Annotated in this window: 372 protein-coding genes and 3 riboswitches (2 of these 375 cut by a window edge); of the genes, 161 read left to right on the top strand and 211 right to left on the bottom strand. The window is 73.4% G+C overall.

Annotated features, from left to right (window positions below; translation table 11 throughout):
* On the top strand, window positions 1–1,922 hold the 3' portion of the coding sequence (locus O7542_RS08470) for an ATP-binding protein (RefSeq protein ID WP_187694249.1). The gene continues 1,342 nt to the left of window position 1, outside the view; 1,922 of the gene's 3,264 nt are visible here — the last part of the coding sequence; its start codon lies off the left edge, out of view; its stop codon occupies window positions 1,920–1,922.
* Between the two features lie 57 nt (window positions 1,923–1,979).
* The gene (locus O7542_RS08465) at window positions 1,980–2,708 is read left to right on the top strand and encodes an HD domain-containing protein (RefSeq protein WP_064445723.1); all 729 of its coding nucleotides are present in this window, start codon (window positions 1,980–1,982) and stop codon (window positions 2,706–2,708) included.
* Window positions 2,709–2,836: 128 nt separating this feature from the next.
* On the opposite strand, the gene O7542_RS08460 is transcribed toward O7542_RS08465, so the two are convergent.
* The 5 genes from O7542_RS08460 to O7542_RS08440 all read right to left on the bottom strand — a co-directional run bounded on the left by O7542_RS08460 (window position 2,837) and on the right by O7542_RS08440 (window position 8,281).
* Window positions 2,837–3,253 (bottom strand): barstar family protein, encoded by a 417-nt coding sequence (locus tag O7542_RS08460; RefSeq protein ID WP_274478692.1) that lies wholly within the window; start codon window positions 3,251–3,253, stop codon window positions 2,837–2,839.
* A gap of 61 nt (window positions 3,254–3,314) precedes the next feature.
* A complete protein-coding gene (locus O7542_RS08455; RefSeq protein ID WP_030499301.1) occupies window positions 3,315–3,755 on the bottom strand; it encodes a ribonuclease domain-containing protein in 441 nt (146 codons plus the stop codon).
* Window positions 3,756–3,942: 187 nt separating this feature from the next.
* On the bottom strand, window positions 3,943–6,852 hold the full coding sequence (locus O7542_RS08450; protein WP_281605989.1) for a M36 family metallopeptidase: 2,910 nt from the start codon (window positions 6,850–6,852) through the stop codon (window positions 3,943–3,945).
* A 285-nt stretch (window positions 6,853–7,137) separates the two neighbouring features.
* Window positions 7,138–7,983, bottom strand: coding sequence for an alpha/beta hydrolase (locus tag O7542_RS08445; protein ID WP_281605988.1), 846 nt, complete (start codon window positions 7,981–7,983; stop codon window positions 7,138–7,140).
* Between the two features lie 58 nt (window positions 7,984–8,041).
* The gene (locus O7542_RS08440) at window positions 8,042–8,281 is read right to left on the bottom strand and encodes a winged helix-turn-helix domain-containing protein (RefSeq protein ID WP_209962198.1); all 240 of its coding nucleotides are present in this window, start codon (window positions 8,279–8,281) and stop codon (window positions 8,042–8,044) included.
* 217 nt (window positions 8,282–8,498) lie between these two features.
* Here O7542_RS08440 and O7542_RS08435 point away from each other — a divergent pair, with 217 nt between their 5' ends.
* Both O7542_RS08435 and O7542_RS08430 read left to right on the top strand, forming a co-directional pair.
* Complete coding sequence (locus O7542_RS08435) at window positions 8,499–8,774, top strand: DivIVA domain-containing protein (RefSeq protein ID WP_274478696.1); 276 nt, start codon at window positions 8,499–8,501, stop codon at window positions 8,772–8,774.
* 2 nt (window positions 8,775–8,776) lie between these two features.
* On the top strand, window positions 8,777–9,082 hold the full coding sequence (locus O7542_RS08430; protein ID WP_274478698.1) for a hypothetical protein: 306 nt from the start codon (window positions 8,777–8,779) through the stop codon (window positions 9,080–9,082).
* Here the strand turns inward: O7542_RS08430 and O7542_RS08425 are convergent.
* Complete coding sequence (locus O7542_RS08425) at window positions 9,010–9,555, bottom strand: hypothetical protein (protein ID WP_043323518.1); 546 nt, start codon at window positions 9,553–9,555, stop codon at window positions 9,010–9,012. The two genes, O7542_RS08430 and O7542_RS08425, sit on opposite strands and share 73 nt — an antisense overlap.
* A gap of 330 nt (window positions 9,556–9,885) precedes the next feature.
* On the opposite strand from O7542_RS08425, the gene O7542_RS08420 reads away from it, so the two are divergent.
* On the top strand, window positions 9,886–10,671 hold the full coding sequence (locus tag O7542_RS08420; RefSeq protein ID WP_281605987.1) for a hypothetical protein: 786 nt from the start codon (window positions 9,886–9,888) through the stop codon (window positions 10,669–10,671).
* A 91-nt stretch (window positions 10,672–10,762) separates the two neighbouring features.
* On the opposite strand, the gene O7542_RS08415 is transcribed toward O7542_RS08420, so the two are convergent.
* Together O7542_RS08415 and O7542_RS08410 are read right to left on the bottom strand one after the other, a co-directional pair.
* Window positions 10,763–11,320 carry a M23 family metallopeptidase gene (locus O7542_RS08415; protein ID WP_083297014.1) on the bottom strand — a complete coding sequence of 186 codons (558 nt, stop codon included), beginning with the start codon at window positions 11,318–11,320 and terminating at the stop codon, window positions 10,763–10,765.
* 102 nt (window positions 11,321–11,422) lie between these two features.
* Entirely contained in the window at window positions 11,423–13,213 is a 1,791-nt protein-coding gene (locus O7542_RS08410) for an ABC transporter ATP-binding protein (RefSeq protein WP_187693206.1), read from the bottom strand.
* A 98-nt stretch (window positions 13,214–13,311) separates the two neighbouring features.
* Between O7542_RS08410 and O7542_RS08405 the strand changes: the two genes are divergently transcribed.
* The 4 genes from O7542_RS08405 to O7542_RS08390 all read left to right on the top strand — a co-directional run bounded on the left by O7542_RS08405 (window position 13,312) and on the right by O7542_RS08390 (window position 16,849).
* Window positions 13,312–13,728, top strand: coding sequence for a MarR family transcriptional regulator (locus O7542_RS08405; protein WP_043323514.1), 417 nt, complete (start codon window positions 13,312–13,314; stop codon window positions 13,726–13,728).
* Window positions 13,729–13,802: 74 nt separating this feature from the next.
* Window positions 13,803–14,171: an SCP2 sterol-binding domain-containing protein gene (locus O7542_RS08400; RefSeq protein ID WP_064445712.1), complete on the top strand. Its 369-nt coding sequence runs from the start codon at window positions 13,803–13,805 to the stop codon at window positions 14,169–14,171.
* Window positions 14,164–16,251 carry a glycogen debranching N-terminal domain-containing protein gene (locus O7542_RS08395; protein WP_281605986.1) on the top strand — a complete coding sequence of 696 codons (2,088 nt, stop codon included), beginning with the start codon at window positions 14,164–14,166 and terminating at the stop codon, window positions 16,249–16,251. Before O7542_RS08400 ends, O7542_RS08395 begins: the two co-directional genes overlap by 8 nt.
* Before the next feature lie 10 nt (window positions 16,252–16,261).
* Window positions 16,262–16,849, top strand: coding sequence for a cysteine hydrolase (locus O7542_RS08390; RefSeq protein WP_281605985.1), 588 nt, complete (start codon window positions 16,262–16,264; stop codon window positions 16,847–16,849).
* 16 nt (window positions 16,850–16,865) lie between these two features.
* Here the strand turns inward: O7542_RS08390 and O7542_RS08385 are convergent, their stop codons facing one another.
* The 8 genes from O7542_RS08385 to O7542_RS08350 all read right to left on the bottom strand — a co-directional run bounded on the left by O7542_RS08385 (window position 16,866) and on the right by O7542_RS08350 (window position 24,158).
* Entirely contained in the window at window positions 16,866–17,492 is a 627-nt protein-coding gene (locus O7542_RS08385) for a hypothetical protein (protein ID WP_064445710.1), read from the bottom strand.
* Window positions 17,493–17,581: 89 nt separating this feature from the next.
* Window positions 17,582–18,853 carry an ABC transporter substrate-binding protein gene (locus tag O7542_RS08380; RefSeq protein WP_166455951.1) on the bottom strand — a complete coding sequence of 424 codons (1,272 nt, stop codon included), beginning with the start codon at window positions 18,851–18,853 and terminating at the stop codon, window positions 17,582–17,584.
* Window positions 18,854–18,905: 52 nt separating this feature from the next.
* Window positions 18,906–20,051 carry a branched-chain amino acid ABC transporter permease gene (locus tag O7542_RS08375; RefSeq protein ID WP_069088511.1) on the bottom strand — a complete coding sequence of 382 codons (1,146 nt, stop codon included), beginning with the start codon at window positions 20,049–20,051 and terminating at the stop codon, window positions 18,906–18,908.
* A complete protein-coding gene (locus O7542_RS08370) occupies window positions 20,048–20,926 on the bottom strand; it encodes a branched-chain amino acid ABC transporter permease (RefSeq protein ID WP_166455952.1) in 879 nt (292 codons plus the stop codon). The genes O7542_RS08375 and O7542_RS08370 overlap by 4 nt, the downstream gene beginning before the upstream one ends.
* A gap of 13 nt (window positions 20,927–20,939) precedes the next feature.
* The gene (locus O7542_RS08365; RefSeq protein ID WP_166455953.1) at window positions 20,940–21,656 is read right to left on the bottom strand and encodes an ABC transporter ATP-binding protein; all 717 of its coding nucleotides are present in this window, start codon (window positions 21,654–21,656) and stop codon (window positions 20,940–20,942) included.
* Window positions 21,653–22,465, bottom strand: a complete 813-nt coding sequence (locus O7542_RS08360; RefSeq protein WP_166455954.1) for an ABC transporter ATP-binding protein — start codon at window positions 22,463–22,465, stop codon at window positions 21,653–21,655. The genes O7542_RS08365 and O7542_RS08360 overlap by 4 nt, the downstream gene beginning before the upstream one ends.
* 140 nt (window positions 22,466–22,605) lie before the next feature.
* The gene (locus tag O7542_RS08355; RefSeq protein WP_166455955.1) at window positions 22,606–23,811 is read right to left on the bottom strand and encodes an RNA polymerase sigma factor; all 1,206 of its coding nucleotides are present in this window, start codon (window positions 23,809–23,811) and stop codon (window positions 22,606–22,608) included.
* Complete coding sequence (locus tag O7542_RS08350; protein ID WP_064445706.1) at window positions 23,808–24,158, bottom strand: YciI family protein; 351 nt, start codon at window positions 24,156–24,158, stop codon at window positions 23,808–23,810. The genes O7542_RS08355 and O7542_RS08350 overlap by 4 nt, the downstream gene beginning before the upstream one ends.
* Here O7542_RS08350 and O7542_RS08345 point away from each other — a divergent pair.
* From O7542_RS08345 to O7542_RS08315, 7 genes are all read left to right on the top strand, one after another.
* Window positions 24,117–25,604 (top strand): FAD-dependent oxidoreductase, encoded by a 1,488-nt coding sequence (locus O7542_RS08345; protein WP_281606455.1) that lies wholly within the window; start codon window positions 24,117–24,119, stop codon window positions 25,602–25,604. The genes O7542_RS08350 and O7542_RS08345 overlap by 42 nt on opposite strands.
* Before the next feature lie 126 nt (window positions 25,605–25,730).
* Window positions 25,731–26,477, top strand: a complete 747-nt coding sequence (locus tag O7542_RS08340) for a lysozyme (protein ID WP_166455957.1) — start codon at window positions 25,731–25,733, stop codon at window positions 26,475–26,477.
* Between the two features lie 73 nt (window positions 26,478–26,550).
* Complete coding sequence (locus tag O7542_RS08335; protein ID WP_064445704.1) at window positions 26,551–27,225, top strand: peptidoglycan recognition family protein; 675 nt, start codon at window positions 26,551–26,553, stop codon at window positions 27,223–27,225.
* A gap of 91 nt (window positions 27,226–27,316) precedes the next feature.
* Window positions 27,317–27,682: a metalloregulator ArsR/SmtB family transcription factor gene (locus tag O7542_RS08330; protein ID WP_064445703.1), complete on the top strand. Its 366-nt coding sequence runs from the start codon at window positions 27,317–27,319 to the stop codon at window positions 27,680–27,682.
* A complete protein-coding gene (locus tag O7542_RS08325) occupies window positions 27,679–28,320 on the top strand; it encodes an SRPBCC family protein (protein WP_166455958.1) in 642 nt (213 codons plus the stop codon). Before O7542_RS08330 ends, O7542_RS08325 begins: the two co-directional genes overlap by 4 nt.
* A 322-nt stretch (window positions 28,321–28,642) precedes the next feature.
* Window positions 28,643–29,203, top strand: a complete 561-nt coding sequence (locus O7542_RS08320) for an NADAR family protein (RefSeq protein WP_233607918.1) — start codon at window positions 28,643–28,645, stop codon at window positions 29,201–29,203.
* A 41-nt stretch (window positions 29,204–29,244) separates the two neighbouring features.
* A complete protein-coding gene (locus O7542_RS08315; protein WP_166455959.1) occupies window positions 29,245–29,754 on the top strand; it encodes an NUDIX domain-containing protein in 510 nt (169 codons plus the stop codon).
* Between the two features lie 30 nt (window positions 29,755–29,784).
* Here the strand turns inward: O7542_RS08315 and O7542_RS08310 are convergent, their stop codons facing one another.
* The gene (locus tag O7542_RS08310; RefSeq protein ID WP_166455960.1) at window positions 29,785–30,951 is read right to left on the bottom strand and encodes an LLM class flavin-dependent oxidoreductase; all 1,167 of its coding nucleotides are present in this window, start codon (window positions 30,949–30,951) and stop codon (window positions 29,785–29,787) included.
* Window positions 30,952–31,091: 140 nt separating this feature from the next.
* Here O7542_RS08310 and O7542_RS08305 point away from each other — a divergent pair, with 140 nt between their 5' ends.
* From O7542_RS08305 to O7542_RS08280, 6 genes are all read left to right on the top strand, one after another.
* On the top strand, window positions 31,092–32,066 hold the full coding sequence (locus O7542_RS08305; protein WP_064445699.1) for a sulfonate ABC transporter substrate-binding protein: 975 nt from the start codon (window positions 31,092–31,094) through the stop codon (window positions 32,064–32,066).
* A complete protein-coding gene (locus O7542_RS08300; RefSeq protein ID WP_104114083.1) occupies window positions 32,063–32,899 on the top strand; it encodes an ABC transporter permease in 837 nt (278 codons plus the stop codon). The genes O7542_RS08305 and O7542_RS08300 overlap by 4 nt, the downstream gene beginning before the upstream one ends.
* A complete protein-coding gene (locus O7542_RS08295) occupies window positions 32,872–33,597 on the top strand; it encodes an ABC transporter ATP-binding protein (protein ID WP_166455961.1) in 726 nt (241 codons plus the stop codon). Before O7542_RS08300 ends, O7542_RS08295 begins: the two co-directional genes overlap by 28 nt.
* Before the next feature lie 16 nt (window positions 33,598–33,613).
* Complete coding sequence (locus tag O7542_RS08290; RefSeq protein WP_166455962.1) at window positions 33,614–35,020, top strand: selenium-binding family protein; 1,407 nt, start codon at window positions 33,614–33,616, stop codon at window positions 35,018–35,020.
* Window positions 35,017–35,655 (top strand): hypothetical protein, encoded by a 639-nt coding sequence (locus O7542_RS08285; RefSeq protein WP_064445696.1) that lies wholly within the window; start codon window positions 35,017–35,019, stop codon window positions 35,653–35,655. The genes O7542_RS08290 and O7542_RS08285 overlap by 4 nt, the downstream gene beginning before the upstream one ends.
* An 84-nt stretch (window positions 35,656–35,739) precedes the next feature.
* Window positions 35,740–37,023 (top strand): sulfite oxidase, encoded by a 1,284-nt coding sequence (locus O7542_RS08280; protein WP_166455963.1) that lies wholly within the window; start codon window positions 35,740–35,742, stop codon window positions 37,021–37,023.
* A 7-nt stretch (window positions 37,024–37,030) separates the two neighbouring features.
* Here the strand turns inward: O7542_RS08280 and O7542_RS08275 are convergent, their stop codons facing one another.
* The 3 genes from O7542_RS08275 to O7542_RS08265 all read right to left on the bottom strand — a co-directional run bounded on the left by O7542_RS08275 (window position 37,031) and on the right by O7542_RS08265 (window position 40,989).
* Complete coding sequence (locus O7542_RS08275; protein WP_166455964.1) at window positions 37,031–37,573, bottom strand: RNA 2'-phosphotransferase; 543 nt, start codon at window positions 37,571–37,573, stop codon at window positions 37,031–37,033.
* A gap of 318 nt (window positions 37,574–37,891) precedes the next feature.
* A complete protein-coding gene (locus tag O7542_RS08270; RefSeq protein ID WP_104112602.1) occupies window positions 37,892–38,941 on the bottom strand; it encodes an aldo/keto reductase in 1,050 nt (349 codons plus the stop codon).
* A gap of 77 nt (window positions 38,942–39,018) precedes the next feature.
* Complete coding sequence (locus O7542_RS08265; protein ID WP_281605984.1) at window positions 39,019–40,989, bottom strand: ABC transporter ATP-binding protein; 1,971 nt, start codon at window positions 40,987–40,989, stop codon at window positions 39,019–39,021.
* Between the two features lie 243 nt (window positions 40,990–41,232).
* Between O7542_RS08265 and pgi the strand changes: the two genes are divergently transcribed.
* On the top strand, window positions 41,233–42,867 hold the full coding sequence (pgi, locus tag O7542_RS08260) for a glucose-6-phosphate isomerase (protein ID WP_166455966.1): 1,635 nt from the start codon (window positions 41,233–41,235) through the stop codon (window positions 42,865–42,867).
* Window positions 42,868–42,914: 47 nt separating this feature from the next.
* On the opposite strand, the gene O7542_RS08255 is transcribed toward pgi, so the two are convergent.
* Both O7542_RS08255 and O7542_RS08250 read right to left on the bottom strand, forming a co-directional pair.
* Entirely contained in the window at window positions 42,915–43,325 is a 411-nt protein-coding gene (locus O7542_RS08255) for a hypothetical protein (protein WP_069088496.1), read from the bottom strand.
* A 38-nt stretch (window positions 43,326–43,363) separates the two neighbouring features.
* Window positions 43,364–43,906 (bottom strand): GNAT family protein, encoded by a 543-nt coding sequence (locus O7542_RS08250; protein WP_043323469.1) that lies wholly within the window; start codon window positions 43,904–43,906, stop codon window positions 43,364–43,366.
* Between the two features lie 59 nt (window positions 43,907–43,965).
* Here O7542_RS08250 and O7542_RS08245 point away from each other — a divergent pair, with 59 nt between their 5' ends.
* Window positions 43,966–45,300, top strand: coding sequence for an SWIM zinc finger family protein (locus tag O7542_RS08245; protein ID WP_166455967.1), 1,335 nt, complete (start codon window positions 43,966–43,968; stop codon window positions 45,298–45,300).
* Window positions 45,297–47,828, top strand: a complete 2,532-nt coding sequence (locus O7542_RS08240; RefSeq protein WP_281605983.1) for a DUF6493 family protein — start codon at window positions 45,297–45,299, stop codon at window positions 47,826–47,828. Before O7542_RS08245 ends, O7542_RS08240 begins: the two co-directional genes overlap by 4 nt.
* Window position 47,829: 1 nt before the next feature.
* On the opposite strand, the gene O7542_RS08235 is transcribed toward O7542_RS08240, so the two are convergent.
* Window positions 47,830–48,282, bottom strand: a complete 453-nt coding sequence (locus tag O7542_RS08235; RefSeq protein WP_064445687.1) for a hypothetical protein — start codon at window positions 48,280–48,282, stop codon at window positions 47,830–47,832.
* A gap of 64 nt (window positions 48,283–48,346) precedes the next feature.
* Complete coding sequence (locus O7542_RS08230; RefSeq protein WP_166455969.1) at window positions 48,347–49,645, bottom strand: hypothetical protein; 1,299 nt, start codon at window positions 49,643–49,645, stop codon at window positions 48,347–48,349.
* A gap of 378 nt (window positions 49,646–50,023) precedes the next feature.
* On the opposite strand from O7542_RS08230, the gene O7542_RS08225 reads away from it, so the two are divergent.
* The 5 genes from O7542_RS08225 (at window position 50,024) to O7542_RS08205 (ending at window position 54,352) form a co-directional block, all read left to right on the top strand.
* Window positions 50,024–51,499, top strand: a complete 1,476-nt coding sequence (locus O7542_RS08225) for an NAD(P)/FAD-dependent oxidoreductase (protein ID WP_281605982.1) — start codon at window positions 50,024–50,026, stop codon at window positions 51,497–51,499.
* Window positions 51,500–51,568: 69 nt separating this feature from the next.
* Window positions 51,569–51,679, top strand: a riboswitch (SAM riboswitch).
* A 33-nt stretch (window positions 51,680–51,712) separates the two neighbouring features.
* A complete protein-coding gene (locus tag O7542_RS08220; protein WP_255361248.1) occupies window positions 51,713–51,838 on the top strand; it encodes a hypothetical protein in 126 nt (41 codons plus the stop codon).
* A gap of 110 nt (window positions 51,839–51,948) precedes the next feature.
* Window positions 51,949–52,803 carry an ABC transporter substrate-binding protein gene (locus tag O7542_RS08215; RefSeq protein WP_281605981.1) on the top strand — a complete coding sequence of 285 codons (855 nt, stop codon included), beginning with the start codon at window positions 51,949–51,951 and terminating at the stop codon, window positions 52,801–52,803.
* Window positions 52,804–52,841: 38 nt separating this feature from the next.
* A complete protein-coding gene (locus O7542_RS08210; RefSeq protein WP_069088490.1) occupies window positions 52,842–53,618 on the top strand; it encodes an amino acid ABC transporter permease in 777 nt (258 codons plus the stop codon).
* Window positions 53,615–54,352 carry an amino acid ABC transporter ATP-binding protein gene (locus O7542_RS08205; protein WP_064445684.1) on the top strand — a complete coding sequence of 246 codons (738 nt, stop codon included), beginning with the start codon at window positions 53,615–53,617 and terminating at the stop codon, window positions 54,350–54,352. The genes O7542_RS08210 and O7542_RS08205 overlap by 4 nt, the downstream gene beginning before the upstream one ends.
* A gap of 9 nt (window positions 54,353–54,361) precedes the next feature.
* Here the strand turns inward: O7542_RS08205 and O7542_RS08200 are convergent, their stop codons facing one another.
* The 31 genes from O7542_RS08200 to O7542_RS08050 form a co-directional block, all read right to left on the bottom strand.
* Window positions 54,362–55,282: a carbohydrate ABC transporter permease gene (locus O7542_RS08200; RefSeq protein ID WP_043323451.1), complete on the bottom strand. Its 921-nt coding sequence runs from the start codon at window positions 55,280–55,282 to the stop codon at window positions 54,362–54,364.
* Entirely contained in the window at window positions 55,279–56,304 is a 1,026-nt protein-coding gene (locus O7542_RS08195; protein WP_281605980.1) for an ABC transporter permease subunit, read from the bottom strand. Before O7542_RS08195 ends, O7542_RS08200 begins: the two co-directional genes overlap by 4 nt.
* A complete protein-coding gene (locus tag O7542_RS08190) occupies window positions 56,301–57,980 on the bottom strand; it encodes an extracellular solute-binding protein (RefSeq protein ID WP_043323449.1) in 1,680 nt (559 codons plus the stop codon). The genes O7542_RS08195 and O7542_RS08190 overlap by 4 nt, the downstream gene beginning before the upstream one ends.
* Before the next feature lie 107 nt (window positions 57,981–58,087).
* Complete coding sequence (locus O7542_RS08185) at window positions 58,088–58,777, bottom strand: RibD family protein (protein ID WP_043323447.1); 690 nt, start codon at window positions 58,775–58,777, stop codon at window positions 58,088–58,090.
* Window positions 58,774–59,403 carry a GTP cyclohydrolase II gene (gene ribA / locus O7542_RS08180; protein WP_030499246.1) on the bottom strand — a complete coding sequence of 210 codons (630 nt, stop codon included), beginning with the start codon at window positions 59,401–59,403 and terminating at the stop codon, window positions 58,774–58,776. The genes O7542_RS08185 and ribA overlap by 4 nt, the downstream gene beginning before the upstream one ends.
* A gap of 69 nt (window positions 59,404–59,472) precedes the next feature.
* Complete coding sequence (locus O7542_RS08175; protein ID WP_231915483.1) at window positions 59,473–60,369, bottom strand: lysylphosphatidylglycerol synthase transmembrane domain-containing protein; 897 nt, start codon at window positions 60,367–60,369, stop codon at window positions 59,473–59,475.
* Window positions 60,370–60,522: 153 nt separating this feature from the next.
* Entirely contained in the window at window positions 60,523–61,332 is an 810-nt protein-coding gene (locus tag O7542_RS08170; RefSeq protein ID WP_210882655.1) for a class I SAM-dependent methyltransferase, read from the bottom strand.
* Entirely contained in the window at window positions 61,329–62,366 is a 1,038-nt protein-coding gene (locus O7542_RS08165) for a glycosyltransferase family 4 protein (protein WP_281605979.1), read from the bottom strand. The genes O7542_RS08170 and O7542_RS08165 overlap by 4 nt, the downstream gene beginning before the upstream one ends.
* A gap of 4 nt (window positions 62,367–62,370) precedes the next feature.
* Complete coding sequence (locus O7542_RS08160) at window positions 62,371–62,769, bottom strand: 6-carboxytetrahydropterin synthase (RefSeq protein WP_043323437.1); 399 nt, start codon at window positions 62,767–62,769, stop codon at window positions 62,371–62,373.
* 2 nt (window positions 62,770–62,771) lie between these two features.
* Window positions 62,772–63,749 (bottom strand): zinc-binding alcohol dehydrogenase, encoded by a 978-nt coding sequence (locus O7542_RS08155; protein ID WP_281605978.1) that lies wholly within the window; start codon window positions 63,747–63,749, stop codon window positions 62,772–62,774.
* A 91-nt stretch (window positions 63,750–63,840) separates the two neighbouring features.
* A complete protein-coding gene (locus tag O7542_RS08150; RefSeq protein WP_205796395.1) occupies window positions 63,841–64,104 on the bottom strand; it encodes a hypothetical protein in 264 nt (87 codons plus the stop codon).
* Between the two features lie 104 nt (window positions 64,105–64,208).
* The gene (locus O7542_RS08145; RefSeq protein WP_069088485.1) at window positions 64,209–65,264 is read right to left on the bottom strand and encodes an ABC transporter ATP-binding protein; all 1,056 of its coding nucleotides are present in this window, start codon (window positions 65,262–65,264) and stop codon (window positions 64,209–64,211) included.
* Window positions 65,261–66,058, bottom strand: a complete 798-nt coding sequence (locus O7542_RS08140; protein ID WP_064445678.1) for an ABC transporter permease — start codon at window positions 66,056–66,058, stop codon at window positions 65,261–65,263. Before O7542_RS08140 ends, O7542_RS08145 begins: the two co-directional genes overlap by 4 nt.
* A complete protein-coding gene (gene modA, locus O7542_RS08135) occupies window positions 66,055–66,837 on the bottom strand; it encodes a molybdate ABC transporter substrate-binding protein (RefSeq protein ID WP_281605977.1) in 783 nt (260 codons plus the stop codon). The genes O7542_RS08140 and modA overlap by 4 nt, the downstream gene beginning before the upstream one ends.
* Entirely contained in the window at window positions 66,834–67,232 is a 399-nt protein-coding gene (locus tag O7542_RS08130; RefSeq protein ID WP_043323433.1) for a MerR family DNA-binding transcriptional regulator, read from the bottom strand. The genes modA and O7542_RS08130 overlap by 4 nt, the downstream gene beginning before the upstream one ends.
* A gap of 94 nt (window positions 67,233–67,326) precedes the next feature.
* Complete coding sequence (locus tag O7542_RS08125; RefSeq protein WP_281605976.1) at window positions 67,327–69,447, bottom strand: heavy metal translocating P-type ATPase; 2,121 nt, start codon at window positions 69,445–69,447, stop codon at window positions 67,327–67,329.
* Window positions 69,448–69,502: 55 nt separating this feature from the next.
* Window positions 69,503–69,886: a DUF1622 domain-containing protein gene (locus O7542_RS08120; protein WP_113972909.1), complete on the bottom strand. Its 384-nt coding sequence runs from the start codon at window positions 69,884–69,886 to the stop codon at window positions 69,503–69,505.
* Between the two features lie 93 nt (window positions 69,887–69,979).
* Entirely contained in the window at window positions 69,980–70,645 is a 666-nt protein-coding gene (locus tag O7542_RS08115) for a TcmI family type II polyketide cyclase (protein WP_043323429.1), read from the bottom strand.
* A gap of 52 nt (window positions 70,646–70,697) precedes the next feature.
* A complete protein-coding gene (locus tag O7542_RS08110; protein ID WP_281605975.1) occupies window positions 70,698–71,924 on the bottom strand; it encodes a cytochrome P450 in 1,227 nt (408 codons plus the stop codon).
* The gene (locus tag O7542_RS08105; protein WP_043323424.1) at window positions 71,921–72,241 is read right to left on the bottom strand and encodes an antibiotic biosynthesis monooxygenase family protein; all 321 of its coding nucleotides are present in this window, start codon (window positions 72,239–72,241) and stop codon (window positions 71,921–71,923) included. The genes O7542_RS08110 and O7542_RS08105 overlap by 4 nt, the downstream gene beginning before the upstream one ends.
* A complete protein-coding gene (locus O7542_RS08100; protein WP_281605974.1) occupies window positions 72,238–74,517 on the bottom strand; it encodes an FAD-dependent oxidoreductase in 2,280 nt (759 codons plus the stop codon). Before O7542_RS08100 ends, O7542_RS08105 begins: the two co-directional genes overlap by 4 nt.
* A gap of 539 nt (window positions 74,518–75,056) precedes the next feature.
* On the bottom strand, window positions 75,057–77,774 hold the full coding sequence (locus O7542_RS08095; protein WP_281605973.1) for a LuxR family transcriptional regulator: 2,718 nt from the start codon (window positions 77,772–77,774) through the stop codon (window positions 75,057–75,059).
* Window positions 77,775–77,867: 93 nt separating this feature from the next.
* Entirely contained in the window at window positions 77,868–78,758 is an 891-nt protein-coding gene (locus O7542_RS08090) for a lipase (protein ID WP_043330042.1), read from the bottom strand.
* A gap of 154 nt (window positions 78,759–78,912) precedes the next feature.
* Window positions 78,913–79,794 (bottom strand): DUF1963 domain-containing protein, encoded by an 882-nt coding sequence (locus O7542_RS08085; RefSeq protein ID WP_281605972.1) that lies wholly within the window; start codon window positions 79,792–79,794, stop codon window positions 78,913–78,915.
* Between the two features lie 41 nt (window positions 79,795–79,835).
* Window positions 79,836–80,969: a glycosyl hydrolase gene (locus tag O7542_RS08080; RefSeq protein WP_281605971.1), complete on the bottom strand. Its 1,134-nt coding sequence runs from the start codon at window positions 80,967–80,969 to the stop codon at window positions 79,836–79,838.
* Entirely contained in the window at window positions 80,963–82,816 is a 1,854-nt protein-coding gene (locus O7542_RS08075) for a glycosyltransferase family 2 protein (protein WP_281605970.1), read from the bottom strand. Before O7542_RS08075 ends, O7542_RS08080 begins: the two co-directional genes overlap by 7 nt.
* A gap of 101 nt (window positions 82,817–82,917) precedes the next feature.
* The gene (locus O7542_RS08070; RefSeq protein WP_064445670.1) at window positions 82,918–84,021 is read right to left on the bottom strand and encodes a glycosyltransferase family 39 protein; all 1,104 of its coding nucleotides are present in this window, start codon (window positions 84,019–84,021) and stop codon (window positions 82,918–82,920) included.
* Between the two features lie 149 nt (window positions 84,022–84,170).
* Window positions 84,171–86,495, bottom strand: a complete 2,325-nt coding sequence (locus O7542_RS08065) for a glycoside hydrolase family 3 N-terminal domain-containing protein (protein WP_043323415.1) — start codon at window positions 86,493–86,495, stop codon at window positions 84,171–84,173.
* Window positions 86,496–86,534: 39 nt separating this feature from the next.
* Window positions 86,535–87,401, bottom strand: coding sequence for a carbohydrate ABC transporter permease (locus tag O7542_RS08060; RefSeq protein WP_113972915.1), 867 nt, complete (start codon window positions 87,399–87,401; stop codon window positions 86,535–86,537).
* Window positions 87,398–88,396 carry a sugar ABC transporter permease gene (locus tag O7542_RS08055; RefSeq protein ID WP_043323411.1) on the bottom strand — a complete coding sequence of 333 codons (999 nt, stop codon included), beginning with the start codon at window positions 88,394–88,396 and terminating at the stop codon, window positions 87,398–87,400. Before O7542_RS08055 ends, O7542_RS08060 begins: the two co-directional genes overlap by 4 nt.
* Window positions 88,393–89,661: an extracellular solute-binding protein gene (locus tag O7542_RS08050; RefSeq protein WP_274478740.1), complete on the bottom strand. Its 1,269-nt coding sequence runs from the start codon at window positions 89,659–89,661 to the stop codon at window positions 88,393–88,395. Before O7542_RS08050 ends, O7542_RS08055 begins: the two co-directional genes overlap by 4 nt.
* 177 nt (window positions 89,662–89,838) lie before the next feature.
* Here O7542_RS08050 and O7542_RS08045 point away from each other — a divergent pair, with 177 nt between their 5' ends.
* Together O7542_RS08045 and O7542_RS08040 are read left to right on the top strand one after the other, a co-directional pair.
* Complete coding sequence (locus O7542_RS08045) at window positions 89,839–90,843, top strand: LacI family DNA-binding transcriptional regulator (RefSeq protein ID WP_113972916.1); 1,005 nt, start codon at window positions 89,839–89,841, stop codon at window positions 90,841–90,843.
* Between the two features lie 202 nt (window positions 90,844–91,045).
* Complete coding sequence (locus O7542_RS08040; protein ID WP_043323406.1) at window positions 91,046–92,239, top strand: endo-1,4-beta-xylanase; 1,194 nt, start codon at window positions 91,046–91,048, stop codon at window positions 92,237–92,239.
* 64 nt (window positions 92,240–92,303) lie between these two features.
* On the opposite strand, the gene O7542_RS08035 is transcribed toward O7542_RS08040, so the two are convergent.
* Genes O7542_RS08035 through O7542_RS08020 form a run of 4 tightly spaced genes read right to left on the bottom strand, consistent with a single transcriptional unit; the run spans window position 92,304 to window position 94,809 of the window.
* Window positions 92,304–92,864, bottom strand: coding sequence for a DUF5872 domain-containing protein (locus O7542_RS08035; RefSeq protein ID WP_043323404.1), 561 nt, complete (start codon window positions 92,862–92,864; stop codon window positions 92,304–92,306).
* Window positions 92,865–92,901: 37 nt separating this feature from the next.
* Window positions 92,902–93,495 carry a hypothetical protein gene (locus tag O7542_RS08030; protein WP_281605969.1) on the bottom strand — a complete coding sequence of 198 codons (594 nt, stop codon included), beginning with the start codon at window positions 93,493–93,495 and terminating at the stop codon, window positions 92,902–92,904.
* Window positions 93,492–94,205, bottom strand: coding sequence for a hypothetical protein (locus tag O7542_RS08025; RefSeq protein ID WP_281605968.1), 714 nt, complete (start codon window positions 94,203–94,205; stop codon window positions 93,492–93,494). The genes O7542_RS08030 and O7542_RS08025 overlap by 4 nt, the downstream gene beginning before the upstream one ends.
* Entirely contained in the window at window positions 94,198–94,809 is a 612-nt protein-coding gene (locus O7542_RS08020) for an RNA polymerase sigma factor (RefSeq protein ID WP_069088477.1), read from the bottom strand. Before O7542_RS08020 ends, O7542_RS08025 begins: the two co-directional genes overlap by 8 nt.
* A 40-nt stretch (window positions 94,810–94,849) precedes the next feature.
* On the opposite strand from O7542_RS08020, the gene O7542_RS08015 reads away from it, so the two are divergent.
* On the top strand, window positions 94,850–96,424 hold the full coding sequence (locus O7542_RS08015) for an FMN-binding glutamate synthase family protein (RefSeq protein ID WP_281605967.1): 1,575 nt from the start codon (window positions 94,850–94,852) through the stop codon (window positions 96,422–96,424).
* Here the strand turns inward: O7542_RS08015 and O7542_RS08010 are convergent.
* The 3 genes from O7542_RS08010 to O7542_RS08000 form a co-directional block, all read right to left on the bottom strand.
* A complete protein-coding gene (locus O7542_RS08010; RefSeq protein WP_166455989.1) occupies window positions 96,421–97,323 on the bottom strand; it encodes a hypothetical protein in 903 nt (300 codons plus the stop codon). The two genes, O7542_RS08015 and O7542_RS08010, sit on opposite strands and share 4 nt — an antisense overlap.
* The gene (locus O7542_RS08005) at window positions 97,320–98,510 is read right to left on the bottom strand and encodes a DUF916 domain-containing protein (protein ID WP_281605966.1); all 1,191 of its coding nucleotides are present in this window, start codon (window positions 98,508–98,510) and stop codon (window positions 97,320–97,322) included. Before O7542_RS08005 ends, O7542_RS08010 begins: the two co-directional genes overlap by 4 nt.
* Window positions 98,511–98,605: 95 nt before the next feature.
* Window positions 98,606–100,099, bottom strand: coding sequence for an HtaA domain-containing protein (locus O7542_RS08000; protein ID WP_064445664.1), 1,494 nt, complete (start codon window positions 100,097–100,099; stop codon window positions 98,606–98,608).
* Window positions 100,100–100,292: 193 nt separating this feature from the next.
* Between O7542_RS08000 and O7542_RS07995 the strand changes: the two genes are divergently transcribed.
* The 7 genes from O7542_RS07995 to O7542_RS07965 all read left to right on the top strand — a co-directional run bounded on the left by O7542_RS07995 (window position 100,293) and on the right by O7542_RS07965 (window position 106,356).
* Window positions 100,293–101,120, top strand: a complete 828-nt coding sequence (locus tag O7542_RS07995; RefSeq protein ID WP_281605965.1) for a neocarzinostatin apoprotein domain-containing protein — start codon at window positions 100,293–100,295, stop codon at window positions 101,118–101,120.
* On the top strand, window positions 101,117–102,151 hold the full coding sequence (locus tag O7542_RS07990; protein ID WP_281605964.1) for an ABC transporter substrate-binding protein: 1,035 nt from the start codon (window positions 101,117–101,119) through the stop codon (window positions 102,149–102,151). The genes O7542_RS07995 and O7542_RS07990 overlap by 4 nt, the downstream gene beginning before the upstream one ends.
* On the top strand, window positions 102,148–103,248 hold the full coding sequence (locus O7542_RS07985; protein ID WP_281605963.1) for an iron ABC transporter permease: 1,101 nt from the start codon (window positions 102,148–102,150) through the stop codon (window positions 103,246–103,248). The genes O7542_RS07990 and O7542_RS07985 overlap by 4 nt, the downstream gene beginning before the upstream one ends.
* Window positions 103,245–104,114, top strand: a complete 870-nt coding sequence (locus O7542_RS07980; RefSeq protein ID WP_281605962.1) for a heme ABC transporter ATP-binding protein — start codon at window positions 103,245–103,247, stop codon at window positions 104,112–104,114. Before O7542_RS07985 ends, O7542_RS07980 begins: the two co-directional genes overlap by 4 nt.
* A gap of 3 nt (window positions 104,115–104,117) precedes the next feature.
* Window positions 104,118–104,783 (top strand): biliverdin-producing heme oxygenase, encoded by a 666-nt coding sequence (locus tag O7542_RS07975; protein ID WP_281605961.1) that lies wholly within the window; start codon window positions 104,118–104,120, stop codon window positions 104,781–104,783.
* Entirely contained in the window at window positions 104,780–105,085 is a 306-nt protein-coding gene (locus O7542_RS07970) for a DUF2470 domain-containing protein (RefSeq protein ID WP_013286808.1), read from the top strand. Before O7542_RS07975 ends, O7542_RS07970 begins: the two co-directional genes overlap by 4 nt.
* A gap of 68 nt (window positions 105,086–105,153) precedes the next feature.
* Window positions 105,154–106,356: a sugar efflux transporter gene (locus O7542_RS07965; RefSeq protein WP_222948773.1), complete on the top strand. Its 1,203-nt coding sequence runs from the start codon at window positions 105,154–105,156 to the stop codon at window positions 106,354–106,356.
* Between the two features lie 6 nt (window positions 106,357–106,362).
* Here the strand turns inward: O7542_RS07965 and O7542_RS07960 are convergent, their stop codons facing one another.
* The gene (locus tag O7542_RS07960) at window positions 106,363–107,013 is read right to left on the bottom strand and encodes a class I SAM-dependent methyltransferase (protein ID WP_166455992.1); all 651 of its coding nucleotides are present in this window, start codon (window positions 107,011–107,013) and stop codon (window positions 106,363–106,365) included.
* 191 nt (window positions 107,014–107,204) lie between these two features.
* Between O7542_RS07960 and O7542_RS07955 the strand changes: the two genes are divergently transcribed.
* The 4 genes from O7542_RS07955 to O7542_RS07940 all read left to right on the top strand — a co-directional run bounded on the left by O7542_RS07955 (window position 107,205) and on the right by O7542_RS07940 (window position 115,127).
* Window positions 107,205–108,584: an MBL fold metallo-hydrolase gene (locus O7542_RS07955; RefSeq protein WP_166455993.1), complete on the top strand. Its 1,380-nt coding sequence runs from the start codon at window positions 107,205–107,207 to the stop codon at window positions 108,582–108,584.
* 86 nt (window positions 108,585–108,670) lie between these two features.
* Complete coding sequence (locus tag O7542_RS07950) at window positions 108,671–108,901, top strand: DUF2188 domain-containing protein (protein WP_043323386.1); 231 nt, start codon at window positions 108,671–108,673, stop codon at window positions 108,899–108,901.
* A 232-nt stretch (window positions 108,902–109,133) separates the two neighbouring features.
* Window positions 109,134–114,593: a carboxyl transferase domain-containing protein gene (locus tag O7542_RS07945; protein ID WP_064445656.1), complete on the top strand. Its 5,460-nt coding sequence runs from the start codon at window positions 109,134–109,136 to the stop codon at window positions 114,591–114,593.
* Between the two features lie 141 nt (window positions 114,594–114,734).
* On the top strand, window positions 114,735–115,127 hold the full coding sequence (locus O7542_RS07940; RefSeq protein ID WP_043323383.1) for an SCO5389 family protein: 393 nt from the start codon (window positions 114,735–114,737) through the stop codon (window positions 115,125–115,127).
* Window positions 115,128–115,173: 46 nt separating this feature from the next.
* Here the strand turns inward: O7542_RS07940 and O7542_RS07935 are convergent, their stop codons facing one another.
* Window positions 115,174–115,575: a transcriptional repressor gene (locus O7542_RS07935; RefSeq protein ID WP_043323380.1), complete on the bottom strand. Its 402-nt coding sequence runs from the start codon at window positions 115,573–115,575 to the stop codon at window positions 115,174–115,176.
* Between the two features lie 213 nt (window positions 115,576–115,788).
* On the opposite strand from O7542_RS07935, the gene O7542_RS07930 reads away from it, so the two are divergent.
* The 5 genes from O7542_RS07930 to O7542_RS07910 all read left to right on the top strand — a co-directional run bounded on the left by O7542_RS07930 (window position 115,789) and on the right by O7542_RS07910 (window position 119,887).
* Window positions 115,789–116,355 carry a copper chaperone PCu(A)C gene (locus tag O7542_RS07930; protein ID WP_166455994.1) on the top strand — a complete coding sequence of 189 codons (567 nt, stop codon included), beginning with the start codon at window positions 115,789–115,791 and terminating at the stop codon, window positions 116,353–116,355.
* Window positions 116,352–117,578 carry a Dyp-type peroxidase gene (locus tag O7542_RS07925; protein WP_281605960.1) on the top strand — a complete coding sequence of 409 codons (1,227 nt, stop codon included), beginning with the start codon at window positions 116,352–116,354 and terminating at the stop codon, window positions 117,576–117,578. The genes O7542_RS07930 and O7542_RS07925 overlap by 4 nt, the downstream gene beginning before the upstream one ends.
* Window positions 117,579–117,611: 33 nt before the next feature.
* Entirely contained in the window at window positions 117,612–118,217 is a 606-nt protein-coding gene (locus O7542_RS07920; RefSeq protein WP_166455996.1) for a copper resistance CopC family protein, read from the top strand.
* A 195-nt stretch (window positions 118,218–118,412) separates the two neighbouring features.
* Window positions 118,413–118,614, top strand: a riboswitch (cobalamin riboswitch).
* A 130-nt stretch (window positions 118,615–118,744) separates the two neighbouring features.
* A complete protein-coding gene (locus O7542_RS07915; protein ID WP_030499185.1) occupies window positions 118,745–119,257 on the top strand; it encodes an acyl-CoA thioesterase in 513 nt (170 codons plus the stop codon).
* Between the two features lie 3 nt (window positions 119,258–119,260).
* Window positions 119,261–119,887: a LysE family translocator gene (locus O7542_RS07910; RefSeq protein ID WP_166455997.1), complete on the top strand. Its 627-nt coding sequence runs from the start codon at window positions 119,261–119,263 to the stop codon at window positions 119,885–119,887.
* Window positions 119,888–119,922: 35 nt separating this feature from the next.
* On the opposite strand, the gene O7542_RS07905 is transcribed toward O7542_RS07910, so the two are convergent.
* Entirely contained in the window at window positions 119,923–120,750 is an 828-nt protein-coding gene (locus O7542_RS07905; protein ID WP_043323375.1) for a PrsW family glutamic-type intramembrane protease, read from the bottom strand.
* Window positions 120,751–120,870: 120 nt separating this feature from the next.
* Window positions 120,871–121,087, top strand: a riboswitch (cobalamin riboswitch).
* Window positions 121,088–121,262: 175 nt separating this feature from the next.
* On the opposite strand from O7542_RS07905, the gene O7542_RS07900 reads away from it, so the two are divergent.
* A complete protein-coding gene (locus O7542_RS07900; protein ID WP_240925607.1) occupies window positions 121,263–123,608 on the top strand; it encodes a ribonucleoside-diphosphate reductase subunit alpha in 2,346 nt (781 codons plus the stop codon).
* Window positions 123,599–124,627 carry a ribonucleotide-diphosphate reductase subunit beta gene (locus O7542_RS07895; RefSeq protein ID WP_043323372.1) on the top strand — a complete coding sequence of 343 codons (1,029 nt, stop codon included), beginning with the start codon at window positions 123,599–123,601 and terminating at the stop codon, window positions 124,625–124,627. The genes O7542_RS07900 and O7542_RS07895 overlap by 10 nt, the downstream gene beginning before the upstream one ends.
* Window positions 124,628–124,648: 21 nt before the next feature.
* Here the strand turns inward: O7542_RS07895 and O7542_RS07890 are convergent, their stop codons facing one another.
* From O7542_RS07890 to O7542_RS07880, 3 genes are read right to left on the bottom strand one after another with little or no spacing between them, the layout of a single operon-like run.
* Window positions 124,649–125,884, bottom strand: a complete 1,236-nt coding sequence (locus tag O7542_RS07890) for an MFS transporter (protein ID WP_166455999.1) — start codon at window positions 125,882–125,884, stop codon at window positions 124,649–124,651.
* A gap of 38 nt (window positions 125,885–125,922) precedes the next feature.
* Window positions 125,923–127,362: a condensation domain-containing protein gene (locus O7542_RS07885; RefSeq protein WP_281605959.1), complete on the bottom strand. Its 1,440-nt coding sequence runs from the start codon at window positions 127,360–127,362 to the stop codon at window positions 125,923–125,925.
* A gap of 14 nt (window positions 127,363–127,376) precedes the next feature.
* Window positions 127,377–128,513 carry a glycosyltransferase gene (locus tag O7542_RS07880; RefSeq protein ID WP_223200994.1) on the bottom strand — a complete coding sequence of 379 codons (1,137 nt, stop codon included), beginning with the start codon at window positions 128,511–128,513 and terminating at the stop codon, window positions 127,377–127,379.
* A 105-nt stretch (window positions 128,514–128,618) separates the two neighbouring features.
* Between O7542_RS07880 and O7542_RS07875 the strand changes: the two genes are divergently transcribed.
* From O7542_RS07875 to O7542_RS07815, 13 genes are all read left to right on the top strand, one after another.
* Entirely contained in the window at window positions 128,619–129,893 is a 1,275-nt protein-coding gene (locus O7542_RS07875; protein ID WP_245254771.1) for a DegT/DnrJ/EryC1/StrS family aminotransferase, read from the top strand.
* A gap of 39 nt (window positions 129,894–129,932) precedes the next feature.
* Window positions 129,933–131,147: an inositol-3-phosphate synthase gene (locus O7542_RS07870; RefSeq protein WP_051610915.1), complete on the top strand. Its 1,215-nt coding sequence runs from the start codon at window positions 129,933–129,935 to the stop codon at window positions 131,145–131,147.
* Window positions 131,148–131,223: 76 nt separating this feature from the next.
* Window positions 131,224–132,468 carry an acyl carrier protein gene (locus tag O7542_RS07865; RefSeq protein WP_069088461.1) on the top strand — a complete coding sequence of 415 codons (1,245 nt, stop codon included), beginning with the start codon at window positions 131,224–131,226 and terminating at the stop codon, window positions 132,466–132,468.
* The gene (locus tag O7542_RS07860; protein WP_281605958.1) at window positions 132,465–133,964 is read left to right on the top strand and encodes a class I adenylate-forming enzyme family protein; all 1,500 of its coding nucleotides are present in this window, start codon (window positions 132,465–132,467) and stop codon (window positions 133,962–133,964) included. Before O7542_RS07865 ends, O7542_RS07860 begins: the two co-directional genes overlap by 4 nt.
* Window positions 133,957–135,204 (top strand): decarboxylase, encoded by a 1,248-nt coding sequence (locus O7542_RS07855; protein ID WP_104113455.1) that lies wholly within the window; start codon window positions 133,957–133,959, stop codon window positions 135,202–135,204. The genes O7542_RS07860 and O7542_RS07855 overlap by 8 nt, the downstream gene beginning before the upstream one ends.
* Window positions 135,205–135,208: 4 nt before the next feature.
* Window positions 135,209–135,463: a phosphopantetheine-binding protein gene (locus tag O7542_RS07850; protein WP_043323366.1), complete on the top strand. Its 255-nt coding sequence runs from the start codon at window positions 135,209–135,211 to the stop codon at window positions 135,461–135,463.
* Window positions 135,460–136,620 carry an acyl-CoA dehydrogenase family protein gene (locus tag O7542_RS07845; RefSeq protein WP_281605957.1) on the top strand — a complete coding sequence of 387 codons (1,161 nt, stop codon included), beginning with the start codon at window positions 135,460–135,462 and terminating at the stop codon, window positions 136,618–136,620. Before O7542_RS07850 ends, O7542_RS07845 begins: the two co-directional genes overlap by 4 nt.
* Window positions 136,613–137,725, top strand: a complete 1,113-nt coding sequence (locus O7542_RS07840; protein ID WP_281605956.1) for an acyl-CoA dehydrogenase family protein — start codon at window positions 136,613–136,615, stop codon at window positions 137,723–137,725. Before O7542_RS07845 ends, O7542_RS07840 begins: the two co-directional genes overlap by 8 nt.
* A gap of 65 nt (window positions 137,726–137,790) precedes the next feature.
* A complete protein-coding gene (locus O7542_RS07835; RefSeq protein WP_281605955.1) occupies window positions 137,791–139,284 on the top strand; it encodes an amino acid adenylation domain-containing protein in 1,494 nt (497 codons plus the stop codon).
* Window positions 139,281–139,814 (top strand): flavin reductase family protein, encoded by a 534-nt coding sequence (locus O7542_RS07830; RefSeq protein WP_043323361.1) that lies wholly within the window; start codon window positions 139,281–139,283, stop codon window positions 139,812–139,814. The genes O7542_RS07835 and O7542_RS07830 overlap by 4 nt, the downstream gene beginning before the upstream one ends.
* Window positions 139,811–140,656: an inositol monophosphatase family protein gene (locus tag O7542_RS07825; protein ID WP_064445640.1), complete on the top strand. Its 846-nt coding sequence runs from the start codon at window positions 139,811–139,813 to the stop codon at window positions 140,654–140,656. The genes O7542_RS07830 and O7542_RS07825 overlap by 4 nt, the downstream gene beginning before the upstream one ends.
* On the top strand, window positions 140,640–141,596 hold the full coding sequence (locus tag O7542_RS07820) for a Gfo/Idh/MocA family oxidoreductase (protein ID WP_281605954.1): 957 nt from the start codon (window positions 140,640–140,642) through the stop codon (window positions 141,594–141,596). The genes O7542_RS07825 and O7542_RS07820 overlap by 17 nt, the downstream gene beginning before the upstream one ends.
* Window positions 141,597–141,697: 101 nt before the next feature.
* Entirely contained in the window at window positions 141,698–143,551 is a 1,854-nt protein-coding gene (locus O7542_RS07815) for an AfsR/SARP family transcriptional regulator (RefSeq protein WP_281605953.1), read from the top strand.
* Between the two features lie 63 nt (window positions 143,552–143,614).
* Here O7542_RS07815 and O7542_RS07810 read toward each other — a convergent pair whose 3' ends face one another.
* Window positions 143,615–144,688 (bottom strand): hypothetical protein, encoded by a 1,074-nt coding sequence (locus O7542_RS07810; RefSeq protein WP_043323358.1) that lies wholly within the window; start codon window positions 144,686–144,688, stop codon window positions 143,615–143,617.
* Between the two features lie 411 nt (window positions 144,689–145,099).
* On the opposite strand from O7542_RS07810, the gene O7542_RS07805 reads away from it, so the two are divergent.
* Complete coding sequence (locus O7542_RS07805; protein WP_043323357.1) at window positions 145,100–145,990, top strand: SGNH/GDSL hydrolase family protein; 891 nt, start codon at window positions 145,100–145,102, stop codon at window positions 145,988–145,990.
* Between the two features lie 55 nt (window positions 145,991–146,045).
* Here the strand turns inward: O7542_RS07805 and O7542_RS07800 are convergent, their stop codons facing one another.
* A complete protein-coding gene (locus O7542_RS07800) occupies window positions 146,046–147,281 on the bottom strand; it encodes a glycoside hydrolase domain-containing protein (protein ID WP_281605952.1) in 1,236 nt (411 codons plus the stop codon).
* A gap of 210 nt (window positions 147,282–147,491) precedes the next feature.
* Here O7542_RS07800 and O7542_RS07795 point away from each other — a divergent pair, with 210 nt between their 5' ends.
* Window positions 147,492–147,644, top strand: coding sequence for a hypothetical protein (locus O7542_RS07795; protein WP_166456009.1), 153 nt, complete (start codon window positions 147,492–147,494; stop codon window positions 147,642–147,644).
* The gene (locus tag O7542_RS07790) at window positions 147,644–148,609 is read left to right on the top strand and encodes an N-acetylmuramoyl-L-alanine amidase (protein ID WP_030499177.1); all 966 of its coding nucleotides are present in this window, start codon (window positions 147,644–147,646) and stop codon (window positions 148,607–148,609) included. Before O7542_RS07795 ends, O7542_RS07790 begins: the two co-directional genes overlap by 1 nt.
* A gap of 53 nt (window positions 148,610–148,662) precedes the next feature.
* On the opposite strand, the gene O7542_RS07785 is transcribed toward O7542_RS07790, so the two are convergent.
* On the bottom strand, window positions 148,663–149,892 hold the full coding sequence (locus O7542_RS07785) for an epoxide hydrolase family protein (RefSeq protein ID WP_281605951.1): 1,230 nt from the start codon (window positions 149,890–149,892) through the stop codon (window positions 148,663–148,665).
* 22 nt (window positions 149,893–149,914) lie between these two features.
* Window positions 149,915–150,832 (bottom strand): redoxin, encoded by a 918-nt coding sequence (locus tag O7542_RS07780; RefSeq protein ID WP_113972942.1) that lies wholly within the window; start codon window positions 150,830–150,832, stop codon window positions 149,915–149,917.
* 174 nt (window positions 150,833–151,006) lie between these two features.
* On the opposite strand from O7542_RS07780, the gene O7542_RS07775 reads away from it, so the two are divergent.
* The gene (locus O7542_RS07775; protein WP_043323352.1) at window positions 151,007–153,232 is read left to right on the top strand and encodes a hypothetical protein; all 2,226 of its coding nucleotides are present in this window, start codon (window positions 151,007–151,009) and stop codon (window positions 153,230–153,232) included.
* Window positions 153,233–153,245: 13 nt separating this feature from the next.
* On the opposite strand, the gene O7542_RS07770 is transcribed toward O7542_RS07775, so the two are convergent.
* Together O7542_RS07770 and O7542_RS07765 are read right to left on the bottom strand one after the other, a co-directional pair.
* Entirely contained in the window at window positions 153,246–153,803 is a 558-nt protein-coding gene (locus O7542_RS07770; RefSeq protein WP_064445634.1) for a GNAT family N-acetyltransferase, read from the bottom strand.
* Window positions 153,800–155,836, bottom strand: coding sequence for a penicillin acylase family protein (locus tag O7542_RS07765; RefSeq protein ID WP_281605950.1), 2,037 nt, complete (start codon window positions 155,834–155,836; stop codon window positions 153,800–153,802). Before O7542_RS07765 ends, O7542_RS07770 begins: the two co-directional genes overlap by 4 nt.
* A gap of 228 nt (window positions 155,837–156,064) precedes the next feature.
* Here O7542_RS07765 and O7542_RS07760 point away from each other — a divergent pair, with 228 nt between their 5' ends.
* Genes O7542_RS07760 through O7542_RS07745 form a run of 4 tightly spaced genes read left to right on the top strand, consistent with a single transcriptional unit; the run spans window position 156,065 to window position 161,281 of the window.
* On the top strand, window positions 156,065–157,618 hold the full coding sequence (locus O7542_RS07760) for an aspartate aminotransferase family protein (RefSeq protein WP_281605949.1): 1,554 nt from the start codon (window positions 156,065–156,067) through the stop codon (window positions 157,616–157,618).
* A gap of 26 nt (window positions 157,619–157,644) precedes the next feature.
* Window positions 157,645–158,919 carry a lysine N(6)-hydroxylase/L-ornithine N(5)-oxygenase family protein gene (locus O7542_RS07755; RefSeq protein ID WP_281605948.1) on the top strand — a complete coding sequence of 425 codons (1,275 nt, stop codon included), beginning with the start codon at window positions 157,645–157,647 and terminating at the stop codon, window positions 158,917–158,919.
* On the top strand, window positions 158,916–159,500 hold the full coding sequence (locus O7542_RS07750) for a GNAT family N-acetyltransferase (protein ID WP_281605947.1): 585 nt from the start codon (window positions 158,916–158,918) through the stop codon (window positions 159,498–159,500). Before O7542_RS07755 ends, O7542_RS07750 begins: the two co-directional genes overlap by 4 nt.
* Window positions 159,497–161,281, top strand: a complete 1,785-nt coding sequence (locus O7542_RS07745) for an IucA/IucC family siderophore biosynthesis protein (RefSeq protein ID WP_064445629.1) — start codon at window positions 159,497–159,499, stop codon at window positions 161,279–161,281. Before O7542_RS07750 ends, O7542_RS07745 begins: the two co-directional genes overlap by 4 nt.
* A 46-nt stretch (window positions 161,282–161,327) precedes the next feature.
* On the opposite strand, the gene O7542_RS07740 is transcribed toward O7542_RS07745, so the two are convergent.
* The 5 genes from O7542_RS07740 to O7542_RS07720 all read right to left on the bottom strand — a co-directional run bounded on the left by O7542_RS07740 (window position 161,328) and on the right by O7542_RS07720 (window position 168,007).
* Complete coding sequence (locus tag O7542_RS07740) at window positions 161,328–162,230, bottom strand: siderophore-interacting protein (protein ID WP_281605946.1); 903 nt, start codon at window positions 162,228–162,230, stop codon at window positions 161,328–161,330.
* Window positions 162,231–162,275: 45 nt separating this feature from the next.
* Window positions 162,276–164,378: an iron ABC transporter permease gene (locus O7542_RS07735; protein ID WP_281606454.1), complete on the bottom strand. Its 2,103-nt coding sequence runs from the start codon at window positions 164,376–164,378 to the stop codon at window positions 162,276–162,278.
* Between the two features lie 5 nt (window positions 164,379–164,383).
* Window positions 164,384–165,373, bottom strand: a complete 990-nt coding sequence (locus tag O7542_RS07730; RefSeq protein ID WP_043323338.1) for an iron-siderophore ABC transporter substrate-binding protein — start codon at window positions 165,371–165,373, stop codon at window positions 164,384–164,386.
* 28 nt (window positions 165,374–165,401) lie between these two features.
* Entirely contained in the window at window positions 165,402–166,211 is an 810-nt protein-coding gene (locus O7542_RS07725) for an ABC transporter ATP-binding protein (RefSeq protein ID WP_166456110.1), read from the bottom strand.
* A gap of 179 nt (window positions 166,212–166,390) precedes the next feature.
* Window positions 166,391–168,007, bottom strand: coding sequence for a cellulose-binding domain-containing protein (locus O7542_RS07720; RefSeq protein ID WP_281605945.1), 1,617 nt, complete (start codon window positions 168,005–168,007; stop codon window positions 166,391–166,393).
* A gap of 348 nt (window positions 168,008–168,355) precedes the next feature.
* On the opposite strand from O7542_RS07720, the gene O7542_RS07715 reads away from it, so the two are divergent.
* A complete protein-coding gene (locus O7542_RS07715) occupies window positions 168,356–169,213 on the top strand; it encodes a hypothetical protein (protein WP_113972951.1) in 858 nt (285 codons plus the stop codon).
* Between the two features lie 51 nt (window positions 169,214–169,264).
* Here O7542_RS07715 and O7542_RS07710 read toward each other — a convergent pair whose 3' ends face one another.
* Window positions 169,265–169,735 carry a hemerythrin domain-containing protein gene (locus tag O7542_RS07710; RefSeq protein ID WP_064445625.1) on the bottom strand — a complete coding sequence of 157 codons (471 nt, stop codon included), beginning with the start codon at window positions 169,733–169,735 and terminating at the stop codon, window positions 169,265–169,267.
* Between the two features lie 235 nt (window positions 169,736–169,970).
* Here O7542_RS07710 and O7542_RS07705 point away from each other — a divergent pair, with 235 nt between their 5' ends.
* A complete protein-coding gene (locus O7542_RS07705; RefSeq protein ID WP_113972952.1) occupies window positions 169,971–171,137 on the top strand; it encodes a serine hydrolase domain-containing protein in 1,167 nt (388 codons plus the stop codon).
* Between the two features lie 56 nt (window positions 171,138–171,193).
* Here O7542_RS07705 and O7542_RS07700 read toward each other — a convergent pair whose 3' ends face one another.
* Together O7542_RS07700 and O7542_RS07695 are read right to left on the bottom strand one after the other, a co-directional pair.
* On the bottom strand, window positions 171,194–171,850 hold the full coding sequence (locus tag O7542_RS07700) for a response regulator transcription factor (protein WP_030499160.1): 657 nt from the start codon (window positions 171,848–171,850) through the stop codon (window positions 171,194–171,196).
* Window positions 171,838–173,064 carry a sensor histidine kinase gene (locus O7542_RS07695; RefSeq protein ID WP_043323327.1) on the bottom strand — a complete coding sequence of 409 codons (1,227 nt, stop codon included), beginning with the start codon at window positions 173,062–173,064 and terminating at the stop codon, window positions 171,838–171,840. The genes O7542_RS07700 and O7542_RS07695 overlap by 13 nt, the downstream gene beginning before the upstream one ends.
* Before the next feature lie 166 nt (window positions 173,065–173,230).
* Between O7542_RS07695 and O7542_RS07690 the strand changes: the two genes are divergently transcribed.
* The 3 genes from O7542_RS07690 (at window position 173,231) to O7542_RS07680 (ending at window position 177,821) form a co-directional block, all read left to right on the top strand.
* Complete coding sequence (locus O7542_RS07690; RefSeq protein ID WP_043323325.1) at window positions 173,231–173,443, top strand: hypothetical protein; 213 nt, start codon at window positions 173,231–173,233, stop codon at window positions 173,441–173,443.
* A 182-nt stretch (window positions 173,444–173,625) separates the two neighbouring features.
* Window positions 173,626–175,008, top strand: coding sequence for a glycoside hydrolase family 43 protein (locus O7542_RS07685; RefSeq protein WP_281605944.1), 1,383 nt, complete (start codon window positions 173,626–173,628; stop codon window positions 175,006–175,008).
* A gap of 56 nt (window positions 175,009–175,064) precedes the next feature.
* Window positions 175,065–177,821 carry a beta-L-arabinofuranosidase domain-containing protein gene (locus O7542_RS07680; RefSeq protein WP_281605943.1) on the top strand — a complete coding sequence of 919 codons (2,757 nt, stop codon included), beginning with the start codon at window positions 175,065–175,067 and terminating at the stop codon, window positions 177,819–177,821.
* Window positions 177,822–177,945: 124 nt separating this feature from the next.
* On the opposite strand, the gene O7542_RS07675 is transcribed toward O7542_RS07680, so the two are convergent.
* The 9 genes from O7542_RS07675 to araB form a co-directional block, all read right to left on the bottom strand.
* Window positions 177,946–178,935 carry a LacI family DNA-binding transcriptional regulator gene (locus tag O7542_RS07675; protein ID WP_176722811.1) on the bottom strand — a complete coding sequence of 330 codons (990 nt, stop codon included), beginning with the start codon at window positions 178,933–178,935 and terminating at the stop codon, window positions 177,946–177,948.
* A gap of 320 nt (window positions 178,936–179,255) precedes the next feature.
* Window positions 179,256–181,334, bottom strand: a complete 2,079-nt coding sequence (locus O7542_RS07670) for an RICIN domain-containing protein (RefSeq protein WP_247660666.1) — start codon at window positions 181,332–181,334, stop codon at window positions 179,256–179,258.
* A gap of 247 nt (window positions 181,335–181,581) precedes the next feature.
* On the bottom strand, window positions 181,582–183,084 hold the full coding sequence (gene araA, locus O7542_RS07665) for an L-arabinose isomerase (protein ID WP_064445621.1): 1,503 nt from the start codon (window positions 183,082–183,084) through the stop codon (window positions 181,582–181,584).
* Window positions 183,085–183,110: 26 nt separating this feature from the next.
* Window positions 183,111–184,103: a galactofuranose ABC transporter, permease protein YjfF gene (gene yjfF, locus O7542_RS07660; protein ID WP_043323316.1), complete on the bottom strand. Its 993-nt coding sequence runs from the start codon at window positions 184,101–184,103 to the stop codon at window positions 183,111–183,113.
* On the bottom strand, window positions 184,100–185,170 hold the full coding sequence (locus O7542_RS07655; protein ID WP_043323315.1) for an ABC transporter permease: 1,071 nt from the start codon (window positions 185,168–185,170) through the stop codon (window positions 184,100–184,102). Before O7542_RS07655 ends, yjfF begins: the two co-directional genes overlap by 4 nt.
* Window positions 185,167–186,708, bottom strand: a complete 1,542-nt coding sequence (locus O7542_RS07650; protein WP_043323312.1) for a sugar ABC transporter ATP-binding protein — start codon at window positions 186,706–186,708, stop codon at window positions 185,167–185,169. The genes O7542_RS07655 and O7542_RS07650 overlap by 4 nt, the downstream gene beginning before the upstream one ends.
* 70 nt (window positions 186,709–186,778) lie before the next feature.
* Window positions 186,779–187,774 (bottom strand): ABC transporter substrate-binding protein, encoded by a 996-nt coding sequence (locus O7542_RS07645; RefSeq protein WP_281605942.1) that lies wholly within the window; start codon window positions 187,772–187,774, stop codon window positions 186,779–186,781.
* A 96-nt stretch (window positions 187,775–187,870) separates the two neighbouring features.
* Entirely contained in the window at window positions 187,871–188,542 is a 672-nt protein-coding gene (locus O7542_RS07640; RefSeq protein ID WP_043323308.1) for an L-ribulose-5-phosphate 4-epimerase, read from the bottom strand.
* The gene (araB, locus tag O7542_RS07635) at window positions 188,539–190,212 is read right to left on the bottom strand and encodes a ribulokinase (RefSeq protein WP_166456019.1); all 1,674 of its coding nucleotides are present in this window, start codon (window positions 190,210–190,212) and stop codon (window positions 188,539–188,541) included. Before araB ends, O7542_RS07640 begins: the two co-directional genes overlap by 4 nt.
* A gap of 643 nt (window positions 190,213–190,855) precedes the next feature.
* Here araB and O7542_RS07630 point away from each other — a divergent pair.
* Window positions 190,856–192,511, top strand: a complete 1,656-nt coding sequence (locus O7542_RS07630) for a ricin-type beta-trefoil lectin domain protein (RefSeq protein WP_210870418.1) — start codon at window positions 190,856–190,858, stop codon at window positions 192,509–192,511.
* Between the two features lie 59 nt (window positions 192,512–192,570).
* On the opposite strand, the gene mmsB is transcribed toward O7542_RS07630, so the two are convergent.
* From mmsB to rph, 7 genes are all read right to left on the bottom strand, one after another.
* Window positions 192,571–193,818, bottom strand: coding sequence for a multiple monosaccharide ABC transporter permease (mmsB, locus tag O7542_RS07625; protein ID WP_043323303.1), 1,248 nt, complete (start codon window positions 193,816–193,818; stop codon window positions 192,571–192,573).
* Window positions 193,815–195,353 carry a multiple monosaccharide ABC transporter ATP-binding protein gene (gene mmsA / locus O7542_RS07620; RefSeq protein ID WP_281605941.1) on the bottom strand — a complete coding sequence of 513 codons (1,539 nt, stop codon included), beginning with the start codon at window positions 195,351–195,353 and terminating at the stop codon, window positions 193,815–193,817. Before mmsA ends, mmsB begins: the two co-directional genes overlap by 4 nt.
* Window positions 195,354–195,436: 83 nt before the next feature.
* Window positions 195,437–196,576, bottom strand: coding sequence for a multiple monosaccharide ABC transporter substrate-binding protein (gene chvE, locus O7542_RS07615; protein WP_043323299.1), 1,140 nt, complete (start codon window positions 196,574–196,576; stop codon window positions 195,437–195,439).
* 195 nt (window positions 196,577–196,771) lie between these two features.
* Entirely contained in the window at window positions 196,772–198,124 is a 1,353-nt protein-coding gene (locus O7542_RS07610) for an endo-1,4-beta-xylanase (RefSeq protein ID WP_281605940.1), read from the bottom strand.
* Window positions 198,125–198,295: 171 nt separating this feature from the next.
* Window positions 198,296–199,390, bottom strand: a complete 1,095-nt coding sequence (locus O7542_RS07605; protein WP_187694108.1) for a 12-oxophytodienoate reductase — start codon at window positions 199,388–199,390, stop codon at window positions 198,296–198,298.
* 42 nt (window positions 199,391–199,432) lie between these two features.
* Window positions 199,433–199,801, bottom strand: coding sequence for a MerR family transcriptional regulator (locus O7542_RS07600; RefSeq protein WP_043323294.1), 369 nt, complete (start codon window positions 199,799–199,801; stop codon window positions 199,433–199,435).
* 48 nt (window positions 199,802–199,849) lie between these two features.
* On the bottom strand, window positions 199,850–202,444 hold the full coding sequence (rph, locus tag O7542_RS07595) for a rifamycin-inactivating phosphotransferase (RefSeq protein ID WP_281605939.1): 2,595 nt from the start codon (window positions 202,442–202,444) through the stop codon (window positions 199,850–199,852).
* Between the two features lie 312 nt (window positions 202,445–202,756).
* On the opposite strand from rph, the gene O7542_RS07590 reads away from it, so the two are divergent.
* Together O7542_RS07590 and O7542_RS07585 are read left to right on the top strand one after the other, a co-directional pair.
* Window positions 202,757–206,911 carry a SpoIIE family protein phosphatase gene (locus O7542_RS07590; protein WP_281605938.1) on the top strand — a complete coding sequence of 1,385 codons (4,155 nt, stop codon included), beginning with the start codon at window positions 202,757–202,759 and terminating at the stop codon, window positions 206,909–206,911.
* Window positions 206,908–207,207 (top strand): STAS domain-containing protein, encoded by a 300-nt coding sequence (locus tag O7542_RS07585; RefSeq protein ID WP_043323291.1) that lies wholly within the window; start codon window positions 206,908–206,910, stop codon window positions 207,205–207,207. Before O7542_RS07590 ends, O7542_RS07585 begins: the two co-directional genes overlap by 4 nt.
* Window positions 207,208–207,256: 49 nt before the next feature.
* Here the strand turns inward: O7542_RS07585 and O7542_RS07580 are convergent, their stop codons facing one another.
* Both O7542_RS07580 and O7542_RS07575 read right to left on the bottom strand, forming a co-directional pair.
* Window positions 207,257–208,138, bottom strand: coding sequence for a universal stress protein (locus O7542_RS07580; RefSeq protein WP_064445613.1), 882 nt, complete (start codon window positions 208,136–208,138; stop codon window positions 207,257–207,259).
* A gap of 19 nt (window positions 208,139–208,157) precedes the next feature.
* On the bottom strand, window positions 208,158–210,836 hold the full coding sequence (locus O7542_RS07575; RefSeq protein WP_140946213.1) for a cation-transporting P-type ATPase: 2,679 nt from the start codon (window positions 210,834–210,836) through the stop codon (window positions 208,158–208,160).
* A gap of 110 nt (window positions 210,837–210,946) precedes the next feature.
* Here O7542_RS07575 and O7542_RS07570 point away from each other — a divergent pair, with 110 nt between their 5' ends.
* The 3 genes from O7542_RS07570 to O7542_RS07560 all read left to right on the top strand — a co-directional run bounded on the left by O7542_RS07570 (window position 210,947) and on the right by O7542_RS07560 (window position 213,601).
* Complete coding sequence (locus O7542_RS07570) at window positions 210,947–211,759, top strand: hypothetical protein (protein ID WP_223200982.1); 813 nt, start codon at window positions 210,947–210,949, stop codon at window positions 211,757–211,759.
* Window positions 211,760–211,833: 74 nt separating this feature from the next.
* Window positions 211,834–212,307 (top strand): hypothetical protein, encoded by a 474-nt coding sequence (locus tag O7542_RS07565; RefSeq protein WP_084789403.1) that lies wholly within the window; start codon window positions 211,834–211,836, stop codon window positions 212,305–212,307.
* A gap of 76 nt (window positions 212,308–212,383) precedes the next feature.
* Complete coding sequence (locus O7542_RS07560; RefSeq protein ID WP_281605937.1) at window positions 212,384–213,601, top strand: MFS transporter; 1,218 nt, start codon at window positions 212,384–212,386, stop codon at window positions 213,599–213,601.
* Here the strand turns inward: O7542_RS07560 and O7542_RS07555 are convergent.
* Window positions 213,529–216,303 carry a helix-turn-helix transcriptional regulator gene (locus tag O7542_RS07555; protein WP_069088431.1) on the bottom strand — a complete coding sequence of 925 codons (2,775 nt, stop codon included), beginning with the start codon at window positions 216,301–216,303 and terminating at the stop codon, window positions 213,529–213,531. The two genes, O7542_RS07560 and O7542_RS07555, sit on opposite strands and share 73 nt — an antisense overlap.
* Window positions 216,304–216,497: 194 nt before the next feature.
* Between O7542_RS07555 and O7542_RS07550 the strand changes: the two genes are divergently transcribed.
* Window positions 216,498–217,019 (top strand): RICIN domain-containing protein, encoded by a 522-nt coding sequence (locus O7542_RS07550; RefSeq protein ID WP_043323284.1) that lies wholly within the window; start codon window positions 216,498–216,500, stop codon window positions 217,017–217,019.
* Between the two features lie 53 nt (window positions 217,020–217,072).
* Here the strand turns inward: O7542_RS07550 and O7542_RS07545 are convergent, their stop codons facing one another.
* From O7542_RS07545 to O7542_RS07505, 9 genes are all read right to left on the bottom strand, one after another.
* Window positions 217,073–219,283, bottom strand: a complete 2,211-nt coding sequence (locus O7542_RS07545; RefSeq protein WP_043323282.1) for a carbohydrate-binding module family 20 domain-containing protein — start codon at window positions 219,281–219,283, stop codon at window positions 217,073–217,075.
* Window positions 219,284–219,664: 381 nt separating this feature from the next.
* Window positions 219,665–221,941, bottom strand: a complete 2,277-nt coding sequence (katG, locus tag O7542_RS07540) for a catalase/peroxidase HPI (protein ID WP_113972965.1) — start codon at window positions 221,939–221,941, stop codon at window positions 219,665–219,667.
* Window positions 221,942–221,964: 23 nt separating this feature from the next.
* Window positions 221,965–222,393: a Fur family transcriptional regulator gene (locus O7542_RS07535; RefSeq protein ID WP_030499126.1), complete on the bottom strand. Its 429-nt coding sequence runs from the start codon at window positions 222,391–222,393 to the stop codon at window positions 221,965–221,967.
* Between the two features lie 133 nt (window positions 222,394–222,526).
* A complete protein-coding gene (locus O7542_RS07530; RefSeq protein ID WP_064445607.1) occupies window positions 222,527–223,525 on the bottom strand; it encodes a glycoside hydrolase family 11 protein in 999 nt (332 codons plus the stop codon).
* Between the two features lie 347 nt (window positions 223,526–223,872).
* The gene (locus tag O7542_RS07525) at window positions 223,873–224,349 is read right to left on the bottom strand and encodes a hypothetical protein (protein ID WP_274478785.1); all 477 of its coding nucleotides are present in this window, start codon (window positions 224,347–224,349) and stop codon (window positions 223,873–223,875) included.
* A 44-nt stretch (window positions 224,350–224,393) separates the two neighbouring features.
* Window positions 224,394–226,007: a class I adenylate-forming enzyme family protein gene (locus tag O7542_RS07520; RefSeq protein ID WP_281606453.1), complete on the bottom strand. Its 1,614-nt coding sequence runs from the start codon at window positions 226,005–226,007 to the stop codon at window positions 224,394–224,396.
* A gap of 160 nt (window positions 226,008–226,167) precedes the next feature.
* Entirely contained in the window at window positions 226,168–226,932 is a 765-nt protein-coding gene (locus tag O7542_RS07515; RefSeq protein ID WP_030499122.1) for an ABC transporter permease, read from the bottom strand.
* A gap of 23 nt (window positions 226,933–226,955) precedes the next feature.
* The gene (locus O7542_RS07510) at window positions 226,956–227,933 is read right to left on the bottom strand and encodes an ATP-binding cassette domain-containing protein (RefSeq protein ID WP_210882509.1); all 978 of its coding nucleotides are present in this window, start codon (window positions 227,931–227,933) and stop codon (window positions 226,956–226,958) included.
* A 48-nt stretch (window positions 227,934–227,981) separates the two neighbouring features.
* On the bottom strand, window positions 227,982–229,178 hold the full coding sequence (locus tag O7542_RS07505) for a glycosyltransferase (protein ID WP_281605936.1): 1,197 nt from the start codon (window positions 229,176–229,178) through the stop codon (window positions 227,982–227,984).
* 71 nt (window positions 229,179–229,249) lie between these two features.
* Between O7542_RS07505 and O7542_RS07500 the strand changes: the two genes are divergently transcribed.
* Together O7542_RS07500 and O7542_RS07495 are read left to right on the top strand one after the other, a co-directional pair.
* The gene (locus O7542_RS07500; protein WP_281605935.1) at window positions 229,250–230,188 is read left to right on the top strand and encodes a 3-oxoacyl-[acyl-carrier-protein] synthase III C-terminal domain-containing protein; all 939 of its coding nucleotides are present in this window, start codon (window positions 229,250–229,252) and stop codon (window positions 230,186–230,188) included.
* Window positions 230,189–230,203: 15 nt separating this feature from the next.
* Entirely contained in the window at window positions 230,204–231,205 is a 1,002-nt protein-coding gene (locus O7542_RS07495; protein WP_281605934.1) for a 2-hydroxy-acid oxidase, read from the top strand.
* Here the strand turns inward: O7542_RS07495 and O7542_RS07490 are convergent.
* The 6 genes from O7542_RS07490 to O7542_RS07465 form a co-directional block, all read right to left on the bottom strand.
* Window positions 231,110–232,135, bottom strand: coding sequence for a histidinol-phosphate transaminase (locus O7542_RS07490; protein ID WP_281605933.1), 1,026 nt, complete (start codon window positions 232,133–232,135; stop codon window positions 231,110–231,112). The two genes, O7542_RS07495 and O7542_RS07490, sit on opposite strands and share 96 nt — an antisense overlap.
* The gene (locus O7542_RS07485; protein ID WP_281605932.1) at window positions 232,132–233,403 is read right to left on the bottom strand and encodes an NAD(P)/FAD-dependent oxidoreductase; all 1,272 of its coding nucleotides are present in this window, start codon (window positions 233,401–233,403) and stop codon (window positions 232,132–232,134) included. Before O7542_RS07485 ends, O7542_RS07490 begins: the two co-directional genes overlap by 4 nt.
* Entirely contained in the window at window positions 233,400–235,100 is a 1,701-nt protein-coding gene (locus O7542_RS07480) for a prenyltransferase/squalene oxidase repeat-containing protein (protein ID WP_281605931.1), read from the bottom strand. The genes O7542_RS07485 and O7542_RS07480 overlap by 4 nt, the downstream gene beginning before the upstream one ends.
* The gene (locus O7542_RS07475; protein WP_064445599.1) at window positions 235,097–236,134 is read right to left on the bottom strand and encodes a UbiA family prenyltransferase; all 1,038 of its coding nucleotides are present in this window, start codon (window positions 236,132–236,134) and stop codon (window positions 235,097–235,099) included. Before O7542_RS07475 ends, O7542_RS07480 begins: the two co-directional genes overlap by 4 nt.
* Entirely contained in the window at window positions 236,131–237,150 is a 1,020-nt protein-coding gene (locus tag O7542_RS07470) for a polyprenyl synthetase family protein (protein ID WP_069088422.1), read from the bottom strand. Before O7542_RS07470 ends, O7542_RS07475 begins: the two co-directional genes overlap by 4 nt.
* A gap of 244 nt (window positions 237,151–237,394) precedes the next feature.
* Window positions 237,395–238,420, bottom strand: a complete 1,026-nt coding sequence (locus O7542_RS07465; RefSeq protein WP_281605930.1) for a methyltransferase — start codon at window positions 238,418–238,420, stop codon at window positions 237,395–237,397.
* A gap of 161 nt (window positions 238,421–238,581) precedes the next feature.
* On the opposite strand from O7542_RS07465, the gene O7542_RS07460 reads away from it, so the two are divergent.
* A complete protein-coding gene (locus tag O7542_RS07460; RefSeq protein WP_064445597.1) occupies window positions 238,582–239,445 on the top strand; it encodes a TauD/TfdA family dioxygenase in 864 nt (287 codons plus the stop codon).
* Window positions 239,446–239,452: 7 nt separating this feature from the next.
* On the opposite strand, the gene O7542_RS07455 is transcribed toward O7542_RS07460, so the two are convergent.
* Complete coding sequence (locus tag O7542_RS07455) at window positions 239,453–240,619, bottom strand: cytochrome P450 (protein ID WP_064445596.1); 1,167 nt, start codon at window positions 240,617–240,619, stop codon at window positions 239,453–239,455.
* A gap of 193 nt (window positions 240,620–240,812) precedes the next feature.
* Between O7542_RS07455 and O7542_RS07450 the strand changes: the two genes are divergently transcribed.
* Together O7542_RS07450 and O7542_RS07445 are read left to right on the top strand one after the other, a co-directional pair.
* Window positions 240,813–241,976, top strand: a complete 1,164-nt coding sequence (locus O7542_RS07450; RefSeq protein ID WP_281605929.1) for a nucleotide disphospho-sugar-binding domain-containing protein — start codon at window positions 240,813–240,815, stop codon at window positions 241,974–241,976.
* 10 nt (window positions 241,977–241,986) lie between these two features.
* On the top strand, window positions 241,987–243,189 hold the full coding sequence (locus tag O7542_RS07445; protein WP_043323260.1) for a cytochrome P450: 1,203 nt from the start codon (window positions 241,987–241,989) through the stop codon (window positions 243,187–243,189).
* 16 nt (window positions 243,190–243,205) lie between these two features.
* Here O7542_RS07445 and O7542_RS07440 read toward each other — a convergent pair whose 3' ends face one another.
* A complete protein-coding gene (locus O7542_RS07440; RefSeq protein WP_043323258.1) occupies window positions 243,206–244,612 on the bottom strand; it encodes a condensation domain-containing protein in 1,407 nt (468 codons plus the stop codon).
* 65 nt (window positions 244,613–244,677) lie between these two features.
* Here O7542_RS07440 and O7542_RS07435 point away from each other — a divergent pair, with 65 nt between their 5' ends.
* The 3 genes from O7542_RS07435 (at window position 244,678) to O7542_RS07425 (ending at window position 247,039) form a co-directional block, all read left to right on the top strand.
* Window positions 244,678–245,358 (top strand): 4'-phosphopantetheinyl transferase superfamily protein, encoded by a 681-nt coding sequence (locus tag O7542_RS07435; RefSeq protein ID WP_210882468.1) that lies wholly within the window; start codon window positions 244,678–244,680, stop codon window positions 245,356–245,358.
* A gap of 86 nt (window positions 245,359–245,444) precedes the next feature.
* Complete coding sequence (locus O7542_RS07430) at window positions 245,445–245,714, top strand: phosphopantetheine-binding protein (RefSeq protein ID WP_030499105.1); 270 nt, start codon at window positions 245,445–245,447, stop codon at window positions 245,712–245,714.
* 2 nt (window positions 245,715–245,716) lie between these two features.
* Entirely contained in the window at window positions 245,717–247,039 is a 1,323-nt protein-coding gene (locus tag O7542_RS07425) for a glycosyltransferase (RefSeq protein ID WP_069088417.1), read from the top strand.
* Between the two features lie 8 nt (window positions 247,040–247,047).
* Here the strand turns inward: O7542_RS07425 and O7542_RS07420 are convergent, their stop codons facing one another.
* From O7542_RS07420 to O7542_RS07405, 4 genes are all read right to left on the bottom strand, one after another.
* Window positions 247,048–248,286: a beta-ketoacyl-[acyl-carrier-protein] synthase family protein gene (locus tag O7542_RS07420; RefSeq protein WP_281605928.1), complete on the bottom strand. Its 1,239-nt coding sequence runs from the start codon at window positions 248,284–248,286 to the stop codon at window positions 247,048–247,050.
* Between the two features lie 53 nt (window positions 248,287–248,339).
* Window positions 248,340–248,600 (bottom strand): acyl carrier protein, encoded by a 261-nt coding sequence (locus tag O7542_RS07415; RefSeq protein ID WP_030499102.1) that lies wholly within the window; start codon window positions 248,598–248,600, stop codon window positions 248,340–248,342.
* 95 nt (window positions 248,601–248,695) lie between these two features.
* Window positions 248,696–249,949, bottom strand: a complete 1,254-nt coding sequence (locus O7542_RS07410; RefSeq protein WP_069088416.1) for a cytochrome P450 — start codon at window positions 249,947–249,949, stop codon at window positions 248,696–248,698.
* 76 nt (window positions 249,950–250,025) lie between these two features.
* A complete protein-coding gene (locus tag O7542_RS07405; RefSeq protein ID WP_064445590.1) occupies window positions 250,026–250,997 on the bottom strand; it encodes a PaaX family transcriptional regulator C-terminal domain-containing protein in 972 nt (323 codons plus the stop codon).
* A gap of 242 nt (window positions 250,998–251,239) precedes the next feature.
* Here O7542_RS07405 and O7542_RS07400 point away from each other — a divergent pair, with 242 nt between their 5' ends.
* Window positions 251,240–252,607: a PHB depolymerase family esterase gene (locus tag O7542_RS07400; protein ID WP_082930904.1), complete on the top strand. Its 1,368-nt coding sequence runs from the start codon at window positions 251,240–251,242 to the stop codon at window positions 252,605–252,607.
* A gap of 67 nt (window positions 252,608–252,674) precedes the next feature.
* On the opposite strand, the gene O7542_RS07395 is transcribed toward O7542_RS07400, so the two are convergent.
* The 10 genes from O7542_RS07395 to O7542_RS07350 form a co-directional block, all read right to left on the bottom strand.
* Window positions 252,675–253,430 carry a GntR family transcriptional regulator gene (locus tag O7542_RS07395; protein ID WP_064445588.1) on the bottom strand — a complete coding sequence of 252 codons (756 nt, stop codon included), beginning with the start codon at window positions 253,428–253,430 and terminating at the stop codon, window positions 252,675–252,677.
* Window positions 253,431–253,517: 87 nt separating this feature from the next.
* Window positions 253,518–254,720 carry a membrane dipeptidase gene (locus tag O7542_RS07390; protein ID WP_274478800.1) on the bottom strand — a complete coding sequence of 401 codons (1,203 nt, stop codon included), beginning with the start codon at window positions 254,718–254,720 and terminating at the stop codon, window positions 253,518–253,520.
* A 29-nt stretch (window positions 254,721–254,749) separates the two neighbouring features.
* Window positions 254,750–255,739: a dipeptide ABC transporter ATP-binding protein gene (locus O7542_RS07385; protein WP_043323250.1), complete on the bottom strand. Its 990-nt coding sequence runs from the start codon at window positions 255,737–255,739 to the stop codon at window positions 254,750–254,752.
* Window positions 255,723–256,706, bottom strand: coding sequence for an ABC transporter ATP-binding protein (locus tag O7542_RS07380; protein ID WP_043323248.1), 984 nt, complete (start codon window positions 256,704–256,706; stop codon window positions 255,723–255,725). The genes O7542_RS07385 and O7542_RS07380 overlap by 17 nt, the downstream gene beginning before the upstream one ends.
* Window positions 256,703–257,539 (bottom strand): alpha/beta hydrolase, encoded by an 837-nt coding sequence (locus O7542_RS07375; RefSeq protein ID WP_043323247.1) that lies wholly within the window; start codon window positions 257,537–257,539, stop codon window positions 256,703–256,705. Before O7542_RS07375 ends, O7542_RS07380 begins: the two co-directional genes overlap by 4 nt.
* The gene (locus O7542_RS07370) at window positions 257,536–258,717 is read right to left on the bottom strand and encodes a Xaa-Pro peptidase family protein (protein ID WP_166456228.1); all 1,182 of its coding nucleotides are present in this window, start codon (window positions 258,715–258,717) and stop codon (window positions 257,536–257,538) included. The genes O7542_RS07375 and O7542_RS07370 overlap by 4 nt, the downstream gene beginning before the upstream one ends.
* A gap of 2 nt (window positions 258,718–258,719) precedes the next feature.
* Window positions 258,720–259,601, bottom strand: coding sequence for an ABC transporter permease (locus tag O7542_RS07365; protein ID WP_223200978.1), 882 nt, complete (start codon window positions 259,599–259,601; stop codon window positions 258,720–258,722).
* Between the two features lie 64 nt (window positions 259,602–259,665).
* On the bottom strand, window positions 259,666–260,619 hold the full coding sequence (locus O7542_RS07360; RefSeq protein ID WP_043323238.1) for an ABC transporter permease: 954 nt from the start codon (window positions 260,617–260,619) through the stop codon (window positions 259,666–259,668).
* Window positions 260,620–260,651: 32 nt separating this feature from the next.
* A complete protein-coding gene (locus tag O7542_RS07355) occupies window positions 260,652–262,277 on the bottom strand; it encodes an ABC transporter substrate-binding protein (protein WP_069088411.1) in 1,626 nt (541 codons plus the stop codon).
* Window positions 262,274–263,476, bottom strand: coding sequence for a membrane dipeptidase (locus tag O7542_RS07350; protein WP_043323232.1), 1,203 nt, complete (start codon window positions 263,474–263,476; stop codon window positions 262,274–262,276). Before O7542_RS07350 ends, O7542_RS07355 begins: the two co-directional genes overlap by 4 nt.
* A 324-nt stretch (window positions 263,477–263,800) precedes the next feature.
* Here O7542_RS07350 and O7542_RS07345 point away from each other — a divergent pair, with 324 nt between their 5' ends.
* The 23 genes from O7542_RS07345 to O7542_RS07235 all read left to right on the top strand — a co-directional run bounded on the left by O7542_RS07345 (window position 263,801) and on the right by O7542_RS07235 (window position 285,628).
* Window positions 263,801–264,181 carry a metalloregulator ArsR/SmtB family transcription factor gene (locus O7542_RS07345; RefSeq protein ID WP_176722809.1) on the top strand — a complete coding sequence of 127 codons (381 nt, stop codon included), beginning with the start codon at window positions 263,801–263,803 and terminating at the stop codon, window positions 264,179–264,181.
* The gene (locus tag O7542_RS07340; RefSeq protein ID WP_069088410.1) at window positions 264,135–264,602 is read left to right on the top strand and encodes an SRPBCC domain-containing protein; all 468 of its coding nucleotides are present in this window, start codon (window positions 264,135–264,137) and stop codon (window positions 264,600–264,602) included. The genes O7542_RS07345 and O7542_RS07340 overlap by 47 nt, the downstream gene beginning before the upstream one ends.
* Before the next feature lie 116 nt (window positions 264,603–264,718).
* Complete coding sequence (locus tag O7542_RS07335; RefSeq protein WP_166456226.1) at window positions 264,719–265,849, top strand: ABC transporter permease; 1,131 nt, start codon at window positions 264,719–264,721, stop codon at window positions 265,847–265,849.
* On the top strand, window positions 265,846–266,571 hold the full coding sequence (locus O7542_RS07330; RefSeq protein ID WP_069088408.1) for an ABC transporter ATP-binding protein: 726 nt from the start codon (window positions 265,846–265,848) through the stop codon (window positions 266,569–266,571). The genes O7542_RS07335 and O7542_RS07330 overlap by 4 nt, the downstream gene beginning before the upstream one ends.
* A 58-nt stretch (window positions 266,572–266,629) precedes the next feature.
* The gene (locus O7542_RS07325) at window positions 266,630–267,214 is read left to right on the top strand and encodes a TetR/AcrR family transcriptional regulator (protein WP_104112866.1); all 585 of its coding nucleotides are present in this window, start codon (window positions 266,630–266,632) and stop codon (window positions 267,212–267,214) included.
* Between the two features lie 361 nt (window positions 267,215–267,575).
* Window positions 267,576–269,603: an FAD-dependent oxidoreductase gene (locus O7542_RS07320; RefSeq protein ID WP_209962355.1), complete on the top strand. Its 2,028-nt coding sequence runs from the start codon at window positions 267,576–267,578 to the stop codon at window positions 269,601–269,603.
* A gap of 63 nt (window positions 269,604–269,666) precedes the next feature.
* On the top strand, window positions 269,667–270,743 hold the full coding sequence (locus tag O7542_RS07315; protein WP_043323216.1) for a class I SAM-dependent methyltransferase: 1,077 nt from the start codon (window positions 269,667–269,669) through the stop codon (window positions 270,741–270,743).
* Complete coding sequence (locus O7542_RS07310) at window positions 270,743–271,054, top strand: hypothetical protein (protein WP_064445583.1); 312 nt, start codon at window positions 270,743–270,745, stop codon at window positions 271,052–271,054. Before O7542_RS07315 ends, O7542_RS07310 begins: the two co-directional genes overlap by 1 nt.
* Complete coding sequence (locus O7542_RS07305; RefSeq protein WP_043323211.1) at window positions 271,054–271,440, top strand: hypothetical protein; 387 nt, start codon at window positions 271,054–271,056, stop codon at window positions 271,438–271,440. Before O7542_RS07310 ends, O7542_RS07305 begins: the two co-directional genes overlap by 1 nt.
* A 128-nt stretch (window positions 271,441–271,568) precedes the next feature.
* Window positions 271,569–272,678 carry an ABC transporter substrate-binding protein gene (locus O7542_RS07300; protein ID WP_043323209.1) on the top strand — a complete coding sequence of 370 codons (1,110 nt, stop codon included), beginning with the start codon at window positions 271,569–271,571 and terminating at the stop codon, window positions 272,676–272,678.
* A 24-nt stretch (window positions 272,679–272,702) separates the two neighbouring features.
* A complete protein-coding gene (locus tag O7542_RS07295; protein ID WP_083297008.1) occupies window positions 272,703–273,533 on the top strand; it encodes an ABC transporter ATP-binding protein in 831 nt (276 codons plus the stop codon).
* A gap of 12 nt (window positions 273,534–273,545) precedes the next feature.
* The gene (locus tag O7542_RS07290) at window positions 273,546–274,397 is read left to right on the top strand and encodes an ABC transporter permease (RefSeq protein WP_043323208.1); all 852 of its coding nucleotides are present in this window, start codon (window positions 273,546–273,548) and stop codon (window positions 274,395–274,397) included.
* A 100-nt stretch (window positions 274,398–274,497) separates the two neighbouring features.
* On the top strand, window positions 274,498–275,244 hold the full coding sequence (locus O7542_RS07285; protein WP_043323206.1) for an SDR family NAD(P)-dependent oxidoreductase: 747 nt from the start codon (window positions 274,498–274,500) through the stop codon (window positions 275,242–275,244).
* A 35-nt stretch (window positions 275,245–275,279) separates the two neighbouring features.
* Window positions 275,280–276,644, top strand: coding sequence for a M20/M25/M40 family metallo-hydrolase (locus O7542_RS07280; RefSeq protein WP_043323205.1), 1,365 nt, complete (start codon window positions 275,280–275,282; stop codon window positions 276,642–276,644).
* On the top strand, window positions 276,641–277,468 hold the full coding sequence (locus tag O7542_RS07275; protein WP_043323203.1) for an alpha/beta fold hydrolase: 828 nt from the start codon (window positions 276,641–276,643) through the stop codon (window positions 277,466–277,468). Before O7542_RS07280 ends, O7542_RS07275 begins: the two co-directional genes overlap by 4 nt.
* Complete coding sequence (locus tag O7542_RS07270; protein ID WP_043323200.1) at window positions 277,465–277,929, top strand: Ohr family peroxiredoxin; 465 nt, start codon at window positions 277,465–277,467, stop codon at window positions 277,927–277,929. Before O7542_RS07275 ends, O7542_RS07270 begins: the two co-directional genes overlap by 4 nt.
* A complete protein-coding gene (locus tag O7542_RS07265) occupies window positions 277,916–278,905 on the top strand; it encodes an EamA family transporter (RefSeq protein ID WP_069088405.1) in 990 nt (329 codons plus the stop codon). Before O7542_RS07270 ends, O7542_RS07265 begins: the two co-directional genes overlap by 14 nt.
* Window positions 278,906–278,947: 42 nt before the next feature.
* Window positions 278,948–279,808 carry an IclR family transcriptional regulator gene (locus O7542_RS07260; protein ID WP_043323194.1) on the top strand — a complete coding sequence of 287 codons (861 nt, stop codon included), beginning with the start codon at window positions 278,948–278,950 and terminating at the stop codon, window positions 279,806–279,808.
* Entirely contained in the window at window positions 279,801–281,000 is a 1,200-nt protein-coding gene (locus tag O7542_RS07255; RefSeq protein WP_043330005.1) for a CoA transferase, read from the top strand. The genes O7542_RS07260 and O7542_RS07255 overlap by 8 nt, the downstream gene beginning before the upstream one ends.
* A gap of 31 nt (window positions 281,001–281,031) precedes the next feature.
* Window positions 281,032–281,871: a cyclase family protein gene (locus O7542_RS07250; protein WP_069088404.1), complete on the top strand. Its 840-nt coding sequence runs from the start codon at window positions 281,032–281,034 to the stop codon at window positions 281,869–281,871.
* Complete coding sequence (locus tag O7542_RS07245; RefSeq protein WP_064445579.1) at window positions 281,864–283,270, top strand: MmgE/PrpD family protein; 1,407 nt, start codon at window positions 281,864–281,866, stop codon at window positions 283,268–283,270. The genes O7542_RS07250 and O7542_RS07245 overlap by 8 nt, the downstream gene beginning before the upstream one ends.
* A gap of 22 nt (window positions 283,271–283,292) precedes the next feature.
* Window positions 283,293–284,756: a dihydroorotase family protein gene (locus O7542_RS07240; RefSeq protein ID WP_281605927.1), complete on the top strand. Its 1,464-nt coding sequence runs from the start codon at window positions 283,293–283,295 to the stop codon at window positions 284,754–284,756.
* Between the two features lie 11 nt (window positions 284,757–284,767).
* Window positions 284,768–285,628 (top strand): CoA ester lyase, encoded by an 861-nt coding sequence (locus O7542_RS07235; protein ID WP_281605926.1) that lies wholly within the window; start codon window positions 284,768–284,770, stop codon window positions 285,626–285,628.
* 69 nt (window positions 285,629–285,697) lie between these two features.
* Here the strand turns inward: O7542_RS07235 and O7542_RS07230 are convergent, their stop codons facing one another.
* The 7 genes from O7542_RS07230 to O7542_RS07200 all read right to left on the bottom strand — a co-directional run bounded on the left by O7542_RS07230 (window position 285,698) and on the right by O7542_RS07200 (window position 294,344).
* Window positions 285,698–286,597: an ROK family protein gene (locus O7542_RS07230; RefSeq protein WP_210882449.1), complete on the bottom strand. Its 900-nt coding sequence runs from the start codon at window positions 286,595–286,597 to the stop codon at window positions 285,698–285,700.
* 95 nt (window positions 286,598–286,692) lie between these two features.
* Window positions 286,693–288,147 (bottom strand): lyase family protein, encoded by a 1,455-nt coding sequence (locus tag O7542_RS07225; RefSeq protein WP_043330003.1) that lies wholly within the window; start codon window positions 288,145–288,147, stop codon window positions 286,693–286,695.
* Window positions 288,148–288,194: 47 nt separating this feature from the next.
* Window positions 288,195–289,016, bottom strand: coding sequence for a creatininase family protein (locus O7542_RS07220; RefSeq protein ID WP_043323177.1), 822 nt, complete (start codon window positions 289,014–289,016; stop codon window positions 288,195–288,197).
* Window positions 289,004–290,752: an iron ABC transporter permease gene (locus O7542_RS07215; protein ID WP_064445576.1), complete on the bottom strand. Its 1,749-nt coding sequence runs from the start codon at window positions 290,750–290,752 to the stop codon at window positions 289,004–289,006. The genes O7542_RS07220 and O7542_RS07215 overlap by 13 nt, the downstream gene beginning before the upstream one ends.
* Window positions 290,749–291,822 (bottom strand): ABC transporter ATP-binding protein, encoded by a 1,074-nt coding sequence (locus O7542_RS07210; protein WP_043323172.1) that lies wholly within the window; start codon window positions 291,820–291,822, stop codon window positions 290,749–290,751. The genes O7542_RS07215 and O7542_RS07210 overlap by 4 nt, the downstream gene beginning before the upstream one ends.
* Before the next feature lie 61 nt (window positions 291,823–291,883).
* Window positions 291,884–292,936: an extracellular solute-binding protein gene (locus O7542_RS07205; protein ID WP_064445575.1), complete on the bottom strand. Its 1,053-nt coding sequence runs from the start codon at window positions 292,934–292,936 to the stop codon at window positions 291,884–291,886.
* A 259-nt stretch (window positions 292,937–293,195) separates the two neighbouring features.
* Window positions 293,196–294,344 carry an ROK family transcriptional regulator gene (locus O7542_RS07200; protein ID WP_043323169.1) on the bottom strand — a complete coding sequence of 383 codons (1,149 nt, stop codon included), beginning with the start codon at window positions 294,342–294,344 and terminating at the stop codon, window positions 293,196–293,198.
* Between the two features lie 508 nt (window positions 294,345–294,852).
* Between O7542_RS07200 and O7542_RS07195 the strand changes: the two genes are divergently transcribed.
* On the top strand, window positions 294,853–297,573 hold the full coding sequence (locus tag O7542_RS07195; protein ID WP_281605925.1) for a sugar-binding protein: 2,721 nt from the start codon (window positions 294,853–294,855) through the stop codon (window positions 297,571–297,573).
* A gap of 84 nt (window positions 297,574–297,657) precedes the next feature.
* Here the strand turns inward: O7542_RS07195 and O7542_RS07190 are convergent, their stop codons facing one another.
* On the bottom strand, window positions 297,658–298,233 hold the full coding sequence (locus O7542_RS07190; protein WP_281605924.1) for a VanZ family protein: 576 nt from the start codon (window positions 298,231–298,233) through the stop codon (window positions 297,658–297,660).
* Between the two features lie 634 nt (window positions 298,234–298,867).
* Between O7542_RS07190 and O7542_RS07185 the strand changes: the two genes are divergently transcribed.
* Both O7542_RS07185 and O7542_RS07180 read left to right on the top strand, forming a co-directional pair.
* The gene (locus O7542_RS07185; protein ID WP_013286940.1) at window positions 298,868–299,164 is read left to right on the top strand and encodes a DUF1540 domain-containing protein; all 297 of its coding nucleotides are present in this window, start codon (window positions 298,868–298,870) and stop codon (window positions 299,162–299,164) included.
* 151 nt (window positions 299,165–299,315) lie between these two features.
* Window positions 299,316–300,098 (top strand): DUF2470 domain-containing protein, encoded by a 783-nt coding sequence (locus O7542_RS07180; RefSeq protein WP_104112325.1) that lies wholly within the window; start codon window positions 299,316–299,318, stop codon window positions 300,096–300,098.
* Here O7542_RS07180 and O7542_RS07175 read toward each other — a convergent pair.
* Genes O7542_RS07175 through O7542_RS07165 form a run of 3 tightly spaced genes read right to left on the bottom strand, consistent with a single transcriptional unit; the run spans window position 300,095 to window position 302,080 of the window.
* The gene (locus O7542_RS07175; protein WP_166456116.1) at window positions 300,095–300,280 is read right to left on the bottom strand and encodes a hypothetical protein; all 186 of its coding nucleotides are present in this window, start codon (window positions 300,278–300,280) and stop codon (window positions 300,095–300,097) included. The genes O7542_RS07180 and O7542_RS07175 overlap by 4 nt on opposite strands.
* Window positions 300,280–301,695 (bottom strand): NAD(P)-binding domain-containing protein, encoded by a 1,416-nt coding sequence (locus tag O7542_RS07170; protein WP_104112323.1) that lies wholly within the window; start codon window positions 301,693–301,695, stop codon window positions 300,280–300,282. Before O7542_RS07170 ends, O7542_RS07175 begins: the two co-directional genes overlap by 1 nt.
* Window positions 301,696–301,750: 55 nt before the next feature.
* Entirely contained in the window at window positions 301,751–302,080 is a 330-nt protein-coding gene (locus O7542_RS07165; RefSeq protein WP_043323156.1) for a metalloregulator ArsR/SmtB family transcription factor, read from the bottom strand.
* Window positions 302,081–302,405: 325 nt separating this feature from the next.
* Between O7542_RS07165 and O7542_RS07160 the strand changes: the two genes are divergently transcribed.
* The 6 genes from O7542_RS07160 to O7542_RS07135 all read left to right on the top strand — a co-directional run bounded on the left by O7542_RS07160 (window position 302,406) and on the right by O7542_RS07135 (window position 306,426).
* A complete protein-coding gene (locus O7542_RS07160) occupies window positions 302,406–302,831 on the top strand; it encodes a metalloregulator ArsR/SmtB family transcription factor (RefSeq protein WP_069088396.1) in 426 nt (141 codons plus the stop codon).
* 18 nt (window positions 302,832–302,849) lie between these two features.
* Window positions 302,850–303,542 (top strand): helix-turn-helix domain-containing protein, encoded by a 693-nt coding sequence (locus tag O7542_RS07155; protein ID WP_281605923.1) that lies wholly within the window; start codon window positions 302,850–302,852, stop codon window positions 303,540–303,542.
* Window positions 303,543–303,642: 100 nt separating this feature from the next.
* The gene (arsB, locus tag O7542_RS07150) at window positions 303,643–304,728 is read left to right on the top strand and encodes an ACR3 family arsenite efflux transporter (RefSeq protein ID WP_043323148.1); all 1,086 of its coding nucleotides are present in this window, start codon (window positions 303,643–303,645) and stop codon (window positions 304,726–304,728) included.
* A 56-nt stretch (window positions 304,729–304,784) separates the two neighbouring features.
* The gene (locus O7542_RS07145) at window positions 304,785–305,192 is read left to right on the top strand and encodes an arsenate reductase ArsC (protein WP_281605922.1); all 408 of its coding nucleotides are present in this window, start codon (window positions 304,785–304,787) and stop codon (window positions 305,190–305,192) included.
* 78 nt (window positions 305,193–305,270) lie between these two features.
* A complete protein-coding gene (locus O7542_RS07140) occupies window positions 305,271–305,633 on the top strand; it encodes a metalloregulator ArsR/SmtB family transcription factor (protein WP_281605921.1) in 363 nt (120 codons plus the stop codon).
* Between the two features lie 118 nt (window positions 305,634–305,751).
* Window positions 305,752–306,426 carry a pyridoxamine 5'-phosphate oxidase family protein gene (locus O7542_RS07135; RefSeq protein ID WP_281605920.1) on the top strand — a complete coding sequence of 225 codons (675 nt, stop codon included), beginning with the start codon at window positions 305,752–305,754 and terminating at the stop codon, window positions 306,424–306,426.
* A gap of 43 nt (window positions 306,427–306,469) precedes the next feature.
* On the opposite strand, the gene O7542_RS07130 is transcribed toward O7542_RS07135, so the two are convergent.
* Window positions 306,470–307,375 carry a helix-turn-helix domain-containing protein gene (locus tag O7542_RS07130; RefSeq protein WP_205796698.1) on the bottom strand — a complete coding sequence of 302 codons (906 nt, stop codon included), beginning with the start codon at window positions 307,373–307,375 and terminating at the stop codon, window positions 306,470–306,472.
* Window positions 307,376–307,673: 298 nt separating this feature from the next.
* Here O7542_RS07130 and O7542_RS07125 point away from each other — a divergent pair, with 298 nt between their 5' ends.
* The 6 genes from O7542_RS07125 to O7542_RS07100 are packed head-to-tail and all read left to right on the top strand — an operon-like array spanning window position 307,674 to window position 312,794.
* The gene (locus O7542_RS07125) at window positions 307,674–308,051 is read left to right on the top strand and encodes a cupin domain-containing protein (protein WP_166456215.1); all 378 of its coding nucleotides are present in this window, start codon (window positions 307,674–307,676) and stop codon (window positions 308,049–308,051) included.
* A complete protein-coding gene (locus O7542_RS07120) occupies window positions 308,044–309,408 on the top strand; it encodes a class I tRNA ligase family protein (protein ID WP_166456214.1) in 1,365 nt (454 codons plus the stop codon). Before O7542_RS07125 ends, O7542_RS07120 begins: the two co-directional genes overlap by 8 nt.
* On the top strand, window positions 309,401–310,438 hold the full coding sequence (locus O7542_RS07115) for an FAD-dependent oxidoreductase (protein WP_166456213.1): 1,038 nt from the start codon (window positions 309,401–309,403) through the stop codon (window positions 310,436–310,438). Before O7542_RS07120 ends, O7542_RS07115 begins: the two co-directional genes overlap by 8 nt.
* Before the next feature lie 16 nt (window positions 310,439–310,454).
* Entirely contained in the window at window positions 310,455–311,714 is a 1,260-nt protein-coding gene (locus O7542_RS07110) for a SidA/IucD/PvdA family monooxygenase (RefSeq protein WP_104112319.1), read from the top strand.
* Between the two features lie 5 nt (window positions 311,715–311,719).
* A complete protein-coding gene (locus O7542_RS07105) occupies window positions 311,720–312,103 on the top strand; it encodes a hypothetical protein (RefSeq protein WP_205796696.1) in 384 nt (127 codons plus the stop codon).
* Window positions 312,096–312,794 carry a LysE family translocator gene (locus tag O7542_RS07100; protein WP_069088389.1) on the top strand — a complete coding sequence of 233 codons (699 nt, stop codon included), beginning with the start codon at window positions 312,096–312,098 and terminating at the stop codon, window positions 312,792–312,794. The genes O7542_RS07105 and O7542_RS07100 overlap by 8 nt, the downstream gene beginning before the upstream one ends.
* A gap of 41 nt (window positions 312,795–312,835) precedes the next feature.
* Here O7542_RS07100 and O7542_RS07095 read toward each other — a convergent pair whose 3' ends face one another.
* The 3 genes from O7542_RS07095 to O7542_RS07085 are packed head-to-tail and all read right to left on the bottom strand — an operon-like array spanning window position 312,836 to window position 317,896.
* Window positions 312,836–314,359 carry a class I SAM-dependent methyltransferase gene (locus O7542_RS07095; protein WP_166456212.1) on the bottom strand — a complete coding sequence of 508 codons (1,524 nt, stop codon included), beginning with the start codon at window positions 314,357–314,359 and terminating at the stop codon, window positions 312,836–312,838.
* Between the two features lie 34 nt (window positions 314,360–314,393).
* On the bottom strand, window positions 314,394–316,178 hold the full coding sequence (locus O7542_RS07090) for an ABC transporter ATP-binding protein (RefSeq protein ID WP_166456211.1): 1,785 nt from the start codon (window positions 316,176–316,178) through the stop codon (window positions 314,394–314,396).
* Window positions 316,175–317,896, bottom strand: coding sequence for an ABC transporter ATP-binding protein (locus tag O7542_RS07085; RefSeq protein ID WP_166456210.1), 1,722 nt, complete (start codon window positions 317,894–317,896; stop codon window positions 316,175–316,177). Before O7542_RS07085 ends, O7542_RS07090 begins: the two co-directional genes overlap by 4 nt.
* A gap of 176 nt (window positions 317,897–318,072) precedes the next feature.
* On the opposite strand from O7542_RS07085, the gene O7542_RS07080 reads away from it, so the two are divergent.
* Complete coding sequence (locus tag O7542_RS07080) at window positions 318,073–320,064, top strand: acyl-CoA dehydrogenase (RefSeq protein WP_281605919.1); 1,992 nt, start codon at window positions 318,073–318,075, stop codon at window positions 320,062–320,064.
* Here the strand turns inward: O7542_RS07080 and O7542_RS07075 are convergent.
* The 8 genes from O7542_RS07075 to O7542_RS07040 form a co-directional block, all read right to left on the bottom strand.
* Window positions 320,061–321,122: a hypothetical protein gene (locus O7542_RS07075; RefSeq protein WP_281605918.1), complete on the bottom strand. Its 1,062-nt coding sequence runs from the start codon at window positions 321,120–321,122 to the stop codon at window positions 320,061–320,063. The genes O7542_RS07080 and O7542_RS07075 overlap by 4 nt on opposite strands.
* Window positions 321,119–321,457 carry a PadR family transcriptional regulator gene (locus tag O7542_RS07070; protein ID WP_043323114.1) on the bottom strand — a complete coding sequence of 113 codons (339 nt, stop codon included), beginning with the start codon at window positions 321,455–321,457 and terminating at the stop codon, window positions 321,119–321,121. The genes O7542_RS07075 and O7542_RS07070 overlap by 4 nt, the downstream gene beginning before the upstream one ends.
* A 108-nt stretch (window positions 321,458–321,565) precedes the next feature.
* Window positions 321,566–323,047, bottom strand: a complete 1,482-nt coding sequence (locus tag O7542_RS07065) for a vanadium-dependent haloperoxidase (RefSeq protein ID WP_197494850.1) — start codon at window positions 323,045–323,047, stop codon at window positions 321,566–321,568.
* 180 nt (window positions 323,048–323,227) lie between these two features.
* The gene (locus tag O7542_RS07060) at window positions 323,228–324,166 is read right to left on the bottom strand and encodes a ParB N-terminal domain-containing protein (protein WP_197494849.1); all 939 of its coding nucleotides are present in this window, start codon (window positions 324,164–324,166) and stop codon (window positions 323,228–323,230) included.
* Between the two features lie 345 nt (window positions 324,167–324,511).
* On the bottom strand, window positions 324,512–325,753 hold the full coding sequence (locus tag O7542_RS07055; RefSeq protein ID WP_210872420.1) for a 3-deoxy-7-phosphoheptulonate synthase: 1,242 nt from the start codon (window positions 325,751–325,753) through the stop codon (window positions 324,512–324,514).
* Window positions 325,754–325,831: 78 nt separating this feature from the next.
* On the bottom strand, window positions 325,832–327,430 hold the full coding sequence (locus O7542_RS07050; RefSeq protein WP_281605917.1) for an FAD-dependent monooxygenase: 1,599 nt from the start codon (window positions 327,428–327,430) through the stop codon (window positions 325,832–325,834).
* A 60-nt stretch (window positions 327,431–327,490) separates the two neighbouring features.
* Window positions 327,491–329,170 carry a hypothetical protein gene (locus O7542_RS07045; protein ID WP_210872433.1) on the bottom strand — a complete coding sequence of 560 codons (1,680 nt, stop codon included), beginning with the start codon at window positions 329,168–329,170 and terminating at the stop codon, window positions 327,491–327,493.
* Window positions 329,167–329,502 carry a DUF485 domain-containing protein gene (locus O7542_RS07040; protein WP_043323102.1) on the bottom strand — a complete coding sequence of 112 codons (336 nt, stop codon included), beginning with the start codon at window positions 329,500–329,502 and terminating at the stop codon, window positions 329,167–329,169. Before O7542_RS07040 ends, O7542_RS07045 begins: the two co-directional genes overlap by 4 nt.
* A gap of 195 nt (window positions 329,503–329,697) precedes the next feature.
* Here O7542_RS07040 and O7542_RS07035 point away from each other — a divergent pair, with 195 nt between their 5' ends.
* Window positions 329,698–330,438: a DUF6081 family protein gene (locus tag O7542_RS07035; RefSeq protein ID WP_113973001.1), complete on the top strand. Its 741-nt coding sequence runs from the start codon at window positions 329,698–329,700 to the stop codon at window positions 330,436–330,438.
* On the opposite strand, the gene O7542_RS07030 is transcribed toward O7542_RS07035, so the two are convergent.
* From O7542_RS07030 to O7542_RS06990, 9 genes are read right to left on the bottom strand one after another with little or no spacing between them, the layout of a single operon-like run.
* Window positions 330,431–331,132, bottom strand: coding sequence for an SDR family oxidoreductase (locus tag O7542_RS07030; protein WP_281605916.1), 702 nt, complete (start codon window positions 331,130–331,132; stop codon window positions 330,431–330,433). The two genes, O7542_RS07035 and O7542_RS07030, sit on opposite strands and share 8 nt — an antisense overlap.
* Before the next feature lie 11 nt (window positions 331,133–331,143).
* Window positions 331,144–331,824: an isochorismatase family protein gene (locus O7542_RS07025; protein WP_281605915.1), complete on the bottom strand. Its 681-nt coding sequence runs from the start codon at window positions 331,822–331,824 to the stop codon at window positions 331,144–331,146.
* Between the two features lie 32 nt (window positions 331,825–331,856).
* Entirely contained in the window at window positions 331,857–332,642 is a 786-nt protein-coding gene (locus tag O7542_RS07020; RefSeq protein WP_281605914.1) for a 2,3-dihydro-2,3-dihydroxybenzoate dehydrogenase, read from the bottom strand.
* Complete coding sequence (locus tag O7542_RS07015) at window positions 332,642–333,832, bottom strand: FAD-dependent monooxygenase (protein ID WP_281605913.1); 1,191 nt, start codon at window positions 333,830–333,832, stop codon at window positions 332,642–332,644. The genes O7542_RS07020 and O7542_RS07015 overlap by 1 nt, the downstream gene beginning before the upstream one ends.
* 10 nt (window positions 333,833–333,842) lie before the next feature.
* Window positions 333,843–335,159 carry an AMP-binding protein gene (locus tag O7542_RS07010; protein ID WP_104112306.1) on the bottom strand — a complete coding sequence of 439 codons (1,317 nt, stop codon included), beginning with the start codon at window positions 335,157–335,159 and terminating at the stop codon, window positions 333,843–333,845.
* On the bottom strand, window positions 335,156–335,917 hold the full coding sequence (locus O7542_RS07005; protein WP_281605912.1) for an amidohydrolase family protein: 762 nt from the start codon (window positions 335,915–335,917) through the stop codon (window positions 335,156–335,158). The genes O7542_RS07010 and O7542_RS07005 overlap by 4 nt, the downstream gene beginning before the upstream one ends.
* A 26-nt stretch (window positions 335,918–335,943) precedes the next feature.
* Window positions 335,944–337,047: a 3-dehydroquinate synthase II family protein gene (locus tag O7542_RS07000; protein ID WP_281605911.1), complete on the bottom strand. Its 1,104-nt coding sequence runs from the start codon at window positions 337,045–337,047 to the stop codon at window positions 335,944–335,946.
* A gap of 31 nt (window positions 337,048–337,078) precedes the next feature.
* A complete protein-coding gene (locus O7542_RS06995; protein WP_064445544.1) occupies window positions 337,079–337,900 on the bottom strand; it encodes a 2-amino-3,7-dideoxy-D-threo-hept-6-ulosonate synthase in 822 nt (273 codons plus the stop codon).
* Between the two features lie 15 nt (window positions 337,901–337,915).
* A complete protein-coding gene (locus tag O7542_RS06990; RefSeq protein WP_281605910.1) occupies window positions 337,916–339,199 on the bottom strand; it encodes an aspartate kinase in 1,284 nt (427 codons plus the stop codon).
* A 214-nt stretch (window positions 339,200–339,413) separates the two neighbouring features.
* Between O7542_RS06990 and O7542_RS06985 the strand changes: the two genes are divergently transcribed.
* Both O7542_RS06985 and O7542_RS06980 read left to right on the top strand, forming a co-directional pair.
* On the top strand, window positions 339,414–341,399 hold the full coding sequence (locus O7542_RS06985) for an anthranilate synthase family protein (RefSeq protein ID WP_281605909.1): 1,986 nt from the start codon (window positions 339,414–339,416) through the stop codon (window positions 341,397–341,399).
* A gap of 95 nt (window positions 341,400–341,494) precedes the next feature.
* The gene (locus O7542_RS06980) at window positions 341,495–341,962 is read left to right on the top strand and encodes a DUF6069 family protein (protein WP_281605908.1); all 468 of its coding nucleotides are present in this window, start codon (window positions 341,495–341,497) and stop codon (window positions 341,960–341,962) included.
* 141 nt (window positions 341,963–342,103) lie between these two features.
* Here O7542_RS06980 and O7542_RS06975 read toward each other — a convergent pair whose 3' ends face one another.
* From O7542_RS06975 to O7542_RS06910, 14 genes are all read right to left on the bottom strand, one after another.
* Window positions 342,104–342,493, bottom strand: a complete 390-nt coding sequence (locus O7542_RS06975; protein WP_281605907.1) for a VOC family protein — start codon at window positions 342,491–342,493, stop codon at window positions 342,104–342,106.
* An 11-nt stretch (window positions 342,494–342,504) separates the two neighbouring features.
* Complete coding sequence (locus O7542_RS06970) at window positions 342,505–344,523, bottom strand: multicopper oxidase family protein (protein WP_281605906.1); 2,019 nt, start codon at window positions 344,521–344,523, stop codon at window positions 342,505–342,507.
* Window positions 344,520–344,984, bottom strand: a complete 465-nt coding sequence (locus tag O7542_RS06965) for a DUF6220 domain-containing protein (RefSeq protein WP_043323072.1) — start codon at window positions 344,982–344,984, stop codon at window positions 344,520–344,522. Before O7542_RS06965 ends, O7542_RS06970 begins: the two co-directional genes overlap by 4 nt.
* 54 nt (window positions 344,985–345,038) lie before the next feature.
* Window positions 345,039–345,434, bottom strand: a complete 396-nt coding sequence (locus O7542_RS06960; protein WP_209962393.1) for a DUF6223 family protein — start codon at window positions 345,432–345,434, stop codon at window positions 345,039–345,041.
* Window positions 345,435–345,625: 191 nt separating this feature from the next.
* Entirely contained in the window at window positions 345,626–346,288 is a 663-nt protein-coding gene (locus tag O7542_RS06955) for a response regulator transcription factor (protein WP_030499014.1), read from the bottom strand.
* Window positions 346,285–347,418 (bottom strand): histidine kinase, encoded by a 1,134-nt coding sequence (locus O7542_RS06950; RefSeq protein WP_064445540.1) that lies wholly within the window; start codon window positions 347,416–347,418, stop codon window positions 346,285–346,287. Before O7542_RS06950 ends, O7542_RS06955 begins: the two co-directional genes overlap by 4 nt.
* A gap of 90 nt (window positions 347,419–347,508) precedes the next feature.
* Window positions 347,509–348,399, bottom strand: a complete 891-nt coding sequence (locus O7542_RS06945; protein WP_104112297.1) for an aromatic prenyltransferase — start codon at window positions 348,397–348,399, stop codon at window positions 347,509–347,511.
* Window positions 348,400–348,452: 53 nt separating this feature from the next.
* Window positions 348,453–349,628, bottom strand: coding sequence for a hydroxymethylglutaryl-CoA synthase (locus tag O7542_RS06940; protein WP_281605905.1), 1,176 nt, complete (start codon window positions 349,626–349,628; stop codon window positions 348,453–348,455).
* Between the two features lie 2 nt (window positions 349,629–349,630).
* Entirely contained in the window at window positions 349,631–350,686 is a 1,056-nt protein-coding gene (locus O7542_RS06935) for a hydroxymethylglutaryl-CoA reductase (protein ID WP_124778902.1), read from the bottom strand.
* Complete coding sequence (gene fni, locus O7542_RS06930) at window positions 350,683–351,765, bottom strand: type 2 isopentenyl-diphosphate Delta-isomerase (RefSeq protein WP_281605904.1); 1,083 nt, start codon at window positions 351,763–351,765, stop codon at window positions 350,683–350,685. The genes O7542_RS06935 and fni overlap by 4 nt, the downstream gene beginning before the upstream one ends.
* Window positions 351,762–352,871: a phosphomevalonate kinase gene (locus O7542_RS06925; RefSeq protein ID WP_281605903.1), complete on the bottom strand. Its 1,110-nt coding sequence runs from the start codon at window positions 352,869–352,871 to the stop codon at window positions 351,762–351,764. The genes fni and O7542_RS06925 overlap by 4 nt, the downstream gene beginning before the upstream one ends.
* A complete protein-coding gene (gene mvaD / locus O7542_RS06920; RefSeq protein WP_262419168.1) occupies window positions 352,868–353,908 on the bottom strand; it encodes a diphosphomevalonate decarboxylase in 1,041 nt (346 codons plus the stop codon). The genes O7542_RS06925 and mvaD overlap by 4 nt, the downstream gene beginning before the upstream one ends.
* The gene (gene mvk / locus O7542_RS06915; RefSeq protein ID WP_281605902.1) at window positions 353,898–354,953 is read right to left on the bottom strand and encodes a mevalonate kinase; all 1,056 of its coding nucleotides are present in this window, start codon (window positions 354,951–354,953) and stop codon (window positions 353,898–353,900) included. The genes mvaD and mvk overlap by 11 nt, the downstream gene beginning before the upstream one ends.
* Window positions 354,953–356,041, bottom strand: coding sequence for a polyprenyl synthetase family protein (locus tag O7542_RS06910; RefSeq protein WP_064445534.1), 1,089 nt, complete (start codon window positions 356,039–356,041; stop codon window positions 354,953–354,955). The genes mvk and O7542_RS06910 overlap by 1 nt, the downstream gene beginning before the upstream one ends.
* Before the next feature lie 420 nt (window positions 356,042–356,461).
* On the opposite strand from O7542_RS06910, the gene O7542_RS06905 reads away from it, so the two are divergent.
* Window positions 356,462–359,131: an AAA family ATPase gene (locus O7542_RS06905; RefSeq protein ID WP_281605901.1), complete on the top strand. Its 2,670-nt coding sequence runs from the start codon at window positions 356,462–356,464 to the stop codon at window positions 359,129–359,131.
* A gap of 54 nt (window positions 359,132–359,185) precedes the next feature.
* Here O7542_RS06905 and O7542_RS06900 read toward each other — a convergent pair whose 3' ends face one another.
* The gene (locus O7542_RS06900) at window positions 359,186–361,180 is read right to left on the bottom strand and encodes a LuxR C-terminal-related transcriptional regulator (protein ID WP_281605900.1); all 1,995 of its coding nucleotides are present in this window, start codon (window positions 361,178–361,180) and stop codon (window positions 359,186–359,188) included.
* Window positions 361,181–361,880: 700 nt separating this feature from the next.
* On the opposite strand from O7542_RS06900, the gene O7542_RS06895 reads away from it, so the two are divergent.
* Both O7542_RS06895 and O7542_RS06890 read left to right on the top strand, forming a co-directional pair.
* Window positions 361,881–363,980: an MMPL family transporter gene (locus O7542_RS06895; RefSeq protein WP_197494845.1), complete on the top strand. Its 2,100-nt coding sequence runs from the start codon at window positions 361,881–361,883 to the stop codon at window positions 363,978–363,980.
* An 83-nt stretch (window positions 363,981–364,063) separates the two neighbouring features.
* The gene (locus tag O7542_RS06890; RefSeq protein WP_166456195.1) at window positions 364,064–365,068 is read left to right on the top strand and encodes a nitronate monooxygenase; all 1,005 of its coding nucleotides are present in this window, start codon (window positions 364,064–364,066) and stop codon (window positions 365,066–365,068) included.
* Between the two features lie 51 nt (window positions 365,069–365,119).
* Here the strand turns inward: O7542_RS06890 and O7542_RS06885 are convergent, their stop codons facing one another.
* Window positions 365,120–365,536: a DUF4440 domain-containing protein gene (locus O7542_RS06885; protein WP_281605899.1), complete on the bottom strand. Its 417-nt coding sequence runs from the start codon at window positions 365,534–365,536 to the stop codon at window positions 365,120–365,122.
* A 190-nt stretch (window positions 365,537–365,726) separates the two neighbouring features.
* Between O7542_RS06885 and O7542_RS06880 the strand changes: the two genes are divergently transcribed.
* Window positions 365,727–366,395 carry an NAD(P)H-dependent oxidoreductase gene (locus O7542_RS06880; protein ID WP_073827920.1) on the top strand — a complete coding sequence of 223 codons (669 nt, stop codon included), beginning with the start codon at window positions 365,727–365,729 and terminating at the stop codon, window positions 366,393–366,395.
* Between the two features lie 51 nt (window positions 366,396–366,446).
* On the opposite strand, the gene O7542_RS06875 is transcribed toward O7542_RS06880, so the two are convergent.
* A complete protein-coding gene (locus tag O7542_RS06875; protein WP_064445529.1) occupies window positions 366,447–367,124 on the bottom strand; it encodes a TetR/AcrR family transcriptional regulator in 678 nt (225 codons plus the stop codon).
* A 128-nt stretch (window positions 367,125–367,252) separates the two neighbouring features.
* Between O7542_RS06875 and O7542_RS06870 the strand changes: the two genes are divergently transcribed.
* Together O7542_RS06870 and O7542_RS06865 are read left to right on the top strand one after the other, a co-directional pair.
* Window positions 367,253–367,948, top strand: coding sequence for an NAD(P)H-binding protein (locus O7542_RS06870; RefSeq protein ID WP_043323041.1), 696 nt, complete (start codon window positions 367,253–367,255; stop codon window positions 367,946–367,948).
* A gap of 140 nt (window positions 367,949–368,088) precedes the next feature.
* Window positions 368,089–369,183, top strand: coding sequence for a transposase (locus O7542_RS06865; RefSeq protein ID WP_281605898.1), 1,095 nt, complete (start codon window positions 368,089–368,091; stop codon window positions 369,181–369,183).
* 16 nt (window positions 369,184–369,199) lie between these two features.
* On the opposite strand, the gene O7542_RS06860 is transcribed toward O7542_RS06865, so the two are convergent.
* Complete coding sequence (locus O7542_RS06860; RefSeq protein WP_281605897.1) at window positions 369,200–370,204, bottom strand: ketoacyl-ACP synthase III; 1,005 nt, start codon at window positions 370,202–370,204, stop codon at window positions 369,200–369,202.
* Between the two features lie 253 nt (window positions 370,205–370,457).
* On the opposite strand from O7542_RS06860, the gene O7542_RS06855 reads away from it, so the two are divergent.
* Genes O7542_RS06855 through O7542_RS06840 form a run of 4 tightly spaced genes read left to right on the top strand, consistent with a single transcriptional unit; the run spans window position 370,458 to window position 374,087 of the window.
* Complete coding sequence (locus tag O7542_RS06855; RefSeq protein WP_281606452.1) at window positions 370,458–371,411, top strand: amidohydrolase family protein; 954 nt, start codon at window positions 370,458–370,460, stop codon at window positions 371,409–371,411.
* A gap of 4 nt (window positions 371,412–371,415) precedes the next feature.
* Entirely contained in the window at window positions 371,416–372,225 is an 810-nt protein-coding gene (locus O7542_RS06850; protein ID WP_051610887.1) for an arylamine N-acetyltransferase, read from the top strand.
* A gap of 3 nt (window positions 372,226–372,228) precedes the next feature.
* Window positions 372,229–373,068, top strand: coding sequence for an arylamine N-acetyltransferase (locus O7542_RS06845; RefSeq protein WP_281605896.1), 840 nt, complete (start codon window positions 372,229–372,231; stop codon window positions 373,066–373,068).
* Window positions 373,065–374,087 (top strand): zinc-binding dehydrogenase, encoded by a 1,023-nt coding sequence (locus O7542_RS06840; protein ID WP_281605895.1) that lies wholly within the window; start codon window positions 373,065–373,067, stop codon window positions 374,085–374,087. Before O7542_RS06845 ends, O7542_RS06840 begins: the two co-directional genes overlap by 4 nt.
* On the opposite strand, the gene O7542_RS06835 is transcribed toward O7542_RS06840, so the two are convergent.
* Window positions 374,055–375,713, bottom strand: a complete 1,659-nt coding sequence (locus tag O7542_RS06835) for a helix-turn-helix domain-containing protein (RefSeq protein ID WP_281605894.1) — start codon at window positions 375,711–375,713, stop codon at window positions 374,055–374,057. The two genes, O7542_RS06840 and O7542_RS06835, sit on opposite strands and share 33 nt — an antisense overlap.
* 136 nt (window positions 375,714–375,849) lie before the next feature.
* Here O7542_RS06835 and O7542_RS06830 point away from each other — a divergent pair, with 136 nt between their 5' ends.
* From O7542_RS06830 to O7542_RS06810, 5 genes are read left to right on the top strand one after another with little or no spacing between them, the layout of a single operon-like run.
* Window positions 375,850–376,392: an SRPBCC family protein gene (locus O7542_RS06830; protein ID WP_064445522.1), complete on the top strand. Its 543-nt coding sequence runs from the start codon at window positions 375,850–375,852 to the stop codon at window positions 376,390–376,392.
* A gap of 9 nt (window positions 376,393–376,401) precedes the next feature.
* Entirely contained in the window at window positions 376,402–377,973 is a 1,572-nt protein-coding gene (locus tag O7542_RS06825; RefSeq protein ID WP_281605893.1) for an AMP-binding protein, read from the top strand.
* Window positions 377,970–379,178 carry an FAD-dependent monooxygenase gene (locus O7542_RS06820; protein ID WP_281605892.1) on the top strand — a complete coding sequence of 403 codons (1,209 nt, stop codon included), beginning with the start codon at window positions 377,970–377,972 and terminating at the stop codon, window positions 379,176–379,178. Before O7542_RS06825 ends, O7542_RS06820 begins: the two co-directional genes overlap by 4 nt.
* Entirely contained in the window at window positions 379,175–381,148 is a 1,974-nt protein-coding gene (locus O7542_RS06815; protein ID WP_281605891.1) for an FAD/NAD(P)-binding protein, read from the top strand. The genes O7542_RS06820 and O7542_RS06815 overlap by 4 nt, the downstream gene beginning before the upstream one ends.
* Complete coding sequence (locus O7542_RS06810) at window positions 381,145–382,563, top strand: adenylosuccinate lyase family protein (protein WP_281605890.1); 1,419 nt, start codon at window positions 381,145–381,147, stop codon at window positions 382,561–382,563. Before O7542_RS06815 ends, O7542_RS06810 begins: the two co-directional genes overlap by 4 nt.
* 46 nt (window positions 382,564–382,609) lie before the next feature.
* Here the strand turns inward: O7542_RS06810 and O7542_RS06805 are convergent, their stop codons facing one another.
* Window positions 382,610–383,428, bottom strand: coding sequence for a M23 family metallopeptidase (locus tag O7542_RS06805; protein WP_043323013.1), 819 nt, complete (start codon window positions 383,426–383,428; stop codon window positions 382,610–382,612).
* Window positions 383,429–383,558: 130 nt separating this feature from the next.
* Between O7542_RS06805 and mce the strand changes: the two genes are divergently transcribed.
* A complete protein-coding gene (mce, locus tag O7542_RS06800; protein WP_104112278.1) occupies window positions 383,559–384,029 on the top strand; it encodes a methylmalonyl-CoA epimerase in 471 nt (156 codons plus the stop codon).
* A 76-nt stretch (window positions 384,030–384,105) separates the two neighbouring features.
* Here the strand turns inward: mce and O7542_RS06795 are convergent, their stop codons facing one another.
* The 15 genes from O7542_RS06795 to O7542_RS06725 all read right to left on the bottom strand — a co-directional run bounded on the left by O7542_RS06795 (window position 384,106) and on the right by O7542_RS06725 (window position 434,295).
* Entirely contained in the window at window positions 384,106–386,421 is a 2,316-nt protein-coding gene (locus O7542_RS06795) for an MMPL family transporter (protein WP_069088354.1), read from the bottom strand.
* A gap of 127 nt (window positions 386,422–386,548) precedes the next feature.
* Window positions 386,549–387,538 (bottom strand): TauD/TfdA family dioxygenase, encoded by a 990-nt coding sequence (locus O7542_RS06790; protein WP_082930898.1) that lies wholly within the window; start codon window positions 387,536–387,538, stop codon window positions 386,549–386,551.
* Between the two features lie 83 nt (window positions 387,539–387,621).
* A complete protein-coding gene (locus O7542_RS06785; protein ID WP_281605889.1) occupies window positions 387,622–390,489 on the bottom strand; it encodes an amino acid adenylation domain-containing protein in 2,868 nt (955 codons plus the stop codon).
* A complete protein-coding gene (locus O7542_RS06780) occupies window positions 390,486–391,349 on the bottom strand; it encodes an alpha/beta fold hydrolase (protein WP_113973032.1) in 864 nt (287 codons plus the stop codon). Before O7542_RS06780 ends, O7542_RS06785 begins: the two co-directional genes overlap by 4 nt.
* Window positions 391,303–393,015 carry a cyclic peptide export ABC transporter gene (locus O7542_RS06775; RefSeq protein WP_043323008.1) on the bottom strand — a complete coding sequence of 571 codons (1,713 nt, stop codon included), beginning with the start codon at window positions 393,013–393,015 and terminating at the stop codon, window positions 391,303–391,305. Before O7542_RS06775 ends, O7542_RS06780 begins: the two co-directional genes overlap by 47 nt.
* A complete protein-coding gene (locus O7542_RS06770) occupies window positions 393,012–397,673 on the bottom strand; it encodes a condensation domain-containing protein (RefSeq protein WP_281605888.1) in 4,662 nt (1,553 codons plus the stop codon). The genes O7542_RS06775 and O7542_RS06770 overlap by 4 nt, the downstream gene beginning before the upstream one ends.
* Window positions 397,670–402,223, bottom strand: a complete 4,554-nt coding sequence (locus tag O7542_RS06765) for a non-ribosomal peptide synthetase (RefSeq protein ID WP_281605887.1) — start codon at window positions 402,221–402,223, stop codon at window positions 397,670–397,672. Before O7542_RS06765 ends, O7542_RS06770 begins: the two co-directional genes overlap by 4 nt.
* Window positions 402,224–402,326: 103 nt before the next feature.
* Window positions 402,327–407,963, bottom strand: coding sequence for a type I polyketide synthase (locus tag O7542_RS06760; RefSeq protein ID WP_281605886.1), 5,637 nt, complete (start codon window positions 407,961–407,963; stop codon window positions 402,327–402,329).
* A gap of 16 nt (window positions 407,964–407,979) precedes the next feature.
* Window positions 407,980–411,351, bottom strand: a complete 3,372-nt coding sequence (locus O7542_RS06755; RefSeq protein ID WP_281605885.1) for an amino acid adenylation domain-containing protein — start codon at window positions 411,349–411,351, stop codon at window positions 407,980–407,982.
* 1 nt (window position 411,352) lies between these two features.
* Window positions 411,353–416,179, bottom strand: a complete 4,827-nt coding sequence (locus O7542_RS06750; RefSeq protein ID WP_281605884.1) for a type I polyketide synthase — start codon at window positions 416,177–416,179, stop codon at window positions 411,353–411,355.
* The gene (locus O7542_RS06745) at window positions 416,176–424,866 is read right to left on the bottom strand and encodes a type I polyketide synthase (protein WP_281605883.1); all 8,691 of its coding nucleotides are present in this window, start codon (window positions 424,864–424,866) and stop codon (window positions 416,176–416,178) included. The genes O7542_RS06750 and O7542_RS06745 overlap by 4 nt, the downstream gene beginning before the upstream one ends.
* Window positions 424,867–426,188: 1,322 nt before the next feature.
* Complete coding sequence (locus tag O7542_RS06740) at window positions 426,189–428,213, bottom strand: hypothetical protein (RefSeq protein ID WP_281605882.1); 2,025 nt, start codon at window positions 428,211–428,213, stop codon at window positions 426,189–426,191.
* A gap of 134 nt (window positions 428,214–428,347) precedes the next feature.
* The gene (locus O7542_RS06735) at window positions 428,348–429,292 is read right to left on the bottom strand and encodes a GIY-YIG nuclease family protein (RefSeq protein ID WP_210869301.1); all 945 of its coding nucleotides are present in this window, start codon (window positions 429,290–429,292) and stop codon (window positions 428,348–428,350) included.
* Between the two features lie 42 nt (window positions 429,293–429,334).
* Window positions 429,335–431,038: a bifunctional 3-(3-hydroxy-phenyl)propionate/3-hydroxycinnamic acid hydroxylase gene (locus tag O7542_RS06730; protein WP_281605881.1), complete on the bottom strand. Its 1,704-nt coding sequence runs from the start codon at window positions 431,036–431,038 to the stop codon at window positions 429,335–429,337.
* Window positions 431,039–431,154: 116 nt separating this feature from the next.
* The gene (locus tag O7542_RS06725) at window positions 431,155–434,295 is read right to left on the bottom strand and encodes a BTAD domain-containing putative transcriptional regulator (RefSeq protein WP_281605880.1); all 3,141 of its coding nucleotides are present in this window, start codon (window positions 434,293–434,295) and stop codon (window positions 431,155–431,157) included.
* Window positions 434,296–434,549: 254 nt separating this feature from the next.
* Here O7542_RS06725 and O7542_RS06720 point away from each other — a divergent pair, with 254 nt between their 5' ends.
* On the top strand, window positions 434,550–435,377 hold the full coding sequence (locus O7542_RS06720; RefSeq protein ID WP_043322995.1) for an SAM-dependent methyltransferase: 828 nt from the start codon (window positions 434,550–434,552) through the stop codon (window positions 435,375–435,377).
* Here O7542_RS06720 and O7542_RS06715 read toward each other — a convergent pair.
* From O7542_RS06715 to O7542_RS06705, 3 genes are all read right to left on the bottom strand, one after another.
* On the bottom strand, window positions 435,357–436,175 hold the full coding sequence (locus tag O7542_RS06715) for an endonuclease/exonuclease/phosphatase family protein (protein WP_274479261.1): 819 nt from the start codon (window positions 436,173–436,175) through the stop codon (window positions 435,357–435,359). The genes O7542_RS06720 and O7542_RS06715 overlap by 21 nt on opposite strands.
* A gap of 157 nt (window positions 436,176–436,332) precedes the next feature.
* On the bottom strand, window positions 436,333–436,983 hold the full coding sequence (locus O7542_RS06710; RefSeq protein ID WP_064445503.1) for a M23 family metallopeptidase: 651 nt from the start codon (window positions 436,981–436,983) through the stop codon (window positions 436,333–436,335).
* Between the two features lie 48 nt (window positions 436,984–437,031).
* Window positions 437,032–437,424 (bottom strand): VOC family protein, encoded by a 393-nt coding sequence (locus O7542_RS06705; protein WP_043329945.1) that lies wholly within the window; start codon window positions 437,422–437,424, stop codon window positions 437,032–437,034.
* A gap of 817 nt (window positions 437,425–438,241) precedes the next feature.
* Between O7542_RS06705 and O7542_RS06700 the strand changes: the two genes are divergently transcribed.
* Genes O7542_RS06700 through O7542_RS06670 form a run of 7 tightly spaced genes read left to right on the top strand, consistent with a single transcriptional unit; the run spans window position 438,242 to window position 445,883 of the window.
* Complete coding sequence (locus tag O7542_RS06700) at window positions 438,242–439,423, top strand: aminotransferase class I/II-fold pyridoxal phosphate-dependent enzyme (protein WP_199744108.1); 1,182 nt, start codon at window positions 438,242–438,244, stop codon at window positions 439,421–439,423.
* Complete coding sequence (locus tag O7542_RS06695) at window positions 439,420–440,406, top strand: UbiA family prenyltransferase (protein ID WP_069088339.1); 987 nt, start codon at window positions 439,420–439,422, stop codon at window positions 440,404–440,406. The genes O7542_RS06700 and O7542_RS06695 overlap by 4 nt, the downstream gene beginning before the upstream one ends.
* 1 nt (window position 440,407) lies before the next feature.
* Window positions 440,408–441,457, top strand: coding sequence for an AIR synthase related protein (locus tag O7542_RS06690; RefSeq protein ID WP_281605879.1), 1,050 nt, complete (start codon window positions 440,408–440,410; stop codon window positions 441,455–441,457).
* On the top strand, window positions 441,457–442,452 hold the full coding sequence (locus O7542_RS06685; RefSeq protein ID WP_043322983.1) for an NAD-dependent epimerase/dehydratase family protein: 996 nt from the start codon (window positions 441,457–441,459) through the stop codon (window positions 442,450–442,452). The genes O7542_RS06690 and O7542_RS06685 overlap by 1 nt, the downstream gene beginning before the upstream one ends.
* Window positions 442,439–443,359: a diacylglycerol kinase family protein gene (locus O7542_RS06680; protein WP_043322980.1), complete on the top strand. Its 921-nt coding sequence runs from the start codon at window positions 442,439–442,441 to the stop codon at window positions 443,357–443,359. The genes O7542_RS06685 and O7542_RS06680 overlap by 14 nt, the downstream gene beginning before the upstream one ends.
* A gap of 20 nt (window positions 443,360–443,379) precedes the next feature.
* The gene (locus O7542_RS06675; RefSeq protein ID WP_064445499.1) at window positions 443,380–444,696 is read left to right on the top strand and encodes a glycosyltransferase; all 1,317 of its coding nucleotides are present in this window, start codon (window positions 443,380–443,382) and stop codon (window positions 444,694–444,696) included.
* Window positions 444,693–445,883 (top strand): acyltransferase, encoded by a 1,191-nt coding sequence (locus O7542_RS06670; RefSeq protein WP_083297003.1) that lies wholly within the window; start codon window positions 444,693–444,695, stop codon window positions 445,881–445,883. The genes O7542_RS06675 and O7542_RS06670 overlap by 4 nt, the downstream gene beginning before the upstream one ends.
* Before the next feature lie 65 nt (window positions 445,884–445,948).
* Here O7542_RS06670 and O7542_RS06665 read toward each other — a convergent pair whose 3' ends face one another.
* The 8 genes from O7542_RS06665 to O7542_RS06630 form a co-directional block, all read right to left on the bottom strand.
* The gene (locus O7542_RS06665) at window positions 445,949–447,289 is read right to left on the bottom strand and encodes a cytochrome P450 (protein ID WP_281605878.1); all 1,341 of its coding nucleotides are present in this window, start codon (window positions 447,287–447,289) and stop codon (window positions 445,949–445,951) included.
* A 151-nt stretch (window positions 447,290–447,440) separates the two neighbouring features.
* Complete coding sequence (locus tag O7542_RS06660) at window positions 447,441–449,096, bottom strand: glycoside hydrolase family 43 protein (RefSeq protein WP_187692950.1); 1,656 nt, start codon at window positions 449,094–449,096, stop codon at window positions 447,441–447,443.
* Between the two features lie 285 nt (window positions 449,097–449,381).
* On the bottom strand, window positions 449,382–450,770 hold the full coding sequence (locus O7542_RS06655) for an RICIN domain-containing protein (RefSeq protein ID WP_281606451.1): 1,389 nt from the start codon (window positions 450,768–450,770) through the stop codon (window positions 449,382–449,384).
* Between the two features lie 116 nt (window positions 450,771–450,886).
* Window positions 450,887–452,545, bottom strand: coding sequence for an RICIN domain-containing protein (locus O7542_RS06650; RefSeq protein WP_281605877.1), 1,659 nt, complete (start codon window positions 452,543–452,545; stop codon window positions 450,887–450,889).
* Between the two features lie 38 nt (window positions 452,546–452,583).
* Complete coding sequence (locus O7542_RS06645) at window positions 452,584–454,077, bottom strand: family 43 glycosylhydrolase (protein ID WP_281605876.1); 1,494 nt, start codon at window positions 454,075–454,077, stop codon at window positions 452,584–452,586.
* A gap of 38 nt (window positions 454,078–454,115) precedes the next feature.
* A complete protein-coding gene (locus tag O7542_RS06640) occupies window positions 454,116–455,585 on the bottom strand; it encodes a family 43 glycosylhydrolase (RefSeq protein WP_281605875.1) in 1,470 nt (489 codons plus the stop codon).
* A gap of 254 nt (window positions 455,586–455,839) precedes the next feature.
* On the bottom strand, window positions 455,840–456,292 hold the full coding sequence (locus O7542_RS06635; RefSeq protein WP_166456171.1) for an OsmC family protein: 453 nt from the start codon (window positions 456,290–456,292) through the stop codon (window positions 455,840–455,842).
* Between the two features lie 9 nt (window positions 456,293–456,301).
* Window positions 456,302–457,099 (bottom strand): TIGR02452 family protein, encoded by a 798-nt coding sequence (locus O7542_RS06630; protein ID WP_281605874.1) that lies wholly within the window; start codon window positions 457,097–457,099, stop codon window positions 456,302–456,304.
* 190 nt (window positions 457,100–457,289) lie between these two features.
* On the opposite strand from O7542_RS06630, the gene O7542_RS06625 reads away from it, so the two are divergent.
* Together O7542_RS06625 and O7542_RS06620 are read left to right on the top strand one after the other, a co-directional pair.
* On the top strand, window positions 457,290–459,659 hold the full coding sequence (locus tag O7542_RS06625) for a NucA/NucB deoxyribonuclease domain-containing protein (RefSeq protein WP_281605873.1): 2,370 nt from the start codon (window positions 457,290–457,292) through the stop codon (window positions 459,657–459,659).
* 11 nt (window positions 459,660–459,670) lie between these two features.
* Entirely contained in the window at window positions 459,671–460,381 is a 711-nt protein-coding gene (locus O7542_RS06620) for a hypothetical protein (protein ID WP_233607837.1), read from the top strand.
* Window positions 460,382–460,513: 132 nt separating this feature from the next.
* On the opposite strand, the gene O7542_RS06615 is transcribed toward O7542_RS06620, so the two are convergent.
* Window positions 460,514–461,373, bottom strand: the 3' portion of a protein-coding gene (locus O7542_RS06615; protein WP_247660479.1) for a HAMP domain-containing sensor histidine kinase. It continues 421 nt past the right edge of the window; 860 of the gene's 1,281 nt are visible here — the last part of the coding sequence; its start codon lies off the right edge, out of view — the gene reads right to left on this strand; it ends in the stop codon at window positions 460,514–460,516.

Genomic DNA, 461,373 nt, shown 5'->3' with positions numbered 1-461,373 from the left:
GCGCGGGCCTGCTGCGCAAGTCGCTGAACGTAACCTACGACCAGTTGACGGACGCCGGCGACGGCGGGAAGGACTTCAGAGAAGCGCTCGAAGCCGTCACGAACCACCTGGGAGACCAGGTCGAGGGCGGGCTCGACGTGCGAAGCCGCGCCGACCTCGTCACGGCCGTCACCACCGCCGGTGAGTTCTCCCTCGTCACCCTGCATCCCGACGGCATGCGCTTCCAGCACGGTGTCGTCCAGGCCTATCTCGGGGCACGGTTCCTGGCCGACACGCAGGTGCGGGACGCCCTGCTGCCGATCCTCGTCGCAGACGAACCCAGCCGGGAGGCGCTGATCGCGCTGGTCCTCCTGTCCCGGGGGGCGGGCCACGGCGAAGCCGACGCCGATCTGGTCGAACGGCTGCTGCACCACGCCGAGAAGGGGCGTAACCCCTGCTGGCGGCTGGAGATGTACGCGACCGCGTTCGAGATCGACGCCGGCACAAACTGTCCGCAGCAGGAGCGGATCGCCGCGAGGATCGAGGCGAGCTGGTCCCAGTTCCAGGAGGGCGACGTCGGCGACCGCCCGCTGGACGAGGCGAAACTCGGGCTCGTCCGCCGGTGGGGCGACGCCGCCCGGTACCTCGCCGAACGCCGTCGCCGGCACCAGGTGCCGCAGCCACCGCCCGGACTACCGTCGAGTTACGCCAGTCTCTTCCGTCTCGCCGCCGGGGAGGCCTCCTACCGGGTCCAGTTGGCCGCCGCCCGCGAGATCGGACTCGGTGGCGCGGACGCCGCGGACGCGCTGCGACCCGAGGGCGGCGTGCTCCCGCACCTGCCCGACCGGAATGCCTCCGCTTCGGCGCTCTGGCCCCAGCGGCTGCGGACGTGGAGCGCGCCGTTGCTGCTCCTCTCGGTCACCCGCGACACCGAGGGCAGCCCGGAGACCCGGCTGCGGACCGAGCGTCAACTCGATGCCTGGCTCGACGCACTGGCGGCGAAGCACGGCCCCGGCGACGACCGTGGACTCGGAGTCTCCTTGGAGATCGCGCTGGCGCAGGGTTTCCGCATCGCGGCGAACATCCGTCACCTGCCGATCGGCCGGCAGGAGGCCGATCGCAGCTTCCTGGTCGAGAAGGCCGAGTTCGCCCTGGCCCATTCCCGCTTCTGGTACAGCCACCTGGTGCTGATCCAGGCGCTGACCCTGCTGTCGCTGCCGATGAACCCGAGCGAGCCGCTGCCGAAACGGGGGGCCGGCGCCAATCCCATCGGCCTGGTGCAGCACTGGTTGCGTACGGCGGGAAGCGCGGTCACCGACCGCGAGCCGTGCCCGGCCCATCCTTTCCTGCTGGCCGCGGCGCGGCTCTGCATGTCGGCACTCGTCACCCGGCAGCCGGAACGGTTCTGCTGGATCGAGGAGGGCGAGACGGCCGGCCGGGTCGGGTCGTGCAGCCCGTCGCCCGAGGTACGGCGCAGCCAACGGCTGTGGATTCCCGACTCCACGGGTTGGAGCGTGCTCGAACCAACCGCCGAACGGCTGCTCGCCGACGTCATGCTGCTGCTGAACCTCGCCGACCGGGGCGGATCGGTGAAGCAGCGTGAGGAACGCCTGCACCGGGCCGACCGGTGTGATCTCCCGCCCTGCCTCACCGACGACCGGGAACCGCTGGAGCCCGAACGCAGCACCCGCCGGGGCGATGCCTGCGTACCCGGCGCCACCTGCCTGGACGACTGCGCCTTCCGGCTGTGCCCGTTGCCGCCCAAGGGTGAGCCGCTGCCGCACCGGATGGACCAGAACTTCTGCGCCCGGCAGGCCGACCTGACCTCCCTGTGGTACGCGATCTCCGCCCGCGCCTCCTGGCAGAACGTGCGGCGTGCACGGATGCGCCGGTTCTGGCGACAGATGTCCCGCCGCGACCTGCCGAGGTGGCGCCGCTGGTGAACTGCTCGGCCGCGGTGTCGGACCCCGGATCTAGCGAAGATCGGCTATAAGGGACGCATGGAGTTCCCCGCGTACCTCGCCACCATGCCGATGCACGCGATCACCGAGATCCACGGTGAGCCCGGCCTGCTGGCCCGGTTCCGGCTGGAGATCGAGGCGTTCGACGAGGCCGACCGCGACCGGCTGACCGAGGCGCTCGACCTGGCCGCCGACCTGCACCGCGACGACCGGCGGGTACGCGAGCCGTACCTCAACCACCTGCTGCGGGTGTCGATCCGGCTGATGCACCATTACCAGGTGCGGGACGTGGACGTGATCGTCGCCGGGCTGCTGCACGACGCGGTCGAGGACCACCCCGCCGAGTTGGCCGGGCTCGACCCTTCGGCCACCGGGCCCGACGTGACCTCGGCGGCGCTCGCCGCGCTGTCCGGCCGGTTCGGGTCGCGGGTCGCCCGGCTGGTCGCGGCGGTCACCAACCCCGAGTACGACCCGGGGCGGGACCGCGACGAGCAGTACCGGGAGCACGTGGCGGCCAGCCTGGAACGGGAGCCCTGGGCCCGGGTGATCAAGGTGTCCGACTTCACCGACAACGGCGTGGGCGTGATCCACACGGTCGGGCCGAAGGTGGCCCGCGCCGCCGCGAAGTACCGCCCGCTGGTGCCGGTCTTCCGCGACCTGGTCGCCCGCCCGGACACACCGTTGTCGCCACCGGTCAAGGAGCACATCCTGGCCCAGCTCGACCTGGCCGAGGAACGCTTCAGCGCCATCCTCGACCACCCCACCTGACCCCCACCCGCCCTCGCGGCGTTGATCAAGGAGTTTGGGTCGCTCCGGCGGCCTGATTCGGACACAAACTCCTTGATCACCGCCCCGGTCGGCAGGCCGAGTGAGGGTGACGGGTGCGGGTGGTGGGATCAGCCGGTGGCGGGTGGGCCGGCGAGCCGTCCGCCGAGCACGGCGGCGACGCGGTCGCGCAGGGCGGGCAGCCGGTCCGGGTGGTCGTGCAGCACCACCCGCAGCGTCTCGTGGCCACCGGCGGCGACCGCGCCGAGCACGTCGAGCAGCGTGCCGAGCTGCGCGGGCGGCTCGTCGGCGAGCAGGTACGCCGCGTCGGTCACGACCACTGTCAGCGGACCGGCGTCGAGGCGGTCGGCGAGCGCGTCGGCCAGGGCGTCCCAGTTACGGCCGTACCAGTCGGGCAGGTCCAGCGCACCGGCCAGCGCCTCGTGCAGCCCGGCCCGGGTGCGGCCGGCCACGCCGGAGACCGGCACACCGTCCGGCTCGGACGGCGCAAAGTCGTACCCGAGCCAGGCCGGCAACCGCGTACCCATGATCCGTCCTTTCCCGACGGCGCCGGCCGGGCGTCGGGAGCCCGGCCGGCGTCGAGGCTGCTCAGAGCCGGTAGAAGTTGGCGTAGTGGTCGGGTGAGAACCAGGTTGCCCCGGTGCTCTTGTTGACCACGATCCGGTACGCGTCCCGGGAGGCGTTGCAGGCGCGCGGGTAGACGTCGTACTCGTAGTAGGTGGCGCCGGAGGGCAGCTGTCCCTCGTAGTTGTAGAACCGGCCGCCGGCGAAGTTGCACTGGCCGCCGCTCCACGAGTACCAGCCGCGGCTGGTCGGGAAGCTCTTCGCGGACCAGCCGGACCGCGCGGTGCGCGCGTCGGCGCAGCGGGACTGGGTGCAGGAGCCGTAGACGGCGGCAGCGGCCGGTTCGGCGAGCCGGGTGGAGACCGTGGCGGGGGCGACGAGCGCGGCGGCGGCCACGGCGGCGACCAGGGCGGACGCGGCGAGGGCGCGGCGTACGCGGGTGACGGCGGCGCGGAACGGGGTCAAGGGATCCTCCTTGAACGGGACGACAGCGCATCGACCGGCGTTGATGACCGGTCGACGCTCAGTCTGTCCGGGATCCTGCCCCCGGTACAGCCCCGATCCGGCGACGGCGCTCCGAACCCCGCGTGAACACACGGCGGCGGGTGCGGACGGACGACAGGGGCCGCCCGTCCGCACCCGCCGCGTGGAGCTAGTGCGAGAACGCCTGGAACTCGGCGATCCGCACGTTCTGCGCCTGCGGGCTGGCGGTGGCGCAGTCGGTCGCCGCCCGCGGGTCGTCGTCCTGCTCACCGGCGTAGTCCGGCGCGCCGGTGCACTGGTTGGTCAGCACCTCGACGCGCAGGTGCGTGGCAGTGGTGCGCGGGATGTCGAACGATCGCATGATCAGCTCCGGCGCCCGGGGACGCGGCGCCACCGACGGGAAGGCGTCCGGCTTGCTGGTGTAGACCGGCCGGAAGTCCGCCGCGTCGGCGCACGTCACCGGCCCCTGCGCGGTGCACGCCAGGACCCGGAACTGCCGCAGCGCGGAGTACCGGCTCTGGGTGCCGGTGTCCGCGTCACCGGCCACCGGCGGGCGCAGCATCGCGCTGACCTGCACCCGGCGTACCTGCTGGACGCCGCCGGCCAGGTCGACGGTAACCTGCCGGCCGGCGACCGGCGCGCCGAGCGAGGCCCAGTTGGTGGCCTCGTCGTCGTCGACGATCTGCGGCAGGTTGATCCCGTCACCGGCCACTGTCGCGCCGGTGGTCGCCGAGGCCAGGTTGGGTCGCAACGTCACCGGCAGCGTCCGGTTCTGGCCCGCCTTGATCGTCACCGGGCCGATCCGGGTGTGCCCGTAGCCGGGGGCCCGCACCACGAACTCGTACGTGCCGGGCACCAGGTCCACCCGGTCGGTCAGCGGGGTCGCCGGGTCGGTGTCCGCGACCGGCACGGCCCGCGCCTGGTAGCGCCCGACGAACAGCTGCGCACCGGCCACCGGCCCGCGCTCGCCCACCGGCAGGAGCCGCAGCGAGCCCTCCCGGGCGTACGGGGAGGTGAAGCCCGGCGTGGGGTCGGGGTCGGTGTGGCCGACGCTGGCCGCGCCCTCCCCCAGGCCGCGCTTGGCGAACGCGTTCCAGAGCAGGTCCTGGTTGGCCCCGCCGAAGCGGATCCGGTCGGCGGCGAGCATCGCGTCCCGGGCGTCGACCATGCTGACCTGGCTGACCGCCATCAGCAGGAACGAGTCGAAGACCAGCTGGATCCAGCGCCGGTTGCCGGGGCAGGCGGTCACGTCGCGAGCGCCGGTCGCGCACGCCTTCTGGATCGCCGGGGTGCCGCTGCCCCAGCGGCGCATCATGGCCGCGCGGATGTCGGTGTTGGTGGCGCTCCACACCTCGCCGGAGGCGTGCACCTGCAGGCCGACGAAGTCGTAGTCCAGCGAGCTGTAGTTCAGCGGGCTGTCGCTCATGTTGTAGTTGCGGATGCCCGCGTTCGGGTCCTGCGTGGTGTACTCGCCGATGGTGAAACCGCGCCGGCCGGGCGCGGCGTACCCGTGCTCGAAAAGGTACTCCATCGCGAGCTGGTCGGACCAGCTCTCGCTCATGCCCTGCGGTGTGCTGACCCCGGCGCTCGGGCCGGCGATCATGCGGTTGGTGACCGCGTGGCCGTACTCGTGGGCGATCACCGACATGTCGAAGTCGCCGTCGACGCAGGGTGCGTAGAACGAGCCGGCGGTGGGCTGCCACAGGTACATGTTGGTGGTCGGGGCGACGCCGTCCGGCGGGGTGATCTGGTTGGCGTTGTTGCGGGCCGGGAACGTCGGCGGGCCGCCGCTGACGCCACCGGCCTGGGCGTTGCCCTGCTCGGGGTCGTTACCGAGACCGCCGCGGCCGAGGTTGTCCTGCTGCATGTTCCAGGTCTCCTCGGTGAACCCGAGGTGGTACGTCCAGTCGTGCATCCGGTTGTGCATCGCGAACAGGTTCGCCCGGGCCGCGTCGATGTCGTTGGCGCGCGGCGAGGTGAACACCTCCGGGTTGCAGCGCTGCTCCTGCCACTGGTTCGTCCACGGGTACGCATATTTGCGGTCCGGGCGGGGCGTGGCGGTCTCGGTGCCGACGCTGAACGCGTCGTTGCTGAACCAGTTCTGCACGGCTATCGCGTTGTTGCCCTTGGTCGTGGTGGTGGACTCGCCGGTCGCCGGGTCCACGTCCCAGGCCGGGTGCCCGGGCACCCCGACCACCTCGGCGCAGCCGCGCGCCGGCACGGCGCACCACCGCTTACGGGTGTCGACGGAGGACCTGTCGACCCGGGGCGAGTTCGGGAAGACCTCCCAGGACGGGTGGTCCGAGGCGTGGTCGATCAGGTCCTCGCGGACCAGCACGGCGCCGTCGCGGGCGTCCACGTAGGTGGAGTAGGCGGCCGGGTCCGCGCCGGTGGTGTCCGCGCCGAGGACCACCTCCCACGCCGCACGCGGCCCACGGTCCGCGGTGGGCACCGCGACCAATGAGGTACGTATGACCTGCGCGTCGCCGCGGCCGGCATCGGCGATCGCCGCCTTGCGGGCCTGCTCGGCGCTGATCGTGGCCGGGGCCGGCGTACCGGCGTCCCGGGCCAGCGAGGAGCTGACGTGCCACACCGCTTTGTCGCGTACGCCGACCGACAGCATGCCGTCGACGGCGGCCGGCAGATCACCGAAGCGCTGCCGGAACAGCACCGTCGCGCCCTGCCCCATCGGCGCCACGGTCAGCAGTTCCAGCGCGGCGGCGCCCTCGGCGGTCAGGCCCAGCACGTCCCGGTTGGCGGCCACGTACGCGCGCGCGGCGGCGACCGGGTCGGCGGGCAGGCCGGTGGCCAGGGGCTTGCCGGTGGAGGTGAGCGTGGCGGGCGTACCGAAGTCGGTCCAGCGCACGCGCGCGCCGAGCGCGGCGGCCCGGTCCCGCTGCCGCTCGGTGGCGGCGACGCGGCCCTTGCGGTTGTCGGTGGCCTTGGTGTCGTGCCGGTCGCCCGGCAGGTGGTCGGGTGGCGCCTGGGTACGGGTCTGTTCCCGGGGTGCCGCCTGGCCGCCGCCAGCGGCGGTCAGGACCAGACCGGCTGCCAGCAGCAGCGCGGTGGTCCCCGTCAACGCACGGGATGGTGTGCGCACGGTCCCTCCTGTCATCGTCGAACGGCGATGTCCGTTCCGCCATCCGACCAGGACGATCGACGCGCCGACACCATCCGAACATCCATAAATGTTGTTGCGTCGATTTCTCGATGGCGCCCACAGGCACCCCTGGCCGAGCAGTTTCGAGACAAACGCTCACCAGACGAGACGCGAATAGATCTTGGTACGAAACGGCCCCTATGAGGGCCCTTTCGTACCAAGATCTCCACAGGTCGGTAGCGTGCCGGACGGGGGCACCCCGGCTTACATCGTCGCGTCGAGGAAGGTGGTCACCGCCCGGCGGAAGCCGTCCGGATTCTCGACCCACGGCAGATGACCGGATCCGGGGAGACTGACCCGCTCGCAGTTCGGCAGCGCCTTCTCCAGCGAGTCGACGCCCCAGCGGGGACGGATGTCCTCGGGCCCGTCGATGATCAGCACGGGCAGGTCGAGCGTCCGGCACCGCGCCGCGAGGTCGCAGATGCGGAGTTCCTGCTTGACCTCGGCGTTGATCGCCCGGTTGCAGTCGCTGTTGACACCGAGCCACGGCGTGGCCATCTCCTCGGCGTGCCGCACGGCGTCGTCGGGGTCGGCGAAGTCGGCCGACCACTGCAGGACCGCCCGCTCCCGATCCTCGGCCGGGGTGCGGTCCCGTGCGCCAAGCGCCTCCCACCGATCCAGGTGCGGCCCGAGCCGCCGCCGGAGATTCCGTTCGTAGTGCGGGTGCCAGCCGCGATCGGGGTCGATGCCGGTGCCGGACACGTAGATCAGGTGACTGACCCGTTCCGGGTGGTCGATCGCGTACCGCAGCGCCAGGTGCGCGCCCCACGAGTGGCCCAGCACCGCCGTTCGCGGCCCGGCCAGGCGTTCGCGTACCGCGTCGAGGTCCGCGACGAAGCGGCCGATCGAGTACGGACCGCGCCGCTCGGAGCGCCCGCAACCACGCTGGTCCCACCGGATGACGCGGGCGTGCCGGTCGAGCAGCCGAGCGACCGGGCCGAGGTAGTCCCACATGCCCGGACCGCCGTGACAGAGCACCAGCGGCGCTCCGACGCCGGCCTGGTCTGCCCACAGGCGACAGCCGTCTTCGGCACGCACATCCCCAGTCATCGCCGACAGTATGGCGAGTCGCGCGCCGGCCGATGAGGGCTTGCTGGGCTGACGCCGGTTACGGCTCTCTCATCCAGGTCTTCGGGTCGGTCACGAAGATGCCCTTGCCCTGGTGACGCCGAATAACGCCGAGCGCCTCCAGTCGGACGTAGACCATCTGGATGGTCGAGGTACCGACCTTGTAGTCCGCCGCCATCTGGGCGATCGACGGCAGCTTGTCCTCTGGCTTGAGCCGCCTGCTCCGAACAGCAGCGATGATGTCGTCGGAGATGCGGATGTAGTCGGGTGTCGTAGGCATGGCGCTCCTTGCGTGGCCCGCCAATTCGATCACGAAACGCCCATGAACGACAACAATCAGTGGTTGACTTAAACGGCTAAGCCGTTGGTGTTGCTACCGGGCCGCTCCTCGCGTGGCAACGAGTTCGGCGGAGCGGGCGGGCCGCCCGCGGCCGCCGTGCGGACGGCCCGCCCCTCCAGACCCACCGCACCTGTCCCCCGCTCCTGGAAGGACCGATATGACGCCGCATCGATCCGGTCGGCTCTACCTGACCGCCCCACCGGCCCGGCTGACCTCGCACGAGGTGCGCACCCGCGCCTTCGACGCCCGCAGGCGCGGCGTCGACCCCGATCAGGTACGCGAGTTCCAGGCCCGGGTCGCCGACGAGCTGACCGAGCTGCACCGACAGGTACGCCTGCTCGCGCAGGAGAACGACAGGCTGAAGCGCGCCCTGCGGGACTGGCAGACCATGCACGCCCGCGAGTGCCGCCCGCCGAACGACGGCCACTGGTAGCGGTGCGCCCGCAACCCGGTGACCTGCTGCGCGTCGACGGCCGAGCGTCCGTGCAGTTCGGCGGCGACCGGGCGCTCACGTTCCGGGTCGTGTCGGTCGGCGCCGAGGTGCCGCACACCGGCTGGATCTGGTTGACCGGCTACGTGCTCGACCGTCGAGGCACCGCGACCGCGAAGCGGGAGATCTTCGTGCAGCTCGCCGGGCTGCGCCGGGCCCGCGAACCGTTGCCGCGCGATCAGTCCTGGGTGCCGGCGAACAGCGTCCAGGCGTCGATCTCGGTCGGCGCGAGGGGCCGCGCCGGCAGGTAGGACGCCAGATCGCGGAAGTCCGCCACGGCGTTGTGCACGCACACCGCGAGCGAGAAGTGCAGCAGTTCGCGCAGTGCCTGCGCGTCGGGCGCGGTGGCGTCGTCGAGCAGCGGGCTGCGGACGTCCAGCGCGAACACCACGTGGCAGGCGCTCTGGTCGGCCTTGACGACGCAGTAGTAACGCCCCTCCTCGGCCAGCCGGTTGCGGATGTTCGCCCAGGCCATGGCCCCGGAGATGTCCGGCACGTCGGCGCCGGCCGCGCAGGCCATCCGGAAGACCCAGCGGGCCGGGTCCTCCGGCGACACCGCGCCGTAGACCAGCACCAGGCCACCGCGGTGGAAGACGGCGAAGCCCTGTACGTCGGGGGTGAGGTGCAGGAAGTCCGGAGTCCAGACCCGGTCGTACTGCCGCTCCGCCAGGGACCGCACGTACGTCACGGTCTGGCCGGCGGCGTGGCGAGCGTCTACGCCCATGCGTTCTGGTCCTCCCCCGAAGCATCGCGGAGCCTCACGCTACGAAGCGCTTCGATAACAGATCAAGGCATGCCGATCGAGTTTGGATGGTCGGTCTCGTGAACGGGACCGAACCCGCCCCGAGTCCCACGGATAGGACTACGGGACGGCTCGTCCGATCGGTCAACCGGCGGGGCGGAGCCGTCCGCGCGGCTGCGCGCGTACACCGGTCGCTGTTGTTAGCGTGGATCGCGGACCGCCACGGCGGTCCGGCCACCCCTCACCCGACGGCCCGCGCGTCCCGGCGACGCCGCGGGGCGCGGTGCCGCGATCCGGCAGGGAGGGGGTGCGATGACCGCGGTGCCGGAGGATCCGGGGCCGGCCGACCAGCGGCCCGCGCCGCGCAGCGGCTGGCGGGTACGGGCGCGGGCGCTCGGCGACGCGGCGCGCCTGCGGGCCCGGCGTTTCTGGGACGGCGCGCAGCCCACGCTGCGGCGGCTCTGGTGGACCGAGGAGCCGGAGACGCCGGTGACCACAGTCGACCGGCGCGCCCCGGAGCCGCTCGTGGTGCCGGCGCAGGGCCAGGTGTACGTGTTCCTGGTGCGGGCCACCTACACCTGGTCGTCGGAGACCGCCCGGCCGGAGCTGTTCGGCTGGTACGTCGACTACTTCCAGGCGCAGGCCACGCAGCGGCTGCACCGGCTGGCCGTCCGGTACGCGGTGGAGGTGCCGCCGCACCGGCCGCGTGACCTGCACGCCGCGCTGACGGCGGCGCTGGCCGAGGACGATCCACCGCCCTGGACGTACGCGCGCGGGGAGGTGACGTTCGCCTGCGAGCCGGACGTCACGGTGCATCTGGACGAGCGGGTGCGCCGGCTGCTCCAGCCGTACTGGGAGCAGCGCATCGCGCTGGAGTGCGAGCGCGACCTGGCCCGCCGCCGCGCCGAGTACGCCGACGAGCGGGACCGACGCGACCGGCAGCCGGAGGCGGCGGGCGCGAGGCCCGCGCCGCGAGCGCCGGACGCCGACGGGCCGGCGGACCTGTTCCCGTTGGAGCCGCTGCTCCCCCCGCCCGCGCCGCGCCCGGCTCCGGGGCAGCGACCGCGTCCCGGCGAGCCGCAGCCACCGGCAGTCTGACGCGCCGCACGGGCGGACGGCGGCGGTCAACCCGCTACGGCCGCCTCGTCCGGCCGGGTCCGGCGGGCGGTCAGGTACACGGCGAGGCCGATCAGCAGCCGTTGGTGCTCTTCTGGTTGCGCTTCAGCCCGTCTGACCAGGTCACGCCCTGCACGACGGCCACCACGACGCTGCCGTTGTGGATCTGCTCGTAGTGCAGGTGCGGGCTGAGGTCGTACTTCGCCGAGGTCGCGCCGACCCGGCCGATGACGTCGCCGCGCTTCACGGTGTCGCCAGTGGCCACGGCGCGCGAGTTGAGGTGGGCGTACCGGGTGCGCCAGCCGTCGCCGTGCCCGATGACGATGGTGTTCCCGTAGCCGGAGGTGGTGGAGTAGTACGACTCCAGCACGGTGCCGGCGGCGCTGGCGACCGTCCGGCGGTTGAGGTCGTCCGGGCTGCCGTTGGCGTCGTAGTGGTTCCAGTCGATGGCGTGAGCCGGGCTGTGCCCGTTCCAGTTGTTGCCCTGCCAGGTCTGGCCGCACAGGAACGGCATCCGGAAGCCCGGCCGGGCGGCCTGCGCGGGCTGCACGCCGAGCATCGCGCCCGCGACGACGGCGGTCGTGAGCAGCGCCGGCACGCGCCACCGGGCGGCGGTGGTCATCAGCGACATCGTTCCCCTCCTCGCATCGAGTGATCCAGGTCGATGCTATGGCCGCGCGGAGGCCGGGTAAATAGCTACACGGATGAATGCTCGATCAAAACTTTCCTACGGTCAGCCGACCAGGGCGGCGTAGCGGCCGCGCCGGTCCAGCAGCGCGTCGTGGGTGCCGGACTCGACGATCCGGCCGTGGTCGAGCACCGCGATCCGGTCGGCGTCGCGCACGGTGGAGAGCCGGTGCGCGATGGTCACCACGGTGCGGCCCCGGGCCAGCTCGTCCAGCGCCCGCTGGACCGCGCGTTCGGTCTCGGTGTCCAGCGCGCTGGTCGCCTCGTCCAGCACCAGGATCCGCGGGTCGCGCAGCAGGGTCCGGGCGATCGCCAGGCGCTGCTGCTCGCCGCCGGAGAACCGGTGGCCGCGTGAGCCGACCATGGTGTCGTACCCGGCGGGCAGCGCGGCGATGAGGTCGTGGATGCGGGCGGCGCGGGCGGCGGCCTCGATGTCGGCGTCGGTGGCGTCCGGACGCGCGTACCGGAGGTTGTCCCGCACGGTGCCGTGCAGCAGGTACGTCTCCTGGCTGACCACGCCCACGACGGCGGCCAGATCGGCCGGGCGCAGGTCGCGCAGGTCGATCCCGTCGATGGTGATGCGGCCGGCGTCCGGGTCGTGCAGCCGGCTGATCAGCGCGGCGAGCGTGCTCTTGCCGGAGCCGGTCTCCCCCACCAGGGCGAGGCTGGTGCCGGCCGGGACGTCCAGGCTGACGCCGGCGAGGGCGGCGGTGTCGCTGCCCGGGTAGCTGAAGGTGACGTCCTCGATCCGGAGGTGGCCGCGGGCGGTGGCCGGGTCGAGCGGGACCGGGCGGGCCGGCTCGGCGACCTCGACGGGCAGGTCGAGGTATTCGAAGATGCGGGCGAACAGGGCGAGCGACGCGGTGAGCGTGACGCCCACGTTGAGCAGGCCCATCAGCGGCCGGAACAGGTTGCCCTGCAGGGCGGTGAACGCGACGAGCGTGCCGATGGTGAGCGTGCCGGCGGTGCCGGGCAACCCGGCGCCGAGGTAGATCACCGCGGGGATGGCGGCGAAGACGATGCTCATGGCGGCCATCCGCCAGCGTCCGGCCAGCTCGGAGCGCAGTTCCAGGTCGACCAGGCGGGCCGAGGACGCGGTGAACCGGTCGACCAGGGCCGGGCCGGTGCCGAGCGTCTTGGCCAGCCGGACGCCACTGACCGACAGCCCCTCCTCGATGGTCACGGTGAGGTCGGCCAGCTCGCGCTGGCGCTGGGCGGTGATCTCCCGGCGCAGCCGGGCGACGCGGCGGGTGAGCCACAGCGCGGGCGGCAGCACGACCGCCGAGACGAGCGTGAGGCGCCAGCTCAGCGCCAGCATGGCGATGGTGGTGGCGACCACTGTGGTGAGGTTGGCGGCGATCGAGGTGGCGGTGGAGGTGACGACCGCCTGCATGCCGCCGATGTCGTTGGTGATGCGCGACTGGACCTCGCCGGTGCGGGTGCGCACGAAGAAGCCGATCGACTGCCGCTGGAGGTGGGCGAAGACGTCGGCGCGCAGCCGGTGCATGACCTGCTGGCCGACGCGGGTGGAGATCCAGGTCTGGGCGACGCCGAGCACGGCGGTGACGGCGGCGACCGCGACCATGCCCGCGACCAGCCAGGCCAGCAGGGTCAGGTCACGCTCGGGCAGGGCCCTGTCGATCACGGTACGCAGCAGGAACGGCGTGGCCATCGCGATGATCGAGGACGCCACGATGATCGCCACCACGGTGGCGAGCGGGCCGCGGTGGGCGGTGAACAGGCCGCCGATCCGGCGCAGGGACACGTCGCGGGCCTGGGCCTTCTCGGCCGGGGAGACGGTTCGGCCGTCGCGACGGCCGTCGGGGATGCGATCCAAGGGTGCTCCTCATGTGGGGGACGAATGCCGAACTACCAAAAATGCTGAGGTTACCTCAACATGAGGGAACAACACGAAAGCCTGTTACCGTATTCCCCGTGGACGGCAGCGACGAGAGCCTGGCCGAGACGTTCTGGGCGGTGACCCGCCGGCTGCGGCACCAGACCAAGCGCGCGCTTGCGCCGTGGGAGATCAGCCCCGGGCAGGCGCGGGCGCTGGGCGTGCTGATGCGTCACGGCGCGCTGCGTCCCGGCGCGCTCGCCGAGCACCTGCGCATCGCGCCGCGATCGGCCACCGAGGTGATCGACGGGTTGCAGGAGCGCGGGCTGGTCGAACGCCGGCCCGACCCGGCCGACCGGCGGGCCACGCTGGTCGCGCCCACCGCCGAGGGCGAGCGGGTGGGCGCCGCGATCCGGCAGGCGCGGGCCACCGAGGCGGAACGGTTCTTCGGCGCGCTCCCGCCGGAGGACCGGGCCGAGCTGACCCGCATCCTGCGCCGCCTGCGCGAGGACTAGATCAGCGGTTTCACCCGATCCGGGTGAGGCGACAGGCCCCGTGGCGGGGAATAGCGCCATCGGGAGGAGGGCCGATGGTCGACGCCACCGAAGAGTTCTTCCGGAGCCTGGGGCAGCGCCGGCAGCGCGGGCTGACAGCGCTCCACGAGGGCAGCGTCCGGTTCGACATCGCCGGTGACGGGTCGGTCGACCACTGGCTGGTCTCCATCGCCCGGGGCGAGGTCACCGCGGCACGGCAGGCCACCGGCGGGGACGCGGTCGTCCGGGCGGACCGGGCCGTCTTCGACCGGATCGCCCGGGGCGAGGCGTACTTCCTGACCACCGTCCTGCGCGGCGAGGCGGAGGTGGAGGGCAGCCCCCGGCTGTTCGCGACCGTACGCCGGCTGTTCCCCTCCCCGCCCGGCTCGCGCCCGGAAGGACACCGGGGAGACGATCATGGGTGACGGCCACGTCGGAATCTTCGACGGGACGATCTTCCTGGTCTGCGACCGGGCCGGCGACATCGTCCCGGCGGACGACGGCACCCACGGCCTGTTCGCCCACGACACCCGCCTGCTGTCCCGGTGGCAGCTCACCATCGACGGCGAGCGGCTCAGCACGCTGTCCATCGACGACATCCAGTACTTCGAGAATCGGTTCTACCTGGTCCCGGGCGCTCAGGACGTCTACGTCAACAGCACGCTCGAGGTGCGCCGCACCCACAGGCTGAACAGCGGACTCCACGAGGAACTGGTCCTGGTAAACAACGACCGGCGAGCCGTCGACCTGACCGTACGGATCGAGGTGGACGCGGACTTCGCGGACCTCTTCGCGGTCAAGGAGGGCACGACGAACCGGGAGGGGCGGCACTACCGGCGGGTCGACGGCCCGCGACTCGTCCTGGGTTACCAGCGCGAACGCTACCGCCGCGAGACGATCGTGTCGGCGACGGCTCCGGCGGAGGTGGACGAGAACGGCCTGACGCTGCGCGTGCACATCGAACCGCACGGCCGGTGGCAGACCCGGCTGACCGCCGAGCCGGACCTCCCCCTGCCCCGCGGGCTGGAACGGCTCAGCCTGCCCGGACGGGTCGAGGGCAACGCCCGGGACAAGCCCGCCGAGCTACGGGAGTGGCTGGACCGGGCGCCGCGACTGGAGACCAGCTGGGGGCCGTTGCAGAACACCTACCGGCAGAGCCTCATCGACCTGGCCGCGCTGCGGTTCAGCCCGTTCCTCGCCGGGACCGGGTGCGTGCTGGCCGCCGGGCTGCCCTGGTTCATGAGCCTGTTCGGCCGCGACAGCATCCTCACCAGCCTCCAGGCGCTGCCGTTCGCACCGGAGCTCGCCGCCACCACGCTTACCGTGCTCGCCTTCCGCCAGGGCAGCCGGATCGACGACTTCCGGGAGGAGGAGCCGGGCCGGATCCTGCACGAGATGCGCTACGGCGAGCTGACCGTCTTCGACGAGACGCCGCACAGCCCCTACTTCGGCAGCGCGGACGCCACTCCCCTGTTCCTCGTGCTGCTCGACGAGTACGAGCGGTGGACCGGCGACGCCGCCCTCGTGCGCGCGGTGGAGCAGGAGGCGCGGGCGGCCGTCGACTGGATCGACCACTACGCCGACCGGGCCGGCAACGGTTACGTCTCCTACGAGCGGCGCAACCCGGTGAACGGCCTGGAGAACCAGTGTTGGAAGGACTCCTGGGACAGCATCTCCTACCGCGACGGCCGGCTGCCGGGCTTCCCGCGCGCCACCTGCGAACTCCAGGGGTACGCGTACGACGCGAAGGTGCGCACCGCCCGGCTGGCCCGCGAGATCTGGCACGACGCGGCGTACGCGGACCGGCTGGAGCGGGACGCCGCCGACCTCAAGCGCCGCTTCAACCACGACTTCTGGATCGACGACGGCGAGTACATGGCGCTGGCGCTGGACGGCGACGGCAGCAAGGTGGACGCCCTGTCGTCGAACATCGGCCACCTGCTGTGGAGCGGCATCGTCGAGGAGCCGAAGGCCGAGGCCCTGGTGCGGCACCTGATGTCACCGGCGATGTTCAGCGGCTGGGGTGTCCGCACGCTGGCCGAGGGCGAGGCCCGCTACAACCCGGTGGGCTACCACGTCGGGACCATCTGGCCGTTCGACAACTCGTTCATCGCCTGGGGACTGCGGCGCTACGGGTACGCCGAGGAGGCGGCCCGCGTCGCGGCCGGCATCCTGGACGCGGCGGCCTTCTACGACGGCCGGCTGCCGGAGGCGTTCGCCGGGCACGACCGGTCCGAGACCCGCTACCCGATCCGGTATCCGACCGCGTGCAGCCCGCAGGCGTGGTCGGCCGGAGCGCCGCTGCTGCTCCTGCGGACGATGCTCGGCCTGCGGCCGGTCGGCGACGATCTCGTGGCCCGGCCGGCTCTGCCTGCTAGCCTCGACTACGTGGCGTTGCTCGACATCCCCGGTCGTTGGGGGCGGCTGGACGCCTTCGGCAGGAGCACCGCCGCCGGCGGCCTGAGCCGTTACGAGCTGGCGCCACAGCAGCTCTCCGCACCGTGACGGGATCGACATGCAGCGCATCGACTGGGAGCACACCGCGGTCGTGGGCGTCCACTGGCAACCCGAGGTGGTCAGCCCCGACGGCGTCTTCGGCCCGTTCTTCGCCGACCAGGTGGCCCGGCACGGCGTGGCGGCGAACGCGGCCCGGGTCGCCGCCGCCGCGCGGGCAGCGGGCGGCCTCGTGGTCTTCACCCGGGTCGCCTACCGGCCCGGCTACCCGGACCTGATCACCAACACCCCGAGCTTCGCGATGATCGCCGAAAGCGGGGCGTTCCTGGAGGGCGACCCGAAGACCCGCATCGTCGACGAGGTCGGGCGACAGCCCGGCGACGTCGTGGTCACCGGCACCCGGCTCGGTGGATTCTCCGGCACCGAACTGGACCTGATCCTGCGCGGCCGGGGCGTGCGGACCGTGGTGTTCACCGGCGTCGCGACGAACCTGGCCGTCGCCGCCACCGCCTACCAGGCGGTCGACAACGGGTACCGCATCGTCACCGTCTCCGACGCGTGCACGGCGGCCACCGACGAGCTGCACGAGGCGTACCTGAGCACGCTGGGCCAGCTCGGCGAGATCGCCACCACCGGCGAGATCTCCTGACCGGCCGCCGGGGCGCTCAGCGCAGGCCGGCGGCGATCGCGTCGACCAGCAGCGCGCCGAGCATCCGGGCCATCACCGCGCGGGCGGCGTCCACGTCGAGGCCCATCGAGTCGCGCATCATCGACCAGGACGACCAGGTGCCGGCCACCGTCAGCGCGTCCAGCAACTGCGCGCGGCCCGGACCGGCGTGCGCCAGCTCCGGGGCGAACACCGCCTCGATCTCGTGCCGGACCCGGGCGACGGCCGCCTCCCGGTTGCGGCGCAACTGCGGGGAGAACGGCTCCCGCAGCGCCGACGCGCGGGCCGAGGGCGCCAGCACCTCCAGCAGCCGGGCGCGCTGGTCGCAGAACGCGGCGATCCGGGCGGTCAGCGGCAGTTCCGGCGACACCGGCCGCCAGAGCGCGGCCTGCCGCTCGCCGACCCGCCGCCCGGTCGCGGCGAACAGCGTCTCCATGTCCTTGAAGTTGGTCCAGAGCGTGCGCAGCGACACCCCGGCCCGCTCGGCGATCCGTTCCCCGGTGGGGCGCAGGTCACCGGAGTCGATCAGGGCCAGGTGCGCCTCCACGATCGCGGCCCGGGTCCGCTCGGCTCGCGCCGCCCGGCCGTCCACCCGCTCCGGCGGGTCGGCCTCCACCTCGATCATGGGTACGGATCTCCTGTTGCTCGGGTACCGGCGGCAACTCTACGTGCGTGCCGCCGGGCGACCGGCACCCGGCCGCCCGGCGGCACGCCTCAGGCGGTCGGCACCGCGTCGGCGGGCGGGTTCGTCGGCGGCTCGGTGAACTCGGTGACCGCGCCGTCGCCGTCGTCCGTGGTGTACGCGGGACCGAAGTACTCCTGCACGCCGTTGCTCACCTTGGTGAGCCGGACGCCGCCGTAGCCGGCGTGCACGCCGTCGGCGTACCGGAAGGGGACCAGGCCGGGCCCGCGGAAGCCGCCCTTGCGCACGGCCTCGACCAGCTTCTCCCGGGTGGGGTCGGGCCCGGCGGCGAGCATCGCCTGGACGAACGTGTACGCCATCGAGTAGCCGTAGATGGCGTTGCCGTCGACCGGGTTGCCCGCGTTGTACTTCTGGTGGATCTTGGTGAACTCCTGGATCCACGGGTTCGCGGTGTCGGCCACGTTCGGCAGGTAGTTGTCGGCCACCATGCCCTCGAGGATCACCTTCTTGTCGCCGAGCTGGGCGGCCAGCGTGGTGTAGTCGGCGCCCACGTTGGACACCACCCACTGCGCCTTGAAGCCCTGCCCGGCGGCCTGGCCCATGGCCAGCGCGGTGAAGCCGGGGATGGTCGCCGAGATGACCACCTGGCAGCCGGCCGCGCGCAGCGCCCCGATCGCCGGGCCGACCTGCTGGTTGGTGGTGGTGTACGTCTGCTTCGCCGCGACCGGGCCGAGGACCTGCTCGACGCCGACCAGCGAGTCCCGCCCGAAGTCGTCGTTCTGCCCGAAGTGGCAGACCTTCGCGCCGGGGAACTCCCGCTTGACGTAGCTGGCCAGGATCTTGCCCTCGACCGTGTAGTCGGGCTGCCAGCCGAACGTCGTCGGGTACCTGTCCGGCTCGTTCCAGTTGCGGCTGCCGGAGGCGACGAACAGGTCCGGCACCTTCTGCGTCTTGACGAACTCCAGCACGTTCGTGTGCGTGGGCGTGCCTAGGCCGCCGAGCAGCGCGAAGACCTTGTCGTCGAGCACCAGCTTGCGGACCACGTTCTCGGTGTTGGCGGGGTTGTAGCCGTCGTCCATGACCTTGTAGACGATCTTCCGGCCGTGCACGCCGCCCTTGGCGTTGACGTGCTCGAAGTACGCCTTGGTGGCGGCGGAGATCTTCGAGTAGCCGGGCGCGGCCGGTCCGGTGAGCGGTTGGTGGGTGCCGATGACGACCTCGGAGTCGCTGACGCCGGGAACGTTCTCGGCGGCCTGCTTCTCGTCGTCGGCGCAGGCCGGCAGCGCGGCCAGCAGGGCCAGGCCGGCGGCGGCCGCGAGAACGCGGCGGGTGGTGGTGCGCATGGTTCTCCATTCCGGTGCGACGGTGCGAACGGTGTGGGTGGAACCGGTGAGGTCAGCGGTCCGGCGGCCGGGGGGTGGCGGGACGGCGGCGGACGGCCCCGCGTAGGCGGGCGGTGAGGGCACGCACGCCGCCCTGCAGGCCGCCCGGGGCGGCGAGCATGACGACGATGAGGACCAGGCCGAACACGGCCAGCGCGAGGTTGCCCTCCAGCCGCTGGGCCAGCCCGGCGGAGAGGCTGAGGTGTTCGGTGAGCAGGCCGGGCAGGTCCTGGAGCGCGACCAGCAGCACCGCGCCCCAGACCGCGCCGGCCAGGCTGCCCAGCCCGCCGATGACGATCGCCATGAGCAGGAACAGCGACAGGTCCAGCGGGAACTTGCCGGGCGCGACGGTGGCGGTGAGCATGGCGTACACGCCGCCGCCCAGCCCGGCGCAGGCGGCGCTGACCACGAACGCGAGCACCTGCGTACGGGCCACCGGGATGCCGGCGAGCCGGGCCGCGACCTCGTCGTCGCGTACCGCCCGCAGCGACCGGCCGAAGCGGCTGCGCACCAGGTTGGCCAGCAGCAGCATGGTGAGCAGCGCGGCGGCCAGCGCGATCCAGGCCAGCCAGCGCTCGGGCTGGAAGTAGGCGCCGAGCGCGGCCGGTGGCGTCTGCGCCGGGAACGACAGCCCCTGCTCGCCGTTGAACACGCCGGTGAAGATCGTGGTGACCGCCGGGACGAGCGTCGCCACGGCGAGGGTCACGCCGGCCAGGTAGGGGCCGCGCAGCCGGGCCGCGGCCAGCCCGACGACGAGTCCGCCGAGCGCGGTCACCGCGACCCCCGCGAGCAGCGACGCCGGCAGCGTCCACCACCCGCGTACGGCCCGCTCGTCGAGGGCCTGCTGGGTCAGCGCCACGGTGTACGCGCCGGTGGCCATCAGCGCGCCGTGCCCGAGCGAGAGCTGGCCGTTGAGCCCGACCAGCACGGTGTGCCCGGCGGTGACGCAGAGGAACGCGCAGACGCGCGCCACCTGGAGGTTCTGGTACGGCGCGAGCTGGTTGGTGACCAGCACGACGAGCGTGCCGGCGAACACGGCCACGGCCAGGTGGCGCAGCAGCGTGGAGCCGCGCGGATCGCGTCCGGCCGGCGCGCCGGGCAGCAGCCGGCGCAGCGGGGACGCCGTGGCGGGCGCGGTCTCGGTCGGGGTGGTCGTCACACGTGCCTCGCTCTCGCCGCGGAGAAGAGCCCGCCGGGGCGGACCAGCAGGACGGCCAGCAGCAGCACCAGGACGGCCAGCGGGGTGGTGTCCGGTCCGAGGTAGCCGGTGACGTAGGACAGGATCAGCCCGACCAGCAGGCCGCCGACGACAGCGCCGACCGGGCTGTCCAGGCCGCCGACCACGGCGGCGGTGAACGCGACCACGAAGACCAGGTCCATGGCGTGCGAGTGCAGGCCGAGTCCGGTGGGGACGACGAGCATCCCGGCCAGCGCGCCGACGGCGGCGGCGAGCGCCCAGCCGAGCGTGAGCATCCGGCCGACGCTGACGCCGAGCAGCCGGGACACCTCGGGGGCGAACGCGGCAGCCCGCATCCGCAATCCGATCGGGGTGCGGGTGAACAGCACCGCGAGCAGCGCCACCACCGTGAGCGCCGCGCCGAGCACCCAGAGGTCGTACGGGGACAGCGCGGCCACCCCGGCGATGGTGAGCGCGTCGGTGTCGAACGGCGCCGGGGCGGGACGGTACTCGTTGCCGAAGATCATGCCGAGCACCGCCTGGATGACGAGCACCAGGCCGAGCGCGACGATCACCTGGTTGAGCGGCCCGCCGGGTCCGGCGAACCGCATCAGCACCCGCTCCACCAGCGCGCCCAGGGCCAGTCCGGACAGGATCGCGGCGGCCAGGCCGAGCCAGTACGAGCCGGTGGCGGAGACGACCGCGTAGCCGACGTAGGCGGTGGCCACGGCCATCGCGCCCTGGGCGAAGTTGACCACCCGGGCGGCCCGCCAGATGAGCACCAGCGCGAGCGCGAACGCCGCGTAGACCGCCCCGGCGGCGAGCCCGTCGAAGGTGAGGAACCAGAACCGCTCCATCCGCGACCCCTTCCTAGAATCCGAGGTACGCGTGCCGGAGCTGGTCGTCGTCGCGCAGCCGGGCTGCCGGCGCGGCGGTCACCACGCGCCCGAGCGACATGACGATGCCCTGGTCGGCGATGGAGAGCGCGGAGCGCACGTTCTGCTCGACCAGCAGCACGGTGAGCCCCCGTTCGTCGCGCAGCCGCCGCAGCAGCGCCATGATCTGCGCGGTGACCTTGGGCGCCAGCCCGAGCGACGGCTCGTCGAGCAGCAGCAGCCGGGGCCGGGCGATCAGCGCGCGGCCGATCGCGAGCATCTGCCGTTCGCCGCCGGAGAGCTGGTGTCCGGCGTGGTCGCGGCGGCGGGCCAGCGCGGGGAACAGCTCGTACACCTCGTCCTGCGCGCGCCGGGCGTCGGCCCGGTCACGCCGCCACAGCCCGCCCAGGCGCAGGTTCTCCGCCACGGTCAGCTCGGTCACCACGCCGCGCCCCTCCGGCACGTGCGCCAGCCCGCGCCGGACCAGGTGTTCCACCCGGACGCCGCGCAGGTCCTCGCCCGCGTACCGGATCCGGCCGCCGGTGGGCCGCAGCAGGCCCGAGAGGGTACGCAGCAGCGTGGTCTTGCCCGCGCCGTTGGCGCCGAGCACGGCGGTGACGGTGCCGGCCGGGACGGTGAACGCGACGTCGCGCAGCACCGGCACCGGGCCGTAGCCGCTGCTGAGCGCCTCCACCTCCAGCACGGCGGTCACGGCGTGCTCCCCTCGACCGGCACGTCGGCGCCCAGGTAGGCCTCGGTGACCCTCGGGTCGTCGCGGATGCTCTCCGGCGCCCCGGCGGCGATCACCTTGCCGAAGTCGAGCACCACGAGGTCGTGGCAGACGGACATGACCAGGTCCATGTGGTGCTCGACGAGCAGCACGGCGCAGCCGTCGGCCCGGTCGGGCAACGCGCGGACCAGGTCGGCCAGCTCGGCCACGTCGTCGGCGCCGAGACCGCCGGCCGGCTCGTCGAGCAGCAGCAGCCGGGGGCGGGCGATCAGCGCGCGGGCCAGCGCGACCCGCTTGCGTACCGCATAGGGCAGGGTGCCCGGCGCGGCGTCGGCGTGCTTGTCGATGCCCAGCTCGGCGAGCAGGTCCAGGGCCCGGGCGCGCAGCCGGCGCTCGTCGTTGTCGCTGCGCGGCAGGCCGAACAGCGCGGCGGCGAAACCGGCGCGGGCGGTGTGGCTCGCGCCGGCCACCACGTTCTCCAGCACGGTCAGCCCGGCGAACAGGCCGACGCCCTGCAGCGTGCGGGCGATGCCGAGCCGGGTGAGGGCGTGCGGGCGGGGCCGGAACGGCCGGCCGTCGAGCGTGAGCGACCCCTCGGTGGGTCGGACGAAGCCGCAGACCACGTTGAACAGCGTGGTCTTGCCGGCGCCGTTGGGCCCGATCACGCCGACGACCCGGCCGGGCGGTACGCGCAGCGAGACGTCGTCGAGGGCGACCAGGCCGCCGAAGCGTACGCCGACGTGGTGCAGCGCCAGACCCTGATCGTCGACGGGGGTGGCCGGTGGGCTCATCGTCACCTCGTGCCGGTCGACGGAGCGCGGAAAAACTAATTACACCGGGAGTGTACTTTTCTCTGCCGCCGCGTCAATGCCCAGACGATCACGGTTCATTTCCCGGGGTTATCGGCCTCCAACGTGCACTGTCGGTGTGATCATCCCGCCATCCGGTCGCGGGCGCGGCGCAGGAACGTCTGCTCCGCCGCGTTGCCGGTGCCGGCGATCGCCGCGTCGTACGCGATCCGGGCCTGCGCCGGACGGTCGAGGCGGCGCAACAGGTCGGCCCGGATCGCGTGCCACACGTGGTATCCGGTCAGGTCCAGCCGGTCCACTTCGGCCAGAGCGGCCGCCGGTCCGCGTACCTCGGCCAGCGCGACCGCCCGGTTCAGCGCCACCACCGGTCCCGGCGCGACGGCCGCCAACTGGTCGTAGAGCGCGAGGATCTGTCCCCAGTCGGTCGCGGCGGCGGTCGGCGCGTCCGCGTGCACCGCGCCGATCGCGGCCTGGAGCTGGTACGGGCCGGGCCGGCCCCGCCGCAGGCACCGGCGGACCAGATCCTGGCCCTCGGCGATCAGCTCCCGGTCCCACCGGCCACGGTCCTGCTCGGACAGCGACACCGGCGCCCCGTCCGGCCCGGTCCGGGCGTCCCGGCGCGCCTCGGTGAGCAGCATCAGCGCGAGCAGGCCGAGCGCCTCCGGCTCGTCCGGCATCAGCGTCACCAGCAGCCGGCCCAGCCGGATCGCCTCGGCGCCCAGCTCGGCGCGGCCCAGCCGCTCCCCCGCGCTGGCCGTGTGCCCCTCGTTGAAGATCAGGTAGACCACCGCGAGGACCCCGCGCAGCCGGTCCGGCAGGTCCGCGTCGCGCGGCACCCGGTACGGGATACCGGCGTCGCGGATCTTCGCCTTGGCCCGGACCAGGCGCTGCGCCATCGTCCGCTCCGGCACCAGGAAGGCGCGCGCGATCTCGGCGGTGCTCAGGCCGCCGAGCAGGCGCAGCGTCAACGCCACCCGGGCGGGCGCGGCGAGCGCCGGGTGGCAGCAGGTGAAGATCAGGCGCAGGCGGTCGTCGGGCACGGGCCCCTCCTCGGCGGGCGGGTCGGCGGCGTGCAGCAGGGCGGCCTCGGCGTGCCGGGCAGTCCGGGTGGCCTCGCGGCGCAACCTGTCGATCGCCCGGTTCCGGGCGGTGGTGATGATCCAGCCGGCCGGGCTGGGCGGCGGCCCGTCGGCGGCCCAGCGCGTCACCGCGATCGCGAACGCCTCCTGGACCGCCTCCTCGGCGAGGTCGATGTCGCCGAGGAGACGGACCAGGACGGCTACCGCGCGGCCGTACTCGGCCCGGAAGACCCGTTCGACGTCGGTCATCCCTCGCCCTGGAACGGGCGGACCTCGATCGGCAGCGTGGTCGCGAGGGCGTACCGGCGGCCCCAGTCCAGCGCGGCGTCCAGATCGGGCGCCCGGATGATGGTGACGCCGCCCAGGTACTCCTTGCCCTCGGCGAACGGCCCGTCGGTGACCAGCACCTCGTCACCGGCCGGGCGCAGCACGGTGGCGGTCTGCGGGTCGTGCAGGCCGTTGCCGAACACCCAGCACCCCGCCTCCCGCAGGTCCCGGCCGATGGCCTCGACCTCGCGCATCACCCCGGCCAGGAACTCCGGGTCCGGGCGTCCCTGGCCGGCCGGCTGGTACATGCTGATCAGGTACTGCTTCATCGGCTTCTCCTCGTCACCGGACGGCCCCGCGCCGCCCCTTCACCCTCCACACGAACGGCTGGCGCCGGTTTCGACACGCCGGGCCGGGTGAATCCGGCCGGGAGCGGGGTACGCCGCCGCGTGCGCCGCCACCGGGTCGTCGTCGTGGGCGCCGGGTTCTCCGGTCTGGCCTGCGCGCTCGCGCTGGACGCGGCGGGCGCGCAGGTGCGGGTGCTGGAGGCCCGGGACCGGGTGGGCGGCCGCACGCTCAGCCGACCGCTACCAGGCGGCGGCTGGCTCGATCTCGGCGCGCAGTGGATCGGCCCGACCCAGGACCGGATGTACGCGCTCGCCGCCGCGTACGGCCTGGCCACGTTCCCCTCCCCCGCGCGCGGCGCGGCGACGCTGCTGCTCGGCGCACGCCCGGCCACCGGCGAGGCGCCGGGGCTGTCCGCGCTGCTGGGCACGCTCGACGAGATGGCGGCCGGGCTCGACCCGGCCGCGCCGTGGCGGGCGGACGGGGCGGCACTGTGGGACCGGGTCACGTTCGGCGGCTGGCTCGATGCGAGCGGGGCCGACCCGGTCACCGCCGGGTACGCGGGCCGGATGCTCGCCGGTGGCCTGCTGGCCGCCTCGCCGGACGAGGTCTCGCTGCTGCACATGCTGTTCTACCTGCGCAGCGGCGGCGGCACCGGGTCGCTGCTGCGCATGGCGGGTGGCGCCCAGCAGGACCGGATCGCCGGCGGCCCGGCCGCGCTGGCCGAGCGGATGGCCGCCGCGCTGCCTCCGGGGAGCCTGTGCCTGCGCGCGCCGGTGGACGGCGTCGCGCAGGACCGCGACGGGGTGCGGGTGCGCTGCGGCGGCGAGACGTACCGCGGCGACGCGGTGGTGGTCGCGCTGGCGCCGACGCTGGCCGGGCGCATCCGGTACGACCCGCCGCTGCCGCCGCTGCGCGACGGGCTGACCCAGCGGATGCCGATGGGCGCGGCGCTCAAGGTCCACGCGCTCTATCCGGAGCCGTTCTGGCGGGCCGACGGCCGCTCCGGCGTGTCCAGCACCGACACCGGGCCGCTCACCGAGACGGTGGACAACTCGCTGCCGGACGTACCCGGTGGGATCCTCACCGCGTTCAGCTACGGCGCGCAGGCCCGGGCGCTGCGCCGGCTGCCGGAGGGCGCGCGCCGGGACGCGCTGTGCGAGGCGCTCGCCGCGATCTTCGGCCCGGCCGCCGCGCGCCCCGACGACCTCGTCGAGTACGACTGGTCTGCCGACGAGTGGACGCGCGGCTGCTTCTGCGGCGTCCTGCCGACCGGCGCGTGGTGCGCGTACGGCCCGGAACTGCGCACGCCGGTGGGCCGGGTGCACTGGGCCGGCACGGAGACCGCGACCCGGTGGAGCGGCTACCTGGAGGGCGCGGTGACCGCCGGCGAGCGCGCCGCCGCCGAGGCGCTCGCCCAGCTCGGCTGAGCACCCAATTCAGTGAGATTCTTCGATGCGCTCTATTGAAAAGTTTCTCCGCCCTGTGCACTAATGACGACAGTTCCTTTCGTCATACTCCCGCCGCCGGAGCGCGGCAACCCCCAGGGAGGACAGATGCACAGATCGATCCGATCGGCGCTGCGCGCGGCCGGAGCCGCGCTGCTCGCCACCGTCACCGTCGCCGCCGCGGCCCTGTCCGCAGCGGCACCCGCCTCCGCCGCCCCGGCCGGACTACCCGGCATGGACGTGTCCAGCTACCAGGGCAACGTGAACTGGTCCGGGGCGTGGGCCAACGGCGCCCGGTTCGCCTACGTCAAGGCGACCGAGGGCACGTACTACACCAACCCGTACTTCGCCCAGCAGTACAACGGCTCCTACAACGTCGGGATGATCCGCGGCTCGTACCACTTCGCCCGCCCCGACACCACCAGCGGCGCCGTCCAGGCCAACTACTTCGTCGACCACGGCGGCGGCTGGTCCAAGGACGGGCGGACGCTGCCCGGCGCGCTGGACATCGAGTACAACCCGTACGGCGCGACCTGCTACGGCCTGAGCCAGGCGTCGATGCGCAGCTGGATCGCCTCGTTCGTCAACCAGTACTACGCCCGCACCGGACGGTGGGCCACCATCTACACCACCACCGACTGGTGGAGCACCTGCACCGGCAACACCTCGCAGTTCGCGGCCAACAACCCACTGTGGATCGCCCGCTACTCCAGCAGCGTCGGCGCGCTGCCGGCCGGCTGGGGCACGTACTCGTTCTGGCAGTGGTCCTCCTCCGGGGTCTTCCCCGGTGACCAGAACGTGTGGAACGGCTCGCTGGACCGGCTGCGCGTGCTGGCCTGCAACGGACCCTGCTGACCCCGGCCCGGGCGTGGCGGGCGGTGCCGGTCCCGCCACGCCCGGCCGTACCTCACCCCACGAGGAGGCTGCGATGTCTGTTCCCGTCCACCGGCGGACCGTGCTGCGCGGCGCGGTCCTGCTCGGCGCCGCCGCCGGCGTCGGTGCGCTGACCCAGATCGGCTCCGGCCCCGACGCGCGGGCCGCTGCCACCCGGGTCGACCAGCCGACCATCGCCAACTGCGCGACCTGGGGCGCCCGCCCGCCCTCGTCGCCGGTGAGCGTGGTGTCCAGCCGGCCCAACAAGATCATCGTGCACCACACCGCGTTCCCGAACACCACCGACTACAGCCTCGCCCAGGCGTACCGGAACTCCCGCGACATCCAGGACCTGCACATGGACAGCAACGGCTGGCTCGACTCCGGGCAGCACTTCACCAACAGCCGGGGCGGCTACCTGACCGAGGGCCGCCACGGCAGCCTCTACGCGCTGCTGCACGGCCAGACCATGGTGCAGGGCGCGCACTGCGTCGGGCAGAACAGCCAGGCCATCGGCATCGAGAACGACGGCATCTACCTGGACGTGCAGCCGCCCCAGGCGCTCTGGAACAGCCTGGTGACGTTCTGCGCGTTCACCTGCCAGCAGTACGGCATCGCGCCCACCGAGATCTACGGACACAAGGACTTCAACGACACGCAGTGCCCGGGCCTGCTGCACGACCGCCTGCCGGAGCTGCGCCGTACCGTCGCCGCCCGTCTCGGCGGCTGACCACGGGGGTACGCGGGACGCCCGGGTGCGACGGGCGTCCCGCAGCGCGTCAGTGCTCGCTTATATAAGCCGCGTCTGATACAAAGGTGTCGTGCACGCCTTCGACGTCCTCGGCGACCCGGTCCGCCGCCGGATCCTGGAGCTGCTCGCCGACGGTGAGCAGCCCGCCGGGGCGCTCGGTGAGACCGTGCGGCGCGAGTTCGGCATCAGCCAGCCCGCCGTCTCGCAGCACCTCAAGGTGCTGCGCGAACACGGCTTCACCACGGTGCGCGCCGACGGCACCCGCCGGCTCTACGCCGTGGATCCCGGCCCGCTGCGCGAGATCGACGCGTGGCTGGACGGGTTCCGCCGCTTCTGGACGCCGCCACTGGCCGCGCTCGCCACCGAGCTGGCCCGGGGCCGCCGCGAACGACGGCTGCGCGCAGACGACACCGACGACGAGAGGACCGAACCATGATCGACGTGACCGGACAGATCAGCGCCGTCGAGCGCCGCATCGGCGACCGCACGCTCCCCGCCGGGCAGGCGCGGGTGCTCACCATCGCCCAGACGTACGACGCGCCGGTGGACGACGTCTTCGACGCCTGCACCAACCCGGAACGGATACCGCGCTGGTTCCTGCCGGTCTCCGGCGACCTGAGCCTCGGCGGCCGCTACCAGCTGGAGGGCAACGCCGGTGGCACCGTCGAACGCTGCGACCCGCCGCACGGCTTCGCCGCCACCTGGGAGTTCGGCGACGAGGTGAGCTGGATCGAGGTGCGGCTGCGCGAGGCCGGCCCCGGGCGTACCCGCTTCGAGCTGGAGCACGTCGCGCACGTCGACGACCAGCGGTGGGCCGAGTACGGCCCGGGCGCGGTCGGCATCGGCTGGGACCTGGCGCTGGTCGGGCTGGCCTCCCACTTCGCGGCCGACGGCACGGGCGTCGACCCGGCCGCCGCAGCCGAGTGGATGGCCTCACCCGAGGGCCTCCGTTTCGTCACCGAGTCCAGCAGGAGCTGGACGGAGGCAAGCATCGAAGCCGGCACCCCGGCCGAGGAGGCACAAGGCGCGGGCGAGCGCGTCACCGCGTTCTACACAGGCGCCCCCACGCCCTGACCCTCCTCTCCCCCCTCCCCGCCCTCTCCCCTCCCGCTCTCTCCTCGTCGATCTTGCGGTTTGGGCCCTCAGAATGTCCGTTTGACGGAGTTTGCGGGGCACCGAATCGCAAGATCGGCGGGTTCGGTCGAGCTCTTCGAGATCTTGGAAGGAAAGGGTCGCCATAGGAGCCTTTTCCTTTCAAGATCTCTTTGCATCTCGTGATGTGGAGCAGGCCTCTCCAAGCAGGACATCCGTCGTTGTCCCGGCGGAGATGCGGGTGATCGTTGCGGGGGCGAAAAGCGGCGGTGGGATGTCAGTGGGGTGGGGCAGACTGCGGGGCATGCCGATCCGTTCCGTCGCCGACCTGACCGCCGCGCTCGACACCGGCGCGACGTTCAAGTATCTGCGCTTCTGGGGGCACCGGCCGCAGCGCGACGGCGGTGTCGGCGCCGGTTGCCTGAGCCAGTGGTGGCCGGCGGCGTTCACAGTGGACGGCCGGGAGTTCGCCACCGCCGAGCACTGGATGATGTGGCACAAGGCCACCCTCTTCGGTGACCTGGCGGTCGCCGAGCGGGTGCTGGCCGCCGGGCACCCGCACCGGGCCAAGGCGCTCGGCCGGCAGGTGCGCGACTTCGACGAGGCGACCTGGGCGGCCCGCCGCTACGAGATCGTGGTGGCCGGCAGCGTGGCCAAGTTCGCCCAGCACGAGCCGTTGCGGCGGTTCCTGCTCGGCACCGGCGACCGGGTGCTCGTCGAGGCCAGCCCGACGGACCGGGTCTGGGGCATCGGCCTGACCGCCGACGACCCGCGCGCCGCCGACCCGGCGACCTGGCGGGGCGACAACCTGCTCGGCTTCGCCCTGATGGAGGCGCGCGCCCAGCTCGCCGGCCAGAGGGGGTGACGTCTGACCTCGGGCGGCAGGTGCGGGTAACGTGCTGCGGCGTGACCCCGTACTCGCACTGCTCCTTCTGCGGCGCGGCCTACCCGGCGGGCGCCGGGTGGCCGCGGGTCTGTTCCTCGTGCGGCGAGACGGTGTGGCGCAATCCGCTGCCGGTGGCGGTGGCGGTGCTGCCGGTCCGCACGCCGGAAGGGCTCGGCGTGGTCGTGGTGCGCCGCGACATCGAACCGGCCCGGGGGCTGCTGGCGCTCCCGGGTGGCTTCGTCGAGTACGGCGAGGAGTGGTCCGAGGCGCTCGTGCGGGAGCTGCGCGAGGAGACCGGGCTGCTGGCCGAGGCCGGCGAGGCGCGGCTGTTCGCGGTGCACGGCGCTCCGGCTGGCGGCACCATGATGGTCTTCGGGGTGCTGCCCGAGCGGGCTATCGGTGACCTGCCGCCGTCGGCGCCGACCGAGGAGGCCACCGAGTGGCTGGTGCTCACCGATCCGGTCGAGCTGGCCTTCTCCACGCACACCCGGGTGCTCGCCGATTTCCTCGCCGGGCAACGCCCGCTCTGACCGGACCGGCCCCGGCAGCGTGCGGCGCGGTCAGCCGCGGGCCGGAACCGGCTGGGGTGAGAACGGCACTGCGGCCGGCGCCTCGATCTCCGGCTCGCCGGCCGGGTGCCGCCACAGCCCGCGCCGCCGCAGGATCGGCAGCACGCCCTCGCCGAACCAGTACGCCTCCTCCAGGTGCGGGTGACCGGAGAGGATGAACTCGTCCAGGCCGAGCGCGTGGTACTCGGCGATCCGGTCGGCGACCTCGGTGTGGCTGCCGACGAGTGCGGTGCCCGCGCCGCCGCGTACCAGCCCGAATCCGGCCCACAGGTTCGGCGAGACCTCCAGCCCGTCGCGGGAGCCGCCGTGCAGGTCGAGCATCCGCCGCTGCCCCTCGGACTCGCTGCGTCGCAGCCCTTCCTGCACGGCGCGCACGTCGGCCTCGGGGATGCCGTCGAGCAGCTTGCGCGCCTGGGCCCACGCCTCCTCGGCGGTGTCCCGGCTGATCACGTGCAGCCGGATGCCGTACCGCAGCTCGCGGCCGGCCCCGGCGGCGAGCCCACGGATCCAGTCCAGCTTGCCGGCCACCTGCGCGGGCGGTTCGCCCCAGGTCAGGTACACGTCGCTGTGCCGGACGGCCACCGGCCCGGCCGCGCCGGACGACCCGCCGAAGTAGACCGGCGGCACCGGGTCGGGCAGCCGGCCGAGCCGGGCGCCCTCGACCTGCACGTGGGCGCCGTCGTGGTCGACCGTCTCGCCGCGCCACAGCGCCCGCACCACGTGCAGGAACTCGTCGGTACGCGCGTAGCGGGCGTCCTTGTCCAGGAAGTCGCCGTACGCGCGCTGCTCGGCCGACTCGCCGCCGGTGACCACGTTCAGTAGCAGCCGCCCGCCGGACAGGCGCTGGAACGTGGACGCCATCTGCGCGGCGAGGGTGGGTGAGAGCAGGCCGGGCCGGAACGCGACGAGGAACTTCAGCCGCTCGGTGACCTCGGTGAGCATGGCGGTGGTCAGCCAGGCGTCCTCGCACCAGGCGCCGGTGGGGGTGAGCGCGCCGGCGAAACCGAGCTGTTCGGCGGTGCGGGCGATCTGCCCCAGGTACGCCACGCTCGCGGGTCGCGCGCCACCGGCCGTGCCGACCGGTACGCCGTGTCCGCCGCCCACGATGTCCCGGCTGTCGCCGTAGGTCGGCAGGAACCAGTGGAAGGTGAGCGACATGGGGGCCTCCGGTGCGCGTCGGACGGGCCGTCTCCTGAGTGGTGGGACGACCGCGCCGACAGACTACCCATAAAACCTATCGGGTTGGTAGGTTGCTGTCGCCCGTCGATGCCGGGCCCTTCCCTCCCCGAGGAGTCGCCATGCGTACCCCCAGAACCCGCCGCCGGCCGGTGGCCGCGCTGCTCACCACCCTCGCGCTGCTGGCCGCGACGGCGCTGACGGCCTGCGGCGGCGAGGCGGCCGACGCCAGCGGCGGCGGCAGTGACGGCCCGCTGCGGATCGGCTACCAGCGCTTCGGCGGGCTCAGCCTGGTCAAGGCGCGCGGCGACGCGAAGAACGTCACCTGGTCGCTGTTCGAGAGCGGCCCGGCGCTGACCGAGGCGCTCAAGGCCGGCTCGATCGACATCGGTCAGGTCGGCGAGGCCCCACCCGTGTTCGCCGCCGCCGGCAAGATCCCGTTCTCCGTGGTCGGCACGTCCCAGCCGATCCCGCAGGGCGAGGCGGTTCTGGTCAAGGCGGGCAGCCCGTATCGTGGATTCGCCGACCTGCGCGGGAAGACGGTCGCGCTGAACAAGGGCTCCAACGTGCACTGGCTGCTGGTCAAGCTGCTGGAGGCGAACCGGATGACGCTCGCCGACATCAAGGTGAAGTACCTCAAGCCCGCCGAGGGGCGGCCCGCGTTCGACAACGGGCAGGTCGACGCCTGGATCATCTGGGATCCCTACTTCGCGCTGGCCGAGCAGCCCGGCGTACGGGTGCTCGCCGACGCCACCGGCCTGGCCGGCAACCGCGAGTACGTGCTGGCCGCGCCGGACGCGGTGAAGAACCGCACCGCCGACGTACGCGCGTTCCTGGACACGTACCGGCAGACCACCGACTGGGGCATCGCCCACCCGACCGAGCGGGCCGCCGTCCTCGCCCCGGAGCTGAAGATCCCGCTCGACGTGACCACCCGGGCGCTGGCCCGCAGCGCCAAGCCGCTCGCCCCGGTCACCCCGGAGATCGGCGCAGAGTTGCAGGCCATCGCGGACAGCTTCGTGGAGCTGAAGCTGGTGCCCGGACCGGTCGACATCGCCGGGCGGGTGGACGGCCGGTTCAACGAGGCGTTCCAGTGAGCGGTCCGGCGCTGGCCGAGGCGATCCCCGCTGTCGTACCCGATCGGGCGACGCCGCGGCGGTCCCGGGCCCGCGCCTCGCGGCGGTGGCGGCGCGCGGTGAGCCCGGTCGTGCTGGTGCTCGCCTGGGAGGTCGCCGCGCGCACCGGCCTGCTCGCCGCGGAGAAGCTGCCCGCGCCCAGCGCGGTGCTGGCGACCGGGTGGCGGCTGGCGCGCGACGGGACGCTCGGCGTGCACCTGCTCGACTCGCTCACCCGCGCCGCGCTCGGCCTGCTCATCGGCGGCGGCCTGGCGCTGGTGCTCGGCGCGGCGGCGGGGCTGCTGCGCCTCGGTGACGACCTGGTCGACCCGCCGGTGCAGATGGCCCGGATGCTGCCGCACCTGGGCCTGGTCCCGCTGCTGATCATCTGGGTCGGCATCGGCGAGTCGCTGAAGGTCACGCTCGTCGCGCTCGGCGCGTTCTTCCCGATCTACTTCAACACGTACGCCGGCATCCGCGACATCGACGAACGCCTGGTCGAGGCGGCGCGCACCTGCGGTCTCGGCGCGGCGGCCCGCCTGCGGCACGTGGTGCTGCCCGGCGCGCTGCCGGCGCTGTTCCTCGGGCTGCGGCTGGCCATCGGCGCGGCCTGGCTCAGCCTGGTCGTCGGCGAGCAGGTGAACGCGCAGACCGGCGTCGGCTTCCTGATGATGGAGGCACGCGAGTTCAGCCAGACCGACGTGGTGGTGCTCGGCCTGCTCATCTACGCGCTGCTGGGGCTCGCCTCCGACCTGCTCATCCGGTACGCGGAGAGGAGGACGCTGGCGTGGCGACGCGGACTGCGCGCGACCTGACCGGGCCGGTGCTCACCGCGCGCGCGGTGACCCGGGCGTTCGGCCCGGCGGTGGTGCTGGCCGGGGTGGACCTGATCATCGGCGCCGGGGAGACGGTGGCGCTGCTGGGCGGCAGCGGATCCGGCAAGAGCACGCTGCTGCGCGTGCTCGCCGGGCTCGACGGCGACGCGGGCGGCGAGCACGCGGTGCACGGCACCGCCGCCGTGGTGTTCCAGGAGCACCGGCTGCTGCCGTGGAAGCGGGTCGCGGACAACGTGGCGCTCGGGCTGACCGGGCCGGACGTGGGCGACCGGGTCGGCCGCGCGCTGGCCGAGGTCGGGCTCGCCGACCGGGGCCGGGCCTGGCCCGCCGAGCTGTCCGGCGGGCAGGCGCAGCGGGTCGCGGTGGCCCGCGCGCTGGTCCGCGAACCGGACCTGCTGCTGCTGGACGAGCCGTTCGGCGCGCTCGACGCGCTGACCCGGCTGCGCATGCAGGGGCTGCTGCGGCGGCTGCGCGCCCAGCACGGCTTCGCCGCGCTGCTGGTCACCCACGACGTGGAGGAGGCGCTGCTGCTCGCCGATCGCGTCCTGCTCCTCGACGACGGCGTGATCGCCGAAGAGGTGCCGGTACGCCTCGGCCCCACCCCGAGCCCCGACGACCCGGCCCTCGGCGCGCTGCGCCGCCACCTGCTCGACCGCCTCGGCGTACCCGCCGGCTGACCGCGAGGGAGAACCGATGACCCGCTGGACCCCCGACCCGACCTTCTACCCCTCCCCCGCGCTCGCCGCCACCGCGCCGGCCGAGAAACTCGCGTACGTCGCCGCGTTCGACCGCGCCGGGCAGCGCCCCGACGCCATCGCGGTGCTCGACACCGACCCGGACTCCGGCTCGTACGGCCGGGTGGTGGGCTGGACCGAGCTGCCGAACACCGGCGACGAGCTGCACCACTTCGGCTGGAACGCGTGCAGCAGCGCGCTCTGCCCCACCGCGCCGCACCCGCACGTGGAACGCCGCTACCTGATCGTGCCGGGCCTGCGCTCGTCCCGGATCCACGTGCTCGACACCAAGCCCGACCCGCGCCGCCCCGAACTGGTGAAGGTGATCGGCCCGGAGGAACTCGGCAAGCGCGCCGGGTACTCACGCCCGCACACCGTGCACTGCGGGCCGGACGGCATCTACGTCTCCGCGCTCGGCGGCGCGGACGGGCAGGAGGGGCCCGGCGGCATCGCCGTGCTCGACCACACCACGTTCGAGGTACGCGGCGCGTGGGAGGCCGACCGGGGGCCGCAGTTCCTGGCGTACGACTTCTGGTGGCACTACACGCAGGACGTGCTGGTCACCAGCGAGTGGGGCACGCCGTCGATGATCGAGGACGGCATCGTCGGGGAACTGCTGCTGGGGCGGAAGTACGGGCACGCGATCCACTTCTGGGACCTGGCGAAGCGCCGGCACGTGCAGCGCGTCGACCTCGGCGACCAGTACCAGATGCCGCTGGAGCTGCGCCCCGCGCACGACCCGACGAAGTCGTACGGCTTCGTCGGCGTGGTGATCAGCGTCGAGGACCTGTCCGCCTCGATCTGGCTGTGGCACCGCGACGGCGACGCCTGGGCCGTGACCAAGGTGATCGACATCCCGGCCGAGGCGGCCGAGCCGGCGGACCTGCCGGACCTGCTCAAGCCGTTCGGGGCGGTGCCGCCGCTGGTCACCGACATCGACCTGTCAGTGGACGACAGGTTCCTGCACGTCTCCTGCTGGGGCACCGGAGAGCTGATCCGCTACGACGTCAGCGACCCGTTCCACCCGGTACGCGTCGGCTCGGTGCGCCTGGGCGGCATCGTCAACCGCACGCCGCACCCGGCGTACCCGGACGAGCCGCTGGCCGGCGGCCCGCAGATGGTCGAGATCAGCCGCGACGGCCGCCGCGTCTACGTCAGCAACTCGCTCTACGGCGCCTGGGACGACCAGTTCTACCCCGACGGGGTGGGCGCGTGGGTGGCGAAGCTCGACGTCGACCCGGACACCGGCGGCCTCGTGCCGGATCCGCGGTTCTTCCCGCGCGGGGACGAGTTCCGCGGCCTGCGCGTGCACCAGACCCGGTTGCAGGGCGGCGACGCCTCGTCCGACTCGTACTGCTTCCCGTGACCGGCGCGACCTGGGCGGCGCTGGCCGGCCTCGGCGCGTTCCACGGCCTGAACCCGGCGATGGGCTGGCTGTTCGCGGTGGCCCGGGGCCTGCAGGAGCGCCGCCGGGCCGCGCTGCTGGCCGCGCTGCCGCCGATCGCGGCCGGTCACCTGGCGTCGGTGGCGGTGGTCGCCGCGCTGGTCAGCGCCACCCGGTCGGTGACGGCGAGCACTGCGGTCGCGGTCACCGGCGGGGTGCTGCTCGTCGGGTTCGGGCTGTGGCGGCTGCTGTCCGACCGGCACTTCCGGTGGGCCGGGATGCGGCTGTCGGCCGCGCAGCTCACCGCCTGGTCGTTCCTGATGTCGGCGGCGCACGGCGCGGGCCTGATGCTGCTGCCGGTGCTGCTCGCCGAACCGGCGGTCGGCGGCGGCCCGCACGCCGGACACCTCGCCGCCGCGCCGGCCGGCGCGCTGACCGGCCTGTTCGCGGCGGCCGTGCACACCGCCGCCATGCTCGGCGTCGCGCTGGCCGTGGCCGTGGCCGTGTACGAGGTGCTCGGCGTCGGTGTGCTGCGCCGGGCCTGGTTCAACGTCGACCGGCTCTGGGCCGGCGTGCTCGTGGTGGCCGGGGTGGTGACGCTGATCGGCGCGGCGTGACCGTGCCGCCGACCTGCTATGGATCGACGGGAAGTCCTACTGGTTGAATAGGAAAGGCAGCGTCGCCCACCCCGGAGGTCAGCCGTGAGTCAGTCCCCGTCCTCAGCCGAAGCCGTCCACGACGCCGACCGGAGCCGGCAGTGGCTCGCCGGGCAGGCACACGGGCCGGGCGTCGACCGCGACCGGCTGCTGGAGGTGGGCGCGGCGATGGCCGCGGTGACCGCCGCCGCCGCGGAGCGCGAGCCGGTAGCGGTGACGTCCGCGCCGGTCGGCGTCGACCCCGGCGCGCCGATCGTCAAGCCGCTGCCGGCGGAGCTGCTGCGCCCGCTGGACACCAACGCCGAGATGCGCTGGCCGTCGATGGCCGGCCAGGGGTACGTGGTCCCGATCGACCGCTTCTTCGTCCGCAACCACACGGTCACGCCACACCTGGACGCGGCCACCTGGCGGCTGCGCCTGTTCGGCGACGGGCTGCGCGGCGCGCCGACCCGGGACGACGCAATCGAGTTCGACCTCGACGAGCTGCGCCGACTGCCCGCCGAGGAGCACGCGGCACTGCTGGAGTGCGCCGGCAACGGGCGGCGCTACTTCGCCGAGCAGCAGGGCGACCCCGCCCCGGGCGTGGCGTGGGGGCTGGGCAGCGTCGGCGTGGCCCGCTGGCGCGGCGTGCGGCTCGGCACGGTGCTGCGCCTGGCCGGGCTGCGCGACGAGGCGGTCGACGTGATGCCCGAGGGCCTCGACCCGGACTACGTCTCCGGCGGGGTCAACCTCGGCCGGGTACGCCGTCCGATGCCGGTCGCCAAGGCGCTGGACGACGTGCTGCTGGCGTACGAGATGAACGGCGAGCCACTGCCCGCCGACCACGGCTTCCCGGTGCGGGTCGTGGTGCCCGGCTGGGTCGGCATCTCCTCGATCAAGTGGGTGGGCGCGATCGAGGTCTCCACCACCCCCCTGTTCTCGCCGTGGAACACGCAGTTCTACCGCATGTTCGGCCCCGGCCACCCCGTCGACGGCACCGTGCTCACCGCCCAGCCGGTGCGCAGCGCGTTCGAGCTGCCCTGGGACGCCCGGGTGCCGGCCGGCGAGGAGGTGCTGCTGACCGGCCGTTCCTGGTCCGGCAACGGCCCGATCGCGCACGTCGAGGTGGACACCGGCGACGGGTGGCGCCCGGCCGACCTGGTCACCGCGGATCGGGGCGGCGCCTGGCAGCGCTGGACCGTCCGCTGGCGCCCGCCGGCCACGGGCCGGCACACGCTCCGTGCCCGGGCCACCGACTGCACCGGCGTCGCCCAGCCCGACCGGGCCGCCGTGAACGACCTCGCGTACCTGTTCGACGCCGTGGTGGCCCACCCGGTCACCGTCCGCTGACGCCCGCTCAGGTGGTGCCGAGGTAGGCCGGCGGCACGGTGTCGGTGAGCCACACCCCGTTCGCCGAGCGGTAGAACAGGTACCCCGCCTCGGCCATCGCCGCCGCGTCCACCGTCAGCACCACCACCGCGCCGCCCCGGCGCGCGCCGACGCGCCGGGCCGTCGCCACATCAGGTGACAGGTGTACGTGGTGCCGCCCGCCCCGGCGCAGCCCCTGCGCCCGGATGGCGTCCAGCACGGCCTCGCCGGTGCCGTGGAACAGCCGGGGCGGCGGCGCGGCCGGGGTGAGGCCGAGGTCGACCGGAACCGAGTGCCCCTGGTTGGCGCGGATCCGGTCGGCCCCGTCCGGACCGGTCTCCAACGCGAAGCGCTGCTTGTCGTTGCCCGCGACCACGGCGTCCAGGTGGGCGCGGCTGATCCCCAGCCCGGCGAGCACGTCCGCGACCGGCACCCAGCCCGCCCGGTCGAGCCGCAGGCCGTACGCGTCGGGCCGGTGCCGCAACGCCAGCGACAGCCGCTTGCTCACCCGAACAAGATCGCGATGTTCCACCCGTCCAGTGTGGAGCCACGCCCCTGCCCTGTCGACGCAGTTCCCCACCCGCACCCCCTCGCCCCTCCCCGGCCCCGCCTCGCCCCTTCCGCAGCGCCTCCCCGCGCCACCTCGCCCCGCGTTTCCGCCCCGCCCACCGCGCCCGCCCCACCGCACCCGCCGCACCCCGCCTCGCCTCGCCTCGCCTCGCCTCGTCGATCTTGCGGTTTCGGCCCCTCGGGTGCCCGATTTACGGTCTTTTGCCGGGGCAGGAACCCCATGATCGGCGAGATGGAGGGCTGAGGGCCGGCGGGGCGGGCGGGCGGGAGGAGCGAGGGGTCAGGCTGCGGCTCGGTCCGGGAGGGGGCGGCGGCGGTGGGACGGGTCGGTCAGCGTGGGCGGGGACCAGGCGCCGTCGGGCTGGTAGAGGTTCGTGCCCGGCGGGACGATTTCGTCGATGCGGTCCAGCACCGCGTCGTCGAGCGTCAGCTCCGCCCCGGCGAGCAGCGCGTCCAGCTGGTCCATCGTGCGCGGCCCGATGATGGTCGACGTGACCGCCGGATGCACGGCGGTGAACGCCACGGCGAGCTGCGGCAGCGTGCAGCCAACCTCGTCGGCGAGCGCCACCAGTTCCTCGACGGCGGCGTACTTGGCGGCGTTGCCCGGCAGCGCCGGGTCGAACCGGGCCGGGGTGAGCGCCGGACGGCCGGCGCCGAGGTCGACGGGCCGCCCCTGCCGGTATCGGCCGGACAGGAACCCGGAGGCCAGCGGGCTCCACACCAGCACGCCCATCCGGTAGCGGCGGCACACCGGCAGCACCGACGTCTCGACGCCGCGCGCCAGGATCGAGTACGGCGGCTGCTCGGTGCGGAATCGGCCCAGCGCACGCCGCTCGGCGACGTGGTGCGCCTCCACGATCTCCTCGGCCGGGAAGGTCGAGCAGCCGAACGCGCGGATCTTCCCGGCCCGGACCAGGTCGGTGAGCGCGCCGAGCGTCTCCTCGACGTCCGTGGTGTGGTCGGGGCGGTGCACCTGGTAGAGGTCGATCCAGTCGGTGCCCAGCCGGCGCAGGCTGTCCTCGACCGCACGGACGATCCAGCGGCGCGAGTTGCCGCCCCGGTTGGGCCCCTCCCCCATCGGGAAGTGGACCTTCGTGGCGAGCACCACGTCGTCGCGGCGGCCACGCAGGGCCTTGCCGACGATCTCCTCGGACTCGCCGGCCGAGTACATGTCGGCGGTGTCCACGAAGTTGACGCCGCGGTCGAGTGCCGCGTGGACGATCCGGGCGCAGTCGTCGTGGTCGGGGTTGCCGACCGCGCCGAACATCATGGTGCCGAGGCAGTGGACGCTGACCTCGATGCCGGTGCCGCCGAGGACGCGATAGCGCATGTGAGCTCCCTGGTTCGCACCGCGCCGGCCGGATGGCGCGCGGTCCGGTCACGGTAGGAGTTCGAGTGCGCTGGAGGTCAACCGTCGGCGGCGGGTTCCGCGCTGCCGGCGAGGTAGCCGGCCGCCTGCAACTCGAACAGCTCGCGGTAGAGCCCGCCCTGGGCCATCAACGTGTCGTGGTTGCCGGACTGCACGAGCCGGCCGTGGTCCATCACGAAGATCCGGTCGGCGTGCCGCACGTTCGCCAGCCGGTGGGTGATCAGCACGACGGCCCGGTCCGGGTGCCGCCGCAGATGCTGGAAGAGGGCGTGCTCGGCACGCGCGTCCAGCGCGGCGGACGGCTCGTCGCAGATCAGCAGCCGGGCGTCGCGGTAGAGGCCGCGTGCGGCCACCAGCCGCTGCCACTGCCCGCCGGACAGGTCCTGGCCGTCCTTGAACTGCCGGTCCAGCAGCGTGTCGTACCCGAACGGCAGCTCGCTGATCATGTCGTGCGCGGCGGCGTCGCGGGCGGCGGTCTCCACGCTGGGGCCGGGCCCGTCGGCGCGGTCGTGGCGGCCGACGCGGATGTTCTGCCGGGCGGTGAACGGGAACTTCCACCAGTCCTGGCTCATCACCGCGACCTGGGCGGCGGTCTGCCGTGGGTCCAGTTCGGCGGTGTCCACGCCGTCCCAGCGGATCGTGCCGCCGGTGGGCCGGTAGAGGCCGGCGATCAGCTTGGCGAGCGTGGTCTTGCCGGAGCCGTTCTCCCCCACCAGCGCGATCACCTCACCGCGCCGGAACGTGAGGCTTACCTCGTCGACCGCCGCCGTGTCGGTGTCCGGGTAGCGCAGGCTGACCCGCTCGACGTCGATGCGCGTGAACCCGTCGACGGGCAGGTGCCCGCCGGCTGGGATCCGCCGGGTGGCCCGGTCGAGGAAGTCGCGGTAGTCCTGGTAGTAGAGCGCGTCCTCGTAGAGCGAGTTGGTGGCGAAGATCGCGGTGCGCAGGCTCGTCCGCGCGGCCTGGAGCGCGAGCAGCGCGGTGGCCGCCGCCGCCAGCGCGACCACGCCGCCCATCAGCAGCCCGCCCAGTACGGCGTAGACCGCGAACGCGGCCACGCCGGTCACCGACAGGCCGAGTCCTCGGGTGACGGTCTGCGAACGGGCCAGCCGGAGCTGGGCCTGGGTCTCGACGGTCATCATCCGGTGGTACTCGGCCAGCAGGAAGTCCCGCATCTGGTAGGCACGGATCTCGGCGGCGGTGTGCCGATCGGCCATCAAACGGGCCAGCAGGTACATCCGGCGGCGACGGGTGATCCAGGCCAGCAGCGCCAGGTACTGCCGCCGCGCCAGTTTGACCGCGGTGACCGCCTCGGGCACCGCGGCGAGCAGCAGGCACGGCAGCAGGACGGGCTGGATGACGGTGACCGCGGCGGCGGTGGCCAGCACACCCACGACCCCGGTCACCAGGTTCACGGTGTGGTCCACGATCGACGCGGCCTCGGCCATGCCCCGATCCCGGGCACGATCCATCTCCTCGGCGAAGCCGGCGTCGTCGAACGCGGCGAGTTCCACAGCGGTGGTCGCCTCGAACAGCCGGAGTTCCACCTGGTAGTTGATCTGCGGGATGAGCCGCGCCTGCGCCCAGCCGGCGGCGACAGTCAGCGCTCCCCGGGCCGTCACGGCGGCGGCCGCGAGCAGGAGCGCGGGCAGGGCCGCCCGGATCCGGTCCGGTGTGGGCCCGTCGGCGAAGAGTTGCCGGAGCACGCCGGTGGTGGCGAGCAGGCCGAAGGTGGTGAGCAGGCCGGCGACCACGTTGAGCCCGATCGAGGCGAGCGTGTCTCGGCGGCTGGTCGCCCAGGCCAGGCCGATGGCCTCGCGGACGAGGGCGGGCAGCCGGCGCGCCACCGACCAGAAGCTGGTGTGGGCGAACTCGGTGGCGCGGTTCATCCAGTGCCCGTCCGCCAGCTCCGGCAGCGACGTCTCGTCGCCCGCCGCGCTCCCGGCCGGGGCGGGCTCGTCCGGCGGGTGCTCGTCCGAGGGGCGCCGAGGACCGAAAACCGCTGCCATACGCGTCTCCTCCGGTACGCCGACGACTCCGGAGCTTACGTTCCGCAATCGACAGATGTCTCCCCGTGTTCGGCGTGTCGTACAGGCGTCCCAACCGCGTGTCCACCGGGCGGCGGGCGAAAGACCGCCCGCACGGTGGTCGCCGCCGGGTCGCGTCGCGCGCGACCGGTCCGGGTGGCAGGCTTGTGGGGTTCGCCGGCGCAGGCCGGCCGACCGCCCGTCGTGAAGGAGAAGATCGACCCGATGGCTGTGGACGTCACCACCACCGACGAATGGCAGGCGCTGCGCAAGCACGCCGAGGCGATGCGCGGCACGCACCTGCGCGACCTGTTCGCCGCCGACGGGCAGCGGGGTGAGCGGCTCACCGGTGAGGTCGCCGACCTGCACGTGGACTACAGCAAGAACCTGATCACCGACGAGACCGTCGCGCTGCTCGGCGCGCTCGCCGAGCGGATCGGGCTGGCCGACCGGATCGCGGCCATGTTCGCCGGGCGGCACATCAACGTGACCGAGGACCGGGCCGTGCTGCACACCGCGCTGCGCCTGCCCGCGGACGCCTCGCTCACCGTGGACGGCCAGGACGTGGTCGCCGACGTGCACGCCGTGCTGGACCGCATGTCGGCGTTCGCGCAGCGGGTGCGCTCCGGCTCGTGGCGCGGCCACACCGGCGAGCGGATCACCACTGTGGTGAACATCGGCATCGGCGGCTCCGACCTGGGACCGGTGATGGCGTACGAGGCGCTGAAGGCGTACCGGGACGCGGGCATCAGCTGCCGGTTCGTGTCGAACATCGACCCGACCGACATCCACGACAAGACCGCCGACCTGGACCCGGCGAGCACGCTATTCGTGGTGGTCTCCAAGACGTTCTCCACCCAGGAGACGCTCGCCAACGCCGACCAGGCGCGGCGCTGGCTGCTCGCCGGGCTGGACGCGGACGACGACGCGGTGGCCCGCCACTTCGTCGCGGTCAGCACCAACGAGCAGCGGGTCCGGGACTTCGGCATCGACCCGGAGAACATGTTCGGCTTCTGGGACTGGGTGGGCGGGCGCTACTCGCTGCCGTCGGCGGTCGGCCTGTCGGTGATGCTGGCCATCGGGCCGGAGCGGTTCCGCGAGATGCTGGCCGGCTACCACGCGGTCGACGAGCACTTCCGGTCCGCTCCGGTGGAACGCAACGTGCCGGCGCTGCTCGGCCTGCTCAACGTCTGGTACACCGACTTCCTCGGCGCGGAGACCCACGCGGTGCTGCCCTACTCGCAGTACCTGCACCGCTTCCCCGCCTACCTGCAGCAGCTCACCATGGAGAGCAACGGCAAGTCGGTACGCGTCGACGGCTCGCCGGTGACGTACCCGACCGGGGAGATCTTCTGGGGTGAGCCGGGCACCAACGGCCAGCACGCCTTCTACCAGCTCATCCACCAGGGCACCCGGCTGATCCCGGCGGACTTCATCGCGTTCAGCCGGCCCAACCACGACCTGGGCGACATGCACGACCTGTTCATGTCGAACTTCTTCGCCCAGACCGCCGCGCTGGCGTTCGGGCGGACCCGGGAGCAGGTGGAGGCCGAGGGCACCGCGCCCGAGGTGGTGGCGCACCGGGTGATGGCCGGCAACCACCCGACCACGTCGATCCTGGCGCCGAAGCTCACCCCGTCGACGCTGGGCCAGCTGATCGCGCTCTACGAGCACATCACGTTCACCGAGGCCGCGGTCTGGGACATCAACGCCTTCGACCAGTGGGGTGTGGAGCTGGGCAAGGTGATGGCCAACCAGCTCGCGCCGAAGCTCACCGGACCGGACCCGGACCTGGCCGACGTGGACACCTCGACCGCCGAACTGATCCGCCGCTACCGGGCCGAGCGTGGCCGGAGCTGACCGCGTACCCGTGGCGTCCCGCGCGCGACCGGCCGGGACGCCACGGGTCAGCGGCGCAGCAGGTCGGCGTGCGCCGCGCGCAGCCGGATCAGCGCCGGGTCGCCGGCCGGGGCGCGGCGGTCGAGTTCGGCCCACGCCTCGGCCAGCGCGTCGGCGAGCGCCCGCAGCTCGGCGGCGTGCCGCCGGCCGGACTGCTGGTGCAGCTCCTCCAGTCGGCGGGCCCAGCCGGCGCTGATCGCGGCGACGCGTTCGGCGTCGGCGCGCGCCTGGGCCCCGGTGCGGGCGGCCGGCGCGGGCACGATCGCGGCGATCGGGCGGGAATCGCCGTCGCGGGTGACGAGGGTGACGGTGTCGGTCAGCTCGGCCAGGGAGACGAGCTGGGTGAGCCGGGTGCGGACCTCGCGCAGCGGCAGGGCGCGCGGCTGCGGGGACCGGTCGGCCAGTGCGGGGACAGCCATGGACACATGTTCACGTCCGGGTACGACAGTTTCGGCGGTCAGGCCGTCCACTCCGGCGCCAGCACCGACCAGACCTCCATGTCGGCGCGGCCCTCCGGCGTCGCGGCGGCCCCGCGCAGGACGCCGTCGCGGCTCATGCCCAGCCGCTTGGCGACGGCGATGCTGCGGTCGTTGCCGGCCTTCGTGATCCACTCGACCCGGTGGATGCCGCGCTCCCGCACCGCCCAGTCGATGATCACGCGCGCGGCGCGGGTGACCAGGCCCTGCCCCTCGGCGCCCGGTTCCAGCCAGCAGCCCGCCTCGCACACCCCGCGCGCGGTGCTCAGCGACACGAACAGCACGCCGCCGACGAGCGTGCCGCGCTGCCAGATGCCCCAGAGGCCGCCGTCGTCGCGGGCCCACCGGTCGGCGTACGCCTGGAGGACCTTGCGGGCCGACTCGGCGTCGGTGGCGACGAAGGACGCGCCGACCCACGGCGAGATGTGCTCGCGGCAGCGGTCGAGGTTGGCCAGGAACTCGTCGGCGTGCCAGGGCGACAGTGGACGCAGCTCCGCGTCGTCGGTGAGGGCGTGGGCGAACATCCGAGGAAGCTAGCAGGACCGTCGCGCTTTTGTCGGTCGGTCCCTCTACGGTCTGCGCCGTGAACGCCGTCCAGACGTACCGATACCTTCAGCCGTCCGCGCTGCGCGCCGCCGGTCTCGATCTGCAGACCTGCGGCGGCCCGGCGGCCAACCCGCGCTTCTTCGCCGGGTTCCTCACCGCCCCGGCCGTCGCGGCGGCCGGGCTGCTCGCCGTCGCCGAGGTGGCCCGCACCCGCTACCACCAGCCGGTCAACCCGGCCAGCCTGGACCCGGTGGTCACCGGCAGCCGAGGCCGCCTGCGGTTCGAGTCGTTCTCCGGCTGCTGCGGGGTGTACGCCCGGATGGACGTCCTGCCGGCCGGGCTGGACGGCGAGATCAGCGGCCACGGCACCACGAACGTGGACGTGAACCCGCCGCTGCGGGAGGCGCTGGCCCGGGTGGGCGGCATCGAGCCGCTGCACGTGGCGGTCGGCCCGGACGACCTGACCGTCTCCACCATGGACGGCTCGGTGGTCGAGCGGAAGGTGCCGCTGCCCGGACGCTGGCTGCGCGGCTTCGCCGAGGTGCACGTGCTCACCGCCGGCTTCGAGCCGCGCGCCGAGGTCCCGGCGGCGGAGGCGGCGGCGTTCCTGCGCCGGCTGCCCGCCGCGACGGACCGCAGTGTGCTGTGGGCGGTGCCCGCCGGGCGTACGCTGCGGCTGACCTCCCGCCCGGCGCCGGGCGCGGTCTGCCTGGCCGGCGCGGGCCGGCTGGCGGCGCTGCGCGGCGTGCTGCGCCACGCCCGCACGCTGCGGGTGTACGGCCCGGCCGTGCGCGCCGGATCGCCGGCCGTGCCGAGCACGTGGGAGCTGGACACCGGGGCGCTGCGGGTGTCGCTGACGCTGTCCCCCGAGCCGTACCGGGGGTTCTCCGGCGAGGGCGCGGCGCTGGCGGCGCTCGCCGGTGACGACGTGGTGGACGACGCGGAACTGGTGGGCGCGCTGCTCAACTGGGATCCGACGATCGACGTGGCCGCGCTGGCCGACGCCGCCGCGCTGCCCGACGGGCGGGTGCGTGCCGCGCTCGCCCAGCTGGGCACCGCCGGGCGGGTCGGGTACGACGTGGCGGACGGGGCGTACTTCCACCGGGTGATGCCCTACGACGCGGGCCGCGCGGAGCGGGACAACCCGCGGCTGCTCGGCGCGCGGGCGCTGGTCGAGCACGGCGCGGTCGAGCGCGACGGCGGGGACGCGACGGTACGCACCGACGCCGAGGTCTACCGGGTGCGCCGCCACCCGGACGGCGCATACTCCTGCACCTGTCGCTGGTGGGCGCGGCACCGCGGGCAGCGGGGGCCGTGCCGGCACGCGCTGGCCGTGTCGATGGTCGCGGCGCCGGTGGAGGTGCTGTCGTGACCGGGTTCGTCGAGGCGGTGGTGCGCGGCAGGATGTCCGAGGTCCGCTCCGCCCTGGCCGGGTTGGACGAGCCGGCCCGCCGGGCGCTCGGCGACGAACTGGTCGCCGACGTGCGCCGCAGGCGGGACGCCTGGTGGTGGCAGGGCGAGGCGGCGACGCTGGCGGTCGCAGCGGTGGGGACGCTGAGCACGCCGACGAAGGTGGCCGCGCTGCTCGGCCGCCACTCGGTCTGGCTGAGCGGCGTCGACGCCGCGCCGGTGGTCGACGTGGCCCGGGAACGCGGGGTGACCTGGCTGGCGGACGTGGCGTACAAGCTGGCCGACCGGCTGCCCCGGGACCGGATGCTCGCGGGCTGGCGGTTCGTCGCCGGTCTCCTGCTGGCGGAGAAGGCGCCGCCGCCGACCGGGGACGACTTCGTGCGCGGGTGGGCGGCCGCACAGGGCTCCCCGGCCCCACGCGGGACGCGCCCACCCACTGTGGACCGGCTGCGCGCGGACCCGTTCCTGGACGCGCTGCTGCCGCGCCTGTTCGAGGTGGACGGCGTGGGCACCGAACTGGCCCGCGGCGACGGCGCGGGCACGGACGCGGATGCCCTGCCCCGTGCGCTGGCGGCGCTGGCGGCGGAGGGCCGGCTCGACCGCGCTGCCCTGCTCAACGGCGTGCTCGGCCGGCTGCTGCGCGGCGACCGGCCGGCGGCGCTGCGCCCGTTCCTGGCCCTGCACGACCTGCTCGCGCCGACTCCGGACGAGGTGGCGGTGCGGTCGAGCGCCTACCTGCGGCTGCTCGCCGACGGGCCGGGGCCGGTGGCCCGCGCCGCCCAGCGGACGCTGCGGGAGGCCGGTGACGCCGCCGAGCCGGAGGCGCTGTGGGAAACCGCCCGGACGGTGCTGGCCCGGCCGGAGAAGGCGCTGGTCCGGGCACAGTTGACCTGGCTCGACCGGCTGGCCCGGCAGCACCCGGATCAGGCCACGGAGGTCGGCGCGGTGCTCGCCGTGGCGGCCGGTCACCCGGACGCCGGACTGCGCGAGCGCGCGCTGGCGCTGGCGGCGCGGCACGGTCACCGGCCAGAGGCGGTCGCCACCGTGGCCGAGCCTCGTGACGACCTGCCGCCGCCGCTGCCGGCGCCGGCCGCGCCACCGCCGATCGCCGACGTGGACGAGCTGGTGGAGGAGGTGGCGGCGACACTGCGCGGACTGTGGCCGGCCTCGGTGCTGGAACGGGTCATGGACGGGCTGCTGCGGCTGGGCACCCGTGACCGCGACCGTCTCGAGGTCGCGCTGGCGCCGGTGCTGCGCCGGGAGCAGGTGGCCGAGTACGAGCACATCTGGGCCCGGTCCGACCCCTCGTTCGAGATCGACCGGCTGCTGCTGTTCGTCGCGCGTATCGGGGACGCCACCCGGCGCCGCGACGGCTGGGCCTCGACGCTGGCTACGGCTGGTGGCGGGCCTGCCGCGGTGGCCTCCGGCCGCCCCGCGCCGATGTGGCTATACCGCCTCCGGCTGGCCGAGGCCGGGCAGCGCCTGGACGGCCGTGACGATCCAGGGTTGTTGTCCGCGCCCACCTCGGCCACCGGGGCGGTCGAACCGCAGGTGCTCTACGATCGGCTGGCGGCGCTCGGCGACCGGCCGTACTGGAGGTGGGACTACACGCAGGCGTTGTTGCGCCTGCCGGCCGGGGTCGACGAGCCGCTTGCGGCCCGCGCCGAGGCGCTCGGCACGCCGGGCGGCGTCGAGCTGGCGGCCTGGCTGCGCGGCGGTGGCGTGCCGGCGCCGGTGCAGGAGGTGGTGACGGTGGGCCGGCGGGACCGGTCCGGCCGCTACGACTGGAGCTACGACCAGTTACCGGAACGACGGCGGCTCGTCGCGCTCACCCCACCGGCCGACGTGGACGACCGGTTCGGCCTGCTCACTGTGCGGCCGGCGGCGATCGGCCGCCGGATCTTCGACGCCGGGCACCTGTGGCCGGCCGTCCTGCCCGGCCACCGGGGCGTGGTCGCCGCCCAGGTCCTTCCCGAGCTGGCCATGGCCGCCCAGGAGGACTTCGCCGGGCGTGGGCCGGTCCTGCTGGCGCTCGCCGAGTGCACTGGTGCGGGCGGGCCCGCGCTGGACCTGGCCGTGGCGTACGGGCTGTGCGCCCGGCACGAGGCGGACCGGGTGGCCGCGCTCGACGCGCTGCTGATCCTGGCCGCCGCCGGTGACCTGAACGCGCCGGCGGTGGGCGGGCATCTGGGCGAGATGGGGGCGCAGGGGCAGGTGATCCTCACCCGGGCCGTCACGCCGCTGCGGGACGCGCTGGCGGCGGGCGCCCGGCTGAGCGTCTGGCGGCTGCTCGCCGCGGCGTTGCCGCCGCTGCTGGCCGGGCCGACGCCACCGCGGGGCACGCCGGACCTGCTCGCGCTGGCGGCGGAGGCGGCGACCGCGACGGGCGTCCGGATCGAGGTACCAGGGCTGGCCGACGTGGTGGCCCGGGGCGGCAGCAGCCGGCTGGTCGCCGAGGCCCGGCGGCTCGCCGCCGCCCTGGCCGCCTGAGTCAGCCGCCCCCGTCGCCGGGCAGGTAGGCGCACAGCGCGTCGAACTGCGCCACGGTCAGGTACGAGGGATTCGCCGCCTGCGGCTGCCGGAGCACCTCGGCCCCGGCCAGCCGCGGGTCGGCGCGCAGCACCTCGCGGCGTACCCGCAGTGGCTCGTCCAGGATCGTCAGGTCCAGCGGCGCGGTCCACGGCTCGCCCGGCGCGCCGGGCTGCGGCGGGGCGGCGATCCGCCCGACGCCCCAGACGCCGTACGGCGTCCGGCCCCGGCTGCCGCTGGCCCAGAACACCACCGGCTGGCCGGCGCGCATCAGGCGTACCCGGTAGCCGGGGCGGACGCACCAGCCGGTGACGCGCGGGTCGGCGGCGAAGCGGGCCGTAAGGTCCACCGCGTCCGCGTTGCCCTTGATCAACCAGGCGCCGAGGTCGTCCAGGGTCACCCGCCGATCGGTCATCAGCCCATTCTGCGGTCCGCCCGGGCGGAGCGCCGGACGACGGGGCGGCGGGCCGGGGCGGTCGTCAGATGATCAGGTGGGTCCAGTAGGTGAGCCAGACCGCGAACAACGCGCCCTGCAGCAGCGCCAGCGCGGCGGTGAGCCAGCCGTCGAGGCCGGGCCGGCGAGCCCAGCGGGCCAGCACGAACGCGACCGGGAACGCGGCGAGCAGGTAGCGCAGGAGGCTCTTGTACACCGGCGGCCCCATCGACAGTGGCACCAGCACCACGACGAGCGTGTAGACCAGGTACGGCCAGTCGGCCCGGCGGCGCAGCCCGACGACCGCCACCACCAGCGTCGCCACCGCGATCCACACCCGCAGCGCGTCGGCCGAGTTGCCGCCGGTCAGCGCGGACACCGCCGTCGCGACGGGGTTCTGCAACCGGATCGCCCAGCCGGTCTCCTGCGCGTGCTGGTAGGCGAACCAGTCCCCGCTCTGCCAGCGGCAGAACGCCATGAACGTCAGCCAGCCCGCCGGCACCAGCACCAGCGGCCAGCCCTCGCGCAGCAGTCGCGGCCACGCGCGCGGGCCGGCCCGCCAGCCGTGCTGGCGGAGCAGCACCAGCGCCAGCGGCGCCACCACGAGGAAGCCGACGGAGCGGCTCATCGCCAGGAAGTAGCCGACCACGCCGACGACCAGCCAGCGGCGTCGTTCGGCGTACCAGAAGGTGGCCAGCGCCAGGCAGACGAACAGGGACTCGGTGAGCGCCGCCTGGAACAGGAACGCCGTCGGCAGGAGCAGCAGGTACCGGACCGCTCGCCGGCCGTCGGCCGGTGCGGCGCCGCCGAGCAGCCGGCCCCCCAGCCGGTACGCGAAGTAGAGCTGCACCACCAGCGCCACGTTGCTGACCAGCAGCAGAGCCCAGGCGGTGTGACCGCCGAGCAGCGGCGCGAGCGGCCGGGCCAGGAACGGATAGAGCAGCGGGAAGCCGAAGTCCGGCCACGGCCGGTCCAGTGGCAGCCGGGCCAGGTGCTCGTAGAGGAACGAGTCCCAGGCGAACCAGAGCGAGAACCAGCGGTGCGACGAGATCGCGTCCTGCTGCTCCCGCATCCCGGTCTCGCCGGCCGGCGGCGCGCCGGGCACCCCGTCCCAGGCGGCCAGCACCAGCACGCCGAGCAGGCTGAGCACGAGCTTCGAGCCGACGAAGACGGCGAACACGAATCCCCACGGCTCGGGCACCCCGCGGGCGACCCGGATTCCACGCGACCACCACCGGGTACGCCCGGAGCGCGCCCCGACGGCAGGGCCGGCCGCGCGATCGGGTCCGGCCGCGCCGCCGGGTTCGACCGCGCCACCGGGATCGACCCGCCGCTCCTCCGTCATCGCGCTCCCACCGGTCGGCCCCTGGCCGACGGCCCGGCCGGAAACCCGGCCCGCATTCCCCATCCGTCCCCGCCCACACCCGTCCCCGCCGGCACCCGTCCGGCCCACACCCCTCCGGCCTGCCCCGTCCGGCCCGCCCACACACCTGTCCGGCACGCCCCCATGCCCGCGTCGATCATGAGGTTGGCGGCGACAAATCAGACACCAAACGCCGTCAACTTCATGATCGACGGGGCCAGGCCGGGTCGGGTCGGGGCGGGGCGGGGCGGGGTGGGGTGGGTGGGCGGCGCATCGGGGTGGGTGCGCAGGTGAAGTTGCCGGTGGGGCGGGTATGCGCGGTGCCGCATCGGGAGGCTGGCGGCAGGGGGCGCGGACGGCATGGGTGACGGCGACGGAACCGTGATCATCGGGGCGGGGCCGGCCGGGTTGACCGCCGCGTACGAGCTGCTGCGGCACGGCGAGCCGGTCCGGGTCTACGAGGCCGACGACGTGGTCGGCGGGATCAGCCGGACCGTGGAGCGCGAGGGCTGGCGCTTCGACATCGGCGGGCACCGCTTCTTCACCAAGGTGTCCCGGGTCGAGAACTTCTGGCACGAGATCCTGCCGGACGAGGACTTCCTGCTCCGGCCGCGGATGAGCCGGATCTACTACCGCGGGGCGCTGTTCGACTATCCGCTCAGCGCCGGAAACGCGCTGCGCAACCTCGGCCTGCTGGAGGCGGCGCGCTGTCTGGCCTCGTACGGCCGGGCCCGGCTGCGCCCGCCGAAGGACCAGTCGCACTTCGAGGGGTGGGTGTCGGCGCGGTTCGGCTGGCGGCTCTACTCGATCTTCTTCAAGACGTACACGGAGAAGGTCTGGGGGATGCCGGCGGACCAGTTGCAGGCCGACTGGGCGGCCCAGCGGATCAAGAACCTGTCGCTGGCCACCGCGATGCGCAACGCGCTGCTGCCCCGGCGCGACCGCACGGACGTGACCAGCCTGATCGAGGAGTTCCAGTACCCGAAGCACGGCCCCGGGATGATGTGGGAGCGCTGCGCCGAGGAGGTCGCCCGACGCGGCGGCGAGGTACGCACCGGCGCCTGGGTGACCGAGGTACGGCGGGACCCGACGGCCCGGCGGGCGACAGCGGTGACGCTCGTCGACGCGGACGGTGAGCGGACCGAGCCGGCCGATCATGTGATCTCCTCGATGCCGATCTCCGCGCTGGTGCGGGCGATGCGGCCGGAGGCACCGCCCGAGGTGCGGGCCGCCGCCGACGACCTGCGGTACCGAGACTTCCTGACCGTCGCGCTCGTGGTGCCGGAGGAGTTCTCGTTCCCGGACAACTGGATCTACGTGCACGACCCGGCGGCCCGGGTGGGCCGGATCCAGAACTTCGGCTCCTGGTCGCCGTACCTGGTCAAGGACGGGCGGACGTGCCTGGGGCTGGAGTACTTCGTGTTCGAGGGCGACGAGATGTGGCGGACGCCGGACGCCGAACTGGTCGCGTTCGCCACCGCCGAGCTGGAGCGGCTGGGCCTGGTCAAGCCCGGCTGCGTGGAGGCCGGTTACGTGGTCCGGATGCCGAAGGCGTACCCGGTCTACGACGAGCGGTACCAGCGCAACGTCGACGTCATCCGGGGCTGGCTTGCTGCGAACGTGCCGAACGTGCACCCGGTCGGACGCAACGGCATGCACCGGTACAACAACGCCGACCATTCGATGCTCACCGCGATGCTGACCGCGGAGAACATCGCGCACGGCGCGGAGCACGACGTCTGGACCGTCAACGTGGAACAGGACTACCACGAGCAGCGCAGCCCGTCGCGGCACGGCACCGGCCGGGACGCGCCGGTCGTCCCGGCCCGTCGGTAAGGCGCCGCGCGTGAGGGTGGTCATAACCGCTGGACGGCCGCCCCGGCGGTGCTGCTAGCCTTCTGGGCAGGTCATGAGCGCCAGCGCGAAGCCCCGGCTCGCTGGCCGGCAACCCTCCTCCGCGGTGGGGTGCCCCGGGTGAAGACCAGGCACCGGCAGCCGCCGGTGCAAGCGTGGCCTGGCACCCAGGTCAGCACCAGACCAGGGAGACCGATGTCCGTACCACCCTCCACCCCCTCCGGCGACGTCGCCGCGTACCCGGCCCGCTTCGCGCTGGTCAAGCGCCGCCACGTCGACCTGATGCGGGTGTGCAGCGACGCCTGTCGCCCCGCGCGCTGAGCGAGCGCCACCCCCCTCTTTCCGATCCATCCTTCTCCGGCCCGGTCGTCTGTCCGGCGGGCCGGCGCCGACGCGCGCCTCCGCGCGTCCATCCACTCTGGAGAGACATCGTGCGTTTCCGTACCGTCCTGACCCGTGCCGCCGCCGTCGGCGCGGCGGCCCTGCTCGCCGTCACCGCGCTCACCGCCTGCGGCGGCGACGACACCGACGCGGCCGACAACCCGTACGGCCTGCTCCAGCCCGGCGTGATCCGCGCCGGAACGCTCACCGACGCGCCGCCGAACGTCTTCCTGAAGGACGGCAAGTTCACCGGCTTCGACAACGAGCTGCTGCGCGCCGTGGCCGCCAAGATCGACCTGAAGGTGGAGTTCGTCGGCACCGACTTCTCCGCCCTGCTCGCCCAGGTCAACAGCGGCAAGTTCGACGTGGGCAGCTCCTCGATCACGATCACCGAGGCGCGCAAGAAGACAGTGGACTTCGGCAACGGCTACGACTTCGGCTACTTCGGCCTGGACGTGCCGGCCGGCTCCACGCTCACCGGCTTCGACCAGCTCGCCGGCAAGCGCGTGGTGGTGGTGCAGGGCACCGTGCAGGACGACTACGCCACCAAGCAGAACCTCGACCCGGTACGCGTGCCCGACTACAACAGCGCGATCAACCAGCTCAAGGCCGGCACCGCGGACGCCTGGATCGCCCCGGCGGAGATCGGCGACAAGTCCGCCGCCGACAGCAACGGCAAGATCAAGGTCGCGGCGAAGCAGCTCAGCCCCGCCCCGACCGCGTTCGCCGTGGCGAAGGGCAACGACAAGCTGCGCGAGGCGCTGAACAAGGGCCTCGACGAGGTGATCGCGGACGGCACGTGGAGCCGCCTGCAGGCGGAGTACTACCCGGGGCGGCCGATCCCGGCCGACTTCAAGCCCGGCAGCGGGTCGGTGGCGGCGCCGGCGCCGTCGGCCGCCTCCTGAGCCGGTAACCGAGCACGAGCAGGGCGGACGGAGCGGACATGGACCCACTGAGCACCCTCTGGGAGACGTTCTTCGACTGGGAGTCGATGCGCGAGGCGCTGCCCGAGATGCTGACCGTCGGGCTGCCCAACACGCTCACCCTGGCGGTCTCCGCCGCCCTGCTCGGCTCGGTGCTGGGCATGCTGCTGGCCGTCGCCGGCATCTCGCGTACCCGGTGGTTGCGCTGGCCGGCGCGGATCTACACCGACGTGTTCCGCGGCCTGCCGGCCGCGGCGACCATCCTGCTCATCGGCGTCGGCCTGGCGCCGCTGGGCATGCAGGTCTGGGGCCCGAACCCCTATCCCCTGGGCGTGCTGGCGCTGTCCCTGATCGCCGCCGCCTACCTCGGCGAGATCTTCCGGGCCGGCATCCTGAGCGTGGAGGCCGCCCAGCTGGAGGGCGCGCGGGCGCTCGGCTTCTCCTGGGGCGAGGCGATGCGCCTGGTGATCATCCCGCAGGGCGTACGCCGGGTGCTGCCCGCCTGGGTCAACCAGCTCATCTCGCTGATCAAGGACTCCAGCCTGGTCTACTTCCTCGGCCTGCTGGCCAGCCAGCGGGAGCTGTTCCGGATCGGGCAGGACTACGCCGCGAACACCGGCAACCAGTCCGCGCTGCTGCTGGCCGGGCTGTTCTACCTGTTGCTGACCGTGCCGCTGACCCACGCGGTGAACTGGCTGGACCGGCGGCTGCGGCAGGGCCGCCCGGCCGCGCCGCCCGAGCCGGAGCCGGATGCCGAGCCGGTCGACCTCACCCCGTCCGGAAAGGACCCGCGATGACCACCACCACCTCGGTCAGCCTGGCCGTCCGCGACGTGCACCTGGCCTTCGGCGCGCACCGGGTGCTGCGCGGCGCGGACCTGGACGTGGCGCGCGGCGGCGCCGCCTGCGTGATCGGCCCGTCCGGCTCCGGCAAGTCCACGCTGCTGCGCACCATCAACCGGCTGATCGAGCCGGACCGGGGCGACGTGCTGCTGGACGGCCGCAGCGTGCTGCGCGACGACCCGGACGCGCTGCGCCAGCGCATCGGCATGGTGTTCCAGCAGTTCAACCTCTTCCCGCACCTGAGCGTGCTGCGCAACATCACGCTCGCGCTGCGCAAGCTGAAGAAGCTCGACGAGGACGAGGCGGTGGCGCTCGCCCGCGCCCAGCTCGACCTGGTCGGCCTGGCCGGCAAGGCCGACGCGCGGCCGGCGCAGCTCTCCGGCGGGCAGCAGCAGCGCGTCGCGATCGCGCGGGCGCTGGCGCTGCGCCCGCAGGTGATGCTCTTCGACGAGGCGACCAGCGCGCTGGACCCGGAGCTGGTCAAGGGCGTGCTCGCGGTGATGGCGGACCTGGCTGCGGCCGGCATGACGATGGTCGTGGTGACGCACGAGATGGGGTTCGCGCGCAGCGTCGCCGACACGGTGGCGTTCATGGACGCGGGCGTGGTGCTGGAGTCCGGCCCGCCGGAGGCGGTGTTCGAGGCGCCGGAGCACCCGCGGCTGCGACGCTTCCTGTCCCAGGTTCTGTGACCGGCCGCCTCAGCCCTTCACCGCGCCGATCAGCACGCCCTTGACGAAGTGCCGCTGGATGAACGGGTAGACGGCGACGATCGGCGCGACGGTCAGCACCACCACCGCCATCTTGACCGCCTCGGTCGGTGGCATGGTCACCCCGCTGCTGCCGCCGGAGGTGTGCGGGGCCTGCCCGGCCAGCAGGTAGCTCTGCAGCACCCGCTGGATCGGGTACATGTCGTTGCGGTCGATGAACAGCAGCGCGTCGAACCAGACGTTCCAGTAGCTGACCGCGTAGAACAGGCCGACCACGGCGATGACCGCGCGGGACAGCGGCAGCACGATGCGCGCGAGCGTACGGAAGTCGCTCGCGCCGTCGATGCGGGCGCTGTCCAGCAGCTCCGACGGGATGCCCTGGAAGAACCCGCGCACCACGACCAGGTTGAACACGCTGATAGCAGGTGGCAGGACCAGCGCCCAGATGGTGTCCTTCAGGCCCAGCCCGGTGACCACCAGGTAGCGGGGCACCAGCGGCGGGTAGACCAGGAACGGGATCAGGAAGTACGCCAGCAGCCAGCGGTGCCCCAGCGAGCCCGGCCGGGACAGCCCGTACGCGGCGAGCACGGTGACCGTCAGCGCGATGGCGGTGCCGATCACCGTGACGAGCGTGCTGATCCAGAGGGCCCGGGTGACAGCACCCCCGGCGAAGATCGTCTCGTACGCGGACGTGTCGATGCCCCGGGGCACGACCACCAGGCCGCCGGCCCGCGCGATGGTCTCCCGCGAGGACAGGCTGGTCACCAGGATCACCCAGAGCGGGAACAGCACGCCCGCCACGAGCACTGTGAGCACGACGGCCTTGAGGCCCTGCCCGACCGGGGTGGGCGGTTCCTGCCACACCGGCCGGCGGGATCGGTCGCCGGCGACCCGGCGGATCAGCGTGGTCATGACTTGGAGTAGATCCCTCGTTCGCCGAGCATGTGCGCCACCCGGTTGGCGGCCAGGATCAGCACCAGCCCGATGACGGCCTTGAACAGTCCGGCCGCGGCGCCGTACCCGTAGTTCCCGGTGGCGATGGAGAAGTGGTAGACGAAGGTGTCGAGCACCTCGGCGGCCTGCCGGCCGACGGCGTCGCGTTGCAGCAGGAACTGTTCGAAGCCGACTGAGAGCGCGTCGCCCAGGCGCAGGATGAGCAGCAGCACGATCACCGGGCGCAGGCCGGGCAGCGTGATGTGCCACAGCCGCCGCCACCGGCCGGCGCCGTCGGCGGCGGCGGCCTCGTAGAGGTTCTGGTCGATGGTGGACAGCGCGGCCAGGAAGACGATGGTGCCCCAGCCGACGTCCTTCCACACCGCCTCGACGGTGACCAGCACGATGAACGTGTCCGGGTTGGTCATCACGTTCCACGGCTGCATCCCGGCGTCGCGCATGGTCTGGGCGAGCAGCCCCGCGCCGCCGAGCATCGCCACGAAGAACGTGACCACCAGCACCCAGCTGAAGAAGTGCGGCAGGTAGACGATGGTCTGGATGAGCCCGCGCAGCCGGCTGGACAGCAGGTTGTGCAGCGCGATGGCCAGCACGATCGGCAGCGGGAAGAAGAAGACGAGCTGGAACGCGGTGATCGCCAGCGTGTTGCGGAACGCGTCCCAGAACGCCGGGTCGGAGAACAGCAGCTGGAACTGGCCGAAGCCGATCCAGTCGCTGTGCGCGAACGCCTGCCACGGGTTGTCGCCGAGGTAGGGGTTGTAGTCCTGGAACGCGATGACGTTGCCGGCGATCGGCAGGTAGCTGAAGACCAGCAGGATTCCGAAGCCGGGCGCCACCATGGCGAGCAGCTGCCAGTCCCGCCGCAGCCGGGTGCGCAGCGGCACCCGGCGGCGGCGGGGAGGTCGGCCGGGCGGTCGGCCGGGCGAGGCCGGGGCGTCCGGCCGGGCCCGCTCGGGCCCGGCCAGGACGGCCGGCTCGCTCATCGGCCCGCCTTGGGCAGCGCGTCGGCGAGCAGCTTCCGGGCCTCTTCGCCGCCGGCGGCCTTCCACTCCTTGACGATGGCGTCCACGTCGCTCAGCGGTCGGCGGCCGCGCAGCACGTCGGTGAACTTGTCCTCGGTGGGCACCTGGTTGGCCTTGTACGCGGCGGGCATCTCCAGCTTCACCCCGGCCCACGGGTTGGGCTCCATGTGCTTGACCATCTCGTTGGAGTACGCGAGCACGTCCGGCACGAAGCGCGGGGTGTCCGGGAACGGCCCGATGGTGGGGTTGCGGCCGCTGATGAAGAAGTACTGGTTGGCGATCTCCTTGAACGCCAGGTCGGTCTTGACCGGCCCGTTCGGCGACGGGTTGTGGTGCTTGCCCGCGACGCCGAAGTCCCGCAGCTGCGCCTCCTGGCTGCCCAGCGGCGCGGAGCACCAGTTGATGATCCGCAGCAGCTCCTGGACCCGGTCCTTGCCGAGGCCCTTCTTGACGAACGTGTAGGAGATCGGCTCGTCGTCGCCCCAGACCAGCGGGTCGCCGCCGGTGGCGGAGAAGATCGGCACCGGCTGGATGTTCAGCTTGGGGTTGGTCTTCTGGTGCTCGGCCTGGGCGCCCTGCCAGAAGCCGACGCCGTCCTGGAGGAACACGATCGCGCCGTTCTTGGCGAACAGCTGCTTGGCGTCCGCGCCCCTGCTGGCCACGATGTCCGGGTGGACCAGGCCGTCGGCGTAGATCTTGGCCATCACCTCCAGCGCGCGGCGGAACTCCGGGGTCTCGTACTTGAACTCGGGGGTGCCGTCGGACTTGACCCGCCATCCGCCCTTGTGACCCGGCACCTTGTGGAACATCTGGATCATGGCGAAGACGTCGTTGAACGCCCACACCTTGCGCGCCGGGTCGGTCACCTGCTTGGCCACGGCGAGCAGGTCGTCCAGGTTCGCCGGCACGGCCAGGCCGCGCGCGTCGAGGACGTCCTTGCGGGTGAACAGCGCCCACGGGAACGGCCCGTCGGTGGGGTTGGGCACGGACATGAGCCGCTCGTTCCAGACCGCGCGCCGCCAGGCCCCGGTGGGGAAGCTCGCCAGCATCGGGTACGCGGCGGCGGCGTCGCCGCTGAGGTGGTCGGTCAGGTCCTCGAAGAGCACCTTGATGGCCTCGGCGAAGCGCGGGATCTTCTCCACCTCCCACCCCGGTACGCACAGCAGGTCCGGCACGTCGCGCGCGCCGAGCATCGCGTTGAGCTTGTCGGCGTACGTGTTGCCGTCCTGGATGGTGAAGTTGACGGGCGTGCCCAGCTCGGCGTTGACGGCCTGGAGGTAGGCGCTCTGCGCGACGCCGGGCGGCGCCGGGCCCCAGGCGGGGGTCATGGCGGTGACCTGCTTGCCACTGGTGCCGGGCTTGTCGGTGACGGCGTCGACGAGGCTGGCCGGGTAGCGGGTGTAGCCGTCGGGCACCGGCCGGGTGCCGACGATGTCGGGCTTGATGCCGCCGGGCAGGTCCTTGTGGTTGGGCAGCAGGCCGGAGACGGCGTCGAGGTTCTGGGCGGCGCCGGTGCCGGCCGGCTTCTCCGAGCAGCCGGCGAGCAGCGGGCCGGCGGTGGTGGCGGCCACGCCGAGGCCGACCAGGCCGAGGAAGCGACGGCGGGAGGAGCCCGGGTCGGGGTGGTGCGCGGTCATCGGTCCCCCTTCGGGAAGGGATGCGCAGTGGATTAGTTCGTATGGATGGTCAACAAACTAATCATGACCGTGAGCTTGCACAAGGGTGGACCGGGCGGGACGACGGGTCAGGCCGGGCAGCGGTCGGACAACGCGTAGCGGGTGAGCACCACGTCGCCGATCTGGCGCACCTCGACCACCCGGGCCCGACGGCCCGGGTGCCACGGGAAGCGGCCGTCCCCGACGAAGCGCGGCGCCCGACGGTCCCCCACGAAGAACGGGGCGACCACCAGGTGCAGCTCGTCGGCCAGGCCGGCGGTGAGGAACTGGCGGTGCATCGAGCCGCCGCCCTCCACCATCAGGCGCGTCACGCCGCGCCCGGCCAGGTCGGCCACCACCGCCTCCGCGGTGGCCGGATCGCCCGCGTCGACCACCGTGGACACGGCGCCGACCTGCTCACGGGCCTTGTCCACCACTCCGCTCGGGCAGTACACCAGCTTGAGCCCGTCACCCATCGTGAAGAAGCGCGCCCCCGGGTCGAGGTCGCCGCTGCCGGTGACTGTCACTTTCACCGGCGACGGGGGCAGGCCGCGCGCCACCCGCTCGGCGCGCCGCCGCTCGCTGCGCACCAGCAGGCGGGGGTCGTCGCGGCGCACTGTCGCCGCGCCCACCAGGATCGCGTCGCACCCGGCCCGGGTCGCGTCGACCCGGTCCAGGTCGTCGTCGTTCGACAGCAGCAGCCGGTCGGTGGTCGCGTCGTCGATGTAGCCGTCGATCGACATCGCGCAGCTGAGCAGGACGTACGGGCGGGTGGTCACGGCACGAACGGCAGGTCGAGGGCGTGATCGGCGCGGGTCACCTTGGCCGCCAGGTAACCGGCGTTCGCCGGCGACAGGTGCACGCCGGTGGACACCCGGTCGGCCACCGTGACGCCCAGCCGTTCGAGCTGGGCCGCCTTGTCCGGGTTGTTGCTGAGCAGGGCCACCCGGTCCACGCCCAGCGCGCCGAGCATCTGCGCGGCCACCGTGTAGTCACGCTCGTCCGCGCCGCGCCCGAGCGCCAGGTTCGCCTCGTACGTGTCGAGGCCGTCGTCCTGCAGCGCGTACGCGTCGAGCTTGGCGTACAGGCCGATGCCCCGCCCCTCCTGCCGCAGGTAGAGCAGGTAGCCACCGGCCTCGGCGATGCGCTCGACCGCCTCGCGCAGCTGCGGCCCGCAGTCGCAGCGCTGGCTGCCGAACACGTCCCCGGTGAGGCACTCGCTGTGCGGGCGGACCAGCGGCGGGTCGGCGTCGACGTGTTCACCGAGCCCGAACGCCAGGTGCTCGCGCCCGTCGACGAGACCGTGGAAGGTGTGCACGCGCGCGGTCGTCACGTAACCGTCGGGGAACCGTAGCGGGACCGTCACGCGGGTCCGGACCGTCGCGGTGGGCAGGGTTTCGTCCATGGTTCTCCTGTCGTCCGGTCGCCGGGCGGACCCGGCGACGCACACCTCGCTCCCCCACCGTAGGCGGGATCACCGACAGTTGCCGGGCTCCCGCCGGGGCATCCGCCGCGCCAGCAGCACCGCGGCGCCGGGCAGGCTGGCCACCAGCACCAGCGCGCCGTACACCGTGCCGGTCGCCACACCCTGCGCGGCGGTCAGCCCGGCCGAGGCGAACGCCCACGCGGCGACCCCCTCGCGCGGGCCGAACCCGCCCACGTTGAGCGGCACCGCCATGGCCAGCAGGGCGAGCAGCGTCAACGGCAGCAGGCGGGACAGCGGGGCGTCCGTCCCGGCGGTGCGGGCGGCCACCACGAACGTGGCCAGGTGGCCGGCGAACACCACAGTCGAGGCGATCACCACACCGGCCCAGGTCCGGCGGCCCAGCACGCCGGAGCGCACGTCGGCGACCACGGTCCGGGCCGCCCGCGCCCAGCGGGACGCCCCGGAGCGGGGCACCGCACGGGCGGCCAGCGCCAGCGCCAGCGCCACCACGGCCAGGCCGGCCGCCAGCCACGGCAGGTACCGGCGCACCGGCGACGGGAACGCGGCGAGCAGCGCCACCGCGATGACCACCTGCACCACCTGACCGGCGGTGCGCTCCCAGACCACCGCCCGTACGCCCCGGGCCACGTCCCCGGCGTCGCGGCCGTGCCGGACCGCCCGGTGCACGTCGCCGAGCACGCCACCGGGCAGCGTCGAGTTCAGGAAGATCGCCCGGTAGCAGTGCGCCACCGCGGCGCGCATCGGCAGCCGTACGCCCAGCCCGCCGGCGACAAGCGACCAGCGCCAGGCGCAGCAGACGGTGGTGATCACGCCGATGCCGAGCGCGGCGGCCAGCGCCGGCGCGTCGATCAGGCGCAGCCCGGCCAGGAACGGACCGGTGCCCACTGACGCGACGAGCACGGCGAGCACCGCGAGCCCGAGCAGCGGACGTACCCAGGTCCGGCGCGTCCGGGCCCGGCGCGGCGGCGCGGGCGTGACAGCCGGTACGGGTCCGGCGACGGCGACGGCGACGGCGACGTGTGACAAACGGTCCTCCCTCGTTCCCACCGGTTGTCACGTGCCAGCAGCCGGTACGGTTCAGCCGGCGAGCAGGTCGGCGTGGTGCAGCACCACGTCGAGCCGGCCGGCGGCGGCCTCGGCGAGCCGCCACTTCTGATACGTCCCGGCGGGCCCGGACAGATGCGGTAGTTCCTCGACCGCTGCGGCGACCCAGCCGGTGAGCCATTCGGCGGCCAGTTCCGCCTGCTCCGGGCCGAGCCGCCACGGGGTGGGGCGCACCACGACCTCGACGCCGTGACGGGAGAACGCGGCCACGGCGGCGTCCACGGCGTCCGGCCCGAGCAGCGCCCGGCCGTCGACGGTGCGCCGCTGGTGGGCGTTGAACGCGGCGGTCAGCTCGGCGTCGAGCGGGTGCGGCGGGGTGAACTCGGCCCGCCCGGTGACGGTGAGCGCGAACAGCGTCGGGTGCCCGGCGCAGGCCGCCGCCATCCGCCCGACCTCCTCGGCGGTGAGCATGTCCAGCAGCGCGGACGCGGTGACCAGGTGCGCGCCGGCCAGGTCGGCGGCGGTCAGCCGGGTGATGTCCGAGTCGAGCGTCGTCACGGTGACCTCGGCCCCGTCGGCGGCGGTGAGCCGCGCCGAGCGGGCCAGCGCCAGCAGGTCCCGGTCGCGTTCGTGCAGCACCCAGTGTTGCGGGCCGGGCAGCCGGGGCGCCAGCCAGCGGGCCATCGAGCCGGTGCCGCTGCCCAGGTCGTGCACGACGAGCGGCCGGCCGGCGGGCATCCGGTCGCGGACCGCGTCGGCCAGCTCGGCGCTGCGGGCCGCCGCGTCGGCGGGCTCTCGCAGCCGCAGCCAGTCCGCGAAGCCGGGCGGGAGTGAGGTGGTCATGCCGCGGTCGCCTCCTTCAGCGCCGTCGCCAGCCGGTCCACGGTGACCGTCCAGCCGTCGAGGGTGTCCCGCCGCTGCCGGGCGGCGCGGCGCAGCCGGTCCCGCAGGCCGGGGTCGGTGAGCCAGCGGCGCAGCGCCGCGGCGGTCGCGCCCGGGTCGTCCGGTGGCACCAGCAGGCCGGGCCGCTCGCCGCCGGGCGCGTGCCCGAGCGTGGCCGGCAGGCCGCCGGTGTCGCTGGCCAGCACCGGTACGCCCCGGGCCAGCGCCTCGGTGACCACCATCCCGTACGTCTCCTGTCGCGAGGGCTGAACCAGCAGATCGGCGGCGGCGTAGGTGGCGGCCAGGTCCGGCCGGGTACGGGGGCCGGTGAGCCGGACCCGGGCGCCCAGACCCTCGGCGGCGAGCCGCCCGCGCATCCGGTCGGCGAAGGGCCGGTCCCGCTCCAGCGGTCCCACCCAGTCGCAGGTCCAGTTCAGGTCCGCCACCTCGGCGAGCGCGGCGGCGAGCACGTCGTGGCCCTTGACCGCCGTGACGGCGGCGACGCAGAGCAGCCGCCCACCGCCGGGCGTGCCGGGGGCGACGGGCGCCGGGTCGACGCCGGGTGGGGCGGCCGTCACCAGTTCGGGGCGCAGCCGGTAGCGGTCGAGCAGCCGGCCGCGGGTCCACTCGCTGGTGGCTACCACTGCGCTGGCCGCCGCCAGCGCCCGCGCCTCGGTCTCCCCCTCGATCGGCAGGTGCACGAGGATCACCAGGCGCAGCCGCGCGGCGTGCGGGGCGAGCACGTCCGGCACGGTGGAGGCGACCAGGCCGTCGAGCAGCACCGTCGCGCCGTCGGGCAGCCCGCCGAGCAGTCCGGCCAGGTCGGCGCGCTCGCGTGGCCCGGGGTGCGGCCAGCCGCCGGGCACCTGGTGTTCCCGGACCGTCCAGCCGCGTCCGGCCAGGCCACGACAGACGTGCCGGTCGTAGGCGTTGCCGCCGCTGGGGTCCGCCGGGTCGTCGATGTCACCCGGCAGCACCACGTGGACGACGCTCATCCGGTCAGAGCGACCGCTCGTAGCTCGCCCAGGCGATGTGTGACTCGTGCAGGGTGACGGTGATCCCGGTCAGGCCGCGCGCCCCCTCCCCCAGCCGGCCGGCCGTCACCGCGTCGGCGAGCCGGTCGGCCACCGTACGGGCCAGCACCTCGGTGGTGGTGTTCACCCCGGTGAAGGCGGACTCGTCGTCGAGATTGCGGTAGTTCAGCTCGCCGAGCACGGCCTTGAGCTGCTCGGTGGCCAGCCCGATGTCGACCACGATCCCGTCGTCGTCCAGCTCCGGCCGGCGGAACGTGGCGTCGACGACGAACGTCGCGCCGTGCAGCCGCTGGGCCGGGCCGAACACCTCGCCGCGGAAGCTGTGGGCGACCATGATGTGGTCCCGGACGGTCACGCTGAACACGTTCACTCCTCGCCGTAGGTGATGAGATGGCACAGCGCCGGCAGCCGGCCCGAGGCGAGCCGGTCCAGCACGTCGGGCAGGTCGTCGAAGCGGGACCGGCCGGTGAGCAGCGCGTCGAACGCCGGGTCGGCGAGCAGGTCCAGGGCCAGGGCGAGCCGGTCGGCGTAGCTGCGGTCGGCGCGCCGGGGCGACACCGTGCCGACCTGGCTGCTGCGGATGCGCAGCCGTCGGGAGTGGAACGCGCCGCCGAGCGCGAGCGTGACCGGCCGGTCGCCGTACCAGCTCAGCTCCAGCACGGTGCCCTCGGGACGCAGCAGCTCCAGGCCGCGCTGCAGCCCGTCGGCGGTGGCGCTGGCGTGCACCACCAGGTCGCGACCGCCGGCCGCGTCGGCGGGCGCGGCGAAGTCGGCGCCGAGCGCGGCGGCCACGTCGGCGCGGGCCGGGTCGGCGTCGACCAGCTCGACCCGGACGCCGGGGAAGCGGGCCAGCAGCGCGGTGACCGCGCAGCCGACCATCCCGCCGCCGATCACCGTGACCCGGTCGCCGACCAGCGGCGCGGCGTCCCACAGCGCGTTCACCGCGGTCTCCACGGTGCCGGCCAGCACCGCGCGCTGCGCCGGCACGCCGTCCGGCACGACGGTCACGGCGTCGGCCGGGACCACGTACGCGCTCTGGTGCGGGTAGAGGCAGAAGACGGTACGGCCGAGCAGCCGCTCGTCGCCGGCCTCGACCGTGCCGACGTTGAGGTAGCCGTACTTCACCGGGGCGGGGAAGTCGCCCTCCTGGAACGGCGCGCGCATGGCGGCGTGCTGGTCGGCCGGGACACGGCCGGTGAACACGATCGTCTCGGTGCCGCGGCTGACGCCGGAGAAGCGGGTACGCACCAGCACCTCACCCGGGCCGGGCGAGGCGACGCGCACCGGCCGGATCTCGCCCTCGCCGGGAGCGCGGAGCCAGAACGCCTGGGCGTCTACCGTCACGAACTCTCCTCTTCCCCGCATTCCGACCGAGTTGTCGATCATAAACACGGAAGCGGGGCGTCAACGGTTCGAACCGCCCGCGACCCGGTGCTCAGGCGGCGCGCCGCCGCTGCTCCGTACGCCACGTTTCCGGCTCGGCCCGGTCGGCATGCCGGTCCCCGGCCAGCTCCATCGCCCGGTGGGCCGCCGTCAGCGCGTCGCACGGCGCGACCTGACCGTCACACAGCAGGCTCTCGCACCGGCCGGACTCGTCGGGCCGGTGCGCGACGGCCACGTCGTACGCGGCCCGCCAGAGCAACGGGTCGGTGACCCCCCGTGGCAGGTCGGCGTCCTGACTGGACCTGTTGCGGATCATGTCGGGCACCGTGTCCCCCTTTGCGTCGTCGCTACCGTCCCAGTGACCGGTTGAGCGCAGATCAAACCTCTCACCTGCGCACATGCCGCGACCAGCGGTGTTTGTCACGCCGGATAGGCGCGCGTCTCCGCTGCCTTGACCGCCGCCCAGACCGGCCGACCGGGGATCAGCCCGAGGTGGGCCGCGGCGGCGGGCGTGACGTCGGCGGCCACCTCGACCGGGCCGGCCAGCTGCACGCGCAGGTTGTCGCCGTGGCGCTGCACGCCGGTGACGGTGGCCGCCCACACGTTGCGCGGGCTGCCCTCGGGCCGGGACGGGTGCAGCGCCACAGCGGCCGGCGGGTAGGCGACGAACACGTCACCGTGGACGGTGTCGGCGGTGGTGAGTGCCAGCTCACCGACGGTGACCGTGTGCCCGTCGGCGCGGCCGCGGTGCAGGTTCAGGCCGACCAGCCGGGCCACGTAGTCGGTGCGTGGCCGCGCCGTGACGGTGGCGGCGTCACCCTCCTGCACCACCCGGCCGTGCTCCACGATGACCAGCCGGTCGGCGAGCACCAGCGCGTCGAGGGGGTCGTGGGTGACGAGCAGCGTCGCGCCGGGATGCGCGCCGAGGTGGCGCTGGAGTTCGGCGCGGGTGTCCAGCCGGGTCCGCGCGTCGAGCGCGGCCAGGGGCTCGTCGAGCAGCAGCAGGGCCGGGTCGACGGCGAGCGCGCGGGCGAGCGCGACCCGCTGCGCCTGCCCTCCGGAGAGCTGCCGGGGCCGGCGCCGGGCCTGGTCGCCGAGGCCGACCCGGTCCAGCCACTCCTGGGCACGGGCGCGGGCGGCCCGCTTGTCGGCGCCCCGGCGGCGCGGCCCGAACGCCACGTTGTCCAGCGCGCTCAGGTGCGGGAACAGCAGGTAGTCCTGGAACACCACGCCGACCGGCCGCCGTTCCGGCGGCGTCCACATCCGGCGGTCCGGCCGGTCCAGGTCGGCGCCGTCGAGCGTGAGGTGCCCGGCGGTGAGCGGGTGCAGCCCGGCGAGCACCCGCAGCGCGGTGGTCTTGCCCGCGCCGTTGGGGCCGAGCAGCGCCACCACCTCACCGGCGGCGATGCGCAGCCGCACGTCGAGGCTGAAGCCGTCCCGCTCGGCGGCCAGATGCGCGTCCAGCAGCGCGGTCATGTGCTGCCGACCCACTTGTCGCGCAGGGCGGCGAGGATGACCACCGAGACGGTGAGCAGAATCAGGCTCAGCACGATCGCGGCCTGCAGGTCGGTCTCCAGCGCAAGGTAGACAGCCAGCGGCATGGTCTGGGTGCGGCCCGGATAGTTGCCGGCGAACGTGATGGTGGCGCCGAACTCGCCGAGCGCGCGGGCCCAGCAGAGCACCGCCCCGGCCGCCACGCCCGGGGCGACCAGCGGCAGCGTGACCCGGGTGAACGTGGTGAACCGCCCGGCGCCGAGCGTGGCGGCGGCCTCCTCGTACCGGGGGTCGGCGCCGCGCAGCGCCCCCTCGACGGCGATGACCAGGAACGGCATGGCCACGAACGCCTCGGCCAGCACCACCCCGGCGGTGGTGAACGGCAGCGTCACGCCGAACGTCTCGTCCAGCCACGAGCCGATCAGCCCGCGCCGGCCGAAGACCAGCAGCAGCGCCACGCCGCCTACTACCGGCGGCAGCACCAGCGGCACGGTGACCAGCGCCCGGACCAGCCGCCGCCCGGGGAACTCCACGCGGGCCAGCAGCCACGCCAGGGGTACGCCGAGCGCCACGCAGAGCAGCGTGGCGACGGTGGCGGTCACCAGCGACAGCCGCAGCGCGGTGAGCACACCCGGTTCGGTCAGCCGCCCGGGCAGCGTCGTCCAGGGGGCTCGCAGCAGCAGACCGGCCAGCGGCAGGACGAGGAAGGCCAGTCCCAGCCCGGCGGGCACGAGCAGGGCGATCGGCACCCGCTGCCGGCGTACCGTGCGGCTCATGCGCCGGGCGGCGCCTGGAACCCGGCGGCGGTGAGCACGGCGAGCCCGGCGTCGGAGCGGACGAAGTCGACGAAGGCGCGAGCGCCGGCCGGGTTGCCGGCGGCGCGCAGCACCACGATCGGGTAGTCGTTCACCGCACGCGCCGACTCGGGGAACTCGACCGCGTCGAGTCCGGGGGCGGCGCGGACGTCGGTGCGGTAGACCAGTGCCGCGTCGACCTCGCCGAGGCGCAGCTTGGCCAGCGCGCCCTTGACGTCCTGTTCGAGCGTGGCGGGCGTGAGCCGCACACCCGCCGCGTCCAGCGCGGTGCGCGCGGCGGCGCCGCAGGGCACCTGCTCGGCGCAGAGCGCCACCTTGACGCCGGGGCGGGCGAGGTCGGCCAGGCCGCCGACCCGGGCCGGGTTGCCTCGGGGTACGGCCACGACGAGCTGGTTGCGGACCAGCACCACCGGTTCGCCCGCGGCGTCACCGGCGTCGGTGACCGTCTTCATGGTGGCCGGGGACGCGGCGGCGAACACGTCGGCGGGCGCGCCCTGGGTGATCTGGGTGGCGAGCCCGGAGCTGCCGCCGAAGTTGAATCGGACGGTACGGCCCGGGTGCGCGGCCTCGTAGTCCTTGCCGAGCCGGGTGAACGACTCGGTGAGCGAGGCGGCGGCGAACACCGTCACCGGGCCGGCGCCGTCGGGTCCGGCCGGGGCGTCCGCGTCGCCGCAGCCGGTCAGGCCGAGCGCCGCCACCAGCGCGCCGGCGAGGGCGGCGCGAATCCACCGTACGGTCACGGGCTGGTCCTTCCCCTGGGGGTGGCTCGCTCGACCACGACGGTGGTCGACTTGATCACGGCGACGGCGACGGCGCCGACCTGGAGGTCGAGGTCGTCGACAGCCTCGCGGCTCATCAGCGACACCACCCGGAACGGCCCGGCCTGGATGTCCACCTGGGCCATCACGGTGTCCTTGACCACGGCGGTGACGATGCCGCGCAGCCGGTTGCGGGCCGAGGACAGCTCGGGGTGGCCGGGAGCGCGGACGAACGCTGCGACGTCGGCGCCGTCGAGCACCCGGTGACCGTGCTCGTCGCGGGTGGCCGGCAGCTTGCCGGCGTCGATCCAGCGGCGGACCGTGTCCGCGCTGACCCCGAGCAGTTCGGCTGCCTCACCGATCCGGAACACCGTCACGCGCTCACCCTAGCGACCCGCAGGTGCAAGCTGGAAGGGGCATGGTGGCTCGCATCCGCGAATCTCAAGGCGGCTCGGGAACCGGAACTGCGGGTCAGTCGGCCGGGGTGATCCGGACCCGGCGCAGCAGTTGAGCGTTGAGCGCCACCACGATGGTGGAGGCGGACATCAGCACCGCGCCCAGCGCCGGGCTGAGCGCGATCCCGGCCCAGGCGAGGACACCGGCGGCCAGCGGGATCGCGACCACGTTGTAGCCGGCCGCCCAGGCCAGGTTCTGCCGCATCTTCCGGTACGACGCGCGGGACAGCCGGATCACGCCGCCGACGCCGCGCGGGTCGGAGCCGGCCAGCACCACCCCGGCGGACTCGATCGCCACGTCGGTGCCGGCGCCGATGGCCAGCCCGACGTCGGCGCGCGCGAGCGCCGGGGCGTCGTTCACGCCGTCGCCGACCATGGCCACCGTCAGTCCCCGACCGCGCAGCTCGGCGACCGCCTTGTCCTTGTCGGCCGGGAGCACCTCGGCGAAGACCTCGTCGACGCCGGGCCGGAACCCGAGGTCGGCGGCGACCGCCTCGGCCACCGGGCGCGCGTCGCCGGTGATCATCACGATCTTGCGTACGCCGAGGTCGCGCAGCTCGGCCACGGCGGCCCGCGCCTCCGGGCGGACCTGGTCCTCCAGCCCGAACACGGCGGTCACCTCCGGCGGCCCGCCCTCGGGCAGGCGGACCAGGTGCAGCACCGCGGCGCCCCGGCCCGACCACTCCTGCGCGGCCCGGGCCAGGTCGTCCGGCACCGGGGCGTCGAGCTCGCGCAGCAGGGCCGGCCCGCCGACCGCCCAGTCCACGCCGTCCACCGTGGCGCGCACGCCCCGGCCGGTCAGCGCCCGGAAGCCGCGCGCGACCGGACGCGCCGGGCCGGGCTCGGCGTCGGACCCGGTCGGAGACGTCGGCCCGGGAGACGTCGGCCCGGCGTCGGACGTCGGCCGCGCGTCGGCAGCGGCGACGAGCGCGCGGGCCAGCGGGTGCTCGCTGTCGGCCTCGACCGCGCCGGTCAGGGCCAGGGCGGCCGTGGAGTCCAGCCCCCCGGTGGCGGCCACTCCGGTCACCGTGTGCCGGCCGGTGGTGAGCGTGCCGGTCTTGTCGAACAGGACGGTGTCGACGGTGCGCATCCGCTCCAGCGCGAGCCGGTCCTTGACCAGGATGCCGGCGCGGGCCGACAGCGCTGTGGACAGCGCCACCACCAGCGGAATCGCCAGGCCGAGCGCGTGCGGGCAGGCGATCACCAGCACCGTCACGGTGCGTACCACCGCCTGGTCGGGGTCGCCGAGCAGCGCCCACACCGCGAACGTCGCCAGGCCGGCGAACGCCGCCAGGTAGAACAGCAGCGCGGCGAACCGGTCGGCGAGCACCTGTGCGCGCCCGCCGGAGGCCTGCGCCTCGGCGACGAGCCGCCCGATGCCGGCCAGCGCGGTGTCCGCGCCGACCGCCTCGACGCGTACCCGGAGGGTGGAGTCGGTGGCCACGGTGCCGGCGACCACCCGGTCCCCGGCGGCGCGGGCCACCGGCCGCGACTCGCCGGTGATCATCGACTCGTCCAGCTCGGCGGCGCCCTCGACGATCCGCCCGTCGGCCGGCACCCGTCCGCCGGGGCGCACCAGCACCAGGTCGCCCACCCGCAGCTCGCCGACCGGCACCGGATGCGGCCGCCCGGCGTCGTCCAGGCGCTCGGCGTCGTCGGGCAGCAGCGCCGCGAGGGCGCCGAGCGCGCCGCGTGCCTGCCCGACCGCCCGCATCTCCTGCCAGTGGCCGAGCAGCATGATGGTGACCAGCGCGGCCAGCTCCCACCAGAAGTCCAGGTCGAACAGGCCGATGCTGGTGGCGGCCGAGGCGAGGTACGCGACGACTATCGCCATCGAGATCAGCAGCATCATGCCGGGGGTACGTTCGTGCAGCTCACGCAGGCCGCCGGTGAGGAACGGCCAGCCGCCGTAGAGGAAGACCACGGTGCCGAGCACCGGGCCGACCCAGCGCACGCCGGGGAACTCGAGCGAGTAGCCGAACCAGTCCATCACCATGTGACTGGTGGCGACGATCGGCAGGGTCAGCGCCAGGCTCAGCCAGAATCGGCGGCGGAACTGCTCCGGGTCGTGCCCGGCGTGCGCGCCGCCGCCATGATCGGTGCCGTGGTCGCCGTGGTGAGCGGGTGAGTGCTCCATCGGGCGTCACCTCCGCCGACCACCATACCCCCTGGGGGTAATACGTGACGGGCGATCAGCGCTGGGGGCGGGCGCCGACGCTCGGCCGGTCCGCCGGAGGGCGGCCCTGCCAGGGCCACCGGCCGTCCAGCTCCACCTCGAGGGAGAAGCTGAGGAACGTACGGACCAGCACGATCAGCGCCAGCACGCCGACGCTGGTGAACGTGGGCGACACCGCGACGGTCCGGATGATGTCGCCGCCGACCAGGAACTCCAGGCCGAGCAGGATGGCCCGGCCGACCCCCTGCCGGTACGCGCGGTAGTGCGCCACCACCTGCCGGGTCCGGGCGCAGCGCACCGCGAACACGACTGTGGCGACCGCGACACCGACCGCGATCACCAGCACCCCGGCCAGGTCCAGCAGCGCCCCGACGTGCTGGACGATCTCCTTCGTCGGCACCCGGCACCCCCGCACCAGCCTGGCGTACGGCCGGTCGCGGGGGCGGCGTTTCCGCGCTCCCGCCACCCGGAGGGCGGGAGCGCGGAGGCGTGCTCAGTCCTGGGCCTGCCAGCGGTAGAAGACGGTGGCCAGGGAGTCCTGCGGGCCCTGCCACTTCTCCGGCCGGTACGGCTCGATGTACGGGCCGAGGTCCTGCATCACCTTGCCGAAGGCGGGCTTGTCGCCGTGCCGGTCGCGGGTGGCCTCGGCCGCCGACGTCTCCTGTTCCAGCAGGTGCACGTAGACGTCGTCGATCGAGTAGAGCCAGCGGCCGGTGACCCCGAGGTCGGCCGGGAGCGACCCGGCGTCGGACTCGGCGAAGACCCGCGCCACGTCCGGCTCGGCGCCGGGCTTGATCCGCCCGACGATGACGGTGAGCGTGGTGTCGGCGGGCGGCTCGCCCTCGGGCGCCCAGTGGTAGAACTCCTTCGCCACCGAGTCCGACGGGTTCTTCCAGTAGCGCGGGTACGGGGTCACGTACGGGCCGATCTCCTCGGCGATCTTCTGGAAGGCGGGCAGCCCGCGCGTCTGCCCGGAGATCCGCGGGTCCTGCTCCCGCTCGATCACGTGCAGGTAGAGGTCGTGGTGGGACAGCAGGTACCGGCCGATGACGCCCAGGTCCTGCGGCCGGGTGGCCTGGTCGTAGTGGCCGAACACGTCGCCGACGATCTGCTCGCTGCCGGGGACCATGTGACAGACGATCACGTTGCGGAAGACCATGACTGCTCCTTGATGATTGCGACGGGGGCGGCGGCGCGAGGCGGCGGCGCCGTCAGGCGGTGAAGGTGACAGGCAGTTCCAGCAGGCCGCGGAACGGCGAGGCGGCGGGGAGCCGGCGCACCTGCGCGAGCGGCACGCCCAGGCGCAGTCCGGGCAGCCGGCGCAGCAGCGCGCCGAGCGCGAGTTCGGCCTCCATCCGGGCCAGCGAGACGCCCAGGCAGTAGTGGACGCCGTGCCCGAATCCGAGGTGCGGGCCCCGGACGCGGCGCAGGTCCAGCCGGTCCGGGTCGGCGAAGTGCGCCGGGTCGTGGTTGGCCGCGTTGATCGCGACTCCGACGATCGCGCCGCGCGGAATGCGTACGCCCTGGTAGTCGACGTCCTCGGTGGCGATGCGCGGGCTGGCCACAGGCAGCGGCCCGTCGAACCGGAGCAGTTCCTCGATCGCGGCCGGCAGCAGGCGCGGCGTGGCGCGCAGCAGTTCCATCTGCTCGGGGTGGGTGAGCAGCGCCAGCACCGCGTTGCCGAGGAAGTCGGCGGTGGTCTGGTGCCCGGCGAACAGCAGCAGGAACGTGGTGGTGACCAGTTCCGCCTCGGACAGCGTCCCGTCCTGGTCGACCGCCCGGATCAACGCGGCGATGATGTCGTCGGCCGGGTCGTCGCGTTTGGCCCGGACCAGCCCGGCCAGGTAGTGGTGCAGCCGCAACTGGGCCTCCTGCACCGCGGCCCGTTCCTGCGCCGGCGGCCGGCTGGTGGAGCCGGAGGTGCGGATGACCTGGGTCCAGTCGAGCACCCGGTCGTGGTCGGCCGGCGGCACGCCGAGCAGTTCGCAGATGACAGTCATCGGCAGCGGGATGGCGAACTCGTGCATCAGGTCCGCCTCGCCGTGCAGCGCCATCTTGTCGATCAGCTGGTCGACGATCGACGCCACCCGGGGGCGCAGCGCCTCGATCCGCCGCGGCGCGAACGCCTGCGACACCACGCGACGCAGCCGGGTGTGCTCCGGCGGGTCGGAGTTGAGCATGTTGCGGTTCAGGCCCTCGGAGTTCGGGCCGAAGATCTTCAGGTAGTGCTGGTCCGGGCCGTACAGGTCCTTGGACAGGCGCGGGTCGGTCAGCGCGGTGCGGGCGTCGTCGAAGCGGGTGATCAGCCAGGAGTCGAAGCGCGGCGAGCCGACCGGGCAGACCGGCCGCTCGGCGCGCAGCCGCGCCAGCGCGGGGTACGGGTCGGCCGCGAACGAGTCGGTGTACAGCTCGCTCGCCGGCATCACGTCGTCGGTCATCGCCCCTCCCCCGGCTCGCCGGCCACGCTGTGCAGCACCTGGTAGGTGTGCCGGTCGGCGGACTCGCGCAGCTCCCGGATGACGCGCAGCAGCCGGTCGCGCTGCTCGCTGCGGCCGAACGCGTCCAGCCGCTCGCGGTCGGCCCAGTCGCTGATGACCAGGTAGCTGCGCGGGTCGTCGGCGTCACGGACCAGGTCCTGGTGCAGGCAGCCGTCCAGGGTGCGGATCTGTTCGGCGGCGCTGAGCCATTCGGCCTCGAAGCGCTCCGCGCACCCCTCCCGGGTCCGCATCGCCAGCACGGTCCGGACCCGGCTCACCGCGCGCTCCCGAACACCAGGTGCAGGTGCTTGCGCAGCGCGTCCGGGTCGACCGGCGCGCCCCGGAAGCCGACGTGCCCGTCCGGGCGGATCAGGTACAGGCCGGTGCCGTCCAGCCCGTACCCGGCGCGGAAGCGGCGCTCGGCGTCGCGCACCACCGGCGGGTCCAGCAGTCGCGGTTCGTCGGCGTCCGGGTCGAGCAGCAGGTACGCGTCGAGTTCCCCGCCGGCGAGCCGCCGCGCGTCGGCGCACAGGCCGGTGAACGCGGCGAGTTCCTCCGCGCCGGCCGTGCGGTCGGCGTAGAGCAGCAGCGTGTGCCGGGTGCCCCGGGTCAGGTCACGCAGGCGCAGCGGGTGGCCGACGCCGCGGCGGCGCAGCCCGTCGACGTCGGGCGCGATGTCGCCGGGGCGGGGCGCGTCGCCGAGCGCGGCCGGGTCGGCGACGGTCTCCCCGACCAGCGGGCTGCCGGCGTAACTGAGCAGCATGGACATCTCCTGGAGGAACTGCCGTTCCAGGTCGGCGCGGTCCACCTCCTCGGTGCCGGCCATCCGTACCGCTCGGCCGACGATCTCCTCGCCCTCCGGCCGCCGCTCGGTCTCGTAGCTGTCCAGCAGTCCGGGCGCGGCGAGCCCGCGTACCGCGAGCGCGAGTTTCCAGGCCAGGTTCCAGGCGTCCTGGATGCCGGTGTTCATGCCCTGGCCGCCGGCCGGGGGGTGCAGGTGGGCGGCGTCCCCGGCGACGAAGATCCGGCCGTCGCGGTAGCGGTCGACGATGCCGTGGCTGATCCGGAACACCGACGACCAGCGCAGGTTGCTCGCCCGGGTGCCGGGTGGCGCGAGGCGGTCCAGCGCGGCCTGCACGTCTTCGATGGTGGGCTCGTCGAGTTCCTCGCTGAACCCGGGCGGGGCGTCGCGTCCGCCGGTCTGGGCGAAGAACCGGGGCGGGGCGAGGGTGGCTATGCGGTAGCGGTGCTCGCCGCGCAGCGGTACGCAGACGAGCATGCCGTCCATCTGCCCGTCGGTCATGTGCAGGAACCGCAGCAGGTGCCCGTCCGGCATGTCCCAGTTCACGTCGACGTCGACCAGCATGAACAGTTGCGGGAACCGGCCGAGCCCGCCGGTGAAGGTGAGCCCGAGCTGCTCCCGGACGCGGCTGTGCGCGCCGTCGGCGCCGACGACGTACCGGGCGCGTACCGTATCGGTGCCACCGTCGGCGGTGCGGACGGTGGCGGTCACGCCGTCGGCGTCCTGGGTGAGGTCGGCGAGTTCGGCGCCGCGCCGCGGGCGCACCCCGAGGGCGGCGAGCCGGTCGGTGAGGATGCGCTCGGTCTCGTACTGCGGCAGGCCGAGGTGGGCGTACGGCAGGCCGGGCAGCTCCCAGCTCATCCGGTGGGTCTGCGCGCCGTTGACGAACACCATGTTGCCGGTGAGCCAGATGCCGGCGTCCATGGCCTCCCGGACGACGCCCTGCTCCTCCCAGATCTCCATGGTGCGGCAGTGCACGCCGATCGCCTTGTCGGCGTGGCCGGGCGGGGTGGCCTGCTTGTCGATCACCAGGCAGTCGATGCCCCGCCGGGCCAGTTCGACGGCGGCGGTCAGCCCGGTGGGCCCCGCCCCGACGACGAGTACGTCTGTTGTCCTGTGCACGTCGGCCTCCCAGCCCGTGGTGGGGTGACTGCTGCCGTCCGCGTCGGGCACGACGTGGAACAGGCGGCGCCGGATGTCGAGAAGGAACGGTGCGATCGGTCCGGCCTGCGCGGAGGCGTGGGCCGGGTCGCTGATCCAGGCGAGGAACGGCGCGGCGCCGTCCCACTCGGCGAAGATGTGGTGGATGTCCGAGCCGGGTTCGCGCAGCAGCTGCTCGCGGCGGTAGCCGGGTATCGCGGTCATCCGCCGTACCACCTCGGGGTAGCCCCGGTGGAACTCGGCGAGCCGGTCGCGCGGCACGGTCAGCTCGACGTCCACGTAGACCGGGCCCTCGCCGTCCCCGGTCTCGCGCAGCAGCGGGTAGCCGGGGCCGTCGGCCGGCTCGGTCAGCGGCTGGAGCAGGCCGGCCAGGCGGGCCGCCACCGGCCCGCGCCGGTACGCGCTCAGCGCCGCCTCGTCGGCCCATTCGGTGACGACGACGAAGCCGCGCGGGTCGAGGGCGTCGCGCAGCAGCTCGTGCCGCAGGTTGCCGGCCAGCGCGCCGAGCTGCCCCGCCACGGTCTCGAACGCGGGCCCGACGGCGGGCTCGCACCCGGGGCGCGCGCGCAGCCGGAGCATCGTCCTGATCATGCAGCCCCCTCGAACCGTGCCGTCGTCGTGCCGCGACCCTGCCGCAGCCCGCGTCACCACCTCGTCACCGTCGACCCGCCGGAGGTCCGGCCCCGGTGACGCCGCCGGGACGGCGCGCACGACGGTCGGGAGCGTGCTGATGCCGTGCGACCGGCGCAGCCGGCAGACGGATTCCCCACCTGACTCACTCTGCGTCGACCTCACCGAGCGTGAGAGCGTCGGGGTCGGGCAGGCAGGCCTTTCGGCCGCCTTTGCTCTGCAGCCATTGGCGCATCACTGCACTGACCTGCGGCCCGGACGGTCAGCCCGATTTCGGCAAGATCCCGAACGAGCACTGTCAGTGATCGATGCGTCCGCGGCTGCAGAGCAAAGGCGGCCATGTGCGCACGCCTCGCCGGACACTCCCGTGACTCTCCGCGACCGGGGGTGGGGAGGGGTGGCGGGTGTGCACGGTCACGGCGTGCCGGTCGCGGGGCCGGCGCGGCGCGACGTGCCTGCGGCCCGGCCCGACGACGGTCGCGGCGCGGCGCGGCCGGTGGTCAGGCCAGCAGGCGGGCCAGTTCGGTGCGGGAGCGCACACCCAGCCGGTGGAACACGTTGCGCAGGTGGTGGTCGACGGTCCGGGTGGACAACGACATCCGGGTGGCGATCTCCCGGTTGGTCGCCCCCTGCGCGACCAACCGGGCGATGTGCAGCTGCTGCCCGGTCAGCAACTGCTCCGGGCCGTTCGGCGCCGGCCCGACCGACTCCCCCGCCGCGCGCAGCTCCTCGCCCGCCCTGTCGGCCCAGACGGTCGCGCCGAGCACTGTGAACGTCTCCCGCGCCCGGTGCAGGTGGGCCCGGGCGTCGCGGGGGCGGCGCCGGCGGCGCAGCTCGCGGCCGAACAGCAGTTCGGTGCGGGCCCGCTCGAACCGGTCGGTGTCGGCCGGGTGCAGCCGCAGCGCCGCGTGGAACTCCCGTTCGGCCTCCGGGCCGCCCCGGGGCGCGAGCAGCGCGCGGCAGCGCGCCGCCAGGGCCCGCCGCGACGGGCTAGCCGTGCTGCTGGCCCAGTGGTCGAACACGGCGAGCGCGGCGGCCGGGCGCCCGCCGTCGTGGGCGGCGGCCTCCACCAGGTACGGCGTGGCCATCACCTGCACCAGCACCTGCCCCCGCCCGGTGCCGGTGCGGGCCAGCGTGGACAGCCGGGCGACCGCGTCGGCGTACCGGCCGTCGATGAGGTCCAGCACACCGAGCGCCCACCTGGCGTACGCGTCCGGCCGGCTCCCGGGCGCGGCCCCGTCACCGATCTCGGCGATCCGGGCCAGCGCGCCGGCCCGGTCGGCGCGTACCGCGGCCAGCACCGCGAGGATGCCGAGGTGCACCTGGGCGCAGGCGTGCTGGCCGGTGTCGCGGGCGGCGCGCACGCCCTCGCGGGCGGTCTCCGCCGCCGCCTCGTGCCGGCCCAGCCAGTACTCGGCGACGGCGCGCAGCTCCAGCGCCCGGGGCAGCAGGGACAGCTCGCCGCGCGAGCGGGCCACGTCGACCGCCCGGCCGGCGAGCCGGTGCGCGGGCCCGTCCACCGCCACCAGCAGCGCCGCCGCGGCGGCGCAGACCAGCGCGCCCGGGGTGAGCGCGGGCCCGGACAGCCGGCCGCCGAGGACGACGACCCGGCGCAGCGCCGGACCGCCACGGGCGTGGTCGCCGCGCAGGGTCGCCCCGACGCCCACCGCGAAGGTGGCCAGCAGGTCCAGGTCGGGCGGGTCGCCGGGCCGCCGCAGCGCCTCCGCGCGGCGGGCCACCTCGGCGTAGCGGAACTGGTCGCCGGTGACGCAGATGGCCTCGCCCGCGCGGACCAGCGCGAGCAGGGCGGAGCGCCGGTCGGCCGGCGCGACCGCGTCGGCGGCGGCCAGCAGCGTGGCGACTGCGGCGGCGGGCGCGTCGCAGCGCAGCTGCATCTCGCCACGGAGCAGGTCGGCCCGGTCCTGTGCGGGCGGCGCGGCGGTCAGGTGCCGTAGCAGCCCCCGGGCCTGGTCCGGGTCGCCGGCGGTCCAGGCGCAGCGGGCCGCCGCCACCGTCAGTTCGGCGGCCCGCCCGGGATCGGCGGTCAGCTCGGCGGCGCGGCGCAGCGCGGCGGCCGCGGCGGCGCGGTCGGACGCCCCGTCCACCGCCGCCGTCAGTTCGGCGGCGAGCACGTCGGCCGGGCAGTCGGGGGCGGTGGCGTGGCGCAGCGCGCGGCCCAGCGGGCCGCCGGCGAGCGTGCCGGCCAGCAGCAGGTGCGCCGCGCGCAGGTCGGCCAGCGGCGCGACGGCGGTGATCATCGTGCGGGCGAGCGGGTGCGGGAACGTCACCCCGCCGGGCCCGGTCCGCAGCAGCCCGGCCGCCTCGGCGGGGGCGAGCGCTTCCACGGTCAGACCGGCGGACCAGGCGGCGCGTACCAGCGTGCCCGGGTCGGCGGCGTGGTCGAGCGCGGCGAGCAGCACCATCCGCCGGGTCGGCGCCGGCAGCCGGTCCAGGCGGGCCCGGTACGCGGCGGCGAGCGCGCCGTCCACCGGCGGCGTGCCGGGCAACGGCGCCTCGCCCCGCCACTGGGCCGGGGTGAGGCTGCCGGCCAGGTCGGCCAGCGCCGCCGGGCTGCCGCCGCTGAGCGTGGCCAGCGCGGCGGCCACCGGCGCGGACGGCCGGTGCCCCCGGTCGGTGAGCATCGCGTGGCACTCGTCGACGTCCAGCGGGCGCAGCCGGTGCGCCGGCACGCCGTCGACAGTGGCCGGGGCGGTGGCGGTCAGCAGCACCGCCACCGGCAGCCGGCGCAGCCGGCGCGCCACGACGGCGAGCGTCCAGGCGCTCTGCCGGTCGCCGATGTCGAGGTCGTCCACCGTGCACAGCAGCGGCCGGTCCGCGGCCACGGCGGCGAGCAGGGAGCGGACCGCCGCGGCGAGGGCCAGCCGCTGGTCGGCCGGGCAGCCGTCGCCGCCGAGCACGCGGCGCAGCAGCCGGCGCTGCCGCACCGGCAGTGCGGTGTCCGCGTCCAGCACCGGGTCGAGCAGGCGGTGCAGGCCGGCGTAGGGCAGCGTCGACTCGTCGGCCAGGCCGGCGCCGGTGAGCACCGTGCGTCCCGTCGCCCACCGGCGGGCGTACGCCAGCAGGGCGCTGCGGCCGGCGCCGGGCGGCCCGTGGAACAGCAGCGCGCCGCCGGAGTCCCGGTCGAGGAGCCGGCGGATCGCGTCGCACTCGTCGTCCCGGCCCCGCAGAGCAATATGCACTGTCGATGCAGAAAGCATGCATGCAGTGTCACAGATGGGCAACCCGTCGGAAAAGAGGCAGACATGCTGCCGGGGTGGTCGTCGCGACGACCACCCCGGAAGCGGACGGGCTCAGGCGCTGGGGCAGGTGTTGCGGTACTCCTGGATCGCCGACCCGCTCGGGCCGGGGCAGAGGAACTGCTCGTAGCGGGTGTCGTCGTCGACGAACCGCTTCAGCCAGGCCACCATCTGCTTCGCCGTCGGCGTGTTCGTCGTCTGCGGGAAGAAGTGGCTCGCGCCGTCCAGCTCCAGGTACGCCTTCTCCGAGGACGCCGGGATGCTGTTGTAGAACGGGATCGAGTGGGTCGCCACCGGCGCGACGCTGTCGGTCTCGCCGCCGATGATGAGCGTCGGCACCCGTACATCGGACCAGGTCTTGTCCAGGTTCCACGGCGCCAGCGGAACGGCGGCCTGCAGCGACGGCCGGGCCGCCGCGGCCTCCAGGCTGCCGCCGCCGCCCATCGAGTGACCGGCCACCGCGAGCCGGGACGAGTCGATCCGGCCGCGCACCGAGCTGCGCTCGGTCAGGTAGTCCAGCGCGGCCAGGAGCTGCCGGCCCCGGCTGGCCGGCTGGTCCAGCCGGGTGTTGGTCTCGATGCCGATCACCACGAAGCCGTGTGAGGCGATCCGCGGACCGAGCCAGCTCAGGCTGGACCAGGAGGCGGTGTAGCCGGGCGAGATGGCGACCGCGCCGAAGGTGCCCTCGGCGGTGCTGGTCGGGTAGTAGATGACGCCGCCGCCGAAGCCGGTCACGCTCAGCGAGGAGACGTTGATCGACGAGGTGGCGAACGGGCCGCGGCTGGCCTCCAGGATGGCGCTGGTGGGCGCCGGGCCGCGCTCGTAGGGGCTGGCGGCGCTCGCCGCGACCGGGGCGGCGAGCGCGCCGCCGGTGGCGAGCAGCGCCGCCACGGCGAACCGGGCCAGGGCACGGACGGGGGTACGGGAACGGATGGTGGTGGGCACGTCGGTCACTCCTTGCGCCGGAATTACATCGACATGGGTCAGCATCGATGCCTTCGGCGCGGCGCGCATCGGCGAAATCACCGGTCCGCGCGGGCGGCGGGCAGGACGTGGAGGCGGCACTGCGGGCGGTCCGCACGCTGAACCGGCCCGGCTGTCACTCGGTGAACTCGCAGAAGGACAGCACCCCGTCGAACCGCCCGGCGGCGAGGTCGTCGTGGCGGATCAGGAACCGCGCGTTGACGTACTCCTCGTCCGGTACGCCGAACTGGGCCAGCGGCACCCACTCGCGCACCACCCGCTGCTCCTCCTCGTACTGAGCCACCAGCCGCTCCGCGCGGGGCAGGGAGCTCGCCTGCTGCATCCGCTCCCGGTCCGTCATGAACGTCTCGGGCGGATCCTGCGCCGAGATGGTGTAGCCGCCGACGAAGACGTCGTGCTGAATCCACCCGTCCCGCTCCGGCCAGAGCTGCTCGAGCAGCGCGCCCATCTCCTTGCGGTGCGGCAGGTCGCGCAGCAGCTTGATCTGGGTGTCGCACAGCCACTCCTCCGAGCGGTCCAGCCAGTCCGGCAGTTCCGCCTGGAGCCCGGCGTACATCTCGTGCTCGGGGGCGAGGAAACGGCCCAGGTCGGTCCCGGCGGGTAGGACGTCCACACCGTCCACCGTCTCGGAGCCGGCCGGGACGTACACGACCCGCGCGTACGCCTTCTCGTTCTCGATGCCGCAGACGTCCTGTGCGCCCTCCTGGTCGAGGAAGAACAGCAGCGTGCCGTCGGCCGGCAGGGCGAGGTCGGGCACCCGGGGCAGCGCCGCGCAGTCGAGCCGGAGCAGGAACGGCAACGGAGTGCCCTCCGGGCACGTGGGCCACGGCACGCCCACCGGCAGCCGCGGCCGCCCGCCCCGCCGCCCGGCGTGCACGCCGTCCTCACGCCGCCAGGCGTGGATCCGGAACCGGATCAGCTCCGCGAAGCGGGCCACCTCGCCCTCGGGCACGCCCTGCTCGATCGCCGCCCGCCGGAACTGCTCTCTCTCATCCATGATCGTGGAGAGTAGCGGCACCGTCCGACATGGAGGGTGGGTCAGGGCCCGGCGCGCGGCCTCGATGTCGCCGACCAGGTCACGTCGTAGCGCGCGCCGCCCACCGCCTCGGCGAACGCGGTCGCCGCGGCGGGTGACCCGGCGATGCGCCAGTCCTGCTCCTTGTCCACCTCGAACCAGATCAGCCCGATCAGGTCCGGGTACCGGGGCAGGGAGCCGAACGTCTCCCGGATCCACCGGGCCTTGCGTCCGGCGGTGTCGGCGGCGCCGGTCTCGGTGACCACCAGCGGCCTGCGGGTGACCTTGCGGATCTCGGCGATGGTCGGGCCGAAGATCTGGTCGAACGACCAGTACGTCTTGGTGAACGCGCCGGTGCCGTAGTAGCCGGTGACGCCGACCCAGTCGACGTAGTCGTCACCCGGGTAGAGCCCGGTCAGCCCGGCTGTCGTCTTGTCCCAGCGGGCGTTCGGGCTCCACACCCAGGTGACGTTCGTGGCGCCGGCCCGGGCGAAGAGGTCGTGCGCGTGCCGCCAGGCCCGCACGTAGTCGCCGGGGCGGTTGCCGTTGGCCCGCTCGCACCACGGATACCAGTCGCCGTTCATCTCGTGCGCGAAGCGGATCGCGACCGGGTAGCCGAGCGACCGGACCCCCTCGGCCCAGGACCGCAGGTAGGCGTCGAAGTCGCCGCGCGCGATCCGGTCCAGCCGGTAGTCCGGCTGGGTGGCCCGGAGCCGGTCGATCTGCCGGACCGCCAGGCCGGTACGCCGGGCCGCCAGGTCGACCGTGTGGTCCCACGGCTCCCAGCCGAGCATGGGCATCATGCCCCGCTCGGCGATCCGGTCGAACAGGCTCCGGTCGAACTCGGCCGACGCCCAGTCGGCGCCGAAGAGCATCACCTGCGGCGCCCGCCCGGCCGCCTCGACGAACCGGTCGACCGGCGCGAAGTCGTGCGGTCCCTTGTCGGTCATCACCCCGAAGAACGCCTGCCCGGCCGGGGGGAACAGGCCGCCGCCCGGCGCGCCGGCGCTCGCCTGCGGCGTCGCCGGGACGCGCCCGTGCGCCGATGCGCCCGTGCCCGGGTCGCGCCACGCTCCGGGCGCCACCACGAAGGCGTACGCGAGCAGCAGCAACCCGGCCAGCGCGAGGCCCACCCGGGGCGCGGTCGGCCTCAGCACGGGACACCGCCCTCAGCCGCCGGCTGCTTCCACGCCGCCTCCGCCGACCGGCGCCGGCGGTCCCGCAGGCCCTCCACCCAGGCGATCAGCGGTGGCGCGAGCCCGGTCAGCAGCGTCAACGCCGGCCAGATCCGCAGCAGCGGATAGTCGTGGCCGAGCGCGAAGCTCGCCGCGAGCAGCCCGGCCGCCGCCAGCGCCCAGCACAGATGCAGCCGGAACGTGCGCAGGGACTCCACAGTGCGCAGCGCCCCCTTGGCGGTCACCACGAAGCCGAGCCGGCGGCGCAGCAGCGCGCCGGCCGCCGCGGCCACGTAGACCGGCCCGGCGAACAGGGCGAGCGCCATGCCGGCCATGCCCACCTCCTCGCGTTCGTGCGGGGCGATGTTGAAGCGCCGCAGCCAGAGCCAGAGCAGGAACCAGGTGCCGACGGTGGTGCCCCACAGCGTCGCCCACACCTGCGGGTCGAGCCGGCCCGCGTCGACGCCGGTCAGCAGGTAGAGCGCGGTGGCGGCGTTGCCCAGCAACAGGCTCACCGCGACGCTCGGGTAGTAGAACTGGAGCAGGCGGTACTGCCAGCGACGGCGCGACGGCAGGTCGCGCGGCGTACGCATCTCGCGGCGGAGCAGGATCTCGCAGATCCCGGCGGCCCAGCGCTTCTGCTGGTTGAAGTAGTCCGCCCAGGACGTCGGCCCCTCACCGAGCGCCACCACGTCCGGGGTGTAGACGCCCTTCCACCGGCGGCCGGTGGCCGGGTTGACGGCGGCGTGCACGCGGATGCTGGTGAGGTGATCCTCGATGATCGAGTCCTGGTAGCCGCCGATGGTCCGCCAGGCCGCCGGGCGGTAGAGGTGCCCGGTGCCGGTGAGCAGCGGCGCGTCCAGGCCGTTGCCGCCGCGGGCGATCAGGCCGTTGTAGAGGTACTGCTGCACGGAGGCGCCGTGGGCGACGAAGTTCTGGTGCATGTTGCCGTACACCTGGGGCGTCACCACGAACGCCACATCCGGGTCGCGGAAGTAGCCGAGCGTGCGTTCCAGGAAGTTCGGCAGCGGCACGTGATCCGGGTCGACGTTCGCGACCACGTCGTAGCGGTGCTCGTGCTCGGCCCGCCAGGCGTTGTGGTTGCCGGACTTGGTCCGGGCCCGGAACTCGCCGCCGGGCCGGTTGTACTCGGGCCGGCCCTTGCGGGTGAAGTGGCGTACGCCCAGCCGCGCGGCCATCGCCCGGACCGCCGGGTCGTCGCCCTCGTCGAGGATCCACACGTCGACGTGCCCGCAGTAGACGATCTCCCGGAGCCGGCGCAGCGTACGCTCCGCGACGTCCAGCGGCTCCTTGCTCGGCACGATGGTGGTGAGCAGCGCGACCCGCAGGCCGACCGGCGGGTCGACCGGCACCGGGTCCCGGGCGTGGAAGGCGAAGACCCAGACCACCACGTTCTGCGCCAGGCGGATCAGCTCGACGCCGACGACGACGCAGAACGCGAGCCGGGCGGCGGCGGTCTGCCAGCCGCCGAGCCCGACCACGCCGGGGCCGGGCACGTGCTGGGGCAGCAGCAGCCAGCCGACGAAGACGAGCCCGGCGGCGCTGTTGACGAGCACCAGCAGCGTCAGCACGACCCGCGCGGCCACCGAGGCGGTGGGGCGGAACTCGACCGCCGCGTCCGGGCCGCGCGGCGGGCGCAGCGGACCGGCGACGGCGCCGCACCGGGCGTACGCCAGGCGGGCGCGGACGTTGCGCTGCCGGCGGTCCGGATCGGCCGGCGTCCCGGGCGGGACGGGCGCGATCGGGCGGCCGCCCGGCGGCCCGGCCGTCGTGGCGCGGGACGGGCGTGTATCGGCGGCGACGGCCACGTTTCCCCCATGGTCTGCAGGCTCAGGAGCCGACCGAATGCTAAGCCGACAATCAACTACAAAAAGGGCGAATCAGGCAGACGTCGCCCGTTCGTCGACGGTCAGGCGGGAAGCTGGGCCGCCGCCGCCAGCAGCGCCACGAGAGCCAGCACGGCGAGCGCGCCGGCCGCACGCGCCCGGGCCAGGGCGACCCCGCCGAGCACCGCCCAGGCCGGCACCGTGAACAGCAGGTTCACCGCCGACCAGACCGGCGCGGCCTGCGCCAGCGCCAGCAGCCCGAGCGCCGGCACCAGCGCCCAGGCGGTACAGATCGCGGCCGGGTACCGCAGCGGGAGGCTGAACAGGGCCAGCCCGGCCAGCACGCCGCCGAGCGCGACGACGCCGAACAGCTCTCCGGGCGTGGCCGCCAGCACGGTGGCGCCGGGCCACGCGCCGGACGCCAGGCGCCCGCCGTCACGCACGCCGACGGCGAGCAGCGCGGCGACCGGCAGCAGCCCGACGGCCACTGCGGCCAGCCACCGGACCGTGTCCCGGCGGCGGAACGCCAGCACGACCCAGCCGTGCGCGGCGAGCAGCAGCAACGCCACCGGCTGGCACAGACCGAGCAGCAGCACCGCGCCCGCGTAGGGCACGAGCCGCCGCGGGCGCGGCCGGTCGAGCGCGGACGCCAGCAGCCAGGTGGCGAGCACGGCGGCGAACACCGCCAGGGCGTACGGCTGTGCCTGCTGCGCGTACCGGATCGAGGTCGGCAGCGCCGCGAAGATCAGGCCGGCCAGCAGGCCGGCGGCGGGCGTGGCGATCCGGGTGGCGAGCGCGCCGACGAGCGCCGCGGCCCCGACCATGGCCAGCAGCGACGGTACGCGCAGCGCGAGGTCCGTCGCGCCGAACAGCTCCGCCCAGCCGCGCAGGAGCAGGTGGTACGGCCCGAGCGCGATGTCGTCGCCGGTGAGCCCGATCCCCTGCCAGGGCGACGTCGCCGCCCGGCGGGCCGCCGACTCCCCGGCGCTCGGACCCGCTGTCGCGATCCGGGTCGCGCCGAGCGCGCCGGTCAGGACCGCGGGCAGCAGCCACGCCGCGATCCGCCACCGGGTCACGGCGGCGGTCGCGGCGCGGGCGGTGGAGCGGCGCGGACGGTCCTCGCCCCAGGGGTCCTCGACCGCGGCGTCCCCGATCCGGGGCAGGACCATGGTGTCCGCGTCCATCATCGTGACTCACGCATCCCTGTGGGTGCCGGCGACCGGGATCCAGCCGGGGCTGGATGACATCCTGGAGCCTACTGAGCCAAAATCGACATAACGCCAATATGGGCTGAAAGGGTCCGCCGTCCGCCCCGTGGACGACCGGCGGACCCCGTTCAGCGGAGGTCGGTGGTCGTCCAGCGGGGCGAGGCGGCGGTGATCTCGACGGTGTCGCCGGTCAGCGTGGTCCGCGCCTGGACGTCGCGCCGGGCGCTCGTACCCACCCAGACGTCGACCTCCCCGGGCTCCACCACGCGGGTGAGCGTGCGGTCGGTGAAGGCCAGCCGCGTGGTCGGCACGCTCAGCTCGACGGTGACCGAGGCCCCCGGCTCCAGACGCACCCGCCGGTAGCCGAGCAGCTGCGCCACCGGCCGGGTCACCGAGGCGACCAGGTCCCGGCCGTAGAGCTGCACCACGTCGTCACCGGCGACCGCGCCGGTGTTCGTGACCCGCACCGACACCCGCAGCGCCCCGTCGGCCGGCACCTCGGCCGGCACGGTCAGGTCGGTGTACGCGAACGTGGTGTAGGACAGCCCGTGACCGAACGGCGCCACCGGCGTCGCCGGCAGGTTGGTGCCGTTCGTGCCCGCCCCCAGCTCCGGGTGCAGGTACGAGTACGGCTGCGCGCCGGCCGAGCCGGGCAGGGTGACCGGCAGCCGGCCGGACGGGTTGACCCGCCCGGAGAGCACACCCGCGATCGCCCCGGCGCCCTCCTCGCCCGGGAAGAACGTCTGCAGCACCGCCGCGCACCGGGTCAGCGCCCAGCCCAGCGCGTACGGCCGGCCGGTCAGCAGCACCAGGACGACCGGGGTGCCGGTGTCCAGCACCGCCTCGACGAGCTGGCGCTGCACGCCGGGCAGCTCCAGGTCGTCCCGGTCGCAGCCCTCCCCGACCGTGCCGCGGCCGAACAGGCTGGCGTGGTCGCCGACCACGAGGACCGCCACGTCGGCGGCGGACGCGACGGCGACCGCCTCGTCGAAGCCGGACCGGTCCGCCGAGTCCACCTCGCAGCCGGCCGCGAAGGTGACCCGGTCGGCGCCGAACTCGGCGCGCACCGCCTCCAGGACGGTCGGCACCTCGAAGCCGGTCTCCACGCCCGGGTGATGGGCCAGCACGTGGTTGAGGAAGGAATAGCAGCCGAACAACGCGCCCTGCCGGTCGGCGTTCGGGCCGACCACCGCCACCCGGCGGCCCGCCGGCAGCGGGAGCACGCCCTCGTTGGCGACCAGGACGATCGACTCCTCGGCGAGCCGGCGCGCGATCGACCGGTGCTCCGGCGAGTCGAGGTCCACGGCACCCGGCGGCTCGTCGGCGAACGTGGCGTCGAGCAGCCCGAGTTCCTGCTTCTGGCGCAGCACGCGCAACACCGCCCGGTCGACCAGCGCCTCGTCGACAGTGCCGGCCCGCACCGACTCGGTCAGCGTCAGGAAGGCGTCGCCGGTGGGCAACTCGATGTCCAGGCCCGCGGCCAGCGCCTGCGCCGCCGCGTCCGCGTGGTCGGCCGCGACGTGGTGCAGCAGGTTGAGGAAGGCGACGCCGTAGTAGTCGGCCACCACGGTGCCGTCGAACCCCCACCGGTCCCGCAGCAGGTCGGTGAGCATGGTCGGGTCGGCGGCGACCGGCACGCCGTCGATCTCGGCGTACGAGTGCATGACGCTGCGCGCGTCGCCGTCGCGGATCGCCATCTCGAACGGCGGCAGCAGCACGTCGGCGAGTTCCCGGGGACCGGCGTGCACCGGGCCGAAGTTGCGCCCGGCCCGCGAGGCGGAGTAGCCGGCGAAGTGCTTCAGCGTCGCGAGCACGCCCTGCGACTGCAGTCCCCGCACGTACGAGGTGCCGATGGTGCCCACGAGGTACGGATCCTCGGCGATGCACTCGTCGACCCGGCCCCAGCGCGGGTCCCGGATCACGTCCAGCACCGGGGACAGTCCCTGGTGGATGCCGAGCGCGCGCATCGAGGCCCCGATCGCCGCCGCCATCTCGGTGACCAGCTCGGGGTCGAACGCGGCGCCCCAGGCAAGCGGCGTCGGGAAGGTGGCCGCCTTCCAGGCCGACAGGCCGGTCAGGCACTCCTCGTGCACGATGGCCGGGATGCCCAGCCGGGTACCGGTCACCAGGTCCCGCTGGAACTTCCACAGCCAGGCCGCGCGGGCCGCGGAATCGACCGGGCGGGTGCCGTAGGGACGGGTGAGGTGACCCAGCCCGTGCCGGGCGAAGTCTTCGAGCCGGCCGCTGTCGGCGAACTCGCCCTGCAGGGGCGCGACCGCCTCACCGTCCTCCTTCTCCCAGAACCCGACGAGCTGCGCGATCTTCTCCTCGGTCGTCATGCGAGCGAGCAGTTCCCGTACGCGCGTCTCGGCGTCGTGCCCGTCCGACCGGTCGTGGTCCGAATCTGCCTGGGCCGGTACCGGCCCGTCCACCACCGCGTGGACCCCTGTCATGGTGTGCCTTTCCATTGGTTGTGCTGGTGCTGCTGCCGCTCAGCCCTTGACCGCGCCCTGGAGCCCGCCCACGATCTGCTTCTCCGCGAGGGTGAAGAACAGCAGCGCCGGCAGCATCGCCAGTGAGGTGAAGGCGAGGACGCCCGCGGTGTCGGTGGTGTACTGGCTGGAGAAGTTCTGCACGCCCAGCGGCAGGGTGTGCAGGTTGACGTCCCCGAGGACGAGCAGCGGCAGGAGGAACGCGTTCCAGCTCGCCACGAACGCGAGGATACCGACGGTGACGATCGCGGGCCGCGACAGCGGCAGCACGATCCGCCAGAGGAAGCCGAGCCGGCCGGCGCCGTCGATGGCGGCCGCGTCCTCCAGCTCCCGCGGGATGGCCGACAGGAACGGCCGCAGGATGACGATCGTCAGCGGCAGCGAGAAGGCGACCTGCGGAAGGATCACCGCGTAGTAGGAGTTGATCAGGCTCAGGTCACGCAGCAGGAGGTACAGCGGCAGGATCGCCGCGCCGGCCGGGAAGAGCAGACCGAGCGTGAAGAACGTGTAGAGCCATTCACGCCCCCGGAACGAGTACCGGGCGAGCACGAACGCGGCGGCCATGCCGAGCACCACCACGCCGAGCGTGGTGCCCAGAGCGATCACCGCGCTGTTGAACGCCTGCCGCCAGAAGTCGCTCTGCGTGAGCACCCGGTAGTAGTTGTCCCAGACCCACGGGTCGGGCAGGCCGGCCGGGTCGTTCACGATCTGCGGCGTGGTCCGGAAGCCACCGACGATGACGTACACGACGGGGGCGATCGACACGGCCGCGACCGCGAGCGCGATCGCGTACGTCAGCGGCGAGCTCCACTGCACCGGACGGCGCCCGGCCGAGGGGGCGGGTACGGAGTTCACGGCCACTGTCACTTCCCCTTCCGGGTGATGGCGCCCTCGATGTCGCGGCTGAGCAGGAACCGCTGGAACAGCAGCGCCGCGACGAACGAGATGGCGAACAGGATCACGGCGACCGCGTTGCCGTAGCCCCACAGCCGGGCGAAGAAGCCGTTGTCCACCATGTACGTCGCCATGGTGGCCGAGGCGCCGAGCGACCGCACCGCGGGCACGGAGGTCACCCAGACCATGTCGAAGACCTGCAACGAGCCGATCATCGACAGGAACATCCAGATCCGGATGGTCGGGCCGAGCAGTGGCAACGTGACGTGACGCTGGATCTGCCACCAGCTCGCGCCGTCGATCTCGGCGGCCTCGTTCAGCTCGGGCGGCACGTTCGACAGGCCGGCGAGCAGCAGGATGATGGCGAAGCCGACGTACTTCCAGGTGAGCACGAACAGCAGGGTCCAGATGACCACGTCGAGGTCGGCCAGCCACGCCTGCACCAGCCCGCCCAGCCCGACCGACCGCAGCAGCGCGTCGAGCGTGCCGCCGTCGGTCAGGATCAGCTTCCACATGATGCCGACGGTGACCTCGGCGAGCACGTACGGCACGAAGACCAGCAGGCGGAACGCGGAGCGCCCGCGGAAGCGGCGGTTGAGCAGCAGGGCGATGCCGAGCGCGACGGGCCCCTGGATGAGCAGCGATCCGAAGACGATGATGGCGTTGTTGCGCAGCGCGTCGAGGAAGATCGGGTCCTGGAACGCGAGCGTGTAGTTACGGAAGCCGACGTACTCGGTGGGCGGCCCGACCCCGCGCCAGCGGAACAGGCTGTAGTAGAACGCGAAGCCCATCGGCACCAGCACGAACAGCACGTAGATGAGGACCGCCGGCGTCGTCAGGCCGATGATCTCGTACCACTTGCGGCGGGTCTCGGCGCGGCGTGAGGCGGCTCGTGCGCCGGGCCGGAGGCCCGCCGGCGGCGCGAGAGCGCCGTCGGCGGGCGTACGGGTCTGCGATGCGGACGTCACTTGCTTGCGGCCGCCTTCATGGCCGAGACGACCTTCTCAGGTGTCCCGTTGCCGGCGAAGATCGCGACGATCGCGTCGTTCATCGCGGTGCCGACGGTGCTGCCGAAGGCCGTGTCCAGCCAGAGCTGCACGTAGGTGGCCGAGGAGGTGGCCTCTAGGATGGACTTCAGCGCCGGGTCGGTGACGCCGTCGGCGGCGCCCTTGGCAACCGGCAGGCCGGTGCCGGTGGCGGCGTAGCCCTTCTGCACCTCGGGGCTGACGATGTACTTGAGGAACTCGACGCACTCTGCCGGGGCGTTCTTCGAGCAGGCGAAGCCGTCGCCGCCGCCGAGGGCCGCCTTCGGGTCACCGGCGGAGCCGGAGATCGCCGGCACCGGGAACCAGCCCAGGAACTTGCCCAGGGCCGCCTTGTCCGTGGCGACGGTGTCCAGGGTGCCACGGTTCCAGTCGCCCATCAGCTCCATCGCGGCCTTGCCGTTGGCGAGCAGACCGTTGGCGCTGGTCGGGTCGTTCTGGCCCGGCGTGGCGATGAAGTTGTTCTGGAACGGCTTGGTGTCGATGAAGCTCTTCAGGTCCTGGCCGGCCTTGACGAAACACGGGTCGTCGAAGGTCCGGTCCTTGGTCGCCTTCTTCAGCGTGTCGACCGAGCAGGCCCGCAGCGCGAAGTTGTACCACCAGTGCGCGGCCGGCCACTTGTCCCCGGCGCCCAGGGCGATCGGGATGACGTTGATGGCCTTGAGCTTGGTGACCGCGGCGTTGAGTTCCTCGAAGGTGGTCGGCGGCGCCGTGATGCCCGCCTTCGCGAACATGTCCTTGTTGTACCAGACGCCTTCGATGCCCATCCGGAACGGCAGGCCGTACTGCTTGCCCTCCACCTGCCAGATCTCGGAGGCGCTGCCGATGTCGGCGACCTCGCTCTTCACCTGGTCGGTGATGTCCTTGAGGTAGTCGGCCTCGACCTGCTCGCGCATCTCGCCGCCACCCCACGCCTGGAAGATGTCCGGCGGGTCGTTGCTCAGCAGCGCGGCGGGCAGCCGGGTGCGCTGGAGCTGGTTCGTCTCGATCGCCTCGATCTCGATCTTGACGGTCGGGTGGGCCGCGGAGAAGTCCTTGGCGACCTTCTCCCAGTACGTCTTGCCGGGCCCGTCCTGCGAGGCGTTGTGCCACCAGGTCAGCGTCACCGGGTTCTTGTACAGCTCGCTCTCGGCGGCCTTGTCGTCGTCGCCACCTCCACTGCACGCGGAGGCCAGCAGAGCGCTTGTCACAAACAGTGCCAGGACGGCGCCAGCACGGCGCTTCATCGCCATAGATGTCTCCTCGACCACTTAGTCGGGTTACCTGCCGGGGAGTTTTACAGGGCCGTAACGTGAAGTCAATCGGTATCGATAACGTTTTCGAAAACGTCTTCGATCACCCTGGGAAGGCCCTCTATCATCGTCGGCGTGGTGTTCCCGCAGCGCGTCAAGATGTCAGACGTGGCCCGCACAGCCGGCGTCTCGGTGGCAACCGTATCGAAGGTTGTCAATGGTCGGTACGGCGTCGCACAGGCCACCGTCGAGCGCGTCCAGCAGGTCATCCACGAACTCGGATACGAGGCCAGCCTGGGGGCGCAGAGCCTGCGCAGCCACCGGACGAACGTGCTGGGCATCCTGGTCGCCGAGTTCGAGCCGTTCTCCACCGAGCTGCTCAAGGGCGCCTCCCGCGAGGTCGCCGGCAGCGGCTACCAACTGCTCGCCTACTCCAGCGGGGACGGCAAGGGCGCGGCCATAGGGTGGGAGCGGCGCTCGCTGGCACGCCTGTCCGGCACGCTCATCGACGGCGCGGTGATCGTGACGCCGACGGTGGTCGAGACCAAGCACGGTTTCCACGTGGTGGCCGTCGACCCGCACACCGGCCCGTCCGGCCTGCCCACTGTCGACTCCGACAACTTCGCCGGCGCGGTGCTGGCCACCGACTACCTGCTGTCGCTCGGGCACCGCCGGATCGCGCACATCAGCGGCCGCCCCGACCTGGAGTCGGCCCGCCTGCGCGAGGCCGGGTTCCGCAAGGCGATGGCCGACGCGGGCACGCCGGTGGACGAGCGGCTGGTGCGGGTGGGCGGCTTCCGCACCGAGAGCGCCGCCAGCACGGCTGCCGAACTGCTCGCCCTCCCCGACCGGCCGACCGCGATCTTCGCCGGCAACGACCTCTCCGCCATCTCCACCGTGGACGTCGCCCGCGACCTCGGCCTGCGCGTACCGGACGACCTGTCGGTCATCGGCTTCGACAACATCCCCGAGTCGGCGCTGGTCGACCCGCCGCTCACCACGATCCGGCAGCCGCTGCAACGCATGGGCGCCGAGTCACTGCGCCTGCTGATCGACCTGATCGCCGGCGCCGAGCGGGAGACCCACATCCAGCTCCCCACCGAGCTGGTCGTGCGGGCCTCCTGCGCGCCCCTGCGCTGATACGCCCCGCTCCTACCCGAACGGCGATTGACGGGCGGCTATCGAGGTCCGTAAGGTTTCGGGCTACTTCCGGAAGATGCCCCGGAAGTTTCGGAAGCCGCACCGCCCGCCCGGGCACCCGCCGCTCCGTTCCACGTCGCGGCGGCCCCGGCACCGCCACCGCCGGCCCTCGGGCCGAGCGCACCTGCCCGGAAGGAACGAGATGAAGCTGAGACGCTGGCTCGCCGCCGGCGCGGTCGCCGTCGTGACCGCCACCGCCCTCAACGTCGTCCCCGCGACGGCGGGACGCCCGTACGACCCGGCCGCGCAGAGCCTGCGCGAGCTGGCCAAGCGCCACGGCCTGTACGTGGGCACCGCAGTGGACATGGCGGCCCTCAACGACGCCGCCGAGCCGCGGTACCGCGAGCTGGCCGCGTCCGAGTTCTCCACCGTCACCGCCGAGAACGTGATGAAGTGGGAGAGCCTGGAGCCCACCCGCGGCACCTACAACTGGGGTCCGGCCGACGAGCTGATCGAGTTCGCCCGCAAGAACAACCAGCGGGTCCGGGGCCACGTGCTGGTCTGGCACAACCAGCTGCCGGCGTGGCTGACCAGCGGCGTCGCGGACGGCTCGATCAGCAAGGCCGAGCTGCGCCAGATCCTGCGCAACCACATCACCGCGGTGGTCACCCACTTCAAGGGCAAGATCTGGCAGTGGGACGTGGTGAACGAGGCGGTCAGCGACCCCTGGGACACCCCGTCCACCCTGCACTACAAGGGGTTCTGGGCGCAGAACCTCGGGCCCGGCTACCTCGCCGACGCGTTCCGCTGGGCCCGCGCCGCCGACCCGAAGGCGCTGCTGTTCTACAACGACTACAACATCGAGGCGTTCGGCTCCGGCAACCCGGCCGACGACAAGACGCAGTTCGTCTACAACATGGTCCGTGACCTGCGGGCCAAGGGCGTGCCGATCGACGGCGTGGGCGCGCAGGGCCACCTGGGCACCCAGTACGGCAACTTCAGCACGCTCCAGGTGGTCGCGGCCCTGCGCAAGTTCGCCGGGCTCGGGCTGGCCACGGCGCTCACCGAGGTGGACGTGCGCAGCCAGATCACCGACGGGGTGGAGGCCGGCGACTCCGCCGAGATCAACCCGCGCCTGCAGGCGTCCGCGGCGGGCTTCAGCGTGCTGATGCAGGCGTGCCTGGCCGAGCGGCACTGCCTGTCGTTCACGCTCTGGGGCTTCACCGACAAGCACTCCTGGGTGCCCGGCGCGTTCTCCGACCCGCCGGAGGGCCTGGCCACCGTGTACGACGAGAACTACCAGCCCAAGCTCGCCTACCACGAGCTCAAGGCAGACCTGATGTTCTCCGGTCCGCCCTACGTGCTGCCGCGCATCCCGCAGCACCCGCGCCGCTGACTGTCGCGCGCAGGGGCCGGCCTTCGGGCCGGCCCCTGCGTCGCGGTACGCCACGGGATCACGCTCACGCCGCCCGGCGGCGGCCCAGTTCCGACTCCAGCCGTCCGATGAGCGTCTTGCGGGCCTTGCCACGTCGTTCCCGGCGCAGCGCCGCGTCGAGCTGACGGGTGTCGAGGTCGCGCACGAGCTTGACCGCCTCGGTCACCGGCAGCTCGGTCATCTGCTCCGCGGCGGTGGCGTCCCGGCGGGCCCGCTTCGCCGGGCCGGTGTTCGGCACGTACTGGCGGCCGGAGCGCGACGCGCGACGCTTGCGCGTGTCGGTGTCGCGCCGCTGCTCCTCCGACAGCTCCTTCCACGCCTGTTCGGGCAGGTAACGACGGGTCTCGCCGCCGTTGCGGGCGCGCGTGTCACCGCTGCGGGTCTGCCACTTCTCGCCGCCCCAGCGCTGCAGCGAGCGCTGCCGTGCGTCCTTCGGTCCCTCGAATCCCCCGCCGGCCTTCTTGTACTCGTTCGTCAGCAGCTGCGACTTGCGGGCCGACCACTGCCCCGGCCGTCCGCCCTTGTCGGAGGCGCGGATCTCGGCCTTGAGGCGCTCGCGCAGTTCCGGCTCGGTGTACTTCGCCATGACGCAGCGTTACCCGCGCCGGCGGCGGCCATGCCGGTCAGCCGGGTCCCGGCCGGTAGACCAGATCCATCGTGTCGGTGCGGCCGGACCAGTCCAGCCGCAGCCGCCAGCACCCGGCGGCCGGCAGGTCGACGATGGACGGCCCGGGCCCGCCGTCCACCTCGCGGACGACCGGGGCGCCCGTCCCGTCCCGGGTCGCGGTGATCACCAGAGGCGTCCGCGGCGCCGGCTCGGAGCGGCCTTCCTCGGGACGCGCCACCCAGAGGATCTTGTTGTTCGCACCGTCGCCCCGGGCGTGCACGAGCGGGTACGCGAACAGGATCGCCACGATGTCGCCCCGGGCGCCGAAGACGTGCCGCATCCGGGTGTCGCCGGTGAACCCGGCGTCCGCCCAGTCCGGCAACCGGCCGGTCTCCACCCGTTCGGCGCAGGCCGCCGGCGCGGCCGGCTCGGTGGCCGCCGGCGCCGAGGTCACCGGCGCTCCGGCCGGGACCGTGGCCGGACCGGAGCACCCGGCCAGCAGCAGGACCGGCACCAGCAGGACTCTTCTCGCAACGAACATCGCGGCCTCCCCGTCGACGGCTCTCGTCAACAGGACACCGGCCGGGGCCGCCGGGTTCCCGTCGCTCACCGGAGCGAGGCCGCGACGTCCAGCGCCTGCTCACGGGTGAGGTCGCCCTCCAGCCGGTAACTCAGCCCGCCCTGCTCCCAGATGAGCGTGGCCGCGGACAACCGCGCGGTGGCGACCCGTTCCGTGCCCGACCGGTCCACGTACGCCAGCGCGTGCGGACCGCCGACCCAGATCGCGAACTCGCCACCGACCTGGGTGAGCGTCACGTCCGCGCCGAGGGACCGCTTGTGGAACACGATGTCGAGCGAGCCGTCGAAGGCGTCCAGCCGTACCGTGCCGCCCCGGTAGAGCAGGCTGACCACCCGGTGGCCGCCGGCGCCGTCCGGGTCGGCCATCAGCACCCGTTCCGGCGCGCCCAGGCGGGACGGCACCCGGATCGGGAAGCGGACCTGGCGTTGCGCCTCGGCGAGGGCGACGTGCCGCTGCGCGGGCAGTGGCGAGGGCGTGCCGGTCGGCGGCGGGGCGGGCGCGGAGTCGATGACCACGCCGGAGAACCGCAGCAGCCCGGTCACCGCGTCGGCGAGCGCGGCGCGGCCCGGCGGCAGCGCCACCACGAGCAGCGCGGCGAGCACGGTGGCCAGCACGTACCGCCGACGGCGGCGCGGCGCGGGCGCGTCGAGCCGGGCGCGGACCCGCGCGGTGACGTCGGGCGTCCGCGCCGGCTCCAGCCAGCCGGTCAGGTCACGCAGCTCCCGCTCCAGGTCATCCACGGTGCGCCACCTCCCGGTCCAGCAGGGCACGCAGCTTCGCCAGCGCCCGGTGGGTCCGCGACTTCACGGTGCCCCGGGGCAGCCCCAGCACCGTGGCCGTCTCGTCCTCGCCGAGGTCCAGCAGGTAGCGGCAGACGATCGCCTCGCGGTCGCGTACGGGCAGCAGCCGCAGCGCTCCGACCAGCGCGGCCCGGCGCTCGGCCGCCAGCACCGCGTCGAGCCCGTCGTCGGCGCCGCCGGCCACGACCGGTTCCGCCGCCGCCGCGCGCAGCGTCAGCCCGTCGCGCCGGCTGCGCGTCCGGTGCAGGTTCCGGGTCTCGTTGGCGACGATCGCGAGCAGCCAGGACCGGAACGACGCCTCGGCCCGGTAGCGGGACAGTTTCCGGTACGCCTTCACGAACGCCTCCTGGACCACGTCCTCGGCGTCCGGACCGGCGCCCAGCAGCACCGCCGTCCGGTACGCGGACGCGGTGTGCCGGGCGACCAGGGCGTCGTACGCCTCCCGGTCGCCGGCGCGTACGCGGGTGACGAGGTCGTCGTCGTCCAGGGCAGCCTCCGCCGTCGGTCCGCTTCCATGACACCGCCCGGGGCGGCCGGGTTCCATCAGGCGTTTGACCGGTGACCGTGCCGGAAAGAGTGGCGGGATGAGCTGGGCGAGAAGAGCCGTACCCGCAGCCGTCGCCGCCGTCGCCGCGCTGGCGGCGCGGGACCTGCTGCAACGCGACCACGCGCTGCGCCGCAACTTCCCGGTGCTGGGCCGGGCCCGGTACCTGATCGAGTCGATCGGACCGGAGCTGCGGCAGTACATCGTGGCCGGCAACGACGAGGAGCGGCCCTTCACCCGCGACCAGCGGCGCTGGGTGTACGCCTCGGCCAAGCAGGAGAACAACTACTTCGGGTTCGGCACCGACAACGACATCGAGCACACCTCCGGCTATCCGATCATCAAGCACCGCACGTTCGGCCGGGCGGTGCCGCCGTCGGCCCCGACCGCCGGGCACGACGTGACGCTGCCCTGCGCCAAGGTGCTCGGCGCGGCGCGCGGCCGGGCGCGGGCGTTCCGCCCGGAGTCGGTGGTGAACGTCTCCGGCATGAGCTTCGGCTCGCTGTCCGCCAACGCGGTGGAGGCGCTCAACCGGGGCGCGGCGCTGGCCGGCTGTCTGCAGAACACCGGCGAGGGCGGGCTGTCGCCGTACCACCGCATGGGCGGTGAGCTGGTCTTCCAGCTCGGCACCGCGTACTTCGGCTGCCGCGACGAGCAGGGCCGGTTCAGCCTGCCGCGGCTCAAGGACCTGGTGGCGTCGGCGCCGGTACGCGCGCTGGAGATCAAGCTCAGCCAGGGCGCCAAGCCGAGCCTCGGCGGCCTGCTGCCGGCGGCGAAGGTCTCCGCCGAGATCGCCGCCACCCGGGGCGTCCCGGCCGGTCAGGACTGCGTCAGCCCGTCCCGGCACGCCGAGTTCTCCGACTGCGACAGCCTGCTCGACTGGGTGGAGCTGCTCGCCGCCGAGACCGGTCTGCCGGTCGGCATCAAGTCCGCCGTCGGCGACCTCGGGTTCTGGGAGGATCTGGCCACGCTGATGCGCGACACCGGGCGCGGCGTTGACTTCGTGACCGTCGACGGGGGCGAGGGCGGCACCGGGGCCGCGCCGCTGATCTTCAGCGACTCGGTCTCGCTGCCGTTCCAGCAGGGCTTCTCCCGGGTCTACCGCACCTTCGCCGAACGCGACCTGCACGAGAAGGTGGTGTTCGTCGGCGCCGGCAAGCTCGGCCTGCCCGACAACGCCGTGGTGGCGTTCGCGCTCGGCGCCGACATGGTCAACGTCGGGCGGGAGGCGATGCTGGCGATCGGCTGCATCCAGGCGCAGAAGTGCCACACCGACACCTGCCCGACCGGCGTCGCCACGCAGAACGCGTGGCTGGCCCGGGGTCTGGACCCGGCCCGCAAGTCGGTACGGGCCGCGAACTACATCTGTACGCTGCGCCGCGACCTGGTCAAGGTGGCCGAGGCGTGCGGCGTCGAGCATCCCGGGCTGATCGGCACCGACGCGGTGGAGATCCTCGACGGCCGCACCTCGTCGATCCCGCTGGACCGGGCGTTCGGCTACCGGCCGGAGTGGGGGATGCCGTCGGCAGCGGACCGGGCGGAGATCGTGCGGCTGATGACCGCCGAGGCGCCGCAGGGCGGCAGCGCGCCGCCCTCCCCCACCGCCGTCGGCTAGCCGGTTCCCTCGCCGGTGCGGTGCCGCCCCCGGCGGCGCGGCGGGCGCGGGCGGAGCACGATCGGCGCCACCACCAGGACCGCCGCCGCGCCGAGCAGTCCCCAGGGGTGGCGGCTGGTCTCGACCACGAAGGCGACCGGCCGTTCCGGCAGGTCGACGCGGCCGTGGAGTTCGTGTGCCCCGAGCACGGCGACGTCCACCGGCACCGGGATCTCGTACGTCCGGACCTGCCCGGCGCCGATGGTGCCCAGGGGCGGGGCGGCGACGATGGTGTGCGCCCGTCCGGGCCGGCCGAGCAGCAGCGTGAACGGCGGGTCGACCACGTCGGCCGGGCCGGGGTTGCGCAGCGCGACGCGTACGGTGAGCGTCTCGGGCAGCCCGAACCATTCCCGCAGCGGGCGGCGGCCGGCGACGCGCAGCTCGTCGAGGTGCAGTCGCGGCGTGGCGGCCGGCGCGGGCGCCGGGGCGGCGGTCACGCCGCGGACCGGCAGCGCGGCGGTGGCCTGGACGGCGCCGGTCAGCGCATGCGCGCGCAGCACGCAGGGACAGGCGACGGGTGGCGCCGCCAGCGCGATCGGCGCCGCCGTCGTGCCCGCCGGCACCTGGACGGTGGTGGCCTGTTCGTTGGCGCAGTCGAGCGCGCCCCGGCGGGCGTCGTTACCGCAGACCGTGAGGTGGACCGGGCCGGCCGGCCAGCCGCGCAGCGTGACGGTGACCCGCTGCCCGACAGTCAGCGGGCCGGACGGCACGACGACAGCGGGCCGCGGCGGCGCGGAGGCCGCAGTGGACGACGGCGCGGGCGGGGCGGAGACGGCGGCGCCGTCCGGGGCGGACGGCGGTGCCGGGACCGGCACGGCCAGCGCGAGGATCGCGGCGGCGGCCGGCAGGACCGGGGTCACCGGGCACCGGCCGCCGTGCCGCCCGCCGGGGGTTCGGCCGTTCCCGCGACGGGGGCCCGGGACGCATCCGCCGGCCCGCCGGGAGCGGCCGAGGGCTCGGACACCGACGCCGGCCCGGCGGGTGCAACCGTCGCCGGAGGCTCGGACACCGGCGCCGGCCCGGGCGTGGTGGAGGGCGCGGCCGAGGTGGGGCGGCGTCGACGACGGCGCAGGTGGAGGAGCCAGGCTCCCGCGGCCGCCGGAGCGGCGATCAGCAGCCAGGGCGGCGCCCACACGCTCGCGGTGCGCCGCACCGGGGGCAGCGCGGTGTCGACGGTGGTGGGTGCGAGGTCCACTGTCGCGGTCAGCCGCAGCGCGGGCGGCACCCCGGTGACCCGCTCGGTGACGGTGAACTCGGCGCCGGGCAGCAGCTCCGGCAGGTCGACCGGGCTGGTCCGGGACAGCGTCCAGCCACCCGGGCCGTCGACGACCACCGCGCCGGTGCCGCCGACGCGGACGTTGCCGCTGTTGCGGATCCGGTAGGTGACCGTGAGGTCGGCGCGTCCGATCGGGTTGAGCGGGGTGTCGTAGTCGACGCGTACCGTTTCGACGGTCACGGCGGGGCGGACCTCGCCGGCCACGCGGAGGTAGACCCGGGCGGCGATCCGCTGGTCGAGGCGGACCCGCTGCCCGTCGGCGGTGACGCCGTCCTGGGCGACCGCGGCGATCACGCCACCGGTGTGGTCGCCCGGCGTGGCGTCGCGCGGCACGGTGAGGCGGAACGGGATGTCCGCGCGCCGGCCGGGCTGGACGGTCCAGTTCCGCCGCTCGACGCCGATCCAGGCGCCGACGTCGGTGGCGGCCCGGTCGGAGGGCAGCAGCGCGAAGGCGCCGTCGGTGGTGGTGTACGCGTCGGTGCCGTACACCGCGAAGGTGAGCGGCCGGTCACCGAGGTTGGTCACCCCGACGTGGTCGGTGATCGTGGCGCCCGGCGCCAGGTCGTAGGTGAAGTAGTTGCGCCCGGTCGGCCCGCCGGGCCCGGACGGCTGGACCGCCCAGCGGGCGGCGCCGGGGTCGGCGGACGGCGCCGGCCGGGGGGCCGCCTCGCCGCGCGACGGTGACCCGAGCAGCACCGCGAGCAGCACGGCGGCGAGCGCGGCGCCGATCCGGGCGACCGGGATGCGGGTGGTGGGCGTGAGGAGGGGCATACCGTGCTCCGCTGCGAGGTGGTCGCCGGGCAGACGCCGCTGGTGGGGCACGGGCGACGTGCCCGCGCCCCACCAGGGCCGACCCGGTCGGTGAATCAGGAGAGGGTCAGGGTGAGCGTGGCGACGTAGTCGCCCGCCGCGGCGGACGCCGGCACACCGAGGTTGAGCTCGGCGCCGCAGGCGAAGACGCCGTTGCTGGTCCCGGCGCCGGCCGTGCACAGCGCACGGGCCTCGCCGAGACCGGCGCCGGGAGCGGCCACCGCGCCCGGGGTGACGGCGCCGGTGGTGCCGCCCAGCGGGTCGTCCACCACGTTCGCGGTCGGCGCCCAGCCGAGGTAGTTCCCGGCGATGACGCCACCGGCGGCGGAGGTGAAGTCGGACACCTGTCCGACCAGGCTCCAGCCGGTGCCGGCACCGCGCAGGTCGGCCACCGTGGCGGTGTTCAGCGGCGCCCGGGCGTACTCGCCCTTGCCGACCGGCGGCAGGGCGACGTTCGCGCCGGCCACGCTCAGGCTGAGCGGGCCGCCGGTCACGGTGCTGGTGATCCGCTGCTGGGCCGAGTTCCCACCCGCGCCGGTACGGGTGAAGGTGATCGGCGTGAACGTGTCCTGGCGGCGGTCGGCCGAGCCGCGGGCGGCGAAGGTGATGACGTAGCACTGCACCTCGGTGCAGTCCACCTCGTCGCCGTTGCGGTCGGTGTAGACGGCGCTGATCGGCAGCGTCGTGGTGAAGCTGCCGTCGGCGGCCATCCGGTCCCGGGCGTCGGTCGGCTCGTTGGTCTTGTTGACCCACTTGGTGACCTGGAGGACGCCGGCGTTGGCCCAGTGCTCGTCGACCTTCGGTCCGAACGAGACGTAGATGCCGGCCCCGTTGTTGAAGTCCGGGTCGAAGCCGGTGCCGCGTACGGTGACAGTCGCGCCGGCGGGGTCGAGGCCCTGGGCCGGGTCGACGGTCACCGCCGGGGTCGCGGGCGCGGTGCCGCCTGCCGTGGTGAACGTGAACGACACCGGGTCCAGCGCCTCACCGGCGGCGTAGAAGCCGTTGAACGCGCCGGCTCCCACGCTGGTGAGCGCCGCGGCGAGGTTGCTGCCGGTCACCGTGTTCCCGCTGGTGGCGGGAGCGCCGGTGAGGGTGGCGATGGTGGCCTGCTTCACCGAGACCGGCTCGGTCATCGTGGTGGCCAGGTCGACGTCCGCCTTCAGCGAGGCGGTGCCGCCGGAGACGGCGACAGTCGGGTTGGCCAGCGTGATGGTCAGCAGGTGCGCCGGGTACGAGAACACCACGGTGCCGCCGTACGTGGCGTTGGTCGTACCGGTGGCGGCGTCGTGCGTGCCGCCGGTCGACGGGAACGTGAACGTGCCGTCGGCGTTGACGGTGGCACCGTTGCTGACAGCGATCGGCGGGTCCCCGTTGCCGGCCTTGACGTAGTTGCGGAAGCTGGCCTTGAAACCCCAGGTCAGGCTGCCGCTGGCGATCTCGGCCTCGGCCGCCGAGGCGGGTCCGGCGCCCACGAGCGCACTCGACACGCCGAGGGCGAGCACCGCCGCCCAGCGCATCGACCGGAGGGCTCCGGCTCTGGATCTGAACATGCTGTTCCTCTCGGGAGGGGAAGCGAAGGCATTAGGTTAGGCAAACCTAAGATGATTGGGTGATCCACGAAGCGTCCCAAGATCTTCAGCCGAACGGACCCCTTGCCACCTGCGCGTTCGCCACTTAGGTTAGCCAAACCTAAGTAACCGCTCGGCCGGCACGTCCGGCCGGACCTGTCGTGTGAGGAGCCCGATGCGAGCACGGCGCCGCACCATCTGGACCACCGTTCTGCTCACCGCCACCGTCGTCGCCACGCCCGCGCCGGCCCACGCCGGCACCGCCACCGGCAGCGGCGGCCAGAAGCTCACCGTCACCCCGAGCACCGGCCTGAGCCGCTCCGGCGCCACCGTGTCCGTCTCCGGGCGCGGCTACGACGTCGACAAGGGCATCTACGTCGCGTACTGCGTCGACAACGGACCGGGCGTGGCGGCCACCCCGTGCGGCGGCGGCGCCGACACCACCGGCAGCCTCGGCGCCTCGCAGTGGATCTCGTCGAACCCGCCCGCCTACGCCGAGGGCCTGCCCGAGCCGTACGGCCCCGGCGGCTCCTTCTCCGTGACGGTCAAGGTGACCCCCACCATCGGCGACGTCGACTGCACCGTCCGGCGGTGCGCGGTCGTCACCCGCGCCGACCACACCCGGGCCTCCGACCGGTCCCAGGACGTACGGGTGCCGGTCACGTTCGCCGCCGGCGCCACGAGCGCCCCGCCGAAGGCCGGCCCGGCGCCGAAGGCGACCACGCCCGCCGCCACGCCCCGGACCACCACCGGACAGGACGCGCCGGCCCCGGCCGCCTCCGGCAACGCGCCGGCCGCAGCGGGGGCGGCAGGGGTGACGGGCGCCGCGCCCGGGGCCGGGGCGCCGTCGCAGGCCGCGGCCTCCGACCTCCACGTCACGCGGGTCAGCGACACCTCCGGGGCCGGACGCGGATGGACCGTCGGGGTGGTGGCCGCCGCGCTGGCCCTGGTCGTCCTGCTCGGCCTCGGCCGTTGGCGGCGCCGTCGCGGTGCCGGCCGGTGAGCCGCCCGCACCGGCGACCGGGCCGGGGACCACTCGTCGCGCTGCTCGCGGTGACCCTGGCGGCGACCGGCTGCGCCGCGCCGGGCCGATCGGGCACGCCGTCCGCCGCCGGCTGCGGCCCGGTCACCGCGACAGTGGACGACGCCGACGTCGAGCCGGTCCGCCCGGCGCCCACGCCCGCGCTGCCGGCCACCGTACGCTCCGGCGACGGCACGACGGTGACCGTCGACGACGTCAGCCGCATCCTCCCGGTGAACCTGCACGGCTCGATCGCCGAGATCGTCTTCGGCCTCGGCCTGGGCGGCAACGTCATCGGGCGGGACACCTCGACCACGTTCCCCGCCGCCGCGCACCTGCCGGTGGTCACCCCGGGCGGGCACGACCTCTCCGCCGAGGCGGTGCTCGACCTCGACCCCAGCGTCGTGCTCGTCGACGACGGCGTCGGGCCGCCCGAGGTGCTGCGCCAGCTCCGCGCCGCCGGCATCCCGGTCGTGCGGGTACCTGCCGAGCCGACGCTCGACGGCGTACCGGCGCACATCCGCGCGATCGCGGCGGCGCTCGGCGTGCCCGAGGCCGGAGAACGGCTGGTGACCCGCGTGCGGAGCGAGATCGCCGAGGCCCGGCGTACCGCCCCGGCGGGCCGCGCGCCACGGATCGCGTTCCTCTACCTGCGCGGCACCGCCGGGGTCTACCTGATCGGCGGCCGGGGCGCCGGGTCCGACGCGATGATCGAGGCGGTCGGCGGCGTCGACGCCGGCAGCGCCGCCGGGCTGTCCAAGTTCCGTCCGCTGACCAGCGAGGGCCTCATCAACGCCGCGCCCGACGTGATCCTGGTGATGAGCGCCGGGCTCGCCTCCGTCGGCGGCGTCGACGGCCTGGTGAAGCTGCCCGGCGTGGCGCAGACGCCGGCCGGGGCGAACCGGCGCGTCGTCGACATGGCCGACGGCACGCTGCTCACCTTCGGCGTCCGCTCCGGCCGGGTCGTCCAGGCCCTGGCCCGCGCCGTCCACTCGTGCGAGGACCTGTCGTGACCACGCTACGGAAGCGGCCCGCACCCGCCGCCCCGGCGCCAGTCACCGGCGCGCCCCGGTCGCCCGGCCGGCGGGGCGCCGTCCTGGTGGCCGGGCTCGGCGCCGCCCTCGTGCTCGTCGCCCTGCTGGCCGCCGGGCGCGGCCAGGTGGCGATCTCCCCCGCCGAGGTGCTCGGCTCCGTGCTGCACCGCCTCGGGCTGGACCTCGGTCCGCTGCCGTCGGCGGCGCAGGGCGAGAACGCGCTCTGGATCGTCCGCTTCCCCCGGGTGCTGCTGGCGGCCGTCGTCGGCGCCGCCCTCGGCTGCGCCGGCGCGGTCATGCAGGGCGTCTTCGGCAACCCGCTCGCCGAGCCCGGCGTCATCGGGGTGTCGGCCGGCGCCGCCGTCGGCGCCGCCCTGGCCATCGTCACCGGCGTCACCGTCCTGGGCGGATGGATCGTGCCGCTCGCCGCCTTCGCCGGCGGCCTCGCCACCACCTACCTGGTGTACGCGCTGGCCCGCTCCGGCGGCCGGACCGAGGTGGTGACGCTGGTGCTGACCGGCGTCGCGGTCAACGCGGTCGCCGGATCGGTGATCGGGCTGCTCATGTTCGTCACCGACCAGTCCGGCGTACAGGCCATCGCCTTCTGGAACCTCGGCAGCCTCGCCCAGGCCAGTTGGACGGCCGTCGGTCTCGCCGCGCCGTGCCTGCTCGTCGGCCTCGCCGTCGCCTGCGCCGACGCGCGCCGGCTCGACCTGCTCGCCCTCGGCGAACCCGCCGCCCGGCACCTCGGCGTGAACACCGAACGCCTGCGGCTGCGGCTGATCGTCGTCACCGCGCTGCTCGGCGCCGCCGCTGTCGCGTTCACCGGCATCATCAGCTTCGTCGGACTGGTCGTGCCGCACCTGATCCGGATGGTCGCCGGACCGGGCCACCGGGTGCTGCTGGTCGCCAGCGCGCTCGGCGGGGCCGTCGTGGTGATCGGCGCCGACCTCGCGGCGCGTACCCTCGTCGAACACCAGGAGCTGCCCCTCGGCGTGCTCACCGCGGTCATCGGCGGCCCGGCGTTCTTCTGGCTGCTGCGCCGCACCCGCGACCGGGCCGGAGGCTGGGGATGAGCCTTCCGCGTACACCGCGCCGGTTCGCCGCCGCCCGTCCGCCGCGCCCGGCGCCCGCCGGGCACGTCCGGATCCGGGTGGCCGGGCTGCGCGTCGAACGCGCCGGCCGGACCGTGCTCGACGGGATCGACCTTCGGGTACGCGCCGGCGAGGTGCACGCCCTGGTCGGGCCGAACGGCGCCGGGAAGTCGACGCTGCTCGGCGCGATCAGCGGTGACGTGCCGGCCGCCGCCGGCCGGATCGAGGTCGACGGTCTGCCCCGCGAGTCGTGGAGCCCGGTTGAGCTGGCCTGGCGCCGGGCCGTCCTCGCCCAGCGCAACACGCTCAGCTTCCCGTTCACGGTCGGGGAGGTGGTGCGGATGGGCCGGGCGCCGTGGGCCGGGCGGCCGGAGCGGGACCAGGACGACGCCGTCGTCGCCGACGTGCTCGACCGCTGCGACGTCGCCCGCTTCGCGGCCCGGCCGTACCCCGCGCTGTCCGGCGGCGAGCAGGCCCGCGCCGCGCTGGCCCGGGTCCTGGCGCAGCGGGCCACCACGCTGCTGCTCGACGAGCCGACCGCCGCGCTCGACCTGCGGCACCAGGAACTGGTCATGCACATCGCCCGGGAGCGGGCCCGCGCCGGGGACGCCGTGGTCGTGGTGCTGCACGACCTGACGCTGACCGGGGCGTACGCGGACACCGTGACCCTGCTCGGCGACGGACGCGTCCGCGCCGCCGGGGCGCCGCGCGACGTGCTGACCGCCCCGCTGCTCAGCGCGGTCTACCGGTACGACATCGACGTCGTCCCCCACCCGCGTGACGGGCTGCCGCTGATCGTGCCCCGACGCGGCCGGCCCGCAAGACCGTCAGCCGACGAGGAGAGATAGCAGATGGATACACAGACGTTCGCGGCCCGGCTGCGCGCCGAGACCCGCGACGCGCACCAGAGCGCCGAGTCCCAGCGGTACGTCTCCGCGCTCACCGCCGGTGAGCTCGACGTGGCCGGCTACACCGCGCTCGTCGTCGCGCACCACGGCATCTACGCGGCGCTGGAGGGCGTCGCGGAGACGATGCGCGAGGACCCGCTGGCCGGCCCGTTCGTCGACGACGCGCTGACCCGGCTGCCCGCACTCGCCGCCGACCTGCGGTTCCTGCTCGGCCCGCGCTGGCGCGAGGTGATGGAGCCGATCCCGGCCGCTGTCGGGTACGCCGCGCGGATCACCTCGGCCTGCGCCGGATCGCCCGAGCGGTTCATCGCGCACCACTACATCCGCTATCTCGGCGACCTGTCCGGCGGGCGGCACATCGGGCGCTGCGTGGCCCGGTACTACGGGGTGACCGGCGAGGCCGGGGCGTCGTTCTACCGCTTCCCGCGGATCACCGATCCGAAGTCGTACAAGGACGCCTACCGGGCGAGGCTGGACGCGCTCGCGCTGGACGAGACCGGCCGGGCGGCGCTGCGCGACGAGGTGCTGGTGGCGTACGAGCACAACATCGCGGTCTTCACCGACCTGGGTCGCCTGGTGGCGGCGGGCAGCCGGGAGGGCGCCGCGTGAGCGCCGGTTTCCCGCCGGAGGTGGTCGCCGCCGTCAGCCGGCACATGAACGACGACCACGCCGGGGACGCGCTGCTGATCTGCCGTACGCTCGGCGGCCGGCCGGACGCCACCGCGGCCCGCACCACCGGCCTGGACGCCGACGGCATCGACTTCGCCGTCACCGTCGGCGGCACGGAGGTTCCGGTGCGCGTCCCGTTCGCCCACCGGCTCACCGAACGGGCGCAGATCCGCCGGGAGGTGGTGCGCATGTACCGGGAGGCCTGCGACCGGGCCGGCGTACCGCCCCGCCCGGCCGGCTGAGCGCCGGGACCGTCCGGGCCGCGGAAACCCGGTCGGCCGCCGCGCCGCCGCGGCGTACAGTCCGCCGCATGGCTGTGGACACGAGGCCGGCGGTGCGCGCCGGCCGATTCCGGCTGCTCCCGCTGGGTGTGGTCTTCCTGACCGTCGGTCTGTCCACCGCCGTGGTGCTGCCGTTCCTGTCGCTGTTCCTCGACCGGGAGGTCCACGCCAGTCCGTTACGGGTGACCGTGTTCCTGGTCGTCGCGCCGCTGTCCGGGGTGGTCGCCTCCGCGCTGATCGGCCGGCTGTCGGACCGCCTGCCGATCCGGCGCGCGCTGCTGGTCGGCGCCGCGCTGGCCGGCGTGCTGGGCGCGGGCCTGACCGCGTACGTCCGGGACTACTGGATCCTGCTGGGGTTGACCGCGACCGCCACCGCGCTGGCGAACTCGCTGTTCCCGCAGTCGTTCGCGTACACCCGGGCGCTGTTCGACAGGGACGATCCGGCGCGGGCGGCGTTCGGCGTCAGCCTCATGCGTACCGTGTTCTCGGTCGCCTGGGTGGCCGGGCCGGCGCTGGCCGCGGTGCTGCTCGACGTCGGCGGCTTCCGCCTGGTCTACGGCATGGCCGCCGTCATGTACGCGCTGGCCGCGCTGGTGGCCGCGTTCCGGCTGGAGGAGCTGCCGCTGCCGGCGCGGCCGGTCGCGGCCGATCCGGACGGCGCCACGCCCGGCCCGCGCGGCGCGTCCCGGCTGCGGCTGGCGCTGACGGCGCTCACGTTCGTGCTGCTCCAGTGCCCGCTGACGGTCGGTGTGCAGGCGATGCCGCTGTTCATCGACACCGAACTGCACGACGACCCCTCCCGCGCCGGGCTGGTGCTGGGCCTGTGCGCGGCGCTGGAGATCCCGCTGATCCTCGGGCTGGGCGCGCTGACCGCGCGGGTCCGGCTGCGGCCGCTGATCCTGGTCGGCGGCGGCTGCGGGGTCGCCTACTACGCGGCCGCCGCGCTGGCGCCGAGCGTGCCGTTCCTGCTGTTCGCGCAGCCGGCGAACGCGCTGTTCATCGCCGCGGTGTCCGGTGTCGGGATCGCCTACGTGCAGGATCTGCTGCCGGGCGAGCCGGGCCGGGCCACCACGCTGTTCACCAACACGTTTCCGATCGGCGCGATGCTCGCCGGGCCGCTGCTCGGGCTCTCCGCGCAGGTCGGCTACCGGTGGGCGTACGGCATGAGCACCGCGCTGTGCGCGGCCGGGCTGCTGGTGCTGGTGCTGACCCGGCCGCCCGCGCGGGCCTGACCGGGGTCAGCGGCGCCGCACCAGCACCACGTGGTCGATCAGCTCGCCGGTCTGGCCGTCCGGGCCGGTGGCGGTACGGCGCGCCGCGCCCAGCCGCTCGGTGTCCCAGCCGTCCGGGTCGAGGCTCATCGCGGCCAGGATCTCCTCCGGTTCGGCGAACCGGTGGTGGCCGGTGTCGGGCCCGGCCCAGGGCGGCGGCGCGCCGTGCTCGACGACGAGCAGCCGGCCGCCGGGAGCGACCGCCTCGGCCGCCGGGGGCAGCACCGTCTCCCGGGGCAGGACCAGCGGCGACTGGAAGAACTGCGCGGACACCAGGTCGTACCGGCCGGGCGGGAAGCCCTGGGTGAGGTCGTGCCGGACGGTGGTGATCCGCTCCGCCACCCCGGCCCGCTCGGCCTCCACGGCGAGGCGGTCCAGCGCGACGGACGAGATGTCCACGGCGGTGACCCGCCAGCCGCGCGACGCCAGCCACACCGCGTCGCCGCCCTCACCGCTGCCCAGGTCGAGCACGGTGCCCGGGGGCAGCGCGGCGGCCACCTCGGCCAGGACCGGGTTCACCCGGCCGCTCCAGATCCGGTCCCGCTGGCCGTACCGCTCGTCCCAGAACCGGGCCGGGTCGGTGTCCGCCGCCGGGTGCTCGCGGTGGTGCCCCGTCATGTCCGCCTCCTCGCCGCCGGGCGTCTGCCCGCCCGGGCCCTCGCCATCGTGCGCCGGGGTCCACCGGCCAGCAAGGAACCTTGCCGTTCCGGCAAATACTTCCGGGCGGCAGCCGCCTCGGAATATACCCCCGGGGGTATGCGCTACAGTTGCCGTATCGCCCGACATCACTGCGCGAAGGAGTGCGGCTCATGTTGTTCACCCAGTACTACCTCGACTGCCTGTCCCAGGCCTCGTACCTGATCGCCGACGACCGCACCGGCCGGGCCGTGCTCGTCGACCCGCGCCGGGACATCGACGAGTACCTCACCGACGCCAAGGCGCACGGCCTGACCATCGAGGGCGTCATCAACACCCACTTCCACGCCGACTTCCTCGCCGGGCACCTCGAGGTGGCCGCCGCGACCGGCGCGTGGATCGGCTACGGGCACCGGGCCGAGACCGAGTACCCGAGCCGCAAGCTCACCGACGGCGAACGGATCAGCCTCGGCGACGTGACCCTGGAGATCATGGAGACCCCGGGCCACACACCCGAGTCGATCAGCATCCTGGTCTACGAGCGCGCCGACGACGCGGTCCCGTACGGCGTGCTGACCGGCGACGCGCTGTTCATCGGCGACGTCGGCCGCCCCGACCTGCTCGCCTCGCTCGGCGTGACCGCCGAGGAACTCGGCCGCATGCTCTACGACAGCGTCCAGCACAAGCTGATGGGCCTGCCCGACGAGGTACGCGTCTTTCCCGCCCACGGCGCCGGCTCGGCCTGCGGCAAGAACCTGTCCACCGAGCGGCAGTCCACCATCGGCGAGCAGCGCCGCACCAACTACGCCTGCGCGCCGATGAGCGAGGAGCGCTTCCTCGCCCTGGTCACCGGCGGGCAGCCGGCCGCGCCCGGCTACTTCGCCTTCGACGCGGTGCTCAACCGCAAGGCGCGGGAGCTGTTCGACCACGCCCGGCCGGCCCGCCCACTCACCCCGGCCGAGTTCCTGGCCGCCCGAGCCGACGGCGCCGTCGTGGTCGACGCCCGCGACCCGCAGGAGTACGCCGCCGGGCACCTGCGCGGCGCGCTCAACGTCCCGGCCGACGGCAGGTTCGCCGAGACCGCCGGCAGCGTCGTCGCACCCGACCGACCGGTGCTCGTGGTGACCCCGCAGGACCGGGAGGAGGAGATCGTCGTCCGCCTCGCCCGCATCGGCTTCGACCGGGTGATCGGCTACCTCCGCAAGCCCGAGAGCGCTTTCCTGGAGATGACCGCCGAGATGACCCGGGCCAGCCGGGTCACCGCCACCGAGCTGCGCGCGGCCCTCGACGGCCCGGACGCGCCGGTGGTGCTGGACGTCCGCAACGCCGCTGAGCGGGAGCAGGGCGCGGTGGACGGTTCCCGGCACATCCCGCTGGCCGAGCTGACCCACCGCCTCGGCGAGGTGCCCGTGGGGCGCCCGATCGTCGTGCACTGCGCCGGCGGCTACCGCTCCTCGGTCGCCGCCAGCCTGCTGCGCAACGCCGGTCACGCCGACGTGTCCGATCTGCTCGGCGGCTACGGCGCCTGGCAGGGCCTGCACGCCACGGCGTGAGGCACGGATCCGGGCCGCCAGGATTAGCACTCCCCTCGCATGGGCAGACATTTGTCATCGGACACGCGATCGAGGGAGCTGACGGCATGGCGAAGGGCGACATCGACACCTACCAGCAGGACGGGCAGTGGAAGAACCGGCCGGAGGGCAACGAGCGCGCGAGCAGCCGCCACGACACCAAGGCGGAGGCGGAGGCGGCCGGCCGGGAGATGGCGGTCGAGCGCGGCACCGAGCACGTGATCAAGAAGCAGGACGGCACCATCGGCGAGAAGAACACGTACCCCCGCGAGCGCGACCCCCGGGACATTCCGGGCTGAGCCCCGCACGCACGTCACGGCGCCGGACCCGCACGGGTCCGGCGCCGTAGCGCGTACCGGCGGGTAGTGAGTGGCTGGCTAAAAAGTTTTGTTCGGTTCCTACAACGGCTCCCGCTCAGGCTTCGGCCGTTACGACATGGCGCCGTACGCGCGCAGGCGGAAGGGTGAGGCAAGCCGGGGGCATCGTCGCCACCCGGCGCGCCACCGTGGTTCTATCGAAGGGGACGGTCACGTGTTCACCCGTGTCGCCATCGTCAACCGTGGTGAGTCCGCGATGCGGCTCATCCACGCGGTCCGGGAACTGGCCGCGGAGACCGGCAGCCGGATCGAGACCGTCGCGCTGTACACCGACGTCGACCGTACCGCCACCTTCGTCCGCGAGGCGGACGTCGCCTACGACCTGGGCCCCGCGTCCGCCCGCCCGTACCTGGACCTGAAGGCGCTGGAACGCGCGCTGGTGGAGACCGGCGCGGACGCCGCCTGGGTCGGCTGGGGTTTCGTGGCCGAGGACCCGGCGTTCGCCGAGTTGTGCGAGAAGATCGGCGTGACGTTCGTCGGGCCGAGCCCGGACGCCATGCGCAAGCTCGGCGACAAGATCGGCGCGAAGCTGATCGCCGAGGAGGTCGGCGTGCCGGTCGCGCCGTGGAGCCGCGGCGCGGTGGAGAGCCTGGAGGACGCGCTGCGCGCGGCGGCCGACATCGGCTACCCGCTGATGCTGAAGGCCACGGCGGGTGGCGGCGGGCGCGGCATCCGGGTGATCCGCAGCGACGCCGAACTGGCCGACGCCTACGAGCGCACCAGCCAGGAGGCGGCGCGGGCGTTCGGCAGCGGCGTGGTGTTCCTGGAGCGCCTGGTCACCGGCGCCCGGCACGTCGAGGTGCAGGTGATCGCCGACGGCCAGGGCACCGCGTGGGCGCTCGGGGTACGGGACTGCTCGGTGCAGCGGCGCAACCAGAAGGTGATCGAGGAGTCCGCGTCGCCGGTGCTCGCCCCGGAGCAGGCGGCGGAGCTGAAGGCCTCGGCGGAGCGCCTGGCGGTGGCGGTCGGCTACCGGGGCGCGGCCACTGTCGAGTTCCTCTACCACCCGGGCGACCGGCTGTTCGCCTTCCTGGAGGTCAACACGCGCCTTCAGGTCGAGCACCCGATCACCGAGGCGACCACCGGGTTCGACCTGGTCAAGGCGCAGTTGCACGTGGCCGGTGGCGGCCGGCTCACCGGCGAGCCGCCGGTCGAGCGCGGGCACGCGATCGAGGCGCGGCTCAACGCCGAGGACCCGGACCGCGACTTCGCGCCCTCCCCCGGCCGGATCACCCGGCTGGACCTGCCCGCCGGGCCGGGCATCCGGGTCGACACCGGCGTCAGCGAGGGCGACACCATCCCGGCCGACTTCGACTCCATGATCGCCAAGATCATCGCGTACGGCCGGGACCGGGACGAGGCGCTGGGCCGCCTGCGCCGGGCGATGGCGAACACCACAGTGGTCATCGCCGGCGGCGCGACGAACAAGAGCTTCGTGCTCGACCTGCTCGACCAGCCCGAGGTGATCGACGCCAGCGCGGACACCGGCTGGATCGACCGGGTACGCGGAGAGGGCCGCCTGGTCGCGCACCGGCACTCCGCCGTCGCGCTCGCCGCCGCCGCGATCGAGGCCTACGAGGAGGACGAGACCGCCGAGCGGCAGCGGTTGCTGTCCACAGCGGCGGGTGGACGCCCGCAGGTGCAGCACCGCAGCGGCCGGCCGCTGGACCTGAAGCTGCGCGGCGTGACCTACCGGATGCGGGTGGCCCGGGTCGGCGCGCACCGGTTCCGGGTCGGTGTCGAGGCCGGTGGCGACGTGCGCACTGCCGACGTCGAGCTGGACCGCTTCGACCGGCACACCGGCCAGATCGCCGTCAACGGCGCCCGGTTCCGCCTGCTCACCGACACCCACGGCCCGGTGCACCTGGTCGAGGTCGACGGCGTGACGCACCGGATCAGCCGCGACGAGGGCGGCGTGGTGCGCTCCCCCATGCCGGCGCTCGTGGTCGCCACGCCACTTGCGGTCGGCGCGGAGGTCGAGGCCGGCGCGCCGGTGCTGGTGCTGGAGGCGATGAAGATGGAGACGGTGCTGCGCGCGCCGTTCCGGGCCCGCCTCAAGGAGTCGTCGGTTCAGGTCGGCACCCAGGTGGAGGCGGGTGCGCCGCTGCTGCGTCTGGAGCCGCTCGTCGAGGAAGGCGCCGAGGCCGCCGACGGCCCGGCCGGTCCCGCTGTCGAGCTGGACCTGCCGGCGCCTGCGGCGGACGTGCCGGCGCGGTCCCGGGCCGAGCGCGGCCAGGAGGACCTGTGCGCGCTGCTGCTCGGCTACGACGTCGACCCGCACGACGAGCGCCGGGTGCTCGACGACTACCTGGACGCGCGCCGGGCGGCCACCGAGGCCGGGCACCGGCCGCTGGCCGAGGAGCTGGAACTGGTCGGCGTCTTCGCCGACCTGGCCGAGCTGAGCCGCAACCGTCCCGGCGACGACGGGCCGGCCGGGCACGTGCACAGCGCCCGCGAGTACTTCCACACCTACCTGCAGAGCCTCGACGTCGAGCGGGCCGGTTCCCCGGACTCGTTCCGGGCCCGCCTCGCCAAGGCGCTTGCCCACTACGGTGTCACCGAGCTGGACCGCTCCCCCGAGCTGGAGGCCGCGGTCTTCCGGATCTTCCTGGCCCTGCAGCGGGCCGCCGCGGACGCCACGGTGATCGCCGCGCTGCTGCGCTCGTGGCTGCGCGAGCCGCCGCCGGACGAGGCGCTGCGCGAGCCCGCCGGCCTCACCCTGGAGCGTCTCGTCGCGGCCACCCAGGTCCGCTTCCCGGTCGTCGCCGACCTGGCGCGGGGCGTGGTGTTCGCCTGGTTCGCCCAGCCGCTGCTGCGCCGCAACCGGGCCCGGGTCTACGCGCGGGTCCGCGCGCACCTGCGGCACCTCGACACGCACCCGGACGCGCCGGACCGCGCCGACCGGGTCGCCGAGATGGTACGCAGCACCGAGCCGCTGGTCCGGCTGCTCGGCCAGCGCCTGGTCCGCGACGACCTGGACAACGCGACGATGCTGGAGGTGCTGACCCGCCGCTACTACGGCAACAAGGCGCTCACCGAGGTCACCACCCGGGCCACCGGTGGCTGCACGTTCGTGGTGGCCGGGCGGGACGGTTCGAGCGTCGTGTCGGCGGCGGTGCGGTTCGACGCGCTCGGCGACGCGCTGCGCGGACTGGCCGAGGTGGCCGGCGACCGCGACGCCGTCGACGCGGACGTCTACCTGTCCTGGGAGAACCAGCCCGAGGACTTCGACGCCACCGCCGCCGCGCTGCTCGACGTGCTGAACGCGCACCCGCTGCCGGCGGCGGTACGCCGGATCACCACCACCGTCGCCGGGCGCGGCGGCGCGGTGATGCACCACCACTTCACGTTCCGGCCCGGCGAAAACGGGATGGCCGAGGAGCGCCTGATCCGCGGCCTGCACCCGCACATCGCGCAGCGGATGCAGCTGGAGCGGCTGCGCGAGTTCGACCTGACCCGCCTGCCGTCGCTGGACGAGGAGGTCTACCTGTTCCAGGCGGTGGCCCGGCAGAACCCGTCCGACCAGCGGCTGGTCGCGTTCGCGCAGGTACGCGACCTGACCGGGCTGCGGGAGCAGGACGGCCGCCTGGTGTCGCTGCCCACCACCGAGGACACGGTGGCGGCCTGCATCGACTCGATTCGCCGGGCGCAGTCGCGGCGGCCGTCGAAGTCGCGGTTCCCGACCAACCGGATCGTCATCTACGTGTGGCCGCCCAGCGAGCTGACCCGCGAGGAGATGGAGCTGATCGCCGGCCGGGTACGCCCCACCACGGTGGGCGCGGAGCTGGAGGAGATCCTGTTCATCGCGCGCCAGCGCGACCGCCGTACCGGCGAGCTGACCAAGGTCGGCGTGCGGATCACCTTCGACGTCACCGGGCACGCCCGGCTCGACGTGGGTGAGCCGCCGAGCGAGCCGGTCGAGCCGCTGGACGAGTACCGGCTGAAGGTGCTGCGGGCGGCCAGCCGCAACACCGTCTACCCGTACGAGCTGACCGGGCTGCTGGGCGACTTCGTCGAGCACGACCTGGACGCGGACCACCAGCTGGTGCCGGTGGACCGGCCCAAGGGCCGCAACAGCGCGGCGATCGTGGCCGGCGTGGTCACCACGCCGACGCCCCGCCACCCGCAGGGCGTGACCCGGGTGGTGCTGCTCGGCGATCCGACCAAGTCGCTGGGCGCGCTGTCCGAGCCGGAGTGCCGGCGGGTGATCGCCGCGCTGGACCTGGCGCAGCGGATGGGCGTGCCGCTGGAGTGGTACGCGCTGAGCGCCGGCGCCCGGATCTCGATGACCTCCGGCACCGAGAACATGGACTGGGTGGCCGCGGCGCTGAAGCGGATCGTCGAGTTCACCCAGGACGGCGGCGAGATCAACATCGTGGTCGCGGGCATCAACGTCGGCGCCCAGCCGTACTGGAACGCCGAGGCGACGATGCTCATGCACACCAAGGGCGTGCTGGTCATGACGCCCGACTCGGCGATGGTGCTCACCGGCAAGCAGTCGCTGGACTTCTCCGGCGGCGTGTCCGCCGAGGACAACTTCGGCATCGGCGGCTACGACCGGGTGATGGGCCCGAACGGGCAGGCGCAGTACTGGGCGCCGGACCTGCCGGGCGCGCGGGACGTGCTGATGGCGCACTACGACCACACGTACGTCGTGCCGGGCGAGCACGCGCCGCGCCGGGCCGTCACCATGGACCCGGTGGACCGGGACATCTGCGGCTACCCGCACGCGGTGGCCGGCAGCGACTTCGCCACGGTGGGCGAGATCTTCTCCGCCACCGCGAACCCGGACCGCAAGAAGCCGTTCGACATCCGTACCGTCATGCGGGCCCTCGCCGACCAGGACCATCCGGTGCTGGAGCGGTGGGCGGGCATGGCCGACGCGGAGACCGCTGTGGTGCAGGACGTGCACCTGGGCGGCATCCCGGTGTGCCTGCTCGGCATCGAGTCGCGGTCGGTGCCCCGGCACGGCTTCCCGCCCACCGACGGCCCGGACACCTACACCGCGGGCACGCTGTTCCCGCGCTCCTCGAAGAAGGCCGCGCGGGCGATCAACGCGGCCAGCGGCAACCGGCCGCTGGTCGTGCTGGCGAACCTGTCCGGCTTCGACGGCTCACCCGAGTCGATGCGCAAGCTCCAGTTGGAGTACGGCGCGGAGATCGGCCGGGCGATCGTCAACTTCCGCGGCCCGATCGTGTTCTGCGTGATCTCGCGCTATCACGGCGGCGCGTTCGTGGTCTTCTCCAAGGCGCTCAACCCGGACATGACGGTGCTGGCGATCGAGGGGTCGTTCGCCTCGGTGCTCGGTGGCGCGCCGGCCGCCGCCGTGGTGTTCGCCGGTGAGGTCGCCGCCCGCACCGCGGCCGATTCCCGGGTACGCGAGCTGGAGGGCCGGGTGGCGTCCGCCACCGGTACCGAGCGGGCCACGCTCAGCGCGGAGCTGGACGAGCTGCGCGGGTCGGTGCGGGCGGAGAAGCTGGGCGAGGTGGCCGCCGAGTTCGACCGGGTGCACAGCATCCAGCGGGCGGTCGAGGTCGGCTCGGTCGACGCGGTGATCCGCGCCGCCGAGCTGCGGCCCCGGGTCATCGAGGCGATCGAGGCGCACCTGCGCTGACACGTTCCGCGACGTCACACGGCGGACGGGCCTTCGGGTCCGTCCGCCGTTTCGCGTGCGCCGGTCCTTGACGGTCGTCCGGCGACATGGTGTGCTCAGATGGTAATGGAAACCGTGTTCGTTAGAGCTGCCGGAGGACCCATGTCGCTCACCGTTCCGCCCGCCCTGCTGCACGCCGCCGAGACCGGTCCCGTCGACGAGGAGGCGTTCGTCGCCTGTGTCCGCGACTCCCTGCCGTACGCCTGGGAGACGGTCAGCCGGGTCGCCGCCGACCTCGCCGCGACCGACGCCGAGTTCGCCGACAACGTCGTGCCGCCGCCCGGCGACGCCGAGCGCGGGCAACTGCTGCGCGCGATGGCCAGCGACGCGATCCGCGCCGGGCTGGAGCGGCACTTCGGGATCACGCTGGCGTTCCAGAACTGCCACCGGGTGGCAGCCTTCCGCCCCGGCGCGGCCGGCTCCGAGGCGTACCGCCGGTTCACCTCCAGCCGCGGCCAGTTGCTGAACCAGTCACCGGCGCTGCGCAACTGCTGACCGGCGGCCCGGCGCGGGCGGGTCACCGCCCGCCCGCGGCGGTGGCTCAGGCGGCGCAGCGGTCGCAGGTGCCGAAGATCTCCAGGGTGTGCCCGACGTCGGTGAAACCGTGCTGCGCGGCGACCTGGTCGGCCCACCGCTCCACGGCCGGGCCGGCCACCTCCACCGCACGGCCGCAGCGGCGGCAGACCAGGTGGTGGTGATGGCGGCTCTGGCTGCACCGCCGGTAGAGGTGCTCGCCGCCGGGCAGCCGCGCCGAGTCGATCTCGCCGTTGTCGACGAGCAGCTGCAACGTCCGGTAGACGGTGGTCAGACCCACCTTCGCCTGCCGCTGCACGAGCATCTGGTGCAACTGCTGCGCGCTGTGGAAGCCGTCCAGCTCCCGCAGCAGCGCCAGCACCTCGGCGCGCTGCCGGGTGTTGCGGGTCGCCCCGGTCGTCGCCGTCACCGTCCGCCTCCCTCGTCCGGGCGCCCTCTCCGGCCACGGCCGCGCCCGGCGCGCCACGTGACACCCGGAACCATTATGCCTTCCGGGCGCTCCCCGGTCCCCGGTCGCGGTGAGCCCGGGTGCATGTGACGCGACCGACTCCCCGGGCCGGAACTATCCGCGGCGCCGCCCCGACCAACGGTACGAACACCGGATCTTCGAGGGGACGACCGCATGCCCAGCACCACCAGCCGACGCTTCCCACGCACGGCGGCCCTGATCGGCGCCGCCGTCCTGGCCGCGTCCGTCGCCGCCTGCGGCTCCGCCGACGCCACGCCCACAACCGCGCCGTCGGCGTCGGCGCCCGCCTCGCCCCCGGCGAGCGCGGCAGCGGGCGTGCTGACGATCCGCGACCCGTGGGTGAAGGCCGCCGACAAGGGCATGACCGCCGCGTTCGCCACGCTCGTCAACGACGGCGACGCCGACGTCACGATCACCGGGGTGACCACCGACGTGTCCCGGGCCGAGATCCACGAGATGGCCATGACCGACGGGAAGATGGCGATGCGGCAGAAGCAGGGCGGCGTCGTGGTCGCCGCCGGAGCCCAGGCCGCGCTGGAGCCCGGTGGCGACCATCTCATGCTGATGGACCTGACCCGCCCGGTGCGCCCCGGCGACCAGCTCGACGTCACGCTCACCTTCGCCGACGGGCGCACCCAGACGTTCACCGCGGTGGCCAAGCCGTTCACCGGCGCCCAGGAGACGTACGCGCCCGGACACGGCGCGAGCCCCGCGTCATGACCGGAACCGGCGCGCCCGCGCGCCGGGTCAGCCGGCGCGGCCTGCTCACCGGCGGCGCGGCGGCCGCCGGGGGCGCGCTGGCCGGCGCGGGTGCCCTCGCCGCCCTCCGTTCCCACGGGGTACGCCCCGACGACGCCGTCCCGGTGGCCCAGGTCGGCAGCGCTGTCGAGCCGTTCCACGGCGCGCGCCAGTCCGGTGTCACCACCGAGCCCCAGGCGCACGCCGCGTTCGTCGCGTACACGCTGCGCCCGGACACGGACCGGGCCGCGCTCGGGCGGATGCTGCGACTGCTCTCCGACGACGCCGCCCGGCTCACCCAGGGTCGCCCGGCGCTGGCCGACACCGAGCCGGAACTGGGCCTGCTGCCGGCCCGGCTGACAGTCACGTTCGGCTTCGGCCCCGGGCTCTACGCCGCCGCCGGGCTCGACGACCGCCGCCCCACGTCGGTGGCCGACCTGCCGGCGTTCCGGATCGACCGGTTGCAGCCCCGCTGGTCCGGCGGCGACCTGCTGCTGCAGATCTGCGCCGACGACCCGCTCACCGTCGCGCACGCCCAACGGGTCCTGACCAAGGACAGCCGCCCGTTCGCCACCGTCCGCTGGGTGCAGCAGGGCTTCCGCCGGGCCGCCGGCGCCGAGCCCGGACGCACCCAGCGCAACCTGTTCGGCCAGCTCGACGGCACCGCCAACCCGAAGCCCGGCGTGTCGGCGGACACCGCCGTCTGGGTGACCGACGGGCCGGACTGGCTGCGCGACTCCACCACCCTGGTGGTGCGCCGGATCAGCATGAACCTGGAGACGTGGGACCTGCTCGGCCGCGCCGACCGGGAACTCGCGGTGGGCCGGCGCCTCGACACCGGCGCGCCGCTGACCGGCGAGGCGGAGCACGACGAGCCCGACTTCGCCGCGCTCGGACCGGACGGGCTCACCGTGATCCCGGACTTCTCGCACCTGACCCGGGCCCGCGTCACCGACGACCGGCAGAAGATCCTGCGCCGGCCCTACAACTACGACGGCGCGCCGACCGCCGAGGGACACGCGGACAGCGGGCTCGTCTTCGCCGCGTACCAGGCCGACATCGCCCGGCAGTTCCTGCCCATCCAGCGGCGGCTGGCCGAACGGGACCTGCTCAACGAGTGGACCACCCCGATCGGCTCCGCCGTGTTCGCCGTACCGCCCGGCTGCCCCGAGGGCGGCTGGATCGGCCAGCAACTGCTCGGCTGACCACGACGCTGACCACGACCAGGAAGGCGCGTCATGCGTACCCGTACCGTCTCCGCACTCCTCGCCGCGCTGTTCACCGCGGCGCTGCTGCTGGTCCCGGCCACGCCCGCGGCGGCGCACAACTCGCTGCAGGAGGCCACGCCGGCCCGCGACGCCCGGCTCACCACCGCGCCGACGCAGGTGACGCTGCGGTTCCTGCAACGGCTCAACCCGGCCTTCACCACCATCACGCTGCGCGACTCCACCGACCGTCAGGTGCCCGCGAGCGCGCCCGCCGTGGACGGCGCGACGGGCACGGTGACGATCGAGGAGCCGCTGGCCAACGGCACCTACACCGTCGCCTACCGCGTGGTCTCGCGCGACGGCCACCCGGTCCAGGGCTCGTACCGCTTCACCGTCGCCGACCCGGCCGCTCCCCCGGCGGCCGCCCCGTCACCGGCCACTCCCTCGCCGGCCGCCTCCGCGGACGTCTCGGCGGGCGCTGCGGCAGGCGCGGACGCGTCTCCGGCGAGTGCCGACGCCTCGACGGGCGCCGACGACGGCGGTCTGCCGGTGGGAATCCTGGTCGGCGGAGCGGTCGCCGCGGTGGCGGCAGCCGGCGTGACCGCGCTACTGCTTCGACGCCGCCGCGCCTCCTGACCCGTCGCCCGCTGACGCGGGTCCGCCCGGCTTCCTGATGAGCGGGAGAGACGTCCCGCCATGCGGACGGCGCATGCGGGGCGGCACCGGGTGTGCCGGAGCCTGCGCGCCTGTGGGACGGCCGGGGGCAGTGCGCCGAAGGGCGGAACGCGGGTCGCGGCGAGGGCGGGTCGGGGCTGGGTTAGGCTGCCGGGAGCGCTGGTTCACCCGGTCGGCGACGGCCGGGTGTCGTAAGAGGGAACCCGGTGGAAGTCCGGGACTGCCCCGCAGCGGTGAGTGGGAACGACAGCCGTCAACAGCACTGGGCCACCGGCCTGGGAAGCGACGGCCGGTAGGCGACCGGCGACCCCGGTCGGGCCCGCGAGTCCGAAGACCTGCCCGCGTCGCGCGTACCACCGGTGCGCGCTGCCGTCGACCTCGCGGGTGGGTCGGGCGGGTGACACGCCGGGCGGGAGCCGTCGGCGTGCCTCGACGTGCAACTCCCCCGTCCGGTCGGCGGTCCGCTTCTGCGAGGACGGAACCGCACCGTGACCGATGCCATCACCCTCACCGGCCGACCACCGTCGGCGTCGCACCTGACCCTGTCGCAGATCATGGACCAGCACCACACCAACCTGATGGGCACGGTGCACGGCGGCCGGATCCTCAACCTGATCGACTCGGTCGCCGGGGTGGTCGCCGCCCGCCACTCCGACGGACCGGCCGTCACCGCCGCCATCGACGAGACGGCCTTCCTGCGCGCTGTCCGCGTCGGTGACGTGGTGCACGTGGACGCCCGGATCACCTGGGCCGGCCGCAGCTCGATGGAGGTGGCCGTGAAGGTCAGCGCGGACCGCTGGGACCGCGCGGTGCCGCCGGTGGACGTGGCGACCGCGCACCTGGTGATGGTGGCCGTGGACGACGAGGGCCAGCCCCGGCCGGTGCCGCCGCTGCTGCCCGGCACCGACGGTGACCGGCGGCGCTACCGGGAGGCGCAGATCCGGCGCGAACACCGGCTGGCGCTGCGCCGGGCGCTGCTCGACGGCGCCGAGGAGGGCTGAGGCGTGCTCGGACTGTCGGCGGCCACGCTCGCGGGATACCTGGCCGCGATCGTGGTGCTCATGCTCACCTCCGGGCCGGACATGATGTTCGTGCTCGCCAACGCCACCCGGTACGGCGCGCGGGCCGGGGCGGTGGCGGCGCTCGGGGTCGCGGCCGGGGAGGCGGTGCACGTCGCCGCCGTGGTGGCCGGACTCGCCACCGTGATCGCCGCGTCCCCGGTGCTGTTCACCGCGATCCGGTGGGCCGGTGCGGCGTACCTGATCGTGCTGGGCCTGCGGGCGCTGCGCGGCACGGGCCGGCCCGGCGTCGCGGCGGACGGGGCGGACGGCGGCGGCGCCGGGCGGGCGTTCCGGCGCGGGCTGCTCACGAACCTGCTCAACCCGAAGATGATCCTGTTCAGCGTGGCGTTCCTGCCGCAGTTCGTCCGGCCCGACGCGGGCCCGGTGGCGGCACAGCTGGTGCTGCTCGGCGCGCTGTTCGTCGCGGTGCAGCTCACCGTGGACCTGGCTCTCGGCGTGGGCGCCGGGCGGTTCGCCCGCCGCTGGGGCGACAGCCGCTGGTCGCGGCGGGTCGACCGGCTCTGCGCTGTCGCCTTCGTCGCGCTCGGTGTCCGGCTGGCCGCCGGCTGACGCTTGCTCGACTCCAGCTCGCCGAGATGGCGGCATCAGGAGGGCTCCGACCCCGCCACCTCGGCGAGCTGGTGAGGATCACGCTCCGGCGCCCGGGGCGGGGCGGCGGGCCGCTCGCGGTCCAGGTGCAGGCGCAGCAGCACCCAGCCCAGCGACACACCGCCGATGAACACGTACGCGGGCTGCGTGCCGAACGTGTCCCAGCAGGTGTGCAGCGTGACGGCGGCGGCGAAGGTGAGCAGGAACGCCGCCAGTCTCCGGCCGCCGGGCGCGGCGGCGAACGTGAACAACGCGGCGGCGGTCAGCCCGGTCCAGGCCAGGTGCGCGGCGGGCGCGGTGAGACCGCGAACCAGCAGCGTCCGCTCGACGGCGCCGAGGTTGCCCTCCGACCCGACGAACGCGGCGAACGCGTACCCCATGGTCTCCAGCGCGGCGAACCCGGCGCCGGAGGCCACGCCGATCACCAGGCCCTGCGCCGGTGACCGGTGCCGCCGCCACAGCAGCAGGATGCCGGCCGGCACGATCAGCTTCGCGGTCTCCTCGGCCAGGCCGACGAGCGCCATCGGCAGGACGCCGAGGCGGTGCAGCGTGCCGTACTCCAGCCAGCCGGCGGCGACCACGCCGACCACGCCGCCGAGAAGCGCGGCGACGCCGACGACGGAGCCGGGGACCGGGCGGCGGGCCGGCCGCCCCTGGGCGAAGGCCAGGAACGTGGCGGGCGCGACGCACGCGCCGAGCACGATCAGCGCCGGTACGAACGTGACGGTGCCGGTGCCGGACAGTGTCTCCAGCACCAGCAGGTGAAGCCCGACGCCGACGAGCAGGACCGCCACCCACGCCCAGCGGCGTCCGGTATTCCCCATACGCCGAGTATCGCGCCCGGCGGCGAGCGCCGGCATCGGGGGTAGGCACTGTGGACAGTGAGATCCATGCGACACGCCCGACACGACATCTGGTGTTGCCCAACCGCCCCCACCGCCATATATGGTGGTGCCGCAGCTGGTTCGGCCGAGCCCTCCGGGGCGGGGCCGAGGCAAGAGGGAACCCGGTGGAAATCCGGGACTGCCCCGCAGCGGTGAGTGGGAACGACAGCCGTCAACAGCACTGGGCCACCGGCCTGGGAAGCGACGGCCGGTAGGCGACCGGCGACCCCGGTCGGGCCCGCGAGTCCGAAGACCTGCCAGCGCGCCGTGCGCCTCCGCGTACGGCGGCCGGAGGTCGCGCGGGACGACCGACGCCAGCAGCCGGGCCGGCCGCGCCGTGCCCGTTGGCGTCTCCCGCCGTCTCCAGACGGTGACAGCGAGGAGAGGTCATGACTGTCGTGCAGGAAAGCCCGCCGGCCACCGGCGGCGGGTCCGAGGCCCGCCGGCCGGCGATGCGGGTACGCAAACGGGACGGCGACACCGAGCCGGTGGACGTCGGCAAGATCGTCCGGGCGGTCGAACGCTGGGTCGCCGACCTGGACGAGGTGGACCCGCTGCGGGTGGCCACCAAGACGATCAGCGGGCTCTACGACGGGGCGACCACCGCCGAGCTGGACCGGCTGTCGATCCAGACCGCGGCGGAGCTGATCGGCGAGGAGCCGCAGTACTCGAAGCTGGCGGCAAGGCTGCTGGCCGCGTACGTGGACAAGGAGGTCCGCGGTCAGGGCGTGGCGAGCTTCAGCCAGTCGATCGCGTACGCGCACGGGCTGGGGCTGATCGGCGACGAGACGGCCGCATTCGTCGCCCGGCACGCCCGCAAGCTCGACGACGCCGTGGACCCGGACGGCGACAGGCGGTTCGAGTACTTCGGACTGCGTACCGTGGCCGACCGCTACCTGCTGCGGCACCCGCAGTCGCGGCTGGTGGTGGAGACGCCGCAGTACTGGCTGCTACGGGTGGCCTGCGGGCTGTCCCGCACCCCGGGCGAGGCGGTCGGCTTCTACCGGCTGATGTCCAGCCTGGCCTATCTGCCCAGCTCCCCCACGCTGTTCAACTCCGGCACCCGGCACACCCAGATGTCGTCGTGCTTCCTGGTCGACTCGCCGCGCGACGAGCTGGACTCGATCTACGAGCGCTACCACCAGGTGGCGAAGCTGTCGAAGTTCTCCGGCGGCATCGGCATCGCCTGGTCGCGGGTGCGCGGCCGGGGCGCGCTGATCCGGGGCACGAACGGCCGGTCCAACGGCATCGTGCCGTTCCTCAAGACGCTCGACGCCGGGGTGGCCGCGGTCAACCAGGGTGGCCGGCGCAAGGGCGCGGCCTGCGTCTACCTGGAGCCGTGGCACCCGGACGTGGAGGAGTTCCTGGAGCTGCGGGACAACACCGGCGAGGAGTCCCGGCGTACGCACAACCTCAACCTGGCCAACTGGATCCCGGACGAGTTCATGCGCCGGGTCGAGGCCGACGGCGAGTGGTCGCTCGTCGATCCGTCGGACGCCCCGGAGCTGCCCGACCTGTACGGGGAGGCGTTCGACGCCGCGTACCGGGCGGCGGAGAAGAACGCGGTCCGCACGGTACGGGCCCGGGACCTGTACGGGCGGATGATGCGCACGCTCGCGCAGACCGGCAACGGCTGGATGACGTTCAAGGACGCCGCGAACCGGCTGTCCAACCAGACCGGTGAGCCGGGCAACGTGATCCACCTGTCCAACCTGTGCACCGAGATCCTGGAGGTGAACGACGACGCCGAGACGGCGGTGTGCAACCTCGGCTCGGTGAACCTCGGCGCCCACGTCACCGCCGACGGGGTGGACTGGGAGCGGCTGCGCGCCACGGTCCGCACCGCTGTGGTGTTCCTCGACCGGGTGATCGACATCAACTACTACCCGGCCGAGCAGGCGGCGGCGTCGAACCCGCGCTGGCGGCCGGTCGGGCTCGGCCTGATGGGGTTGCAGGACGCGTTCTTCACGCTGCGCCTGCCGTTCGACTCCCCCGAGGCGAAGGAGCTGTCCACCCGCGTGCAGGAGGAGATCCTGCTGACCGCGCTGGAGACCTCCGCCGGGCTGGCCGAGCGGTTCGGGCCGCATCCGGCGTACCCGCAGACCCGGGCCGCGAAGGGTGACCTGCACCCGGACCTGTGGGGCGCGGAGCCGGCGCAGGCCGGACGGTGGGCGGCGCTGCGTGAGCGGATCGCCGCAGGCGGGCTGCGCAACTCGCTGCTGGTGGCGATCGCACCGACCGCCACCATCGCCTCCATCGCCGGCTGCTACGAGTGCGTCGAACCGCAGGTGTCCAACCTGTTCAAGCGCGAGACGATGTCCGGGGAGTTCCTCCAGGTCAACACGTACCTGGTGCGGGAGCTGAAGGCCCGCGGACTGTGGACGCCGCAGGTCCGCGACCGGATCAAGCGGGCCGAGGGCTCGGTGCAGGACATCACCGAGCTGCCCGCGCCGGTGCGGGAGCTGTTCCGCACCGCCTGGGAGCTGCCGCAGCGGGCGCTGATCGACCTGGCCGCCGCGCGGGCGCCGTTCGTCGACCAGTCCCAGTCGCTCAACCTGTTCCTGAGCGCGCCGACCATCGGCAAGCTGTCCTCGATGTACCTGTACGCCTGGAAGGCCGGGCTGAAGACCACCTACTACCTGCGTTCCCGTCCCGCCACCCGCATCCAGCAGGCCACCGTCGCCCCGGTGCCCGCCCCGGTGCCCGCCCCGGTGCCCGGCGTGGTCTCCGCCGTGAGCGACGACGAGGCGCTGGCCTGTTCCCTGGAGAACCCCGAGAGCTGCGAGGCATGCCAGTGACCACCACCGCACCGACCCGGCACATGCTGCTCGACCCCGGCATGGACCTGACCCTGCGGCCGATGCGCTACCCGCGCTTCTTCGACCGGTTCAAGGACGCGATCAGGAACACCTGGACGGTCGAGGAGGTGGACCTGCACTCGGACCTCGCCGACCTGGCGAAGCTGTCCCCCGCCGAACGGCACCTGGTGTCGCGGCTGGTGGCGTTCTTCGCCACCGGCGACACGATCGTCGCCAACAACCTGGTGCTCAACCTCTACCAGCACGTCAACTCGCCCGAGGGCCGGCTCTACCTGTCCCGGCAGCTGTTCGAGGAGGCGGTGCACGTCCAGTTCTACCTGAACCTGCTCGACACGTACGTGCCGGACGAGAAGGAACGGTTCGCCGCGTTCGCCGCGGTGGAGAACATCCCGTCGATCGCCCGCAAGGCCGAGTTCTGCTTCCGGTGGATCGACTCGATCTTCGAGCTGCGGGAGCTGCGGACCCGCGACGACCGGCGGGCGTTCCTGCTCAACCTGATCTGCTTCGCCGCGTGCATCGAGGGCCTGTTCTTCTACGGCGCGTTCGCCTACGTCTACTTCCTGCGGTCCCGGGGCCTGCTCAACGGGCTGGCCTCCGGCACCAACTGGGTGTTCCGGGACGAGTCGATGCACATGGCGTTCGCGTTCGACGTGGTGGAGACCGTACGCGCCGAGGAACCGGACCTGTTCGACGCCGAGATGGAGAAGCAGGTGAAGGAGATGCTGGCCGAGGCGGTGGAGTGCGAGGTGAGCTTCGCCGCGGACCTGCTGGGCCAGGGCGTGCCGGGGATGTCGCTGGCCGACATGCGCGAGTACCTCCAGCACGTGGCCGACCGGCGCCTGGCGGTGCTCGGCATCGCCCCGATGTACGGCAGCGCCAACCCGTTCGCGTTCATGGAGTTGCAGGACGTGCAGGAGCTGTCCAACTTCTTCGAGCGGCGGGTGTCGGCGTACCAGGTCGGCGTGACCGGCAGCGTCACGTTCGACGACGACTTCTGACCGCCGCCCCCGCCCCGGCCGTCACGGCCGGGGCGGGGCCGGGCTCTCGCCGGGCAGCGCCGCCGCCCGCACCCGCCCGATCAACGCCACCACGGCGAGCGCCAGCACGGCCACCACCACGAACGCGGTACGCAGGTCCAGCGCGCCGGCGAGCAGGCCGATCACCGGCGCCGCGAGCAGCGCGCCCGGCCACTGGCCCATCGCCACCACGGAGACGCCCTCGCCGGACGTGAGGCCCGGCTGCTCACCGGCGAAGCCGAGCACCGTCGGGGTCACGCACGCCAGGCCGAACCCGAGCAGTCCGAACCCGGCCATCACCGCCGCCGGATGGGGGTACGCCACCGGCAGCGCCACGCCGGCTGTCGCGACCAGCGCGGACAGCCGGACGAAGCGGATCCGCCCGACCCGGCCGGCCAGCCGGTCGCCGAACAGCCGGGCGACGGTCGCGGCCAGCGAGAGACAGGTGTACGTGGCCGCGGCGAGCACCGCCGTGGCGCCGGCCACCTCGGTCGCGTACAGCGCGCTCCACTGGGCGCCGGCCATCTCGATGAACGAGGCGAGGAAGGCGATCACCGCGAGCAGCAGCAGTTGCGGGGTGAACCGGTCACGCAGCCGGCGCCGCGCCTCGCCGTCCTTGGTCTCCTGGCGGGGCGTGTCGGGCAGCCAGCGGTGCGTGCCGATCAGCAGCGCGCCCAGCAGGACACTGGTGACGGCCATCTGCACCGACGGCGACATCCCGATCGCCGCGGCCCCGGTGCCGCAGAGGCCGCCGACCAGCATGCCGATGCTGAAGCCCGCGTGGAACGTGGACAGGATGGGCCGCCCGTACCGCTTCTGCACCTCGACCGACTGGGCGTTCATCGGCGTGGCCAGCAGGTTCGCCGCGAAGCCCCAGACCGCGAGCCCGCCGACCAGCGCCACCACAGTGGTGGACGCGGCCAGCAGCGGCGCGTTGAGCAGGATCAGCGCGGCCCCGGCCAGCGCCAGCCGGCGGGTGTTGATGCGGCTGATCAGCACCGCCACCACGACCAGGGAGACCAGCTCCCCCGCGTTCGTGGCGATGTTCGCCAGGCCCCAGCCGGTGTTGCCGACCCCTACCGCGTCCCGCACCTCCGGCACGCGGGCCGACCACCCGCCGATGGCCAGGCCCATGATGACGAAGAGCAGCGCCACCGACCAGCGGGCCCGTACGGCCGAGCGGGGCACCGGCGGCGCGGGCTGCTCCGTCGTGTGCTGGTTCGTCGAGGTGTCCGTCATGGTCGTCGTACCTCTCTGGGATCGGTCCGTCGGAACTCCTACCCGATCGCGTGGTCGAGGAAGCACGCACCGTCAGGAAGGCGTACCCGTTCCGGTGTGGTGCCGGGGTCGGTGACGAGCGCCGAGACCACCGCGACGTAGTCGTCGATCAGCCCGCGTACCAGGTCGTCGCCGAAGACACCCCGGTTGCGGATCACCACGCCGCCGGCCCGGTCGTCGTCCACCACGACGATCGGTGAACCCCGCTTGACCCAGACGGGCAGACACTCGGGCGGCACGTCGGCGGCGACCACCGGCGGCGGGGTGCCGGGCGCGGCCCGGGCGGTGATGTCGACCGGCTCCACCCGCAGATCCGGGCAGTGCAGCACCGGCGACGCCGACGCGGCGGACTGGAACCAGGCGTCGAACAGGTGGTTGTCCGGCCAGGGGCGGATCGCCGCGAAGCCGGGACGGACCGCCCGGGCCAGCCGGTGGTACGCGGTGGCGTGCGCGACGGCCCCGGCCAGCGAGGCGTGCGCGACGTCGACCACAGCGCTCATCGGCGCGTCCGGCGCGACGTCGACCGGCAGGTAGACGTTGTTGGTGAACTGCCCGACGAGCTGCCGGGACAGCGGGCTCTCCCGGCCCAGCGTGGTGGTGCCCAGCACCACCCGGGACCGGCCGGCCCGCCGCGACAGCAGCACCAGGTACGCGGCGAGCAGCAGCACGTACGGGCTGGTGCGGGCCAGCCGTGCGGCCGGACGCAGCCGCGCGGTGATCTCGGGCGGGAACGCGAAGCGGGTGGCCACCTCGGCGCTGAGCGCGACGTCCGGCGCCGGCGGCGACGCCGGGAAGAGCTGGTACGGCTCCACCGGCCGCAGCCGGTCCCGCCAGTACGCGGCCCGGGCGGCGGCGTCGACGCCGTTGCCGGACTGCTCCGCCTCCTGGAGCGCGGCGAGCGCGGCCGGGTCCACGCCCAGCGGCGGCTGCGGGTCGGCCGCGCCGAGCCGGGCCGCGTACGCGTGGCACAGGTCCTCCACCACGACGCGGCACGACCAGCCGTCGGAGACCATGTGGAAGAAGCAGAGCGCGAGCACGTGCTCGGTCGCGGAGAGCCGGACCAGCGCGGCCCGCCACAGCGGCGCCCGGCCGGGGTCGAACGCGTCGTTGCGGTGCGCGTACGCGATCTGCTCGACGCGGGCCTGCTGCTCGGCCGGCGGCAGTCCGGACAGGTCGACGTACTCCAGCGGCGACTCCACGTGCGGCAGGATCCGCACCTCGGGCTGCACGCCGATGCGGTCGAACCGCATCCGCAGCGCGTCGTGCCGGTCCACCACGTCCTGCATCGCCTGCCGCAGCACGTCGACCCGCAGCGTGCCGCGCAACCGGCGGAACTCCACCACCACGAGCCGTGAGGCGCCGGGACGGGCCGGGTCGAGCGCGGTCATGAACTCCCACATCATCTGCTGGCCGGGGGCCAGCGGGTACGTCGTCGGCACTGCCACTCCCCCCGTCAGGCCGCCACCGGCGGCGCGGCCACCGGCGCGACCGGCCGGTGGTCCGTCTCGTCCGGCTGGTAGTCCGCCTCGTCCGGCGCGCGGAAGCCGGTGAAGAGCAGGTCGGGACGGCCGAGCCGCAGCGAGGTGACGAACGCGGCCCCGTCGAAGAGCGTCTCGATCGCCGCGCAGGCCGCCGACTCGGCCACCGCACGCGGTCCCCGGTCGCCGCCGAGCCGGCCGGGCGTCTTCGCGGCGATCACGGCGGCCGCGACGGCCGGCACCGCGAGCAGGCTGCGTCCCCCGCTGCGCCGGGCGGTCAGCAGCCCGGCCAGCGCGGTCACGGCGAGCGTGCTGGCGGTGTTGAGCACGAACCGGCGCCGGTGCGGGTGGGCCAGGCAGAGCCACTGCTCGGAGCGCCCGTACGTGGTGAACCGGTAGGCGACCGCGCGGAAGGTGTCGGCGACGCCGGTGTCGTGCGTGACCACGCCGTCCGGGTCGGTGAGCAGCACGTAGCCGGCGTCGGTGAGGAGCAGCCCGAGGTGCAGGTCCTCCCCGCCCAGCGGCATCGGGGAGTCCTCCGGGAACCCGCCGACCGCCTCGAAGACGGCGCGCTTGACGGCCATGTTCGCGCCGGCGCCCCAGGACACGCGCTCGTAGTGCAGCGGCCGGGTCAGGTCGCCGAGCAGCAGGTAGGAGCGGCGCATCACGCGGAAGAACGCGCTGTCGCCGGGCTCGACGATCACCGGGCCGGTGACGCCGGCGACCTCCTCGCCGGAGGCGCGCAGCCGGGCCGCGTACCGGGTGATCAGGTCGGCCGGCACCCGGCAGTCGGAGTCGGTGAACAGCACCAGGTCGTGGCGGGCGTGCCGGACGCCCAGGTTCCGTTTGGCCCCGACGTGCCGGGGCCCGCGCACGTAGCGGGCGCCGTACTCGGCGCAGGCCGCCCGGTGGGCGGCGGCCGCGGCGGGCGCCGAGTCGTCGACGACCACCACCTCCACCGGCTCGGGGCAGTTCGGGGCGGCGTCGCGCAGACTGCGGAGCTGGCGGCGCATCTCCGCCACCCGGTCCTTGACCGGGATGACCACGGAGACGCCGCGCGTGACGGCGCGGGGTTCGGTCGGTTCGCCCACGGGCGATGCGGATCGGCTCATGCCCCGAGGTTCGACCACCGGGGTACAGCGCCGATACACAGCGCCGGCCGTTGCGGCCATCGCGCATGTACCGCTGATGTATCGATGGCCATCAAGGTCGAAGGCATGACGACCTCCATCCCCATCGACCGGCGGCTCGCCGTGGACGGCGGCCGGCCGGTCCGCCCGCCGGACCGCCCATGGCCACGCTGGCCGACCCCCGCGCCGGATGCCGCCGCCAACCTGTCCGCGGTGCTGACCGGCGGCCGGTGGGCGATCAGCAGCCCGTCCGTCGGCGACACCGTCCTGTTCGAGCGACGTTTCGCCGCCGACTTCGCCCGCTACGTCGGCACCCGCCACTGCGTGCCGGTCGACCACGGGTCCAGTGCCCTGGTGGTGGCCCTGGAGTCACTCGGCCTCGGCTACGGCGAGACGGTGCTCGTACCGGCGCTGACCTGGACCGCCTCCGCGACCGCCGCGCTGCGCGCCGGCCTGGTCCCGGTGCTCGTCGACGTCGACCGGGACACCGGCTGCGTCGGGCCGGACGACCTCGACCTGTCCGTGGACCCGCGGGCCGTGGTCGCCGTGCACTGGGCCTCCAACATGGCCGACGTGCCGGCGCTCGACGCGGTCACCCGGCCGCGCGGCATCTCCGTCGTGGAGGACTGCGCGCAGGCCCACGGCGCCACCTGGCAGGGCCGCCAGGCCGGCTCGCTCGGCCGGCTCGGCTGCTTCAGCTTCCAGCACGGCAAGGTCCTCACCTGCGGTGAGGGCGGGGCCGTGGTCACCGACGACGACACGCTCGCGCCGGTGCTCGAGGAGCTGCGGGCCGATTCGCGCCGCTACCGGGGCGACCGGACGCCGGCCGGCGAACTGGACTTGGAGGAGAGCGCCGGTGTGCAGGGCGCCAACTTCTGCCTGAGCGAGTTCTCCGCCGCCGTGGCCTGCGCGCAACTGGCCGTCCTGGACGGCCAGCACGACGTGCGCAATCACAACTACCGGCTGCTCGGCGAGCTGCTGGACGGTGTCGACGGCGTACGGCTGCTGCAACCGGCGCCGGGGCAGACCCGCATCTCGATCTACGAGGGCACGATCGTCTTCGACGAGCTGCCGGCCGGCCTGGACAACGCCGCCGTGGCCGCCGCGCTCACCGCCGAGCTGGGCCGGCGGTTCTACTGCACCGACGAGCCGCTGCACCGCAGCCGCCTGCTGCAGCCGTGGACGAAGCCGCTGCTCGCGCCGCTGGCCGAACGCTTCGCGGCGATCCACCGGGAGCGCACGTACCCCAACACCGAGTGGCTCGCCGCACACACCGTCCAGACACACCACAGCACCTTCCTCGGCACCGAACAGGACATGGAGGACATCGCCGCCGCCGTCACCAAGGTGCTCACCCGCTGAACCGCGCCGTCCCGGCGCACCCAGAGAAGGAGTCTTCCCGTGACCGTCACCCAACGCGAGACCTCGCACGCCCCGTCCCCCGAAACGGACGCACCCGTCGGCGTGTGGCTCAACGGCGCCCGCGGTTCGGTCGCCACCACGGCGATCACCGGTCTGCTGGCGCTGCGCGCCGGCATGGCCGACTCGACCGGCTGCGTCACCGACACCGGCATGCTGCGCGACGCGCCGCTGGTGAGCTGGACCGACCTGGTGGTCGGCGGGCACGACATCGTCGACACGCCGCTGGAGAAGAAGGCCGAGTCGCTCGTCGACTCCGGTGTCATCCCGGCGCCGGTGCTGGCCGCCGTGCGGGGCAGCCTGCCCGAGGTCGAGCAGAACCTGCGCACCGGCTACGACGCGCGTACCGAGACCGGACCGCTGGCCGAGGTGGTCGACCGGCTGGCCGGCGACATCGAGGAGTTCCGCGCCCGCCACGGGCTGTCCCGGGTCGTCGTCATCAACGTGTCCTCGACCGAGCCGCCGGCCGACCACCGGCCCGAGCACGACGACCTGGACGCGCTGACCCGCGCCCTGGCCGACCCGGACGACAAGGCGCTGCCGGCCAGCTCGGTGGTCGCGTACGCGGCGTTCCGGGCCGGCTGCGGCTTCGTCGACTTCACCCCGTCCACCGGCGCCCGGCTGCCCGCGCTGGAGATGCTGGCGCAGCGGGAGCGGGTGCCGTTCGCCGGCTCCGACGGCAAGACCGGGGAGACGCTGCTGCGTACCGCCCTGGCGCCGATGTTCACCAGCCGCGCCCTGCACGTGCTCTCCTGGGCCGGGGTGAACCTGCTCGGCGGCGGTGACGGCGCGACGCTGGAGGACCCGCGCAACGCCCGCAGCAAGCTCAGCTCGAAGTCGGGCGTGCTGCCCGCGCTGCTCGGTGAGGACGTCACCGCCCCGCTGCACATCGACAACGTGCCGGACCTCGGCGACCACAAGACCGCCTGGGACCACGTCTCGTTCGAGGGCTTCCTCGGCGTCCGGATGTCCATGCAGCTCACCTGGAGCGGGGTGGACTCCACGCTGGCCGCCCCGCTGGTGCTCGACCTGGCCCGGCTGACCGCCGCGGCGCACCGCGCCGGGCACGTCGGCCCGATCGAGGAGCTGGGGTTCTTCTTCAAGGACCCGATCGGCACCGACGAACACGCGCTGGCCGAGCAGGCGCAGGCGCTCGCCAGCTGGGCCAACGGGCTGGACGGCCGCGGCGACAGCTGACCTTCGTACCGGCCGCCGGCGCGGCGACTCCCGCGCCGGCGGCCCCGCCCCACGTATCCGCATCGAGGAGCCTCCCATGTCCCCACACGTCCCGAACGCGCCGGACCGGCCGAGCACGGATCCGGTGTGGACGCCGATCCTGACCGGTCTGCACGCGACCGCGCTGGACTGTCTCCAGACGAGCTTCGCTCTGCTCGCCGACTACGCGAACGGGTCCGGCAGCCATCTCGCCCTCGGCGCCCGGTACGGGTTCCGCACCCGGGATCAGGACGCTCTGATCTCCGTCGAGGCGACCTCGGACGACCGGGCCGCCGAAGCGGTCGACCTGCTGGGCCTGCGCGTCGAGGGCCGGTGGATGCAGCTCGACGGCCCGCAGGTCCGCCGGCTGTGCGCGCCCGGCCAGCCGCTCTACGTCACCGCCGACGCGTACGACCTGCCGTGGTGTCCCTACCACGGGCACGAGCACATGCGGCACAGCTTCCTCGCCACCGAGGCCGGGCCGGATCAGGTCACAGTGGTCGACGCTTACCACAACGACACCGCCTGGGGCCCCGCGCGGCCCGGCGTGTGGCGGCTGCCCACCGCCGCGTTCGACGCGGCGCTGGCCGGCGGCGCGCACACGCTGGCGGTGACGGCGCACCCGGCGCCGGCGATCGACGTGCCCGCCATGCTCGCCGGCAACGCCGCCCGGGCTCGCCGGGCCCGCCCGGAGATCGCCCGCTACCTGGACCGCACCGGCGCCGCCCTGGACACGGTGGCCGGGCTGCACCGCTTCGTGCTCGACGTCTGGCTGCTGGCGCGCGCCCGCGACCTGCACGAACGCTGGCTCGCGGCGGTCGCGCCGGAGGCCGCCGCCGCGCTGGCCGGGCAGGCCGCGCGCTGGCAGCAGCTCGCCACGCGCAGCTACGTGGCGCTGCGACGGGCCCAGGCGGGCCGGCCGGCCGCGCCGGAACTGGCGGACGCGCTCGGCGAGCTGATCTCCGACCACCTCGACGCGCTGGAGGCGATCGCCGAACCGGCCGCCACGCCCGGCCACGACGCCGTGCGGCCCGCGCCGGACCCGGCAGGTGGAGAGGGCGTACGCGCCGCGGTGCTCGGCGCGCTCGGCGAAACCCTGGACCTGGACGGCTCGACGCTGCGCACCACCGACGTGCTCCGGGAGCTTCCCGGCTTCGACTCGTTCCGGCTGGTGGACGTCATCGACCGGGTCGAGCGGCGGCTCGGCGTCGAGGTTCCGGCCACCGCGCTCTCCGCGGCCGACCTGCGCGACGTCGGCTCCCTGTGCGCCATGTTCGGCGCCGCCACCGGAGGTGCCCGATGAGTGCCGAACTGCTGCACGACCTGCTGGACCGCACCGCCGGCGCGCGCCCCGACGCGCCCGCCGCCGGGGACGGGACCGTCGAGCGCACGTACCGTCAGGTGCGGGCCGACAGCCTGCGCCTGGCCGGCTGGCTGCGCGGGCAGGGCGTCCGGCGCGGCGACCGGGTGCTGGTGGCGCTGCCCGCCGACGCGACGCTGCCGGCGCTGCTGTACGCGGTCGCCCGTACCGGCGCGGTCTTCGTCGTTCTCCGGACGCCGGCCCCCGAGGTCGCCCTCGCCCACGTGCTGGACGACGCCGAACCGGTCCTGGTCCTCACCGACGACCGGGTGCTCACCGGCCTGTGCCACGCCCGTGGCGTCCCGGCGCGAGGGGCCGCCGCGCTGCGGCGCGCGGCATCCGGCGCGGCCGGCGGCGACGCGCCGGCCGGGCCGGGCCCGCTGGCCGTCGACCCGGTCTGCCTGATCTACACCTCCGGCAGCACCGGCATGCCCAAGGCCGTGGTCTCCACGCACGCCCAGGTCACGTTCGCGGTCCGGGCGATCCAGTCGGAGCTGCGCTACCGGCCCGACGACGTGGTGCACGTCCTGCTGCCGCCGTCGTTCGACTACGGCCTCTACCAGATCTTCCTCAGCACCGTCGCCGGCGCCCGGCTGCGCCTGGGCGACAGCGCGGAGACCGGTGGCCGCCTGCTGGTGAGCCTGGTCGAGTCCGGCGCCACGGTGCTGCCCTGCGTGCCGTCGCTGGCGATCAACCTGCTGCGGCTGCTCGGCCGCGCGGGCGCGCCGCGCCCGCCGCTGCGCCTGCTCACAAACACCGGCGCCGCCATGCCCCCGGAGGTGCTGGCCGGCCTGCGCCGGCTGCTGCCCGGCCTGAGCGTCCAGCTCATGTTCGGCCTCACCGAGTGCAAACGCGCGGCGATCATGCCGCCGGACGCCGACCTGCGCCGGCCCGGCGCCTGCGGGCGGGCGCTGCCCGGCACCGAGATCTTCACAGTGGACGCCGAGGGGCGGCGTCAACCACCGGGCGTTCCCGGCGAGCTGGTGGTACGCGGCCCGCACGTGATGGCCGGCTACTGGCGGCGGCCCGAGCTGACCGCCCAGCGGTTCCGGCGCGTACACGGGCTCTTCCCGCAGCTGCACACCGGCGACCACGGCCACGTGGACGACGACGGGTACGTCCACTTCGCCGGCCGGCGCGACGATGTCTACAAGGAGAAGGGCACCCGGGTCAGCGCCACCGAGGTGGAGGCCGCGGCGTACCGGGTCGACGGCGTGGCCGCGGCCGGGGTGCTGCCGCCGGCCGACGGCCACGACGGCGCGACGCTGTTCGTGGTGGCCGCGCTCACCCCCGCCGACGTGCTGCGCCGGCTACGGGAGCAGCTGGAGGAGATGAAGGTGCCGGCGCGCTGCGTCGTGCTGCCCGACCTGCCGCTCACCGGCAACGGCAAGGTGGACCGGCGGGCGCTGGCCCGGCTGGCGGGTGAGCACGATGGCTGACCTGCCCTTCGACACCCCGGCCTACCGCTACGACCTGGCCCGGGTACGCGCCAGCCACGCCGCCCTGGTCGCCGCGCTGCCCGCGCCGAGCCGGCTGTTCTACTCGCTCAAGGCCAACCCGCACCCGGCACTGGTCGCGGCGCTGCACACCGCCGGCTGCGACGCGGAGATCTGCTCGCCGGGCGAGCTGGCCGCGGCGCTGCGGGCCGGCGTGCCGGGCGAGCGCATGCTCTACACCGGACCGGGCAAGCGCGACGCCGAGGTGACCGAGGCGGTACGTGCCGGTGTCCGCTGGTTCTCCGTCGACTCGCCCGAGGGCCTGGACCAGGCCGACCGGATCGCCGCCGCGCACGGCGTCGAACTGCGCTGCCTGCTGCGGGTCAACGACCGGGTGCCCAACCCGGGTCAGGGGCTCACCATGACCGGCGTCGCGTCCCAGTTCGGCGCCGACGCCGACTGGATCGAGCGGGAACCGCACCGGTTCCGCTCCCGCCCGTCGGCCCCGGTACGCGGGTTCCACCTCTACACCGGCAGCAACGTCGACTCGGTGGACGCGCTGGTGTCCCAGTTCACCGCCGCGGCGCGTACCGCCCGGCGGTTGCGGGACCTGCTCGGCATCGACCTGACCCTGCTCGACCTCGGCGGCGGCTTCGGCGCGCCGTTCGCCCGGCCCGGCCACAACGCGGACCTGACCGGCCTCGCCGACCGGGTCGGCCCGGCCCTGGACGGGCTCTTCCCCGGCTGGCGCGACGGCGCGCCCACGGTGGCCTTCGAGTCGGGACGGTTCCTCACCGCCACCGCCGGCACGCTGCTGACCCGGGTGCTGGACGTCAAGCGGTCGCAGGGCACGCCGGTGGTGGTGCTGGAGTCCGGCATCAACCACCTCGGCGGGATGTCCGGCCTGCGCCGGCTGCCGCCGCTCGTGCCCGCCCTGCACGCCGCTGACGACCGCGACGGCGCGCCACTGGAGGCCGCGATCGTCGCCGGGCCGCTGTGCACGCCGCTGGACACCTGGGCCCGAGCCGCGAGCCTGCCCGACGTACGGCCCGGCGACGTGCTCGCCGTGCCGAACGTCGGGGCGTACGGGCTCTCGGCGAGCCTGCTGGCCTTCCTCGGCCATCCGGCGCCGGTCGAGGTCGTCTGCGACGGCGACCGCGTCGTCGAGACGTCCCGGCTGACCCTGACACGGCACCCGGTCGACGCGCCGGGAGCCACTGACGAACCACGAGAAGAAAGGTGACGTCATGAACACCGAATTCACCGAGCTGCTCCGGCCGTTCCTCAAGTTCGCCGGCCCGGAGGAGATCACCGAGGACGCCCGGCTGCGCGACCTCGGCCTGGACTCCATGCGCGAGATCGAGCTGCTGTTCGCCATCGAGGAGACGTTCGGGGTCGCCGTGCCCGACGACAAGCTGGTCGACTCCACGTTCGCCACCGCCGGCGGGCTGTGGGGCGTGGTCGAGGAGCTGCGCACACCGGTCGGTGGTGGTTCCCGATGACGGCCGTCGCCGGGTACGCCCCGGCCGTCGAGACCGTCGCCGAGATCGCGGCGGAGCACGCCCGGGAGGCCGACGAGACCGCGGCCTTCCCCACCGAGACGCTGGACGCCATGCGTCGTAGCGGGCTGCTGGGGCTGCTGGTCCCCGAAGCCGAGGGCGGCGCCGGCGGGACGCTGCCGGACCTGGTCGACGTCACGCTGGCACTGGGCCGGGTGGACATGTCGGTGGCGATGGTCTTCGCCATGCACTGCCAGCAGGTCGCCGCGATCACCGCGTACGGCGGGGAGAAGCTGCGCGCCGAGGTGCTGCCGTCGGTGGCCCGGGGCGAGCGGTATCTCGGCTCGGTCACCACCGAGGCCGGCAAGGGCGGTCACCTGCTGACCGCCGAGTCGGCGCTGGAGCACGACGGCGAGATGCTGCGCGTCGACCGGCAGGCCCCGATCGTCACCGGCGGCCCGTACGCGGACGCCTTCCTGATCACCACCCGCGCCCCGGGCGCCGGCTCGGCGGCCCAGGTGGACCTGGTCTACGCCGACCGGGACCAGGTGGAGGTCGAGGTCACCGGCGGGTGGCGTCCGCTGGGCATGCGGGCCACGCACAGCGTCCCGATGCGGCTGCGCGGCGCGGTGCCGCAGTGGCAGGTGATCGGCGAACACGGCGGGTTCCGGGAGATCGCCACCACTGTCTTCGCGCCGCTGGCGCACGTCGGCTGGGCGGCGGCCTGGATCGGGGCAGCGGCCGGCGCGTACGCCCGGGTGCTGCGGCACGCCCGCAGCGAGGCGGGACGGCGGCAGTTCGCCCCCTCCTCCGAGCTGGTGCTGCTGCGGCTGGCCGGGATCCGGGCCCGGCTGGACGCGGCGCACGCGCTGCTGCGGCACACCGTCTCGGTGGTCACCGGCGCGCCGGACATGTCGGCGGCGCCGGTGCAACTGCTGCTCAACACGCTGAAGATCCGCGCGGCCGAGGAGTCCTTCGCCGCCGCGCACGAACTGGTCGAGCTGGCGGGCCTGCGCCACGGCTACCTGACCGACTCGCCGCTGGCGCTGGAGCGCACGTTCCGGGATCTGCGCTCGGCCTCGCTGAACTACGCGAACGACCGGCTGCGCCTGGCGAACGGGGCGCTGTCACTGCGCGACCCGGGGGTGCGTCTTGCCTGAGCCGAGGGCGACACCGACGTCGGCCGGGGACCACGCCGCCCCGGCGGGCGCCGCGCTGTCCGGCGTGGACCCCACCGACCCGGGTGCGGTGTGGCGCGCGCTGGGCGCCGCCGGGACCATCGAGGCGCTCTACGCCGACGGCGTCCAGCCCGACCCCCGGCGGCTGTCGGCCCTGCTCACCGAGCTGGACGCCCGGTGCCCGCTCGGCGTGACGCTGTCGGTCTGCGTCCAGGTCGCCACGGTGCTGCCGCTGCTGGCCGGCGCGACCGGGCCGGCCGAGCGCGCGCGACGCGGGATGCTGCGCGGCGAGACCGTGGTGGCGCTGGCCGTCACCGACGCCGCCGGGTCGGGATCGGACCTGCTCGACGCCACGACCCGGGTGAAGCTGGGCGACGACGGCGCCGTCCTGGACGGTGGCAAGGACTGGATCACCAACGCGACGAGCTGCGACGCGGCGCTGGTGCTGGCCCGGCACCGCGAGGCGCGGCACTTCACCAGCTTCTGCTGGGTGCTGGCGCCGGCCGACGCGCCCGGCGTGACAGTCGGATCCGCCGGCCGGGCGTTCGCCGGGTCCGGTGTGGGCCACCTGCGCTTCGCCGGCGTGGCGCTGGGCCCGGACGCCGTGCTGGGCCGCCCCGGCCGGGCGCTGGCCGGGTTCGCCCGGCAGGTCGGCGTCGAACGGGTCGCCGGGGCGCTGTGGGCCCGGGCCATGTGCCACCGGATGCTGGCGGGCCTGCGCGACTGGCTGCGGCGCCGGCCGGCCGGGGCGGGCACGCTGTGGGACCGCCCGGCCATCCGCGAGCGGTACGCCCGGTGCCTGGTCGCCACGCACCAGCTCGACGCGCTGTGCGCGCCGCTGCTGGACGCGCCGGCGGCCGTCCCGTCCGCGGTCACCGGGATGCTGCTCAAGGTCAGCGCCGCCGAGACCGTGGACCGGGTCGCCACCGAGGCGGTGCGCCTGCGCGGCGCGGACGCGTTCCGCGACGGCGGGGAGGCGCAGCTGCGCACCGAGGCGGCCATGTTCGGCATCGCCGGTGGAGCAACCGGAGCGATGCTCGCCGGCATCGCCGACCACGCCGACGAGCTGGCCGGCGCGGTGACCTGAGGGCGTCCCGCGCCCGGTGGCGGCGGGACGCCGATCGACGACAGCACAGCGAAGGGAGCAACGCCGTGAGTCTCTACCAGTGGTTCGAGCGAACCGCGGCACGGGTGCCGGAGGCGGTCGCGCTGGAGGTCGGCGGGGAGCCGGTGACCTACCGCCGGCTGCGCGACCTCGCCGACGGCCTCGCCGGCCGGATCCACACCGAGGTGGGCCGACGCCCGCGCGCGGTCGGCCTGCTGGCCGCCCGCAGCCTGCCCGCGTACGCCGGTTATCTGGCCGCGCTGCGCGCCGGAGCGGTGGTGGTGCCGCTCAACCCGGCCTTCCCACCGGCCCGCACCGCCCGGCTGTGCCGGGACGCGGGGGTGGACGCGATGGTGGTCGACGACGCCGGCGCCGCGACGGCGGCGCAGGTCGCGGGCGACGCCGTGACCGTACGCCTCGACGGCGCGCCGGGCGTCCCGCCGCCGGCCGCCCCGGTGGCGCCGGACGACGTGGCGTACCTGCTGTTCACCTCCGGCTCGACCGGGCGGCCCAAGGGCGTGCCGATCCGGCACCGCAACGTCGACGCGTTCCTCACATGCTGCCGGGACCGCTACCCGGTCGGCCCGGGCGACCGGCTGTCGCAGACCTTCGACCTGACCTTCGACCCGTCCGTCTTCGACATGTTCGTCGCCTGGGGCGGCGGCGCCACGCTCGTGGTGCCGCAGCCCGACGAGGTGCTGACGCCGGTGCGGTTCGTCAACGAACGACGGATCACGCACTGGTTCTCGGTGCCCTCGGTGGTCTCGCTGGCCCGCCGGATGCGGATGCTCTCCCCCGGCGCCATGCCGGGCCTGCGGCACAGCCTCTTCGCCGGCGAGGCGCTGACGCTGGAGCAGGCGCGGGCGTGGGCGGCGGCGGCGCCGGGCAGCGTGGTGGAGAACCTCTACGGTCCCACCGAGCTGACCGTGACCTGCACCGGTCACCGGCTGCCGGCGGATCCGGCGGACTGGCCGGCCACCTCGAACGGCACCGTGCCGATCGGCGACGCGCACCCCGGGCTCGACGCGATCCTGCGCGGCGAGGACGGCACCGTCGGCGGTGACGACGGCGAGCTGTGCGTGCACGGGCCGCAGCGGTTCGACGGCTACCTCGACCCGGCCGACGACGAGGACCGGTTCGTCACGTACGCCGGTCGCCGGTACTACCGCACCGGGGACCGGGTCCGCCGCGAGCACGGCACGCTCGTGCACCACGGCCGCCTGGACGACCAGGTGAAGCTGCGCGGCTACCGGATCGAACTCGGCGAGATCGAAATGGTTCTGCGCGGCCACCCGGGGGTGCAGGACGCGGTGGTGCTGGCGTTCGGCGCGGACGCCGACGTCGCCCTGCGCGCCGTCTACACCGGCGCCGCCGGGATCACCGCCGAGTTGACCCGCCGGTGCGCGGACCGGCTGCCCGGCTACATGGTGCCGGCCCGGATTCACCACGTGGCCGCGCTTCCCACGAACGCCAACGGCAAGACCGACCGGCGCCGGACCGCCGACCTGGTCGGCAGCGCGACGAGAGGAGAACGACGATGACCGGGACAGGAGACGGACACGAGCAGGAAGGGGCGTTCCGTTCGGTGGCCGGGCGGTTCGCCACCGGAGTGGCGGTGGCGACGGCCGTCGGACCCGACGGCCCGGTGGGCATGACGGTCAACTCCTTCACCACCGTGTCGCTGTCGCCCCGGATGCTGCTGGTCTGCCTGCGGCGGGACTGCCGGCTGCTCGGCGCGGTCCGGCGTACCGGGCGCTTCGCGGTGACGGTGCTCGCCGACGACCAGCGCGCGGAGGCGGCCTGGTTCGCCAGCCGGGGACGGCCCAGCGGCGCCGACGGCTTCACCGGTGTCACCTACGACGCGGAGCGGGCGACCGGCTGCCCGCGCCTGACCGACGGGGTGGCGTACTTCGGCTGCGAGGCCGTCTCCGCCGACCCGGCCGGTGACCACGCCGTGCTGATCGGCGCGGTCCGCTCCGCCGGCCTGCTCCGGCCGACCCCACCGCTGCTGTTCGTGGACGGCCACTACGCGCGGGTCGCCGCACCGGCGGAAGCGCAGGTGGCGCGATGAGCATCGGCGCCGCTCCCGGCGACCTGCGCCACCTGAGCCTGCGCGCCGCGCGGGCCGGGGCGGACGCGATCCGCGAGGCACGGAGCCAGGGTTTCCGGACCATGCACAAGGGCGGGGCGGCGCAGGACCCGGTGACCACCGCCGACCACGCCAGCGAACGGGCCATCCTCGACCTGCTCGCCCGCGACCGGCCGCAGGACGCCGTCCTGGCCGAGGAGTCCGGGCTCAGCGCCGGCTGCTCCGGCCTGCGCTGGATCGTCGACCCGCTCGACGGCACGCTGAACTTCAGCCACGGGGCGAGCCGCTACGCGGTGAGCATCGCGGTGGCGACCGGCTGCGACGACGGCGACGGCCAGGTGGTCGCCGCCACCATCCTGCAACCGGCAACCGGCGCCTGCCTGGTGCTCGACGGCGACGGCGCGCTCGACGGCGACGTCCCGGTCACCGTCGACCGGGAGGCCGCGCCGGGGCACGCCCTGGTGGCGTTCGCGGTGCCGAACGCGCCCGGCCCGCGGCGGCGGGCGTACCAGTCGCTCGTCGGCGTCGCGCCCCTCGTCGCCGACCTGCGCAACTCCGGCTCCACGGTCTGCGACCTGGCGGCGGTGGCCCGGGGGGAACTGGACGCGTTCGTCAGCTTCGACCCCGCGCCGTGGGACGTCGCGGCCGGCACCGCGCTGGTCGAGGCCGCCGGTGGGGTGACCCGACGGTGGCGCCACGACGGGATGGCGGTCCTGGCCACCGGCGCGCCGGCCGTCGTGGCCGCGCTGGCCGGCTGGCTGAGCCCCGACCGTACGGACGACGCCGACGAGAAGAAGGGAACCGACGATGACCGGCAGCGATGAGTTCCGGCTGGCACTTGTGGGGGCGGGCCGGATGGGCCGCCACCACCTGCGGGCCCTGGCCGACCACCGGACGGTCCGGATCCGGCACGTGGTCGACCCGGTTCCGGCGGCACGGGCGGAGGTCGCCGCGGCCGGGCTGCCCGCGTACCCGAGCGTGGCGGACCTGCTCGCGGACGCCACGCCGGACGGTCTCCTGGTGACCGCGCCCACCGGCCGGCACGGCGAGCTGGTCGCGGCCGCCGCCGAGGCCGGGCTGCCGGTGCTGTGCGAGAAGCCGGCCGGGCTCGACCCGGCCGGGGCCGCGCAGGCGGGGCGGGTGGCCGCCGCCGCCGGGATCCCGTTCCAGGTCGCCTACTGGCGGCGGTTCGTCCCGCAGCTGCGCCGGCTGCGCGAGCGGATCGCCGGCGGCGCGCTCGGCGAGGTCCTGTTCGTGGCCGCGTCGCAGTGGGACGGCGAGCCGCCGGCGGCGGCGTTCCGCACCGGCAGCGGCGGGATCTTCGTGGACATGGGCGTGCACGAGTTCGACCAGATCCGGTGGCTGACCGGGCAGGAGATCGACCGGGTCGCCGCGCAGCCCGCCGGTCCGGTCACCGACCCGGCGGTACGCGGCCGGGACGTGGACAGCGCGCAGGCGTTGCTCGGCCTGTCCGGCGGCGGTACCGCGCTGGTCTCGCTCGGCCGGCACCACCGAGGCGGCGACATGGCGACGGTGGAGGTGTTCGGCACCCGGGACCACGAGCGGTTGACCTTCCTCGACCCGGCCGACGGGGACGCCATCATGTACGCGGCCCTGGCCTGCCAGGCGGAGGACTTCGCCGAGCTGGTCCGCGCGGGCCGGTCGGCGGGCGCCGGGGTGGCGGACGCGGTGGCGGTGCTCGACGCGGCGCACCGGGCGACGGCGCAACTCACCCGGGGTCACGAGATACACACCGATCGGTGACAACTTGCACCATCTGGGATCGAGGTATTCCCCAGCCGAAGGTGGGAATTCCAGCCGTGCACCACACTGTGGACGGTCCTGCGGAGCGGGGGAATACATCGATGCGGTTCAGTGTCCTCGGCCCGCTGGCCCTTCACGTGGACGATCACCCGATCACGCTCACCGGCACCAAGCCCCGCCTTCTGCTCGCCGTGCTGCTGCTGAGCCCGGGGCGCACGGTCGCCACCTCCCGGCTGGTCGACGGCCTGTGGCCGGACGCGCCGCCCGCGTCGGCGGTACGCAACCTGCGGACGTACGTACACCGGCTGCGACAGGCGCTGGACCGCGGCGGCGACTCGGCCGACCGGCTGGTCCACGACGGCACCGGCTACCACCTGCGGGTCGACGAGGACGAGCTGGACCTGCTGCGTTTCCGGCGTCTCACCGACGACGCCCGCCGGGCCGCGCGGGGGGACCGGCCGGAGGTCGCCGCCGAGCTGTTCGACCAGGCGGTCGAGCTGTGGGGCGGGCCCCCGCTGGAGGACCTGGCGGATCCGGGCACCGACCTGGGCGCGACCGTCACGGCGCTGCGGGAGCAGCACCGGGAGATCACGACCGAGCTGTTCGACCTGCGCCTGCGACTGCGGCAACCGGCCCGGGTCATCCCGTCGCTGCGCCGGATGGTGGCCGAGGAGCCGCTCGACGAACGCCGGCAGGCGCAGCTGGTGACCGCGCTGACGCTGGAGGGGCGTGTGGCCGAGGCGCTGGCCGTGTACCAGCAGGCCCGGCGCGGCATCGTCGACGAGCTCGGCGTCGACCCCGGTCCCGCCCTCCAGAGCGCCCTCCAGGCCGCGCTGGACGGGGACTCCGCCGAGGTCCGACCACCGTCCGGCTGGCCGGCGGCCCTCGGCGCCGGGCCCGCGGCGCCGCCCGGCCCGCCGCCGAGCCCGCAGGCCCTGCCGATGAAGCCGCCGTCCCTGGTCGGCCGGGACACCACGGCCAGCCAGCTCCGCACCATCGCCGAGGGGATCGCCGACCCGGCCGGCGCCGACGAGCACGCCGGGGTCGTGCTCGTGTCCGGCGCGCCGGGCGTCGGCAAGTCGTCGTTCTCGGTGTCCAGCGGGTACGACCTGGCCGACCTCTTTCCCGACGGTCAGCTCTTCGTCAGCTTCGACAGCAGCGACGAGCCACCCCGCGGCAGCGGCGAACTGATCAGGGAGCTGCTCGTCGAGCTGGGTGTACCGCTGGCCGACGTGTCCGAGGACATCCGGGAGCGTTCCGCCGCGCTGCGGTGCGCGCTCGCCGGCCGACGGCTGCTGCTCATCATCGACGACGTCCACTGCGCGCAGCAGGTGCGCCCGCTGCTGCCCGGCGCGGGCCGCAGCCTGGTGCTGATCAACAGCCGGCAGCGCCTGCTGGACCTGGACGTCGGCTGGCGGTTGACGCTCGGCGCGCTCGACCGCGCCGACGCGGTGGAACTGCTGGCCACGATCGCCGGTGAGCGCCGGGTACGTGAGCAACCGGAGGTGTTCGGCCGGATCGCCGCGGCCTGCGACCTGTTGCCACTGGCGCTGCGGATCGTCGGCAGCCGGCTCGTCACCCAGCCCGACGTCGCCCTGCCCGGCTTCGCCGCGCACCTGGAGGACGAGGAGAACCGGCTGTCCGAGCTGGCCGTCGGGGACATCTCGGTGCGCGGCAGCCTCTCGGTCAGCTACCAGGCGCTGGACGTCGACGCCCGCCGGGCGCTGCGCGCGCTGGCCCGCGCCGGCTCGTTCATCACCCCGGCCAGCGCGGTGGAGATCCTGCGCCTGCCCCGGCAGCAGGCCAACCGGATGGTGGAGCACCTGGTCCAGCACAATCTGCTGCTGCCCGTCGACTCGGACGATCCGGGCCAGCACTTCCACCTGCCGGAGCTGCTGCGGCTCTTCGCCCGCGAGTGTGTGGACGCGCACGGCCGCCCGTTGCCGGCCACCTGACCCGCCGGCAGCCGGATCGGGGTGTGCGGGTCAGCCGACGCGCACACCCCGATCCGGGTCTCCTCACTTGAGGAAGCGGTCCAGCGCGGCCTCGATGGTGCCGCTGTCCGGCGTCGCGTACGACTTCATCGTCACCTTGTTGTAGGAGATGAAGCTCGGGCAGCGGGCGGCCGGAGCGTTCACCGTGCCGCCGTCACCGACCTTCTCGGCGGTCTTGGCGGCGTGGAACGTCAGCGTGTACCGCGAGGAGATGTAGTCGACGGTGACGACCTTGTCCTCGCTGTTCTTGTACTGGCACTTCTTCGGCGTGCCCTCGCTGCCCTCGACCATCTTCAGGCAGCCGATGACGGACACGGTGGCGAAGTCCGCCGACTTGGCGTAGTACGGCTTGGCCGAGCTGATCGTCTTCTGCGACCAGAACGTCGGCCGGTCCGGGGAGTTGGAGAAGACGTACGCCTTCGAGCCCGCCGGGGCGGTGTACGGGGCGGCGTTGAGGATCGGCCCCCCGTCGCAGACCGCCGACATCTCGCTGGCGTACCGCGCGGTGATCGCGTCGTTGTTGGTGGGACCGTCCGGCCCGGGCGACTCCGGCCCGTCAGCGCTGGGGGTCGCGGACGGACTGCCGTCCGGCCCGGGGGTGGCGCTGCCGGAGGCGACCGGCTTCGGGTCCTCCTCGTCGCCGTTGAAGGCGACGTAGGCGAGCCCGCCGCCGCAGCAGAGCAGCGTCAGCGTCACCGCACCGGCGGCGAGGCCGACGATCAGCCCCTTGCTCTTGCCGCCGCCGCCCTGGGGCGTGCCGGGCGCGTAGGGCGCGGCCGGCGGCGGGAAGCCGGCCTGCCCCGGGTACGACACCGCGGGCTGCGGCGCCCCGTACGGCGCGCCGGAGGCCGGCTGCGATCCGTAGGGCGCGCCGGAAGCGGGCTGGGCGCCGTACGGTGCGCCGGAGGCCGGCTGGGCGCCGTAGGGCGCGCCCGACGCCGGCTGCGAACCGTAGGGGGCACCTGACGCCGGCGGCGAGCCGTAGGGCGCGCCGGAGGCCGGCTGCGCGCCGTACGGGGCGTTCGGGTCGGGCTGGTTGCCCCACGCTCCGGCGTTCGGGTCCGGATAGCCTCCGTAGGGAGGGTGATTGTCACTCATCTGAGGTTCTTCCACCTGTCGTCCGTGGTTCCGGCGATCAACCACTTCGCAGCGTAATGACGGCCGCAAATCCGGGATCGCCGACGTTCGATCGGTCGCTCACCAGCCGTGCCGGGGTGGCTCCGGTGCGTGCCTCCGCGAATCCGGCCCCGGTCCACCCACCAGGAGTGACAGTGCCGGGGAGCGTTGCGCCGCAACGAATCGACCCGTCTACGGGCTCCCGGCACCCGACTCCGGGGACGCCGAAAAGTGTGACGCACACAACACCTGAGGCCGCGTCGGCAACCCTCCACCAGGCAGTGCCGGACCACATCCCGGGACACGCTTTAGTGAGCCCTGTCTATATTGACGTGCGCCACAGGCGTGGACAGAATCCCAGCACCACCACCAGGACCCCTCCGGGAGGGCCCCATGAACCGTCCCCGCCTGCCGCTGATGCGGACCGCCACCAGACTCGCCGCGGTCGCCGCCGCCACCGCCGGCGTGCTGCTCGCGGCCACCGCGCCCGCCGTCGCCGCCGCGCCCACCGGGCGGTACGTGGCGCTCGGCGACTCCTACACCTCCGCCCCGCTCGTGCCCACCCAGGTCGACCTGAACTGCCTGCGCTCCAACCGCAACTACCCGTCCCTGGTCGCGGCGTCCGCCGGTTCGTCGTCGTTCACCGACGTGAGCTGCTCCGGGGCCACCACCGAGGACATCCTGTACGGCGGCGACGGCGCGCTGGGCATCGCGCTGCCACCGCAGGTCAACGCGGTCACCGCCAGCACGGCGCTGGTCACGGTCCAGATCGGCGGCAACGACATCGGCTTCTCCGGCATCATCGGCGACTGCGCCGAGGCGAGCGTGAGCAGCCCGCTCGGGTCGCCCTGCAAGGACCGGTTCACCGCGGGCGGCACCGACCAGTTGCGGGCCCGGATCGCCGCCGCCGCGCCGAAGGTGACGGCCGTGCTGCGGGCGGTCCGCCAGGCCGCGCCGAACGCGCGCGTGGTGGTGCTCGGCTATCCGGCGATCCTGCCCGACAGCGGGTACGGCTGCTGGCCGGTGGTGCCGATCGCCTACCAGGACGTGCCGTACCTGCGCGGCGTCCAGAAGGCGCTCAACACGATGCTCGCCGACACCGCGGCGGCGGGCGGGGCCAGCTACGCCGACGTCTACACCCCGTCGATCGGCCGGGACGCGTGCAAGAGCAGCGGCACCCGCTGGGTGGAGGGGCTGGTGCCGCAGAACTCGGCCGCGCCGTTCCACCCGAACGCCCGCGGTGAGCAGGGCATGGCCACCGCCCTGCTGGCGCACCTGAGCTGACCCGGACGCCGTGAGCCGGCCCCGCCGAGGCGGAACCGGCTCACGGCCCGCGGGTTCACAGCCGGGTGATACGGACCGCGTCGGCGACCACGTACCCGGTCCCGGCGCTCCAGCGGCTCACCCCGACCTTGTCCCCGGCGCCGGCGGCGAGCGTGAACACGCCGAGCGAGACCCAGCGTCCGCCGCCGGTGCGCTGGTCGACCGCCACCGACCGGTTGCCGGTCGTGGTGGCGACCAGGTACGGGGTGCGGTCGTTGTAGCCGGGGTCGGCCGGGTACCACACCGACACCTCGTAGGCGCCGGTCGCCGGCAGGCTCGCCCGGAACCAGGCCACGTCGCTGGCCGCCACCGGCGTGGCGAAGCGGTAGTCGGCGCCGTGGCGCTGCCCGGAGTACGCGGAGGCGCCCCAGGCCGCGCCCGCGCTGAACCCGCCCGACGTGGCGTTGTCGACCGTGACGCTCCACGACGCGGGCGGGGTGCCGGCCCGTACGTCCAGGTAGTTGCGGTCGATCTTCATGGTCACGCCGCCCCACGTCTCGGTGACGTCCCCGGCGTACTGGTGCAGGCGCTGCTGGTCGGCGTAGCGGTCGTCGGCGCAGTACGTGCCCCCGTCGGTGTCCGCGACGCCGTTCCACCAGGCGATCCAGATCTGGTCCAGGCGCAGGTACCGGGTGTCGTCGTAGGCGTTGCAGACGTCGGTGATGCCGGAGGATCCGCTGGAGTACATGCCGGCGAGGTAGCCGCGCGTGTGCAGCCGCTCGACCCAGCCGGAGAGGAAGGAGAGCACGGCGGCCCGGCAGCTCGCGTTCGACGGGTACTGCTCGATGTCGTTGTAGAGCGTGCTGCCCGCGCCGATGCCGAGCGCCGTCGCGGCGGCGGCCGCGCTGTCCGCCGCGGTCCGGCCCTGCCCGCGGGCGGTGGCCGGGTCGGCGGACATCTTCGGCGTACGGGTGCCGCACGGCGCCTGGTAGCCCAGCTCGATCGGGATCAGCCGCCAGCCCTTGCGGGTCTGGTCGGCGACCCAGGTCGCGGTCAGGTTGGGCTGGGCGCACGTGCGGCTGGCGCCGCTGATGTAGACGCCGACCGCGCGGTACGGCGAGGCGGTCAGCCAGGCGTCCATCGCGGCCTGCGACGGCGCGGTGCACGTGTCGAAGCCCTTGCCGGTGAAGGTGCCGGGCTGCGGGCCGACCGCGGCGACAGTGGCGGCGGCCGCGGCCGGGGCGGCCGCGGTGGCCGGGGCCGCGGCCGCGGCCACAACGAGAAGTGTCAGGGCCGTGACGAACGCTCTCATCGGCGCCCCTCCTGTGAAGGATTCCTCGCTCGACGGCGAGACTTGGGCAGGATTTCTACCACGCATCGACGAACGACGACAGATGGCGGTGGCGAAAGTTTTCACAATGGAAACGATCATTGAAGGGTATCGACAGAGCGCCCGACGCCGGGATAGCGTGCCCACACTCACGAGCGTCGATCGATACTGCGCCGTCACCCGAGGAGCGCCATGCCCACGTCACGATCCCCCCGTCTGCGACGCCGAGGTCTGCTCGGCGTACCCGCCCTGGCGGCCGCCGCCCTCGTGGTGGCCGTCCGTCCCGGTACGGCGCACGCCGCGCCGAAGGCCGAGTGCCTCGCCGACCTGCTCCGGGAGCAGTGATGGCCACCATTCCCTGGCTCGTTGACGTGCTGCGGGCCGCCGGCGTGCAGGTGGTGGTCGAGGGCGACTGGCTCAACCGGATGCGCTCCGGCTCGTTCGACCCGATCGGCGTGCTCTGGCACCACACCGCCGCCACGTCCAGCGCCACCAACCCGCACCCGGCGCTGAACATCTGCATCAACGGCCGCTCCGACCTGCCCGGCCCGCTCTGCCAGGCGCTCGTGGACTACCACGGCGTGTTCCACGTGATCTCGGCCGGCCGGTGCAACCACGCCGGCACCAGCGGCGGCAGCGGCCCGATCCCGGCCGGCGACGGCAACACCCTGATGATCGGCTGGGAGATCGACTACAACGGCGTCGACCAGCGGATGACCACCGCCCAGTACAACGCGAGCATCGCGGCCACCGCCGCCGTGCTCAAGCGGCTCGGCCGGGACTCCAGCTACGCCCGGGGGCACCGGGAGACCAGCACCACCGGCAAGATCGACCCGTCCTTCATCGACCTGAACACGATGCGCGCCGACGTGGCCGCCAAGATGGCCGGCGGCGGCACCGGCTGGACGTCGACGGTGGACAACGCCACCGCGGGCCGGTTCACCGCCAGCGCCAACTGGGGCACCTCGACCTACTCCGGGCAGCGCTACGGCGCCGACTACCGGTACGCGGACCCGGTCGCCGCGAGCGACGCCGCCTGGTACAAGTTCAACGTCCCCCGTACCGGCAACTACCGGGTCGACGCGTGGTGGCCGGCGAATGCGGGCTACAACGCGGCCACGCCGTACATCGTCGCCACCACCACCGGCAACCGGACGGTCACCGTCGACCAGCGGGCGACCGGCGGGCAGTGGCGCTCACTCGGCACGTTCACGCTGCCGGCCGGGGACGCCAACCGGGTGGCGGTCAGCCGGTGGAGCTCCGCCGCCGGCCTGGTCATCGCCGACGCGGTCCGGCTGACCGAGGTCTGAATCCGCGGACGCGGCCGGGTGGACATCCCACCCGGCCGCATCCGTCCCGGCAGTCAGCGCAGCGAGCGGAAGGCCGCCCGCATCTCCTGCGCGAACAACTCCGGCTGCTCCCAGGCGGCGAAGTGCCCACCCCGGTCCAGCTGGTTGTAGTGGATCAGGTTCGGGTACGCCCGCTCCGCCCAGCTGCGCGGCGCGAGCAGGATCTCGTCCGGGAACTGGCTCACCGCGGCCGGCACCCGGACGCCCTTCGCGGCGAAGAACGACAGCGCGTTCTGCGCGTACAGCCGGGCCGAGGACACGCCGGTGTTGGTCAGCCAGTAGAGCGTGACGTTGTCCAGGATGTCGTCGCGGCTCAGGCCGCCGGGCCGGCCGGCGAAGGCGGCGCAGATCAGATCCAGGCTGGCTGCGTCGTGGTCGAGCATGAACATCGCCAGCCCGGCCGGCGAGTCGGCGAGCGCCGTCAGCGTCTCCGGGCGGGTCGTCATGATCAGCGCGTACGCGGAGTGCTTCCAGAAGAAGTCGATCCGCTCGCAGGCGGCCCGCTCCTCGTCCGAGAGCCCGGCCGGCAGCTCCGCGAGGGGGTTGTTCACGCCGGTGATGCCGCGTTGCAGCAGCGCGTCGATGTCCGGCGGCACCACGCACGGCATGTTCGTGTGGATGCCGGCCAGCTCCGGCGGCGCCTGCACGCCGAGCATGTCGGTGATCAGCGCGCCCCAGTCGCCGCCCTGGGCCACGAACCGGGTGTAACCCAGCCGCCGCATCAGCTCGGTCCAGGCGCGGGCGATGTGCTGCGGGTCCCAGCCGGGCCCGTCCGGCTTGCCGGAGAAGCCGTAGCCGGGCATCGACGGGATCACCAGGTGGAACGCGTCCGAGGCGCGGCCGCCGTGCGCGGTCGGGTCGGTGAGCGGGCCGATGATCTTCAGCTGCTCGATCACCGATCCCGGCCACCCGTGAGTGACGATCAGCGGCAGCGCGTCGTCGTGCCGGGACCGGACGTGGATGAAGTGGATGTCCAGGCCGTCGATCTCGGTGACGAAGTTCGGCAGGTCGTTGAGCCGCGCCTCGACCTTGCGCCAGTCGTACTCGGTCGCCCAGTACCGGGCCAGCGCCTGGCTGGTCTCCAGCGGCACACCCTGGGACTGGTCGTCCACCGTCTGGCGCTCTGGCCACCGGGTGGCCGCGAGCCGGGTCCGCAGGTCCTGCAGGTCCGCCTCCGGCACGTCGACGCGGAACTCGCGGATGTCGGCGCCGGTACGCGTCGGCGTCAGGGTCTTGACGGCCACGGGTTGTCCTCCTCGGGTCGGGTCAGGGACCGAACGTGAAGACGTACGCGCGGAGACCGGGCCGCTCGGCGCGCAGGGTGAGCCGGTGCTCCCCCGGCGGCGCGCCGTCGACCAGCCGGATCATGGCCGCCCGGTCGACGACGACCCGGCTGTCCGGGTCCACGTCGGCGCCGCGCGCGTCAGCGGCCGGTTTCCCGTCCAGCAGCACGCGAACCCCGGCCGGTCCCGCCGGTCCGGGGTCGGCCACCAGGTTCACCTCCCCGGCGGTGAACGGCAGGACCAGTTCGGCGTGGCCGCCCGCGACCTCGACGTACTCGCCCTCGACCCGCCAGTCGCCGGTGAGCGCGTACGTGCCGGGCACGCCCCGCTCGGCGCCGAGATAGGTCTCCGGGGTGATCCCCGCGTACGTGGGCTGCCGGCTCGTCACGAACGCTGTCACCTCCGGGGTGACCGGCGGCAGCGCGGTCCCGGGCGCGGCGGACTCGACCAGCCGCCGGATCTCCGTCTCGGTGCGGTCGTAGCCGCCCTCGCCGACCCAGCGGTCGGCCAGCCGCCCGTCGGCGTCGAAGAGGTACCGCGCGGGCCAGGCGTCGTTGCGCAGCGCGCGCCAGAACGTGTAGTCGTCGTCGATCGCGATCGGGTAGGTGAGACCGTGGTCGCGGACCGCCCGGTCGATGTTCTCCGCGAGCCGGCCGAAGGCGAACTCCGGCGCGTGCGCGCCGATCACCGTGAGCCCCAGATCCCGGTAGTCGCGGTGCCACGCCCGCACGTACGGGGCGGTGCGGATCCAGTTCACGCAGGTGTACTCCCAGACGTCGACCAGAACCACGCGCCCGCGCAGCTCCTCCGGCGTCAGCGGCGCGGAGTTCACCCACCGGCGGACGTCGATCGGCGGCAGCCGGGTCGCCACGGCAAGGTCGTCACGCGAAGCGCCGGTCATGCGGGACCCCTTCCTCGGCGGACCGTCGGCGGTTACCCGGACGGTACGGCTTCGAACGGCCGCCCGAGGCAGGTGCGCGGGCGTTTGCCCGCCGCCCGGCGGGGTAGGACGCTGCGCCACCCGAGGGCGGGCCGTGCCAGGCGGCGTGGGCGGCCGGGACGTCGCGGAGGGTCGATGACGGCTGGACCAGGGCGGGCGCAGGCCCCGCCGGGCGAGGTGGTGGAGCTGCGGGTGCACGGGGTCTCCGCGGGCGGGGCCGCCGAGGTGCTGGGCCGGCCGCTGGTCCGGCAGGTCGCGGGCGACCGCAGCGCCGGCTTTTACCGTCCCCGTCCGGACCTGGCCGACGGGCGCGGCGCGAGCGGAGTGACGCTGGAGGCGTACCAGTGGAACGACCTGCCGTCCGGCACCGCGCTGCGTACCCTCTCGCTGCTGTTCCTGATGCCCTTCATGCTGCTCAACGTGGCCGTGTGGATGCGGCCGGGGGACGCCGTCGGCGGCGCGGTGGTGCGGGCGCTGTGCCGCGTGCTGGGGTTGAGCCTGACCGCGTTGTACGTGCTCGCCGGGGCCGGGGTCGCGCTGGACCTGGTGGCCTGGCAGTGCCTGTCCGTCCCGGCGTGCGTCGCCGACCGGGAGTGGCTGTCCTGGATGGGCGGGCGGCCGGTCGGGCTGCGGCTGGTGGTGCTGGCGCTGGTCCCGGCGGCCGCGGTGAGCCTGGTCTGGTGGGGCTCCCGGCGGCCGGGACGCTCGTTCACCGCGTTCCGGGCGCCGGAGCGGGCGACGGCCGGGCCTCCGCTGAGCACGATCGGCCAGTGGGACACCGAGCCGCTGATGGGCCGGCTGCGTTCGATCCACATCGCGGCGGCCTTCGCCACCCTCGATGGCTGTCTCCTCGCCGCCCGGGCCGCGCAGGGCGTCCCGCCGACGGTGGCGGTGCTGCTGGCGGTCACCGGCGCGGTGCTGCTCGCCTGCCTGGTCCTGGTCTGCGTGCCGCCGCTCGTCGACCGGGCGCCCACCGACCCGCGACGTGACCGGGTCGCCCGGGTGCTGCGCGGCACCGCGATCGGGCTCACCGTCGTGGTGGCCGGGTATCTGCTGTTCGCCCCGGCCCGCTGGCGTGCCGGCGGCGGGCTGCCCGGCTACGGCTCGATCCTGACCTGGCTGCTGGTCACGCACGCGGTACTGCTCGGCGGCCTGGCCGCGGTGCTGATCTGGCACCGCCTACGAGTCCGCGGCCACCAGCCGCCGAACGGGCTCGGGGCGCTCGTGGTAGCCGCGGCGGCGGGCGGGCTCGCGGTGGCGTACTCCGCCGAGCTGGTCCAGCGCACCGCCGACCTGCTGGACCGGGGCGTGTCCCCGGCGGACGACATACCGGGCCCGGCGCACGCGTACACCTGGGCGATCTACGGCTTCTTCCGCGCGCTGCTGGTCACCCTGGTGGTCGCGGCAGTGGTGGCGCTGGTGTCCCGGCGCGGCCGGATGCGGGCCGCCGGGGCGATCGTCGAGCGGGACTTCCCGTCGCCGCCGGCCGAGGCGGCGCCCCGGCTGCGGCAGGTCCGGACGATGATCGTGCGGGCCCGGTTCACCGACCTGCTGGTGCCGCTGGCGGTGCTGTTCGCCGTCATGGCCGGACTGGGCGCGGCGACCACCGCGATGGCGCTGGTCCGTCCCGATCCGGGCGAGACGCTGGAGCACCGCACGCACGTCCCGGCGGAGCTGGTCATGTTCGGCATCGAGGTGGGCGGGGTGGCGATCTCGGCGGCGGTGCTGGCCCTCATCCTCGCCGGGATCTTCGCCTACCGCAGTCCCGGGTTCCGGCACCACGTCGGCGTGCTCTTCGACCTGGCCACGTTCTGGCCCCGGGCGGCACACCCGTTCGCACCGCCCTGCTACGCCGAGCGGGCCGTGCCGGAGCTGGCCCGGCGCATCACGTACCTGGTGCACAGCGGCAACGGGGTGCTGCTGTCCGGCTACAGCCACGGCTCGGTGCTCGTCGCCGCCACCGTCCTGCAGCTACCGGCGGAGGTCAGCGCGCGGGTCGCCCTGCTCACCTACAGCTCGCCGCTGCGCCGGCTCTACGCCCGCCTGTTCCCCGCCTACGTCGGCGGCGAGATGCTGCGCGGGATCGGCGGCCGGATCGGCTGGCGCTGGCGCAACCTGTGGCGGGACACCGACGCGCTGGGCGGATGGATCTTCTCCCCGCACCGCCCGGACGAGCCGGCCCGCGTCACCGGCCCGGAGGCAACTGTGGACCGTCGCCTCCGGGACCCGGAGAGCCTGGTCGCCCCGCCCTGGGACAGCGTCCCCCCGCCGATCAAGGGTCACCTCCCGTCGGAGGACGACCCGGCGTACGCCGAGACGGTGCGGGACCTGGCCGGGCGGCTGCGCGCCGCCGAGCCGTGACGCGGGCATGGCTTCACGCGGGCGGGTGCTCCGCCTCGAACCGCTCCCGGGTGAGGAACGCCAGCCTCGCCCGCTTGTCCGGCATGTCGATGTCGGGGCCGAACGTGAAGCCCTCGATGCGCAGGCGGCGCAGCATGGCGTCGTTGCGCACGTCCGGCTCGGCCACCACGCGACGCGCGGCCGGGTCACGCAGCAGGAACCGCATCAGGGCCGGGAAGACCGCGCCGGTCACGCCGCGCGGGTACCGCCGGGGCGGGTCGAGCAGCAGGTGCATCCCCACGTCGCCGGGCTGCACCGGGTAACGCTCGCCGACCGGGTCCGCCTCCGGCTGGTACGTCTGGAACAGCCCGATCGGCTCGCCGTCGAGCCGGATCAGGTACGCGTGGTGGGTCTCCAGCCCGTCGACGAACGCGTAGATGTCGCGTACCTGGTCGACGGTGTGCGAGCCCATGCCCCAGAACCGGTTGCGGGGCCGGATCACCCAGCCGTGCAGCAGGCCGGCGTCCCGCTCGGGGCGGAGCGGCTCCAGCGCCAGCGCGCCGAGGCCGGAAATCGACTCCAGGTGGATCACGTCGTCTCGTCTCCCGTCAGTGGGCCGGCGGGCACCGGGATCAGCGTCCCGGCGGCCCAGTGGGTCAGCTGGTCGGCGAAGTGCGGATCGCCGGGGCGCCCGGAAGCGCCGAACGGGACGATCCAGCGGCTGGCCGCCCGGTCGGTCAGGTCCCACACGTAGCGGGCCACCGGGCCGCGCCAGCAGGCGTCGGAGACGCCCGGCACGCTGGAGGTGGCCAGCACGCAGTCGGTGTCACCGGCCAGCGCCACCCGCTCCCGCATCGCGGTCACCGCGTCGGTGACCGCCGGGGCGACGCCCAGGTGCACCGGGTGCAGCAGGTGCCGGCTGCCCCACTCACCGGGCGGCGGGCCGGCGGCCACCTCGGCCAGCGCCTCGGCCGCCGGTTCCGCGAGGTCGAACCCGGCCGCGAGGTGATCCAGCGCCAGGCCGATCCGCGCCGCCGGGTCGGTCCAGGGGGCGAACAACTCGTCGAACCCGCACGGCTCGTCGAGCGCACGCAACCCCGGGTGTACGCGCAGCCGCCGGGCCAGCGCCGCCCGCCAGGCCGCGTACGCGCCCGCCTCGGCCGACCCGCCCGCCATCGCCCGGTCCCATCGGCGCAGCCGCCGCAGCAGCGCGCGGGCGGGTTCGTCGAGCCGGCCCGGGTCGAGCCGGTCGAGCAGCCGGTACAGCGGGCCGGCCGGGAGCCGGTCATCGGTGTGCACTGTGGACGCCTCGGCGCCCTCGGCGAGCAGCGCGCGGATCCGGCGCGCCCGGTGCGGCGGGGCGAAGTCGACACCGTGCGCTGCGACGTCGTCGCGGCGGTCGTTGGCGCACACCGCCACGCCGTCGACCCGCTCGTCCACCGGCGGCACGTAGTCGCCCCGCCACCGGTAGGCCGGCTCCCAGGCCGGCACCGGCTCCCGGCGGCACCGTTCGTCGCGTACCGGGACCAGGCCGGCGACCAGACGGCGGACGCCGCCCTCGGTGTCGGCGGTGAGCACGCTGTTGACCGGCTCGACCCAGTGGCGCAGCGCGTCGGCGACGTCGGCGGCGCGCCGGGCGCGCAGCAGCGGCAGCAGCGCCTCGAAGCCGAGCCGGGCCTCCACCCGGCTCGGGGCGCGCAGCGCGATGGCCTCGCCGGTGACCCGGTCGTGGTCGATCACCGGCCCGCGCGGCGTCTCGATCACCTCGACCGTCTCCGGGTCGCCGCCGCGGACCTCGATCTCCTCGACGTGACGCGCGACCGGGGTCCAGCCGTCGGCGTCGCGCGCCAGCACGCGGTCGCCGTCGCGGCGCAGCCGCTCGCGGTAGAGGTCCTGGTAGTCGGCCATCGCGTTGGTGACGGCCCAGGCCACGTGCCCGGTGTGGCCGAAGTGCGGCAGGCCCGGCACGCCGGGGAAGGCGAGGCCGACCACGTCGAACTCCGGGCAGGCCAGCCGGACCTGCTGGTAGACGCCGGGCAGTTCGAGCAGCCGGTGCGGGTCGCCGGCGATCAGCGGGCCGCGCCCGGTGGCCGGGTCGGCGGGCAGCGCCCAGGCGTTGCTGCCCGACGACGCCGGTCCCTCCACGGCGAACAGTCCGGCCGCATCGGGGCCGAGCGTGCGGGCCACGTGCGCGTGCCAGAGCTTGTTCGGGAAGGTGGAGAACAGCACGTGCTGGACGAGGAACACGCCGAGCGGTGACCAGGGGCGCCAGGGTTCGGGCGCGGCGCCGGTGGCGGTGAACTCGGGCGCGGCGGCGGCGCCCTCGGCGAGTCCGGCGTTGACCCCGTCCACGTACGCCTCGACCCACCGCCGGGTGTCCGGGTCCAGCCGTTCGTAGCAGCGCCGGGCGGTGTCGTCCAGCCGTACGCGGCGGGCGAACCGGTCCCACGCCAGCTCGGACGGTCCGACGTGGGCGGCCAGGCGGCCCTCGGCACGCCATCGTTCGACGCTGATCTGCCACGCCCGGTCGGTCGCGGCGACACGCCCCTGCAGACGGGCCAGCGCGTCGGCGTCACCGGCCCACAGTTGCGGCACGCCCCACTGATCGCGATCGACGCGCGTCACCGTCTCGGCCCGCCTCGGCGCGCCGGGCGGCGGTTCCGTTCCACAGTCAACTTAGGATAACCTCCCCTAACCGAGGGCGACCTTACCGCGACACGCGGCAGGCGCCAACCGGCGGTAGTTCCAGGACAAAGCGCACCGAGTCGCGCTTGCTAGTTAGGCGAGCCTAACCTAACCTGATCGCCGCGGCTGTGGCCGCACGTCCTGTCCGTACGACCGCTGGGAAGTCGCATGAGTTCGATCGGGAGCCCGACCGGCGCCGCGCCCACCGACACCGGCCGCGCCGCCGCCACGGCCCGCGACCACCTGTTCAACGCCGGCTCGCTCGCGCGGTACCGGGACGTGCTGGCGCGCGGCGTCGACCGGGTCGCCCGGCGGGTCGGCGAGGTGGACACGCCGTTCACCGGCGTCACGCCCGACCAGCTGGCGCCGCTCATCGGCGGCATCGACCTCGACCGGCCGCTCGGCGACACCGACGCCGCCCTGGACGAGCTGCACGACGTGTGGCTACGCGACGCGGTGTGGTTCCACCACCCGCGCTACCTCGCCCACCTCAACTGCCCGGTGGTCATCCCGGCGCTGCTCGGCGAGGCGGTGCTCAGCGCGGTGAACTCCTCACTGGACACCTGGGACCAGAGCACCGGAGCCACCCTGATGGAGCGGCGCCTGATCGAGTGGACGGCCGGACGGATCGGGCTGGGTCCGACCGCCGACGGGGTGTTCACCAGCGGCGGCACCCAGTCGAACCTCCAGGCCATGCTGCTGGCCCGGGAGGAGGCGTACCGCCGGGCGGTGGGTGGCGCGGCCACCCGGCCGGACCGGCCGCAGGTGCTGTCCCGGCTGCGCGTCATCACCTCCGCGGCCGGGCACTTCAGCGTGCAGAAGGCCGCCAAGCTGCTCGGCCTCGCCGCCGACGCGGTGCTCACCGTGCCCACCGACGCGGCCCGCCGGATGCGCGCCGACGAGCTGGCCCGCACGATCGACAGCTGCCACCGCGACGGTCAGGTGGTGATGGCAGTGGTCGCCACCGCCGGCACGACCGACTTCGGCAGCATCGACCCGCTGCCCGAGATCGCCGACATCTGCGCCGACGCGGGCGTCTGGATGCACGTCGACGCCGCGTACGGCTGCGGGCTGCTCGTCTCCCCCACCCGCCGCCACCTGCTCGACGGCATCGAACGGGCCACCTCGGTGACAGTCGACTACCACAAGTCGTTCTTCCAGCCGGTCAGCTCCAGCGCGCTGCTGGTGCGCGACGGCCGGGCGCTGCGTCACGCCACCTGGCACGCCGACTACCTCAACCCGGCCCGCGCGGTCGAGCAGGGCATCCCGAACCAGGTCGACAAGAGCATCCAGACGACGCGGCGGTTCGACGCCTGCAAGCTGTGGCTGACCCTGCGGATCATGGGGCCGGACGCGGTCGGCGAGCTGTTCGACCAGGTCGTCGACCTCGCGGCGCAGGCGTGGCAGCGGCTCGACGCCGACCCGCGCTTCGAGGTGGCCGCACCGTCGCAGCTGAGCACAGTGGTCTTCCGCTACCGGCCGTCCGGCCTCGCGCCCGACCTGGCCGACGAGGCCAACCTGCACGCCCGCGACGCGCTGGCCGCCTCCGGCGCCGCCCTGGTCGCCGGCACCAAGGTCGACGGCGCGCACCACCTGAAGCTCACGCTGCTCAACCCCGAGACCACAGTGGACGAAATCGCCCACGTGCTGGACCTCATCGCCGACCACGCCGCCTGGTACGCCCGGACCGCTGCCGCCGAGCTGTCCTGCCCGGTCGGCTGACCCCCCGTCGAGGAGAACGAGAACCCATGTCGACCCACGACTTCATCGCCGTCGGGCTGGGCCCCTACAACCTCGGCCTGGCCTGCCTCACCGCGCCGATCGACGACCTCGACGGGCTGTTCCTGGAGGCCCGCGACAGCTTCGACTGGCATCCCGGCATGCTGCTGGAATCCACCCGGCTCCAGACGCCGTTCATCGCCGACCTGGTCACGCTCGCGGACCCCACCTCGCCGTACTCGTTCCTGAGCTACCTGAAGGAGACCGGGCGGCTCTACCCGTTCTACATCCGGGAGAGCTTCTTCCCGCTGCGCGCCGAGTACAACGACTACTGCCGCTGGGCCGCCGCCAAGCTGCCGAACCTGCGCTTCCGGCACGCCGTCACCGCCGTCGAGTACGACGCGACCGACGACCGGTACGTGGTGCGCGCCGACACGCCGGACGGGCCGGTCACCCACCGGGCCCGGCACCTCGTGCTCGGCACCGGCACCCCGCCTTACCTGCCGCCGGCCTGCGCCGGGCTGGGCGGTGACCTGATCCACAACTCGCGCTACCTGGAGCACCGGGAGGCGCTGCGGGCCAAGGACAGCATCACCATCGTCGGCAGCGGCCAGAGCGCCGCCGAGATCTACCACGACCTGCTCGGCGACATCGACACGTACGGCTACCAGCTCACCTGGGTGACCCGCTCGCCCCGGTTCTTCCCGCTGGAGTACACCAAGCTGACGCTGGAGATGACCTCGCCGGACTACGTGGACTACTTCCACGCGCTGCCCGAGCCGACCCGCTACGCGCTGGAGGCCGCGCAGAAGCCGCTGTTCAAGGGCATCAACGCCGACCTGATCAACGACATCTACGACCTGCTGTACGCCAAGAGCCTGCACGGGCCGGCGCCCACCCGCCTGCTGACGAACACCGAACTGGTCGAGGCGGCGTACGCCGACGGCCGCTACCGCCTCGGGCTGCGCCACACCGAGCAGGACCGCGCGTTCATGCTGGACACCGCAGGACTGGTGCTGGCCACCGGCTACCACTACCGGATGCCGGAGTTCCTCGCGCCGGTACGCGACCGGCTGCGCTTCGACGCGCACGGCCGCTTCGACGTGGCCCGCAACTACAGCGTCGACCACACCGGCCGCCGGGTGTTCCTGCAGAACGGGGGCACGCACACGCACAGCATCACCTCGCCGGACCTGGGCATGGGCCCGTACCGCAACTCGTGGCTGATCCGGGAGATGACCGGCCGGGAGCACTACCCGGTGGAGAAGAGCATCGCCTTCCAGGAGTTCGGAGCGCCGGCGTGAGCGCGTTCACCCGCGTCGACGACGCGCTGGGCGAGTTCGCGCTGCGCCCGCTGGACCCGGACGCCGACGCCGCGCTGCTGCACCGCTGGGTCACCCATCCCAAGTCCGCGTTCTGGCTGATGCAGGACGCCGACGTGGCCGCCGTCGCCGCCGAGTACCGGCGCATCGCCGACCACCCGCACCACGACGCGTACCTCGGGTCGTGGCGCGGCACCCCGGCGTTCCTGGCCGAACGGTACGACCCGGCGCACGTCGAGCTGGTCGGCCTGTACGACCCGGAGCCCGGCGACGTGGGCATGCACTTCCTCTGCGCGCCCGCCGACACGCCGGTGCACGGCTTCACCCGCGCCGTCATCACCACGGTGATGGCCTGGCTGTTCGCCGATCCGGCGACCCGCCGCGTGGTGGTGGAACCCGACGTGCGCAACACGGCGGTGCACGCGCTCAACGCGGCCGTCGGCTTCACCGTCGTCGGCCCGATCCGCAAGCCCGAGAAGGAGGCGCTGCTCAGCGTCTGCACCCGGGACCAGTTCCGGGCCGCCACCGGCGCGCCCGCAGGCGAGGAAAGGGCACCGGCGTGAACGCCAGCGCAGCAGTGGACCACCTGACCCCCGAGGCGTGGGCGACCGCCAACCGGCTGCTGGTGCGCAAGGCGCTCGCCGAGTTCGCCCACGAGCGCCTGATCACCCCCGAGCCCACCGGCCCCGGGCAGTGGCTGGTCCGCAGCGACGACGCCGCCGTCGAGTACCGGTTCGCCGCGCGGCGGCTGGCGCTGGACCACTGGGAGGTCGACGCGGACAGCATCGTGCGCCGCCGCGACGGCGCGGACCTGCCGCCGGACGCCGTGGATCTGTGCGTGGAGCTGCGCGGCGCGCTCGGCCTCACCGACGCGATCCTGCCGGTCTACCTGGAGGAGATCACCTCCACGCTGGCCGGGACCGCGTACAAGCTGGCCAAGCCCGCGGTGAGCGCCGCCGAGCTGGCCGCCGCCGGGTTCCAGGCGATCGAGACCGGCATGACCGAGGGCCACCCCTGCTTCGTGGCCAACAACGGCCGCCTCGGCTTCGGCGTGCACGAGTACCGCGCGTACGCCCCGGAGGCCGCCGCGCCGGTACGGCTGCTCTGGCTCGCCGCGCACCGCGACCACACCACCTTCACCTGCGCCGACGACCTGGACTACGACACGCTGATGCGGGCCGAGCTGGGCGAGGCGACGCTGGCCGGGTTCACCGGCACGCTCACCGGGCTGGGCCTGGACCCGGCCGACTACCTGTTCGTCCCCGTGCACCCGTGGCAGTGGTGGAACAAGCTCGCCGTCACGTTCGCCGGTGAGGTGGCCGCGCGCCGGCTGGTCTGCCTCGGCGAGGGGCCGGACGAATACCTGGCGCAGCAGTCCATCCGCACCTTCTTCAACGTCAGCGACCCGGCGAAGCACTACGTGAAGACCGCGCTGTCGGTGCTGAACATGGGCTTCATGCGCGGGCTGTCCGCCGCGTACATGGAGGCCACGCCGGCGATCAACGACTGGCTGGCCGGGCTGATCGAGGGCGACCCGGTGCTCAAGCGCACCGGCCTGTCGATCATCCGGGAGCGCGCCGCGATCGGTTACCGGCACCGGCAGTACGAGGCGGCCACCGATCGCTATTCGCCGTACCGGAAGATGCTGGCGGCGCTGTGGCGGGAGAGCCCGGTGCCCGGGCTGGAACCCGGGCGGCGGCTGGCCACCATGGCCTCGCTGCTGCACCTGGACCGCGACGGCCGGTCGCTGGCCGCGGCGCTGATCGACGAGTCCGGGCTGGCGCCGGCCGACTGGCTGCGCCGCTACCTGGACGCCTACCTGGTGCCGCTGCTGCACAGCCTGTACGCCCACGACCTGGCGTTCATGCCGCACGGCGAGAACGTCATCCTGGTGCTGCGCGACGGCGTCGTCGAGCGGGTCGTGTTCAAGGACATCGCCGAGGAGATCGTGGTGATGGACCCGGACGCGGACCTGCCGGAGCGGGTCCGGCGGATCCGGGCCGCCGTACCCGAGGACGAGAAGATCCTGTCCATCTTCACCGACGTCTTCGACTGCTTCCTGCGGCACCTCAGCGCCACCCTGCACACCCGGGGCGTGCTCGACCAGGCCGAGTTCTGGCGCACCGTCGCCGCGTGCGCCGCCGACTACGCCGCCACGGTGCCGCACCTGGCCGACCGGATGCGCCGGCACGACCTGTTCGCGCCGGAGTTCACGCTGTCCTGCCTCAACCGGCTCCAGCTGCGCAACAACCAGCAGATGGTGGACCTGTCCGACCCGTCGGCCGCGTTGCAGTTCGCCGGCACGCTGGTCAACCCGCTCGCCCCGTACGCGCCGCGCGGATGACGAAGCGGGCCGGCGCGTCGTGCGCCGGCCCGCTCCCACGGGACGATCAGTTCTCCGCGCGACCGGCCCGCCAGTAGCCCATGAACGCCACCGCGCGCCGGTCCATGCCCCGCTCGGTGACCAGGTGCCGCCGCAGGCCGCGGATCACCGCCGCCTCCCCGGCCAGCCAGGCGTAGAGCGCCGCGCCGTCGGGCCGCTCCGGCACCTCCCAGAGGATGTCCCGGTCCACGTCCACCTCGGTCAGCGGTGCGGCGCCCGCCGCGACAGGTACCGGCACCAGCCGGCCGGCCAGGCTCGTCACGGCCGGGGTGAGCCGGCTGCCGTGCGGGGCGCCGTCGCGGGGCAGCCAGGTCACCGTGACGCCGGCCGGGGGCCGGCAGGGCAGTTCGTCGCCGGTCTCCGGCACCTCCACCAGCGCGTGCCCGCGCGCGTCGGCGGGCAGCCGCTCCAGGATCGCGCAGATCGCCGGCGCGGCGGTCTCGTCGCCGGCCAGCAGCAGCGTCGCCCCGGCGGGCGGCTGGAACTCGACACCGCCGTGCGGGCCGTCCCAGCCGGCGTCCGGGCCGACCACGGCGATCCGGTCGCCGAGGCGGGCCCGCCGGGCCCAGCGGGTGGCCGGGCCGCCGTCGCCGTGCAGCGCCATGTCCACGTCCACCTCGTACGCCTCCGGCCGGACCGCGCGGACCGTGTAGGTGCGGATCGGGCTGCGCAGCGCGTCCGGCAGCTCACGCCACCGCGGGAACCAGTCCGGCCCGTCGGGCAGCTCCCCCGACGCGCCGTCGACCGGCGGCAGGGCCAGCTTGATCCGCTGGTCGTACCCGTTGTCGGCGAACCGGTCCAGGTCCGGGCCGGTGAGCGTCACGCGCAGGAACGACGGGCCGAGCCGGCGTAGCGCGCGGACCTCGACGGTGAAGACTCGCCAGGGCGCGACGGCCAGGGTGCTGGTCATGCGTCATTCCTCTCACGTGCGGGGGGTGGTTCGTCGGCGAACGGGTCAACGGGCGGCCGCGGCGGCGCGGGAACGCCACAGCAGCCAGACGAAGTACGGGGTGCCGATCATGGCGGTGACCAGACCGGCGGGGACCTGGGCGGGGGCGATGACGCTGCGGCCGAGCGTGTCGGCGAGGCTGACCAGGGTGGCGCCGAGCAGCACCGCGACCGGCAGGACGCGGGTGTGCCGCCCGCCGACGAGCGCCCGGGCCGCGTGCGGCGCGACCAGGCCGACGAAGCCGATCACGCCGACCGCCGACACGGCGGTGGCGGTGAGCAGCGCCGCCAGGCCGAGCGCGACCAGCCGGGCGCGTTCCAGCCGGACGCCGAGCACCCGGGGCGTGTCGTCGTCGAGCGCGAGCAGGTCCAGCTCGCGGCGCACGGCGGCGACCACCGGCAGCGCGACCAGCAGCGCGATCGCCACCGGCAGCACCTGCGGGGCGGTGCGCCCGTAGGTGGAGCCGGACAGCCAGGTCAGGGCCTTGCCGGTGTTCCACGGGTCGGAGGACACCACGATGAACGTGATGATCGCGGTACCGCCCTGCCAGACCGCGAACCCGATCAGCACGAGCCGGTCGGAGTTGAGTCCCCGCCGCCGGGCCAGGCCGTAGACCAGCGCGAACGCGACGACCGCGCCGAGACCGGCGGCGCCGGACAGGGCGAGCACGCCGGCCATCGGCGCGAACGTCAGCAGCGACACCGCGCCGATGCCGGCGCCGCCGGTGATGCCGAGGATGCCCGGCTCGGCCAGCGGGTTGCGGCAGACCGCCTGCACTGTGGTGCCGGCCAGGGCCAGCGCGGCGCCGGCCAGCAGCGCCGCGGCGACGCGCGGCCAGCGGGCGTCCAGCACGAAGGTGTACGCCGGTCCGGTGCTGCCCTGCACCCAGTTGACGATGTCGCCCAGCAGCACCCAGGTGTCACCGGCGAGCATGCCGAGCACCAGCGCGGCGGTGACGACGACCGCGCAGACCGCGACGACGGCGGCGACGAAGCCGCGGGAGCGCACGGCGGCGTGGCCGCCCGGCGCCTGCCGGGTCGGTCCGGCGTCGCGGTGGCGGCGGGCCAGCCACACCAGCAGCACCGCGCCGAAGAGCGTGGTCACCACGCCGGTCGGCACGTCGACACCGGCCTGGCCGCCGAGCACGGCGCGCAGCAGCACGTCGGAGCCGAGCACGATGACCACGCCGACGATGCCGGACAGCGGCATCAGGACGCGGTGCCGGTGCACCTCGGGCACCCACTTGCCGAGCAGCCGGACGATCACCGGCGCGCCGAGACCGACGAAGCCGATCGGGCCGGCCAGGGTGACCGCCGCGGCGGAGAGCAGCACGGCGAGCAGCACGACCGTGAGCCGGGTACGACGCACGTTGAGCCCGAGCACGGTGGCGGTGTCGTCGCCGAGGGCGAGCAGGTCCAGCCGGTGCCCGAGTGCCACGAGCACCAGTGCGGCGACAGCGATCACGGGGGCGAGCTGGGTGAACGCGACCAGGTCGCCCTGCACGAGCGAGCCGTTGCCCCAGGCGAACAGGCCGATGGTGGCCTGCTCGAACAGCAGCATGAGCAGCATGGTCAGCGAGGACAGCGCCATCGCGGTGGCCGAGCCGGCGAGGATGAGCCGGGTGGTGGCGGCCTGGCCGCCGGCCGAGAGCAGCATGACCAGGGAGGCGGCGGCGAGTCCGCCGCAGAACGCCAGCCCGCCGGCGGGCAGCGCGGGCAGCGCGATCCCGAACGCGGCGGTGGAGACGATCGCCAGGTGCGCGCCCGCGTTGACGGCGAGCGTGTCCGGCGAGGCGAGCGGGTTGCGGGTGGTCGACTGCAACGCCGCGCCGGCGAAGCCGAGCGCGACGCCGACGGCCAGGCCGGTGAGCAGCCGGGGCAGGCGGGAGGCGACGAGCACCCGGGCGGTCTCGTCGTCGCCGCCGGTGAGCAGCCGGAGCAGGTCCAGCGCCCCGACCGAGGAGGTGCCCTGGGTGAGGTGCACCGCGGTGATCGCGACGAGCAGCGCGGCGGCGAGGGCGAACGCGCCGGCGACCCGGCTGCGCCGGGCGGGCGGCGGCCCGGCCGGGGCCGGCCGGGTGGCCGGCCCCGGTGGGGCGGGGGCGGTCATCGCGCTCAAGCCGTGTAGACCTTGACCAGCTCGTCGATGTACTGCTTGGCGGAGAGCGTGCCGCCGAAGGTCCAGATGCCGTTGGGCATCTTGTGCAGCTTGTTCTGCTGGACGAACGGCAGGGAACGCCAGATCGCGTTGCCGGCGAGGCCGTCGGCGAACACGTCGGTGCCGTCCGAGGCGTTGTAGAAGAAGTGCAGGTCCTGGCTCTTGAGGACGGTCATGCCCTCGACGTCGGTCTGGCCCAGGCCCCACATCTCGTCGGTCTTGCCGGTCCAGGCGTTCTTGAGGCCGAGCTGGATGCCGAGCTGGGAGACGAGCGCGCCCTCGCCGAACATCCGGATCGAGACGGTGCTGCCTTCCTTCCAGCCGTCGGCGATCGCGAACTGCTTGCCGGCCGCACCGGCGTCGGCGATCTTCTTCTTGCCGTCGGCGAGCGCGGCGTCGAAGTCGGCGAGCAGCTTGTCCGCCTGCGCGGTGCGCCCGGTCGCGGTGGCGATCATCTTCAGGTCCGAGCGCATCCGGCCGATGTTGTCGGAGGCGTCGCTGCCCTTGGTGACCAGCACCGGGACGTACTTCTCCAGCTGGGTGACGACGGCGGAGCCGCGCTCGGCCTCCATCACCACGAGGTCCGGCTGGAGGGCGACGATGGAGTCGACGCTCGGCTCACCCCGGGTGCCGACGTCCTTGACGCTCGGGTCGAGCGGGGCGGCGGTCACCCAGGTGGCGTACCCCTTGGGGTCGGCCACGCCGACCGGCATCACGCCGAGGCCGACGAGCATCTCGACCTCGCCCCACTCCAGGCCGACGACCTTGGTGGCGGGGCTCTTGAGCGTGATGGTCTTGCCCCGGCTGTCGGTGACGGTGACCGGGCCGGTGGGCGCGGCGTCGGAGGAAGACGGTGCGGCGGCGGGCTCCTCGGTGGTGCCGCAGCCGGCGATCAGCAGCGCGCTCGCCGCGGCGGCGGCGAGCAGGGTCAGGCGGGTACGCAGCATCGGTTTCTCTTCTGTGTGCAGGGATCGGTCAGGCGGGGATACGGGTCGTGTGCCGGCCGACGGGACGTGTGGAGAGCAGGTTGGTGACCGGGTCGACGATCACCTCGACGCGGATGCCGTACGCCTCGGTGAGCGCCGCCTCGGTGAACACCTCGTGCGGCGTGCCGGTGCCGCGGACCCGGCCCTCGTGCAGGAGCACGACCTGGTCGGCGACGGCGGCGGCCTGGTTGAGGTCGTGCAGCACCACGCCGACGGCGACGCCGGCGGTGTCGGCGAGGTCGCGCATCAGGTCGAGGATCTCCACCTGGTAGCGCAGGTCCAGGAACGTGGTGGGCTCGTCCAGCAGCAGGATCGCGGTGTCCTGGGCCAGGCAGGTGGCCAGCCAGACGCGTTGCAGCTCGCCGCCGGACAGCTCGTCGACCGGCCGGCCGGCCATGCCGTCGACACCTGTCACGGTCATGGCCCGGTCGATCGCGGCGGGCCCGTCGGGGTCGCCGGCGCGCCACCGCTGCCGGTAGGGGTGCCGGCCGTAGCCGACCACGTCCCGCACCGTGACCCCGCTCGGGGTGGGGCGGCTCTGCGCCAGCAGCGTGACCCGGCGGGCGAAGTCCCGGGGGGACAGCGCCCGGGCCGGGGTGCCGTCGGCGAGCACGACCTCGCCGTGTTCCAGCGGGTGCAGGCGGGCCAGCCCGCGCAGCAGCGTCGACTTGCCGCTGCCGTTCGGGCCGACCAGCGCGGTCACCGCCGCGGGGCGCAGCGTGATGGCGGCGTCGTGCACCACCGTCTTGCCGTGGTAGCCCAGCCTCAGCTCACTGCCCGTCAGGCCGTCGGCCCGCACTGCTTCGCTCGTCACGCAGGTTAGGCTAACCTAAGACTCGATCATCCTGTCAAGCCGGTCCTTCGGCCCGATCTCCTCTCCCCCACCATCCCTTCACCCGGTCGATCATGAGGTTGACGGCGTTGTCGATCTCCGATCCGGCCGCCAACCTCATGATCAACCCGGTGGGGCGCCGGGGGTCAGAGCGAGACCGGGCGGCCGCCGAGGGTCACCGTGAGGCGGCCGTCGGAGGCGAAGGACCAGGCCAGAGCCCCGGAGTACGTGGCGCAGCGCGAGCCGTTGGCGCCGGACCAGAACTGGTTCGAGCCGTCCACGTTCCCGACGGTCCTGTCGTTCGATCCGCTGCCGGCGAAGCGGCAGGAGGTGTTGTTCCGGTAGACCGAGGTGCCGGCGTCGAACGAGAAGTTCCGTTCGGTGCTGTCGATGCTCAGATTGTTCGAGATCGTCATGGTGCCCGGGTTCCGGTTGTACGTGAAGCCGTGCTTGCCGTTGCGGTACGCGATGGTGCGCCGCACGATGTGGTTGACGGCGATGTCCTCACCGCCGAGCTTGAAGCCGTTGCGGTCGCCGTTGCCGTTCTGGGTGCCGTTGCTCAGCGTGCCGTTGCTGTATGCGAGCGAGTCCTCGATGGTCACCGTGCCGATCGCGCCGGTGTCGGACTTGGTGTAGAGGTCCCACCCGTCGTCGATGTTGTGATGCGACACCGCGTACCGGAAGACGTTGCCACCGCCCACTGTGAGCTTGGCCGCGAAGCCGTCGGCGTCTTCGCCGTCGGAGTCGGCGTTGTCGTGCGACTCCACGCTCACCATCAGGTTGTTCGCCGGCCACTGGTCGCGGGGCGTGCTGGAGGCGATCCGGGACAGTTGCAGCCCGGTGTCGCGGTTGAACCGGGTCACCGTCCGCTCGATGATGTTGTTGCTGCCGCCGACGAAGATGCCGTTGTCACCGGCCCGCTCCACCACGAGCCCGCGCACGTGCCAGTACGAGGCGTTCAGCGCCAGCCCCCGGTTGGCCGGGTCCTCGCTCATCGCCGAGAAGTTCAGGATCGGCGTCTCGCCCGGGTAGGCGTACAGGTTCTTGCGGGCGCTCGACGTGCCGTTGTTGCCGGCGGCGACGGTGACCGTCTGGGACAGGTTGTAGGTGCCGCCGCGCAGGTAGATCGTGCCGCCGGCGCCGACGCGGGTGATCGCCGCGGCGATGGTGGTGGGGCTGGCCTGGGTGCCGGCCGCCCCGGCGGTGCCGTTCGGCGCGGCGTAGATCGCGCCGCCGGCCGGCGGCGGCGTGGTCGGTGGCGGCGTCGTCGGCGGCGGGGTGCTCGGGGGCGGGCTGCTCGGCGGGGCGCTGGTCGGCGGCGTGCCGGTGGTGGGCGTGACGCCACCGGTGCACGTGATGCCGTTGACGGCGAACGAGGTCGGGACCGGGTTGCTGGTGTCGTTCCAGGTGCCGTTGAAGCCGAACGACGTGCTCGCATTGGTGCCGAGGCTGCCGTTGTAGCTGACGTTGGCGGCCCGCACCGACGCGCCGCTGGCGGTGATCTCGGCGCCCCACGCCTGGGCGACGGTCTGCCCGGCGGCGAACGTCCAGGTGACGGCCCATCCGTTGAGCGGGTCGCCGAGGTTCGTCAGGTTGACGTTGGCGGTGAAGCCGCCGCCCCACTGCGCGGTGACGGCGTAGCCGACGCGGCAGCCGGCGGCCGCCTGGGCGGCGGTCGCGCCGACGGCCAGGCCGGACGCGGCGAGCGCCGCCGTCGCCGCGGCCGATGTCCACAACACCGTACGACGGTGTCGGTTGATCATGATGGTCTCCTCCGGGTGGTGGTGCGGTGCCCACGCCGCTACCGGCACCGATGCCCGGTCGGTGTCAGGGGCGGGCCTTGTCGCCCGGACGTCCGTGTCATGCCGAACGCTCACGTCTCCCGCACAGTAAGCGCTTTCAGCGCAGCCTAACGACGGACGTCGATGCGGTCAAACATCCGGGGTGCGCTGAACGATCTCGCGCCGCCGTCCGTATCCACTGCCGACGGGAACATCGGCCGGAACCGCGATGCCGGAGCGGGACGAGCACGATTCCTCCAGTCGTCACTTCGCACCGTGGAGACGGCGCGGCAGCCGCCGCACCCTCCCGGTCAACCAGAGGAGAGGTGCATGGCCAGGGGTACGCGCAAGACCGCGGTCCTGAAGCTCGGCGGGGTGGGCGCCCTCGCGGCGCTGTTGTTCGCCGGTGGGCTGCAACTGGCGTCGGCGGGCGAGAACAACCCCCCGGCCACCACCGCAGCCGCGCAGACCGTGAACTGCCCGACGGTACGCGACAAGCTGCCGGCCGTACCGGCGGCGGCATCGGCCCAGGTGGAGCGGGAACTGGCCAACCTGGACCAGGAGATCGCCCGGCAGAACGAACGGCTGGCCCGGCAGGCGGTACGCCCCGAGGGCGGACCGGCGTTCATCGACAACGCGATCCTCGGCCCGCTGCGCAGCAAGCGCGTCGCCGTGCTCGACCGCATCGAGATCGCGTTCAACCGGATCGGCGCGCCGCGCCCGGACCTGGACGCGCTGGCGGCCTGCTCGCTCAACGCCCCGGGCGTGCCGAGCGCCGTCAACGGCGGCGCCGGCCAGAACGCCGGCGGCCAGAACGGCAACGCGGGCGGTCAGAACGGGAACGCCGGCGGCCAGAACGGGAACAACGGCGGCCAGAACGGCAACGCGGCCGGATCGGCCCGGACGGTCGACTGCCCGCGCGTCGCGCTGCCTGCCGTCCCGGCGGCGGCCGCGAGCCAGGTGCAGGCCGAACTGGCCACGCTGGACAAGCAGATCGCCGAGGCGAACGCCCGCCTCGCCCAGCTCGCGGTGCGCCCCGAGGGCGGACCGGCCTTCATCGACAACGCGATCCTCGGGCCGCTGCGCAGCAAGCGCGCCGCGGCGCTCGACCGCATCGAGATCGCGTTCAACCGGGTCGGCGCGCCGCGCCCGAACCTGGACGCGCTGGCCACCTGCGGCCTGAACTGAACGCCCGGTCGCGGCCCGGCGGCGCGCATCCCGCCGGGCCGCGACCCGGGGTCACAGCGGTCCGAGGACGTCGGCCGGGTCGGCGTCCAGCGCCAGCGTCTCCAGCACCGAAAGCAGCTGCCGCTCCTCGTACCGGAAGTGCGACTCCATGATCGCCGCCACGCCCTCCAGGTGCCGGGCCAGTTCGTCGGGCGGGGCGTCGCGAGCCACCGCCGCACCCAGCCCGGCCAGCAGGTAGCCGATCATCGAGTGGTCCTGTCGCAGCCGGTCCAGCGTCTCGCGCAGCTCCGGATGGCGCGTCGCGACCGCCGGGAAGAGACTGCGGTCCTCGCCCTCGTGATGCGCGGTCAGCGCCGCGCAGAACCCGTGGCAGAACAGCAGCAGGTCCCGTGTCGCGGGCCGTGCCGGCTCACCGGCGGCGAGCGCCCGCCGGGTCACCTCAAGCGCCTCGCGCAGCCGCTCGTGGACGGCGCGCATCTCCCGGCTCCAGGCCACCAGCCTGGTCTGTTCGCCCTCAGCCACGTGGCGAGGGCGAAGGGACGACGAGTGTCATCGTCGTGCTCCCTTCGATCCGGCGCCTCCATGCCTGACACGGTCTGCCACCGGCACGCGACGCTGCGCGGAGCCTAACCGGCGACGCCGGGAGCGATCAAGTAGTGCCAGCGCTACCCCGGCTCGGTAGCTGGCGGGATGGAACGCGGGACCGGTTCTGGCGAGGCTTGAGGCCGTACCCGTTCACCTCCGTCGAGGAGTTCCCATGACCCGCCGTACCTTCCCGATCGCCGTCGGCGCCACGGCCATGCTGACCGTCACCGCGCTCGGTGTGCCCGCCGCGTCCGCCACGACCACCGACGCCCGGCGTCCCGCCGCCGACGCCGTCCAGACGCGACTGGACGGCCTGGTCGCCGAGCACGGCTTCCCCGGGGTGCTGGCCTCCGTACGCCGCGACGGCCGGGTGCGCGACTACACCGCGGGCGTGGGTGACCTGCGCACCGGCGCCGCGATCCCCCGCGACGCCCGGGTGCGCGTGGGCAGCAACACCAAGACGTTCACCGCGGTGGTCGTTCTCCAGCTCGTCGGCGAGGGCCGCATCGACCTCGACGCCACCGTCGAGCGCTACCTGCCCGGGATGGTGCGCGCCAACGGCAACGACGGGCGGCGGATCACCGTACGCCAGCTGCTGCAGCAGACCAGCGGCCTGCCCGACTACGACGAGGTCGTGTTCAGCGAGGCGCAGGATCTGGTGGACCGCCGCAGCGACTACTTCGACCCGCGCCGGCTGCTGGACGAGGCGCTCACCCAGTCGCGGCGCTTCCCGCCGGGTCAGAAGTGGGAGTACAGCAACACCAACTTCGTGCTGGCCGGGCTGATCATCGAGCGGGTCACCAAGCGTCCGGTGGGTGAGGAGATCACCCGGCGGATCATCGAGCCGCTGCGGCTGCGTGACACGTACTGGCCGCAGACCGGCGAGCAGGACCTGCCGGGCCGCCTGCCGCGCGGATACGTGGCGGTGGAGCCGGGCGCGCCGTGGGTCGACGTGACCCGGATGGACCCGTCGCTGGGCTGGGCCGCCGGTCAGCTCGTCTCCACGCCGTCGGACCTGCGCACGTTCTTCGAGGCGCTGCTGGCGGGCAAGCTGCTCAAGCCGGCCCAGCAGGCGGCGCTGACGCGCACGGTGCCGGCGCCCGACTTCGAGCCCAACGGGGTGTGGGAGTACGGCCTGGGCATCGCCCGGCACGAGCTGCCCTGCGGCGGCCACGCCTGGGGGCACGGCGGCGACATCCAGGGCTTCGAGACGCGCAACCTGTCCACCACCGACGGGCGCAGCGCCGTGGTCGCGGTGACCGCGCTGCCGACCAGCCTGGAGATGCTGGAGGCGGTCACCAGCACCGTCGACGCGGCCCTGTGCGGCACCCGCCGCTGATCCGGCCGACCCGTCCGCGCGCCGCCTCACCGCGAGGCGGCGCGCGTGCGTGTGCGCTACCGGCGGCCGTCGTCGAGGTAACGCAGCACCGCGGTGACCCGGCGGTCGGCGCGGTCGTCCGGCGGCAGGCTCAGCTTGGCGAAGATGCTGCGGATGTGCTTGTGCACAGCGCCCTCGGTGACGAACAACCGCTCGGCGATCGCGCCGTTGCCCAGCCCTTCGGCCATCAGCGCCAGCACCTCGTGCTCACGCGGCGACAGCTCGGCCAGCGCGGTGTCCGGCCGCCGGTTGCGGGCGAGCAGCTGCCCGACCACCTCGGGGTCGATCACGCTGCCGCCGCCCGCGACGCGGTGCAGCGCGGCGAGGAACTCCTCGACCCGGCCCACCCGCTCCTTGAGCAGGTAGCCGAGCCCGGAGGCGCCAACCGCGAACAGCTCGGTGGCGAACGCCTGCTCGACGTACGCGGACAGGACCAGCACCGCGAGGCCGGGACGGCGGCGGCGGGCCTCGACCGCGGCGACGATGCCCTCGTCGGTGTGAGTGGGTGGCATCCGCACGTCGACGATCGCCACGTCCGGCCGGTGCTCGTCGACAGCGGTCAGGAACTCCCCGGGCGTGCCGGCGGTGGCCACCACGTCCAGGTCCTCGGCGCGCAGCAGCAGCGCCAGCCCCTCGCGCAGCAGCGCGTCGTCCTCGGCGATCACGATCCGCATGGCAGCTCCACGTGCATCCTCGTCGGTCCTCCCGGTGGACTGGTGAGCGTCATCCGCCCGTCGTACGCCTCGACCCGCCGGCGGATGCCGGTCAGCCCCGAGCCGCGCGTCTCGTCGGCGTCCCCGCGCCCGTCGTCGGTGATCGTCACCAGCAGCCGGTCCCGTTCCCGGCGCACGACGACCTCGACGCCGTCCGCGCCGCTGTGCCGGACCACGTTCGTGAGCGCCTCGGCCACCACGAAGTACGCGGTGGCCTCCACCGAGGCCGCGCAGCGCACGTCGACGTCCACCGACAGGCGGCACGGCACCGCGCACTCCGCCGCGAGTCCGGCGAGCGCCCCGGCCAGTCCCCGGTCGCCGAGCACCGGCGGCAGGATGCCGCGCACCACCGTACGCAGCTCGCCGAGCGCCTGCTCGGCCGCGTCCTGCGCGCGTTCCAGGATCTCGTCGGCGCGGTCCGGATCTCGGCGCACCGCCCGCCGGGCGGCGCCGAGCAGCACGTTCACCGCGACCAGCCGGTTCTGGGTGCCGTCGTGCAGCGAACGCTCGATCCGGCGCAGCTCCACCGCGTGCGCGTCGAGCGCGGCGGCCCGGGTGGCGGTGAGTTCGGCGACGCGCAGCGACAGGTCGAACCCGGGCGGCGGGGGCAGCAGCCGCCGGCCCGGCCGGGCCTGGATCCGCGCGAGCGCCGGGCCGGTCGTGACCGCGAGAAGCAGCCAGCCGACCCCGAGCACGGCGACCGCGAGCGCGTCGCCGAGCCCGTCGATGTGCCACCAGCCGATGCCGGGCGCGCCGGCCTCCGGCGGCACCAGCCGGTACCAGAGCGGGAACGTCATGTCCTGCACGGCGTAGATCGGCAGCACCAGCGCGAGCAGCCCGGCCCCGAAGCCGAGCGTCCCGTGGACGGCCACCCAGCGCAGCTCCCGCCGTACCACCGGGTCGCGCAGCGCCGCGCGCACCCCGGCCGGGACCGGGCCGGGCGCCGGTATCGGCGTCCCCCACCGGGACAGCCGGGCGCGCTCGCGGTCGGCCACCGACCGCACGGCCTGCAGCAGTCCGGGTACGAGCAGCAGCCCGACCCCGCCGACGCACGCCGCCGCGACGACGAGCGTCCCGAGCAGCGTGCCCAGGGCCAGCACTGCGGTGCCCAGCCCGCCGACGAGGTGCTCCAGAGCGGCCACCGCCACGCGGAACCGCCGCCGCACGTACTCCATCCCGGCCCACCCCCGGGCGAAACGATAGGTCACCGCTGTCGCCGCCCGGCAGGCCCGGGCGCGGAAAGTACAGCCTGCTGTACCACGACTGTCGTGCTGGCGGGATCGTTACCGGCCGCTCCCGTCCCTACTGTCGGTGGTAGCAGAAATCATCGAGGAGGCAGCCGTGAACGACCTGGACCGTACCGCCGAGACCGCCGCCGCCCCGTCGTCGATTACCCGGATGCGCCCGCTGCTCTGGCTGGTGCTCATCGTGAGCGTGGCCGCGAACGTGGTGCTGTCGAGCGTCGTCGGCAACCCGTGGGCCGGTTCCGCCTTCGGCGCGCTGGCGCTGCTGAGCGGTGGGACGCTTGCCGTCGACCACTACCGCAACCGCTGATCTTTCGCCGGCCGGGCGCCGGACAGCCGCCGCAGGGCGGGCCGCGAGAACGAGCGGCCCGCCCTGCGGCGTTCGCGTCAGCGCTGCGAATCAATTGACAGTCAGCTATATGAACGCCAGGCTAAGGGGGATTGTTAGCGTTAACGCGGCCGTCATCTCCACCGCAGAGAAAGGCCCCCGTCGTGCCCCTGACCCGACGCGCGTTCACAGTCGGCGCCCTGTCCGCGGCTGCCGCCGCCTCCGGCGCGCTCAGCCTGCCCCGCGGCGCGTTCGCGGCGGCGAACACCGCCTACGCGATGGCCTACTTCACCGAGACGCCGAACGGCCTCGGCGCCGACTACGGCCTGCACCTGGCCGTCAGCCGGGACGGGCTGAACTGGACTCCGCTGAACCAGAACAACCCGGTGGTCACCCCGACCGCCGGGCAGCTCGGCCTGCGCGACCCGTTCGTGCTGCGCAGGACCGACGGCACCTTCGTGGTGCTGGCCACCGACCTCAAGGGCACCAACTGGGGGCTGACCAGCCAGTACCTGCACGTGTGGGACTCGGCCGACCTGACCGCGTTCACCGGCTACCGGCGCATCCGGATGCACACGCTCGACACCCACACCTGGGCGCCGACCGCGTTCTGGGACGCCGCCCGTGGGCAGTACGCCATCGTCTACTCCGCCAACAACGGCCGGGACGTACTGTTCGTCAACTACACGAGCGACTTCCGCACCGTCAGCGCGTCGCAGGTCTACTTCAGCCCCGCCTTCGGCGTGCTCGACGGCGACGTGGTGGTCGACGGTGGCACCACGTACCTCTACTACAAGAACCTCGACGACGGATATCTCTACGGCGCCCGCTCCACCACCGCCGCGCCGAACAGCTTCACCACGTACACCAGCGGGCTGCGGCAGGGCAACGCGATCGAGGCGCCGCTGCTGCTGCGCACGAACGAGGGCGGCTGGCGGCTGTGGGGCGACTCGTTCAGCCCGGTCAACAACGACTACTACGCCTGGTCCACGACGACCATCTCCGGCAACTCGTGGACGCCGCTGAACCAGCGCGACTACACACCGCCGCTGAACTCCAAACACGGCTCGATGATCGGCATCACCGACGCCGAGTACGCCGGGATGGTCAACCGCTGGGGCACGCCGAACTGGGTCCGGCTCAAGTCGTCGAACTTCCCCGACCGCTACGTGCGGCACGCCGACCGGATCGCCCGCGTCGACGCGTACCCGTTCGACCCGTACCAGGACCAGATGTGGCGGATGGTCCCCGGCCTGGCCGACGCCGCCGGCGTCTCGTTCGAGTCGGTCAACTACCCCGGCAACTACCTGCGGCACTACGACTACGCGGTCCGGCTGGACCCGAACGACGGCACCGCCACGTTCCGCGCCGACGCCACCTTCCACCGCACCGCCGGCCTGGCCGACGCCACCTGGTCGTCGTTCCGCTCGTACAACTACCCCACCCGTTACCTGCGGCACTACGACTACCGGCTGCGCATCGACCCGCTCGGCGCCGGCTCCCCCGCGGTCGACCGGCAGGACGCCACCTTCCGGGTCACCGCGTAGCCGTTCCCCACCACCGCCGTCCCCGCCACCACCGTCCCCCGCCACGGAGGCCGTCCATGCCCGCTCCCCTGGTGAACCGCCGATTCCTGCTCCGCGCCACCGGCGCCACCGCCGTCGCGGCGACCGCCGGCGCCGCCGCCGGGTCCGTCACCGCAGGCGGTACGGCGCACGCCGCGCTGCCACCGGCCCGCCCCGACATCGGCGTGTCCGCGTACGCGTTCGACCCGGGCCAGGTCCGGCTGACCGCGAGCCGGTGGCAGGACAACGAGAACCGCACAGTGGCGTACCTGCGCTTCGTGGACGTCAACCGGCTGCTCTACAACTTCCGGGCCAACCACCGCCTGTCCACCGGCGGCGCCGCCGCCAACGGTGGCTGGGACGCGCCGAACTTCCCGTTCCGCACCCACATGCAGGGTCACTTCCTGACCGCCTGGGCGCAGGCGTGGGCGGTGCTCGGCGACACCACCTGCCGGGACAAGGCGCTCACCATGGTCGCCGAGCTGGCCCGCTGCCAGGCCAACAACGGCGCGGCCGGGTTCAGCGCCGGCTACCTGTCCGGCTTCCCGGAGTCCGACTTCACCGCGCTGGAGGCCCGGACGCTCAGCAACGGCAACGTCCCCTACTACTGCATCCACAAGACGCTGGCCGGGCTGCTGGACGTGTGGCGGCTGATCGGCAGCACCCAGGCCCGGGACGTGCTGCTGGCGCTGGCCGGCTGGGTCGACCAGCGCACCGGCCGGCTCACCTCGGCCCAGATGCAGGCCATGCTCGGCACCGAGTTCGGCGGCATGAACGCGGTGCTGACCGACCTCTACCAGCAGACCGGCGACGGGCGGTGGCTCACCGTCGCGCAGCGGTTCGACCACGCCGCCGTGTTCAACCCGCTCGCCGCCAACTCCGACCAGCTCAACGGGCTGCACGCCAACACGCAGGTGCCCAAGTGGATCGGCGCGGCCCGGGAGTACAAGGCCACAGGCGTCACCCGCTACCGGGACATCGCCACCAACGCGTGGGCCATCACCGTCGGCGCGCACACGTACGCCATCGGCGGCAACAGCCAGGCCGAGCACTTCCGCGCCCCGAACGCGATCGCCGGCTACCTGCGCAACGACACGTGCGAGGCGTGCAACACGTACAACATGCTCAAGCTGACCCGGGAGCTGTGGCAGCTCGAGCCGGACCGGGTCGCGTACGTCGACTTCTACGAGCGCGCGCTGCTCAACCACATGATCGGCCAGCAGAACCCGGCCGACGCGCGCGGTCACGTCACGTACTTCACCCCGCTCAACCCGGGCGGGCGGCGCGGTGTCGGCCCGGCGTGGGGCGGCGGCACGTGGAGCACCGACTACAACTCCTTCTGGTGCTGTCAGGGCACCGGGCTGGAGACCAACACCACGCTCGCGGACGCGATCTACTTCCACAACGGCACCACGCTGACCGTCAACCTGTTCATGCCCTCGGTGCTCACCTGGAGCCAGCGCGGCATCACCGTCACCCAGGCCACCTCGTACCCGGTCGGCGACACCACGACGCTGACCGTCACCGGCTCGGTGAGCGGCTCGTGGACGATGCGGATCCGGATCCCGGCGTGGACCAGCGGGGCGAGCGTCAGCGTCAACGGCGTCGCGGCCGGCATCGCCACCACGCCCGGCAGCTACGCCGCCCTGACCCGCGACTGGACCTCCGGCGACACGGTCACGGTCCGGCTGCCGATGCGGGTGGCGACGGTGGCCGCCAACGACGACGCCGCGGTCGCCGCGATCACGTACGGGCCGGTGGTGCTCTCCGGCAACTACGGCAACACCACGCTGAGCGCGCTGCCGACGCTGGACCCGGCCTCGGTCACCCGTACCGGCACGGGCAGTCTCGCGTTCACCGCCCGGGCCGACGGCGCCACCGTCGACCTCGGCCCGTTCTACGACGCCCACGGGCACAACTACACGGTCTACTGGCGGGTCGGCACGGGCAGTGGTGGCGGCGGCGAGGCGAGTTTCCGGCTGGCGAACGCGGCGAGCGGGCTGGTGCTCGGGATCCAGAACATGTCCACCGCAGACGGCGGGCTCGCGCTGCAGTGGGGTGACACCGGCACCGCCGACCACGACTGGCAGCTCGTGGTCGACGGGTCGGCGCTACGGCTGCGCAACGTCAACAGCGGCAAGGTGCTCGGCGTGGAGAACATGTCCACCGCCGACGGCGCCCGGATCCTGCAGTGGGCGGACAACGGCACCGCCGACCATCTCTGGACCGTCGTCGACGTCGGCGACGGCAGCCACAAGCTGCGCAACGTGCACACCGGCAAGCTGCTCGGCATCTCCGGCGGCTCGACCGCCCAGGGCGCGTTCGCCGTGCAGGACCCGGACAACGGCAGCCTCGACAACCAGTGGCGGTTCCTGCCCAACGGGGCGCGGCGGATCCAGAACCTCGGCAGCGGGCTGGTGCTCGGCGTGCAGAACATGTCCACCGCCGACGGCGGGCCGGTCATCCAGTGGGGCGACACCGGGACCGCCGACCACCTCTGGACCGCGCTCGTGGACACCAGTGGCTACCTGCGGCTGCGCAACGGCAACAGCGGCAAGGTGCTGGGCGTCGAGGGCGCCTCGACAGCGGCCGGCGCCCGGATCGTCCAGTGGGCCGACAACGGCGCCGCCGACCACAGGTGGCGGCTGCGGCACGGCGGCGGCGGCTGGTTCCGGATCCAGTGCGCGAACGGGGGCCGCGTCCTCGGTCTCAGCGGCGGTTCCGGCGCCCAGGGCGCGCAGGCGGTCCTCGCCGACGACACCGGCGCCGCCCACCAGCGCTGGCGCTTCCTCTGACCCACCCACCCCCGCCGCCCCAGCTCGCCGATCTTGCACTCTCGGCCCCCGCGAAGTTCGCCAACCGGACATCCTGCGGGCGCGAAGTGCAAGATCGGCGAGGGCGGGTGGGGCGCCGGGTGGGTCAGCGGGTGGGGGGTGGGCCCACGCTTCGGCGCGGGACCAGCGTCGGGGCGATGGTCTGGCGCAGCGGGCCTGCCGACTCCGACTCGATCTGGGCCAGCAGAAGGTCCAGGCTCGCCGCGGCCACCGCCGTGAAGTCGGGCCGCACCGTGGTCAGCGGCGGAATGAAGTACGCCGCCTCGGGCACGTCGTCGAACCCGACGACGCTGATGTCGTCCGGTACGCGGCGGCCGTGCTCGTGCAACGCGCGCAGCACGCCGAGCGCCAGGTGGTCGTTCGCCGTGAAGACCGCGGTGACCTCCGGCATCCGGGCCAGCATCTGCCCGCACCGGTAACCCGCGGCAGCGGACCAGTCCGCCGGGACCAGCGGCGGAACCTCGGCGCCCGCCTGCCGCAACGCCTCGCGCCACCCCTCGATCCGGCCGGCGCTGTCGAACCAGTCCGACGGGCCGGACACGTGCCAGACGGTGCGGTGCCCGGCGGCGAGAAGGTGCTCGGTGGCGGCCCGGGCGCCGGCGACCTGGTCGACGGTGACCAGCGGGATCGGCCGCCGGGGGTCGCCGTCGACTGTCACCAGCGGCACGTCGTGGGGCAGCCGTTCCAGCGCCTCCCCGGCCGACTCGACCGGCGCGATCACCACTATGCCGGCCACCCGGTGCGCCAGGTGCCGCTCCACCGCCGCCGAGATGGAACGGTGGTCGAGGTCGCGGACGCTGCCGACGCTCACCGCGAAACCCGCCTCGGCGGCGGTCTGCTCCAGCGCGGCCAGCAGCGACGCCGGGCCGTACAGCGTGGTGTTCTGCGCGACCACGCCGATCACCTGGGAACGGCCGGTCACCAGCGCGCGGGCCGCGCGGTTGGGCCGGTAGCCGAGCTCGGTGATGGCGGCCTGGACCCGCAGCCGGGTCTGTTCACGCACGTTGGGATGCCCGTTGAGCACCCGGGAGACCGTCTGGTGCGAAACCCCGGCGAGGCGAGCCACGTCCGTCATCGCAGGACCGCGCACGGCCACCTCACTTTCGCCACTGCCCGCGGCGGCCACACCCGGTCGATCTCGACCGGACCGTCCCGGGTGGCGACAGTCTACGCCAGCGGTCCCATCGGTATCGCTACCGCAGATCGACCGTTCCCACCGTGGCGCGCCGATTATCGCGGAATCGGCAGGCGGCTCATTCCCTTCCGTTGCGCAGCGGCACGAACAGGCAGCTCGGAGCGGGTGGAATTGGGCCCGGGGTGCGGCATTTCCGGCGATTGCCGGAGCCGCACCCCGGGCTATGAAGATGTGTCAACGGCCGCGAATGGTGACCGTTGTCACGGTGTCGTCAGCGAGAACTGCCGCACCGTCACCGAACCGCCAAGCGATTGCGTGGCGTAGTTGAAGAAGCCGAACCGGTAGCCCATGAAGAACTGCCACGCGTTGTTGAGCGTCAGCGCGTTGCCCAGCGACACGAAGTTCACCCCGTCGGTGCTGTAGGAGAACCGCGCCTGCCGTCCGGAGCCGGGGCGGATGTCGGCGTTGGCCCGCAACCAGATCCGCCCGCCGGACACCGCCGCGCTGGCGATCTCCGTGCCGGTGCTCGTGGTGTTCCAGTTCGAGCCCATGGTCAGACCGTTTGTCATCACCACCCGGGTCGCGCCGTTGTCCCGCCGTACGCCGATCCAGGCCGAACTGTCCCGCAGCATCGCCAGGCCGGCCCGGTCACCGTCGCGCATGGTCGAGTAGTCCAGCTCGATGGTGCCGGTCGAGGTCGGACCCTGGATGCGGTGGGTGAGCGTGTTGCGGGCCCGGTACAGGTCGTTCGTGACGGTGGCGGTCTGCAGGCGCAGGCCGTTGTTCACCGACCACCTGCTGTTGTCCGGGTTGTGGTTCCACTCGTACTGCGGGCCGAGCGTGGTGCCGGAGAACGTGTCGGTGCCGGTGAGCGGCTTGACCGGGCGGGTCGGCAGCGGGTTGGGGTAGCTCGCGCCCCAGGCCCCGTTGACGGTCTGCAGCTGCGGCCAGCCGTCGGAGGTCCAGGTGATCGGCGCCAGCGTCGGCATCCGGCCGCCCGGGTAGGCGTCGGTGAATGCCATGTAGTACCAGGCGCCGGTCTGCGTCTGCACCAGCCCGCCCTGGTGCGGCACGCCGCCACCGGAGATCGGGCCGGGCAGGTTCAGCAGCACCTGCCGCTGCTCGTACGGGCCGAACGGGCCGTTCGTGGACTTCAGCACGTACTGGCCGTTGGCCGGCCGGGTCAGCCAGATGTAGTACGCGCCGTTGCGCTTGTAGAAGCGCGCCCCCTCCAGCGTGCCGATGCTCGACGGCGTCTGGTAGACCTGCTGCGCCCGCACCTGGCTGCGCCCGTCGGCGGAGAGCTGGGCCACGCTGATCGTGCCGTTGCCGTACGCGACGTACATGGTGTCGTTGTCGTCGATCAGCATGCCGGCGTCGTAGTAGCAGTTGGGGATGGTGGCAAGGCGGCTCCACGCGCCGTCCACGGCGGTGGCGGTGTAGATGTGGGTCTGCGCGAAATCGATGCACCCGGCCCAGTAGAACGTGCGGTTGCTCGGCCGGTAGTTCAGCGTCGACGCCCAGATGCCGTCCACGTACGCCTGCTCGCTGGCGCTCAGGTCGTACTTGGTGCCGAACTCCAGCCGCGGCACCGAGTGCCCGGCGAACTCCCAGTTCACCAGGTCCCAGGAGCGCAGCACCGGCGCGCCGGGCGAGTAGTGCATGGTGGAGGCGGACATGTAGTAGACGTCGCCGACCCGGATGATGTCGACGTCGGCGAAGTCCTGCCAGACCGCCGGGTTGGTGAAGTTGCCGCTCGGCGTGCCCGGGTCACCCGGGTTGCCGCCGACCCGCACCAGCTGCCACTGCTGGTTCGCGCCGTTCCAGTCGTCGTACTGGACGATGTTGCCGCCGTCGGCGGTGGAGGCGTTCTGCACCTCCATCACCTTGTTCGAGTTCCGGTTGATCAGCCGGACGTACCCGCTGTCGGAGTCGGCCAGCCGGAACTGCTGGTTGGTGCCGCCGTGGTCGGTCCACTGGACCACCGCGGCCCCGTTGGCGGTGGACGCGCCGGTCACGTCCAGCACCTTGCCCGAGTGCCGGGAGCGCAGCCGGTAGTAGCCACCGCCGGAGTCCACGAACTGCCACTGCTGCCAGGCGCCGTCGTTGCGCGTCCACTGGGTGATCCGCGCGCCGTCGTTCGTCGCCTGGTTGTACAGGTCCAGCGCCTTGCCGCTGTTGCGGTTCACCAGCACGTAGTACGCGCTGGTGTCCACGGTGGCCGCGGAGACGGGCGCGGGCACGGCGCCCACCACCACGCCACCGACAAGCAGCGCCACCACCCCGGCCAGCAGCCGGGACAGGCGTCCACGTCCACGGGACAGTCGAGCCGTCACCATGATCCTCCTTCGTCGACCGGAGCCCGGGCACGGCGACGCGCGCCGACGACGTCGGCGTTATCGCTAACAGCGATGCCCACCCAGGCGGGAGTCGGATCCCTGGCAACTGCGGCGCAGATCGCGCCCGGAACGGCCCGCGAGCGGTGCCGGTGACCCTATCCATCGACTGTGAGCGATAACATGGCGTTCGTCAAGGCGTAACACGCCGCCCGCCACGCGGGGTCGGCGCGGCGGGCGGCGAGGGGGCTCAGAAGCCCCGGGCGAGCCGGTAGTACGCCTGGTTCCAGCGCAGCTCGTCGGCGAAGCGGTGCGGGCGCGTCTCCGCGTCGATGACCACCAGCTCGGTCCGGGCCATCGCCGCCAGGTCACGCAGCTCCTCCACGCCGACGGCCTGGGAGAGCACGGTGTGGTGCGGCGCGCCCGCGGTGATCCACGCCTCCGCCGAGCCGGCCAGGTCGGGCTGCGGACGCCAGACCGCGCGCGCCACCGGCAGCCGGCGCAGCGGGTGCGGCGGCGGCACCACGTCCACCGCGTTGGCCACCAGCCGGAACCGCTCCCCCATGTCCGCCATGCCCAGCACCACGGCCGGGCCGGGCGCGGCGTCGAAGACCAGGCGCACCGGGTCCTCCCGCCCGCCGATGCTCAGCGGATGCACCTGCGCGCTCGGCACGTCGGCGGCGATGCTCGGGCACACCTCCAGCATGTGCGCGCCGAGGATCAGCTCCTGGCCGAACGTCAGGTCGTAGGTGTAGTCCTCCATGAACGAGGTGCCGCCCGGCACCCCGACGGCCATCGCCTTGAGCGTGTGCACCAGCACCGAGGTCTTCCAGTCGCCCTCGCCGCCGAAGCCGTAGCCGTCGGCCATCAGGCGCTGCACCGCGATGCCGGGAAGCTGGCGCAGCCCGCCGAGGTCCTCGAAGTTCGTGGTGAACGCCCGGAACCCGCCGGCCTCCAGGAACGCGCGCAGGCCCAGCTCCTGGCGCGCCGCGTACCGCAGCGAGTCGTGCCGGTCCCCGCCGGGCCGCAGCTCCGGCGCCACCCGGAAGGTGTCGTCGTACTCCTTGACCAGGTCGTCCACCTGCGCGTCCGCCACCTGGTCGACGGCCGCGACGAGGTCGTTGACGCCGTAGGTGTTCACCGATACGCCGAAGCGCAGCTCCGCCTCGACCTTGTCCCCCTCGGTGACCGCGACGTCGCGCATGTTGTCGCCGAAGCGCGCCAGCCGCAGCGTCCGCAGCGCCGACCAGCCGACGGCGGCCCGGGCCCAGGCCGCGACCCGGCCGACGACGCGCGGGTCGGTGACGTGGCCCGCGACGGTCTTGCGGGCCACCCCGAGCCGGGTCTGGACGAACCCGAACTCCCGGTCGCCGTGGGCGGCCTGGTTGAGGTTCATGAAGTCCATGTCGATCTCGTCCCACGGCAGCGCCACGTTCGCCTGCGTGTGCAGGTGCAGCAGCGGCGTCCGTAGCGCGTCCAGCCCGGCGATCCACATCTTGGCCGGGGAGAACGTGTGCATCCAGGCGATCACCCCGACCGCGCCCTGCACGGCCGCGTCCCGGCACACCGCCAGGATGTCCGCGCTGGAGGTGAGGACCGGCTTCCAGACCACGCGGACGGGGATGTCCGGCGAGGAGTCCAGGCGCGCGGCGATCTGCCGGGACTGCTCGGCGACCTGCCGCAGGGTGTCCTCGCCGTAGAGGCCCTGGCTGCCGGTGAGGAACCAGACCTCGGGCTGGGGGTGAGTTGCCATGTTGTTGCCTTCCGCGCTAGGAACCGTCACTTGAACCGGATGCCGATGAGGCGCTGGAGGAGGATGAACGCGAAGAGCAGCCCGCCGATCACGATCTTGGTCCACCAGGAGTTGAGGCTGCCGTCGAACGTGATCAGGGTCTGGATCACGCCGAGCACCAGCACGCCGAGCACGGTGCCGAAGACGTACCCGGAACCGCCGGTGAGCACGGTGCCGCCGATCACCACAGCCGCGATCACGTCCAGCTCCATCCCGACGGCGATCAGCGGCGCGCCGGAGAGCGTGTAGAACGACAGCAGGATGCCGCCGATGGCCGAGCAGAGCCCGCTGATCGTGTAGACGGCGATCCGGGTCCGCGCCACCGGCAGGCCCATCAGCAGCGCCGACTGCGCGTTGCCGCCGACCGCGTACACGTTGCGGCCGAACCGGGTGTACGCCAGCACGTACGCCGCGATCAGCACCACCGCGAACGCGATGAGCACACTGATCGAGACGAAGTTGCCGGCCGGGTCGCCGATGCGCTGCTGCGACATCGACGTCCAGAAGCCGTCGGTGATGGAGATCGAGGAGTCGCTGATGAACGTGCACATGCCGCGGGCGAAGAACATCCCGGCGAGTGTGACGATGAACGGCTGGATCTCGAAGAAGTGGATCGCGCAGCCCATCAGGAAGCCCAGCGTCGGGCCGATCAGCAGCGCGATGACCAGCACCAGCGCCGCGGGCAGGCCGTCGCGCAGCAGCGACGCCGACACCATCGCGGTCATCGCGACCACCGAGCCGACGGACAGGTCGATGCCGCCGGTGAGGATCACGAACGTCATGCCGACCGCGACCACGAGCAGGAAGCCGTTGTCGATGAAGACGTTGAAGACGACCTGGATGTTGGAGAACGCGCGGTACTGGGACACGCCGATGCCGTACATGACGAGCAGCAGGGCGAGCGTCGCCAGCACCGGGACGTGCCGCCGGGGCAGGCTGGGCCGCCAGGAGCGGCCGGTGGTCAACGACGTGCTGCTCATGCCGGCACCTGCTCCTTCTCCCGCTGCGGCGCCGCCGGCCCGGGCTCGGTCCCGCGCCGCCGCCGGCGCAGCCGGGCGCGGAACGCCGGGGCCTGCACGAGGCAGACGGCGATGACGACGACCGCCTTGAACAGCAGCGACGTCTGCGGCGAGATGTTCATGGCGTACACGGTGGTGGTCAGGGTCTGGATGATCAGCGCGCCGAGGACGGTGCCGCCGAGGGAGAACCGGCCCCCGGCGAGCGACGTGCCGCCGATCACGACCGCCAGGATCGCGTCGAGCTCGATCCACAGACCGGCGGCGTTGCCGTCGGCGCTGGACACGTTCGCGGTGACCATGAAGCCGGCGAGCGCGGCGCAGGCGGCGCTGATCACGTAGACGAGGAAGACGATGCGCCGCGACCGGATGCCGGCCAGCCGGCTGGCCTCGGCGTTACCGCCGACCGACTCGACGATCAGGCCGAGCGCGGTACGCCGGGTGAACGCGGCCACCAGCAGCGCGGCGGCGAGCGCGATCAGGATGGCCAGCGGCAGCGTCAGGAAGTGCCCGAGCCCGATCGCCCGGTACGGCCCGGAGTTGATCGTGATGATCTGCCCCTCGGTGACCAGCTGGGCGATGCCCCGGCCGGCCACCATGAGGATCAGCGTGGCGATGATCGGCTGGATGCCGATGACCGCCACGAGCACGCCGTTCCACGCGCCGAGCACCAGCGCGGCGCCGAAGGCCAGCGCCAGCGCGGTGGCCACCGTGGCCGGGCTGTTCTGGTCGGCCGCCCCGCTGATGTGCAGGCAGGCGATCGCGCCGCTGATGGCGCAGAGCGACCCGACGGACAGGTCGATGCCGCCGGTGGCGATGACGAGCGTCATCCCGAGCGCGACCAGGATCAGCGGCGCGCTCAGCCGCAGGATGTCGATGGGCGTGCCGTACAGGTGGCCGTTCTTGACCTCGACGGCGAGGAAGCCGGGACGGTAGACGGTGTTCGCGGCGAGCATCACCACGAGCACCAGCGCCGGCCAGAACAGGCGGTGGCCGGTGAGCGGGCGGAGGCGGGCGGCGACGGCGGTCATCGGGTCACCTCCTTCCGCGTGGTGCCGCTGGCGATGGTGCGCATGACGCGGTCGGCGTCGAGCGTGTCGTCGTTGTCGAGCTGGGCGACCATCTCGCGGTCGCGCATGACCGCGACCCGGTGGCTCAGGCGCAGCACCTCCTCCAGCTCGGCGGAGATGAACAGCACCGCCATGCCGCCGTCGGAGAGCTGCACCACCAGCTTCTGGATCTCGGCCTTCGCGCCCACGTCGATGCCGCGGGTCGGCTCGTCCAGGATGAGCAGGCGCGGCTCGGTGATGAGCCAGCGGGCCAGCAGCACCTTCTGCTGATTGCCGCCGGACAGGTTGCGCACCGGCAGTTCCGGGTTGGCCGGGCGGATGCTCAGCGCCTCGACGTACCTGCGGACCAGCTCGTCCTGGCGGCGGCGCGGGATCGGACGCAGCCAGCCGCGCGCGGCCTGCATCGCCAGGATCATGTTCTCCCGGACCGTCAGCTCCGGGACGATGCCCTCGGCCCGCCGGTTCTCCGAGCAGAAGCCGACGCCCTGGCCGATGGCCTGGATCGGGTTGCGCACCGGCGCCCGGCCGCCGTCGAGCCGGACCTGGCCGTGGTCGGCCCGGTCCGCGCCGAAGATCAGCCGCGCCACCTCGGTACGGCCGGAGCCGAGCAGTCCGGCCAGGCCGACCACCTCACCGGCGTGGATGCGCAGACTGAACGGGGCGACCGCGCCACGCCGGCCCAGCCCGTCGGCGTCCACCAGCGGGGCCTCGTCCGCGGTGTCGACGGTGGCGCGTTTCTGCTGCTCGTCGAGCCGCTCCAGCACGTCCAGCTCCTGCCCGATCATCTTCTCGACCAGGCTGAACTGCGGCAGCTCCTCGGTGCGGTACTCCCCCACCAGCGTGCCGTTGCGCAACACCGTGATGCGGTCCGCGATGCCGTAGACCTGGTCGAGGAAGTGCGTGACGAACAGGATCGCGATGCCCTCGTCACGGAGCTGGCGCATGATCCGGAACAGCTGCGCCACCTCGCCGGCGTCCAGGCTGGACGTCGGCTCGTCCAGGATCAGCACCCGGGCCTGCACGTCGATCGCCCGGGCGATGGCGACCATCTGCTGCACCGCGAGCGAGTACGTGCCCAGCGGCGCGGAGACGTCGAGGTCGAGGTCGAGCCGGGCCAGCAGGTCGCGCGCCCGCCGGCGCATCTCGCCCCAGCGCACCGCGCCGAGCCGGCGCGGCTCGCGGCCGATGAAGACGTTCTCCGCCACCGACAGGTTGGTGCAGAGGTTGACCTCCTGGTAGACGGTGCTGACGCCGGCCGCGGCGGCCTGCATCGGCCCGCTGAACGAGACCTGCTCGCCGTCGAGGGTGATGACGCCCGCATCGGTCCCGTAGACGCCGGTCAGCACCTTGATCAGGGTGGACTTGCCGGCGCCGTTCTCACCCATCAGGGCGTGGACCTCGCCCGGGAACAGCCGAAAGTCGACGTCGTGCAGCGCGCGGACCCCGGGGAAGGTCTTGCTGATGCCGGTCATGGTCAGGACCGGACGGTTACCCGTCATCCCATCGGACCTCTTCTAGACGGTGGTGGCACGGGGGCCGCCGTCTCGCGACGGCGACCCCCGGGGTGGGTCAGTACTTGCGGTTGGGCAGTGCCTCCTTGGCCTGCTCCTGGGTGAAGGTGGTCTCCTCGGTCTCGATCCGGGCGGGGACCTCCTCGCCGGCCTTGACCTTCTTGACCAGCTCCATCAGCTGCGGGCCGAGCAGCGGGCTGCACTCGGCGATGAAGTTGAACTTGCCGTCCGCGAGGGCCTGCATGCCGTCCTTCACCGCGTCGACGGTGATGATGGTGATGTCCTTGCCGGGCGTCTTGCCCGCCGCGCTGATCGCCTCGAGCGCGCCCAGGCCCATGTCGTCGTTGTGCGCGAAGAGCACGTCGATCTTCGGGTTGGCCTTGAGGAACTGCTCCATGACCTGCTTGCCGCCGGCCCGGGTGAAGTCACCCGACTGCGACGCGACGATCTTCAGGTTGGGGTTGGCGGCGATCGCCTCGGCGAAGCCCTTCTTCCGGTCGTTGGCCGGGGCCGAGCCGGTCGTGCCCTGCAGCTCGACGATGTTGACCGGACCGGACGCCGCCTTCTTCTGCTCCACCAGCCACTCGCCGGCGAGGCGGCCCTCCTTGACGAAGTCCGAGCCGAGGAACGTCTTGTAGAGCGACTTGTCGGCCGAGTCGACCGCGCGGTCGGTCAGGATGACCGGGATCTTCGCGTCCTTGGCCTCCTTGAGCACGGTGTCCCAGCCCGACTCCACCACCGGCGAGAAGGCGATCACGTCGACCTTCTGCTGGATGAAGTTGCGGATCGCCTTGATCTGGTTCTCCTGCTTCTGCTGCGCGTCGTCGAACTTCAGCTCGATGCCGGCCTCGGCGGCCGCTTCCTTGATCGAGGTGGTGTTCGCGGTGCGCCAGCCGCTCTCGGCGCCCACCTGGGAGAAACCCAGGACGGTCTTGTCGTTGCCGTCACCGGAATCGCCACCGGTGTCGCTGTTGCCGCAGGCCGCCATGCTGCCGGCGAGCAGCACGCCGGCGAGCGCGGCGATGACCCTGCGGGCCGTGCTCCTGGTACTCATCGGTTCTCCTCCGGGGTTGGATGTTCCGGACGCGCGGCGGGGAGCCGGTGCGTCCGGGTGTGGTGGTGGGGTGGGTGCGCGGCGCCCGGTCCGGGGTCAGGGCGCCGGCGGGCGTTGGCCGTAGACGTTCTGGTAACGGTCGTAGAGCGAGTCGATGTCGGCCGGCGCGATCGGCAGCGGCTGCCCGAGCGCTCGGGCCAGGTGCGCGGTGCGGGCGACGTCCTCGCACATCACGGCGGCCTTGACCGCCGCCCGGGCGTCCCGGCCGATGGTGAACACGCCGTGGTTGCGCATGAGCACCGCGGGCGAGCGGTGCCCGGACAGCGTGCTGACGATCCCCTTGCCGATGTCGTCGCCGCCGATCAGCGCGAACGGCCCGACCGGGATCTCCCCGCCGAACTCGTCGGCCTGCGCGGTCAGCCAGCACGGGATCGCCTCGCCCCGGGCCGCCCAGGCGGTGGCGTAGCCGCTGTGGGTGTGCACCACGCCGCCGACCTCGGGCATCGCGCGGTAGACGTAGGCGTGCGCGGCGGTGTCGCTGGACGGCGAGCCGCCGCCGTCGACGACAGTGCCGCTCAGGTCGCAGACCACCATGGACTCGGCGGTCAGGTCGTCGTAGTCGACGCCGCTGGGCTTGATGACCATCAGGTCCTGACCGGGTACGCGGGCCGAGACGTTGCCGGCGGTCCAGGCCACCAGCCCGTAGCGGGTCAGCTCGCGGTGCAGGCGGGCCACCGTCTCGCGCAGCTCGGCGACCTGGCTGTTCATCCGACCACCTCCAAGGGCGCGGCGGCGCGGGCGTCGACCGCCGCGTTGCGGATCGCCCGCAGGCGCAGCATGACGTCGTTCGCGCCGCGGCCGAAGTGGTCGTGCAGCGCGCGGTACTCCGCGTAGAGCGCGTCGTACGCCCGGACGTTCTCCGGTACGGGCCGGTAGACCGCCTCCTCGATCCGTCCCATCGCGGCGGACGCCTCGTGGATCGACTGGTACTCGCCGGCCGCGACCGCGGCGTGGATGGCCGAGCCGAGCGCCGGCCCCTGGGCGGAGCCGATGATGCTCAGCGGCCGGTTCGTGACGTCGGCGTAGATCTGCATCAGCAGCCGGTTGGAGGTGAGCCCGCCGGCCACCACCAGGTCGTCGACCGGCACTCCGGCCTGGGCGAACGCTTCGACGATCATCCGGGTGCCGTACGCGGTGGCCTCCAGCAGCGCCCGGTAGACGTCCGGCGGCCGGGTGGCCAGCGTCAGCCCGACAATCAGCCCGCTCAGGTCGTGGTTGACCAGCAGCGACCGGTTGCCGTTCCACCAGTCCAGCGCCACCAGGCCGTGCGCGCCGACCGGCTGGGCCGCGGCGGCCTCGGTGAGCCGCTCGTGCGAGTCGAATCCGGCCGGGGCGCCGTGGCGCACGAACCAGCCGAAGATGTCCCCCACGCCGCTCTGCCCGGCCTCGAAGCCCCAGGCGCCGGGGCTGATGCCGCCGTCGACCACGCCGCACATGCCCGGCACCTCGGCCGGGTGGGTGCCGTTGAGCACGTGGCAGGTGGAGGTGCCCATGATGGCCACCAGCCGGCCGGGCCGCAGCGCCTGGGCGGCGGCGGCGGTGACGTGCGCGTCGACGTTGCCGACCGCGACCGCGATGCCCTCGGGCAGGCCGGTCCAGGCGGCGGCGCGGGCGTCGAGCGCGCCGGCCCGCGCGCCCAGCGGCAGCAGCGGACCGTCCAGCTTGGTGACGAAGTCGGTGAAATCCGGGTCGAGCGCGGCCAGGTAGTCCGGGGACGGGTACCGGCCGTCCTGCCGGATGCCCTTGTAGCCGGCGGTGCAGACGTTGCGCGTCTCGACGCCGCACAGCTGCCAGACGATCCAGTCGGCCGCCTCGATGAAACGATCGGCGCGCCGGTAGATCTCCGGGTCCTCGTCCAGGATCTGCAGCCCCTTGGCGAACTGCCACTCCGCCGAGATCTTGCCGCCGTAGCGGCCGATCCACGGCTCGCCGCGTTCGTGCGCCAGCGCGTTGATCCGGTCGGCGTGCGGCTGCGCGGCGTGGTGCTTCCAGAGCTTGACCCAGGCGTGCGGCCGGTGGCGCAGCTCCGGGATCTCGCACAGCGGCGTGCCGTCGGCGAGCGTCGGCAGGACCGTGCAGGCGGTGAAGTCGATGCCGATCCCGACCACCAGTGCCGGGTCCACGCCGGCCGCCGAGAGCGCTGCCGGTACGGCGTGGCGCAGCACGTCGCGGTAGTCGTCGGGGTCCTGCAGCGCCCAGTCCGGCGGCAACGCCGGGCCGTCGTCGGGCAGCGCGGTCTCGATGACCCCGTGCCGGTAGTCGTGCACCGCGGTGCCGAGTTCAGCGCCGTCGCGGACCCGGACCACCAACGCCCGGCCGGACAACGTGCCGAAGTCGACCCCGATCACGTACCGGTCGGTCGCGTCCACTTCGCTCATTTGCACCTCCGCCGTGTCACGGAGTTAGTGTTAGCGCTCACATACACATCCGTCAAGACACGTCCGGGCAACAGCTACGTAACGAGCGGCGGCGCCCGGAACCGGCGTCCTCCGCCCCGCGCGGACCGGCCCGGCCGCCGGCCGGGAGATCCACGCCGACGGCGCGGTCGAACCTCGGGTAGACGGCCTGTTAGCGACAACAATCGATGGAACTTCCGGAAATTCTCTCGGCGTTCCCGATTCCCCCGGCCCGAGGGCCCAGATGCCGCCGCGGGGCCGCCCAGAAGGCCGCTCAGCGGCTCTTTTTCTCGCCGCGGCACCCTCGGCAGCAGGCCGCCGCAAGCCGCCCGAGGGTCGCCAGGCTATTTACAGTGTTTGATGTCAGCGATAACATTTCGCCATCCCCACACACTGTGGCGCCGCTGTCCGGGAAACCCCGGCGCCGCAGCCGGGCGGCGACGGACGGCGACCCCGTCGACCGCCGGAACCCCACCACCCACGAGCGCCCGCCGGCACCGACCGGCCCTGGTGGAACTACCGTGCCGCGTCCGTCCCCGTGGACCACGGGCGACGCCGTGCGACCGGCGGGCCGCTCCCTTCCGGGTACCGGCACGGACGGCGCCCGGCCACCGAGGAGGACCCAGTGCGCAGATGGACCCGACGGACGCTCGCCGTCCTGGGTGTCGCGGCGGTGGCGCTCGCAGCCACCGTCACCGACGGGGCAGTCGCCCCACGCCCGGCCCGGGCGCTGGACAACGGCGTCGCCCGTACGCCGCCGATGGGGTGGAACACCTGGAACACGTTCGGCTGCAACATCAACGAGACCCTCATCCAGCAGACCGCCGACGCGATCGTCGCCAACGGACTGCGCGACCTCGGGTACAAGTACGTCGTCGTGGACGACTGCTGGTTCAACCCGAACCGGGACGCGCAGGGCAACCTCCAGGCGCACCCGCAACGGTTCCCCAGCGGAATGAAGGCGCTCGGTGACTACCTGCACGCCCGTGGCCTGCTGTTCGGCATCTACCAGGTGCCGCTGGACAAGACCTGCGCCCAGGTCGGCGGCGCGTTCCCCGGCGCCACCGGCAGCCTCAACCACGAGTACCAGGACGCGCGGCAGTTCGCCGCGTGGGGCGTGGACTACCTCAAGTACGACTGGTGCTCCGGCACCGGGACGATAAACGACCAGGTGGCGCGGTTCGGCATCATGCGCGACGCGCTGGCCTCCACCGGCCGGCCGATCGTCTACAGCATCAACCCCAACAGCTACCACGCCAAGACCGGGCCGCAGCGCAACTGGAGCGACGTGGCGAACCTCTGGCGGACCACCGAGGACATCACCAACGCGTGGAACACCGGCCAGACCAACGGCTACCCGATGGGCATCCAGAACATCGTCGACGTCACGGTGCCCCTGGCCGGGTACGCCGCCCCCGGCGGTTTCAACGACCCGGACATGCTGGAGGTCGGCCGAGGGGGCATGAACGACACCGAGATGCGCAGTCACTTCGCGCTCTGGTCGATGCTGGCGGCGCCGCTGATGATGGGCCACGACGTCCGCTCGACGAACGCGGCCACGCTGGCGATCCTGCGCAACGCCAACCTGGTCGCGATCAACCAGGACACGCTCGGCCGCCAGGCGGTCCAGGTCTCCTTCGACGGCACCCGGCGGGTGCTGGCCAAGCCGCTGGCCAACGGAGACGTGGCGGTCGCCCTGTTCAACCAGGGCAGCTCGACCACCACCGTCTCCACCACGGCGGCGGCGATCGGCAAGAGCGGCAGCTCGTTCACGCTGCGCGACGCCTGGACCGACGCCACCTCCACCAGCACCGGCGCGATCTCCGCCAGCGTCCCCGCGCACGGCACCGTGGTCTACCGGGTCAGCGGCGGCGGCACCACGACCCCGCCACCGGTCCCGACCACGTTCCGGCTGCGCAGCGAGTCGTCCGGCCGGTGCCTCGACGTCGACAACGCCGGCACCGCCAACGGCACCGGCACGCTGATCTGGGACTGTCACAACAATGCCAACCAGCAGTTCACCGCCAACGGGCAGGCGTTGCAGGTGCTCGGCAAGTGCCTGGACGTGCCGACGAACGCGACCGCCGGCACCCGGGTGCAGATCTGGGACTGCAACGGCGGCACCAACCAGCAGTGGACCATCAACGGCAACGGCACGGTGAGCAACGGGCGCTTCCCGTCGCTGTGCCTGGACGTCGACAACGCGGGCACCGCCAACGGCACCCGGGTGATCGTCTGGACCTGCCACGGCAACGCCAACCAGCGGTGGAGCCGGGCGTGAGCGGCTGCGGCCGGTGAACGGCGGTCGGCCGGACGAAGGGGCGAGCGTCCGGCCGGCCGTCACCGGGCGCCGGCCGCCCGGCGCTTGTTCCAGATGTCGAACGCCACCGCCACGAGCAGGACGAGACCCTTCACCACCGACTGGACGGACTGGTCGACGCCCATGAGCTGCATCCCGTTGCTCATCACCGCCATGATCAGGCCACCCACCATGGCGCCGACCACGGTGCCGACCCCGCCGGTGACCGCCGCGCCGCCGATGAAGGCCGCCGCGATCGCGTCCAGCTCGAACATGTTGCCGGCGGCCGGCTGGGCGCCGTTGGACCGGGACGAGTAGATCACGCCCGCCACGGCGGACAGGAAGCCCATGTTGACGAAGATCCAGAAGTTGACCCGCTTCACCCGGACGCCGGACAGCATCGCCGCGGGCAGGTTGCCGCCGATCGCGTACACCTGCCGGCCGAACACGGTACGGCGGGTGAGCAGGCCGTAGATCAGCACCAGCACGGCCAGCACGATGAGCACGATCGGCAGGCCGCGGGCGTTGGCGAGCTGCCAGGCGAACCACATGACCACGGCGCCGACCACCACGATCCGCAGGACGAACAGCGGGAACGACTCCACCGGCTGCTCGTGGCGCACCCGGGCGACCCGGGTCCGGAACACGGCCACCGCGTACCCGACGACGGCGAACGCGCCGATGAACAGCGTGAAGGCGTCGTAGCCCTCGCCGCCCAGCAGTCCGTTGAGGAAGCCGGCGGCGACCCGCTGGTACTCCTCGGGGAACGGCGACAGCGAGATGTTGTCCAGCACCCGCAGCGTGAGGCCGCGGAACAGGAGCATGCCGGCCAGGGTGACGATGAAGGCCGGGATCCCGGCGTACGCGACCCAGAGCCCGTGCCACGCGCCGACCGCGACGCCCACCGCGAGCGCGGCCAGCACGCCGGCCCACCAGGGCATGCCCTCCCGGATGACGAGCACCGCGGAGACCGCTCCGGTGAGCGCCACCACCGATCCCACGGACAGGTCGATGTGGCCGCCGATGATCACGATGACCATGCCGATCGCGAGCACCAGGATGTAGGAGTACTGGAGCACGATGTTGGTCAGGTTGCCGGGGCTGAGCGAGACACCGTCGGTGAGCACCGCGAACAGCGCGACGATCACCACCAGGGCGATGTAGATACCGCTCTGCCGCAGGTTGCCGAGGATCAGCGTGCGCGGGTCGCTGGTGCCGGTGTGCAGGCTCGCGGCCGCGCCGGTGTCGGGCGCGGCGACCTTCTGGGGCGTGGGCTTCGTGCTGGTCATCGGACGAGATCCCTGTCCTTGGTCATGAGTTCCATCAGGTTCTCCTGGGTGGCCTCGCGCACCGGCATCTCCCCGGTGATCCGGCCGGCCGCGAGGGTGTAGACGCGGTCGCACATGCCGAGCAGCTCGGGCAGTTCGGAGGAGATGAGGACCACCGCCTTGCCCTCGGCCACCAGCCGGTTGACGATCGTGTAGATCTCGAACTTCGCGCCGACGTCGATGCCCCGGGTCGGCTCGTCGAGGATCAGCACGTCCGGGTCGGTGAACAGCCATTTCGCCAGCACGACCTTCTGCTGGTTGCCGCCGGAGAGCTTGCCCACCACCGACATCACGGTCGGGGCCTTGATGTTCATGTCGCGCCGGCCCCGCTCGGCGACCTGGATCTCCCGGTTGCCGTCGATCCAGCCGTTGCGGGCGAGCTTGTCGAGCGCGGCGGCCGAGATGTTGCCCCGGACGTCGTCGATGAGGTTGAGGCCGTAGTGCTTGCGGTCCTCGGTGGCGTACGCGATGCCGTTGGCGATCGCCTCGGCCACCGTGCGCGTCCGTACCTCGCGGCCCTTGACGTACAGGCGGCCGCTGATGTCGCGGCCGTAGGCGCGGCCGAACACGCTCATGGCCAGCTCGGTGCGCCCGGCGCCCATCAGGCCGGCGATGCCGACGACCTCACCGGCGCGCACGTGCAGCGAGGCCCGGTCGACCACCAGGCGGTCCTGGGTGGGGTGCCGCACCGTCCAGTCCTCGATCCGCAGCACCTCCTCGCCGGGGGTCACGTCGCGGGTCGGGTAGAAGGTGGCCAGGTCGCGCCCGACCATGCCGCGGATGATCCGGTCCTGGGTCGCGCCGCCGTCGGCCATGTCGAGCGTCTCGACGGTACGGCCGTCGCGGATGACGGTGGTCGAGTCGGCGATCGCCGTGATCTCACCCAGCTTGTGCGAGATCATGATGCAGGTGATGCCCTGGTCGCGGAGGCTGCGCATCAGGTCGAGCAGGTGCGCCGAGTCGACGTCGTTGAGCGCCGCTGTGGGCTCGTCGAGGATCAGCAGCCGCACCTTCTTGGACAGCGCCTTGGCGATCTCCACCAGCTGCTGCTTGCCGACGCCCAGCTGGATGACCGGGGTGACCGGGTTCTCGTGCAGCCCGACCGACCGCAGCAGCGCCGCGGCCTCGGCGTTGGTGCGGTGCCAGTCGATGAGCCCGCCGCGGCCCCGGCGCTCGTTGCCGAGGAAGATGTTCTCGGCGATCGACAGGTACGGCACCAACGCGAGTTCCTGGTGGATGATGACGATGCCGCGCGCTTCGCTGTCCTGGATGCCCCGGAAGCCGACCGGCTCGCCGTCCAAGACGATCTGGCCGTCGTAGCTGCCCGCCGGGTAGACCCCGGACAGCACCTTCATCAGGGTGGACTTGCCGGCGCCGTTCTCGCCGCAGATCGCGTGGATCTCGCCGCGCCGTACGGCGAGCGAGACGTCCTGCAGCGCGGTGACCCCGGGGAAGGTCTTCGTGATGCCACGCATCTCGAGGATGTGGTCGCTCATGGGTATCCGTCCTGCTCGTGGTCGTGGTGTCCGGAGCGGGGCGGGCCCGGTGGCGTACCGCGCCACCGGGCCCGCCGGCCGGATCAGCCGGCTCGGCCGGCGGCGACCTCCTGCTCGGTCAGGTAACCGGAGTCGATCAGGACGGACTTGATGTCCTCCTTGTAGACCGTCTGGACCGGCAGCAGGAACGCGGGCACGACCTTGACGCCGTTGTTGTACGCCTTGGTCTCGTTGGCCTTCGGCTCCTCCTTGCGCAGGAACGCCTCGGCGGCGATCACCGCCTGCTCGGCCAGCAGGCGGGTGTCCTTGAACACGGTGGAGCTCTGCACGCCGTCGTTGATGAGCTTGACGGACGCGACCTCGGCGTCCTGCCCGGTCACCACCGGCATCTTCTTGGCGCCGCCGCGGTAACCGGCGTTCTGCAGGGCGGTGATGATGCCCCGGGAGAGGCCGTCGAAGGGCGACAGCACGCCGTCGACCTTGCTGCCGTCGTTGTAGCTGGAGGTGAGCAGGTCCTCCATCCGCTTCTGCGCGGTCTCCTGCTGCCAGCGCAGGATGGCGGCCTGCTCGATCTTGGTCTGCCCCGACTTGACCTTCAGCGTCCCGGCGTCGAAGTACGGCTTGAGCGTGTCCATCGCGCCGTTGAAGAAGAAGCCGGCGTTGTTGTCGTCGAGCGAGCCGGCGAACAGCTCCACGTTGAACGGGCCGGTCGCGGCGCCCTTGGACCCGTCCTTGTTGAGCAGGCCGAGGCCGACCAGGAGCGCGTTGGCCTGCGCCACGCCCACCTTGTAGTTGTCGAAGCTGACGTAGAAGCTGACGTTGGGGCTGTTACGGATGAGCCGGTCGTAGGAGATGACCGGAATCTTCGCGGCCGCGGCGGCCTGGAGCTGGCCGCTGAGCGCGGTGCCGTCGATCGGGGCGATGACCAGCACGTCCGCGCCCTGGGTGATCATCTGGTCGATCTGCTGCGACTGGGTGGGGATGTCGTCCCCGGCGTACTGCAGGTCGACCTTGTAGCCCTTGGCCTGCAACTTCTCCTTCACCGAGTTGCCGTCGGCGATCCACCGTTCCGAGGTCTGGGTCGGCATCGAGACGCCGATCGTCAGGTCGCCGGGCTTGGCGGAGCTGGTGTCCGAGCCGCCTCCGGCGCCCTCGCCGCTGCACGCGGCCAGGCTGATCGCGAGCGCGGCGCCGCTGACTGCGGCCAGGATTCGTCTGCGCACGAGCGTCCTCTCCCCTCCGTGGGCCCCTGTGACACAGGTAACCGTCACGGCGAGTGTTAACGCTCACAAGTTGCCCCGTCAACCAATCGCGCGAAATGTGCATGTCTCTTTCTTGTAACAGAGACGGCGCTCCAGGTAGGACGCGACCGGACGTCGCGGGGGCGGCACGTCGTACCGCCCCCGCGACGCCTGCGCTCAGGAGGCGGAGCAGGTGGGCGTCATACCCGATCCGCTTCCGTTGCCCTGGAACCCGAACTCGGCACTCTGGCCGGCGCCGAGCTGGCCGTTGTAGTCGACGTTCGTGAACCGCACCGTGCCGCTGTTACCGCTCGCGGTGGCGCTCCAGGTGTTTGTGACGCTCGCGCCGCCCGGCAGCGTCATGGTGACGGTCCATCCCCGGGTGCCCGACGAGCCGGCTGTCACCTTCACGTTGGCGACGAAGCCACCGGTCCAGGAATTCAGCGTCACCGAGGCCGTACACCCGCCCTGACCCGGCGGTGGCGTGGTCGGGTTGTTCGGCGGCGGGGTGGTGGTCGGCGGCGGGTTGTTCCCGCCCGCGTTGAGCGCGTCGAGCACGGTGTTGTACGCCGCCTTCTTGTTGCCTGAACAGTCGAACAGCAGCGCGTTGTCCGAGCCGCGCCACGAGTCGCAGTCCCGCACGCCCCACACCGTGATGCCGGCGCAGCGCGACACCGCCAGGCAGGCCCGGGTGACGGCGGCGTAGATGTTCGCCTGGTTGCCGCCGGTCATCACGTCCAGCTCGGTGATCTGGACCTCCACGCCCAGGTCCGCGAACCGCTGGAGGTTGGCCTGGTAGTCACCGGGGATCGTGGTGCCCAGGTGCGACTGGAAGCCGACGCAGTCGATCGGCACGCCACGCGACTTGAAGTCGCGCACCATGTTGTAGATGCCGGTCGACTTCGCGTTGATGCCGTCGGTGTTGTAGTCGTTGTAGCAGAGCTTCGCGCCCGGGTCGGCGGCGCGGGCGGCCCGGAACGCGGCCTCGATCCAGTCGTTGCCGGTGCGCTGCAGGTTCGAGTCACGGCGCCCGCCGCTGCCGCCGTCGGCGAACGCCTCGTTCACCACGTCCCAGGCGTAGATCTGCCCCCGGAAGTGGGTGGCGACCTGGGTGACGTGGTTGATCGCGGCGTTGCGCAGCGCGCTGCCGGACAGGCCCTGCGCCCACGACGGCTGCTGCTGGTGCCAGAGCAGCGCGTGCCCGCGCACCGACATCCCGTTCGCGCGGGCGTGGCTGACCAGCCGGTCGCCACCGCTGTAGTTGAACCGCCCCTGCTGCGGCTCGGTGGCGTCCCACTTCATCTCGTTCTCGGCCACCACGGAGTTGAACTCGCGGTTCAGCACCGTGGCGTACGTGTTGTCGGACAGCTTGTTGGTGGCGACCGCGGCGCCGAAGTAGCGGCCCTTCTCGGCCGCCGCCGCGCGCAGCGTGGTGCCGGCGCTCGCGGCCGGCGCCAGGGCCACCGCCATGCCGGCGGCGAGCGCGCCGGCCAGGATGCCGGTGGTCAGCAAGGCTCTCTTTCGTCTCATGCGGATTCCTCTTCCGGGGGTTACGCGATGGTGGTGGTGCGACTCCCCCGACTCCGCGTCCGGTGACGGTGTCGGGGTACGACCAGCGCGGCTCGCCCGGTGAGCCTTGCGGCGCTCATGCCCTGCCATCGACTGTGAGCGATAACATCCCCCGGCGTCAACCCCTGGCGCCTACGGATAGACGTCCTCGTGCGCCTTGCGGTAGTCGACGATCTCGTCCAGCCGGCCGGCCGCGGCGTGCGTCACCCAGGCCGGGTTGCCGAGCAGCGCGCGGCCCAGCGCGACCAGGTCAAACTCCCCGTCCGCCAGCCGCGCGGCCAGGCCCGCCACCGACTCCGGGCCGCCCGCGCGCAGGAAGTCCCGGCGCAGCCCGACCGAGCCGACAGTGATCGACGGCAGACCGGTGAGACGCTTCGCCCAGCCGGCCAGGTTCAGCGGCGATCCGGGGAACGCCGGCTCCCAGAAGCGACGCTGCGAGGCGTGCAGCACGTCCGCGCCGGCCTCGGCGAACGCGCCGAGGATCCGCGCCAGCTCGGCCGGGGTCTCGGCGATCCGCGCGTCGAACGCCCGCTCCTTGAACTGGGAGAACCGCACGATCACCGGCCGGTGTGCCGGGACCTGCTCGCGCACCGCGCGGACCACGGCCGCCGGGAACGCCGCCCGCCGCGCCGGGGAGCCACCGAACGCGTCGGTCCGGCGGTTCGTGTACGGCCACAGGAACTCGTCCAGCAGGTAACCGTGCGCGGCGTGGATCTCGACCGCGTCGAACCCGGCCCGGACCGCCACCCCTGCCGCGTCCGCGTACGCCGCCAGCAGGACGTCCGCGTCGGCGGCGGTCATCGCGTGCGGCGCGGGGCGGCCCGGCTCGCGTACCCCCGAGGGGGTCCACGCCGGAGCGCCGTCCACCGGCTCGCGCAGGCTGCCCAGGTGCCACAGCTGCGCGGCGATCCAGCCGCCGGCGGCGTGCACAGCCTCGACCACGCCGCGCCAGCCGGCCTCGGCCGCGCCGGAAGTCATCCGTGGCACGGTGTCCTCGTGGCCGGCGCTGGGATGGTCCACCAGCACGCCCTCGGTGACGATCAGGCCGACACCCGCCGCGGCGCGGCGCCGGTAGTACTCGGCCATCTCCGGCGTCGGCACGCCGCCCGGCGCGCGATTACGGGTCATCGGCGCCATCACGAAGCGGGACGGCAACGACAGACCGGCGACGGTGACCGGCTCCAGCAGCGGCGTCACCGGCGATGCGGTGTCCAGTGTCGCGTTCATGCCCCGACGCTAGGAGTTGACACCGGTGTCAAGGGCAAGCGCTCAGGCGGCCGGATCCCGGGTGTCCTCGGTCACTGTCATGTCGGCCACCACGTCGTCGAGCACCGCGACGGCGTGCGCGAGCCGTGCCATCTCGGCGGTCATCCGGGCCCGCTCCTCGCGCAGCCTTTCGGTCAGCCACGAGGTGCGGATCTCCGGGTCGGTCACGCAGGGCAGCAGCTCGGCCATCCGGCGACTGCTCAGCCCGGCGTCGAACAGCCGCTGGATGAGCCGGACCCGGTCCACCGCCGACTCGGCGAAGACCCGCTGGCCGCTCGGTGTGCGCAGGGCGGCGAGCAGGCCCTGCTGCTCGTAGTACCGGATGGACCGGGCGCTGACCCCGGTACGCGCCGACAGCTCCCCGATCCGCATCGCGCCTCCCCGCTCGCCGGACCTCCATCATCGAGCATGCCGCGCCGGTCAGGACAGCAGCTCGACGTACCCGTCGGTGCCGTGCACGCGGATCCGCCCGCCGTCGGGGATCAGCCGGGTCGCGTCCGGCACCGCCACCACCGCGGGCAGGCCGTACTCGCGGGCGATCACCGCGCCGTGCGTCATCAGGCCGCCGATCTCCGTCACCAGTCCGGCGACTGCGACGAACAGCGGCGTCCAGCTCGGGTCGGTGTACGCGGTGACGAGGATGTCGCCCGGCTCCACGTCGGCCCGGGTCAGGTCCGTCACGACCCGCGCCCGCCCCTCGACCACGCCGGCCGAGACCGCCAGCCCGGCCAGGGCGCCCGGCGGCACGTCGTCGCGCCGGTACGAGCCGTCGAGGGCCTCGCCGTCGGAGGTGAGCACCCGGGGCGGGGTGAGCGCCTGATGCGCCCGGAACTCCCCGCGGCGCCGCCGGATCAGCCCGGCGTCGGCCCGCCCGGTGGCCGCGACCTCGCGGAACTCGTCGAAGGTGAGGAAGAAGACGTCCTCCGGACCGGCGAGCACACCGGCGCGCGCCAGCCGGCCGGCCTCGGCCGTCAGCGCCTGCTTGTAGACGGCGTAGCGGCTCACGATGTCGTACTTCGGGTACTCGCGGTAGCCGGCGAACGTGCGTACCCGGTCGATCATGCGTTGCGTCTCGGCGGCCTTGCGCTCACCGTCGGGCAGCGCGCGCAGGCGGTCCAGCACCTCCCGGGCCTTCGCCTCGGCCCGCTCCCGGCCCTGGGCGAAGCGGCGCGCGGCGGCGCCCGGGGTGAAGGTGCGGACGTTGTCCAGGATCAGCGGCACGAGCGTGGCCGGGCGCTCGCTCCACCGTGGCCGGGTGATGTCGATCTCGCCGACGCAGCGCATGCCGTACCGGTCCAGGTAGTCCTCGACGGCCGCGCGCGCCTGCGCGCCGCCGGGCAGTTTCGGCAGCTCGTCCAGGAACCCGTCGCCGGCGTGGTCGCGCAGGAACGCCACCACCTCGGGGTACGGCCGGATCACGTCGGCCACGTCGAGCAGCGCCAGCCCCATCTCGGCGGTGACGTTGCCGGGCGCGGACAGCGTGAGCGTGTCGGCGGCGTCGCGTTCGCCGAGCCACTCCCCCAGCTTGTCGTTGAGCCACCAGGCGGCCTGCATCCCGGCCATGATCACCTGGGCGCTCACCGGATCGGTGAGCACCCGCTTGTGCTCGGCGAACGCCTCGATCAGGAAGTCGAATAGCTCCGGTCCGCTGCGGCCCTCGATGTCGCGGCGCAGGGCGGCGAGGGACTCCCGGCTGCGCGCGACGAGGCCGGTGACGATCGCCGGATCGGTGTCGATCGGCGGTGGCGGCCCATCCGCGGGCGGGCCGGCCGGGGCCGGGTCCGGCGCGGCCGGTACGACGTCGCGGGCGAGGACCGTCTCCAGCGCGTCCCGGGTGAGCGGGTCGGCCCGGCCGATCATGCCCAGGAACGCGGTACGGCCCGCCGGGGTGGCCAGGTGCGGTGTGGCGTCGACGAACAGCCGGCCGCCCGCCTCGTGCATCGGCGCCATGGCGGTCAGCCGCCACATCGACAGGCCCAGCGGCTTCATCGCGTCGGTCATCATCTGCTGGTGGCCGACCGACAGGTAGACGTGGAACGTCCCGTCGGCGGCGGCAGCCGGCACCGGGAACAGCGTGGTGATCGGCCGGCTCTGCAGGATGTGGACGTCGTCCCCGGTCACCGCCCACTCGACGTCCTGCGGGCAGCCGAAGTACGCCTCGATCCGCCGGCCCAGCGCGGCGAGGCGTACCGCCTGCGCGTCGGTCAGCGCCGGCTGGGCCTGCCGCGCCGGGTCGACGGGCGCCTGCAGGGTGCCGCCGCCGGGCGCCGCGTGCACGGCCCGTGACTTCGCGCCGATCCGCCGGCCGACGACAGCGCCGTCGCGCACCGTGAACACGTCCGGGTTCACCAGGCCGGAGACCAGGGCCTCGCCCAGCCCGAAGCCCGCCTCCACCGAGACCACCCGCCGGTCGCCGGTGACCGGGTCGGCGGTGAACAGAACCCCGGCGGCGTCCGGGAAGACCATCCGCTGCACCACCACCGCCATGTCCACGGCGCGGTCGTCGATGCCGTGGCGCCGCCGGTAGGTCACCGCCCGGTCGGTGAACAGCGAGGCCCAGCAGCGGCTGACGTGCCGCAGCACCTCGGCCGTGCCGACCACGTTGAGGTAGGTGTCCTGCTGGCCGGCGAACGAGGCGTCCGGCAGGTCCTCCGCGGTCGCGCTGGAGCGCACCGCGTACGCGGCGTCCGCCCCGAGCGCGGCCAGCGCGGCGGTGACCGCCGCCGCGACGTCGCCGGGCAGGGCGGTCCGCTCGACGGCGCGACGGACCTCGGCGGCGGCCGTGCGCAGCGCCGCCGGGTCGTCCGCGTCCGCGCGGGCCAGCCGGTCCAGCGGGCCGGCCAACGCCGGCGTCCGCGCCACCAGCCGGAAGGCGTCCGTCGTCACGCAGAAACCCCTGGGTACGCGCACCCCGTCGATCCGCGTCAGCGCCCCCAGGTGCGCGCCCTTGCCGCCGACCGCGGCGATCCGCGCCTCGTCCACCTCGTGCAGTTGCCACACGTACCGTCCGGTCATGCCATGCCCCCGTTTTCGCAGCTCAACCCGCATCGGCCGATGATTCTGCGGCATCACCGGGGCCTTGCGGCAAGACCGGGGGTGCGATATACATTGATAGTGGCAAGGAGATCTGTCTCCTTGCCTTTCGTTATGCCGCAGCCTTTCATTTTGGCCGCACCACGAACCCCTGCCCTGACCCGCTGCCGTCACGTGAGTCAGATCTCCCCGCCCCGGGTGGAGTGCCGGGGGCGCGACGGGGCAAGAAGCGACCACGAGGCCGCGACGCGGCCCGGACGAGCGGGATCGGACGGGGTGGGGGAGACTCGGGCGATGAGCGGCGCTGACACCGACCCGCGTACGCGCGCCGACGTCTTCGCCGTCGACGGCGAGATCGGGCCGGACCTGGCGCGCGTCGACTGGTCCGCGCACCCGCTCGGGCCGCCGGACACCTGGCCGCAGAGCCTGCGGACCTCGGTGCGGATCCTGCTGTCCTCCCGGTTCCCGATGTGGATGGCCTGGGGACCGCAGCTCACGTTCTTCTGCAACGCCGCCTACCGGCGGGACACGCTCGGCCGCAAGTACCCCTGGGCGCTGGGCCGCCCGGCGAACGAGGTGTGGACCGAGATCTGGGACGACATCGGTCCCCGCGTCGACACCGTGCTGCGCACCGGCGAGGCGACCTGGGACGAGGGCCTGCTGCTGTTCCTGGAGCGGGCCGGCTACCGGGAGGAGACCTACCACACGTTCTCCTACAGCCCGCTGCGCGACGACGACGGCAGCCTCGTCGGGATGCTCTGCGTGGTCAGCGAGGACACCGAGCGGGTCATCGGCGAGCGGCGGATGACCACGCTGCGCGACCTCGGCTCGGACCCGAGCGTCATCCGCACCGAGCAGGAGACGCTCACGTTCGTCAGCCGCCAGCTGGCCCGCAACCCGCAGGACCTGCCGTTCACGCTCACCTACCTGTACGACCGCGACGGCGACGCCCGGCTGGCGGAGGCGACCGGGCTGCCGGCCGGTCACCCGGCGGCCCCGGCCACGCTGTCCCTCACCGACCCCGCCGCCCCGTGGCCGGCCGGCGCGCTCACCGAGGGCGACCCGGTACGGGTGACGCTCGACGGCCCGGCCTTCGCGGACCTGCCCGCGGGTGTATGGCCCGCCCCGCCGGCCGAGGCCCTGCTGGTGCCGCTACGGCAGCAGGGCGGCGCGCCGTACGGGTTCCTGGTGGCGGGACTCAACCGCTACCGGGCGCTGGACGACGGCTACCGCGGCTTCGTGGAGCTGACCGCCGGGCACCTGGCGACCGGAATCGCGAGCGCCCGCAGCTACCAGGCGCAGCAGCGGCGGGCCGAGGAGCTCGCCGAGCTGGACCGCGCCAAGACCGCCTTCTTCTCCAACATCAGTCACGAGTTCCGCACCCCGCTCACGTTGATCATGGGGCCGGTGGACGAGCTGCGCGGCCGGCTGCACGACGCCGACGAGCGGGTCCGCACGGAGCTGGACGTCATCCGCCGCAACGGGCTGCGCCTGGGCAAGCTGGTCAACAGCCTGCTCGACTTCTCCCGCATCGAGGCGGGCCGGATGCAGGCCCGCTACGAGCCGGTGGATCTGGCCGCGGTGACCTCCGACCTGGCCAGCCTCTTCCGGTCGGCGATCGAGCGCGCCGGCCTCTCCTTCGAGGTCGACTGCGCGCCCCTGCCCGAGCCGGTGCACGTGGATCGGGGCATGTGGGAGAAGGTGGTGCTCAACCTGCTCAGCAACGCGCTGAAGTTCACCTTCGACGGGACGGTGCGGGTGCGGATGGACGCCGAGCACGGGATGGCCGTGCTGCGGATCTCCGACACCGGCATCGGCGTCCCGGCCGAGGAGATGCCGCGCCTGTTCGAGCGGTTCCACCGCATCGAGAACGCCCGGTCCCGCTCCGGCGAAGGCAGCGGCATCGGCCTCGCCCTGGTCAAGGAACTGGTCTCGCTGCACGGCGGCGACATCGACGCGGACAGCACTGTGGGCCGCGGCACCACCTTCACCGTCCGGTTGCCGTTCGGCGCCGCCCACCTGCCCGCCGACGCGCTCACCCCGGCCGGCGCCGGCCGGGCGCCCGGGTCGGCCGAGCCGTTCGTGCAGGAGGCGCTGCGCTGGCTGCCCGCCGACCCGGGCGCCGTCGTCGGCGAGGACAGGCCCGCCGCCACGGACGGCCCGGTGCATCCGCTGCCCGGCGGCGCGCCGGCCCGCGTCCTGGTGGCCGACGACAACGCCGACATGCGGGAGTACCTCACCCGGCTGCTGCGCTCGGCCGGACACGAGGTGCACACGGTCGCCGACGGGCGTGCCGCGCTGGACGCCGCCCGCGCGCAGACGCCCGACCTGGTGGTCAGCGACGTGATGATGCCCCGGCTAGACGGCCTGCAACTGGTGGCCGCGTTGCGCGCCGATCCCCGTACGGCCGGCACCCCGGTGCTGCTGCTGTCCGCCCGCGCCGGCCAGGAGGCCTCGATCGAAGGGCTGGAGGCCGGCGCCGACGACTACCTGGTCAAGCCGTTCCCGGCCGCCGAGCTGCTGGCCCGCGTACGCGCCAACGTGGAGCTGGCGCGGCTGCGCAACCACCACGCGCGCTGGCGCACCGCGCTCGTCGACTCGCTGCAGGAGGCGTTCTTCGTCTGCGACGAGGACGGTGCCGTGGTCGAGATCAACGCGGCGTTCACCGACGTCCTCGGCTACGGGACCGAGGGCCTGCCCTATCCGCCGGTACAGCCGTGGTGGCCGGACCAGGAGGCCGAACCGGACGCGCACCGTCAGGTGGCCGCCGCGTTCTCGAGGCTGGTCGGCCAGTCCCGCGGCACCTACACCGTGCCGGTGACCCATCGCGACGGGCACCGGATCTGGATCTCTGCCGCGTTCAACCAGGTGGACGACCCGGACAGCGGCCGGCGGATGATCGTGGGCACGTTCCGTGACGTCACCGCCGAGCACTACGCGGTCCAGCGGGAGACCGCCCTGGCCGGGCTCGGCATGCGCCTGTCCCGGGCCGACGACCTCACCGACGCGCTGCACGGCGTGCTGGACGAGCTGCGCAAGCTGTGGCGGGCCGCGGGCGTGCTCACCGCCGTCTTCGGTGACCTGCCCACCCCCGACGTGACCGGCACCGACCCGGCGGCCCGGTGGGCGACGCTGCCCGCCAAACGCCGGCAGGCGTTGCTCGCGCTGCGCGACACCCCGCTGCTGACGCCGGTGGCGACACGCCGACACGGCGCCGGGATCGCAGTCGAGCACCCGCACGGCACCATGGCGCTCTGGATCGACCTGGGCGAGAAGCGGCCCTTCACCGAGCAGGACCAGACCCTGCTGGCGCTGCTGGCCGGCCACATCGGTCAGGGGCTGCACCGGGTGCACCAGATCGACCAGCAGCGGGAGACCGCGCTGGCCCTGCAACGGGCGATCCTCGGCCCGGCGCAACTGCCCGCCGGCTTCGCCGTGCGGTACGCCCCCGCCGCGGTGCCGCTGAAGGTCGGCGGCGACTGGTACGACACGGTGGAGCTGCCGGACGGGCGCATCGGCATCGTCGTCGGCGACTGCGTGGGACACGGGCTGCGGGCCGCCACCGTGATGGGGCAGCTGCGCAGCGCGTGCCGCGCCCTGCTGTTGCAGGACCCCAGCCCGGCCCGGACGCTGGCGGCGCTGGACCGGTTCGCCGCGCTGCTTCCCGGCGCGTCCTGCGCCACCGTCTTCTGCGGCGTCCTCGACCCGGTCACCGGCCTCATGCGCTACTCCAGCGCCGGTCACCCGCCGGCCATCGTGGTCGGCGCCGACGGCACTCCCCAGCTCCTGCAGCACGGCCGGTCCCGGCCGCTGGCCGTCCGCGCGGGTGAGGAACGACCGGAGGCGGAGGCCACGGTGCCGCCGCGCGCCACCCTGATGCTCTACACCGACGGTCTGGTGGAACGCCGCCGCCAGCCGATCACCGTCGGCATCGCCCGCGCCACCGACGCCATCCAGCAGGGCCACCACGCGCCGGTGGAGGTGCTCGCCACCGAGATCATGGATCGGCTCACGCCCGACGGCGGCTACCACGACGACGTGGCGCTGCTGCTCTACCGCCATCCCGGGCCGCTGGAGCTGGAGTTCCCGGCCGAGTCGACGCGGCTGGCCGAGGTGCGTACCGCGCTGCGAGGATGGCTGGACCGTTGCGGGCTGGCCCCGGCCCACGCCTACAACATCCTGGTGGCGGCCGGCGAGGCGTGCGCCAACGCGATCGAGCACGGGCACCGCGACAACCCCGGCGGGCGGATCCGGCTGCGCGCCGCCGCCACCGCGAACAACCTGCGCCTGAGCGTGACCGACAGCGGTCACTGGCGGGAGCGCGAGCAACCCCCCGATCCGCACCGCGGCCGGGGGCTCGTGCTCATGCGCGCACTGATGGACAGCATCAGCGTCACCCCGGGAGCGACCGGCACCACCGTCGACATGCAGGCGAGGATCACCGCATGAGCGCGTCCCTGACTCTCACCACGAGCGACCGTCCCGACGGCGTCCGCGTGCTGACCGCCGTCGGCGAGATCGACATGAGCAACGCGTCCTCGTTCGCCGACGCGCTGGCCGAGGGGGTACGGCCCGAGGGCGAACCCCTGGTCGTGGACCTCACGAAGGTCGAGTACCTGGACAGCGCCGGGCTGGCCGCGCTGTTCCCGCACGCCGACCGGATCGCGCTGGTCGCCGGTCCGCTGCTGGAGCCGCTGCTGACCATCTCCGGGCTGGCCGACCTCACCACGGTCCGCCGCGCCTGACGCCGTCGCGGCGTCAGGCGCTGTCGCGGAAACAGGCGCTGTCGCGGAGTCAGGCGGCGTCGCGGACGATCACCAGCGGCGAGTGGGCGTGGTGCAGCACCGCGTGGCTGACCGAGCCGAGCAGCAGCCCGCCCAACGCGCCGCGGCCGTGCGCCCCGACCACCACCAGCTGGGCGTCCTTCGACTCCTCGACCAGCACCCGGGCCGGGGCACCGCGGATCGACCGCTGCCGCACCGGCACGTCGGGGTAACGCTGCGACCAGCCGGCGACAGACTCGGCGACGACGCGCCGGGACTCCTCGGCGAGCGCCTCCGGGTCGTACACCAGGGGCAGGATGTCGCCGGGGCCCATCGGGGTGGGGTACAGCCAGGCGTGCACCACGATCAGCGAGGCGCCCCGGCGGGCGGCTTCCTCGTACGCGAACCCGACCGCCGCGGTGGACAGCTCGGAGCCGTCCACGCCGACCACGACCGGGCCGTCGGCGCGTGCCTCGCCGCGCGTCACCAGCACCGGGCAGTGGGCGCGGGCGGACACCTGGAGCGTGACCGAGCCGATGAGCAGGCCGGCGAAGCCGCCCAGGCCGCGGTGTCCGAGCACGATCAGCGCGGCGTCGCGGGACTCGGCGACCAGCACCGCGGCCGGCGCGCCGTCGACCACCACGCCGGTGACCGGTACGTCCGGCGCTACCTTGCCGGCCTCGGCGACCGCCTCGGCGACGCACCGTTCGGCCTGGTTGCGCAGGCCGGCGCCGGCGGGCGCGCCCGGGGCCGGGGTGAGCGGCGCGCGGGTCAGCGGCCAGATGAACGCGTGCACCACCTGCAGCGGCCGGTTCCGGTCGGCGGCCTCGCGGGCGGCGACCCGGACCGCGTCCAGGGCGGTGGCCGACCCGTCCACGCCCACCACGACGGGGGCCTGCGAGTGGATTGTCATGACGCCTCCTTCACTGTCCTCAGCCTGCCCGTCCGGCGGCCGGCCGGGCAGGGTCCTGGGTCCCGGCGCGAGGGCCGTCGGTCCCGTCGGCCGTACCGGAGCGGCGGGTCAGCCGCAGCACCAGCCCGGGCAGGACGCCGATCGCGGCGCAGGCGAGCAGGTCGAGCGCGCTCAGCGGGGACGTGCCGAGCAGCTCGCGCAGCGGCGGCAGCAGCACGCCGGCGACCTGGAGGACCGCGGAGATCGCGACCGCCACCGGCAGGGCGCGGTTGTGCTCCCGCGAGCCGGGCGCCCGGGTCGCGCGGACGGCCAGCGCCACGCCGAGCTGGGCGAGGCCGAGCACCACGAAGACCACCGACTGCCACGGCCGGTCCGCCGCGGCGGCCCACACGCCGGCGCCGAGCGTCGCGGCGGCGATGAGCGCGCCGGTGACCAGCACGTCCCGGCCGAGGCCGCCGCCGAGCACGGACTCCTGCGGCGAGCGGGGACGGCGGCGCAGCGTGCCCGGCTCGGCCGGCTCCGCGCCCAGCGCCACCCCGGGTACGCCGTGGGTGAGCAGGTTGATCCAGAGGATCTGCGCCGGCAGCAGCGGCACCGGCAGGCCGACCAGCGGTCCGAGCAGCATCACCGCGATCTCGGCGACCCCGCCGGCGAGCGCGTAGCGCAGGAACCGGCGGATGTTGTCGTAGATCCGGCGGCCCTCGCCGATGGCGGTCGCCACGGTGGTCAGGTCGTCGTCGACGAGCACCAGGTCGGCGGCCTGCCGGGCTACCTCGGTGCCGCCGCCCATCGCCACGCCGATGTCCGCCCGGCGCAGCGCCGGGGCGTCGTTGACGCCGTCGCCGGTCATCGCCACGACGTGTCCCCGGTCCTGAAGGCCGGCGATGATGTCGAGCTTCTGCTCCGGCTGGGTCCGCGCGTACACCCGGGTGTCGGGGTGGGCGCCGCCCGGGTCGCCGTCGTCGCCGTTGGCGAGCGGGTCGCCGTCGCGCCAGAGCCCGAGCCGGCCGCCGATGGCGGCGGCCGTCGCCGGGTGGTCGCCGGTGATCAGGACCAGCCGGATGCCGGCCTGCTCGAAGCCCGCCGCGATGCCGGGTGCCGCCGTGCGCAGCGGGTCGCCGACCGCGACCAGGCCCAGCGGGCGCAGGCCGGTCGGCCGGGCCGGGTCCGGCAGCGTGTCGACCACGGCCGAGGCCACCGCCAGCACCCGCAGCCCTTCGGCGGCGAGCCGGTGCGCGGCATCGGTCAGCTCGGCCAGCTCCTCGGCGCCGGCGTCCATCAGCGGCGGGGCCAGCAGGTTCTCCGGCGCGCCCTTGCAGACCACGAGGTAGCGCCCGTCGCAGCGGCGGTGCACGGTGGTCATCCGGCGCAGGTCCTGGTCGAACGGGGCCTCCGCGACCCGGGGCCAGGCCTCGCGGGTGGTCTCCGGGTCCAGACCGCAGCGGGCCGCGAACGTGACGAGCGCGGCCTCCAGCGGGTCGCCGATCGCTGTCCACTCCGGCCGTTCGCCGGTCGGCGGGGTCAGCGTGGCGTCGTTGCAGAGCAGCCCGGCGCGGGCGAGGGCGCGCAGCTCGTCCGGGGCGCTCACCGGCTCGCCCCGGTGGCGCACCTCGCCGTCGGGCGCGTAGCCGGTGCCGGTCACGGCGTAGCGGTCGCGGCCGGGCACGACCGCGTGCTGCACCGCCATCCGGCCCTCGGTGAGCGTGCCGGTCTTGTCGGAGGCGATCACGGTGACCGACCCGAGGGTCTCCACCGCGTGCAGCCGCCGGGGAATGGCCCGGCTGCCGGCCATCCGGCGTGCGCCCAGGGCGAGCGCGAGCGTGACGACGGCGGGCAGCGACTCCGGTACGGCCGCCACCACGAGGCTCACCGCGGTGACCGCCATCTGCGTGACCGGGCGTCCGTCGAACACGCCGAGCGCGAAGACCAGCCCGGAGAGCACCACGGCGGTCAGCCCGAGCACCCGGCCGAGCGAGGACAGGCGGCGTTGCAGCGGGGTGGGCGCCGGGCGGGTCGCCGCGACCAGGGCGCTAATGCGGCCCAGCGCGCTCGCCGCGCCGGTGCGTACCACGGTCCCGGTGGCGCGGCCGGTGGTGACCACCGTGCCGGCGCTCGCCTCCTCCCCCGCTACCCGGGTCACCGCCACCGACTCACCGGTGAGCGCCGACTCGTCCAGGCTGAGCCGTACCGCGTCGGTGAGGTCCAGGTCGGCGGGCACCACGTCGCCGGCCTCCAGCCGGACCAGATCGCCCCGGACCAGGTCGGCGGCGGGGAGCACGAGGTCACGGCCGTCGCGGACCACCCGCGCGGTCGGCGCCGCGAGCCGGTCCAGCGCCGCCACCGCCCGGTCGGCGCGTACCTCCTGCACCACGCCGATCGCCGTGTTGATCAGGACGACCAGCACGATCACCGCGGTGTCGGGGTAGTCGCGCAGCAGCGTGGTCACCACGGCGGCGGCCAGCAGCAGCGCAACCAGCGGGTCGGTGAGCTGACGGAAGATCCGGCCGGCCAGCCCGCGCTTGCGTGGCGCGGCCACCGTGTTCGGCCCGTCGGCGCGCAGCCGGGCGGCCGCCTCGGCCGAGCCGAGCCCGGTCGCGGGGGCCGGAGAGATCTCGGTGGGCGTCACCGTGCCCTGCCCGCCGTTGAGCACCACATTGCCCTCCATGTCGTCGCCGCCCGCGCCGGGCACTCCCAGCATGCCGGGTGCGCGGGCGCGGCTCGCAGGGCCGAGGGCCTGTCGGACCCGGGACCAACGGCCCCCGCGGTACGGGGCAGCGCGGCGTCCGACTCGTCGGTAACGTCCGTGCGGTGAACCGGACACGCAGCGCCGCCGGCCCGACACCCCCGTCCCGTCACCGGCCGGTCCGCTGGGCGCTCGCGGTGCTCCTGCTCGCGTCGGTCGGATGCGGAAGGGGATTCGGCGAGGAGAGCGGCGACGAACTGGCGCGCGACGTCGCGGCGGCGGAGGCGAAGCAGCTCAACACGGAGCTCGGGCACCGCAACCGGGTCCGCGACGCCGGGTCGATCGCGGCGGCTGAGATCGTCCAGCAGCCGCAGGGCACCGCGTTGAGCGATGACGAGACGGTCCGGCGGGAGGCCCTGGCCTGGTCCGGCCGCACCGCCAGAGACGAGCGGGCCACCGTCGACGTGCGGTTCGTGGTGACGGTGCCGGAACGACCGCCGGTGTCGGTCGGCGGCGCGAGCAACAGCGCCGGCGACGCCACCCGCTGCTACCGGTACGAGTTCCAGCTCTACCGCTACACGACGTACCACGAGATCGACTGTCCGAGCGGGGCCGCGCCCTCGCCACCCACCGCCGCGCCCGTGCCGAAGGTGCCCGAGGACGGGCGGCAGCGGCTCACCGCCGTGCTGCGTACCGCCACCCCGGACACCCTTGCCGGCGCGGTGCGGGCGGCGTTCCCGCAGGACTGGATCACCGTCGACACGACGGTGCACGAGGGCGCGCTCGTCGCCGCCGTCGGCGTACCGGCCGAACGGGACTGCCTCCTGCTCGTCCGCACCCCCGCCGGGAAGATCGAATCCCCCGGGTACGACCGGATCTGGCTGGAGCCGGGCGAGACCGGCTGCCGGACGGGCCTGTACGTCTCGCCGCCGCGCTGAGACACCGGCCCGGTTTGCCGCGCGACGGCCGGAGGACTGACCTTCTCGGGCCCATGTCAATGTAGCGTTGACGAGTGAGCCTGGCCGGCCTGTCCGAGATCGCCGCGGCCCGGGTCCGGCTGGACGACCGCGAGCTGGACCTGATCGACCGGGCCCGGCACGACGGCGCCACCTGGGCCGACATCGCGCGGGCGCTGGGCCTGGGCAGCCGGCAGGCCGCCGAGCAGCGCCGGCAGCGTCTCGCGGCGGCCCGGCGGGCCCGCGTGACCCGGCTCGACCCGGCCGGCTCCCCCGACCTGCCCGTGCTGCGGACGGCGGTCGCCGACCTGCGCCGCTGGATCGAGACGGACCGCGCGTGGGACGGGCGCTTCCCCCGCGCGGCGTTGACGCGCCACACCTGCGCGCTCGCGCTCGACGCCCCCGCCGGGCCGCTGTACGCGCTGGCCGCGCACCTCGCCGACGATCTCGCCGGGGCCGGACTCCGGCTGCCGCCTCCGGTACGCGACGCCGCCGGGCGCATCACGGCGACACTGTCAACAAGACATTGACGTAGTCCCGAAGTGTTGCCACGCCCCGGCTCATGTTCCGAGGATGAGTCCTCCAGGCTCAACTCTCGGGGGACCCATGCGCCGCAACGCCGTCCTGTTCGTGGCCGTCTCGCTGCTGTCCGGCCTGGGCGGCAGCGCCATGGCCCTGGTCTCCGGCATCTGGATCCTGGACCTGACCGGCTCCACCGGGCTCGCGGCGCTGGCCGGTCTCTGCGTCTACGCCCCGACGCTGGCCGGCCCCTGGCTCGGCGGCCTGCTCGACCGGGTCCCCCGGCGTCCCCTGGTGGTCGGCGTCAACCTCGCTCTCGCCGCCGCGCTGCTGAGCCTGCTGGCGGTGCGCGGGCCCGGCCAGGCGTGGCTGATCTACGCCGTCTCGCTCGCCTACGGGATCGGATACGTGCTCGTCGACGCCGGCGAGACCGCGCTGCTGCCCGCCGCGCTCCCACCGGCCCGGCTGGCCGACGTCAACGGCTGGCGGTCGAGCGCGCAGGAGGGCGTGAAGCTGGTCGCGCCGCTGGCCGGGGCGGGCCTGTACGCGTGGCGGGGCGGGCACGTCGTCGCGGTGCTCGCCGCCGTCGTACCGGTGCTCGTGGCCGCCCTGTACGGCGCGTTACGCCTGACGCGGACCGTCCCCGCTCCCCCGGCCGCCCGCCCGGCGGGAGTGCGGGCCGGGCTGACCGCGCTCCTGGCCCGGCGGGCGGTACGCGTGCCGGTGGCGCTCGCGGCGGCGTCCATCGCGATGTCCGGCTTCACCACCGCGGCGCTGTACGACGTGGTGGTGACCGGCCTCGGGCTGCCGTCCACCTTCCTCGGCGTGCTCGCCGGCGCGCAGGGTGGCGGATCGCTGCTCGCCGGGCTGGTCGTCGGCCGGCTCGTCCGCCGCCACGGCGAGATCACGGTGGGGGTCGCCGGCGCGGTCCTGTTCGCGGCCGGCTGTCTGGGACGCTGCCTGCCGTGGTGGCCGGGCACGGTCGCCGCCTCGGTGGTGATCGGCGTCGGTCTGCCGTGGACGCTCGTCGCGGCGGTCACCGCCGTGCAGACGTACACGCCGCGGGAGATGCTCGGGCGGGTCGCCGGGACGGCGAACACGGTGATGTTCGGCCCGATCACGCTGGCCATCCCGCTCGGGTCGGCGGCGGTCGCGGTCGGCGGCCGGCCGCCGCTGGTACTCGCCGCCGTGGCGTGCCTGGCCGCGGCAATGGCGGCCGCCCGGCCGGGTCGTCAGCCCGCGGCCGGCGGGCCGGACAGGTGGCGGATCAGCTCCGGCCGGGAGCGCAGCCGAAGCTTCCGGTAGACGTTGCCGAGGTGGTACTCGACGGTCTTCGGCGACAGGAAGACCCGGGCCGCGATCTCCCGGTTCGTCAGGCCCTCCGCCACGTGCAGGGCGATCAGGCGTTCCTGGCCGGTCAGCCGGTCGACGGTCCGGTCGCCGGGCTCGGGCGGCCGCCGGCCGGTGGCGTCGATCTCGGTGCGGCACCGCCGCGCCCAGCCCTGCGCGCCGAGCGCCTCGAACAACCGCAGCGCGGCGTGCAACTGGACCCGCGCGTCCCGGCGGCGCCGGGCCCGGCGCAGCCGCTGCCCGTAGCTGAGCAGCGTCCGGGCCCGTTCCAGCGGGACGACGGCGGGATCGCACCGGGCCAGCGCCGCCGCGAAGACCTCGTCCAGGTCCGGTTCGCCGGCGAGCAGGCCCTCGACGCGCGCGGCGGCGGCGCGGGCGGCGGCACCGCCTGCCCCGGCCAGGTCGCGCAGCCGCCGCGCCGACCGCTGCGGGTCGGACAGGTGCGCGTACGCCTCGGCCAGCTCGGCCGCGACGGGCAGCCACCCCGGTTCGGCGATGCCGCCGTCGCGCTGGGCCCGGCGGACCCGTTCCAGCTCGGTCACGGCGTCCTGCCAGCGCGCCCCCACCGCCGCCGCGATTCCGGTGGCGTAGCGGAGCCGGACCTCGATCTCCCGGAACTCGCCCGGCAGGAGCCGGCGGGCGTCCTCGACGTGCGCGAGCGCCTCCGGCTCCTCGCCGAGCAGCGCCTCCACCAGGGCCAGCGCGGCCAGCGCCTCCGCCCGCAGCACCGGAAGCGCCACCTGCTCGGCGATCCGGACCGCCTCGGCGGCGGCCTGGTACGCCGCGTGCAGCCGGCCGGTGCGCCACTCCAGCCCGGCGAGCCGGGGCAGGGCGTACGCCAGCAGGAACACGTCGTCGGCGGCGCGGGCCCGGTCGATCTCCGGTTCCAGCAGCGCCCGCGCGGTGTCGTGGTCCCCGAGCCAGCAGAACACCTCGGCCAGCTCCGCCGCCGAGCCGTCGGCGTGGCCGGCGCAGGCGGCGACCAGGGCACGGGCCGACGCGACCCCTTCGGGCAGCCCGGCCAGCACCTGTGCCGCGGCCAGCCGGATCGGGCCCTTCGGCCAGGTCGCGCCCGCGTCCGCGGCGGCCAGCTCGGCCACCCGCGCGCACAGCGGCACCATGCCGGTGACGTCCAGCCGCGCCCAGAACTGGTTGACGCGGGCGCTCATCAGCCGGGCCGCGCCGAGCGGATCCGCTTGCGCGTACGCCTGCGCGTCGGCCAGGTACGCCTCGGCGCCCGCCGTGTCACCGTGCTGCTGCGCCAGGTGGGCGAGCAACGGCTTGACCCGGCAGCGCAGGTCGACGCGCCGGGTCAGTCCGATCGCCTCCTCCCCCAGCGTGATCGCGTGCCGGCTCGCGCCGGCGTTGGCCCAGGCGCGCGACGCGGCGGCGAGCCGGGACGCGCGTACGTCCGGGTCCGGGGTGAGACGGGCGGACCGTTCGTAGGCGCGGGCCTCGGCCACCACGCCGCCCCGGCGTTGCGCCCGCTCGGCGGAGTCGGCCAGCAACGCGGCGACGCCCTCGTCGGGCACGGTGGTGGCGGCCGCGAGATGCCAGGCCCGGCGGTCGGCGGTGTCGTCGCCGGTGAGCGCGGCGGCCACCGCCAGGTGGGCGGCCCGCCGCCGGCCGGGGCCGGCGACCGAGTGCACCGCGGCGCGGGTCAGCGGGTGGCGGAACGTCACCTCACGGTCGGTCACCCGGATCAGCCCGGCGTCGACCGCCGGGTCCAGCACGCCCAGGCGCAGCCCGTCCGCCATCAGGATCCGCTCCAGCAGCGCCGGGGTGGTGACCTCGGTGACCGCGCAGGCGACGAGCGCACGCCAGGTGTCGTCGGGCAGCCCGCGGGCGTGCGCCAGGACGGTCGTCTCGATGCGTTCGACGAGCACGAGAGGCTCCCGCAGCGGCAGCCACCCGTTGCGGTGCTCCTCGGACAGCGTCGCCGGCAGCTCGGTCAGCGCGAGCGGGTTGCCGGCGGTGGCCGCCGCCAGGTCGGCGGCGACCCGGCGGTCCAGGCCGGCGCGCATGGCGAGCCGGATCGCGTCGTCGCGTGCCAGACCGGTCAGCGGCAGCTCCGGCAGGCCGGGCGCGGGGAACGCGGGGGCGTCGCGGGCCGCGAAGACGACGGCGACCCGGTCCGCGAGCAGCCGCCGGGCGGTGAACAGCAACGCCTCGGCGGAGGCCGGGTCGATCCAGTGCGCGTCGTCGACCAGGCAGAGCACCGGCGTGTCCTCGGCCGCCGTCGTGAGCAGGCTCAGCGTCGCCACGTACGCGGCGAGCCGGTTGACCGGACGGGAACTGCCGTCGATGGCGAATACGGTACGCAGCGCGTCGGCCTGCTGCGCGGGCAGATCGCCGAGCCGGTGCAGCAGTGGCCGCGCCAGTTGGTGCAGCGCGGAGAACGGCAGGTCCGCCTCGAACGGCGCGCCGGTGGCGTGCAGCACCCGCATCCCGGTGGACCGGGCGGCACAGTGCTGCAGCAGCGCCGTCTTGCCCACGCCTGCCGCACCGCGCAGCACCAGGGCGCCGCCGTGACCGTCGACCGCGTCGGCCAGCAGCGCGCCGAGCCGCCGGCACTCGTCGGCGCGCCCGAGCAGGGCGTCATCACCGGTGTCCGTGGCCGTGCCGACGGCACCGGCCGGCGCCGGACCGCTGCCCATGACCGCACGCTAGCCGCCGGTGTGGTCCGTCCGGGCGGGCGCGACGCGAACCCGACAGGGTGCCCGCGCGGCCTCGTCGACTAGGAGGAACCCGGATCCGGGTGCCGTCGCGGCTCCCTAGCGTCTTCCCCAGTCGTCCGGCCGGTGACCACCGGCGGATCCGGGACGACGACACGACTCCGAGGGGAGACACCATGATCGGGAAGAGAGCGGCCGGGGTGCTGGCGGCGGGACTGCTCGCCGCCGGGTTCGGGGTGGCGTACGGCCCGCCGGCACAGGCCGCCAGCGGCCACTACGCCATCGTCAACTACGGCAGCGGCAAGTGCCTGGAGGTGGACCGGTCCGGCGCCCCGTCGTCGCTCGGCGGCCGGGTCGTGCAGCGCACCTGTGACGGCCAGGCCGTGCAGCGCTGGTCGCCGGTGGGCAGGGACACCTACACGTTCGTCAACCAGTTCAGCGGCATGTGCGTGGACGTCCGCAACGGGGTGAACGCCGACGGCACGCCGTTGCAGCAGTGGGCCTGCACCGGCACGTCGAGCATGAAGTGGACGGTCGACCCGAACTCGTTCGCGGGGGTGCACCAGATCAAGTCGCAGGTCGGTGGCCGGTGCATGGACGTGCGGAGTGGATCGGACGCCGACGGCGCGACGGTCCAGATCTACCGCTGCACCGGGTTCGGCAACCCGGCCCAGGTCTGGTCGTTCGCGGCGGTCTGACCGGCGCGGATGCGGCCCGTCCCCAGGGGTGAGGGGGACGGGCCGCACGATCGTCAGCGCCAGGTGTCGGTGACGGCCCGGGTGCCGCCGGCCGGCGTGGTGAGCGTCCGGTTCGCGCCGGACTCCCAGGTCACCGTCCCGTCCGGGTTCTTCTTGACGTACTTGTACTCGACAGCGGTGTTCGCGGGCAGGTCGACGGTGGCCCGCCAGACCGGGTACGCGGCCGAGGAGAGCGCGACGGCGGCGGCCGGGTTCCAGCCGCCGAGCGCCGGTATGTTGCCGACGACGAACACGTTCTGCCCGTAGGCGGTGGTCGCGGTGACGGAGAACGTGGTGGCCACAGCCGTGGAGACGGTGTCACCGCGGAACGTCTCGGTCACCGCGTACGTGCCGGTGGCCGGCGTGGTGAGCGTCCGGTTGGCGCCGGACTCCCAGGTGACCGCGCCGGCGGCGGTCAGCTTGACGAACTTGTACTCCACCGCGGTGGACCGGGGCAGGTCGACGGTGGCACGGTAGACGCCGCCGCCCTGCGCGGTGAGCTTGACGCCGCTCGCGGGCGTCCACGACCCGAGCGCGGGGATGCTGCCGACGACGCGGACGTCCTGCCCGGCGGCCAGGTTCGCGGTGACGGTGAACGTGGTGGCGATCCGGTCACCCGGGCTCACCGTGGGGGACACGGTCGGCGAGGGCGACACGGTGGGCGACACGGTCGGGGAGGCCGACGGGGACGGGCTCGCGCCCGGCCGGGCGTTCATGTGGATCGCGACCGCGTCGTTGGCCGGGAGGGTCACGGTGGCCCGGCCGCCGGACACGGTCACCGTGGAGCCGGTGCAGCCGCTGCCGGTGGCGACGCCGGAGATGACGTCGCAGTACCGGCCGTCGGCGAGCCCGGTGGTGAAGGTGGCGGTGGTGGCGGAGCCGGAGTCGTTGATGCCGATCCACGCCCGGTCGCCCCGGTGGAAGCCGATCACGTTGCTGTTCACCGTGGTGAAGTCCGAGACGGTCTTCACCGGGCGGGCGGTGTTGGCCCAGCCGACCATGCCCTTGACGCCGGTGGTGCGGCTCAGGCAGGTCCAGGCGGCGCCGCAGACCGTGTCGGTGACCCGTCCGGTGCCGTCGTGCGGCGGGGACTGGTTGCGGTTGGACCAGGTGAAGCTGTCGTAGACCGACGGCTTGCCGTGCGGGTAGGCCAGCGCGAAGTAGTTGGCCAGCACGTAGTCGGTGCCGTTCTTGTACGACAGCACCACGCCGTCGCGCTCCAGGTCGTGGTTGGTGACCATGGCGAAGACGTTGGCGCCGGGCGCGTCGAGGTTCCAGTTCGGCACGTTGGCCAGCGCCGAGATGGAGCCCTGGAAGGCCGAGCGGATGCCCTTGGCGTACGCGAAGTCGAGCACGTCGCCGTTGGCGATGTACGCACGGGCCTGCAGCGCGGAGTTGCTCGCCCCGTCGAAGATCTCCTGCGCGACATACGGGCGCCGGCCCTCGACGACCGTGTTGTTCAGCTTGCCGAGGATGGCCGCGAAGTCGTCCTTGCGGATGTGCTTGACCGCGTCGACCCGGAAGCCGTCGACGCCGAGCCCGATCAGGTCGTTGAGGTACGCGGCGATCTTGTTCCGGACCGCTTCCTTCTCGGTGTACAGGTCCGACAGCGACAGCAGCTCACAGCTGGTCACCTGGGCCTCGTTGTTCCAGTCGTTGATGGCGCCGCCGGTCGGGCAGTTGTCGCCGGGGCGGTGGAAGTCGCCGTCGCCGTACGGCACGGCCGGGTAGCTGTAGCCGGAGAACTCGGTGCCGGCGTAGCCGCGCGTACCGGCCGGGTTGTTGGTGCCGGCCATGTGGTTGACCACCGCGTCGACGTAGACGCGCACACCGGCGTTGTGGCAGGCGGTGACCATCGCGGCGAACTGCTGGCGGTTGCCGAACCGGCTGTCCAGCTTGTACGACACCGGCTGGTACACCTCGTACCACGGGTAGGCGCCGTCGGCGCTGGCGGGCAGCTTCACCGACTCCTGCGGCGGTGCCACCTGCACCGCGCCGTAGCCGGCCGGTCCGAGGTGGTCGGTGCAGGCGGCGGCGACCGAGGTCCAGTTCCATTCCCAGAGGTTGGCGGTCACCTCGCTGTCGTTGAGTACGACGGCGGCGCGGGCGGGTGCGGCGGTGGTGGTGGCAGCCGCGACGGCAACCGTGCCGCCCGCCGCGACGAGCGCGGCGGCGAGCAGCAGGCGACCGGCACGGCCACGGGGGTGTGGCCTGACGGAAAGCATGGTTGGGGGACCTCTTCCGTGGGTTCGAAAGGGTGAGCGGGGGGTGGGGCGGCCGTCCCGGGTAGCGAACACGATGCGCCATCCATGAAAGTCTTTGCAAGAGCTTGCGGCAAAGTTTTCGAAACCCGCAGGCAACACGAGCGGGGTCATATCCCCGACCACCAGCGGCGATCCACGCTGGACCGAGCGATCCGGCACTCGACCGGGATCCCGACGCTCGGGACGAAACAAACCGCTTCGCGGGACGACCGCAACTTCTGAGCAGATTTTCCAACGTTTGCGGGCCGGGTGTGCGCCGCTGATCCCCGACACCGGCCGGACACGGGACGAGCCCCGGTCCGTCGCGGCGCGACGGACCGGGGCTCGCTCGGAGACGGCGGATCAGGCCAGGTCGAAGCGGTCCAGCTCCATGACCTTCGTCCAGGCGGCGACGAAGTCACGCACGAACTTCTCCCGCGCGTCGTCGCTGGCGTAGACCTCGGCGAGGGCCCGCAGCTGCGAGTTGGAGCCGAAGATCAGGTCGACCGCGGTGGCGGTCCACTTGACCTGGTCGGTGGCCAGGTCCCGGATCTCGTACACGTGCTCCTCGGACTCCGACGCCTTCCACCGGGTGCCCGGGGAGAGCAGGTTGACGAAGAAGTCGTTGGTGAGCACGCCGGGCCGGTCGGTGAGCACGCCGTGCGACGCGCCGCCGACGTTGTTGCCGAGCGCGCGCAGACCGCCGACCAGCACGGTCATCTCCGGCGCGGTCAGGTTCAGCATGTACGCCCGGTCGACGAGCAGCACCTCCGGCTGGGTCTTCTCGCCCGGCCGCAGGTAGTTGCGGAACCCGTCGGCGCGCGGCTCCATCACCCGGAACGACTCGACGTCGGTCTGCTCCTGGGTGGCGTCGGTACGCCCCGGGTGGAACGGCACGGTCAGCTCGACGCCAGCGTCGCGCGCCGCCTGCTCGACAGCGGCCGAGCCGGCCAGCACGATCAGGTCGGCGAGGGAGATCTGGGCGCCGCCGGCGGCGTTGAACTCCTGCTGGATGCCCTCCAGCGTGGCCAGCACGGTGGCGAGCTGCTCGGGCTGGTTGACCTCCCAGTTGCGCTGCGGCTCCAGGCGGATCCGCGCGCCGTTGGCGCCACCGCGCTTGTCGGTGGAGCGGTAGCTCGCGGCCGAGGCCCAGGCGGTGGAGACCAGCTGGGCGGTGGTGAGACCGGACTCCAGCACCTTCGCCTTGAGCGCGGCGACGTCGGCGTCGTTCACCAGCTCGTGCGCGACGGCCGGCACCGGGTCCTGCCAGAGCTGGGCCTCCGGCACCCACGGGCCGAGGAAGCGGCTGACCGGGCCCATGTCACGGTGCAGCAGCTTGTACCAGGCCTTGGCGAACGCCAGCGCGAACTCGTCCGGGTTCTCCAGGAACCGGCGGGAGATCTTCTCGTACGCCGGGTCGACGCGCAGCGACAGGTCGGTCGTCAGCATCGTCGGCTTGTGCTTCTTCGACGGGTCGTGGGCGTCCGGGATGATCGCCTCGGCGTCCTTGGCGACCCACTGCTTGGCGCCACCCGGGCTGGTGGTCAGCTCCCACTCGTAGCCGAAGAGGATCTCGAAGAACCGGTTGGACCACTGCGTCGGCTTGTCGGTCCACGTCACCTCGAGACCGCTGGTGATCGTGTCGCCGCCCTTGCCCTCGCCGTACGTGCTGAGCCAGCCCAGGCCCTGCGCCTCCAGCGGCGCGGCCTCCGGCTCGGGGCCGACGTGCTGGTCGGCGGGGCCCGCGCCGTGGGTCTTGCCGAAGGTGTGGCCGCCGGCGATCAGCGCGACGGTCTCCTCGTCGTTCATCGCCATCCGGCGGAACGTCTCGCGGATGAAGTGCGCCGCCGCGAGCGGGTCGGCGTTGCCGCGCGGGCCCTCCGGGTTGACGTAGATCAGACCCATCTCGGTCGCGCCGACGCCGGCCACCATCTCCTTCTCGGAGGCGTAGCGCTCGTCGCCGAGCCAGGCGTCCTCGGGGCCCCAGAAGATCTCCTCCGGTTCCCAGACGTCCTCACGGCCGAAGCCGAAGCCGAAGGTCTTGAAGCCCATCGACTCCAGCGCGACGTTGCCGGCGAGCACCAGCAGGTCGGCCCAGGAGATCTTCTGGCCGTACTTCTGCTTGACCGGCCAGAGCAGCCGGCGGGCCTTGTCCAGGTTGGCGTTGTCCGGCCAGCTGTTCAGCGGGGCGAACCGCTGACCGCCGTCGCCGGCGCCACCGCGGCCGTCCTCGATGCGGTAGGTGCCCGCGGCGTGCCAGCTCATCCGGATCATCAGGCCGCCGTAGTGGCCGAAGTCGGCCGGCCACCAGTCCTGCGAGGTGGTGAGGACCTCGGTGATGTCCCGCTTGAGCGCCTCGACGTCGAGCTTGGCGAACTCCCGGGCGTAGCTGAACTCCGGGCCGAGCGGGTTGCCCTTGTCCGAGTGGGCGTGCAGCACCGACAGGTCGAGCTGGTTGGGCCACCAGTCACGGTTGCTGCGCGGACGACCGCCGGTCTTCGGGGTCGGCGAGTCGATCGCCGGGTTCTCGCTCTCGCTGCCGTGCGCGGTCACGGAGTCGTGCGCGACCGGGCAGCCGGCCGCCTCCTTCGCGTCCACGCCCTGCGGGCTGACGGGCCGGTTGTCCTGGGTGTCGCTCATCTGTTTCCTTCCGAACTGGCGGATCACTGGGCGGTGCGGTCGGCCGCGCAGCCGGGGCAGGCGCCCCAGTAGACGACCTCCGCCTCGTCCACCACGAAACCGTGGTCGTCGGAGGCGGTGAGACAGGGGGCGCTGCCGACGGCACACTCGACGTCGGCGATGGCGCCGCAGGAACGGCACACGACGTGATGGTGGTTGTCTCCCACCCGAGACTCGTAGCGGGCCGTGGCGCCGGCCGGCTGGATGCGCCGGATCAGCCCGGCGTCGGTGAGGGCCCGCAGCACATCGTAGACCGCCTGGTGGGACACGGTGGGCTGCTCCGCGCGGACCAGCGCGATCACGGTGTCGGTGTCGACGTGCGGGTGGTCGCGCAACGCCGCGAGCACCGCCAGCCGGGGCCGGGTCACCCGCAACGAGACCGCCCGGAGCTGCGTCTCGAAGTCGGCCGTCATGCGACGACCTTAGCCCGGTCTTTTGGAATGAATCAAGTTTCTGCCCAGGTGTGTCGGCCGCCACCGCGGCCGTCCGCGCACACGAAAACGGGGGTGCCGCGCCAGGCGCGGCACCCCCTCCCCGGAAGAGGGTTCAGGCGGCTGAGCAACTCGCGGTGGGCGTGTTGCTGTTGCCGTTCTTGTAGAGCGTGATGCCGAAGTTGTTGCCGTTGCCGTTGGGACGCGCGGTGAGCGTGCCGCTGGTGCCGCTGACCGAGGCGTTCCAGCTGTTCTGCAGGCTCTGGCCGCCCTGGGTCTGGATGCTGACGACCCAGTTGCTGGTGCCGCTGACCGAGAAGGTCACGTTGAACCGGTCGCCCCACTCCTCGGCCCGGCTGACACTGACCGTGCAGCCACCGTTGTTCGGCGGCGGGGTGGTCGGGTTGCCGCTGGTCCCGCCGATCGTGATGTTGGAGTTGCCGCTGCTCTGGTAGCCCTCGGTGGCGAGGATCTGGTAGTCGTGCGAACCGAGGTTCATGCCGTAGCGGGACCAGGCGTCGAAGTGGTTGCCGGCGGTGATGGTGCCGCCCACGCGCTTCGACTGCCGGACGCTCCAGTACTGGTAGAACGTCCGCGTGCCCTCGATCGAGGGGGCGTTGACCCGCTGGGTGCGGTAGATGTCGTACGTGCCGCCGTCGGAGGACACCGAGCCCATGTAGCCGCTGCCCGGCGGGCGCCAGCTGCCCCAGCTGTCGACGATGTAGTACTCGACGAGCGGGTTGCGGGTCCACCCGTAGAGCGTCAGGTACGCGTTGCCGGACGGGTTGAAGCTGCCGGAGTAGCTGACCGTGCGGCGGCCGCCCGGGTTCCAGCCCTTGCCGGCGACGAAGTTGTTGATGTTGCTCCACTGGGTGCTGTACTGACCACCGTTGCCCATGGTCATGGAGACGTTGCCACTGTCTTTCCAGAAGGAATAGAAGTAGCCGTTGTTGGTGCCGGTCGAGTTCGACGTGACGGTGGTGTCGGCGTAGGCCGGGCCGGACGTGACCGCCGTCGTCCCGGCGGCGATCAGCGCCACGGCACAGGCGCCGCCGAAGAGCATCCGGAGGCGTCCGCGCCTGCGGTTGCCCGTGCGGACGGGGGCGTCGTTCATGGACGGGTTTCCTCCCTGTGACCGGCTGGCGCGGCCAGCCGGGTGGCACGAGCCGCATGTGGCCGTCCGCTGGTGGACGGCGGGACGGGCGACTGCGCGCCACGGCGGTGGACGGACATCGACGTCAATCGAGATACGCCGATGGCCACAGTATTGGAGGCTCATTTCTCCGTGTCAACAAGTTCCGGAAATGTTGTGGAAACCCGAAGTGGCACAAATAGGGCGTAGCGCTGCCGCGTGAGGCTTTCGCAGCCCTGCCGGGGGTCTCTTGAACGAGCCGAGTAAGCGATGGTGACCGGAAGTTTCGGCGGCTTTCCGGATCAAGGCCGGGCCCGCGCCGGGCGCCGCTACCCGGTCGAGCCCAGCATCACCCCGAACACGCCGCAGCAGGCCAGCCCGCCGACGACGAGCGTGACGAGGGCGACCGAGTAGTTCGACCACAGGCCGAACCGCGTCACGTCGGTGCCGTACCCGTCGTGCACCCGGTTGCGCCAACCGCCGAAGCGGAACACCAGGTGGTGGGCGGCTCCCGGCTGGACCATGAGCGACGTGGTCATCAGCGGGACGCCCATGAAGTCGGTGTAGCGGACGTCGTGCCCGCCGGCCGGGACGGCGACGTGCCACGTGCCCTCGCCCGGGATCGCGACCAGCTGGCGGTCGATCTTGAAGCGGCTGGTGACCGGCGCGGGAATCATGTACGGCCCCCGGTTCACCGAGACCACGAGCACTCCGCAGCCCGGCGGCGGGGCGATCGGGTGCGGGTAGGCGATCAGCGGGACGACGCCGTGCATCGGCGGGTACGGCTGCGAGGGGAGGTAGGACACGGCCAGATTCTGGCACGGCCGCGCCAGGTGTCGATCTCCCCCGCTCAGCCGGCGCCGGGCGCCGCGGCTCCGGCGAGCAGGCGCTGTCGCATCAGGAACTTGCGGACCTTGCCGGTGGGTCCCATGACCACGTCGCCGTCCGGGACGGTCACCACCCGGCGCAGCGTCGCGGCCACCGCGGGGCCCAGCGCGGCCCGGACCCGGTCGGTGCGGTCGCGCGCCGGATCCGCGTCCTCGGCGAGCAGGAGCAGCACGTCGGTGACGGTCGTGCCGTCCTCGGCCGCCGCCGCGACCACAGTGCAGTCACGGACGTCCGGGCAGTGCCGCAGGACGCGCTCCTCGGACAGCGCGGTGTACAGCCAGGTCCCGCCGCCCAGGTCGACCGCGTCGCTGGCCCGGTCGACGTGGTGGTAGTCGCCGGCCTCGTCGCGGTACATCAGGTCGCCGGTGAGGTAGTAACCGCCCAGCCGGGTGCGGTACGTGGTGACCGAGTCGTTCCAGTACCCGAGCGCCAGCGTCGGCGACTTCAGGCCGACGTGCCCCACCTGCCCCGGCGCGACCTCCTCACCGGTCTCCACGTCGAGCAGCACGATCTCGGCGAACGGGTACGGCTTGCCGACGCAGCGGTCGTACCGGTCGCTGCCCAGCCGGTGGGTGATCCGGAACGCGCCGTGCCCCATCTCGGTGGAGCCGAGCATGTCGACGAACTTCGAGCCGGGGGCGTCCACCATGCCGTCGCGGGTGTACGTGGGATGGCTGCCGACCGCGACCAGCCGGCGTACGTGCGACTCGTGCGCGCAGTCTCCGGTGTTGAACCAGTTGCGCACCGAGCTGAGGTCGCGGGTGGTGAGGTCGACCCGGGCCAGCTCGGACCAGGTCACCGCGAAGCCGAAGACGCCGGTGGGGCGCCACCGTTCGATCGCGGAGAGGATCGTCTCGGCGCTGCGCGCGAACGGGCCGCCCTGCGCGGACAGGCACAGCAGCTGGTAGCCGTTGCAGAGCGCCTGGTTGAGCGTGATGATGCCGGCGGCGTGCGCGGCCGGCAGCGCGGACATCTCCCGCACCTCGCCGTACGGCCGGGACTCGGTGAGCCGGACCGCGCGGATCGCGGCGAACAGGCCGTGGTGCGAGTGGACGATCGCCGCCGGCACCCGGGTGGTGCCCGAGGAGTGGGTGATGACCACCGGGTCCTGCGGGTGGTGCCGGTGGTGCGGCGGGGCCTGCGCCGGGTCGCCCGCGCCGGTCTGCGCCGCGTCGCCGAGGACCGGCGCGCCGAGGTCGTGCCCGGCCAGGGCGGCGTGGTCGGCGTCGACCACCACCCCGGCGGCGCGCAGCCGCCGCACGAACTCGGCCGCCAGCTCGATCGGCATGTTGCCGTTCATCAGCGCCGGGATCGCGCCGAGCCAGGTCAGCGCCAGGAAGTTGAGGAACACGTCCGGCGCCGAGGTCACGTACACCGCGATCGGGTCGGCCCGGCGGACGCCGCGCGCCCGGAACCACGCCGCCCGCGCCGCGACCCGCTCGGTCAGGGTGGCCAGCGACAGCGGCGTCCAGGCGGGGATGCCGTCGACGTCGACGTCGAACGTCACCCGGGGCATGTCCATGTCGGCGCCGTGCTCGGCCAGCCGGAGCAGCACGTTGCCCGCGCCCAGCTCCATGTCGGCCGCCAGCGTCGCGCGGAAGTTGTCGGCACCCAAACGAGTCGCCTCCTCAGCTGACACACGTCACGGCCGCGCCGGCGGCGTACCGGCCGCCGGGCGGGGACACGATCAGGCTAGAGCGCCCGCCACGCTGAGACAATGCTCGATGTACGCTCGGTCAGGAGACGTCGCGGTTGAACAGGCGCGACGACCAGAACAGGCTCGCCGCGGCCAGCCCGGACATGATGAGCGCGCCCTGCCAGACCACGCTCTGGGTGATCTGGCCGGCGAACAGCGCCCGCATGCCGTCGGTGGCCCAGGCGAACGGATTCCACACCGCGACCCGCTGGATCCACATCGGCGCCAGCACGAGCGGGATGAGCACGCCGGCCAGCAGCGACACCGGCTGCCCGACGGTGTTCACCAGCACGCCGAGGCTGTTCTCGTTGCGGACCAGCAACGCGATGTCGTACGAGATCGAGGTGCTCAGCAGCACCATCACCGACAGCAGCGCGTACGACACCAGCAGGTTCGCCAGGTGCACCCGCAGGCCGAACGGCAGCGCCACGAGCGTGACCACCATGGCCTGCACCACGTTGAGGCACACGTGCATCAGCGCCCGGCCCAGCAGCAGGCCGGTCCGGCTCACCGGCGTCACCCGGCACCTGTCGATGATGCCCGCGCGCAGCGCGCTGAGCAGCCCGTAACCGGCGAACAGGCCGCCGAACAGGCCCATCGCCACGAACAGGCCGGGTACGTAGATGCGGTACGCGTCGGCGTAGGTCGAGGCACCCCGGTCGACCATCACCACCTTGAGGAACGGCGCGAAGAGGATCAGGTAGGTGATCGGCTGGGCCAGGCTGAACGCCACCATCACCGGGTTGCGCACCATCAGGCCGGCCTCCTGCTGGAAGATCAGCCAGGTGTCGCGGACGAGCTTCACGCCGTACTCCTCTCGGCGTCCGGTCACTCGGCGAGCGACCGGCCGGTCTTGGCCAGGAACACGTCGTCGAGGCTGGGCCGGCGGGCCTCGATCGCGCCGGGCTCGATGCCCCGGTCGTAGAGCGCCCGCATGACCTGCGGGATGGCCGTGGCGGCGCTGTCGACGTAGAGCCGCAGCGTGCCGTCGACCGGCTCGGCCGCGTGCACGTACGGCGCCTCGGCCAGCAGCTTCGTCGCGGCCGGCAGGTCGCCGCCGGTCTCGTCCGCGACGTCGGCGGCGGCGAAGTCGACGGCGACCACGTCGCCGGAGATCTCGCGCTTGAGCGCCGACGGGGTGCCCTCGGCCACGATCCGCCCGGCGTCGATGATCGAGACGCGGTCGCAGAGGCTGTCGGCCTCGTCCAGGTAGTGCGTGGTGAGGAAGATGGTCATGCCCTCCTCGCGCAGCCGCCGTACCTCCTGCCACATCCGGACCCGGCTGGGCGGGTCGAGCCCCGCCGTCGGCTCGTCCAGGAACATCACCTGCGGCGAGTGGATGACGCCGAGCGCGACGTCGAGGCGGCGGCGCTGCCCGCCCGAGTACGTCTTGATCTTGCGGTCGGCGAAGTCGTCGAGCTGGAACGCGCGGATCGCCCCGGCGGCCAGCTCCTGCGCCACCGACTTGGACAGCCCGTGCATCCGGGCCTGGAGCACCAGGTCCCGCCGGGCGGTCGAGTCGTCGTAGGTGCCGCTGGCCTGCGCCACGAAGCCGATCCGCCGCCGCACCTGCGCGGGCGAGCGCAGCAGGTCGACCCCGGCGATGGTGGCCGCTCCCCCGCTGGGCCGGATCAGCGTGGCGAGCATCCGCAGCGTGGTGGACTTGCCCGCGCCGTTCGGGCCGAGGAATCCGACGATCTCGCCGCGCCGGACCGCGAAGTCGACGCCGCGTACCGCCTCGACAGTGGTGGCGCCGCGGCCACGTCCGACCCGGAAGGACTTGCGTAGGCCGGTGGCCTCGATCATCGAGCCTCCTCGTGCGGCGCGACGCCGGCGCGGGTGCGTCAGGTCAGGCTAGTTCGGCCCCGACGGTTGGACAACGGTCGATGCGTCAGTGTCGGGAGCCGTGCGTGCCAACACGGCGATACGTGCCGCCGCCGCGCGGGCGCCGCCGGCCGCCGCGAACGACTCCCCCACCCGGCGCGCTCCCGCCCGGTACGCGGGTTCGTCGAGCACCGCGCTCAGCGCGGCGGTCAGCTCCGCCGGGGTCGCGGAGCCGAAGGAGACCTCCAGTCCGGCGCCGGCCCGGCGCACCTGCCGCGCCACCGCCGGATGGTCGTGCCGGATCGGCGCGACCACCACCGGCACACCGTGGGCCAGCGCCTCGGACACGGTGCCCAGCCCGCCGTGCGACACGAGGGCGTCGAGCCGGGGCATCAGCTCGAGCACCGGCACCCGGGGCGCGACGAGCACGTGCGGCGGCGGGTCGGGCACCAGTCCGGCGCCGGCGGTGAGGATCACCTGGACCTGGTCGGCGAGCGGCGCGGTCGCCGCCGTCATCCGCCGGTAGAAGTCGGCGGCGAGGTGCTCGGCCATCGTGCCGACCGTGACCAGCACGTGCCGGCGGCCGGGATCCCACGCCTCCCAGGCGAACGCGGGCGCGTTCGGCCGCCGTCCCAGCGCCGGCCCGGTGAGCACGCAGCCCGGCGGCAGCGGCGCCGGGCCGGTGAGCGCCGTCGTGGTCAGGCCGATCACGAGGTACGGCGAGAAGCGCAGGTCGATCGTCTCGTCCACCGGCAGGTCGGTCATCGCCCACACGCGGCGGACCTGGGCGTCCACCCAGCCGGTGAACTCGGGCATCTCCTCGGTCGGCGGTGTCAGCTCCAGCATGCCGACGCAGAACGTCGCCCACGGCAGCCCGCGGCGGTGCGCGGCGAGCGCGCCGGCCAGCGCGTACTGGTCGGCCACCACCACGTCCGGCCGGTACCGCTCGACGGCGGCGTCGGCGACGTCGCGGATGAACCGGTTCGCGGGCAGCACGTGCCCCTCCCAGAGGCTGCGCACCGAGGCCATCCCGGCCGCGCCGTCGGAGCGGTAGTAGCGCTTGCCGGTGGGGAACAGCGTGGCGTCCGGGCCGACCAGCGGGCGCAGGTCGCTGCGCGGCCCGACCCAGGCCACCTCGTGCCCGGCCGCCTCCAGCTCCTGGGCGATGGCGACCGGCGCGTTCAGATGGGACTCCACCGGCAGGACGACGAACAGGAAGCGAGCCACGTCGATATGATCGCACGCGCGTTGACATCCATCGGCGTCACTGATCTGATCCGTGTCGTGACGGTTCGCGCATGACGGCCATCGAGGCCGTCTCGGTGTTCCTGCCGCAGCGCCGGGTGCCGGTCGAGAGCCTGGCCGCGCCACTGGGCCTGAGCGACATGCAGGTGCGCCTGTTCCGCCGCTTCCACGGCCTGACCGAGGTCCGCCGCGACCCCGGGCTGTCCCTGACCGACCTGCTGCTGCGCGCCGCGCACGGCCTCACCGCGCTGCACACGCTGCGGCGGCGGGTGCGGTTCGTGGTGTACGGGCGGGCCTTCCCGGTGGTCACCCCCTACCCGGTCAACCCGCTGCACGAGGTGTGCCGCACGCTCGGGCTGGGCCACGCGCTCGCGTTCACGCTCACCCAGCAGTCCTGCGCCAGCGCGCTCGCCGCGATCGACGTGGCCGGGCGGCTGCTCGCGTCCGAACCGGACACGCCGGACGGCCCGCCGCTGGCGCTGGTGCTGACCGGCGAGAAGGCGTTCACCCGTGACGCCCAGTTCATCCCGGAGACGTCGGTGTTCAGCGAGGGCGCCTCGGCCTGCCTGCTCAGCGCCGGTGGCGGCCGGGACCGGCTGCTCGCGTACGCCTGCCACCAGCGGGGCGAGTTCGACGTGGCCGGCGGCGAGTCCCCGGCGCGGTTCCAGCGGGCGTACCGGCCGGCGCTGGCCGAGGTGATCGGCCGGGCGCTGGAGCGGTCCGGCACGACGCTGTCCGAGCTGCGGCTGGTGCTGCCGCACAACGTGAACCTGATGACCTGGAAGCGGCTGTGCCGGCTGATCGGGCTGCCGCTGGACCGGGTGCTGCTGGACAACGTCACCGAGACCGGGCACGTGTTCTGCGCCGACGCGTTCGTCAACTACCGCACCGCCCGGCAGCGCGACCTGCTCCGGCCCGGTGACCGCTATCTGGTCGCGGCGGTGGGCGCCGGGGACGGCGCGACGTTCGCCGCCATGGTCTTCGAGCACTGAGCGGCGGAGGCCACCATGGAGACCGGACTCCGCCTGCTGCGGGCCGCGCGGCGCACGTTCACCGGTCCGGCCGCGCTGCTCGGCGACCCCGTGCTGCGCGAGCGCGCCGCCGGCTACCTGGCCGACCTGACCCGGCCGTACGGGCTGCGTGTGCCCGGCGGCCTGTTCGACGCGCCCGCGGCGGCGCTGGGCCAGTCGTACGGGGAGATGGCCGCCGAGCTGATCCCCGCCGTCGTGCCGCCGGACGAGCCGGTGGACCTGCTCGTGCTGGCGTTCGCCGTGCACGACATGCTGCCCGGGCGGGCCACCGCGGCGTACCTCAGTCACGTCTGCCCGGGCACGCCGATGTCGTTCGCGCTCTGCGAGCAGGGTTCGGCGGCGGCGTTCACCGGGCTGCGGATCGCCCGCGCGTACGGGTGCCGCCGCGCCCTGCTGCTCACCGTCGAGCAGGCGGTGCTGCCGTACGACGCGGCGGTGCCCGTACCGGCGCGCCACCGGGCCGTGGCCATGCTCTACGACGCGCTCGCCGACGACGGCGCGACCGGCGGCGACAGCGATGGTGCGGCCGGCGGTCCCGAGCTGATCGGGCTCGGCGGCGGCGCGCGGGTGACCGCGCTGCGCCAGCACGTGGACGTCGACGCCGGCGACGTGGCCGCGCTCGCGGCGGCCGAGGTGGGCGAGCTGACGGCCGGACGTACCGATGTCGCGGTCGTGCTCGGCGCGGACCTGGCCGCCGTGTGGCCCGGCCACGGCGGCGCCGCGGTGACGACCGGGCCGCGCAGGCAGCCGTCCACCGGGGTCTGGTGGGCGCTGCTGGACCGTCTCGCCGGGGACGCGGCGCGGCCCCGGCCGGTGGTGGTGGCCGACTACGAGCCCGGCCTGAACTACCTGAGCGTGGTCGCGCTGGCGCCGGCCGGCCGGTCAGAGCCCGTCGGCGAGCGCCGCGCGGACGAACGCGAGCAGCCGCTCGTTCGCCTCCGGGGAACCGACGGTGATCCGGACCCCGGCGCCGGGTAGCGCCATGACCAGGATGCCGGCCTCCCGGGCCCGGTCGGCGAACGGCACGGCCCGCTCTCCCAGCGGTAGCCACACGAAGTTGGCCTCGCTGGGCACCACGGTGAGCCCGAGGCCGCGCAGCGCGCCGACCAGGCGGGTACGCTCCGCCACCAGCTCCGTGCACCGCCGGGTCAGCTCCGCGTCCACCTCCGGCGTCAGGCTCGCCACCGCCGCCGCCTGGGCGAGCGCGGAGGGGAAGAACACCGCCCCGGTGAGCGCGGCGGCCCGGGTGAGCCGGGGCGGCACGACGGCGTACCCGACGCGCAGCGCGGCGAGCCCGTACGCCTTGGAGAACGTGCGCAGCACGCAGACGTTGTCGTACGCCCGGTACAGGTCCATCCCGTCCGGCGAGCGGGGGTCGGTGACGAACTCGCGGTACGCCTCGTCCACGATGACCGGCACGTCGGCCGGGATCCGGTCCAGGAACGCCTCGACGTCGTCGCGGCGCAGCGCCGCCCCGGTCGGGTTGTTCGGGTTGCACAGCAGCACGCAGCGGGTCCGCTCGGTCACCGCGTCCGCCATCGCGGGCAGGTCGTGGCCGTACCCGTCCATCGGCACCGGCACGGCGCGGGCCCCGGCGTTGCCGATGATCAGCGGGTAGCCCTCGAACGACAGGGCCGGGTGGACGACGTCCGGCCGGGGCCCGAGGGACTGCACGAGGTGCTGGCACAGTCCGGCCGAGCCGGGGCCGACGAGGATCGCCTCCGGTCCCACGCCGAGCCGCCGCGACAGCGCGGCCACGAGCGCCGCCGACGTGCGGTCCGGGTAGCGCTGCAGCGCCGCGGCGGCGTCGGCGACCACCCGCCGCACCCCCGGCAGCGGCGGGTAGGGGGTCTCGTTCATGGACAGGTCGGCCGGCGGGTGCGTCCCGACGGCGGTGCCAGGCGTCATGGTCGCTCACTTTCCGACGGGACCGGCGGGGTGTGCGCTCGCCGGTCGGCCAGGAGCCCGAGCTGGTACAGCCGGTCGACCGCGGACAGCGGCCGGACGTCGGTGCCGGAGAGGTTGCCGGCGGTGAGCCCGAGCAGGCGGGGGTTGGCGGCGGTGCGGCGCATCATCCGCGCGCCGAGCAGCTTCGGCAGCCCGGACACCGCGGTGATCATGCGGGAGGCGTTGTGGCTGACCGTCGCGACGTGGTCCAGGCGGGGCCGCCGCGCCGCCTCGAAGGCGAGCAGCGCCCGGTCCACCGCCGCCGGTTCCGGCGCGCCGCCCTCGGCCGCCAGGCAGGCGGCGAGCGTCTCGGCGTCGCCGAGGGAGCTGTTGACGCCCTGCGCCGCCATCGGGTGCACCGCGTGGGCGGCCTCGCCGGCGAGCGCGAGCCCCGGCACGGCCAGGCGCGCGCTGCGCAGCCGGTAGACCGCGAGCAGTTGGCGCCGGTCCAGGCTCGCGCGCAGCGCCGCGCCCAGCGGCCGGATCGCCGGCACGTCGGCGAGCAGCCGGTCGCACCACGCGCCCAGGTCGACGCGCCCCCGGAACTCGTCCGGCGTCACCTGCGCGTACAGGCGGCACCGCCCGCCCGGCAGCGGGTAGACCAGGCAGAGTCCCCGGCCGGTGCGGTAGGCGCACACCTCCTCGGCCACGTCGGCGCCGGCCACGTCGAAGGCGACCAGGCCGTGCGGGTACTCCTGGCGCCGGACCGCGATCCCGGCGCCGCGGCGCAGCGGCGACGACATGCCGTCGGCGGCGACCACCAGCGGCGCGTGGATCTCCTGTTCGGCGCCGTCGGCGACGAACCGGACGCCGCCGATGCGCCCGTCGCTGTCGCGCAGGACGCCGGTGACCCGCGCTCCCCACCGGATGCGCGCTCCGGACGGCAGCCGGTCGGTGAGCACGCGGCGCAGGTCGCCGTAGTCGGCGCAGAGGATCTGCCGGTACGCGCCGGGCAGCCCCGCGTAGTCCAGGCAGAGCAACGGCTCGCCGGCCGGGTCACGGATGGCCAGCCGCCCGACCGGGCGCGCGCCGGTGGCCCGCAGCGCGTCCAGCAGACCCCAGGAGTCGAGGATGCGTACCGTCTCGGGCTGCAGGATCTCGCCCTTGGCGATCGACGCCGGGGTGCGCTGCCGGTCCAGCACCAGCACCCGCAGGCCGAGCGCGCCGAGCGCGCGGGCGCAGGCCAGGCCGCCGGCGCCCGCGCCGGCCACCACCACGTCGGGGGTCATCGGGTCACCGCCGGCGGCGCCACGTCCGGCCGCGCGGCGGCGGCCCGGCGGTACTCGCCGAGTGCCCGCAGCGCGAGCGCCTGGGTGATCACGGCGTTGGGATAGCGCATGTGGTGGCGGATGTAGTTGCACACCCGGGCCGCCGGCCAGCTCCCGTCCGGTCCGGCGGCGGCGACCAGCCGGGCCACGCCCCGGTCCACCGCCCCGGTGGCGTCCGGGTCGCCGGTGGCGAGCAGACCCTGGACGGCCCAGGACGTCTCCTCGACCGAGCCCGCCGTGCCGTCGCCCGGCCCCCACGAGCCGTCGGGCAACTGGGTGTCGCGCAGCCACCGGGCCGCCCGGCGCACCACCTCGTGCCGGGCGTGCCCGACCCGGGACAGCGCGGCGACCACGACGGCGGTGCCGGAGGTGTGGTCGCGGTACCAGAGGTTCTCGAACGTGCCGTCGGGCGCGGCCCGGGTCAGCAGCCAGGCCGCCGCCCGGGCGATCGCCGGATGGTCGTCCGGGTGGCCGGCGTCGTGCAGCGCGAGGATCGCCTGGCTGGTGATGGCCGGGCACGGACCGTCGTTGGCGAGCCGGGTGTCACGGACCCACAGGCTCCACGAGCCGCGGCTGTCCTGGCGGCCGACCAGCCATGCCAGTCCGTCGCGCAGGACCGGGTCGGCGTCGGCCCCGGGAAAGCCGGCCAGCGCCGAGAGGATCTCGGCGGACTCCAGCGTCACCGGCCAGCCGCGCGCGTTCGAATAGCTCCATCCGCCCGGCGGCACGTCCAGCACCTCGAACGCCTCCGGTTTGCGGCCGGCGTGGAGGAACTCCCGGGTGGCGCGCAGCCGGGGGTCGTCGGCGTAGCCGGCCGCGATCAGCCCGGTCGCCGCGTACCCGGTCCGGGTCAGGTCCAGGTTGGTGACCGCGTCCCAGGCGCCGTCGGGGCGTACCGCCCGGCGCAGCCAGCCGACGACGGCGCGGGCGATGTCCGGCGCCTCGCCGCTGCGGGCCAGGCCGAGCAGCACCAGCGCGGCCGGCCACGGGTCCTCGCTGAGCGCGCCGGTGCCGCCCTCGTGGTCGTGGATGGACCGCAGCAGCCGCAGCGCCACCGGCCGGGCCCGGCCCAGCGTGGCCCGGCGCAGGCGGCCGGTGGGCAGCAGGTCGGCCTGCATCAGGGCGAGCCCGATGAACGGCGCGGTACGGAACGACAGACGCTGCCGGCGTACCCGGTCGAACAGGACGATCTCCAGTGGCAGCCGGCGCAGCGGGCCCGCCTCGGCGGTCATCCCGGCCATGGTGAGCAACTGGCGGCAGAGCAAGGAGATGGCCGGGTCGGTGACGGTGTCGACGCCGCCCAGCGCGGCCAGCCGGGTCCGGCCCGCCGCGATCGCCCCGGCGCTGTCGGCCGGCGCGGTCAGGGCCAGCGCCGCGATCGCGACGGCGGTGGGCACGACCTCGGTGCCGGCGCCCACCACGCCGCCCCAGCCGCCGTCGTCGTGCTGCTGCCGGCGCAGCCACGCGGTTCCGGCGCCGACCAGGTCCGCGCAGCCGGACGGGTCGGCGGCGTGCAGCGCGGCCACCGCGCCCGCGGTACCCAGCACCGAGGCGGGCGGGTCGTCGCTGAACGCGCCGTCGGGGCGGCGCCGGCGCAGGAGCGCCTCCGCGCCGGCGGTGACAGCCTTCCCGACGGCCTCCGTGGTCACAGTGGTCATGGCGCGTCCTCCACCGGTACTCGACTGCGGGTGGCGAGGGTCAGGCCCGCGACCGGCGGACCGAGTTCGTGCCGGGCACGCATGGCGCGCTGCGCGACCCAGGTCAGCGCGACCATCGGCAGCGCGAGCGCGAGCTGCACGGCGACGCCGAGGCCCAGCCCGACCGCCGCGGAGGCCAGCGCGACCCGCTCCACCACCAGGACCGAGTGCGCGCGCAGCGCCACCACGACCGGCATGCCGCCGCGCCGGCGCACCAGTGGGGCCAGTGCCACCACGCCGGTCAGCAGGACCACGAGCACGGTGATCAGGTACGCGGTCCGCGCGTCCCGGCCGGCGAGCAGTCCGGCGGCCACGGCGGCGGCGATCGCGACGGCGTAGAGCGCCAGCACGGTCCGCACCGCGAACGGCACGCCCCGCCCCACCGGCAGCGTCCGGTAACCGCCCGCGCGGTCGCCGTCGATGTCGCGCAACGCGCCGACCAGGTTGGACATCGCGTCGTGCGACCAGAACGCGACGACGAGCGCGAGCAGCACCGGCGTCGCCGAGGCGCGGTCCGGCGCGAGGCCGGCGGCGAGCGCGCCGTAGACGAGCGCGACCGCGCCGAGCGCGCCCCGGACCAGGTTTCCGGCGATTCCGCGGGCCTTGAACCACCTGCTGTACGCGACGATGCCGCACCCGGCCAGCAGCGCCGCCGCGGTGGTGCCCCACCCGCCCAGCACGGCCAGGACGCCGAGCAGCGTGAAACAGGCCCAGCCGCACCAGAGCGCGGTGCCCGCGCCGAGGCGCCGGGAGGGGATCGGCCGGTGCGGTTTGCTGCCGGCGTCCAGGTGCCTGTCGAAGTAGTCGCCGAGATAGTGGCCGCCGAGCCAGCCGGCGGTCGGCGCGGCCCAGGCCGACAGCAGCACCCACGGATGGTGCGGGCCGCCGGCCACGGCGGCGCCGGCCAGGCCGACCAGCCCCACGTACCAGAGGGTGTAGGGCCGCCAGGTCTCGACGTGGGCCCGCAGTGCCCGCACGGCGGCGGCCGTGCTCACGCCGTCCCGCTCGTCATCCAGGCCGCGATGCCGGTGAGCACGTCCGCGCCCGCGGACGGGGTGAGCACGGCCAGCTCGGCGCGGGCCCGCTCGGCGTGCCCCACCATCCGCTGGCGGGCGCCGTCGACCGCGCCGACGTCGCGCAGCAGCGCGGCGACCCACTCGACGTCGCCGGGACCGGCGCCGCGCCGGTGCAGCACCGCCAGCAGCTCCACCCGGGTCGCGTCGGTGACCGCGTCGTACGCCAGCAGCAGCGGCAGGGTGGGGCGGCCGTTGTTGAGGTCGCTGGACGCCGGTTTGCCGGTCTGTTCCGGGGTGGCCAGATAGGACAGCAGGTCGTCGCGGATCTGGAAGGCCATCCCGAGGTGCTCGCCGTACCGGGCCAGCGCGGCGGCAACCGGCTGGTCCGCGCCGCCGAGCAGCGCGCCGATCTCGCACACGGCGCGGAACAGCGCGCCGGTCTTGAGCCGGATCATCTCCGGATACCAGCGGGCGCCCGCGTCCAGGTCGCCGACGAGCCGCGCCTCCAGCGCCTGCCCCCGGCACAGGTCCTGTCCCGCCTCGGCCAGCGCGGCCACCGCGGCGACGACCGGGCCGGCGGGGGTGTCCGGACCGCCCTCCACGACGGCCCGGAAGGCGTGGAAGATCAGGTGGTCGCCGGCCACGATGGCGCCGGGGATGCCGTACGCCACCGGGACCGCGGGGCGGCCGCGGCGCAGCGTGTCGGCGTCGATGATGTCGTCGTGCACGAGCGTCGCGACGTGCAGGTACTCGGTGGCGAGCGCGGCGGCGAGCGCGTCGCGGGGAGATCCGCCGACCGCCTCGGCCGCGTGCAGCGTCATCATCGGGCGCAGCATCTTGCCCGCCGGCAGCAGCGCGTAGCGCACTATCGCGTCGAGCTGGTCGGGTGTCTCGGGCCACCGCCGTCCGAGTTCGGCGCGCAGCAGCCGTCCCGATTCGCTGCGGGCGAGGTCGTCGATGAAGGGCGGATATCGCGTGGAGCCAGCAACCGTCATGACGCGTCGACCCTTTCGCGAGGGATCGGCTAGTCGCCACGCGAGACGTTACCGGCCGCCCTCCCCGCGAACAACCATTGATAAATGCGAGCAGATATGGGTGGCGGCAAATGTCGTGACCGCATTTCTCAGCACATTGACCGATGCCCAGAGAAAACCGCCCTTCCACCCAGGGCCGCCATGTCGATGCATATACGTCAATGATCGGGCGCACGGGACGGCACCGGACAGGTGCGACGCGCCCTCAGGCGCCGGCGGCGAACTCCATGAGCGTGAGCCCGTCGGCGCCGTGGTACGTGCGCCGGGGCGACAGGCCCGCGGCGGCGGCCAGCGCGGCGAACTCGGGCAACCCGCGTTCCCGGCCGCCGACGAGCACCAGCATCCGCAGGTCGTACGCGGACAGGTGCGGCACGTGCGGCACCGTCGGCAGCACCTCGATGACGAGCACCCGGCCGGCCGCTCCGGCCGCCTCGGCGCAGCGCCGCAGGATCGCCGTGGCGTGGACGTCGCTCCAGTCGGTGAGCGCGCGCGAGACCACGTACACGTCGGCGCCGGGCGGCAGCGGGGCGAAGAAGTCCCCGACCACGGTCTCGACCCGGTCGGCGAGGCCGCACTCGGCGAACGTCGCGGCGGCGGTGGCCACCGGCTCGGGGCGGTCGACGAGCGTGCCCCGCAGGTGCGGATGGGCGCCCAGCACCTCCCGCAGCAGCCCGCCCGCGCCCCCGGCCACGTCGACCACGTGGCCCGCCTCGCGCCAGGGGTAGAGCGCCGCGACCTCCGGCGCGGTGAACCGCTGCTGGCTGAGCATCAGCGCGTCGAAGTAGGCCCGGTGGTCCGGGTGCGCGTCCAGGTCGGCCCAGAAGTCCCGCCCGTGCACCTCGCGGTAGCCGGGCCCGCCGGTGCGGATCGCGTGCGGCAGACCGGCCCAGGCCAGGTCCATCCGCGCGCCGAGGCCGCCGAGGTCCAGATAGGCGCCGAGGCCACCGCCCTCGCGGTCGCAGAGCAGCTCGCCGACGTCGGTCAGGCCGAAGACGTCCGGCGACACCTCGACGAACACGCCCCGGTGCGCGAGGTAGCGCAGCAGGCGGCCCAGCGCGGCGGCGTCGGCCCCGGCGGCGCCGGCCAGCTCGGCCAGGCCGGTGACGCCGTCGGCGATCAGGTCCGGCACGCGCAGGGTCACCGCCGTACGGACCGCGAACGGGGTGGCCAGGTCGGTGAGCCGGTCGAGCCGCTCCGCCGCGTCACCCTCGATCGGGGCATCGATCGCCACCCGCGCCTCCTCCACGTCGCGGGCCGGCCTCGCCGCCCCCGCCGGCACCGAATGGTTCCAGGCGTACGCCGGGTGAGTCAACGACGACGGCTGGTGAGGACATTCACGGACGTGGAACAATTCGCGGACCAGCCGTGGCGCGCAGACCGGAGGGATCATCGATGACCACATCCATCGCGGCCGAGGTCCGGCTCGTCTCCGGCGCGCTGGGCGCCGAGGTTCACGGCATCGACCTCAACACGCTCACCGACGAGGGCTTCGCGCTGATCCACGACCTGCTGCTCAAGCACCAGGTGGTCTTCCTCGCCGGCCAGACCGGGCTGACGCCGGCCGCGCACGTGGCGTTCGGCCGCCGCTTCGGCGAGGTCGAGCTGCACCCCTATCTGCCACGGCTGGACGGGCACCCGGAGATCGTCGTCATCGACTCCGCCGACGGCGGCAAGGTCGACGTCTGGCACACCGACATGACGTTCCACCAGAGCCCGCCGATCGCCTCGATCCTGCACCTGGTCCAGCTGCCCGAGGTCGGCGGCGACACCATGTGGACCAACCAGTGCCGGGTCTACGAGGCGCTCTCCGCGCCGATGCGGGACCTGGTCGACGGGCTGACCGCCATCCACGTCATCCGGATCGGCACCGAGTTCACCAGCCGGGCCGAACACCCGGTGGTCCGGGTGCACCCGGAGACCGGACGTCGATCGCTGTACGTCAACCGGCTGTTCACCTCGCACATCCCGCAGCTGACCCGCAACGAGAGCGACGCGCTGCTGGAGCACCTGTTCGCCTTCTCCGAGAGTCCCCAGTTCACCTGCCGCTACCGCTGGCGGACCGGGGACGTCGCGGTCTGGGACAACCGGGTCACCCAGCACTACGCGGTGAACGACTACGAGGGACTGCGCCGCGGGCAGCGGATCACCGTGCTCGGCGACCACCCGACCGGGAACCCGCCGCGCTGGGAGCACTACGCGCCCGCGCCCGGCGAGCGCTACTGGCCGGGCCGGGTCAACGCGGTGGAGAGCTACTGACCGCCGCTCACCAGGTCACCGGGAACGAGGCGATGCCGCCGTTCATCCGGTCGTGCCGCCACGGGATCTCGGCCGGCGGCACCGCCGGCGCGAGCGCCGGCATCCGGGTCAGCAGCGCGCCCAGCGACAGCTCCACCTGCATCCGGCCCAGCGCCGTACCGAGGCAGAAGTGCGGCCCGAAGCCGAAGGTCAGGTGCGGGGCGTCGGGCCTGCGGTCGATGTCGAAGACGTTCGGCTCGGGGAAGAACCGGGGGTCGCGGTTGCCGGCCCACGGGACCGCCATCACGCAGTCCCCGGCGCGCATGCCGACGCCGCCGAGGACCAGGTCCTCCCGGACCACCTGCACCCGGAACATGGCGCTCACCGACGTGTAGCGCAGGATCTCGTCGGTGGCCGCGGAGAGCTTCTCCGGCGCCGCGCGCAGCTTGGCCAGCTGCTCCGGGTGCCGGAACAGCGCAAGCAGGCCGGCGCTCGTCGAGTTGATCTCCAGCCCGCCGAGCAGCACCCCCATGGCCAGCTCGACCAGCTCGGCGTCGGCCAGCTCGTGCGTGCCGCGGACCCAGGCCGAGAGCAGGTCGTCGCCGGGCTCGGCCCGCTTGCGCGCGAGCTGACCGGCCAGGTAGTCCCGTAGCTGGGCCTGCGCGGTCGCGGCGTCGGCCGAGCCGTACGCGGTGACCGAGTTCAGCCCCTCGATCCAGGCGTAGAAGCGGGGACGGTCGGCGGCCGGCACGCCGAGCACGTCGCACACCACGAACACCGGCAGCGGCGCGACCAGCCCGGCCACCACGTCGGCCGGGCGCGGGCCGGCGAGCATCGCCTCGACCAGCTCGTCCACCAGCCGCTGCACCCGGGGACGGAACGTCTCGATGCGGCGGGCGGTGAACGCGCGCGCGGCCACCCGGCGCACCGCCGCGTGCGGCGGACCGTCCATGTTCAACTCGCGGGGACCGCCGCCGTCCGGCGTCGCGGTGGCGCCGAGCGGAAGCCGGGAGAAACGGGGGTCGGCCAGCACGGTGCAGCACTGCTCGTAGCCGAGCACCAGCCAGGCGGCCCGCCCGTCGGGCAGCCGCACCCGGCTGACCGGCTCGGTCACGACCATCTCCAGCAGCTCGGCGGGAAGATCGCCGGTGAATGGCTCGAACGGATAGGAACGCAACCCGGAATTGACGCTCAACGCACCACCGCCTGCCGATCGCGGTCCACCTCGGGCACCGGCTAAGACTCCAGCATCGGTTAGCCCGGCGTCAATATTCATTGCGGTCGTCCGCGACCTTCCGCGTACCGCTTCCATCACCTAGCATCGGTTGGCCAGGACTGCCGTTTCACGCGCGGATTGGTGGGATTTGACTGCGGCTCTGCGAATTCTGATGTCGACATGGGGCTGGCGGTCGCATTTCTACAGCCTGGTCCCGCTCGGCTGGGCGCTCCAGGCCGCCGGCCACGAGGTGCGGGTGGCCAGCCACCCCTCGATGGTCAGCGCGATCAGCTCGGCCGGGCTCGCCGCCGTGCCGCTGGGCGCCGACGTCGACTTCGCCGCCGCGTTCGCCGGCCGGATCGGCGCGGTGGCGCCGCTCGACGGGCCCGCCACGGCGGACGCCCTGGAGCCGGCGATCACCGCCGACGGCGGGGTGGTCCGCTTCGCCGACGCCGTGCTCGACGAGCTGGTCTCCTTCGGCCGGTCCTGGCGGCCGGACCTGATCCTCTGGGAGCCGTTCAACCTGGCCGCGCCGGTGGCCGCCGCCGCGCTCGGCGTACCCGGCGTGCTGAACCTGTGGGGGCCGGACTCCTCGACCACGCTGCGCCTCGACCCGGAGTCGGTGGTCGGGCCGCTCGCCGCCCGGTTCGGGCTCGCCGCCGCCGAGGTGGCGTTGGACGGAGTGCTCACGCTCGACCCGGTGCCGCCGCCGATGCAGGTGCCGACGCGGCGTCCCGGCCGCCCGGTGCGGTTCGTGCCGTACAACGGCCCGGCCGTGCTGCCGCCCTGGCTGCGCCGCCCGGCGGACCGGCCCCGGGTGTGCGTCACGGCGGGCACCATGATGGCCGGCGCGGGCCTGGACGACCGGCTCGACCTGGCCGGGGTGATCCACGCGGTGGCCGGGCCGGACGTGGAGGTCGTCGTCGTGGTCGAGCCGCGCCAGCGCGAGGCGCTGGGGCCGGTGCCGGCCGGGGTCCGCCTGGCCGACGGGCCACTGGCGATGCGGCTGGTGCTGCCGACCTGCGCCGCGCTGGTGCAGCAGGGCGGGGCCGGCACCACCATGACCGCGCTCGCGTACGGCGTGCCGCAGCTCGTCCTGCCGCAGGTCAGCGACCAGCACTTCAACGGCGAACGGCTGGCGGCCACCGGCGCGGGCGCCTGGCTGACCCGCGAGCAGGCCACCGCCGCCGCGGTGCGGGACCTCGTCCGCGAGCTGATCGCCGACGGCCCGTGGCGGCGCGCGGCGGCGCTGATGCGCGACCGGGTCCACGCCATGCCCGCCCCCGCCGGCCTGGTGCCGACGCTCGCCGCCCTGGCCCGGGGCGGCCCGATCTGAGGAGTCGCAGATGACGCAGGACCCGCCGGCCATCCCGTACCCGCTCGCGCCGGCTCCGACGATCTACCACCCGTCGCCGGACTACACCCGGATGCGCGAGACGTGCCCGGTGGCCCGGGTCGAGCTGCCCGACGGGGCGTGCGCGTACCTGGCCACCCGGCACGCCGACGTGCGCCGCGTCTTCACCGACCAGCGGTTCAGCCGGGCCGCCGCGGCCGGCCCGAACCGCCCGACCCGGGAGCTGGGCTCGCTCGCCGAGGACTCGCTGATCGGGATGGACCCGCCCCGGCACACCACGATGCGCCGGGCCGTGTCGCACGCGTTCACCGTCCGCCGGGTGGAGGAGCTGCGCCCCAGGGTCGCGGCGCTCGTCGACGCCATGATCGACGACCTGGTGGCCGCGGGTCCGCCCGCCGACCTGATCACGCACGTCTCCGGCCCGCTGCCGATCTCCGTGATCAGCACGCTGTTCGGCATCCCCGAGCGGGACCGGGAGCGGGTACGTCAGTGGTCGGACGCGCTCGTCGGCGACTGGGACGCCGACCCGGAGGCGCCCCGGGCCGCGCTGGAGGCGTTCCGCGAGCTGATCGAGCAGCGCCGCCGCGAGCCCGGCGACGACCTGATGAGCGCGCTCATCGCGGTCTGGGACGAGCACGACGACCTCACCGAGCGGGAGCTGGTCTCGGTCACCGCCGGCATCTTCGTCGGCGGGCACGAGACCACCACCAACCAGCTCAACCTGTTCCTGCTCGTACTGGCCCGCCACCCCGAGCAACTGGCCGCGCTGCGCGGCGACGACCCGGTCGCGGTGGCCCGGGCGGTCGAGGAGCTGTCCCGCTTCATCCAGCTCGGCGACAACGGGGTGCTGCTGCCCCGCGTCACGACCGAGGAGGTGGAGCTGGGTGGCGTACGCCTGCCGGCCGGCGCCGCGGTGCTGCCGGCGATCGCGTCGGCGAACCGGGACGCCACCGTGTTCCCGGGCGCGGACACGCTCGACCTGACCCGCGCGCACAACCCGCACCTGGCTTTCGGCGCCGGCCCGCACCACTGCCTCGGCGCGGCGCTGGCCCGGATGGAGCTGCAGGAGGCGCTCGGCGGCCTGCTGCGCCGGCTGCCCGGGCTGCGGCTCGCGGTCGACGAGTCGCAGCTGCGGTTCCGGCCTGGTCTGGTGGTGCGCAGCCTGGAGTCGCTGCCGGTGACCTGGGACGCGTGACCGGCGCTGTGACCGGTCAGCCGCCCGCCGATCCCGGGATCACCCGGGTCGGGGCGGCGGGGTCGAGGGCCGCCTCCACCGCCACCTCCTCCACGCCGCGCAGCAGCCGTTCCGCCTGTTCCTCGGTGAAGCAGCCGAAGTCGAAGATGACCTGGAGGTAGACCGTCTCCGGCTGGTCCTCGACGGTGATGAACACCTGCTCGGGCAGGTGGTCCAGCGGGCCGTCCCAGACCAGGAACGTCTCGTCGGCGCGGCGGCGGATCCGCTCGGCGGTCACCGGGTCGTCGTGCAGCCCGACGTCGGCCGCCTGCCGCGTGGTCACCCGCCGGTCGTTGATCCGGCAGCTGATCCGGGCCGGGTATCCGCGTTCGGTGTCCAGCCGGTCGGAGACCTCCGCGAGCTGCGCCGGGTCGTAGTAGGCGTACTTCCCGGCCGACACCGCGGCCCGGCGGGCACGCGCCACCACCTCGTCCACAGTGGTGTCGGCGGTGTCGACGCGCAGCACGCCGTTCTGGCTCAGCGGGGCGATGGCCTCGGCGAAACCCGGCCGGAACCGGTTGCCGACGATGAGCTTGGCGGTGAGCGGACTGACGCCGGTGGCCCGGCCGATCGCGACCGCGATGACCGCCAGCAGCACGCGCGAGGTGTCGGTGCGGGTCCGCGCCGCGATGGCCCGCACCGCCAGGTACGCCGCCGGTGAGCTGAACCGGCCGTGCCAGTACCGGTGCCCCCGGCGCCCACCGGCGGCCGGCTCGCCGAACGTCAGCGGCGGGATGTCCCGCAGGTGCTCCGCCCAGTGCCGCACGGCCCGGTCGCTGACCCGGCGCAGCGGCGGCGTCTCCTCCCGCCGGCCCAGGTCGAGGATCTGCACGGTACGCGGGTCGGCGACCCGGCGGACCGGGCGGCCGGCGAGGCCCAGATCGGCCAGGAGCAGCGACGTGGCGGTGCCGTCGACCACGAGGTGGTCGATGGTGAGCACCCGGTGCACCAGGACGCCCCGGTGCCGGATCACCGCCATCTTCACCGACCAGTCGCGGTAGAGGTCGTAGTGGCTCAGCAGGCGGGCGTGGCCCAGGTCGTAGGCGAACGTGGCCACGTCGGCCGGGTCGGCGTCGTCGGGCACGTCCACCACGTCCAGGACCGTCTCGCCGGTGGCCGACACGACCTGGCACGGACCGCCGTCGCCCTCGCCCAGCCGCATCCGCAGCGCCGGGTGCCGGGCCATCAGCGCGGCGAACTCGGCCGCCACCTGCTCGACCGTGACGCCCGGCGGCACCGGGTGGGCGCCGCTGACGTTGTGCGTCCAGCCGGTCTCCCGCATGTCCTGCATGATCGCCTTCTGCCCCCAGGTCAGGGGCGCGACGCCGGCGCCCGGCCCGGCGAACGCGACGGGAACGTGGGCCTGGACCGTCTGCGCGAACACCGGTCAATGAGAGCAACGGGCATCGGTGTGTGTCAACGCGACGGCGCACCGTTACGCTGCCGTCCATGCGGGACGCCGTACGGGTCTGGGTGCTTGCGGCCGGGGCGCCGCCGGACGTGCTGGCCCGGTACCGGGCGGTGCTCGACCCGGCCGAGCGGGCCCGGGCCGCGCGGCTCGCCGCCGACGGGCTGCGGGACCGGTTCACGGTGGCGCACGGCGCGCTGCGCGTGCTGGCCGGGCGGGCCACGGGCGCGCCACCGGCGGCGCTGACCTGGCGCCGCGGCCGGTACGGCAAACCGGCGCTGACCGGGCCGTGGCGCGGCCTGCACACCAGCCTGTCCTACTCCGGCGATCTGGTCGCGGTGGCGCTCAGCGACGGCCGCCCGGTCGGGGTGGACATCCAGCACGTCGTGCCGGGCGGGGACCCGGTGCCGGCGTCCGCGCGCTTCTTCCACCCCCGGGAGGCGCGGCACGTCGCCGCCGGCCCCGACCAGGCCGCCCGGGCGCGGCGGTTCGTGCGGCTGTGGGCCCGCAAGGAGGCGGCCGTCAAGGCGGCCGGGGGCCGGCTGTGGCCCAACCTCGGGATGCCGGTGGACCGGGCCGACGTGGTCGAGTGCGCCGACCCGGCCGGCCGGCACCGGCTCGCCGACCTGGTCGCGCCACAGGGGTACGCGGTGGCGGTGGCGCTGGCCGGCGACGAGCCGTACGCCGTCGAGTGTCGCACCGACCTCGGTGACTGCCCGTGACCACCATCGCACCCGTTGACACTCACCGATCTCCCCTGCTCTGATGACTCCATGCTGGAGCGCGTGATCGACCCGTGGGAGCCCCGGTGCTAGAACACGACGCGCCGCCCCGGGACCAGGTCGTGGACCGCCTGACCGTGCTGCTGACCCGGATGCTGCGGCCGGACGCGCCGGTCACCGAGCAGACCCAGCTGATGGACGAGCTCGGCCTCAGCTCCTCGCTCGGCCTGGAGTTGCTGCTGGCGCTGGAGGACGAGCTGGAGATCCAGATCGACGTCGAGGAGCTGGACGAGGACCGGATGGCGACGCTCGGGGACCTGGCCGACTACATCACCGCCAACTCCACCGCGCGCTGAGCATGCCCACAGCGGACCGGCCCAGCCTGAGCGTGGTGGTGCCCGCGCACGAGAACCCGTCCGCGCTCGACACCACGCTGCGCTCGTTGACCCGGCAGACGCTGCCGGCCGCCGACTTCGAGGTCGTCGTCGGCGACGACGGGTCGGCCGTCGCGCTGGGCCCGGTGGTGGACGCGTACCGGGGCCGGCTGCGGATCGAGTACGTGCGCAGCGACCGGAACCGGGGGCGCAGCGCCAACCGCAACGCGGCGGCGGCCCGGGCCCGCGCGGCCACGCTGATGTTCCTGGACGCCGACACGGTGGCGCATCCCACGCTGCTCAAGCGGCACCGCGACTTCCACGCCGGGCGCGCCGGCCGTCCCGGGGTGCTGCTCGGCCAGCGGTACGACCTGGACTGGGCCGGCGCGGACGCGCTGCGCCGCGGCGAGCCGGTCGTGCCGGCGATGCTGGACGCCGAGCGCGGCGACCCGCGGCTGGAGGACATCGCCCTCCCGCAGCGGATGGGCGATTTCCCGAGCGCGCCCTGGGTGCTGGGCCTGACCCACAACGCGTCGGTGGACCACGAGTCGTTCCGGCGGGTCGGTGGCTTCGACGAGGCGATGGTCAAGTGGGGCTTCGAGGACCTGGAGTTCTTCTACCGGGTGTTCCATCTGCACGGCGCCCCGCCGGAGCTGTTCCGGCTGGACGTCGACGCGCTTTCCTACCACCTCCCGCACTTCCGCAAGACGTCCAACGGGATCGCCTCGATGGACAACATGAAGTACCTGCTGCGCAAGCACCTGCGCTACGACGTCGAGGTGCTGTACGGGATCAACACGTTCGGCCGGCACCTGGGCCGGATCCGGCTCTACGGCGCGGCCATCGAGGCGTACCGCTCCGGTGGGCTGGGCCGGCCGGACGTGCTGCCCGGGTCGCTGCGCGACGAGCTGGCCACGAGCGCCGCGCTGGTCGTCGGCAACGGCGTGTCCGCGCTCGACCTGGGCCCCGGGTCGCACACGTTCGACCACGACGCGCCGGTCGGCGGGACGAACTCCCACCTGCTCGGCACCGTGCTCCAGCAGTTCAAGGCCGGCGCGCTGGACCTGATCGTCAACGTCGACATGTGGCGCTGCCTGCTCCCCGAGGACCTGCCGGCGTTCCTCACCCGGGGGCTGCTCAAGGCCGACCGGATCGAGCTGGTCGCCTCCCGTACCGGCCTGGACCAGCGCGCTCTGCTGCCGGTGCCGCTCGTCGCCGACCTGGACTACGTGGCCGACATGCTGCGCCCGCACTTCAGCGTCGCCGTCGCCGCGTACGACGCGGCCACGGTGATCACGCTCCGCTGACCCGCCGCTCAGGCGGGCCGCGCCAGGACGAGGCTGACGTTGTGGCCGCCGAAGCCGAACGAGTTCGACAGCACCGCGTCCACCGTCGTCGCGCGTGCCCGCCCACGGATGTGGTCGACCTCGCCGTCGCGCTCCGGCTCGTCCAGGTTGCGGGTGGGCGGCAGCAGGCCGCGGCGCAGCGCCTCGACCGCGATCGCCGCCTCGATCACGCCGGAGACGCCGAGCATGTGCCCGGTGACGCCCTTCGTCGAACTCAGCGGCGGCGCTTCCGCGCCGTAGACGTCGGCGAGCGCGGCCAGCTCGGCGGCGTCCCCGGCCCGGGTGCTGGTGCCGTGCGCGTTGACGTACCCGATGTCGGCGGGCTCCAGACCGGCGTCGCGGACGGCCAGGCGCATGCACCGGGCCGCGCCGGCGCCGTCCGGACGCGGCGTGGTCGGGTGGTGGGCGTCGTTGGTGGCGCCCCAGCCGAGCACGTCGGCGTGCCGGCGGGCGCCGCGCGCGGCGGCGTGCGCGGCGCGTTCCAGCACGAACACCCCGGCGCCCTCGCCGAGGACGAGCCCGTTGCGGCGGCGGTCGAAGGGGCGGCTCGCGGCGGCCGGGTCGGCCCAGCCGCGGGCGAGCGCCCGGGCGTTGCCGAACGCGTCGGCGAACGTCGGGAACAGCGGCGCCTCGGCGCATCCGGCGAGCACCACGTCCGCGTCGCCGGCGCGCAGGATGCGCAGCGCCTCGCCGATCGACTGCGCGCCGGCCGCGCACGCCGTGCCGATCGACGAGGTGTAGCCGTGGATGCCGAACTTGATCGCGATCCGGGCCGCGCCCATGTTGGGCAGCGTGCCGGGCAGCATGTACGGGCTGACCCCGAACCGTCCGCGCCCGGCGCGGGCGAGCACCTGTTCCTCCAGCGTGGACAGTCCGCCGACGCCGGAGACGACGACCGCCACCCGGTGGCTGTCGACGTCGTGGCCGATCCGCAGTCCGGCGTCGGCGAGCGCGTCCTCGGCCGCGCGCAGCACCATGACTATCGACCGGTCCACGACGCGGGACTCCGGGCCGGGCAGCACGGTGGCCGGATCGATCGCCGGGGCGAACGCGGCGACGTCGACGACGCCGTGCAGCGGATGGTCGTGCGGCGGCCGGGTGAGCCCGGAGCGGCCGTCGCAGACCGCGTCGAACACCTCGGCGGCGGTCACGCCGACCGGGCTGACGAGCCCGATGCCGGTGACCGTGACCCGTTCGCGCACGCTCACCGGAACCGGCGCGCCGGGGCGTGACGCGGCCGGGTGCCGTGCCCTGGCATCGGTCAGTGCGCCGAGGCCGGGGCGATCCGCGCCGCGACCGCGCGGCTGAACTCGCCGACTGTCATCATCGCCAGCTCCTCCGCCTCGTCGTCGTCGAACGCGACCCCGAACCGGTCCTCCACCCGCACCGCGAGCTCGGCCAGGCCGAGGGAGTCCACGTCGAGCCCGGCCGGGCCGAAGACGGTGTCGTCGTCGACGTCGCCGACGTCGTACTTCATTTCGGTCAGTGCGGCGAGGAGGAACGCGCGGATCTCATCGGTCATGTCCGGTGTTTCCCTTCCACGGTGCCTGGCGGCGCGCTCGACCTGCTCGACGGAACCTGTGAGGCGCGGAGCGGACACTCCGCGTAGCATCGACCTTACTCGATCAGGTTGGTTTGACAAGGCACCCGATCGGTCAGCCGTACCGGCAGCCGGTCGTACCCGCGCAGCATCAGCGCGCGGCGCGGCCCCGGTTCGGCGGTCAGCGCCGGGAAGCGGTCCAGCAGGCGGGGCAGCACCAGCCGCCCCTCGGCCCGGGCCAGCGTCGCCCCGAAGCAGTAGTGCGGCCCGGCGCTGAACGCCAGGTGCCGGTTGTCGGCGCGGGACGGGTCGAACCGGTCCGGGTCGGGGAAGCGGCGCGGATCCCGGTTCGCCGCGCCGGTCAGCACGACCACCGTCCGCCCGGCCGGTACCGGCAGGCCGGCGACCTCGGTGTCCACCGCGGCGTACCGGACCGCGAAGTGCACCGGCGGCTCGTACCGCAGGATCTCCTCCACGTAGGACGCCGCCAGCGACGGGTCGGCGCGCAGCGCGGCCCGCGCGTCCGGCCGTTCGGTGAGCAGCACCAGCCCGTTGCCGAGCAGGTTCGCGGTGGTCCGGAACCCGGCGTTGTACATGATGATCAGGTTGGCGAGCAGCTCGTCGGCGGTCAGCCGGCCGGGTTCGTCGTCCAGGCCGCGCAGCAGCGCGGAGACGAAGTCGTCACGCGGGGTCGCCCGGCGCGCGGCGACCAGGTCGGTGAAGTACGCGGTCAGCTCCGCCGCCGCGACGTTGGCGGCCCGGACCTCGCGCATGGACCGGCGGCCGATCTCCAGCACCGCGTCGAACGCGCGGACCCGGGGCGGGAACCACTCCCGGTCCTCCTCCGGCACGCCCAGCAGCTCGCCGATGACGTCGCTGGGCAGCCGCAGCGCGAAGCGCGCCATGAAGTCGACGGGCCGGCCGTCCGCGCCCGCCTCGGCGAGCCGGTCGAGCAGGTCGTCGGCGATGCGCCCGATGGCCGGTTCCAGCGCGGCGACCCGGCGCGGGGTGAGCGCCTGGGAGAACAGGTGCCGGACCCGGAGGTGGTCGCGTTCGGCGGCGTTGAGCATGGACGACTGCAGGATCCGGGTCACCTGGTGCTGGCGCCAGCGGACGCCGGCCCGGTCCAGGTAGTCGGCGCCGAGCACCCGGAACACCGGGTCGCGCAGCACCCGGTTGACCGCTTCGTAGCCGTGCACGACGAGCGCGTGCGGGTCGCCCGGCCGCAGCCGGGCCGCCTCCCCCGCCTCGTGCAGCCGGGCGTAGAAGGGGTACGGGTCGCGCCGCACCTCGTCGCCGAGCAGCTCGTCGAGGGAGACGCGGACGCTCATGGCCACTCCTCGCGGTCACCGCAGTCCCGTGACCATAGACTCACCGGCGCCGATGTGTCCACGGGACGGCCGGCGGTCAGTCCGGGCCCGCCCCGCAGGCGTCCTCGCGTACGCCGGCGAGCATGTCGGCGGTCGTGTGCGCCTGGATGCCGGGCGGCACCGGATCGGCGAACCGCGCGACGACCGCCCGCACGTGCCGTTGCGCGGGTTCGGCCAGTCCGTCGTAGACGGCGGTGAACAGGTCCCGGGCCGGCCGGCGCAGCCATCCGGCCGGAAGCAGCTCCAGCGGCAGCCGCGGGTCGAGCGTGGGGAACCGCCGGTAGGTGTCCATCACCTCGGTGCGGGCCCGCACCGCCGCCGGACCGTCGACCGACTCCAGCCGGGACGCCAGCGGGGTCCACCGGCGCAGGAAATCCTCGTACTGGGCGCTGATCGCGGCGATGTCCCAGGCGTCGACGGGGGCGCGCTGGCCGGTCACGTCGAGCGCGTCCTGCCGGCCCCGGAACACGGTGACCGCGCCGGGCGCGAGCTGCGCCAGTCGCGACCGGGCCGGCTCCGCCAGCTCGTACGGCGAGATCCACAGCCCGTCGTACAGCGGCGCGAAGCCGAGCCAGCGCAGTTGCCCGCGCAGGGCGCGGCGCTGCGTGCCGCGGTCCTGCGGCAGCGAGAACGCGACCACCGTCCAGCACCCGTCCCACGCCTGCGTGTCGGCGGTGGAGGCGACGATCCAGCTCCCGCCGGCGGAGAGGTCGGCGGCGGCGCCACGACTGAGCCGGTAGAAGCTGTTGCGGCCCTGCCGGCTGCCCTCCAGCACGCCGCGCCGGGCCAGCCGGCTGATCGCGGTACGCGCGCCGGCGCTCGTCACCCCGGTCTCGGCGAGCAGCTCGACGATCGCGGCGGACGGCAGCGGGGCCCGGGTACGCAGCGTGTAGTCGGCCAGGAGGGTCACCGCCACGCTCTGCGGCGAGGTGCCGGCCTGCCGCCGGGGCAGCCGTGGCGTGGGCGCCTCGTCCGGGTAGATCTCCTCGATGTCGAACGGGCTTGGCACACGCGCTCCGGGCTCGGCTCAGGGACGGAGCATCGACTCTAGACGAACGCCGCCGCAGCATATCGGCGTGCTTCGATTGACAGTTCACCGCCCGACGGGAACACTATGTGCCATATGAGCGCGGAGCCGGGCCGGGCAAGCCACATTCCGTGAGCGAGGCGCGACACCGCTGCCGTCCGGGCGGCCGGCGCGGCGCGTGACCGCTCATTCCCGCCTGCACACAGGCGATCGAAGGAGTCTCCGTGAGAATCAGAGCCAAGATGGTGGTGGCCCTGGCCGCGTCGCTGGTGGCGGCCGGCCTGGTGATCCCCACCGTGCAACCCGCGTACGCGGCGTCGCTGGCCGAGGTGACCAGCTTCGGCGACAACCCCGGGCGCATGCGCATGCACGTCTACGTGCCGGACAACCGCCCGTCCCGGCCGGCCACGGTGGTGGCCATGCACGGCTGCGGCGGTTCCGGCCCCGGCTTCTACTCCGGCAGCGAGTTCGCCGGGCTGGCCGACCGGTACGGCTTCATCGTGATCTATCCCAGCGCCACCCAGCAGGCCGGGTTCGGCAACTGCTTCGACACCTGGTCCGACGCGGCCAAGCGCCGCGGCGGCGGCAGTGACCCGGTGTCGCTCATCTCGATGGTCCGCTACGTGCAGCAGCAGTACGGCGCCGACCCGGACCGGGTCTACGCCACCGGCAGCTCGTCCGGCGGCATGATGACCAACCACATGCTGGCGCTCTACCCGGACGTCTTCAAGGCCGGTGCGGCGTTCATGGGGGTGCCGTTCAACTGCTTCGCCGGCGCCTCCGACTACCCGCCCGGGTCCAGCCAGTGCACCGGCGGGAACATGAACCGCACCCCGCAGCAGTGGGGTGACGCGGTCCGCCAGGCGTACCCCGGCTACACCGGGCCGCGTCCCCGCGTGCAGCTGTGGCACGGCACCAACGACACGCTCGTGCCGTACTCGCTGCTGCAGGAGACGATCGAGCAGTGGACGAACGTGTTCGGGCTCAGCCAGAACCCCACCTCCACCGACACGCCGCAGTCCGGCTGGAACCGGCGGCGCTACGCCGACTCCACCGGCACCGTGCAGGTCGAGGCGTACAGCATCCAGGGCGCCGGGCACAGCCTGCCGTCGTCCGGCATGGCCGCGGCGGCGATCGCCTTCTTCGGCCTGACCAGCACGCCCGGGCCGACCACGCCCCCGCCGGGACCGACCACTCCGCCGCCGGGGCCGACCACGCCCCCGCCCGGCCCCACCACCCCGCCGCCGGGGCCGACCACGCCGCCGCCCGGCACCGGCGCCTGCTCGGTGCGCATCGAGCTGAACGCCTGGAACAACGGCCTGACCGAGAACATCACCATCAGCAACACCGGCTCGACCGCGGTGAACGGCTGGTCGCTGGCGTTCACGCTGCCCGGCGGCCAGACCATCACCTCCGGCTGGAACGCCTCGTACTCCCCCTCCTCGGGCCAGGTGACGGCGCGCAACGTCTCCTACAACGCGGCCATCCCGGCCGGCGGCTCGACCACCATCGGCTTCCAGGCCACGCACACCGGCAACGCCGGGCGGCCCAGCTCGTTCACCCTCAACGGCCAGTCCTGCACGCTCACCTGACCGGCGTACCCCGACCCCGGTGACGTCCGGACGGCGGCCCCGCGACCCCGCGTCGCGGGGCCGCCGGCTACCCGGCCGGCGGGGCCGGTTCCGGAGCCCCGCCGCGGCTGATCCGCAGCGTCAACACGTCGGTGCGAACCGTGATGTGGCCGTGGAACAGCGCCGCTCCGCCCGTCCCGTAACCGACCTGGGTCGCGGTGACCAGCGGATGTCCGACCGCCACGCCGAGCCGCTCGGTGGCCTCGTCGTCGGCGAGCACCGCGGTGAGTTCGATCTCCGCCCGCCGCACCGGCATACCGGTCGCGCTGGCCAGGAACTCGAACATGTCCAGGTCGATGCTGAGCAGCCCGGACGGGTCGAGGTCGCGGCCGTCGAACCGCAGCGGCAGGTGATCACGGATCCAGGCCGCCGGGACCCCGTCCACGGCGAAGAGCCGGTCGACCCGCCACACCGGCGAGCCCGGCTCCAGTCCGAGGACGCGCGCGCAGTCGGCCGGGCACTTCGCCCGGCTGACCGACGCGTCCTGAAGCGTCGGACGGTGACCCGTGGCGGTGATCCGGTCCCGCAGCGCGGTGACGTCGCCGATGGACACCGGCACCCGCTCGGCGTCGTCGTGCACGAAGGTGCCGATCCCCCAGGTCCGGGTCACCACCCCCTCGGCGGCGAGCTGCCCCAGCACCTCGCGCACCGTCGCGCGGCTGACCTCCAGACGATCAGCCAGGTCCCGCTCGTTGGGCAGCTTCTCACCCGACCGGAACTCGCTGCCGATCAGCTGCCGCAGCCGGCCGTGCGCCGCCTGTAGCGCGGTTTCCCGCCGAGCCATCCGCCCTCACCTCATCACTGCCCGCCGCCGCGTCGGCGTACGGAGTGTAGTTCGTCCACGTCCGCTCGGACGATCACCGGCACGGCCTCACCACACCTGCTCCAGCACCCGGATGGTGTTGCCGCCGATCACCTTGGCGATCTCGTCGTCGGAGTAGTCGTGCGCCACCAGCCAGCCCACGATGTTCCCGAACGCCTCGCCCGGATTCTCCAGCCCGGACACGTACTCCACCCGCGGGTGCTGCGGACGGTTGCCGGCGTCGTGGGCGTAGTTGCCGGCGTAGGTGTCGTGCACCCCCACGTGGTCGCCGAACATGGTGTCCGGGCCGAACGTGACGTGGTCGATGCCGACCAGGTCCACGCAGTAGGTGAAGTGGTCCATCACCGACTCGATCGAGTGGTGCTGGTGCGCCTGCGAGAGCGTGGTGTGCGGGGCGGCCTCGATGCCGATCACGCCACCCCGCTCGGCGCAGGCCCGGATCACCTCGTCCGGCTTCATCCGGGAGGTGTCCCAGACCGAGCGGGCGCCGGCGTGGGTGATGAACACCGGCACCCGGCTGGCCTCGATCACGTCCAGCGACGTCTGGTCGCCGGAGTGCGAGATGTCGATGGCGATCCCGAGCTTGTTCATCCGGTCCACCGCCCGGCGGCCGAAGTGCGTCAGCCCGCCGTCGTGCTTCTCCGACAGGCCCCCGCCGAGCATGTTCGCCTGGCTGTACGCGATGCCGAGCTGGCGTACGCCGAAGCCGTAGAGGATGTCGATCCGGTCCAGCTCGTTCTCGATCGGGCTGCTGCACTCCAGGCCCGCGACCAGGGCCAGCCGGCCGTCCCGCTTCGCGGCGTGGATGTCGTCCAGGGACGTGGCCAGGAAGACGTGGTCCTGCTTGTAGAGGTCACTCATCCGCATGCCGAGGGCGTAGACGAGGTCGTTCCACTTCCAGCCGTTCTCGCTCGTCACGCAGGAGGCGCCGGCCATGAAGTTGTCGAAGACGGCGGTCAGGCCGGAGCGCGCCAGCCCCTCGTATCCGGTGCGCTGGCGGGCGGTGCGGTTGTAGGCCCGCAGCTCGCTGACGTCGGCCGGCAGGACCACCGGATGCTCGTGCAGCGAGATGGCGGCGTGCTCGGTGAGCAGCCGCGTCACCCGCGCACGCTGAGCGTCGGTCAGGCCGAGGTCGTGCTCCGGCACCCGGCCGATCTCCTCGGCCAGCGTGAACACCCGGTAGTCCGAGTGCGGCTCCAGGTACGAGTACGACCTGTGACCCTTGTACCGGGGGGCGGGTTCTTGCAGCAAGACGCTTCTCCTTTGGCGATCGCCGGCCGTCACGCGGCCAGCGGGAAGTGGCAGGCGACCGGATGCGCGCCGGCGGCCAGCGGTGGTTCGGTGGTGGCACAGGTGTCGGCCGCCTGCCAGCAACGGGTCCGGAACCGGCAGCCCGAGGGCGGATCCACCGGACTGGGCGGGTCGCCGGCCAGCAGGATCCGCTGCCGCCCCTGCCGGCCGGCCGGGTCCGGCACCGGCACCGCCGACAGCAGCGCCCGGGTGTACGGGTGCCGCGGCGACTCGTAGAGGCTGACCTCGGGGCCGGTCTCCACGAGCTTGCCCAGGTACATCACTGCCACCCGGTCGGAGATGTGGCGCACCACGGACAGGTCGTGGGCGATGAAGACGTACGCCACGCCGAGTTCCTCCTGGAGCCGCTCCAGGAGGTTGACCACCTGCGCCTGGACCGACACGTCCAGCGCGGAGACGGGCTCGTCGCAGACGATGACGTCGGGGCTGAGCGCGAGCGCCCGGGCGATGCCGATGCGCTGGCGCTGCCCGCCGGAGAACTGGTGCGGGTAGCGGTCCAGGTGCAGGCCGGGGTCGAGACCGACCAGGTCGAGCAGCTCCTTGATCCGCTCGATCCGGCGCCGGCGGTCCAGCACGTCCGGATGGATCTCGAACGGCTGGAGCAGGATCTCCCGGATCGTGCGGCGGGGGTTCAGCGACGTGTACGGGTCCTGGAGCACGATCTGGATCCGCCGGCGCAGGGCCCGCAGCTCCCGTCCCCTGGCCTGGTGCACCACTGACGTGCCGAAGCGCACCGCGCCGGAGGTGGGCTGCTCCAGCCCGACGAGCATGCGGGCCAGCGTGCTCTTGCCGCAGCCGGACTCGCCCACCACGCCGAGCGTCTCGCCCCGGCGCAGGTCGAAGGAGACACCGTCGACGGCCTTGACCACGCCGCCGGAGGTGAACGGGACCCGTCCCTTGACCGGGAAGTGCTTGACCAGGTTCTCGACCCGCAGCACGACCTCATCGCCGGGTGGCATCGAGCACCTCCTCGTGGTGGTGACAGGCGCTGGCACGATCGGCCGGCAGCGCCAGCAGCGGCGGCAGGACGACCCGGCACTCGTCGGTGGCCCGGGGGCAACGCAGGTGGAACGGGCAGCCGGCAGGGAGCCGAGCCGGGTTGGGCGGAGCGCCGGGAATCGCGTAGAGCTGCTCGTCGCGCCGGTCCACCCGGGGCATCGAGTTGAGCAGCCCCTCGGTGTAGGGATGCGCCGGACCGGCGAAGATCTGCTCGACGGTGCCCCGTTCGACGATCCGGCCGGCGTACATCACCGCCACGTCGTCGGCGACCTCGGCGACCACCCCCAGGTCGTGGGTGATCAGCAGCAGGCCCATTCCGCTGTCCCGCTGGATCTCCGCGAGCAACTCCATCACCTGGGCCTGCACCGTCACGTCCAGCGCGGTGGTGGGCTCGTCCGCGATCAGCAGGTCCGGTTCCAGGGCGATGGCCAGCGCGATCATGATGCGCTGGCGCATGCCCCCGGAGAACTGGTGCGGATAGTCCCGCATCCGGTCCTTGGCCGCCGGGATCCGCACCCGGTCGACCAGTTCGACGGCGCGGCGGCGGGCGTCGGCCCGGGACATGCCGCGCCGGACCCGCAGCACCTCCACGATCTGGTGTCCGACGGTGAAGACCGGGTTGAGCGCGGCCATCGCGTCCTGGAAGACCATCCCGATCTCCTCGCCGCTGACCCGCTCCCGCTGCTTGCGTGACAGGGTCAGCAGTTCCCGGCCGCGCAGCTGGACCGAGCCGCTGACCGTCGCCGGCGGCACGTCGAGGATGCCCGTCACCGCCTGCGCGGTGACGCTCTTGCCGGAGCCGGACTCACCGAGGATGGCCAGGGTCTGCCCCGACTCGATCCGCAGCGACACCCCGTTCACCGCGTTGACCGGCCCGGTCGGACCGGGGAACGCGACCTTCAGGTCGGCGATCTCCAGCAGGCTCATCGGAGCACTCCGGCGCGGCTGAGGAAGTCCCGCACCACCTGCTGGAACAGCTCCGGCTCCTCCAGTTGCGGCGAGTGGCCGGAGGACTCGAAGACCACCAGCTCGCCGCGGGGCACCAGGTCCGCGATGACCTGCGAGGCGGCCACCGGGGTACGCCAGTCGTGCCGGCCCACCGTCACCAGGGTCGGGCACGTGATCGACGGCAGCTTCGGCTTCAGGTCGTAGCGGGGCATGTTCTGCCCGAAGGCGGCGTTGTGGGTGCGGTAGTGGAACCGGGTGGCGGCCAGCCGCGCCTCGTCCTTTGCCGGGTCGTGCTGGTGGTCGTAGAGCGGCAGGATCGCTTTCCAGTACTCGCGCAACTGCTCGTTGCTCTCGAACCGGCCGGTGCCGATCCGGTCGATGACCCACTCCGGGATCACCGAACGGTCGGTGTTACGGGCCCGCTCCACCGCGAGGTGGTCGTGCGCGGTGTCCGCGGCGGTGTCCCGCAGCACCAGCGCGGAGACCCGCTCCGGGTGGGCGATGGCGTACTCCATGGCGATGAACCCGCCGTACGAGCCACCGGCCATGACGATCGTCTCGTAGCCGAAGTGCGCGCGGATGGCGTCCACGTCGGCCACCCACTGCTCGTGGGTGAACGGTTCGTCGTCGCTGGACTCGCCGGAGCCGCGGGCGTCGAAGACGATGACCCGCATGCGGTCGGCGAACGGGCCGAACGAGCGCTTCGGCTCCTGGCGGGAGCCGAGGCCCGGCGCACCGTGGTGCACGATCATCGCCGGGCCGTCGACCGGGCCGAACGCCTCGACGACCAGTTCCGCTCCGTTGATTCTCATCGGACCCCCTCGATGATGTTGGACGCCAGGTCACGCGGGTACCGGGTGAGCCGGCGCGGGCCGTCGTCCTGTACCAGGACCGTGTCGGAGATGCGGTAGCCGGCGTGGCCGGGCACGTAGACGCCGGGCTCGCTGGACAGCAGCATTCCGGGGGCCAGCACGGTGTGGTCCCCGTCCTCGACCCAGGGCGCCTCGTGGTTCTGCAGCCCGATGCCGTGGCCCTGCCGGTGCCGGATGTAGTCGCCCAGGCCCCGGTCCCGCAGGACGTCCAGGCAGATCCGGTTGACCTCGGCGCAGGTACGCCCGGCGATCATCGCCTGGGTGCCCACCTCCTGCGCCTCCCGGTCGGCCTCGTAGTAGCGCACCTGCTCGGCGGTGGGCTCGCCGATGACGAACGTCCGCTCGCTCTCCACGAACCGGCTGGCCACCGCCGCGCCGAGGGAGAGGATCAGGGTGTCGCCCGGCTGGAGCCGCCGACGGGTCGGCAGGCCGTGCGGCAGGGCGGAGTTCGGGCCGGCGTAGACCAGCCCGCCGGCCAGCTTGGTGGTGTAGACGACCAGGTCGTACTCGGCGTACATCCGGTCGGTGCCGAAGCCGATCACGTGCCGGGCGATCTCGTCCTCACGCGGCAGCGGCCGCCCGGCGGCGAGCGCCTCCTCGATCAGGGCCCGTCCGGCGGCCAGCATCTCGTCGCAGATCCGCGCGGCCGCCTCGTGGAACGGGATCTCCTCGGGGAACTTGCGCAGCCGCAGCTCGGCGACCGCGTCGGTGGTCTCCAGCGTGGCCCCGCCGATGGCCCGGGACAGCGCCCGGAACGCGCCGACCGAAAGGCCCGCGCCCACGCCGATACGGCGGACCGGACCGCCCGGACGGGACAGCGCCGAGGCGAGCGTCTCCTCGGCGGTGACCACGCCCGGGTACTCGAAGTACGTGACGGTCTGGACCGTCACGCCCTGCTGGGCCGCGTACTCCTCGTCGAGGCGCGGGATCACCAGCAGCGGATCCCCCGTCCGCGGCAGCCAGAGGTACACCGGACGTTCGGTGGCGATGTAGAAGAAGCCACTGAGGAAGGCGACCTCCGCCGGCGAGGTGGCCAGGAACCCGTCCAGCCCTCGTTGTTCGAGCGCCTCGGCGAGCCGGCCACGGACGCTGTGGTAGAAGCTCTCGGGCAGTCGCATGGTCAGCCTCCGTTGCGACGGGGGTCGCGGGTGTCGTTGAACCGGGTTCCGGCGAGGGTCGCCGCCAGCACCAGGAACAGGATCGCCAGGGACGGGAAGAGCGTCTGCCACCAGGCGATCGCGATCGTGCCGCTGCGCTGGGCGTTGAGCAGGATGCGTCCCCAGGACCAGGCGTCCGGGTCGCCGAGCCCGAGGAAGCTCAGGCCGGCCTCGGAGATCACCGCCCGGGAGGCGGTGAGCAGCACGCTGACCACCATCAGCGAGACGACGGCGGGCAGGATCTCCCGGGTGACGATCCGCCAGCCGGTGGCGCCGAGCACCCGCGCGCCGTCGATGTAGGGCATCGCGCTGATCACCAGGCCCTGTGACCGGATCAGCCGGGCCACCTCGGGCCAGGCGAAGAACCCGATGATCAGGGTCAGCGTCGTGACGCTCGGGCTCACCACCGCCGCCAGCATGATCATCAGCGGCAGGGTGGGCAGCGCCAGCATCACGTCGGTGATCACCGTGGCGACCGCGTCGAACGGCCGGAAGTACGCCGCGGCCAGCCCGATCGCGGTGCCCAGCACGATGGCGAGCAGCGAGGCGGCCAGGCCGATCACCATGCTGGTCCGGGTGCCCCAGACCACCTGGGCGAAGATGTCCTGCCCGAGGTCGTCGGTGCCGAACCAGTGCGCCCCGGAGGGCGGTTGCAGCACGTCCGCGCCGGCGCCGGCGGGCTCGTCGGCGATCAGCGGCGCGAAGACCGCCAGCACCGCCATCACGAGCAGCACCAGCACCGACAGCGCCACGACGGGCTGACGCAGGTAGCCGGAGAGGAAGGACCGCCTGGGCGCGGCCGGGGCCGGCGGGAGCGCCTGCTCGGTCAGCACGGGGGCACTCACGGCACCCTCCCTTCGGTGGTGGCGGCGAACGGATCCGGGCGACGCGCCGGGACGCGGCGCGCGCTCACAGCCGGATCCGGGGGTTGAGGACCGCGTAGAGCATGTCGGTCAGGGCGTTGGCGATCACCACGGTGACGGCGAGCATGATGAACGCCCCCTGGATCACCGGGTAGTCCTGCTGCCCGACCGCCTCGTAGATCAGCCGGCCGACCCCGGGGTAGGCGAAGACCGTCTCGGTCAGCACCGCGCCGCCGACCAGGGTGCCCAGTTGCAGGCCCATCAGGGTCAGTGCCGGCAGGATCGCGTTGCGCAGGCCGTGCTTCCACACCCGACGCCGGGCCGAGAGACCACGCGCCTGCGCGGCGCGGATGTAGTCCTCACCGAGGACCTCGATCATGTTGGTACGGAGGGTCAGCGCGTACGGGCCGAGCTGCACCAGGACCAGGGAGAGCACCGGCAGCACCAGGTGGTGTGCCAGGCTCAGGTAGGCCGCCGCGCCCCGGGTGTCCGGGTCGATCGCCCCGCCGATCGGAAACCAGCCGAGCTGGGCGCCGAAGAAGACCAGCAGCAGGATCGCGACGCTCGGCACGAACAGCGCGTTGGCGCTGATCCCGAAGCCCTGCAACGCGCGGTCGAGCCACTTGCCGCGGTTGACCGCGGCGGCCACGCCGATCGGGATGCCGACGGCGACGGTCAGGACGAACGCGCTGCCGGCCAGCAGCAACGTCCAGGGAAGCCGGTCGAGGATGATGTCGGTGACCGGCTGGATCTGACGGAACGAGATGCCCAGGTTGCCCTGGACCAGCTCGCGCAGGTACGACACGTACTGCTCCCACAGCGGACGGTCCAGGCCGTACGTCTTGAGCAGCGCCGCCTGCATCTCCGGTGTCATGTCGCCCTCGACCATGAGGGTCGTGGGGTCCCCCGGCAGGAGCCGGAGCAGAAAGAACGTCGAAGTGATCGCGATCCACACGGTCAGGACGGCCTTCAGTGCCCGGCTGAGCACGAAACGCGCCACGGGGGACCCCTCCTCTCCTCTGGTTGGGTGGGTTACTTGACCGGGGTGACCTGGGCCAGCGAGTACGCGGTGACCATGCCGAGCAGGTCCGACGGCGACGGGACGAAGCCGGTGAACTTGCTGGCGTTGTAGGCGAACTGGAAGTTCTCCACGTACAGCGGGGTCAGGTACGCCTGCTCGTGCACGACCTTGTCAATGTTCTTGATCTTGGTCTTGAACGCCTCCACGTCGGTGGTGCCGGCCGCGTCGTTGATCAGCGCGTCCATCTCCGCCGACTCGAGCAGGTTGTAGTTGATGCCACCCGGGTTGCTGGACAGGTAGGTGCTGCGCAGCTGGTCCATCGGGTTGTCGAAGACACCCCACTGCGAGGCGTCGATGTCGTACTCGCCGTTCTTGGTGCGGGTGAGGAAGGTGTTCCGCTCCACGCACTCGTTCTCCAGCTTCACGCCGGCCTTGGCCGCGCTCTCCCGGAACAGCTGCACGACCCGGGTGATGTTGGCGTTGGACTGGTCGCACGCCACGCCGAACTTCAGCTCGTCGAAGAAGCCGTCGTTGTTGGCGTCCTTGTAGCCGGCCGCGCTCAGCTTGGCCTTCGCGCCCTCCGGGTCGAACGGGTACGGCTGCAGCTCGGTGTTGTCGTACTCGGAGAAGATCGGCGAGATCGGGCCGGCCATCTGCTGGCCGTCGCCCTGCAGCACGGCCGAGATGATCGCCTTGGTGTCGACCGCCATCGACAGCGCCTGCCGGACGTCCTGGTCGGCGAGGTACTTGTTCTTCATGTTGTAGGTCAGGTGCGCGAAGCCGAGTGCGCCGACCTTCTTCAGCTTGATCTTGTCGTCGTTCTCGAAGGTCTTCGCCGCCGAGACCGGCACCGGGGTGCCCATCATGTCGATGTCGCCGTTGCGCAGCGCCAGCATCATGGTGTTCACGTCCGGGTAGACCCGGTACTCGACCTGGCTCACCGCGGCCTTGCCACCCGGCGCGAGCGGGTAGTGCTCGTTGCGCTTCATGACGTAGCGCTGGCCCTTGGTGATGCTGTCCAGGACGAACGGCCCGGCGCCGACCCAGTTGGAGTCGTTGGCGAACTTGGACAGGTCACCGGCCGGCTCGAAGACGTGCTTCGGCACGACCGACATCCAGAAGCCGACGCCCTCGGCGAACGGCGCGTACGGCTGCGAGAGCTTGAACTTCACAGTGGTCGCGTCCGGCGCCTCGACCGACTCGACCCAGGTCAGCTTCGCCGCGACGTTGCCGAGCTTGTACTTCATGATCGACTCGGCGGAGAACTTCACGTCCTCGGCGACCACCGGCTTGCCGTCGGTCCACTTGAAGTCGTCGCGCAGCACGAAGACGGCGGTCTTGCCGTCGTCCTCGTAGCGGTACTCCTTGGCCAGCTCGGGCGACTTCTTCGCGTTCTCGTCGATCCGCAGCAGGTGCGGGTACATCGCGTTGAGGATCCACGAGTCGGTCTTGCTCAACGACTGGAGCGGGTTGAAATTGCTCACGTCGGTGGTGGTGCCGATCCGCAGCACCGAGTCCGACGACGAGCCGCTGGAGGAGGAGGTCTCCTCGTTCAGACCGCAGCCGGAGACACCGAGCGTGGCCGCCACGCCGAGCGCGACAGCGAGCCGCCACCGACCCTTGACTGTCTTGTTCACCAAACCTCCTGAAGAACCCGGATGATGTTGCCGCCGATGACCTTGGCGATCTCGTCGTCGGAGTAACCGTGCGTGACCAACCACCCGACGATGTTGCTGAAGCACTCCGCCGGGTTCTCCATGCCACTCACGTACGGAACCCGAGGGTGGTCCACCACTCCGTGGGCCTTTCCGATCGCCAGGTGCTGGGTAAAGCTGTCGTGCAGTCCGACGTGGTCACCGAAATTGGTGTCCGGGCCGAACGCGACGTGGTCGATGCCGACCAGTTCCACGCAGTAGGTGAAGTGGTCCATCACCGACTCGATCGAGTGGTGCGGGTGGTCGCCGGAGAGGGTGGTGTGCGGAGCGGCCTCGATGCCGATCACGCCACCCCGCTCGGCGCAGGCCCGGATCACCTCGTCCGGCTTCATCCGGGGGGTGTTCCAGACCGAGCGGGCGCCGGCGTGGGTGATGAACACCGGCACCCGGCTGGCCTCGATCACGTCCAGCGACGTCTGGTCGCCGGAGTGCGAGATGTCGATGGCGATCCCGAGCTTGTTCATCCGGTCCACCGCGCGCCGGCCGAAGTGGGTCAACCCGCCGTCGCGGTCCTCGGAGAGGCCGGAACCGAGCATGTTCGCCTGGCTGTACGCGATGCCCATCTGGCGTACGCCGAAGCCGTAGAGGATGTCGATCCGGTCCAGCTCGTTCTCGATCATCGTGGCTGCTTCCAGGCCGGCCACCAGGGCGATCTGCCCGTTGCGCTTGGCCTCGAAGATCTGTTCGAGCGTGGTCGCCACCACCACGTGGTCCTGCTTGGCGACGTCGGCGAAGCGCAGGCCGATGTCGTAGATGACGTCGTCCCACTTCCAGGCGTGCTCGCTGGTCACGCAGCCGGTGCCGTTCATGAAGTTGTCGAAGACCGCGGTCATGCCGGACCGGGCCAGGCCCTCGAACCCGAAGGAGTTGCGGCCGGTGCGGTTGTAGTCGCGCAACTGCGTCACGTCGGCCGGCAGGATCTTCGGGTGCTCGTGCAGCGAGATGGCCATGTGCTCGCGCAGCAGCCGGGAGACGCGGGCACGCTGGTCGTCGGTCAGGCCAAGGTCGTGTTCCGGCACCCGGCCGATCTGTGGCGCGAGCTCGAAGACCTTGTAGTCCACATGCGGCACCAGGTAGTCGAAGGACCGGTATCCGGCGTAGCGGGGGGCGGGTTCCTGCACTGGTCTACTCACCTCGTCAGCTAGAGGCATGAGGAGTGAGGTCTGACCTCATGCCTCGTGGAACGTACCGAGCGCAAGCACGGCACAGGAATACCTCGTGACCTTTCCGTTACCGGAATCGGGGAACATTCCCGCAGGTCGGGACCGGGCTCCGGCAAGCGGGCCGAGCAACTGAGCCGGCCCCGGCCGAATGCACGAGGCGATCGGGCCGAACGGCGGACCGCGCCTCGATCACCCCCAGTGGTCAGACCACTCGACGGCGAAATGCACGCCGAATGCGCGGCAATGGTGAACCAAGGGGTTCAGTGTTGTACGGTGAACCATGTGGTTCAGCAAGAGACGCTCGACCGGGTCTTCGCCAGCCTGGCCGACCCCACCCGACGCGACATCCTGATCCGGCTCGGCACGGGTCCGGCCACCATCAGCGAGCTCACCGGGCCCACCGGGATGAGCCTCACCGGCATGCGCAAGCACGTCCGCGCGCTGGAGGACGCCGGTCTCGTGGTGACGCAGAAGGTCGGCCGGTCCCGGCAGTGCCGGCTCAGCGAGGCCCCGCTGGACACGGCGATGGCCTGGATCAGCTTCTACCGGCGCCTCTGGGCACGCCGCCTGGACGGCCTCGACGCCTATCTCACTCTCACCACGGAGGACCGTGACCATGACGCTCCAGATCCACCTGACCCGACAGCTTCCGGGCACGCCTGAGGAGGCGTTCGACGCCTACACCGACGCCGGCAAACAGAAGATCTGGTTCGGCATCCTGGACGAGGAGCCGGGCATCGTGGAGATCGACGTCGACCTGCGGGTCGGCGGGAAACAGACAGCCGTCTGGGGGCCCTCCCCCGACATGCTGTTCCGCGAGACCCAGACGTTCCTGGAGATCGACCGCCCGCACCGCCTGGTCACCGAGTCCTCCGGCAGCAGCCCGGACGGCGAGACGATGACCACCCGCGTCGAGGTCACCTTCGAGGAGAAGGACGGCGGCACGCTGATGACCGTGACGCAGAGCGGCTTCCCGGCACCGGAGCTGCGCGACTTCTTCGCCACCGAGGTGTGGACCGGGGCGTTCGCCCGCATCGAGGCGTACCTGACGCGGGAGCGCGGGACGCTGCCCTCGCCCGGCTGACCGGCCGCGCCCGTCACGGATTGTGGTCGGGTAGACAGCGCCGGATCCCGCTTTTTGCCGACACCGCGTTGATAAGATCGCGACATGGTGTCGACAAACATGAGAGGTGGCGGCTGATGTTCCTGGCCATTCGTGAGCTGGGGTTCGCGCGGCTGCGATTCGCCCTGATGGGAGCCGTGATCGTGCTGATCTCGGTGCTGATGGTGATGCTGTCCGGCCTGTCCGTCGGGCTGGTCCGCGACGGCGTCTCCGGGCTGCAGAACCTTCCGGTCACCTCGTTCGCGTTCGCCCACGGCGTGCAGCACGACTCGGCGTTCTCGCGCAGCGTGGTGGACGCCTCGACGGTGGACACCTGGCGCGAGCAGCCCGGGGTGGCGGAGGCGACCCCGTTCGGCAACACGCTCATCAACGGGCGTACCGACCGGGGCACCGAGGTCGACCTGGCGCTGTTCGGCGTCGAGACCGACTCGTTCCTGTCGCCCGCGGTCAGCGAGGGCGACCGGCTCGGTCCGGCGGACGGGATCGTGGTGAGCCCCACCGCGATCGACGCGGGCCTGCGCGTCGGCGACACCGTGACGGTGGACCGGCTCGGCACGAAGCTGCGGGTCGTCGGCGTCACCGAGCAGCAGGACACCTTCGGCCACGTCGACGTGGCGTACGTGCCGCTGGCCACCTGGCAGGCGGTCAAGTCCGGCACGCCGGCCGGCACGCAGGTGTCGGCACAGGCCACCCAGGAGATCACCGCCGTCGCGGTCCGCGCGGCCGACGGCGACTCGGTGGACCTGGCCGCGGGCGACAAGGCCGCCGGCACGGAGAGCCTGACGCTGGAGGAGTCCTACGGCGCCTCGCCGGGCTACACCGCCGAGACGACGACGCTCCAGCTGATCCAGGGCTTCCTCTACGCGATCTCGGCGCTCGTGGCCGGCGCGTTCTTCGCGGTCTGGGCGATCCAGCGCAAGCAGGAGGTCGCCGTGCTGCGGGCGCTGGGCGCCTCGACCGGCTGGGTGCTGCGCGACGCCCTCACCCAGGCGCTGATCCTGCTGGCCCTCGCCATCGCCGTCGGCATGGGGATCGGACTCGGCCTCGGCGCGCTGATCTCCGGCGGCAACGTGCCGTTCGCGCTGCACCCGCAGAGCATCGCCGCCGCCGCGGCCGGACTGCTCGTGCTCGGCCTGGTCGGCGCGGCAGCCGCCGTCGTCCGCCTCACCTCCATCGACCCGGCGACCGCCCTGGGAGGCAACCGATGAGCAGCCGGACCACAGCATCCCCCTCGACGACGGGCACCGCGCCGGCCGACCTCGGCCTGGTCATGCGCGGCGTGCACCTGCGGCACGGCGACGGCGCGGAGACCGTGCACGCGCTCGACAACGTGGACCTGACCGTCGCGCCGGGTGAGCTGGCCGCGATCGTCGGGCCGTCCGGCGCGGGCAAGTCCAGCCTGCTCGCCGTCGCCGGCGGGCTGGCCCGCCCCGATCAGGGCGCCGTCACAGTGGCCGGCCACGACATGACCGTGTCCAGCCGCCGGGCGCGCACCGAGCTTCGCCGCCGGCACGTCGGGTTCGTGTTCCAGTCGGGCAACCTGCTGCCCGCGCTGACCGCCGCCGACCAGCTGCGCCTGCCGCTGCGACTGGGCGGGCGGCGGGACCGCGCCGGACGCGACCCGCTGGAGATGCTCGCGCACGTCGGCCTGGCCGGTAAGGCCGACCGCCGGCCGCACCAGCTCTCCGGCGGCGAGCGCCAGCGCGTCGGCATCGCCCGGGCGCTGATGACACAGCCGTCCGTGCTGCTGGTGGACGAACCGACAGCGGCGCTGGACCGGGCCCGCAGCCACGACATCGTCCAGCTGCTCGCCCAGGAGGCACGGGAGCGGTCGGTGGCGGTGGTCATGGTCACTCACGATCACGACGTGCTGCAGTACTGTGACACCGTCTACGAGATGATCGACGGCAAGCTCGCCACGAGCAGCTGACCGCGACGGCAGGGCGCGACGCGGACCCGGTGCGCGCACCGGAGACTTGGAGGTTGGCGTGCCGAAGATCCAGGCCTCAACCGTCGTCGAGCACCGGGCCGCCCAGCGGGCGGCGCTGCTCGACGCCGCCCGCGCCCTGCTCTCGCAACACCCGGACCAGATCCCCAGCCTCGCCGACGTGGCGCGGCACGCCGGCCTGGCCCGGTCCAGCGCGTACTCCTACTTCAAGTCGCGCACCGACATGTTCGACGTGCTCGTCGCCGACACCTTTCCGCGGTGGTCGGCCTTCGTCGAGAACCGGATGGCCGAGGCCCGCACGCCCGGGTCGCGGATCCTGGCGTACGTCGAGGCCAACCTGCAACTGGTTGCCCGGGGCGACCACGCGCTGGCCCGGGCGATGGCGACAGTCGGCAACAGCGAGGTGCTCGCGACCTCCAGCCGCCTCCTGCACGACAGCCTCGAGGCGCCGCTGCGCGCCGCTCTCGCCGACCACGGGGCGAGCGACCCGAACCGGATGGCCGAGGTCATCCAGTCGATCGTCTACGCCCTCAGCCGCATGATCGAGAACGGCCTCGACCTTCCCTCGGCCACCGGCCTCGCCCGCGAGCTGCTCACGCCGTACGTGCGCCCCGCCGCTGCCTGACCCCCGCCACCGCCGGCACGTCCCACCCGGCCGCCTCGCGGCGAGCGTCCCTCCGAACCGGACAGCGCCGACCCGGCCGACCGAACGATCGAAGCGGACCGCCGGCCGGTCGCCGGGCGGCGGCACTGTCATCTCCCGTGGCCGCCCGAACGATCGAGCCACGAATCGACGAACCTTGCCCGCTTGCGTTCCGCCTAGTGGAACAGCAGGTCAGAGGCAGTACGGTTCGGTAAGTTACTGATCAGTAGCCTGTTGACGGAGACCGGCGTCACCCCTACCGTTCCACTCAATCGAACGGCGTACGGTTCAACCGAACGCTCTCGGCCATGCCGAGTGCGGCCCGAAACAGGAAGTCCGAGGCATGCCTGACGACAAGCTTCTCGCTCTTCTCTCCCCCACCCGGCTCGGTCGTCTCACACTGCGGAACCGGGTCTTCGTCCCCGGTCACACCACCAACTTCGGACTGAACAACGTGCCCACCGGGCGCCACGTGGCCTACCACGCGGAGCGCGCCCGGGGCGGCGTCGGCCTGATCATCACCGAGGCGATCCGCGTGCACCCCACGAGCGCGGGCCGCAGCATCAGCCTCGGCAGCTTCGACGACTCGTCGATCCCGGCGTACGCGGCGGTGACCGAGGCCGTGCACGAGCACGGCGCACGCATCTTCGCCCAGATCATGCACGCCGGCCGGCAGGCGAACGGGGACGCGACCCGCACCGCCGCCTGGTCCTCGTCACCGGTGCCGTGGGCGGCCGGCTCACACGTGCCGCACGCGATGGGACGCCGGGACATCGCCGTCGTCGTCGAGGCGTTCGCCGCCGCCGCCCGGCGGATGCGTGATGCCGGCTTCGACGGCCTGGAGGTGCACGCCGGCCACGGCCACCTGCTGCAGCAGTTCCTCTCGCCGCACACCAACACCCGCGCCGACTCCTACGGCGGCAGCCTCGACAACCGGATGCGGCTGACCCGTGAGGTGCTCACCGCGGTGCTGGCCGCCGCGCCGGACCTGCCCGTCGGACTGCGGGTCAGCGCCGACGAGTTCCTGCCCGGCGGTCTCGACCCGGCCGCGGTGCTGGAGATCGTCGGCAAGCTGCGCGCCGACTTCCCGCTCGCCTACGTGCACGTCAGCCACTCCGCCTACCACGGCAGCTGGTCGCTCGCGACGCAGATGGCGGACATGAGCTTCGGCCACGCCCCGTTCCGGCACCACGCGGCGCTGTTCAAGCAGGAGTTCCCGGACCTGCCGGTGCTCGCGGTGTGCCGGCTGGACAGCCTGCCGGAGGCCGCCGAGCTCGTCGCCGCCGGCGAGGCCGACCTGGTCGGCCTGGCCCGCCCGCACATCGCCGACCCGCACCTGGTCCGCAAGGCCGAGCAGGGCCGCCAGCACGAGGTACGCGCCTGCCTCGCCTGCAACCAGGGCTGCATCGGCCGGCTGGAGACCAGCCTGCCGATCTCCTGCGTGGTCAACCCGGAGGTCGGCGCCGAGCGGGAATGGGCGCAGGCCTGGCCGGAGCTGCCCGGACCGTCCGGCGCGCGGAAGGTCCTCGTCGTCGGTGGCGGCCCGGCCGGCCTGGAGGCCGCCCTCTCCGCCCACCGGGCCGGGCACCAGGTGTCGGTGGTCGAGGCGCGCGGGCACCTCGGCGGGCAGGTGGAACTGGCCGCGCGCGTACCCGGACGGGAACGGCTCGGCCTGCTCACCCGCGACCTGGCCCGCGACGTCGAGGCCGCCGGCATCCCGGTACGCCTCGACCACCGCATCGGCGTCGAGGACGTGCTGGCCGGCGGCTACCAGGACGTCGTCCTGGCCACCGGCTCCCGGCCCACCCGGCGGGAGCTGCCCGGCGGGCCGCCGGTGATCGACATCTGGCAGGCCGTCGACGCGCTGACCGACCCCGACTTCCGGCCGACCGGCGCCGTCGTCGTGCTCGACGACGAGGGCACCTGGGCTGCCGCCTCGGTGGCCGAAGGGCTGGCCCGGCGCGGCGCCCGCGTCCACCTGGTCTCCCCCACCGCCTCGGTGAGCGCCAAGATCACCACGTACTCGCGGCTGGCGCTGCTCAAGCGCTTCGCGGACCTGGGGATCGCGGTGCACCCGATGCGCACGGCGCGCCCGGCGGGCGCCGACGCGGTCGCCCTGGGCGGTCCGCTCGCCGGCGCCGACACCCTCGTCGAGGGCGTCACCACAGTCGTCGACGCCGGCTCGCCGCAGGCCGCCGACGAGTTGTACCGGCAGCTCGACGCGCTGCCCGACGGTCCCCGGATCCACGTCGTCGGCGACGCGAACGCCCCCCGCACGGCCTTCGAGGCCGTCTACGAGGGACGCATGGCGGGTGCGTTCCTCGGCCGCTACGACACCGCGTCCGCAGATCGCGTGCGGTACGCCCACTGACCCGTCCATCCCGGTCGCGGCCCGCCGCGGACCGGTCCTCCCCCACCTGAAGAGGAGACACGCATGCTGGACATCGAGGAGCGCCTCACCCTGGATGAGCGTTCCGCCGTGGACTTCGTCCTCGGCCTGCGCAAGCGCTGGGCGGACACCGTCTACCCGGCGCTGCGCGAGGAGTACGGCGCCACCGGCGCGGCGGCCACCACGGTCGGCGACGCGAGCCAGGTGCTGCGCGGCCTTCCGCTCTACCCGTGGTTCAGCCACCTGGAGCGGGTGCAGCAGAAGATGCTGTGGAAGGTCGCCGGCGACGCGGTGCTCAGCCGCCGCGAGGAGCTGACCGACCAGCTGACGTCGGTGCCCGAGCAGCCGAAGGGCTCGCTGGAGCTGAACCCCGACCTGGAACTGCCCGACTGGTACACCGACTACGACATCCACATCCAGCCCGGCAGCTTCTTCTCCGACGACATGTCGGCCTACGTGTACGAGTTCGGGGCGCGCATCGTCATGCTGCGCGACAACGACGGCTACAAGTTCCACACGCTGTTCGCCAAGACCGCCCTGCCCGAGCTGCCCGCGGCGACCCGGATCGTCGACATCGGATGCGGCTTCGGCAAGAGCACCCGGCCGCTGCCCGCGAAGTACCCGTCCGCGCAGGTGATCGGCGTGGACCTGGCCGCGCCGGGTCTGCGGCTGGCCCACGCCGAGGCCGAGGCGACCGGACTGGCGATCGACTACCGGCAGGCCGACGGCCGGGCCACCGGCATCGAGTCGGGCAGCTGCGACGTGGTCACCGGCACGATGGTGCTGCACGAGATGCCGGCCACCGCGATCCGGGAAACGATCGTGGAGGCGGCGCGCCTGCTCAAGCCGGGCGGCTCGCTGCGCTTCCTGGAGTTCATGCTCACCGGCGACCCGCTGCGCGACGCCACCGTCTACGAGCACGCCGAGCGCAACAACGAGCCGTTCTTCCACGACCTGTTCGGCTCGGACCTGATCGAGGTCTGCGCCGAGGCGGGCCTGACCGACGTGTCGTGGACCCCGTTCGACGAGCGCCGCAACGGCGTCCAGCCGCAGGGCTGGGGCGACCGTCCCGAGTGGCACTTCCCCTGGGCCGTACTGGCCGCGACCAAGCCGGAGGCGTGATGAGCACCGAGTTCGACTACTTCGGAGACCCCAAGGTCGGCAAGCTGCTCGACCTGGTGCTGCAGCTCTCCACCGAGCTGCACGTGACCCGGCAGCGGGTACGTGTGGTCGAGGCGCTGCTGACCCGTTCCGGCGTGCTGACCGAGGGCGCCGTCGACGGGTTCGCCTCCACCGAGGAGGAGCAGCAGGTCCTCGACCGCGAGCGGGACGCGCTGCTGGCCCGCCTGATGCGCATCCTCACCGAGCACGGCCCCGCGGAGCACCCGCTGCGGGACCAGTGGGAGGCGGCGCTGAGCGAGAAGACCGGCTGATGAGCGCACCGGACGCGCCCGGGCTGATCGACAGCTACCTGCAGCTGTGTGAGGACCGCCGGCTCGACGAGGCCGGCGCGTTCCTCGCGCCGCAGGCCCGGCTGGTCTTCCCGGGCGGCCGGGAGTACTCCTCGCTGCGGGAGATGGCGGCCGCCTCGACCGGGACCTACCGGTGGGTGCGCAAGCACCGGGACCGCTACCTGGTGGGTGACGACAACGGGCGGGTCACCGTGACCTCGCTCGGGCGGCTGTACGGGGAGTGGCTCGACGGCACGCCGTTCGAGGACATCCGCTACGCGGACGTGTTCGTGCTCGACGGCGCGCTGATCGTCGAGCAGCACGTCTACAACGACCTGGCACTGGTCGCGTCGCTGCGCGACGCCTGAGGGCACTGGGGCGTCGCCGCGCGACGCCTGACGGCAACTGTCGCGTCGCGACGCGACGCCTGATACCCCGCCTCCGCCGCCACGGCGGCGGAGGCGGTCTCCCCCGACTCACGACGAGGTGTGTGCATATGAAACGGAAGTGGGCACTGCTCCCGGCGGCGCTGGCCGCCACGCTGGTTCTCTCCGCGTGCGGCGGCGGCTCCGACGACGAGGCCGGTGGCGAGGGCAAGGAGGCGAAGCTGACCATGGCCATCGCCTCGGCCGTGATCGGCCCGAAGGAGGAGGTGGCCGTCTACGCGGTCGCCAAGGAACTCGGCTACTTCGCCGAGGAGAAGCTGACCGTCGAGACGATCAACGCCGACGGCTCGGTCGCGGCCCTCCAGGCGGTCGCCTCCGGCAGCGGCGACATCACCCCCGCCGACGCCGGCTCGGCGCTCGGCGCGGTGGAGAAGAACGTGCCGATCAAGGCCATCGGCGGCCTGGTGCAGAACTGGCCGTGGGTGATGGCGGTGAAGCCGGACTCCCCGATCACCGGCGGCGCGGACCTGCGCGGCAAGAAGATCGGCGTGATCAGCCTTGCCTCCGGCTCGGCCCCGTACGCCCGCGCCTACGTCAAGGCCGCCGGGCTGGACCCGGCCAAGGACGTCGAGCTGCTGCCGGTGGGCGTCGGCGCGCAGGCCGCCGCCGCGCTCAACGACGGCAAGGTCGACATGCTGGCGCTCTACACCCAGGCGTACGCGGTCATCGAGAACGCCGGCACCCAGCTGAAGTACCTGACCAACCCGGACGTGTTCACCGGCATCCGGTCGCTCACCTTCAGCGTCGGCGCCCGTGACTTCGACGCCAAGAAGGACTCGTACGAGCGGTTCCTGCGCGCGGCGTACAAGGCGATGCTCTTCTCGGCCAAGAACCCCGAGGCCGCCATGAAGATCGGCTACAAGGTGTTCCCGCAGATCCTCGCCGGCAAATCCGCCGACGAGCGGCTCAAGGCGGACACCGAGAGCCTCGCCGCGTGGCTGAAGACGGCCACGCCGGCCAGCGGCGAGCCGGAGCAGTTCGGTGACTGGGGCGCGATCAGCGACGACGAGTGGGCGAAGACCCAGGCGTACACCAAGGAGGCCGGCCAGATCTCCGGTGACGTCGACCTGAAGAAGCTCTGGGACCCGAGCCTGCTCTCCGGCGCGAACAACTTCGACAAGGCCGCGGTGCTCAGCAAGGCCGCGAACTACACCGCCTAGCAGCGGACAGCGGAAGGGATTTCGATGGCCATCAAGGCGACGGCCCGCCGGGCGCAGACGCAGGCTCCGGCATCGGTGTCGGAAGACTCCTGGATCGAGATCGACGGGCTGGACAAGGAGTACCGGCCCCGGAAGTCGGCACCGACCCTGGCGTTGAGCGACATCAACCTGACGGTACGTCGCGGCGAGTTCATCTCGGTCGTGGGACCGTCCGGGTGCGGCAAGACCACGTTGCTGAAGATCCTCGCCGGGCTCAGCCCGAAGACCGGCGGCGCGGTACGGATCGCCGGGCGGGACGTGACGAAGCCCCTTCCCGAGGTCGGGATGGTGTTCCAGGCACCGACGCTGCTGCCCTGGCGCACCATCTTCGACAACGTGATGGTGCCGGCGGAGATCCAGCGACTGGATCCCCGCCGGCACCGGGAACGCGCGCAGCAACTGCTCGAGATGGTCGGTCTCAACGGCTTCGAGCAGAAGTACCCGCACGAGCTCAGCGGCGGTATGCAGCAGCGGGCCGGCATCTGCCGGGCGCTCGTGCACGACCCGGCGGTGCTGCTGATGGACGAGCCGTTCGGCGCGCTCGACGCGATGACCCGCGAGTACATGAACGTGGAGCTGCTGCGGATCTGGCAGGAGAGCAACCAGACGATCGTGCTGGTCACGCACTCCATCCCGGAGGCGGTCTTCCTCTCCGACCGGGTGGTGGTGCTCAGCCCGCGGCCGGGCCGCATCGCCGAGGTCATGGACATCGACCTGGAACGGCCGCGTGAGCTCGGCATCATGTCGTCCGACCGGGCCGGGGTCTATGTGGAACGGATCCGCCGACACTTCAACGCCGCCGGCGTAATCGACTGACGAGGGACAGCCATGGCAACAAGCAACCTGGTCCGCAAGCCGGCCCAGCCACCGGCGCCGTCCGCCCGGCCCGCCCGGCGCAAGTTCGACCTGCGGGAGAAGCCCCAGCTCTGGCTGGTCCCGACGGTCTTCGTCGTGGTCGTGCTGGCCTGGGAGTACGGCGTCCAGCTCCTCGGCGTGGACGAGTACGTCCTGCCGCTGCCGTCGAGCGTGGTCGAGTCGCTGTGGCAGCAGCTCGGCGACGACCAGTTCTGGGGTCACTTCTGGGTGACCACGCAGGAGGCGCTGCTCGGGTTCGTGATCGGCGTCGGCGCCGCCCTGGTGCTCGGCACGTTCATCTCCCAGATCAAGATCGTCGAAGCCACGCTGATGCCGTACATCGTGGCCTTCCAGACCGTGCCCAAGGTCGCCCTGGCCCCGCTGTTCGTGGTCTGGTTCGGTTTCGGCCTGACCAGCAAGGTGGTCATGGCCGCGGTGATCTCGTTCTTCCCGATGCTGGTGAACGTCATCGAGGGTCTGCGCGCGGCCGACGCCGACAAGATCCAGATGCTGACGGTGTTCGGCGCGAGCAAGGCGCAGATCTTCCGGATGGTGCGGCTGCCCAGCGCGCTGCCGTTCATCTTCGCCGGCCTGGACATCGGCATCGTCTTCGCCATCCTCGGCGCGGTCGTCGGCGAGTTCATCGGCGCCAAGGAGGGCCTGGGCTACCTGCTGCTGCAGACCAACTACAACTTCGACATCGCCGGCATGTTCGCCGTGCTGGTGGTGCTGTCGCTGATGGGTCTGGTGGCGCACTTCGTGATCCGGCTGCTGCAGAAGCGGCTGGCCTTCTGGGCCGAGGACACGAAGGTGATCGGCGCGTGACGGCAGTGGACGGGACCGCCGTCACGTGTTGGGGGCACCGGTCGGGCGTGCGCAACGCCCGCCCGGCCGGTGGCCGGACCGGAAAGGCAGGACACGCGACATGAACACCGACCCGAACCGGTTCGACGGCCGGGTGGCAGTGGTGACCGGGGCGGCCCGCGGCATCGGGGCCCGCATCGCGGCGACGCTCGCGCAGCGCGGGGCCACCGTGGCCCAGGCCGACCTGCTCGACGACTGGAGCGAGGCCGAGCTGTCCGGCGGCGCGCACACCCGGCACCGGGTCGACGTCCGGTCGGCCGGCTCCTGCGCCGCGCTGGTGGACGAGGTCCTCGACTCCCACGGCCGCCTGGACCTGCTGGTGAACAACGCCGGGATCGTCCGGCGCGGGCCGGCGGCCACGATGTCCGAACAGGACTTCACCGACGTCCTGGACGTCAACCTCACCGGCACGTTCCGGATGTGCCAGGCCGCGTACCCGGCGCTGCGGCAGACGAGCGGCGCGGTGGTGAACATCGGCTCCACGAACGGGCACATCGCGGTGCTGAACACGCTCGGCTACTGCGTGAGCAAGGCCGGCGTGATGCACATGGCGCGCGTGCTGGCCCTGGAGTGGGCGCCCGACCGGATCCGGGTCAACGCCGTCGGACCGACCATCGTCCCCACCGACATGACCTCCGACGTACGTGGCGACGAGGCGTACCTCGCGGACAAGATGGCGAGCATCCCGCTGGGCCGGATGGCGCAGCCGCAGGACGTCGCCAACGCGGTCGCCTACCTGCTGAGCGACGCCGCCGCCATGACCACCGGCCAGACGATCTTCGTCGACGGCGGCGTCACCATCCACTGACTTCCCCCTCTCCGACCCCTTCTGTGAGGACCACCATGCCCAAACCGGATACCGCGGCCGCGCTGGCGGCCGTCGACGCCCACTTCGACGAGTTCGTCGAGGAGCTCCAGCAGCTGTGCCGCATCCGCAGCCGCCGCCAGGAGCCGGAGCAGATGGAGGCCACCGCCGAGTTCATCGCCGGATCGGTCCGCCGCTGGGGTGGCGAGGCCGAGATCATCCCGTGGGAGCAGTCGTACCCGTACGTGCTGGCCGAGGTGGCCGGCGAGGGCGACAAGGCGCTGCTGCACTTCACGCACTACGACGTGGAGGTCGAGCCGGCCGGTGACGACGCCGACTGGATCAGCCCGCCCTACGCGGCGGAGATCCACGACGGCCGGCTCTACGCCCGGGGCGTGGCCGACGACAAGGGCGTCATCATGTCCCGCATCCACGCGGCGGCGGCCTGGAAGCTCGCCGGGCTGACTCCGCCGGTGACCAACCGGATCATCTTCGAGGGCAAGAAGTGGCTGCACAGCCCGGGTCTGGGCTCGTTCGTGCAGGCGCACGCCGACCGGCTCGCCAGCGACGCGGCGCTGTGGGAGAACTCCTGGCTCGACGGCGAGGACCGGCTGCTGCTCAAGCTGGCCGAGAAGGGCGTGCTCTACCTGCGCCTCACCGCGCAGACCCTGCCGCGTGACCTGACCAGCCAGAACACCGCGCTGCTGCCGGCCGCCACGGCGCGCCTGGCCGCCGCCCTGGCGCAGCTGCAGCGGCCCGACGGCACCGTGACGATCCCCGGCTTCGCCGACGACGCACGGCCGCCGACGGACGAGGAGCGGGCGCTGCTGGAGAAGGTGGCGTTCGACGGGGACTTCCTGCGCAAGCGGGCCCAGGTCGAGCGGTTCACCGGCGACCTGGACGACCAGGCCGCGGCGGTGGCCATCCGGACCGTGCCGACGCTGACCGTGGCCGGCATCGCCGGTGGCGACATGCGTGACGACGTGACGCTGGGCATCCCGTCGACGGCGTCGGCGAAGCTGGAGATCCGGCTGGTGCCGGGCCAGGACCCGGAGCGCGTCCTCGGGTGCGTGCGCGACCACCTGGCCGCGACCGGCTTCGGTGACCTGCGCATCGAGGTGATGGCGACCAGCCGGCCCAACCTCACCGACCACCGGGACCCGTTCGTCGCGCTCGTCGCGGACGCGGCCCGCCGGGTGTACGGGACCGAGCCGGTGATCGAGCCGTACACGCAGTGGATCGGCAACCAGGGCGTGATCGCCGACCGGCCCATCGTCGGCGTCGGCGTCTCTCGGGCCGACTCCGGTGTGGACGGCCCGAACGAGAACATCCGGCTGGACGACTACAAGGCCGGCATCAAGCACGTCATCGAGGTCATGGCGGCGCTGGCGGTGGCCGAGTGACCCGGGCCCGCGGCGTGGCCCGCCGCGCCTACGTCGACGTGCCGTGGGGTCAGGTGCACTACCGGCACGGCGGCGACGCCGACGCACCGGTGCTGCTGATCCTGCACCAGTCCCCGCTCTCCTCGGCCACCTACGACGCGGTCATCGAGCCGCTGGCCCGCCGCGGCCTGCGGGTGATCGCCCCGGACACGCCGGGCTTCGGGATGTCCGACGCCCCGCCGCGCCCGTGGTCCATCCCCGAGTACGCGGCCGGCGTGTGGCAGTTCGCCGACGCCCTCGGGCTGTCCAAGGTGCACCTGCTCGGGCAGCACACCGGCGCGATCGTCGGCGCGCAGGCGCTGATGTCGGCGCCGGAGCGGGTGCACCGGCTGATCCTGCAGGGCATCCCGCTCTACGACGAGCAGGAGCGGGCGGAGAAGAAGCGGTCGTACGCGCCCGGCTACTCCCCGGACCGCGACGGCGGGCACCTGAAGGTGATCTGGGACCGGGTGTACGGCCTGTACCCGGCGCTGACCCCGGAGGAGGCGAACCGCCAGGTCACCGAGTACCTGCTGACCGGCCCGGACTACGCCACCGCGTACCGGGCGGTGTTCGACCACCACGTCGACACGGCCGCCCTGGACGCGCTGCCCATCGTGCTGCTGCACGGCGCCGACGACCTGCTGGACCGGATGACGCCGCAGGTGCGGGCCGCGCTGCCCAGCGCCGAGCTGGTCACCATCCCCGGCGGCACCGACTTCGTGGCCGACGAGCAGCCGGAGGCGTTCGCCGACGCGGTCGCCGCGCAGGTGCACGCGGACCTGGGAACGGAGGTGCCGGCATGAACGTCGGCACCCCGGCGTCCGAGGCGAAGGTCGTACCAGCGAACACCGTCTACACCGCGAAGGTGGAGGTGTCCGGCGGCCGGGGCGGAAGCGCCCGGTCGCTGACCGGGTCGCTGCGGGTCGACCTGACCCGTCCCGCCCAGCGGGGCCCGGACGCGCCCGGCACCGACCCGGAGGAGCTGTTCGCCGCCGGCTACGCCGCGTGCTTCGACAGCGCGCTCGCCGTCGCCGCCCGCCAGGCCGGCGTCAAGCCCGGCCCGACGACTGTCACCGCCTCGGTCTCCCTCGGGCAGACCGACGACGGCCGGTACGCGATCGCCGTGGTGCTGGACGTGTCCGCGCCGCAGTGCCCGCAGGCCGACCTGGAGCGCGCGGTGGAGCTGGCCGACCGGATGTGTCCGTACTCGAACGCCCTCCGGGGCAACACCGCGGTGGCGATCCGGGTAAATGGACACCGCTGACCTGACCCGGCCCGCGGCGGCCCGCCACCCGGCGGATCCGCCGCGGCCCGCCGGCCCGATGGCCCTGGCCGTCGGGCTCGGCGCGGTCTACCTGATCTGGGGCTCGACCTACCTGGGCAACCGGGTGGCCCTGGACAGCATTCCGCCGCTGGTGGCCACCTCGGCCCGGTTCCTGGCCGCGGCGCTGCTGCTGTTCGCGGTGGCGGCGCTGTGGCGCGGACCGGCGGGGCTGCTGCTGCCCCGGCGGCAGTGGACCGGGGTGGGTGCCAGCGGGCTGCTGATGGTCGGCGCCGGCAGCGCGCTGCTGGCGCTGGGCCAGCTGTACGTGCCGACGGGTCTGACCTCGCTGCTGGTGGCCGGGATGCCGCTGTGGGTGCTGGTGCTGCGGCTGGTGGTCGGTCCGCGGCCGTCCCCGCTGGCGGCCGTGGGCGTACTCGGCGGTGTGGTCGGGCTGGCGCTGCTGTTCGCGGTGCCGACGCAGGGGTGGCACCTCGGCGGGATGCTGCTGGTGGTGCTCTCCACGATGGTGTGGGCGCTGGGCTCGACGCTGTCGCAGCGGCTGCGCATGCCGGCCGACCACCTGGTCGGCACCGGCTGGCAGATGCTCGTGGGCGGTCTCGCGGTGGCGGTGGCCAGCGTGGTCAGCGGTGAGCTGAGCGGGTTCCGCCTGGCCGACGTGACGGGCCGGTCCTGGCTGGCCTGGACCTACCTGATGCTCGTGTCCACGGTGGTCGGCTTCAGCGTCTACACGTGGCTGCTGCGCAACGCGCCGATCCAGCTCGCGTCCACCTACGCGTACGTCAACCCGGTGGTGGCGGTCCTGCTCGGCATGATGGTGCTGGATGAGTCGTTGTCCGGACGTCAGGTGCTCGCCGGCGCCGTGGTGCTCGCCTCGGTGGCACTGGTGATCGCGCGGGAGCGACCCCGGCAGCCGGACGGCCTGCCGCCCGGGAAGACTCCGGTCGCGCCCGCCTGAGGCCCGGCGATCCCGCCCTACGTCGACAGTGGAGGAGAGAAGATGATCACCACAGCGGTTGTCGAGAGCGCCACCGCCGGCCGGACCCGCTCCGGCCTCGGACGCGCCCTCGACATCGTCAACATCATCGCCGAACGGGCGCCGGAGACCCTCGGCGTGTCGACGATCGCGCGGGAGCTGGGACTGCCCAAGGCGGTCGCGCACCGGATCCTCAAGGAACTGGTGGCCGACAGCTTCCTCACCTTCAACGAGGAGACCAAGCGGTACCGGCTGGGCAGCGGCGCGCTGGCGGTGGGACTGGCCGCGCTGCGCGCGCTGGACGTGCCGGACATCGCCCGCCGGTACCTGGTCCGGCTGGTGCGCGACAGCGGCGAGACCGCGACGCTGTCGGTGCGGCAGGGCTGGACCCGCGTCTACATCGACCAGGTGCTCTCGCCGCACGAGGTACGCATGTCGGTGTCCCTGGGCACCAGCCACGCGCTGCACTCCGGGTCGTCGTCGAAGGCGATCCTCGCGGCGCTGCCGGACGCGGAGATCGAGGACTACCTCGACCACCACCCGCTGGACGCGGTCACCTCGGCCACCATCACCTCCACCGCGAAGCTGCGGTCCGAGCTGGGCCGGGTCCGCCGCCAGGGGTACGCGGTGAGCATGGGCGAGCGGCAGAACGGCGCGGGCAGCGTGGCCGCGCCGGTGCGCTACGCGACCGGGCAGGTGTTCGGCTCGATCTCGCTGTGCGGGCCGCAGAACCGGTTCACCCCGGAGGTCTGCGCCGCGCACGGCGCGCTGGTCGCCGCGGCGGCGGCGGAGATATCCGCCGAACTGGGTTTCCGGCCGCCGGCGCAACGTGCCGCCGGACGGACGGGTCAGGAACAGAACTGGGGAGGTGGAACAGGTGAGTGACGGACCCCTGACGGGCCTGCGCGTGCTGGACGTCTCGACGATCCTCGCCGGACCGCTGTGCTGTCAGATCCTCGGCGACTACGGCGCCGACGTGGTGAAGATCGAGCACCCGACCATGGGTGACAGCATGCGCGGCCACGGCAAGACCAAGGACGGCCATCCCCTGTGGTGGAAGGAGATCTCCCGCAACAAGCGGCTGATCGGGCTGAACCTGTCCGCGCCGGACGGCGCGGCGCTGCTGCTGCGGCTGGCCGAGCGGGCCGACGTGCTGGTGGAGAACTTCCGCCCGGGCACGCTGGAGCGCTGGGGCATCGGCCCGGAGGAGCTGCACCGGGTCAACCCCGGCCTGGTGATCGCCCGGATCACCGGCTTCGGGCAGACCGGCCCGTACGCCTCCCGGGCCGGGTTCGGCACGCTGGCCGAGGCGATGAGCGGGTTCGCCCACCTGACCGGCACGGCGGACGGCCCGCCGACGCTGCCCGCGTTCGGGCTGGCCGACAGCATCTGCGGCATCGCCACCTCCTCGGCGGTGATGATGGCGCTGTGGCACCGGGAGCGCTCCGGCGGCCGGGGCCAGGTGATCGACATGAGCCTGCTGGAGCCGATCATGACCGCCGTCGGCCCGGGTCCCACCGTCTACGACCAGCTCGGCGTGGTGGAGCAGCGGCAGGGCAACCGGTCGACGAACAACGCGCCCCGCAACACGTACCAGACCAAGGACGGCTCGTGGGTCGCCATCTCCACCAGCGCCCAGGCGATCGCCGAGCGGGTGCTGCGGCTGGTGGGCCACCCGGAGGTGATCGACGAGCCGTGGTTCCGTACCGGCGTCGGCCGGGTGGCGCACGCGGACCTGCTCGACGAGTACGTCGGGTCGTGGATCGGTGAGCGGACCCGCGACGAGGTGGCCGCGGCCTTCGCCGAGGCCGGCGCCGCCGTCGCACCGGTCTACAGCGCCAAGGACATCGTCGAGGACCCGCACGTGCAGGCCACCGAGATGATCACGAAGGTCGACGACCCGGACCTGGGCCCGATGCGGATGCACAACGTCATGTGGCGGATGTCGGAGACGCCGGGCCGGATCCGCTTCACCGGCCGCTCCCCCGGCGCCGACACCGACGCCCTGCTCGTCGAGGAGCTCGGCTGCGACCCGGCCGAGATCGCCGACCTGAAAGCCCGTGGCGTCGTCGCCTGACGACGCCGACAGCCGAAACGCGAGGAACCCCGTGGGCACCACTGCCAGAACCGCCGACCGCCTGCTCGACGCCGTGCAGGCCGGCGTCACGATCTACGACCTGGGCCGGCGGCTGACCGTCGGCATGCCGCAGTCACCGAACCACCCGGCGTTCGGGCTCACCCTGCCGCGCCGGCACGGCGACATGGTGCGCGCCGACGGCGGCTCCGCCGCCAACGACCTGCTGGTCATGGGCACGCACGTCGGCACGCACGTCGACGCCCTCGCGCACGTGTCCCAGGACGGCCGGCTGCACGGCGGCGCCGACGCCGCCGCGGCGCAGGTCGGCGGCCGGTTCGACGAGCTGGGCGTGCACACCGTCGCGCCGATGGTCCGCCGCGGCGTGCTGCTGGACGTGCCCGCCACGCTGGGCCTGGAGGGCTGCGAGGCCGGCTACGAGATCACCCCCGCCGACCTGGACGCCACCGTGTCCCGGCAGGGCACGCCGGTGGGCGCGGGCGACGTGGTGCTCATCCGCAGCGGCTGGGGCCGGCTGTTCGACCACGAGGACCGCAACCAGTACATCGGCAAGGACTCCGGCGTACCAGGGATCGGCGCGGACGGCGCCGGCTGGCTGGCGCAGCGGGGCGTGCACGCGGCCGGCGCGGACACCATCGCCTTCGAGTGCCTGCCGCCGGGCAAGGGCCACAGCACGCTGCCGGCGCACCGGATCCTGCTGGTGGAGCACGGCATCTACCTGATCGAGACGATGGCGCTGGAGGAGCTGGCCCGCGACGGGGTGCACGAGTTCACCTTCGTCATGGCCCCGCTGCCGCTGTACGGCGCCACCGGCTCCCCGGTGCGTCCGCTGGCGGTGGTCAGCCGTGGCTGAGCCGACCCTGGGCCGGCACCTGGCCGCCTTCGCCGCCGACACCTCCGCCGCGACGCTGCCCGACGAGGTGGTCGCCAGCGTCCGGGCCCGCGTGCTGGACGTGCTCGGGCTCTGCGTGGCGGCGCAGCCGCTGCCGACCAGCCAGGCCGCGCTGGCGTACGTCGCCGAGCAGGGCGGCCGTGGCCAGGCCACCGCCGTCGGCGTGGACGAGAAGGTCCCGGCCGCGCTGGCCGCGTTCGCCAACGGCGTGCTGGCGCACTCCCTCGACTACGACGACACGCACCTACCGTCGGTGCTGCACCCCAGTGCCACGGTGGTGCCGGCCGCGCTCGCCGCCGCCGAGCTGTCCGGCGCCTCCGGGCAGGAGACGGTGGCCGCGATCGCGGTGGGCCTGGAGGCGTGCGTACGCCTCGGCATGGCCGGCTACGACCCGGCGGCCGGCAACTCGGTCTTCTTCGAGCACGGCCAGCACGCCACCTCGATCTGCGGCACGCTGGGCGGGGCGGTGGCCGCGGCCCGGCTGCTGAAGCTGGACGCGGGCGGCACGCTCGACGCGCTCGGGGTGTCCGCCTCGATGGCGGCCGGGCTGATCGAGTCCAACCGCAACGGCGGCACCGTCAAGCGGATCCACTGCGGCTGGGCGGCGCACGCGGCGGTCAGCGCCGCGCAGCTGGCCCGGCACGGCGTGACCGGCCCGCCGACCGTGCTGGAGGGGCGCTTCGGCTTCTTCCAGGCGTTCCTGCGCGGCGAGTTCGACGGCGACGAGATCGTCCGCGGGCTCGGCTCCGAGTGGGCGGTGCCCGGCATCTTCTTCAAGCCGTACCCGGCGAACCACTTCACCCACGCCGCCATCGACGCGGCGATCGCGCTGCGCGAGCGCGGGCTGCCGCTGGACGAGATCGAGTCGATCACGCTCGGCGTGCCCACGCCGACGGTGCGTACCATCGGCCAGCCGATCGAGCGCAAGCGCGCGCCGCAGACCGGCTACGAGGCACAGTTCAGCGGCCCGTACGCGGTCGCCGCCGGCCTGATCGGCGGCGGCGGTCTGGGCGTGGAGCTGGCCGACTTCACCGACGCCCTGGCGCACGACCCGCAACGGCGGGCGCTGATGGCGCGGGTCGACGTGGTGGCCGACGAGCGGTGCGACGAGATCTTCCCGCACCAGTTCCCGGCGGTGCTGCGGATCGTCACCCGGGACGGACGCGAGTGGGTGCAGGAGGTCCTGGCCAACCGGGGCGGCCCGCAGCGTCCGCTCAGCGACGCCGAGCTGGCGGTGAAGTTCCGCACGAACGCCGCGTCCCTGCCCGAGGCCACCGCCGCCCGCATCGCCGACGAGGTCCACCGGCTCGACCAGGCCCCCGACGTCCACGGCCTGATGGGCCTGATCAACCGCCGCTGAACCGAGCACGAGGAGCAACACCATGAGCACCTACGACCTGCTGTTGACAAACGTCCGCGTGGTCCGGCACGACCGGCCCGAGCCCGAGCTGATGGACATCGGCGTCACCGACGGGCGGATCAGCCGCGTCGCCCCGCAGATCGACCGGGCGGAGACCGCCCAGGTCGTCGACGGCGGCGGCCGGCTCGCCTTCCCCGGCGTGGTCGACGCGCACCAGCACTGGGGCATCTACAACCCGCTGAGCGAGGACGCCGTCTCGGAGAGCCGCGCGTCGGTGCAGGGCGGCGTCACCACGGCGCTGAACTACATGCGCACCGGGCAGTACTACCTCAACCGGGGCGGCCGGTACGCGGACTTCTTCCCCGAGGTCCTGGCCGCGACCGAGGGCCGCTCCTACATCGACTACGGCTTCCACCTGGCGCCGATGTCGCGGGAGCACATCGGCGAGGTGCCGTCGCTGGTGGAGGAGCACGGGGTCACCTCGTTCAAGATCTTCATGTTCTACGGCAGCCACGGCCTGCACGGCCGCTCCGCCGACCAGAACTCGTTCCTGATGATCCCGGAGGGCGAGCGGTACGACTACGCCCACTTCGAGTTCGTGATGCGGGGCGTCCAGGCGGCCCGGGAGCGCTTCCCCGAGCTGGCCGACGAGATCTCGCTGTCGCTGCACTGCGAGACCGCCGAGATCATGAGCGCGTACACCAAGCAGGTCGAGCAGGACGGCACGCTGCGCGGGCTGGAGGCGTACCACGCGTCGCGGCCGCCGCACTCCGAGGGACTGGCCGTGTCGATCGCGTCGTACCTGGCGCACGAGACCGGGCTGCCGAAGATCAACCTGCTGCACCTGACCTCGGAGAAGGCGGTCGACGCAGCGCTGCGGATGGCGCGGGCGTTCCCGCACATCGACTTCCGCCGCGAGGTGACCATCGGCCACCTGGTGGCCGACATCGACACCGCGCACGGCCTGGGCGGCAAGGTCAACCCGCCGCTGCGCCCGCGCGCCGACGTCGAGGCGCTCTGGGGGTACGTCCTGGACGGCAAGATCGACTGGGTGGTCAGCGACCACGCCTGCTGCAAGGACGAGGTCAAGTTCGGTGAGCCGCGCGACGACATCTTCGTCGCCAAGTCCGGCTTCGGCGGCGCCGAGTACCTGCTGCCCGGCCTGGTCACCGAGGGCAACCGGCGCGGCCTGTCCTACCAGCGGGTGGCGGAGCTGACCTCGTGGAACCCGGCCCAGCGCTTCGGCCTGCGCAACAAGGGCGCGCTGCTGCAGGGCTACGACGCCGACATCTGCCTGGTCGACCCGAACTCGACCTGGACGGTGCGCGCCGAGGACTCCGAGTCGACGCAGGAGTACACGCCGTTCGAGGGCTTCGAGCTGACCGCCCGGGTCACCGACACCTTCGTGCGCGGGCAGCACGTGCTCGTCGACGGCAAGGTGACCGGCGAGCCGGCCGGCCGCTACCTCGCCCGCCCGCAGCGGTAGGGGAACGACTGATGGCGGCGGTGGCGCGCAGTTACCTGTACGTGCCGGGCGACCGGGCGGACCTGCTGGACAAGGCGGCCGGGCGCGGCGCGGACGCGCTCGTGCTCGACCTGGAGGACGCGGTCACGCCGGCCCGCAAGGCGCACGCCCGGGAGACGGTCGCCGGGTACCTGGGCGCCGCCGCGCCGGCCGGCCCCGAGCTGTGGGTGCGGATCAACAGCGACCAGGTCGCGGCGGACGTCGAGGTGCTCTCCCCGGCGGCGGCCGGGGTCTGGGTGCCGAAGGCCGAGCCGGAGCTGCTCGCCGAGGTCGACGCCGCGCTGACCCGGGTGCAGCGGCGGCTCGGCCCGGACGCCCCGGCGTTCCGGGTGGTGGCGCTGATCGAGACCGCCCGGGGCGTGCTCACCGCGCCGCGGGTGGCCGAGGCGCCACGGGTGCTGCGGCTCGGCCTCGGCGAGGCGGACCTCGCCGGTGAGCTGGGGTTGCAGCCGGGACCGGAGCGGGCGGAGTTCGCGCCGATCCGCTCCCAGGTCGTGGTCGCGTCGGCGGCGGCCGGCATCACCCCGCCGGTGGGACCGGTGGAGACGACGCTGCGCGACCCGGAACGGCTGGAGCAGACCACCCGGGCGCTGCTGCGGCAGGGCTTCCGGGCCCGCAGCGCCATCCACCCCGGGCAGATCGCGACGATCAACGAGGTGTTCACCCCCACCGAGGCCGAGGTGGCCTCGGCGCGGGCCGTGCTGGCGGCGCTGGAGCGGGCCGAACGCGGCGGCTCCGGGGTGGCCACCGACGCCGACGGGCGGCTGCTGGACCGGGCGGTGGTGCGGGCCGCCGCCGAGGTGGTACGCCGCGCCGAGGCGTCCACCGACTGAAACCGCGAGAACGACCGGGCGGGGCGCCCCACCGCGCCCCGCCCGATCCGTTCCCGGCGCCCGGCCCGCTCAGACCACCGCGGGCTGGGCCTCGACGGCCATGGCGAGCGAACCGAGCAGCGCGGCGTCCTGCGCGAAGTCCGACAGCACGATCTCCGGCGGGTACGGCAGCGTGTGGGTGAGCCGTTCGGTCAGCAGCGCCCGCACCAGGTCGTTGCCGGCGACGCTGCCGACCAGCACGATCCGCTGCGGGTCGAGCAGCAGGCAGCACGTGACCAGCTGCCGGGCCAGCTCGTCGACGCGCAGGCGGAGCTGCTCGCGGATCGGACCGGGCCGCTCCGCGGCCGCGCACAGGCCGGCCGCCCGGCCGTCCACGCCCAGCCGCTGCGCCAGCTCGTCCAGGGCCCGGCCGGAGAACGTCGCCTCCAGCATCGGTTCCAGGCGGGGCGGCCAGCTGTGGTCGGTCAGCCCGTAGGCGATCTCCCCGGCGGCGCCGTGGCGGCCCGGCAGCACCTCGCCGTTGACGGTGACCGCCGCCGCGACGCCGGTCCCGAGCCCGACGACGAGTCCCGGGTCCGCGTCGCGCAGCGCCCCGAGCCGCAGCTCGGCGTGGGCGGCTGCCTTCAGGTCGTTCGTGACCCGCACGTGCGCCAGGTTCAGGTGGGCGCGGACCGCGTCGGCGAGCCGCAGCTGCTCCCAGCCGGGCACGTTCGGCGCCAGTTCGATGCCCTCGTCGTGGACCACGCCGGGCGAGGCGATGCCCGCCGCGACGAGCGTGCCGCCGGTCTGCTCGGCGAGTTCGCGGGCCCGGTCCAGCGCCCGGGTGAGGGCCTGCTGCGCGCCCTGCTCGGCATTGGTGGGCAGGCGCTCGGAGACGAGCAGCCGGCCGTCGGCGTCGCCCACGCCGATGGCCATCTTGGTGCCGCCGAAGTCGATGCCGAGCAGGCGCGGATTTGCCGGTCGTTCCATGGTGATGTCAGATCGCCCTTCGGGCCGTCGGTCCAGATCACGTGGTCGCCGCGACACGACGTCCGCGACCACGGCCAGCTGCGTCTGTCGCCCCGTCACGGGCCTACCCTCGCCGCGACCGCCTCGGCGAGAGCCGTGTCGGCACGGGTCAGCCGCTCGCGCAACGCCTGCGCCCGCTCCTGCACCGCGTCGAGCATTGTAGACAGTCGTCCGACCTGGTCCCGGACGGCCGCCTCGCCGGGGCCGTCGGCCTGGGCGCGGCGCAGCACGAGTTCGGGGCGGACCGCGGCGGCCAGCAGGTCCCGCACCGCGGCGTCGTCGAGCGTCAGACCCAGCTCGGCGGCGGTGGACCGGACCAGGTCCCCGGTCCAGGTGGCCGGCGCGCCGCCGCGTACCAGCCGGCCGAGCAGCGAGTGGGCGCCCCGGAACGGCACACCATGGCGGGCCAGCGCGTCGGCCGCGGCGGTGGTGGTGGCGCCGGAGGCGACGATCTCCTCAGCGGACGGCGGGCGCAGCGGGTCCAGCTTCTCGATCAGGCCGCCGAGCAGTGAGAAGAACCGGTACGCCCGGTCGTCGCCGTCCCAGAGGCGGGCCTGCACGTCGGTGGTGGCGTTGTTGGAGTCCTCCCACCAGGCGGCGCCGACGTTGTTCAGCACGCTGGCCGCGTCGGCCGCCGCGGCGCCCGCCATCGAGACGAGGTGCTCCAGCACCACCGGGTTGCGCTTCTGCGGCATGATGCTGCTGCCCTGGGTGAACTCGCCGGGCGTGACCACCCAGCCCCAGCTCAGCCAGTCCATCAGCGTGCGGGCCAGCCGGGCCCCGGTGGCGAGCGCCTGCGCGTTGAGCGTGGCGACCCGGACCAGGTGGTCCGCGCCGGCCACCGCCTCGTACGAGTTGACGATCAGCTGGTCGAAGCCGAGCAGGTCGGCCAGCCGCCGGGGCGAGATGTCCAGGTCGGTGCCGGCGAACGCGCAGGAGCCCAGCGGCGAGCGGTTCATCTCGTCCAGCAGGTCGGCGTACGCGGCGGCCTCACCGGCAAGCGCCTCGGCGTAGCCGGCGAAGACGTGCCCGATGCTGGTCGGCTGGGCCGGGCGGCGGTGCGTGTAGCCGGTGACCACCACGTCGGCGTGCCGGTCCGCGCGGTCCAGCACGGTACGGCCGGTGGCCAGCAGCGCGTCGAGCACCTGGAGCAGCTGGTCGCGCAGCACCATCCGGAACACGCCGGCGTCGAGGTCGTTGCGGCTGCGCGCGAGCTGCACGCTGAGCTGCGACGGCTCGATGCCGGCCGCGGCGGCGAGCCGCTTCTCCAGCGTGTAGTAGACGTCCTCGACGCTGCCGTCGTACTCCAGTTCCTCGGGCCGGTCCCCGGTGAGGGTGACCAGGCCGCGCAGCATCGTGGCGGCGGCCTCGTCGGTGATCAGTCCCTGCTCGGCGAGCATGACGACGTGGGCCTTGCTGGCCGTGACCATCGCCGGGTAGAGGTGGGCGACGTGGTGGTCGAACACCACCCGGAGGTGGTGCTGTTGATAGACGGTCAGTGACGGGCTCATGGTGGCCTCCCGAGGTGGTGCGTTGTCGTGCGGCGTGCCGCGCGTGGTCATCCGGTCGTCTGGTCCGGCCCGTCGGCGCCGGGGGGCCCGGGCAGCGGCGCGGCGAGCCACGCCCCGACCAGCTCGCGCAGGCGTGCGCCGGCGGTGGCGCGGATCCGGCCGCCGGCCTCCTCCCCGGCCAGCGAGACATGGCCCGACCAGCCCTGCCACGGGTCGGGCCGCGACTCCACGAGCACGTACGGGTACGGGGTGGGCAGTTTCGGCTTCGGCGGCAGGTCCGGCGCGGCGTCCAGGCGCACCGCGTCCGGGTCGAAGCCCAGCACCGCGGAGCTCTCGTACGCGCCGCCGTGCCCCCGGGCGGGCAGCTCACCGAACATCTCGGTGGTCTCGTCCGGGCCGACGAGCTGGAACCAGTTCACCAGCATCATGCTGGCCCGGTGCCGGCCGGAGACCCACTCCATCGCGGCGCGGACGGTGGACATGTTGGCGTCGTGCCCGTTGACCACGAGCACCCGGGGAAAGCCCGCCTCGACGATGCCGGCGAGCACGTCGGCGAGGTAGCCGACGGCGATCTCCGGTCGCAGCGCCACCGTGCCCGGCCACGGCCGGGTCTGGCCCGGGCAGGCGGCGTACGGCGTGGCCGGGAACAGCACCGCCCGGGCCGGCCCGGTGGCCAGTTCCCCGGCGAAGCCCTCGGCCAGGATCAGGTCGGTTCCGATCGGCAGGTGGGGGCCGTGCCACTCGACCGCGCCGACCGGCAGCACCGCCAGGTCGGCCGCCTCGGTCACGGCGGCGAACGCGTGCCCGGGTACCCGGGTGACCGGGAGCAGCCCTCCCCCGGTCCGCCACCGCTCGATCAGTTCGTCCACTGCTCGGCCCTCCGGGTCGCGGTCCGGCTGCTCTCCAGCCGACCGGAGAACCACATCACCACGAAGATGAGCAGCACCTGGAGCATGCCGTAGGCGGCCGCGGTGCCCAGCTCGAAGCTGTACATCCGGTTGTTGATGGCGACCGAGATCGGCACCGTCGACGAGGTGTAGATGAGCACCGAGGCGACGAACTCGCCGACGCCGTGCACGAACGCCAGCAGCGCGCCGGCGAGCACGCCGGGCAGCATCAGCCGCACGGTGATCGTGTAGAACGCGCGCAGCCAGGAGGCGCCGAGGTTGCGGGCGGCGTCCTCCAGCGACGGGTCGATCAGCGCCAGCGTCGCGGAGCTGGACCGGAACACGATCGGCAGGAACCGCACGAAGTAGGCCAGCGGCAGGATCCAGAACGTGCCGACCAGCACCTGCCCGAAGCTGAACGCGTTGCCGGTGCTGAACGCCGAGATCAGGTTGATCGCGACGACCGTGCCGGGCAGCGCCCAGGCGATCATCACGGCCACGTCGAGCAGGCCGCGCCCGACGAACTTCAGCCGCCGCACCGCGTACGCGATGAGCACGCCGATCACCACACAGCCCACGACCGCGATCAGGCTCATCTGCACCGAGTTGAGGATCGGCTCGAACGCCTTGGGGTCGGTGAAGATGGTCACGAAGTTCTCGAACGTGTACGTCGGCGGCAGCACCTCGGTGGTCCAGGACCGGTCCTCGGAGAAGGCGACGAGCGCGATCGCGGCGACCGGGGCGAGCAGGACCAGCGTGGCCAGCACCGAGGCGAGCGGCGCGAGCCAGCGGCCGATCGGGTTGGTGATCTCCCGCCGGACCGCCGAGATGCCCTTGGACTGCGACTGGTAGTTGCGCCGTCCCTCGTACCAGCGCATCGCCAGCAGGAAGATGATCGAGACGATGCCGAGCACCGAGGCGTACGCCGAGGCCATCGGCAGGTCGCCGTTGGTGCGGTTGATGTAGATCTGCATCGTCATGGTCTGGCTGACGTTGAACAGCAGCGGCGCGGTGTACGACGCCAGCGACGTCATGAAGACCAGCAGCGACGCCGAGATCAGCGCGGGGGTGAGCATCGGCAGCAGGACCGTGCGCCACACCCGGAACCGGCCCGCGCCGAGGTTGTACGCCGCCTCCTCGACCGACGGGTCCATCCCGGCCAGCGCCGCGGAGGCGGCCAGGAAGAAGAACGGGTACATGGTGAACGTGTGCACCACGAGCACACCGGCGATGCCGTCGAAGGCCAGGACCGGCTTCTCGGTGCCGAGCAGCGCCTGCAGGCCGCGCGGCACGATGCCGATGTTGCTGTAGAGCAGCTGGAAGGACACGGCGCCGATCAGCGGCGGCAGGGCCGCCGGCACCAGGATGAACGCCTCGATGAGCCGCCGGCCGCGGAAGTGGAACCGCTTGAGCAGGAACGCCATCGCCACGCCGACGATGCCGCAGAGCAGCACGCTGGCGGCCGAGATGAACAGCGAGGTGAACAGCGACTCGCGGGCCACCCCGGAGGAGGAGAGGAACTGCAGGTAGTTGTCAGAGCCGTTGGCGCTGACGCTCTCGCGGAAGGTGGCGAACATCGGCTGGACGACGAAGCCCCAGAGCACCAGGACCAGCGGCAGCACCAGCAGGTACGGGAACCAGCGGGAATTGGCCCCGCCGGACAGACGCCGGCCGAGGGCCGCCGCCCAGGCGGGGGCGGTCCGGGTCGCAGCGGTCACGGCTTGACCACCCAGAGGCGCTCCGGTACGAGCCGCAGTCCCACCACGTCGCCGAGCTGCAGGCCGGCCGGCGCGTCGATCAGCGCCGCCATCACCTCGTTGCCGTCCACGTCGACGCTGATGTTGGTGGCCATGCCGGTGAACTCGACGTGGCTGATCCGGCCGCGCATGGCCGCCGTGTCGTCGTCGCCGCCGAGCGCGATGTGCTCGGGGCGCGCGGAGACGAGCGCGGTGTCGCCCGCGCCGAGCCCGTGCCCGGCGGGCGCGCCGACGTCGATGGTGGCGCCGCCGGGCAGGCGCACCGCGACGCTGTCGTCGGTCGCGCCGGTCACCGGCAGGCTCAGCACGTTGCTGCGCCCGATGAACCGGGCCACGAACGCGTTCGCGGGCTTGTAGTAGATCTCGTGCGGGGTGCCGACCTGCTGGACCCGGCCGGACTCCATGACGGCGATCCGGTCCGACATCGCCATCGCCTCGGCCTGGTCGTGCGTCACGTAGATCGAGGTGGTGCCGCTCTCCCGCTGGATGCGCCGGATCTCGGCGCGGGTCTCCTCGCGCAGCTTCGCGTCGAGGTTCGACAGCGGCTCGTCGAGCAGCATGGTGCGCGGGCGGATGACCAGGGCCCGCGCCAGCGCGACCCGCTGCTGCTGGCCGCCGGAGAGCGCGTCGATGCGCCGGTCGCCGTACCCGGCGAGGTGCACCTGTTCGAGCGCCTCGGTGACCCGGCGGGCCTGGTCGGCGCGGGAGACCCGGCGGACCTTGAGCCCGTACGCGACGTTCTGCGCCACAGTCATGTGCGGGAACAGCGCGTAGTTCTGGAACACCATGCCGGTGTCCCGCTTGTTCGGCGTCCAGTGGGTGACGTCGTCGTCGCCGAAGTGGATGTGACCGGAGGTCGGGAAGTAGAAGCCGGCCACCATGCGCAGCGTCGTCGTCTTGCCGCAGCCGCTCGGCCCGAGCAGCGTGAAGAACTCGCCGGCTCCGATGGTGACGGTGACGTCATCGACCGCCGCGGAATCGCTCGACTTGGCGAAGCGCTTACTGACCGCCGTCAGTCGGACATCGATCATTTCGTGGGTCCTTCCAGGACGAAGCCGGGCCGTGCCGCAGCACGGCCCGGTTCCGAGCGTCTTAGCCCTTGCCCTTGATCTGGGCGTTCCAGTGGGTGATCCAGGCGGTCTCGTTCTTGCCGATCACGTCCCAGTTGACGTCCATCGGCTTGAGGTCGAGCTTGGTCAGCCACTCGGGCTTCTCGGCGATCTCGACCGCGGGGATCTGGAAGTAGTCCTTGGCCAGGCTGGCCCGCAGCGAGTCGTCGAAGAGGAACTCGAGGAACTTCTTCGCGCCCTCGGTGTTGCCGCCCTTGACCGCGGCCACGCCGTCGACGAGCACCGGCGCGCCGGAGGCCGGCATGACATAGCCGAACGGCATCTTCTCGTTGGCCTGCAGCAGGATGTCCTGGAGGTTCCAGGCGCTGACCACGCCCTGCTCACGCGACATCTTCAGGTAGAGGTCGCTCGGGTTGGCGGCGTACTCGACGGTGTTGGCGTCGAGCTTGCGCAGCCAGTCGTAGCCGGGCTGCGGGTTCGACCCGTCGGGGGTGTAGCGCTGGATCATCGAGGCGTAGATCGAGCGCATGGTGCCGGAGGCGGCCACGTCCCGGATGATGATCTTGTCTTTCCACTTCGGGTCGACCAGGTCGTCCCAGTCCTTCGGCGCGGTCTCCGGGGTCAGCGCCTTGTTGTTGTACATGATGACCTCGGGCAGCAGGATCTCGCCGAACCAGCGGCCCTCGGCGTCCTTGTACCGCGCGTCGATCTTCGAGGCGAACGACGGCTGCCAGGACTCCAGCAGCCCCTCGGACGCGCCGGCGGCCAGCCCCTGCTGGGTGCCGCCCCACCAGACCGACGCCTGCGGGTTGGCCTTCTCGGCGCGGACCCGCTCGAGCACCTCCTGGGCGCCCATGTTGAGCACCTCGACCTTGCCCTTGTACTCGGGGTTCTTGGTCGTGAACTGCTCCACGACGTAGTCGGTGACCGACTTGTCGCGGGCGCTGTAGATGACGACCTTCTCGGCCGGCGCGGCGCCGGAGGAGCCGGTGTCCTTGTCGTCGTCACTGCTGCCGCACGCGCTGACGGCCAGCAGCGCGCTGAACGCGACGGCCAGGGCCAAACGACGTTTCATTGGTACCTCCATTTTGCGGGGGAACTATCGGGAGCGGAGAAAGACGGTGTGCGGTGCCGGCCCGGGGACGCCGGCGGGTTCGCCGGCTCCCCGGGCTCGGGGTCGAAGGTCCGCGGGTCGCGCCCGGACCGGGGCGCGCCGCATCGCGCCGCGACCTGTCGTCCGGGATCCGGACGCGGTCGCCGCGACGGTGACTGTGGGTGTGGTGGGTGGGTGGGTGTCGGGGTCGGGGTCGTCGGGGGCCGGGGTCGGGTGGTGGTCAGGGAAGCGAGGGGCGGGGCACCGCGGCCGAGAGCGCGTAGCTGATCGCTCCGTGCAGCACTGCCTGGTCACCGAGGGTGGCCCGGCGCACCTCGGTGGGGGCCGGGGTCCGGGCGGAGACGAGGGTCTGAAGCTGGTCGAGGGCCGCGTCGTCCAGTTCCGCGGCGGCGCCGCTGAGCAGCACCAGTCCCGGATCGACGACGCAGGCGCAGGAGAGGATGAGCCCGGCCCAGGCGCCGAGGACCTCGTCGAGGTACTCGCGGGCGGGCGCAGACGTCGCGGCGAGGCGGCTCAGCTCCCGTACCGGCGACTCGGGCCGGCGGCCCGGGTTGAGCGCGACGACCCGCTCCGCGATGGCGTTCACCGACCACCGGGCCTCGAAGTCGCCGACACCGCTGTAGCGACGCTCGGTCGTGCCGCCCAGCGGCAGGAAGCCGACCTCGCCGGCGGCTCCGCTGGCGCCGCGGCGGACCTTGCCGTCGAGCACGAGGCCCGCGCCGATGCCCTCGGCGACGTGGATCAGCAGCAGGTTCGCCACGTCCGCGCCGGCGCCGGCGACGCACTCGCCGGCGGCCATGAGGTTCACGTCGTTGTCGACGACCACGGGCACGCCGAGCCGCCGTTGCACGGACTCGCCGATCGGCCACGCCTCGACCAGTCCGACCGACGGCGCGAGGCGTACCGCGCCGTTGGTGGAGACGCCGGGCACCGCGATCGCGACGCCGCGCAGCGAGGGCAGGTTGTCGCCGACGAGGTCGAGGACGAACTCGCAGACGGTCTCCACCACGTTCGCGCCGAGCCGCGCGACGCGGTGCGCGATGACCGCGCCCTCGCTGTCGGCGATCTCGCAGCTGATCCGGGGTGGCTCCAGCGACACCGCCGCGACGAGCTCGGCGCGGGGGTTGAACTCGAGCATCTCCCGGGGCCGGCCGGTGGTGGGCGCGCCGGGCCCGCGTTCGATGAGGTAGCCCTCGGCGACGAGTTCCCGCACGAGCGCGGTGACCGTGGCCGCCGAGAGGCCGGTCATCTCGGCCAGGTCCACTCGGGACAGCCGCCGGGCCTGCCGGGCGGCCAAGATCACCGAGAGACGCTTGATCTCACGGGACCGCTCACGGCTGACCGGGCTGGTCGGGGCTTTGTCAGACACGCTTTCTTCCTAGTGTGAAAAAAATGAGACGTCAAGTAACGAGATGATCTCGGAGCTCCGGCCAGCGGAAATTTGGGAAGTGGCAAGCCGGACGCGCCAGGCCACCCCGACATGGCGCGCAAAACCGGGCCCTCGCGTCCACATTGGGTGCCCAAAATAGGGCAAAGCGCCCCCTCCGGCTGATGCAGGCCGAGCAGCCGGGCCACTGAGCTGCGGGGATTGTTTCTTCGAATAAGGAAGAAAGTCGTCCGGGCCTATTGACGACGCCTCCGCAAGATCCCTAGGTTACGGCCCGAAGGCCTTCCGGTGGACCGATCCGTCGCCACCGTGTGCACCGCTCACGCCGTGACGGTGCGCGTACACCATCACCCCGTTGTCGAGCACCACGACCAGCGAGGACCCAACAGTCCTCAATGGACAGCTGTCCGCGTCACGACCCGGCGCGCGCCGGGCCCGTGACCCGTCCCCCAGCCGCAGCACTCTCGCTTCGAGACGAAGAGGTATGCCCATGAGATGGCGCACCACGGCAGCGATCGCCATGTGCGGTCTTCTGTCGTTGGGCCTGGCCACTCCGGCCCAGGCCAACCCCCAGAACGCAGCACCGAAGCCACAGGCCAAGAAGTCCGACAAGCCCGTCGACCTGGACATCATGTTCATCGGCGCGCACCCGGACGACGAGGCAGGCCAGCTCGGCATGCTCGGATACTGGAACGAGTATCACGGCATGAAGGCCGGCGTCATCACCACCACCCGCGGCGAGGGCGGTGGCAACGCCACCGGTCTCGAGGAGGGCCCGGAGCTCGGCATCCTGCGGGAGGCCGAGGAGCGCAAGGCCGTCGGCTGGGCCGGCGTCGAGCACATCTACAACCTGGACGCGCTCGACTTCTGGTACACCGCGAGCGCCCCGCTGACCGAGGAGGTCTGGGGCCACCAGGAGACGCTGTCCCGGATCGTGCGGGTCCTGCGGACCACCAAGCCCGAGGTCATCCTCACGATGAACCCCTCGGCGACGCAGGGCAACCACGGCAACCACCAGAAGGCGGCCATGCTGGCCGTGGAGGCCTTCTACGCGGCGGCCGACCCGAAGGCGTTCCCGGAGCAGATCAAGAAGGAAGGGCTCAAGCCCTGGCGGGTCTCCCGCATCTTCCAGACCGGTGGCAGCGGCACCACCGGCACCAACGGCCCCGCCTGCGAGACCACGTTCACGCCGGCCGAGGCCAGCAACGTCATCTTCGGCACCTGGCAGGGCTACGAGTCGGCGCGGCACGACGGCAACCGGTGGAACACGGTCCAGACCTGGGCCCGCCGGGAGTACGTGTCGCAGGGCTGGGGCAACAGCTCCTTCCCGACGACCAACCCGGACGCCATCGGCTGTAACCGGCTGACGCTGATCGACACCCGCACGCCGTACCCGGACCCGAACGTGGGCGCCGGCACCGGCGCGCTGCAGGGCGCCACCCTGCGTGCCCCGGGCGGCCTGCCGCTCGGCACCGAGGTCCACGTGCGTCCGCGCACCTGGGAGGCCGTCGGCGGCCAGCCCATCAAGGTGGACACCGTCCTGTACGCCGAGAAGGCCATCACGGGCGCCAAGGTCGCCCTGGACGTCCCGGCCGGCTGGAGCGTCAGCGGCAACGGCAACGTCGGCACGCTGACCCCGGGCAAGGAGGTCGTGAAGACCTTCACCGTCACCCCGCCCGCGCAGATCGAGGTGGGCACCCGCTTCCGGCTCAACGCCACGCTGACCAGCAAGAAGGACGGCAGCGGCGTCAGCAGCGCCCAGGTGCAGGGAACCGCTCCGGTGCGCGGCACCCTGGAGCCGCTGGAGGAGATCGCCGACTTCCGCGCCTGGACCGTGCGGAACAAGACCCAGCAGCTCGACGCGCTCATCGAGTCCCTGCTGAACATCCCCAGCGGCGGCACCCGCAGCGTCAAGGTCAACCTGACCAACCACGGCACCCGGGTCGAGTCCGGCTCGGTCAAGCTGAACGTTCCCGCCGGCTTCTCGGTGGCCGAGCAGCAGGTGCCGTACAGCGGCCTGCGGCCGGGCGCCACCACCTCGGTGACGTTCACCGTCAGCAACACCGACACGTCGCTGCCGACGGCCAACCGGGCGCCGGACAACGGCGCCTACCGGGTGCAGATCGAGACCAGCTACGTCGGTGGCAGCGCCACCGAGCCGGGCGCGTTCAACCTGGTCCCGACCACCACGATCCCGAAGGCCGCCACCGCGCCGACGGTGGACGGTCACGGGCACGACCACGAGTACACCGGCGAGGTCATCGACATCTCCACCCGCTGGGAGGGCACCGCCGCCCCGGCGTCGGACATCTCCGGCACCGCCCAGCTGACCCACACCGACGACGCCCTGTACGCCATCTTCAACATCACCGATGACGTGCTCGGCACCGTCCTGCCGCCGGAGGACTGCAAGCGTCCGCGGCGTAACGACAACATCGAGTTCGGCATCGACCCGCGCGGCAACTCGGCGAACACCTCCACGGTGTTCAACATGGCGCTCTTCCCGGCCACGAACGACCCGGCCAACGGGAACCCGCCGTGCTTCGCCCGGGAGCGGGACAACCACCAGGGCGGCCCGGAGACCGCGCCGGGTGTGGAGATCGCCTCCGTGGTGACCAGCAACCCGTACACGGGTTACCGGATCGAGGTCAAGATTCCGTTCAGCGTGCTGCCGGACACCATCGACCCGAGCCGGATGGGCCTGAACATCCTGGTCAACGACTCGGACACGCAGGACCTCAGCTCGCAGACCCGGGTCGGCTGGTCGACCTGGAGCGGCGTGCGGGCCGACCCGTGGCGCTGGGGCAACGCGCTCCTGCCGGGCCTGCCGGCGCAGCCGTCGGCGCCGAAGGCTCCGATCATGCCCGACACCGCGGCGCTGAGCGTGGACTCGCCGCAGACCCTGCTGCAGTCCGTCTCGGACGGAGTCGCACCGGGTGGTTACGCCAAGCTGGCGGACAACACGGTGAAGCTCAAGAAGGTCACCCGCACCGCCAACAAGGTCTCGGTGCAGCTCCAGGTGAAGAAGGCCGGCACCGCCCGGGTCTTCGTCTGGGACGGCAGCCGGGTCGTGGCGCAGACCCAGGCCAGCCTGCGGAAGGACGGCACGCTCGTTCTGCCGCTGAGCGGGTCGCTCCCGGCCGGCACCTCGCTGCTCGTCTCGTACGAGAGCGGTGGCGCCACCACCGCTCTGGCGAAGAAGCTGTGCTGACCGGACGGTGAACGCGTCGACCTGACGCGCTGACGCGATGGGCCGGGCCGTGAGGTCCGGCCCATCGTGCCGTATCCGGGCCGTTCAGCGTTTCGCCGCCGGCACCGGCAGGGGCCGGTCCGGAGACGCCGGGGCCGGCCACCAGCGGCGCGAGGCCAGCGCGGCCAGTCCGGCGCCGGCGGTGTTGAGCAGGACGTCGTCCACCGAGGACACCCGGTCCAGCCGCAGGACGTACTGCGCGACCTCGACCAGGACCGAGCAGCCCGCCGCGAGCGCCAGGATCCGCGGCACCGACGCCAGCGCCGCGAACCGCAGCGGGCCGAAGAACCCGAGCGCCGCGAACACCAGCAGGTTGCCGACGATCTGGACCGTCACCGTCAGCGGCCCGCTCGCGAGGACGGTCAGCAGGTCCCGCAGCGGCACCAGGCTCACCCGGCCCGGAACCACACCGGCGCCGTCCCCCGGGAGCATGATCATCCAGACCCACGGCACGGTCCCGTAGACGATGCCGACCTCGGCCAGCGACAGCCGCCAGGCCGGCCCGCCGCCGCGCCGGCGCGCGAGGAGCCACACCACCAGCGCGGCCAACGGCAGCGCGGCCACCGTGACGAGCACGACCCCGTTGATCGTGCCGAGCCAGCCGTGCCACCCCTCGACCACGCCGCCTCACCTTCTGTCCGCCCGGGGATCCCGCCGGGTCCGACCGGCGCGGACCGGCGTCCCGGCCCGCTCAGGGTGCCATCCTGCCCGCCACCCCGCGGGCCCCCGCCCCGGGCGGCCCGCGCGGACGACAGCCGGGCGCACGGGCACGGCACGGACCCGGCCGACCCACCGCCGCCGACCGGCGGGGGCGCACAATTCCGTGTACGGAACCGGCGCTGCGGAAATTCGATTTCCGCCCCGGGCGGCGAAACCAATTCCCGGCTCCGGAGCGCCGATTTCCGCACATCAATTCACCTCCCCGATCCGGCGCATGACCCTCGGCGCGCTCCAGGCCGTTCGCCGGGACCGCACCCTGCGCCCGGACCAGCGCGGACGGGGTCACCGCACGCCCACCTCGCACCGGCAAACAAAGGCTTTCCTTACAAAGGTAAGCCTCATCTTCGCCCGCCCGGGAGTTCGCGCGGGATCGACGGTTTACCGCCGCCGACGCCGCATTCCGCTGCTATGGTGAGCATGATCCTCACTTCGGGCGGACAGGTTTGAAGCCCCGCTCGCAGGGCTAATACCGAATGGCATTCGAGCACCACGAGGCCGGCCGTCGCACCGCCGGCCCGCATGACTTGGAGGCACCATGAAGACGCTGTTGCAGTCTCCGCCGGTACGTGAGTGCGCCGCCACGGCGTGCAGTTTCAACGACAACGGTTGTCACGCGCCCGCGATCACCGTGGCGGCGAGCGCCGACGCGGCGTCCTGCGCGACGTTCGTCGAGTCGTCGCTGAGCGGCGGGATCGCGGAGGTCACCGGCGCGGTGGGCGCGTGCGCGCGGGCCGAGTGCGTGTTCAACACCAACCTCGCCTGCACGGCCGAGTCGATCACGGTGGGCCCCGGCGCCACCGTCAGCGACTGCCTGACCTACCAGCCCGCCTGACAAAGCGGACACCCACGCCCGTACGGGTCACGACGGTCACCGTCGTGACCCGTATGCGTCTCCGGCACCCGACCCGCCGTTGCACAGGTAAGCCTTACCTACTACCGTCTGACCTGGGCCGACTTCACCCCTTCCGGCCGAGGAGACAGACATGGCGTTGCACCCCGCCGGGCGCCCGGCCCCGTCGACCGGCGTCACCCCGGTCGCCGCCGGGCCGTCTCCGGTCACCTCCACGCCCCGCGACGCCGTCGCCGCCCGGTGCGTGCTGAGCGCTGCCTCGTCGCTGCGGCTGACGCTCGGCGACACCACCGCCGACCTCCTGTCCGCCCACGCAGTCCTCCCCGACGGCACGATCGTCCTCGCGGTCGACGCGATGAGCCGCACCGGCGGCCTGCTGGTGGCCGCGCGCGGTCACCGCGGTGCGGTACGCGTGGACGTGACCCACCTCGCTCCGGTCGCCGTACGCTCGCGGGTGCGGGACCGGCTGCGGATCCTGGGCACCGCCCGCCGCTTCGACCCGGCCGCGCTCGACGCCTGCGACCCGGCCACCGTGATGTCGCTGCTCGACCTGCCGCCGGTGGCGCTGTGGGCGATCGAGCCGGACGAGATCCTCCTCGACCGGGCCACCGAACCCGTCGCGGTGGACCTCGGCACGTACCGCGCCGCCCGCCCGGACCCGATCGCCGTCGACGAGGCCGCCCACCTCGCGCACCTGACCCGGTGCCACGGCGACCTCCTGGACCGGCTCGGTGCGCTCGTCGACAGCGCCGTCAGCGCCGGCGCGACGCGGATGGTCCCGGTCGCGCTCGACGCCGAGGGCATCGTGCTGCGCGCGGAGCGGCCGGACGGTCACGCCGACATCCGGTTGTCCTTCCTCCACCCGGTCACCGCCGGCGCCGGCCTCGCCGGGGCGCTGCGGACGCTGCTCGGCTAGGGCTGCCCGCTTCCTACCGAGCGCATCGCGGCGGCGGCGAGAAGGCAGGCGGTGGTGACCGCGGCCAGCAGGCGGTGGAGGGTGCCGTATCCGATGGTGCTGGTGACGGCGAGGGCGGCGACGAGGCGCCACCCGTGACGCCCGCCGGCCGTGGGGCCGGCGGGCGCCGTCGTGGTGGTCATCAGCTGGTGCAGCAGCCGCCGGTCTCGCCGTTGGTCGGGGTGTCGAGGCTGACCAGGCTGAGCGGCGCGGAGAGCAGGCCCCCGGAGATTCCGGTCGCCAGCCCTTGTGCGGCCGGCGTGGCCGCCGGGTCGGGGCCGCAGCAGCTGTCCGCGCCGGTGGAGTCGGCGGGGTTGCTGTTGCAGACGCCGGTCTCGGGCAGGTCGAGCTGGACGTCGCGGGCGGCGTCCCAGTCGCCGGCGAGAGCGGCGACGACGGAGCGGACCTGCTCGTAGCCGGTGGCCATCAGGAACGTCGGCGCGCGGCCGTAGCTCTTCATGCCGACGGCGTAGTAGCCGACCTCGGGGTGCGCGAGTTCGGCGGCGCCGTGCGGCGGGACGGTGCCGCAGGAGTGCTCGTTCGGGTCGATCAGCGGGGCGAGGGCGCGGGTGGCTCCCATGACCGGGTCGAGGTCCAGGCGCAGCTCGGCCGCGATGGAGTGGTCGGGGCGGAAGCCGGTGGCGGCGACGACGCGGTCCACGGTGACGGACTCGTCGGTGCCGTCGGCGTGCCGGACGGCCACGGTGACCCGGCCCTCGGCCGGGGTGAGGGCGTGTACGGAGAATCCGGTGAGCAGCCTGATCCGGCCGGCGTCGACGTGGTCGCGCAGCCGGGCGCCGAGCGCGCCGCGGGCGGGCAGGGCGTCGGCGTCTCCGCCGCCGTAGGTGCGGGCGGGGCTGGCCGAGCGGATCGCCCAGGTCACCTCGGTGCCGGGTTCGGCGGTGGCCAGCTCGGCCAGGGAGAGCAGGGTGTTCGCGGCGGAGTGGCCGGCGCCGACGACGAGGGTGTGCCGGCCGGCGAAGCGGTCCCGGCCACTGCCGAGCACGTCGGGCAGGGCGTGCTCGAGGAACGCCGCGGCGTCCGTCTCGCCGCGGGCGGGCAGGCCGGAGGCGCCGAGGACGTTGGGGGTGCCCCAGGTGCCGGAGGCGTCGATGACGGCGCGGGCGAGCAACTCGTCGCCGTCGGCGAGGCGGATCAGGAACGGCGTCTGTTCGCGGCCGGCGGTGCGCAGCCGGTCCAGGCCGAGCCGGCTGATCGCCTCCACCCGCGCGCCGTAGCGCAGGTGGGGCTTGAGCTGCGGCAGGTCCGCGAGCGGCTGGAGATAGTCGGTGACCAGCTCGGCGCCGGTGGGCAGGGCATCCTCGACCGGGGCGACCCAGCCGGCGTCGTCGAGCAGCCGGCGGGCGGCGGGGTCGACGTTGTAGCGCCACGGGGAGAACAGCCGCACGTGCCCCCACTGCCGCACCGCCGCGCCGGTGGTGTCCCCGGCCTCCAGGACGAGGAAGGGCAGCTCACGCTCGTGCAGGTGGGCGGCGGCGGCGAGACCCACCGGGCCCGCGCCGATCACCACGACGGGCGACTCGTCCAGGACACTCATCGGGAACTCCTCGGTGTTGAGAATGGCGGATCAAGAGGTGCGGGTGACGCCTGCCTCAGCAGGCTCCGACCGGATCGGGGGCCGGGCGGCCCATGACGACGTCGGCGGCGGACGGGAAGCACCCGACACAGGCGTCGTTGATGCGGTAGTGGCGTGCGGTGCCGACCGGCTCGACGAGCACGAACCGCACCTCGGTGAGGATCTTCAGGTGCTGGGAGACGGTGGACTGGGCGAGCCCGACGGCGGCGACGATCTCCCCCACACTCATCGGCCGGGCATGGCGGGCCAGGTACTCCACCACCTGCACCCGCGTCGGGTCCGCGAGGGCCCGGAACCACGAGGCATAGGTCTGCGCGGTGTCGCGGTCGAGGAGGTCCCCCATCATCTCTCCCTCCATCGTTAATCGCCGATTGACGATGGAAGCCTAGCAGGCGCCGGAGCGGGCGATCCGCAGGGCAGCGGTCCCGCTTCTCAGCGGGGTGCCGTCAGCGCGTAGGCGGTGGTGCGGGCGCGGTCGCGGAGGCGGGCGATCCTCTGCGCGGGAGTGGACACCCGGGCGCAGGAGTCGCAGAACCGGACCCCTGCCACGGATGACGGCCGGCGACGCGGGAAGCCGAACATGACGAGCCTCATTTCCTGGGAGCACCTTGTCTTGACATATGTCTAAACAGAGAGTTGCACGCTGATTAGATGGATGTCAACCTAGAGGCATGCCGAAGCGCCAAGCGCCGATCCCCCTCGTCGACCTCGACGCCGACGCGCCGTGCTGCCCCCCACTGGCGCAGCGCCGGGTCCCGGCAGAGACGGCCGCGATCCTCGCGCCCGCGTTCAAGGCCCTCGGTGATCCGGTACGGCTGCAGCTGATGTCGATGATCGCCTCCGCCGACGGCGGCGAGGCCTGCGTGTGCGACCTGACGCCGGCGTTCGACCTGACCGGGCCGACGATCTCTCATCACCTCAAGACCTTGCGCGAGGCAGGCCTGGTGGACGCCGAACGGCGGGGCACGTGGGTCTACTACCGGGCGCGGCCACAGATCCTGCGCCAGCTCGCCGGCCTGCTGTCGATCGAGCCGACCGCCGCGGCGACTCGCGCTCCCGGGGGATCCGGCCGCGCCGGCTTGACGCCTCCAGATTAATCAGAAATTATTGAGTCAATGGACATTGAGTCTTACTCGCTGGTCGAGCGCGCGCGGATCCATGCGGCGTTGGGCGACCCGGCCCGCCTGGCCATCGTGGACGCGCTCACCCTGGGCGACGCCTCACCCGGGGAGATCGCACACACCCTCGCCATGCCGACGAACCTGGTCGCCCATCACGTCAAGGTCCTCGCCGACGCGGGCCTCGTCGTTCGGGGCCGGTCGGAGGGCGATCGGCGACGCATCTACCTTCGACTCCGACCGGCCGCCCTCTCCGCCCTCACGCCGCCACCACTGGCGGGCGCGCATCGGGTCGTCTTCGTCTGCACCCACAACTCCGCCCGCTCGCAACTGGCCGCGGCGCTGTGGAGGCAGCGCGCCAACGGCGACGCCGCATCCGCCGGCACCAGGCCGGCACCGCGGGTCCACCCCCGCGCGCTCGCCGTGGCCCACCGCCACGCCCTCGACCTCGACCCGGCCGGCACCGCACACGTCGACGACGTCGTCCGGGACGGCGACCTGGTCATCGCCGTCTGCGACAACGCCCACGAGGAACTCACCGGGCCGGTCCGCCCCCGCCTGCACTGGTCCGTGCCGGACCCGGCCCGCGTCGACACCGACGAAGCGTTCGAGGCGGCCTACGCCGACCTCGCCGACCGCGTCGATCGCGTCGCCCCGCACACCGCCGCACCCTGCGGGAAGCCGGCCTGATCACCGCCTTAGTCTGCGGGCGCCCGACGCAGCCGCCCGGCACAGGGCGACCTCACCCGACGCGCACGCGCCGGCACCGACGATCCACGGGAGCAGACCGATGAGCACCGCCACCAGAGCCGAAGACGCCCCACCGTTGGTGGCACGCCTCTCGCGCCTCGACCGGTTCCTGCCGGTCTGGATCGGCCTGGCCATGGTCGCCGGCCTGCTGCTCGGCCGGATCGTTCCCGGCCTGGACGACGCTCTCGACGCCGTCGAGGTCGGTGGCATCTCCCTGCCCATCGCTCTCGGCCTGCTGATCATGATGTATCCGGTACTGGCCAAGGTCCGTTACGACCGCCTCGACACCGTCACCGGTGACCGGCGCCTCCTGGTCTCGTCGCTGATCCTCAACTGGATCGTCGGTCCCGCCGTCATGTTCGCCCTGGCCTGGATGTTCCTGGCCGACCAGCCGGAGTACCGCACCGGTCTGATCATCGTCGGCCTGGCCCGCTGCATCGCGATGGTCATCATCTGGAACGACCTGGCCTGCGGCGACCGGGAGGCGGCAGCGGTCCTCGTCGCCGTCAACTCGGTGTTCCAGGTCCTCGCGTTCGGCCTGCTCGGCTGGTTCTACCTGTCGGTGCTGCCGGGCTGGCTGGGTCTGGACGGCGCCGCGCTGCAGGTCTCCGGCTGGGAGATCGCCGGCAACGTGCTCGTCTTCCTCGGCATCCCCCTGCTCGCCGGCTACCTGTCCCGCCGCCTCGGCGAACGGACCAGGGGCCGCGACTGGTACGAGCGGCGATTCCTGCCCAGGGTCGGACCCGTCGCCCTGTACGGACTGCTGTTCACCATCGTCGTCCTGTTCGCCCTGCAGGGTGAGGCCATCACCGACCGGCCGGTCGACGTGGCCCGCATCGCCCTGCCGCTGCTGGCCTACTTCGCCCTCATGTGGGCCGGCTCCTACCTGCTCGGCCGGGCCATCGGCCTGAACTACGAACGCACCACCACCCTGGCCTTCACCGCGGCGGGCAACAACTTCGAACTGGCGATCGCGGTCGCGATCGGCACCTTCGGGATCGCCTCCGGCCAGGCCCTCGCCGGCGTCGTCGGCCCGCTGATCGAGGTTCCGGTTCTCGTCGGCCTGGTCTACGTGTCGCTGTGGGCCCGTGCCCGCCTGTTCCCCGCGCCGGGAACCCGGCCATGAGATGCCCCGACCGCGCCGCGGCACGTCACGGCAACCATCAGGATCATGGAGACCCGATGAGCGACAAACCCAGCGTCCTGTTCGTCTGCGTGCACAACGCCGGCCGTTCCCAGATGGCCGCCGGGTGGCTGCGCCACCTCGCCGGCGACACCGTCGAGGTCCGCTCCGCCGGAAGCGCGCCCGCCGACCAGGTCAACCCCGCCGCCGTCGAGGCCATGCGGGAGGTCGGCATCGACATCACCGACCAGACCCCCAAGCGCCTGGAGTACGAGACGGCCGAGTCCTCGGACGTCATCGTCACCATGGGCTGCGGTGACGCCTGCCCCGTCTTCCCGGGCAAGCGTTACGAGGACTGGAAGCTGGAAGACCCCGCGGGCAAGGGCGTCGACGCGGTACGCCCCATCCGGGACGAGATCCGCGCCCGGGTGGAACGGCTGCTCGCCGACCTGCGCCCCGCCGCCTGACACCCCTGTCGTGCGACTCACCATGATCCGGTCCTGGTTGCACCGGCATGCGGCGGCCGTTGATGCAACGATGCAAGCGTGGGAACTGCGAAAACTGCCACCCCTGCCATCTCGCCGCTGACCGGCGAGCCGATCAAGCGTGCCGATGCCGAACGCCTCGCGGGAGTGCTGAAGGCGTTGGCCGACCCGGCCCGGCTGCGTCTGCTCAGCCTGATCCAGTCCGCTCCGGAGAGCGAGGCGTCCGTCAGCGACCTCACCGCGCCGCTCGGGCTCTCCCAGCCGACCGTCAGCCATCACCTTCGGATCCTCACCGAGGCCGGTCTGATCGAGCGGGAGAAGCGGGGTGTGTGGGCGTACTACCGTCTGGTGCCGTCCGCGATCTCGGCGATCGCCGAGCTGCTGACGCCGCCTCGTAAGCGACCGACGAGGAAGGTCCGCTGAGCAGGCGACCGCGGGGCTGCCGCGAGCACCCGCCGACCTGACCGGGTCGTCCCCGCCGGCCCTCTTGAGGAGCGCCGTCCGGCCCGGTAGAAACGGCGGGACCGACGGGAGATCAGCCATGACCGATGCCGACGGGCAGTTGTCCGCGACGCCCCGCACGAGCCTGCGCCGGATGAAGGAGAAGGGGCACCGCGACCGCGCCGCCCTGTTCGACGTGCTCCGGGCCGGGTTCGTCTGCCACCTCGGCGTCCTGGTGGACGGTCACCCGATGGTGGTGCCGACCGTCTACGGGTTCGACGACCGCCACCTCTACCTGCACGGCTCGGTGGCCAGCCGGAGCCTCACCACCGACACCGACGTCTGCGTCACGGTCACCGTGGTCGACGGCCTGGTGCTGGCGCGCTCGGTGTTCGAGCACGGCGTCAACTACCGCAGCGCGATGATCTACGGCCGGCCCCGGTGGGTGACCGGCACCGAGGAGAAGCTGCACGGACTCCGCCTGCTCACCGAGCACGTCGCCCCCGGCCAGTGGGACCACGCCCGCCGCCCGAACCGGCGGGAGCTGGCGGCCACGGCCCTGCTGGCGCTGCCGCTGGCCGAGGCGTCGGTGAAGACGCGCAGCGGCCCGCCGGACGACGGCGACAGCCCGGACGCGGCGCTCGGACTCTGGGCCGGCGAGCTTCCGCTCGTGGCCCGCTGGGAGCAGCCGGTGACCGACCCGGCGCTCCCGCCGACCGCGCCGGTGCCGGCCCACGTGTCCGCCCGTGCCGGCACCCGCGCCGACCGGCGCTGACCGGGGTGCCCGCGCCGCGCGACCGCCCCGGTCCACCGGTCCCCTACCGCAGTTGGCGGGCCACCTCCGCCAGCGGCAGCCGGGGCGCGACGGCGGCGCGGGCGGCGACCACAGCCAGCGCCCGGGGCACCCCCGCGCAGTGGGCGATGATCTGCCGTACCGCCTCGCGTTCGGCGGTGAGGCGACGCTCGCCGAGACGGGCCGCCAGCAGCTCCCATGCCTCACCGGCCGCCAGCTCGTCCACCACGACCGGACGCGCGGCCTCGCCGACGACCAGTCCGGTGAGGCGGTCCCGGCTGGTCACCACCACCATGCAGCCGGGGACACCGGGTAGCAGCGGCCGGACCTGTTCGGCGTCGCGCGCGTCGTCGAGCACGATGAGCATCCGGCGCCCGGCGAGCACGCTGCGGTACAGCCCGGTGCGCGCGGCCGGACCGCAGGGAATGCCGCCGGGCACGTCGAGCGCCTCGATGAGGCCGGCGAGCGCCTCCGCGGGCGCCACCGCCGGCCGGCGCGAGTCGCTTCCGCCGAGCTGGACGTGCAGCACCCCGTCGACGAACCGTGCGGCGGACCGGTGGGCCCAGCGCAGCGCCAGCGCCGTCTTGCCGATCCCGGAGCGTCCGGACAGGACGCAGACCACCACGCTGGACATCCGCCGCGGTCCGCCGTCGAGCAGCCGGTCGAGTTGCCGTAGTTGTGCCGAACGGCCGGTGAAGCCGGGAATCTCCAGCGGCAACTGCATGGGGCGGATCCGGGCCGGCGCCGGGTGGGCCGGCAGGCCGAGCACGTCGCGCAGCAGCCGCACTGTCGCCGGGCGCGGGCGGGTCACCCGCGACGACTCCAGGTTGCGGATGCTCCGGACGCTCAGTCCGGTGCGGGCGGCCAGTTCCTCCTGAGTCAGGTTGGCTCGTCGCCGAGCGGTAGCAATTTCGTCACCCAACGTATCCATGTAGCCGATCACAGCGTCGTCTCCGTACCGGTTCTGGTGGATTCGTACAGGCGGACCACCGCTGCGCGGCCACTGAGCGGGCAATCAGTAGCGCCATTGCCGGTGATCTGCCGGTGTAGCTCCTGTTGGCCAGCCGAGGTTAGGTCCACAGTGGGTCCGACGCTATCGACCGAAGTCGAATTGCCACTCCGGCAGGCGGTTGGCTCTGCGTCGCAGAAGCACCACTTCCGGTCACTCTCCGCAAACCCAGATCCGTCCGGCGCGCCCGACGGGCATCGCGCCGACCAGGAGGACGAACATGCGAAGGTACGTCAGCGACACCGCCGAGCTCACCGACGAGTACGGCATCCAGATCGGCCGCTGGACCCAGTACCGCGATCTCGGCCCGTTGCCGTTCGACGCCATGTGGTGCGTGATCCCGCCCGGCGGCAGCAGCACCGAGGACGTCCACCCCGAGGTGGAGTTCGCCGTGGTGACCCGCGGGACCGCCATCTACGAGGCGGGCGGCGAGAAGGTCGAGGTGCCGACCGGCGGGGTGATCCTGCTCGAACCCGAGCAGCGCCACGTCATCCACAACCCCTCCCCCGAGCAGCCGCTGACCATCCTGAGCGTCTACTGGATGCCGCGCCCCGAGACCGGCCGGCCGGACGCGGGCGACGGGACCGGCCGTGGCTGACGATCCGGCCGGGCGGGGCGCGGTGCTCCTGGTCACCCCGCCGCCGACCCCGAACGGTCCGCTGCACCTCGGGCACCTCAGCGGCCCGTACGTCGCCGGGGACGTGGCGGCCCGCGCGCTGCGCGCCGCCGGCCGGCGGGTGGTGACCCAGTGCGGGCTGGACGCCCACCAGAACTACGTGCTCGCCCGGGCGGAGGCGAACGGCGAGACGCCGGCCGACACGGTCGCCCGCTACGGGTCGCTGATCCACGCCGCGTTGCGCGCCGCGCGGATCCGGTACGACGTGATGGCCGACCCACTGGCCGACGAGGCGTACCGCCGGGCGGTGGCCGGCCTGCTCACCGAACTGGTCGAGGCGAAGGTGGTCGAGGTCGCGCCGGTGTCGCTGCGCGCCTGCGCGGCCTGCCGGCGGACCCTGCACCACGTGCGGGTCGCGGGGCGCTGCCCGGCCTGCGGGGCAGGCGCGAACGGCGGCACCTGCGAGGGGTGCGGCGGTTTCTGCAGCGCCGCGAACCTGGTCGACGCGCGGTCCACCTGCTGCGACGCGCCACCGGAGCCGGTCACCCACACGGTGCCGGTGCTGCGGCTGGACGAGCACCGGGAACGGCTCGCCGGGTTCTGGTCCGGGGCGGTGCTACCGCCCCGGCTGCGCCGGCTCGTCGCGTCGTACCTCGACGGCGGGCTGCCGGAGGTGCCGCTGGCGTACCCGACGGACTGGGGCATCGAGTGGGACGACGGCCTGCGCATCGACGTCTGGGCCGAGATGGCCCTGGCGAACCTGCTGCTGCCCGCCCGCCACCTGCGGCCGGACGCGGACACCCTGGCCGGGTACCTCGACGCGTGGCGGGACGTGGACGAGCAGTGGATCTTCCTCGGGGTGGACAACGCCTTCTACTACGCGCTGCTCATCCCCGCCCTGCACCTGGCCGCCGGGCTGCCCGACCGGCCGACCGGCCTGGTGGTGAACGAGTTCTACCGGCTCACCGGCGCGAAGTTCTCCACCAGCCGGGGGCACGCGATCTGGGCGCACGAGTTCCTCGCCGACGAGGACCCCGCAGTGGTGCGGGCGTTCCTGAGCTGGGACCGGCCGGACCGCTACGAGTCGGACTTCCGGCCCGAGGCGTACGAGGCGTTCAAGGCGCGCTACGCCGCCACGCTCGCCGGGGCCGTACCCGGTCTGGACGGTGTGCTCGCCGACGTCGAGCTGACCCGGGGTGAGCAGGCGCTGCGCCCGGCGCACTTCGACAGCGCCACCGTCGTCCGGGCGGCGCTGGCCGCGTACCCCGGTGACCCGGACCGGGCGGCCCGCCTGCTCGACGTCGTCGGCGGCGCGGAACCGGCGGCCTCCGGTGGGTGAGCCCCGCGTGCTCGTCGTCGGCGCGGGCCTCGCCGGTGTCCTGCTCGCCCGGCGGCTGCGGGACGCGGGCGCCGAGGCGGTGCTGGTCGGCCCGCACGGCGGCGACCCGGCCGGCGGGCACGCCGACGCCACCGCCGCCTCCGGTGGCCTGGTACGCGCCTTCGAGCCCGATCCGGCGGCCCGGGCCCTGGCCACCGCGAGCCTCGCCGAACTGCGGGACGACCCGGCGCTCGCCGCGGCCGCCGGGTGGCGGGCCACCGGCTCGCTCTACCTGCTCGACGCCGTCGACGCCGGGGCGGCGGCCGGCGTGGCCGGGGCCGAGGTGCTGACCCGCGACGAGGTCTCCCGGCGGTTCGGCTTCGACCGGCTCCCGGACGGCACGGTGGGGGTCTGGGAACGCCGGGCCGGCCACCTCGACCCGGACCGGTTGCGCCGCAGCGTCCTGCGGGGCCTGGACCGGACCGAGACCACGCCGGTGGCCCGCCTCGGCGACGGCGCGGTCGACCTGCGCGACGGCCGCCGGCTCACCGGCGACCTCGTCGTGGTGGCGGCCGGGGCCTGGACGCCGGGCCTGCTGCGCGCCGCCGGGCTGCCGAGCACGCTGCGCACCAAGCACATCCAGTACGCCCACCACCGCACCGGCCGGGCCGACCTGCCGTGTTTCGTCGATGAGACGAGCGGCCTGTACGGGCGGCCCGCCGGTCCGGGGCGTGTCCTTCTCGGGCTGCCCAGCGACCGCTGGGACGTCGACCCGCCCGCGCCCGCGCCGGACTCCGGGCTGGCGGCTCGGGTGCTGGCGGTCGCCGCGCGGCGGCTGCCCGGCCTGGACCCGCGCCCGGACGGCCCGCCGGTCAGCGCCGTCGACTGCTACAGCGACCCGCCCGGCCTGGCCCTGCGCGCAGTGGCCGGTGCCGTGCACACCTTCACCGGCGGCAGCGGCGGCGCCGCCAAGACCGTCCTGGCCGCCAGCCGGCTCGCCGCCACCGCCCTGCTGAACTCCCGATCCGCGATCCGTGTCCCGCACGGCTAGACACAGAGGCAGACTGATGACGCAGACCTATCACACAGTGGGAATTGGCGCGGGGCCGGCGAACCTGAGCCTCGCCGCGATGTACGACGCGCTCGCGCCGCACGACATCGCGCTGTTCGAGGCGCGGGACCAGCCGGGCTGGCACGACGGGATGCTGCACAGCGGCGTGCGCATGCAGACCGGCTGGGTCAAGGACCTGGTCTCGCTCTACGACCCGACGCACCCGCTGTCGTTCCTCAACTACCTGGTCACCACCGGCCGGGTCTACGCCCTGCTGGGCGCCGGTTTCGACACCATCCCCCGGATCGAGTACCAGCAGTACCTGGTGTGGGCGGCGGAGCAGTTGCCGCGCATCACCTACGGCGCCCGCGTCGACCGAGTCGAGTTCGACGGCGCGATCGTCACCCGCAGCGGCGGCGTCGAGGTCGCCCGCTCCCAGCACCTGGTGCTCGGCAGCGGGACCGTCCCCTTCGTACCGGACTTCCTGGACGCCCTCGACCCCCGGCACCTGTTCGTCGCCGACGAGCTGAACCGGCGCCTGGCCGGCGTGCCCGACGAGCCGGACGTGCCGTGGGTCGTGATCGGCAGCGGCCAGACCAGCGCGGAGTGCGTCGCAGCGCTGCTCGCCCGCGGCTGCCGCGACATCAAGTGGATCGGCCGGCGGTCCTGGTTCGCGCCGCTGGAGGACTCCCCCTCGGCGAACGACCTGTACCGGCCCGCCTACCAGGAGGCGTTCCTCTCGCTGTCCCGGGACGTGCGGGAACGGCTGGTCTCCGGGCAGATCCTGACCAGCGACGGCATCTCCCCCGGCACGCTGCGCGGCGTCTACCAGCACAACTACGAGGAGCGGCTGCGGACCGGCCGGTTCCCGGTCACGATCATGCCGAGCCGTACCGTGACCGGCGCCCGGCAGCTCGACGGGGAGGTGGAGCTGGAGTGCCTCACCGCCGGCAGCGGCGAGGAACGGCACCGGGCGGTGAACGTGATCGTCGCGGCGGGCCGGCGGCTCGCCCCGCTCCCCTTCGATCCGGAGCTGTCCGCGCTGATCGACGTGGACGAGCGCGGCGAACCGGTGATCGAGTCGGACTACTCGATCCGGTGGAAGCACGCCGACGACCACAAGATCTTCGTGCTGAACCGGGGGCGGTACGTGCAGGGGCTCGTCGACTCCAACCTGAGCATTCTGCCGATCCGCAGCGCGATGATCCTGAACTCGATCGCCGGCCGCACGGTCTGCCGGTTCCGTGACGACTACGTGAGCACCCGGTGGGCGTGAGCGCGATGACGACATTCGACTACGACGGCCGCGTCTTCGTCTCCGTGGACCACGACGCCGGTGACGGCGCCGAGCCGCTGCGGGGGCACTACCACCAGCGCGGCGACCTGGTCTGGGCGGAGATCACCGGCGGCCCGGTCCGGCACGGCCGGCTCGCGGGAACCTGCGACGCCCAGGGCGTGGTGCGCTTCGCCTACCTGGAGGTGCTCACCGACGGCACCATAGTGGTCGGCGAGTGCGAGTCCCGGCCCGAGCGGCTGCCGGACGGCCGGATCCGGCTGCGGGAACAGTGGCGCCGGCACGGGCCACGCCAGGACAGCGGCGTCTCCGTCATCGAGGAGGCGGCGCCGGCGCTCGCCGCAGGACAGGAGAGCCGGCGTCGTGTCTGACATCCAGATCATCAGTTTCGTCGCCGCCAGCCTGCTCATCATCATCGTGCCGGGCGTCGACTTCGCGCTCGTCACCCGGCAGACCGTCAGGTACGGCCGGCGGGCCGGGTTCGTGGTGCTGGCCGGGCTGTTCGTCGCCGCGCTGGTGCACGCGTCGTTCGCCACCGCCGGCCTGTCCGCGCTGCTGGTCTCCTCGCCGACGCTCTACACGGTGCTGCGCGTCGCCGGCGCGCTGTACCTGCTCTACCTGGGCGGCACGATCCTCTGGGCCACCCGGCCGCGCCGGACGGCCCCGGCGGCGCAGCCGGTCCCGGTCGGCGCGGGCGGCGCCGGGCCGGACCCGGAGACCGGCCCCGCGCCGGTGCCGGAGGCCCCGGCCGCCGACGAGCCGCACGTGGCCCGCCGCTCGTTCGTCATGGGCGTCACCAGCCAGCTGCTGAACGTCAAGGTGGTCGTCTTCTACGTCTCGTTCGTGCCGCAGTTCGTCAGGCCCGGCGACGGGGCGGCGGCCCGCACGGCGGTGCTGGCCGCCACGTTCATCGGTCTCGCCGTGCTCTGGTGGGCCTGCTACATCATGCTCATCGACAGGTTGCAGCCCTGGCTGACCCGGCCGTCAGTGCTGCTGGTGATCGAACGGCTGACCGGGCTCATCCTGATCGTCCTGGCGATCCGGATCGCGCTGAGCCGGTGAGCGGCGACGGCGCCCGCCGGCAGCGGCGGGCGCCGTCGGTCTCACTGGTTGCGGGGGCGGTGGGCGACGGTGAGGACGTGGGTGGTCGGCCAGTCCAGCGGCCGGCCGTCGAGGTCGGTGAGGGACGCGACCGGTGCGATCCGGTTGTCGATCACCCATTCGTTGCGCACCGGCGCCGACGCCGGGCCGATCTCGAACCCCGCCTCGGTGAGCAGCGCCGTCCAGTCGGCGAAACTCAGGCCGCAGAACTGCTCCTGCGTCTCCGACAGCCAGTTGTCCGTGTAGTCCTTGCGGGTCAGGTAGTCCATCGCCGCGCCCAGCGACAGGCGTACCGCGCCGTCCGGAAGCGGCTCGTGGTCGAAGCCGAACGCGAAGTCGACGGCGAACTGGTCCAGCCGCGCCCGCGTCGACAGCCCGCCGACGTAGCGCCGGACCTCCGCCGAGGTCAGCTCGGCGAGATCGCCGCGGGGCGCGGCCGGGTTGTCGCCGTCGTCGGCCGACAGCCGCAGCAGCACCTGCCGCCCGGGGTCGTCCGGACCGCACACGTCGCTGTTGATCCAGACGCCGCCGGGCACCGTGTGGTCGTGGATGCGGCGGGCGAACTGCAGCAGCGACTCCCGCTGCCGCCCGTACGACCAGATCTCATGGGTCAGCGCGAACGTGAGCGTGGTGTCGACCGAGCGGTCCTTGAACACCGCGCCGCCGAGGACGTTGCGGTGGAAGAAGTAGACGTTGGCGTTGCGGAACACGCCCTGCGCCTTCTTGTGCAGGCACTCCTGGTAGAGGTGGCGGGCGACCTCCACGCCGATCAGGTCGCTCTCGCGCAGCGCGGCCTCCCGGTCGGCCAGCTCCAGGACCGCGCCCGCGCCGCAGCCGATGTCCACGATGCGGCCGGGCTGCACGTACCCGCGCACCGAGTCCCACTTGCGCTGCGCGGCAGTGGCGAACGCCTCCACGTAGGTGCGGTAGTCCCGGGTCACCGTGAGGCCGCCCTCGTCGCCGACGAGCGGGTCGTTCACCACCGACCGGATCGACTCGACCAGGCGGTAGCGCTCGAACACGTCGATGGTGGCCGGGTGGGTGAGCGCGCGCCAGGTCTCGTCCCCGGCGGCCAGGCGCAGCAGCACGTCCCACGGCCGTTCGGGCGGCTCGGGCAGGTCCGGGTCCGCCTCGACCGGCGCGATCCGGAAGCCGAGCCGCTCGTACAGCTTCGCGACCTCCGGCGTGGAGCAGGCCAGCAACGTGTCGGCGGGGGTGAGTTCGAGCCCGGTGGCCACCGCGATGGATTTCAGCGTCACCTCGGCGAACGCGTCGGTGTACGTGGTGTCGAAGATCGGCACCACCACCGAGCGCAGCCCGCTCAGCACGCTGAACCGCTCGATCGCGGCTTCCCGCCGGTGGTACGGCACCGGGTTGCGTCTGGTGTTCTCGTGGTTGGCCGACGTCACCGCCCAGACCACTGTGGCCTCGTCCCCGGCCAGCCGGCACAGGTAGTCGGCCTGGAACCGGGTCAGCAGGTGGTGCCGCCCCGGGAAGAGCACGAAGCGGGCCGGCTCGTCGGTCATGTTCCCCTCACCTGGGCCGATGGGCGGTGCGCGGTCATACCGGGACGCTCCAGGAGCGCCACAGACGCCCGTACCGGCCGTCGGCGGCGAGCAGTTCCGAGTGCGTGCCCTGCTCCACGATCCGCCCGTGGTCGAGCAGGACGATCCGGTCGGCGGCGACCGCCTGGCTGAGCCGGTGCGCCACGATCAGCGTGGTCCGTCCCTCGGTGGCGGCCAGCGCCGCCCGGTCCAGGTCACGCGCTCCGGCGCTGCCGGCCTCGGCGGTCGCCTCGTCCAGCACGGCGACGGCGGGCGCGGCCAGCACCAGCCGGGCCAGGGCGACCTGCTGGGCCTGCGCGGCGGTGAGCCGGTGGCCGCCCTCGCCGACCGCCGTGGCCAGCCCGTCCGGCAGCGCGCGCAGCCAGGTGGTGGCGCCGACCCGGTCCAGCGCGTCGAGCAGTTCGGCGTCGGTGGCGTCCGGGGCGGCCAGGCGCAGGTCCTCGGCGAGCGGCCCGGCGAAGACGTGCACCTCCTGGCTGACCAGCGCGACGTCGCGCCGCACGGCGTGCTCGCCCCGCTCGGTCAGCGGCACGCCGCCCAGGCGTACCGACCCGTCGGTGGGCGCGATGATCCCGGCGGCGATGCCGGCGAGCGTGCTCTTGCCCGCGCCGCTGGCACCCACGAGCGCGACCCGCTCACCCGGGGCCAGGCGCAGCTCGACGTCGGCCAGGACCAGGGGGCCGTCGTCGTCGTAGCGGTGCCGGCGGACCGTGACGTCCAGCGCCGCCGGGCCGCGCCGCCCGGCCGCCGACGGCGCGGACGGGGCGGTGTCGGGCAGCGTGGCCACGCCGACCAGCCGGGCGAGGCTCGCGCCGGCCTGCAGCACCGAGTCGGACTCCATCAGCAGCAGGCCGATCGGGTTGAACAGCCGGTGGAAGTAGAGCGCGGCGGTGGTCGCCGCGCCCACCGTGACCAGGTCGCCGCGGACCAGGAAGAACCCGGCGACGAGCACCGCGGCCAGGCCGAGGAACTCCGACCTGTTGATCCGCAGCCCGAAGCGGGTGTGCAGGTTGAAGATCTCCAGCGACAGGTCGCGCGCCACGCCGGAACGCTCGGCGATCGCCGCGACGTGCGCGTCCTCGGTCCGGTACGCGCGCACTGTCGCCGCGCCGCGCAGCGCGCCGGCCATGGCCTGTGTCCGCTCGCCGGTGGCGACGCGCTCGCGGGCGTAGTACGGCGCGGACCGGCGCAGGTACCAGCGCAGCGCCAGCGCGTACGCGGGCGCTGCCACCAGCCCGGCGAGGCCGAGCCGCCAGTCGAGCGCGACCAGCCCGAACACGGTCAGCACCACGGACAGCAGCGCGCCGACGAACGCCGGACCGCTGACCGCGATCACGTTCGTCACCACCGCCACGTCGTCGCCGACCCGGGCCAGCAGGTCACCGGTGCCGGCCCGTTCCAGCGTCGCCGAGGGCAGGTGCAGCGCCCGGTCGAGCACCCGCTCGCGCAGCCGGGCTAGCACGGTCTCGCCCAGGCGGGACGCGAGCGCGGCCCCGGCGGCGGTGAGCAGCCCGGTGAGCACTGCCGCGCCGGCGATCACCGCGACCCGGCCGGCGATCCGGGAGACCGGGGCATCGGCGATGACGTCGTCGACGAGGCGGCCGAGCACCCAGGGCGCGACCAGCCCGCCGGTGGCGGCGGCGACGAGCACGGCGGTCGCGGCGGCGCTGAGGCCGGGCCGCCGCCGGAACTCCGCGCCGAGCGTCGTCCAGGTCCGCCGGGCGGTCGCGGTGGGCAGCAACGCCCGGCCGGGTTCGGCGGTACGCGGGTCAGCGGTCACCGCAGTGTCTCCTCGCGGTAGCGGGCGTCGGTGGCCAGCAGGTGCTCGTGCGTCCCTTCGGCGGTCACCCGGCCGTCGGCGATCACCACCACCCGGTCGGTGATCCGCAGCAGGGCGGGGCTGCTGGTGACCAGCAGCGTGCCCCGGGGCGCGTCGCGGCGCGCGCCGGCCAGTCCGTCGGCGAGTTGGGCCTCGGTGGCGGCGTCCACTGCGGTCGTGGGGTCGTGCAGCACGAGCACCGGCGGGTCGGCGTGCAACGCCCGCGCCAGCCCGAGCCGCTGGCGCTGGCCGCCGGAGAGGTTGGCGCCGCGCTCGACGAGCCGGTGGCCGAGGCCGCCGGGGTGCGCGTCCACCACGTCGTCCGCCGCGGCCGCCCGGACCGCGGCGCGCAGGCATCCCTCGTCGGTGCTGCGGCCGGCGGCGAGGTTGGCGGCCACGGTTCCCTCGAACAGCGTCACGTCGTGCGGCTCGACCAGCACGGCGCCGCGCATCGCGTCGATGTCCAGGTCGTCGGCGGGTACGCCGTCGACGCGTACCGCGCCCCGGCGCCGGTCCGCGGGCACCCGTCCGGACAGCAATGCGACCAGCGCGTCCGCGTCGGCCGGGTCGTACGCCAGCACGCCGACGATCTCCCCCGGGTCGACCCGCAGGCACACCCCGTCCAGCGCGGCGTGCCCGACGTGGTCGAGGACGAGCCGCGGCCCGTCCGTACGGTCCGGCCGGGACGCGGCGCCCGGCCGGGTCAGCGGCTCGGCGCCGAGCACGCGCGCGACCCGGGCCGCGGAGGCGCGGGCCATCGCGAACAACTGCACGCAGTAGCCCAGCGTCTGCACCGGCTCGGCGACGAACTGCGCGAGCCCGACCACTGTCACCAGTTCACCGATGGTGAGCCGGCCACGCAGGGCGAGCCAGCCGGCGGCACCGGCGACAGCGGCGAGGAAGAGGCCGTTCGCGGCGGTGGTGAGCCCGAGGTGCAGGCCCTTGGTGTTGGCGGCGCGCAGCGTCACGGCGAGGGCGCGCCGGCTGGCGGCGGCGTACCGGCCGGCGGCGTGGTGCTGGGCGCCGATGCCGCGCAGCACACGCAGGCCGGAGACGAGGTCGACGGCGAGCGCCGTGGTCTCGGCGAGGGCCTCCTGCTGGGAGGCGCTGCGCCGGGACAGCAGCGGTGCCATCCGTTGCAGCGCCAGGACCAGCACCGGTACGCCGATGAGCACGCCGAGTCCGAGCGGGACGTCGATGACCAGCAGCGCGACGGCCGCGACGGTCAGCGCGCTCACCGCGGCGACGCCGAAGCCGGCCACCCGGACCACGTACGCGGAGAGTTCGGCGTCGGAGGCGGCGACCGAGAGCAGTTCGCCGTCGCGTAGGCCGGAGCGGTGCCCGCGCGGGTCGAGCGCGCGCTCGGCCAGTTCCACCCGTAGCAGGTGCGCCTCCCGCTCCACGGCCGCGAACGCCTGGCGGGCGCCGTTGCGGTAGGCGAACGCCAGCACGGTGAACAGGGCGGCGAGGCCGGCGACGGAGTACGCGAGCGCCCACGGGTCGCCGGTCACCACGGCCCGGTCGATGATGACGCCGATCGCCACCGGCACGAGCGCCTCGGTGACCTGGTGCAGCCCGAGCAGGGTCACGCCGATCAGCACCGGGCGGCGCTGGCGGCGCAGCGCCTGGCGGAGCACGTGCCGGGCGGTGACGGCGCTGCCGGGGGGAAGCGGGGACACGAGGGGATGCCTCCAGTGCTTGAAGTGAGGACAGCCTAACCTCAGCTTCGCGGGCAGCCGAACCGCCGGGGGGTGGCCGGGCTCACCACGCGCTCCGCCAGCGGCGCGCGATCACCGCCGGTAATGTTGATCAGGCCGAGAGTGTACGCAAATGTCCACTGCACCGAGGAGTGACAATGTTCGATCACGCAGCCGGCCGCATCGACATCGCACGCCTGCGGGAAACGCTTGACGGCCGGTGGGCCGACGTCCGCCGGGCGCACCGCGAACACCTCGACGAACGCTTCCTCCCGGTGTACGGCGAGACCGGTGACCAGGCTCGCGAGCGCATCACCCGGCTACTGTCCGAACTCCCTGTCGAACTGGGCATCGCCTCGGGCTTCCCCGTCGAGTACGGCGGCCGCGGCGACGTGGGCGCCTCGATCGTCGCCACCGAGATGCTGGCCCAGGTGGACCTGTCACTGATGGTGAAGGCCGGCGTCCAGTGGGGCCTGTTCGGCGGCGCGGTCGCCGCGCTCGGCACGAAGCGGCACCACGACGCCTACCTGCCCGACATCGTCGCGGGCCGGCTCTTCGGCTGCTTCGCGATGACCGAGACCGGCCACGGCTCGGACGTGCAGCAACTGCGCACCACCTGCGTGTACGACCCGCAGACCCAGACCTTCGACCTGCACACGCCGCACGAGGCGGCGCGCAAGGACTACATCGGCAACGCGGCCCGGGACGGGCGGATGGCTGTGGTCTTCGCCCAGCTCGTCACCGGCGGGCGCCGGCACGGCGTGCACGCCTGGCTGGTGCCGATCCGCGACGAGCACGGCCGGCCGATGCCCGGCGTGACCATCGGCGACGCCGGACCCAAGGCCGGCCTGCTCGGCGTGGACAACGGGCGGCTCAGCTTCGACCACGTGCGGGTGCCGCGGGACATGCTGCTGGACCGGTACGCGCAGGTCGCCGAGGACGGCACGTACTCCAGCCCGATCGAGAACGACTCCCGGCGCTTCTTCACCATGCTGGGCACCCTGGTCCGGGGCCGGGTGAGCGTGGGCGGCGCGGCGTCGGCGGCCACCAAGTCGGCGCTGGCCATCGCGGTGCGCTACGGCGACATCCGCCGGCAGTTCAGCGACGCCGACGGCGAGCGCGAGGTGCTGCTCAACGACTACCTGGCGCACCAGCGCAAGCTGCTGCCCGCGCTGGCCACCACGTACGCGCTGAGCTTCGCCCAGGCGGAGCTGGTCGCGGCGCTCGACGACATCCAGGGCGGCGACGGGCCGGTCGACGAGCACCGGCAGCGGGAGCTGGAGTCCCGGGCCGCCGGTCTCAAGGCGGCGCAGACCTGGCACGCGACCCGCACCATCCAGATGTGCCGGGAGGCGTGTGGCGGCGCCGGCTACCTGTCCGAGAACCGCCTGCCCAGCCTCAAGGCCGACACCGATGTCTTCACCACCTTCGAGGGCGACAACACGGTGCTGCTGCAACTGGTCGCCAAGGGGTTGCTGACCGGCTACCGGGACGAGTTCGGCTCGCTCGACGGCTGGGGCCGCGCCTCCTTCGTCGCCGAGCAGGTACGCGAGATGGTGCTGGAACGCACCGCCGCGCGGGCGCTGATCGCACGCCTGGTCAGCGCGGTGCCGGGCCGCGACGACGAGGTCGCCGTCACCGACCGGGGCTGGCAGCTCAAGCTCTTCGAGGACCGCGAGGAGCACCTGCTCGACAGCGCGGTGCGCCGCCTGCGCGGTGGCGCGTCGACCAAGAAGGACCGACCCTTCGACATCTTCAACGACGTCCAGGACCACGTCCTCGCCGTCGCCGCCGCGCACATCGACCGGGTGACGCTGGAGGCGTTCGTCGCCGGGATCGACGCCACCGCCGACCCGGCGGTCAAGGAGCTGCTGTCCCGGGTCTGCGACCTGTACGCGCTCACCGTGATCGAGGCGAACAAGGGCTGGCTGCTGGAGCACGGCCGGCTCACCCCGGCCCGCTCGAAGACGATCACCAGCGTGGTGAACGGGCTGCTCAAGGAGCTGCGCCCGTACATGCGCACGCTCGTGGACGGGTTCGCCATCCCGGACGCCTGGCTGCACGCCGCGATCCTGCGCGAGGAGCCCGGACGCCAGGAGGCGATGGCCGCGCACGACGCCGCCGCGGATCAGCAGGCCGTGCCGGCCTAGCCGGCCGGCGCCGCGGCCTCCGGGTCCGCCTCCGTGGCCGGCTCAGGTCGCGGCCGGGCCGGTGCGCCGGGCGCCCCGGCGGGGTCGCCGTCGACGGGCGGTGAGGTGGGGTCACCGTCGGCCGCCCGCGCGGTGGCGGGGTCGCCGTCGGCCGGCCGCGCCGCCGCGTACCCGGCGGCACCGAGCGCCAGGTACAGCCCGCCGAACAGCCAGAAGGCGGCGAACAGGAAGCCGCGCTCGGCCATCGCGAGGATCATGACCAGCGCGCCGGCCAGCGCGGTCACCGCGTACCCGGCCCGGAATCCGTAGGCGCACAGCGCACCGGCCGCGACCGGCCCGGCGATCCACAGCGCCGCGCCCACCCAGCCGACACCGACCGAGCCGCCGGCCGACGCGACCGCCACGAGCACGCCGGGCATCGCCACGATCCCACCGGCCAGGACGTGCCACCACCGTCCCCCGGCGCCTCGCCGCACGGCCCACGGCACGAGCGCCGCCGCCCACGCCACCAGCGCGAGCGGGAAGTAGTACAGGCCCGTCTCGCCGACCGCGCAGGCGAACATGGTCAGCGCGATCGCGCCGGCGAGCCGCGACCCGGCGCGTACCCGGGCGGGCGCCACGAGCGGCGCGGCCGCGACGAGCGCCGGCAGCAGCGTGAGCAGCGCGATCCCCGGACCGAGCCGGCCGAGGACGCCCGGCTCGCCGGCGTCGGCCTGGATCGGCTCGACCGGCACTGTGGACGGCAGCAGGAAGCTCACGCACACGGCGATCAGCACGCCGACCGCCGACGCGACCAGGGACAGCGTCCGGCCGACCCGCTCCGGGCGGTCCTGGTCCGGTAGCCCCAGTTCCTCCCGCGCCTGCCGGGCCACGTCCGGCGCGGCACCCAGGCCGGCGAGGACCTCGTCGGCGCTCCGCCCGCTGTCGAGGGCGTCGGCGATGTGCGCGCGGACATCCGCGACGATCTCCTCCGCCGTGCCGGACGGGACGTCCGACAACTCCGCGTCCAGCGCCCGCAGGTAGGCCCACGCCGCCTCCGGGAGGCCGTCGTCGCTCATCCTTCCTCCCCCATCAACTCGTCCACGTGCGGCTGGATCTCCCGCCACACCGTCGCGAACACCCGCAGGTGCGCCCGCCCCTGGTCGGTGATCGCGTAGTACCGCCGGGCGTGCCCCTGCTCGGGGGCCACCCACCGGGTCTGCACGGTGCCGGCCTGCCGCATGCGGGCGAGCAGCGGATACAGGCTGCCCTCGCTGGCGGTCAGGCCGCGCACGGCGAGCCAGTCGGCCAGTTCCAGGCCGTACATGTCGCGCCGTGAGAGCAGCGCGAGCACGCAGTACTCCAGCACGCCCTTGCGGATGTTCGTGGTGATCCGCTCACGTGCCCCGTCCATGCCTCGCAAGATACCTTGCTATGCAAGACATGTGGTGAGGGGGTCGGAACGCGCGCTGCCGGCCACGCCCGAGGGCATGGCCGGCAGCGCGGACCGGCACAGCGGGGATCAGCGCCCGTTCAGCTTGCGCTGGACGAAGTCGAAGGCACGGTCACCGAGCTGCGGCGCGTACTGGTCGACGGCCGCGACCGAGGCGGGGAAGTTCTCGCCGGCCCAGACCCGGCTCTGCCCGCACTCGGCGGCCCACTCCGAGTAGCTGTTCCAGGTCAGCATCATGTCGGCGGCCGGGGTCACGCCCGGCTCCACGATCGAGGAGCCCTTGCGCACCGGGATCACCACGGTCAGCTTGTCGGTGCCGGTGAACCGGCGCGCGACCTGGGCGTAGGCGACGCAGACCGCCGCGTTTACCGACGGGTACTCCGGAGCTGCGATGGCGACCGAGCTGAGGTAGCTGCGCCATTGGGTGCCGGTGATGTCGTTGACGGTGCCCCGGCCCGGGCCGCCCCACGCGGTCAGCTTCTTGTTCGGGTACAGGTGGCGGATCGCGCTGAACGGCTGCACCGAATCGTACTTGCGCATGTAGTACCAGGAGGCGATCGCCACGTCGAACCCGGCGACGTCCGTCATCACGATGAACCGGACGGAGTCCTCGGTGTTGTACCGGCCCCGCAGCAGCGTGTGCGCGATGGCGCCGTACGGCGTGATGTTGTCGCTGAAGATCTCCGCGCTCATCTTCTTGCGGTCGTCCAGGCCGGCCGAGGCGCGCAGCACCTCGTCGGCCTGCTTGCGGTAGCCCTTCGGGTTCAGCAGGTGGTGGTTCGCCGGCGGGGTGAGCCGGAACTGCTCGGGCCGGTCGAAGGTGATCGGCTTGACCCGGCCGAACTGGGGCGTCGCGAACTCCTGCGTGTTGACGACCTCACGCTTGGAGATGGTGTTCGGCTGCCAGCGCGACGGGAAGCGCAGCTCGTACGGGCTGTTGACCGGCCGGTAGCCGGTGTGGTCGGCGTACGGCTCACGGTTGTAGCGGCGGCCGCCCGCGTCGCCGTCCCGGTTCGTGCCGTCGTTGCGGCGCGCCGCCATCGCGTTCTTCGCGGCGAGGATGCCGATGCCGCTGGCGGTGGTGCGGTCCTCCGCGGTGACCGCCGGGTCCAGGCCCGCGGTGGCCATCATCCGCTGCCAGGTCGCCTCGTGCTGCGGGTAGAGCTTGCTGAGCGAGGTGTAGGCCGAGTAGATGACGGCGATGTTCTTGTTGCGCGTCGTGTGCTCCTCGGCGGGACGGCGGCCGATGGTGGAGAAGATGCCGACCGCGGTGGGGTGGTACGCCGCCAGGGCGTCGAACCACGGCAGTTCGATGAGCATGGCCCGGTCCGCGGCCCAGGACCCGGGCCGGCCGCTGTACTCGACCCGCGGCTCGGTGTTGAGGGCCGGGTAGATGACGTCGGTCAGGGCGTTCCCGTGGTCGAGGTCGAAGGTCGCTGCCTGCGGGGCCGCCGACACACCGTTTGTCAGCGACACCACCAGGGCGATCGCCGCGGCGACGGCCGCGGCACCCCCGAGATGCCGTTTCCGCGGCCGCCTCAGAATCTTCACCGGGAATTCTCCTCTCCATTGGACCGCCGCACAAATGTGCTCACCGAAAATGAGGGCAGCGGATCGAAGGAACATTAACGCGCGTTATTCACGCCGGTCCACTACTCGATCGGGTAGTGGCGACGGCAACGGAATTCGACGCGCTGTCGACAACCGCCGCAAATATGTGGACCGCCGTTTTCACGCCCGGTCCTCCAGCTCCTGGGCGAACGCCAGCCAGGCGGCGGCGCACGAGCGGGCCAGCTCGGCCACCGATGTGCGCCAGTACGGCGGCACGGCGTCGACGAACTCGCGCCAGGCGGCCGGGTCGACCACGTGCCCGTCGGCCCACCGGACGAAGGCCCGGCCCACCTCGGCGTACTTCACCGCGGGGTCGCGGATCAGGTTCCCGCGTACCGCCGGCCAGTCGACGGGCGGCGCCGGGGCCTGACCCGGCCGGCGCCTGCGCGCCTCCGACCCGTCGTCGGCGGCCGGCTCGGGCTCGGCCGCCGGCCGCTGCGGGGTCAGGACCGGGTCCCGGCCCGCCTGCAGCCGGGCGCGCACGTCCCGCGCCGTGCCCACCGACACCCCGGCCTCCTTCGCGATGGCACGCAGGGGCGCGTCCGGCCGGAGCGCGATGACCGCGCTGGCCCGACGGCGGCCCGCCGAGCCGTCCAGCGGGCGGACCCGGCCGTCCCGTCCCACCCGGCTGCCCTCCCGCGCCGCCGGTTGCAGCAGGCGGCGCCGGATGCCGCTGACCGTGGTCGGGGACAGCCCGGCGGCGGCGGCGACGGCGCGGTCCGACCACTGCGGATACAACCGCAGGATGCGGGTGGCGGCGGCCTCCCGGTCGGCGCGGGACAGCGGCAGCCCGTGTTTGATGTTGGCGTCGACCGAGAGCAGGAACGCCGCGGCGTCGTCGCCGTCGAAGAACGTCACCCGTACGGTCTCGTCGCCGCGCAGCTTGGCGGCCCGCAGCCGGTGCATGCCGTCGATCACCCGCATCGTGCCGCGCTGCACGAGGATCGGGGGGAGGTCGTGCATCGCGGCCAGCAGCCGGATGTGCTCGACGTTCTCTCCCGCCAGCCGCGGGGAGTCGCCGGGCAGCAGCGCGGAAACCGGAACCGTCTCGCCAAGCACAGACCGATCCTCCGTAGCTGCGTCCGGCAGGGGAAATCTCTCGTCGTTGCCCTTCACTTCCAGCGTGTTTGAGTTGCCCCACATTGGAAACACTCGCTTCAGCCGAGACAGGATTCCGTGCGGATAAGATGAGGTGCGCGCGTCACCGATCGAAGGATTACACCTTCCCACACATCATTGCGATGGGATTCCTGCTGGGCAACACCACTGACGGTCCCGGCACGGGTAGTAGACACTACCCACGCAGGTAGTGGACGACGAACTGCGGCGCGGCTAGCCTGGCCGAATTTGCTCCGGCAGGTCTCCTTCTGTCAATTTTCCCGCAGTTCGAAAACGGTCGGCACCTCAGGGCCGCCTCGGCGCCGGGCCGACCGTCGCGGTGTCCTTGGCCCACGCTTCGATCAACTCGGTGGCCTGCCCCGGGTTGAGCCGGGGGTCGCACAGCGAGGTGTAGTGACGCGCCAGGTCGTCCTCGCCGGCCACCGAACCGCCGACGCACTCGGTCACGTCGGTGGCGGCGACCTCGACGTGCAGCCCGGCGGCGTGCTGCCGCTGCCGGTCGAGGATGTCGCGGAACCACAGCGCCTCGGTGACCACGTCGGAGAGGTGCCGCGTCTTCAGGCCGACCGAGGCCTTGACGGTGTTGCCGTGCATGGGATCGCTCAACCAGAGCACCGGGTGCCCCGCGTTCACCACCGCGCGGACGATCGGCGGCAGGGCCTCCCGGATCCGGCCCCGGCCCATCCGCGGGATCAGGACGAGACGGCCGGGCTCGCGCCGCGGGTCGAGCGCCTCGCACACCCGCAGGACCTCGTCCGGGTCGGCGTCCGGCCCGATCTTGCAGCCGACCGGGTTCGCCACAGTGGACAGCATGGCCACGTGCGCCTCGGCGGAGCGGCGGGTCCGCTCCCCCACCCACGGCAGGTGGGTCGACGCCAGGTAGCGCTCACCCGTGTCCGGGTCCCGGCGGATCAGCCGGGACTCGTAGTCGACAACGAGGGCCTCGTGGCTCGACCAGGGTCCCTCGGTCCGCGCGGCCCGCCCGGCCCCCTCCCGGTGGGCGCGCAGCACCCGCTGCACCCGGTCGCTCGCCTCGTACGCCCACCACATGCGGCGCGGGTCGGCCTTGCGCGTACCGGGCGCGGCCAGCTCGGAATTGATCATGTGGCCGCGGAAGGAGGGGATACTCAGCGCGTCGTGCCACTCCGTCGCCTGCGACCGGGGCTTGGCGAACTGCCCGGCCATCCGGCCCACCCGCAGCACGTTGCGCCCGGTGAGCTCACTGAGCCGGTCCCCCAGCCGGTCGATGACCTCGATCTTGTCCGAGGTGTGCCGGGGGGTGCACTCGTAGAGGCTCTCGGCGCAGTCGCCCAACTGCAGCAGGAGCCCGCCGGCCGACGCCAGCTCCGACAACGCCTGCCGGAGCCGCCGTACCTCCCCGGGCGGGACCAGCGGCGGGGCCGCCGCCAACGCCGCACAGGTCTGGGCGTACGCCGGGTGGTCCTGCCAGTCCGGTTGCTGGACCGCCGGCTTGCCCTCCCACGGCCCGAGTGGGCTGCGTTCCGCCGTTGAACCGGATTGCTGCATCTGTCCTCCAGTCGAGAGTCAGCCGGACCGCCGGTCGCGTGTGCGCGTGACCCGGCCGCCGGTGACGGCACGTCGCGCCTATCCGCCACCCCGTACGCGCTGGACCACGGCGTCGGGGTCCGGCGGCGCGGTGTTGCCCCGCCAGGCGACGTGGTGGTCCGGCCGCAGCAGGACGAGGTCGCGTTCCCACAGCTCGCGGGCCCGGGCGTCGGTCACCACGGTGTGGGTGACCGGCAGGCCCCGCGCGGCCGCCGCTGCCAGCAGCGGATCGGCGGCGCCGTCGCCGGTGAAGTCCACGAGGGTGAACGAGGCCGGGTCGAACCGGTCGAAGATCTGCTGCCCGCCACTGAGCAGGAGGCTGGGCGGGCGGGCGCCGGGCCAGGTCGTCGGGGTGTACGCCCGCGGGTCGTCCGGGGGTTCGGCCGGGCCCTCCGGCCGGAGCACCGGCGAGCCGGCATAGCGGTAGCCCAGCTCGATGCCCCGGTACTCGTTCTCGCCCCGCTCGGCGTCGAGGAAGGCCGCGACGGACGGCAGCGGGGCGCCGTCGCGCAGCAGTTCCCCCGCCCGCAGGTGCACGCCCAGGTGCCGGTGCGAGGTGTGCATGTTGCGCCGCCCCACCGGGCGGCGTTCGGCGTCGTAGCTGTCGAGCAGCGCGGGACCGCCGAAGCCCCGGACGACAGCGGCGAGCTTCCAGGCCACGTCGACGGCGTCACCGATGCCGGTGTTCATGCCGTACGCGCCGGTGGGGAACATCCGGTGCGCCGAGTCCCCGGCGAGGAGCACCCGGCCGGCGCGGTACCGGTCGGCGAGCATGAAGCCGGGACGCCAGCGCGAGGTGAGCAGCACCTTGTCGATCCGCAGCTCGGTGCGGATCGTGTCGAGCAGGAACGCCTCCGGGTCGGCCGGCGGCTCGTCGAACTCGTTCGGGTCGATCCCGTTGACGTGCGCGGTCCAGGTGTCCACCTCGTCCTGCGCGATGATCACGTACCGGAACGCGAAGTAGTGCCAGAACCGGCCGTGCCGGTGCAGGCTGTCCAGGTCCCGGCTGGTGAAGTGCACCATGAATGCGCCCGGCAGGCCGGGCACGTCGAAGCCCTCCTCGCCGATGCCCACGGCCCGGCGGACCCGGCTCGACGCACCGTCGCACCCGACGACGTACCGCGACCGCAGCCGGACCTCGCCGCCGGTGTCGTCGGCCAGCACGCTGGTGACCCCCGCGTCGTCCTGGGTCAGCGAGTCGAACCGTACGCCGAGGCGCAGGTCGACGAGCGGTTCCCGCCGGCAGCGCGCCCGCAGGACCGGCTCCAGGTCGATCTGGGAGATCCGCTGGCCCGGCTCGGCCGGCTGGGTGCCGTCGTTGTGCTCGGCGATGCGGCGCCACTCCTGCGTCACCGAGGGCAGGCCCCACCTGGTGATCGGCTCACCGGCGAGGCCGGTCGACCAGATCACGTCGGACCGGTGCTCGGGCGCGACGCCGGCGGCACGCACGTCGTCGGCGAGGCCGAACTGCCGGAAGAACTCCATGCTGCGGGCGTTGACGTAGTCCAGCTTGGGATGGACGGACGTCTCGAAGCCCTGGTCGACGAGGACGCAGGCGACGCCGTGACGGGCGAGCGCCAGCGCGGTGACCATGCCGACCGGGCCCGCGCCCACGACCAGAACCGGTACCGGATCCACAGTTGCCTCCCGAGGGGGTGTGGGGCGGCGGAGGGGGCCGCCCCACACCGTGGCGGATGGTCAGCTCACCGGGCTGGGCGCCCGGTCCTGGCGGCCGTCGCGGTCCTCGTCGTCGACGGCGGCCGGCCGCGCCGGTCCCGTGGCCACCGCGCCGGTGAGCGACCGGACCTGCATCTCGGCGAAGGCGGCGTCGTCGCGCTCCCGGCTGGTGATCGAGCCGAGGTAGCCGAGCAGGAAGCCGACCGGCACCGTGATCAGCGCGGGCTCGATGTCCACGAACTTGAAGTTGCGGTCCGGGAAGATGGCGTCCGGCTCGCCCGAGACGCCGTTGGAGAACAGCACCAGGAACGCGGTGAGCGCGAGGCCGCCGTAGACCGTCCACTGGAGGCCGCGGGTGTTGAATCGGCGCCAGAACAGCGCGTAGACGACGATCGGCAGGACCACCGCGCCGGCCACGTCGATCGAGGTCGGGATGAAGATGTGGGTCCGTACCGGCAGCATCGCGACCGCCAGCAGGACGGAGCCGACGCCGATGATCAGGGTGTTGCGCTTGATGTCCTTCAGCTCGGCGGCCGGGTCCAGCCGGCGGCCCCGCAGCACGTTCAGGTCCTTGGTCACCGTCGTCACCGCGCTGTGCAGCAGCGGCGCGAAGACCCCGACGATCGTCAGGACCGCGACGCCGGCGAGGGAGCCGACCATCACCGGCCCGCCCAGCTCGTCGGCGAGCTTGGGGAAGCTGATGTCGCGGTGGGCCTTGATGACGCCGATGTTGTCCCGGCCGAGGATCGCGACCGCGCCCAGCCCGACCACGGACAGGCACAGGTAGAACCCGACGATGATCATCGACGCCCACCCGGTCGACCGGCGCGCGTCCCGCCCGCTGGTCACCGCGAAGTTGCGCATGAACAGGAACGGGATCGCCGCCACCCCGACCGCGATGGCGAACAGCTTCGACAGGTGCACGAGCGTGGTCGCGCCCTCGCCGAACAGCCGGCCCGGGCCGAGCAGGTCGCTGCCGCTGGGCACCGGCGCCGCGTTGGCCTCGGCCCGCTCCAGCAGGCTGAACAGGTTCAGGTCGAAGCGGGCCAGCACCCAGGCGGTCAGCACGCCCACCACGACCACCGACAGCACCAGCTTGAACACCAGGATGCGGGTGACCCCGAGCATCCCGCCGAGGTACACGTACCCGACGGTGACCAGGCCGACCACGAAGACCGGCAGGACCAGGCCGACGAGGGCGTCGACGCCGAACCAGCGGTTGAAGATGAACGCGATGGCGGCCATCATGATCACGGTCAGCATGACGTACGTCAGCAGTGTGAGCACCGCCGAGGCCATCCGCGCCGGCCGTTCCCGGACGCGCACCGCGAGCAGGTCGCCGAGCGTGTAGCCGCCGACGTTGCGCACCGGCCCGGCGAAGAGGAACAGCGCGAGCATGGTGCCCATCGTGAAGGCGGTCATCAGCAGGATGGCGTCGTAGCCGCTGAGCGCGATGTGGCCGGTGATGATGTACATCGTCGAGTACATCAGCGGCGCGGAGGCCACCGCCAGCGCGTTCTGCACCGGCCCGATCCGCCGGTCGGCCAGCAGGAAGCCGTCCGCGGTGGTGGTGCTGGCGCGCGCCGAGCGGACCAGGTAGAGCACCGCGAGCGCGAGGACGACGGTGACCGGGACGGCGATCGCGGGCGTCGCCCACGTGTTGTCGACCGGGGGTGGCGGGTCTGCGAGGACGACGCTCATCGGGACGCTCCTTCCAGGTCGGCGCGGATCTTCTCGCTGAGCGGGTCGAGCCGCGTGCGGGCGTAGCGCAGGTAGAAGGCGGCGAGCGTCACCACGAAGGTGAACGACAGGAAGACGAAGAGCAGGCCCACGTTGACCGGGCCGGCCACCTTCTCCCGGAAGAAGTCCGGAGCGTAGGTGGCGAGCAGGCTGCCGAGGAACCACCACCCGAAGAAGGCGACGCTGGCCCAGAGCGTGACCGTGCTCGATCGTCGCCGTAGTTCCCTGAACTCTGCGCTGTGATGGACGGCGAGGTAACGACCGCCGTCCGGTGCCGGAGCTGCCGTGTCCATTGCTCTCTCCCCCTGGTGAGAACGTCGCAGACGATGCGGAGATGGCGTGCGGCGTCAGTCTCGGCGACCGCTCACGCTGCGGCATGGCTTAATCACGGGATTTCCGGGAGGCTGCCGGCGCATTGGCGTGCCCGGCCCGGCCGAACCGCGTGAACGGGTGATGCCCGCGCCCGGCCGGCGTCCGATGGTGACTGCATGACGTCGGCACTGAGAACCAGCGCGTGGACGTACGACGACTTCACCGGCCGCGAGCTGGACCCCGCCCGCTGGGCGGTCATGTCGATCACCGGCGCGGACGGGCAGACCCACAGGTACCAGGACCGCAACGCCCGCGTCCGCACCGGCGACGGGCGGCTGGAGCTGACCGTCGACCCGTTCACCCGCTTCCACGACACCGATCCCCGGCAGAACAACGCCAAGCAGATGTACCGGTCGGTGCGACGCTTCGCCGTGCCGGCGGAGGGCACGCTGACCGTCGAGGTGGAGATGGGCGTGCGGACGTACCGGCAGATCCCGCACGACCTGCTGGACGCGTTCGGCACGGTGGCCCTGTTCGACCTGGAGACCGGCGTCGTGTTCAACGCCGCCGCGACGAACGACACCGTGTACGCGACTGTCGAGCGCCTCGCGCTGCCCGGCGTGACCCAGCCGCACGAGCACTACGTCCACCGGGTGGTCCTGGATGTGCCGACGGAGCCGGGCCGGGCGCACGGCTACGCCATCACCTACCGGGCGCCGACGTCGGAGGTGGAGTTCCACGTCGACGGCCGGCTCGCCTACTGGGCGCGGGTTCCGGTGCCGGTGACCGGATTCCACGCCGGCATGGCGCTGTTCTCCGCGCGCGACCTGGCCCGGTACTCCCGCGAGCAGCGGGAGCACGGGCAGGGCGCGACCGGGTGGTGGGGGCCGTGGCGGATCGCCGCAGGCGTCAGATGAGCACGTCTCCGCCGTCGATGTTCAGGTTGACGCCGTTTATCGCGCGGTTCGTCAGCAGGAAGTCGATCGCCTCGGTGCAGTCCCGCATGGTGACCGGCCGCCGGGTGAGCGCGCGCGTCGCGGCGGCCTCCCGCGCGGCGGGCTTGTCGCTCCAGAACGGCGTGTCGGAGACGATGCTCGGGTGCAGGGCGTTGACCCGGATCGGCGAGAGTTCCACCGCCAGGGTCCGGACCAGCGCGCTGATCCCGCCGTTGGCGGTGGTGACTGTGGTGGAGCCGGGGTACGGCCGGTGGCTGGCCAGGCCGCCGAGCAGCACGACAGCGCTCTCGTCGGTCATCCGCGGGGCGAGGGCGTGCAGGACCGCCGTGTAGCCGACCAGCTTGACGGTCAGCAGCCGCGCCGCGTCGCCCGGCCGGTACGCGCGGACGGTGTTGTGGTCACGGTCGAGCGCCGCGACCACGAGCCGGTCGACGTGCGGCACGTCGGCGAGCGCGTCCGCGATCCGCTCCGGCTCGGCCAGGTCGAGGGCGAGTCCCCGGGTCGACCCGCCGATCTCGTCCGCGACGGTCTTGGTCCGGGCCGCCGAACGGCCGGTGATCACCACGTCGTCTCCGCGTTCGGCGCAGAACCGGGCGAAGTGCCGCCCGATCCCCGAGGTGCCGCCGACGACCACGACCCGGGTCCGTTCCGACATCGATGCTCTCCTCATCGTTTGATGCTGCTCCGATCCGGGCGCGCCGCGCCGGCGTCGCCCGCCAGGCCGTCCAGCACGTCCGCCGTCCACAAGGGCACCGCGCAGCGGTCCGCGGCGTAGCGCAGCGCCATCAGGTGGTCCGCACGCGACAGGTCGGCCAGCGCGTCCGCCACCAGGAACGCCTCGATGTCGCGGCTGAACGCGTCGCAGGCGGTGATCAGGCACCCCATGTGCGCGTACACGCCGCAGACCACGAGCTGGTCCCGCCGGGCGCCGCGCAGTCGCTCCTCCAGGTCGCTGCGGAAGAACGCGCTGTAGCGCCACTTGGTCAGCACCGCGTCGCCCGGCTGCGGGGCGACGTCGTCGACGATGCCCCGGTCGTCCTCGTCGCAGCTCATGCCGGGGCCCCACAGGTCGTGCAGCAACCCGCGGTCCCGCCGGCTCATGCCGCCGGGCTGCGCGGTGTACAGCACCGGCACGCCGGCTGCCCGCGCCGCGGCGAGCAGCTTCGCGACGTTGGGCAGCAGCTCGGCCATCGGGGACTCCCCGGCCGCGAACGGGCGCAGGAAGTAGCGCTGCAGGTCGTGCACCAGCACGGCGGCCCGGTCCGGGTCCGGACGCCACGGCAGCGTGGTGCCGGGCAGGTCGCCGTCGCCGGGCATGCGGTACGGCGCGATCGGGGTCATGGCCATCGGTTCTCGCCTCCGGTTTCCGTGCCACGGCGTCACACGTGCAGGGCCGCGCCGCCGTCGACGTACAGGTCGTGCATGGTCACGTGGCCCGCCTGATCGGACACCAGGTAGGCGACCGCCTCGGCCACGTCGCGCGGCTGGGCCAGCTTGCGCAGCGGGATGCCGACGCGGTACGCGCCCGGCGTGCCCTCGATCACCGCGCTCGGGTCGGCGCCCTCGCCGAGCATCGCCCGCAACATGGGGGTGTCGGTGGAGCCGGGCGAGACCACGTTGCACCGGATGCCGTAGCCGGACAGCTCCAGCCCCAGGCAGCGGGTGAACTGGGCGGACGCGGCCTTGGAGGCGGCGTACGCGGCCATCTCGGTACGCGGCACCCCGGCGGCGTTGGACGCCACGGTGACGATCGCGCCCCGGCGGCGGCCGACCATCCGCCGCGCCACCGCCCGGGACACGTGGAACACGCCGTCGGCGTTCACCGAGAAGGTCCGGCGCCACTGCCGGTCGGACAGCTCGACGACCGGGGCGGTGTGCAGCACGCCGGCGGCGTTCACCAGGATGCCGACCGGGCCCATCTCGTCCTCGACCCGCCGCACCAGCGCCTCCACCGCGTCGCTGTCGCACACGTCGACGCAGTAGGCGCGCGCCGAGTCGCCCTCGGCGGCGAGCTTCGTCACGACCGTGGTCAGCGCCTCGGCGTTGCGGTCCACCGCCGCCACCTGCGCGCCCGCCCGGGCCAGCACACCGGCCACGGCGGCGCCGATGCCCTGCGCCGCGCCGGTGACCAGGGCGACCCTCGACTCGATTCCGGTCAGTTCCATCAGGTGCCTCCGCTGGTCGTGGTGGCTTTCTCGGCGTCGTACCCGAAGAGCCATTCGTGGCGGTCCAGGCCGGACGAGGACTGCGCGGCGACGTCCCGGCGGCGCTGGTCGGCGCCGTCGGCCAGGTGGAACGTCTCGGCGTTGGCCCGGGACTGGCGCTGGATCCGGGTGGTCCGGGGCAGGCGGATCCGTTCGTAGCGGCGCAGCGCGGCGCCCAGGCCCGCCGGCTCCACGCCGGCCAGGCAGACCGCGAGCACCACCGCGTCCTCGACGGCCTGGTTCGCGCCCTGCGCCTGGAACGGCAGCATCGGGTGCGCGGCGTCGCCGATCAGCGTCACCCGTCCCGCGCTGAGCCGGTCGATGCTGTCCCGGTCGTGCAGCGCCCACCGGCCGACCCGGTCGGCCGCGACGATCAGCCGGGTGACGTCCGGGTGCCAGCCGGCGTACGCGGCCGCGAGCTGCGACACGTCACCCCGGCCCGACCACGACTCCTGCCGCCAGTCGGTGGCCGGCACCGTCGCGCCGAAGCTCACCTGCCGGCCGGCGGACACCGGATAGCAGACGCAGTGCTGGTCCGGCCCGAGCCACAGCTGCACCCGGGGTTCGGTGAGCAGGAACGGCACCCGCTCGGCCGGCACCAGCCCGCGGTAGATGGACTGCCCGGAGAAGCGCGGCCGGTCCGCCACGATCTGCTCGCGCGCGACCGAGTGGATGCCGTCGGCGCCCACCACGAGATCCGCCGCGACGGTGGTGCCGTTGGACAGGTGCAGGTACGCCTCGTCGGCGGTCTGCGTCACGGCGGTGAGGCGGGCGCCCAGGTGCACCCGGTCGGGCGGCACCAGCGACAGCAGGCTGCTGTGCAGGTCCGCGCGGTGCACCACGTAGTACGGCGCGCCGAAGCGGCGTCCGCACGCGCTGCCCAGCGGGGTGCGTTGCAGCAGCGTGCCGTCGTCCCAGCGGCGCATCTCGATCGCCTGCGGCGCCACCGCCACCGTACGCAGGCGGTCACGCAGGCCCAGCCGGTGCAGCAGCCGGGTGGCGTTCGGCGCCACCTGCACGCCCGCGCCCACCTCCGTCAGCTGTTCGGCCTGCTCGTACACGTGGCAGTCGATCCCGGCCCGGCGCAGGGCGGCGGCGAAGGCGAGCCCGGCGATGCCGGCGCCGGCCACGGCGACCCTCATCTGCGGCATGTCGGTTCCCTCAGTAGTAGAGGAGCGCTTTGCTCCAGTCCTCGTCCGGGCCGAACAGGCTGCGTGGCTTCACCACGTCCGGCATGCTGGTCAGCGCGTCCAGCGGGATCAGGCTCCCGGGCGCCAGGCCGGTGACCTCGCTGTCCACGCCGAACGCGGCCCGGATCGCGTGGGTCAGCTCCGCCTCGGCGGCGACCCGGTGCGCGGCGGCCACCTCGATCTGGACCCGCAGCAGCGCCGGTTCCGCCTTGGCCCGCCAGAACATCACCCGGTACGCCTCGGGGAGGGAGAAGACCAGCTCCTCCAGCCGGTGCTGGGTGATGGTGGCGCCGCCGACCCGGTAGCCGAACGCCGACCGGCCGAGCACCCGCACGGTGGGCAGCTTCCAGCCGCACGCGCAGTCGTCGTAGGAGACCGACACGTTGTCCTCGAGGTTGTACCGCAGCAGCGGCATCGCCTCCCGGAACAGCGGCGTGACCACGAGCTGGCCGTCGCCGTCCGCGCGGACGGTCCCGGTGGCCGGGTCGTACACCTCGAACAGCGCCCGGTCGGCCCACAGGTGCAGGCGGCCCTCGGGGCACTCCCCGGCCAGGCTGCCGGTCTCGGTCGAGCCGTACTCCTCGATGACCGGCACCCCCCACAGGCGGCTGATCCGCCGCCGGCGGGCGTCGGTCATCGGCTCGCCGCCGACGAACAGCGCGCGCAGCGCCGGGAAGTCGATGTCGGGCCGGTGCCCGGCCGCGATCGCCGCGGCGGCCCAGATCAGGCACTCCGTCGGAACCGACCAGGTGAGTGTGACGTCCAGGTCGTGCATCACCCGGACCACCCGGGCGTACGGCATGGCCAGCGACCGGTTGTCGCCGGGCACGACGGTGGCCCCGCGCAGCCGGGCGGCGGCGTGGGCGAGGTGCCCGGTCAGCAGCAGCGCGTACGGCGTGCGGACCAGGAACACGTCGTCGGCGGACATGCCGATCCACTTGCGGGCGAAGCGCTCCGCCAGGTCGGTCCAGTCCTCCGCGGTGTAGTAGGAGGGGGTGGGCTTGCCCGCGGTGCCGCTCGACTCGTGGTAGGTCGCCAGCCGTTCGCGGGGCACGGCGAGCATGCCGAAGGGGTAGTTGTCCCGCAGGTCCTGCTTGGTGGTCAGCGGCAGGTCGGCCAGGTCGGCCGGGGTCACCGGCGGCGCCCCGGACGCCAGTCGCGCCCGGTAGAACGGCGACCGGGCCGCCCAGGTGAACGTCTCCGCCAGTTGCTTCTCCTGAAGGCGCCGCAGGTCCTCGGGGCCGTGCCACTGGCCGAGCCGGGGCAGGGTCGAACTCGGCTCGCTCACCGCTTCTCCTCTCCTAGCAGTCGATGCGCGTTGTCCCAGGCGACCCGCCGCCACTGGTCCGGCGGCAGTCGCAACGCCTGGAACTTGGCCAGCTCCACGGCCGGGTGCTGCAGCGGGTACTCGGAGCCGAACACCACCCGGTCGTCGCCGAGGCGGCGCAGCGCCGCCTCGGCCACGCAGGTGTAGCCGCCGGAGGTCTCCAGCGAGATGTTCGGCTCGTCCTGGATCAGGGTCAGGGCGTAGAGGTCGATGTTGCCGATGCCGCTGTGCCCGAGCACGAAGCTCACCCGCGGGAACCGGCGGCTCAGGCCGACCAGGTCGGCCACGCCCGCGCCGGGACGGTCCAGGCAGACCACGTACACCGGATGGTCGAACTCCGCCGCCACGGCCACCAGGTCGGCGACCCGCGGGTCGGTGAGCGCGACGCCGTGCACGGCGGGTGAGATCTCCAGGCCGCGGAACTCGGCGGCCCGGGACCGGTACGCCTCGGCGGGCCGGTGCGGGTTGGCGAAGAAGAACGGCACCAGCCGCCCGTCGGTGCCCGCGCAGGCCGCCGCCACCGCGTCGTTGTCGGCGTCGGTCTCGACGTGGCCGCCGGTGACGAGCTGGCGGGACAGCCGGTCCAGGTCGATGGTGCCGCCCGCGCACACCACCGCCCGTGTCAGCCCGCACTCGCCCAGCGCGTCGAGCAGCCGCTCCCGCGCGCCGGGCCGGGGCGCCAGGCGTACGTGGAAGTCCAGCACCGGCTGCGCGGTCATCGCCCCGCTCCCCTTCCCGCCGCCGCTCACTTCTCGATGCAGAACTCGTCGATCGGGTAGCCGACGTGCCGCTTCTCCACCGGCAGGTAGCCGAGCACCTTCGTGCCGGCGGTCAGCTCGGTGACGTTGAGGACCGTGCCGCCGGGCCCGAGCACGCGCACGTGCCAGTCGTCCTGAACGATGAGGTTGACAGGTGTCCCGGAGGGGGAGACCGCGTCGATCGCCAGCAGCGGGCGCGTCTCGATCTTGACCCGTCCCACGGTGACGACCCGGGACTTCCCCTGCGAGTCGACGGCCAGCACCCGGCCGCCGGAGACCAGCTCGCTGAGGTAGTTGGTCCGCCCGCCGGCGGACAGCGTGTACGAGTGCAGCGCGCCGGCGTTGACCCGGAACGGCCGGGTCGGCATGTACGGCAGCGGATGCGTCTCGCTGCAGCACAGGATCATGCCGGTGGAGTGCGAGCCGACCAGGATGCCCTCGTCCAGGCGGAAGTTCGTGCAGGTGTCGACGCAGGCGCGCTCGCCCATGCCCACCCGCCGGATGCCGGTGACCTCCAGCTCCACGAGCGACAGATCCGCCGCCGTGCTCACCGCCGCGGTCCGCAGCTCGGTGGCCTCCCCCACGGCGCGCGGCGCCAGCATCACGCCGTCCGAGCCGTGCTCCAGCACGCCGAAGACGATCTCCGCCTCCTCGACGTCGGCGACCTGCGTGATGATGCTGCCCGCCGCGCCCGCCGCGGCGGCCAGCACGATCTCCAGCGGAATCTTGGTGGGGTCGCGGAAGTACAGCAGGCTCCACCGGTCGTGGCGCGCGGACCGGCAGGCGTCCTCCAGGCTGTCCGCGTCGACGATCTCGACGAACCGGCCGAACTCCACGTCCGGGAACTGGGCCGCCAGCTCGGCGGGCTCGCCGTGCCGGGCTGGTTCGACGATCACCAGGTCGGCCGGTTCCAGCTTCTCCGGCAGCGGCCCGCCCTGTGGGAACAGCACCTTCCTCACCGTCGGGGGGAGCGTCTCCAGGTCGGCCGGATCGGCCGCCACGACGGCGTCCACCCGCTGGTGGACCGCCTCCTCGACGATTGCCTCCTTGGCGCCGTTGACGTTACGGATGTCCAGCCAGCACAGCTTCACGGGTTTCTCCTCGGTGGACGGTCAGGGAGTCTCAGGACGTAAGGGCGAGCCGGTCGTCGACGTCGTACCGGTCCGGGACGTGCCGTGGTTCGTGCACCAGCCGCGCCACGGCGGCGGCCATCAGGCCGGGCTGCTCGGCCTGGAACACGTTGCGGCCCATGGCCATGCCGGCCACACCGGCGCGCAGCGCGTCCGAGACGTGGGCGAGCACCGTCTCGGTGTCGGCCGAGCGCGGGCCGCCGGCCACGATCAGCGGGATCGGGCAGCCACGCACCACCTCGGCCATCTGCTCGGGCGTACCCGCGTAGTCGGTCTTGACGATGTCGGCGCCGAGGTCGGCGGCGAGCGTCGCGGCGTGCGCCACCAGTTCCGGCGCCCGGGAGTCGGTGATCTGCGGCCCGCGGGCGTACACCATGGCCAGCAGCGGCACGTTCCAGCGTTCGCACTCCCCCGCCACCGCCGCCAGGTCGGCGATCTGCCGCGCCTCCTGCGGCGAGCCCAGGTTGACGTGCACGCTGACCGCGTCGGCGCCCAGCCGCAGCGCCTCCTCCACGTGCGCGACCAGGTACTTCGCGTCCGGGTCCGGCGCGTGCCGGGTGCTCACGCTCAGGTGCACGATCAGCGACATGTCGCCGAACCAGCCGTGGTCGACGTGCCGCAGGCTGCCCTTGTGCAGCACCACGGCGTCCACGCCGGTGCCGGCGAGCTCACCGAGCAGCGAGTTCAGGTCGCGGCGAAGTGGCCCGTCGGTGACGGAGTGGTCGAGCGGGACGACGAGCAGGCGTCCGTCGCCGCGCCGGAACAGTCGGCGCAGACGCAGGCCACGAGCGAACGAAGCGTTGAGTACGGCCACGGTTTCCTACCTCTCTCAGGCGGTGGCGGAACGACGGGAGGTCAGGGACGTGGCGTCCGCCGGCTCGGACCGGTCGAGGCGGAACGCGCGGTGCAGGGCTTCGACGGCGTCCACGGTGCGGTCCCGCGACACGATCACCGACAGCCGCATCTGGGAGGTGGAGATCCAGCTCGTCGAGATCCCGGCCTCGGCCAGCGCCGCCATCAGCCGGGCCGTGTGCTCGGGGCGGCTGAGCAGGCCTATGCCGACCACCGACACCTTGCCGACGTTCTCGTCGAAGTGGACGCCGCCGTCGAAGGACGCGGTGAGGTTGTGCAGCGCGGTCCGCACCGCGTCGGCCTGGCTGCGGCGGATGGTGAACCCCATCCGGAACTCGCTCTCGTACGGCCCGGACCGGGCCACCAGGTCCGCCACCGCGCCGTGGGCGGCCAGCACCTCGAACACGTCGGGCGCCATGTCCCGCCGGCCGTCGCGGCAGTGCACCAGCACGCGCACCACGTCGGTGTCGTGGGTCACCGCCACCACGGCCCGCCGGGTCTCCAGCGGCCGGTCGTCCGGCCGGTCCACGACTGTCGTTCCGGGTGCCTGCGACGACGCGTTGCGCACGCGCACTTCGACCCCTTCCATGGCGGCCAGCTCGATGCATCGGGTGTGCAGGACCCGCGCGCCGGCGAACGCCATCTCCGCCATGACGCCGGGCTCGACCCACGGCAGGCAACGCGCCGCCGGAAGGATGCGGGGGTCGGCGCTGAACACGCCGTCCACGTCGGTGTAGATCTCGCACGCCGACGCGCGCAGCCGGGCGGCGAGCGCCACCGCTGTCGTGTCGGAGCCGCCGCGTCCGAGCGTGGCGACGTCCCCGGCCCGGTCGATCCCCTGGAACCCGGTGACCACGGCGACCTCGCCGCGGCCCAGCGCCGCCTCGACCCGCGCCGCCCCGATCCGCGAGATCAGCGCGTCGCCGTGCCGGTCGGTGGTGTGGATCTCCGCCTGGTGCCCGGTCAGTGAGACGGCCGGCACGCCGAGCCCGGTCAACGCCAGCGCCATCAGCGCCGCCGACTCGGACTCGCCGACTGCGAGCAACTGGTCGAGTTCCCGGGACGGGCCGGCGGCGCCGACGTCGGCCGCGAGCCGCAGCAGGTCGTCGGTGCGGCTGCCGCGGGCCGACACGACAACTGTCACGGCGGACCCGTCCCGCCGAGCCGCGGCGATCCGCAGCGCGGCGTGCCGTACGCGGTCGAGGGTCTGCAGCGAGGTGCCCCCGTATTTCTGGACCAGCACGTCCACAGTCGTCTTCACCGCCCTCGTCGTATCGGCATTGCGGTCGACAGTAATCGCGGTCGATCTGCGTGGGCACTACTCGCCCGAGTAGTAGCCCGCCGATTCAGTCGTTCACGCCATAACGTCGGCGCGTTACCGGAAACACGTGATGCCGTCGGCGACAACACGTCATGCGCGACGCCTTTTGCCGGACGCACTATCGACAGGCGATCTCTAGGGCAAAGGGAGCGACATGGACGGGACGGAATCGAACGTGGCCGGATTCCCGGATCTGCTGTCCGGTCTCGGCGGCGGCGGGCGTGCCTTCGCCCTGCTGCACCGGCCCGGCGCGGCCGGGAGCGCGTACGTGGAGGTTCTGACCGGCGAGGTGTGCCAGGTGGACACGCTCGCCGAGCTGCCCCTGCCCGCCGGGCCGGCGACCGGCGGGCGGCACGACCTGCTCGTCGCGGTGCCGTACCGGCAGGTCACCGAGCGGGGGTACGACTGCCACGACGACGGCGCTCCACTGCTCGCGATGCGCGTCCACGAGCAGTTCGGGCTCGACCGCGAGCAGGCGCTGGCGGGCCTGCCCGAGCGCGCCGTACCGGTGACCGACGCCGACTTCGACCTCAGCGACGAGGACTACGCGGCGATCGTCAAGCGGGTGGTGGGCGACGAGATCGGGCAGGGCGCCGGATCCAACTTCGTCATCCGGCGCACCTTCACCGCGCGGCTGGCCGACTGCTCGACCGCCACCGAACTGGCGATCTTCCGCCGGTTGCTGACCGGTGAGCTGGGTTCCTACTGGACGTTTCTGTTCCACTCCGGCGCCGGCACGTTCATCGGCGCGTCACCGGAACGGCACGTCAGCATGATCGACGGAACCGTCTCGATGAATCCCATCAGCGGGACGTACCGGCATCCTCCGAACGGCCCGGCGGTTTCCGGTCTGCTGGAATTCCTGAACGACCCGAAAGAGGCGAACGAACTCTACATGGTGGTCGACGAGGAACTGAAAATGATGGCACGGATGTGCGCCTCCGGCGGCCAGGTGCACGGCCCGTTCCTCAAGGAAATGGCGCGGGTGACGCACTCCGAGTACATCCTGACCGGCCGCAGCGACCTGGACGTACGCGACGTGCTGCGGGAGACGCTGCTCGCGCCGACCGTCACCGGCAGCCCGATCGAGAACGCGTTCCGGGTCATCACCCGCCACGAGACGACCGGCCGCGGCTACTACGGCGGCGTGCTCGCGTTGATCGGCAGTGACCCGGCCGGCAGCCGTACGCTCGACTCGGCCATCATGATCCGCACCGCCGAGATCGACCACGACGGCACGCTCCGCCTGGGCGTCGGCGCCACCCTGGTACGCGACTCCAAGCCGGAGTCGGAGGTGGCCGAGACGCGGGCCAAGGCGGGCGGCATGCGCGCGGCGCTCGGCCTCGGCGTCGACCCGGCCGGCCCGGACGGCGGGCCGGCGACGCCCGTGCGGGCACGCTCGTCCCTGGCCACCGACCCCCGGGTACGGCGGGCGTTGCGCGAGCGCAACGCCACGCTGTCGAGGTTCTGGCTCGACGGCGCGGAGCGGAGAATCCCGAACCGGGCGCTGGCCGGGCGCCGCGTGCTCGTCGTCGACAACGAGGACACCTTCATGGCCATGCTCGACCACCAGCTGCGGGCCCTCGGGCTGCGGTCGAGCATCGTCCGGTTCGACAGCCCGCTGCGGCCGGACGGATACGACCTCGTCGTCGTCGGTCCCGGCCCCGGCGACCCGGGCGACCTGAGCGACAGGCGGATGCGGACTCTGCGCGGGCTCACCCGCGACCTGCTCGCCGGGACGGTGCCGTTCCTGTCCATCTGCCTGGGCCACCAGGTGCTCGCCGCCGAGCTGGGGTTCCCCCTCGCCCGGCGCGCGGTGCCCAACCAGGGCGTGCAGAAGCGGATCGACCTGTTCGGCCGGCCGGAGCTGGTGGGGTTCTACAACACCTACACGGCCCGTTCCGCGCACGACGTGGTGGCCGGTGGCCGCCGGGGCCCGATCGAGATCAGCCGCAGCCCGGACAGCGGTGACGTGCACGCGCTGCGCGGCGCGGGATTCCGGTCCGTCCAGTTCCACCTGGAGTCGGTCCTCACCCAGCACGGCCCGCGGATCCTGGGCGATCTGCTGGTCTCCCTGCTCGCCGACGGCACGGCCGCCGCCGCGGCCGGGGCGGCGGGCCGGCGCGGGACCCGGCCGTGACGCCTCGGCGTTCAACTGTCCACGATTGACTGCCGTCGTGGCGTCCCCGCATTCTCCCGGAGAACACATCGAGGCACCGGACCGGAGGCGACGCCGTGGATGAGGCCACTCAGCGACCCCCCGTCGCGGCGCGGTCGACCCGGTCGCTGGCCACCGCCCCGGTGTGGCTGGTCGGCGTCCTGGCCACCCTCGCCGGGGCGGTGGCCGCGGAGGCGTTCACGCTCGCCGCCCGGGGTCTCGGCGTACCGATGGAGGCGGCAGGTGTCTGGGAGGAGCAGGCGCAGGCGATCCCGGTGGGCGCCATCGCCCGCAGCGTCGTGCTCTGGTCGATCGGCGGGATCGTCCTGGCGGTGGTCGCGGCCCGGCGGGCCCGGCGGCCCGCACGCGTCTTCGTCGCCGGCACTGTCGCGTTCACAGTGCTGTCCCTCGCCGCGCCCGCCTTCGCCCAGGACACCGCCGTGTCCACGCAGCTCGTCCTCGCCGGCACCCACGTGATCGCCGGCGCGGTGATCATCCCCATCCTGGCCGCCCGGCTCTCCGCACCCACCACGAACCGGTACTGATCCCGCCACCGTCCCTCCCAGCCTCCGCGATCTTGCACTTTCGGCCCCCGCAAAAGGGATATCCCCGGCACTGGAAGGGCGGCAAGTGCAAGATCGGCGCGGACGGTCCGGGGTAGACGGGAGGCGGTCGGGTCCGGTGGCTCAGCCGCGGGCGGTCGGCTCGAAGATCTCGACCAGGTTGCCGGCCGGGTCGGCGACCAGGAACTGACGACCACCCGGCCCGGACACGATGTCACTGCGCAACGTCACCCCGGCCCGCTGCAGCCGCTCCCGTTCGGCGTCGACGTCGTCGACGATCAGGTGGATACGGTTGCGCCCGCACCCGGCCGCGTCCGCCGGCGTGACCCGGGCGCCCGAGCTGGCCGGACCGGACAGCAGCAGCCGCAGCGGCCCGCGCACCACGTCCGCGAAGGCCGGCGGGAACGCGGTCGACACCGTGAAACCCAGGTGGGCGGTGTAGAACTCGATCGCCGCCGGCACGTCGTCGACGACGTAGCGGACGCCGGCCAGGGAGTGCACGTCTGCGGTCATGGCAGTCCCCCTCAGTGTGCGTGGCTCGTGCTGTCGAAGGGCGTGGTGACACCGTCGTAGACGAGCCGCAGCATCATGCCCTGCTCCTGGTGCGGCAGGTTGTGGCAGTGGTTCATCCAGACACCCGGATTGTCCGCCCGGAACGCCACGTCCCAGACCTCTCCCGGCCGCACGTCGAACGTGTCCATCCACAGCGGGCTGCCGGAGTAGCGCCGGCCGTCGCGGGACAGGATCAGCACCGGATGACCGTGCAGGTGCCACGGGTGGGTCTCCAGGCTCCGGTTGACCACCGTGAAGCGCACGACGTCACCCTCCCGGACGAGCTGGTCCGGGACGGAGGGGTGCGCGCGGCCGTCGACGGCCTGGGCGTAGGCGGGCTTGCCGTCGACCATGGCCAGGGCGCGGTCGAGGACGATGGTGAAGTGCCGGTCGGCGTCGTCGCCGTCGAACGGCACGGGTGCCGGCTCGCCGTATTCCAGCAGGTCCAGTTCGGGCCAGTCGCCGGTGTCCGGCAGGGTGCGGTCGCCGCCGCCGGCACCGGCCGGGCGCAGCAGGACGCCCTGGTCGGGGTCGTGGTCGAGCAGCAGCGTGACAGTGGCGTCCGGCATGGTCAGGACCACGTCGTACCGGCCACCGGCGGGCAGGCGGAGGCCGACCTCGCGTACCTCGCCCGGCTGGTTGAGGTCGCGGCCGTCCACGGCCACCAGCCGGAACGCCGAGCCGGCGACGGCGAACCAGTGCGGGTTCGAGTCGGTGTTGATCAGACGCAGCCGCACCGGCTGTCCCGGGCGGACGTCGTGGACGGCGCGTCCCTCCTGGTCGCCGAGGATCACGACGTCGTCGAACGTGTGCACCGGCAGCGTCAGGTCCAGCCCGCGCTCCGCGTCCGGCCGGTCCTCGCGCGGCGTCACGACGAGCGTCCCGTACAGCCCCTTGCGCACGGCGGGGTGCGACGCCTGGTGGGTGTGGTACCAGTACGTCCCCACCTGGTCCGCCTGGAACCGGTAGACGAACTCGCCGCCGGGCCGCACCGCGTGCTGCGTGGCGCCCGGCGCGCCGTCCTCGCCGCACGGCACGTCGTACCCGTGCCAGTGCAGGGTGACACCGTTCTCGATGTCGGCGTTGCGGAGCGTCACCTCGATCAGGTCGCCCTCGGTCGCGGTGATGGCCGGCCCGGGCAGCCGGCCCTCGTAGCTCCAGGCGTCGATCGGACGCCCGGCCGGCAGCGTGACGGTGCCCGTCCGGGCGGTGAGCACGTGGCGTCGCGCGGTGCCGCCCGCCGCCGGAGCGCCGGGGCCGCGCAGGTCCGCCACTGAAACCTTCGGGCCGGCGCCACCGGCGTGTCCGGGGCCGCCTCCGGTGACCATCGCCTCGGGCTCCCGGAAGAGCAGGCCGACGCCGGTGGCGCCGGCGCCCGCCGCGACGACGCCCCCGGCCACGCCGAGGAACCGGCGGCGGGACAGCGCCGACGCCCCGGCCGCCACCGGCGCTTGTTCGGGAGAGCCCGCGTCAGCCGCCGCCGAGCGTTCCGGGGCGCCCGCGTCCGCGCCCTGCCCGGCGGGTCGTCCGACCACCCGGGCGGTGAGCAGCGCGCCAGCGCAGACGACGGCGACGGCGATCAGCGAGGTGCTCAACGTCAACGGGTAGCCGGCGGTGAACGTCACCACCAGGCCGGCCAGCGCGGCGTAACCGGCGGTCAGCAGCGCGACGAGCCCGCCGGCCGGCAGGCCCGTGGCCGGCGACTGCCGGGCCGCGAGCAGCCGCGGGCCGGCGAGGAGCACCGCGACGATCCCGGCGGCGAAGAGCAGCGGCAGCCCCAGCAGAACCTTCTCCTGGACGAACCACCAGCCGCGCCCGGCCAGCAGCGCCACGGTGCCCAGCCGGGTGATCGTCACGAGCACCGCGGCGGCGAGCAGGCCCAGCGCGAGGCGGTTGCGGCCGAGCGCGGCGGTCACGCCTGCCGCGAACCACGTCGCGACACCGAGCAGTGCCACGACGTGGTCCACGAGGATCCATTGGAGCGTGCTCATGAGGCCGTTCGCGCCGAGTCGGCCGCCGGGCCGGTCACAGTGGTGTCCACGCCGGGCGTGGTCGTCGTGTCCGGCCCCGGCCGGACGCTGCGCAGGATGACGCGGGCGACGGCCACCATCACCAGCCCGTTGACCGCGTGCAGGCCGAACACGTACCGGCCGACGGCCGAGTCGCCGGCCGAGTCGCCGAACGCCTTGGCGATGACCGCGATCAGGGCCTGCAGGATCCCCAGCCCGGCGACCAGGCCGGACAGGCCGATGATCCGGCCGGGCATCCGCATCACCGCGGCGGCCACCGTCAGCACCACGGCGACGAGGATGCTCCCCAGACCGAGGATCCGGTGGGGGCGGAACGCCTCCTCGTTGGCCTCGTTGCTGAACGCGCCGCTGGCGGCCAGGAAGAACTGCACCACGAGCACGAGCAGCAGGAACGCTGCCAGTCCGGCGAACACTTTGCGCATGGGACTCCCCTTCGGGTCGGTTGGGTCACCGGGGTGTTCGGTCGGCGGCGCCGGTCAGGCGGCGCGCCGGGAGCGGGTGAATGCCAGACCGCCGACGGCGATCCCGATCAGGGCCAGCACGACGGACACGATGGCGCCGCCACGGCCGTTGCCGCTGCCGACACCGCCGTCGGAGCCAGCCAGGGCGACCACACCGGCGATCAGGCCGGCCGCCGCGAGCACCAGCGCGGCGATCGCGTTGCCACGACCGCCGCCGCGCCCCGCGGAGCGCAACGCCCACACGCCCAGGACGAGGCCGAGCAACGCGAGCGCGAGCGCCAGCACGGACCCGGCCCGGCCGGAACCACCGTCACCGTCGGCGGCCGTCACCTGCGCGGCCGCCGGCGCGACGAGTGCGAGCCCACCGAGGACGCCGGTTGCGGCGGCGGTGAGCAGACGACGGATGAACATGGGAGCCCCTTCGGCTGCGGGAACAGGCATCTGCGCCAGCGTAGGTAACGACTCCGCTACGGGTCGTCATGCCGATGGAGACAATCGATCTACTGCGGTGACGGTATTCCCGCGGTGCGGCGTCTGCGCGCGGAGCAGCCGTATACCGCAGTCGCAGCACTGCGAGCGACAGACCGGGCCGTGCCGCCCGGTCAGCGATTGCCGGGTGACACCAGGCCGGACTCGTAGGCGAACACCACCAGCTGTGCGCGGTCGCGGGCCTGGAGCTTGGTCATGGCGCGGTTGACGTGGGTCTTCGCGGTCAGCGGGCTGATCACCATGCGATCGGCGATCTCGTCGTTGGACAGGCCCCGGGCGGCCAGCGCGACCGCCTCGCGTTCCCGGTTGGTCAGCTCCTCCATGCCGGGCGTGACGTCCGCGCAGAGCGGCTCCGACACGTACCTGTTGATCAGCATCCGGGTGATCGACGGCGCGAGCAGCGCGTCCCCGCGCGCGGCTACCCGCACGGCGTGCAGCAGGTCGTCCGGCTCGATGTCCTTGACCAGGAAGCCGGTGGCGCCGGCGCGCAGCGCGTGGAAGACGTACTCGTCGAGGCCGTAGTTGGTCAGGATGACCACGCGCACCCCGGCCAGCGCCGGGTCCGCGACGATCTGCCGGGTCGTCTCGACGCCGTCCATGACCGGCATCTGGATGTCGATCAGGGCGAGGTCGGGCAGGTGGTGCCGGGCCAGGGCCAGGCCCTCCCGGCCGTTCCCGCCCTCGGCCACCACCTCGATGTCGTCCTCGGCGTCCAGCAGCGCGCGGAACCCGCTGCGCAGCAGCGGCTGGTCGTCGAGCAGCATGATCCTGATCATGGGACGCGCACCACCGGGAGTTCGGCCTGGACGGTGAACCCGCCGCCGCTGCGGGGTTCCGCCCGGAGCCGGCCGCCCAGCGCAAGGACCCGCTCGTGCATCCCGAGCAGCCCGACGCCGGGCACCGGGGCGGCGCCCGGCCGGGCCGTGCCGTCGTCGTCGATCCGGATGCTCAGCGCGTCCGGGCGGTAGTCGATGCGGACCGCGGCGGCCGCGGCGGAGGCGTGCCGGGCCGTGTTGGTGAGCGACTCCTGGACGATCCGGTACGCGGTGCGGCCCACCGCCTCCGGCACGTCCCGCTGGTCACCCTCGATCGTCAGCGTGGTGGCCAGGCCGATCTTCTCGGCCCCGGCCAGCAGTTCCGGGAGGTGGTCGAGCCCGTGCGACGGGGACTTGGTCAGGTCGCGCAGCGTCTCCAGGGTCGCGCGCAGCTCCCGGGTCGCCGCCCGGCCGGCCTCCTGGATCGCCAGCAGCGACTCCGGCACCTGCTCGCCGCGCTTACGGGCCAGGTGGACCGCGACCTCCGCCTGCACCTTGATGATCGAGATCTGGTGGGTGAGCGAGTCGTGCAGCTCCCGTGCGATGTGCAGCCGCTCCTGGGTCGCGCGCAGCCGGGCGGTCTCTTCGCGGGTGCGCTCCGCCTCGTCCGCCCGCCGCTCGGCCTGCCGCAACGCCTCACCGGCCGCCGCCGCGGCGACCAGCCAGGCCAGTTCGAGCACGCCCCGCGACTGTGCGAGCGCCTCCTTGAGGGCGCCGTCCGCCGGCGAGGCCATGATCGCCAGCGGCAGCACGACGAGCAGGGCCGCGCTCACCCCGAGCGTGACGAGCCGGTGCCCGGCCCGGACCGCCGCGTACACCGCGAACAGGTACGCGATGGCCGGCACCCCGAAGCCGACCGCGTTGTAGCCCACCACGCACAGCCCGGTGGCGACCAGCACGGCGACCGGAGCCCGGCGACTGGCGGCCAGCGCCAGGCCGCTCGCCACCACCAGCGCGTAGCCGAGCAGCCCGAGGCCGTCGGGGGCGGGATGGTCACCGGCCAGCGCGCTGATCAACAGCACCGCCGCCACACCGACCGCGATGACCCAGTTCTTCACCCGGGCCCACACACTGGACAGTCCAGTCCTCATAATCGCACTTTAGCGGAGGGTGCCAGGGTTGAGCCCCGAGCGAACAGGCATTGATCCCGGTGCCGCCGGCCGGGCGGCACCGGCCGGCGTTCAAATGAAGTTCACCGCGCCCGGCTTCCATTTGTAGTGCGACTCGAGTTTGTAGTACTCGCCCTTCGGGGTCAGCGCCACGCCGTAGACGAACTTGCGGTCCCCGCCGCCGTACGGAACGCTTTTCACGAACTTCTCGATCTCCGGTTCCACGGGTACGGGAAGCGTGGTCAGATCCGTTGTCGCCGCGGCGTAGCAGATCCGTTCGATCTCCGGGGAGTCCCAGCCCAGCGTCACGTAGAGCCCGAATGCCCCGGCGCCGAGCCGCAGCATCTGCTCGCTCGGCTCGGCCATCCCGGTCCGCCGCAGCGTCGACCGGATCGTCTCCGGCTCGAAGCACTCGCGCGGCACGTCGTTGAAGTAGACGTTCACGGTCCGGGCCGGGTAGTCGAAGCCCAGCACGCCGACCCGGTCGTCGAGACCGTGCCGGGTGAAGAACCCGGCGTTCGCGGCGAGACTGCGGGGCATCGCCGGGATGCCGGCGAGCGCCGAGGCCACCTGCAACTCGTCCGGGGCGAAGGCCGCGTAGATCTTCTTGAAGCCGCCGACCACCCCGAAGTCGATGCCGTGGCTCTCCACCGGGCAGCGCCGGTGCACCTCGGCGAGCAGGCCGCCGATGGGGTGGTCGGTCCGCGGGGTGAGGCCCCGGGCGATCGCCGAGGCGTACGGGTCCCGGTCGTCCGGATGCGTCCGGAACCGGCAGTCCAGCTCACCCGCGTGACGCAGCGCGGTCGCCACCCGGAAGGCGACCACCGCCTCGGGATGCGCGAACGCGTCGCCGTACGCGGACAGGACGGGCCAGACCCGGTCGCGCGAACAGGGCACGTCCAGCTGCCGGGCCGATTCCTCGATGGTCGAGTAGAGCTCGGCCACCTCGGGAGTTCCGGACATCGATCCTCCAAGCATGTGTCGTTCGGTCGGGGGCGCCCGGCGTTGGCCGGTCGCTATCGCGGCTCGTAGACGCGCTTGTGGCCGGAGAGCCCGGCCAGCCGGTACGGGCCGGTGGTCACCGCCGGCACGGGATAGTCACCGCCGTCGACCGGGAAGGCGTGCTCGTGCAGCTCCCGGTACGTGTCGTAGTCGACCTCCTGCCGCCGGTCGATCGCCGCGCGGTGCTGGTCGGGTCGCGTGTGCTCGCGGTACCCGGGCACGACGGTGCCGGCGAAGAACTCGGCGACGCTGCCGGACCCGTAGCTGAGGAAGCCGACGGTCCGGCCGCTCAGGTCGTCGGCGGTGTCGAGCAGCGCCGCGAGCCCGAGGTACATCGACGCGGTGTAGCTGTTGCCGATCTCGGCGTTGTACCCGGTGGTGTGCCCGATGGCGCCGGCGACCAGCGCGTCGTCGACGTCGCGCCCGCAGTAGTTGAGCAGGTGCCGGTGCGCCTTGTCGGCCATCCTGGGGAACGGCTGGTGGTAGCAGAACGCGCCGAACTCGTCCAGCGCGCGGCCGCCGCGCTCGGTGTAGTCCTTCCACGAGCCCTCCACCGCCTGCAGGTAGGCGGAGATGGACTCGTGCCCGTCGACCAGGGCGGTGGTGCGGTAGTTCGGCCGCCAGAAGTCCATGACGTCGGCGGTGAACATGCCCGACGGGTCCTCGACGCGTACCAGAGCCGGGTCCGCGCCGACGAGCATGGCGACCGCCGCGGCGCCCTGGGTCGCCTCGCCGGGCTCGCCCAGCGCGTACCTCGACACGTCGCTGGCGATCACCAGGACCTGCTGCGACGGGTCGCGGTGCACCAGGCCGACGGCGAACTGCAGTCCCGCCGTACCGCCGTAGCAGGCCTGCTTCAGCTCGACCACCCGGGTGGCCGAGGGGAAGCCGAGCAGGGAGTGGACGTGTATCCCGGCCGCCTTCGCCTGGTCGACCGACGACTCGGTGGCGAACACGATGGTCCGGATCCGGTCGGTGCCGTGGCGGGCGACGACCGGCGCGGCGGCGGCAGCGGCCATGGTCACGATGTCCTCGTCCGGGGCGGGCACGCTCATCGCCCGCAGGCCGATGCCCCGGTGGTACTTGGCCACGTCGGTGCCGTTGGTGGCGGCCAGCGTGGCATGCGTCAGCACGTGGTGCGTCGTCGCGGCGGACAGGTCGTGGATGCCGACGGCGGGTCTCGCGGCCATCGTCAGGCTCCGATCTTCGTGGTCTCGGTCGGGCGTTCGAGCCGGACGTGCGCCCGCATCAGCTCGCCCGGGTTGGTCTGCGCGGCGAGCAGGGACAGTTCGCCGCAGAGCACCGTCGCGGCCGCGATGACCGCGAGCCGCCGGGCGTTCTCGCCCGGATCACGGGCGGCGCGGCAGCCGAGCCGTTCCAGGTTCTCCGCCACGAAGCCGAGACCCTTGCCGTTGCCGACGGTGCCCACGATCAGGTTGGGCAGCGTGCAGGAGAAGTAGAGGTCGCCGTCGCGGTCCTCGGCGACCGTCACGCCCTGGGAGCCCTCGACGATGTTCGCGGCGTCCTGCCCGGTCGCCAGGTAGAACCCGAGCAGCATGTTCGCGTAGTGCGCGTTGGCCGAGCGGACACCGCCGGCGAGCAATGTGCCGATCATGTTCTTGTGCACGTTCAACTGGGCGATCGCGGCCGCCGTCGTGTGCAGTCTGTCGTGGACGATCTCCCGTGGCACCACCAGTTCGGTGACCACGTTCTTGCCCCGGCCGAGAATGCCGTTTATCGCGGTGGCCTTCTTGTCGGTGCAGTAGTTGCCCGAGATCGAGCCGTACGAGATTCCCGGAATGGTGTCCAGGATGTGCTTCAGCAACGCGTCGGCGGCCAGCGTCGCCATGTTGTGCCCGGACGCGTCACCGGTGGTGAAACTGAACCGCAGGAACAGCAGATTCGCGGTGATCTCGTGGTGGAACCCGATCAGCTCGACGAACCTGCCGCAGGTGCGCACGATGTCGCGCAGCTCGTCGAACCGCGCGTCGACCTCCAGCGAGGCCAGGTAGGCGGTCTGCGCGTCCCTGGCGCGCACGAACACCGAGCGGGTCATGCGCTCGTCGACGAGCGTGGCGACGATGCCCGCCTCGACCAGCCGGGAGATCTTCGCGCCCCGGCCCACGGACGGCCACAGCGGCGACTCGTACGTGGCGAGCGGGACCTCCGTCTCGACCTGTGCCACGTTGCCCGAGATCCGCACGGGACCCACCCATTTCATGGGCACACCGGCGATGGCGTCGTTCATCGAATGCCTCCGATCATCTCGTGGGTGGCGCCGGAGCGGGTGGCGAGGCGGTGGGTGTCGATGCCCCGGGCCGCGCAGAACGCGCTCAGCCGTCCGTGGATCAGCAGGTCGCACCGGATCAGGTCGGCCGGTGTGCGCGCGCCCAGGGCGGTCATCAGGGCTTCGATCTGGTCGAGCCAGGTGGAGATCAGCGACAGCAGCGCCGGCACGCCGCCGTCCAGGAGCGTCCGCAGGAACAGCCCGGACACCCCGGCGGCGCCGGCGCCGAGCGCCAGCCCACGGACCACGTCGAGCGGGTGACGGACCCCGCCGGAGGCCAGCACGGGCAGGTCGACGCCCTGGGCGTCGAGCAGGCAGGCGGGTGTCGACTGCCCCCACCCGTCGAGGAAGGAGTAGTCGGCGGCGTCGCGCCGGTCGTTCTCGATCCGGGCGAAGTTCGTGCCGCCCCGGCCGGCGACGTCGGCCACCCGGACACCCATGTCCCGCAGCCGCAGCAGCGTCTCGCGGCTGAGCCCGAAGCCGACCTCCTTGACGATCACCGGGACACCGACGCCGGCGACGATCTGTTCGATCCGCGGTCCCCACGCGGCGAACGACCGGTCCCCCTCCGGCATCACCGTCTCCTGGATGGTGTTCAGGTGGATCTGCAGCGCGTCGGCCCGCATCAGGTCGACGGCCCGCCGGGCCCGCTCGACCGTGGCGGTGGCGTTGACGTTGGCCATGATGAACCCGTCCGGGTTCTCCCGGCGCATCACGCTGAACGTCTCGGCCACCGACTCGTCGGCGAAGTAGGCGCTCATCGACCCGGTCGCGACGGGTACGCCGGTCTCCCGGGCCGCGATCGCCAGGTCCCGGTTGATCAGGCCGGTCTTGGTGCTGCCGCCGGTCATCGCGTTGATGCACAGTGGCACCGGCCAGTCGATGCCGCCGAACGAGGTGGCCAGCGAGACGTCGGACCGGTCGATGCCGGCCAGTGCGTGGTGCACGAACGACACGTCGTCGAACTCGTGGTGACCGCCGAGCCGGTCCTGCTGCTCGGCGGCGAGCCGGACGTGGTCGTCCTTGCGGTTGGCGATCATCGCGCGTTCCCGTTCGTCTGGTGGACCTGGATCGGCATGGGGAGCACCCCGGCGGCGGCCCACTGCTCGCGCAGCCGCGCGGTCTGCGTCGCGGCAGCGGCGTCCAGCAACGCGATGCCGCAGTCGCCGCCGCCGGCGCCGGACGGTTTGGCCGCACCGCCGACGGTCTCGGCGGCGTCGCACAGCGCCGTCAGGCGGGGGGTGAAGATGCCGAGCCGGACCTCGTCGTCCAGCTCGGCGAGCACGTGCCGGGCCCGCCGGACCTGGTGCAGCAGTTCCTGGTCGTCGCCCCGCTCCAGCGCGTCGATCGCGGTGCGTACGCACTCCTGGCTGCGGCTGGTGAAGCTCCACCGCGCGGCGCTGCCCCGCCACCGGGAGGCGGCCAGCCGCCCGGTCAGCGCGCTGCTGCTGGCCGGCTCACCGGTCCAGCCCACCTCCAGCGCGAGGCCACGCGGTGGTGGCAGCCGCCGGACCCGCAGGCCCGGCCAGGGCGCGCGCATCGTCTCCTCCACGCCGCGCCGCCGCGCCATGTCGCGTACGGCGGCGCGGTCGGGCGCCTGGTAGGCGATCCAGCCGCCCCAGACGCTCGCGGCCAGGTCACCGCCGGAGGCGTCGGCGCCGTCGCGCACCGTCGCCAGCATCGCCAGCCGGAACCGCGATTCGAGCGACAGCTCCACCCCGTGGTACGCGGCCACGGCGGTCACCGTGGCGACGCTCACCGCCCCGCTCGACCCGAGCCCGAACTTCGTCCCGGCCCGGTGCAGCCGGCTGGTGATCGCCACCCGCATCGGCAGCGGGCGCAGTCCGCGCCCGGCCAGGAGTTCGCCGACCACCTCGATCGCGGAGGTCACGGCGCCGAGGTCGGCGGGCGCCGGCTGCCCGTCGTCCGCGGCGACGAGCCGGCCGTCCTGCCACCGCAGGCGCGCCCGGTCCGGGCGGAGGTCGGAGTCGACCACGAGGTGGGCGTCGGCGCCGGAGACGGTGACGTCCACTCCCCTGTCGACAGCCACCAGCAGCGCCGGGTGACCCGGCTCCAGCACCGCGTACTCACCGGCGATGAACAGCTTGCCCGGCGCGTGGCGGCGCACGGCGCCCGGCCCGGTCACGGCCGGCTGCCCGGGTTCGGCGCGGCCGCCGGGCCCGGTCCGGCGACGACCACGGCGCAGCCCGGCGCGACGTCGCGCAGGGTGTCGGCCACCCGGTCGGCGTCGGCACGGCGGCAGAGCACCTTGACGTTCGGTCCCGCGTCCATGGTGGCGTAGGCGCCGACGCCGTCGGCGCGCAGGCGCAGCACGCTGTCGAGCACGGCCACCGTGACCGGCGCCAGGTAGCGCACCGCCGGCCGGGCCGCCAGCATGGTGGCGTGCATGCCGAGGGCGTTGCGTTCGGCGATCTCGCCGACGGCGTCCAGGTCGCCCCGCAGCAGCGCGGTCCGCATCTCGGCCAGGTCGGCCCGGCCGGAGGCCACCCACGACGGATAGAGCGGCGAGGTCCGGACGGTCCGCCGCATCCCCTCACGGCTCGACACCGCCTTCGGCCCGGCGTCGACGATGGCGACCACCAGCACGACGTCGAACGGCGCGACCGGCACCGGCTCGGCGTAGGAGCCGAGGTCAGCGGCGGCCCCGGCGCCGGGGCCCGCGTGGCAGATCGCGAAGCCGCCGAAGACCGACCGGGAGGCCGACACGGACCCCCGCCGGGCCAGCCGGGACAGCGCGGTGGCGTCCAGGTCGAGGCCGTACGCGGCGGCGCCGGCGAGCGCGAGGGCGGCGAATCCGCTCGCCGAGGACGCCAGGCCGGCGCCGGTCGGTACGGAGTTGCGGGTGTCGACGTGGGCCCGTTCCGTGCGCCCGCCCATCTGCCGTAACAGGTCCAGGAAGGCGACGACGCGCTGTCGCCGCTCGCCGCCGGCGGGTGAGCCGTCGAGGACCACCTCGTCGGCCGACGCGCCGCTGTCGATCCGGACGGTGGTGGTGGTCGGGAAGATGTCGAGCGTCATCGACAGGCTGTCGGCGTACGGGATCATGAGCTGCTCGTCGCGCTTGCCCCAGTACTTGATCAGTGCGATGTTCGGATGGGCCACCGCGGTCGCCCGCCGGTCCAGCGCCGGCGTGGACTGCTGCGTCCGGTGGTCAGTCGTCATGGCCGGCGAACCTCCCCATCGGGACGACCCAGGTGCGGACGGCGCCCGCCTGCCGGACGCCGCGCACCACCGCCGCGGACTCCCGGCGGTCCCCGGCCAGCGCGATCATGCAGCCGCCCAGCCCGCCGCCGCTGATCTTGGCGCCCGGGCTGCCCGCGGCGACCGCGGCGTCGACCATCCGGTCGATCCGGTCGGTGCTGACCCCCACGTCACGCAACAGCCGGTGGTTCTCGGTCAGCCGCGCGCCGAAGTCGGCGACCCGGCCCTGGAGCAGGTCGTGCGCCGCCGCCTCGGTCAGTCTGGTGACCCGGCTGACGAACTCGTCGCGCGTGCGCGGGGAGCGTTCGAAGGCCCCACGCAGCAACTCCACCGCGTCCCTGGTGCTGCCGCTGACGCCGCTGTCCGCGATGACGAGCACCGCGTCGAACCCGGCCGGGTCGGACAGCCGCGCGGAGCCCGCCATGGCGACCGGCAGTTCCCGGCCGACGCCGTTGCGGAAGATCAGCGGCGCGGTCGCGCCGGTGGCCAGCGCGTCGATGCCGCTGGCCCGGCCGTGCGCCACGTTCTCCGAGGTCTGCACCAGATCGAACACCGTGCCGGCGTCGAGACGGCGGTCGAACGCGTCCGCGAGGGCCAGCACCGCGGCGCGGGCGCAGGCGGCGCTCGACCCGAGCCCCCGGCCCTGCGGGATCGCGCAGTCCACGAGCACGTCGACGCGCATCGGCTCGGTGACGGCGGCCCGCTGCCGGAACTCCGTCACCAGGTGCTGCAGACCGTCGGTCGGCAGCGACGTCACCTCCGGGCTCTCCAGCCCGGCGATGGCGAACGAGATCTCGTCCGGGCCGTCGCCGCCGACCCGGCGCGCCTTCGCCACGGCGGTCAGTTGCGGCACCGGGACGGCGAGCGCCGGCGCGCCGTACACGACGGCGTGCTCGCCCAGCAGGATGGCCTTGCCGTGGGCGCGGCCGGCGCCGAGGCGGACCGCTCCGTCACCCCTGTCGTCGAGGACGCGGCGGGCGACGACGGTCACCGGTTCCGTGGACATCACTGGGCCCGCTGGGTGGCCTTGATCGCCATGTCGGCGAGCTGATGTTTCGCGGGGGCGGTGGCGCTGCTGGCCTCCAGCGCGGCCAGCGCGCGGTCGGTGCGCAGCGAGATCTGCCGCTCGATCTCCTCGACCGCGCCGACGTCGCGGAAGATGCCACGGATGCGGGCGATCTCCTCGTCGGCGAGGTCGGTGCCGACCTTGGCCCGCAGGTAGGCCGCCGCGTCCGGGTCCCGTTCGTCGGCGCGCTTGAGCGCCGTGGCGAGCAGGACCGTCCGCTTGCCCTCCCGCAGGTCGTCGCCGGACGGCTTGCCCGTCACCACCGGGTCGCCGAACACGCCGAGCAGGTCGTCGCGGAGCTGGAACGCGATGCCGATGTCGGCGCCGAAGGCGCGGTAGGCGGCGAAGAGGTCGTCGTCCGCGCCGGCGATCGCCGCGCCGAACTGCAGTGGGCGCTCCACCGTGTACGAGGCGGTCTTGTACTGGTTGATGCGCAGCGCCGCGTCGACGTCCTCGCTCCGGCTGACCTGGCTGATCAGGTCGAGCAGCTGGCCGTACATGACCTCGGAGCGCACCGCCGACCACACCGGCGAGACCCGCACGTGCGCGTCGGCCGGCAGGCCGGAGGCGCGGACCAGGACGTCGGCCCAGATCAGGACCAGGTCGCCGATCAGGATGGCGGTGCCGGTGCCGAACGTGCCCGGGTCACCGGAGAAGCGCCGCGCCCGGTGCCGTTCGGCGTACGCGACATGCGCGGCGGGATGGCCGCGGCGGGTCTGGGACGCGTCGATGATGTCGTCGTGGATCAGGCCGGACGCGTGCAGCAGCTCGAACCCGGCGCAGGCGTTCAGCACCGCGCCGGCCACCGGGTCCTCCGGGTCGCCGCCGGCGCCGATCCAGCCCAGCCAGGCGAAGGCGGGCCGGATGCGCTTGCCGCCCCGCAGCACGTAGCTCTCCAGTTCGGCGACCAGGGCCGCGAAGTCGTCGCCCAGCTCGCGGGCCTCGGCGCGCCGCTCGGCGAAGAAGTCCCGCAGCGCGGCGTCGACGGGCGCCGAGTCGGTGACCGTCCCGAGATGTCCGACGGTCATGCCCGGGTCTCCCGATCGAGGCGGCATTCACCATTACACTCACGCATCTCGGACTCCCCTGGATTCGCTGGACCAGTCACGTCGAGCCGCGATCAGTCGATTCCGTTCCGGACGGTCCCGCCGGCGCGGAAACGACGCCGATCTCCCCATCGGCGCCGCCATTTCGTCCGCGCCGGCATGCCGATTCCGGCATGGCCTGACAGTAATCGCACTCCGTCACCGTGCCCACTACTCACGCGAGTAGTGGGCGCTGCCAGCGACGTCGCCGACGAACGGCCGCAGATCCCGTATAACTGAGTAGCCCGCACCGATCCGGCGTTCAACTGTCCAGAACGGACGGTCGAACGCCCGAGGACCTCGACTCGCGGCGCGCGTCGGACGATTCAGCAGAGGAAAAACGGGATGGTCATCATGAATCGCATGGCGGGGCGCGAGCGGGAATTGTCCTCATTGGGGGAACTGCTCGACGCCACCGTGCGAGGTTCCGGCGGCTGCGTCGTGGTCGACGGGCCGTTCGGCATCGGCAAGACCCACCTGCTGAAGGTCACCGGCCTGGAGGCGGCAGCCCGCGGGCTGACAGTGGTGGCCGGGCGGGCAAGCGTCACGGACCAGCCGGTGCCCGTTCACCTGCTGGTCAATTTCCTGCGCCACGCGATGCCCGGCGAAGCGGCGGTCGAGCAGCTCGCCGTCCCGGGCGCCAACCCGTTCTGGCTGATCGACCGGGTCGGCGATCTGGTCGAGGTCGCGGCGCGCCGGCGTCCGCTCGTGGTCGCCCTGGACGACGCCCAGCGCATCGACGACGTCAGCGCCCTCGCCCTGCGCGGACTCGTGCCGCGGCTGGCGTCCTCGCCGGTGCTCTGGCTGCTGGCCCGACGGCCGGTCGCCGCCGGGTCGATCGCCCAGCACGCCGTCGACTGGCTGGCCGAGCACGTCGCGGTACGGGTACGGCTGCGCGAGCCGGGCGAGGAGGCGGTGGCCGACCTGTGCGCCGGCCTCCTCGGCGCCCGGCCGGACGCCTCCGTCCTGCGCTGGGCGGCCCGCTGCGGCGGCAACCCGAAGGTGATGGAGAACGTGTTCAGCGCGTTCATCAAGGCCGGCCAGATGATCATCGTGGACGGCGCCGCGTCGGTGGTGTCCGACGGGCTGCCCGACGGTGTCCTCACCGCCGTCCACGGGCTGCTGGAGGAGATGCCGCCCCCGCTGCGGCGCCTGCTCGCGGCCGCCGGCCGGCTCGGCCACACGTTCCCCGCCGACCGGGTGACGGGCCTGCTCGACGGGCCGGCCGCCGACGTGTCCGCCGCGATCGACGAGGCGGTACGGGTCGGGCTGCTGCGGCGCGACGGCGCGGAGCTGACCTTCGCCCACCAGGTCGTCGGCGAGGCGCTTCGGCACGCCGCGTACCCGCGACCGGAGCGCGCCGAGCCCGCCACCGCGCCGGCGGCGGGCGACGTGGCGGACGGCCCGGCCCCGCGCGGGCGGCTCGGTCCGCCCCGCTCCCCCGCCGGCGTACGTGTCGCCCGCTCCGCGCCGGAGGCGGCAGTGCCCGTCGCGGCGGCCGGGCCGGCGCCGCGCTCCGGCCGGTGCGGGTGCGACGAGGTGGTGGCGGAGGCCGTGTCCCACCTGGAGAACAGGTCCGCCGAGGCGCCGCGGGCGCTGGCCCGTGCGCTGCGCCTGCTGGCCGGGGCGGGACGGCCCACCGAGGCCGGCCGCCTCGCGGAGGTGATCCTGCGCCGCGACCTCCCGGCGGACGTCGAGACGCAACTCGTGCTCGAACTGGGCCACGGCATGCGGGCCGCCGGCAGCCACCGCCTGGCGGCCGGCTTCCTGCGGCGCACGCGCGCCCGCCGCGACGTGTGCGAGCTGGACCGGGCCAAGCTGGACCGGGCGCTCGCGGACGTCACGAAGCGCCTGGGCGGTGCGTCGCCCGCCGGGCCGGAGCCCGGAACCCCGTCGCCGGGCTGCGCGCCCGGCGGGCGGCCGCTGTGGACCTGGCTGGTCCGGGCACTGGCCGCGGCCGATCAGCGCGACGAGGCGCAGGCGGTGCTGGACACCGTACGGCCGACGACGCGGGAGTCCTGCCACACCGGTTCGGAGACGCTCCGGCGCGGCCACCGGGCCGAGCTGCTGGCGGCGGCGGGACGGCTGGAGGAGGCGCGCGCCGAGGCGGAGGCGGCGCTGCGAGCCGCCGATCGCGCCCGGCCGGCCGACTGCGTACCGGCGCGCCTGGTCCTGGCCCACCTGAGCGTGCACCGCGGTGACCTCGCCACGGCCAGCGACCAGTTACGGGCGGCCGAGCGGCTGGCCGGCGCCGACGACACGGCGCGGATGGACTGGGCGCTGGCCCGGTTCCACGCGGCCAGCGGCCGTCCGGCGATGATGGTGCAGACGTTGATCGACGTCGCCGGGCAGGTCGTACCCGATCCGCTGCTGTTCACCGAGGCGCCGGCCGCGGCGGCGGCGCTCGTCCGCCACGCCCGCCGGGCCGGGCTCGACGCGGAGGCCGAGCGGGCCGTGGAGGTCGCCCGGCGCGTCGCCCGCGGCAATCCGTTCGTCCAGTCGCTGGCGGCGGCGGCCGAGCACGCCGCGGGTCTGCTGCGCGACGATCCGGCGGCACTGCTGCGGGCCGCGGATCTGCACCGGCTCGCCGGCCGTACGCTGGCCGCGGCCGGCGCGGTGGAGGACGCGGCCCGCGGCACCCGGGACCGGGCCGAGGCCACCCGGCTCCTCGAAGCCGCGGCGGACGCCTACCGCGAGTGCGGCGCGCGACGCGACCTGGACCGCGTGGAGGCCGAGCTGCGTGGTGTGCCCGCGCACAACGTCCGCCCGCTGGTCCCGGACCGGCCCCGGTCCGGGTGGGAGAGCCTGACCAGCGCGGAGCTGCGGGTCGTGCGGGCCATCGTGGACGGGATGACCAACCGTGAGGCGGCGAGCTCGCTGTTCCTGTCCCCGCACACCGTCGACAGCCACCTGCGGCGCGTCTTCTCCAAGCTCGACATCAACAGCCGGGTCGAACTGACCCGCTGCTTCATCGCGCACGAGGCGGTCCGGCCGGCGCTGGCCACCCCACGCCAGCCGGCGTCCGCCGGCTGAGCGGGCCGTCCGGCGGACGGGCGCGGTTCAGCCGGCGGACGCCGGAGACGCGGTTCAGCTGGCCTTGCCGGTCACGGAGCCCGTGTCCCAGTCCGGCTCGCCGGTCATCGAATAGATCGCCGCACGGCTGGAGTAGGTGGCCGCGGCGTGCGCCAGCTCGGCCCGGGTGTTGAAGCCCAGCTTCCGGTAGACCTTCCGCAGGTGGTAGTTGACGGTGTGCGCGGACAGGTGGACCTGCTTGGCGATCTGCCGGTTCGTCAGGCCCACGCTTACCAGGTAGGCGATCCGCTGCTCCATGTCGGACAGGGTCGACCAGCAGCTCGCCGGTGGGACGCCGGTTTCCTCGGCGCGGGCCGGCGTCACCGGCCGTCCCCCCGCCTGGGCCTGCGCGGCGTAGAGCTTGGCGAGCTCCTCGGTGGCCAGCGCCACCGAGATCGGGTCCCGTGACTGCACGATGATGAGCGCCAGAGCCGCCGGGGCGCTGTTCGCCAGCGCGTGGGCGTGCATGGCGGTGAGGCTGACGACCTGGATCCCGGGATTGTCGGCGGCCAGCCCGTCCACCGTGGCGAGGACGCGGCGTTCGAGGTCACGGTCGTCCACGTCGCGGGCGAGCAGGACCAGGAAGGCGGCGGCGCTCGGCACCTCGACGTACAGGCGGCGTCGCGTCGGCAGGCGGCGGTGTTTGCCCGCCAGCAGCCGGGCGGCGGCCCGCGGGCCCTCCTGCTTGACCGTGATCAGCACTTCCGCCCACGAGTACTGCACCGAGTCGAGGACCACGTGGCGGTCCGCGTCCTCCTGCCCCCGCCTGAGGTACTCGATCGCGGCGGGCACGTCGCCCATGTAGAAGGAGGCGGTGCTGAGCACCGCGTAGGCGAGGGGCCGCAGCATGGGCACCGCGTCCCCGGCCACGGCGGCGGTGGCCAGCGCCGCCTCCCGGCGCGCGTCCCCGATCCGCCCGGCCTGCAGCAGCAGCCGGGACCGCATCACCGCCGGCGCGGCCGTCCAGATCGGCGCGGGCAGTCCGCGCAGGCCGGCCTCCGCCTCGTTGATCAGCGCCTCGGCCTCGTCGAACTCACGCAGGTTCGCGAGTTTGCCGGCGAGCGCGAGCTGGGCGTGCAGACGCCACACCGGTTCGGCCTCCGCGCCGGCCCGCACCGCCGCCCGTCCCAGCTCCAGGCCGTCGGCCAGCTTTCCCGCCGACCACAGCCCGGTGGACCGGGCGGTCAGCGCCATCGCCAGCGCGGCGTCACCGGACTCGGCGTCGCGTTCCCGCAGGATCGCCTCGGTCAGCGGATCGGTGCCCTCGCCGCCGAGCAGGAGATCGGCCAGCACCAGACACGCCTGCGCGTCACGCCGGGCGGCGGGCGACGCGGCCGGGCCGGCGAGAACCGCCTCGGCGACACGGACGCCGGCCTCGGCGTTCCCGCTCATGATCAGGCGGTGCGCGCGGGAACAGGATCCGGTGGCGTCCTCTCCGGTCGCGCTCACCGGCGCGGCAGTCGCGGCGTCCATCCGGCGATTCCGGTCGGCCACCGGGCTGCGTCGCCCGGAAAGGCTCATCGCCTCACGTCGTAAGGCGTCGCGGGCGGGCCCGGGAATGGCCTCGATGATGCCGCGCAGCAGGAAATCGCTCTGAAAGGCGAGCTGATGCTCGGCGGCCACGACGAAGCCCGAGGCGATCGCCTCGTCCACCGGCGGGAGCAGGGCCGCCGACGATCTGCCCAGCATTCTCGAGACGTCCTCCAGCATGAAGGATCTGCCCAATGCGGCGGCAACCTTCAGAAACTGCTGGCAGCCGGCGCTCACGTCATTCAATCGCCGCATGACAAAACTCAGCACACGCCGGGGAATTCGACGGGAAACCAATTCCGCCCGACCATTTCTCTCCCGGATCAATCCCTCTTCGGCGAGCCCGCGCGCCAGTTCGGCGACCAGGTGCGGATTTCCGCCGGCACCGCCCGCGAAGTCAATCAGCTCGCGGTGCACGTCGACCCCGAGGATCTCGCGCAGGACCTGCTCGTCGCTCCCTCCGCCCCCCGGCTGGGACACCGGCCCCCCGGCGGCGCACACCGGATTTCGTGCTGCGGCTGTCGCCTCGTTCTCCCGCGGCCGTCCCGTTGTCATAATCCCCCCGGAATATGCGCACACAGCTCAAGAAAAGCCTGGACTCGGTCGATGACGCTACCCCACAGCAACCACATTTGCCATCGATCACCGTCGTCGCTCATCATAACTATCCGGCAGGCCCCGGCGCAGCCGTCATATATCAGGCAGCATCCCGCTGATATCGGACTTACCTAAACAATGCCACGATTGGCAGAACTCGCACGCATGACCGAAACAGCCCTCGCCGCGGACCGTCCCGGACCGGCCGGCCGAACGTCCAGCACCATCGTGACCAGGTGAAACAAGCTCCGACCGGAACACGGCGTCACTCCTGCCCGGTCCGGACGCGACCGCTCCCGCGGGCGGTCGACGGCGGCTGGTCACCGCACCGCTCTGCCGACAGAGAAAGCGCAGGATACGGCGCTGACCGGATACCGACAGGTGTACTGCAAATGGAGTACCGCAACCGTGGTAGCGACGTCCAGGAAGTGCCTGCATCCGTACGGCGACACAGAAGTGCCTGTTCACGACCATTAGGTAGAGCGCTTATTGACTTGAGGAGAAGATGATGCCTACCGAGACTCCCCGCACAGACGGAGCTCTGGCGGGATTGGCGCGGTTCTGTTACCGGCGTCGTCGACTGGTGCTCCTGACCTGGATCGTCGGCGTCATCGCCCTGGCGTTCCTGGGCTTCCGCTACGGCGCCGCCCCGGACAACGTCTACTCCGGCGGGGACTCCCATTCCGCACGGGCGCAGGCCCTGATCGAGAAGCACTTCCCCGAGCAGCGGGGCGACACGCTCACCCTGGCCATCAAGGCCGAGCGGGGCATCGACGACCCGGCGGCGCGGCAGAAGATCGAGAAGGTCATCTCCGACCTGGACGCCTCACCGGTGACCGGGCCGATCGTCTCGCCCTACGACGACCGCAACCTGGTCACCGCCGACCGCCGCATCGCCCGGACGACGATCCCGCTGACCTCGATGGACGTGGAGAAGGCCGAGGCCAAGCCACTCGTCGACACGGTCAAGGACGCCTCCGGCGACGGCGTGACGCTGGGGCTGGGCGGCGAGCGGGCGGAGAAGGCGGAGACGCCCCCGCAGGGTCCGGCCGAGGCGGTCGGCGTGGTGACCGCCGCGGTGATCCTGTTCCTCGCGTTCGGCTCGCTGGTGGCGATGGGCCTGCCGATCGTCACCGCGCTGCTGGCGGTGCTCGGCGGCGTCGCGCTGATGAAGCTCGTCGGACACCTCGTCCCCTCACCGGACTTCACGGTGCTCATCGCCGTGCTGATCGGCCTCGGCGTCGGCATCGACTACGCGTTGTTCATCCTCACCCGCTTCAAGGACAGCCTGGTGGAGGGGGACGATCCCGAGAGCGCCACGGTCAAGGCCATCACCACCGCCGGTCACGCGGTCCTCTTCGCGGGCACCACCGTGATGATCGCGCTGCTGGGCCTGATCGCCATGGGCCAGAAGATGATGAACGGCGTCGCGCTCGGGGCCTCGGCGACGGTGCTGGTGACGATGATCGCCGCGGTCACGCTGATGCCGGCCTTCCTGGGCTTCGCCGGCTACAAGATCCAGGGTCTGCGCGTACCGCGCCGGGGCCCCCTTCGGCAGGCCGGCTCCGACGCGCCGAAGCAGGAGCGCCGCACGCTCGCGGAACGCTGGGCCGGCGTGGTGCAGCGCCGCCCGGTCATCGCCGCGCTCGGGGCAACCGCCATCCTGCTGGTGCTGACCGCGCCGCTGCTGTCGATGCGGCTGAGCCTGCCCGACGCCAGCGTCCAGCCCCGCGACCGCAGCAGCTACACCTCGTACGAGATCCTGTCCGAGGGCTTCGGCCCCGGCTACGGCGCTCCCCTGATCTTCGCCGCCGAGGTCGGCGACGGAAACAGCGACCTCGGTCCGGTCGTCGCCGCGGTGAGCGGCACCGAGGGCGTGGCGTACGCGACGCCGCCCCGGATCAGCCAGGACGGGCAGGCCGCCGTCTTCATGGCCTTCCCCCGCACCGGCGCCCAGGACGAGGCCACCGCGGACCTGGTGCACAAGCTGCGCGACGACGTGCTCCCCGCGGCGTCCGGCGGCCGCGAGGTCTATCTCGGCGGCCCGAACGCCGGCGCGATCGACCTCGCCGAGGAGACCAGCTCCCGGCTGCCCGTGATGATCACCGTGGTCATCCTGCTGTCCCTGCTGCTGCTCGTCGTGCTGGTGCGGTCGGTCACGATCGCGCTGCAGGCGGCGGTGATGAACCTGCTGTCCATCGGCGCCTCGTTCGGTGTGCTGGTGGCGATCGTGCAGTGGGGATGGCTCGGGTCCGCCCTCGGCTTCCCCACCTCCATGCCGATCACGACATGGGTGCCGATGATGATGTTCCCGCTGCTGTTCGGCCTCTCCATGGACTACGAGGTCTTCCTGATCTCGCGGATCCGTGAGGAGTACGAGCGCACCGGCGACACCCGCCGTGCCGTGACCCGCGGTCTGGCCCGTACCGCCAAGGTGATCACGGCGGCAGCCGCCATCATGATCGCCGTGTTCACCACCGGCATGCTCGGCCCCGACGTCTCGGTCAAGCAGGTCGGCCTGGGCATGGCGGTGGCGGTGTTCGTCGACGCCACCATCGTCCGGATGATCCTCGTCCCGGCCGTGATGGAGCTGTGCGGCAAGGCCAACTGGTGGATGCCCGGACGGCGGGCGAAGACGGCCCCGGTTCCCCCGGCCGGGGTCGAGGAAGCGGCCCGGATCTGAGCCCTTCCCCCACAGGGTGCGGGGAACCCCTGGACGGGGTTCCCCGCACTCGCTGTCGTCCGGAACCGACGTAGGGTCACGCCATGACCGAGCTGCTCCCTCCCCTGGTGGTCGCCCCGATGGCCGGAGGTCCGTCGAACCCGGCGCTGGTCACCGCCGCCGCCCGGGCCGGCTCGGTCGGCTTCCTCGCCGCCGGCTACCAGACCCCCGAGGCCGTCGAGGACCAGGTACGCGCGACGCGCGCGGCCGGCGTGCCGTACGGGCTCAACATCTTCGTGCCGACCCCCGCCGAGCCGGACCCGGCGCGGGTGGAGGCGTACCGCCGGTTGTTGCTGCCGGAGGCGCAGCGGTACGGGGTGGACCTGCCGACGCCGCGCGGGCACGACGACGACCACTTCGCCGCGAAGGTGGACCTGGCGGTGGCGTACGCGGTCCCGCTCGTGAGCTTCGCGTTCGGCGTACCGCCGGCGGGCGTGGTGCGGGCGCTGCGCGACGCCGGATGCCACGTGCTGATCACCGTCACCTCGGCCGACGAGACCCGCCGGGCGGTCGCCGCCGGACCGGACGCGCTCGTCGCGCAGGCGGGCACGGCGGGCGGGCACGCCTCGACCACCGATCCGTCCGGCTACCGGCCGCGCGGCGAGGCGCGGGACCTGCTCGCCGCCGTACGGTCGGTCACGGACCTGCCGGTCGTCGTGGCCGGCGGAACCTCGTCCGCCGAGGATGTCGCGCGGCTGCGCGCGGCCGGCGCGGCGGCGGTGCAGAGCGGCACCGCGTTCCTGCTCGCCGACGAGGCCGGCACCCGGCCGGCACAGCGCGCCGCGATGCTCTCCGGCGACTTCCGCCGGACCGTTGTCACCCGGGCGTTCACCGGTCATCCGGCGCGGGCCCTGGCCAACCGCTTCACCGACGCCTACTCCGCGGCGGCGCCGGTCGCCTATCCGGCGGTGCACCACCTGACCGCGCCGATCCGGGCCGCGGCGGCACGTCTCGGTGACGCCGAGGCGCTGAACCTGTGGGCCGGGACCGGTTTCGCGTCCGCCGTGCCGGGCCCGGCCGCCGACATCGTCGCCCGATTGACGGGCTGACCGTCCGGCCGGCCGGTCACCGGCGCCGCTGCGGCCCGGTGTCGACAGTGGTCAGGGTGCGGTGGGACCGGCGGCGCCCAGGCCGGCGGGGTTGCTGATGACGCAGCGCCAGGCGCCGTCCGCGCCGCGCCGGAGCACGTCGACGGCGGTGCCCTCGATCCGGATCGGGGTGCCGTCGGGTCCGGTTCCCTCGTGGACGTAGTCGTTGATCACCAGGGCGATGTCGCCGGTGACGTACTGGTGGCGGACGGCCACCTTGATCGGCAGGAAGTGCTGCTCCTCCCGGCTGCGCGCGCGCCTCTGGTCGCCGGTCAGAACCGTGCCGGGGGCGAGGATCAGCAGGGCGTCCGGCTCGTAGAGCCGCTCCAGCTGGTCGAGATCACGGTTGTTGAACGCGCGCTCGAACAGGGGCACGAGCGCGGCGGGGTCGGTGGGTGCGGCGGGCGGTTCCGCGGAAGCGTTCGACATGGGCGCAGCACACCCGGACCGGGACGGACCGGTCAACGACGACGGGCCGGTTCTGTCAGGTCGCGGCCCCGGCGGACATCGAGGTGACTAACTAAGATCCGCGCCGTTTGCCGGGCGGGGCGCGGCCGACAGGATGCCCGTAGATGGTCCATGCGATGCCCAGGCGCATCGACTCGTGAGGAGCGTTCCTGTGATCAAGGTGGCAATCATCTTCCACTCCCGCAGCGGGAATACCTACCAGATGGCCGTGGCAGCGGCGGCTGCGGCGGTGAAGGCGGGCGCGGAGGCGCAGCTCTACAAGGTGCCCGACCTGCCCAGCCCGATGGTGCTCGACCACAAGGCGTACGCCGAGCTCAACGCCGAGACCGCGGACGTCCCGGTGGCCACGCTCGCGGACCTGGTCGCGGCGGACGCCATCATGATCGGCACGCCGGTGCACTACGGGCTGCCGGCTCCGCAGATCCTCGACTTCATCGACCACTCCGGACCGGTCGCCATTCCGGGTGACCTGGCGAACAAGGTGGTGTCCGTGTTCGCGTCCGGCTCGATGCCGCACGCCGGGCAGCAGGCGGCCATCCTGGCGCTGCACAACTGCATCTGCCACTGGGGTTCGCTGATCGTCCCGAACGGCTCCAGCGTCGAGGTGCTCGGCCTGCCGAACAACGGCGCGCCGTACGGCACGTGCAGCGTCTCCCGGCACGAGGCGAACAACGTCCACGAGGACAACCTCGCCGCCCTCGAGTACCAGGCGCTGCGGCTGGTCGAGGTGGCCACCGCGTACAAGATCGGCCGCGAGCAGACCACGTCGGCGATCAAGTACGTGGACCGCCGGCTGCTGGCGGAGAAGTTCGGCCTCTGACTCCGACGTGAACCGGCCCGCCCGGCGCGGGCCGGTTCGGCGTGTCCGGCCTCAGGTGGCGCCGGCTGCGGCGCGGGCGGTCAGACCGTCGAGCACGTACGCCAGCCCGAGCGCGAAGTTCGTGTCCCAGTCGTCGTCGAGCAGGTGCCGCTGCGCGGCCAGTGTGGGATAGCTGGCGCTGTGCCGCTCCAGCATCAGCTGGCCCTCCCGGCGTTCGGCCGCCGACCACCGCAGCGTGGCCTGGCTGGCCGCGGAGCCCTGGACGTGGCTGTAGAGCACCCAGCTCGCCGCGGTGACGTCCCGGGAGGTGAACCCGGCGCGGGTCAGGGTGGCCTGGAGGAACTCCATCCAGGACAGGAAGCCGGGGCCGACCGCGGGGCGTCGTCGCATCACCGCCGACCAGGGGTGCCGCAGCAGCGCGGCACGGCGCTCGGTCAGCAGCGTCGTGACGTCCGCCCGCCAGTCGTCGCCGGGTGGCGGTGGCGGCGTGGCGGCGAACACCGCGTCGACCGCGAGGTCGATCACGTCCTCCTTGGTGTCCACGTGCCAGTAGAGCGTGGTGGTGCCGACGCCGAGGCGGTCGGCGAGGCGGCGCATGGTGAGCTGCCCGACGTCGTCCTCGTCCAGCAGCTCGACCGCGGCGGCGGTGATGCGCTCGACGGTCAGTGGCGGGTCGGGCCGCCCGGCCGACGTCGTCCGCAGCCACAGGCTCCGGCTCCGCTCCGCCATCCCGTCACCCGCCTCGCCCGAAATCTGCCTGTTCCGCCCGTGAGCGTAGTACATTGGTCGGGCACCGGAACGTTGTTCGACTGCTGGACCGTCGTTCGACCCTCGCGCCGACGAAGAGGTGGGGCCAGATGAGACTCGTGGTGTTCGGCGCGAACGGGCCCACCGGCCGGCTGGCCACCGAGCTGGCGATGGCCCGGGGCCACGTCGTCACAGCAGTGACCCGGCGTCCGGAGTCCTTCCCGGTGCGGGGCGAGAACCTGCGGGTGGTGGGCGCCGACGTGCTGGACGCCGCGGCTGTCGACGCCGCCGTCGCCGGCCAGCAGGCGGTGATCTCGACGCTGGGTGTGCCGTACACGAAGGAGACGGTGCGAACCTACTCCGAGGGCGCCGCCAACATGATCGCCGCGATGCGGGCCCACGGCCTGCGCCGGCTGGTCTGCGTGACGTCGACCGGCACCAGCGGCGAGCACGCCGAGGGCGAGACGTTCACGTTCAAGAAGATCATCGCGCCGATCCTGCTGCGGATGGGACGCACCGTCTACGAGGACATGGCGCGGATGGAGAAGGTGGTGTCGGAAAGCGGTCTGGACTGGACGGTCATTCGTCCGGCCGGCCTCTTCGACGGTGACGGCGTCACCGACTACCGGGCCGAGCCGCGCCGGCTCCCCGGCCGGTTCACCTCCCGCACCGACCTGGCCGACCTGCTCGTCCGGGAGGCGACCGAGGACCTCCACGTCGGCCAGTTCATCGACGTGGTCACCACCACCGGCGCGCCGACCTTCGCGCAGATGTTCATCCGGGAGGCGCTGCACATCGGCAAGTGACGCCCGCCCCGCGGGCCTCCCGGCGACCTGCGCCTCGGCCAACCACTGTGGCCCCGAGGGCGGTGCCGCCAGCACCTCGACCATCCTCGCCGCGGGTTCCAAGCTCGTGTGCATTCGCCGCCGCGCCGCGAGGAGGCAGGATGCTGCTGGACGAGGACCTGACGGATCTGTGTGACGACATCCTGGCCGGGCTGCCGCGCAGCGATCAGCGACGGCGCGGCCGGGAGTACGTACGCGGGCTGCTGCTGGCCCGGGGACGCAAGTCGATCCGCAACATCGCCGCGATCTCCACGGAACCCGCCGCGGAGCAGGCGCTGCACCATTTCGTCAGCGACTCCACCTGGGACTGGATGCCGGTCCGGCGGGCGCTCGCCCGGCACGTCACGCGCCTCTGCGGGGCCCGGACCTGGGTGCTGCACCCGACCCTGATCCGCAAGGCCGGGACGCACTCGGTGGGCGTCGGCCGCCGGTACTCGCCGGGCCTGGGGCAGTCCCTCAACGCGCAGCACGCGGTGGGTCTCTGGGCGGCCTCGACGAGCGTCGTCACGCCGGTCAACTGGCGGCTGCACCTCAACGAGGACTGGTTGTCCGACGAGAAGCGCCGCCGGCGCGCGGCCATCCCGGACGACCTGGTCGCCCAGTCGCTGGGCGCCTGCACCGTCGAGGCGTACCTGGAACTGGGGGCGCCGGCCGGCGAGCTGGTCGTGGTGGACGCGCGGGAGATGGACGTCGAGGCGGTGGTCCGCCGGTTACGGGCCGCCGGAGCGCCGGTGCTGGTCCGGGTGCCCGCCGGCCTGCGGCTGGTCCCGGCCGCCGGCGCCACCGCCGAGCCGGCCGGCGACCTGGCGGCGACCGTACGGCACCAGCGCCGGCCGGTCTTCGGGCTCACGGCGCGCCCGCCGGTGCTGGCCGGCACCGTCGCGGTTCGGCTGCCCAGCACCCGCAGCTACGATCCCCTGCTTCTGGTGGAGCTGAGCGCGCCGGGGCGCGGTGAGCCCGGCCAGCTGTGGCTGACCAGTCGCGGCGACATCGGCCTCGCCGACCTGGTCCACCGGGCGGCGCTGGTCCGGCGGGTCACCGACGACCTGGAGTCCACCGGCGACCAGGTGGGACTGCGCGACTTCACCGGCCGCTCGTACCGGGGCTGGCACCGCCACGTGACGCTGGCGTCGGCGGCGCACACGGTGCTCGCGACGCACGGCCGGCCGGAGCCGGCCCTGCGGCGCACCTCCTGACGCGCGACGGGCGGGCTCAGCCGGCCTGGAGCAGGGTCATCCCCATGGACATCCCGCCGCCGAATGCGGTGAGCAGCACGAGGTCACCTGCGCGGACCCGGCCGGAGCGGCACAGCTGGTCGTAGGTGATGGGCACCGCGGCGGCGCCGGTGTTGCCGTAGGCGGTGTACGTGCTGGCGACGCGGTCGAAGGGCAGCCCGAGCCGCTCCGCCATCGAGGCGAGGATCCGGCCGTTGGCCTGGTGCGGCACCAGATGCCCGAGCCGGTGCGGCGGCACACCGTGCTCGGCCAGGAACTCCGCGATGCCGGCGACCACGTACGTGTCGATGAACTCGCGTACTCCCCGGCCGTCCATCCGGAAGTGGTGCGAGCCGTCGCGGAGCGTCTGCTCCGAGGCCGGCAGGCGGCTGCCACCGGCCGCCACGCCGATCAGCCCGCGCGCCTCGGCGAAGCTGAGCAGCCGGGTGGCCACGACCCGGTGCGCGCCACCGACCCCGATCACCGCGGCGCCCGCGCCGTCGCCGAACAGCACCACTGTGCGGCGGTCCTGCGGCGACAGGATGCGCGAGTAGACGTCCGCGCCGATCACCAGCGCCGGCCGGTCCCCCGCTGCGGTCACCAGCCGCTCGGCGACCGCGAGCCCGTAGCTGAAGCCGCTGCACACCGCGTTGACGTCGAACGCGGCGGTACCCCGTCCGGCGCCGATCTCGTGGGCGACGACGCTGGCCGTGGGTGGTTGCGGCGAATCCGGCGTCGACGTGGCCACCACGACGAGCGCCAGGTCGGCCGCGTCGACGCCGGCGTCCGCGAGCGCGATGCGCGCCGCGCCGATCGCCAGGTCGGAGGTCGCCTCGTCCGGCTTGGCCCACCGTCGCTGCCGGATGGCCGTCTTCTCGAACACCCAGTCGCCGGTCACGCCGGCGTGCTCGGCCGCCTCGTCGTTAGTCACCACCCGGCCGGGCAGGTAGGAGCCGGTGCCGAGCACACCGATCGGCCGGTCGCCACGCGAATATGTGAGCATGCGCCAGGTCCATTTCTTCACCAGCCGTCGATCGCGAAAATTGCGATAAGGACGGGCACCGACTTCGCGGCGAATAGTGTCGACGGTCCTCCAGACCAGACCTGCGGTCAATGTATGGCACCCGCAACGGGCAGGGCAACCGCCGGAACCGACGTGACATATTCACCCGCACCGCCTTGGCCGGGCGCGCTCCGGTCACCACTATGCGGATGTGGACGCCAACCCCGTAAACGGTCCGGCCGGGTCACCGTGGATGGACGCCATCGACGTGCACCATCACATAGTTCCCGATTTCTATGCGGCCGAGCTTCGCGAATTGGGCGGTTCCACTGTTCTTTCCGGAGTCGACCGCCCCACGTGGAGCCGGGCGGGCAGCCTCGCCATGATGGACCGGCAGGGAATACGCGCCGCGATCGTCAGCCTGTGGCCGGGCGTACCCCCGCTGGACCGCGCCCGCAGCCGCGCTCTCGCGCGGCGGCTGAACGAGTACCTGGCCGAGTTCGTGGCGGCCGGCGACTGCCGCTTCGGCGCGTTCGCGGTGCTGCCCTTCCCCCACCTCGACGACTGCGTGGCGGAGTTCGTCCACGCGGTCGACGTGCTCGGCCTGGACGGGCTCGGGCTGCTCACCAACTACGACGGGCTCTACGTCGGCGACCGCCGGCTCGATCCGCTGCTGGCCGAGGCCGAGCGGCGGCGTACGCCGATCTTCGTGCACCCGGCGGTGCCGCCGGCCACCGGCCAGCCCGCCTTCGGGCTGCCGCTGTCGCTGTACGAGTTCCCGTTCGAGACGGTGCGGCTGGTGGCGCAGCTGCTCTACAACGGCACGCTGGAGCGGTTCCCCGAGCTGCGGATCATCCTGCCGCACGGCGGCGGCGGGGTCACCTACTACGCCGACCGGCTCACCTACGGCCCGGTCATCAACCGCGATCTCGCCGACCGCCTGCCGGACGATCCCCTCGCCGTGCTCCGCCGCCTCTACTTCGACGTGGCGATGTGCGGCCGGCACGCGCTCGCCTCGCTGCGGCTGTTCGCCGATCCGGAACGGGTCCTGGTCGGCTCCGACTACCCGTTCATGCCGGAGTCCTTCGGCGCCTCGATCGGTGCGGGAGTGGCGCGCCACGCGGACCTCGATCCGGGGTGGTGGGCCGCGGTCAACCGGTCCAACGCGGCGAAGCTGTTCGCCCGTTTCCCCTCGACAGGAGAGTGACCACATGCTCGACGACACGCTTGTCGACGCGTACCTGAACCGCATCGGTGTGGCCCGGCCGGAGCGGCTCGACGCCGAGGCGCTGCGGCTGCTGCATGCGCAGCACGAGCTGACGGTGCCGTTCGAGACCATCGACTACCACCTCGGCAAGGAGATCTTCATCGACGAGCGGGTGGTCGAGAAGATCGTGTACCAGAACCGCGGCGGCGGCTGCGGCGAGATCAACAACGCGTTCCACTACCTGCTGGAGGCGCTGGGCTTCGACGTCACGCTGCACCAGGGCCGGGTCTGGCTCGGGCACGAGTTCACTCCGCCGTACAACCACTCGGTGACCACGGTGCGCATCGGCGAGCAGCGGTGGCTGAGCGACGTCGGCCTGGGTCGCAGCAGCCGCTACCCGCTGCTGCTGGAGTCGCCGCAGCCGCAGGAGGACCCGCACGGCACCTTCTCCACCAAGCGGGTCGCCGACAACGCCACCGACGTCTTCCGGGCCGACGCGCTGCAGTACCGCTTCTACGACGAGCCGGTCGTGGCGGCCGACGGCATGCAGGTGCTGTGGTGGTACCGCACCTCACCGGACTCGCCTTTCCTGCAGAACCTGTCCTGCACGCTGCCGACCGAGAACGGGCGCATCATCCTGCGGGAGAACAAGCTCGTCGTGATCGACGGCGACGAGCGGCGCATCGAACGGATCACCAACGACGACGACCTGCTGGCGGCGTACGACAAGTACTTCGGCATCAAGCTGGACGCGCCGCCGAAGCCGAGTCCGCACGTCAAGAAGTCGATGCGCATGTCGTACGAGCGGGACTGAGCCGTGCTGACCGACGAGCAGGTGCGGGGCTACCTGGACCGGATCGGCGCCGCCCGCCCCGAGCGGCCGGACCTCGCGGCGCTGCGCGACCTGCAGGAGCGCCACACGTTCACGGTGCCGTTCGAGAACCTGGACTACCACCTGGGCCACGAGATCTACATGGACGAGCGGGTGCTGGACAAGGTGATCCGCCAGCGCCGCGGCGGCGGCTGCTTCGAGATCAACACCTCGCTGTTCTTCCTGTTGCGGGCGCTGGGTTTCGCGGTGACGCTGCATCAGGGGCGGGTTTGGCTCTCCGGGCGGTTCAACGGCCCGCACAATCATCTGATGCTGACCGTGGACCTGCCCGAGACCGGCTCCCGCTGGCTGGTCGACGTCGGCTTCGGCAAGAACAGCCGGTTCCCGTTCCGGCTCGACGCGGCCGAGCCGTACGTGGACCCGCACGGCCGGTTCGCCACCCGGCGGGTCGAGCCGGGGGTCGTCGACGTGTACCGCAACGACGCGCTGCAGTACCGGTTCTACGACGAGCCGGCCGACCTGGCCGACTTCCGGCAGAACCTGTGGTGGTACCGCACCTGCCCGGACTCGCCGTTCCTGCGGAACATGTTCTGCACGCTGCCCACCGCCGACGGCCGGGTCACGCTCCAGGGCGACGTGCTGACGGTCATCGCCGGCGACCGCCGGAGCGTCGAGACGCTCACCGACGACGACGCGCTGCTGGAGGCGTACCGGCGGTGGTTCGGGATCGTCCTGGACAAGCCGCCGACGCCGAGCCCGTACGCGGACCAGTCGTCGCGCATGGCGTTCTTCCAGAACGACGACGGCGGGCCGGCCCGCCGATGACGACAGTGCGGGCCGCCTACGTCGACCGGCTGGGCCCGGCCACCGAGATCCGGTACGGCGAGTTGCCCGCGCCCCGGCCGGGCCCCACCGACGTGCTGGTCGACACGCTCGCCACCACCGTCAACCACGTCGACACGTTCGTGCGGGCCGGCACGTACCGTACGCCGGTCCCACTGCCGTTCGTGGTGGGCCGGGACGTGGTGGGCGTGGTCGCGCACGCCGGTGACGGCGTGGCCGGCTTCCGCCCCGGCGACCGGGTCTGGTGCAACAGTCTGGGCCACGGCGGGCGTCAGGGCGCGGCCGCCGAGCAGGTGGTGGTGCCCGCGGACCGGCTGTACCCGCTACCGGCGGCGGCCTCGGTGGAGGCGGTCACCGTGCTGCACCCGGCCGCCACCGCCTACCTGGCGCTGGCGGTGCACGGCCGCCTGCGCTCCGGCGAGACGGTGGTGGTGGGCGGTGGCGGCGGCAACGTCGGCGCCGCCCTGATCACGACGGCGACGGCGCTGGGCGCGCGCGTGGTCGCCACCGCGGCGCCCCGGGACGAGGCGTTCTGCCGGGCCGCCGGCGCCGTCGAGGTGGTCGACTACGCCGCACCGGATCTCGGTGACCGGCTCGCCGCGTCCTGCCCGGAGGGCGTCCACGTCTACCTGGACACCTCCGGCACCAACGACCTGGACCTGGCGGTCGGGCAACTCGCCGTACGGGGGCGGATCGTGCTGCTCGCGGGCGCGCGGACCCGTCCCGCGCTGCCCGCCGGTGAGCTGTACACGAACGACAGGTCGATAGTCGGTTTCGTCATCTCGCTCGCCACGACCGCGGAACTGGCGGAGGCGGCCGGTTTCATCAACCGGCTGCTCGCGGCCGGCCGGCTGCGACCGCGCGAGGTGGTGCGCCTTCCGCTGTCCGCGATGCGGGAGGCGCACCGGATGGTGGAGGACGGCGAGATGCGCGGGCGGCGGGCCCTGGTCGTCCCGGACGGCGCGGCGTCACAGCTCGGTGAGCAGGCGGTGCAGGCGTAGCGCGAGCTGGATCTCCAGCGCCCGTGCCGGGAGTTGCCAGGTCGGGCCGAGCAGGCGCTTCACCCGGTCCAGCCGCCGGGTGACCGTGTTCGGGTGCATGTGCAGCAGTTCCGCCGCGTTGGTCGGGCTGCGGCCGGCCTCGAAGTACGCGTCGAGCGTGCGGGCGAGGTCGCCGTCGCGGTGCCGGTCGTAGTCGAGCACCGGCTGGAGGGTGGCGTCGATGAACTGGTCGATGCCCTCCCGGCCGGCCAGCAGCATCGGCAGGAAACCCAGCTCCCGTACCGACACGCCGCGACCGGCCAGCTCCATTGAGATCATGACGTCGAGGCAGCGCAGCGCCTGCCGGTAGCGCACCGCCACCCGCTCCGGCCCGGAACCGCTGTCGGACGCCGCGGCCGTCACCGGGCGGCCGAAGAGCGCGCCCGACTCCTCCGCCGCCGTCCGGGCGATCTCGGCCGGGTCGGCCTCCCCCGGCAGCAGCAGCACGATGTCGTCGTCGTGCAGCGCGGACAGACCGTCACCCCGGGCGGCGAACGCCGCGCTCCACATCGACGCCCAGTGCGGGCTGACGCCGTCCGGGCGCAACACCACCACGACGTACGGCCGGTCCAGCCGCACGCCCAGCCGCCGGGCCCGTTCGACAAGCGTGCCGGTGGGCTGCGGCGTGGTGATCAGCTCGTTGAGCAGGGCACGGCGGGCCTGGCTCTCCCGGCTGTCGTCGAGCTGGCGCAGGATCACCGCCGCCGCCTGGGCGATCAGGAGCAGGAGCTGCCCGTCCGGGTCGGCGAGCGGGCTGTCCATCTCCAGCAGCAGGTCTCCCATCCGCCGGTCGCCGGCCAGCACCGGGACGACCATGCGGCGGCCGTCCGGCACGCCCGGCTCCGGTCCGGCGGCGGCGGACCGGCTCGCGGCGACCACCAGACCGTCGTCGGTGCACAGCCGCACCGACGCGCCGAGACGCCGGTCGGCCTCCACCACGAAGGCGCGCGCGTCGCCGCGGGCCACGGCCAGGTCGATGAAGCCGTAGTGCGCGGAGCGCAGCGCCCGCATCCGGTCCAGGTCGGCGGCGGTACGGGCGGACTGCTGCTCCAGCCCGTAGAGCCGGGCGATCGCGACGTCCAGCAGTTGCGTCTTCTCCATCGCCGCGCCGGCGAGCCGGGCGAACGAGGTCAACTGGACGCGCTCCCCCTCGGTGACCGTCCGGGGGCGCCGGTCGGCGAGGTACAGCGCGGCGACGGACCGGCGGGGGGCGTATCCGCGCAGGTGGCCCAGACGTACCGCGACCACCGCGTGCAGTGCGCCGTCGTCGTCCGATCCGGACACCGGCGCGGCGGCCGGGGCGGATTCCGCGTCACCGCACCACAGCGGCGATCCGTCCAGCAGCGCCGCGCCGGAGGGATGGTGACCGGGCAGGTCCAGCCGGCCGTCCTCGTGGGGGCCGTCCGCCGCCCGTACCGTGATCGTCGGTCCGTCCTCGGACACGACGGCGACGAAGGCGGCCGGCGCGTCGAGCAGCCGCCGGCCCTGCCGGGCGATGTCCCGCAGCAGACCGCCTTCGTCGTGCGGCACCCCGGCGTCGTCGGCGGAGCCGGGCACGGCGGTGCCTTGTTCCGTGCTCCCCCCCATGACTCTTCCCGTGTCCTTAGTCGCGTCGCGGATCTGCGCCGGATTATAGGCGTCCCGGCCACGAAAGACGTCGAACCTGATGAATCAGAGTCGAACACTTTGACCCTTCGGGAAGCCGATAACGACGATTCTCCGCATGGCCGAAACCGATACCACCACGCCACTGTTCGAATCGCAGGCGGAAATCGTCGTCGACGCCACTCCGGACGAGGTCTACGCGCTCGTCAGTGACCTTCCCCGGTGCCGGGAGTGGAGCACCGAGTGCACCGGAGGCGAGTGGATCAGCGGCCGTCCCGGCGCCGCCGGGGCGGTGTTCCGCGGCCACAACGTCCGCGGCGAGGACGTCGTCGCCTGGGCGCCGGTCGTCCGCGGCGTCTGGACCACGGAGTCGCAGGTGCACACCGCGATCCCCGGCGTCGAGTTCAGCTGGGCGATGCGGGACAGCCGGGGGCGCGCCCAGAGCAGCGTGTGGGCCTTCCGGATGAGCCCCGAGGGCGCCGGCTGCCGCCTGACGCACCACTTCCGGATGGACGAGCCCACCGAGGGCATCCGCAAGATCACCCGAGACATGGACGACGACGAGCGCCGGCGTTTCGTCACCGAATGGGGCGCCAAGGTCGGCGCCGATCTGCACGAGACGCTGCGCCGACTCAAGTCGATCATCGAGACCGAACGGTAGGAGCCGGACATGTTGCTGCAGACGATCGCCAATCGCGGCATCCGACTGGGCACACTCTTCGACCGGGCCGCGGCCCGGCACCCGGACAACAGCATCACCCTCGACCACGACCTCGACGTGGCGCCGGAACTCGGCCGGCGGCTCACGGTCGGCGCGGTCGCCGGCCTGGTCGCCGACCTGGCCGCCCGCCTGCACGCCGCCGGCGTACGACCGGGCGACTGCGTGGTGGTCCACAAGTCGCACAACTTCGACATCACGCTGAGCGCGTGCGCGCTGGCCCGGATCGGGGCCGTGCCGGTGTTGCTCTCCCCCCACCTCGACGCCACCACGGTGCTGCATCTGATCCGCCGGGCCGGCCGGCCGTACCTGCTGACCGACCGCGCCACCCTCGACGGGGAACTGGCGGACACCGTGTTCCCGGCGGTCGCCGGGGTGCTGCTCGCCTCCGGTGACCATCCGTCGGCCACGTCGCTGCGCGCCCTGACCGGTGTGCCGAGCGTCCCGCCGATCGTCATGTCCCCCGACCATCCCACCCTGGTCACCCACACCTCCGGCACCACCGGGCTGCCGAAGCTGGCCGTGCACACCGGACGGACGCTGCAGGCGCGCTACCGCCCGCAGGCGTCGGTCGCCGCGCTGGTGCGGCGCCGCTGCCCGGTCGCCATCCACGTCTCGTTCGTGCACTCGCGCCTGTTCACCGCGCTGGCGATCACGATGCTGCGCGGCTTCCCGCTGCTGGTGCTCGCCGACAACGACCCGGACCAGGCCACCGACCTGTTCCTCACCCATCGTCCGGGCGTGCTGGAGACCCACCCCAACTCGTTCCTGCGGTGGGAGCGGCTGGCCGACGACCCGCGCGCGCCGCTGGCCACCGTGCGCTACTTCAGCAGCACCTTCGACGCCATCCACCCGCGTACGGTCCGGCGCATGCTCGGGGCCTCCGCGCATCCCAAGCCGGTGTTCGGCCAGCTGTACGGGCAGAGCGAGGTCGGCCCGGTCGCGGCCCGCGCGTTCACCCGCCGCCGGCCCGAGGACGCCGACGGGCGCTGCGTCGGCATGCCGTTCCCCGGCATGACCGACATCCGGGTGGTCAGCCGCAACGGACGCCCGCCCACCCGCGACAACCCCGGCTACATCGAGGTACGCACCGACGGGCGCATCGTCACCTACCTCGGCGAGCAGCAGCGGTACGAGGGTCAGCGCCACGGATCGTGGTGGCGGATGGGCGACCTGGGCTACCGCACCCGGCTGGGCTGCCTGCACCTGCTCGACCGCGAGGTCGACGAGATCGACGGGTTCGGCAGCACGCTGGCGGTCGAGGACACGCTCTTCACCCGGCTGGACGAACTCGTCGAGGTGATCATCCTGCCGGCGCCGGACGGGCCGCCCGTGCCGGTGATCTGCACCAGCGAGGACCTGCCGATCGACATCGACCGCTGGGCCGGCGCGGTCGCCACGCTGCCGCCGATGGCCCGTCCGGTGCAGCGGCGCCTGGCGGATCTCCCGCAGACCGCCACCACCAAGATCAAACGGTTGGAGTTGGCCCGGCAGCTGCTCGACCGGGACAGCGCGGCCGGATGAGCACCCGGACGCCCGTACGCGTGGTCGTGGCCGGGGGCGGCATCGGCGGGCTCGCCACGGCGCTGGCGGTCGCGGCGCACGGCCATCACGTGACGGTCCTGGAACGCCAGCCCGAGTTCACCGAGCTGGGCGCGGGCATCCAGCTCGCCCCCAACGGCCTGCACGCGCTGGACGCGCTCGGTGTGGGACCGCAGGTGCGGGCCACCGCGGTCGCCATGGCGGAACTGCGGTTCATGGACGGCGTGACCGGCGCCCACGTCACCAGCATGCCGTTGACCGAGCGGTACCAGCGCCGGTTCGGCAGCCCGTACGTGGTGGTGCACCGCGCCGAGTTGCACCGTCGGCTGCTCGACGCCGCCCGGCGGCTGCCCCGGATCACGCTGCGCCCGGCCGCCTCGGTGGCCGGCTACGACCAGAACGCGGCCGAGGCCACCGTGCGCCTGGACTCCGGCGAGCGGATCCCCGCCGACATGGTGGTCGGCGCCGACGGCATCCACTCCCGCATCCGCCGCCAGCTCGTCGGCGACGGCGAGCCGCGCAACTCCGGCATCACCGCGTACCGCGCCATCGTCCCCATGTCCCAGGTGCCGGCCCGGGTACGCCGGGACGCGGTCACCTGGTGGGCCGGACCGGACTGCCACTTCGTGCACTACCCGATCAGCGGCGGGGCGTACCTGAACATGGCCGCCAGTCACGCCGACGGCGCGCCCACGCTGTTCGCCGGCCGGCCCACCGACGGCACACTGGTCCGGGCCGCGATGTCGCGCCTCGGCGCGGTCGGTGACCTGCTGCGCCTCAGCGACGAGTGGCGGGCCTGGGTGCTCGTCGACCGGCCGCCCGTCGACGACTGGGCCGACGGCCGGGTCGCCCTGCTCGGCGACGCCGCGCACCCCATGCTGCACTACGCCGCGCAGGGGGCCTGCCAGGCGCTGGAGGACGCGGTGGTGCTCGGCGACCTGCTCGGCGACGGCGCCGAGCCGGTGCCCGAGGTGCTCCGCCGCTACGTCGCGCAACGGCGGGAGCGGACCGCCGCGGTGCAGGCCGTCTCCCGCGACAGCATCCGGCTCTGGCACGCCGCCGGGGACGCGGCGACGGCCCGCAACCGGGCGCTCGCCGCGATGACGCCGCAGGAGCTGCACACGGCGGTGGCCTGGATGCACGCCGCCCGGGTGCGCGGCGAGCGCCCGAGCGAGGCCGTGCGATGACAGGCCCGCGGCATCTGCGGATCTGCATCGTCGGCGCGGGTCCGCGCGGACTGTCCGTCCTGGAGCGGCTCTGCGCCCAGGAACGGCACGACCGGGCCTGCGCCAGCCTCACCGTGCACGTGGTGGACCCGGCCGCGCCCGGCGCCGGCGCGGTGTGGCGCACCGACCAGTCCCGGCTGCTGCTGACGAACACCGTCGCCTCACAGATCACCGTCTACACCGATCCGAGCTGCCGGCTGGCCGGGCCGATCGAGCCCGGGCCGAGCCTGTACGAGTGGGCCCGGAGCGTGGCGTCGGCGGGCCCGTGGGGCGCGCTCGACCCCGACGTGCTCGACGAGGCGCGTGCCCTCGGCCCCGACGACTATCCGACCCGGGCGTTCTACGGCCACTACCTGCGGGCCAGCTTCCGCCGGATCGTGCGCCGCGCGCCGCCGCACGTCTCGATCCGGTGCCACCGCTCCCGCGCGGTGGCCAGCGCCGACACGTCGGGCGTGCCGGGCGGTCCGCAGGGCGTCCGGCTGGCCGACGGCACCCGGCTGCACCACCTGGACGCCGTGGTGCTGGCCCTGGGACACGCCGCTGCCCGGCTGGATCCCCGGCAGGCACGCACGGCGAGCCTGTCCCGGGTGCACGGACTCACCTATCTCCCCCAGGCCAACCCCGCCGACGTCGACCTCGGCCACATCCCGGCGGGCGCGCCGGTGCTGCTGCGCGGGCTGGGCCTGACGTTCTTCGACCATCTGATCCTGCTCACCGTCGGCCGGGGCGGCAGCTTCACCGAGGAGGGCGGACGGCTGCGGTACCGGCCCAGCGGCGCCGAACCGAGGTTGTCCGCCAGTTCCCGCCGGGGCATCCCGGCGCACGCCCGGGGCGACAACCAGAAGGGCGTGACCGGCCGGCACCTGCCCCGGCTGCTGACCGCGCAGGCCGTGGCGCGGCTGCGCGCCCGCCGCGCCCGCGGCGAGTCGATCCGGTTCCGTCGCGACGTGTGGCCGCTGATCGCCGCCGAGGTGGAGAGCGTCTACTACGCCACGCTGCTGCGCCGCACCGGGCACGCCGGCCGGGCCGAGAGCTTCACGCTGCGCTACCTCGCGACCCCCGCCGAGCGGCGGCCGGCGCTGCTCGACGAGTACCCGATACCGCCGCAGCGGCGCTGGGACTGGGACCGGCTGGCCCACCCGTACCGCGGGCGCGAGTTCCGCGACCGGGACGACTTCCGCGCCTGGGCGCTGGACCACCTGGCCCGGGACGTTGCGCACGCGCGGGCCGGCAACGTCGACGGGCCGCTCAAGGCAGCGCTGGACGTCCTGCGTGACCTGCGCAACGAGATCCGCCTGGCGGTCGATCACGGCGGGATCGACGGCGACTCGTACCGCGACGAGCTGACCGGGTGGTTCACCCCGTTCAACGCGTTCCTCTCGATCGGCCCGCCGGCCCGGCGCATCGAGGAGACGATCGCGCTGATCGAAGCCGGTGTGCTGGAACTGACCGGGCCGGACACCCAGATCGTCATCGACACCGAGACACCCGCGTTCGAAGCGACGTCCCGGACCGTGCCCGGTCCCCCGGTCCGCGCCGGCGTCCTCATCGAGGCGCGGCTGCCGGAACCCGACCTGCGCGGCACCGCCGACCCGTTGCTGCGCCACATGCTCGACACCGAACAGTGCCGGCCGTACCGGATCCCCTACGACGGCGGCACGTACGAGACAGGAGGACTCGCCGTGACCGAACGTCCCTACCGGGTCGTCGACGCCCAGGATCAGCCACACCCGCGCCGGTTCGCGTTCGGTGTGCCCACCGAGTCGGTGCACTGGGTGACAGCGGCCGGCATCCGGCCGGGCAGCGACTCGGTGATCCTGGCCGACGCCGACGCGATCGCCGCCGAGGTGCGCTCGCTCGCGCCGGCCGGACATGCGGTGGCCGACCGCGCGGCCTCCGGGTCGGCCCGCTTCCCGGGGGTGATCGTGTGATCGACACCCTCGAAGTGGCGGTGGACAGCGGCCTGCTCTCGCCGGTGCGCGCCGGCACGAGCATCGAGCCGGTGGTCGGCGACCGGGCCTGGTTGCAGGCCATGCTGGACGCCGAGGCGGCGCTCGCCCGCGCCCAGGCGCGGCTGGGCACGCTGCCCGTCCAGGCCGCCGCGGTGATCACCCGGACCGCCCGGGCCGAGCTGTTCGACCTGCGGGGCGTCGCGATGGCGTCCCGGGACACCGCGAACCCGGTGGTGGCGCTTGTGGCCCAGCTGACCCGCGCGGTCGCCGAGCTGGACCCGGCCTCCGCCGAGTACGTCCACCGTGGCTCCACCAGCCAGGACATCCTGGACACCGCGGCGATGACAGTCGCGCACCGGGCGCTCACCGTCATCGACGACCACCTCGCCGCCGCCGTCGACGCGCTCGCCGGGCTGGCGCTGACCCACCGCGACCTGCCGATGGCCGGGCGGACGCTGGCCCTGCACGCCGCCCCCACCACGTTCGGGCTGAAGGCGGCCGGCTGGCACCAGTTGCTGTGCGACGCCCGGGTGCGGCTGTGCCGGGTACGCGACCAGGGCCTGCCGGTGTCGCTCGGCGGCGCGGCCGGCACGCTGGCCGGCTATCTGGAGTACGCGGCGCTGGACGGCGCGGCCGAGCCGGACCCCGGCTACGTGGACCGCCTCGTGGCGGCGTTCGCCGAGGAGACCGGCCTGAGCCGGCCTGCGTTGCCCTGGCACACCCTGCGTACGCCGCTGGCCGACCTCGCCGCGGTGCTCGCGTTCGTGACGGGCGCGCTCGGCAAGATCGCCGTCGACGTGCTCTCGCTGGCGCGCAGCGAGGTGGGCGAGGTGGCCGAGCCGGCGGCCAGCGGGCGCGGCGCCTCCTCCGCGATGCCGCACAAGCGGAACCCGGTCTTCGCCACGCTGATCCGCAGCGCCGCGCTCCAGGTGCCGCCGCTGGCAGCCGGGCTCACCCAGGCGCTGCTCAGCGAGGACGAGCGGTCCGCCGGCGTGTGGCACGCCGAGTGGCTGCTGCTGCGCGAGTGCCTGCGGCTCACCGGCGGCGCCGCGGAGGCGGCCGTGACACTGACGCGGGGGCTCGTGGTGCGCCCGGAGCGGATGGCGGCCAACCTGGCGCTGACCCGGGGCCAGCTCACCTCCGAACGGGTCGCCGCCCGGCTCACCCCCGTCGTCGGCCGGGACCGGATCAAGGAGGTGCTGACCCGGGCCGCCGCGGAGGCCGACGCGACCGACCGCCCCCTGTACGACGTCCTGGCGGAGACGCCGGAGCTGCGCGGCCGCTACACCGCCGAGGAACTGGCCCGGATCGGTGATCCGGCCGGCTACCTCGGCGCGGCGGGCACGCTCGTGGACGGCGCGGTCGTCGCCCGGGCGGAGCCGGCCCGGCGCTGACCGCTGGTCCCCGCGCGCACGAGCCGCGGTCGGACGCGGGATCGGGTCAGCCGATGCCGTCGACCGCGGCCCGCAGCGCGCTGATCGACGGATCCCAGGTGAAGTTCAGGACGGGGATGCCGGAGGCGGCGGCGTTGCTGTCGCCGCCGAGGACCACCGCCCGCGGTTTGCCGGTGCCCTGGGGGACCACGAGATACCAGTTGCCCTTCACGTTCGCGATGAACACGTCGTCTGCCTCCTGGTCGGGCGGGTTCGGGTTGGTGACGTCTCCGGCCCAGCTCTCGAAATCGACTGTCGCGCGGAAATCCGTCGGACTGGTGGTGTTCAGCCAGAGGCTGGTGTGCACGTGCGGCCCGACGCCGGACTCGCTGCCGTTTGCCGAGGCGCCGGAGTACGCGATGGTCTGGCCACGCGACACACGTTGACCGGGTGAGACGGCGACCGCCGACAGGTGCAGGTGCCGGGTGTAGTTGCCGTCGTCGTGGGCCATCCCCACTACCCGCCCGGTGGCCGTGGACGTGTCGGCCTTCACGAACCGGATCGTGCCGTTCGCCGCCGCCATGACCGGGGTGCCGGCGCCGACCGCGTAGTCGGTGCCCGGCTCGGCCGAGGGCGGCGTCCGGTTCCGGTGGTCCTGCCAGGAGCTGGAGATGCGGACACGTCCGCACGGCCGCTGGTAGCCGCCGGCGGCCCGGGCGGAGCCGGGCAGCAGGGCGAAGGCGGCCGACACCCCGGACGCGGCCAGCGCGGCGCCGGTGAGGAGCCCGCGTCTGGACAGTCCGCGCAGGTAGGCAATGCCGCCGAGGTCCTCGGGCGGCGGAGCGCCGTGGCCGACGTCCCGGGACGACCCGTCACTGAGGATCATCGATGTAAGGTACGGCCGGTTCGGACGCGGGGCAAGCGCCTCGCCCGGACGCCACGCACGCCCTCGCCGGTCGTCATTCCGTCGATGGACGCCTATTCGAAGAACCCGTTTCCGGCACTAGGCTGACGACATGTCTGACGAGCTTTCACCTTCGGCGCAGCAGTCTGCGCTGTCCGGAATCGGCCTGCGCGGCATCGACCACATCGGCCTGGCGGTGAATGATCTGGACGAGGCGATCGAGCGGTACGAGACCGTCTTCGGCATGCGGTGCGTACACGTGGAGGAGAACGCCGAGCAGGGAGTCCGGGAGGCGATGATGTCGATCGGCCCCGACCCCGCCCATGGCCGGCTGCAGTTGCTCGCCCCGCTGACCCCGACCTCGCCGATCGCCCGCTTCCTCAGCCAGTCCGGCCCGGGCGTGCAGCAGATCGCCTGGACCGTCGACGACGTCGAGGAGACCTCCGCCGAGCTGCGTGAGCGCGGCGTACGGCTGCTCTACGAGCAGCCCAAGCGCGGCACGGCCGGCTCCCGGATCAACTTCGTCCACCCGCGTGACGCGGGCGGAATCCTGGTCGAGCTGGTCGAGCCGGCCGCCGCCTGAGCGGGCCGCCCGGCCGCCCCGAACGGCCGGTCCCGCCGGATCGTGCCGGTCCGGCGGGACCTCGACGGCGCCGCGGTCAGTGCCGGGTGCGTGGCAGGATCCGGTCCAGCCAGCCGGGCAGCCACCAGTTTCCGCGACCGATGAGCCGCATCAGGGACGGGACCAGCAGCAGCCGGACGATCGTCGCGTCGATCAGCACGGCCAGGGCCAGCATGAAGCCCATCTGCTTGATCTCGAGGATGCGGGTGAACATGAACGACGCGAAGACCACGACCATGATCGCCGCGGCGGCGGTGATCACCTTCGCGGTGCGGGTCAGTCCGAGCTGGACGGCGGCGGCGTTGTCGCCGGTACGGTCCCACTCCTCGCGCATCCGGGAGAGCATGAACACCTGGTAGTCCATGGAGAGCCCGAAGACCAGGGCGAACGCGAACAGCGGCAGGATCACCTGGATGAACCCGGTCCGCTCGACGCCGAGGAGGTCGGCGCCGTGCCCCTCCTGGAAGACCAGCACCGCCGCGCCGAAGGCCGCGCCCGAGGTGAGCAGGTTCATGAAGATCGCCTCGAACGGCAGGACCAGCGAGCGGAAGGCGATCAACAGCAGCAGCCAGCTCGCCGCCAGCACGGCGCCGATGACCAGCGGCATGGCCCGGGAGCTCTCGTCGGTGATGTCCACGATCTCGGCGGGGCCACCGCCGACGTGAGCGGTCAGCCCGGTGCCGGCGAACGCGCCACCGGCCTGAGTGCGCAGCTCGCGTACCAGATCGGCCGTCTCGTCGGTGTCCGCGCCGTGCCGTGGACGGACGGTGACCACAGTGGTGTCCCCGTCCCGGCTCACCAGCTCGGCCAGGGCCGGGCCGGCGGCGCGCGTCGCGGCTTCGAGGTGGGCGGTGGTGTGCCCCTTGGCCTGGGCGTCGAGCACCCGGGTGACGCTGACGACGTCAGCGGTCTCCCGGTTGCCGGCGGCCTGGTCGCTGAACCGGGCGACGGCGTCGAGCTGCGCGTCGGTGAACCGGTCGCCGCCGGCCGAGACGACAACTGTGATCGGGGCGAGCACGCCGGGCGCGTACGCCTCGGAGACGATGCCGTACCCCTTGCCCGGCGGCGACTCGGCCACCGCGCCGGCGCCGAGGTCGACGCCGTACTGGAGGTGGAAGACCGGGATGGACAGGGCGCCGAGCAGGACGGTGCCGAGCGCGGCCACGAGCAGCGGACGGCGCATGACCACGGCGATGGCCTTGGCCCAGCCGGAGTGCTCCGGGTCCGGGTGGGCCAGCGACCGGCGGGCCCAGGGCAGCGCGAAGCGGTTGATGCGGGGGCCCAGAAGACCGAGCAGGGCGGGCAGCAGGGTGACCGCGATGAGCATCATGACCAGCACGGCGACTGTCATGCCGACGGCCATCGAATAGACCTTCGCGGAGCGGACCAGCCAGAGCCCGGCCAGCGAGACGACGACGGTGATGCCGGAGAACAGGACGGCCTGCCCGGCGGTGGCCACGGTGCGCCCGATCGCCCGGGCCCGTTCCGGACGGCCGCTGTCACCTGCTTTCGCCAGTTCCTCGCGGAACCGGGTGACGATGAACAGCGTGTAGTCGATGCCGAGCGCGATGCCGACCATGCTGACAGCGGTCTGCACGAACACGTCGAAGGTGGTGAAGTGGGTGGCGATGCCCAGCGCGCCGAACGCGGCGAGCACGGCGACGACACCGAGCAGGAGCGGGATGGCGGCCGCCACGAGCGACCCGAACGCGAGCAGCAGCACGATGGCGGCGGCCGGGAAGCCGATCGTCTCGGCCATGGACAGGTCCTCGTTGCCCTGCTCGACGGCGGCCGCGGCGAGCGGCGAGACGCCGGTGAAGTACGCCTCCACCTGGCCGGTGCCGAGCCCTTCGGCGATCTCGCCGAGCGGCCCGGCCTGCTCCTGGAGCTTTTTGTCGTCGCCGTCGAGACTGACCGGCACGAGCGCGGTCTTCCCGCCGGGGGCGATGAGCCGGTCCGGCGCGTCGTACGGGCTGACCACGGTGCGCACGTCCGGGGCCTGGCGGTAGCGCTCGACAGCGGTGCGGACGACCTCGCGGAACGCCGGGTCCTGCGCGTCGATCGAGGTCGAGTGCAGGACCACGAAGTCGGTCTCGCTCGGCGTGTCGGGGAACTCGGCGCTGATCAGCTCGGCGGCCTTCTCCGAGTCGGAGCCGATCACGGAGTTGGTGTTGCCGGTCAGGTGCGAGGTGAAGTAGCCGGCCGAGACGGCCGCGCCGGCGAGCAGCACCAGCCAGACCAGGATGACCTTCACTGGATTGAGCGCCGCCCAGACGGCCCAGCGGTAGAGGAAGCCTTCCTCCAGCGGCCGGTGTTCGCCACCTCGGCGGGTGCGCGACAGCGTGTCGGTCATCGAATCCCTTTCACGGTTGGCACTGATGTCCGCCGGCCACTGCGGTACGGCTGCCGGCGCCCCCTTCCGGCGCCGGTCAGCCTACCGTCCACTAGAGGCCGTTTTGTGGACCTTGTGAACGTCGAAATCAGTTGAGTACGGCGCCGGCGTCGTCCCGGAACTCCCGGCTCCGCCGGTTGTCCAGGTGCACGTAGACCCGGTGCAGCCAACGGTCCCGCCCGTCGAAGCGGGGAGTGAACTCGGACCGGCCGTGCAGCACCAGCCGGTTGTCGATGAGCGCCATCATCCCGGTCTGCAGCACCAGCGGCGTGGAGACGTCGGTGAGGATCCGCTTCAACCGCGCCATCACCTCGCCGGCCTCCTCGTCCAGCGCGGTGGTCGCGTTCAGGTCGAGGCAGATGTTCGAGTCCTCCACGCTGCCGGTGAGCACCGCGTGCGGCGTGGTGCGGTCACCCTGGCGGAACGAGGGCGGCGGCGCGGTGACGAACCGGGGCTCGCGCAGCACCTTCCGGTCGGTCTCCTCGATCAGCGGCAGGGCCTGCCGGATGCAGGTGACCAGCGTGCCGGCCCGCTTGGCGTGATCGTTGCGCAGGCACAGCAGGCCGACGTAGTCGGGGCGTTCCCGGTGGAACGCGTTCTCCACATGGAACTCCAGCGGCACCGACCCGGCGTTGCTCTGGGAGTCCTCCAGGCCGCGCACCGGGACGACGTTCTGCACCAGGGCGCCGCTCTTCTCGCTGCGGTAGGCGATCACCTCGCCGAGGTGCAGGCCGACGAGCATGGCCAGGACGGCCGGCACGGTGGTCGCCCGTTCCACCGACTCCCGGACGGTCGGAGTGCTCGGCAGGTCGCGCTCGTCCACCGGAAGGCCGGCGAGCACGAGTGAGCCGGTGGCCCCGGCGTCGCTGCGGAAGTCGCGCAGCGTCTCCATCAGCCGCAGCGGCATCCGGCAGCTCGCCTGCCGGGCCTGCGTCACCCAGGACAGGTCGTCCAGCAGGCGCGGCGACGCGGCGACGAGTTCCTCGGCCAGCGCCCGCAGGGCGGTCCGTTCGTCGTCGGCGAGGTCCAGCCTCAGTCCCTGCGCGCCGCGGGTCGACCGGTCAGATGTCGTGGTCATGGATTCGTCCTCTCGTACGGCGTGCGCGATCGTCCCGGCGCACGGGGGCCGGTGTCGGCACGGAGGGGATTCGTGGGAGCGGATCAGAGGGCGGGCAACGCGCGGCTGTCCACCTTCCCGTTGGTGGTGAGCGGAATGTGGTCGATGGCGACGACGTCCGCCGGGATCATGTAGTCGGGCAGGTCGACGGCGAGGTGGGCGCGCAACGCGGCCGCGTCCACCGCCGCGCCGGCGGTGAGCACCACGTACGCCGCCAGGCGCTTCTCGCCGGGGCTGGGCTCGCGGGCGAGCACCACGGCGTCACGGACGCCCGGATGGGCGGCGAGCCGGGCCTGGATCTCGCCCAGTTCCACCCGGTAGCCCCGGATCTTGACCTGGTTGTCGATGCGGCCGAGGAACTCCAGCGTGCCGTCGGGCAGCCAGCGGGCCAGGTCGCCGCTGCGGTAGAGGCGGCTGCCCGGCGGGCCGTACGGGTCGGGCCGGAACCGGTCCGCGGTCAGGTCCGGGCGGCCCAGGTAGCCGCGCGCCACCCCGACGCCGCCGATCCAGACCTCGCCGGGCACGCCGACCGGCACCGGGTCGAGCCGCTCGGTCAGCACGTACATGGTGGTGTTGACGATCGGCACGCCGAGCGGCACCAGCTCGGTGGCCGGCGGCTCGCTGATCGGCTGCCCCGAGTTGCCGATGGTGATCTCGGTGGGGCCGTACTCGGTGGCGACCTTCGTGCCGTCCGGCCCGGCCAGATCCAGCCAGCGCTCGGCCAGCGCCGCGGTGAACGAGTCCCCGGCCGCGATGACCATGCCGGCCAGGTCCCGCGCCTGCTCCCCGGTGAGCTGCCAGGTGAGCAGGTCCAGGTGGCCCGGGGTCATCTTGATGAAGCTGTACGGCGCGCCCGTGAGCAGGTGCGCCCCGAGGTCGGCGGTGTCCAGCGGCTCGGGCAGCAGGTGCGCCGGCTCCCCGGTGATCAGCGGGGTGAAGATGTTCGGGATGCCCAGGTCGAACGAGATCGAGGAGAAGACCGGGGCGCCGCCGGGGCCGTGCGCGGCGTACGCGCCGACGGTCCAGAGCAGATAGTTGGCCAGGCCGGCGTGCGGCACCAGCACGCCCTTGGGCCGCCCGGTGGAGCCGGAGGTGAAGATGACGTAGGCGAGCTGGGCCGGGTCGATCGGCACGGTCGCCGGGGTGTCGGGCCGGGCCGCGACGGCCGCCGCGTCCGCGTCGACCAGGACCAGGACGCCGTCGTACAGGCCGGTGAGGGTGGCCTGCTCGACGGTGGAGGTGACCACCACCGGGCTGCCGGCCGCCTCGATCATGTAGCGCAGCCGTTCCGCCGGCAGCTGCGGATCCAGCGGCAGGTAGCCGGCCCCGGACTGCCAGACCGCGATCAGGGCGGGGATGAGGTCGGGTGTGCGGCCCAGGCACACGCCGACCAGGGTGTCCCGGCCGGCGCCGAGGTCGAGCAGGTGGTGGGTGAGCCGGTTGGCCCGCCGCATCAGCTCCCGGTACGTGAGCCGCGTGTCGCCGACCCGGACGGCGATCCGGTCCGGAGTGGCGTCGGCCTGGGCCCGGATCAGGTCGACCACGGTCACGTCGCCCCGGTGCGCCGTCTCCGCGACGGCCCAGTCGCGCAGCACCGCGTCGCGCTCGTCCGCCGGCAGGTAGGTGCGCCCGGCGTCACCGTCGGGGTCGGCGGCCATCGCCACCAGCACCTCCCGGTAGAGCGCGGCGAGCCGGCGGGCGTACCCGGGGTCGACTGTCTCCCCGGCGACGCGCAGGCGCAGGCGGTCCGGCCCGGCGGTGACCCGCAGGCCGTACCCGTCCCGGTCGGCCGGCAGGCCGGGCAGCGGCTCACCGGGCAGGCCGGCGGCCGGGTCCCACTCGAAGAGGGCGTGCTGCCCCTGCCCCGGCCCGCCGTTGACCGGCCGGTACGCGAGCCGGTGGGTCCACGCGTCGCGCTCGTGGGCGGCCACGTCACGCACCAGCGCCCGCCAGGTCGCCGCGCGGGCGGCCGTCGGCACGGGCCGCACCACGCGGTGCAGCAGTCGCTCGCAGTCCGGGCGCGCGGCGCCGCCGTGCGGGGTGAGGGTGGCGTCGGTGTGCCCGGCGGGTTCGGCGCCGAGCATGCCGAGCACGGTCTGGTGGGCGGCGAACAGCACAGTGGACAGCGGTGCCCCGGCGGCGTCGGCGAGCACGGCCAGCCCGGCGGACATCCCGGCCAGGTCGACGGTGAGCTCGGTGCTCCCGGCCGCGCCGCCCCAGCCGCCGGGCAGGGCGCAGGAGCCGCCGGCCAGCGCCCGGGTCCAGTACTCCTCGCCTTCGAAGTCGGCGGCGGCGTCGAGCGCGTCCGCGACGCAGGGCGCGTGCCGGGTGGCGGTGACCGGCGCCGCGGCGTAATAGGCGCGCAGCAGCTCGGCGAGGATGCCCGCCGGGTCGGCCACGCAGCTCAGCGCCCGGGGCGCGGCGACCAGCAGCGTCCAGCTCTGTTCGGTCTCCAGGATCACGGTCAGCCGCAGCGCCCCGGCGGCGGCCGGGTCGAACGGCGTGGCCCGTTCGGTCTCCAGCAGCGCGGCGAGCATCGCGTCGCGCTTGTCCGCGTCGACGCTGCGGTGGTCGTGCCGGGCCAGCGGGACCGCGGCGTCCGGATGCGCCAGGTACAGCGGCTCGGTGCCGCCGGACGGGTCGGTCGAGCAACGGAGCAGTTCGTGCGCGCGCACCACCGCCTCGACCGCCGAGGCGAAACGCTCCGGCGCGAACGGGGCCGGGTCCTCGATCCGCCGGCCGTCCAGGTCGACCTCGGTGAACGCCGACGCCTGCGCGACCAGGTCGGCCGGCACGTCGGGCAGCGGATAGGCGTCGCTGACGCCGGCCGGGACGATCGCCCGGTCCCGGGGACTGAGCAGCGTGAACGGCTCGATGTCGGCCGCGTCCACCGCCGGGTCGAGGGGGGTCATGTCTCGTCTCCTGGGTTCCGGTCCACCGGCGGCCCGCTCCGGGCGGGTACGGCGGCGGCTGTGGTCGGGGGCGGTCGGTGGTGGTACCGGTCGGCGGCGCCGGACACCCACGGCGGCGGTACGACGGCGGCGAGATCCCGCGCCACCGTCGCCACCACCTCGGCCCGCGCGCCGTGGAGGAAGAAGTGGTCGCCGGGGAACAGGCAGAGCCGCGACCGGGCCGAGGTGTGCCGCCGCCACCCGTCGAGCGCCCTCGGCGGCACGATCCGGTCCCCCCGGCCGCCCAGCACCGTCAGTGGCGTCGCCAGCGGCGGCTCGGGGCGGTGCTCGTACGTCTCCAGCACCGAGAAGTCGGCCCGCAGCACGGGCAGCATCAGCCGCATCAGGTCGGCGTTGTCGAGCACCTCCGGCGGGGTGCCGCCCAGCTTCGCCAGGTGCGCGCGGATCTCGTCGTCGGCGGCGCAGTGCAGCAGCGGCCGCGACGACGGGGAGTCCGGCGACGCGGCGGCGGAGACGAACACGTGCTCCGGCTGGCGCACCGGGCGGCGGCGCAGCGCCCGGGCCAGCTCGAAGGCGAGCAGGCCACCCATGCTGTGCCCGAACAGCGCGTACGGCCGGTCCAGCGCGCCGGTCAGCGCGTCGGCGAGGGACCGGATCAGCGGGGTGAGGCGCAGGAAGGGCGCCTCCTGCAGCCGGGTGCCCCGGCCGGGCAGCTCCAACGCCACCACCTGGACTCCGGGTGGCGCGGCGCGCTGCCAGCCCCGGAACGCCGCCGCGCCGCCACCTGCGTACGGCAGGCAGAACAGGCGGACGTCAGCGTCCGGATTCCACACCTGACCGCCCAGCCACCGACTGTCCACGGGGAACCTCCTCCTCCCTGATCTGGCCGTAGTCGAGCCGGACGAGCCGGTCGGCGGCGTCGAAGTAGCGGTCGTCGTGGCTGATCACCACGACGGCCTTGTCCCGGTCCCGCAGTTCCGGCAGCAGTTCCCGGTAGAAGAAGTCCTTGAAGACCGGGTCCTGGTCGGCCGCCCACTCGTCGAACAGGCAGAAGGGGCGGTCCTCCAGGTACGTCACCAGCAACGCCAGCCGTTTGCGCTGCCCGAGCGAGAGCGCCGTGGTGGAGAAGCGGTCCCCGTCGACGCGTACCTTGTGGTCCAGTTGCAGGCGCTCCAGGTACCGCTGCGCCTTGGCGGCCTGCTCCCCCGCCGGCAGCCCGAGCAGGCTGTCGAAGAGGTGGAAGTCGGAGAACACGGCGGAGAACAGGTTGCGGTAGTCCTCCCGGTTGGCCGCGGTGACCTGGGTGCCGTCCACCTGGATCGCGCCGCTCTCCGGCTCGTACAGGCTGGTGAGCACCTTCGCCAATGTGGTCTTGCCGCTGCCGTTGGCGCCGACGACGAAGAGGATCTCGCCGCGCCGGAACTCGAAGTCCAGCGGGCCGAGCACGAACTGCTCGCCCTTCGGTCCGGGGTAGACGTGGCTGACTCCGCGGAAGGCGATGCTTCGCCACCCGGCGAAGACGTTGCCCGCCCGGCCCGCGGCGGCCGGGACCCTGCTGTTCGGCACGGCGGGCGCCCGCCCCGCGCCCGGCCCGCCGAGACCCGCGTCGAGCTCCGCGAGCCGCTCCTTGATCTTCCCCAGGGCCACCGACGCCCGGCCCAGCGCGGGGAACCAGACGAGGACGCCCTGAAGGCTGGAGACGGCGAAGAGCAGGATCAGCACGCACGACGTGAGCGTCTGGTCGGACAGGGCGAACCAGGCGGGGAAGGCGAACAGCAGCAGGCCGATGAAGGCGAAGAAGACCGCCTGGCCGCCACCGGTGGCGCCCTCGTAGACGGAGAGGCCGAAGACGCTGTGCCGGCGGTAGGCGGACGCCGTGGCCGTCAGCTCACCGTCGATCAGCGCGGCCCGCCGCTCCCGGTTGAGCTTCAGCTCCTTGAGCCCTTCGGTGACCGAACGGAAGTGACCGAACAGCGCGTCCTGCTCCCGCCGCGCGGCCTTGAGCGCGCCCAGGCCGGAGGCGGAGACGAGCAGGTAGAGCAGCACGCCCACGACGACCGTGGCGCCGGTGGCGAGCGCCACCGCCGGTGAGACGATCACCAGGTAGGCGATGGCCACCAGCACGAACGCCGCGCCCGAGCAGATGCCCGGCAGGCCGGGCAGCGCGTCGGCGATCACCACCACGTCGTCGGCGAGCGCCGAGTAGAGCTGCGCCGTGCCGGTCCGCTCCACGGTCCGCAGCGGGGCGTCCAGGATGCCGTCGATGAGGCGGCGGCGCAGGTGGTAGACGGCGCCCTGGGACAGCCGGTACAGCATGCTCTGGGAGACGAACTTGGTGACCAGCGTGGCCAGGCAGAGCGCCACGTATCCCCAGATCAGCCGCTGCGAGGGCGCGGCGTCGGCGGCCAGCGCCAGGTTGACCATGGCGATGAAGGCGGCGCCGGTGCCGCCGCTGACGATGCCCGCCGCGATGGCCAGCAGGAACGGGCCCCGGCTGTAGCGCAGCAGGTAGGCGAAGAGGCTCATGCGCCCACCTCGTCCAGCCAGGCACGGAGCGTGGTCAGCGGCGCCGCCGGCGAGTCGGCCAGCCGGCCGAGCAGCAGGTCCCAGCGTCGCATCAGCGCCTGGAGCGCCCGGGCGTCGTGGACGTCGGTGGAGAAGATCCAGGTGCCGTGCAGTTCCGCGCCCTGTTCCCGCATGATCAGCGCCAAGTCGACCTCCGCCGGTCTGAGGTTGGTGCCGAGCACCTCGGAGAAGACGTAGTCGTCACCGATCTCCAACGAATCGACCCGCAGCCCGGGCAACGCGAGTTCCGGCACCTCGGCGTTGAGCAGGTTGAACAGGGTCCGCGTCGGGTCACCGTCCGCGGTGGCCGGCACCGCCAGCCACGGCGGCACGGCCCGGTTGGCGTACGCGTCGAGCGTCCGGTCCCGGACCTGCCGCACCAGCCCGGCGAACGTCGACGCGGCGGTCAGGTCGGCGCGTACCACGAGCGGGTGCACGAACCAGCCGATCAGGTCGGCCGTCTCGGCCCGGTCCCGGCCCGCCTCCGGGAAGCCCACCGGGATGTCGTCGCGGCCGGAGCAGGCGGCGAGCAGCAGGTGGTACGCGGCCAGCAGCGCCATGAACAGGCTGGCCCCCTCCTGCCGGGCGAGCCCACGCAGCTTCTCCGTGACCGCCGGGTCGACGCGGAACGCGCGGGTGAAGCCGTCGGCGGCGGTCGTCCCGGTGGCCGGTGGCCGCAGCGTCAGTGCCGGTGGCAGGCCGGCGAGGGCGCGCCGCCAGTGGTCCACGTGCGCGTCGAGCGCGCCGCCGGCCAGTTGCCGGCGCTGCCACGCCGCCACGTCGGGGTACTGCACGGCCAGCTCCGGCAGCCGCGGCGCCCGGCCGGTGGCGTGGGCGCCGTAGAACTCGGTCAGGTCGCGCACCAGCACCCCGTAGGACCAGTTGTCGGTGACCAGGTGATGCATGGTGAGCACCAGCGCGTGCCGGTCGTCGCCGAGGCGGGCCAGCAGGCCGCGCACCATCGGCTCCGCGTCGATGCGGAACGGCCGCCGTCCCTGTTCCTCGATCAGCGCGCGCAGTTCGCCCGGCTCGGCGTCGCGGAGGTCCACCGCCGTCAACGGCCAGCCGCCGGCCGGTTCGATCCGCTGCGCCGGCCCGTCCGGGCCGTCCACGATCCGGGTCCGCAGCGCCTCGTGCCGCCCGACGACGTCGTCCAGGGCGCGGCGCAGCGCCGCCTCGTCCAGCGGTCCGGTCAGCCGCAGCGCGGTCACCACGTTGTGGATCGGGTCGGCCGGGCCGAGCGGGTGGTGCCGGATCAGCCGTTCCTGGCTGAACGACAGCGGCAGGTCGCCGTCGCGGCCGACGCGCGGGATCGGGGCCGGGCCGGTGTCCGCGCCGCTCGCGTGCCGCCGGACCTGCCCGGCCAGCCAGCCGACCGTCGGGTTGCCGAAGAGGTCGCGCAGCGCGAGCCGTACGCCGTACCGGGCGTCGATCTGCGCGGCGAGTTTGGTGGCGAGCAGGGAGTGCCCGCCCAGGGTGAAGAAGTTGTCGTCCCGGCCGACCTCGTCGATCCCGAGCAGCTCCCGCCAGATGTCGGCGATCGCCGCTTCCACCTCGTCGCGGGGCGCTTCGGCAGCAGCGGCGGGCTCGCCGGCGGGCGGCTGCGGCGCGGGCAGGGCGGACCGGTCGACAGTGCCGGCCGGGGTGCGCGGCAGCTCCGGCAGCGCCACCCAGGCGGCCGGGAGCAGATTCTCCGGCAGCCGCTGCCTCAGGTACGCGGCCAGCTCACCGGCCCCGGCCTGCCCCACGACGTACGCGACCAGCCGGTCGTCGTGCGCCACCACGGCGGCCCCGGTCACGGCGGGATGCCCGGCCAGGGTCGTCTCGACCAGGTCCAGGTCCACCGGGAAGCCGCGCAGCCGTACCTGGTGGTCGAGGCGGCCCAGGTACTCGATCACGCCGTCGGCGCGCATCCGGGCCCGCTCGCCGGTGCGCAGCAGCCGCGCGCCGCGCGCCGTGCCGAACGGGTCCGGCGCCAGCAGCGCCGCCACGTCTCCGGCCGGCGCCGGAAGCGGGTCGCCACCGACGTACAGCTCCCCCGGCACGCCGGCCGGGAGTGGCTGACCGGCCCGGTCCAGGACGTGCACCCGGGTGCCCGGCACCGGACGGCCGACCGGCATCAACTGCCGCTGCCCGCCGTCGGGCCTGGCCGGATCGGCGGGCTCGTCATCGACGGCGCACAGGTGGGCGGTGACCGGCGCGGCCACGTCCGGCGGCACGAGCACGTGGTGCAGGGCCGCCGGCGACCGCTCCGCGAAGCGCGCCACCAGGTCCCGGGACAGCGGCGCCCCACCGCAGAACACGTGCCGCAGCGCGGCGCAGCGCTCCACCCCGCGCTGGTCGAGCAGCTCGGCGAGCAGGTCGGGCCGGAAGCAGGCCACGCTGACCCGCTCCGCCCGGATCAGGCCGACCAGGTGGCGGGCGTCGCGGTCCCCGCCGGGCCGGGCCAGCACCACGGCCGCGCCGCTCAGCAGCGGGGCGTACAGCTCCCAGACCGCCGCCGGGGCGGCCAGGGACGCCTGCTGGAGCACCCGGTCGTCGGCGGTCAGCCCGGCCGCCTCGGACAGCCAGCGCAGCCGGTCGCGCAGCGCCGCGTGGCTGTGCACCGTGGTGCGCGGCTCACCGTCGGGCGGACAGGTGACGTAGGCCGGCTCGCCGCCGGTGACAGTGCCCGCGCCGGCCGGCGCCGCGGCGTCCGGCACGAGGGCACCGGGCACGGCGGCGTCCGGCACGGCGCGCGGGTCGGCGGACGGGTCGTCCACCAGGCAGGTCGGCCCGGACCAGCGCGGGACGCCACTCTGCGGGCGCGCGGTGAGCAGCAACGCGACCTCGGCCGCCGTCAGCAGCGCGGCGGCCCGGTCGGCGGGCAGCGCCGGGTCCACCGGTACGACCACCCCGCCGGCCCGCCAGACGGCGAGCGGCGCGGCCACCAGCTCCACGCACCGGTCCAGCCGCACGCCGACCCGGGTGCCCCGGCGCACGCCCGCTGCCCGCAACCGGTCGGCGAGCGCGCCGACGAGCGCGTCCAGCTCGCCGTAGCCGACCGTACGCGAGCCGAACCGCACCGCCGGGGCGGCCGGGTCACGGCGGACCGCCGCGGCGAAGGCGTCACCGACCAGCGGACGGGCGGCGTCGGTCGCCGGGCCGGTGGCCAGCGCCAGCAGCTCGTCCCGCTCGACCGGGCCGACGAGCGGCAGCACGCCGATCGGGGTGTCCGGGTCGTCCAGCAGGCCCCGCAGCAGACGGTGGAACATGCTCACGTGACGCCGGGCGGTCGCCTCGTCGAACAGGTCGGTGCTGTACTCCAGCCGCCCCCAGATCGTGTCGCCGTCCTCGAAGAGGTCAAGCAGCAGGTCGAACTCGGCCTTGCGGGCGTCCAGCGAGACCGGCTCGACCCGCAGCGGCCCGTCGTGCCAGGACGGGAACGGCACGTTCTGGTACGAGAACAGCACCTGGAAGACCGGGGTGCCGGCCGCCGACCGCTCCGGCTGCAACTGCTCGACCAGCCGCTCGAACGGGATGCCCTGGTGGTCGTACGCGGCCAGGCACACCGCGCCGACCCGGCGCAGCAGCTCCCGGAACGACGGCTCGCCGCGCAGGTCGGTACGCAGTGCCACGGTGTTCATGAACAGCCCGATCAGCGGCTCCAGCTCGACCAGGCGCCGGTTGGCCACCGGCGAGCCGACCACCACCTCCTCGTCGCCGGTGAGCCGGTGCAGCAGCACCGCGAAGGCGGCCTGGAGCACCATGAACAGCGTGGCGTTCTCCTGCCGGGACAGCGCCCGCAGCCGGGTCACCACGGCCGGCGGGATCTCCACCGGCACCGAGTCACCCCGGTAGCTCTTCTCCCTCGGCCGGGGCCGGTCACCGACCAGGCCGATCTCCGGTGGCGCGCCGCCGAGCTGGCCGGTCCAGTACGCCAGGTCCGCCGCCCACGCCTGCTGAGCGGCCGGCTCCTGCTGCCAGAGGGCGAAGTCGGCGTACTGCACCGGCAGCTCGGGCAGGCCGTGCGGCCCGCCGGTGAGCAGGGCGCGGTAGCAGTCGATCAGCTCGCGCAGCAGCACCCCCATCGACCAGCGGTCGGACACGAGGTGGTGCAGGTTGAGCAGCACGCCGGTCACCTGCGGGCCGAAGCGGAGCAGCCGGACCCGCACCGGCGAACCGGCGGCCAGGTCGAACGGCCGGCCGATCAGCTCCTCCTCGCGGCGGCGCAGCTCGGCGTCGACCTCCCCGGGCGTCACCCCGGGCACGTCCTCGACCCGCACGTCCGGCGGCAGCTCGGCCCGCACCTGCTGGTACGGCCGTCCGTCCCGCTCGAAGAAGACCGTCCGCAGCGACTCGTGCCGGCGGACCACCTCGGCGCAGGCGCGGGCGAACAGGTCCGCGCGGAAGTCGCCGTGCACCCGCATCGCCGTGGAGATGACGTACGCGGAGGTGTGCGCCGCGAACTGCTCCAGGAACCAGATCCGGCTCTGCGAGAAGGTCAGCGGCACCGGGGCGTCCCGGTCGGCGCGCGGTGGCACGGTCCGCGCCGGGGCGCGGTCGATGCCCTCCTCCTGGAGCAGGTTGCCCAGCAGCGCGAGCCGCTGCGCGGACAGGGCGAACCGCCTGGTGCTCATGCCTGCGTCCTTCCGTCGGCGCGGTCGAGCGCCTGCTGCACCTCGTCGTCGGACAGGTCGCTGAGCCGGATCAGCAACTCGGCGGTCTTCTCCACGACGGTCCGCTGCGCGGGGTCGGCGGTCAGCGCGCGGGTGAGCCCGGCGACCGTCGGGTCGGTGAAGACCTTGTGCAACGGCACGTCCACGCCGAACGCCTCCCGGACCCGGGCCACCATCCGGGTGCTGAGCAGCGAGTGCCCGCCGAGGGCGAAGAAGTCGTCGCCCACGCCGACCCGGTCGACGCCGAGCGTCTCGGCCCAGATGCCGGCGATCACCTCCTCGACCGGTGTGCGCGGCGCCACGTACGCCGATGTCACCTGCCGCCGGCCCGACTCGGGCGCGGGCAGCGCCTTGCGGTCGACCTTGTTGTTCGGGGTGAGCGGCAGCGCGTCGAGGAAGACGTACGCCGAGGGCGCCATGTAGTCGGGCAACTGCTCGCCGACCGCGGCCCGCAACCGCGGCAGCAGCCGCCTCGCCCGGCGGCCGAGGGCGTCGTTGACGAACGAGTCCCAGCGCGGCTCGGCGGCGGGCGGCCCGGCGAGCCGGGGCAGCGGCGTCTCCGGCCGGCCGTCGCCGGCCAGCCGGCGCAGCACGACGGTCAGGTCACCGGCCGGTCCGTGACCGGACCAGTCCAGGTCCAGCCGGTAGCCGGTCTCGTCGGCGAGCCGGCGCAGCTGTTCCGGCTCGACGGCGGCCGGGTCGACAGGGGACGCCAGTTCGGCCCGCAGGTCGGCGACCGTGCCGTCCGCCCCGGCGAGCGCCGTCGCCGCCCGCGCCCAGCGGTCGACGCGGGCGTTGGGTACGCCGCGCAGCGCGAGCAGCGCCGGACGGTCGGCGGTGAGCCGCTCGCGCAGCCCGGCCGCGGTGAGCCCGCTGTCGCGCCAGTCCAGCCACGTCACGTCCCCGGCGTCGACGACGTCGCCGTCGACGGTGAGCCGTACGTCGTAGCGGAACCGGGTCAGCTCGTTGCTCACCGAGCCGAGCTTCGGCATCACCCGTACCCCCGTCAGCCGGGGGAAGCGGGCCGGCAGCGCGGTGAAGAAGCCCGGGTCGAAGACCAGCTCCCGGTCGTCGGCGACGGCCCGGCGCACCCGCTCGCGCAGTTGCTCGGCGCTGTCCTGCGCCTCGGCCCGCTCCACCTGCACGGAGGTGTGGAAGGTCTCCAGCAGCGGCAGGCTGCGGATGTCGCCGAGGAAGAGCGAGCCGCCCGGGGCGAGCCGGGGCAACGCGCCCTCGATCACCCGCAGCAGGTAGTCCTCGTCGGCGAAGTACTGCGCCACCGAGTTGAGCACGATCACGTCGAAGAGCTGGTCGGGCAGCGCGTCCAGCTCGTCGGCGGCGCAGCCGAACAGCTCCACCCCGGACAGTCCCCGCGCCGGCACGTCGGCGCGCAGCCGGTCCAGGGCGACAGCGGAGATGTCGGTGCCCCAGTAGCGGCGCACGTGCGGGGCGACCCGGTAGAGGATCAGGCCGGTGCCGCAGCCGATCTCCAGCACCGAGCGCGGGCCGTCCTGGAGGATCCGCTCGGCGGTCGCCTCGGCCCAGCCGCGCATCTCCGCCACCGGGATCGGCGCTCCGGTGTAGCTGCTGTTCCAGCCCCGGGTGTCGAACGTCGGGTCGACCTCGCCGGTGTCCGTCACGTCGTACGCGGCGTCCCAGACGTCGCGCCACTGCTCCACCTCGTGCGGCCACTGCGCCGCCGCCTCGGCCCGGGCGTCGGCGCCGGCCACCACGTACGCCACCAGCCGCTGGTCGCCGGGGGTGTCCTCGCGTACGGTCACCACCGCCTGGTTGACCTGCGGCTGCCGCTCCAGCACCGACTCGATCTCGCCCAGCTCGATCCGGAAGCCCCGCAGCTTCACCTGGTGGTCGAGCCGGCCGAGGAACTCGATGCTCCCGTCGGCGCGACGGCGGACCAGGTCGCCGGTGCGGTAGAGCCGGTCGCCCAGCCCGATCGGAAAGGGGTGCCGGACGAACCGCTCGGCGGTCAGCTCGGGCCGGTCCAGGTAGCCCCGCGCCAGGCCGGCGCCGCCGATGTGCAGCTCGCCGGGGACACCCGGCGGCACCAGGTGGCCGCTGCCGTCGAGCACGTGCAGTTCGGTGTTGGCGATCGGCTCGCCGATGGAGATCGGGCCGTGGTCGACCCGCGCCACCGCCGACCAGATGGTCGTCTCGGTCGGGCCGTACATGTTCCACAGCTCGGCGCACCGGCCGAGCAGGCGCTGGGCCAGCTCGGCGGGGAGCGCCTCGCCACCGGCCAGCACCCGCAGCCCGGCCTCGCCGGTCCAGCCGGCGTCGAGCAGCATCCGCCAGGTGGACGGGGTGGCCTGCATGACCGTCGCGCCGAAGGTGTCCAGCGCGGCGGCCAGCCGTTCCCCGTCGGCGGCGACCTGGCGGCTCACCACTGCCACGCAGGCGCCCTCGACCAGCGGCAGGAGCAGCTCCAGCCCGGCGATGTCGAAGGAGAGCGTGGTGACCGCCAGCAGCACGTCGTCGGCGGTGACGCCGGGGCGTTCGCCCATGGCGAGCAGGAAGTTGCCCAGCGCCCCGTGCGGCACCTGCACGCCCTTGGGCCGGCCGGTGGAGCCGGAGGTGTAGATGACGTACGCCAGGTCGTCGGGGCGCACGTCGACATCCAGCGGTTCGGCCGACTCGGCGGCCAGCTCGTCACCGAGCAGGTCCAGGCAGAGCGGCTGCGCCTTCACCCCGCCCAGGCCCGCCAGCACGTCGCTGCTGGTGAGCAGCACGGACAGGTCGGAGTCGGCGAGCATGAAGGCGATCCGGTCCGGCGGGAAACCCGGGTCCAGCGGCACGTACGCGCCGCCGCTCTTGAGCACGGCGAGCATCGCCACGACCATGTCGGCCGAACGCTCCAGGCAGATGCCGACCATCGTCTCCCGGGCCACCCCGAGCCGCCGCAGCCGGCGGGCCAGCCGGGTCGAGCGCCCGTCCAGCTCGGCGTAGGTCAGGCTCTCCCGGTCGGTGCGCAGCGCCGGGGCGTCCGGGGCGGCGGCGGCCCGGGCGGCGAAGCGCTGCGGCACGCACACCGGCTGCGGCCAGTCCCGGCGGGTGTCGTTCCACCGCAGCCGCAGGTCACGCTCCTCGTCGGCGCCGAGCATCGGAACCTGGTCGATCGGCCGGTCCGGGTCGGCGAGCAGGTTCTCCACCAGCTGCGCGAGGTGCCGGGACATCCGCTCCACGGTGGCCGGCTCGAACAGGTCGGTGTTGTACTCGAACCAGCCGGTCAGCCCGTCCGGCCGGTCGAAGACCTGCAGCTCCAGGTCGAACCGGGCGGTGGAGCTCTCCACGTCGACCGGCTCCAGCCGCAGCCCGGCCACGTCGAACTCCGGCATCGGGATGTTCTGGAAGATGAAGTGCACCTGGAAGATCGGCGAGCGGGACAGGTCCCGGCGCGGGGCCAGCTCCTCCACCAGCCGCTCGAAGGGCACCTCCTGGTGGGCGAACGCGCCGAGGCAGGTCTGCCGGACCCGCCCGACCAGCTCGCGGAAGCTCGGGTCGCCGGACAGGTCGGTGCGCAGCGCCAGAGTGTTGACGAAGTAGCCGACGAGCCGTTCGATCTCCGGCCGGTTCCGGTTGGCCACCGGTACGCCGACCACGATGTCGTCCTCGCGGCTGTAGCGGTGCAGCAGCGCCTGGAAGGCCGCGAGCAGGGTCATGAACGGGGTGGCGCCCTCCCGCTGGCTCAGCGCGCGCAGCCGGGTCATCACCGGCTCGGGCAGGGCGAAGGGCCGGGAGCCGCCCCGGGTGCTCTGCACCGCCGGGCGGGGCTTGTCGATGGGCAGCTCCAGCGCGGCCGGCGCCCCGGCGAGCGTCTTCTTCCAGTACTCCAGGTCGGCGTCGAGCGCGTCGCCCTCCAGCCGCTGCCGCTGCCAGACGGTGTAGTCGACGTACTGGATCGGCAGGTCCGGCAGGGTCGACTCGCGACCGGCGGCGAACGCCCCGTACAGCTCGACCAGCTCGGCGATGGCCACGGACATGGACCACAGGTCGGCCGCGATGTGGTGCATGGTCAGCAGCAGGATGTGCTCCTGCGGGCCGAGCCGGAGGAACCGCACCCGCAGCAGCGGCCCGCCGGCCAGGTCGAACGGGCGGGTGAACTCCTCCCGGGCCAGCTCCTGGATGCCCGCCTCGCCCTGCGGTCCGCGCAGGTGGGCGCAGTCGACCACGGTGAACTCCGGCTCGCAGACGGCGTTGACCAGCTGCCGGGGCTCGCCGTCGACCTCGGTGAACGTGGTCCGCAGCGCCTCGTGCCGGCGGGTGATCTCGTTGCAGCAGCGCCGCCACACCTCCAGGTCCAGCGGGCCCAGGATGCGGACGGCGCCGGGGATGTTGTACGCGGCGCTGCCCGGCGAGAGCTGCTCCAGGAACCAGAGTCGTTGCTGGGAGAAGGAGGCCGGGAACTCCCGCCGCTGCTTCTTCTGCCGCAGCCGCTCGGCCAGCAGTGCGCGCTTCTCGGCGGCGGACAGGCTGCCCAGGTCGGTGGTCGTCACGGGCGATCATCCTCGGTGTGTGGGTGAGCTGACACGGCTGCGGACAGGACGTGCGGCGCTCGCGTACGGCGGGCACGCGCCGGGGCGGGCGGAAGCGGCCGGCTCATGCCCGTCCCCCGCCGTCGTCCTCGGCGAGCAGGGCGGCGAGCTGCGCCTCGATCTCCTCGTCGGACAGCTCGTCGAGGCCGGCCAGTTCGTCGTCGGGCACGTCCCGGCTCACCGCTTCGATCCGGTCGGCGCCCCGATCCCCCGGCCCGCCGGGTTCGGCCAGCACGGTCACCGTGTGCGCCACCGTCGGGCTGTCGAAGAAGCCCCGCAGGTTCAGCTCCACCCCGAACCGGCCGCGGATCTTCGCGCCGATCTGCACGGCGGCCAGCGAGTGTCCGCCGAGGGCGAAGAAGTCGTCGTGCACGCCGACGCGGTCCAGGCCGAGCACCTCCTGCCAGATCTCCGCCACCGTCCGCTCGGCCTCGGTGCCCGGCGCCACGTACGGGGTGTCCAGATCGGGCCGCGGATGGGTGCCCCGGGGCGGGGCGATCTGCTCCACCTCCCCGGCGAGCAGCGCGGGGGTGATCGAGGCGGCCAGCCGGCGCAGCCCGGAAAGGTCTCGGCCGGTGACCACCACGTGCTCCGGCAGCTCGGGCGCGGCGAGCAGCCGGTCGAAGGCGGCCATCCCGTCGGCGGCGGTCATCCCCTCGCTGAGCACGTGCAGGGTGCCCGGCGTCGCCTCGCCCGCGCCCGTGCCGGCGGCGGTCACCGCGCCGTCGCGCACCTGTTCCAGCAGGCCGTCGATGTCGTTGATCCGCTTGATGGTGAAGTCGGTGATCCGGGCCAGCAGCTGTCCCTGCGGGGAGATCAGCTCGATGCTGACGGTGAGCGTCTCGCCGGAGTCACCGGCCTCGTCCACCTCGACGTGGCAGTGGACCACCCGGGTCAGCGGGGCGAAGACCCGCAGGCTGCGGTAGGTGAACGGCAGGTAGAACACGTCCCGCGCGCGGATCCGTGCGGACGCGCCGGCCACGTCCAGCAGCGCCGGGTGCAGCGGGTAGCGCTCCAGGTCGGCGGCGAACTCCTCGGCCAGTTCGAGCGTGACCATCAGCCGCCGCTCGCCGGCCTCGATGCGCCGCAGGCACCGCCAGCGCGGGCCGAACGAGAACTGCAACCGGCCGCCCTGCTCCACCCGGTCGAGCTTCAGCCGCCGCTTCAGTTCGTCCTCGGTGTCGATCACCTCGGTGACGGCGCAGTCGCGGCGCAGCCGGTCCAGGTCCCGGGCCGTGTCCGCCGGCCGCTCGTGGAAGGCCACGGTGCCGCTCGCGTGCTCCTGCCAGCGGCCGGCCTCCCCGTCGACGCGGCTCTGCACGCTGAACCGGAGCTGCCCGTCGCGCTCCTGCACCGTGGTGAACAGCTCGCGGCTCCGACCGTCCGGCACGATCACCGGCATCAGGAACAGCACGTCGTTCAGCTCCACCACCCGGCCGGCCGCCCGGTCGGCCACCGCCGCGTGGACCAGCTCCAGGTACGTGGTGCCGGGAACGAGGCCGTGGCCCATGATCCGGTGCTCGTCGACGATCCAGCTGTCGGCCGTGCTGAGCGTCGTGGCGTACGTCCGGGACGTGCCGGTCGAGGAGACCAGGCGTTGCAGCAGCGGGTGCCCGGTCAGCGCGGCGCCGCCGTGCAGCCGCTCGACCAGGCCGGCGGCCATGCCGGTGTTGCGCCAGGTGTCCCAGGCGACAGCCGCGACCGGCGCCCCGGTGGTGGCTCGCCGCCACTGGGCGTAGACGTCCAGGAAGGCGTTCGCCGCGCAGTAGTCGCTCTGCCCCGGCCCGCCGAGCAGCGCGGTCAGCGACGAGCAGAGCAGCAGGAAGTCCAGTCCGTCGGCGTCGCAGACGGCGTCCAGGTGCAGCGTGCCGACGGTCTTGGCGGCCAGCACGTCGGTCACGTCCCGGCCGGACTTGACCGCGATCAGTCCCCGCGACGGCAGGCCGGCGGCGTGGACGACACCGTGCAGGCCACCGCCTTCGGCGCGCAGCCGTCCGACCGCGTCGGACAGGGCGGCCCGGTCGGTGACGTCGGCGTGCAGCACCACCACCCGCGCGCCCAGTTCCCGCAGCCGCTGCACGCCGCGGATCCGCCGGCTGGTGTCGTCCTGCTCGCCGTGCTCGGCCAGCCAGTCCGGCCACCGCGTCGAGTCGGGGAACGCCGAGCGGTGCAGCAGCCCGAGCACCGGCGCGTCGACCGAGCGGGCGATCTGCTCGGCCAGCGCCAGCCCGACCCCGCCGAGACCGCCGGTGATCAGGTAGACGCCGCCGGGCCGCAGCCGGCCGCCCGTCCCGCCGGCGGCGTCGGCGGGCAGGGCCTCGAAGTCGCGTACCCACCAGTGCCGGCCGCGCAGCGCCAGTTCCCGGTCGGCGGTGGGCGCGGTCAGCCGGGCCAGCACGGTCGTGGGGCCGGGCGCCGGGTCGGCGCCGGGCAGGTCCAGCACGCGGCAGGTGACGTCCGGGACCTCCTGCGGGATGACCGTGGTGGCGCCGAGCAGCGGGGCGTTCTCCGGCTGCAGGGCCTCCTCGCCGGTCACCGCGAACAGGCCCCGGCTGAGCACGTCGATCTCCACCGGGCCGGCGGGCTGCACGTCCCCGATCGCCTGGGCCAGGGCCAGCAGGCTGTCGAACCCGACCCGCCGGGCGCTGTCGATCCGGTCCGGATCCGGGCCGTCGCCCGGCTCCACGGTCAGGCTCCACAGGTGCACCACCCGGATCGTCCGGCCGGCGTCCACCTCCAGCGACTTGAGCAGGGCGGCGTGCTGGTCCCGGCTGGCCGGGTCCAGCGACCAGGCCCGCTCGCCGGTCTCCCGCAGCTCGTCGCCGGCGCTGACCCGCAGCACTGTCGCGCCGTCGTCGGCCAGCCGCCCGGCCAGCGCCACGCCCAGCGGCAGCTCGGCGCCGAGCACCACCCAGGTCGCCCCGTCGGCGGTCCCGGCGGCCGGCGCGGTGAGCCGCCGCCAGCCGGGCACGTGGAACCACTGCGCGTCCGGCCCGGTCGCCGCGACCGGCGCGGCCCGGACCGGGCCGGGCCGCGGCTCGATCCAGTAGCGCTGGCGCTGGAACGGGTACGTGGGCAGGCGCAGCAGCCGCCGCGGCGTGTCCCCGGCGCGGGCGGCCCAGTCCACCGGCGCCCCGGCGGCCCAGAGTTCCCCCAGCCCGGCCAGCAGGTACTCCTGGTCGTCGCGCGGTTCGTCCGGGTGACGCACCGATCCGGCCACCGTGCGCCGCTCGTGCCAGGCGCGGTGCTGGCGGACGAAGTTGCGCAGCGTCTGCCCGGGACCGACCTCCAGCAGCACCAGCTCCTCGTCGGCGAGCAGCACGTCCAGGGCGTCGGCGAAACGCACCGGCGCGCGCAGGTGTCGTCCCCAGTACTCCGGGTCGGTGGCCTGCTCGTCGGTGATCCAGGCGCCTGTGACGTTGGAGACGAACGGGGTGGCGGGCGGGCGCAGGGCGACCCGGCGGACCGCGTCGACGAACGGCGCGACAGCGGCGTCCATGCTGGGTGAGTGGAAGGCGTGCGAGGTGCGCAGCCGGCGGCACGCCACCCCGTCCGCCGCGAGCCGCTGCGCCAGCGCGTCGACCTCGGCGGTCGGGCCGGCCACCACGCACAGGCCGGTGGAGTTCACCGCCGCGACGCACAGCCCGCCGGTCAGCCGGCCGGTCACCTCCGCCTCGGGCAGGAACACCGCGAGCATCGACCCGGCCGGCATCGACTGCACCAGGCGCCCCCGCGTGGCGACCAGCGCCACCGCGTCCTCGAGGGAGAACACCCCGGCCAGGCAGGCGGCCACGTACTCGCCGACGCTGTGCCCGACCATCGCCGCCGGGCGGACGCCCCACGAGATCCACAGGCGGGCCAGCGCGTACTCCACCGCGAACAGCACCGGCTGCGTGACAGCGGTACGCGCCAGCGCCAGCGCCGCGTCGCCGGTCTCGTCGTCGGCGGCGAACAGCGGCACCCGCAGGTTCTCGCCGAGGTGGCCGGCGAACAGGTCGGCGCAGCGGTCCAGCTCGGCGGCGAACACCGGCTCGCTGCGGTACAGGCCCCGCGTCATGCCCACGTACTGCGCGCCCTGGCCGGGGAAGAGGAACGCCACCGGCGCGTCCCGTCCGGCAGGCGTGCCCGTGCCGGCGTCGGCGGCCCGCCGCAGCGCGGCGACCAGTTCGGCGCTGTCCCGGCCGGTCACCGCCGTACGGTGCTCGAAGGCCCGGCGGCGGGCGGCCAGCGTGTACGCGACGTCGTCCAGGTCCAGGTCGGGGTGGGCGGCCAGGTGGTCGGCGAGCCGGCCGGCCGCGGCGGCCAGCGCCGGCGCGGAGCGGGCCGACAGCGGCAGCACCCGGGCTACGGCCGGTGCGGCGGGCGGCGCGGCGGCCGGCGCGGCCGGGGCCGGCGCCTCCTGCAGGATCACGTGCACGTTGCTGCCGCCGATGCCGAACGAGCTGACCCCGGCCCGGCGCGGCGTCTCCTGCCGGGGCCACTGCCGCAGCTCGGTGTTGACGAAGAACGGGCTGGTCGGCAACGCCAGCTCGGGGTTGGCCCGGGTGTGGTGCAGGGTCGCCGGGATCGCCTCGTGGCGCAGCGCCAGCACCGCCTTGATCAGGCTGGTCACCCCGGCCGCGGCGTCGAGGTGCCCGACGTTGCTCTTCACCGAGCCGATCGCGCAGTAGCCCACCCGGTCGGTGTGCTTGCGGTACGCGCGGGTCAGCGCGGTGATCTCGATCGGGTCGCCGAGGGCGGTGCCGGTGCCGTGGGTCTCGACGTAGCCGATGCTGTCCGGGTCCACGTCGGCCACGGCGAGCGCCTCGGCGACGACGCGGGCCTGCCCGTCCACGCTCGGCGCGGTGTAGCCGACCTTCAGCGAGCCGTCGTTGTTCACCGCGGTGCCGAGGATGACCGCGTCCACTGTGTCCCCGGCCGCGTGGGCGTCGGTCAACCGCCGCAGCACCACCACGCCCACACCGTTGCCGGCGACGGTGCCCTGCGCCTGCGCGTCGAAGGGCCGGCAGTGCCCGTCCGGGGAGAGGATGCCGCCCTGTTCGTAGCGGTAACCGCCGCGCAGCGGCACGCTCACCGACACGCCGCCGGCCAGGGCCAGGTCGCACTCGCCGTTGAGCAGGCTCTGGGCCGCCAGGTGCACCGCAGTCAGCGAGGTGGAGCAGGCCGTCTGCACGGTCATGCTCGGCCCGGTCAGGTTCAGCTTGTACGACACCCGGGTGGCCAGGAAGTCCTTGTCGCTGGAGATCAGCGTCTGGTAGCTGCCGGCAGCGTCCACCGCCTGCTCGTTGGCGAGCAGGTTGAACAGCAGGTACGAGTTCAGGCTCGACCCGGCGAAGACGCCGATGCGCCCGTCGAAGGTCTTCGGGTCGTGGCCGGCCGACTCCAGCGCCGTCCACACGCACTCCAGGAAGACCCGGTGCTGCGGGTCGAGGACCTCGGCCTCGCGGGGGTGGTAGCCGAAGAAGCCCGCGTCGAAGCGGTCCGCGTCGGCCAGGACGCCCTTGGCCGGCACGTAGTCGTCCCGCGCGGCCACCTGCGGGTCGACGCCGTCGGCGCGCAGCTCCTCGTCGGACAGGCGGGCGATCCCCTCCCGGCCGGCCGTGAGGTTCGCCCAGAACTCGTCCACGTCGGCAGCGCCGGGGAACCGCCCCGCCATGCCGATGACGGCTATCTGGTCGAGGTTCTCGACGTCGTCTGACATCTGTCTCACCTACCGTTCATGCCTGCGCGGCCGACGAGCGGCGGCGACGTCGACTCAGTGACTGCCGGCGGGTGGCCGCCCGTTCCTGGGCGTCGCCCAGGCCGTCGCCGTCCGCGCCGGGCCGGTTGAGGTAACCGGCGAGCGCGGCGACGGTCGGGAACTGGAACAGCTCGACGAGCGTCACGTCCCGGCCGGCCGCCGCGACGAGCCGCAGGCGGGCCTCGGCCATCAGCAGGGAGTGGCCGCCCAGCTCGAAGAAGTTGTCGTCCACCCCGACCTGCTCCACGCCGAGCAGTTCCCGCCAGATGCCGGCGACGGTCCGCTCCAGCTCGTCGCGCGGCGCCACGTACGGGCTGCGCAGCTCCGGGCGGGCCAGGTCGGGTTCGGGCAGGGCCGACCGGTCCACCTTGCCGTTCGAGGTCAGCGGCAGGGCGTCCAGCGTGGTGAAGACCGCCGGCACCATGTAGTCGGGCAGCCGTTCCTTCAACCGGCCGATCAGCTCACCGGTGGCCGGCACGTCCGGCCCGGCCAGGTACGCCACCAGCCGGGTGTCGCCGCCGTGCGCACGCGCCACCACCACCGCCTCGGTGACGCCGGGGCAGGCGGTCAGCGCCGCCTCGATCTCGCCCAGCTCGATCCGGAAGCCGCGCAGCTTCACCTGGTGGTCGAGGCGGCCCAGGTACTCGATCGCGCCGTCGGCACGGATCCGGCCCAGGTCACCGGTCCTGTAGAGCCGGGCGGGCGGCCGGTCGTCGTCGCGGTCGCCGGTGACGGCCGTGCCGCCGGTCGGCGCCGGTGTGGCGAACGGGTCGGCGAGGAACCGTTCGGCGGTCAGCTCGGGCCGGTTCAGGTAGCCGAGCGCCACGTTGACCCCGCCGATGTGCAGCTCGCCCGGCACACCCACGGGCACCGGCTGCAGATGGCGGTCCAGCACGTACACCTGGGTGTTCGCGATCGGCCGCCCGATCGGCACCGGCCGGGGGTCGTCGCGGCGGCAGGCCCAGGCGGTGACGTCGATCGCCGCCTCGGTCGGGCCGTACAGGTTGTGCAGTTCGGCGGCGGACCGGGTGAAGAAGCGGTCCTGCAGGTCGCGCGGAAGCGCCTCGCCACTGCAGATCACCCGGCGCAGGCTCACGCACCGCTCGACGTCGGGCTCGCGCAGGAACGCCTGGAGCATGGAGGGCACGAAGTGCACGGTGGTGACCTGTTCGGAGCGGATCGTGTCGACCAGGTAGGCGCCGTCGCGGTGCCCGTCCGGGCGGGCCACGACGAGCGTCGCGCCGGTCATCAACGGCCAGAAGAACTCCCAGACCGAGACGTCGAACGAGTACGGCGTCTTCTGCAGCACCCGGTCGCCGGGGCCGAGGCCGTAGGCGTCCTGCATCCACAGCAGCCGGTTGCGGATGCCGGCGAACGTGTTCGGCACGCCCTTGGGTCGGCCGGTCGACCCGGAGGTGTAGATGACGTAGGCGACGTCGGTGCCGCGTACCGGGGTGGGCCGGTCGTCGGCGGCGTCCGCGGGCACGTCGTCGGTGAGCAGCTCGTCGGCGAACCACAGCGGCCCGTCCCAGGACAGCTTCTCGCCGAGCCGCCGCTGGGTGAGCACCACCGCCGGGTCCGCGTCGTCGAGCATCAGCGCCACCCGCCGGGCCGGCAGGCCCGGGTCGACGGGCACGTACGCGCCGCCGGCCTGCCAGATCGCCAGCAGGCCGACCACCAGCTCCACCGAGCGTTCCAGCACCAGGCCGACCCGCACGCCGGGGCCGACCCCGGCGGCACGCAGCCGGCGGGCCAGCCCGTTGGCCCGGCGCAGCAGCTCCCCGTAGCCGACGGTGCGGCCGGCGAACCGCACCGCCGGCAGTTCCGGCGTACGCCGGGCCCGCTCGGCGATCTGCTCGTGCGCCCAGCCCGCGCCGGGCCACCGCCGCGCCTCGCCCCGGGACAGCGCCAGCACCGCGTCCCGCTCGTCGGCGTCCAGCAACGGCAGTTCGTCGACAGCCGTGTGCGGGCCGGCGACGGCCAGCTCGACGATCCGCCGGTAGTGCCCGGCCATCCGGGCCATGGTGGCGGGCTCGAACAGGTCGCGGTCGTACTCGAACCAGCCGCTGACCCCACCGGCGTCGTTGAACAGCTGCAGCTCCAGGTCGAAGCGGGCGCCCTGGGCGCGCAGCGGCAGCCGTTCGAACTCCACCCCGGCCAGGGCCAGCGTGGGCAGCGGGTCGCTCTGGTAGGAGAGCCCCACCTGGAAGATCGGCGGCCGGCTGAGGTCGCGGGCCGGCTTCAGCGCCTCCACCACCTTCTCGAACGGCACCCGCTGGTGGGCGTACGCGCCGAGGCAGGCGTCCCGGACCCGGCCCAGCAGTTCGGTGAAGGTCGGGTTGCCGGTCAGGTCCACGCGGACCGGCAGGGTGTTGACGAAGAACCCGATGAGCGGTTCGACCTCGGCCCGGTCCCGGTTGGCCATCGGCACGCCGACCACCACGTCGTCCTGCCCGCTGTAGCGGCGCAGCAGCACGCCGAAGGCGGCCAGCAGCGCCATGTACGTGGTCGCGCCGTGCTGCTTGCCGAGCGCGCCGAGCGCGGTGAGCACCGGCTCGGGCAACGTGAACGGGTGGGAGGCGCCCTGGAAGCCCTGCACCGGCGGGCGGGGCCGGTCGGTCGGCAGGTCGAGCACGGCCGGCGCCCCGGCGAGGTGCTCCCGCCAGTGGGCCAGGTCCGCCGACAGGTCCTCCCCGCGCAGCCAGTCCTGCTGCCAGGCGGCGTAGTCGCCGTACTGGACACTCAGCTCGGGCAGCGCCGGCCGGTCGCCGGTGGCCAGCGCGGCGTACCGGGTGGAGAGTTCACCCAGCAGCACCCCGACGGACCAGCCGTCGGAGACGAGGTGGTGCATCGCCACGCCGAGCACGCAGTCGTCGTCACCGAGCCGGAGCAGGGCCAGCCGCAGCAGCGGGCCGGTGGTGATGTCGAACGGCTCGCGCAGCGCGGCCACGATCCGCGCCTCCAGCTCGTCGCCGCCGGCCGGCGTGCCGCGCAGGTCGGTCTCGGCCAGCGGGATCGCGAGCGCCGGGTGGACCACCTGCACCGGCCGCCCGTCGCGCAGCTCGAACGTGGTCCGCAGCGACTCGTGCCGGGCGACGATCCCGTCGACCGCCTGCCGCAGCAGGGCGGTGTCCAGCGGGCCGCGGATGCGCACCGCCGCCGGGATCAGGTACGCCGGGTTGCCGGGCCGGAGCTGCTCCAAAAACCAGATGCCCTGCTGCATCACGGAGATCGGGAAGACGTTCTCCCGCCGGGCGGGCCGCGCCTGGCCCCGCTCGCGCAGCAGCTTCTCGAACAGCGCCCGTTTCTCCGGGGAGAGCGCGGCGAGCCGTGCGTCGAGGTCGGTCATCTCACGCCTCCTGGCCCAGTACGGCCCGCGCCTGCTCGTCGGAGAGGCCTTCCAGCTCGGCGAGCAGCTCCGAGGCGACGTCCTCGAACCGCTCGACCCGCCCGATGGCCGCCGTGTCGGCGCCGCCGTCGTCCGCGCCGGCCGGCAGCCGGCTGACGATCTGCTCGGTGAGGGTGCGCAGGGTGGCGCCCTCCAGGAACACCGCGATGGACAGCGAGACGCCGAGCTGGCGTTCGATCTCGTTCTTCAGCTCCACCGCCATGAGCGAGTCCAGGCCCAGGTCGAACAGCGGCTGGTCCAGCCCGACCGACGCCGTCGCGGAGCCGAGGGTGGCCGCGACGGCGAGCACCAGTTGCCCGGTGAGCGTCTCGGCGCGCCGGTCGGCCGGCAGGGCCAGCAGCTGCGCGCGGCTGGGCAGCAGGCTGGTCCGGGCCGTACGCCGGGCGGGCCGGGCGGGGCCGTCGCCGCGCAGCAGCGGGGCGAGCAGGGCCGAACCGGAGACCTCCTGGTAGCGGCGCCCCCACTCGGCCCAGTCGACCGGGACCACGGCGATCTGCGGCTCGTCGTGGCGCAGCAGCCGGTGGAAGACCCGCAGCGCCTGGCCGGGCCGCAGCGTGCCCATGCCCTTGCTGAGCCCGGGGGTGGCGTCGGCGCCCCGGTTGGCCAGGCCGACCCCTTCCCAGATACCCCAGTTGACGCTCAGACCGGGCAGTCCGGCGGCGCGGCGCTGCGCCGCCAGCGCGTCGAGGAAGGCGTTGGCCGCCGCGTAACCGGCCACGAACGGCGAGCTGAGCAGCGAGCTGGTCGAGGAGAACAGGATGAAGAAGTCCAGCTCCCGGCCGGCGAACAGGCGGTGCAGCACCCACGCGCCGACGGCCTTGGGCAGCAGCGGGCGTTCCAGGTCGGCCCGGGTCAGCTCCGTCAGCGGGGCCACCTCACCGGTGCCGGCGGCGTGCACGACGCCCCGGATCGGCGGCCGGCCCTCCCGGTCGTAGCCGGCCAGGAACGCCCGTACCGCCTCCTCGTCGGCGACGTCGACGGAGGCCACGTGCACGGCGGCCCCGAGCGCTTCCAGCCCGCGCACCCCGGCGACACGTGCCGCCGCCGGATGGTCGGCGGGCAGGCCGGCCCACTCGGCGCGGGGCGGCAGCACGGTGCGGCCGAGCAGCACCAGCCGCCGCGCGCCGGCCCGCACCATCGACCGGGCCACCTCCAGGCCGATGCCGCCGAGGCCGCCGGTGATCAGGTAGCTCGCGTCGGGCCGCCACGGCCCGTCGGCGGCGTCGGCCTCGGGCACCGCCTGGCGGACGAGCCGGGCCACGTAGCGCCGGTCGCCGTGCAACGCGACCTGGTCCTCGGCGTCGCGGGCGGTCAGCTCCCCCACCAGACGCGCGGCCAGCGTGGCCGGATCGGCGGCCGGGTCGAGGTCGATCAGGCCGCCCCAGAGCGCCGAGTGCTCCTGCTGCAACGACCGGCCCAGACCCCACAGGGCCGACTGGGCCACCGCGAGCGACACCGGGCCGCCCGGGGCGTCGGCCGGCCGTACCGCGCCGCGGGTGACCAGCCAGAGCCGTACCGTCTCCGGGCCCCGCGCCCGGGCCAGCGCCTGCGCGGTGTGGACCGCGCTGAGGCTGCCCCGCTCGGTGGCCCGCAGCAGCGCGGCGGCGTCCGCCGCGCCGTCCGGGTCGGTGTCGTCGAGGCTCCACAGGTGCAGCACCTGAAGCTCGCCGCCGTCGAGCGCCAGCTCGTCCACCAGCCGGCTCAGGTCCGCCGGGCCGTCCAGGCGCACCTCGGCCCGCGCGCCGTCGACGCGGTACGCCGGACCCGGCGACACCCGTACCACCCGCTCGCCCCGGACGGCGACGGCGTCGGCGAACCCGGCGCCGGCCCCGGTCCCGTCGGTGAGCACCAGCCAGGTCCGGGCCGGGGTTGCTTCCGGGTCGGGAGCCGGCGCGGGTGCGTCGACAGGTTGCCAGTCGAGCCGGTAGAGCAGGTCGTCGTCGGCGTACGCGGCGGCGCCGTCCTCGCCGGTGTCGTCCACGGTAGACGATCCGGTGTGCCGCTGCTGCTGCCGCTGCGTGCGGCGCGGCTCCTGCCAGCAGTGCGTCTTCTCGAACGGGTAGGTGGGCAGCGGCACCCGGGCCCGCCGGTAGTCCCGGTCGAAACCGGCCCAGTCCAGGTCCACGCCGGCGGTATAGAGCCGGGCGACGGTGTGCAGCAGCACCGCCCAGTCGTCGTGCTTGGGCCGCAGGCTCGGCGCCAGCAGGGCCTCCCCCGCCGGCAGGTTGTCGCTGATCATGCCGAGCAGCGTCGGCGCGGGTCCCATCTCGACGAAGGTGCGGTAGCCCAGCTCGCGCAGCGTGTCGATGCTGGCCGCGAAGCGCACCGGCTGGCGGGCGTGCCGGCACCAGTAGTCGGCGTCCGGGGCGGTGTCCCACGGCCACAGCTCACCGGTCAGGTTCGCCACGAGCGGGATGCGCGGCGGGGTGAACGTCACCGCGTCGGCCGCCGCGCGCAGGCCCGGCAGGATCGGCTCGATCAGCGGCGAGTGCGACGAGGTGGTGATGTGCAGCTGCTTGGTCTTCACCCCGCGCCTGTCGAACTCGGCGCAGATCCGCGCCAGCGCCTCCCGCTCACCGGAGATGGAGGTGGTGCCGGGGCCGTTGACCGCGGCGACGGACACCCGGTCGGCGTACCCGGCGAGCACCTCGGTGACCTCGGCCTCGGGGGCGAAGACGGCCACCATCGCGCCGTTGCCGTTCAGCTCCCACATCAGCCGGCCGCGTTCGACGACCAGCCGCAGCCCGTCCTCCAGGCTCATCATGCCGGCCACGCAGGCGGCCACGTACTCGCCGAAGCTGTGCCCGAGCACCGCCACCGGCTCGACGCCCCAGGAGCGCCACATCTGCGCCATGGCGTACTGCACCGCGAACAGCGCCGGCTGCGAGTAGGTCGTGCGGTAGACCAGGTCGGAGTCCGGGTCGGCCGGGTAGATCACGTCCAGCAGCGGGACGTCCAGCAGCGGCCGCAGGATCTCGTCGCAGCGGTCGACGGCCTGCCGGAAGGTGGGCTGCGTCTGATAGAGGGCGCGGGCCATGCCGACGCGCTGCGGGCCCTGCCCGGTGAAGAGGAAGACCACGTCGTCGCTGCCGGCCTCGCCCACCACCGGCAGGTCGCCGGGCAGCCCGTCGACGAAGTCGGCGAGCTGGTCGGCGACCTCCCGGACGGACGCGCCGACGGCGGCCAGCCGGTGCGGGAAGTGGGCCCGTCCGGTGCCGGCCGAGAAGCAGACGTCGGCCAGCGCCGCGCCCGGGTCGGCGGACAGTCGCTGCTGGTAGCGCCGGGCCAGCTCCAGCAGCCCGTCCGGCGTCCGGGCCGACAGCGGCAGCACCGAACGGGGCCGCTCCACCGCCGGTTCCGACGGTACGGCCGGCGGCTCGGGCGCGGCCTGCACGATCAGGTGGGCGTTGGTGCCGCTGAAACCGAAGCTGCTCACCCCGGCCACCGGCCGCTCGGCGACCGCCGGCCACTCGCTCAACTCGGTCGGCACCGCGAACGTGGTGCCGGCGAAGGAGATGTGCGGATTCAGCTCGGTGAAGTGCACGTTCGGCGGGATCGCGCCCTTGTGCAGGGCGAGCACCACCTTGATCAGCCCGACGATGCCGGAGGCGGCCTCGGCATGGCCGACGTTCGTCTTCGACGACCCCAGGTAGACCGGTGCGCCCTCCTCCCGGCCGTACACCTCGGCCAGCGCCTCGACCTCGATCGGGTCGCCGAGCGTGGTGCCGGTGCCGTGCGCCTCGATGTAGGAGACCTGCTCGGCGGCGACGCCGCTCGCCGCGAGCGCCCGGCGCAGCACGTCGCGCTGCGCCACCCCGTTCGGGGCGGTCACCCCGGAGCTGCGACCGTCCTGGTTGACCGCGCCGCCGCGGATCACCGCGAGCACCTGGTCGCCGTCGCGTACCGCGTCGGTCAGACGCTTGAGCACGATGATGCCGCAGCCCTCGCTGCGGACGTAGCCGTTGGCGCGGGCGTCGAAGGTCTTGCACCGGCCGTCCGGGGCGACCATGCCGGGGAACTGGGAGAAGGCCACGCTGGGCAGCGGCGACAGGACGACGTTCACCCCGCCGCCGAGGGCCAGGTCGCACTCGCCGGACCGCAGGCTCTGCACCGCCATGTGCACCGACACCAGCGAGGAGGAGCAGGCGGTGTCCACCGCCACGCTCGGGCCGCGCAAGTCGAAGACGTACGAGATCCGCCCGGTCACCACGCTGTGCGCGGTGCCGGTGCTGGCGTAGGCGGTGATGTCCTCCAGCCCGGGGAAGTTCTCGGTGGCGAAGTCGTTGCTGCACACGCCGAGGAACACCCCGGTACGGCTGCCGGCCAGCGCGGTCGGCGCCTTCCCGGCGTTCTCCAGCGCCTCCCAGGACACCTCCAGGGCGAGCCGCTGCTGCGGGTCCATGGCCAGCGCCTCGCGCCGGGAGATGCCGAAGAACTCGTAGTCGAAGTGGTCGACGCGGTCCAGGAAGCCGCCCCAGCGGGTCCGCATCTTGCCGGGCTGCTGCGGTTGCTCGTCGTAGAACTCGTCGACCGGCCAGCGGTCGGCCGGGATCTCCGCGACCGCGTCGACGCCGTCGCGCAGGATCCGCCAGAAGCTCTCCGCGTCGACCGCGCCGCCGGGGAAGCGCAGCCCCATGCCGACGACCGCGACGGGCTCGGTCCGGCCGCGCTCGTACTCGGCGAGCTGCCGCTGCATCCGCTCCATCTGCAGGTAGGCGCGCTTGAGCGTGGAGTTCGGCGCCTGCGCCTGCTGCCCGGTCGTGGTCATCCCTGACGCCCTTCCTCGATCTGGTTGAGCTTGGCCAGCAGGAGCGCCTCGACGTCGTCGTCGGAGAGCTGCTCCAGGTCGGTGGCCGGGTCGTCGGTCCCGGCGGCCGGTGTCGCGCCGGGCGCGGTCGCCGGGCCGGTCCCCGCCGGGGAGACGTCGGCGTCCGGCCCGGCCTCCAGCGCCACGTCCATCCGCTCGGCGAGGTGCGGTACGAGCGCGTCGATGGTCGGGAAGCGCCACGCGAGCGTGGCGGACAGTTCGACGTCGAGCGACGTCTCCAGCCGCTTGCGCAGCTCCAGCGACATCAGCGAGTCGAAGCCCATGTTCGCCAGCGGCGAGGTGACGTCGACCTGGTCGGCGTCCACCTTGAGCACCCGGGCCACCTCACCGGCGACGTGCCCGGTGAGCAGGGCGCGCCGGCGGCGGCCCGGCTCGACGGTGAGCAGCCGCCGGCGTACCTCGCCGGAGCGCGCCCGGCCCTCGGCCGTGCGCGGGGTGTCCACCGCGACCAGGTCGGCCAGCAGCGCGGGCACGAGCCCGCCGCCCGCGGCCGCGCGGAGCCGGTCGAGGTCCAGCGGCAGGACGGCCACCTGCGCCGCCGGGGTCCGCACCAGCCGGTCCAGCGCCTCGATGCCGTCGCGTGGGTCGATGCCGACGATGCCCTGACCGGCGAGCTGGCCGCCACGGTCCGGGCGGGCCGCCAGGCCGGACCGGGACCAGGGACCCCAGTTGACGCTCAGCGCGGCCCGTCCCTGCGCCCGGCGCCGCTGCGCGAGCGTGTCCAGGAACGCGTTCGCGGCGGCGTAGTTGGCCTGGCCCGGTGAGCCGAGCAGCGCGGCGGCCGAGGAGTAGAGGACGAAGAAGTCGAGGTCCCGGTCCAGGGTGGCCCGGTGCAGATGCCAGGCGCCGTCCACCTTGGGCGCGGCCACGGCCCGGAACCGGGCCCGGTCGAGCTGCAGCATCAGCCCGTCGTCCAGCACACCGGCGGCGTGCACGACGCCGGCCAGCGGCGGCATCGTCCGGTCGAGGTCCGCCAGCACCGCCGTGACGTCCTCGTGGCGGGCGATGTCGGCCTGCCGGACCTGGACGTCGACGCCCTGCCCGCGCAGCTCGTCGAGGACCTGCCCGGCGTACGCCGAGGGCCGGCTGCGGCCGAGCAGCGCCAGGTGCCGCGCGCCGCGACCGGCCAGCCAGCGGGCGGTCTCCAGGCCGAGAGCGCCGAGACCACCGGTGATCAGGTACGTGGCGGCCGGCCGGACCGGGACCTCCCCCGGCGGTACGGCGGCCACCTCGTGCCCGCCGGGCCGCAGCACGATCTTGCCGGTGTGCCGGGCCTGCGCCATGAGACCGAACGCCGCCGCCGCGTCGGCGTAGTCGTAGGTGGTCACCGGGAGGGCGGTGAACTCGCCGCTGTCGAAGCCGCGCAGCACCTCGGCGAAGAGGCGGGCGATCAGCTTCGGCCGCTCGGCGAAGGCGCGTTCCAGGTCGACGGCGAGGAACGAGCGGTTGTGCCGCAGCGCCCGCAGGCCGAGGTGGCTGTTGGCGTAGATGTCCTGCTTGCCGATCTCGACGAACCGCCCGTTCGGCGCGAGCAGGCCGAGGCTGCGGGTGAGCGCCTCGCCGGTGAGCGAGTTGAGCACGACGTCCACGCCCCGGCCGTCGGTGAGGGCCAGCACCTCGTCGGCGAAACGCAGCGACCGGGAGTCCATCACGTGCTTGACGCCGAGGCGGCGCAGCAGTTCCCGCTTCTCCTCACTGCCGGCGGTGGCCAGCACCTCGGCGCCGTTGCGGCGGGCCACCTGCAGCGCGGCCAGGCCGACGCCGCCGGTGGCCGAGTGGATCAGGAGGGTGTCGCCCTCGCCGAGGTGGGCCAGGTACTCCAGGCCGTACACCACGGTGAGGAACGCGATCGGCAGCGCGGCGGCCTGCTCGTCGGTGAGCCCGCCGGGGACGGGGGCGACCAGCTCGGCCCGGGTGGTGGTGTACGCGGCCATGCTGGACGGGGCCACCGCCATCACCGCGTCGCCGACGCTCAGGCCGGTGACTCCGGCGCCGAGCGCGGTGACCCGGCCGGCGCACTCGCCGCCCAGCGGCACGATGCCCGGGGGTACGCCGGGGCAGATCTCCATCGCCTTGAGCACGTCGTTGAAGTTGAGTCCGGCGGCGGCCACCTCGATCTGCACCTGGCCGGGGCCGGGCGGCACGCGTGCGGAGAGCACCGGCGTCAGGCTGCCCAGGTGTCCCTGCACCGACAGCAGCCGGTAGTTGCCGTCGGCGGCGGACCGGTCGAACGGGTGCGGACGCGCCGGCGTGGCCGTGGGCGCGCGCCACGGGACCAGCCGGGGCACGTAGCGCCGGCCGCCGCGCAGCGCGACCTGCTCGCCACCGGGCCGGTGCAGCAGTTCGTCGACCAGGCCGGGAACGCCGTGCCGCCCGTCGGCCGGGTCGAGGTCGACGATCGTGGGGCGCAGCTCGGCGTGTTCCAGCGCGACCACCCGGGCCAGTCCCCAGAGGCCGCCCTGGGCCGGGTCCGGCGCGCCCGCGTCGGCGGCGACCACCTGCGCGCCCCGGGTGGCCAGCACCAGCCGGGGTGACCGGCCGCCGACCTCGGTGAGCGCCCGCACCAGATGCGTGACGGCGACCGGACCGAGCAGTTCGAGCCGGTCCAGTGGGGTGTCCGGCAGGTCGGCCGGGCTCTGCTCGGTGAGGCGCACGTCGAGGCTCCACGCGTGCAGCACTCCGGCGCACGGCTCCGGCCGGGCGGCACGCAGGTCGGTCAGGAGCGTCACGAAGTCCGCCGGCCGGGCCGGGTCGACCTCGTACCGATCCAGGGCAACCTGCCGGTAGGCGTCACCGGGTGCGACGGTCACCGTGTCCACGCCCCGGCCGGACAGCGCGGCCCGCAGGTCGCCGCCGACCGGGTCGGCGCCGGTGAGCAGCAGCCACCAGCCGCCGGTCTCCGGCGTCTGTGCCCCGTCGGTGGCCTCCTGCCAGGCCAGGTCGAGCAGCGCCTCGCCGACCGGGTCGGCCGGGCCGGAGCCGGCCAGCCGGCGCAGCCGCACGCCGGCGATCTCGCCCACCGGGTCGCCGGCCGCGTCGTAGAGCACCACCCGGGCGCCGTCGATCTCCGGGCCGTCGGTGGCGGCCCCGCCCACGGTGGCGTGCGCCCACCGGGGTACGCCCGGGCCGGCGGCGAGGGCGAAACGCTCCACCCCCACCGGCAGGTACGTCCCGTCGTCGGCGCCGGTCATGGCCGCCGCCAGCACCTGCAGGCAGCTGTCCAGCAGGGCGGGGTGCACCAGGTACGGCTCCCGGTCGCCGGTCAGCTCGGCCGGGTCGCGCAGTTCGGCGACCGCCTCGCGCTCGCCCTGCCAGAGCGCGGCGACGCCCTGGAAGGCGGGGCCGTAGCGCAGGCCGGACCGGGCCAGCCGGGCGTAGTGCTCGGCGCTGTCCCGCTGCTCGCCGCAGCGCGAGCGGACCGTGGTCAGCGGCTCGACGGCGCCGGCCGGGAACGGCTGCGCGGCGCCGTACCGGCCGTGCGCCACCTCGTTCCAGGCGTCGTCCGGTCCGCGGCTGTAGATCCGCAGCGTGCCGCCGGTGGCGGTCTCCGGGAGCAGGACGAGTTGGACGGTGTCCGCCTCGGCCAGCTCCTCGACGAGGGTGACCCGGGTCAGTTCGATCCGCTCGACCACCGCGGCCGGATCGTCGAGGAGCCGCCGGGTCGCCGCCAGCGCCGCGTCGAGAAGCAGGCTGGCCGGCAGCACCGGGCTGTCCTCGACGACGTGGTCCCGCAGGTAGCCGAACCCGGCCAGGTCGAGCCGGACGCCGAAGTGGTGTCCGCCCGGTTCGGCGGCGGACCGGACGTACGTCTCCAGCACCGGGTGCCCGCGGTGGGCGGTGCGCCGCGTCCGGGGGTACTCGTCGGTGATCCAGTGCCGCTCCCGCTGCCACGGGTACGCCGGCAGCGCGGCCATCGGCACGACCGGCCCGTACATCCGGCGCCAGTCGACCGGGCAGCCGGCGGTCCAGAGGCGGCCCAGCTCACCGAGGACCGTGGCCCGGCTCGGCTCGTCGCGCCGCAGCGAGGCGACGACGACGCCGTCACGCTGCTGGCGGGCGATGCGTTCGGTGACCGGGCCGCCGAGCATGGGATGCGGGGAGATCTCCACGAACACGTCGTGCCCGGCGTCGACCAGGCGGGTGACGGCGGTGTCGAACAGCACCGGCCGGCGCAGGTTGTCGGCCCAGTACGCGGCGTCGAGCGCGGCGCCGTCGATCGGCCCGGCGGTGACCGTGGAGAGCATCGGCACGGCGGCGGGACCCGGGGTGAGCCCGTCGAGCAGCGCGCCGAGCTCGGCGCGCAGCGGCTCCATCTGTGGGCTGTGCGAGGCGTAGTCGACCGATTCGAGCATCCGGCAGAACGTCCCCTCGGCCGTCAGCGTCTCGGCGAGGGCGGCCAGGGCCGCGCCGTCGCCGGAGAGCACAGTGGACTCCGGTCCGTTGGTGGCGGCGACCGAGACGGCGCCCGGCCGCCGCTCGGCGAGCAACTGCTCGGTCCGGTCGAGCGGGAGGCCGAGCACCGCCATCCGCCCGTTGCCGATGGCGGCGCGGATGACCCGGCCCCGCTGGCGGGCGACCCGCATCGCGTCGGCGATGCCGAGCGCGCCCGCGACCTGGGCGGCGGCCACCTCGCCGACGCTGTGCCCGACCACGGCGGCCGGCTCGACGCCCCAGGAGCGCCAGAGCGCGGCCAGGGCGATCTGCACGGCGGTCAGCGCGGGCTGGGCGACCGCCGGGTCGTCCAGCAGACTCGCGTCGTCCCGGCCGGTGACCAGGTCGAGCAGGGAGAAGTCGACGTACTGCCGCAGCGCCCGGTCGCACTGCGCGAACGTGTCGCGGAACGCCGGCTCGGCGAGCAGGTCCTCGGTGATCGGCCACCATCGGGGCCCCTGGCCGGAGAACACGAAGACGGGCTTCGGGCGCCGGGAGACGCGCCGGGCGCCCCACGACAGCCCGGGCCGTTCCGTGCCGGCCGCGTACGCGACGAGCGCGTCCCGTACCTGCTCGGGCGAGTCACCGACGCAGGCCAGCCGGTGCTCGTGGTGGGTGCGGCGCACGGCGGCGGCGGCGCAGACGGCGGCGAGGTCCGCGCCTTCGCCGGGCGGGGCCAGCTTCGCCGCGTACCGCCGGGCGAGTTCACCGAGCGCCTCGGGGGTACGGGCCGAGATGGTCAGCAGCCGGGCCGGGTCCGCCGGGGCGCCTCCGGCGGGCGCGCTGCCGTTGAGGCGGAGGTCGCCGGGCGCGGCGGCCGTTTCGGCGAGGGCGTGCCGGTCGGACCGGGGCGGCTCGGCGAGGACCAGGTGCGCGTTGGTGCCGCCGAAGCCGAACGAGCTGACTCCGGCGACGGCCCGCGCGTACCCGTCCGGCCACGGCTGGCCGGTGTCGGCCACCTGGAGCGCGAGCTGCGCGAACGGGATGTGCGGGTTGGGCTGCCGGTAGTGCAGGGTCGGCGGGATCTGCCGGTGCCGCAGGACCAGCGCGGCCTTGATCAGGCCGGCGATCCCGGCGGCGGCCTCCAGGTGGCCGAGGTTGGACTTGACCGATCCGATGAGCAGGGGCCGCGCCGGATCGCGGTCGGCGCAGACCACGGCGGCGAGCGCCTTGGCCTCGATCGGGTCGCCGAGCAGCGTGCCGGTGCCGTGCGCCTCGACGTAGCCGACCTGTTCCGGCGCCACGCCGGCCCGCTCGTACGCGCTGCGCAGCACCGCCTCCTGGGCGTGCGGGTTCGGCGCCATCAGCCCGTTGGTCCGGCCGTCCTGGTTGACCGCCCCGCCGAGGATCACCCCGTAGATCGGGTCCTGGTCGGCGAGCGCCCGGGACAGCGGCTTGAGGATCACCACGCCGGCGCCCTCGGCGCGGACGTAGCCGTCGGCCCGGGCGTCGAAGGTCTTGCAGCGACCGTCGCCCGCCATCGCGCCGGCCTTGCTGAAGTTGATCGCCAGCGCGGGTGACAGGACCACGTTGACCCCGCCGGCGACGGCCAGCGTGCAGTCTCCCCGGCTCAGGCTGGTGACGGCCTGGTGCACCGCGACCAGCGAGGAGGAGCAGGCGGTGTCGACGGCGATGCTCGGGCCGCGCAGGTCGAACAGGTACGACAGGCGGTTCGCCGCGATGCTGAACGCGTTGCCGGTGCCGGTGTACGCGTCGACGCGGTCGAGGTCGGCGAGGGTGAGCTGGGCGTAGTCGCTGGTGGCGATGCCGATGAAGACGCCGGTCGGGGAGCCGGCCAGGTCGTCGGCGGCCAGTCCGGCGTCCTCCAGCGCCTCCCAGGTCACCTCGGCGAGAAGCCGCTGCTGCGGGTCCATCCGGGCGGCCTCGTGGGCGGCGATGCCGAAGAAGTGCGGGTCGAACTGGTCGATCCGGTCCAGGAAGCCGCCCCAGCGGGTGGTCGTCCTTCCGGGCGTCGTCGCGTCGTCGGTGTGCAGCTCGTCGGCGTCCCACCGGTCGGCGGGCACCTCGCGGACCGCGTCGCGTCCTTCGGTCAGCAGGCGCCAGAAGCTCTCCGGTCCGTCGACGCCGCCGGGGAGGCGGCAGCCGATGCCGATGACGGCGACGGCCTCGTCGGTCGCGTCCGCGTGGCCCGCGGTCGCCTCGGCGCCGGTCGCCGTGGTCGCGGCCGGATCGGCCGGCGCCGTGGGCTCGACCGGCGCGGCGGGTTCGGAGCCGGTGGCCGGGTGGCCGAGGTGGGCGGCCAGCGCCTCGATGGTCGGGTACTCCCAGATCAGGGTCGCGGACAGGGTACGGCCCAGCCACGTCTCCAGTTCGCCCACGAGCCCGACCATCTCCACCGACTGCAGCCCGTACGTGGCGACGGGCCGGGTGGGGTCCACCGCCTGCGGGCTGATCCCCAGCCGGGCGGCCAGCTCCGCCACGAGGCGCTGCTCGACCTCGGCGCGACCGGGCGCGGCCACGGCCGGTGCCGGCGTGCTGCCCGCACCGCCGGTGACGTGTTCCGGGTCGGCCGCGCTCCAGCGCGCCAGCACCGTGAGGTCGCCGGTGAGGAAGGACTGCCGGGCGGCCCGCCGTTGCAGCTTTCCGCTGGAGGTCTTCGGGATGCTGCCCTGCTTGATCAGGACCACGTCGTGCACCTGGAGGCCGTGCTCCTGGGCGACCGCGCCGCGGATCGCCGTGACGACGCGCTCGGCGTCGAGCCGGGCGCGGCTGCCGCCGACCTCCTGGATGACGACGAGCCGCTCCTCGCCGTCGACCTCCACCGAACAGGCCACGCCGCAGCCCGGACGCAGCGTCGGATCGCTCTGCTCGACCGTCACCTCGATGTCGCTCGGGTAGTGGTTCCGCCCGGCGATGATGATCAGGTCCTTGTGCCGGCCGGTGACGAACAGCTCCCCGTCGTCGGTCAGGAAGCCCAGGTCGCCGGTGCGCAGGAACGGGCCGTCGCCGCTGCCGGCGAGCCGGGCCCGGAAGGTCTCCTCGCTCTCCTGCGGGCGTCCCCAGTAGCCCTGGGCGACGCTGCCGCCACCGAACCAGATCTCGCCGACCCGGCCGGCCGGGAGCCGCTCGCAGGTAGCGGGGTCGACGATGACCAGCTCGTGCCCGGCGGCCGCCGTTCCGCAGCTGACGAGCGTCCGGCTCTCCTCGTCCGGGCCGGCCTCGACCGCCCGGTTGTCGGCGAGGTCGGCGGCACGCACCCGGCGTACTGCCGGTTCGGTGCCGGCCAGCCCGCCGGCGACGAACAGCGCCGCCTCGGCCAGGCCGTAGCAGGGGTAGAAGGCCTCGCGGCGGAACCCGCTGGGCCCGAAGGCCGCCACGAACCGGTCGATGGTCTCGGCCCGGACCGGCTCGGCCCCGCTGAACGCCAGCCGCCAGCTGCTCAGGTCCAGCGCCGCGCGTTCGTCCGCGGTGGTCTTCGCCAGGCACAGCTCGTAACCGAAGTTGGGGCTGCCGCTGAGCGTGGCCCGGTAGGTGGAGATGGCCTGCAGCCAGCGGAGCGGGCGCTTGAGGAACGACGTCGGTGACATGAAGGTCGCCGGGAACCCGGCGTAGAGCGGCTGCAGCATGGCGCCGATCAGCCCCATGTCGTGGTACGGCGGCAGCCAGCTCACCAGCCGGGTGGTCTCGACGTCGGTGATGAAACGCTGGTTCGTCACCTCGAGGTTGGCCAGCAGGTTGGCGTGGCTGAGCACCACGCCCTTCGGCCGCCCGGTGGAGCCGGACGTGTACTGGAGGAACGCCACGTCGTCACCGCCGAGGCCGGGCTCGCGCCACCCGTCGGCCACGGCCGGGTCGATCCGGTCGACGGCCTGCCAGACGAGCGAGCCCAGCGCGGGCGCCAGCGCGGTGATCTGGCCGGCCATCGCGGTGATCTCCGCCGGCGCGAGCACGACAGCGGGACGGGCGTCCTGGATCACGCCGATCAGCCGGGGCAGGGTCCGCTTGAGCAGCACCGGGTTCGGCGGATACACCGGTACGGCGATCACCCGGGCGTAGAGGCAGCCCAGGAACGCGGCGAGGTAGTCCAGGCCCGGCGGGCAGACGATGAGCGCCCGCTCGCCCTCGTTCACGCGCTCTCGCAACGTGGCGGCGATGGCCCGGGCCCGCCGATCCATGTCGGCGTTGGAAATGGCGACCTCGTCGTTCTCGCCGTCAGCCAGGAACCGATAGGTCACGCCGTCCGGACGGTCGAGAAGGACCGCACGGAACCGGTCGACCAGGGTGCCGGGTTTCGGCGGTTGACCAGCGCGAGCGGCGGACCCGGCCGACTGTCGCACTGGGTCGGCCGCATCGCCTCGTCCTGGCAGGGAAACGCCCACGATCCGATTCCTTCTGACGTCCGGTAAAGGCACAGCAGGTCCGGCACGAATGCATGATTAATGCTGCGTTCGCACCACGTTAATAGTCCGGAAAGCACGTTCTGGACTTCGCGAAAGGATCCGCGTTCGTCCCGCCGACTACCAGGACGGCGGCGGCACCAGCATCCCGGCGTCCATCGGCGAGTGTCAACCCTGATCGTTGATAAAGTTTGTGTAACTCGGTTTTCCCAGGAGGCGCAAGCAACGCACCGAGCGCCAACTCTCCGACAGGCGGGAACGATTTTCATAACTGCAGGTGAACGCAGCTCTGCCACTGTCGGATAATTGCGCGCCACTTACCCGACAGTCGACCCGGAGCAGCGTCCCGCCCGGCAGGGAGCGCGCAAAAGCGCAGGCCGTAGGCCATCACGGCATACACAACGGCGCGCCTTGCCGCAGGGAAAACGCGGGCGAACGCGCGTACGGCGGCCCACGTGCCCCGCTGCGCCATGCCCGTGACAGATGGTGCGCTTCAGCCAAGAAGCGCGTCGGCGGGCGTCATCCGCCCCGCCTATGCCGTCCTCGCCGCACATATTGACGAGTGGAATAAACGCCGTCGTGTACGGGCCTGAAACTCCTGGCCAAGGCCCGCCTGATAGCCGATGACATCATCCAGACTACCTCCCCCGGAGCGCAGCATAACACCAGGCGTCGCTCTGCGTTGCCCGTCGATCACGCCAATCAGGGCCGCCAATCCGGGCAGCCAAGATCAGTATGCTCACGACACTCCACGCGACCTGCGGAAATGGCTTCCGCATCCGGATCGGGGCGCGCGATAAGCGCGTCGACCAAAGTAAAGGAGTGGGCGAAAACAAGAGGAAGAAGTCCTCAAAATTGCCCTGATCCACGGGGTTGACTTCTCGCCCAGGAGCCCGTGCCGGCCGGTCTCATCCACCCGTGCCGCAATCACGGACTGGAGGGACATGTCCGTCTCATGTGGAATCAGCGCCTTATCGGAGACAGTTCCTACTGCGGAGAAGAGCCGGATAATGAGGTCTTGTTCGGGATCTGGCCGTAAAGACGCGGGATATCCAATCGCTGATTCACCTGTCAGCGATCAGACGCCGCGCGCCGCTGCCGGTGGCGCCACTCCCCCGGCGGCGGACCGGGCGTGCGCCATCGCACGCCCGGTCCGGACGTCACGGGCAGGGCCGGCCCGGGCAGACGTCGATCACCTTGCCGGTGAGCAGGAAGACGGCCTTCTGCCGCTGCGCGCCGGGCTGCGCGCGGGGGAACTCGTGCGAGTCCTCGCCGTACTCCGGTCCGGCCGGGGCGAGGTTCGTCGGCGGTGGCGCGTACGCCGCGCCGCTGTTCCAGACCACCATGGCCGAGCCCGCGTACGGGTACCTGCGGATCGGCGCGATGCCCCAGAACGGGCGCACGTCCGGTGACCAGCCGTCGGCGAGCGCCGGAGTGTGCAGGCGGGCGCCGATGGTGCGGGCCTGCACCTCCGCCGCCGCGGTGGAGACCTGCTGGTCGGCGAAGGCCACGTGCATCAGGACCCGGTGCGCCGGGGTACGCGGCAGCGGGCGGTCGGTCATGTGCTGGGCGTACCCGTTGGCCTCGGACCGGTCCCACAGCATCTGCAACAACCCGAAGACGAGCTGCTGATCGATCTTGTCCGGGTAGTAGCCGTCCAGGACGGTCTGGAACGGGGCGAAGTCGACGCTGCGCTGCAGCAGCGTGGAGTAGTTCATCGCGGGCACGCCGAGCACCGAGCGGGTCCAGTCCTGGGCAATGGCGGTCAGCGCGCCGCCGTTGATGCCGCCCTGGCTGTTGCCGTCGTAGTGCAGCCCGCCGGCCACGTCGATCAGCGGCCGTCCGGCGGCGTCGCGGAACGCCGGATGGCCGGCGAACCCGTTGCGATGGATCATCGTCCGGCCGAGGAAGAGGAAGTTCAGGAAGCTCTGCTGGAGCCGGTCGGCCACCGCGGGGAAGGCGCTGAGGTCGGTGAAGGCGCCCGCCACGTACGGGACGTCGGCCGCCGCCATGCCGATCCAGCTGGTCGCGCAGAAGGTGAAGTCGTACGTCTGCGACATCGTCTTGACGTTGCCGGCGTTGATCTCGGTGGGCCGGCCGAGCAGACCGTGGCCGTAGAGCGACAGGTGGGCTGGCTTCGTGGCGGACGCGCTGCGCGGGATGTTGCAGACGAAGTCGGCCGCCACCGTCGTGCCGGACGGTGTGGGCAGCGCGTTCGGCGTCGGCGGCGTGCCGTCGCCGCCGGGCGGACCGTAGTGCAGCCGGGAGCCCGGTCCCCCGTCACCGGTCAGGTAGGACGGCACGGCGACGGTGCCGGTCACCTGCCGGGCGATCAGCGGGTCCTGCTCGGGCGTGTAGTCGGTGACCTGGCTGACGGTGAACGAGGGGGCGCGGCGGCCGAGCGCGGCGAACGCGCCGTCCCGGACCGCCAGCATCCGCCCGGTCAGACCGTGCCGGCTCGCGACGGTGAAGTCCCAGGCCAGGTAGAGGCTGTGCCGCTTGACGCCGGCCCGGCTCAGGTCGGCGAGGATCCGTTTCATCTGAGGCGCGCGCGGGTCACGCCGGTCCAGGCCCGCGCCGGTCACGTACCTGCGGAACGCCTTCGGGGCCGGGATCAGCGCGCCGTCGCCGTCGCGCATGCCGCGCAGGCCGACGACGTACCGGGCGCCCTCGGTCAGCGCGACCGCCGGCCGGATGATCAGCACCTGCCGGTCCGGGTTGCCGGCGGCGTGCGCGTCCAGTTCGGCCCAGTACGGCGTACGCCGCCCGGTGCGGGCGTCGAGCAGCACGATCGGCGCGTCCGGCGCCAGCGAGCGCGCGACGTCGGTGACCGGCGCGATCCGGGTCCGCGTGGCGTCGAGACCGGGTACGCGCGCCAGGATCGGCGAGCCGGGGCTGAACCCGTCCTGCCGGTTCCACTCCGCCGGGTCGATCGGCACGCCGAGCACGTTCGCCGGCATCGCGGAGGCGGCGAACCGCACCCGCTTGCCGGTCGGCGTGCTGCGGTCCGGCACGGTGAAGTAGTCGTTGGGGAACGGCAGCAGGCAGGCCGCCGGGTCGATCGGGTCGCAGGACCGGTTCGCGGCCGGCGCGGGCGGCGCCGCGGCGGCGCCGGAGCCGAGCAACACGGCCGATACGGTCACCAGCGCGGACACGGCGAGACGGAGCCGTCTGGGGGTGGGCACGCGCGTCTCCTTCGGCATCGGAGGGTGGTACGACGGTGGTGGATGGTGGTGCTCTTCCTACGCGCGTGCACGCATCCCGGCAAGGGATCGCCGTCGCGGCCGCCGCGCCCGGCAGCGCACCAACCTTCCCGTGCTCAACTCGACAGCACGTGCCGGACGAGGTCCGGGCAGTGGGTCTTCCAGTTGAGCGCGGGCCCCTTCCTCATCAGGTCCAGGTTGAGCCGGCGAGCAGCCTTGACGATCTGCGGCCGGGTCAGCGCGTCGTGCGCGCTCTCGACCGACTCGAACTCCAGCGCCAAAACCCCGGGTCGGACGCGGTAGGGGGCCCGGGCCGCACCCATCGCTCGCAGCCGCAGCCGCGTGCGGAACTGTGACCGGGCCACGGTCTCGTCGATGTTCAGGCGGATGTGCGGAGCCTGCGGCCGCCGCCGGTCATGGCAGACGAACAGCGTCTCCAGCGCGTGCACGGAGACGGTGAACAGGCGCGGGTAGCGGGCGGCGTTGGTGCCGGGCAGCGCGGTGAGCGTCCAGAAGTCACGCTCGGTCTGCTCCGGTGCGGGGATCGTGAGGCGCAGGTACGCCCCGACCAGACGGCCCATCTCGGCGGTGAACCGGGCATCGGCTCGCAGCCGGTCGAACTGGTGGCGGGTACGGCGGCGCAGGTCGGGATCCCCCTCGCCGAGCGCGAGGGGGATCCGGCACGGCTCGTGTCCGGCCAGCCAGCGTTGCTGCCGCGGCGGGGGCAGTATCCGGTCCAGGTCGGCGGCGCCGAGCCGGCCGGCGGTGTGTACGACGTTGCGCAGCCGCACCCCGGCCGACTCCCGCCTGCGGATCTGATCCCGCTCCTCCTCGTCGAGCCGGTCGCGCGGCACCCGCCGGAAAGCGATCTCGACGATGTCGTGCCACTTCTGGCGGTGCATGCCGAACCGCGCCACCACGTCGACGGCCTGCCCCACGTACCGCTCACCGTCGGCGAAGGTCAGCTCGTAGATGCCGCACCGGCCGCGTGACCTGGGCAGCAGGTGCGCGATCGAGCCCGCCCCGTCGACAGCCACCCGGTCGACCTTCGCGTCGTCCACAGTCAACGATGATAGGAGCGGGAGCCAGCACCGGGGCTCAGGTCACGAACCCGGCGCCGCAGCGAGTCCCGCTGTGTCCGCCCGGCTCCGGCCTCCGTGCGGCGCCGCGCCGAGCGCGTCGGACAGGTCCCGCCCGGCCTGCTCGATCCCACCGGCAGCCACCATGGCGAACACGAACCGGTCCGGCCGCAGCACCACCAGGTCGGCGCCGTGCCGTCGCAGCCAACCGCCGAGCACCCCCTCGGCGTCCACCACGTCGACCCGGTCCGGCCCGCCGGGTGCCGAAGGGCCGGCAAGCGGATCCGGCAGGTCGGCGAGCGACGTACCGCTCGGGTGGACCGCGACGAACCGCGCCGGCAGCCCCGGCCGCCACGCTCCGAGCGGGTTGTCCACGCCGGCGCGGCCGAGCACGGCGAAACCGTCGCCGAGCACCTCGTCGAGCAGGCGCTCCCCGGGCGCGCCCGGGACGAGGACCCGCGGCTGGGGGAACATCGTCCCGACCACGCCGGCGCGCCGCCCGCCGGCCATCAGGCCCCGCCGGTACGCCGGCACCGGCTTGAACTCGAAGCGCTCCACGAACCGCCGTACCCGCGGGATCGTCTGCACCGCCCGCAGCGCGGCGTCGCGCATTCCGGCGGTGACCCGGTTGCGGGCCAGGAAGACGTGCCCCAGCCGGACGCTCGTGCGCGCCATCTCCACCGTGTGCGGGCGCCGCTCGATCTCGTACGTGTCGAGCACTGCGGCGTCGGCGACGCCGGACAGCACCAGCGACAGCTTCCACGACAGGTTCGCCGCGTCGCGCAGGCCGCTGCACAGTCCCTGGCCCATGAACGGCGGCATCTGGTGGGCGGCGTCGCCGAGCAGGAACACCCGTCCCTCCCGCCACCGTCGCGCGATGAGGTGGTGGAAGGTGTAGACCACCGCGCGGGTGACTGTGAACCGGTCCGGGTCGACGTACGGCGAGACGAGCGCGGCGACGGTCTCGGGCCGCTGCATCTCGTCCTGGGTCTCCCCCGGGCGCAGCATGAACTCCATCCGGTAGCTGCCGGCCGCGCCCGGGGACACGAACGCCGGACGCCGCCAGTCGCAGACGAACCGGGTGTCCCCGACCCGTACCGCGTCGGGCGGCACGTCGCCGGAGACGGCCAGCCACGGCTCGGCGTAGCTCGCCCCGGACAGCGGGATCCGGACGGCGGCGCGGGTGGCGCTGCGCGCGCCGTCGCAGCCGAGCACGTACCGGGCGCGGACCGTCCGCCGCTGCCCGGTGGCCACGTCGGACAGCAGCACGGTGACCCCGTCCTCATCCTGGGTGAGGCCGGCCATCTCGGTGCCGAGCGCGAGTTGCACGTGCGGGAACCGGTCCAGCCCGGTACGCAGCGTGTGTTCCAGCCGCGGCTGGTCGAAGAAGCGCAGCGGCGCGTGCCCGTACCCGAAGTCCGTCTCGGACAGCGCCATCCGGGCGAAGACCCGGCCGGCGCCGTTGACGTATTCCACGAGCGGCGGCGCGACAGTGGCGTCGCGGATCTCGTCGAGCAGGCCGGCCTGCTGGTAGATGCGCATCGCCTCGTCGTCGCAGGAGAAGGCCCGCGGCTGGCCGTGCGCCGTCGCACTGCGCTCCACGACGAGCGTGCGGACGCCGCGGGCGCCGAGCAGGTTCGCGGTGAGCGCGCCCACCGGCCCGCAGCCGATGACGGCGACGTCGACCTCCTGGACGGCCTGGCGATCCGGCGGCTGAACTGATCCCATCGTGATGCCCTTTCGGAACGTGGTCCCGGACGGCTCCGGCCGTCCGACGCCGACCAGGGCACCAGCCCGGCGTGGAAAGGGTGTGGAGAAGGCGTGGAGGCGGGCCGCCACACCGGTCAGAACGTCGCGAACCGCTGCCGCAGCAGTGCGGCGCCCTGGTCGGCGGCGATCCGAGCGCCGAGGTCCCACTCCGCGCGGTCGCGGCGCGCGGCCCCACGGATCCGGTGCAGCTCCGCGACGACGACGCGCTCACCGAACCGGTCCGCCACGGCCAGCCCTTCCTCGGCCAGCGTCGCGGCGGTCTCCGCGCGACCGGCGGTCAGGTACGCCTCGGCCATCGCGGCGCACGTGATGGTGCGGGTGGACCGCAACCCGGGACGGTAGAACCCGTCGGCGGCGGCGCGCATCGCGTCGAGCCGGCCGTGGTCGCCGGCGCGGGCGGCGGCCCACTCCAGGAAGTACGCGCCGGTCGCCGTCATGTGCGGCAGGCCGGTGGACCTCCCGATGTCCCGGCACCGCCGTCCCGCGGCGTCGGCCGCGTCGACGTCGTGTTCCTGCATCGCCAGCCAGGCCGCGTAGAGCGCCGCGTTGGCCCGGCCGTACGGGTCGTCCAGTTCCTCGGCGAGGGCCTCGGCGTCGGCGATGTCCGCCCGGGCGCCGGCCGGGTCGCCGCGCATCGACCGCACGAGCGCCCGGAAGTTGTGGCAGGCCAGCACCGGCCGCCGGCCGACCTCCCGGCGCAGCAGCGCCCGGTCGACGGTACGCAGCCGTTCGATGCCGGCGCTGAGCCGCCGCTCGGCCTCGGCCTGACGGCCGGTGAAGTAGCCGACCGCGCCGAGCAGGTACTCACCGGCCACGGCGATCAGCCCGCTGCCGTCGTCCGCGGACCGCACCAGGCGCCCGGCGAGGTCGGCGCAGATCGCGAACTCGGCCCGGTTGGCGGCCAGCTCACCCAGCGCCCAGAGCGCGTGCCGGAGGTCGGTGTCCGGCCCGACGAGCGTCAGCAGCTCCCGGGCGCGGGCGCAGACCTGGTCGACGGCGTCGCTGCCGACGCCGACGGTCATCTGCAACAGCGCCGCGCGGCGCAGCTGGACGGTCAGTTCGGTGGACGCCGCGTCGGGCGAGGTCTGCGCGGCCGGGGCCAGCCGGTGCGCGGCGCGTTCGAGGTGACCGAGCGCGTCCTCGTAGGCGACCCGCCGCGTCGCGTCGTCGGCGGCGCGCAGCGACCACCGCAGGTGGTCCTCGCCGTGTCCGAGGCCGATCGCCTGACCATAGTGGCGGGCCAGCTCGGCCGGCGCGACACCGGCGGCCCGCTCGTACGCGCGCGCCAGCCGGGCGTGCAACGCGGCCCGGCGCGGCGGGACCAGCTCGGCGTAGGTGACCTCGGCGATCAGCGGATGGCGGAACGTGACGGTGCCCGGCCCCGCCTCGGTGACCAGCGCGGCCGTGTACGCCGGGGCGAGCGCTTCGGCGACCGCCGGTGCGGTGGTGTCCAGCGCCGCCACCATCACCTGCAGGTCCAGGTCGTGTCCGGCCACGCTGAGCAGGTCGAGGCAGCGTCGGGCGGGCTCGGGCAGCCCGACGAGCCGCAGCCGTACCGTGTCCCGGATGCTCGGCGGCAGTTCCGCGTCGGCCGCCGCGTCGGTGCGGGACCGCAGCAGCTCGGTGAGGAAGAACGGGTTCCCGCCGGTGCGGATGACGAGGCGGGCCACCACCGGCTCCGGCGGCGCCACCCCGGTCCGGCGCCGGACGAGGGTGGCGACCGAGGAGGCGTCCAGCCCGGCGAGCCGGAGCTGACCGAAGTCGCGGCCGCGCGCCAGCTCGGCGACCGTCGCCACCAGGGCCGGGTCGTGGTCGTACGGACGGAGCGTTGCGACCACCAGCGCCCGGGACGTGGACAGCCCGGCGGAGAGGTAGCGCAGCAACAGCAGCGAGTCCGGGTCGGCGGCGTGCAGGTCGTCCAGCACGACCAGCAGGCCGTGCCGCCGGGCCGCCGCGTGCACCAGGCCGGACGCCGCCTCGTACACCTGGAACCGCGCCGTGGGGTCGAGGCCGCCGCCTTCCGCGGGGCCGGGCAGCGATCCGGCGGCGAACCCGCCCAGGCGGCTCGCCGAGCCGGTGGGGCCGGCGTCCGGCATCGCCGCGAGCGCGCGTACCACCTGGTTCCACAGCCAGAACGGTGGCGCCTGCCCGACGTCGGGACAGCGACCCCAGACGACCGGCACGCCGCCGGTGGCGGCCCGGTCGCCGAGCGCCGCGGCGAGGCTGGTCTTGCCGATGCCCGCCTCCCCCACCACTGCCAGCACCCGCCCGCCGCGCCGGGTGGCCGCGTCGAGCGTCTCCCGCAGCAGCGCAAGCTCGGCGCCGCGCCCCACGAGCGGGTCCGCGTGCCGCCGCGGCGACTCCGCGGCCGGGCCCGGTTCGGGTTCGGCCGGCGCCGGCGCGGGCCCGGCCGCCCGCACGACCTGCCGACCGGCCACCGCCGAGGGTCCGGGCTGCGCCGGTACGGCCTGCTCCAGGATCAGCCGGTGCGCCGCCCGCATCTGCTCACCGGGGTCGAGGCCGTACTCGGCGGCGAGGACCCGGCGGCCCTCGTCGAAGGCCGCGAGCGCCTCGGTCTGCCGGCCGGACCGGGACAGCGCCAGCATCAACTGCGCGCGGGCCCCCTCGCGCAGCGGATTCGCCGACACGAAGCGGCGCAGTTCCGCCAGCAGCGGCGCGTGCCGGCCGGCCGCGACGGCAGCCGTCAGGCGGCCCTCCTCGGCGGTGAGCCGCAGCTCGGTCAGCCGCGCCACCTCCGGACGCACCGCGTTCAGCTCGCCGACGCCGGCGAGCGGCTCGCCCCGCCACAGTGCCAGCGCCTCGGCGTACGTCCGCTCGGCGACCGCCGGCTGCCCGGCCGCGAGTGCGTCCGCCGCCCGGTCCACCAGGCGTCCGAATCGGATCGCGTCGACGGCATCGTCCTCGACCCGCAGCTCGTACCCCCGGGGGCGGCTGCGCAGGACGCGCGCCGGCTCGCGGTGGGACCGCTCGGGCTCCACCGCCCGGCGCAGTCCGGCGACGTAGGTGCGCAGCGTCGTGTGGGCGCTGGCCGGCGGTCGCCCGTCCCACAGCGCCTCGACCAGCCAGTCGGCGGCGACGAACCGGTTCGGCCGCAGCAGGAACAGGGCCAGCAGGGCCCGCTGCTTCGGCCCGCCGAGCGGCACGCCTCGCCCGTCCCGGTCGATGCCGGGCGGACCCAGCACCCGGAACCGCACGCCATCACCCTTACGACGATGTTCACCTGTCCGATGCCGAGTATGGCAGTGTGAACGCCACATCGGACATCGGCGAACCGGTTCCGGCCCGGCGCGTTCCGCGTGTCGCACGGTGAACGTGCTGGTGACGGGCCGACGCCGTGGGAGCGGTACCAGCCGGGGCCACAATTCGGGCCGTCCGGTCGCTACACTCCCCGAAAACGCCCGTAACCCCACCGGCGGGCGGCGCTGATCAGAATCGAATGGAGACGCCTGTGACCCGCGACAAGGCGGCACCCCCCGGCATCGACCTCAACGTTCCCAGCGTCGCCCGGGTCTACGACTACTTCCTGGGCGGCAAGGACAACTTCGAGGTCGACCGGAAGGTCGCCGAGCACGCGCTGCGGATCACGCCGGACGGGCCCGCCGCCGGCCAGGCCAACCGGGCGTTCCTGCGCCGGGTCATCCGGTTCCTGGTCACCGAGGCGGGCATCGACCAGTTCCTCGACCTCGGCTCGGGGCTGCCCACGCAGGGCAACGTGCACGAGGTCGCCACCGAGCACAACCCGGCCGCCCGGGTGGTCTACGTGGACAACGACCCGATCGTGCTGACCCACGGGCGGGCGCTGCTCGCCGCGGAGGGCACCGCGACGGTGATCCAGGCCGACGTCCGGGCACCGCAGGAGATCCTCAACGACCCGGACGTCCGCCGGTTCCTCGACTTCGACCGGCCGATCGGGTTGCTGCTCTTCGCGATCCTGCACCACCTCGGCGACGACGAGGACCCGGGCGCGGTGGCGGCGGAGCTGATCGACGCGATGCCGTCCGGCAGCTACGTGGCGATCTCGCACTTCCGCGACCCAGGCGAGCGCGACCCGGAGGGCTCCCGCAAGGCGCGCGAGGTCGAGCGGGTCTTCAACGAGTCGCTGGGCACCGGCCGCTGGCGTACCGACGAGGAGATCCTCGCCTTCGCCGACGGGCTGACGGTGCTGGAGCCGGGGCTGGTGCCGCTGGCCGAGTGGCGTCCGGATCCGGGCGCGCCCGCGCCGCAGCAGACCGACACCTACCACACGTTCGTCGGGCTACTCGCCCGCAAACCGTAGGTCCGTCGCGGGCTCGCCGTCGATCGACACCGTCGCCAGCAGCGCCGGATGGTCGGTCGTCCCGCGCATGTCCACCGGCCGGTGGCAGCAGATCGTGACGTCGCCCGTCGTCACCATCTGCTGCCGGGCGCCGTCGTCGATCCGCCGGTAACCCGCCGGCACGCACGACCGCACGTCCGGCGTGCCGCCGACGCGCAGGTTGAGGTCACCGGCGAGCACTGTGGGCGCGTACCCGCCGTCGCGGCGGATCGCCGGCACCACCGCGCCGACCAGTTGGGCGCACTGGGCCAGCGCGACCTGACCGCTGGTGTTCGCCAGGTGCGTGGTGCAGGCGTGCAGCAGCCCGGCGGCCCGCAGGCAGAGCCAGACCCGCTCCTCCGGGTCGGCGAAATCCTGCGCCGGGTAGGTGCCGCGGTGCACTGTGGGCCGCGCGCCGCGCGCGTCGAGGCGGGTCAGCAACCCGATCCCGTACGGCTGGCCGTTGTTGCAGTAGGTGGGCTCGGCGTTGGGGCGGTCACCGGCGGCGTGGAACGCGGACACCACCGTGCCGCCGGGACGGGCGGCCCGCAGCGCGCGCTCCAGCGTCTCCACGTCGTCGCGGCAGATCTCGTTGAGCGTGACCAGGTCGGGTCGCTCGGCGGCGATCACGTCGGCGGCCTGGCGGACGGCCCGGCCGGTGTAGCAGCCGGCCCGGCCGCTGTTGCAGAGGTTCATCTGGAGCACCCGCAGCGTCCCGGACCCGGGCTCGCCGAGCGGCGCCGACCCTGCGGGCAGCCCGGCCACGACGAGCAGGCACACCAGCGCCAGCGCCCGGCGGGCACGCCGGGCGGGACGGGTGGCGGGCTGCCGGGACAGCGGGGCTCCAGCGGGTACGGGCGGCGGGTGCCGGTGATCCTATCGCCGGGACCGCTCTCGCCGCCGTCCGGCGCGACCCCGGTGGTACGCCGAACCGTGGCTACCGGCGACCCTGGTCGCAGTTCGCGCTGGTCAGCCGGACGGTGTACTCGCGGTCGTCGGACGTGATGCCGGACGGCACGCCGTCGAAGTGGGCCTCCACCTTCTCCCAGCCCCGGCGCTGCTCGTAGTGCAGGTGCGGGGCGCCGGAGTTCCCGGTGCTGCCGACCCGCCCGAGCTGATCGCCGCGGGCCACCCGCTGACCGGCCTCGACCAGCGGCGGTTCGAGCAGGTGCAGGTACTGCGTCTCCCACTTCCCGCCATGGTCGATCTTCACCCAGTAGCCGCCGCCGCGCCCCTTCGGCCCGTTCGGGTCCTGCGGGGTGCGACCGCCCAGGGAACCGTTGACCCCGGCCACGGTGACGGTGCCGGCGGCGGAGGCCAGCACCGGCCGTCCCCACGCCTCGCCCCGGGCCGGGAACAGGTCGATGTCGTAGTCGTCGTGCCCGGGATAGGTCGACAGGCGCCACGTCTCACCGCAGGCCACCGGGAGCTGGAAGGCCGGTCGAGGGCCCGGCGGCCGCAGCAGCGGCACCACGACCACAGCGACGGCGCCCAACGCGGCGAGGACGCCGGCGACCAACGCGACGCGGGCCAGGGGGCGGCGCGGCCGACGGAGGGGACGTGGGTCGCGCGGACGCTGGGTGCTCATCGCTTCGAGCATGACACGGGCCATGCGGACGCCTGCGTGGCCGCGCGCCTACTCCCACGCCTGGGAGAGGGACTCGAAGGTCTTCGGATCGCTGTGGCACGGGATGACACACACGAGATGACCGCCCGGAGCCCGTAAGGTGATGCACTCCAGCCAGCGGCCGACCTCGACAGCACCGAGGGCGATCAGCCGGCGTGCTTCGGCCTCGACGTCGTCGGTCTCGATGTCGACGTGATATCGAGCCGGCTCGTCCACGGACTGTATCGCGAGCACCAGGCCGGGCAACGCGCCGTGCAGAGAGGTGAACTGCGGCTCGTCGGGGACTGTCCGTGCCGGAACGCCGAGTGCCGTCGACCAGAAGGCGGCGGCTGCGGGCGCCTCACCGCCCGGCACGTCGATCAGGATCGTCGAGAGTCTGCTGCGATGCGCCACGACGATCATTATCCACATTCTCCCGCCGATTCGCCTGCCCGATGCGCGACCGGTCAAAGCCGGGCAGCCGGAACGAAGATGCGGGTTATTCATCGACGACTATTCGTTGATCTTGTCGAACCGGCCGGATGACCCCTGTTCAAGCCCTCGATCACCGCCCTGCGCACCGCACCGGAAGCCGGCGTGGACCCCGCGCCCGGGAGGAACCGACGCCCGAAGCGGGGTGGACTCGCGCTGCGGATCCGGCGTAGCATCCTGCCCCAGAGAGATCGCTTAGCGATTCGCCGCTGATGAATGTCGACAGCGGAACGGGGGAGGTACCGGTCTATGCGTTGCCGTCGAAATACCGTTTTCATCGCGCTGCTGTAGAAGCGCGTCTTCTGGTTCTGCTCCTGGCTTCCGAGAGCCTTCGCAAGCCTGATGGCCTGATGCCGGCAGATATCGCCGGCCCCGGATCGAAGTGCAGGCCGCGGTGCCCGGATCACCCGCTCGCATTCGGAATGGCCGAACCGCGGCCGGCGGCCGTCGTTCACGCGGGCGAACCCGCCACCGGCGTGTCGGCGCGCCGTTGCGCCAGGCCGCCGGGCAGGCCCGGCCACCCTGCGGCGAGAGCCCGGGCCCGCCTCGGCGGGCACCCACCCGCAGAGCCTCCGTACGCCGTCCGCGTCCGATCGCCCACCTCCCTCCGCACAGCGGTTCCGTGCCGGCCGGAACCGGTCGGCGGTGCGCCGCCGTCCGGAGCGAGTTCGCCGACAGCTGGGGCAGCAGGTCCGCCCGATGACCTGATGCACACGGGGTACCAGACGAGAGGGGTTACGCGAACGTGGTGACAGTGGACATCTTCGGCCGCTGCCGGTCGTACACCGAGAGCAGGGAGGCTCGCGCGGCCAGGCTCTACCCGTACTTCACTCCTTTCGAGGGGCAGGACGCGACCGTCGCGCAGACTGGGGACGGCGACATCCTGATGTGCGGCTCGAACAACTACCTCGGACTCACCTCCCACCCCCAGGTGAAAGCAGCGGCGCAGGCGGCGATCGAGGCGTACGGGTCGTCGCGTACGGGCTCTCGGCTGCTCAACGGCAACACACCTCTGCACGAGGAGCTGGAGCACGAGCTGGCCGAGTTCCTCGGCATGCCGGCCGCTCTGGTGTTCCCGACCGGCTACCAGGCGAACGTCGGAGTCATCGCGTCGCTGCTGTCTCGTCACGACGAGGTCATCCTCGACCGCGAGGCGCACGCCTCGGCCTACGACGGCTGCGGCATGAGCCGGGCGAAGACCCGCCGGTTCGCCCACAACGACATGGCCGACCTGGAGCGGCAGCTGGCGGCCGGCCCCTCGGACGCCGGCCGGCTGGTCGTGGTCGACGGCGTCTACTCGATGGCCGGCGATCTGTGCCCGCTGAACGAGGTGGTCCGGCTGTGCCGGCAGTACGGCGCCCGCCTGCTCGTCGACGACGCGCACGGCATCGGCGTGCTGGCCGACGGCCGGGGCACCAGCGCCCATTTCGGCGTCACCGATCAGGTCGACCTCGTCACGGTCACCTTCAGCAAGTCGCTTGCGTCGATCGGCGGCGCGGTGCTCGGTCCGGAGGATGTCATCGAGTACCTCCGCCACCACGCGCGCAGCCTCATCTTCAGCGCATCCGCGCCGCCGGCGAACCTGGCCGCCGCCTACGCCGCGTTGCGCATCCTGCGGGCGGAACCGTGGCTGTGCCGGCAGGCGGTCGAGAACGCCTCGTACGTGCGTCGCGAGCTCACCGCCCTGGGTTACGACCCGATACCGAGTGAGACGCCGATCGTGTCGGTGCGGCTCGACGGCGTCCAGCAGACCCTGCTCGCGTGGCGCAGCCTGCTGGACCGCGGCGTGTACGTCAACGCCGTGGTCCCCCCGGCCGCCTCGCCCCGGCTGCGGGCGAGCTTCGCCACCACGCACACGTCGGAGCAGCTCAAGCGCGTCGTCGCCGCGTTCGCCGAAGTCCGCGACCTGATGCACCTGGAGGACCGATGACCGTCAGCCGGCTCGAACCCGCAGTCAGCACCCGGGACCTGCTGGTGGCCTGGGCGCGGATGTGGCGGCTCCACTTCGTGCCCTTCTCGCTGTCGGCCGGTCTGGTCGGCATGACGGCGCCGCCGGTCGGGGCCAGCGCCGCGAGCATCGTGATCGGGCTGCTGTTCTGCACCCTCGGATACGGCGTCGGCGTGGTGATGAACGACTGGTTCGACCGCAAGGCCGACGCCGTCAACGCGCCGGACCGCCCCTTCGTCACCGGGCTGATAAACCCCCACGTCGGGCTGGGGCTGACGCTCGCGCTGTCCACCGCGCTGATGCTGGTGGCTGTCGTGGTCGCACCGACGCTGGCCCTGTGGAGCGTCATCGCGATCGGCGGTCACCTGGTCTACTCCTGGACCAAGCGCATCCCCATGCTGGGCAACCTCGTCAACGGCGTCGACATGGCGCTGTTCACGGTGCTCGGCGCCGTGGCCGTCCGACCCGACGCGGGATGGCTCGACATCCCGGCGGTGACCTGGTTCCAGACGGCGCTCGTCGCGGTCGCGTTCAGTGGCTTCTGCCTCGTGGGGTACTTCAAGGACATCGAAGGCGACCGGGTCGCGGGCTACCGGACGCTGCCGGTGGCCATCGGGACCAGGGCCTCCAGCCGGATCGCCGTGGTGTTCCCGGTCGTGGCGGTGGTGGCCGCGGGCGCGGCGGCCGTGGCGGGCGCCGATCGCGCGGGCGCCTATGCCGAGGTCGTCTTCTGGGCGCTGCTCGTCGCGTCCGGGCTCGGGTTCACGCAGAGTCTCGTGACGCTCATCAGGGCGCCGGAGACCCGCGCGTACGAGGCGCTGGTCTGGTTCATCAGGGCGACCACGCTGTTCTTCCTGTCGCTCGGCGCGCTGCACCGGCCGACGCTCTTCCTCGTCGTCGCCGTTCCGATGATGGCCTATCTGGAGCTGACGTTGCGCGCGACCCAGTCTTCCCGGCAGGCATGACATGACCTCCACCGCCTGGAACCGGCTGTCCCTGAACGCGGCCGAGGGCAGCCTGATCACCGCGATACGCGAGTGCATGGTCCGGTCGCCCCGGCAGCTCAACAACGCCTTCGAGGCCGACGCCGAACTCCTCGATCTGGGCGCCGGCGGGCTCCTGGCACTGACCGTCGACACGTTGAACGACGGCGCCGAGCTGGCCACCGCCACCACGCCGTACGCGAAGGGGTGGTTGACCACCACCGTCAGCGTGAGTGACCTCGCCGCGGTGGCCGCCGACCCGGTCGCCGTGCTCGTCTCCTGCTCGCTGCGCCGGGACAGATGGACTCTCGAGGACGCCCGCGAGTTCGGGCGCGGCGCGTCCGAGGCCGCCGAACGCTACGGCTGCCACGTCGTTGGAGGTGACACGAACTGGGCCAACGAGGAGAGCTTCACCTCGTGTGCCCTGGGTACGCTGCGCCGCGGTTCCGTCCTGAGCCGGCTCGGCGCCCGGCCCGGTGACGCGCTCTACGTGACCGGTCCGGTCGGAGCCGGCAACGCGGTCGGATTCCGCACCCTGGCGCTGGGCGGCACGGCGGCGGGCGATCCGTGGCTGCCCGAGGCGCGGGTGACCGCGGGCGATCCACTGCGCCGGTACGCCCGGGCGTGCATCGACACCAGCGACGGCCTGTTGAGCGCGGCGGTCAGCCTGGCCGAGCTCAATGGCCTGGGGGTCGAGGTGGTGCTGCACGACGAGGTGTACGCGCCGATCGCCTCCGCCGTCGCGGAGGCGGCCCGCCTGCCCCGGTGGTGCTCGGCTGCCGCGGAGTGGGGCGAATTCGAGCTGCTGTACGCGATCGATCCGGCCGACGCGGAGCGATGCTCCCGGGCGATGTCGGAGCGCGGCCTCCAGCCCGCGCACGTGGGACAGTTCGTCGCCGGCCCGGAACTGCTGCTGATCGACGAGTCAGGCCAGCGCCGGGACCTGCGCAACCTGCTGCCGCGCATGCGGGCGCTCGACCCGGCCGGGTCGTTGCTCGCCGACCTGCGTGCACTGCTGACGGACGGCTCGTGATGGGGTCCCGTGTCGCGCTGGTGACGGGTGTCACCGGCTGCGTCGGCCGCGCGGTCGCGGCCGCGCTCGCGGAGAACGGCTGGTCGGTACGAGGGCTGGTGCGGACGCCCGCACCGGACCACGCGACGTACGCGGCGCACCTCGGTGACCTGACCGATCCGGAGTCGCTGCGTGGCTCCTGCGCGGGCGTCGACCTCGTGGTGCACGCGGCCGCCGATCTGACCGACTGGCGGCCCGGCCCTCGCATCTGGCAGGTGAACCGGGACGGCACCCGGGCGGTGCTGGACGAGGCGCGACGCTGCGGCGTCTCCCGGTTCGTCTACCTGAGCACCGTCGACGTCTTCGGTTTCGACGCCGCGAAGGTCATCGACGAGGCGTCACCGCGGCGGGTGCCGCGATACCCGTACCCGCTGTCGAAAGCTGCCGGGGAAGACGTGGCGTGGTCGTACCACGGGAACGGCCTGGACGTCACTGTGGTGTACCCCGCCTGGGTCTTCGGACCCGGTGACCGCAATTTCCTGCCCGAGCTCGTGCGCGGACTGCGAGACGGCAAGCTCGTCCAGTTCGACCGCGGCGCGCCCCCGATCGAGTTGACGTACAGCGCGAACCTGGCCGACGCGATCGTGCTGGCCGGCACCGCACCCGGGTGCGCGGGTGGGCGGTTCATCGTCGGCGACTCGTACGGCCTGACCCTGGGGCGGCTGTTCGCCGCGGTGGCCGAGCGGATCGGGGCAAGGCCACCGACCTCGTCGGTCCCGTTCGGCGCGGCGCTGGCCGTGGGCGCGCTGTCCGAACTGGCCGGGCTCGCCGGCATCGGCACCGGGTCGGGCCGGCCGTTGCTCACCCGTTACGCGGTCCGGTCCGTCGCCGGAGGAATGCGGTACGACGTCGGCCGGATCCGGTCGATCGGCTATTCACCACGGGTCGGCTTCGCGGAGGCGCTGAGCCACTCCCTGGCGGACCTGACGAAGGAGCAGGCACATGGCGGCCGGTGAGCGCGGCCCGGCCGTCTGCATCGTCAACCCCGCTTCCGGGGTCCAGCGCGGGCGCACGATCGAGCAGCGGATCGCCACCGAGCTACCCGAGGCGGACTGCTGGTTCACCCGCCACCCCGGGCACGGCATCGCGCTCGGGCGACAGGCGGTGGAGGACGGGTACGGCACGGTGGTGGCGGTCGGTGGTGACGGCACACTGTCCGAGGTCGCCAACGGGGTGCTGGTGGCGGGCGGGGAGAAGGTGCGGCTGGCGTACGTGCCGGCCGGCACCTGCAACGACTTCGCCCGCGGCCTGCGGCCGGTCGCCGACCTCGGCGGTCTGCTCGACCGCGCCCGCGACCGGGAGACCGATGTCGGCGAGGTGACCTTCACCCGGCCCGACGGCACCCGGGGCCACAGGTACTTCCTCGTCAGCTGCACGGTCGGGCTGATCAGCGTGATCGGCCAGCGGTTCACCGAGAAGACACCCGCCAACCGGGTCCTCAAGCGGCTCAACCTCCAACTCGCCGAGACGGCGTCCAGCATCCGGACGCTCGCCCGCTGGCGGCCCGTCGCGGTGCGGCTGGAACTCGACGGCGAACCGTCGCACCAGATCATCACCAATCTGGCCGTGCTCAAGGTGCCGTACTTCGCCGGCGGGCTGACCTTCGGCCGCGCCGAGCCGCCGCGGGCGGGTTACCTGGACGCGGTGCGGGTGGCCGGCGTGGGCCGGGCCGGCGTGGCCGGGCTGATGTGGCGGGTGTTCCGCGGCGCCGCCGCGGGACACCCGGCGATCCACCGGCAGGAGGTGCGCACCGTGCGTGTCGACGCGGACAGCCCGCTGCCGGTGGAGGTGGACGGCGAGATCGTCGGACGTACCCCGGCCGAGTTTTCGATACATCAGTCGCGTCTGACGACTGTGGTATGAGCCCAGCGAGGGAGCGAGACATGCCTGCCCCGAACACGTTCCACATCGGACTGGTGGTCCCCGACTACACCGGTCAGCTCAGCCCGATGGCGACGCTCGGCAGGGAACTGCTCCGACGCGGCCACCGGGTCACCCTGGTCTCCCTGCCGGACGCCGGGACGAGGTCGTTCACGGCCGGGTTCGCCTTCGCACCGATCGGCGAGCGCGAGTTTCCGGTCGGCACACTGGCCCGCTTCTCCGAGGAACAGGGCCGGCTGACCGGTCTGGCCGCGATCCGTTTCATCGTCCGCGGTTACGTACGGGAGGTCGAGGTCCTCCTGCGGGACCTACCGGGGCTGGTGCAGCGGCACGGCATTGACGCGCTGCTGGTGGACCAGGTCTACGGCGCGGGCAACTCCGTCGCGGAACACCTCGACCTTCCGGTCGTGAACGTCTGCAACGCGCTGGCGCTGAACACCGAGCCGGGTGTACCGCCGTTCATGACGGCGTGGCCGTACCATCCCTCACTGCTCGCGCGCGTGCGCAACATGCTGGGCGACCAGGTGATCGCCTGGGTCATCCGGCCGGTGGTGCAACGGATCAACGAACGTCGCGCCGCATGGGGCCTGCCGCCGGTCAAGGGAGTCAACGACGGCTCGGACCTCGCCCAGATCACCCAGCAGCCGCCGTTCTTCGACTTCCCGCGCACCCGGTTGCCGGACACGTTCCACTACACCGGGCCGTTCCATGACGAGGACAGCACCGAGCCGGTGTCCTTCCCGTGGGAGAAGCTCGACGGTCGCCCGTTGATCTACGCGTCGATGGGCACCCTCCAGAACCGCCTCCCGCACATATTCCGGGCGATCGCCCAGGCGTGCTCCGGACTCGACGCGCAACTGGTCGTCTCCCTCGGCAGCACGGATGTCGAGCCGCCGGCCGACCTGGCCGGCAACCCGATCGTGGTGCAGTACGCACCACAGCTCGACCTGCTGGCGCGGGCGTCCCTCGTCATCACGCACGCCGGAATCAACACCACGCTGGAGTCCCTCGCCCACGGCGTGCCGATGGTCGCGCTACCCGTGGGCAACGACCAGCCGGGCGTGGCGGCCCGGCTCAAGTACCTCGGCGCGGGCGAGTTCATCCCGGTGCACAAGGTGACTCCGGGGCGGCTTCGTGCGGCCGTCGACAGGGTGAGCGGCGACCCCGCCTACCGGGCGAAGGCCCAGCACTACAAGCGCAGGATCGCGGAGTTGGACGGCGTACGGCGCGCGGCCGACATCGCGGAGCAGGCGTTCCGGACGCGCCGGCCGGTACGCCGACAGGAGTTGTCCGACACCACGGAGGGTGGCCGCCGATGACACAGCAGGCGGGCCGCATGGCCCGGCAGTTGCCGACGCTCAACGGGTTGCGGGGGATCGCGGCCGTGACGGTTTTCTTCTCCCACACGACGTTGTTCGGCTTCTTCGCCGACGACCGGATCGACGACTGGTGGTTCGCCGTCCTCAGCCGGACCGGCTCTGCCGCCCTCGGCTTCTTCTTCATCCTCAGCGGCTTCGTCCTGACCTGGTCAGCTCCGGAGCACGAGCCGAAGCGCCAGTTCTGGCGCCGCCGGGCCGCCCGGATCCTGCCGAACCATCTGGTCGTGTGCGCCGCGGTCGTCGTTCTCATGGTCCTGATCCGGGGCGGCGCGCCGCTGTGGCCGACGCTGGCGAACATCACGCTGGTGCAGAGCTGGATTCCGGACGAGTTCATCTTCAACGGAATCAATCCGCCGAGCTGGTCGCTGAGCTGTGAGATCTTCTTCTATGCGTCGTTCCCGTGGCTGCTCGCCGGGTTCCGGCGGCTCTCCGCCGCCTGGCTCTGGTGGATCGCCGGTGGCATCGTCGCCGCGATGCTCGTCGCCCCCGTCGTCTCCACGGCGTTCCTTCCCGCCGAGCCGACGTACACCTATGCGGATGCGGCATTTCCGCAGTTCTGGTTCGTGCAACAGTTTCCGCTGATCCGGATGCTGGACTTCCTCCTCGGGATCGTCATCGCCCGGCTCGTCATGCAGGGCCTGTGGTTCCGGCTGAGCCTGCCCGCCGCCGCACTTGTCACGCTGGCCTTCTACGGCGTCTCCGAGGTCGTGCCGCTGCTCTACTCGGTCGTCGCGGCGATGGTCGTCCCGCTCGCGCTGCTGGTGGCCGCCGCAGCCCGGGCCGACGTCGAGGGGCACCGCTCACCACTGCGCGGGCCGGTCGCCGGCTGGCTGGGCGACACGTCCTTCGCCTTCTATCTCATCCACATCCTGGTGCTGTACGGCGCCGGCAACATGTCCGCGAACGGCTTCGGTGTCGCCGCTGCGCTGGCCGTCATGGTCGGCGCGTACCTGGTGACGCTCGGCCTCGCGTCGCTGTTGCACGTCAGCGTGGAACGGCCGATGATGCGCCGGTTCGCCAGGTCCCGCAGGCGTGCCGCCGATCCCCGGCCCGCCGCGGTGACTGGCGCTCCACCAGCCGTCGAGGCGGTGCCCGCCGCGAAGGGCGAAGGGTCGCGGGTCACGTAGCGACCGACCCTCACCGGAGCCGGACGCGCCCTGGCTGACCCCGTCGGATCAGCCAGGGCGCCGGTTCACCGGACGGTCAGCGTGGCCCGGACCGCGCCGGCCGGACGCAGAGTGACCATCGGTACGAGCTCCAGCCTCTCGTCGCGCGTGTCGACGCGATAGCGGGCGAGCAACGCGCTCAGCAGTACGGTCATCTCCAGCAGCGCGAAGTGTTCCCCGATGCAGCTACGCGGCCCGCCACCGAAGGGGAAATACGCATAGCGCGGCCGCTCCTGCCGGCCGAGGAACCGGTCGGGCTCGAAGCGCTCGGGGTCGGGCCAGAACTCCGGGTGCCGGTGCGTGACCCAGGGAGCGAGTACCACCTTGGTGTTGGCGGGAATCCGGTGACCGGAGACGACGACGTCCGTCTCGGACATCCGCTCCATGCTGTACACGGGCGGGTACAGCCGCATGCCTTCCAGGACCGCGGCCCGCACCAGTTCCCCGTCGCCCGTGGCGGCCTCGGCCGCGACCCGCTCCTGCACGTCGGGATGGCGGCCCAGCAGGTGCATGGTGAAGGCCAGCCCGGCCGAGGTCGTCTCGTGGCCGGCGAGCAGGAACACCAGGACCTGGTCCTGGATCTCCTCGATGGACAGCGTCTGCCCGGTCTCCGGATCCTCGGCCGCGAACAACCGGCTGAGCAGATCCTCCTTACCCTCCCCGACCGCCCGGCCCTGTCGATCGGCGATGATGCGGTCGACGATTTCGTACTGACTCGCGCGTACCTGCCCGATCCGGCGTGCCCGCGGCGTCGGCCAGCTCAGCGGCAGCTTGACCACCTGCAGGGCGCGCGCCAGCGCGAGGTCGCCCAGAATCGGCATCAGCTCCTGCAGACGGGGTACGACCCCGTCGATGTCGTCGCCGAACAGCGCCCGGCCGACGACACGCATGGTGTAGCGCTGCATCACCTGGTAGAGGTCCACGACGGATCCCGTGGTGAGCGCCATGTCGTCGGCGACGTGGGCTGCCTCCTCGGTCATCAGCTCGGTGTAGCGGGCCACCCGGCGCGGCGTGAACAGCGGTTGCAGCGTCCGCCGCTGTCGCAGCCACCGGTCTCCGTCGCTGGTCAGCAGGCCCTCTCCGATGAACTCGCGGAGGATCTCGTACGCGCTCGCGCGGCGGCTGAACACCTGCGGCGTGGTGAGGACCTGGTGGATGCCGTCGGGGTGGTGCACGTTCACCACGTCCATGCTGACGGCGCGCGGCCCCTGGGGCAGTCCGACGTGGTACGCCACCACGTCGCCATACGTGTGGAAGCCGTCCAGAATCGTGCCCAGCAGGTCGCGGCGCAGCGCCGGCAGCATGCCGAGGAGCGGATGCCCGGCCGGACCCGGCACGACGGCGGCCTTTGACAATTGCGTCGTCACGATGATCCCCCGTTCGATCGATCGACGTACGTCGACCATGTTTCCACGTGCCGCGCCGAGACGTCGACCGACCGGGTGCGCAACGCGACGCGGCCGGGCGCGGACGCCGGGGACGGCGCACACACCCGGCCGCGATCAGGCCGGCCACTAGTCACCAGGAGCGGTACGAGGCCCAGTCGAAGTCCGCGTATCCGCCTTCGGCGCCCAGGTCCTGTACCCACAGGCCGACGAACGCGCCGGTGAAGCCCCAGCCCTCCGGCTCACCGTCCACGAGCGTCGCCGCGTACTCGTCGGACAGGATGGTGGCGTCCAGTTCCGCCGGCAGCCCGATCCAGTGCGCCGCGCCGGCTGGTTGATAGGCGAACGTGACACGGGGACCGTCGAAGGTGACCCGCAGCGTGATCTCCCCCGCTTCCGGCAGTTCGACGCGGCACGCGTCGTGCATGGCCCGCCGGCCGTTGTCGGACGACATCACCTCGAGTACCGGCCGCCCGTCGTCGTCGGCGGTCACGTAGGCGAAGTGCCAGTTGCGGGTGTTGTAGTAGGCGGTGACGCCGGCGAGCTGGCGGTAGTTGGCCGGCTCGAAGCGCATGTGCGCGGTCAGCTCGCACTGCTGCGCGGTCACACGGCGCGCGACCAGGCTCGGACGCTGGCGGCCGACCGGCGACTGCCCGCCCTGGATCCGCAGGTACGACGGACGCGACGTGAGGTCCACCCAGTCCGCAGTGGCGGGGCGGCGCAGCGTCGACCACTCCGGGCCGAGCACCGGCCCGGTGAAGTCGTCCCGGTCCTCCGTCGGATCCTCTGCCGGCTCGGCTTCGCCCGGCACCGGCACCGTCACCGCCGGTACCCCGCCCTCGATGCGCGGCCACTCCCCCTCCGGCCACTGCACGGCCTGGATCGCGGTCTCCCGGCCGAGCACGCACCGGCCGAGTGGGGTGTACGGCCGGGCGGTCAGGTGCGCCAGGTACCAACGCCCGTCCGGCGTGGACACGAGACTGCCGTGGCCGGCCTTCTGCAGCTCCAGCTCGGGACGACCGTGCGAGGTGAGCATCGGGCCGGCCGGATCGACCTCGTACGGCCCGAACAGGCTACGCGAGCGGGCCACTGTCACCTGGTGCGTCCAGGACGTGCCACCCTCCGCGGTCACCAGGTAGTACCAGCCGTCCTTCTGGTACAGGTGCGGCCCTTCGGTGACGCCGACCGTGGTGCCGTGGAAGATGACCCGTTCGGCGCCGACGAGGCGACGGGCCTCACGGTCGTACTGCTGGATCTGAATGCCGGCGAACCGGTCGCGGCCGGGCCGCCAGTCCGCGGTCATCGACAGCATCCAGGTCGTGCCGTCCTCGTCGTGGAACAACGCCGCGTCGAACCCGCGCCCGTGCAGCACCACCGGATCCGACCAGGGCCCGGCCAGGTCGGACGCGGTCACCAGGTAGTTCTGGGGATCCCAGTACCCGCTGGCGAAGCTGGCGACGTCGGCGTAGAGGAGATGGAATTCGCCATCCACATAGGACAGATCGGGCGCCCAGACGCCACAGGAGTCACCCGCTCCGGTGAGGTCGAGAAGACGCCGCTCGGTGAGGACGCCGCCGAGCGGGCGCCAGTGCACCAGGTCGGTCGAGTGGTGCAGGCGGACACCCGGGTACCACTCGAAGGTCGACGTCGCGATGTAGTAATCGGTACCGACGCGCAAGATCGACGGGTCGGGGTTGAAGCCGGGAAGAACCGGATTTCGGATCAGACGGCCGCGCACCTCGCCGCCGTGGGGCCCGGCTGTTTCGGGGCTCTTTGTTGCGGTCGTCATGTCGCTTCTCCGTAGCGGTAGCTTGTCGAAAGTTTCGGCGAACTTCGATCGCCCGACCGGCACAGACTATCCGTTGAAGCGTTCTAGTGACAATGTCGACGACCAGTACATCTGTGTTCTGTTAGCGCTTTCTGTTTCCGGAACTTCTTCCGATAGTTCATCCCGTCACCCCCTCGGCGGCCCCGCAATGAGAGCCCGGCCCGGCCCTGCTTCCGACGGCCGGGCCGGCCCGAGAAAGCCCGGGCCGGCCCAGCCGGTGACGTGGTGGCGCCAGGCGGCGCGCGGTCAGACGCTGATCCGGCCGGCGCCGGCGCCCGCCGTCACGACGGACTTCACGTCGCAGGCGGCGTCCATCGTGTACGGGTACGGGATGCCGGCGACGCTGCCGCCGGCCTGCCCGGCCCCCGAGTTGACGAAGCAGTTGTTGCGTGCGACCAGGGATCCGGGGCCGGAGGAGCCCTCGCCCCGGTGGTAGGGGTCGGCGGTGTTCTCGAAGTAGTTGCCCTCCACGAGCACCCCGGCGTTCATCGTCGACGCCACGCCGTAGCCGCCGACGTTGCTGTAGAGGTTGTTGTAGACGTGGACCGGGTTGCCGAAGCGCACCCGCGGGTGGCGCTGGTTGGAGCCGTCGAACCAGTTGTGGTGGTAGGTGACCCGCAGGTGCCCGACGTCCTGGCTGCCGTTGTCGTCGCTGTGGCCCAGCAGCATCGACTTGTCGTGACCGTAGACGCGGTTCCAGGACACGGTGACGAAATCGGAGCCGCGCTTGATGTCGACAGCGCCGTCGTACCCGTTGGTGAAGCTGTTGTGGTCGATCCAGATGTTGGTGGCCGACTGCTCGACGTTTATCGCGTCGTCGTTCCAGTTGCGGAAGTTCAGGTTGCGGACGATGACGTTGCGGTCGCCGCTGACGGTGAATCCGCAGCCGGAGATCGTCGCGCCGGCGTTGCCGAGGATCGTCTTGTTGGAGCGGACCCGCAGCATGCCGGAGCAGGAGATCGTGCCGGAGACCCGGATGACCGCGGCGCTGGACGACCCGAGCGCGCTGGACAGGGCGGACGCGCTGGTCACCGTCGTGACGGCGGCGTTGCCGCCGCCGGTGGTGCCGCCGTTCTGGGTGGCCCAGCCGACCAGCCCGGTCTGGGGCGTGCCGGGGCTGCCAGCGCCGATCGGCACCAGTTGCCACTGCTGGTTCCACCCGTTGAGGTCGGTGTACTGGCTGATCCGGGCGCCGTCGGCGGTCGATCGCTCCCAGACCTCGAGCGCCTTGCTGGAGTGCCTGTTGATCAGGCGGATGTAGCCGCTGTCCGAGTCGAGGACCCGGAACTGCTGGTTCGTGCCGTTGAGGTCGGGCCACTGCCGGTACTCCGCGCCGTCGGCGGTGTTCCATTCCCACAGGTCGACGACCTTGCCGCTGTTGCGGTTCTGCAGGCGGTAGTAGCCGCTGCCGGAGCTGACGAAGCGGAACTGCTGCCAGGCCCCGTCGTTGCGGGACCACTGCTGGATGGCCGCGCCGTCGGCGGTCGAGGTGTCCCGGACGTCGAGGACCTTGCCGCTGTTGCGGTTGACCAGCACGTAGTACGCGCCTGTGTCGATGGTCGCGGCCTGGGCCGAGGGCGATGCGACGACCGCGCCGACGGTGCCGACGACGAGGGCGCCGGCGGCGGCGACCACTGACCGCCAGCGGTGCCGCCGGCGCCTTTCGGTGGTGGTGAGAGCCGTTGTCACGGGGACTCCTCCGGTGGACGGTGGTGGTGGGTGGGTGGTGCGGGGGGGTGCGCCTGCGGCGCTCAACACCAGGTCAGCGTCGAGTTGACCCGCGTGACGTTGCTGATCGTGTTGTTCGCTCCGCCGCAGGGACTCTGGGTGATGTTGGTGTTGGTGACGGTGAGGTTCTGGAAGCGGATGCCCGAGGAGATCGGGAACTCGGTCCGGGAGGCGATGCGCACCTCGCCGCCGCCGGTCACCGTGCCGGACACCCCGGCGATCGTGACGTTGTAGCAGTTCTCCACGAGGATCGAGTTGTTGCCGGTGTTGGAGATCGTCACCCGGTCGACGACCGCGCCGCCGGACTCCGACACGCAGAAGATCCCCCGGCCGCCACCGGACGCGATCACGGTGCCGACCCGGATGTTCGTCGGGTACGAGCTGCCGATCCGGCCGTTGCGGTTGGCCATCCGGAACGCCGCGTAGCCGGTTCCGGTGCCGGCGCCCTGCGCGTCGACGGTGCCCACTGTGGCGTTGATCGTGTCGTTGAGCAGCAGACCGGAGTATCCGGTGTTGCGCGCGGTGACGGTGCCGATCGTCAGGCCGTCGACGCCGTACGTCTCGACGCCGTGCGCGCCGGTCCCCGACACGTACACGGTGTCGATGCGCACGTTGCGCACCTTGACCGCCCGGTCGCCACCGTGGTTGTCGATCCGCACGCCCAGGCCGCCGGACAGCCGCATGTCGATCTGGCCGAGCGTCAGGTTGTTCACGTTGCGCATGAAGATCCCGTACAGCGGAGCACCGGTGAGCGTCAGGTTCTGCACCTCGACGTCGGTGGTGCCGCGGGAGTAGACCGGCGCGTAGTCGCCCGACCCCGAGCCGGTCACGTTGATCGTGCCGCAGACCGCCAGCGTCGTGTACGACGGCAGCGACAACCGCGAGCCCGCGCTCATCGAGCCGGAGCCGCGCACCACCACCCGCTGCTTCGCGGTCCGTCCCGGCGTCAGCGAGTTCACCGCCGCCTGCATCGCGGCGAGCATGTCCGAGCCGGTGTATACGGTGGACGATCCGTTGCGGGCCGTCCAGGTTCCACCGTTCAACACGGCCTCGGCCTGGTACGAGCCGCTGCCGCACCCGGTGGACGGTGGCGGCGTGGTGGGTGTGCCGGTACCGATCGGGACCAGTTGCCACTGCTGGTTGGCGCCGTTGAGGTCGGTGTACTGGCTGATCCGGGCGCCGTCGGCGGTCGATCGCTCCCAGACCTCCAGGGCCTTGTTGGAGTGCCTGTTGATCAGGCGGATGTAGCCGCTGTCCGAGTCGAGGACCCGGAACTGCTGGTTCGTGCCGTTGAGGTCGGGCCACTGCCGGTACTCGGCGCCGTCGGCGGTGTTCCACTCCCACAGGTCGATCACCTTGCCGCTGTGGCGGGCTCGCAGGCGGTAGTAGCCGCTGCCGGAGGAGACGAACTGGAACTGCTGCCACGCGCCGTCGTTGCGGGACCACTGCTGGATCACCGCGCCGTCGGCGGTCGAGGTGTCCCGGACGTCGAGGACCTTGCCGCTGTTGCGGTTGACCAGCACGTACCAGGCGCTGGTGTCGATGGTGGCGGCCTGCGCCGGCGGCGCGGCCACCGCCGCCACGCCGATCGCGCCGGCCACCGCCGCCACCAGAGCCAGCACCAGGCCGGCCCGCCGGCGCCGTCGGGCGCCGGGCGGCGACGTCACTGCGGGGTTGAGCATCGTGGACCTCCAAAGGGGGTACGCCGGTTTGCGGGCGCCTACTCCAGGTGGAAGGTGGCAGTGGCCCGGTCGGCGCTGGTGTCCACCGCTTCGAGCTGGAGCAGTCCGTCGCGGTGGCGGACGTACCGGCCGCTGTAGTTCTGCGACTCCAGCGAGAGCGCCTCGGGCGCGGCCAGGCCGGGACGGCGCTGGAAGCTCGCGTCGTTGTCGAACAGGGCGGAGCCGTCGTCGCGTTCGACGTAGAGGGCGAACGCGCGGTGCCTCAGGTAGTAGCCGGGGAAGTTCGTGGACTCCAGCGACACCGATCCGCCGCCGGCGAGGCCGGGGACAATGCGGAACTGCGAGTCGGCCAGCTTCGTCACGTTCGGCTCGACGCGGGCGCGGTAGTCGTAGTGCCGGACGTAGCTCGTCGTCAGGTCGTGTGACCGCAGCCGGACCGGGGTGGCCCCGTCGGGCACGGGGATGCCGAAGTTCGGGGTGCCGTCGGCGTTCCAGTACAGCTTCTGGATCCGGGTCCGCCGGTTCGGGTCGTTGAGCGGGTCGCCGCTGATGTCCCGGTAGTTGCGGTCGTGGTAGACCAGGATGTCGCTCTGCCCGTCCTCGGAGACGGTGAAGGAGTTGTGTCCGGGGCCGTACTGGCCGGTGGCGGCGCTGCTGGCGAACACCGGGGTCGGGCTCTTGCTCCAGGCGGCGGCGTCGAGCAGGTTCGCGCCGGCGGACGCGGTCAGCATGCCGAGGCAGTAGTTGGCGTCGGTGGCGCTCGCCGAGTAGGTGAGGAACACCCGGCCGTTGCGCTGGATCACCGTCGGGCCCTCGGCCACCCGGTAACCCCGGGTCTCCCAGTCGTACGTCGGCACCACCAGCCGGGTCACCGTGCCGGTGATCTGCCACGGGTTGGCGCCCATCCGGGCGAGGTAGACGTTGGAGTTGGTGGAGATGCCGGGTTCCTGCTGGGCCCAGGTCAGGTACCGCACCCCGTTCACGACGAACGTGGAGGCGTCCAGGCTGAACGTGTCCCACGGCGTGGTGATCCGGCCGCGTTCGGTCCACGAGCCGGACAGCGGGTTCGCGCTCGCGTTCTCCAGCACGTACATCCGGATCCGCCACACGTCGTCGGTGCGTCCGGCGGCGAAGTAGACGTACCACTTGCCGTTTATGAAGTGGATCTCCGGCGCCCAGATATGGGCGCCCATCTCTCCGCTGGTGTGCCGGCGCCAGATCGTCGTCTCCGCGGCGCCGGCCAGTCCCTGGAGGGTGGTGGCCCGCCGGAGCACGATCCGGTCGTACTCCGGCACCGTCGCGGTCATGTAGTAGTAGCCGTCGGTGTGCTTGACGATGTGCGGATCGGCACGCTGGTTGACCAGCGGGTTGGTGTAGCTCACGGCCGGTGCGGCCTGCGCGGGTCCGGCCACCGGCAGGCCGGCGGTCACGGCGAACGCCGCGAGCGCCGCGGCCAGCATCGGCCGCAGGCGACGGCGTGCGGGCGCCGCGCCGGCCCGGTGGGCCGTGCGGAGCAGGTGTCGAAGCGGCATGTGCCCTCCCAGGTGGGCCAGGTATCGGTGGTCCCGGGTCAGTAGACGTAGGGCCAGGCGTCGGCGTCGTAGCCGATGCGGTTGACGCCGAGCAGCGACGCGCCGTTGTCGGCGTAGTAGTGGTAGAAGAGGACGTCGCCGTCGGCGTCGGCGAGGACCGCCTGGTGGCCGGGACCGTGCACGCTGCCGTGCGAGGCGAGGATCTGGGTGCCGCCCCCGGCGAGCATGTCCCGGCCGGCGCGGTCCAGGAACGGCCCGGTCGGGCTCGCCGAACGGCCGACCATGATCCGGTACGTGCTGGCGGCGCCCTGGCAGCATCTGTCGAACGAGACGTACAGGTAGTACCAGGCGCCGCGCTTGACCAGGACCGGCGCCTCGATGCCGGGGCCGTAGTTCGCGAGACCGTACATTGCGGTGCCGAGCCGGCGCCCGGTGGCCGGGTCGATCGGGATCATCTTGATGCCGGACCAGAACGAGCCGAAGGTGAGCCACCAGCGGCCCTGGTCGTCGACGGTGAGGTTCGGGTCGATGGCGTTGAAGTCGTCGGTGGTCCGCGACTCGACGACCAGCCCCTCGTTGGTCCAGCTCCCGGAGGCTCCGGTGGCGCTGGTGGCCAGGAAGATCGCCGAACGGTTGGAGCCGAAGGTCGACGCCGAGTAGTACAGGTGATAGCGCCCGTTGCGGTACGACAGGTCGGGCGCCCAGAGGTTGCGCGCGCCACCCGTGTACGTGGTGGTCCACGGCGCGCCACCGGGGAAGACGGTGCCCGCGTTGCGGAAGGCCACCCGGTCGGTGGAGGTCTTCAACGCGATGTCGTCACCGGTGTGCGCGACGAGGTAGGTGCCGTCGGGTCGTCTGACCACCGTCGGGTCGTGCACGCCGATGTCGCCGGTGACCCGGCCGGGCTGCGGATACGCCGGCGCCGGAGTGGTGGGTGCCGGAGTGGTGGGTGCCGGGGTGGTCGGCGTCCCGCCGCCCAGGCGGATCAGCTGCCACTGCTGGTTGCCGCCGTCCAGGTCGGAGTAGCCGGCCAGCCGGCCGCCGTCGGCGGTCGACCAGCCCCACACGTCGATCACCTTGTTCCACTGGCGGTTCACGAACCGCACGAACCCGCCCGCGGAGTCCTGCAACCGGAACTGCTGCGTGGCCGACGACCTGTCGGTGGACTGCACCAGCTGGGTGCCGTCGCTGCCGCTCGGCAGTTCCAGCACCTTCCCGCTGTGCCGCGACCGCACCTTGTAGAAGCCGCCACCGGCGTCCACGAACTGCCACTGCTGCACCGCGAGGTCGTTGCGCGTCCACTGGTTCACCGGCGCGTTCTCCGCCGTCGACCAGTCGTACAGGTCCATCGCCTTGCCGCTGTGCCGGTTCACGAACACGTACGACGCGGTCGTGTCCACCGTCGCCGCCGACGCGGGCTGCACCCCGGCCAGCGCCCCCGCGCCGAGTGCCAGGGTCGCCGAGACCACCACCGCAACCGTCCGCGTCGTCTGAGCGGTCCGTGCCACCGAAACCTCCCGCGCTTGGTCGCTTCCGCTCCCGAGATCACGAGACGGGGCGAGCGATCATGGCAGCGGCGTTACGTCCGGGTTACCAGTCATGTTTTCGATAACATAGACGGCTGTCAAGGTAATCGAGGGGTCGAAGCTTCCCGAAGGCTTTTCTGTGGCCGGATGGCGACCCATGCCGGGACACTGCCTCGGCATTGGTTAGCGTTAACAGACCTGGCGGATCGGCCCGGGTGGCACCGGGTCTCCGGCGGTCACCGAGGCTCGGACGGGCCCCTGTCGCTCGCGTCCACCATGGTGACGGGGGTGCCCAGCTCCACCGTGCGGGACACGGTGCAGAGCCGGTCGTGTGACTGCCGCAGAGATCGGGGCAGCGCCTCGCGGGCCCGGTCACCGTCCGCGCCGGCCGGAAACGCCACCGCGAAGGTGACGGTGAGGTTCTCCATCCGGTTGCCGGCCTCCGGGTCGCGGATCTTGTCACCGCTCACCGTGACGGCGAACCGGGTCGGTTCGGCGCGCCGGCTGGTCACCAGGTCGACGTCGACGGCGGTGCAGCCGCCGAGCGCCGCCAGCAGCAGTTCCACGGGCGTGAAGGTCGCGTCCTCCCCCGTACCCATCGACAGCTCGCCGCCACGGGCGTTGCGCACGACGTACCTGCCCACGCTGGTGCGCTCGATCTCCACCGACCGGAGCGTGTCCTCACTCATGCGACGAACCTACCGAAAGCGCTCCGCGAACGTGCGGTAGACCGGTGTGCCCGGCAGCCCGTCGCGCACGGCGAACACCACGAGGTCGAACCGGTCGACCACCCGGAGCGCGTCGGCGAACGCGCCGGCCACCACGGCCGGGTCGTTGCGGAACACCCCGCACCCCCACGCGCCCAGCACCACTGTCCGATGCCCGTGCGCGGCCGCCACCTCCAGCACCCGCCGGGCCCGCCGGCCCAGCACCGCCGGCACGTCCGGCGCGCGCTCCGGCTGGTTGCGCACGATCGCGCCCAGGTTCGGCGCCGCCGCGGTCAGGAAGGACGTCGTGTACGGCCGGTCGAGCAGGTTCCCCTTGTCGTCACGGAACACCGGCACGCCCGGGGAGTAGACGACGCGGTCGCTGTAGCGCAGATCCCGTTGCCCCCGGTGGAAGGCATAGAAGTCCGGGGCGGCGAGCAGACAGGGATACAGCGCCGACGAGCGGGCGATGCTCTCCTCCTGCGCCTTCGCCCCGCCCAGGAACCCGCCACCCGGGTTCTTCGCCGACGCTAACACCAGACACGCCGCGCCGGGTCCGAGCCGGCGGGCCGCCTGCAACGTCGACTCGTACGTCACCTCGACGGTGTCGGCGCCGGGCTTCGCGCCGTCGAGGTGGAGGACCTCGTCCGGCAGGTGCTCACGGGTGCCGTCGACCGCAGCGCGTACCGCCGCTTCGATCGTAATGTCCTCGCCGGCGCTGTTGCGGTAGCGCCCCGACTCGGCGATCGCGACCGTCTGCCGGGCGATCTCGCGGAGACGGCTGCTCATCCGGAACGCCCGTCGATGTCGTGCATGATCGGCAATCTAGGCAGCCGTCACCGCGACGGGCAACCGATTAGTGACCTCCGCTCCGGCCACGTCGCCTGGTGCGACCGGGCGACGAGGGGCCACCACGATGGACCGCGCCTTGCTAATGTCCGCCCAACCATTGATTGGCGTCATTCATACGGGGGTAGGCATGGCCAACCATGGGCACGACAGGCATTTCAGCAGATTCTTACGAGCTACGGCGCTCGCCGTCTCGCTCATCCTCCCCGTCGGCCTGGTGAGCCAGCCGGCTGCCGAGGCGACTCCGGCCGAGCAACTTCCCGCGTGCGCGGACCCGTCGGTGCCGGAGGACGTCAACCACGCCTCCATCCGGCTCGAAGGGCCGACGACCGGGACCGAGGTCGCGGTCGACGAGCACGGGAAGATCGCTCTCAGCGGCTTCCTGCACAAGAACGCCACCATGGTCGACGTCTCGGTCGGCCGGCTGACCACCACCGACATCACCCTCGGGCCGCCGCCGGCCGGTGTGTCGGACTGGTCGGCGTCGTGGACCGCCAGTCTTCGCCCGGCGGAACTGGGCGAGAACGAGGTGTGCGCCCGCGCCGAACGCGAACCCGGACGCTACGCCCGGATCCTGCGGTCCGTCACCGTGGTGGACCTGCTCCCGCCGAGCGCCGTCCCGGACCTGACCGTCGGCGCGATCACGGCGACCACGGCCAAGGCGACCTGGGGCGAGGCCACGGACAACTACGGCCTTGCCGGGTACGAGATCACCGTCGACGGCGGAACCCCGCACCGGACCACCATCGGCACCCGGTCGTACTCCATCACCGGGCTGTCGCCGTCCACCAACCACACGGTTTCCGTGGTCGCCGTCGACCTGGCCGGCAACAAGTCCGCGACCCGCGCCACGGCGTCCTTCACGACGGCCGCCGCCCCGCCGCCACCGGATCCCGACGCCGACCTGGTCCTCGACCCGGAGCAGGGTGCCGCCACGGCAACATGGCATCCCGACCCCGCAACCGAGACCAGCTACCGCGCCTACCTCGACGGCCAGTTGTACGACGAGTTCTCGCTGACCCACTTCTGCCAGGACGCCGACGGCAATCCGGCGAACCCGTGCACGGCGGGTAACAGCATCGTCCTTCCGATCGGCCCCCTGGAGGAGTACACGCCGTACACGTTCCGGGTCGAGGCGCTACGCGCCGACCGCACGGTGGCCCGTGAGCTCTCCGCCGACTTCACCACCATGATCAATACGGACGAGGTGTCTCCCGCCGCCACCCAGCAGGCGGCAAGCGAAGGCTCTCAGTGCGCCGGGAGCGGCGGAGACTTCTACCTCGCTGCGGACTCGCGTACCAGTGTCACGGTGCCGGCCGGCAGCACGGAGCTGTTCCCGGGCTGCTACACCGTCTCGAACGACAGCTGCCTGGACGCCTTCCTACCGCCGTCCGGGGAGAAGCTCGTCAACTGCGCGGACAGCCTCACCCAGCTTCTCTTCTCGGCGGCACCGCCCGGCCGTGGTCCGGTGATCTCCTCGGTGGACCCGGTCCCCGGTCGCGTCTCGACGCTGTTCGATCCGGGCAATGCGACGATGCCGATCACCTGGTGCGCCCAGAACACCACCACGTGCACGCTCGTGCTGGCGCCTGCCGCGCAGGCCGTCCGGCTCGTCGCAGTCGCGCCCGCTGCCGCCGTCGGCACCTCCTGGGTCGTCGTCGCTCTCTCGGGAATCGGCATCGGACTCGCGCTCTGGGCGCTGCTCGAGATCCTCTTCCCCGGTCAGATCGGCATCCACGGCATCCTCGAGTACCCGATCCGCCACGACACCGACTTCGACACGTTCGAGAACTGGGGCGCGGACGAGGGCGAGTGGTACAACAGCTTGAAGATCTACGCGGAGGTGATCAAGACGACGAAGCTGGTGGCCGACCGGGACGGCATTCCCTTCGCCTGGACCAACGCCGAGGACGGCCGGCTCAAGCGGATCATCGATGCGGCGTGCACCGCCCAGCGTGGCACCCAGGGTACGGCCGGCTGCGACAACGGCTTCGCCGTCTACGTCCCCGGTGGCGTGTCCTACGACCTCCGGCCCATGAAGGAGACCGGGACCCACATCGTGACGGCGATGGGTGACGGTGGATATCCGCAGCCACCGACGCGGACCCAGTGGTTCTACCCGGCTCGCAGCCAGGGCGGTCGGGCCGCCATCGACGCCGGCTATCCACGCCGGTGGTTCAACACCCATTTCACGCCGAACGAGTGCACCGGGCGCGCGCCGGGAACCGTGTGCGACGAGTTCCCGTTCTGGGTGACGAACCAGGCGGTGAACCTGTCGGGCGAGCGTGCTTCCCTGAAGCCGGTTCCACCGTCGGAGTCGAGCCCGCAGGGCACCGAGATGTCGGCGTTCTTCCGCAAGTGCGAGGTCGCCGACGGAGAGCGGTTCATCGTGCTGCCGGTGAAGCCGTGGGTCGCGGCGAACGGGCCGAGCTTCGGGTTCCGGGTCAGTGAGGGCGGGGCCAGCATGTGCATGAGCCCCAAGCCGGCGGCGGCTCCCTGATGCTCGACGACATGCGCGTACTGCGTGACGCCGTCGCGGAGTACCGTGCGGCGGCGACCGCGGCCGGCCTCGACTGGCCCGAGCACGCCGAGGCGCCCGCCGGGCAGCCGCCCGGCTCGGTCTACCGCATCTTCGGCGTGGACCACGTCGCGGAGCAGCTGACCTGGTTCCAGTCACAGAACTGGCCGCCCCGGCGGCTGCTTCCCAACGGCGGCTGGATCATGCCGTGGCCGGCCGACGGGGGCGAGGAACTCGACACCCTGGCCATCTCGATCGGCACGCCGTTCCCGTGGCGGCACCAGGTGCGCTTGTTCAACTTCGAGCATCTGGTCTACACGTTCGTGCTCGCCGGCGAGTACGAGGGCGAGATCTGGCGTTACGAGTTCACCCCCGACGTCTGGGGTTCGGCTCGTGCCGCCACCAGCCTCGCCGCGCTCTTCACCGGCTGGACGAAGGGGATCGCCGCCGGCGCGGTCGTCCACGATGACCTCAACGGCTGGCTCCAGGTCAGGGAAGACGGGCAGGACGAGGTAGCCGTGCTCCGGGAACGGGTTCCCGACGTCGATTTCCTGACCTTTCCGGTGTATGTGGCGGACGAGTCACTGCTGCGGGCGCGGCAGCGCGAATGCGGGGTCGACATGGACTGCATCGAGCGGGGATTCGACTGCTACGAGGAACTGTCCGACACGGTGCGGGCCACTCGGAGGTCGCTCGGCATCTGACCCGGCACCGCGGGCCGGGGGATGCCCGGGTTCGCACCGGCGATCTCATCCGTCGCTCCGAGCGCACTGGCGGCCAGTGCGCTCGGAGCGACCACGCGGCGTCCCGGTGTGGCAATCCGTCCCGTCCGGCGATCACGTACCGGCGCCGAGCTGCCACATCCGAAGGTTCCTGATCCGCGCGGCCCGACCCGTGGTAGCCGACGATCCCGCCGTGGGAAGGCGCACCGTGAAGCGGGCTCCCCGGCCCGGATGACCCTCCGCCTCGATTGTGCCGTGGTGGCTCGTGACGACCTCCTGAAGCAGCGCCAGTCCCAGGCCGAAGCGGCGGTCCCCGGCGCCCGCGCCACGGTGGAACCGGTCGAAGATCCGCCGGGCGTCCGCCTGGTCGAAGCCCTTGCCGGTGTCGGCGATCACGAACTCCGCGGCGTTGTCCACCGCCCGCAGCGTCACGGTGATCCGGCCTCCCGCGGGGGTGTGGGCGAGCGCGTTCGCCAGCAGTTCGCCGACGACCCGGCGCAGGGCCGACTCGACACCCGGCACCGGCAGCGGGTCACCCGGGACGTCCAGGACGAGCGTGACCTGGCGCTCGGCTGCCCGGTCACCCTCGGCGGCGACTGTCGTACCGATCAGCGCGGTGAGGTCGACCGGCGGGTCCGGCTCCCGGTCGGCGGGCGCGGCGGCGAGCCGGGCGGAGAGCAGCAGGTCGTCGACGATCTCGCCGAGCCGGCGCGTGGTGCCGATCAGCCGTTCCAGGTCGTCCAGGTTCGTGGCGGCGCCGTCGTTGCGTGCCCGGCGCGCGATCAGCTGGGCCCGGGTGTGCACCTGGGCGATCGGCGTCCTCAGCTCGTGGCTGGCGTCCGCGACGAAGCGGCGCTGCCGGGTCAGCGCCTCCGCGAGCGGCGCGACGGCACGGCGGCCGACGAGCACACCGGTGAGCACGGCGGCGAGCAGCCCGGCCGCCGCCGCGAGACTGAACGCGAGCAGGAGGTGCC

The sequence above is a fragment of the Micromonospora sp. WMMC264 genome, from assembly GCF_027497275.1.
Classification (GTDB): Bacteria; Actinomycetota; Actinomycetes; order Mycobacteriales; family Micromonosporaceae; genus Micromonospora; species Micromonospora chalcea.
This window is presented reverse-complemented; position numbering and strand designations above follow the sequence as displayed.

Bases quoted from the DNA above. Each gene is read 5' to 3' on its own strand.
- O7542_RS07315 (WP_043323216.1), top strand. From the start codon at position 269,667: ATGCTGGACATCGAGGAGCGCCTCACCCTGGATGAGCGTTCCGCCGTG.
- O7542_RS07450 (WP_281605929.1), top strand. From the start codon at position 240,813: ATGTCGACATGGGGCTGGCGGTCGCATTTCTACAGCCTGGTCCCGCTC.
- O7542_RS07510 (WP_210882509.1), bottom strand. From the start codon at position 227,933: ATGATCGAGGCCACCGGCCTACGCAAGTCCTTCCGGGTCGGACGTGGC.
- O7542_RS07320 (WP_209962355.1), top strand. From the start codon at position 267,576: ATGCCTGACGACAAGCTTCTCGCTCTTCTCTCCCCCACCCGGCTCGGT.
- O7542_RS08355 (WP_166455955.1), bottom strand. From the start codon at position 23,811: ATGACCGACGTCGAACGGGTCTTCCGGGCCGAGTACGGCCGCGCGGTA.
- fni (WP_281605904.1), bottom strand. From the start codon at position 351,765: ATGATCGCCAACCGCAAGGACGACCACGTCCGGCTCGCCGCCGAGCAG.
- O7542_RS07380 (WP_043323248.1), bottom strand. From the start codon at position 256,706: ATGAGCCTGCTGGAGATCGCCGACCTGAAGGTCGCGTTCCCCGGTCCG.
- O7542_RS08020 (WP_069088477.1), bottom strand. From the start codon at position 94,809: ATGGAACCCGGCCGCCCCGGGCGGTGTCATGGAAGCGGACCGACGGCG.
- mvk (WP_281605902.1), bottom strand. From the start codon at position 354,953: ATGTCCACGGAACCGGTGACCGTCGTCGCCCGCCGCGTCCTCGACGAC.
- O7542_RS07210 (WP_043323172.1), bottom strand. From the start codon at position 291,822: ATGATCGATGTCCGACTGACGGCGGTCAGTAAGCGCTTCGCCAAGTCG.
- O7542_RS06940 (WP_281605905.1), bottom strand. From the start codon at position 349,628: ATGGCCGCGAGACCCGCCGTCGGCATCCACGACCTGTCCGCCGCGACG.
- O7542_RS07925 (WP_281605960.1), top strand. From the start codon at position 116,352: ATGACCGGAACCGGCGCGCCCGCGCGCCGGGTCAGCCGGCGCGGCCTG.
- O7542_RS08305 (WP_064445699.1), top strand. From the start codon at position 31,092: ATGCGTACCCCCAGAACCCGCCGCCGGCCGGTGGCCGCGCTGCTCACC.
- O7542_RS08420 (WP_281605987.1), top strand. From the start codon at position 9,886: ATGACCGCGGTGCCGGAGGATCCGGGGCCGGCCGACCAGCGGCCCGCG.
- O7542_RS08340 (WP_166455957.1), top strand. From the start codon at position 25,731: ATGCACAGATCGATCCGATCGGCGCTGCGCGCGGCCGGAGCCGCGCTG.
- O7542_RS07920 (WP_166455996.1), top strand. From the start codon at position 117,612: ATGCGTACCCGTACCGTCTCCGCACTCCTCGCCGCGCTGTTCACCGCG.
- O7542_RS08460 (WP_274478692.1), bottom strand. From the start codon at position 3,253: ATGGGTACGCGGTTGCCGGCCTGGCTCGGGTACGACTTTGCGCCGTCC.
- O7542_RS08165 (WP_281605979.1), bottom strand. From the start codon at position 62,366: ATGAGCGTCGTCCACGTGGTGCTGCCGGGTGACATCGACGACCCGGCG.
- O7542_RS07755 (WP_281605948.1), top strand. From the start codon at position 157,645: ATGTCGACCCACGACTTCATCGCCGTCGGGCTGGGCCCCTACAACCTC.
- O7542_RS06935 (WP_124778902.1), bottom strand. From the start codon at position 350,686: ATGAACGACGCCATCGCCGGTGTGCCCATGAAATGGGTGGGTCCCGTG.
- O7542_RS08395 (WP_281605986.1), top strand. From the start codon at position 14,164: ATGGGTGACGGCCACGTCGGAATCTTCGACGGGACGATCTTCCTGGTC.
- O7542_RS07675 (WP_176722811.1), bottom strand. From the start codon at position 178,935: ATGACGGACGTGGCTCGCCTCGCCGGGGTTTCGCACCAGACGGTCTCC.
- O7542_RS07415 (WP_030499102.1), bottom strand. From the start codon at position 248,600: ATGACCGATGAGATCCGCGCGTTCCTCCTCGCCGCACTGACCGAAATG.
- O7542_RS06835 (WP_281605894.1), bottom strand. From the start codon at position 375,713: ATGGGGGGGAGCACGGAACAAGGCACCGCCGTGCCCGGCTCCGCCGAC.
- O7542_RS08095 (WP_281605973.1), bottom strand. From the start codon at position 77,774: ATGCTTTCTGCATCGACAGTGCATATTGCTCTGCGGGGCCGGGACGAC.
- O7542_RS07410 (WP_069088416.1), bottom strand. From the start codon at position 249,949: ATGAGCGTCCGCGTCTCCCTCGACGAGCTGCTCGGCGACGAGGTGCGG.
- O7542_RS08415 (WP_083297014.1), bottom strand. From the start codon at position 11,320: ATGTCGCTGATGACCACCGCCGCCCGGTGGCGCGTGCCGGCGCTGCTC.
- O7542_RS07125 (WP_166456215.1), top strand. From the start codon at position 307,674: ATGCGAAGGTACGTCAGCGACACCGCCGAGCTCACCGACGAGTACGGC.
- arsB (WP_043323148.1), top strand. From the start codon at position 303,643: ATGAGCACCGCCACCAGAGCCGAAGACGCCCCACCGTTGGTGGCACGC.
- O7542_RS07960 (WP_166455992.1), bottom strand. From the start codon at position 107,013: ATGACGGGGCACCACCGCGAGCACCCGGCGGCGGACACCGACCCGGCC.
- O7542_RS07005 (WP_281605912.1), bottom strand. From the start codon at position 335,917: ATGACCGCGCAGCCGGTGCTGGACTTCCACGTACGCCTGGCGCCCCGG.
- mce (WP_104112278.1), top strand. From the start codon at position 383,559: ATGTCTGACGAGCTTTCACCTTCGGCGCAGCAGTCTGCGCTGTCCGGA.
- O7542_RS07715 (WP_113972951.1), top strand. From the start codon at position 168,356: ATGGCCAGGGGTACGCGCAAGACCGCGGTCCTGAAGCTCGGCGGGGTG.
- O7542_RS07285 (WP_043323206.1), top strand. From the start codon at position 274,498: ATGAACACCGACCCGAACCGGTTCGACGGCCGGGTGGCAGTGGTGACC.
- O7542_RS07280 (WP_043323205.1), top strand. From the start codon at position 275,280: ATGCCCAAACCGGATACCGCGGCCGCGCTGGCGGCCGTCGACGCCCAC.
- O7542_RS06970 (WP_281605906.1), bottom strand. From the start codon at position 344,523: ATGAGCACGCTCCAATGGATCCTCGTGGACCACGTCGTGGCACTGCTC.
- O7542_RS08445 (WP_281605988.1), bottom strand. From the start codon at position 7,983: ATGACTGGGGATGTGCGTGCCGAAGACGGCTGTCGCCTGTGGGCAGAC.
- O7542_RS07650 (WP_043323312.1), bottom strand. From the start codon at position 186,708: ATGACGGGTAACCGTCCGGTCCTGACCATGACCGGCATCAGCAAGACC.
- O7542_RS07375 (WP_043323247.1), bottom strand. From the start codon at position 257,539: ATGAGAATCAACGGAGCGGAACTGGTCGTCGAGGCGTTCGGCCCGGTC.
- O7542_RS07480 (WP_281605931.1), bottom strand. From the start codon at position 235,100: ATGACCACTGTGACCACGGAGGCCGTCGGGAAGGCTGTCACCGCCGGC.
- O7542_RS07025 (WP_281605915.1), bottom strand. From the start codon at position 331,824: ATGGCCATGACCCCGATCGCGCCGTACCGCATGCCCGGCGACGGCGAC.
- O7542_RS08400 (WP_064445712.1), top strand. From the start codon at position 13,803: ATGGTCGACGCCACCGAAGAGTTCTTCCGGAGCCTGGGGCAGCGCCGG.
- O7542_RS07145 (WP_281605922.1), top strand. From the start codon at position 304,785: ATGAGCGACAAACCCAGCGTCCTGTTCGTCTGCGTGCACAACGCCGGC.
- O7542_RS08190 (WP_043323449.1), bottom strand. From the start codon at position 57,980: ATGACCGCGCACCACCCCGACCCGGGCTCCTCCCGCCGTCGCTTCCTC.
- O7542_RS06870 (WP_043323041.1), top strand. From the start codon at position 367,253: ATGAGACTCGTGGTGTTCGGCGCGAACGGGCCCACCGGCCGGCTGGCC.
- O7542_RS07305 (WP_043323211.1), top strand. From the start codon at position 271,054: ATGAGCGCACCGGACGCGCCCGGGCTGATCGACAGCTACCTGCAGCTG.
- O7542_RS07845 (WP_281605957.1), top strand. From the start codon at position 135,460: ATGACGGCCGTCGCCGGGTACGCCCCGGCCGTCGAGACCGTCGCCGAG.
- O7542_RS07240 (WP_281605927.1), top strand. From the start codon at position 283,293: ATGAGCACCTACGACCTGCTGTTGACAAACGTCCGCGTGGTCCGGCAC.
- O7542_RS07780 (WP_113972942.1), bottom strand. From the start codon at position 150,832: ATGACCGGCGCTTCGCGTGACGACCTTGCCGTGGCGACCCGGCTGCCG.
- O7542_RS07265 (WP_069088405.1), top strand. From the start codon at position 277,916: ATGGACACCGCTGACCTGACCCGGCCCGCGGCGGCCCGCCACCCGGCG.
- O7542_RS07195 (WP_281605925.1), top strand. From the start codon at position 294,853: ATGAGATGGCGCACCACGGCAGCGATCGCCATGTGCGGTCTTCTGTCG.
- O7542_RS08150 (WP_205796395.1), bottom strand. From the start codon at position 64,104: ATGATCCGCAACAGGTCCAGTCAGGACGCCGACCTGCCACGGGGGGTC.
- O7542_RS07735 (WP_281606454.1), bottom strand. From the start codon at position 164,378: ATGACCGCCCCCGCCCCACCGGGGCCGGCCACCCGGCCGGCCCCGGCC.
- O7542_RS08310 (WP_166455960.1), bottom strand. From the start codon at position 30,951: ATGTCGCTCACCTTCCACTGGTTCCTGCCGACCTACGGCGACAGCCGG.
- O7542_RS07485 (WP_281605932.1), bottom strand. From the start codon at position 233,403: ATGACCCCCGACGTGGTGGTGGCCGGCGCGGGCGCCGGCGGCCTGGCC.
- O7542_RS08065 (WP_043323415.1), bottom strand. From the start codon at position 86,495: ATGACAGGGGTCCACGCGGTGGTGGACGGGCCGGTACCGGCCCAGGCA.
- O7542_RS07175 (WP_166456116.1), bottom strand. From the start codon at position 300,280: ATGACCACCACGACGGCGCCCGCCGGCCCCACGGCCGGCGGGCGTCAC.
- O7542_RS06805 (WP_043323013.1), bottom strand. From the start codon at position 383,428: ATGATCCTCAGTGACGGGTCGTCCCGGGACGTCGGCCACGGCGCTCCG.
- O7542_RS07640 (WP_043323308.1), bottom strand. From the start codon at position 188,542: ATGAACAGCCAGGTCGCCGAGCTGCGCGAGACGGTGGCCCGCCTGCAC.
- O7542_RS08145 (WP_069088485.1), bottom strand. From the start codon at position 65,264: ATGACCGCGCTGCTGGACGCGCATCTGGCCGCCGAGCGGGACGGCTTC.
- mmsA (WP_281605941.1), bottom strand. From the start codon at position 195,353: ATGAGCGACCACATCCTCGAGATGCGTGGCATCACGAAGACCTTCCCC.
- O7542_RS06775 (WP_043323008.1), bottom strand. From the start codon at position 393,015: ATGAGCCTCTTCGCCTACCTGCTGCGCTACAGCCGGGGCCCGTTCCTG.
- O7542_RS07895 (WP_043323372.1), top strand. From the start codon at position 123,599: ATGCCAGTGACCACCACCGCACCGACCCGGCACATGCTGCTCGACCCC.
- O7542_RS07490 (WP_281605933.1), bottom strand. From the start codon at position 232,135: ATGACGCCTGGCACCGCCGTCGGGACGCACCCGCCGGCCGACCTGTCC.
- O7542_RS06620 (WP_233607837.1), top strand. From the start codon at position 459,671: ATGCGCGTACTGCGTGACGCCGTCGCGGAGTACCGTGCGGCGGCGACC.
- O7542_RS08100 (WP_281605974.1), bottom strand. From the start codon at position 74,517: ATGATCAGGACGATGCTCCGGCTGCGCGCGCGCCCCGGGTGCGAGCCC.
- O7542_RS08140 (WP_064445678.1), bottom strand. From the start codon at position 66,058: ATGAGCCGCACGGTACGCCGGCAGCGGGTGCCGATCGCCCTGCTCGTG.
- O7542_RS06860 (WP_281605897.1), bottom strand. From the start codon at position 370,204: ATGCTCACATATTCGCGTGGCGACCGGCCGATCGGTGTGCTCGGCACC.
- O7542_RS07225 (WP_043330003.1), bottom strand. From the start codon at position 288,147: ATGAGCCCGTCACTGACCGTCTATCAACAGCACCACCTCCGGGTGGTG.
- O7542_RS07900 (WP_240925607.1), top strand. From the start codon at position 121,263: ATGCGGGTACGCAAACGGGACGGCGACACCGAGCCGGTGGACGTCGGC.
- O7542_RS07470 (WP_069088422.1), bottom strand. From the start codon at position 237,150: ATGACGGTTGCTGGCTCCACGCGATATCCGCCCTTCATCGACGACCTC.
- O7542_RS07805 (WP_043323357.1), top strand. From the start codon at position 145,100: ATGAACCGTCCCCGCCTGCCGCTGATGCGGACCGCCACCAGACTCGCC.
- O7542_RS07950 (WP_043323386.1), top strand. From the start codon at position 108,671: ATGGCGAAGGGCGACATCGACACCTACCAGCAGGACGGGCAGTGGAAG.
- O7542_RS06945 (WP_104112297.1), bottom strand. From the start codon at position 348,399: ATGTCCGGAACTCCCGAGGTGGCCGAGCTCTACTCGACCATCGAGGAA.
- O7542_RS06985 (WP_281605909.1), top strand. From the start codon at position 339,414: ATGGACGGGACGGAATCGAACGTGGCCGGATTCCCGGATCTGCTGTCC.
- O7542_RS07425 (WP_069088417.1), top strand. From the start codon at position 245,717: ATGCCCACAGCGGACCGGCCCAGCCTGAGCGTGGTGGTGCCCGCGCAC.
- O7542_RS08110 (WP_281605975.1), bottom strand. From the start codon at position 71,924: ATGACCGACGACGTGATGCCGGCGAGCGAGCTGTACACCGACTCGTTC.
- O7542_RS07905 (WP_043323375.1), bottom strand. From the start codon at position 120,750: ATGGGGAATACCGGACGCCGCTGGGCGTGGGTGGCGGTCCTGCTCGTC.
- O7542_RS06675 (WP_064445499.1), top strand. From the start codon at position 443,380: ATGCCTGCCCCGAACACGTTCCACATCGGACTGGTGGTCCCCGACTAC.
- O7542_RS07560 (WP_281605937.1), top strand. From the start codon at position 212,384: ATGCGCCGCAACGCCGTCCTGTTCGTGGCCGTCTCGCTGCTGTCCGGC.
- O7542_RS07095 (WP_166456212.1), bottom strand. From the start codon at position 314,359: ATGACCGACGAGCCGGCCCGCTTCGTGCTCTTCCCGGGGCGGCACCAC.
- O7542_RS06825 (WP_281605893.1), top strand. From the start codon at position 376,402: ATGTTGCTGCAGACGATCGCCAATCGCGGCATCCGACTGGGCACACTC.
- O7542_RS06855 (WP_281606452.1), top strand. From the start codon at position 370,458: ATGGACGCCATCGACGTGCACCATCACATAGTTCCCGATTTCTATGCG.
- O7542_RS06635 (WP_166456171.1), bottom strand. From the start codon at position 456,292: ATGAGTGAGGACACGCTCCGGTCGGTGGAGATCGAGCGCACCAGCGTG.
- O7542_RS07790 (WP_030499177.1), top strand. From the start codon at position 147,644: ATGGCCACCATTCCCTGGCTCGTTGACGTGCTGCGGGCCGCCGGCGTG.
- O7542_RS07800 (WP_281605952.1), bottom strand. From the start codon at position 147,281: ATGAGAGCGTTCGTCACGGCCCTGACACTTCTCGTTGTGGCCGCGGCC.
- mvaD (WP_262419168.1), bottom strand. From the start codon at position 353,908: ATGACGACTGACCACCGGACGCAGCAGTCCACGCCGGCGCTGGACCGG.
- O7542_RS07795 (WP_166456009.1), top strand. From the start codon at position 147,492: ATGCCCACGTCACGATCCCCCCGTCTGCGACGCCGAGGTCTGCTCGGC.
- O7542_RS07170 (WP_104112323.1), bottom strand. From the start codon at position 301,695: ATGAGTGTCCTGGACGAGTCGCCCGTCGTGGTGATCGGCGCGGGCCCG.
- O7542_RS06785 (WP_281605889.1), bottom strand. From the start codon at position 390,489: ATGACCCCCCTCGACCCGGCGGTGGACGCGGCCGACATCGAGCCGTTC.
- O7542_RS08250 (WP_043323469.1), bottom strand. From the start codon at position 43,906: ATGTTCGCCCACGCCCTCACCGACGACGCGGAGCTGCGTCCACTGTCG.
- mmsB (WP_043323303.1), bottom strand. From the start codon at position 193,818: ATGACCAGCACGAAGCCCACGCCCCAGAAGGTCGCCGCGCCCGACACC.
- O7542_RS07500 (WP_281605935.1), top strand. From the start codon at position 229,250: ATGACGGCCATCGAGGCCGTCTCGGTGTTCCTGCCGCAGCGCCGGGTG.
- O7542_RS06645 (WP_281605876.1), bottom strand. From the start codon at position 454,077: ATGCCGCTTCGACACCTGCTCCGCACGGCCCACCGGGCCGGCGCGGCG.
- O7542_RS07890 (WP_166455999.1), bottom strand. From the start codon at position 125,884: ATGACGGACACCTCGACGAACCAGCACACGACGGAGCAGCCCGCGCCG.
- O7542_RS07590 (WP_281605938.1), top strand. From the start codon at position 202,757: ATGAGCGGCGCTGACACCGACCCGCGTACGCGCGCCGACGTCTTCGCC.
- O7542_RS07055 (WP_210872420.1), bottom strand. From the start codon at position 325,753: ATGCAGCAATCCGGTTCAACGGCGGAACGCAGCCCACTCGGGCCGTGG.
- O7542_RS08040 (WP_043323406.1), top strand. From the start codon at position 91,046: ATGAAGCTGAGACGCTGGCTCGCCGCCGGCGCGGTCGCCGTCGTGACC.
- O7542_RS07580 (WP_064445613.1), bottom strand. From the start codon at position 208,138: ATGACAATCCACTCGCAGGCCCCCGTCGTGGTGGGCGTGGACGGGTCG.
- O7542_RS08125 (WP_281605976.1), bottom strand. From the start codon at position 69,447: ATGGAGCACTCACCCGCTCACCACGGCGACCACGGCACCGATCATGGC.
- O7542_RS07330 (WP_069088408.1), top strand. From the start codon at position 265,846: ATGAGCAGCCGGACCACAGCATCCCCCTCGACGACGGGCACCGCGCCG.
- O7542_RS07815 (WP_281605953.1), top strand. From the start codon at position 141,698: ATGCGGTTCAGTGTCCTCGGCCCGCTGGCCCTTCACGTGGACGATCAC.
- O7542_RS07045 (WP_210872433.1), bottom strand. From the start codon at position 329,170: ATGAGCGTCGTCCTCGCAGACCCGCCACCCCCGGTCGACAACACGTGG.
- O7542_RS08360 (WP_166455954.1), bottom strand. From the start codon at position 22,465: ATGAGCCCACCGGCCACCCCCGTCGACGATCAGGGTCTGGCGCTGCAC.
- O7542_RS06625 (WP_281605873.1), top strand. From the start codon at position 457,290: ATGGCCAACCATGGGCACGACAGGCATTTCAGCAGATTCTTACGAGCT.
- O7542_RS06760 (WP_281605886.1), bottom strand. From the start codon at position 407,963: ATGTCAGACGACGTCGAGAACCTCGACCAGATAGCCGTCATCGGCATG.
- O7542_RS07545 (WP_043323282.1), bottom strand. From the start codon at position 219,283: ATGCTTTCCGTCAGGCCACACCCCCGTGGCCGTGCCGGTCGCCTGCTG.
- O7542_RS06710 (WP_064445503.1), bottom strand. From the start codon at position 436,983: ATGAGCACCCAGCGTCCGCGCGACCCACGTCCCCTCCGTCGGCCGCGC.
- O7542_RS06910 (WP_064445534.1), bottom strand. From the start codon at position 356,041: ATGACCGTCGGACATCTCGGGACGGTCACCGACTCGGCGCCCGTCGAC.
- O7542_RS07445 (WP_043323260.1), top strand. From the start codon at position 241,987: ATGACGCAGGACCCGCCGGCCATCCCGTACCCGCTCGCGCCGGCTCCG.
- O7542_RS07075 (WP_281605918.1), bottom strand. From the start codon at position 321,122: ATGAGCGACGACGGCCTCCCGGAGGCGGCGTGGGCCTACCTGCGGGCG.
- O7542_RS08290 (WP_166455962.1), top strand. From the start codon at position 33,614: ATGACCCGCTGGACCCCCGACCCGACCTTCTACCCCTCCCCCGCGCTC.
- O7542_RS07495 (WP_281605934.1), top strand. From the start codon at position 230,204: ATGGAGACCGGACTCCGCCTGCTGCGGGCCGCGCGGCGCACGTTCACC.
- O7542_RS07435 (WP_210882468.1), top strand. From the start codon at position 244,678: ATGCGGGACGCCGTACGGGTCTGGGTGCTTGCGGCCGGGGCGCCGCCG.
- O7542_RS08115 (WP_043323429.1), bottom strand. From the start codon at position 70,645: ATGGTCTTCCGCAACGTGATCGTCTGTCACATGGTCCCCGGCAGCGAG.
- O7542_RS07040 (WP_043323102.1), bottom strand. From the start codon at position 329,502: ATGGACACGGCAGCTCCGGCACCGGACGGCGGTCGTTACCTCGCCGTC.
- O7542_RS08370 (WP_166455952.1), bottom strand. From the start codon at position 20,926: ATGGAGCGGTTCTGGTTCCTCACCTTCGACGGGCTCGCCGCCGGGGCG.
- O7542_RS07610 (WP_281605940.1), bottom strand. From the start codon at position 198,124: ATGAGACGAAAGAGAGCCTTGCTGACCACCGGCATCCTGGCCGGCGCG.
- O7542_RS07825 (WP_064445640.1), top strand. From the start codon at position 139,811: ATGAGCATCGGCGCCGCTCCCGGCGACCTGCGCCACCTGAGCCTGCGC.
- O7542_RS08035 (WP_043323404.1), bottom strand. From the start codon at position 92,864: ATGGCGAAGTACACCGAGCCGGAACTGCGCGAGCGCCTCAAGGCCGAG.
- O7542_RS07740 (WP_281605946.1), bottom strand. From the start codon at position 162,230: ATGACCAGCACCCTGGCCGTCGCGCCCTGGCGAGTCTTCACCGTCGAG.
- O7542_RS07015 (WP_281605913.1), bottom strand. From the start codon at position 333,832: ATGCCGCAGATGAGGGTCGCCGTGGCCGGCGCCGGCATCGCCGGGCTC.
- O7542_RS07180 (WP_104112325.1), top strand. From the start codon at position 299,316: ATGGCGTTGCACCCCGCCGGGCGCCCGGCCCCGTCGACCGGCGTCACC.
- rph (WP_281605939.1), bottom strand. From the start codon at position 202,444: ATGACCGGACGGTACGTGTGGCAACTGCACGAGGTGGACGAGGCGCGG.
- araA (WP_064445621.1), bottom strand. From the start codon at position 183,084: ATGGCAACTCACCCCCAGCCCGAGGTCTGGTTCCTCACCGGCAGCCAG.
- O7542_RS08210 (WP_069088490.1), top strand. From the start codon at position 52,842: ATGGACCCACTGAGCACCCTCTGGGAGACGTTCTTCGACTGGGAGTCG.
- O7542_RS06965 (WP_043323072.1), bottom strand. From the start codon at position 344,984: ATGCGCAAAGTGTTCGCCGGACTGGCAGCGTTCCTGCTGCTCGTGCTC.
- O7542_RS08070 (WP_064445670.1), bottom strand. From the start codon at position 84,021: ATGATGGACGCGGACACCATGGTCCTGCCCCGGATCGGGGACGCCGCG.
- O7542_RS07080 (WP_281605919.1), top strand. From the start codon at position 318,073: ATGTTCGATCACGCAGCCGGCCGCATCGACATCGCACGCCTGCGGGAA.
- O7542_RS08435 (WP_274478696.1), top strand. From the start codon at position 8,499: ATGACGCCGCATCGATCCGGTCGGCTCTACCTGACCGCCCCACCGGCC.
- O7542_RS08465 (WP_064445723.1), top strand. From the start codon at position 1,980: ATGGAGTTCCCCGCGTACCTCGCCACCATGCCGATGCACGCGATCACC.
- O7542_RS06705 (WP_043329945.1), bottom strand. From the start codon at position 437,424: ATGATCGTCGTGGCGCATCGCAGCAGACTCTCGACGATCCTGATCGAC.
- O7542_RS08205 (WP_064445684.1), top strand. From the start codon at position 53,615: ATGACCACCACCACCTCGGTCAGCCTGGCCGTCCGCGACGTGCACCTG.
- O7542_RS07655 (WP_043323315.1), bottom strand. From the start codon at position 185,170: ATGACCGCCGTCGCCGCCCGCCTCCGCCCGCTCACCGGCCACCGCCTG.
- O7542_RS06660 (WP_187692950.1), bottom strand. From the start codon at position 449,096: ATGACGACCGCAACAAAGAGCCCCGAAACAGCCGGGCCCCACGGCGGC.
- O7542_RS06885 (WP_281605899.1), bottom strand. From the start codon at position 365,536: ATGTCGAACGCTTCCGCGGAACCGCCCGCCGCACCCACCGACCCCGCC.
- O7542_RS07820 (WP_281605954.1), top strand. From the start codon at position 140,640: ATGACCGGCAGCGATGAGTTCCGGCTGGCACTTGTGGGGGCGGGCCGG.
- O7542_RS07370 (WP_166456228.1), bottom strand. From the start codon at position 258,717: ATGCGACTGCCCGAGAGCTTCTACCACAGCGTCCGTGGCCGGCTCGCC.
- O7542_RS07160 (WP_069088396.1), top strand. From the start codon at position 302,406: ATGCCGAAGCGCCAAGCGCCGATCCCCCTCGTCGACCTCGACGCCGAC.
- O7542_RS07575 (WP_140946213.1), bottom strand. From the start codon at position 210,836: ATGCTGGGAGTGCCCGGCGCGGGCGGCGACGACATGGAGGGCAATGTG.
- O7542_RS07850 (WP_043323366.1), top strand. From the start codon at position 135,209: ATGAACACCGAATTCACCGAGCTGCTCCGGCCGTTCCTCAAGTTCGCC.
- O7542_RS07260 (WP_043323194.1), top strand. From the start codon at position 278,948: ATGATCACCACAGCGGTTGTCGAGAGCGCCACCGCCGGCCGGACCCGC.
- O7542_RS06815 (WP_281605891.1), top strand. From the start codon at position 379,175: ATGACAGGCCCGCGGCATCTGCGGATCTGCATCGTCGGCGCGGGTCCG.
- O7542_RS07760 (WP_281605949.1), top strand. From the start codon at position 156,065: ATGAGTTCGATCGGGAGCCCGACCGGCGCCGCGCCCACCGACACCGGC.
- O7542_RS07940 (WP_043323383.1), top strand. From the start codon at position 114,735: ATGTCGCTCACCGTTCCGCCCGCCCTGCTGCACGCCGCCGAGACCGGT.
- O7542_RS06695 (WP_069088339.1), top strand. From the start codon at position 439,420: ATGACCGTCAGCCGGCTCGAACCCGCAGTCAGCACCCGGGACCTGCTG.
- O7542_RS08325 (WP_166455958.1), top strand. From the start codon at position 27,679: ATGATCGACGTGACCGGACAGATCAGCGCCGTCGAGCGCCGCATCGGC.
- O7542_RS08170 (WP_210882655.1), bottom strand. From the start codon at position 61,332: ATGACCACCTCACTCCCGCCCGGCTTCGCGGACTGGCTGCGGCTGCGA.
- O7542_RS06850 (WP_051610887.1), top strand. From the start codon at position 371,416: ATGCTCGACGACACGCTTGTCGACGCGTACCTGAACCGCATCGGTGTG.
- ribA (WP_030499246.1), bottom strand. From the start codon at position 59,403: ATGGACGAAACCCTGCCCACCGCGACGGTCCGGACCCGCGTGACGGTC.
- O7542_RS08385 (WP_064445710.1), bottom strand. From the start codon at position 17,492: ATGATCGAGGTGGAGGCCGACCCGCCGGAGCGGGTGGACGGCCGGGCG.
- O7542_RS07300 (WP_043323209.1), top strand. From the start codon at position 271,569: ATGAAACGGAAGTGGGCACTGCTCCCGGCGGCGCTGGCCGCCACGCTG.
- O7542_RS08220 (WP_255361248.1), top strand. From the start codon at position 51,713: ATGTCCGTACCACCCTCCACCCCCTCCGGCGACGTCGCCGCGTACCCG.
- O7542_RS07035 (WP_113973001.1), top strand. From the start codon at position 329,698: ATGACGTCGGCACTGAGAACCAGCGCGTGGACGTACGACGACTTCACC.
- O7542_RS07810 (WP_043323358.1), bottom strand. From the start codon at position 144,688: ATGAGTGACAATCACCCTCCCTACGGAGGCTATCCGGACCCGAACGCC.
- O7542_RS07680 (WP_281605943.1), top strand. From the start codon at position 175,065: ATGCCCGCTCCCCTGGTGAACCGCCGATTCCTGCTCCGCGCCACCGGC.
- O7542_RS07705 (WP_113972952.1), top strand. From the start codon at position 169,971: ATGACCCGCCGTACCTTCCCGATCGCCGTCGGCGCCACGGCCATGCTG.
- O7542_RS08425 (WP_043323518.1), bottom strand. From the start codon at position 9,555: ATGGGCGTAGACGCTCGCCACGCCGCCGGCCAGACCGTGACGTACGTG.
- O7542_RS08350 (WP_064445706.1), bottom strand. From the start codon at position 24,158: ATGAAGCAGTACCTGATCAGCATGTACCAGCCGGCCGGCCAGGGACGC.
- O7542_RS08195 (WP_281605980.1), bottom strand. From the start codon at position 56,304: ATGAGCGAGCCGGCCGTCCTGGCCGGGCCCGAGCGGGCCCGGCCGGAC.
- O7542_RS08320 (WP_233607918.1), top strand. From the start codon at position 28,643: ATGCCGATCCGTTCCGTCGCCGACCTGACCGCCGCGCTCGACACCGGC.
- O7542_RS07670 (WP_247660666.1), bottom strand. From the start codon at position 181,334: ATGGTGACGGCTCGACTGTCCCGTGGACGTGGACGCCTGTCCCGGCTG.
- O7542_RS07730 (WP_043323338.1), bottom strand. From the start codon at position 165,373: ATGCTGCGTACCCGCCTGACCCTGCTCGCCGCCGCCGCGGCGAGCGCG.
- O7542_RS07020 (WP_281605914.1), bottom strand. From the start codon at position 332,642: ATGGAACTGACCGGAATCGAGTCGAGGGTCGCCCTGGTCACCGGCGCG.
- O7542_RS06905 (WP_281605901.1), top strand. From the start codon at position 356,462: ATGGCGGGGCGCGAGCGGGAATTGTCCTCATTGGGGGAACTGCTCGAC.
- O7542_RS07385 (WP_043323250.1), bottom strand. From the start codon at position 255,739: ATGCCACCCGGCGATGAGGTCGTGCTGCGGGTCGAGAACCTGGTCAAG.
- O7542_RS07995 (WP_281605965.1), top strand. From the start codon at position 100,293: ATGCGAGCACGGCGCCGCACCATCTGGACCACCGTTCTGCTCACCGCC.
- O7542_RS06730 (WP_281605881.1), bottom strand. From the start codon at position 431,038: ATGGGATCAGTTCAGCCGCCGGATCGCCAGGCCGTCCAGGAGGTCGAC.
- O7542_RS07980 (WP_281605962.1), top strand. From the start codon at position 103,245: ATGAGCCTTCCGCGTACACCGCGCCGGTTCGCCGCCGCCCGTCCGCCG.
- O7542_RS06875 (WP_064445529.1), bottom strand. From the start codon at position 367,124: ATGGCGGAGCGGAGCCGGAGCCTGTGGCTGCGGACGACGTCGGCCGGG.
- O7542_RS08230 (WP_166455969.1), bottom strand. From the start codon at position 49,645: ATGACGGAGGAGCGGCGGGTCGATCCCGGTGGCGCGGTCGAACCCGGC.
- O7542_RS07930 (WP_166455994.1), top strand. From the start codon at position 115,789: ATGCCCAGCACCACCAGCCGACGCTTCCCACGCACGGCGGCCCTGATC.
- O7542_RS07605 (WP_187694108.1), bottom strand. From the start codon at position 199,390: ATGAACGCGACACTGGACACCGCATCGCCGGTGACGCCGCTGCTGGAG.
- O7542_RS07860 (WP_281605958.1), top strand. From the start codon at position 132,465: ATGAGTGCCGAACTGCTGCACGACCTGCTGGACCGCACCGCCGGCGCG.
- O7542_RS07335 (WP_166456226.1), top strand. From the start codon at position 264,719: ATGTTCCTGGCCATTCGTGAGCTGGGGTTCGCGCGGCTGCGATTCGCC.
- O7542_RS08380 (WP_166455951.1), bottom strand. From the start codon at position 18,853: ATGCGCACCACCACCCGCCGCGTTCTCGCGGCCGCCGCCGGCCTGGCC.
- araB (WP_166456019.1), bottom strand. From the start codon at position 190,212: ATGAGCGAAGTGGACGCGACCGACCGGTACGTGATCGGGGTCGACTTC.
- O7542_RS08255 (WP_069088496.1), bottom strand. From the start codon at position 43,325: ATGGCTGTCCCCGCACTGGCCGACCGGTCCCCGCAGCCGCGCGCCCTG.
- O7542_RS06680 (WP_043322980.1), top strand. From the start codon at position 442,439: ATGGCGGCCGGTGAGCGCGGCCCGGCCGTCTGCATCGTCAACCCCGCT.
- O7542_RS07070 (WP_043323114.1), bottom strand. From the start codon at position 321,457: ATGGACGGGGCACGTGAGCGGATCACCACGAACATCCGCAAGGGCGTG.
- O7542_RS08015 (WP_281605967.1), top strand. From the start codon at position 94,850: ATGAGCTGGGCGAGAAGAGCCGTACCCGCAGCCGTCGCCGCCGTCGCC.
- O7542_RS07395 (WP_064445588.1), bottom strand. From the start codon at position 253,430: ATGGCTCGGCGGGAAACCGCGCTACAGGCGGCGCACGGCCGGCTGCGG.
- O7542_RS07880 (WP_223200994.1), bottom strand. From the start codon at position 128,513: ATGAGCCGATCCGCATCGCCCGTGGGCGAACCGACCGAACCCCGCGCC.
- O7542_RS07965 (WP_222948773.1), top strand. From the start codon at position 105,154: ATGGCTGTGGACACGAGGCCGGCGGTGCGCGCCGGCCGATTCCGGCTG.
- O7542_RS06975 (WP_281605907.1), bottom strand. From the start codon at position 342,493: ATGACCGCAGACGTGCACTCCCTGGCCGGCGTCCGCTACGTCGTCGAC.
- O7542_RS07830 (WP_043323361.1), top strand. From the start codon at position 139,281: ATGACCGGGACAGGAGACGGACACGAGCAGGAAGGGGCGTTCCGTTCG.
- O7542_RS07720 (WP_281605945.1), bottom strand. From the start codon at position 168,007: ATGATCAACCGACACCGTCGTACGGTGTTGTGGACATCGGCCGCGGCG.
- O7542_RS07585 (WP_043323291.1), top strand. From the start codon at position 206,908: ATGAGCGCGTCCCTGACTCTCACCACGAGCGACCGTCCCGACGGCGTC.
- O7542_RS07270 (WP_043323200.1), top strand. From the start codon at position 277,465: ATGAACGTCGGCACCCCGGCGTCCGAGGCGAAGGTCGTACCAGCGAAC.
- O7542_RS06790 (WP_082930898.1), bottom strand. From the start codon at position 387,538: ATGACCACGACATCTGACCGGTCGACCCGCGGCGCGCAGGGACTGAGG.
- O7542_RS07460 (WP_064445597.1), top strand. From the start codon at position 238,582: ATGACCACATCCATCGCGGCCGAGGTCCGGCTCGTCTCCGGCGCGCTG.
- O7542_RS06955 (WP_030499014.1), bottom strand. From the start codon at position 346,288: ATGATCAGGATCATGCTGCTCGACGACCAGCCGCTGCTGCGCAGCGGG.
- O7542_RS06820 (WP_281605892.1), top strand. From the start codon at position 377,970: ATGAGCACCCGGACGCCCGTACGCGTGGTCGTGGCCGGGGGCGGCATC.
- O7542_RS06630 (WP_281605874.1), bottom strand. From the start codon at position 457,099: ATGAGCAGCCGTCTCCGCGAGATCGCCCGGCAGACGGTCGCGATCGCC.
- O7542_RS08265 (WP_281605984.1), bottom strand. From the start codon at position 40,989: ATGGCAGCGGTTTTCGGTCCTCGGCGCCCCTCGGACGAGCACCCGCCG.
- O7542_RS06770 (WP_281605888.1), bottom strand. From the start codon at position 397,673: ATGAGCACCAGGCGGTTCGCCCTGTCCGCGCAGCGGCTCGCGCTGCTG.
- O7542_RS06690 (WP_281605879.1), top strand. From the start codon at position 440,408: ATGACCTCCACCGCCTGGAACCGGCTGTCCCTGAACGCGGCCGAGGGC.
- O7542_RS06950 (WP_064445540.1), bottom strand. From the start codon at position 347,418: ATGAGGACTGGACTGTCCAGTGTGTGGGCCCGGGTGAAGAACTGGGTC.
- O7542_RS07955 (WP_166455993.1), top strand. From the start codon at position 107,205: ATGTTGTTCACCCAGTACTACCTCGACTGCCTGTCCCAGGCCTCGTAC.
- O7542_RS07165 (WP_043323156.1), bottom strand. From the start codon at position 302,080: ATGATGGGGGACCTCCTCGACCGCGACACCGCGCAGACCTATGCCTCG.
- katG (WP_113972965.1), bottom strand. From the start codon at position 221,941: ATGAGCGACACCCAGGACAACCGGCCCGTCAGCCCGCAGGGCGTGGAC.
- O7542_RS08225 (WP_281605982.1), top strand. From the start codon at position 50,024: ATGGGTGACGGCGACGGAACCGTGATCATCGGGGCGGGGCCGGCCGGG.
- O7542_RS06685 (WP_043322983.1), top strand. From the start codon at position 441,457: ATGGGGTCCCGTGTCGCGCTGGTGACGGGTGTCACCGGCTGCGTCGGC.
- O7542_RS08085 (WP_281605972.1), bottom strand. From the start codon at position 79,794: ATGGATGAGAGAGAGCAGTTCCGGCGGGCGGCGATCGAGCAGGGCGTG.
- O7542_RS06890 (WP_166456195.1), top strand. From the start codon at position 364,064: ATGACCGAGCTGCTCCCTCCCCTGGTGGTCGCCCCGATGGCCGGAGGT.
- O7542_RS06670 (WP_083297003.1), top strand. From the start codon at position 444,693: ATGACACAGCAGGCGGGCCGCATGGCCCGGCAGTTGCCGACGCTCAAC.
- O7542_RS07185 (WP_013286940.1), top strand. From the start codon at position 298,868: ATGAAGACGCTGTTGCAGTCTCCGCCGGTACGTGAGTGCGCCGCCACG.
- O7542_RS07555 (WP_069088431.1), bottom strand. From the start codon at position 216,303: ATGGGCAGCGGTCCGGCGCCGGCCGGTGCCGTCGGCACGGCCACGGAC.
- O7542_RS06750 (WP_281605884.1), bottom strand. From the start codon at position 416,179: ATGACCACGACCGGGCAGCAGGCGCAGGCGCCGAACTCCACGCTCAAG.
- O7542_RS06755 (WP_281605885.1), bottom strand. From the start codon at position 411,351: ATGACCGACCTCGACGCACGGCTCGCCGCGCTCTCCCCGGAGAAACGG.
- O7542_RS07295 (WP_083297008.1), top strand. From the start codon at position 272,703: ATGGCCATCAAGGCGACGGCCCGCCGGGCGCAGACGCAGGCTCCGGCA.
- O7542_RS07205 (WP_064445575.1), bottom strand. From the start codon at position 292,936: ATGAAACGTCGTTTGGCCCTGGCCGTCGCGTTCAGCGCGCTGCTGGCC.
- O7542_RS07155 (WP_281605923.1), top strand. From the start codon at position 302,850: ATGGACATTGAGTCTTACTCGCTGGTCGAGCGCGCGCGGATCCATGCG.
- O7542_RS06650 (WP_281605877.1), bottom strand. From the start codon at position 452,545: ATGCTCAACCCCGCAGTGACGTCGCCGCCCGGCGCCCGACGGCGCCGG.
- O7542_RS07695 (WP_043323327.1), bottom strand. From the start codon at position 173,064: ATGGAGTACGTGCGGCGGCGGTTCCGCGTGGCGGTGGCCGCTCTGGAG.
- O7542_RS07520 (WP_281606453.1), bottom strand. From the start codon at position 226,007: ATGGAGCTGGGCGCGGGCAACGTGCTGCTCCGGCTGGCCGAGCACGGC.
- yjfF (WP_043323316.1), bottom strand. From the start codon at position 184,103: ATGAGCAGCACGTCGTTGACCACCGGCCGCTCCTGGCGGCCCAGCCTG.
- O7542_RS07030 (WP_281605916.1), bottom strand. From the start codon at position 331,132: ATGTCGGAACGGACCCGGGTCGTGGTCGTCGGCGGCACCTCGGGGATC.
- O7542_RS07230 (WP_210882449.1), bottom strand. From the start codon at position 286,597: ATGGAACGACCGGCAAATCCGCGCCTGCTCGGCATCGACTTCGGCGGC.
- O7542_RS07535 (WP_030499126.1), bottom strand. From the start codon at position 222,393: ATGACGGCCGACTTCGAGACGCAGCTCCGGGCGGTCTCGTTGCGGGTG.
- O7542_RS07340 (WP_069088410.1), top strand. From the start codon at position 264,135: ATGACGCTCCAGATCCACCTGACCCGACAGCTTCCGGGCACGCCTGAG.
- O7542_RS08235 (WP_064445687.1), bottom strand. From the start codon at position 48,282: ATGACCGATCGGCGGGTGACCCTGGACGACCTCGGCGCCTGGTTGATC.
- O7542_RS07875 (WP_245254771.1), top strand. From the start codon at position 128,619: ATGACGACCTCCATCCCCATCGACCGGCGGCTCGCCGTGGACGGCGGC.
- O7542_RS08000 (WP_064445664.1), bottom strand. From the start codon at position 100,099: ATGTTCAGATCCAGAGCCGGAGCCCTCCGGTCGATGCGCTGGGCGGCG.
- O7542_RS07310 (WP_064445583.1), top strand. From the start codon at position 270,743: ATGAGCACCGAGTTCGACTACTTCGGAGACCCCAAGGTCGGCAAGCTG.
- O7542_RS07235 (WP_281605926.1), top strand. From the start codon at position 284,768: ATGGCGGCGGTGGCGCGCAGTTACCTGTACGTGCCGGGCGACCGGGCG.
- O7542_RS08335 (WP_064445704.1), top strand. From the start codon at position 26,551: ATGTCTGTTCCCGTCCACCGGCGGACCGTGCTGCGCGGCGCGGTCCTG.
- O7542_RS08200 (WP_043323451.1), bottom strand. From the start codon at position 55,282: ATGACCACGCTGATCCGCCGGGTCGCCGGCGACCGATCCCGCCGGCCG.
- O7542_RS07130 (WP_205796698.1), bottom strand. From the start codon at position 307,375: ATGGATACGTTGGGTGACGAAATTGCTACCGCTCGGCGACGAGCCAAC.
- O7542_RS07550 (WP_043323284.1), top strand. From the start codon at position 216,498: ATGATCGGGAAGAGAGCGGCCGGGGTGCTGGCGGCGGGACTGCTCGCC.
- O7542_RS07105 (WP_205796696.1), top strand. From the start codon at position 311,720: ATGACGACATTCGACTACGACGGCCGCGTCTTCGTCTCCGTGGACCAC.
- O7542_RS08390 (WP_281605985.1), top strand. From the start codon at position 16,262: ATGCAGCGCATCGACTGGGAGCACACCGCGGTCGTGGGCGTCCACTGG.
- O7542_RS06840 (WP_281605895.1), top strand. From the start codon at position 373,065: ATGACGACAGTGCGGGCCGCCTACGTCGACCGGCTGGGCCCGGCCACC.
- O7542_RS06795 (WP_069088354.1), bottom strand. From the start codon at position 386,421: ATGACCGACACGCTGTCGCGCACCCGCCGAGGTGGCGAACACCGGCCG.
- O7542_RS07700 (WP_030499160.1), bottom strand. From the start codon at position 171,850: ATGCGGATCGTGATCGCCGAGGACGACGCGCTGCTGCGCGAGGGGCTG.
- O7542_RS08005 (WP_281605966.1), bottom strand. From the start codon at position 98,510: ATGCCCCTCCTCACGCCCACCACCCGCATCCCGGTCGCCCGGATCGGC.
- O7542_RS08270 (WP_104112602.1), bottom strand. From the start codon at position 38,941: ATGCGCTATCGCGTCCTCGGCGGCACCGGCATCGAGGTCAGCGTCCAC.
- O7542_RS07865 (WP_069088461.1), top strand. From the start codon at position 131,224: ATGTCCCCACACGTCCCGAACGCGCCGGACCGGCCGAGCACGGATCCG.
- O7542_RS06830 (WP_064445522.1), top strand. From the start codon at position 375,850: ATGGCCGAAACCGATACCACCACGCCACTGTTCGAATCGCAGGCGGAA.
- O7542_RS07135 (WP_281605920.1), top strand. From the start codon at position 305,752: ATGACCGATGCCGACGGGCAGTTGTCCGCGACGCCCCGCACGAGCCTG.
- O7542_RS07775 (WP_043323352.1), top strand. From the start codon at position 151,007: ATGACGGCTGGACCAGGGCGGGCGCAGGCCCCGCCGGGCGAGGTGGTG.
- O7542_RS07110 (WP_104112319.1), top strand. From the start codon at position 310,455: ATGACGCAGACCTATCACACAGTGGGAATTGGCGCGGGGCCGGCGAAC.
- O7542_RS07645 (WP_281605942.1), bottom strand. From the start codon at position 187,774: ATGAGTACCAGGAGCACGGCCCGCAGGGTCATCGCCGCGCTCGCCGGC.
- O7542_RS07975 (WP_281605961.1), top strand. From the start codon at position 104,118: ATGGATACACAGACGTTCGCGGCCCGGCTGCGCGCCGAGACCCGCGAC.
- O7542_RS07600 (WP_043323294.1), bottom strand. From the start codon at position 199,801: ATGCGGATCGGGGAGCTGTCGGCGCGTACCGGGGTCAGCGCCCGGTCC.
- O7542_RS08440 (WP_209962198.1), bottom strand. From the start codon at position 8,281: ATGCCTACGACACCCGACTACATCCGCATCTCCGACGACATCATCGCT.
- O7542_RS07530 (WP_064445607.1), bottom strand. From the start codon at position 223,525: ATGAACGACGCCCCCGTCCGCACGGGCAACCGCAGGCGCGGACGCCTC.
- pgi (WP_166455966.1), top strand. From the start codon at position 41,233: ATGGCTGTGGACGTCACCACCACCGACGAATGGCAGGCGCTGCGCAAG.
- O7542_RS06865 (WP_281605898.1), top strand. From the start codon at position 368,089: ATGCTGCTGGACGAGGACCTGACGGATCTGTGTGACGACATCCTGGCC.
- O7542_RS07290 (WP_043323208.1), top strand. From the start codon at position 273,546: ATGGCAACAAGCAACCTGGTCCGCAAGCCGGCCCAGCCACCGGCGCCG.
- O7542_RS07855 (WP_104113455.1), top strand. From the start codon at position 133,957: ATGGCTGACCTGCCCTTCGACACCCCGGCCTACCGCTACGACCTGGCC.
- O7542_RS06960 (WP_209962393.1), bottom strand. From the start codon at position 345,434: ATGTTCATCCGTCGTCTGCTCACCGCCGCCGCAACCGGCGTCCTCGGT.